Below are 456372 nucleotides of genomic sequence, written 5' to 3'. Positions count from 1 at the left end.
AACGCCCAGGCCGCCGGTGGCTTCGTGGAGTACGACACCACGACCGCGCAGTACCTGCTGCCGCCGGAACAGGCCGTGGCGCTCACCGACGAGAGCAGCCCCGCGTTCCTGCCGGGCTTTTTCCAGATCGCTCTCGGCACCGTGCAGCACACCACCCAGACCATCGAGGCGGCCCGCAGCGGCGCGGGCATCGGCTGGCACGAACACAACTCCGACGTACACCTGGGCTGCGAGCGCTTCTTCCGCCCCGGCTACAACGCGAACCTGGTGTCCGGCTGGCTCCCGGCCCTCGACGACGTCGTCGAGAAGCTCGGATCCGGCGCGAAGGTCGCCGACATCGGCTGCGGCCACGGCGCCTCGACCATCCTGATGGCGGCAGCCTTCCCGAACTCCACCTTCGTCGGCGCCGACTACCACGCGGAGTCGATCGCGATCGCCCGGCAACGCGCTGCCGAGGCCGGCGTCGCGGACCGCGTGACGTTCGAGGTGGCGTCGGCGACGCAGTACGGCGGCAGTGGGTACGACCTGGTCACGACGTTCGACGCACTGCACGACATGGGCGACCCGGTCGGCGCCGCCAGGCGAGTGCGGGAGTCGCTGGCGCCCGACGGCACGTGGATGGTCGTGGAGCCGATGGCCGGAGACCGTGTCGAGGACAACCTCAACCCGGTCGGCCGCGCGTACTACGGCTTCTCCACCCTGCTCTGTACGCCGGCCTCGCTCTCGCAGGACGTCGGTCTGGCGCTGGGAACCCAAGCCGGACCGGCCCGCATCAAGTACGTCACGACCGCCGCCGGCTTCACCCGCTTCCGGACCGCCGCGGAGACGCCGTTCAACCTGGTCTTCGAGGTTCGGCCCTGAGACAGTGCCGGACATGAGGGAAGGACTCATCGGGGAGCGTCCTGCTCGACCGGCCGATCAGGTCGGATCGGTCGAGCGGGACGGCGTGACGATCGCCTACCAGGTGTGGGACGGGCCTGCTGCTCAGGTCGGGCCAACTGTGGTCCTGCTGCCGACCTGGTCGATCGTGCACTCGCGAGTGTGGAAGGCGCAGGTGCCCTACCTGGCAAGGCACTTCCGGGTGATCACCTTCGATGACAGGGGCTCTGGCGCGTCCAGCAAGCCGGTGGGGGCCGCTGCGTACGCGGAGAGCGAGTACGTCGCCGACACCGCCGCAGTACTGGACGCAGTGGGGGTTGAGCGATGCGTGGTCGTCGGATTCTCGCGTGGCTGCCCATGGGCGCTGCAGCTCGCAGCGGAGCAGCCCACTCGAGTACTGGGAGTTGTTTGTGTCGGTAGCGCCCCGGGGCTGGTGCCGGATCCGAGAGGCCTGTGGAGCGATAGGCAACCGTCCAACCAGGGTTGGGCGAAGTTCAACCGCTACTACTGGCGGGAAGGTGGCTACGAGGACTTCCTGCACTTCTTCTTCGGGCAGCTGTTCACAGAGCCGCACTCGACCAAACAGATCGAGGATGCGATCAACTGGGGCTTGCAGATCAGCCCGGAGCGCTTGGTGGACACCGAGGCCGCTCGCCAGGCTCAGAGCCCTCGTCTGCCGCCGGTGGAGTGTCCCGTGCTGGTCGTGCACGGTTCGGACGACGCCGTACGTCCACTGGCCGAGGGGCAGCGGCTGGCGGAGCTGTACGGCGGTTCGCTGATCACCATCGAGGGCGGCGGCCATGCGCCTCACGCCCGCGATCCGGTCATGTTCAACCGGCTGCTGAAGTCGTTCGTCGACCAGGTCGCGCCACAGCCGGTACGGCGTACGTGGGTCCGGGCGCTGAACCGGCCGCGCCGGGCGCTCTACCTGTCGTCACCCATCGGCCTCGGCCACGCCAAGCGTGACCTCGCGATCGCCCGGGAACTTCGCCTGCGCCGCCCGGACCTGCAGCTCGACTGGCTCGCGCAGCACCCGGTCACGCGAGTGCTCGAGGACGCCGGGGAGAAGGTCCATCCGGCCTCGGACTGGCTGGTGAGCGAGTCGGCGCACGTGGAGTTCGAGGCCGAGGAACACGACCTGCACGCGTTCCAGGCGATCCGCCGGATGGACGAGATCCTGGTCGCGAACTTCCTCACCTTCGCCGATGTCGTGGCCGGCCGGCACTACGACCTGGTGATCGCCGACGAGGCCTGGGAGGTCGACTACTTCCTGCACGAGAACCCCGAGCTCAAACGCTTCGGCTATGCCTGGCTCACCGACTTCGTCGGCTGGCTCCCGATGCCCGACGGCGGCACGGCCGAGGCGCGGCTGACCGCCGACTACAACGCCGAGATGCTCGAACACCGGGCCCGCTATCCACGACTGCGCGACCATTCCCTCTTCGTCGGCGACCCGGCCGACGTCACCACCACCGAATTCGGCCCCGGGCTGCCGTCGATCCGCGACTGGACCGTCGCCAACTACACCTTCACCGGCTACGTCACCGGCTCGCAGCCGGCCACTCGGTCGCGTGAGCGCCTCGGCTACCGCGGCGATCAACTCCTGTGCATGGTGACCGTCGGCGGCTCAGCGGTCGGCTCCCATCTTCTCCACCGGGTACTGGAGGCCGTCCCGCTCGCTCGCCGGCTGGTCCCAGGGCTCGAGTTCGTCTTCGTCACCGGCCCTCGTATCCATCCCACCGAGCTACCGACCAGCCAAGGCGTTACCGTGCACGGCTATCTGCCGGACCTGGAACAGCACCTGGCAGTAGCGGACCTGACCATCACCCAAGGCGGTCTCACCACCTGTATGGAGCTGACCGCTCTCCGCGTCCCGTTCATCTACATTCCGCTCGAGCACCACTTCGAGCAGAACTTCCACGTTCGCGCCCGCCTGACCCGTCACCAGGCCGGCCATCACCTCCGCTACGCCGAGGCGTGCGACCCGCAGTTGCTGGCCGAAGCCATCGCCGTACAGCTGATGCAGTCCGTCGACTACCTCCCGGTCCCCACCGGCGGGGCTGCCCGCGCCGCCGGCCTCCTCGACGAACTCCTCTGACCCTTGACAAACACTTCACCGATTGGTGAAGTATTGCCATGCCCCTGGCCACCACCTTCGCCGCGCTTGCCGATCCGACCAGGCTCGCGATCGTCCGGCAACTGAGCCGGGGCGAGGCGACGATGAGCCAGCTCGGCACCCCGCACGAAATCACCCCGCCCGCGATGACCAAACACGTCGGGGTGCTGGTCGACGCCGGCCTGGTGACTCGCCGGCGACACGGCCGTTCCGTCGTCTGCACGCTGCACCCCGCCGCGCTGACCGAAGTACAGACCTGGCTTGCTGACCTGACGGCGTACTGGAACGGCGCGGTCGACCGCCTCGAAGACCTCCTGGAGAACGACGATGAGCTCTGACGTCCGCATCGACCGCGTACTGAAGGCGACGATCGACCGCGTGTACGCCGCCTGGACCCAGCCCACGCTGCTGTCCCGGTGGTACTGCCCCAACCCCGCCCTGGACCTCGAGGTCGAGGCCGACGTACGGGTCGGCGGCGCCTACGTCGTCACGATGGGCCCGTACGTCGCCCGCGGCGTCTACACCGAGGTCGAGCCGCCGAAGCTGCTCGAGTTCACCTGGCAGTGGGATCACGAAGGCGGCCCGACACAGGTCCGCGTCGAACTGTCGGAGGTTGCGGACGGCACCCGGCTGCTGCTCAGCCACACCGGGTTCACCGACCCCCAGGACGCCGGCGGTCACCTGGAAGGCTGGGAACTGGAGCTCGATCGCCTGGACGCTCTGGTCACCACGGCCTGAGCAAAGCTAGAGCCCCGGGCGGTGACCCGGGGCTCGAGGTGGATGGTTGGGCGGCGGAATCAGCTGCCGGACTTGCGCCGGAACTGGCGCTTCTGCTTGTCGTTGTGCGCTTCGCCGACACCCTCGTGCCGCGGCCCGCTACCGGGGTGCGACTCGTGTGTCTGGTTCTTCTTGGCGAGTGCCTCACGGAACTTCTTCTGCAGATCGTCCTTGGCCGGCTCGCTGGGCTTGTCGCTCATACCGTCTCCTTACAAACCGTCAGGCGTTCAGGCTCTAGCCAACCAAGTGTGACGGTTGCCGCGCCACTGATTATCGGCGGGGCCCGTCTCAGCGTCCGAAAACGGTCCGCGGCACCGGTACGCCGCCTGCTAGTTTCGCCGGGGCAGCAACGACGTCGGAGGAACTCCTGATGGTGGTCAGCACGGAAGCACTGATCGGGATCGCGCTGATCGAGCTCGGCCTGGTGGTCATCCCCGGTCCGAACATGATCTACCTCGTCTCGCGCTCGATCACGCAGGGCCGCCGAGCCGGACTCGTCTCGCTGGCAGGCGTCGGCGTCGGTTTCCTCTTCTACCTGCTCGCCGCCTCCGCCGGCCTGGCGACTCTCTTCGCGCTGGTCCCAGAGATCTACCTGACCCTGAAACTCGCCGGCGCGGCGTACCTGCTGTGGCTCGCCTGGAACGCCCTCCGCCCCAGCGGAAGCTCCGGCTTCACCCCGAGCGACCTCACCCCCGACAGCCACCGCAAACTCTTCGGCATGGGTCTGCTGACCTGCTTGCTCAACCCGAAGATCGCGATCCTCTACATCTCGCTGCTGCCCCAGTTCCTCGACCCGTCGCGCGGGCACGTCGGCGCCCAGAGCCTGATCCTCGGCCTCACCCAGCTGATCGTCGGCGTGGCCGTCAACGCGATCTTCGTCGTCACGGCCGGCTCGGTGGCGATCTTCTTCGTCCGCAGACCCCTCTGGTCCCGCATTCACCGCTACCTCACCGGCACCGCGCTGGCCGTCTTCGCCGTGAAGCTCGCCACAGACCGTACGGCGCCCGTCGCCACTCCGTGACGCGGCCCTTACCCTCTGCCGCATTTCGTGGCATTTCCCTTGTTCTCAAGCGATTTGCGACTGCTTCGAGCGTCCACCCAGCCTCTGCCCCTTGTGCCCCGGCATAGATTGGTCACCAGAGGCCCCGGACCACCGGAACCAGTCGACAGCCCCACCACGCGAGGCAGTCCACCCGGCACAACGCTCCCCGGCCCCCACCACACAAGTGGTCCCCTGACAGGTCAGGGTGCCGGTGCCCCCCCATCCCCTGCCCGGCACCCTGGCCGCTCCACCTGGTCGCGCGGCCGCGCGACGAACACGAACTCCAGCCCCGGCCGATCCGGCGCATCCCGTACTTCGTCGACCACGAACCCCGCTCGCGTCAGCGACTCCTCGATCTCCGCCCGGGTCCTGAACCTCAACGTCGACTCCGACTCCAGCCGCGCCCCGTCCGCAGCGAACAGATAAGTCGCCCGAAACGTCACCAGCGGCAACCGGACCTCCAGCAACTCGGTCCAGCTCTCCACCACCCCGACCCCCGGCAGCTCGACCCGCCTGTAGGTGTCCTCGCGATTCCACCCCGACCACGCCTGCCGCTCCGGATCCCTTGTCTCGAAGACGAATCGCCCACCCGGGCCCAGCGCACGCCGTACGGCGCCCAACGTCTCGACCCAGTCCTCGTCCTGCACGAAAACCTGCGCGACGTTCCCGGTCATCACCGCCAAGTCCACCTGCAACGGCGGCAACGCGCCGGCATCCCCCTGCACCCATCGCACCCGCTCCGCACCTGGCTTCCCCCGAGCCACCTCCAGCGAAGCCAACGCCGGATCCACCCCGACGACCTCCACCCCACGTCCCGCCAGCAAGAGCGCGAAGACTCCCGTCCCACACCCCACATCCAGCACCCGCGCCGCCCCGAACTCCCCCACCATCGCCGCATAGACCTCGAGATCGGGCCGCTCGTCCTCCAACGGATCGTAGAGCGCGGCCAACCGAGGATGTGCGAACAAGGCATCAGGCATATCCGGACCCTAGATCCGCGCGGACCACTGATCCCACTCGTTTTACGGACGGCCGATCACGCCTCGCTAGGCTTGCGCTTCCCTATGGCTGAGGAGATCGGTGTGGCTGAGACGGTGACTGGGACGACGGTGGCCGAGGTGATGGCCGAACTGGCGGCGCTGGAGGACCCGAAGGCGCGGGCGGTGAACGAGAAGCACGGGGACGACCACGGCGTGAACCTCACCAAGCTCCGCGCGGTGGCGAAGCGGCTGAAGAAGCAGGAGCAGCTGGCCCGCGACCTCTGGGCAACCGGCGACACCGCCGCAAGGCTGCTGGCGCTCCTCATCTTCCGGCCCAAGGCCTTCACGCGGGACGAGCTGGACGTCATGCTGCGCGAAGCCCGCAAACCCAAGGTCCACGACTGGCTGGTGAACTACGTGGTGAAGAAGAGCCCGTACGCCGAAGAGCTCCGCCGCACCTGGTACGCCGACCCCGACCCCGTCGTCGCCAGCGCCGGCTGGGCCCTCACCGCCGAACGTGTCGCCAAGCTGCCCGCCGGCCTGGAACTCCCCGCCCTGCTCGACACCATCGAGGCCGAGCTGAAAGACGCCCCCGAGCGCCTGCAATGGGCCATGAACCACTGCCTGGCCCAGATCGGAATAGAGCACCCCGACCACCGGCCCCGGGCCATCGCGATCGGCGAACGCCTGGCGGTTCTCAAGGACTACCCCACGCCCCCAGGCTGCACTTCGCCGTACGCGCCGATCTGGATCACCGAGATGGTTCGCCGCCGAACCGCCTGACCAGACGTCGAAGCCGAACCCTTCTGGCTAGGACTTCGCCGCGCCGCGCTGCTTGCGAGCGCGCTCGAAGTCGTCGACATCCGTCGTCCACGGACCGTGCCCGTCCAGCGCGGAGCAGCCGCCATCGACGAAGGCGCGTACCAGGGTCCGATACCCGTCGAGCCCGTCGACCAGGCCGTACTCCACCCGGTACTCCGGGTCCGACCCGTTCTCGCCCTTCCTCACCGTCGTGATCCGCGCGATCGAGTCGGCGTAGAAGTGGACCTGGATCCCCTCACCGAGCACCTCGTCCTCGATGGTGAACACCTCGTTGTCCGAGGCAGAGCGGCTGTTGACGAACTCCCAGAACTCAGCACTGGCGGTACGGGCGCTGTCCGGGTGCCACGTCTCCTCGACCTCTTTGTCGTCGGTGAAGGTCAGCTTCGTCTTCCGCGCGGTCTGCACACTGCCGGCCTGCTCCGCGTCGTCCTCGATCGGCCCGCTCCTCGCCCGTTTCGCCGCCTCCGAGCACATCAGGAAGCTCACGGTCCTCACCGCGTCCTCAACGAGGTCCGGATGTGCGCCGCGCACGGCCGCATCGACCGCCGTCGACATCCGGTCCCAGTCACGCTTGTCCGTCGCGGTTCCTCCCTTGCGCGGATCGCGGCGGATCCGCATCCCGGCGCACGCTCGCTCCGCGGTGGCGATCACCCGCAGAACTTCAGGTAGCAGCGCCGGATCGACCGCGTCGGGAAGCCGTCTCGGGATCGTCGAGCCATGCAGGTACTGCCCGGTGAACTTGAGGATCGCGGCGTCGAGCGGAGCAAGAGTCACACCGCGCTCGATACGTCGACGCTTTGCTTCGTACTCCTGAACTCGCGGCCAGTCGGACGCCTCGGTCGCCGAGCTCATCGCTTGGTAGACGTGGCCACGCTCGAGCAGCTCGAGGTCGGCTCCATGCGAGATGAGCTGGTTCTTGCTCCACCGAATGCGCCGGAACAGTGCCTCGACGTCAGCAGGAGCACCAAGGAGGATCGGGTCGAGGAGCGCGACGGCAGCACTCTCGTCCAGCTCGCCCCGAGTCCCGGCAGCGTCGCACAGCGGCAGGACCGCACTCCACAGCAGCAGATGCCGCGTCAGTTCCGCCCGGATCACAGCGTGATGGGCTTCTTCGATCGGGAACGTGAAAAGCCGGGGATCATGATTGGCGTCGGCGCCGGCCGCAAGCACGATCCGCAGTACGCCGTCCTTCCGAACCACCTTCGGGAACCACCCGTTCGCGCGGGCGAACACGACCTCCTCCGCCGGCCGGCCGCTCATGCCCACCGCTCTGACTCGGCGTCGAGACGCGGATCAGTACGCACCCACACCTCACCGTCGGCAGCCCCAGCCGGCGCCTCGCCTCGCTCGAGACCAAGGAACTCGATCAGCACCAGCAGCTCGGCTCGTTCAGCTCGATCGTCGTCGGCACCGTGCGAATCGAAGAAGACGTACCACTCGTTGCCCGGATCCACGATGCCCGAATCCGCCCAGATCCGGCCGACCTCCCCGATCGCCGCGGCCTGGGTCGTGAACGTCGCGGCACGCAGGGCACCGCGAGTCTCCGGCGACGCGTCGAGATCGGCAAGGTCCGGAAACCACTGCCCGAAGTGATCGAGACCGGCGTACCCGTTCTCGAAGAACAGCATCGCGGCCGGCAGATAGCGATTGGCCCTGTCGACCTTGACGTACTCGACCTCAGCCCCCTTGCCCCGGGCAACCACCCCTCGCCCAGGCATCAACACCACCCGCTGCCCCACCGGCTCATCCTCGACGGTGAACGCGTCAGCCTCCCGCCCCCGGAAGAACTCCGAGAACGCCACATAGGCTTCCTGAGCATCAGCAACGACCACCCGTTGATCGTCGCCATCACCCCCACCGAACACGAACTCTTTCGGTCCAGGGCTGTAAGCGCGAGCCATCTGCGTCCTTTGCTAGATATCGAAGCGGAACCACCTAGAAGTCCTCCGGCTTGATCCTCAACCGCGTGCGCCGAGTTCCAGCCTCCGCCGACGGCAACTTTCTGCTCCCTGGCCTGGACGTCGAAGCGGAACTCCACAAAGTTCCGGCACGGAGAAACAGTTGAAGTCTAGGAGATGCCGCGTTGCCCGCGCTTGCGTGCGTAGGCGCGGGCTGCACGCATTCTGTCGCCACAGCGGATCGAGCACCATTGCCGTCGTGCGTGCGTGCGCAGGAAGAACCACTGACAGCCGTCTGCTTCGCAGGAGGAGAGCATCGACGCCTCGTCATCGGTGAGCAGCGTGGCGGCATCCTCGGCGATGAGGGCCATGACGTGCTCGACGACCTGCGTCACCGGGTGATCGGCGCCGCGGGTGAACCCTGTCGTCGCATCGAAGCGCAGGAGCAGCGCTCCGGGGACGCTGGTCAGCGCGCTGTTGAGGGCTTGCACTGCTTCGGGCGGGGGGACGTCTCCGCCGGTGTGCGCAGTGAAGAGGTCTCGCAGACTCTCGCGCAGCGCCACGATCCGGCCTCGGCAGTACTCGTACAGCACAGCGTCTGGGTCGATCAGGTCGCGGGTGAGCAGCCAGGCCCGCACACTCTCGGGGGTCTCCAACTCGTCGCGGCGGTGGCCCCTGGCCGATTCAGTCACGCTGTTCACCAGGGCGAGGCTCGGGTGCTCCTCGACGCCGGGCACGGCCAGCTGAGCGGTCTCCGTCATGTTCTCACGGTATCAGGCGCCCGTATCCGTGAGACATCTGCTATGGTCGCATCACGTCAAAGCTGAGATTTATCCATGAGATCGCGAAGTTCGCGCGCCACCTCGCCTGATGAAACGGAGAACACCATGACCGCACCACGCCGAGCCCTGATCGTCATCGACGCCCAGCAGGAGTACTTTGACGGGCTCCTCCCGATCCAGTACCCCGACCGCAACGAGTCGGTCGTCCACATCCGGGCCGCGATCGACGCCGCGGAGCAGGCCGGCACCCCGGTCGTGCTCGTCCAGCACGAACTCCCGGCCGAGGCCCCCGTCTTCGCCTCGGGGTCGGCGACCTGGCGCAACCACCCCGAGGTCGCCTATCACGAGGAGCGAGTGGCCAAGCGCATCAGCAAGCAGTTCTCGAGCGTCTTCGCGGACACCGACCTCGAGAGCTGGCTGCGCGACCAGAGCGTCGACACGATCACCCTCGTCGGCTACATGACGAACAACTGCGTGATCGCCTCCGCGGCCGCCGCCGAGCCGCTCGGCTTCACCGTGGAGGTCCTCTCGGACGCGACCGGCGCGATCGACCTCGCGAACGACGCGGGCAGCGCGCCGGCCCGGCAGGTCCACGACACACTGATGACGCTGCTTCACTCCAACTGGGCAGCCGTCACCGACACCAGCACCTGGACGGCCGCACTGCAGTCCGGCGAGGCGTTGAGCAAGGGCAACCTGGTCACCTCAGCCGCACAGGGCCGCAAGGTCTCCTGACGGACGGGAGATCAAAGAAAGATCCCCCGTCCCCGGATCATTGCCTAAACGTTGAAGCGGAACTCCACCACGTTGTGGGCCGGATCAACATCTCGGGGTCGCCGGCAGGTTGGCGACGGCGTTCGGGGCCCAGAAAGGTCCCCAAGCTGCGTCGGCATGCAAGTTCGACGTTGATCCGAAGTCGGCGGAGTGCACAGGTGTCCGACTCAGGCACTCCACAGCGAACTCTTGCTCTGCCAGTCGCTCGGAGCACCTATATGGATGATCGGAATCGCCTGGATGGAGGGGAAGCTCTTGAGCACAGCAGGAAGAAGCGACTTTCGGCCAACCTGGAGCCGATCAGCGAGGAACTGGAGGAGCGTCAGCTGACCGAACGTCCGGCTCCACTCAGTCGCCGCCGCGTCGAGGTCCGAATGTCGCCCGTAGCGCGGCAGCTTTGGCGAGATCGTGTGAACACGATTGAACAGACGGCCGTGATGCGCGCATGTGTTGCGGATGAGGTTCAGAGCCTTGAGCCAACTTGTCAGCTGCGGCCCGTTCAGCCCGCACACGTTGGCGACCCTGTCCTGAACGTCACGCGGAGCGAAGCCGTACAAGTACGTCAGGCCGCCCCAGTCCAGCAGCTCGACCGCAGCCCAGACCGGTAAACGGCCCTCGTACTTCTGATGATGATGCGCTACGAAGTCCTCGCGCGACCGACCCACCTCGATCTTGTACCCCTCGAGCCAACGCGTGTATCTGTCGCCGCTCCGTGCCGTCGGTCCGAGCTTGCTGGGCTCAAGATGCGCGCACGGATCGACACGCCCCAGTTCGTGACCGAGCAAGGCACGGATGGACAGCTCAACCGGGGCAAGCGCCGCGAAAGTGACCGCACGAAGCCTGGCGTCGAAGTCGTAGAGAGCGACGACATCGCTCAGCCGGGCGCCGGGGAAGAAATCGTCCTGCCGCTCCTGCTGCCCCTGCGCAACGAGCTTCCGGAACGGATACCAGTAACCGCTCAGGCGGTAGTAGTTAACTCGGCGCAGCGTCGCGACGGCGGCGTTGCGATCTCCGACATCCATTCCACGCGCGACAAGCATGTCGACCTGCTGATCGTAGGTCTGGTACTTCTTGACTGCTCCGTGCAAGTAGGCCACCCAAAGACGAGGACCGGCCCTGGACCTACCGAAGTAGGCGGAACCGGTCTTAGTAAGAAAACCATACCTCCGGGGGATGGCGAAACGCAACTCTGAGTGACATGCATCAGTCATCCGCCGCACGCGTCAGCTTGTTCCAAGGTAACGCCCAACTGTCATGAACAAACATCCCGGCTAGGTCACCTAGACGTTGAAGCGGAACTCCACCACGTCGCCGTCGGCCATGATGTAGTCCTTGCCCTCGATCCGGACCTTGCCGGCGGACTTCGCGGCGGCCATCGAGCCGGCCTCCATCAGGTCGGTGAAGGAGACGATCTCGGCCTTGATGAAGCCGCGCTGGAAGTCGGTGTGGATGACTCCGGCGGCCTCGGGGGCGGTGGCGCCCTTCTTGATCGTCCAGGCCCGGGACTCCTTGGGGCCGGCGGTCAGGTAGGTCTGCAGGCCGAGGGTCTGGAAGCCGACCCGGGCCAGCACGTCCAGGCCCGGCTCCTCGACGCCCATCTCGGCGAGCATCTCGCGGGCCTCGTCCTCGTCGCCGAGCTCGACCAGCTCGGCCTCGAACTTGGCGTCCAGGAAGATCGCCTCGGCGGGGGCGACCAGGTCGCGCATCTGCTGCTTCAGCGCCTCGTCGGCGAGCTCGTCGGCGTCGCAGTTGAAAACGAAGATGTACGGCTTGGCCGTCATCAGCATCAGTTCACGGATCGCGTCGCGGTCGACGTCGGTGGCGCTGATCGGCGTACCGGCCTCGAGGTGCTTCTGCGCCTCGCGGACCGCCTCGAGTACGGCGACGCTCTCCTTCTTCAGCCTGGATTCCTTCTCCAGCCGCGGGATCGCCTTCTCGACGGTCTGCAGGTCGGCCAGGATCAGCTCGGTCTGGATCGTCGAGATGTCGCTCGCCGGATCCACCTTGCCGTCGACGTGGGTGACGTCGTCGTCGCGGAAGACCCGCGTCACCTGGCAGATCGCGTCACCCTCGCGGATGTGGCTGAGGAACTTGTTGCCCAGCCCCTCGCCCTCCGACGCGCCCCGGACGATGCCGGCGATGTCGACGAACTGCACGGTGGCCGGCAGCTGCTTGGCCGATCCGAACAGCTCGGCGAGCTTGCCCAGCCGAGGGTCCGGTACGCCGACCACTCCGACGTTGGGCTCGATCGTGGCGAACGGGTAGTTCGCCGCGAGCACGTTGTTCTTGGTCAGCGCGTTGAAGAGCGTGGACTTGCCCGCATTGGGGAGCCCGACGATTCCGATGGAGAGTGCCACGGGCAGCAAGACTACGCGGCGCAGTGCGCTCGACCTAAATCACAAACGCCTCCAGTTCCGCGCCGTACCAGCGGCCGGTCAGCCCGAGCGGCCGCATCCCGAGCCGGCGGCAGACCGCGAGTGACGGTGCGTTGTCCGGCCGGACCACCGCATGGATCTCACCGAGACCCGCCTTGAAGCCGTGCCCGATCGCCCCGCGCGCGGCCTCGGTCGCCAGCCCACGCCCCCACGCGTCGGGATGGAAATGCCAGCCCACCTCCACTTCGCCCGCCGAAGACGGCCCTTCGGGCAACGGCACCAGAAGAACAGTCCCCGCGACCGTTCCGGACGCCTTTTCCTCGACCGCCCAGATCCCGTGCACAGGATCCTCGTTCCGCGTGTTCCACCGCTCGATCACCCGCGTCGCGGCGTCCCGATCGGTCATCACCCGAGGGTCCGCGCCGAGCCAGCGCGACACCTCCCACCGGCGGTAGATGTCGAACACCCGGTCACCATCGGAGTCCGCCCAGTCCCGCACGACCAGCCGGTCCGTCTCGTAGACCACCTTCGGAGCCATCGGCACCTCCATCCGTTGGAAGTGATCTATCCGTCCCAACCAGCGCAGAGCAAGCGGCGTCTCCTATCTGTGACCAGTTGGAGAGCTCGCCCTGCCCTGCCCTCACGCTTCGCGTTCGCCGGTTCACAGTTCCTGCGGTTCGGGCTGATCCAGCTCGTCTCCTGCCTCTTTCCCGGCGCGCTCTTCGCCGGCCTGGCGATCTCGAAGTACGTCGCGCTGCCGATCCCCCGGTACGACGCCCTGCTGATCTACTGCCTGCTGCTCACGATCGGGTTCTGGCTGGCCGGCCTGGAGACCTGGCGCGAACTCGCGGTGATCTTCGGCTTCCACCTGATCGGCCTGGCCCTGGAACTGTTCAAGGTCCACGTCGGCTCCTGGCAGTACCCCGGTGACGCGGCGACGAAGTTCGGGGGCGTCCCGTTGTTCGCAGGCTTCATGTACGCGGCGGTCGGCAGCTACATCTGTCAGGCGTGGCGCCGGTTCGACCTGCGGGTGAGCGGCTACCGCCCGATCCTCACCACCGCGATCGCGGTACTGATCTACGCGAACTTCTTCACCCACCACTGGATCGCCGACCTGCGCGTCCCGATCGCCCTGGCCCTGCTGCTCGTCCTCCGGCACACCTGGGTCTTCTACACCGTCGGCACCCAGCGGTACCGGATGCCACTGGCCCTGTCGTTCGTGCTGATCGGCTTCTTCCTCTGGATCGCGGAGAACTTCGGCACCTTCCTGGACGCCTGGAACTATCCCGACCAGGTCAGTGTCTGGCGCCTCGTGCACCCGGCCAAGTTCGGCGCCTGGGCGCTGCTGGTCAGCATGAGCTTCGTGCTGGTCGCGAGCGTGAAGTCGTTGGAGGGAAGGCTCTACCACCGCGGCACGCTCGCCACCGTCGCGACTCCCCGAGCGACTGAGATCTCCCCGCAACACAGCCGTGCCAACCGGGTCAGGACCCAGGGCGTCTCATCTACGGAAAGCAGTGAGGCTCCTTGAGGGGGAGCGTTTTCTGGGGAAACATCCGCCTGATCCGCAAGGGAGCATCATGTCCCGAAAGCTTGCCGCCGTCATCGGTACCGCCGTCGCGACCGCCCTGGTCGCCGGTGCACTGATCGCGTCGGCGCTGGGGAACGCCAACCAGCCCAAGCCCACTTCGGCCGCCGGACCGAGCGGCACCCCGCCGTCGGTACCGGCCGAGACACCGACGCCGACGCCCACCACCCCAGGCGCACCGGACACCGGCAAGCCCCGACCGCCGGCGGGTGACCCGACGCTCGCCGCCTCGGCGGGCAACAAGAAGGTGCTGTTCTTCAGTTTCGACGACGGCCCCGACCCGGTCTGGACGCCGCGGATCCTGCAGGTGCTGGCGAAGTACGGCGCGCACGCCACCTTCTTCCAGCTCGGCGCCATGCAGGCGGCGCATCCCGGGCTGCGCGAACAGATCATTGCCGCCGGCAACACCATCGGCAGCCACTCGATCTCGCATCCACAACTGACCGCCGTCGCGCCGGCCAAGCGCCATCACGAGATCTTCGACGGTCCGCGCTCGAAGTGCTTCCGGCCACCGTTCGGCGCCTCGAACCCCACGGTCCGCGCCGAGATCAAGGCGGCCGGCATGGTCGAGGTGCTCTGGGACGTCGATCCGCGCGACTGGGCCCGGCCTGGAACGCAGGTGATCGTCGACAACATCCTCACCCACGCACGGAAGCGCAACATCATCCTGCTGCACGACGGCGGCGGCGACCGCTCCCAGACCGTGGCGGCGCTCGACAAGGCACTGAGAATTCTCCGGAAGCAGGGCTACACCTTCGCCGCGATGGCCTGCTGACGGCGGGCTTGCTCTCAAGTCCACTTGAACTATTACGGTCCACCAATGAACACGACCACGAACGGCTCCTGGCGCGAACTCCTCGGCCGTACCTACGCTCCGGTGGCGGTGGTGCTGGCCGGCGGAGTGCTGATGGAGGCCAGCACCGTCTACCTCACCACCAGCCTGCTGCCGACCATCGTCGGTGACATCGGCGGCGCCGGCTTCTACGCCTGGACGATGACCGCCTTCCTGGTCGCCTCGGTGATCAGCTCGATGCTGGTCAGCCGCATCCTCACCACCCGCGGCTCGATGATCGCCTATCTGCTGGCCTTCGGGCTGTTCGGTCTCGGCTCGCTGATCGCCGCGGCCAGCCCGGGGATCGGCGTCTTTCTCGCCGGTCGCGCCGTCCAGGGCTTCGGCGGCGGACTTCTCGCCGGACTCGGCTACGCGCTGATCCAGCGGGCACTGCCCGAGCGGCTGTGGGCCAAGGGTGCCGCGCTGGTCTCGGCGATGTGGGGTGTCGGCAACCTGGTGGGGCCGGCGGCCGGTGGGGTCTTCGGGCAGTTCGGCGTGTGGCGACCGGCTTTCGGTCTCCTCGTCGTACTGGCGGCGGTGCTGATGATCGTCGTCGTACGGGTGCTGCCCCGGACCGAGCGGTCGGCGTCCAGCTCCGCGGTGCCGGGCATCTCGCTGGTCCTGCTGACCTCGGCCGTGGCGATGGTCAGTGTCGCGAGCATCGTGCCGGCCGGCATCGCGACCGCAGCCACCCTGATCGTCGGGCTGGGGCTCGGCGCCGTCTTCGTGCTGCACGAGCGGACAGCCAAGGCCGCCGTGCTGCCGCGTGTCACCTTCGCGCCGGGCACCGCGCTGAAGTGGGTCTACCTGACCGTCGGAATCCTTGCCTTCGGCATCGGAACCGAGGCCTTCATTCCGCTGTTCGGTCAGGAGCTCGGAGCGCTGTCGCCGCTGCTGGCCGGCTTCCTCGGCGCGGCCCTGTCCCTCGGCTGGTCGCTGAGTCAGACCGTCAGCGCGAGCGCCGAGCGCCCCGCCGTCGTCCGCCGGCTGGTCATCGGCGGACCAGCGTTGCTGGCGGTCGGACTGGCCGCGTACGCCGTACTGCAGCAGTCCGGGCCGTCTGTACTCGTGGTGGTGCTCTGGTTCGTGACCCTGTTCGCGGCGGGCGCCGGAATCGGCATCGCCTTCCCGCACTTGGCCGTTGCCGCCTTCAGCAGCGTCGGGGACGAGGAAGAAGCATCGAAGGCCTCAGCCGGTATCAACACCGTCTTCCTGATGGCGAGCGCCTTCAGCGCGGCCCTGGCCGGCGTACTGGTCAAGCTCGGTGAGCCGTCCGTGCTCTCCTCCGCCCGCTGGTTGCTCTTCGTCTTCGCCGCCGCGGCTCTGATCGGCGCGTTCCCCGCCTGGCGGATCACCCGTTCCCGGGCCGCCCGGCAGACCGAAGAGCCGCAACTCACACACTGACGTCAGGCGGTACCGGGCTTGTCATCCAGAAATTGTCGGCGGCGTCTGCGACTGTCTGTGACATGACCGGTACCGCGGTTCTGCTGCTGTTGGTGTTCTTGCTGGTCGGGCTCGGGCTCGGCTGGGTGTTCGGCGTGCTCTGGTCGCGCGGGCGGGACGGCGCCTCGCTGGCGCGCATCACCGCCGAGCGCGATGCGGCCGAGGACCGGGTGGTCGAGCTCACCCAGGAGCGGACGACGGTCGGGCAACAGATGTCGGGGCAGGCGGTCGTCAAGGAGGCGCTCGATCGGTTGCATGCCGAGCTGAGCCAGTTGGAGAAGGGCCGCGCGGCCTGGCAGAGCCAACTGCACCAACAGGTGAACGAGGTGCGGATGAGCGGCGAGGCGTTGCGTCGTGAGACGGCGTCGCTGTCCACCGCGCTGCGGAAGCCGCAGGTGCGAGGGCGCTGGGGCGAGCTGCACCTGCGCCGGACCGTCGAGCTGGCCGGCATGGTCGCGCACTGCGACTTCACCGAACAGACCACGACCGTGGGCGACGACGGCCTGTTGCGCCCCGACATGGTGGTCAGGCTTGCCGAGGGCAAGAACCTGGTGGTCGACTCCAAGGTGCCGCTGGCCGCGTTCCTGGAGGCGGCCGAGAGCGACGACGCAGACTTCCGGGAGGAGCGTCTGCGAGCCCACGCGCGCCACCTCCGGACCCACGTCGACCAGCTCTCCGCGAAGGCCTACTGGTCGAGACTGCCCTCGACCCCGGAGTTCGTCATCCTCTTCGTCCCCGGCGAGTCGTTCCTGTCCGCCGCCCTCGACATCGAGCCGTCCCTGCTCGAGTACGCCGCCGAACGCCGCGTCATCCTGGCCACCCCCACCACCCTGATCGCCACCCTCCGCGCTGCCGCCTACGCCTGGAACCAGTCGGCGCTGACCGAGTCGGCCCAGCAGGTCTTCGAGCTCGGCCGTGAACTCTACGAACGCCTCGGCACCATGGGCGACCACCTCAACAAGGTCGGCCGCTCCCTCACCTCCGCCGTCGACGCCTACAACAGCACCGTCGGCTCGTTCGAACGCCGCGTCTTCACCACCGCCCGCAAGCTCCGCGACCTGCACGTCACCGAGGCCGAGCTGACCGCGATGGAGTCGATCGAGGCCTCGGCCCGTCCGCTGACCGCCCCGGAGTTCCTGGCGATCGAAGACACCACGCCCGACACCCACCGCTGGCTTCCCGGACCGACCATCGACAAGACCCACCGCGAGCCGCCACCCTTGCCGGGCTTCGACACCCAAACCGGTTGAGGCACCGGCCCTGACGGTCAGGCCGACAGCTCGTCGAGCGACAGACCGAAGCCGGGGCGATCGGGGACGGTCAGCTCGCCGTCCTTCCAGAGGTAGCCGCTGGTGTCGACGCCGGGCGTCTCCCCCGGGACGCCTTCGATGGTGTCAACGGATCCGAGACCGGCCGCCAGCTGGGCGGCGTACAGGGTTTTGAGAGGTAGTCCCCAGGCGTGCGGTGACGCATGGGCACCGAGTTCCGCGATACGCGGCATCACGGAGCGCCAGCTGGTCAGGCCGAACGAGACGACGTCCATCAGCAGTACGTCGATGTCTCCGCGCCCGGTGATCTCCAGCAGGCTGTCCAGCTCGGGGTTGCTTTCGCCCTCCGCGATCAGCGTCGCCGATTCTGCCTCGGTCAGGTACTTCCGCAACCGGGCGAGATCGTCCGCGTCATCGAGGAATGGCTCCTCGACCCAGTACAACCCACAGTCGTCGACCGCCCGCAGGTATTCGAGGAAGCCGTCGCAGTCGTAGCCGTCATTGGCATCCACCAGAATGCGATGCTCCGGATACGCCTCTCGCACCGCCCGCGTCACCTCGATGTCGCGGACATCACCGGCTGCGCGCTCCATCCACCGGTTGCCCCGCCCGATCTTCAGCTTGAACGCGCGGTAGCCCGCCGCATCGTCCGCGGCGCAGTCGGCCAGTACCGCGCCGACACCAGCAGGCGCCTCGTCCGGATCGAGGTCAGCGAAGTAGATCGCCCCGTCGTACGCCGGCACCGTCGTCCGCCCGAGCCCACCCAGCAACGCATGAACCGGCAGATCCTCGATCTGGCCGACCAGATCGTGCAACGCGAAATCCAGCCCTCGAAGCGATTCGTCCAGCACCCCGACGTCCGGGTCGATCAACTCCCCGACAGCCCGCCCGACCACGCCGTCGACCGCCACCGGTCCGGCTGCCAGTCCCCACCCGACCTTCCCGGAGTCGGTCCGCACCACCACGACGCCATCCTCACCGCCGCTCCCGTGACTCCCCAGCCGCGCGTTCCGCCCCACCACCCGCGGATACCGCGACCGAACACTCGAGAACTCTACGCTCCGGACGTACTCCCGCTCCAAGGTCATGTCCTGAGCATTGACCCGCTCGCCGCGGAAGAAACACCTCACTTCCGCACCAGGTCGGCATATCAAGCGTCGGAAAGCCGCCACCGTCCAGGTGTTGACATGGCCGACGGCTCGTCCAAGTATGAGAGCGCTCTCACTCGTCCGGCGCTCCACCGTCCCCGTCGGGCGAGCAGTGGGTACCGCCCGCCCCCGGCGGTGACTGCGCCCTGGTAACGCAGTCCCTCTAGTGGTTGTCCGGTGCTCCGCCTTCTCTCGCACGGGACAAACCTGAGGAGGACTTGTGCACATCAAACGCAAACTACTGGCGGTTCTTGCCGCCGCGAGCACCATCGCCGCCGGGCTGATCGCGACCGTCGCGATGCCGGCCAGCGCAGTACCGTCGACCATTCCGCTGACCATTTCGAACAACTCCGGTCGCGGCGACACGGTCTACATCTACAACCTCGGCACCAACCTGCAGACCGGCCAGCAGGGCTGGGCCGACGCGAACGGCACCTTCCACGCCTGGCCGGCCGGCGGCAACCCGCCCACCCCGGCTCCGGACGCCTCGATCGCCGGCCCCCGCGCCGGGCAGTCGATCACGATCCGGATGCCGAAGTTCTCCGGCCGGGTCTACTTCTCCTACGGCCAGAAGCTGGTCTTCAAGCTGACCACCGGCGGTCTGGTGCAGCCCGCGGTCCAGAACCCGAGTGACCCCAACCGCAACATCCAGTTCAGCTGGACCGAGTACACGCTGAACGACTCCGGCCTGTGGATCAACAGCACCCAGGTCGACATGGTCTCCGTCCCGTACGCCGTCGGCGTGAAGCAGGGCAACGGAAACACGCTGACCACCGGTCACCTCAAGCCCGGTGGCCTCAACGCCTTCTTCAACGGGCTCCGCAACCAGCCCGGCGGCTGGGCCAACCTGATCCAGACAGCACCCAACGGCACCCCGCTGCGCGCGCTCGCGCCGCTGTACGCCGTCGAGACCGGCGCGCTGCCGGCCAACATCCTGGACGACTATGTCAACCGGGTCTGGTCGAAGTACAGCTCGCAGACGCTGACCGTCACGCCGTTCGGCGACCAGCCGAACATCAAGTACTTCGGGCGCGTCTCCGGCAACGTCATGAACTTCACCAACTCCTCCGGCGCCGTGGTCACCTCGTTCCAGAAGCCGAACGCGACCAGCATCTTCGGTTGCGCCGGTCTGCTCGACGCCCCGAACGACCTGGTCCGCGGTCCGATCTCCCGCACCCTGTGCGCGGGCTTCAACCGGTCCACGCTGCTGACCAACCCGAACCAGCCGGACGCGAACAACTCGAACTTCTACAAGGACAGCGTCACCAACCACTACTCCAAGCTGATCCACGCGCAGATGGTGGACGGCAAGGCCTACGGCTTCGCCTTCGACGACGTCGGCGCGCACGAGGCCCTCGTCCACGACGGCAACCCGCAGCAGGCCTTCATCACGCTCGACCCCTTCAGCTGAAGAACGCTCTAGCTGACAGGTAACGATCACCGAAAGACCACACCCCGGGTCCCCCGTCGCTGCCCGCGCGAGGACCCGGGGTGTTCCTTCGCCCCGGCGGCCTCAGTAGGCCAGCGTGAAGCGCCGACGGCGGTTGGCCGGCGTCTCGAGCTCGTCCAGCAGCGCTACGGCGTAGTCCTCGGCGGAGATCTCGCCACCGACCGGCTCGTCGGCGCCGAGCTTGAAGGCGCCGGTCCGCTCGCCGGGCGCGATCACCGGAGCAGGTGACAGCAGCGTCCAGTCGACGCCCGCCGGAGTCGCGCGCAAGGTCTCGAGGACCGTCGACTGAACCAGCGCCTCGGCCTTGTAGATCTCCGGGAACTCCGGGTCGTCCACCAAACGCTTGCCATTAGCAACCAAACTGCCTGCGCCGCCGACCACCACCAGCCGCGCTCCGTCGGCGGCAGCGATCAGGTTGTCCACGGCCGCCAAAAACTCCTGCGGATCACCACCGGTCCGGCTCGGCCCGATCGCCGACACCAGCACGTCGACCGAGGAAGCGATCTCCTTCACCGCCGCGGCATCGTTCGCGCTGCCGACCACGGCCCGGACGCCGGCCGGCTGCTCGCCACCGGACCGGGTGATGCCGACCACCTCATGGCCCCGGCTGACCGCCTCGGCGGCAACCCGGCTTCCGATCATTCCGCTCGCACCGTAGATCGCGATCTTCACAGCAACTCTCCTTGGGTCTTCCGGGACTCGACGACGCCGACAGTAACCATTGGTAACTGGCTACTTCAACGTGCTATAAGTACCTTGTGGTAACCAATGCAGCAGAAGAGCTCTTCGGCCGAGGCAACGTCTTCGATCCCGACTGCCCGACCCGGCTGGTGCTGGACCGGATCGGCGACAAGTGGACCGTGCTCGTCGTTCTGCTGCTCAGCGACGGCCCCCGCCGGTTCACCGAACTGCGCGACGGCATCGGCCGGGTCGCCCCCAAGGTGCTCACCCAAACCCTGCGCCGGCTCGAACGCGACGGCCTGGTCAGCCGCGAGGTGTTCGCCGAAGTACCGCCCCGGGTGGTCTACACGCTGACCCCGATGGGTGAGTCGCTGATCAAGCCGATCCGGGCCGTCACCGAATGGGCCGAGGAGCACATGCCGGCCATCTCGGCCGCACAGCACGGTTACGACCTGAACTCCGCCTGATCACGACTCGCCGCCGCTGAGGATCTGCCCGACCCGGCCGGACCGGCCAGTTCACCGCCACCAGGACCGCGAGGATCGTGGTGCGTTGAGGCTCAGGCGTGGTCGGAGGTGCCCGTGGTCGCCATCCCGGCGGCCTTGAGGTCGGCGCGCAGCTCACGCGGCAGGGAGAAGACCAGGCTCTCCTGCGCCGTCGTGACCTCCTGCACCTCGCCGTACCCGCGCTCGGCGAGCCAGCTCAGCACGTCGCGCACCAGCAGTTCGGGCACGCTCGCGCCGCTGGTGACGCCGACCGTGTCGACACCCTCCAGCCACGCCTCGTCGATCTCCTTGGCGTAGTCGACCAGGTAGCCGGCCTGGGCGCCGTGCTCGACCGCGACCTCGACCAGGCGGACCGAGTTCGACGAGTTGCGCGAACCGACCACGATCATCAGGTCGACGTCGGGCGCCATCTTCTTGACCGCGACCTGCCGGTTCTGGGTGGCGTAGCAGATGTCGTCGCTCGGCGGGTTCTCCAGCTTCGGGAAACGCTCGCGCAACCGGCGTACGGTCTCCATCGTCTCGTCCACCGAGAGCGTGGTCTGCGACAGCCAGACCACCTTCTCCGGATCGCGGACCACGACCTTCGGTACGTCGCCCGGGCCGTCCACCAGGTGCACGTGCTCCGGCGCCTCGCCGCTGGTGCCGATCACTTCCTCGTGCCCGTCGTGGCCGATCAGCAGGATGTCGTAGTCGACCGCGGCGAACCGCCTCGCCTCGTGGTGCACCTTGGTCACCAGCGGGCAGGTCGCGTCGATCGTCTTGAGCTGCCGGGCGGCCGCCTCCTGGTGCACCACCGGCGCGACGCCGTGCGCGGAGAAGATCACCGTCTCACCCTCGGGCACCTCGTCGGTCTCGTCGACGAAGATCGCGCCGCGCTCCTGCAGCGTGGAGACGACGTGCTTGTTGTGCACGATCTCCTTGCGCACGTAGACCGGCGGGCCGTACAGATCCAGGGCCTTCTCGACCGCCACCACAGCCCGGTCCACCCCCGCGCAATAACCGCGCGGTGCCGCGAGAAGCACCCGCTTGGTCTTCAGCGCGGTCGGGATACCAGGACTTTCAGGCTGGGCAGTCACAGCCCCATCGTACGGGGCACTGCTGAACAGCCCACCCGCCGTGGTCCAGATCACGCACCCGGGGCCAACGAAGAAGGAGTCGCCCGCCCTGTCCGGGCGACTCCTCTCCAGGAGGTGATTTCTGCTTCAAGAATGCGCCGCACCGCCCCTCGAAGCAAAGGATTTTCGCGATCGTCTCCTCCTCCGCGTCGCCCTCGGTCGCCTGATACCCGAACACCTGCCAGCGGGGGTTGACCGGGATTGTCCGCCGGGCCCCGTAGAGTCGCCGGGTGGCATTGGAGACCTCGCCGGACGCGCCCGCGGCCGTTCGGACGATCGCGAACGGCATCGCCGGCTGGATCAATCAGCTCGGCGCCGTCTGGGTGGAAGGGCAGCTGACGGACGTCTCGGTGGGGCGAGGGGTCTCGACCGTTTTCGGCACCCTGCGCGACACCGACGCCGACATCTCGCTGCGGTTCACCTGCAACCGGCGGATCTTCGAGTCGGTGGATCCCCCGGTGACCGACGGCTCCCGGGTCGTGGTGCACGCGAAGCCCAACTTCTTCGCGAAGCGCGGAACCCTCGCGCTGGCGGTGAGCGAGATCCGGCACGTCGGCATCGGCGAACTGCTGGCCCGGATCGAGCGGCTCAAACAACTGCTGGCCGCCGAAGGGCTCTTCGAGACGTACCGGAAGCAGAAGCTGCCGTTCCTGCCGCACACCATCGGCCTGATCTGTGGCCGCGACTCGGCCGCCGAGCGCGACGTCCTGGAGAACGCGAAGCGGCGCTGGCCGGCCGTGGCCTTTCGCGTCGAGTACGCGTCGGTCCAGGGGCCCGCCGCGGCGGGCGAGGTGATGACCGCGCTGCGCCGGCTGGACGCGGACGAGTCGGTCGAGGTGATCGTGATCGCCCGCGGCGGCGGCTCGCTCGAAGACCTGCTCCCGTTCTCCGACGAGGGCCTGATCCGCGCCGTCTCCCAAGCCCGTACGCCGATCGTCAGCGCCATCGGTCACGAGCCCGACTCGCCCCTGCTCGACCTGGTCGCCGACCTCCGCGCCTCGACCCCGACCGACGCCGCCAAGCGGATCGTGCCGGACGTACGCGAGGAGCTCGACGGCGTACGGCTGCTGCGTGAGCGTGGTTCGCGCGCCATCCACGGCTGGCTGGACCGCGAGACCCACGCGCTGGCCGCGATCCGCAGCCGCCCGTCACTGGCCGCCCCCGGCACCGACCTGCAGCGGCGCTCCGACGAGATCTCCGCGCTCGTCGACCGGAGCCGGCGCACGCTGACCCATCGCCTCGACCGCGCCGGCGACGACCTCGCCCACCGGCTCGCCAGCGTCCGAGCGCTGTCCCCCAAGGCAACCCTCGAACGCGGCTACTCCGTCCTTCAGCTGGCCGACGGCACCGCGATCCGGGAGCTCAGCCAGGTCTCCACCGGAGACACCCTCAACGCCCGCGTCACCGACGGCCGCTTCGACGTCGAAGTAAAGGAACTCCAATGACCAAGAAGGCCGAGCCCGCTGCCCGCCCCGAGCTCTCCTACGAGCAGGCCCGCGAGGAACTCGTCGAGGTCGTCCGCAAGCTCGAAGCCGGCGGCACCACCCTCGAAGACTCCCTGGCCCTCTGGGAACGCGGCGAAGAACTCGCCACCACCTGCCAGCAATGGCTCGACGGCGCCCGCAAACGCCTCGCGGAAGCCCAATCCACCCACGACGAAAAGCCGGACGCCTAACAAGTCAGCGGCGTACACAACGACAGGCAGTAGTCCGCAGAGAGCGGCCGTCGGAGGACTGCGTGAGCGTGACGCCGGCGACGCCTGGCGACTACTGCCTGTCGCTGTGTACGCAGGCCGGCGGTCAGACGCGGCGGCGGCGTGAGGTTCGGCGGGTCAGGCGGCCGCGGGTCGGGACTGAGGAAGGCGGGACGACCGGGGTCTCGAAGCCCAGGGCGTCGGGTTGGGCGATCAGCGACCGGTAGTCGTCCCAGTTCTCGACCCGGAGCGGAATGTTGCCTGCGGCATCTACATCGGTGACCGGATGCCGGCTCGCCTCGACCAGGCCCCAGATGTCCTGGTCGTGCCGCAACTGCCCCAGCTCACCGAAGAGTTCCCGGCCGAACCAGCACGGGTGGCCGCGGCCGTCGTCGTACCGGGTCACGCCGATCGGCGTCGCCGGGCCGGCCACCTCGGCGACCAAGGTCCAGACAGTGGCCGAGTTCACGCCTGGCTGGTCGCCCAGCATCACCACAACGCCGTCGGTACGCCGGTCGACCACCTCCAGCGCCGGCACGATCGACGAACTCCCCGTGTCGGCGTGCGGCGACTCGACCACTCGCACGCCGTTCAGGTCGACGCGCTCGCGGACCTGTTCGGACGCCGTCCCGAGGGTGACGATCAACTGGTCGAAGCCACAGTCCCGCGCGGTCTCCAGCGAAGCGCCCAGCAGCGTGCCCCCGTGATAGGCCAGCAACTGCTTCGGTACGCCGAGCCGCGGCGCTCCCTCGGCGGCCAGGACCAGTCCGGTGACGAACACGCCGCATCAGCTCCCGAGCCCGCTGATGCTGTTCATTCCAGGCTCCCTCGCCGCTGCCGATCCGACGATTGGATCGTGCGACGGCTCGGCATGTCAACGGCTGAACAAGTTCGCCGAATTCAGCGCAACGTCGCAGCAAACGTTTCAAGCGCCTGATATCCGGCATTTCCGGTGACAATGGTGGTGACACCGGAGCCGATCAGGACCAGCGCGTGCTCGTTCTTGCGGTCCAGCAGGGTTTTGCGCTGCCAGACCACGCCGGCCACGGTCGACGTACCGTCGTCGGAGGTCTTTCCGAGTTCGTCGGTCTGGAATCCCTTGCTGGTGACGTTGGACTGCTCCAGCCCGACGTATTTCTTCTGGTCGGTGACAATTCCCAGGTGCCAGGTGATCGGGCTTTGCTGCGGCGCCCGGAATTCCACGTTCGTGGCGGTCCAGCCGGCCGGCATCGGCTCGGGGCCGCGGACCCAGGACGCGACCTTGCGGGCGTCCTCGAGCTGGGCCGTGTACTCGATCGCGCGGACCTTCTCCGACTTCGGCCGCCAGGTGACGGCTGCCAGGAAACCCACCACGATGAAGCAGGCCAGCAGCGCCCAGAACATGTTGGTCATCGTCCGCGCCTTGGCCCGGTCGATCTTGTTCTGCGCGCGGTACGCCTCGGCCTCGGCGCGGACCCGGGCCTTCTCCGCGGCGGCCCGCCGCTGCTCCGCCGTCGGCCCTTCACTCGTCGAGCTCATGTGACCAGTGTCCCCCGAGACCGCCAACGGCCCGACACCGGTCGTTGGCTACGATCCGTGCCATGAGCGACCCGACCACTCCCCCTGCCCATCTCGAGGTCGACGAGCACGCCCCCGACCGCAACCTGGCCCTGGAGCTGGTCCGGGTCACCGAGGCAGCCGCGATGGCGGCCGGGCGGTGGGTCGGCCGGGGCGACAAGAACGGCGCCGACGGCGCAGCCGTGAACGCGATGCGCACCCTGATCGGCACCGTCGGCATGAACGGCGTCGTGGTGATCGGCGAGGGCGAGAAGGACAACGCCCCGATGCTCTACAACGGCGAGCAGGTCGGCTCCGGCGACGGGCCCGAGTGCGATGTCGCGGTCGACCCGGTCGACGGTACGACGCTGGTCGCCAAGGGGATGGCCAACGGCATCGCCGTGATGGCGGTGGCGCCGCGCAACACGATGTACGACCCGTCCGCGGTGTTCTACATGGAGAAGCTCGTGGTCGGCCCCGAGGCCGCCGACGTGGTGGACATCCGGCTGCCCGTCTCGGAGAACATCCGCCGGGTCGCCAAGGCGAAGGGTTCCTCGGTCGACGACGTCACCGTCGTCCTGCTCGACCGGCCGCGGCACGACGATCTGGCCGCGCAGATCCGGGCCACCGGCGCGCGGATCAAGTTCATCAGCGACGGCGACGTGGCCGGCGCGGTCGAGGCGGCCCGGCCGGACACCGGTCTGGACATGCTGATCGGCATCGGCGGTACGCCGGAGGGCATCATCGCCGCCTGCGCGATGAAGTGCATGGGCGGGATGATCCAGGGCCGGCTGTGGCCGAAGGACGACGACGAGCGGCAGAAGGCGATCGACGCCGGCCACGATCTCGACCGGGTGCTGTCCACCGACGACCTGGTCAGCGGCGACGACTGCTTCTTCGTCGCCACCGGCATCACCGACGGCGAACTGCTCCGCGGCGTCCGCTACCGCAGCGCGATCGCGCGCACCCACTCGCTGGTGATGCGCTCGCGCAGCGGCACGATCCGCAGCATCGAGAGCGAGCACCAGCTGTCGAAACTGCGCGCGTACTCCGCCATCGACTTCGAGCACGCCCGGTGACGGCACCCGTCCTCGTCATCGGCGAGGCGCTCGTGGACATCGTCTCCACCGGCCCGGGCACCGGCTCCACCCGGAACGGGAAGACCGGCAGCAAGGCGACCCCCGGCGGTTCGCCGGCCAACGTCGCGGTCGGCCTGGCCCGGCTCGGCCTGCCGACCGAGCTCGTCACCCGCTTCGGCACCGACCCGTACGGCGACCAGCTCGGCGCCCACCTGTTCGGCAACGGCGTCCAGCTCTCCCCGGGTTCGGTCGATCCGAACTTCCGGACCAGTACCGCGACTGCCACGCTCGACGCCGCGGGAGTCGCGTCGTACCAGTTCGACATCACCTGGGAGCCGCCGAAGCTCTCGCTGCGGCGCGGCAGCCCCGTGGTGCACACCGGCTCGATCGCGACTGTGCTCGAGCCGGGTGCCGCCGCGATCCGGAGCTTCCTCGCATCGCTCGCTGACCAGCCGGTCACGGTGACTCTCGATCCGAACGCACGCCCGACGATCACCCCCGACCCGGTGAGCACCTGGGCCGCAGTACGGGAGCTCGCGGCGTCGGCCGACCTGGTGAAGCTCAGTGACGAGGACTGCGAGTTCTTGCGGCCCGGGTTGTCGCCCGACGAGATCGCTGCCGAACTGCTGACCGTCGAGCGCACCAAGTGCGTAGTGATCACCCGCGGCGGCGACGGCGCGATCGGAATCAGCCGGGAGGCGCGCGTCGAGGTGACGGCACCGGCCATCGAGGTGACCGACACCGTTGGGGCCGGCGACTCCTTCATGTCCGCTCTCATCGCCGGCCTGCAAGCGCGCGGGTTACTGGGCGCAGCACGGCTGAAGGGGCTCGACGAGCGGTCCCTGCACGAGGTGGTCGACTACGCGGTGAAGGCCGCCGCAATCACCTGCACCCGCCACGGCGCCGACCCACCCACGGCCGCCGAGCACTCCGCAACCTGGGGCTGACTCGCGAGTCCCGCACAGACCGGCTCTATCGCCGGCTGACCCGCCACTTGCCGACCAGGTAGCCGACGACAGCAAGAGCCTCTAGGACGGCAAACAGCCCGGTGATGATCGACAGCGAGCCGAGGTCGTCCCGGGCCGCTTCGACCGCCCACACCGCTCGCGCCTTCTCCGGCCGCTCGACGGCGTACTCGACCGGCAGTGTCGCCTGCACCTTGAGGAGACGCTCACCGAGATCGGCGCCGGTCTTGAACTCGTACTCCGTTCCGCCCACGACGTACTGGACCACGACGCTGCCGGAGCCCTTCGAGAGCCAGTGCGGGTCGATGAACCCGACCACCTTTCCTTCGGTCACGGCTGACGGCTCGTCCCAGGCACGGGCTGTGTACCAGGACTGCGCGGCCAGCGCACCGAAGCACACGATCATGCACGCCAGGAACGCGATCAGCGAGCCGGGCACCAGCGGCTCCCCCGTCCGCCGCCAGCCGCTCGCGAACTCGGCTGTGTGCTTACCTTCCGGGCTCACATCACCCGCAGCAGCGGCAGCCGGGCTGATGCCACGGACCCAAAGCACACCGATCACTACGATCAACATCACCAGCCAGGCCGTCACGACGCCCACACCGATCCCGGCGCCGATCCACGCGGTGTCAGCGGTACTCCGCCCAGTTGCCAGAGCGAACGCCGAGCCCCCTGCTGCCCCGAGTGCGGCGCTCAACGCCATCCCGCCGAGGATGATCCAGCTCGCCACCGACGACCGCGACTCGGCCGACTCGTAGACGGTGGCCGGGCCCCGCACGAACACCCAGCTGAGGATCAACCGGACACGCGCCATACCGAAGTCTCCCCCGAGTGGTGTTGGTCCCTGGCCCTGCACCCGACGTCCAGCTGGCTGCTCACCCAGATAGCGCGCCTCAATCACGCAACGGCTTACGTTCAGTCGACTCCGGCGCTCCCGCCGTCCACCTTCGTGGAGCTCGGCGGGCTGAGGTCACCCGTTGAGGGCTTATGCGGCTGAGTGGTGCTGGTCGAACTTGACCACCAGGTGAGTGTCGAGCGCTTGGGCGATCCGCTCGAGCAACGCCAGCGTGGGGATGGTTCCTCCGGCTTCGAACCTCGCCAGCGCCGACTGCGTCATCCCTGCGGACTGCGCCAACCGCGTCTGGGTCCAGCCGCGTTCTTCGCGCATCTGCCGCACGGCAGCACCCAATTCGAAGGCACGCCGAGCCGCGTCGTACGCCTGGTCGGCTCCGGGCTCATCCATCCGCTCCCGCCGGAGCCCGTCCCAACCCTGTCGATCCGACACCTCAAGCCTCCTCGGCCGTAGACACTTCGTGCGACTCCTCGACACACCGCCGAAAGACCCTGCGCGCTCTCTCGACCTCGCGCGTCTCTCGCATCCTCGTCTTGCGGAAGACCGTCAGCAGAACGATCCGCCGATCAGTGGCGATCCAGTAACTGATCCGCATCGCATCCTGCTCGAGCCAGAACCGCAGCTCGCGGAGTTTGCCGTCGAGTTGTTTCGTGTATGGCTCGCCGAGCAGAGGCCCGCGCTCGGCGAGAAGGTCGATGTAGAAGGCGGATCTCGCGAAATGTTCGGTAGGAAGTTCCTCGAGCCACGCCCGTACCTCGGCTTCAAGTTCAACGGTACCCCAGGTCATAGCAAGGATGCTATAGCGATCCGATCACCGTGCGTAATCGAACTGGACCTGTTGATAGGACAGGGCGCGCGCCCTTGGCGGTCAGGTGAGGCCGAGGCGTTTGCTGAGGCGGGGGCCTCGTTTGATCTTGATGTCGCCGAGGATGGCGGTGCCGCGGATGTGGAAGACCTTGACCGGCCCGGTGGACTGCTGGCCGGCGGGGCCGCCGATGCCGGCTGCCTGCTCGGAGACCGAGCCGAGGATCGGGTTGCTGTCCAGGTGGACGATCGCGTTCTGCGGGACGCGGATCTTGACGTCGGCGAGGATGGACTTCACGTCGATGTAGATCTCGTCGTACGGGACCTGCGCCTCGGTGTAGTCCAGCGTCACGTCGCCGAGGACCGCGTTGACCTCCTGGCGTTGGGCCGCGAGCCAGCCGCCGGTGCGCTTCTGGTCGGACAGGAAGACGTTGATGACCGGCGCGTGCACGGTCATGCCGGGCTGCGGCTGCGGGTGGTGCGCGACGGCGGACGCAGTGGGCGCGGTGGGGCCGTTGGGGAGGTCGGAGGCGATCTCGACCAGCTCGCCGTAGGTCTTGGCGGAGTACAGGGTCTCGAGCCGGTCCTCCAGCTCGGTGTAACTCAGCCTGCCTTCGGCCGCAGCTTCCCGCAGCACGTCGGCGACCTGTTCGCGCTCGAAGTCCGACACCCGTCTGCGCAGCGCCAGCTCGTCACCGGTCGGCGCCGCCTGCGGCGTCTGCTCCGGCCGAGGCGCGTCCTGCGGGCGGTTCGGCGGGTAAACCTCGTCTTCGGCCACAGGAAAACTCTACGCCGCTGCCCGGCCATCGCCGATAAGGAACAACCCCGGCCTGCCCCTGAGGTTGTACCGAGCGACAGGCAGTAGTGCCGCGCCTCGGCACCGCTCACGCTCAGCGCCGCGCCGGCTGACCGGAAAAGGGGCACTACTGCCTGTCGCTCGGTACGCCGCGTACCCGGGCAGGCGGCGTGGGAGCGACGGAACTAGGCTGGTGGGGTTCTGAGACCACTTGCCTGGAGGTACGCCGGTGTCCGCCGACTTCAACTACTCCGAACTGCTCCCGCTCGGAGCCGACGACACGGAGTACCGGCTCCTCACCACCGAGGGAGTGAGCACGTTCACCGCGGGTGGGCGCACCTTCCTGCAGGTGGAGCCCGAGGTGCTGCAGCAGCTCACCGCCGAGGCGATGCACGACATCTCGCACTACCTCCGGACGGCGCACCTCAGCCAGCTGCGGCGGATCATCGACGACCCGGAGGCATCGGGGAACGACCGGTTCGTCGCGCTCGACCTGCTGAAGAACGCGAACATCTCGGCCGGTGGCGTGCTGCCGATGTGCCAGGACACCGGTACGGCGATCGTGATGGGCAAGAAGTCCGAGGGCGTGCTCACCGGCGCCGTCGACGAGGAGTGGATCAGCCGGGGCGTGTACGACGCCTACACCAAGCTCAACCTGCGCTACTCGCAGATGGCGCCGCTGACGATGTGGGACGAGAAGAACACCGGCTCCAACCTGCCGGCCCAGATCGAGCTCTACTCGACGCCGGGCTCGGCCGCGGCGGATCCGGCGTACAAGTTCCTCTTCATGGCCAAGGGCGGCGGCTCGGCGAACAAGTCGTTCCTGTTCCAGGAGACCAAGGCGGTGCTCAACCCGGACGGGATGATGAAGTTCCTGGACGAGAAGATCCGCTCGCTCGGTACGGCGGCCTGCCCGCCGTACCACCTGGCGATCGTGGTCGGCGGCACCTCCGCGGAGTACGCGCTGAAGACGGCGAAGTACGCGTCGGCGCACTATCTGGACGCGTTGCCGACGACGGGATCGCCGCTGGGCAACGGGTTCCGCGACCTGGAGCTGGAGCAGAAGGTCTTCCAGCTGACCCAGGACTTCGGTATCGGCGCGCAGTTCGGCGGCAAGTACTTCTGCCACGACGTGCGGGTGATCCGGCTGCCGCGGCACGGCGCGTCCTGCCCGGTCGCGATCGCGGTCTCCTGCTCCGCCGACCGCCAGGCGCTGGCGAAGATCACGCCGGAGGGCGTGTTCCTGGAGCAGCTCGAGCGTGACCCGGCGCGGTTCCTGCCGGACACCACCGACGAGCAGTTGCCGGACGACACCGATGTCGTCCGGATCGACCTGAACCGGCCGATGGCCGAGATCCGCACGGAGTTGTCGAAGCTGCCGGTCAAGACGCGGCTGTCACTGAACGGCCCGCTGGTGGTGGCCCGTGACATCGCGCACGCCAAGATCAAGGAGCGCCTCGACGCGGGCGAGCCGATGCCGCAGTACCTGAAGGACCACGCCGTGTACTACGCCGGCCCCGCGAAGACCCCCGAGGGCTACGCCTCAGGTTCGTTCGGCCCGACCACGGCCGGCCGGATGGACGCCTACGTCGACCAGTTCCAGGCGGCCGGCGGCTCCTTCGTGATGCTTGCCAAGGGCAACCGCTCGGCCAAGGTCACGGCCGCCTGCAAGGAGCACGGTGGCTTCTACCTCGGCTCGATCGGCGGCCCCGCCGCCCGCCTGGCGCAGGACTGCATCAAGTCCGTCGACGTGATCGAGTACGCCGAACTGGGGATGGAGGCGGTCTGGAAGATCGAGGTCGAGGACTTCCCCGCCTTCGTGGTCGTCGACGACAAGGGCAACGACTTCTTCACCGACACCCGCAAGCCGGTCCCCCTCACCACCCGCCCCCGCAGCTGAGGCGCCGATGAGCACCCGGGACGCCCCGGCCCAGATCGGCGACCTGCCACCCCTCGGCCGCCCGGCCAACAGCGCCCTGCTGCTGGCCGGGATCACCACCCTCGAACAGATCGCCACCCACTCCCGCCGCGACCTGCTCGCCATCCACGGCGTCGGCCCCAAAGCCGTCCAGCTCCTCGAAGCCGCCCTCACCGACCACGGCCTCACCTTCGAGCACTGACCTTCGCGAACTGACCTTCACGAACTCACCAGGCGTGCGATCGGCCGTCGGTTCAGTCGACCCGTTCTCCGGGGCTGCTGTAGTCCCAGAGCCTTTCGAGATGGAGAGCCAGCCCGGCGAGACTGCGAGTGTCGAACAGGTGATTGAGGACAGCTACTCGATCCTGGACGACCCGCTCGGACACGCCTGCCTGCCGCGCGATCTGACCGATCGTTCGCCCGGGCCGGATCGCTGCCACGACCGCCCGATCGGTACCACGCAACGCCAGGTACCACGCGACGTCGTGATCCCAGATCCGCTGGAGGGCGATCGAGAACTCGCGCCGCTCCCGGACGCTGCAGCCGAGAGCAGCGAGAAACCGCTCGAGGTTCTGTTCCTCGGGCGTCGCGCGACCGTTGAACCAGTCGTCGAGCATCGCGCTGTTCAGCTCGACGAACGCCGCCATACTGCGAATTCCGGTCAGCCCCTCACGTTCGGCCAGCCGCCGCAGCGCAGTCCCCAGGGCTGCTCTGGACCTGATGTTGCGCAACGAGCCACTCTCGATCGCGAGCCGTTCGACGCTGGAGCCGATCGGTCCGAGGTGCCGCTCGAGATCGACTCGCCGTGAGGTCGTCGCGTCGGCCGGGTCCTCCGACGGTGGCTCCACGGGGTCGACGACCGTGACCGACCACGGTGAGCGCTGCGGACGACTCATGCCTCGGCGTACCCCGTTCCAGTGCGCCTTCAGTGCTGCGATCTCGACAGTCGACGCACCACATGCCCGAGCGAACGCCTCCGCCAACGGCCAGCCAGGAAGCTTCTCTCCTTTGGCCGCACGCTGAAGATGCACATGCGAGTAGTTCGCCTGGACGGCGAGCTGCCGATAGGTGCGACCGCTCCGAGTTCGCAACCGGCGCAGCTCGATGGCGAACTCGACCACCGGTCCGCCCGCGGGATCGAGGACGCCCTCATGCCGCGGCATCGTCGTTCTCCGGGTCACGCGGCGGAGGCAGAGCTGTGGGCTGAGCGGCAGGCGGGAGAGTCGTCGTTCCTTCGGACACGCCGGCTCTGACAAGGACGGCTGCCAGCATGGCGATCCGGGCAATCCTGTCCAGTACGGCGATCAACCAGGCGGTCATCGGGCCAGGCGCGACCGGGATCGTCGGCGTCATCTGCGCCCATGAATCCGACACCTGCCTGGGAGAGCCGGGCTCGGGCCGCTCGCCGCGACTGCTGGTCAGCTTTGTAGCCGCAGCTGCCCCCGCGGTAGCGACAGCGATCACCAGGCCGCCGATGACTGCGGGGGTCTGTCCCTGCAGAAGCAGCACAAGGGTGACCGCCAGCCCGCTGACGGCGAGAAAGATGAACCCGCGGAAGGCGAGCACGTGGGCCGGGAGGGCCGATTGCCGGCGGGGCCGGCGGCGCGGAGTCTTACGGATGGGTGTCATCGACACCGTCCCCTTCCTCATGGCGAGGGAGGGAATCCCCGCTGATCGCGGGGATCCAGGTGGACCGGGCTTGGGGAGGGGTGGCCAGCAGTTCCGAGACCTAGCGCCTTGGCGTCGCTAGACGATGCTGTTCAACTGTCCTGACGTGCGCATCTGTGGTCGGAGTCGGGATCGCGAGCCCCCAGCGGCATCCCTCATCTTCTTGAAAGATAAGGCTCCTGGTGCCTTGACGCCACTGTTTCGCCACCTGCTGCACGACTGTGACCCAAGTAGTACCAGTGCGACAGTGGTACGCAAGGTTGGTACCCGCCCACGGCCTTGTTCGTTGGTACCCGCCGAATCTGGTACCAGCCGACGTTTCCCCAGGTCAGCGGCCTGTTCGGGCAACCTGCGAAGCGAAAGCCGAGGCTTGCCTCTTGGCGTCGGTATCAAGAAGTCCGATGATGGGGACCCGGCCCTCGCGCCGGCACACCGAGCACCGTCCGTTGGACCGGGCGCACTCGGCAGTCCCGGGTCCCTCTGCTTGGCGCGGAGGGACCCGGCATCGTCTCCAGCCGGATGACTGCGGCGTCATCACGACCGCGGGAGTCAGCCCAGGAGTTCTTCGGCTATGTGGGCTACCGCGTAGCCGGTGGGGGCTTCGGGGAGGCGGAGGTCGGGGGCTGGGCGCCAGTCCTTCCAGTTGTCGGCGAAGGGGGTGGTCCAGGACTCGACGTCGCGTACTGCGGTGTGGGCGTCGGCGATGATGCGGTCCGCCTCGGCCTGGGTGAAGCGGCCGGTGGCGACGGCGCCTTCCAGTTCGTCTTCGTCCTTCCACTCGATCCGGCGGTCCGGGTGGATCCAGAGGTCGAGGACGTAGTCGAGTGAGGTGGTACGGCGGGCGGCCAGGTCGCGGTCGTGCTCGGCTTCGAGGTTCACGTACCACCCGAGGAAGGTCTCGTCGGCCGCCCAGAAGTGCCACACCGACCAGGGTTTGCCGGCCGGGGACGCCTTCAGGATGCCGGTGCCGTGCCAGATGTCGAGCTTGAGCACCCGCTCGTCGGTGAACATGCCCTCGGGGCCCGCGTGCCGCAGTTCGCGGCCGTCGACGAGGACCGGTTTGATCAGTGGCGTGCCGGGGGCGAGCCAGGCGACCAGGCCGTCCGCGTCGTCGCGGATCACCGTCATCGGCCGCACCTGGGGATAGTCGCTGAACTGTCCCGAGCCCTGGTAGATCCACTCGATCGTCGTCCCGGGCTCCCAGTACAGGTCGAGGCCGGGCGACGCCTCTGCCGTCACGAGTCCGCCGGGCGGGTCATCGAGAGCAGGTCGAGGGCGGCGTCGAGCTGCGCCTCGGTCAGGTCGCCGTTGCTGACATGACCGTTCTCGATCACGACCTCGCGGATCGACTTGCCCTGCTTGAGCGCGCTCTTGGCCACCGCGGCCGCGTTCTCGTAGCCGAGGTACTTGTTCAGCGGGGTGACGATCGACGGGGACGACTCGGCCAGCGCGCGGGCGTGCTCGACGTTCGCCGTGATGCCGTCGACACAGCGGTCGGCGAGCAGCACCGACGCGTTGCCGAGCAGCTGGATGGACTCCAGCAGGTTGCGCGCGATCACCGGGAGCATCACGTTCAGCTCGAAGTTGCCGCCGGCCCCGGCCACCGTGATGGTGGTGTCGTTGCCGATCACCTGCGCGGCCACCATCAGGGTCGCCTCGCAGATCACCGGGTTCACCTTGCCCGGCATGATGCTGGAGCCCGGTTGCAGGTCCGGCAGCGCGATCTCGCCGAGGCCGGCGCGCGGCCCGGACCCCATCCAGCGCAGGTCGTTGCAGATCTTGGTCAGGCTGACGGCGATCGTCTTCAGTTGCCCCGACAGCTCCACCAGCGCGTCGCGAGCACCCTGCGCCTCGAAGTGATCGGCCGCCTCGCTCAGCTCCAGCCCGGTCCGCCGGTTGAGCTCCGTGATCACCTTGCCGGCGAACCCGGCCGGCGTGTTGATCCCGGTGCCCACCGCGGTCCCACCGAGCGGCAGCTCGGTCACCCGCGGCAGGGTCGCGCGGACCCGGTCGGCGCCCCGGCTGATCTGCGCGGCATACCCGTCGAACTCCTGGCCGAGCGTCACCGGCGTCGCGTCCATCAGGTGCGTGCGCCCGGACTTCACCACCGTCGCGAACTCGGCACCCTTGGCGGACAAGGACCGCACCAGGTGCTCCAGCGCGGGCAGCAGGTCCTGGACGACGCCGGCCGTCGCGGCGACATGGATCGCCGACGGGAAGGTGTCGTTACTGGACTGGCTCGCGTTGACGTGGTCGTTCGGGTGCACCTCGGCGTCCAGCGCCCGGGTCGCGAGGGTGGCGAGCACCTCGTTGACGTTCATGTTGGTCGAGGTACCGGAGCCGGTCTGGAAGACGTCGATCGGGAACTCGGCGTCGAATTCCCCGGCGCTGACCCGGTCGGCGGCCGCGACGATGCCGTCGGCAAGCTTCCGGTCCACCACCCCGAGCTCGGCGTTCACCACCGCGGCCGAGGCCTTGATCTGCGCGAGCGCGTGCACAAGGGCCGGCGCCAGCGGTTGGCCGGAGATCGGGAAGTTCTCCACCGCGCGCTGGGTCTGGGCCCGCCACAACGCGTCCCGCGGCACCTTCACCTCGCCCATCGTGTCGTGCTCGATCCTGAATTCCACGTTGTCTCCCATACCTGCAGAGTACGTCGATCCGCGGCGTCGGCCCGGACTGATAGAACCGTTGTGGACAACGACACACGAGGGAGCATCCATGCGCTTCACGCAGGCATTCGAGATCACCAAATGGGACCAGTCGACCTACGACGAGTCCGGTGAGCTCACCCTGGGCCGGGCCGTCGTCGGCAAGACCTTCACCGGCTCCAAGCTCGAGGGCGCCGACCTCGACCAGGTCGAGGGCCTCGAGGGCACCAGCACCGCCGAGCTGCTGATGGTGGGCACCGCGCAGGGCCCCGCGGCGTACACGGCGGTCGAGCGCTTCACCGGCACCCTGGCGGGCCGTGACGGCACCTTCGTCATCGTGCACGGCGCGAGCGCCGACCAGACCTCGTCACCGGGCAAGATCGTCGCGGCCGACGGTGACCTCACCGGTCTGACCGGCACGGTCGTCTACGAGCACGACGACCAGGGCCCGCGCCTGACGGTGGACTACGAGCTGCCCTGATAGACGTAGTAGGTCTCGGCCCGTCCCTGCAGCCGCACCGGGACGGGCCGCACCACGCACTCGCCGAAAACAGCCCGTACGGCGTCCTCCAACGCACCGGACGCCGACGAGGACCACACGCTCAGTACTCCGCCCGGCGCCAGCCGCTGCCGGCACTCGGCCAGAAAGCTCGCTTCGTAGAGCGCTGAATTCTCGTTGTAGACAAGGAAATCCGGACCGTTGTCGACATCCAGCAACAGCGCGTCCAGCGACCCCACAGCCGCACCCAGTACGACGTCGCGCACGTCCCCCACCGCGACCCGCACCCGCTCGTCCTCAAGCACCGACGGCACCAGCCCGTCCCGCATCCACTGCACCACCGCCGGCTCGATCTCCGCCACCAGCACCGATTCCACCCGCTCATCGGCGAGCAGTGCGCGGACGGTGTAGCCGAGCCCCAGCCCGCCCACCAGCACCCTCCGCGGACGCAGTACCGAGGACAAGGCCGCCGACGCGAGCAGCTCCTCGCTCGACGTCTCCACGTCGTCCATCACGAACACGCCGTTGACCCGCAGCTCGACGGCTCCGTCCTCCCGGCGTCGCAGCAGGAGTTCACCCCGCTCGCTGACCGCCCGCGCCAGCTCGCTCAGCGGTCAGTACCAGCCCTTGGCCTTGGAGTGCGACCAGGCGCCGCACGGCGAGCCGTGCCGGTTCTCGATGTAGTCCAGGCCCCACTTGATCTGGGTGACCGGGTTGGTCCGCCAGTCCTTGCCGTACGCCGCCATCCGGTTGCCGGGCAGCGCCTGCGGGATGCCGTACGCGCTGGAGGTCGGGTTGTCGGCGGTGACCTTCCAGCGCGACTCCTTGTTCCACAGGCTCTCCAGGCAGCTGAACTGGCTGGCTCCCCAGCCGTGGTCGCCGAGCAGGTTCCGGGCGATCTCCTTCGGCGTGCCTTCGAGCTTCTTGCGCTCCGCGTCGCGGGTGGCGCGCTCCTCGCGGGAGCTCCGATCGGTCTTCTGCAACGCCTTGTAGCGGGCCATCGCGGTGTTCTTCGCCTTCTGCCGCAGGTCGGAGGCGTCCTGGGCGGCCCGGCGCGCGGCGTCCACGGCCTCGATCTGGTTGCGGAGCTGGATGACTTCCTGGGCCTGCTCGGCGGCGCTCTTCGGCTTCGGCGTCGGCGACTTGGCCGCCTGCGCCCGCTCGCTGTTCAGCACGGCCATCTCGGCGCGCCCGGAGACCGGATCGGACGCGGCGTTGCTCCCGGGGGAGCTGAAGAGGTCGAGACCTGCGACAACAGAGACGACGGCGATCCCACAGACTGCGAGAATCGCGACCGAGCGCTTCGCTTTCATCTGTCCTTCCGAGTTACCCGACCCCCGTCGGCTGCAACAGGTTCATACTCTGGCCTAATCGGAGCGTGATCACAACAACGCCCCAACGAACGGTGCGGCCACCCGACGGGTGGCCGCACCTGTTACCGCGAAAGTCTTACTTCTGTTTTACAGACGTCCCTACAACTGGACGTCCTCCAGCATCTCGGTGACCAGGGCCGCGATCGGCGACCGCTCCGAACGGGTCAGCGTGACGTGCGCGAAAAGTGGGTGACCCTTCAGCTTCTCGACCACCGCGACGACGCCGTCGTGCCGGCCGACCCGCAGGTTGTCGCGCTGCGCGACGTCGTGGGTGAGCACCACCCGCGAGTTCGCGCCGATCCGGGACAGCACCGTCAGCAGCACGTTGCGCTCCAGCGACTGGGCCTCGTCGACGATCACGAACGCGTCGTGCAGCGACCGGCCGCGGATGTGGGTCAGCGGCATCACCTCGAGCATGCCGCGGTCCATCACCTCGTCGATCACGTCGCTGCTGGTCACCGCGCCGAGCGTGTCGTGCACGGCCTGCGCCCAGGGCGCCATCTTCTCCGACTCCGAACCGGGCAGGTAGCCGAGCTCCTGACCGCCGACCGCGAACAGCGGCCGGAAGACGACGACCTTCTTGTGCTGCCGGCGCTCCATCACCGCTTCCAGCCCGGCGCACAGCGCGAGCGCCGACTTGCCGGTGCCGGCGCGGCCACCGAGCGAGATGATCCCGACGTCGGGGTCCAGCAGCAGATCCAGCGCGACGCGCTGCTCGGCCGACCGGCCCCGCAGCCCGAACGCCTCCCGGTCGCCGCGGACCAGCCTGATCCGCTTGTCCGGCATCACCCGGCCGAGCGCGCTGCCGCGCTCGGACAGCAGCACCAGCCCGGTGTGGGTGGGGAACTCCCGGCCCTCGGGGATGTCCAGCACGCCGTCCTCGTACAGGCTGTCGACGTCGCTGGTCGGTACCTCCAGCTCGCCCATCCCGGTCCAGCCGGACGACTCCAGCGCCAGCTCGGCGCGGTACTCCTCGGCGTCCAGGCCGCAGGCCGAGGCCTTGACCCGCATCGGCAGGTCCTTGGAGACCAGCGTGACGTTGCGGCCCTCGGCCTGGAAGTTGCAGGCCACCGCGAGGATCCGGCTGTCGTTGTCGCCGAGCCGGAAACCGGCCGGCAACCCCTCGGGATCGGTGTGATTGAGCTCGACCCGGAGTGTTCCACCCTTCTCCCCCACTGGCAGGGGTGCGTCCAGCCGGCCGTGCTTGACCCGGAGTTCGTCCATCAAGCGCAACGCGGTGCGAGCGAAGTAGCCGAGCTCGGGGTGATGCCGTTTTGCCTCCAGTTCGGTGACTACGACCACCGGGATGACGACCTCGTGCTCGTCGAAGCGCACCATCGCGTGCGGATCCGACAGCAGGACCGAGGTGTCCAGCACGAAAGTGCGCTGGTCCGGCGTGGATGAGGGGGTTGACGCCTTGGCGTGGGTGGCAGCCATGTCGCACGTCCTCTCGGACCGCAGCGTGCACCACGCCCGGCCCACCAGTGGTTAGGTGTTGGACCGGGTCCGGACCCGGAGGTCTGGTGCAGACCCCCTCCGTCCCGCAGCACGCACGGAACCGGAAATCAGTGAGGATGAGACCGTGGGTCTCGGGCACTCCGTTCGGCGCCTCATGGGGCTACCGGCGAGCAATGAAGTCTCATCTGATCGGGCCTCCCGGACGACCGGCTTCCCCTCCGACCGTCACTAAGGACTGTAGGTCCGTCCTGCAAACGCCGCAGCCCGACACGCCCGGCCACGGGGTTAACGGCTTGTTACGCGTTTCCCTCCAACGGACGACGCCGCTCACCCCGCCGAGGGAGCCGGTACGCCGGCCCCTCGTCGCACGCTGTCGGCATGGTGAAAAACACGCTCGGTTACGCCACGTCTCTCTGGTCGCTGACCTACGGCGTGCTGGGGATCTACTGGACGGCAGGGGGCGCCGGCTACCCGTTCGCTCGGGTGGACGACGACCGTGCGACCGCTTCGATCCTCGAAGGAGCGCCGGTCAGCGTGGTCGGCCCAGCAATGGCCGTGGTCGGCCTGCTGGGAGCGGTGGTCGCACTGGTGATGACACTGCGGGAACCGAGGACACGCAGTACCGGGCTCAACCGCCTACTCCACGCGTACGCCGTACTGCTGGCCGTCCTGCTGGCACTGGTCATTCCCGACTACACCCCACTGGCCGTGCTGGCGTTCTCCCCCGCGCTCCTCGTCTTCGCCTTCACCGGCGTCCCCGGCGCCCAGGACGGCATCGGCGACATCCTGTACTGGCATCGCGTCAACATCCTGCTCGTCTTCCTGGGCGGTCTCCTGTGGGCCGCTACGGCCGTCAGACATCACCGGAGGTCCCGTCAGGCCTGCACGGGCTGCGGACGCGACGACAGCCCGCTCAGGGCCTGGCAGACACCCGAAGGAGCGCTGCGGTGGGGGCGTCGCGCAGTGCTGATCGCTGTCGTTGCCAACGTCCCCTACGAGTTCACCCGGCTCGCCTGGTACTTCGGCTGGCCCCTGGGCATCACCGACGAGTTCCACCAGATGATGACCGACACGCCCGGCATGCTGGAGATGGGCCTCGCGCTGGCCCTACTGGGCATTGGCGGCAGCATCCTCACGCACGGGCTGGTGCACCGCTGGGGCGAGGTCTATCCGCGCTGGATCTGGCTCAAAGCCGGTCGGCCGGTACCACCCCGGCTGGCGATCGTCCCGGCCTCGATCGTGGCCGTGGTCCTGATCCCGGCCGGTCTGATGAACCTCCGGCTGCCCGGTGACAACGCCGGCTCCGAATGGGGCCTGGCTCTGCCCGGCACCCTCTGGGTTGTCTGGGGCGCGGCACTGGCCGCTGCCACCTACGCCTACCACCTCAGGCGCCGTACGACGTGCCGCCGCTGCGGCCGAGGCGCCCCGGTCGCGGCAGGACTCCCGGAGCTCAGGTCCCGAAGCGGCGCTCCCGCTGGGCGTAGCTCCGGATCGCCCGCAGAAAGTCGACGTGGCGGAAGTCCGGCCAGAGCGCCTCGCAGAAGTAGAACTCGCTCAGCGCGCTCTGCCACAGCAGGAACCCGCCCAGCCGCTGCTCCCCCGACGTCCTGATCACCAGGTCGGGATCCGGCTGGCCCTTGGTGTAGAGGTGCTCGGCGATGTGCTCCACGTCGACCCGCTCGGCCAGTTCCTCGATCGAGATGCCCTTCGCGGCCTCTTCGAGCAGCAGCGACCGGACGGCGTCGGCCAGCTCGCGGCGGCCGCCGTACCCGACGGCGACGTTGACGATCATGCCCTGCACGTTCTGGGTGGCGGTCTCGGCGCCCTTCAGCACCTCGGCAGTGGCACCGGGCAACAGGTCGAGCGCCCCGACCGGGTGGATCCGCCACCGGCCGGTCCCGGTCAGCTCCTCGACCGTCGACTCGATGATCCGCAGCAACGGCTCCAGCTCGTCGGCGGGACGGGTCAGGTTGTCGGTGGAGAGCATCCAGACGGTGACCACCTTGACGCCGACCTCGTCGCACCAGTGCAGGAACTCGGTGATCTTGGTGGCGCCGGCCTCGTGGCCCCGGGAGACCGGATCGCCGGCGGCCCGGGCCCAGCGGCGGTTGCCGTCGATGATCACGCCGACGTGGCGCGGCATCCGGTCCGGCGACAGGGTGCGCGCCAGCCGGCGTTCGTACAGTCCGTAGACCACGTCGCGCAGCTTTGCCTTGCCAGGTGTCCGCATCAGCAGGTGCTCTCCTCGAAGCTCTCCGGCTTCTGAGGCTAGCGGAGTTTCCGGGTCCCGTAGAGTGATCGAACTTTTCCTCCGGTTCATGCGTCGGACCCTCCGGGGAGACTGTTCCCGCTGGTGATCTCGCCTACATTTCCTCCCGATCGCACGTGAACCCACGCCTCCGTGGATTACGGTTGCGTCCGTGATCGCTACGCGTACGAGAGGACGGCGATGACGGCCGAATCCGGGACCAGCACCCCGACCGGAGGGTCCTCTCCCGAGCCGGAGCACGAGCACGGTCATCACCTGACCGACCGGCTCGCACCGCTGAAACCGAAGCTCCGCGGCTGGCTGCACACCGGCACCTTCCCGCTCGCGACCGCGGCCGGCATCGTGCTGATCTGTCTCGCGCCGACCACCAGCGCCCGCTGGGCCGCGGCCGTCTACACCCTCGGCTCGATGCTGCTGTTCGGCATCTCCGGGCTCTACCACCGCTTCTACTGGGGTGCGACCGGTGAAGCGATCCTGCGCCGGCTCGACCACAGCAACATCTTCCTGCTGATCGCCGGCACCTACACCCCTCTGGGGGTGGTGCTGCTGCGCGGCAACGACCGGATCCTGCTGCTCAGCCTGGCCTGGGGCGGCGCCCTGATCGGCATCCTGTTCCGGATCTTCTGGGTGGGCGCCCCGCGCTGGCTCTACACCCCGATCTACCTGGCCCTCGGCTGGGTGGCGATCTTCTGGATGGGTGACTTCTACCGCCTGGGCGGCGCGGCCGTGGTCACGCTGCTCGCGATCGGCGGCGGGCTCTACTCGATCGGCGCGGTCGTCTACGGCACCAAGCGGCCGGATCCGTCACCTCGCTGGTTCGGCTTCCACGAGATCTTCCACGCCTGCACGGTGGCCGCCTTCATCTGCCACTACATCGCGGTCAGTATCGCCACCTACAACGCGGCGTGACCTCGGGCCCGATCTGAAGACCAGCTGAAGAGTTCCCGGCATCATCGGCAGAAACCGATCGCCGGGGGGCCATCATGCACAGCACCACCGTCAGTGCCGGACTGGCCGAGCTCGGCCGCGACGCACCTGACGAACGCGCACTCACCCGTCTCGTCGGCGAGGTCACCGGCCGGCCTGACACCGTGCCGACCGCAGCCCGGGTCGAGGTCTTCGACTACGAGATCGGTACGCCGAGCACCGAAGCCCTGCTGCGGGTACTGGGCACGGCCGAGCGCCCGTCCGGCGAGACCGTCGAGTGGTCCGTCTTCGTCAAGAAGCTCCAGTCCGCCCGGCACTGGCCACTGATCCACCTGATCCCGGAGCCGTTCCGGAACCACTTCATCGACAACCTCCCCTGGCGACTCGAGGTCGCCGTCCACCGAAGCACCATCGCGACGCTGCTGCCGGACGGCCTGAGGCTGCCGAGACTTCACCAGCTCACCGAGTACGACGACGACCGCGCGACGCTGTGGATGGAAGACGTCGACCAGTTGCCCGGGTGCTGGCCGCTCGCCCGCTTCGAGCACGCCGCGCACCTGCTCGGCCGGCTGTCCGCCCGTCGTCAGTTGCACCTGGTGGAGCCGTTCCTCGACCGGCCCGGCGTCCGCGTCCCTGGGATCGGACTGAGGTACTACGCCACCGGCCGGGTTCTGCAGCGCGCGATTCCGATGCTGGCCGACGACCAGACCTGGCTGCACCCGCTGCTGGCCGAGGCGGTCCGCTCGACCGGCGACCACGGGCTCCGGGACGAGCTGCTCGTGCTGGCGAACCGGCTGCCCGCAGTACTGGATCGGCTGGAGGCTCTTCCGCAGACTTATCAGCACGGGGACGCGAGCCCGCAGAACCTGCTGGTGGCGAAGGACGAACCGGACGAGTTCGTGGTGATCGACTGGGGGTTCGACTGCCCGCAGGCGATCGGCTTCGACCTCGGCCAACTGCTGGTCGGCCTGGCGCATGCCGGCGAACTGGCGCCGGAGGAACTGCCTGCCATCCACACGGTCATCCTCGCGGCGTTCCGGGACGGAGTCGCCGCTGAGGGAATGACAGTGACCGAGGACGAGGTGCTCTACGGCTACCTCGGTTCGCTGCTGGCACGGGCGGCCTTCACCGCCCTGCCGCTCGAAGCGCTCGGCAAGACCACCGAGTGTGGTCTCGAGCTGTTCGAGCAGCGGGTGCGGCTCACTCGTGCGCTGGTCGATCTGGTATCGAAGGTCAGCTAGGGGTGAGAACGAAGACGCGGATCTCCCGGCCGCTGCGGACGACGTACGTGTCGTAGGCGGGCCAGACCTTGGTGACGAGAGGCCAGACCCGCTCCCGCTCAGCTCCTTCGGCCAGCTCGGCGCGGACCTGGAGCTCGCGTCCACCGGGCAGAGCGACCGTGGCCTCACTGGACGCCAGCAGATTGCCGGACCAGGCGGGGTGCTTCTGCTGACCCCAGTTCGAGGCGGTGACGACGTAGTTGTCGCCGTCGGGCGCGTAGATCAGCGGCACGGTCCGGGGCAGCCCGGACTTGCGGCCCCGGGTGGTCAGAAGCAAAGTGGGCAAGGCGGATCGGCCGAGGATGTTCACCCTGCCACCGGTCCGTTGTTGCAGCCAGCGATCGACCGGCACCAGAGCGCGACCAGCAGCGGCGAACCAGGGCCGATGCCCTAACGAGCGGATGACATTCGTGTACCAGCCCATGCACGAAGTCTGCCGTCACCCCGAAGGCGGGTATGCAGGTGGGTATGAAGAGCATCCGGTTCGCAGTACTGGTAGCCACCGCCGGCCTGGTCGTGACCGGGTGCGGTGACGAATCCGATCCTGGCGCGGGCAGTACGCCGTCCGTTCCCGGTCCGTCGACTCCGGTCGTCAGCCTTTCGTCGCCTACGCCCGGTGGCTCCGGGCTGCCGCTGACCGTCAGCAGGACGGGCGGTTTCGCGGGCTTCGACGACCGGATCGTGGTCGGCACCGACGGCGTCGCGAGCGTCACCTCGAGAGGCGGCAAGGCCAGCCGCTGCAAGTTGGAGACCGGTTTCCTCGGCTCGCTCACCGAGGCGGCGAAGCAGGTCGACTGGGTCTCCGTGGGAGTCACCAAGCCGACCGTCCGGCACCCCGACGACATGATCGTCGCGGTCTCGGCCAACGGTGGGCTGACCCGGCTGGAGGACCCGAAACTGAAGCCGATGGTGACCTCGGTGAGCAAGCTGCTCACCGAAGCCACCAAACCCGGCAACCTCTGCAAACCGGTCTGACCAGCTGGTCGTGACTAGCTGGTGGTCGCCGCCACGTCGTCGATGACGAAGCTCGTCTGCAGGGACGAGTCCTCCTGGCCGAGGAACCTGATGGTGACCGTCTTCCCCTTGTAGGGCAGCAGGTTGAGCGTCTTCTGCACGTACGACGTCGACTTGTTCAGGTTCGAGTACGTCGCCAGCGTGGTCGTCGTCGTGCCGTCGATGACCTGCACCTTGACGGTGTCGTAGACGGTCGACGTGGTGGTCTCCGCGGAGTCGATCCGGATCCACAGCGACAGGGCCGCAGCGGTCGCCGCCGCCGGGACAGCCACGGACTGGCCGAGGTTCTCGGTGCCCGTGATGCCGTTGCCCTGCAGCCACGCCTTGTAGCTGCCGGTCCGCGCGGGCTTGCTGCTGCTGTTGGTGATCACGCCCGAGGTCCCGGTCCAGTTCACCGCACCCGACTCGAAGCCGGGGTTCTTCAGCAGGTTGGTGCCGGTCGGCGGCTCGGTGCTGCCGTAGTCCTTCTGCGCGTAGTTCCAGATCATGTGGCCGATCGCGTCGATCTGGCGGTCCAGCGAGGTCAGGTTGAGGTTGTTGATGTTGTCGCAGGAGCGGTGGTAGCAGGGGTCGTACGCCGCGCCGGCGGTGCCACCCCACTTGGTCGCCTGTGCCGAGGTCTTGGTGCCCTCCGCGCCGGAGAACGTGCCGGCCGTCGCGATCCCCAGCGAGCGGAAGGCCGCGTGGTCCGAACGGCCCTGGACGTCGACGTACTCGGTCTGGATGCTCTTGCTGGTGAAGTAGCTGGTCAGGTCGTCCCGCGCGCCGTTGCCGGCCGGGTTGTCGTTGTAGACGAAGTAGCCCGGGTTCGGCGAGCCGATCATGTCGAAGTTGAGGTAGAGCTTGACCTTGGCCCGCTCGGCCGACGGCAGGCTGTTGACGTAGTACTTCGAGCCGAGCAGACCCAGCTCCTCGGCACCCCAGAAGCCGAAGCGCAACCGGTTCTTGGCCACCTGACCGCTGGCGGCGTAGGCGAGCGCGGTCTCCAGGACCCCCGCGCTGCCGGTGCCGTTGTCGTTGATGCCGGGGCCGGAAGTGACGCTGTCCAGGTGCGCGCCGGCCATCACGACGTTGTTCGCGTCGCCGTACGGCCACTCCGCGATCACGTTGTACGACGTGCCGGAGGAGGTGGAGAACGACTGCAGGGCGGTGGTGTAGCCGGCCGCGTCGAGCTTGGACTTCACCCAGTTGGCCGACGCCAGGTAGCCGGGCCGGCCGGTGGCGCGGTTGCCGCCGTTGGCGGTGGCGATCGACTGGAACTGGTCCAGGTGCGCCTTGGCGTTGGTGACCGAGATGTCGGGCGAGACGACGGCGGTGCCGGCACCGGCACCGGCGCCGGGGACGAGGACGGCGGTGGCGACCAGGGCGGTGCCGAGTACGCCGTACAGGGGGGACTTGAGCATGGGGACTCCCTTTGCCTCACAAAAAGAAGGGGCTCACGAAAAGCAGCCGGGGCGCACGGCCGGGCGGGCCGTACGCCCCGGACTGTTCACAGCGGGACAAACCGTTCGGTGACTAGCCGATCAGCGACGTGTCGTCGACGACGAAGCTGGTCTGCAGCGAGCTGTCCTCGTTCGCCAGGAACCTGACCGTGACCGTCTTGCCGGCGTAGGCGCCGACGTTGAAGGTCTTCTGCGTGTAGGTCGTGTTCTTGTTGAGGTTGGAGTACGTCGCCAGGGTGGTCGTGGTGGAACCGTCCACGATCTGCACCTGGAGCCTGTCGTACACCGTCGAGGCGGTGGTCTCGGTGGTGTCGATCCGCAGCCAGAAGGACAGCTGCGCGGTCGAGGCACCGGCCGGGATGGCGACGGACTGGCCGACGTTGGCAGTGGCGGTGACACCCTTGCCGCCGAGCCAGGCCTTCCAGGAACCGCTACGAGCCGGCTTGGTGGCGCTGCTGGTGACGACACCGGTGGTACCGGTCCAGTTGACCGCACCGGACTCGAAGCCGATGTTCTTCAGCCGCTCCGAACCGGTCGGCGGGACGACGGTGCCACAGGAGGCGGCACCGGCCGGGACGGTGATGCCGTTGAACGCGGCCTGGATGCCGAGGCACTGGGCCGAGTTGGCGCCGTACAGCGTCTTGGCAACGGTGATGGCGCCTTCACGGGCGTCCTTGTAGGTGCTGCCGGAGGTGAGCTTGGTGGCCAGGGTCTGGTACCAGACCTTGGCGGCCACGTCGCGGCCGACCGGGGTGATGGTGGTGCCGTCACAGGAGGTGCTGCTGTGCGTGACGCCACCGATGACCTTGCTGCCGGTGCCCTCGGAGGCCAGGTAGAACCAGTGGTTCAGCGGGCCGGAGGAGTAGTGCGGGTCGAGCCCGCCGACGCTGGTCGACCAGCAGTCGCGGCTGGAACCGTCCTTCGACGGCTTGTCCATGTAGCGCAGCGGCGTGTTGTTGCCGTTGATGTTGATCTTCTCGCCGACCAGGTAGTCACCCGGGTCGGCCGAGTTGTTCGCCGAGAACTCCACCGCGGTCCCGAAGATGTCCGAGGTGGACTCGTTCAGGCCGCCCGCGTCGCCGAAGTAGTTCAGGTTCGCGGTCGCCTCGGTGACACCGTGGCTCATCTCGTGACCGGCCACGTCGATCGACGTCAGCGGCCGCTGGTTGCCCGAGCCGTCGCCGTACGTCATCTGGGTGCCGTCCCAGAACGCGTTCACGTACGCGTTGCCGTAGTGCACGCGGGACCGCGCACCCTGGCCGTTGTTGAAGATGCCGTTGCGGCCGTGAACGTTCTTGTAGTAGTCCCAGGTCAGCTGCGCACCGTAGTGCGCGTCCACGCCGGCGGTCTGGCGGTTCGCGGTGGTGCCGCTGCCCCAGGTGTCGTCGGGGTCGGAGAAGACCGTGCCGGTACCGGAGGTCGCGCCGTTCAGGTCGGTGGTGTTGTTGCCACCGCGGCTCGGGTCGGTCATCTTGAAGCTGCCGGTGGTGCCGGAGGTACCGATACCGACGGAGCCGGAGTACATCGAGTTGCCGTTGCCGGTCTTGATCTCGTCGTCCTGGGCGAGGACGACGCCGGTCTTGGCGTCGATGAACGAGTGCAGCACCGACGGCGTCTGGTCGGCCTTGACGCCGGTCGTGACGACCTCGTAGGCCAGCACCGGCTTGCCGGTGGCGGCGAAGACGACCAGCGTCCCCTTGTTGCTCGTTGCCTTGAAATCGGCGGCCTTCGAGCCCTTGGCCAGGGCGGCGGCCTGGGACAGCGTCGGCTTGGTCGAGGCGACCCCGACGGCCTTGGCGCCACGGTTGTAGATGACGCCCTTCGTCGCGCCGTCCTTGCGCTCGACGATCAGGTCACCACCCACCACCTTCAGGCCGTTGAAGGTGCGGTCGTACCGCACGTGCTCGGTGCCGTCCGCGTCCTTGACGACGTCGCGGACCTTGAGCACCTCACCGCCGGCCAGACCGAGAGCTGCGGCCGTCTGCGCGGTCAGCGCCTGTTCGGCCTGAACGGCGGCCGGCTGGTTGAAGCCGGTGGCCTGGAGCGGAGCCGTACGGTCAGTGGCTCCTGCGGGCGACATTGCCAGCCCCGCAGCTGCGACGATGACCACCGCCCCTGCTGATGTCAGTCGTTTCAAGACAACATCTCCTCACGGTGTGGTCGCTGTTTGGGCGCAGCGACCAATTCAATTGGGGACGCCGGATGTTCTGGCCCAGAAGTGTCACTGTCACTTGTGACCCTGTGTGTCAGTACATGCGAGTTCTGTTACACCCGACTGAGGGAGGACTCTGGACCTGTCAGGGGGCAGAGTCAAGCGATTCCACCGAAATGACAGGGAAAACCCGCACTGGCGCAGGTTGTCAATCCCGCGAGGTCAACTCACGCCGAAGGTCTTCCGGCAACACCACCGGCAACCGGCAGGTGAACTTCTGACACACGAAGGCGGCCGGGTGATCGCCGGCCAGTCCACGGCCGGCCAGCAATGGAACGTTCGAACCGGCCGGACCAGTGGCGATCGCGGTCCCCCACGGCGCGTTCTTCAGCGCCACCGCCAGAAGCTCCGGGGATTCACCGACGATGGCGATCTCCAAGGGGCCCGCGGCAAGGGTTTCGGCCACCGCCAGCGCGCGGCCGGCGAAGCGCGGCGCCCGTTCGGCGATTGCCACGGACAACTGCAGTGCTTGCTCGGCGGCGGCCTCGTAGCGGGCCGATCCGGTCACCGACGCCAGCGTCGTGAACGCTTCGGCCGCGAGCGAGACCCCGGACGGACTGGCGTTGTCGGTCGCGTCCTGCGGACGCCAGACCAGTGCCTCGGCGTCGCCGGCAGTGTCATAGAAGATGCCGTCGGCAACGAATTGTTCGAGCACCCGGTCCAGCAGGGTTTGCGCCAGGTCCAGCCACGCGCTGTCGCCGGTGACCCCCACCAGCGTGAGGCACGCCTGCGCGTACGCCGCGTAGTCCTCCAGGACCCCGTGCGCGCTGCCGACCGCGCCGTCGCGCGAAGTACGGTGCAGGATCCCGGCCTGGTCCAGATGGACTTCCCGGATCAATTCGGCCGCCGCCACCGCTGCCTCGACGTACGCGGGCTTGCCCAGTACTACGCCCGCTCGCGCAAGTGCCGTGATCGCGAGACCGTTCCAGGCGGCAACCACCTTGTCGTCGCGGCCGGGATACGTCCGGGCGCGACGGGCCTCCCGGAGTACGGTCCGGGCGTTCTGCCAGCGGGCCAGGTCGTCGGGATCGCGACGCAACTGGAGGACGGAGGTGCCGTGCTCGAAGGTGCCGGTGACCTCACAGAGGTCGATCACCCAGTCGGCGTCGTCGCCGAGCAGGTCGTGCAACTCGGCGGGCGTCCAGACGTAGTACCGGCCCTCTTCTCCTTCGGTGTCGGCGTCGAGCGCGGAGGCGAAACCGCCTTCCGGCGTACGCAACTCGGCCAGCAGGAAGTCGGCGGTCTCGGTGGCGATCCGCTCGGCCAGCGGCTCCTCGGTGACCGCCCACCACTGGGTGTAGACGTCGAGCAGCAGCGCGTTGTCGTAGAGCATCTTCTCGAAGTGCGGAACGACCCACTGCCCGTCGACGCTGTACCGCGCGAAACCGCCGGCCAACTGGTCGTACATCCCGCCCCGCGCCATCCGCTCACAGGTCTGCGTCACCATCGCGAGCGCTTCGGCCGAGCCGGTCCGCCGGTGATGCCGGAGCAGGAAGTCGAGCACCATCGACGGCGGGAACTTCGGCGCCCGCCCGAAGCCGGCGTCGACGGGATCGAAGTCCGCCCTCAGCAACGCGGCGGCCTTCTTCAGCGTCGCCTCGTCGATCGCCCCCTCGCCCGCCGCCGTCCGCGCGCCGAGCTGATCGACCACCGAGCGGCCGACCTTGTCGATGTCCGCACGCTTGGTCCGCCAGGCGGTGACCAGCGATTCCAGCACCTGCCGGAAGGTCGCCATCCCGTGCCGCGGCTCGGCCGGGAAGTACGTCCCACAGAAGAACGGCTCCGCCGCCGGCGTCAGGAACACCGACATCGGCCAGCCACCCTGCCCGGTCATCGCGACGGTGGCCTGCATGTAGATCGCGTCCACGTCCGGCCGCTCCTCGCGGTCGACCTTCACACAGACGAAGTTCTCGTTCAGGTACGCCGCGGTCGCCTCGTCCTCGAACGACTCGTGCGCCATCACGTGACACCAGTGGCAGGCGGAGTACCCCACCGACAGGAACACCGGCACGTCCCGCTCCCGCGCCTCCGCGAACACCTCCTCCGACCATTCCCGCCAGTGCACGGGGTTGCCGGCATGCTGCCGCAGATAAGGCGAAGTCGACCGGCCGAGCTCGTTGGAAGCCATACCCCCAACGTTAGGTGGTCTGGGCCAGGGCTACCGAGAGGCCTATGGCGACGGCCATCAGGATCAGTTCACCGGCCACCAGTTGCCAGAAGCGGTTGCCGGTGGTGGTCAGGTCGCCGATGGTGTGGCGGCGGTGGAACCAGCCGCCGATGATGAGGATGACGAAGGCGACGGTCTTGGCGAGGAGCAGGGCGCCATACGCGTCCGAGGTGAGGAGGTCGGGGATCGAGCCGAAGCCGCCGCTCTTCGCGGCGAGGCGGCCGATCGCGCTGACCAGGCCGCTCAGCAGTACGGCGATGGAGGACGCCAGCGCGACCTGGCTGAACCGTTCGAGCACGAGCGGGAGGCCGCTGCGGCTGGCTCGGCCGTAGCGCACCAGGCCGGCCAGGCCACCGACCCAGCTCGTCGCCGCGATCACGTGGATGACGAGGGCCGCGCCCGCGAGTACGACGTACGACTCGTCGCGGGGGAAGGCGGTCAGCGCGGGTGGGAGCAGGGCAGCGATCGCGACCAGTACGCCGAGGCCCGCGGCCGCGGAGGTGTCGACGCGGCGGATGCCGATCGCCAGTGCAGCGACGAGGATGCCCGTGATCAGCAACGCCTTCACCTCGGGGATGCCGAGCGCGTCGTCCAGGCGGAGGTGGAGCAGGCTGACCGGTGTAGCCAGCATGACGGCGGCGGTCAGCACCGCGCCGGTGAAGGCGGCGACCGACCAGATGACCGCGGAGTTGCTGGCGTCACGGATCGCGCGGCGGCCTTGCAGACCGAGCGGGCCGCCGTCGGTGCGAAGCAGGACGACCGCGGCGAGCAGTGCACCGGCGCAACCGACCGTCGCCATCGTGGAGAGCAGCCGGACCAGCGGCATCAGCCACTCGGCGAGCGCGCCCGCACCCCCGAGTCCGTCGTCGTCCGTCTGCGGTTCGCTGTCCGCGGCGAACAAAGCGATCACCATCGCCACCGCCGCCACCAGGACAGCGCTCGCTCCACCCGCGACCAGACGTCCGGGCATACGATGCCGGGCGGCGCGGGTCGCGGTCACAGAGCGTTCCCGCCCTCGGGGCCATGGATGGACACGCGCACACTATAGGTGAGCTATCTAACAGAGTCCGTGCATGACACCATCTCGTGACCAGATCACCGCAAACGGTTGCCAGAGCGTGACTTTCGGCTATCCCCAGGCGCTGTCCGTTGCCTGGGGCATCGACTTACCGGTCGCCGGTCCGGTCCTGGCTCGCGGGCTCAGTCTTCGCTGTCGGCACTGTCGTCGCCGGCTCGGCCGTCGTCGTCGGCCCGGTCGTCGTCTCGGTCGGCGCCGGCCCGGCAGCGCCATCCTGGTCCGGTGAGCTGGGCGGCGGGACGTCGGAGGGTGCTCGGTCGCGCGCACCGGCGTCCGGGTCGAAGTTGATCCGCTTCAGCTGCTTGGCCATGTTGCGCCACAGGAGGAACGTGGCGACACCGAGCCCGAGCACGATCAGCAGCGCGACCCAGCCGGGCTTCACCGTGTTCGGATCGATCTCGGCCGTCGGCAGGCTGATGCTCAGAAGAGGGGTCGTCGCTGTCACCGTTCCAGTGTCTCACCGTCTGCTCCCGCCCTCAGCGCAACCCCGCGAAGAGGTCGTCCTCAGGCAGTTCGGAGTCCACCAGCGTGCGGGCCAGCTCGTAGTCCTCGGTCGGCCAGGCCTGCTGGTGAACCTCCAGCGGTACGGCGAACCACGCGCCGTCCGGATCGATCTGGGTCGCGTGCGCGAGCAGCGCGCGATCACGCAGACCGAAGTACTCGGCGCACTCCACCCGGGTGGTGATCCGCTTCTCGTTCTCCGGGTCCGGCTTCCAGTCCTTCAGCCGGTCGGCGTACGGCGACTCCAGGCCGCGCGCGGCCATCGCGTCGTGCAGCGCCTTCATCCGCTCGCGGTGGAAGGTGTGGTGGTAGTAGAGCTTCAGCGGCTGGTACGGCGTACCGAGCTCCGGGTACGCGTCGGGGTCGCCGGCCGCCTCGAACGCCGCCACCGTGATCTGGTGGCACATCACGTGATCGGGGTGCGGGTAGCCGCCGTTCTCGTCGTACGTCGTGACGACCTGCGGACGGAACTTACGGATCAGCTTCACCAGCGGCGCGGCCGCGTCCTCCACCTTGAGCGAGGCGAAGCAGCCCTCCGGCAACGGCGGCAGCGGGTCGCCCTCGGGAAAGCCCGAGTCGACCCAGCCGAGCCACTCCTGCCGGACGCCGAGGATCTCGCGGGCCGTGTCCATCTCGCGGCGGCGGATCTCGGTGATGTTCGCCAGCACGTCGGGCCGATCCATCTTCGGGTTGAGGATCGAGCCACGCTCCCCACCGGTGCAGGTGGCGACCATCACGTCGACGCCTTCGGCGACGTACCGGCCGGTCGACGCGGCGCCCTTGCTGGACTCGTCGTCGGGGTGGGCATGGACATGCAGCAGACGGAGATCTTCGGTCACAAGACACAATGGTGCTCCAAGCCCGAGGAGAACCAGTGACCGACCCACACCCTGCCGTCCGGACCGGCGACTCCAGTGCCGTCCTGGACGCCCGGTACGGCCGGACCGGCCGCAGCCGCAAACCGTTGCTGATCGGCGTCATCGGCGTCCTCGCCGTGGGTGCGCTGGTCTGGTTGCTGTGGGTCGCGAACCTCTCGGCCAACCCACCGGTCGCATCCCGGCTGATCGGCTTCCAGATCACTTCGCCGACCTCGGCGACGGCGACGATCCAGGTCGACCGGAGCAAGTCGGTCGAGGCGCAGTGCCGGCTGCAGGCCAAGGCGGCCGACTTCTCGATCGTGGGGGAGATCACGGTCACGGTGACGCCGGATTCGCCGAGGCAGCAGTCGGTCGAGGCGACGTTGACCACGCAGCGCGCCGCGACGGCCGTCGTACTGGTCGGCTGTACGACGGCGGACGCCCGCAGGCCGAACTGAGCTACCCGATTCGGCCGAAGGTAAACGGTTGCCTCGAAAGCCGCGGTAATCGCTTGCCGAGTATTTGAGAAGGCGAAGAACTGTGGGGTTCTGAGCGCTGTTTTGCTAGGCTCAGTGGATTGGTCGCCGTCGACGACGGCGGCCCTGTTGTATTTTCACCCCCATCCCATCGACAAAGGAGCAGCCCAATGACGCAGAAGATCGATGAGGACAGCGTTGTCTGGCTGACACAGGATGGTTACGAGCAGCTGAAGTCGGAGCTGGAGGAGCTCAAGGGCGCCGGCCGGACCGAGATCACCCAGCGGATCAGCGACGCCCGCGACGAGGGCGACCTGAAGGAGAACGGCGGCTACCACGCCGCCAAGGACGAGCAGGGCAAGATGGAGGCGCGGATCCGGCAACTCGAGGACATGCTGCGCCGTGCCCGCGTCGGCGAGACCCCGAAGGCCGGCGGCAGCGTCGAGCCCGGAATGAAGGTCTCGATCAAGTTCGCCGGCGACGACGACGTCGAGACGTTCCTGCTCGGCTCCCGCGAACTGCTGGCGCTGGACGCCTCGGTCGACATCGACGTCTACTCCCCGCAGTCCCCGCTCGGCTCGGCGATCCTGGGCAAGAAGAAGGGCGACAAGGCCACCTACGAGGCGCCCAACGGCAAGCCCGTCACGGTGGAGATCGTCGCCGCGGTGCCTTTCAAGAGCTGACCCAGTTCACAAAAGCACCCCGGGCCGAACCGGCCCGGGGTGCTTTTCTTGTGCCTTTTCCGCCGGCTTCTATCGGCCGGTGGCGCGGCGGTATTTGTTGACCGCGAGCGGGGCGAAGACCGCGATGATGACCGCGCACCAGATCAGCGACAGCCAGACCGGGTGCTGGGCCGGGAAACCGTCGGGGCTGGCGAACGGGCTGGGGTTGCCGAAGAGGTGCCGGCAGGCGGCGACGATCGAGGAGATCGGGTTCCACTCGGCCACCGGTTGGAGGCCGCTGGGGAGGTTGGGGGTGGGGACGAAGGCGTTCGAGAGGAACGTCAGCGGGAACAGCCAGATCAGGCCGGCCGAGGCCGCCACCTCGGGACCGCCCACCGACAGGCCGATCAGGGCGCCGACCCAGAGCATGGCGAAGGCGAACAGCAGCAGGATCCCGAACGCCGCCAGCGCGTTGCCGAAACCGTTGTGCCAGCGCCAGCCGACGATGAAACCGCAGATCACCATCACCAGCATCACGAACGCGTTGAACACGACGTCGCCGATCACCCGGCCGGCGATCACCCCCGACCGCGCCATCGGCAGCGAGCGGAAGCGGTCGATCAGGCCCTTCGACATGTCGTCGGCCAGGCCGACGCTGGCCGAGGCGACCGCGAACGCCATCGTCTGGGCGAAGATCCCCGACATCAGGAACTCGCGGTAGGCCCGCGCGCCCGGGAAGCCGGGGATCGGGATCGCGTTGCCGAAGACGTAGGCGAACAGCAGCACGAACATGATCGGCTGGATGGTGGCGTAGATCAGCATGTCCGGCGTCCGCGGGATCCGCTTCAGGCTGCGCCAGGCCAGCACTCCCGCGTCCGAAACCGCCCGGCCGAACGGGCTCACCTTGGCCGGCGTACCGGTCGTGCTCATGCTTTCACCTTCTTCTGTCCGGTGCCGGAACCGGAGCCCGGTACGGCGGTCTCGTCGGTGCTGGTGTCCGGGTTGTCGGTCGCGTGCCCGGTCAAGCTGAGGAACACGTCGTCCAGCGTCGGCCGGCGCAGCCCGATGTCGGCGATCCGGATGCCGGCGCCGTCGAGCGTGCGGATCACGCCGACCAGCGCCTCGGAACCACCCGGCGCGGGCATCGTCAGCCGCTTGCTGTGCTGCTCGAGCGTGGTCGACTCGGGATCGGTGATCTGCAGCGCCGCGGTCAGCAACTCGAGCGCGCGGCCGGTCTCGGCCGGATCGTGCACGACGACCTCGATCCGCTCGCCACCGACCTTGGCCTTCAGCTCGTCCGCGGTACCGCGGGCGATCACCGAGCCGTGGTCGACCACGACGATGCTGTCGGCCAGCTCGTCGGCCTCTTCCAGGTACTGCGTGGTCAGCAGGATCGTGACGCCCTCGCTGACCCGGTCGCGGATGATCTTCCACAGGTCGAGCCGGCTGCGCGGGTCGAGCCCGGTCGTCGGTTCGTCGAGGAACAGCACCTTGGGGTGGGCGACCAGCGAACCGGCCAGGTCGAGCCGGCGGCGCATCCCGCCCGAGTAGGTCTTGAGGGTCCGGTCGGCCGCCTCCGTCAGGTCGAAGATCTCGAGCAGCTCGTCGGCCCGCTGCTTCGCCTGCTGGCTGGTGAGCCGGTAGAGCCGGCCGAACATCCAGAGGTTCTCGCGGCCGGTGAGCAGCTCGTCGACCGCGGCGTACTGCCCGGAGAGTCCGACCAGCCCGCGCACGGTGTCGGCTTCCTTCACCACGTCGTGCCCGAGCACCCGCGCGCTGCCGGCGTCCGGCCGCATCAGCGTGGTGAGCACCCGGACAGCAGTCGTCTTGCCGGCGCCGTTGGGCCCCAGCAATCCGAGCACGGAGCCCTCGGGAACCTCCAGATCGATCCCGTCCAGGGCCCTGACGGTGTTCTTCCGGGCCTTGAACGTCTTCACGAGGCCAGTCGCCTCGATTGCAGCCATCGAAGCCGCTCCTTCCAGGGATGTGATGCAGGTCATCATCCTGGCGGACGTCACCGACAGATTCGAGTCATTAACCCCGGACGCACGAAAAGCCGGACGCGCACCACACACCAACGCCGTGGACAGCACAGCCCCGGCGCCCCGCTGAGCGGGCGCCGGGGCCGGCCGGGCAGGTTGGTCAGTGGTGGCGGTCCGCTGCCTAGTCGGAGGTGATCTGAGCGCTGCCGACCAGCACCTCGACGTCGAGCGCGGCCCGGCCGCGGCCGATCTCCACGTCCTTGGACTGGCCGGAGACGGCGCCGGTCCAGGAGACGCGGCCGAGCTGGGCCTCGGTGTGGACGCGGACGTCGGAGCCTCGGCGCAGCGTGATGTTGGCGGAGCCGGACTCGACCCGGACCCGGGAGCGTCCCTTGGTGATCTGGGCGTCGAGGGTCGCCGTACCGGCCTGGACGAGCAGATCGATCGGGCCGTCGACGTCGGTGACCTTCGCCGTACCGGCGGTGACGCGGACGCGGGACAGGCCCGGGAGCCGCTCGGCCTGCACACTGCCGCCGGTCACCTCGACCTCGACGTCGAGCATCGGGTTGACGCGGATCCACAGCTCCTTCGCGAGACCGTTGACGTGGGACTTCAGGTCGGTCGGGTTGCGCAGCATGCTCAGCCCGTCGATCGAGACGCCCATGTCGCCTTCACTGTTGATCGAGAGGGTGTCGCCGTCCCGCTTGATCACGTGCGGGCCGTCCACGGCGACCCCGGTCACCGCAGGCTCCCCCACCAAGCGAACCCGGCGGCCGATCGCGCGGATCGTCACTCGCCGTACGCCGGACGGCACCACCAGGTCGCTGTGCAGCGTCTCCTGCTCGAGCACCGGCTCAGCAGGCTCCGGTACGACGGCCGAGTCGTCCACCACGGTGCCTTCGCCGGTGCTGCCGGCCGCAGTACGAGTCGGCTCGGCGCTGGTCGCGGCGGAGTCAGCCGAGTCGGTCGCGGCGGAGTTGCTCGAGTCCGTGGCTGCGGAGTTGCCAGTGCCCGTCGCGGATGAGTTGCTGGTACTGGTGTTGGCAGAGTCACCCGAGGTGGCGTTGCTTGAGCCCGTGGCCGTGGAGGTGCCGGTGCTCGTCGCGGCGGGGCTGCCCGAGCTGGTGCTGGGCCAGGCGCCTGGGTTCGGAGAGTCGACGGCTTCCGCCCAGACAGACGGCGAGGGCACGTCCGAGTCGGCTGCAGGAATGCCTGCGGAAGCGGGGCTCGAGCTGCCGGCCGCGGCGGGCGTTGAGGTGCTGGAGAGGGCAGCGATCAGGGTCGCGGCTTCGTCGGAGGTGAGGTGGCCGGCGGCGACTCGGTCCAGGATTGCCTTGACCTTGCGGTCGTAGTCGCTCTTGCTGCTCTGATCGCTCATGTCCCCCAGTCCAGCACCCGGACGGGTCGAAACCAATGGGGGATGGCCCGGACCTCTCCCCCGCGACCCCTGATCCGCCCGGCGATCACGGTCAGGAAGCAGGGCGGAAGCTGGCGGTGATGGCGCGCAAGGTGTCCTGACTGGCCGCCCACTGCCCGTCTGGGGTCGACCAGTAGATTCCGTAGGCCTGGTCCGGGCTGGTGACCACTCCGCGGTTCAGCACATGCTGCCGCCCGCCTTTCACCCCATAGCTGAATTCCCAGTCAGCAGCTTTCTGGAAATAGTCCACTGCCTCCAGCCGGATCCGCCGGTACGCCGGGTAGCCGTCCCGCCGCGCCTGTTCCTGCTGCCGCCAGTCGGCCACCGGATCCGCCTTGGGCTGGTCCGTCTGGTCGATCAGCAGCAGTCGCGATCCACCGGGTTCACGGAAGTACACGCGGCCACCCTCACGCCGTACGGTCCAATTGCTCGGCACTGCCAGCGAGAACCCCGTCGGGTCGGTATGCCGTCTGAATCCCGCCGGTACTGCGCCTGGCGGCGTGCTCGGCTCTGTTGTCCGGCTGCTTGGAGGCGAGGAGACAGATGGCGACCGCACAGTGCTCTGAGGGGCGCTGCTTTGAGGCGCGCTGCTCTTCTCGGATGCAGTCGGCGTACTACGCGGCGTCTGGGTACTGGGCGCCGCCGTAGGTGCTGCGCTGGACGCCCCTGGCGACTGGCCCTCGCCCTGCTTGCTGTCTTCCTCCGGTCCGAATGCAGTCCAAGCCCCAAGACCAGCCGCCAGCAACACGGCTGCAGCCAAGCCGGCACTCGCCTTGGACCCCCAACGACCAGAGGACGTCGCCACAGCCGGAGCAGCCGAGGGTGCCGAAGTAGCCGGAGCAGCCGGAGCAGCCGGAGCAGCCGGGGAGGCAGGCTCCACCACCGGAGCAGGCGCAGCTGCAGCTCGCGCAGCGGCCGGCGCCACCGGAGCAGGCGCAGCTGCAGCCTGCGCAGCCGCAGGCGCCACCGGCAGCACCCGCGTACCTTGCCCATGATCCGAAGGCGCGGACCCCGGAACTGTGGACCCCGAAGCGGCTGCCCCCACAGGCCCTGAGCCGGGAGCGGTTGACTCCGAAGCCGCCGACCCCGGAGCAGCAGACGAACCAGCAGTCGGCGGCGAGACGGCAGTCGCGGCTTGCTGCAACAGCCGGCGCGCAGCGGGCGCCTTGAGACGATCCGCCGGGTCCTTGCGCAGGAGGCCTTCCAGCGCCGGCCATAGCGGTCCTGCCAGCTTCGGCGGGTCCGGGGGCTCGGTGACGGCGGCGGTGAGGGTGGTGAGCGCAGTACCGCGATCGTGGGGCGGGCGGCCTTCGACGGCCGTGTAGAGGGTGGCGCCCAGCGACCACAGGTCCGACTCGGGCCCGGCTCCTCGTGCCTGCACCCGCTCGGGAGCGATGTACGCCGGTGAGCCGACCAGCGTGCCCGACTGGGTCAGCGACGATTCGCCTTCCAGGGTGGCGATGCCGAAGTCGGTCAGTACCACCCGGCCGTCGTCGGCCAGCAGGACGTTGCTCGGCTTGACATCACGGTGCAGCACTCCCGCCGGATGCGCCGCCTCCAGAGCGCCGAGCACCTGCAGCCCGATCTTCGCCACCTGACGAAACGGCAGCGGGCCCTCCTGCCGAACGGCGTCCGCCAGCGTCCGGGACCTGACGAACTCCATCACGATCCACGGCCGCCCCTCCTCCTCCACCACGTCGTACACCGCTACGACGTTCGGATCACTCAGCCGGGCGGCCGAACGAGCTTCCCGCAGGGTCCGGCTCCGCAGTACGTCGCGTTCCTCATCCGGCAGTTCGGGCGGCAGGAGGATCTCCTTGACCGCCACCTCACGGTGGAGTACCTCGTCCCGGGCGCGCCACACCACGCCCATGCCGCCCCTACCGAGTAGCTCGAGCAGCCGGTACCGACCGGCCAGGAGACGACTGTCCGACTCTTCGCTGCGCATCCGCTACCGGTGCCCAGGCCCACCGAGCGCAATCCCGGTCAAGCGCAAGTGCGGGTCACGGCGGAGTAGCCCGTGACCCGCACCGCGCAGCTGTGGTCAGGCGACCGGAGTCATCTCCTCCTTCGCCAGTTCCTTCTGCACCGCTTCGAGTTCGGCGAGCTCCCGGGCCTGGGCCGCGCGGCGGGCCCCCAGACCGCGCAGACCGGACAGCCCGATCAGCAGCCCGAGGACAGTGATCCCGGTGACCACCACCAGCGCCGGCTTGTACGCCGACAACATCCCGCTCGGCGCGGTCACCCCGTGCGACTGGCTGCCGATCACCGCGGTGGTGACGGCCAGCACGATCGCGCCACCGACCTGGCTGGAGGTGTTGAACAGCCCCGACGCGAGCCCCTGCTCGTTGTCGTCGACCCCGTTGGTCGCCTGCATGTTCAAGGCCGGGAAGGTGATCGCGAAGCCCAGACCGATCAGCACGATCGTCGGCAGGATGGTGCCGGTGTAGTCGGAGGTCGGGCCGATCCGCAGGAACAACGCGTAGCCGGCCACGAACAACGCCATCCCGGCCGCGAACATCCGCTCGGTACCGATCCGGTCGGCCACCTTGCCGGCGTTCGGCGACAGGAAGGCGACCAGCAGGCCGGCCGGCAGGAAGCCGAGCGCGGTCTCGAACGACGACCAGCCGAGCAGGTTCTGCAGGTACAGCGTGCCGATGAACTGGAACGCGACGTACGCGCCGAAGACCGCCATGATGCCCAGGTTGGCGCGCCGCAGGTTGGCCTGACGGAAGATGCCGAGCCGGACCAGCGGGTGCTTGGTCCTCAGCTCGATCGCGACGAAGGCGGCCAGCAGGACGGCGGACAGCACGAACAGCCCGATGGTGCGGAAGGAGCCCCAGCCGGCTCCCTCGGCGCCGACGACCGCGAAGACCAGGATCAGCATCCCCGCGGTGACCGTGACGGCACCCGGTACGTCGTACCCGCCGGCGGTCTCGTCCCGCGGGCTGTTCGGGATCAGCTTGATCGCGAACAGCAGCACGATCAGCGCGACCGGGCCGGGCATCAGGAAGGTCCAGCGCCAGCCGACCTCGGTCAGCAGGCCGCCGAGGATCAGGCCCATCGAGAAGCCGCTGGCGGCGCAGGTGGTGAAGATGCTGAGGGCACGGTTGCGGTCCGGGCCCTCGTGGAAGGTGGTGGTGATGATCGAGAGCGCGGCCGGCGCGGTGAACGCCGCGGCGATGCCCTTCACGAACCGCGTGGCGATCAGCAGTTCGGGGTTGGTGGCCAGCGAGCTCAGCATCGAGACCACGGCGAAGACGGCCAGCGCGATCAGGAAGACCCGGCGGCGGCCGAGCAGGTCGGCGGTGCGTCCGCCCAGCAGCAGGAATCCGCCGTACCCGAGCACGTAGCCGGTGACGACCCACTGGAGCGAAGACAGCGAGACGCCGAGGTCGGAGCCGATGGCCGGCAGCGACATACCGACCATGGACACGTCCAGGCCGTCGAGGAAGATCACGCCGCAGACCACCAGGAGGGCGCCCCAGAGGCGCGCGTCCCAGGTCAGGCGATCCGGAGCTGTGGGGAGCGTTGTTGTTTGCGTCACGAGGAGAGAGCTTTGCATGCACCTGCATCTAATGTCTACTCATTAATTGCAATTGCATTGAATGCAGCTGCATGCTAACCTGCACCTCATGACCGAGACGAAGGTCAGCGCCGGGACTGGTGAGCCCGGCGCGGCCGGCGAGATCAGTACCGACGTCCGGGTCTGGCGCGAGTTGCTGGCCCGGCACGCCGACATCGGCTGCGCGCTGGACCGCGAACTGCAGAGCCATGGGCTCGGCATGAGCGAGTACGAGGTGCTCGAGCGGCTCGCCGAGATGCCGGAGCAGTCGGCCAAGGTCCAGACGATCGCCGGGTCGGTCCACCTGAGCCAGAGCGCGCTTTCTCGCGTGATCGGCCGGCTGGAGACGGCCGGCCTGGTCGAGCGGCACATGTGCACCGAGGACCGGCGAGCGATCAACGTCCGGCTGACCGACGAGGGCCTGATCCGGCAGACCGAGGCCGCGTCCACTCACCGCCGGGTCCTGGCCGACCGCCTGCACGCTCCGCTGCTCAAGTCCTGCGACGGGGAGTAGCTACTCCCGGACCGCGCCCTCCAGCATCCCCGCGATGAAGTGGCGCTGCAGGAACGCGTAGACCAGCACGACCGGCGTACCCACGATCACGGCACCGGCCGCGAGCAGGGTGAAGCCGGACGTGTACTGCCCGGAGAAGAACGCCAGGCCGAGCGGCGCCGTCCGCAGCGACTCGCTCGTCACCATTACCAGCGGGATCAGGAACTCGTTCCAGGTCCACATGAACACCAGCACGACCAGCGTCACCAGCGCCGGCCGGGCGGGCGGCACGAGCACCGCCCACAGCGTCCGCCAGTGCCCGGCACCGTCGAGCCGGGCCGCCTCCACCAGCGACCGGCTGGACGAGCGGAAGTAGGCCCGCATCCAGAAGGTGCCGAAGGCAACCGATTGGGCGACCTGTGGCAACGCGATCGCCCAGAAGGTGTCGGTCAGCCCGAGCGAGCGCAGGTCGAAGTACAGCGGGACGATGATCGCCTCGGTCGGCATCATGATCCCCAGCAGGAACAGGTAGAACAGCACCCCGGCGCCGCGGAACCGCATCGTCCCGAACGCGTAGCCACTCAGCACGGACAGCAGCACGCTCACCACGACCACCGAGACCGACACCAGCACGCTCGTCCGCAGGTAGCTGCCGAAGTGCCCGATCTCCCACGCCTTGCCGAAGTTGCCGAACCCGCTGGACCCACTGCCGCCGTCGTCCGGCCCGAACGCCGCCACCAGGATCGTCACGATCGGCCCGAGCGCGAAGAGCCCGAAGACCGTGAGCAGCAGGTAGTTGCCGACCCGCTCGGTCAGCGACGCCCTCACGCCGTACTCCGGTCCGCCAGGCGGTTGACGCCCAGCGTGATGACGAAGATCAGCACCGTCAGGCACACCCCGATCGCCGCGGCGGATCCGACCTGACCGAGCTCGAAGGCCCGGTGGTACACCTCGTACGACGGGACGCTGGTCGACGTCCCGGGTCCACCGCTCGTCGTCACGTAGACCAGGTCGAAGGTCCGCAGCGCCGCGATCACCGTCAACGTCACCGCGACCGCGATCTCACCCCGGACGGCGGGCAGCACCACCGCGAAGAACTCGGCGACGGCACCGGCCCCGTCGAGCCGGGCCGCCTCGTAACGTTCGCGCGGGATTCGCGCCATCCCGGCCAGCAGCAACACGGTGACCAGCCCGGTCTCGAACCACGTCCCGATCACCCCGACGGCCGGCAGGGCGAAGGTGTAGTCCCCCAACCATCCCCGGGCGAGCGAGTCGAGCCCGACAGCACGCAGTACGTCGTTCAGCGGCCCGTCGGGAGCATAGATGTGCCGCCAGGACACGGCGACGACCACCATCGCCACCACCTGCGGGAGGAACACCACGGTCCGGAAGAAGCCGATCCCGCGCACCCGCGCCCGCTGCAGCACCGAGGCCAGGGCGAGCCCGATGATCACCGGCAGCACCGAGTAGAAGACGATCAGCACCAGCGCGTGCCCGAACGCCGCCCGCAGTCCGGCGTCCGCGACCACGTCCGCATAGTTGCTCAGGCCAACGAACTTGCCGAGTGTGATCCCGTCCCACTCGAACAGCGACAGATGCACCGCGCGACCCAGTGGATAGAGCAGGAAGGCTCCGTAGACGAGCAGCGCCGGCAGGAGGTAGAGATAGCCGATCTTGCGCGGCTCACCAGGAGGTGAACTCACTTGCCGGCGAACTTGCTGTAGTCGGCCTCGAGCTTGTCGATGAACTGCTGCGGCGTCGCCTTCTTCGCCAGCAGGTCCTGCAGCGCGGCGCCGAGCGTGTCGTACATCGTCGGCGTCGCGTAGTCGAGATACGGGACCAGGCCCTCCTTGCCGACCGCGGTACCGAAGGCGTTGAAGATGTCGGCCGGCAGACCCGCCGGCGCCTGCTGGGCCGAGGTGTCGGCGATCGGCAGGTTCCCGGTGCCGGCGAGTACCTTCATCGCGTCCGGGCTGGTGATGAAGTTCAGGTACGCCGCGGCCGCGTCCGGGTTCTTCGCCTTGTTCGTGACCGCGAAGGGCAGCCCGGTGCCGCCGGTGACGACCGGCTTCTCGTCACCCTCGTTGCCCGGCGGGAGCATGAAACCGACCTTGTCGCCCAGCGCCTTCTGCAGGTCGGCCTGCAACCAGGTGCCGGCGATCAGGAAGACTCCCTTGCCCTTGCCGAAGTCCTGCCAGGCCGGGTCGTAGCCCTGACCGTTGAAGCCCGGGTTGAAGTAGCCCTTGTCCACCCACGACACCAACGCCTCGGCGGCCTTCGTGTTCTCCGCCGTCTTCCACGAGGCGCCCGGCCGGCCGAAGGCGAGCGTGGTGATCTGCTCGGCCGGTACGACCTTGTCCTGCACCGTGCCGAAGACGTGGATGGCCGGCCACTTGTCGAGGTTGCCGAACTGCATCGGCAGCTCCCCCGCGGCCTTGGCCTTGCCGAGCGCGTTCTCGAAGTCGGCCCAGGTCTTCGGCGGCTCCAGCCCGAGCGCGGCCAGCTTGGTCTTGTTGTAGTAGACGCCGACCACCTCGCCGACCTGCGGCATGCCGTACAGGTCGCCCTCGCCGAAGGTCTTGCCGTCCGGCGAGTACCGCGAGTACTGCAGCACCGACGCCGGGTACCGGCTCTTCCAGTCGTAGGCGTCGGCCCACTTGTCCAGCGGCACCAACTGCCCCGCCTTGACGAACTCCCCCATGTCCGAGCGCCCGTTGTTCGCCTGGACCACGTCCGGTGCGTCGTTGCCGGACAACGCCAGCCGCAGCGTGGTCTTCAGGTCGTCGAACGACCGCGAGACCCGCTTGAGCTTGATGTTCGGGTACTTCGCCTGGAACTGCTTGTTCAGCTCGGCCATCTGCGCCGCCTGACCACCTCGGACCTCCTGGTCCCAGACGGTCAGCTCGACGTCGCCCAGCGAGGCCGCGTCGGTCTTCACCGAGCTCGGCGCGCTCGCGGCGCCACCGGGGTTGTCGGAGCCCGGCGTACAGGCTGCCGTGAGCAACAGAGCTGCCGTGGCCAGCGCGACGACCTTCGCTGTGACCTTCATGGGACTCCTCAGTTCAGGGTGTAGGTGTAGCCATGAGTGCTCAGACCCGCCAATACCCGTTCGCGGTGTTCCTCACCCCGGGTCTCGAGCTGCAACGCGACCTCGACCTCGTCCAGGTTGAGCGTTTCCGAGATGCGCTCGTGCAGCACCTCGATGATGTTGGCCTCCACCTCGGCGAGCCGGGCGAGCAGTGTCGCCAGCCCGCCGGGGGTGTCGGGGATGCGGACCCGCAGAGACAGGTAGCGGCCGGCTGCCGCCATACCGTGCCGGATCACCCGCATCAACAGCAACGGGTCGATGTTGCCACCGGAGAGCACCACGACGACCGGCGGCTTGAACCGCTTCGGCTCGTCCAGCAGTGCGGCGACCGCGGCGGCGCCGGCCGGCTCGACCACCAGCTTGGCGCGCTCGAGTATCAGCAGCAGTGCCTTCGACAACGAGTTCTCGTCGACCGTGAGCACCTCGCCGACATGCTGCTGGACCGCCGCGAACGGCACTTGCCCCGGCAGACCGACGGCGATCCCGTCGGCCATCGTCGCCATCCGGCCCAGCTGCACCGGCTCCCCCGCGGCCAGCGAGGCCGGGTACGCCGCCGCGCCCTTCGCCTGGACGCCGACCACCTCGATCGGCATCCCGTCGCGCTGCAGCGCGAGCGCGATCCCCGCGATCAGGCCGCCGCCACCGGTCGGTACGACCACGGTGCGCACCTGCGGGCACTGCTCGACGATCTCCAGCCCGGCGGTAGCCTGCCCGGCGACGATGTCGCGGTGGTCGAACGGGTGGATCAGGATCGCACCGGTCGCGGCCTCGAACTCACGTGCCGCCGCGAGACAGTCGTCGATCGACGTACCGGCGAAACGGATGTCGGCGCCGTACGCGCGGGTCGCCTTCTCCTTCGGGATCGGTGCGCCGTGCGGCATGAAGACGGTCGCCTTGATCCCGAGTAACTGCGCGGCGAGCGCGACCCCCTGCGCGTGGTTGCCCGCGCTGGCCGCGACGACGCCGAGCGCGCGTTCCTTCTTCGACAGCCGCGCCATCCGGACGTAGGCGCCACGCAGCTTGAACGAGCCGGTCCGTTGCAGGTTCTCGCACTTCAGGAACACGTCGCCACCGACGAGGTCGCTCAGCCACCGCGAGTACTCCAGCGGCGTCGGCGCCACCACGTCGTGCAGCAGATCCGCTGCTCTGGCAATCTCTGCCGCAGTGATACTCACCTGTCCACACTAAAGCCGAGGACGCCTTGGCGGGTGCACATTTTCACCAGCGGCCGGGCTGCGGGCAGCGCGGAAAGCGGGTCAGCTACCGACCTGCGCCGCTTCCTGAGCTTGCGCCGCCTCCTTGAGCTTGTGCAGCCGCGAGATGGTGCGGATCCGCACCGACCAGTCGAGCTGCTGCTGCCAGGCCGGCAACGAGACCTCCTCGCGCAGCCACGCGTAGTACGCGAGGGAGTCGGACAGGGCGTGCTCGCGCAGGTAGAAGCGCGCGACCCGGCGGCCCTCGTCACCGTCCGGGATCGAGTGATGGGCGGCGTTGGCCATGAAGATGCCGAAGCCGGCGAAGACCGTGAAGAGGTCGATCAGGGCTTCCTGGTCGATGCGGTAGGTGGCGAGCCGGCCGGAGCCGAGCAGGACCTCGTGCCCGACCTCGTGGGCGAGCACCGCGACCAGTACCTCGGGTTGTTCGAGCAGGCTCGCGGAGACGCGGATCAGGTTGCGGTCGGCGGTCCGGCGCCAGAGCCCGAACTGGCCCTGGACGAGGTCGTGGAGGTGCTGGTCGGTCGGCCGCTGCTCGAGCAGGTCGGCGGGGAGCTGCTCGCTCAGTTCGTTCAGGTCGAAGCGGAGCTCGATCGTCTCGGCGTCGACGGCCATCCGCTCGCACACCCGGACGAAGAGCGCCCGGGCCGCGTCGGTGGTGCCGTCGTAGCCGGCCGGGATCAGTTCGGCCGGCTGGAGGATCGGGCGGTTCAGCAGTTCGGGACCGAACTCGTCGAGCAGCCAGCCCATCGAGTCTTCGATCCACTGCCGGTGACCGGCCGGCATCCGCCGCTTACGCGGCGTAGGTTCGGGGCTGACGGCGGGGTTGATCACCAGGGAACGCTGGTTGCGGGCGGCGAGGGCTTTGAAGGCGGCGAGCACGGGCACGGAGGACACGGTATAGACCGCTCGGGCCATTCCCCGCATTCAAATCGATGGGCTACCGAACGTTCATCATCTACGCTGCAGACAGTGACGGGAGGTGCTGTGAGAGTCACGGCCGTAGTGGTTCGGGAAGCCGACGAAGCCCTTCTGGTGTTGCCTTCCGGGCTTCCCAGAGTCACTGTCGCGGACGAGTTCTGGTTCCCCGACGTCGACGCCGCGGTCCGGGCGCTGCGCGAACAGCTGGGGATCGAGGCCTGCGTGCTGAGCTGCCTCGACGACCGGCCCGGCGAGACCGCCTACCTGATGATCGCCATCGGCTCCGTCCCGTCCGATGCACGATGGGTTCCCACCTTCGACGACCGACTCGTCGAGCTCGCGAGAACTCAGCTGGCCAGGCCGGCCGGCTCCCCCGTCACGCCGGCCTGGACGAGACCCGGCTGGTACTCCGAGGCGATGCCGTGGATCGACGAGCAGCTGGCCGCGGCGGGCACCCCGCGGACCGGCGTACCGGGTCAGGTGCGGTGCTGGGGATTGTCGAACGTACTGCGTTGCCCGACCGCCAAGAGTGACGTGTACTTCAAGGCGCTCGCACACTCGACCACGATCCGGCCGGCTCGGCCCGATGCGTTGCCGCTGCTGTTCGCGCACGAACCGCTCTTCCTGCGGGAGCTGTCCGCGGCCCGGCCGGGCGAAGTGCCCGCACCGTTGGCGATCGACGAACGACGCGCCTGGATGCTGCTGCCGGATCTCGGTCCGGTGCTGGCCCTGGAGCCCAGCCTCTCGCTGTGGACCGAGGCGTTGCGGGGTCATGCCCGGTTGCAGCGCGGCTTCGCGGGGCAGACCGAGCGGCTGCTCTCCTTCACCTGCGTCGATCGCCGGCTCGCGGTGCTGGAGCGCGAGCTCGACCAGTTGCTCGGGCCCAACCCGGCGACCGACCGGCTCGAACCGGCGGAGCGCAGGAAGCTGCCCCGCCGGGCGAATCAGTTGCGCGAGGCAATCACCGAGCTGGCGGCGATCGGCGTACCGGAGACGTTGCTGCACGGCGATCTGCATCCGCGCAACCTCGCCGTCCGGGACGGCCAGGTGCTCGCCTTCGACTGGACCGACGCGGCGGTGTCGCATCCCTTCCTCGACCTGGTGACGTTCGTCGAGAAGCGCTCGCCGCTCTCGACCGATCCTCGGGTGAAGGACGCGTATCTGGCCGAGTGGGAGGCCTATGCCTCGCCGGCCGACCTGCGCCGGGCACTCGTGCTGGCCGAGCAACTGGGCTCGCTGCACCAGTTGATGACGTCGCTCTATCTCCCCGACCATCTGTCCGGCCCGACCGCCGACGCGATGGTCCGCGGAGCCGTCTGGTGGCTCCGCGGACTGCTCGGCTGACCGCTACTTGAGCAGCAGCTTGCCCAACCGGCGGGAGGCGACGTACATACCGGCTGTGCCCATCACCGCGAGATAAAGGGCGTTGATCAGCAGCGTCCAACTGACGTGGCCTGTGGTGAGGGCTCGCTCCAGCGCGACGCCCTGGTAGAGCGGGGTGATCTCCACCAGCCAGCGGATGTAGCCGGGGTAGGTCTCGATCGGGTAGAAGGTCGCCGAGAACAGGAACATCGGCATCGTCGCCAGCGAGACGAACTCGAAGTCCTGCCAGCTGCGCATGAACGTGGTCAGCGCCATCCCGGCGCCGGCGAACGCGTAGCCGATCAGCACCGCGGCCGGTAGCGCGAGCAGCGCCCACCACGACTCGACCAGGCCCAGCGCGAGCATCACCAGGATGAACATCGCCGAGTAGCAGGCGCCGCGCAGCAGTGCCCAGGTCACCTCACCGGTCGCGACGTCCCAGGGCCGCAGCGGCGTCGCCAGCATCGAGTCGTAGAGCTTGGCGTACTTCATCCGGAAGAAGATGTTGTACGTCGAGTCGAAGATCGCGCCGTTCATCGCCGAACTGGCCAGCATCGCGGGCGCGACGAACGCGGCGTACCCGATCACGGTGCCGTCGGCCAGGGTGAAGTCGCCGACCAGCTGGGCGACCCCGATGCCGATCGAGAGCAGGTAGAAGACCGGCTCGAAGAAGCCGGAGACGAAGACGATCCAGGACCGGCGGTAGACCAGGAAGTTCCGCTCGACCAGGGTCCGGCCGTTGCCGGGCTTGATCGGCAGCGGGACGACGCGGGCGGTCAGGGTGGCCATCAGCTGATCAACCTCCGGGTCAGGCCGCGGACCGCGAGCCAGGTGCCGACGGCGAACCATGCCATCAGGTAGGCCAGGTTGCCGGCCGCGGGCAGCACCTCCGCGGTGCCGAGGCTGAGGTCACGCGACAGCTCGACGCCGTGCCACAGCGGGCTGAGGTAGGCCAGCCACTCGATCCAGTTCGGCAACTGCGAGACGGGGAAGAACGCGCCGGAGAACAGGAACGCCGGGATCACCCCGAAGCGGAAGATCATCGCGAAGCCGGCGTCGTTGTCCAGCCGGGTCGCGACCGCGCAGACCGGGGCCGACGCCGCCATCCCGGTGAGCAGCGCGACCGGCAGGCCGAGCAGGCCCCAGGCCGAGCCGAGTCCACCGAAGGCCGCGATCACCAGCAAAAACACCGTGCAGGTGGTCAGCACCCGGAAGGCGATGAAGGCCAGCTGCCCGTACATCACGTCGGCCGGCCGCAGCGGTGTCGCGACCATCGAGAAGAAGGTCTTGTGCCACTTGATCCCGCCCAGCACCGGGTACGTCGATTCGCCGACCGCGATCTGCAACGCGGTCGAGGCGAGCAGACCGGGCGCGATGAACTGCAGGTAGCCGACGCCGCCGAGCGCGCCCGTCCCGTTGTCGTCGACGAACGAGCCGAGCCCGATTCCCATCGCGGCCAGATAGAGCAGCGGCAGCAGGAAGCTGCTGACCAGACTGCCCTTCCAGGTGCGTTTGTAGACGGTGAGCCAGTAGTCGAACTGGCGGCGGCCGTTCTCCACCGCGACGGCGGTCATCAGTCGACCAGCGTCCGGCCGGTCAGCCGGAGGAACACGTCCTCCAGGGTCGACCGGCGGACCAGGACGGCGGCCGGTTGCAGCCCACGCTCGTGCACCGCCGCGACGGTGCGCTCGCCGTCGTCGGTGTAGAGCAACAGCCGGTCGGGCAGTACTTCGATCCGTTGTGCCAGGTCCTCCACCTTGCCGGCCAGCGCGTCGTGATCCGTGCTCATCACCTCCGGCCCGAACCGCAGCTCGGTCACCTCGCGGGTCGAGTAGTCGCGGATCAGCTCGGCCGGCGACCCCTCGGCCGCGATGGTGCCGGCATCCATCACCACCAGCCGGTCGCACAACTGCTCGGCCTCGTCCATGTAGTGCGTGGTGATGATGAGGGTGACGCCGGCCTGCTTCAGCCGGAACAGCTTGTCCCAGAGCAGATGCCGTGCCTGCGGGTCCAGCCCGGTGGTCGGCTCGTCGAGCAGCAGCAGGTCGGGCTTGCTCACCAGCGAGCGGGCGATCGTCAACCGGCGCTTCATCCCGCCCGAGAGGTCGTCGACCTTGACCTTCGCCTTCTCGGTCAGCGCGACGAACTCGAGCAGTTCGTCGGCTCGCAGCCGGCACTCGGCCCGGCTGAGGCCGAAGTACCGGCCGTAGACGGTCAGGTTCTCGTGGACGGACAGCTCCATGTCGAGAGTGTCGTCCTGCGGGCAGACTCCCAGCCGGGCCCGGATCGCCGGCCCGTCGGTGGCCGGGTCGTGGCCGAGGATCCGCAGCTCACCGCCGCTGACCGGCGAGACCGCGCCGATCATCCGCATCGTCGACGACTTGCCGGCGCCGTTCGGCCCGAGGAACCCGAACGCCTCCCCCTTCCAGACATCCAGGTCGATCCCCGCGACGGCCTCGAAGTCCCCGTAGGACTTCCGCAACCCCCGCGCCCGCACCAGTGACTCCCGCGATTCCTCCACCCTGCGACCCTAGACCGCCCCACCGACAATGTTCTGGTCGTTTCGGGAGCGACGGATCAGCCGCGACCGGCGTACGGCATGCCGGCGGCCATCACGGTCAGCTGCGGCACGGCGACCTCCGGCGGCAGTTGCGCGATCCGCACCACGAAGTCGGCCACCACCTTCGGGTCGAAGGTCGGCTCGACGGCGATCGACCCGTCCGGCTGCAGCACTCCGGCCTCCATCCTGGCGGTCATCGAGGTCGCCGCGTTGCCGATGTCGATTTGTCCGCAAGTGATCCCGTGCGCCCGCCCCTCCAGCTCCAGCGCCTTGGTCAGCCCGCTGATCGCGTGTTTCGAGGCCGTGTACGCGATCGACTGCGGCCGTGGCACCTGAGCCGAGATCGACCCGTTGTTGATGATCCGCCCGCCGGACGGTTGCTGCCGCAGCATCAACGCGAACGCGGCCTGGGCACACAGGAACGACCCGGTCAGGTTGGTGTCGACAACCCGTCGCCAGTCCTCCTCGGTCACTTCCTGCACCGGGGCCGCCGGCGCTCCCGTTCCCGCGTTGTTGACCAGCAGATCGATCCGCTGCAGCGATTCGAAAAAGGCGCCGACGGCGGGCCCGTCGGCCACATCCAGTACGGCGGTACGCACCTCCCCGACACCGGCCGGACCGACCGCGGCCACCGCGGCCTCGGCCGTCTCGCGGAGCTTCGCCTCCGTGCGCCCGGTCACCGTGACCTGGAATCCGGCCGCCGCGAGCGCCAGGGCCATCTCCCGCCCCAGCCCCGAACCGCCACCGGTCACCACCGCCACCTGCTGCATGCCGTCCTCCACCTCGGTCGCCGAGGTCTCATTCTCGCCGGTCGCCCCGGTCGGCAACTCAGTTGCATGTATCACGCAAGCATGTATATGCTTGCACCATGCATGTAAATGAGGGCTGGGCGCCGCAGTCGCCGGTGGAGGGCGTGCTGCACGCCTTCACCCGGATCGGCCGCCGGCTGAAGTCCCGGCAACCCGGTGACACGATCGACCACAGCGCCCACCTGGTGCTGTTCGTACTGCGGTGCAACGGGGCACTGCGGTTGTCGGAGCTGGCGAGCAAGATGGAGATCGACGCCTCCACCGCCAGCCGGCACGTGCGGTCGCTCGAGCAGACGGGTCTGGTCCGCCGCTCCCCCGACCCCGACGACGGCCGCGCCTTCCGGGTCGAGCTGACCGAGCAGGGCGTCGCCGAGTGGGAGGCCAACGCCAAACGCCGGATGGGACTGCTGTCCCAGGCGATGGACGGCTGGACCCAGTCCGACATCGAGACCTTCGAGAAGTTGATGACCCGGTTCGCCGACGGCGTGATCAACCTCGTCGACGAGCGTGACGGCGGAAAGGCCTGGGCCGACAAGGGCTGGGCCCTGGCCGCTGCCGCCGCTCGTCCCCAAGACCCAGAGAACGTGGAGAACAACGCATGAGCACCCCAGAGCCCGCCGTCGCCGGCGGCGGCGCAGCGCCTGATCCGGACGCGCCGAACTACCTGTCCCACAAGCAGATCCTGGTGGTCCTCGGTGGCCTGATGGCCGGCATGTTCCTGGCCGCCCTCGACCAGAGCATCGTCGGTACGGCGCTGCCGCAGATCGTCAGCGAGTTCAACAGCCTGGACAAACTGTCCTGGGTGGTCACCGCCTACCTGCTGACCTCGACCGCCTCCACTCCGTTGTGGGGCAAGATCTCCGACCTGTACGGCCGCCGTCCGCTGTTCATCGCGGCGATCGTCACCTTCCTGGCCGGCTCCGTGCTGGCCGCGCTGTCGCAGAACATCGAGGAGCTGATCGGCTTCCGCGCCGTCCAGGGGCTGGGCGCCGGCGGTCTGATGTCGCTGGCCTTCGCCACCATCGGTGACGTGATCCCGCCGCGAGAGCGCGGCAAGTACATGGGGTACTTCGGTGCCGTCTTCGGCCTCTCCTCGGTGGCCGGCCCGCTGCTCGGCGGCGTTCTCACCGACGGTCCCGGCTGGCGCTGGATCTTCTGGATCAACCTGCCGATCGGCCTGGTCGCCCTGGGTGTCGTCGCCGCCGTACTGAAGCTGCCGCACGTGAAGCGCAGCCACAAGATCGACTACCTGGGCGCCTCGATCGTGACCGGCGCCGTGACCGCGCTGCTGCTGGCGGTCTCCTGGTCCGGCCCGGAGAACGGCTGGGGCAACGCGACCACGCTGGCGCTGCTGATCGGTTCCGTCGTACTCGCCGTCGTCTTCGTCTTCGTCGAGCTCCGGGTCTCCGAGCCGATCATCCCGATGGACCTGTTCAAGGGCCGGATCTTCTCCGGGTACGCCGGCTTCGCCTTCCTGCTCGGCTTCGCGATGTTCGGCGCGCTGATCTTCCTGCCGCTCTACCTGCAGGCCGTCAAGGACATGTCCCCGACCCGCTCGGGGCTGGCCCTGCTGCCGATGATCGTCGGCATCTTCAGCGCCTCGATCCCGAGCGGCCAGCTGATGAGCAAGACCGGCCGGTACAAGATCTATCCGATCATCTCGGCGATCCTGGTCGGTGGCGCGATGATCATGCTCTCCACGCTCAGCATGACCACGCCGTACTGGCAGCTGGCGATCTACATGTTCGTGATGGGCGCCGGCCTGGGTCTGTCGATGCAGATCACCGTCACCGCCGCGCAGAACAGCGTGCCCCGGCAGCACATGGGCACCGCGACCTCGACGATGACCTTCTTCCGCTCGATGGGTGGCGCGATCGGCACCGCCGTGTACGGCGCGGTCCTGACCAGCCGGCTGGACGTCCACCTGAAGGACATCGTGCCGAACGCGACCCAGAGCATGGTCGACGGACTGGCGAAGGCCGCCAACAGCGTGCCTGCCCTGCACAGCCTGCAAGAGCCGATGAAGGGCTGGGCCTTGAGCGGCCTGGTCAAGGCGATGGACGACGTCTTCCTGGTCTCGCTGCCGTTCCTGGCGATCGCCCTGGTGCTCGCAGTCATCACCCCGGAGCAGCGCCTGGCCGGCCGCGCCGACGGCGCCCCGAAGCCCGAGGACGAGAACATCGAAACCTCGGCCGCCGCCGCGATGCACTGACCCGCACTCCCCGAACAGCCGTCCCCGAAAGCCTCGGGGGCGGCTGTTCCGCTGTCCGCACTACGCCCCGCCGCTCCCTATCCCCCGGCGCCAACGCAGACCAGGCCGGCCTCAGCCGGCCCTTCATCCCATCGACCAACCTGACGGGAGAGCGAATTGGTGGAACGCCGGCCCGTTGATGCAGGCCGGCGGGGGTCAGACGGGGCGGTCCTGGCGTTGGGCCGGTGGGCGGCGGCGTGGGATGGGGCGTGGGGGTTCTGGGTCGACGTCGTTGCCGGCCAGGTGGTTGACGATGGTGTTGATCACCGCGGCGGCCGGGACGGCCACCAGAGCGCCGACGATGCCGGCCACGATCACGCCGGTCGCGATCGCGAGGATCACCGCGAGGGGGTGGACGCTGACGGCACGGCCGAGCAGGAACGGCTGCAGGACGTGAGCTTCCAGCTGCTGTACGCCGATCACGACGGCGAGCATGACGATCGCGACCACCACGTTCTTGGCGACCAGCGCGACCAGCACCGCGACGCAGCCGCTGACCAGGGCGCCGATCACCGGGACGAAGGCACCGACGAAGACCAGGATGCCGATCGCGCTGACCAGCGGCAGGCCGAGGATGGCGGCACCGAGCGAGATGCCGATCGCGTCGACCGCGGCCACGATGATCGTCGCCCGGACGAACGCCGTCAGCGACACCCAGGCCTTGCGGCCGGACGAGTCGGCCTTGTCCCGCGCGTGCCGGGGGAACAACCGCACCACCCAGGCCCAGATCTGCGGTCCTTGGTACAGGAAGAAGAACAGGCAGAACAGCGCGATGAACAACCCGGCGATCACGTGCGTCGCCGTGGTCCCGACCTCGGCCGCGCGCTGACCGATCGCGCCACCGCTCATCACGGTCTCGCGCAGCTTGTTCAGCGAGTCGGTGATGTCCTTCTCGGTCAGCCCGAAGTTGATCCGGAGCAGGTCGCGCACCTGCTGCACGCCCTCACCGACCTGGGCCGACAGCTCGTCGAACTGGCCCGCGATCTGTGTCCCGACCAGCGTCAGCAAGCCGGCCACCAGCGCGATCGTGCCGATCACCGTGATCCCGGCCGCGGCACCGCGCGGCAGCCGCAACTTCTGCAGCCCGTTCGTCACCGGCACCAGCAGCGCGGTGAGCAGGATGCCGACGGTCACCGGCACGATGACCTCGGACAGGTACCGCATCCCGTAGGCGATCACCAGCACGGCGGCCACGATCACCAGGAACCGCCAGGCCCAAGCGCTCGCGATCTGCATCCCCGGAGTCACGCCGAGGTCGACCGTCCCCTTGCTGGACGCGGCCAGCAGGTGCTGGTCGTCGTCTCCCACCACCGTGCGGCTCACACCGTCGACGGCGGAGTTGTCCGCGACCGGGCTCTCCTCGTCCCGCCCGACCTCGGGGATATCGGTCCCGGGCCCGGGTACGTCGGCCGAGTCGTCCCGCCCGACCGGCTCGTCCGGCTTGCTCATGACACCTCCGAGGTCTCAGTTCTCCCGAGACTAGTGCCCGCTGACGACCGTTCCATGAATGTGAGCGGCCAGTCCTTCGGCCGCTTCCGGATCGAGCTCGGCCAGCAGCCCGACGCCCGCGAGCACATAGTCGGAATCGACGCAGGTGCGAGCCGCCTCCGGCACCAGCCAGCCCTCCTCCTGGGCACCCTGCGAGATGCCGCCGAGGATCCGCGCCGCGACCTCCGGGCCGTTGTGCCGCAGTACTCCCCCGGATCCGACCAGCAGATCCACCTCGCGCAGATCCTTCCCGGAACGCTCGATCACACGGCCGCCCGGTCCGAAGATCACCCGCTGCCTGCCCGCGTGCCGCCGGAGCGCCACTGTCGCGGCCACCCGAGCCAGCGTCTCGTCGTACGACGCCTCAGTCGCGTCGTCCGGCAGGAACGCCGGATCCTCGTGCCGACGCTCAGCGGCAGCCGCCAGCGGCGTACCGGCTTCCAGCAGGCCCGCCTCGATCCCCGCGTCCACCACCGGTACTGCGCTCCAGCGCATCCCGAGGTCGCCTTCCACCGTCCGCGTGACGGGGTGCGTGGCGACCACCTCGCGACCCAGGTTCGCGTCCTCCGGGTCGAGCTCGATCACCGAGTGCACGTCGGTCGTCGCGCCACCGATGTCGACCACCGCGACGTCGCCGTGCAAGGCGGCGAGCACCTCGACGCCACGCAGTACGACGTCCGGCGTCGCCGCCCGGACCATCGCCGCGAACCCCGGGTCGCGGGACAGGTTCTTTCCGCCGATCACGTGCGCGAGGAACATCTCCCGGATCGCCGCCCGCGCACCGTCCGGCGCGAACACCCCGATCTCCGGGACCACGTTGGTCGCCAGCACGTGCGGAACATTTGCCTCGGACAACATTTCGCGGATCCGCGCCTGCGCGTCGACGTTGCCCGCGACAACCACCGGCCGCCGCCACTTGTACTTCGCCAGCACCGCCGCCGCGTTGGTGATCACCGCCGAGTTGCCGCCGTCCGTGCCGCCGAGCAGCAACACGACATCGGGACGCTCGGCCCGCAGCGCCTTCAGGGACGTCGCCGTCAGCCCACCGTTGACCACGGCAACGACTCGCCCACCACTGGACAGCGCGACCCGCCGGCCGGCCTCCGCGGTGACCAGCTCCTCGTTGCCGACGACACCGATCCTGAGGCCACCGCCGGCGCTCGAGCAGGCCAGCACCTCGGCCTTGGCGATGCCGGAATCCGCCGCCAGCAACGCGGTACGGCAGGCGTGCCAGCCGTCCATCACGTCACTGTCGACGGTGGTGCGGTGTTCGGCCCGGGCGACCAGGTCACCCGAGCCGGCGTCCACCGCGATCGCCTTCGTGAAGGTCGACCCGAAGTCGACCGCCACCCACAGGCTCACGACATCGCGCGGTCGAGGTCCTGCAGCAGGTCGTCGATCGTCTCGATGCCGACACTGAGCCGGATCAGATCGGCCGGGACCTCCAGCGGCGTACCGGCGACCGACGCGTGCGTCATCTTGCCGGGGTGCTCGATCAGCGACTCGACGCCGCCCAGCGACTCGCCCAGGGTGAAGACCTCGGCCTTGTTGCAGATGTCGAGCGCCTGCTGCTCGCCACCGCTGACCCGGAACGACACGATGCCGCCGTACCGCTTCATCTGCTTGGCGGCGGTCTCGTGGCCGGGGTGGCCCTCGACACCCGGGTAGAGCACCGAGGTGACGCTGTTGTGCCGCTGCAGGAACTCGACGACCTTCTCGGCGTTGTCGCTGTGCCGGTCCATCCGGACGCCGAGCGTCTTGATGCCGCGCAGGACCAGGAACGAGTCGAACGGGCCCGCGATGGCGCCGATCGCGTTCTGGTGGAAGGCAATCTTGTCGGCCAGCTCGCTGTCGCGGACGATCAGCGCGCCACCGATCACGTCGGAGTGCCCACCCATGTACTTCGTGGTGGAGTGCACGACCACGTCGGCGCCGAGCTCCAGCGGCTGCTGCAGGTACGGCGAGGCGAAGGTGTTGTCGACCACCAGCAGCGCGCCGGCGTCGTGCGCGATCTGCGCGACGATCGCGATGTCGGCGACGTTCAGCAGCGGGTTGGTCGGCGTCTCCAGCCAGACCACCTTGGTCTTGCCCGGGCGGATCGCGGCCCGGATCGCCTCCGGCTGGGTCACCGCAGCCGGGGTCATCTCGACGCCCCAGGTGCCGAGCACCTTGGCGAACAGCCGGAAGGTGCCGCCGTAGGCGTCGTCGGGGAAGACCACGTGGTCGCCGGGCACGCACAGCGAACGGATCAGGGTGTCCTCGGCCGCCAGCCCGCTCGCGAACGCGAAGCCCCGGGTGCCGGCCTCGATCGCCGCGAAACACTCCTCCAGAGCCGTCCGGGTCGGGTTCGCCGACCGGGAGTATTCGTAGCCGTTGCGCAGCCCGCCGACACCGTCCTGCTTGTAGGTGCTGGTCGCGTAGATCGGCGGTACCACCGCGCCGGTGGTGGGGTCGGGCTCGTTTCCGGCGTGGATGGCGAGCGTCTCGAAGCCGTAGTGGTGTTCAGAGTTCACCGAGCCAGCCTACGGCCCGGTTCGCCAAGTCCCCAATACAGTCTCGCCGGTCGTACGGCAAGCCCTGTCCCACGGCGCTGGACGGCAGATTCCCGGCGCCGGCCGGAAGTTGTCCACAGGCTCCGGCCGGAACCGGCGAGTGGCACCGCCCGTCACTTAATCTTGGATCCCCGGGACAGCGCTCGGACCCCCGGACAGCGAGTTTGCGGAGGCGGCACGGATGAAGACGCAGGACAGGTCGCTGGACGAGGACGCCCTGGCGATGGCCGACCTCGCCGAGGTCGCCGACTGGACCCCGATCGCCGGGCCCGACGACGACGCGTCCGGCGAGGCTGTGGTCCGGGCGCTCGTGCATCGCGTGATGGCGGCGACCAACTGGAAGCCGTGGCCGCTGGAGGCCGGCGAGGTGATCGGGCCGGAGCTGGCTTCCTGGGGTTTCACCACTCCTCGTGGGAGCACGATCATCGTGTTCGGCGGGCTGGCGTTCGCGGACTGCCCGGACAGCGGCTGGTCGGCGTACGAGATCGGTCCGGACGACATCCAGGCCGCCGAGGCGGGGCTGGACGCGCACTGGCCGGACCACCTCGCGCTGGCGACGCAGTACTGGGGACAGCCGGACTATGTCGGCGACGACAGCAGCCCGACGTTCGAGGACGAATGGGAAGAAGGCGCTGGCGCCGGGCGGCGGCATCTGGCTGTCTGGCTGCGACCGGGCGCGCAGTACCAGCTGTACAGCAACCGGCCCACCAAGGACCCACTGACGACGGCTGTCGGGGTCAACTACTCGGTCTACATCGACTAGGAGACCGGCCATGAGCGAACCTTCGGCAGGAGCCCCTGGCAACCGGGTGACCCGTCCGTTCCGGCGACTGGCGGCGCGAGTCTCCCGCTGGCAGAACACCCGGCGCGGTACGGCGACGCTCAAGGGCATGTACGCCCAGGCCGCGCGGGACGCCAAGCGGATGGACCCGACCGTCCGGGAACGGATCGGCCGGGCGAACCTGACCAAGGCCGACCTGCAGTCGCTCGCCGAGGCCCACATCACCGGCGCCTACGACCCGCGGCAACGCGGGTACTCCCGCCAGCTCAGTGGCCGGGCGGCCGCGCAGGCGATGCGCGCCGACCAGTCGGTGGTCCGCAACCGCAACCCGATCCGTCAGGTCGCCAACCGCGTCTCGCGCTGGCGCAACACCCGCCAGGGCACGGCGACTTTGAAGGCTGCCTACGCGCAGGCCGCGAAAGACGTCAAGCGGATGGACCCTGCGGTCAGGGAGAGCATCGGGCGGTCACGCATCACCAAAGCCGATCTGCAGAACCTCTCCCAAGCGGCGATGCGGGAGACCTTCCGTCCGGAGGGAAGGCAAACGCCGTACCAGGTCCAGCCGCGCTTCCAGCAGCACCTGCAGACCCAGCCGGCCGCCCAGGCTCAACCGCTGAACAGGCAGCAGTCCGCCGCCCAGGCGGAGTCGTCGCAACCACCCCTGCAGAACCAAGGCGCGCGAGCTCGGGCTGAGGTGAATCCTGAGCTGCACAACGTCCGGCAGATGCCAGCCCAGGCTGCTCCGCCGCGACCGCAGATGACGCCTGCCGAGGCAGCAGCGGCCCAGCGCTCCCAGGAGAACGGGCAGGGCGCTGGGCAGCAGACGCCGCAGGTTGCAGGGCAAGGAGAGCAGTCGGCGGGAGCACAGCAGGGTGTGGCGCAGGGACAGCCATCGCCCCAGACTCAGCAGGGTGTGGGGCGGACGCCCGGGCGTCATCGGGAGCAGGCTCAGGGACAGGGTGGCGGGCGGCACAGGCAACAAGGCAAGGCTCAGCAGCTTGCTGCGAGCTACCAAGCGCTCCGGCAGGGCCCCGGCAGGCACCGCGCCGGCGCCGCGCATCAGGCCGGCCCGAACCAATCCCCCGCCACCGTGCCCGGCCAAGCTCAAGGTCTCAACCTGCGTCAGCGGCTGCAAGCGGTGAAGCAGTTCCACCAGACGCTCTCCAACCAGAGCCCCGCCCAGCAGGCCGCCACCGTCGCGCAGCTCAACAGTTCAGCGACTCAGCAGAGCTCCGGCAACACCCCGCGCACCAACGGCGACGCAGCCAAAGCCTTCGCCGGCATGGCCGGAGCCAACGGTGCGGTGAACGCCAAGCCCACCGCCCAAACCACCGACCGCCCAGGCAAACCCGCCCACGCCGCCACCACCCACCGCAAGTCGGACACCAAGCAGCTCTAGCTCACCAACCGCACCGGATCACCTGCATCCGGCGCGGCGGCTAGTTGGTCTTGCGAGACAGTACGGCGGTCGCAGCATCCAGCAGGATGGCGCGCATCTCCTCGTCGGAGACCGCCGTTTGATCCAAACCGGTGGACAGCACGGCACCGACCACCTCGACGGCAGCAGCAGCTCGCACCCGGTCGGCCGGGGTCGGATCCGGCCCCGCCAACCACAGCTGGAAGCGCCGGCTCTGACCGATCAGATCATCCAGCTGATCGTCGAAAGCGGCGAGCACCGCGGTGATGTCACGCAGTACGGTCGGCCCGGTGGCGCGGTGCTTGATGACCACGTCCAGATAGGTGCCGAGCAGCTCCTGCTCCAGCTCCAGCGACCACGGCCGGTTCTCGACCAGCGCGAAGACCTCCCTGAGGTCCTCGAAGAACGTCCCGATGATCGCCTGCAGCAGCTCCTGCTTGGACGAGTAGTGGTAGTACAGCGACGCCTTCGTGATCCCGACCTGCTCGGCGATCTCCCGCAGGCTCGTCTTCTCGTAGCCGCGGGACGAGAACAGCTCCAGCGCCGCCCGGTGGATCTCTGCCTTGGTGTCGCGGGGCTTGGCGCCGGCCCGCGAACTGCTCTCCTGCTGCACGACACCACCCTCTCACTTCTCTTACCTACCGTGCGGCAGGTAGTCTACCTACCGACCGGCAGGTAGTGAGATCTGAGGAGGGGCCAGTGTTCACCAAGCTCGGACGCTTCGTCGTCCACAACCCGTGGAAGGTGATCGCCGCCTGGGTGGTCGCGGCGATCGCCGTGGTCGCGTTCGCGCCGACGCTCACCGACGTGACCACCAAGGATCAGGCCGGCTTACTGCCCGATTCCTATGAGTCCGTCCAGGCGCAGAAGCTCGCCGCCGACGCCTTCGGCCAGACCAGCGACGCCACCGCGAGCATCGTCGTCAAGCGCACCGACGGTGGCGTGCTGACCGCGGCGGACCAAGCGAAGACGTCCGAGCTGGCGACCGAGATCACAGCAGCGAAGATCGATCGGGTGACCGGCGCGGTGACCGGACCGCAGGCCGTCTCCCCCAACAAGCAGGTCCAGCTGATCAGCGTCGGCCTCAAAGGCCTGCCCGAGGAGCAGGCCGTGCTCGACGCGGTTCAGCACGTCCGCGATCTGACCGGTCCGGCGATGACGGACAGTGGCCTCCAGTACGGCGTAACGGGCGACGCGGCGCTCTTCCTCGACAACCAGGACGCGTTCGACAACGCGTTCGTCGTGGTCGGGATCGCCACCGTCGTACTGATCATCGGCCTGCTGCTGTTCATCTACCGCAGTCCCGTCGCCGCCCTGCTGCCGATCCTCACCGTCGGCCTGGTCAGCGCGATCGCGCCCGGCCTGATCGCCCTCGCCGCCAAGACGTTCGACCTGCAGGCGACCCAGGATCTCCAGACCATTCTGACCGTCGTCCTGTACGGCGTCGGCACGGACTACATCCTGTTCCTGCTGTTCCGCTTCCGCGAACGCCTCCGGGCCGGCGAGGAACCGAAGCAGGCTCTCGTCACCGCGACCGCCCGGGTGTCCGAGGTGATCGTGTCGGCGGCCGGCGCGATCGTGGTCGCCTTCAGCGCGCTGCTGCTGGCCGCGTTCGGCGGCTTCAAGAGCCTCGGTCCGGGGCTCGCGATCGCGGTCGCGGTGATGGCCTTCGCCGCCATCACGCTCATCCCGGCGGTCGTCTCGCTGCTCGGCCCGAAGGTGTTCTGGCCGTCGAAGTCCTGGCAGAAGACCCCGAAGGGCGCGACCTTCAAGCGCCTCGGACGGTTCACCGCCAAACGCCCCGCGCTGGTCGCACTGGTCTCCGGCGGCCTGATGGTCCTGCTGGCCCTCGGCACCCTGGGGATGAAGATCGACTACGACGCTTTCAGTCAGCTTCCCAAGGACACCGAGTCAGCGCGCGCCGTCAAGGATCTCCAGGCCGGCTTCCCCGCAGGCGCTCTCAACCCGACCACGGTCTACGTCAAAAGCACGGGCGGTACGCCGCTCGACCCGGCCCAGCTCACGTCGTACGCCGGGAAGCTCGCGAAGGTCGACGGCATCGGCGCCGTCCTCCCCGCCACCCCGGACGGCTCCCCTGCCCTGCTCAACCAGGACAAGACAGTTGCCCAGCTCAACGTCGTGCTGAAGGACGCGCCGTACGCGAAGTCCTCACTCGACCTCGTCGACGGCCCGCTGCGCGACACCGCCCACGCCGAAGCACCAGCCGGTACGTCGGTGCTGCTCGGCGGGGTCAGCTCGAGCTACACCGACATCCGGGACGCCAACAGTCGCGACCTGAAGGTGATCTTCCCGGTCGCCGGCGGACTGATCGCGATCATCCTGGCCTTGTTGCTGCGCAGCTTGCTGGCGCCACTGGTGCTGATGCTCGCGGTGGTGCTCAGCTTCTTCAGCACCACCGGCGCGACCGTCCTGGTCTTCCAGGGCGCCGCCGGGCACGCGGGCGTGACGTTCTCGCTGCCGATCATGCTGTACCTGTTCGTCGTTGCCATCGGCACCGACTACAACATCCTGATGATCGCGCGACTCCGGGAGGAGGCCGAACGCGGGACCGATCCGCGCGAGGCCGCGGATCTCGCGATCGAGCACGGCGGTCCGTCGGTGGCGGCGGCCGGCCTGATCCTGGCCGGCACGTTCTCCTCGCTGATGCTCGCCGGGATGGCGCTGCTGACCGAGATGGGCTTCTCGGTCGCGGCCGGAATCGTGATCTCGGCGTTCCTGATGTCGATCTTCCTGGTCCCCAGCGTGACCGCACTGCTCGGTCCTCGCGCCTGGTGGCCTCGCAAGCTGAAGGCCCCGCAGCCGGCCGCGGCCGGTGATCGAGCGCTGGAACGAGTCGGCTGACCCCAGCAACCACAGGCCGAGGGGTCCTGTGGTGCGCGGATGCCGGGCCCCCTGGTCCGGCATCCGCGGTCTCAGTTGTCCGCTTCTTCGGTGTTCAGTTTCACGGTGAACAGCGGTAGCAGGACATGAACGAGCGGCCCGATCGCGAGCGCGTAGAGCACGGTGCCTACCCCGACCACCCCACCGAGCAGCCAGCCGACCGCGAGCACCGTCACCTCGATGCTGGTCCGGACCAGCCGCACGCTCCGCCCGGTACGCCGCACCAGGCCGGTCATCATCCCGTCCCGCGGACCAGGGCCGAGCTGGGCGCCGATGTAGAGCGCGCCGGCCAGCGCGTTGACGACGACTCCGGCGGTCATGAAGACGATCCGCAACCACATCGCGTCCGGCCGGTCGACGATCGCCAGGGTCAGGTCGACGGTCAGCCCGACGACGACCGCGTTGCTGATCGTCCCCAGCCCGGGCCACTGCCGCAGGGGAATCCAGGCGAGCAGCACGAGGAAGCTGACGATGATGGCGACGGTGCCGAAGCTGAGGTTCACGTGCTGGGTGATGCCGTAGTGCAGGACGTCCCAGGGATCGAGGCCGAGATTGCCCTGGACCATCAGGCCCATCGACGCGCCGTACAGGACCAGGCCGACGTAGAGCTGGACGAGGCGGCGCGGGAGGTGGCCGGCTCTGAGCTGCTCGAGCGGATTCAGGGCAGCTAGCCGGCGGCCGCGCGGGTTCTTGGCGGGCGCTGCGGAAGTGGCGGTCACAGGATCCAGTCTCCGACTGATTGGCCTGGTGTTCGATAGCCAGTTGGGTAATAGTGGACTGCATGATCGCGCAACAGCTTCCTGCCAGCACACTCGCCGGGCTGCTCGGCAGCTGGGCGGACGACTCCGGACCGGCGTACCGGAGTCTGGCCGAGCGGTTGCGGCTGCTGATCGCCGACGGGCGGATCATGCCGGGTGCGCGGGTGCCGTCCGAGCGCGAACTGACCGACGCGTTGGGGGTCAGCCGGACCACCGTCGCTTCGGCGTACCGTGAACTGCGCGATCGTGGCTACCTGACCAGCAGACGCGGATCGGGCAGCGTCACCGCGTTGCCGTCGAAGGTCGAGCCCGAACTCGGCCGCCATCACGCGCCGGGGATCGACACCGAGGGGCTCTACGACTTCACCTGCGCGGCGTCGCCGGCCGTGCCGGGGATCAGCAGCGCGGTGAGCGAGGCGCTCGAAGACCTGCCGCGGCACCTGGCCACGCCCGGCTACCACCCGCAGGGGCTGCCGGAGTTGCGGGAGGAGATCGCGGCGTCGTACCGGGCTCGCGGGCTGCCGACGACGGCGGACCAGATCATCGTCACGGCGGGCGCGCTGGCCGCGACCTCGATCGCGGTCCGCGCGATGACGCAGATCGGCGACCGGGTGCTGACCGAGAGCCCGACCCATCCGAACTCCGTCGACGCGATCCGGCGCAGCGGCTGCCGCGTCGTCGCGGCGCCGATGAGCCCGTACGGCTGGGACCTTCCCTTGCTAGAGGCAACGATCAGGCAGTCGTCGCCGCGGGCCGCCTGGCTGGTGGCCGACTTCCAGAACCCCACTGGGCGGTTGATGCCGGCGGCCGACCGGCAGCGGCTGGCGATCGCGCTGGCGCGGGCCCGGACCACGGCGATCATCGACGAGACGCTGTTCGAGCTGGCCCTGGACGGACAGGAGATGCCGCCGCCGTTCGCCGTCTTCGACCCGCAGGGCGTGATCACGGTGGGATCGGTCAGCAAGTCGTTCTGGGGAGGTCTGCGGATCGGCTGGCTGCGCGCGCCGGAGGCCTTGGTGTCCCGCATTCTCGACGCGCGGGCCTCGCTGGACCTGGGTGCGCCGGTGCTGGAGCAGTTGGTCGTACTGCGGTTGCTGCAGGCGCGGTCCTCCATCCTGCCGGAACGCCGGGCCGCCCTTGCTTTCCGGCGTGACGCTCTCATCGCCGCGCTGCGGACTGCGCTGCCGTCGTGGCGGTTCGAGGTGCCCGGCGGTGGGTTGTCGATGTGGTGCGAGCTGCCCGAACCGGTGGGCTCGAGCCTGGTGGGGGTGGCCCAGCGGAACGGCGTACTGGTGGTGGCTGGGTCGCGCTTCTCCCCCGACGGCGGGCTGGAGTCGTTCTTGCGGCTGCCCTATACGCTCGAACCGGACACTCTGCGTGACGCGGTCGACCGGTTGGCGGCGTCGTACGAGTCACTGACGGCGGGACCACCGCTGCGGCGTACGGCGGCGATGATCGCTTGAGCAGTCGTTCGACGTAAACGTCCCGTAATCGGCCGGGGGAAGGTTCGCCCCTGGGGTCGCGTTGAGAGACTATGAGAGTCACTCTGCGAGAGGCGTGAGATGTCGTTCTTCAAGCAAAAGTCAGCCCTGGTCGAGCCGGACGCCGCCCTGCCGGGCCGCCCCGAGCCCACCTTCGCCGTACCGGCGGACAACATCGTGCTCGGTACGCCGCAGACCGCGCCCACCCCCGAAGGCTTCGAGGAAGTCTGGTTCGGCACGGGCTGTTTCTGGGGCACCGAGGAGATCTTCTGGCAGCTGCCGGGGGTCTACACCACCGCAGTCGGCTACGCCGGCGGCTACACCCCGAACCCGACGTACGAAGAGGTCTGCTCCGGCCGCACCGGCCAGACAGAGGCCGTCCGCGTCGTCTACGACCCGGCCAAGACCACCTTCACCGCCCTGCTGAAGGTCTTCTGGGAGACCCACGACCCGACCCAGGGAATGCGCCAGGGCAACGACCTCGGCTCGCAGTACCGGTCGGCGATCTACTACACCACCGACGCCCAGAAGACCGAGGCCGAGCGCACCCGCGACCTGTACGCCCCGGTGATCAAGCCGCTCGGCTACGGCGACATCACCACCGAGATCGCCCCGGCAACCAAGTTCTTCTACGCCGAGGGCTACCACCAGCAGTACCTCGCCAAGAACCCCAACGGCTACCGCTGCCACAGCAACACCGGCGTACCGTTCCCGGCTGAAAGCTAAGCCCCACCCGTACTCTCCTCTCGGGCTGAGGCGTTGCACCCACCCGAACCACCAGCGGCCCTGCGCGATGCGGATTCAACCCCGCATCACGCGGGGCCTGCGTGTTTTCCTACCCGTACTCACATCGCGGGCTGAAGCGTTGCCCCCACCCGAACCCGTTGGCGGTCCACGGGGCGCGGAGCCGATCCGCATCGCGGTTCCGGTCCCGCACCTATCCAGCCCGAACGGCCACAGATGCCACTCCAACACCGGCGTACCGTTCCTGGCTGACGCCTGATCCGTTGCTTTGCCGCGAGGGCCGCCTGCCGGTCCTCGCGAACGGACAGCTGTACCTACGGTGTGGTCTCAGGCGCTCCGGTGAGCAACGCGATGCGCCGTCGCAGCCGTCTGGGCCAGTACCACCGGGTGTACAAGAGTGCCGCGGGGACAACGGCACCCAGCAATCCCCAGGGAGACTCGCTGACGGCCCCGGCGATGCTACCGATCAATATCAGCACCAACACGATGATGAACAGCCAGCGCGAACGGCCCGTGTACTCCGCGAGATGTCGGGAAGCGATGCGCAGCGCAGCCGACCGGATCGCTTCGTCTTCAGGCACAGGGCCATCCATCGCAGCACGATGAGCGAGACGAACGTCCTCATCCGGTAAGTCGCCTTCCGCGTCTTTCATCGCTCGTTTCCAGCCGGCGCTCCACCAGGCCATTGCCAACCCGAACGGCACACCGGTGGCAATCGCACCTATGCCGGCCGCAGTCCAACTCGACCCGTCGAGCTTGGTGAAAGCGCCCATCACCACCCCGAAGAAGGCGCCGCTCAACACGGCTGTGACCCAGCGGGCGACTCCGCTTCGCTCTCCTTGCATGTGGTGATCATCCGCCATACGCAGCCGCGGCGTTGGTCCAGTGATGGCGGCGGGCGAGGTGGACGTGGACCTCGGCATTGAGTTCCACCGTTTCGGGGAGCGCCTCGAGGGTTCGGCGGAAGACCTCGTCGCGGTCTGTGGGCTCCAGCATCACGTACGCCGAGACTGTGGAGAGTTGTCCGACGTAGTCGCGGGCGCTCATCGTCAGGCGCCGTTCGATCACCGACTGCCGGACGTCGGTGAACCACTCGGACTGCTCAAGTTCCGTGCCGGGCCATTGCATCGGCAGATCCGCGGCGGTGCCGTCGGGCGACGGTACGCCGTCGTCGTCCAGGTACGGCGCACGTGCCGCGCGGGCGGCCTCCTTGAGGGCTGGGTCGGCCAGCTGGATCGGTACGCCGAACGAGGCGAAAACGCCGCCCGGCTGGACGAGCGCGGCCATTCGGGCCCACCGGCCGTCCGGGTTGGTCCAATGCAGCGCGGCCGCCGAGTACACCAGCTCGTACGACGAATTCAGCGGTAGGTCCTCAAAAGCGGCTTGCACGGACGTGACGTTCGCCGGCAGGTGTTTCCGCAGCTCGGCCAGCATCGCCGCATCAGGCTCGGTGGCCGTGACCGCGATCCCTCCCTGTGCGAACAGGCGCGTTGCCTTGCCTGTCCCGGCGCCGATCTCCAGAGCGGTGCGAATCGGCCCACCGGCGTACGCCGTCACCAGCTCGAGGAGTTCATCCGGATACCCCGGCCGGAACCGTTCGTACGCCGCTGCCACTGTGCCGAAACTCAACGCCCGCGCAACCATCCCGGCATCCTGACACCTGCGACGCTCCGGCGCCTGTCGTTTTCGCGCCGACCGGTTCGTAGTACGGGTAAGAAGTGAACGCCAAGAAGCATCGCCACCAGAGCGCTGCGCGCCAGGAAGGTTCGGATATGAAAGCTCTGCTTACCTCGAGCGGGATCAGCAACGGCAGCATCCAGGACGCGTTGGTCGAACTGCTGGGCAAGCCGATCGCCGAGGCCAACGCCCTCTTCATCCCGACTGCCATCTACCCCTTCCCCGGTGGCGCCCAGATGGCGTGGCGCGCGATGTCCGGAGAGGGGTCGTCGCGCCTGTGCCAGTTGGGCTGGAAGTCGCTGGGCATCCTGGAACTTTCGGTGCTCCCGAGCATCGAGGAAGACGCGTGGGTGCCGACCGTCCGGGACGCCGACGCGATCCTCGTGTGGGGCGGCGATCCGCTGTTCCTGGCCGCCTGGATGCGGCGCTCCGGCTTCGCCGACCTCCTACCGACGTTGGATGCTGTGTACGTCGGAGTGAGCGCCGGCAGCATCGCCGTCACCTCGACCTTTGTCGAGACCTACGTCGATCCGCCCCGCGAGAGCGACGGACCGCTCAAGTCGGAGCCCGCCGTCTTCTCGACCCCGGAGGGCGATGTCGACAGGCTCCTCGTCACCGGCCAGGGCGCCGGGCTCGTCGACTTCGCGGTGATCCCGCATCTCAACCACCCGCATCACCTCGACGCATCACTACCCAACGCCGAGAAGTGGGCGGCGCACATCCCCGCACCGACGTACGCGATCGACGACGACACCGCCATCAAGGTGGTCGACGGCACCATCGAGGTCGTCACCGAAGGGGACTGGAAACTCTTCCAACCTTGACCTTCGCGAACACAACGACAGGCAGTAGTGCCGCCGCGAGTCCTGTACTCCGCCCGCCCAGGCGTGGGGCGGACGGCCCGGCCCTACTACTGCCTGTCGCTATGTCCGCAAACCCGACGGCAGCCTCAGCCCATGCTCTTCTTGCCGTCGATCGCCTCGCGGATGATGTCGGCGTGGCCGGCGTGCTGGGCGGTTTCGGCTGTGATGTGCAGGAAGACCCGGCGGACCGTCCAGAAGACGCCCGGCGGCTGCCAGGGAGCGGCGGGGAGTTCGTACGCCGTGTCGAGGTCGAGCGTGGCGACCAGTTCGTCGGTGGCAGCGGCGACCTTCTCGTACTCCGCCAGCGCGCCGGCGAGCGTCTCGTCCTCCGTGAGGCGGAACTGGTTCTCCCACTTGGCGAGCATCTCCGGGCTGAACTCGGTCTCGGCGGGAGTCTGGTCGCCGCCCGATCGGGCGAAGTCGGCCCAGGTCCGCTCGGTCTCGGTGACGTGCTTGATCAGCCCGCCGACCGTCAACGCGCTGACGGTACTGCGGGTGCCGGCCTGCTCGTCGGTCAGCCCCGCGGCGGTCTGCCGGAGGAAGTACCGGTGCTTGGTCAGGAAGTCGAGGATGTCGGCCCGCTCTGTCGTCGTCATACTTCGACTCTAAAGCCAGTAGCGGTCAACTTCTGGCCTCTACTCGAACCGAGTTTTAGTCCTCGACGCCCAGCCACACAACGCGATTCGCGAAAGCACCCCGCTCAGTCGCCTTGGTACGGCGAAGCCGGTCGAGCGCCGCCTGATCGGTACCGAGGTCAGCAGCCAAGGCATAGACGACCTCCAGCACATCAGCCAGTTCCTCGACGGCCCCCGAGGAGCCTGACCGGCGTGCTGCGGCGGCTCGCGGACGGGCGAAAAATGTCGGTGGCGGGTGGCAGAGTGTAGTCATCGGGCGACGATGAGGTGTCGTTCCGGTTGCTTTGGGCATGCTCTCCGCTCACGACACGTGGGGGGCATGGCCACGGTCGGTGAGGCTAGCCGTAGGGGGTTGGGTGACGGAGTTCGAGTCGGTCGAGGGGTTCGGCAAGCTGATCGAGACGGTGGACGAGCTGTACGCGCGTCCGCGGCGGCGCTGCCGGTATGCGGATACGCCGCCGATCCTGGGATGCGTGGTGGCGCCGGAAGGTACGGCGGGCGGGCCGGACGAGCGGCCTGATCCGATCCCGGCGCAGAGGCTGGTCGAGGCGATCGCTCGGCGGCTCGAGGCGAAGGACGGGAAGACCAAGATCCCGTACGCGAAGGTGCTGCAGGAGCCTGAGACGGTGCAGCCACCGGCCAGTGCCGTGCTTGCGGAGCTGGGCACGGCCGACGTGCTGGCGTTGCAGGAGGTGCTCGCGCAGATCGCCGACAAGCTTGCCGTCGACACCGGCGGCAGCTACCGGTTCCCGAGGTTCTGGCTGCTCAGCTGGCTGATGAAGCAGGAGCTGTCGACCCAGGAGAACGTGAAGGTACGTCGCCGCGAGCTCCGCGACCTGCTCTACCACCGCTCGATCACCCGGGCCAGCCACGGTGGCACCGCGGCCGGTGACCTCAAGGGCGATCTGCCGGTCTGGGTCCGGGTCCTCTGGGTCGTGCTGCTGCCACTCTATTTCTGGGCTCGGCACAGTGGCACGGTTCCCGGGATCGGCCGCTCCTACCGCTGGTTCCTCCGGCAGAATGACGTTGCCCCAGGCAACGGCAATTTCTTCGAACTGGCCCTGCGCCTGACCAAGGACCAGTGGACCACCGAGAAGGCCGAACAGGTCGCCCGGCTGCTGGTCAACGCGTTCCTCGAGGATCTGCGGGAGGACTTCCGCGGCGCGGGCTGGATCCATCGGTACCACACCACCTTCCCCACCGTCCTGCTCGGCCGGATCAGCCGGCGCAACGGCGGCTACACCCTGCTGCGGATGGTCGCCGAGGTGCGCAACGACCTGCGACTGTTCGATCCGCTGCTGCTCATCACCACCGGCAACCGAGTGCCGCCACTGGCCATGCCTCCGCGCCCCAAACCCCAGCAGCCCGCCGAGAAGAGCCTCCTCGCTTCCTGGCGCGAGCGGCGGGACAACGAGAGCCGCCAGCGGGAGATCAAGGCCTGGCTCATCGATGTCACGGTCGGCCAGCCGGCCGACGAGCAGCGGGAGCAGCCCGTCGCCGCCGCGCGCACCGGTAACGGTGTCCGGCAGCGTTTGCTCCGCCGAAGGACCGCGGCAGGCACCACCAAGACAACTCCGCCCACAACCCAACCCCTCAGGACACCACCGAAGCACCTCCATCGCGTACCGCGCCCCTGGTGGCGCACCCGGCGCGGTGGGGCCCTGATCGGTTTCGTCGTGCTGGCGGTGAGCTTCGGCAGCTACGCCGGCGTCGGGTACGCCGACAACTACCGCCACTGTGGAGACGGATTCACCTGGCTCGGCGTGGAGCCGGCCACCACCTCCGTCACCCGGATCGACGGGACCTGCATCGGGGTCACCGACGGCAGCAACGAACTGCTGTTGCCAGGCAGTGCTTTCGACGAAGTACGGAGCACGATCTATGCGCAGAACCAGCGCAGCTCGGCGCTCAGCAAGTCACAACCCGATCGACCGCTGATCACGCTGGTCTTCATGTCATCGGCCGCCGATCAGGGATCGAGCGACGGCGTGATGACCGCCGAGCGCGAGCAACTGGCCGGGATGGCGGTCGCCCAGGCGGTGCAGCTCAACAAGGCCGCCCAGGCGTACGAGCCACTCCTCCGCGTCCTGATCGCGAACGCCGGACCGCAACTGCGGCAAGGCGAGCGCGTCGCCAACCAGCTCGGCCGGATGGCAGCGGCCGACCCGAGCATCGTCGCGGTGGTCGGCATGGTCCAGAGCCGCGAGTCGACCGCCACCACGATCCGGGCGCTGGCCGCGGTCGGGCTGCCGACCGTCGCCGCGACGCTGACCGCCGACACGATGGTCCAGGTCAGCAAGCTCTACTTCCAGATCAGCCCACAGAACGCCCGCGAGGCGAAGGTCGCGGCCCGGCACGTCTCCCAACTGCTTGCCAAGGGCAAGGACCCGTTCGGGCGTCCACTGGCCCGCAAGGCGACGATCTACAAGTCCGACGACCTGGCCGACACCTACAGCCAGAACCTGGCAGCCGACCTCAAACTCAGCCTGGCCGAACGCGGCATCCCGGTTCGGGTCGAGTCCTTCACACCGGCCGGCCGGCAACCCGCCACGCTGGACGCCGGCACGGCGGGCAGCGCGGCCTGCGATGCCGGTGGAGTAGTCCTGTACGCCGCCCGCGGGCTGGTTGACTTCCCCGCCTTCATCGCCGGCATCGCCGACCACTGCCGTAGCCAACCGCCGTATGTGCTGGCCGGTGACGACGTGACCACGTATGTCGCCGACCGGGCCGTCAGCGGCGCCAACAAGTCGGTGCCCTTCCAGTACCTGTCGCTCGCACTCGCCCCCGAGCTGTCCCAGGACCCGCCACCAGCGGCGAGTGACTTCTACCAGCAACTCGACAATCTGTTCCCCTACGAGAAGAGCGCTCGCGGGCGCACTCTCGACGGACATGCCGCGCTGAACTACGACGCGGCGTACACGGTGGTCCTCGCGGTGAGCTATCTGCGCCGCGACCGGGTCGCCATCAACGGCGGCACGGTGTGGACCGCACTGCAATCGGTGACGGACGCCGGCGGCAGCAGGCGCGCGTACCAAGGGGTCACCGGCCGGATCGACTTCGGCGGCACGATCGGTCGCCGAGTCCCGTTGAACAAGCCGATCACCATCGTCACCTTCCGCAACGGCCAACCCGTGCCCGCCGCAAACCTGGTCTGCGGCGGGCCGAGAGATCCCGAGACCCAGGCCTGGTGCCCGTTCGACTGAGCCGGTCAGTCGCCGAGCTGCTTCTTCAGCGCGTCGAGGCGGCTGTCCCAGTCGCGCGCCAACGCGGCGAGGAACTGTTGTGCCACCTGCATCGGAGCCGAGTTGAGCCGATACCGGACGCGGCGTCGCTCGCCTTGTTCGGGGGTGACCAGACCGGCTGCGGTCAGCAGCGCCAGGTGCTTGGCGATCGCCTGCCGGGTGATCGGCAGGCCGTCGGCCAGCTCGGTCGCGGTGGCCGGACCACCCGAGGCCAGCACGGCCAGGATGCTGCGCCGGCTCGGGTCGGCCAGAGCGACGAAGACCTGCTCGGCGACCGCCTCGCGCTCAGGCGCCATCGAGGTAGCTGACCAGCTCGGCCAACTCGGTGCGCCACCCGTCGACGTTGCCGCCGAAAGCCTTCTGGTGGGCGTCAGCAGGCAGCTGAGCGAAGCCCGACTCGACCACCGTCAGCCGCGTCCCGGCGCCGGCCGGCTCGAGCGTGAACTCGACGTACGTACGCCGCGGATCACCCTCCGGCAGCCCGTAGATGTGCCAGGTGAACCCGAAGACCGCCGGCTCCTCGATCCGCTCGATCGTCAGCTCGGCCTTGTCGCCGCTCGACCAGACCAGTCGGGCCTCTCCCCCTTCCCGCAGGTCGACCACAGCCTCGTCGCCGAACCAGGTCCCCAGCCCCTCGGCCGTCGTCAGCGCCGCCCACACCTTGGCCGGCGGCTGCTTCAGTTCCACCGTCCGCTCGATCCGATCAGGAAAAGCCATCACGCACCTCCACTTGAATAGCAACCATTCGGTTGCCACAAAATCTATAGCAACTTGTGGGTTGCGTCAACCAGCGCCGTCGGCCGAAAGTCAGGCCGCGGCCGGCCTACGACGCCAACCGGTCCGGAGACAGGTTCAGGCGCCGCAGCAGTTGAGCGTTGAGGGCGACCACGATCGTCGACAGCGACATCAGTACCGCGCCCGCCGCGGGCGACAGGACGATCCCGGCGAAGGCCAGCACGCCGGCCGCCAGCGGTACCGCGATCACGTTGTAGCCCGTCGCCCAGACCAGGTTCTGCCACATCTTGCGGTAGCTCGCCTTCGACAGGTCGATCACCGACAGCACCGCACGCGGATCGTCGGCGGCCAGCACCACCCCGGCCGACTCGATCGCGACATCCGTTCCGGCGCCGATCGCGATCCCGACCTCGGCGCGAGCCAGGGCCGGCGCGTCGTTCACCCCGTCGCCGACCATCGCCACCCGCAGCCCACGCGCCTGCAACTCGGCCACCTTCGCGTCCTTGTCCTGCGGCAGCACCTCGGCGAACAGCTCGTCGATGCCCAGCTCCGTCGCCACCGACTCGGCCACCTGATGCGCATCGCCGGTGATCATCGCGACCTTCACCCCACGCCGATGCAACGCGTCGACCGCCTGCCGCGACTCCTGCCTGACCTCGTCCTCCAAGGCGATCGCACCCAGCACCTCACCTTCACGGACGACCTGCAGTACCGCGGCGCCACGCTCCTTCCACCCCTGGATGGTCGCCTCCAGCTCAGCAGGAACCCGTACGCCGGTCTCGCGCAGCAAAGCCGGCCCACCAACCGACACGTGAGCACCGTCGACAACCGCCTCGACCCCACGCCCGGTCAGCGACCTGAAATCCTTTGCCTGCAAGGCACGTGCGCCGGCATCCGAGGCCGCACGCACGATCGCCCTGGCCAGTGGATGCTCACTGTCCGACTCGACAGCCGCCGCGATCGCCAGCAACTCGTCGTCGCCCAGCGAAACCGCCGCCACCCCGGTGACCGCAGGCTCGCCCTTGGTCAGGGTGCCGGTCTTGTCGAACAGGACTACATCGATCGTCCGCATCCGTTCCAGCGCCAGCCGGTCCTTCACCAGTACGCCGGCCTTCGCCGCGCGCTCCGTCGAGATCGCGATCACCAGCGGGATGGCCAGCCCGAGGGCGTGCGGGCAGGCGATGACGAGGACGGTCACCGTCCTGGTCACCGCTTCGTCGAGCTTGCCCAGCAAGCTCCAGGCCAGGAAGGTGACCACACCGGCGGTGGAAGCGAAGTAGAAGAGGAACGCGGCGGCGCGATCAGCCAGCGCCTGTGCCCGCGACGACGAGGCCTGCGCTTCGGTGACGAGTCGCTGAATCCCTGCCAGTGCGGTGTTCTGGCCCACTGCCGTGATCTGCACCCGCAGGGCGCTGTCGGTGGCGACCGTGCCCGCGACGACCTGATCGCCGACGGAGCGGAGTACCGGACGGGACTCGCCGGTGATCATCGACTCGTCGATCTCAGCCTGACCGTCGACCACTCGACCGTCCGCGGGCACCCGGCCGCCGGAGCGGACCAGGACCACGTCACTCTCGGACAGGTTGCTCAGGGCAACTTCGACGACACCGTCGGGGGTGACCTTCTCCGCCGTGTCGGGCAGCAACGCGGCCAGCGCGTCCAGCGCGCCGGAGGCCGCACCGAGGGCACGCATCTCCAGCCAGTGGCCGAGCAGCATGATCACGATCAGCAGCGCGAGCTCCCACCAGAAGTCCAGGTCGAAGCCACCGATCCCGAGGGTGGTCACCCAGGACGCCACGAAAGCGACGGTGGTGGCCATCGAGATCAGCAGCATCATCCCGGGCCGGCGTGACCTGAGCTCGCTCCAGCCACCGGCGAGGAACGGCCGGCCGCCGTACAGGAAGATCACCGTGCCGACGATCGGCGCGATCAGGCTCGAACCGGTGAAACCGGGCGGCCGGTAGCCGAGCAGGTCGGCGAACATCTCACTGAAGAAGACCACCGGCACCGCCAGCCCCAGGCTCACCCAGAACCGATCCTTGAACTGCGCCGCATGATCCCCGTGCCCACCGTGCGCGTGCTCACCATGCCCACCGTGATGGTCGCTCATCATCGCCTCCATCGTCTCGCCGACTCCTTCACTATACCCCCGTGGGGTATAGACCCCACAACCTCCGCACCCAGCTCCCTGTTCCCGATCTGACAGAATCTCTCCATGGAAGCGGTCGAGACAGCTCGCGAACTCGTCCACCAGAGATACCCCGAGGCCCGCGCCGCCTGGCTGGGCGGCAGCATCGCCCGCGGCACCGCCACCTCGACCTCGGATCTCGACATCACGGTGCTGCTCGCCGGCCCACCCGCCCCGCTTCGCGAATCCCTCCGGCACGCCGGCTGGCCGGTCGAACTCTTCGTGCACACCGAGCAGTCGCTCGCCCACTACAGCGAGAAGGACCGCCTGCGTCGCCAGCCGTCGATGATGCGACTGGTCGGGGAGACGATTGCGCTGATCGACACCGACGGGTCCGGTGCCCGGCTCCAGGAGAGCTGCCGAGCGCAGATCCTGGCCGGTCCGCCCCCGCTGTCGCCGCACGACCTCGCGATGCTGCGCTACAAGGTCACGGACCTGCTCGACGACCTGATCGGTGCCGACAGCAACGACGTACGAACCGCGGTCGCGTCGGTTCTCTGGCAGGAGGCCGCCACCCTGCTGCTGACCGGCGCCGATCACTGGACGGGTACCGGTAAAGGGCTTCTCCGCGAGCTGCAGAGCTACGACGCAACGCACGGAACCGACTACGCGACGACTCTTCCCGCCGCCGTGCGCTCAGCCGTCAACGGTGATCCAGCAGCGATGATCGCCGTCGTCGACGCTGTTCTCACGCCGTACGGCGGCCGCTTGTTCGCCGGCTTCCACCTCTCCGGCGACTGACTACCCAGCGCGGAAATCGGCGAGCACCTCGTCGATCACGTGCTGGGCGTTGGCCGCGATGCCAGGATTCGTGTGGCGGTAGTACGGCAGCTGGATGAGTGCCATCGACAGCGCTCGGCCCCGCCCACGGTTCCACGTCGCGCCATCGACGTCCAGCGCGGCACGGAAGATCACCCGTGCGTGCGCGGGCAGCAGGTTCCACGCCGGAATCAGATCGCACGCCGGGTCGCCCAGGCCTGTCGTCGCGAAGTCGATCACCGCGGCAAGCCTGCTGCGTTGATCAAGCAGCAAGTTGGACGGCATCAGGTCGCCGTGCACCCAACAGGCCGCGACCGGCGGCGCGGCAGCCAGCGCGGATTCCCAAGCCGCCAGAGCAGTTGCCGTATCGATCGAACCCTCCAACTGCCGCAGCGCCGCTCGAGTCCCGTCGTCCAGCAACAGCAAACCCCCACCCCGGTACGCCGCCGGCCCATCCGGCAGCGCGATCACCCGAAAAGCCCGCACGAACCCGGCAAGATCCTCGGCCAGCCCCTCCGGCTCCCGCACCGACCCGGCGACCGCGATCTCCCCCTCGATCCAGTTCTGCACGGACCACGGCCAGGGATACCCCTCAGCCGGTTGTCCCACGCCCACTGGCGCGGGAATCCGGACCGGCAGCAACGGCGCCAGCCGAGGCAACCAGCTGGCCTCCTTCTGGATATCCGGCACCCCACCCGCGATCCGTGGCAACCGGACGGTCAGCGAATCCCCCAGTCGATACATCGCGTTGACGGTCCCACTGGACGGAATCTCCTCGACCGCCAGTCCCGCCCACTGGGGAAACTGCCCCGCCACCAGCCGCAGTACCAGCTCGTCGTCGATCGGCGCCTCGTCCACATGCATCTTGGCCATGCCCTCATCCAAGCCGAGGCGCCACCGTTCTCAGAACGAGTTTTTCCGCCGCATACGACGCGGCCGACCGTCGGGGTCGTAGATGTGGTCGTAGACAGGCCGCGCCCACAACCGGGCCAGCCGCCCGACCGGCACCGGGTCGTGCAGGCGTACCTGACCCGTCGGCCGAGGCCCGCTCCTACCGCTCGCGTGCCACGAGTCCAGCGCCGCTGCAGCCGCCTTCCACTGCTCGAAGCCCGCCACTGGGTCCAGCTGCGGCTCAGTACCGAGATGCTCCGACCACAACTCGGCCCGAACCGACCGCGCGAGTCCGTCACCGACCACCGCACAGGTCAACTCGCTGTCGTTGGTCCACGACCGCCGGTTGAAGTTGTCCGATCCACAGGTGAACCACTCGTCGTCGACCACGCACACCTTCGCGTGCACGTAGATCGGCGTCCCCACGGCGTTCTCGAGGTTGTAGACCCCGACGCGGTCCGGTGCCACCGACCGCAACAGTTTCAGCGCCTGCAGTTGCCCGTACCGCGCCGGCGGACCGCTGAACCGTCCGTCCGCGTCCGGGAACCGCGGCACCACGGCGATCACACGCAGCTCCGGCTCTCGCTCCAACGCCTCACACAGGCCCTCGGCCACCACGGCCGACCACAAGTACTGATCCTCGACGTAGATCAACCGGCGCGCCCGCTCGAACGCCTTCCGGTAGGCCCGCGCCACGCTGTACTCACCCTTCGGCGCGAACCGGAACGGCGGATGCTTGTGCCCGAACGTCCGCAGCACCTGTACGGCGTGCCGCCCCGCCTCGGGCGGATCGGGTGAGTCCTCCGGCAGCTCCGACGGATGCCGAGGCATGTCGGCCTTTCGCTGCACCAACATCCGGTACGGCGTCCGCCGGTCGAGCGGATGCGGATCGTCCCAGCGCTCGACGAAAGTGCGGAGCACGTCCGCGACCACTGGACCACGCAGTTCCAGCATCGCGTCGTGCCACGGGGTGCGGTCGCCGTACCGCGGGTCCATCGGCGCCTGCTGCGGATCGCCGAGGTGTTCGGCGTCGTCGCGGCGCTGGTGACTCAGGTCGATCCCGCCGACGAACGCGACGTCCTTGGCGGCGGCGTCCCGATGGCGGATCACGAACAGCTTCTGGTGATGCGACGCGAGCCGGCGGACCCGCTGATCGAGCAGCACCTCGGCGCCGGCTTCGTTGAGCTCGGTGCCGAGCCGCTGGTTCTGCTGGGCGTTGAACTGGAGGTGGTCCGAGTGCGACCGCCAGAGCAGCCCGCGGACCTCGACGTCGTTGCGGGCCAGATCGCACAGGACGTCGCCGATCGAAGGGCCGTCGTCGAAGAGGCGCTCGTCGGCATCGCCGCGCCAGTCGGTGAAGTAGACCCGATCACCGGGCGTGAGCGAGCACAGCTCTTCGTACAAGCGCCGGAAGTAGACGGCTCCGTGCACCAGCAACCGCACCGCGTTGCCGCTCGACCAGGGCCGATCGAGGGCGGTCGCCGGGTTGCCGCGCTCGGCGGACGTCAGGAACCAGTCGCTCATCAACAGCCTGGTACCCCGACGGCGAGGATTCGAACTGACGGCCTGATCTGAGGGGGTGAGAGGGTGGACCGCGTGAAGCTGGTGAAACGACGAGCAGGCTGGGTCCTCACCCTCGGGTTGCTGTCGATGCTGGGCTGGAGCTTGGCGGTGTCGGCCTCGATGCCGAGCTGGTTCGACCCGGACTACGACTGCGGGCGGGCGTTCCCGCAGGCCGAAGGGGATCTTCGACGGGTCGACGAGCAGTGGTTGCCGCCACGGGCGGGCTGCGACTTCGGCAGCGGCGAGGTCCACCAGTTCATCTCGACAACCCGGTCGACGGTTCTGACGGTCGTTTTCGCCCTGACGGCCGCCCTGACCGTTCTCGGTCTGCACCTCGTTCTCCGCCGCCTGTGGGAACCGCAGGGAATCCTGCGCTCAGCCGAAGCCGTCGACCTCCGCCGCCGAAAGCTCAAACACCTCGGACTGGGAGCCGGCGCCACCCTCCTGGGCCTCGCGGTCTTCACCGTCGCAAGTGTCTTCGCCGCCTTCCTCGGGGGCCCACCCGGCATGGTGATCGTTGCCCTCTTCGCGACCATCGCCCTGTCAGCGGTCGCCAGCACCCTCGACCGGGAGTACGGCCCCCTCCCCAGTACCGCCCGCGACTCCCGCCGCCGCGGCACCCTCACGGGTTGCGTCACCTTCACCACCGTCTTCGTCCTGACCGTGGCCTCCGGCAAGTTCCCCTTCTACCAACTCTGGATCGCCCCCGTCGGCGCCCTCACCTACCTGGTTGTGACGGGACTCCCGTGGTCCCGCCAGAGCCAGCGGCAACTCAGCTGACCTCGCTCACTTTGACCAGGTGCGCCGGCGTCAGTCCCGCGGCAGGCCGATGGTGGAGCCTTCGACGGGTCGGCACTCAAGCAGAACCTGCGGAACGACCGCGTTGGCCGACGAGGTGATCTGCTCGACGAGCAGCCGGACCGCGTGGCGGCCCAGGTCACGGCGAGGGACCTCGAAACCGCTCACCTCCGGGTGATCCTTCGGCTGACCGAGCACGGCGATCGACAGCTCTGCCGGCACCTCGACCCCCTCCACCGCCGCGAGCAGCGCCGCCGACAACGAGCCGGTGTCGGTTTCCTCCGCCACGATCGCCGTCACACCTTCACGGCGCCACCGATCGACCAGGCCAGGGACCTCCGCGTCGGCAGCCCGTACGACGAGCCGCTGCGACGGCAGCTCGGCCGCTGCGACGGCTTGACGAACGCCCTGCTCGCGATCTGAGGACGAAAGCGCGTCGTCGGTGGACCGCAGATAGCGGATCTCGCGGTGGCCCGCCTCGACCAGCCGGTCGACGATCGCGGCGGAGGCGGCGACGTAGTCCACGCCGACGAAGGGAATCCGCCCGTCCAACTCGTCGCGGCGGCCGACGTACACCAGCGGGAAGCCGCCGCCGAGCAGCCAGTCGATCGGCTCCTGCGGAACGTGCCGGCCGAAGAACACGCAGCCGTCGGCGATCCGGGTCCGCCGGATCGCGGTCCTGTCGTCGGCGCGTGCCCCCAGTCCGCCTGTCCCGGTGAACAGGATCAGGTCCTGCCCGAGCGCGGCCGCCTCCTCCTCGATCCCGGCCAGAATCGGGTAGTAGAACCCGTCCACCGCGGTCGGGAACGCCGAGGCGAACGTGTAGACGCCGATCATGTGGTTGCGCGCCGAGGCCAGCCGGGTGGCGACCGGGTCCGGCACATAGCCGAGCTTCTCCGCCGCCTTCAGCACCCGCCGGCGGGTCGACTCCGCGAGCCGCAGGCCCTCGGTGTTGCCGGACAGGATCAGCGAAACCGTGGTCTGCGATACCCCCGCAGCGGCGGCGACATCCGCCTGACGCGGTGCTCTGGCCATGAACTCACCTTAGCTAATACGGATTAGCTTATTGACTGCTGCGACCGGTTGCTCACACACTCGGCAGCAACCGCCCCCGAAGTGTGAGGAACCCCGATGACGAACCTACCGCCCGTCAGCCGCCGCACCCTACTTCGCGGTACCGCCGGTCTCGGCCTCGGCCTCGCGGCCGGAGTACCGCTCACCGGTACTGCGAACGCCGCGCCCGCCGGGTTCCCCGACTACAAGTACGTCCGCGTCGCCTTCAACAAGGCCAACCTGCGCTACAACCCGACCGGCGAACTGATCTTCCCCAGTGTCCGCGGCACGGTCGGCCGGATCAGCAACGCCCTCGGCCGCTTCTACCTGTACTACGCCCCGCACGACGCTCCCGGCGGCCTGTGCATGGCCTACTCCAACTCGCTCGGCGGCCCGTACACGGAGTACGCGAACAACCCGATCATCAGCCGCACCTGGTCACCGCACTACAACGTCTCGCACGTGTCCTCGACGCACGCGCTGTGGAACGACGACGTCAACGAGATGTGGATGTACTTCCACGGCGAGAACACCACCACCCGGCTGGCCCGGTCGAAGGACGGCATCCACTTCAGCTACGACAAGGTGGTGCTCTCCACCTCGATGCTGCCGGCCGGTACGACGGAGGCCTCGTACGCGCGGGTGTTCCGCCATGACCTGCCCTCCAGGGGCGCCCGGTACGTGATGGTCTTCATGATCAACACCACCGCCAACCGCCGCTCGATCGGCTGGGGCTGGTCGCCGGAGGGACGCAACTGGACCTTCTCCCAGACCCCACTGATCCGGCCGCAGGACGTGGGCGCGCTCAACATCGGTGCCCCGACGATTGCCGAGCGCAACGGTTCGACGTACGTCATCTACCACACCAACATCGAGGCCGGCGGGTCGATGCGGATCACCGAGGTGGGCAAGAACTTCGACCTGCGCAACCACCTCGGCGTCTTCCACCGGCCGCTGGCCGGCGCACCCGACAACGGCCGGTGCGCGGCCGCGGCGTTCGGCTCCGACAACGGCGTGGAGTACATGATCTACGAGGCCGGTGCCCGCCTGGAGGGCTCCATCGCCATTGCCAGGGCCGTCTAGCAGCGAGGCCGTCCAGAAGCTAGGCCGGCAGGATGTTCTGGTTCAGCCGGAACACGTTGCCCGGGTCGAACTCGGCCTTGACCCGGGCAAGCCGGTCGTAGTTCTCCCGCCCGAACCCGGCGACGATCCGGTCCTGCCCCTCGTCGCCGATGAAGTTCAGATAGACGGCGCCGGTCGACCACGGCTTCAGATCCGCGCACAACCCGCGGGCCCACTCGATTCCGCGCCGGTCGTCGGCCTGGTCGGCCCACATGCCGAACGGGTGCGCCACCCAGGCGGCGGTCCGGTGCGGCAACGGCCACTTGCCCGCGTCGCGGGCCACCGCGCCACCCCATGGCATCAGCACCTGCTGTGACGGCGACGGATGCGGCATCTCGGCCGCGCGATCGCAGAACGCCCTGATCGCCTCGTCGGGCAGTTCGTCCAGATGCTCGGCCGACCAGTAGTTGCGGAACCCCGGCGGATCGTCCACTGCCGACTGGATCGCGGCGTACGGCGCCTCGGCGGCCACCACGAACGAGGGCCCGAGCTCGAACATCGGCGCGAAGGCTGCCCGCGCTTCCTGCTCCGACCCCGCGTAAACGGCGGACGCGCCGATCAACCGCTCCCCTCGCAGGTGCACCGGCACCGGCTCGGCCGACTCCCCGGTCAGGAAGAACACGCCGCCTCCCAGCTCCTCGGGGGCGTCGGCTTCGATCAGATCCCGATAGCGCCGTACGACGTCCACGCCGGCGTCGGCGGGCCAGTACAGCTTCACCACCGCCATCGAGGTGAGCGGCCGCAGCCTGAACGTCAACGCGGTCGCCACGCCGAAGTTGCCGCCACCGCCGTGCAGCGCCCAGAACAGTTCACGGTTCCGGGTCTCGTCAGCGATCACCAGCTGCCCGTCGGCCGTGATCAGCTCGACCGACACCAGGCTGTCGCAGGCCAGCCCGAACCTGCGTTCCAGCCAGCCCGAGCCGCCGCCGAGCGTCAGCCCCGCCACTCCCGTGGTCGAGACCCTGCCACCGGTCGTCGCCATCCAGTACTGCTGACAAGCCCCGTCGACGTCGGCCCAGACGGCGCCGCCGGCGACCCGCGCGAGCCGGGCCTCCGGGTCGATCTGAACGGACCGCATCTTCCGCAGATCGATGACCAGGCCACCGTCGGACACCGCCGTACCGGCGACGCCGTGCCCGCCACCGCGGACCGCGATCTCCAGCCCCTCCGCCACGCCGTACCGCACCGCCGCGGCGACGTCGGCCGCCGACTCGCACCGCGCGATGAGTCGCGGCCGCTTGTCGATCATCGCGTTGAAGACCGACCGCGCTTCGTCGTACGACGGGTCGCCCGGCCGCAGCACCACGCCGCCGAACCCGTCCGGCCTCCCGCGATGCGCCCCAGACGGTCGCTGAACCGTGTCGGACATGGGAACTCCCCCTCCACTGGCCTCCCACCTGACACGCCCGATGCTGCGCTGCCACGCCGACCCGGTCAACGCCTCGAATCGCCTCCCTACCAACGGTTCCCGGGCGACTACGCCCCGCGCATTCTCACCGCGGCCCGTTCGAACGACCCGTGCAACCGCTTGCCACTAAACTTCGGCCCATGACCGTCACCACTGCGCGCCCCGCTGCCGTCCTGGGTGGATCCGGCCAGGTCCTCTCGGACGAGGACGTCACGGCCTTCGTCCACGAGCAGTTGGCCGGCGCGAAGCTCGACGGCCGCAGCGTCTGTGTGATCGTTCCGGACGCGACTCGCAGCTGCCCGCTGCCGCTGCTGCTGCGGGCGGTTCACGGCGCCCTGACCGGCAGGGTCTCCCGTCTCACCGTGCTCGTTGCCCTGGGCACCCATGCCGGGATGTCAGCCGGGGAACTCGCCACCCATCTCGGCGGCGACTACGCCGTGCTCAACCACGAATGGTGGAACGAGGACACCTTCGCCGACCTCGGCACCATCAGCGCGGACCGGATCGGCGAGATCTCCGGGGGCCTGCTGCACGAAGCCGTCCCGGTCCGCCTCAACCGTGCGGTGGTCGAGCACGACGTCGCCCTGGTGGTCGGGCCGGTCTTCCCGCACGAAGTGGTCGGCTTCTCGGGCGGCAACAAGTACTTCTTCCCCGGCGTGGCCGGTCAGGAGGTGATCGACCTGTCCCACTGGCTCGGCGCCCTGATCACCAGCGCCGGCATCATCGGTACGCCGGGCATCACGCCGGTCCGCGCCCTCATCAACGAGGCCGCCGCCCTCATCCCGGCCGAAAAACTCGCCCTCAGCGTCGTCGCCCAGTCCGGCACGAATGCCCTGCACGCCGTGGCCTTCGGCGACACCGAGTCCTCGTGGCAGGCCGCCGCCGAGGTCTCCGCGGAGACCCACGTCCGCTACCTCGACCGCCCGGTACGCCGCGTCGTCTCGCTGATGCCGGCGCGCTACCAGGACATCTGGACCGCGGCCAAAGGCTTCTACAAGGTCGAGCCGATCGTCGCGGACGGCGGCGAAGTCATCATCTACGCGCCGCACATCACCCAGCTCGCCGCGATGCACCCCGAGATCGAGCAGATCGGCTACCACTGCCGCGACTACTTCCTCGGCCAGTGGGAGAAGTTCCGTTCGCTGCACTGGGGCGTGCTAGCGCACTCGACCCATCTCCGCGGGGCCGGCAGTTGGGATCCGGTCGAGGGCGAGCGTTGCCGCGTCGACGTCACGCTGGCGACAGGCATCCCGGAGGACGTCGTCCGCGGAGCGAATCTCGGCTACCTGGATCCGGTCGAGTTCGAGCTGGCGCAGTACGAGAACGATCCGGACACCCTGGTGCTGCCCAACGCGGGCGAGATCCTGCACCGCCTTCGCTGACCGGGTCTGAGCTCCTGACACCGGCCTAACCCGCCGGTAACCTTCGCTGCTATGACTGCTACGGAACAGGCCGGCGTCGAGGTGGCGATCGTCGGCTCCGGGTTCGCGGGGCTCTGCATGGCGATCAAGCTCCGCCAGGCGGGGTGCGAGAACTTCGTCGTCCTGGAGCAGGCCGACCGGCTGGGCGGCACCTGGCGGGACAACACCTACCCGGGCTGTGCGTGTGACGTGCCGTCGTACCTGTACTCGTTCTCGTTCGAGCAGAATCCGTCCTGGAGCAGGATGTTCGCCTGCTGGGACGAGATCCTCGGCTACCTCGAGCACTGCGCGGCGAAGTACGGGATCGCGGACAGGATCCGGTACGGCGCCGAGGTCACCGATGCGGCGTACGACGAGAGCAGCGGGCATTGGACGGTCACGCTCAACGGCGACGAGACGCTGCGCACGCAGGCGTTGGTGACCGGCGTCGGCGGCCTTCACCAGCCGAACTTCCCCGACATCCCGGGGCTGAACTCCTTTGCCGGCAAGGCTTTCCACTCCTCCGAATGGGATCACGAGCACGACCTGAGCGGGCGCCGGGTGGCCGTCGTCGGGACGGGCGCCTCGGCGATCCAGTTCGTGCCGCCGGTGGCCGAACAGGCCGCCCAGCTGGACCTGTACCAACGGTCCGCGCCGTGGGTCACGCCGAAGCCGGACCGCGCGATCGGGCGCTTCGAACGGGCCCTGCACGCTCGCTTCCCGGCCGGCCAGCGGGCGATCCGCGACGTCGTCTACTGGGCTCTGGAAGCCCGTGGCCTCGGCTTCGCGGGCAATCCGCGGCTGATGAAAGGGCTCGAACTCCAGGCCAGGCGTCACCTCGGCCGGCAGATCACCGACCCGGTACTGCGCGCGAAGGTGACGCCGGACTACCAGATCGGCTGCAAGCGGGTCCTGCTTTCGAACGAGTACTACCCGGCGCTGACCCGCGACAACGTCGAGGTGGTCACCAGCGGGATCTCGCGGATCACCCCCACCGGCGTGGTCACCGAGGACGGGATCGAGCGGGAGTGCGACACCCTCGTGCTCGGCACCGGCTTCGAGGTGTTCGCGAACCTGACCCGGCTCGGGATCCGCGGCCGCGACGGTGTCGATCTGGGTGACGCCTGGCAGCAGCACGGGATCGGCGCCCATCTGGGGATCACGGTGGCCGGCTTCCCGAACCTGTTCCTGCTGGCCGGACCCAACACCTGGCTCGCGCACTCCTCGATGGTGTTCATGATCGAGGCGCAGGTCCGGTACGTGCTGCAGGCGCTCGCACTGCTCCGCCGCAACGGCGCGCTGTCGGTCGAGGTCCGCGAGGAGGCGCAGGAGCGGTTCGTCGGCGAAACGCAGAAGGATCTCCGCGGCACCGTCTGGGAGGCGGGCTGCACCAACTGGTACCTCGACGCGCAGGGCCGCAACTCGACCAGTTGGCCCGCCTTCACCACGTCGTACTGGCGCCGCACCCGCCGCCTCGATCCAGCGGACTTCGTCCTCACCCTGACTACTTGAGGAGGAGCCGCTCAGGGTCGGCGTACGACCATGGGTGGAGACGAAGACAGGACTTTGGGCCGACGCTTTCCGGGCCCGCGCGGAGGATTCTTGGAGTCATGAACCTCCTCCAGATTCTCAGCACGGTCGTCATCGTCGGCGGTGTCGTGATCACCGCCCTGATCGCCATCATCCCCACGGTCGTCGACCGCTGATTCGGTACTTCGCGGCCCGAACGCCGACGCCGGCTGTCCTCGACGGGACAGCCGGCGTCGTTTTTTATTGCTTCAGGCAACGGAAGTATGAGTACCACAAGGGGTTCTGCTACCCAGGGCGTACACCAGGACAGGTCCTGGGGCCGATGGACCGGACGCCGGCCGAGAGCACTCTGGAGGTATGGAAATCCTTCAGCTTCTCGGGTCAGCAGCGATCGTGTTCGGCGTACTGGTCACGGTCCTGATCGCCATCGTCCCCACCGTGGTGGACCGATGAACCAACCTACTCAGCCGACGGAGAGGTGGCCGAGCAGGTCCTGCCGGGTCAGCACGCCCACCGGCTTGCCGTCGTCCAGCACCATCAGGGCGTCCCGCCCCTCCAGCAGCTCGACCGCCTTCGTGACCGACTCGCCCGCGCCGAGTGACGGCAGGGCCGGGTCCATGTGCAGCTCGACGATGTCGGCGAGCCGCGCCTTGCCGGAGTAGAGCGCGTCCATCAGCGTCCGCTCCGACACCGAACCGGCCACCTCGGCCGCCATCACCGGCGGCTCCGCCCGGACGACGGGCATCTGGGACACCCCGTACTCGCGGAGGATCTCGACCGCCTCGGCGATCGTCTCGTGCGGGTGGGTGTGCACCAGACCAGGCAGGCTGCCGTCCTTGCGCGCCAGCACCTCGCCCAGCGTCGCACCCTGCCGCTCGTGCGCAAGGAACCCGTACTGCGCGAGCCACTCGTCGTTGAAGACCTTGGTCAGGTAGCCCCGGCCGCCGTCCGGCAGCAGGACGACGATCACTGAGTCCTCTGTGGCCGGATCGGCTGAAAGTTCCTGCGCCAGCCGGATCGCCGCCGCGGCCGCCATCCCGGCGGATCCGCCGACCAGCATCGCCTCTTCCCGCGCCAGCCGCCGGGTCACCGCGAACGAGTCGGCGTCCGAGACCTCGATGATCCGGTCGCAGATGTCCTTGTCGTAGGTCTCCGGCCAGAAGTCCTCGCCGACCCCCTCGACCAGGTACGGCCGGCCGCTGCCGCCGGAGTACACGGAACCCTCGGGGTCGGCGCCGATGATCTGGACGCGCCCGCCGGAGACCTCCTTCAGGTACTTCCCGGTGCCGCTGATCGTGCCGCCGGTGCCGACGCCCGCCACGAAGTGGGTGATCTTGCCCTCGGTCTGCTCCCACAGCTCGGGGCCGGTCGACTCGTAGTGCGAGATCGGGTTGTTCACGTTGGCGTACTGGTTGGGCTTCCAGGCGCCCTCGATCTCGCGGACCAGCCGGTCGGAGACGTTGTAGTACGAGTCCGGGTGCTCCGGCGCGACCGCGGTCGGGCAGACCACCACCTCGGCGCCGTACGCCTTGAGCACGTTGCGCTTGTCCTCGCTGACCTTGTCGGGGCAGACGAAGACGCACTTGTAGCCCTTCGCCTGGGCGACCATCGCCAGCCCGACGCCGGTGTTGCCGGAGGTCGGCTCGACGATCGTGCCGCCCGGCTTCAGCTCGCCGGAGGCCTCGGCCGCCTCGATCATCCGGACGGCGATCCGGTCCTTCACGGAGCCGCCCGGGTTGAAGTACTCGACCTTCGCGAGCACCAGCGGCTTGGCGCCGTCGGTGGTCTTCGAAAGCCGCACGAGCGGCGTGTTGCCGACCAGGTCAAGGAGTGAGTTCACATAGCGCACGCATTCCACTGTAGTGCGACTTCCGGGCGGTCAGCGACATCGCTGCTTGCACAGTCGGCCACATTCCGCGCGTCGGCCCGAATTATCGCTTGCTTCGGCGTCACAGCGTGTAATCCTGGAGCTATGACTAAAGCCCGGGCCGCCAGGAAACTGGCCCAGGCCGCAGCCTTCGGTGGCGGGGGACTTGGACTGATCGGGGCGACGCTGTACGGCGTACTGACCGCGGAAGCGCGGTACGCCAAGCGCGTCATCGGTCCGATGAAGGCTCACCCGGCCAAGGGCGACGGCCTCTACGGCCGATACCCAGGACGGCCGATCACGCTGGCGATGATCGGCGACTCCAGCGCGGCCGGCTACGGCACCTCCGCGCCCGAGGAGACCCCCGGCGTACTGCTCGCCTGCGGTCTGGCCGAGCTCGCGCAGCGTCCGGTCCGGCTCGTCGACGTGTCGAGAACGGGGGCCAAGTCGATCGACCTGGCCGGCCAGGTCGACAACGCGCTGCTGGCCGGCCCGCACGTGGCCGCGATCCTGATCGGCGTCAACGACGTGAAGGCCCAGGTGCCGCCGTCGACCTCGGTCCGGTTGCTCGACTCCGCCGTCCGCCGGCTGCGCGCCGCGAACTGCGAGGTCGTGGTCGGCACCTGTCCCGATCTCGGCGTCGTCCGGCCGATCATGCCGCCGCTGCGGCAGGTGGCCAGGTCGTGGAGCCAGCGGCTCGCGGCCGCGCAGACGATCAGCGTGGTCGAGGCCGGTGGCCGCACGGTGTCGATGGGCTCGCTGCTGAGCGAGGCCTTCCGCACCAACCCGTCGATGTGGGGCCCGGACAACTTCCACCCCTCCGTCACCGGGTACGCCGCGGCCGCGGCCGCCCTGCTGCCTTCGGTGGCGGCCTCGGTCGGGGTCGGTCCCGAGTCGTTCGTGCATCCGGAGCCGTTCCGCGGCGAAGCCGTGCTGCCGATCGCGGAGGCCGCCGTGCAAGCGGTGCGCACCGCCGGCACCGAGGTGGCCGCCGCCAAGGTGGCCGGCCACGAGCGTGGTCCCCGCGGTCGCTGGGCGCAGCTCAGGCATCGCCGCCGGCACCCGGAGGTCGAGGTCGAGCGGATCGACGAGGACAGCCCCGACGCCACGTCGCCTGTGCCTGTTGGGAATTAGCGCGTCCGCTGAGCGACGACTTTCACGAAGAGGGTCTTGCACGCGGCGTTTTCCTGATGCACAGTCGAATGACTACGCGACAACCCCGATCAAACGGGAGGCGAAGATGGGCTTGAACCACTCCGAGGAGACGCACCAACGTCTGGTGGAGAAGGTGCCCCGGTGCACCGGACGTGACATGACCGAGTGGTTCAGGCTGATGAACGACGGACCGTCGTTCCTGCGCTTCGACGACAGGGTGAAGTGGCTTTCCAGCGAGTACGCCCTCGCTCACGGGCACGCCACAGCCATCGTCCACGAGTACGACCTGGTCAAAGCGCACAGGCGAATGGGCTGACGAGCCGAACAGGAGAGACGACTTCCACGAAGACTCGCCCTTTCAGGTGGAAGGGCGGGTCTTCGCTGGTTTCGGTCACACCACGCAGAAGTCGTTGCCTTCGGGGTCGGCCAGCCAGAAGTGATCGAGTACGCCGTTCTGCGCCACCTCGTGCACCACGGTCGCGCCTGCTTCGACGAGGCGGGCAACCTCTTGCCGGATGGCGGTTTCGCGTTGAGCCGCGGGATTGTCGCGCCCGCCGCTGACCTGTAGGTCCAGGTGCAGCCGGTTCTTCGTGGTACGGGCCTCAGGCACCTTCAGGAACGAGATCGAGGGCAGCACGCCGTCCGGATCGGACAGACTCGCCCCGTCGTTCCACTCCTCCTCCGGCACGCCCTGGTCCACCAGCCAGCTCTCCCAGGTGTCCCAGCCGCGCGGCGGGTCGGCATCGGCGTACCGGAGGGCGGTGCGCCAGAACCCCGCGACCAGCGCCGGATCCGTACAGTCGATCGTCATCGTCCATCGCGTCGTCATCCCCCCACGATGACAGCGGGCACCGACAGTTCGTGGGGCCTCCGCGCACCGGGGCATGACGAAGGCCCGGCTCCTCCACCTGAAGGAGCCGGGCCTCGTTGATCAGTTGCTACCTACTGCTGGTCAGTCGCCACCGCGCAGGATCGCGAGGATCCGCAGGATGTTCCAGTACAGCCAGACCAAGGTGACGGTCAGGCCGAACGCCGCCCGCCAGGCCTCGTTCTGCGGGGCTCCGGCGCGCACACCCTGCTCGATCATGTCGAAGTCGAGGATCAGGTTGAACACGGCCAGACCGGCACCGAGCGCGGCGAACAGCAGGCCCATCGGGCCGAAGCCGCCGATCCCGGAGTTGAAGCCGAGCAGGCTGGCGACGAAGTTGATCAGGATCACCCCGGCGAAGCCCATCGTGCCGATGATGACCATCTTGGTGAACTTCGGCGTCACCTTGATCGCGAAGTACTTGTACGACGCGAGCGTGATTCCCGCCGTCACCATCGTGGCCAGGATCGCCTGCACGATGATGCCGGAGTCACCGACGTAGCCGGCGATGAACTTGCTGCCGATCCCGAGGAACAGGCCCTCGGCGACGGCGTAGACCATCACCAGTGCCGGGTTGACCTTGCGCGAGAACGACAACACCATCGCGATCGCGAACGCCAGCAGCGCGCCGGCGAGGAACACCGGCGTCACCAGACGGTCGGGCACCACGTTCCAGGCGACGGCCGCGGCAGCGACCACGACGCCCAGCGTGATGCTGGTCTTGACGATGACGTCGTCCAACGTCATCGGACGGCTGTTGGCGGGCGCTCCCTGGTAGTCCTGGGGCGGCATACCGGACCCGCCGTACTGGCCGGGCTGACCGTAAGGACCCGGCTGACCGTACGGAGCGGCCCCGGGATAGGCCTGGCCTTGGCCAGGCGCAAATGCACTCGACCGGTTCAGGACCGGGTTACTGCTCTGCATGTCATCCTCCTGATGACCCACTGTCGACCCGCTGTGGGTCGTAACGTGATACTACGGGCCCACCCTTAACAACGCCTGAGGATCACCCAGGTGTTCCCCAAGCGATACCCACGGCACAAACAGGTTGCGTAACCCAACCGTTCAGCGCTTCTCCCCCAGCATCCGCAGCCGTTCGGCGGGCAGCGGCGGAGCGCCGTCCAGGATCCAGCGGAAGCGTGACCTGAGGTCAGGTTTTGCCGGCCTGCCCGCGAGTCCCCGCAACCACGCCACGACCTGACCGCGGCTCACCACCTCCGCCAGCGCCCGGTCGGCGCGACGGGTGAACCACCGGGTCCAGGCTGCGGCGAGCAGCACCCGCAGTACCGTCCAGCTGGCGTAGCCGGCCAGCATCGCCAGTACATAGGACAACAGCAGCGAACTCACCGACTGGCGCGTGATCAGGATGGCGAAGGCAATCACGGCACAGCCGATCAGTGCCTCTGCCGTCTTGATCCACTTCCGCTGCCGCGGGCCGCCGAGCCGCGCCTGGACGAGTTCCTGGGCGATCAGCAACTCGCGCTCCCGCGCGGTGTACTCCTCGCCCACGCGTTCGTGCACCACCAGCCTCCGGCCGTCGTCCTGCAGCAGGATGCTGTGCCGCCCCTCCACGCCGGGAACCCAGCTGACGGTGGGCGCCGGATACCCGACCCGTTCCGCCAGCTTCCCCACAGTGGCGACAAAATCTCGCTGGTTCATAGCGCGCACTATCGCGTACTTCGCGGCCTCGACGCCAGGTCAACGAAGTCACCGTTCAGCGGGCGGCCACAGACGGCTCCATCGGCGAGCGATGCATCTACGATCAACCACATGACCGACCCGACCGCCGCCGACCGCGCTGAGCTCGAGGTGATGGTGGAAGCGTTCTTCAGGTCCTTCACCTCCGGCGAGGGCACCGCCGAACGTCTCGACGTACTGCGGAAGCTCTTCCTCCCCGAAGCCGTCATCGTCCGCACCTGTGGCGACGAGCCGGCCGTCTACAGCGTCGAGGAGTTCATCGCTCCCCGCCAGGAACTTCTCGAGGGCGGCACCCTGGTCAGCTTCAGCGAATGGCCGGTGAACGGCCGCATCGACATCTTCGGTGACATTGCCCACTGGTGGGGCAGCTACGCCAAGGAAGGCGTCCAGAACGGCGAAGCCTTCACCGGCCGCGGCATGAAGTCGATGCAGTTCATCCGCACCCTGGACGGCTGGCGAATCTCAGCCGCAGCCTGGGACGACGCCCGCCCGGGCCTCCGCCTGTAGTTTCCCCGCGTACCTCGTCATGCGCAGATCCGGACTAAGACACCACGAGCTTCCGCGCGGTGAACCCGATCACCGACTGCGCGGTCATCAGCTCGAACCCGTTCCACCCGTCGTACGAGAAGTCCGAGACCTGCCCGGGGAGATCCTCCGGAGCCCCCTCGACCCCCTCGTTGTCCTGACTCCACTCCAGGATCACCACCCCCTCGAACTCGATCAGCACATCCCGCTCCGCCTCGAACCGGAACCCGAGCTTGCCGCGTACCGGCTCCCACAGGACGCTGACCAGGGTGGTGTCATGCAGATACACCTGCACGCCATCGGCAGTCCAGAACTCGTAGACCCCGGTACCTCCACCGGCGATGCCACGCCGAGGGTCATCCGTGACCCCGACGATCTCGGTCGCCACGCCACCTGATCCGATCGACATACGCGACACGATAGTGCGATCACAGCACTCGATTCGTCCTCACGCTGAGCCGTGTTGTCTCCCGCACGCGACAGTGCGGCGGTGTGCTGTCAACATGCACACCAACGTCATCCGCTCGACCCAAAGGACTGAGCAGTGCCCGACCGACCTGAGATCGTCTGCATCTGCGGCTCCACCCGGTTCGCGGACGAGATGCACGCGGCGAACCGCGATCTCACCTTCGCGGGCGTCATCGTCCTCGCGCCAGGCTTCTTCCCGCACGCCGAGGATCACCAAGCAGACAAGGTGATCACCGACGAGCAGAAGACCGTGTTGGGCGCTCTCCACCTACGCAAGATCGACCTGGCCGACCGCGTTCTGATCGTCAACCCCGGCGGGTACATCGGTGAGTCCACGAGCAGGGAGATCGCCTACGCCCGCGCCGCCGGTAAGCCGATCTCGTTCACACATCCCGGCTGACCGGCAGCGGCTCGGCTCGCGATGGGATCAGCCAGACCGTCGGCAACCACTCCAATCACTACCGCGCAGAGCGACGTACCCGCCGGTCATAGATCGCATAGCAGCCCGTGGCGAGGAGACCGGCCCAGAAATAGGCGTTCGTGAGCAGGCTCTGCCAGAGCGCACGGTTGTCCTCGGACTCGGCGTGCACGACCCGCCAGATCAGCCCACCAATCCAGCTGCCGATCCCGAAGAGAACCAGCCTGACCACCCACCAGCGGAGCCGCCCGGGCTTGTCCGACTCGTAGATAGTGTTGAGGTCGAACAGCTCACGCATCACTCCGGCAAAGCTCAGCTTGGTGTCGGCAGCTGGTTGCTGATCCACCTGCGGCGGCTGATCGTCCATCCCGTCAGTCTGACACCGACAAGGTGCACACCGGCTGTCCGTTTCCGGCGGGCCCGTTCGTCGGTGAGTAACAGTTCGCGGAGCGGAAGGAACGGCCATGCTGGTCAAGGTCAACGGTGTCGAGTTGTGCGTGGAAACGTTCGGAGACAAAGCTGATCCACCGGTCCTCCTGATCGGCATCTCCCTGCTCACCTGGCCCGACGAACTCTGTACTGCGCTGACCGGCCGGTACGTCGTCCGCTACGACCTCCGCGACACCGGCCGGTCGACCTTCGCCAACCCCGACGCCCCCACCTACAACCTCCGAGACCTCGTCACCGACGCCTCCGAACTGCTCGACGTTCTGGACATCCAGCGCGCACACGTGATCGGCCAAGGCGTCGGCGGCTTCATCGCCCAACTGCTCGCCCTCGACCACCCCGACCAGGTCGCATCGCTGACCCTGATCTCCACCCGCTCAGTAGCCCCCGGACCAGTCGACCCCGACCTCGATGACCACGCACCGGCCTTGATGCAGTTGTTCCAGCGACCCCACCCCAACTGGACCGACCGCAACAGCGTGATCGACTACCTGACCGACTCCACGCGCCTACTGGCCGGCTCCCGCGGATTCGACGAACCCGCAGTATGCGCAACCATCGGCGCCATCTTCGACCGATCGCCCAAGTCAGCAAGGGCCCAACGCGCCAGCCACCTCGGCACCATGTTCGCGGCGGTCAACTGCCAACCCCGCTGGCGAGAACGACTCAACGAAATCTCGGTACCAACCCTCGTCATCCACGGCGACGAAGACATCTTCTTCCCGCACCAGAACGGCGCCTCGCTGGCCGCCGACATCCCCAACGCCAAGCTGCTCACCCTCCCCGGCATCGGCCAGGGCCTCCCACGATCCACCTGGCCAACCGTCGCGGACGCCGTACTCCGCCACACCTCAGCGTCTTCGCTGTAGCCGACGAAATTCCGGTGCTGTATAGCTGTGGTTGCCACAGGACAAGACAAGGAGTCACGCGATGACGCGTCGGCGGCGCCCACGCCCCATGAATCCGTCGCACTCACCCCGGGAGGCGTCGTGAAGCTTCTGCTCACCTCCGGCGGCATCACGAACGAGAGCATCCGCGATGCGCTGATCGACCTGCTGGGCAAGCCGATCTCGGACGCTCATGCGCTCTGCATCCCCACCGCCCAATGGGGCCACCCGATGTTGGGACCCGCGTCGGTACGCGGCGTCATCGCCGGCGAACCTCCGTTTCTCCTGACCAGCCTGGGCTGGGCCTCCGTGGGCGTCCTCGAACTCACCGCGCTGCCCAGCATCGGCAAGGAACGCTGGGAGCCGTGGGTCCGGGAAGCCGACGTACTCCTGGTGGACGGCGGCGACGCGGCGTACCTGAGTCACTGGATGCGGAAGTCAGGCCTGTCGGAGCTCATCTCGACACTCCCTGAGACGGTCTGGGTAGGTCTGAGCGCCGGCAGCATGGTGATGACACCCCGGATCGGCCCCGACTTCGTCAGCTGGCCTGCTGCGCCGGACGACCACACCCTCGGGGTTGTCGACTTCTCGATCTACCCCCACCTGGACCACGAACTCATGCCGGACAACACCATGGCCAACGCGGAGAAGTGGGCCGCCGCCATCGCGGGCCCGGCGTACGCCATCGACGACCAGACCGCCATCAAGGTGACTGACGGCACCGTGGAGATCATCTCCGAAGGCCACTGGAAGGCGTTCCCCGCCTAGCCGCGCGGCACTGACATCAAGCGGATCGCGTCCTCCGTTGGAGTGCTAGCTCTACTGCATGCTCCGGGGTGTCGGCTACCTCGAGACCAGGAACCGGGTGGCCGTCAGCGTCCAAGATCTGCCAACCTCCGAGGCAGATCACGGGAACTCCGCCTCGCCGTTTCGCAAGCGCTAGCTCGCTCAAGGTGCCCCATGACCCGCCGATGACGATGACGGCGTCGGCTGACCAAACGAGGATCGCGTTACGGGCCTCGCCCATGTTGGTGACCAGCACGGCGTCCAGGTCGGGAGAGGCGCCGTCGCGGTCGGCGCCCGGTCGTACGCCGATGACGAGGCCGTTGTGGCTGCGCCCGCCGGCGGCGACAGCGGCCATGACGCCGGTCCCACCTCCGCACAGGATGACCGCATCGTTGTCGGCAAGGAGTTCGCCGACCCGGCGCGCCGCAGCGACGTCGGCATCGCTGGAGTCACGAGGCCCGCAGACTGCTACTTGGTACGGCACTCTCTGTTTCTATCAGGTCGGCAGCGACGGCAGTTCTCTTGCGGCCGGGTAAGCAGCGAACTGCTCGAGTTGGTGTCGCAGTTCGATGGCGACCCGGGACGTGGCGTACCGAGGCTGGTTGAGAGAGACGCCGATCTTCGCGGAGCGTTCGATCACTGGAACTGTTCGGCTCTCGGCGGGCAGCTGCAGGACCTGTGCCAGTCCGGCGGCACCGGTGTCCAGGTCGTCGAGGGCTACGTGTGCAGTGACCAGGTCGAGCTGAGCAGCGGCGATCAGCTCTGAGGAGCTACCTGTCGTTGTAGCGAAGAGTTGTAGCGATTCTTCGGCGTCGATGACAGCCTGCTGGTTGTGCCGCGGTCCGCCGAGGGCGAGGTGGGCTTCCGCGGCGTAGTACGCGGCTTTGCCCGGGGCAAAGTAGAAGACGCCGGGCTCAGGCCGCTGTCCTACGGCGTCATCGCGCGCGGCCGCGGCGCGTTGGAGGACGAGGGTCGTTTCTCGCTCGTCGCCCAAGGCTGCGAGCGCACGCGCTTCCTGGCTCGCGAGACGGAGTACGTCGCTGCCTGCCTGGGCGTTCAGTAGACCGCGATGAGCGAGGTCGGCGGACCTGCGGAAGTCTTTCTGCCAGTAGGCGACCTGAGACTGGACCCAGTACACGTAGCCGCGCAGTTGGTCTGCTCCGGACAGCTCGGAGCAGGTGAGCGCCATCCGAGTGTGGGTGTCGACTCCGTATGAGTAGCCGAGGTCGCTGCTCAGGTGAGCGAGTAGTGCGCTGACCAAGCCGGCGATCCGGTACAGCTCGCGGGCGTGGTCGGGTTTCGGGTGGCCTTCGATCAACTCGAACACGTCGCGGCGAAGGGCGGCGAGCGGCCTGAACATCGCGTAAGGGGTGGTGCGCATGTACTGCTCGGCCAGGTGGACTACGTCAGCATCGAGCTGTTCCAGTACCTCCGGACCGAGGTTGGTCCGAGCACGGCGTACGAACCGTGCTGAGTCCTCGGCTGCCATTGCAAGCTCCTCAGCAAGTACGGCGCCGGCGCCATGGATCGGGCCGGCCTCACCCCCCACGGGCGGATATACAGGCGGCTGCTTCGGCGGTGAAACAGCCGGGGCAGTTCACCCGGTGGGCCGATCAGGTCCTCGAACGGCGCGCCCCACAGGCGATGGGCGATCCGCCGGGTGGACGGATAGGCGTTCGAGGCCTGACCACTCATCCAGCGGCGAAGATGACGCGGCGACATGGTCGCGGGTTCACCCAACTGAGCGGCCAGCTTCTCGAACTCCCGCGCGGCGTCCGCGAGGGTCTGGTCGCGCTGCTGGAACAGCTGCTCCAGCAGCGTGCGTGGCTGATTGCGTTCCACGACCTCAACCACCTTCCCGTACGGGGACCTGAATTCTCAGCCTAGTTGGCTGGATCGCTACGCGTGGCCTGAACCAGTGGGGACGACCGCCAGATGTCACCTGCGCACGCAGTAAACACAGGCCTGACCGCCTCCTGTCCCCCAGCTGTCCGCCAGAGGTCCGCGGTGCGTGCTGGTGCTGTCCGCCCAATAGTCGTGACGATCAGTGACGCAGGACCACTGTTAGTGCACAAGGCCACCTGGAACTCGTGGGTCATGTGCCAGCCGCCAGCGAAGACGCCAACTGGGAGACGACATGAGTCCGGAGTTCGAGGTGCTGTACGGCCTAGCCGTCGCGCTGTGGCTGTACCTCGGTGCGACCCAGCAGGCTGACCGGTGACAGCGCCAGCGACGACTCCCACCGAGTTCGGTCGCGTTGTTGTGACGCTCGCCGGCCACCCCGTCATCGATCACGTCATCGCCGCGGAACGCGCGCCTTGGTACGCCGATGCCATGGCCCGGCGGTACCGCTCGTGCGACGTGAGCTCGGCACCGTATAGGGCAGGCGGTGCCGAACTGGCCGTGGCCGACGTCGCTACTGGTGATCGGCCGTGACTCGTGCCCAGTACCTGGTCGCGGCTGACTGCTGCTGCTCGGCGCAGGTACGCCGCGTGGTTCGAGCGGCCCAACGACCGGTTCCGCCGCTGGATGAACGAGGACTGACCGCTCCGGCGGTCACCTGAGACCGGGGGGCGGGATCCGGGCATCCTCAACCGTCGTCGTCACAGCTCGGCGCTTCCTCACGCCGAGCCGACTGATACCGCCCCCTCTAAGCCGGGAGTTCTCGGCCTGTGTCAGCCCTCCCCCTGTGCTGGCAGCCCTCCCCCGAGGGGCCGAGAACTCCCACCTGACCGGCGCGGCGGGCGATGAATTCGCTCATGCCCGCTGCGCCGTTCCAACCCACCCACCCAGCCATGCCTAGACCCACTCGCACCGCGGAACCGCCACCTCACGCGGACAGGAGGCACTGATGAACCACCACCAGCCACCGACTCCCGGCGACTTCCTGCACCGCGAAAGCGCCGCGAGATTCCTCAACGGCGCGCTGGGCGGGAAGGACAACTTCGCGATCGACCGTGCCCTCCTTGCGCAGGCGATTGAGATCACCGCCGACTTCGAATTGCTCGTGGCTACGGCCGAAAGGTTTCGGCAGTACGCCGTCCGCTCTCTGGTCGGTGCAGGCATCGACCAATTCATCGACTGTGGACCGGGACTGCCAGAGTTCGATGCCGCAACCGGCGCTCTGGCCCAGTTCTGCTGCGTGCTGTACGTCGAGCAGGACCCGATGGCGCTGAGCCGCGCCAGGGGTCTGCTGAATCGAGACGGCACCGCGGTGATCCAAGCCGACCTGTACGACCCTGCCGGAATCCGCGCCCACCCGGGCGCAGGCCTTCTCGACTGGGACCAGCCGATCGGCCTGATCCACAGCCACTCCTGGCTCCGCTCCCCCACCGACGCGGCCGCGCTCGCCGACGCCATGAAGGGCTTCGTCGCCGAACTCCCCGCCGGTTCCCACACCGCCAGCTGCCACCTCGAACTCCCCAGCCCCGCCCATCACCGCGGTGAGCAGGTCCTGCAGGCCACCGAACTGCAAGACCTGCTCACCTCGGCCGTCGGCGGCGGGTGGTTTCACACCCGCGCGCAGATCGAAGCCCTCTTCGGCGACCAGAAACCGCTCGCACCCGGCCTCGTACCAGCCCTGCAACTCCTGGACCAGACCTACGAACCCGCCCGGCCCGACGAGCAGACACTGTGCGACTTCCTGATCGCCGGCATTGCACGAGTACGGGAACCAGCGGCGGCCGGTGCCGGGTGAACGACACCACGAAGGTCGCTGAGGTCCGCCGGCTCCTCGACAGCGGCCTCTCGGCCGAACACACGATCGCCGCCATCCGGCAGGTCCTCGAACTCACCGCTCAGACCAACTGGCGACCTCGCCCCGACAACCCCAGTGACCGTCGCGCCGTACTCCGCGGCCAAGGGCATCACCGCGACGCCCACTGAGCACCCGTCACCTACAAGCAAGCCCACCCGCAGGACGGACACTGATCGCCGGCATCGTGGTCCGCTCTGGCTGCTGATGCTTCACACGCAGCTGCGCAGGTCAGCTCCCCGGTGCCCGGGACGCGATTCGAACCCGTGTGCCTTTCGGCGGCGAGGTTTAAGTTCGACCTGACCCCATCCCCGACCGTTCCCAGTCGTTCATCTGAGTCGCAGCGAGCTCGATCGGCACCGCCCCGATCGGGGCCGGACTGGGGCGAACTGCAACCGCAATTGCAACCACGGGCCGACCGGCGGATTCCTCGACGTTCGAGCGGATAGCAGACGAAGCTCACTACATCGATACTCGCGGACTCTGGCTGTTTGTGTGCTACGTGGGGATCATCGGATCTTCACTCTCAGTTGGGGGGCTCATGGGGAAGATCAGTTGGTTGACTGCGGAGCAATGGGGGATCGTTGGCGCCCTCGGCGCCGCGGCTCAGGCGGTGGCCGCCTTGCTGGCTCTAGGGGCTGCCATCTTTGCTGCTCGCTATGCGGCAGACCAAGTACGCCAGGCTCGACTTCAGGTCGAGGAGGCTCAGAAGGCTCGGTTCGATCAACTTGAGCAGGCTGCGGCACAAGAGCAGGCAGCAAGAGACCTCGAGTTTCAGCGACGCAAGGAGTTGGCCGAACAGGAGGAGCGGCGACAAGAGGAACTTGCTCGGCCTTTCGTTATCGTTGACTTCGAGCCAAGTCCTGTGTTCATGAATGCAATAAATTTGGTGATCGAGAATGTCGGCAAGACCTTGGCAAAGAGTGTGCGATTCACCTTCGATCCACCATTGGAAAGTTCACAGACCGAAGATCAATACCGCCTCAAGGACTCGGTTCTTATCAAGCAAGGAATCCCGGCGATGCCGCCTGGGCGTCGAGTCGAGGCGATGTTTGATTTGTCGCACGAGAGGTTCAAGACGGAACTTCCGATGACGTATCGCGTTCGCGTAGAATCCCAGGATGCGAAGGGGCGAGAACAAGAAGCATTGGAGTACGTCTTAGATTTAAATTTCCGCTATGGGCTACTGCATTTCGACGTTAAAACTATCCACCATGCGGCAAAATCACTGCGGGAGATCGAGAAGAATCTCAAGAAATTTACGGCGCATTTCAATGGGGTAAGGGTATGGGTTCGCGACGAGGATGCCTACTTGGCTGCGCAAGCGAAAGATTTCGAAGACTACAAGGCACAGGAAGCATTGAGAGATAAGGTCGCCCGCGCCCAGGCGGCGGGGGTGCCGCTATCCGAGTTGGACGATTTTGAACGCGAGGACGCGGCCTCAGAGGATTCTGAGTCGTCGCCATAGCGTGATACTGATGCCAGGTGACGGTTACGTGTCAAACGCGGGCAGTCCTGCCGCATCGTCCCGATCCCTGCCGACCCCTTCGGAGGTATGAGTGAATAACGTGTCTGTGAATCCATACGCGATCGCATTTATCGCGGTGGCCGGCACCATCCTCGGCGCGTTGCTGTCGTCATTAACACAGCTTGCAACGATGGCTTTGAACCGAAAAAGCGAACGCCTCAAGCTGCAGACGACTCTTGAGCATGCGACCACTGAGCGGCTCGCAACGGAGCGCAGGGCGGTTTACGCACGATTTCTGGTTGCCGCCCAGACCCAGAACCTACTGAACCTTAGGATCTTCTCCAAAAAGGGACGCGGTGACGATGACGAGATTTCTTCTACAATGAGTGAATTGCGAATCGCAGCACGCGAGGCCGCGTTACTCGCCGAACACGAGTTGTCTGATGGCATCTCTGCAATGTTGAATCGACTGACGCAAGAGTTGCACCAAGCTTTGGCGAAAGAGAACCCTGACGACCCCAATCACGAGCGAGGAGGCATCACAATGGCAAAGGTGGAGAATATGATGCAGGCTGAACTCGGGATTAAGAATCGACATCTCATCGACGACCGCGGCTTGATTGTTAGACAAGTAGCCAAGTCATGATGCCAGGTCGCGCGGCCAAGCTTTTGGCATCGTCCCGATAGCTGCCGACCTTAGGTTCGGCGCGGGTCCAGGGTCGAGCTTGCTCGATCGCGGAGCGACGCCACAGGCGCCCTTGACGCGGGCCGGGCCGGACCGTCCCTCCCATGATTGCTAGCGGGACGATGCGGGAACCCACGACCAGGCGGCGGGCGACCTGGACCACGGCGGCGGGTAGCCGGCCGATTGGGGCGAGTGGCTACATCAGAGGGTGTCTATCGTTGATGGCAAGTTCTGCTGTCTACGACCGGCACCCTTTGGCACGTGCGCGCCAAGCCAACGGGGGACGAAGTCGACGAGCCCTTAGGCGAGGAGCCGGAGGTTGCCCCGCTCCCCCGGTCCTTCGGTGGCGGCGCGCTTTCGGGCCCTGGAGGGGCCCGTCTTGAAGACGTAGAGAAAGTTGCCAGATTTCTGTGACAGCGCGAGAGCACCACGCGGCCGACACGGCGCGAGTGCAACCGCTGATGCAACCACGAGGGGTCGAGTCGGTTCCTGCTGCCGGTGCCTCGCAGGCAATGCGCAGGTCAGACGATTAGTGCCCGGGACGGGATTCGAACCCGTATGCCTTTCGGCTGCGAGGTTTAAGTTCGACCTGACCATATCCTCGATCGTCCATGGTCGTTCGCAGGAGTCGCGGCGACCTTGGTCAGCACTATCCAGGCCAGGGGTGAACGAGGGCGAACTGCAACCGCAATTGCAACCAAAACGGCGTGTGGGAGTTAGGCGGTCCAGCGGTCTCCCGGCGCTTCTCCGCCCATGGCTAACGCTAGGGCCAGGAGTCCTGAGGGTGACCTCACCGCACCTATCGCCGAGACCGCCAGGCCCGACGCCAAGCAAGACCAGGCCGTCGAGGAGTGGCTCATGGCCGGTCTACTCAGGCCAGGCCGATACTTCAGCTTCGGGTGAGTTGCCGACGAGGCGCACTACATCGATACTCGCGGACCCTAGGCAGGCGCTCCGCTTCTCGGCATCATGCATACCCACAAGGCCGGAGGGGCGTCGTCTGGACCGAGGACGATGCAGGCTTTGGGTACATAGGGGGCGGAATGACAATTGAGTCATTTGAAGTCAATGGAAATTGGTGGCTTCCAGGCAAATCAGAGGATCCAGTAGCGGGGCGGCTCACCTTTGATCCAGAATCTGGAATCGAGTTGGCGTTGGTCGGAACACTGACTTCCCACAAGAAAACCGTCCTGGAAGACGGCTCGACCGTGACCGAGCTTTCCGAATCAACACTCGGCGGCGACCACGACTTCGTGCATGGATTCAACGGGAAGGAGTCCTATACTCTGATCGACTGCTTCACCGCAAAGTCCAGCACGACATTTCCATCCATGTATGGCGAAGAGGTGATCCGAGCCAATTCCATGGTGAAAGGTGCTCATTTTGCCGGTGAAGGTCCGATGGATGCTGAGGGATTCACAATTCGCACCAAATACCTGGCACACTGGATGGACACGCCTGGATTTGAGGCAGACCCGGACGGGAAGCCTCAAGACGAGATGTCGAAAACTCTGCGCATCGTCCAACGGCCAGCAGAATCCTTCATCCTTGCCAACGACATGAAGGCAAAGCTTGCGCACGTTATCGGCTGGGAAGGCGACGGGATTACCAGCCGGACTCTTCAGCAGGACTACAATTTTGGCGCCCGCGGCGATACACTCGTTGAACTACAGGACCTGCTCGATATTGCCAGCGACTTCCAAGATCTCGTCTCCATCGGCACGGGGAGGACAGCCGAGTACAGCCGTGTATGGCTGTCACGTAGCGATGTACACGAGAAGAGCATGGCCGATACTGACTTGGGCGAGAAGTCCCTAGAATTCTTTGCCCGCTGGAACGTCCGAGACGATGTTGATTCGAAACCTCTCTGGTCACACGCCATGTACTTTTCCTATAAGGACATCGGTGGAATCAAGGGGGTAGAGGCGTGGTTGAATACGGCAGCGAAATACCGGTCCCTACTCAGCCGAGTCATGGCTATGCGATTTTCGAAGTCTTCGTTCGTCTCTGATCGTCTTATGAATCGGGCCGCCGCATTGGAGGCTCTCGACAAAGCGCTCACTGGCTACGCTGGCAGTGCATTCAAGACTCGCATTGGCCGGTGCGGACAGCTTGCTGGACCAGAATTCGTAGCGCTTATTGGCGGGGACGTCACCAAGTGGGCCAAGGCAATCGAGTTTGAGCGTCACGATATCGCCCATCACCTCGGTCGCCATATCCGCCCGCTTTCTCCAGAGCTACATTTTCTTGCCGAATCCCTGTATTGGGCATTCATACTTTGCATCCTCCGTGAGATGAGTGTCGACCAGGCCGTATATGTGCGGATCTTCCAGAACCAGAACATGGCATTCTTGGGTCCGAAAATTCAATCTGCAGTAGACGCCATTGTCAGCCTGGCCGATGCCGAGGCAGCGGCAACCACCGGTTGACGGTTACGTGTCAAGAGCGCGGCCAGCCCTCCCGCAATCGCCCCGATAGCTGCCGACCTAAGGTGGGGCGCGGTGCGGGTCAGGGGTCGAGCTTGCTCGATCGCCTTGGCGACGCCGGAGGCGCCCTTGAGGCGCACCGCGCCGCACCGTCCCTTCCATGATTGCTAGCGGGGCGATGCCGTAACTGAGGATCAGACGGCAGTCCGGCCTGGACCACGGCGGCGCGGCCGGCCGATTGCCGAGTGGCTACGCCACAGGGTGTCGATCGTTGATGGCGAGTTCTGCTGTCTGCGACCGGCACCCTTGGCACGTGCGCGCCAAGCCAACGGGGGACGGGGCCGACCAGCCCTTAGGCGAGGAGCCGGAGGTCGCCCCGCTCCCCCGGTCCTGTGGTGGCGGCGCGCTTTCAGGCCCTAGAGGAGGCCCGACTTGAAGACGTAGAGAAAGTTGCCAGATTTCTGTGACAGCGAGAGAACACCACGCGGCCGACACGGCGCGAGTGCAACCGCTGATGCAACCACGAAGGGTCGAGTCGGTTCCTGCTGCCGGTGCCTCGCAGGCAAGTGCGCAGGTCAGACAACCAGTGCCCGGGACGGGATTCGAACCCGTATGCCTTTCGGCTGCGAGGTTTAAGCTCGCTGCGTCTGCCGTTCCGCCACCCGGGCCTGCGACCAGAGGAGCACCCTACAAGGAGATCCTGGTCACCGACACAGGGTAAGGCTGAGTGGGAGGAAGATCGGGCTGTACGGAGGTCCGGGCGCGGTGAGATGCCGGAAGTTGAGCGGGGGCACTCCGCCGGGCCGGTCGGTGACGCGAGGGGCATCCGCGGTCCTAGCGAAACGGCCCGGGGTGGGTGGGGCGATGTACGCAAGGGCGCACCAAACAGTCCGGGGGCCTTCCCAACCCAGCAACACGGCCCGGGGTGGGTGGGGCAACGTACGCAGGGGTGCAACCTGAGTCGGGGAGCTGGCCCCAGCTACAGATAAACCTTCCGCGGATACACAGCATGCGCCCCAGCCACCCGGTCCAAGAACAACGCACCAGCACAATGGTCGATCTCATGCTGCAGCGCTCGCGCCTCGAAGGCGTCCGTGGTGAGAGTCAGCTCGTCGGTCGTCCCAGGCAGTACGCCGGTGACGGTCAGCCGGGTTGCGCGTTTGACGTCGCCGGTGAGGTCGGGGACCGACATGCAGCCTTCGCGGGCCTTTTCCTGGCGGCTGGATTCGACGATCACCGCGTTGCAGAGGACGAAGACGCCGTGGCAGGTGCGGGTTTTCGGGTGGCCGGTCACGTCCAGGGCGAACATCTGGGCCGCGATGCCGACCTGGGGAGCGGCGAGACCGACGCAGCCGGGCGAGACCCGCATGGTGGCGACCAGGTCGGCGGCGAGCGCGAGCATGACCGGGTCGAGCGGGTCGACCGAAGCGCCCTCGGTGGCGAGCACGGGATGTGGGGCGCGAACCACCTCCAGTACGTCGCCGGTGAGCCCCAGCTGAGCGGGGCTCCAGCTTGCGAGGGTCTGGTTGAGGTGGGCAGTCACCGGGGAGTTCACAGATCGTCGCTCTCGGCGGGGCGCAGCGTGATGCCGACGCCCAGCTCTTCGGCGGTGATCTCCAGCGCGCGCTGCAACATGTTGAGCTCGGCTCCGGCCGGCAGTTCGACCTCGGCCGTCAGGACGTACAGGGCACCGCTCAGCCGGGTCGTCTGATCGGTGATCGTGCCGCCGACGCTCGCGATCATCCGGGTCACCGCGGCCACGATCCCCGGCCGGTCGGCGCCGTGGACGCTCAACATGTACGGCGCCCCGATCGGCGCGTGGGTCTGCTCCGGGCCCATCTCACGCACCGTGATGACCAGCTCGCCGCGCAGTGGCTCCAGTGCCTCGCGCACCTCGGCCAGCGGTCCGGTACCGACGATCATCATCGCGAAATGGCCGCGCAGGAGCGTCATCGTGGAGTCCTCGAGATTCACCCCGGTCTGGGCGAGCGCCTCGGTGACGTCGGCGATGATGCCCGGGCGGTCCGGGCCGATGACAGTGACTGCGAGCTGACTCATGAGCGAAAACCTACCCGGACCAAAGTCTCGACCTGATCAGACTTCGGTATCCGGACGCCTCCGGTCGCCACCGCCGGCCCGGAAGGGTGGCTAGATTCGACCCATGGCCGGTTCCGAAGGACCTCGACGCAGCGCCCGGGACTGGGCGGTCGACAGTCTCAGCTTCCTGGTCGCGATCCTGATCAGCCTGGTCGGGTTCGACAGCGGCCGTCGCGATCCGGTCCCGGGCTGGCTGCTGGATCTCGACTTCCTCGTCGGGATCGCGCTGTGCCTGACGCTGTGGTTCCGGCGGCGCTGGCCGGTCCAGCTGGCGATCGTCGGCGCGGTGGTCTCGACCTTCTCCGACTCCGCCGCGGGCGCGACCCTGATGCTGATCATCACGGTGGCGATCTACCGCTCGTTCCGCACGACGCTGGCGGTCTTCGGCGTCAACCTGGTCAGCCTGATCATCTACATCCAGGTCCGGGACAAGCCGGAGCCGGTCGAGGTGACCGTCATCGTCGCGCTCCTCATCTACCTCGCGCTCGCCGGCTGGGGCCTGTACCTGCGGTCCCGCCGTCAGCTCCTCCAGACCCTGCGCGACCGCGCCGACCGAGCCGAGGCGATGGCACTGCTGCAGGTCGAGCGTGGCCAGTTGCGGGCCCGCGAGGAGATCGCCCGCGAGATGCACGACGTACTCGGCCACCGTCTCTCCCTGCTCAGCGTGCACGCGGGAGCCCTCGCCTACCGACCGGACGCGACCAGTCAGGAGGTGGCCGGCGCCGCCGAGATCATCCGGGCCAGCGCCCATCAGGCGCTGCAGGATCTTCGCGAGGTGATCGGCGTACTCCGCGCGCCCGTCGGCGAGCTGCCACAGCCGGCCTTCGCGGATCTCCCGGCGCTGGTGGACGACGCCCGGCAGGCCGGTCTCCCGGTCGAGCTGGAGTTCGATGCCGTCGGCAACCTCCCCGAGCACGTCGGCCGGACAGCGTACCGGATCGTCCAGGAAGGCCTGACGAACGCGCTCAAGCACGCGCCGGGCGAGCCGGTCCGGGTCAAGGTCGCCGGTACGCCGGGCAGCGGCCTGACCGTCGAGCTGCACAACCCGGCCGGCCAGTCGCGGCGCGGTGACGGTCAGGGCCTGATCGGGCTCAGCGAGCGCGCCCAACTGGTCGACGGGCGGCTCGAACACGGCCGGACCCCCGAGGGCGAGTTCCGGCTCGCCGCTTGGCTACCGTGGCCGGCATGACCATTCGGGTGTTGATCGTGGACGACGATCCGCTGCTGCGCGCTGGGCTGCAACTGATGCTCGGTGGCGCGCCGGACATCCGGGTGGTCGGCGAGGCCGGGGACGGTACCGGCGTCCAGGCGCTGATCGACCGGCTCTCCCCCGACGTCGTACTGATGGACATCCGGATGCCGACCATGGACGGCCTGACCGCGACGGAGGCGATCCGGCGGCGTCCGGGCGCGCCCGAGGTGGTCATCCTGACCACCTTCGACGCCGACGAGCACGTACTGCGCGCGCTTCGCGCGGGAGCCGCGGGCTTCATCCTCAAGGACACCCCACCGGCCGAAATCGTCGAGTCGGTCCGCCGGATCGCGGGCGGCCAGCCGGTCCTCTCTCCCGGCGTGACGAAGCGGCTGATCACCCGGGTCGCCAGCTCCGGCCACGACCAGCGCAAAGGCAAGGCCGCCGAGCGGATCGAGGCCCTCAACGAGCGCGAGCGCGATATCGCCGTGGCGGTCGGCGAGGGCAAGTCGAACGCCGAGATCAGCGCCGCCCTCTACCTCAGCATCCCCACGGTCAAGACGCACGTCTCCCGCATCCTGACCAAGCTGGACATGAACAACCGGGTCCAGATCGCTCTGCTGGTGCACGACGCGGGCCTCCTCGACGACACCCGCTGATCACCAACCCTTCACGCGGGCGCATACCGTTGCTGCCCCAACCGCATTAGCCTCTAGAGAGTCCGCCCGCCCCTCGGAAGGCTCACGCATGCGCGCAGTCGTCGGTGGTCTCGTTCTGGCCCTGCTGCTCCCGGCCCTACCAGCTCAAGCCGTGGAACCGGTGGTGACCGACCCCGCGGCGTACGTCGATCCGCTGATCGGCTCCGCCCGCGACGGCAACACCTGGCCCGGCGCCGTCCGCCCGTTCGGGATGATCTCGTGGAGCCCCACCAGCACCCGGGGCGACCAGACCAGCACGGGCGCGGCCAACGGCTACCAGTACGACGTGAAGCGGGTGCGCGGCTTCAGCCTCACCCACGTGAACGGCGCGGGCTGCAACCCCGGCGCGGCCGGCGACATCCCGATCCTGCCGTACGTCGGAGCGGTGGACACCTCACCGACCGCGGACACCAAGGACGCGAAGTACGCGAGCGACTTCAGTCACGCTCAAGAGGTCGCCAAACCCGGCCGGTACACCGTGACGCTGGCCAACGGGGTGAAGTCGGACCTCGCCGTCACCACTCGCGCGGGCGTCGGCGACTTCTCCTTCCCGGCCGAGGGCCGGCCCAACCTGCTCTTCCGCACGTCGAACTCGCTGAACGGCAGCGAGGACGCCGAGATCAGCATCGACGCGGCGAACCGCAAGGTCACCGGCTCGGTGCTCACCGGCGCCTTCTGCGGCCGCCGCGCGAACGGCGGCACGAACAACCGCAAGACCTACTACCGGCTGCACTTCACTGCCTCCTTCGACCAGCCGGTCGTTGCCACCGGCACCTGGAAGGACAGCACGATCACGCCGGGCGGCACCCGAACCACCGGTGGTGAGGGCTATGCCACCGGAACGGACCGGGCCGGCCGCGGCTCCGGCGGGTACGTCAGCTTCGCGCCCGGCGCCAAGGTGCGGATGCGGATCGGCATCTCCTATGTGAGCCTGCAGGGCGCGGAGCAGAACCTGGCCGCCGAGATCCGCCAGGACGCGACCGTCAACCGGATCGCCAACGACGGCTACCGGGACTGGAAGAACGAGTTGCAGAACGTTCGCATCCACGGCGGGACCGACGCGCAGCGAACCACCTTCTACACCGCGCTCTACCACGCGATGCTGCAGCCGAACATCTTCAACGACGTCGACGGCAGGTACCTCGGCACCGACCAGCAGATCCATCGACTTGCCCCCGGACAGCGGGCGCAGTACGGGACCTTCTCGGGATGGGACCAGTACCGCGCGCACATCCAGCTGCTCGCGCTGCTGAAGCCGGACGTCGCGGGTGACTTCGCGCAGTCCATGTATCAGTTCGCCCAGCAGAACAAGGGCATCTGGGACCGCTGGCTGCACAACAACGGCGCAACACACGTGATGACCGGCGATCCCGCGGCGCCGACCCTGGCGACCTTCGCGGCGATGGGAGTCGGCAACTTCGACACCGTCGGCGCCTACGACTCCTTGGTGCGCCAGGCAACCGTGCAGAACGCGGAGGCAGAACTGGACGGTGGTTGCCCAGGGCAATGCACCGGGCAACGACCCGCGCTGAACACCTACCTGGCGAAGCACTATGCACCCCAGGACGCCTGCCACTGCTGGGGTGGCGCCGCCGAGACGCTGGAGAACTCGCTGGCCGACTTCTCCCTGGCCCAGTGGGGGTCCCGGCTCGGGAAGCCCACCGCTGACCTGGCCGACCGCGGCACGTGGTGGAAGAACACCTTCGATCCCGCCGTGGGCTATCAGCGAGCGCGCAAGGCGGACGGCACCTGGCAGCCAGGCTTCACGCCGTCGACGGACGTCGGATTCGCGCAGGGATCCAGCGCGACGTACACCTGGATGGTGCCGCAGGACGTGTCGGGGCTGGCCGAAGCGATCGGCGGCAACGTCGTCGAGCGTCTGGACGGCTTCTTCCACGACGCGGCCGGGAACTGGGCCGTCAAGGGCGGCAGCGCTCTTCGGTACGACCCGACCAACGAGCCCGGGCTGCACACTCCGTGGCTCTACAACGGACTCGGGTTGGCGTGGAAGACGCAGGCGACGACGCGCGAGATCGTGGACACCGTCTACGGCACCGGCCCGTCGGGCCTGCCGGGCAACGACGATCTCGGCACGCTCTCGGCCTGGTACGTCTTCGCCGCGATCGGCGTCTTCCCGCAGACTCCCGGCCGGGCCGAACTGCTCGTCGGCAGCCCGTTGTTCCCGAAGGTCGACCTGCACCGCAGCAACGGCGTACGGCTGACTGTCGAGGCCCCGGCGACCTCGGACACCAACCAGTACGTCGAATCGCTGTCCCTCGACGGCAAGGAGCGCGGCGAATCCTGGCTGCCGGAGTCGTTCGTCACCGAAGGCGGCCGGATCACCGTGAAGCTGGGAGCGGCACCCACGAACTGGGGCACCGCTCCCGTCGATCGCTGATCAGCTTCCGGTCGCCCGGCGGAACTCGTCGTTGGGCGTCTGGAGGCTGCCGAGGCTGGTGACCTCGCGCCGGAAGAACAGCGCGAGGGTCCAGTCCAGGATGACCCGGGCCTTGCGGTTGAAGGTGGGGACCCGGGACACGTGGTAGGTCCGGTGCAGGAACCAGGCCGGCCAGCCCTTGATCTTCACGCCGTACAGCTGGGCGACGCCCTTGTGCAGGCCGAGGCTGGCCACCGAGCCGACGTACTTGTGCTTGTAGTCCTGCGGGGCCTGCCCGTCGACCACGCGCAGGATGTTCGCCGCGAGCCGGTGGGCCTGACGGACGGCGTGCTGCGCGTTCGGCGCGCAGTACGCGCCGGTCTCGGAGGTCAGGTCCGGTACGGCGGCGTTGTCACCGGCGGACCAGGCGTCCTCGACCCCCTCGATCCGCAGGTTGGCCAGGCACTTGACCCGGCCGCGCTCGTCCAGCGGGAAACCGGTCTGCGCGAGGGCCGGGTTGGCCTTCACACCGGCGGTCCAGACGATCGTGTCGGCGTCGAACTCCTCGCCGTCGCTGAGCACGACGCGGCCCTTCTCGCAGGACTCCAGCCGGGTCTCCAGCTTGATGTCCATCTTGCGCTTGCGCAGCTGCTCGACGGTGTACTGCCCGAGCTCCGGGCCGACCTCGGGCAGGATCCGGTTGGTCGCCTCGACCAGCACCCAGCGCATGTCCTCGGGCGTGATGTTGTCGTAGTACCGGGTGGCGTAGCGGGCCATGTCCTCGAGCTCGGCGAACGCCTCGATGCCGGCGTACCCGCCGCCGACGAAGACGAAGGTGAGCGCGGACTTGCGCAGTACCGGGTCCGGCTGTGACGACGCGACGTCGAGCCGGTCGAGCACCTTGTTGCGCAAGGCGATCGCCTCCTCGACGTTCTTGAACCCGGTGGCCTCCTCGGCCAGCCCCGGGATCGGCAGCGTCCGGGCGATCGAGCCGATCGCGATCACGACCTGGTCGTAGGCGAGCTCGTAGTCGGGCCCCTCCTCGGGCATCACCTTCGCGACCTTGCGCTCGTGGTCGATGCCGGTCACCCGGCCGGTGACCACGCGGCAGCCCTTGAGCGTCTTGCGCAGCGGCACGACGACGTGCCGCGGCTCGACCGAACCGGCCGCCGCCTCGGGCAGGAACGGCTGGTAGGTCATCACCGAGCGGGGGTCGACGACGGTGACCCGGACCTTCCCCCGGCGGGCGGCCTTGCGCAGGCCGTACGCGGTGTACATCCCGACGTAACCGCCTCCGACGACGAGGATGTGCGGTACCTGGGCTGCCATTGCCTTCACTCTCCCTGAGTGGTGCTCCAACTTCATGTCCACTTCAGCATAACGGCCTCGTGAAAACTTTCACAAACCCTCTGCCGGGTGATCTCAACCACCGGGACTCCCTCGCTGGAGGGACTCCCATCCCCTACTGTGCGGCCTCGACCGGCCGGGTCCTAGCGAAAACGGATTACAGGCCTGCGATCGTTTTGGCTCGGAGCATCACCGCGTCGGTCATCGACTCGGTCAGTTTGCCGGTGAAGGTGTTCTGCTGACTGGGATGGAAACAGCCGAGCACGGTGACCTCGCCGTACGGACCCGGTACGGCGTACTCGACGGCGTGACCGAACTTCGGGCGCGGTTTCGGGACCTGGCCGCCGACCGTCTGGAGGGCGTTGAGCAGGACGTCGAAACCGAACTTGCCGAGGCAGACGATCGCTCGCGTCGAGGGCAGCACGAGCTCCAGCTCGCGCTTGAACCATGGGGAGCAGGTGTCGCGCTCCGACGGAGTCGGCTTGTTGGCCGGCGGAGCGCAGCGGACAGCGGCCATCATCCGGGCGCCGAGCAGGTGCAAGCCGTCGCCGGCGTGCTCGCTGGTCGATTGCGAGGCGAGGCCGATCCGGTGGAGCGAGGCGAACAGCCAGTCACCCGAGCGGTCCCCGGTGAAAATCCGGCCGGTGCGGTTGCCGCCGTTCGCGGCCGGGGCCAGCCCCGCGATCAGCACTCGTGGCGCGGGATCACCCCAGCCTGCGATCGGCCGGCCCCAGTAGGGCTGGCCGGCGAAGGACTTTCGCTTGCCTATGGCAACTTCTTCGCGCCAGGCGACCAGCCGGTCGCAAGCGCGGCAGACGGACGACCGGGCTTCGAGTTCGGCCAGGTCGTCCGTCCGCGCGAGTTCGCTGACGTCCGCGGCGTCGCGCGCTACCGGCGTACTGCGGGCCGCTGGGTCCTCGGGCCAGCCCGTTCCCGGCGGCACCGGACTGTCGTACAGATCTCCGGTCAGTGGGTGCGGCAGTCGCATTCAGCCAGGTTAGTGCGTCTCCACCGACTGCAGCGCGGGTGCGACGGGCGCGACCGGCGCGGGCGCCGAGGAGCCACGGCGCCGGGCTGCCGGGACCAGGAGGGCGAGCAGTACGGCAGCGGCCGACAGGGCGGCGAGCACGATGAAGGCGTCGGTGAAGCCGGCTTCGCGCGGCAGGCCGTTGGTGGCCGTGTGCGCGGTGATGATCGAACTGACCACCGCGGTGCCGATCGAGCCGCCGATCGTGCGGATGTTCGCGTTCATGCCGCTCGCGGCGCCGGTCTGGTGCTGCGGCACGTTCTGCACGATCAGGCTGGTCATCGAGGCGTAGGCGAGCCCGATGCCGAGCCCGAACACTCCCCCGGCCGCTGCGACCTGCCAGGGCCGGTCGTGGAACAGCGCGAACGCCGTACAGGAGACGAAGCCGAAGGCCGAACCAAGGATCAGCTGGGCCTTGACGTCGAAGCGCGGCGCAACGGGGCCGCTCAGCGACCCGGCGAGCGCCATCCCGACCAGCATGGGCAGCATCAGCAGCCCGGCCCGGGTGACCGTCGCGCCGAAGCCGTAGCCGGTCGAGGCCGGGACCTGCATGAACTGCGGCACGAACGCGTAGACCGCGAACATCGCGGCGCCGAAGAGCAGCGCGACCAGGTTGGTCGTCCAGACCGCGGGCAGGCGCATCATCCGCATGTCGATCAGCGGGTTGCGCGAGCGGAGCTCGATCGCCACCCAGCCGGCGAAGAGCACCACCGCGAGCACGAGCAGCCCTGTCGTGCGGCCGGAGCCCCAGCCCCAGACAGTCGCCTTGCTGAGCGGGAGCAGGAGCGCGACCAGCCAGCTGGACAGCGCGGCGGCGGCGAACCAGTCGACCCGGCCCGGATGACGCGACGGCGACTCAGGCACGAACCGGTACGCCGCGAGCATCGCGAGGCCGATCACCACCAGCGGGATCCAGAACAGCCAGCGCCAGTCGAGGTTCTGCACGACCGGCCCGGCGAGCACGATGCCGAGTCCGCCGCCACCGGCGATCACGGCCGACAGGATGCCGACCAGCGACGGCACTCGCTCGGCCGGGAACTCGTCGTGGACGATCCCGAACGCGAGCGGGAAGATCGCGCCGCCGAGGCCCTGGACCACCCGGCCGGCGATCAGTACGCCGATGGTCGGGGCGAGCGCGGCGATCAGGGAGCCGGCCGCGACGGCCGCCAGGGCGATCAACAGGGTGCGCTTCTTGCCGGCCAGATCGCCGATCCGGCCGAGGAGCGGGGTGGCCACGGAGGCCGAAAGCAGCCAGGCGGTCAGGGTCCAGGTCACGGTGCCCTGGGAGGTGTGCAGGTCGCGCTGGATCACCGGGAGCGCGGGGCTGACCAGGGACTGCAGCATCGAGAACGAGGCCGCGGCCGTAGCCAGGACGAGCAGGGTGATCCGCGCAGAAGACGTGCTTGTACGCATCAGGAGATTCCTTCGGAAGATGCCTTCAGCTAAAGTTGAGGCGTACCTCCACTATAACGGAGGTATACCTCCGTTTCTAGTCGATAGGGTGGCTGAGGTGACCGAGACCACAAAAGCCGGCACTGCGCGCGCAGGGCTGAGCATCGCCATCAAACGCCCGCACCGCGCGGACGCCCGCCGCAACTTCGACGCCCTGCTGGCCGCGGCCCGGGACGCCTTCGCCGAGCACGGAGCCGGTGCGTCGCTGGAGGACATCGCCCGGCACGCGGGCGTCGGCATCGGGACGCTCTACCGCAACTTCCCGACCCGGCAGGACCTCTTCGACGCCGTCTACTTCGGCGAGATCGAGGAGCTGTGCGCCGCGGCGGACGAGGTCGCCGAACTCCCGCCGTGGGAGGCGCTGGAGACCTGGCTGCAGCGCTTCGTCGGCTACGCCGCGACCAAGCGGGCGATCGTCGAGGAGCTGAACCGCGACTCCGACATGTTCCGCACCGCCCGCGAGGCGATGTACGACGCCGGCCGGCCGCTCTTCGACCAAGCCCAGCAAGCAGGCGCGATCCGCCCCGACACCAGCTTCGACGACGTCCTCCGGATGGTCAGCGGCCTGACCGCAGCCGGCTTCGTCGACGAAGCCCAACGCACCCGAGTCCTCAAACTCGCCCTCGACGGCCTGCGCCCCCGGTGATCGTCGTACACAACGACAGGCAGTAGTCCCCGACCACGCCGGCTCTCCCGCTCGAGCACCAAGCTGAGCGCCTCGAATTCGACACCACTGCCTGTCGCTATGCACGCCACCTACGCTGTGGCGGATGGCGCACAAGGTGATCGGGGTCGTCGCATCGGCAACCGGTGGTGTCGAGCAACTCAGTGTCGGGTTGCTGGAGCCTCTGATCCAGCTGGGTCACCGAGTCGCGCTCACGCTCACGCCGACCGCGGCGGGCTGGTTCTCCCCCGCCGAACTGCAGGCACTCGAGCAGCTCACCGGCCTACCGGTCCGCTCGAAGCCCCGGCTGCCCGGCGAGCCGCGTCCTCATCCGCCGATCGACCTCTTCGTCGCCGCGCCGCTGAGCGCCAACTCGGTGGCGAAGCTCGCGCTGGGCATCGGCGACAGCCAGGCGCTGACAGTGCTGTCGGAAGCGCTCGGCAGCATTCCGATGATCGTCTTTCCCAAGGTGAATGCCGCCCACACCCGGCATCCGGCCTGGGCCGGGCATCTCGACACGCTGCGCCGAGGTGGCGCCGAGCTGGTCGAGTGGGAACTACTGGAACCTCGGACGGGAACCAGCGGTCGACCCTTGCCCTGGCAAGAGATCATCGGCCTCGTCCAGGCGCGACTACTGGCGGGCGAGAGCTAGCGCCACTCCGTCGAGGATGTCGTGTTCGGACACCAGTACGCCGTCCTGGTCGAGGCGGTCGTGCAGGCGTTGGAGGATGAGCGCGCCGGCTCCGATCACGTCCACCCGGCCGGGGTGGATGGCCGGTACGTCGGCGCGGGCCATCCGGGTCGAGCCCATCAGCCACGAGGTCGTGTCGAGCAGTTGTGCGGCGTCGATCCGGGCGTGGTGGATCGCTCCCGCGGAGTACTCGGTCAGCTTCAGCGCGACCGCGGCGACGGTGGTGACCGTTCCCGCGACCCCGATCAGCGAGCGTGCCTGGTCCAGCGGGACCGAGGTCGAGTCGAGCAGCGCGTCGATGTCCTTGGTGGCCGCCGCCATCTCCTCGATCGTCGCGGGGTCCGAGGGCAGGTGGCGCTCGGTCATCCGCACGGAGCCCATGTCGAGCGACTCGGCCGCCAGTACGCCGTTCTCGTCGCCCAGCACCAGCTCGGTCGAGCCGCCACCGATGTCGGCCACCAAGTACGGGCCCGGGATCTCCAGGGCCGCCAGCCCCAAGGTCGCGCCCTGGAAGCTCAGCGCCGCCTCTTCGTCGCCGGAGATGATGTCCGGCTGAACGCCGAGCCGGTCGAGGACCCCGGCGAAGAACTCGTCGCGGTTGCTCACGTCCCGCGCCGCCGAGGTGGCGACGAAGCGCAGCCGGTCGACGCCGGCGGACCGCACGATCTCGGCGTACTCGCCGCATGCCTCGAAGGTGCGCAGCAGGGCATCCGCGGCGAAGGCGCCGGTGGAGTCGACCCCTTGCCCGAGCCGGACGATGCGCATCTGCCGGTCGACCTCGGTCAGCTCGCCGTTGGCGTAGTCGGCGATCAGGAGCCGGATCGAGTTGGTGCCGCAGTCGATCGCGGCCACCCGCACCGGCCGGATGGACGTGGCACTCTCAGGCACGGCACTCTCAGGCACGGCAGCACCTTCCGGCTGGTCAGACACACGGACCTCGGCGGGACCACTCCGGGAGCAGGGCCAGGGCTTCGTCGCCCAGCGGGTTCACGCCGGGCCCGGCAGCCAGGGAGTGGCCCACCAGGACGTGCAGGCACTTCACGCGCGTCGGCATACCGCCGGCACTGATCCCCGCGATCTCCGGTACGTCGCCCAGCAACTCGCGGCGGCGGAGATAGTCCTCATGCGCCAACTGGTAGCGAGCGGCCAGGTCCTCGTCCTCGCCGAGCCGGTCCGTCATCTCCTTCATCACGCCCTCCGCCTCGAGCGTGCCGATGGCCGAGGCGAGCCGCGGGCAGGTGAGGTAGAACGTGGTCGGGAACGGAGTGCCGTCGGGCAGCCGTGGTTCGGTCTCCACCACGTCGGGCAGGCCGCAGCCGCAGCGGTGCGCGATCGAGCGGATCCCGCGGGCCGGACGGCCGAGTTGCTCGCTGACGGCCGAGACGTCCTCGGGTGAAACGCTCACCTGCTGCCCTTCGGTGGTGCGGTCAGAACTGGTTTGGGGGTCGGCTTCGAGGTGGCCGGCTTGACCGGCTGCGGCGGTTGGCCAGCGCCTTCGACGCTGCCCCAGAGCTTGGTGTACCAGGTCGGCTCCGGCGGCTCGTCGGCCTTCGGGTCCACCGGGCCGGCCGGTTCGGGCGGCGCACCGACCGGTTTGCCGTCCGCGCCGATCACCCGGTAGCCGATCTCGCCCGGCATCACCCAGCCGAGCCGTTGCCGGGCCTGCGCCTTGACGTAGGCGTCGTCGTTCCAGCGGGAGATCTCGTTGTCGAGCTGGTCGACGCGTTTCTCCCGGTCGCGGATCTCCTGCTGCAGCGTGCTGATCTGCTGGTGCTGGTCGAACCAGACCCGCAGGCTCTGCGCGTACGACACGATCAGCGCACCGAGCACGAGCAGCACGACGGCTGCCCGGCCGGTGAGGTTGCGGGAACCCCGGGTCCGGGGTGGACCGGGCGGGGTTCCCGTCGTACGCCGTTTGGGCGGCTGGTTGCCGTCCCGGCGGGCAGGTGGGCGCGACTGGCTACGACTCGTCGGTCGCGAGCCTGGGCGCGCACCTGGATCCCGGCGGGAGGACATCTCAGCAGCTTACGTCGTCAGCCCTTGAAACGAGGGAAGGCCGAGCGGCCGGCGTACCGGGCCGCGTCGTCGAGCTCCTCCTCGATCCGGAGCAGCTGGTTGTACTTCGCCGTACGGTCGGACCGGGCCGGGGCGCCGGACTTGATCTGGCCGCAGTTGGTCGCCACCGCGAGGTCGGCGATCGTGGTGTCCTCGGTCTCGCCGGAACGGTGGCTCATCATGCAGGCGAAGCCGTTGCGGTGGGCCAGGTCGACGGCGTCCAGGGTCTCGGTCAGCGAGCCGATCTGGTTCACCTTGACCAGCAGGGCGTTGGCCGCCTTCTCGTCGATGCCGCGCTGCAGCCGCTCGACCTGGGTGACGAACAGGTCGTCGCCGACCACCTGGATCTTGTCACCGAGCTGGGCGCTGAGGTTCTTCCAGCCCTCCCAGTCCTCCTCGTTCAGCGGGTCCTCGATCGACACGATCGGGTACGACGCGACCAGGTCGGCGTAGTACGCGATCATCTCGTCGGACGACTTCTTGCCACCCTCGAAGGCGTAGACGCCGTCGGTGTGGAACTCGCTCGCGGCCACGTCCATCGCCAGCGCGATGTCCTCGCCGGGCTTGAAGCCGGCCCGCTCGATCGCGACCAGGATCAGGTCCAGCGCGTCGCGGTTGCTCGGCAGGTTCGGGGCGAAGCCGCCCTCGTCGCCGAGGCCGGTGGACAGGCCTTTCTCCTTCAGCACGGCCTTCAGCGCGTGGTAGACGGTCGCACCCTGCATCAGGGCGTCGGAGTACGTCGACGCGCCGATCGGGGCGATCATGAACTCCTGCACGTCGACATTGCTGTCCGCGTGCGAGCCGCCGTTGAGGATGTTCATCATCGGCACCGGCAGCACGTGCGCGTTCGGCCCGCCGACGTAGCGGTAGAGGTCCAGACCGGCGCTCTCGGCGGCGGCCTTGGCGACCGCGAGGCTGACGCCGAGGATGGCGTTCGCGCCCAGCTTGGACTTGTTCGGCGTACCGTCCAGGTCGATCAGGGCCTGGTCGATCAGCCGCTGCTCGTGGACGTCGTAGCCGACGATCTCCTTGTCGATGTCCTCCAGGATGGCCGTGATGGCCTTCTGGACACCCTTGCCGCCGTAACGGGACTTGTCCCCGTCACGCAGCTCGACGGCCTCGAACTGGCCGGTGGAAGCTCCCGACGGCACAGCCGCCCGGGATACGGTGTCGTCGTCGAGGAGAACCTCGACCTCGACAGTGGGGTTACCGCGCGAGTCAAGAATCTCGCGGGCGCCGACGGCCTCGATGGTGGCCACATCTACTCCCTTGTTCACACCTGATGTCAGCCCCGAGCCTAGCGGCCAGACCAGACACCTCAGTGGACCGCGTCCGCCTTCAGTACTTCGACGATTGCATCCGGCGGAACCTCACGGACCAGCAGAACCCCGTTGGGCGCCACGAAAACAGGCTGCCCGAGCCGCTGGGGGTCGCTTCCGAGCAGGACGTCCACCCTGGATCGCCTTCCCACGTGACTGTTCTGGGCCGGCGCAAGGTGCACATGAGTACGCCGTCCCGGCCGCAGGCCGGTGCGCAAGATCGCGTCCAGGACGGTCAGGTTGGTGCCGTGCCAGAGCAGCCCGGCCGGCCTCACCCGTCGCCAACTGTCCACTTCTAGCAGGTTGCAGACGTCTTCGATCGACGCCCAGCCGTCTGCTGCCATGGCGAGTCCCCGCTCACCGGCGATGTGTCTGAGCAGTCGCGACAACTGCCTGCTGACCCGGCTCACGAGCCAAAGCGTGTCAGACGAGGAATGGAGAGCCAATCCCACCAACGGTAGGATGACTGCATGGGTGAACCGGCACGCACGGACAAGGTGAGCGTCACCATTCCCTCCGACCTGGCTGCCGAGCTCAGGGCACGGGCCGGCCGGGGCAACGTTTCGGCGTACGTGACTGACGCGCTGGTTCGCCAGCTGGAGCACGACCGGCTCGGCGATCTGCTGGCCGAACTGGCGGAGCAGCATGGGCCGGTGACCGAGGAAGAACTCGCTCAGGCTCGTGCCGAATGGCCCGGTCGGTGAGCCCTCGCAAGCGGGTGCCTTCTGCCGCGCAGGGAACTCTTGTCCTGGACAACGAGGGCCTGTCGCGGGCTGCGACCGATCGCGCGATGTACGTCAGGTTGCAGGCCGCATACCTCGATGGCCGCCGAGTGGTCACCTCGGCCGCGATCCTTGCTGAAGCCTTGCGCGGCACCGCACGCGATGCAGGGGTCTACCGCATCCTCGGCGGCGTCGTGGTTCAGCCGGTGACTCAAGCGGTCGGTGAACGTGCGGGCAAGCTGATCGGTGCTGCCGGCCTGGGATCCGGGCAGGCGGTAGATGCGATTCTGGTCGCCACCGCCCTCGCTGAGCCCGGTCCGATCGTCATCGCGACCTCCGATCTCGGCGATCTGATCGCCCTGGTCGGTGACGAGTCCAGAGTCTCGGTCGTCGCCGCCGACAAACTCTGAGTTCAGTGCGAGCTGAACCAGGTTCGGGCGTGGGTGAGGCCGATTTGGTTGCCGTTGTCGGTGGTGAGGCCGGTTTGGTCGTCGGTGGAGACGCGCCAGGCGAAGTATGCGGCTTGGACTGCGTGGCGGAAGCGCGAGAAGGCGGGGAGGCCGGTGGTGAGTTCTTCGGTCAGGTCGGGGCGGGCGGCGAGGTAGGCGGGGATCAGGTGGGTGTCCGTGCCGGCGTACATGACAGCTGAGGCGACGTCGTAGAGCAGCGGGCCGATCATGTAGCTGCCCCAGTCGATCAGGGCGGTGCCGCCGTCGGGTTGACGGATGAACGCTTCCGGGGACGGGTCACCGTGGAGGCCGGCCCAAGTGAGGGAGTTCAGAGCCCGTACGGCGTCCAGCGCGCTCTCGACGGCCGGGCGGATCCAAGGCTCCAGGTCCAGATAGGCGTCCAGGCAGGTGACCAGCTCGAACCACTTCTCCACGTCACCGGCCGGCTCCTGCGCGATCACGTGCACCCGCGCGAGCGTCGTACCGATGGCTCGCTGGTCCTCCGGTGTGCCCGTTAGTGGAGTGCCGTCGACGTGATCCAGTACTGCGAGTTGCAGCTCGCCCCACGGCTCAGTCAGCCGCCCGCTGGTGCTCGGCACAGGCGCACCGGTCGTCAAGCCGGAACGAGCGAGGCGCGTAGCCAGCTCCAGCCCGGGCTCGAACGAGGAATCGCCCCGCTTGACGGCCTTCGCGACCAGCTTGGAGCCGCCGGAGACGATGAGCCAGGTTCGCGAGTTCATCCCGCCGTCCAGCACGTCCGCGCCGTCGACGCTCAGACCCCAGCGCTGCGCCAGTACGTCGGTGAGCTCCACGCCGGCCACCCTGTCAGGCGGTCACCGTGCGCGTCGAAGGAATTACTGAGCTTCGGCGGTCCGCACGTGGTCGGCCAGGCGATGCGTGGCCGATCGGAGTGCCTGCTCAGGGTCTACGCCGAGCGCACGAGCCTTGCGGACGAGCTCCAGGAGTTCAGCCCCGATGAGGGTGTCTTCCGGGGAGGCAGGGTCAGCCGCGGCAGGTAACTCGGCAGTGCCAAGGCCCTGGGCGTCGGCAGGAAGAATCTTCGCGGCTCGACCGAGAACCTTGTCGGCCAGCGCCAGGGCGGGAAGCGCCAGCGGGATGCCTTCGAGGACCGAGGTGCGTTGTTTCTCCGCGGCCTTGATGGTTTCCCAGTTCGCTTCGACGGCCGCGGAGTCCGCGGCGGTGACGTCGGCGAAGACGTGCGGGTGGCGGCGGATCAGCTTCTCGACCAGTCCCCCGGCGACGTCGTCGATCGAGAACCCGTCGTCCTCCTCCGAGATCTCCTCGGCGATGCGCGCGTGGAAAGCGACCTGCAGCAACAGATCGCCGAGTTCCTCGCGCAGATGCACGTAGTCGCCCGAGTCGATCGCCTCGAGCGTCTCGTAGGTCTCCTCCAGCAGGTACCGCGCCAAGCTGTGGTGGGTCTGCTCCTGGTCCCACGGACAGTTGCGGCGCAACCGGTCCATCACCCGCACCAGGTCGATCAGCCGCGCCCCCGGTACGTCGTACGAGCCGTGCACGATCTCCACCTCGTACGCCGGTCGCGGCTCCCGGCTCAGCTCGTCGGCGATCATTCGCAGCAGCGCGGGCTCACCGTCCTCGCCGACCAGCCACGCGACCTGACACCCCGTCGCGGCAGCGCCGGTGAGCCACGTCCACTGCTCGCCGACGTCACCGTCGATGTGCTGCACCACGAGTCCGGACCCGATCAGCGCCTGGACGTCGGGGCGCTCGGGTCCGGCCGACGCGCCGATGTGGTCGGCGGCGGCGAAGACCTGCCAGCCGGCCCGGGTCAGCAACCCGGGCGCGACTCGCGGACTGGTCAGAACGACCTTGACCGAACCCGACAAAACTCAGCCCTGCGGCTGCTCGACCGGCGGCTGCTCAGCGGGCGGCTGCTCGGCCGGCGGCTGCTCCTGCTGCTGCTGGCCCGCGGGCGGCTTCTTGGCCGCCTTCGTCTGGTCGGACAGCACCGACAGCGAGCCGGTGTCCTCACCCTGCTCGCCGTTGGAGACCTTGCTGCCGTCCCACTTGCCGTAGCGCGGGGCGACGTCGACGTCGATGTTCTTCGCCGCTTCCTCCACCAGCTTGGTACCGGCCGTGTTCTGGGCCGGTGCCTGCGGGTCCTTGATCGAGCCGCTGCCGCCGGCCAGCTTGATCCGGGCCACCAGCGCGCGGGCCGAGTTGCGCAGGAAGTCCTTGGTGACCGGGTCGGCGACGAACTTCTCGTACACCTGGGGGTCGAAGACGACCTTCGAGGCCTGGTCGATCTCGGCCTCGGTGACGGTGATCGAGCGCTGCTCCTGCACCTGGCCGGCCAGCACGTTGTCCACCAGCAGACCCAGGACGACGGTCGGCGTCACCTGCCCGCCACCGATCGCGGTCTGGATCGCCTCGGTGCTCTTGTCGACGTCGCCGACGCTGATCTCCTCGCCACCGACCGACGCCGCCGCGCCCGGGTGGGTGCCGGCGGCGCAACCGCCGAGCAGCAGCACCGAGGCCAGGGCCGCGCTCACTACCTGCACCTTGGCCGTCCGCAGCCGACGCGTTGTGCTCACCGAATCTCCTCGCGTTTCCAGTTCATGGTCATGCCGGTACCGGGGCCGGTTCGGCGATCACGTCGTCGATCAGCCGGGTGCACCACTGCAGCAGCTCCTGATCGCGAAGCGGCTGACCGGCGACCGGCCGGGTGACAGGTCTCGGCACCAGGATCGTACGCAGTTGCGGCTTGACCAGACTCTTCGGGTACAGCCTGTTCAGCCGCAGCACCTTCGAATCGGCCAGGTCGACCGGCCCGAACCTGATCAGATTGCCCTGCAGAGTGACGTCCTGCAGCCCCGCCTGCCGGGCGTGGTTGCGGAACTTCGCCACCTCGATCAGGTTCAGCACCGGCTGCGGGATGTCGCCGTACCGGTCGTGCAGTTCCTCGACCAGCTCCGCGATCCCGGCCTCGTCGCGCACCGCGGCCAGCCGCTGGTACATCTCCAGCCGCAACCGCTGGGACGGGACGTAGTCGTGCGGCAGGTGCGCGTCGATCGGCAGCTCGATCTTGACCTCGGGCTCGTCGGCCTGGGTGTCACCCCGGTACTCCGCGACCGCCTCGCCCACCAGCCGGACGTACAGGTCGAAGCCCACGTCGGCGATGTGACCGGACTGCTCGCCGCCGAGCAGGTTGCCGGCGCCGCGGATCTCGAGGTCCTTCATCGCGACCTGCATGCCGGCGCCGAGGTCGGCGTGCTGCGCGATGGTGGCCAGCCGGTCGTGCGCCGTCTCGGTCAGCGGCTTCTCCGGCGGGAAGAAGAAGTACGCGTAGGCCCGCTCGCGACCACGGCCGACCCGGCCGCGCAGCTGGTGCAGCTGGGACAGGCCGAGCAGGTCGGAGCGCTCGACGATCAGCGTGTTGGCGTTGGAGATGTCGATCCCGGACTCGACGATCGTCGTACAGACGATGACGTCGGACTCCTTCTCCCAGAAGCCCTGGATGACCTGCTCGAGCTGGTGCTCCGGCATCTGCCCGTGGGCGACGCTCACCCGGGCCTCCGGAACGAGCTGGCGGATCCGGGCGGCGGCCTTCTCGATCGTGTTCACCCGGTTGTGGACGAAGAAGACCTGGCCCTCGCGGAGCAGCTCGCGCCGGATCGCGGCGGTCACCTGGCCCTCCTCGTAGGCGCCGACGAAGGTCAGCACCGGGTGCCGTTCCTCCGGCGGGGTGGCGATGGTGGACATCTCGCGGATGCCGGTGATCGACATCTCCAGCGTCCGCGGGATCGGCGTCGCGGACATCGTCAGTACGTCGACCGCGGTCCGGAGCTGCTTGAGCTGCTCCTTGTGCTCGACGCCGAAGCGCTGCTCCTCGTCCACCACGACCAGGCCGAGATCCTTGAACGCGACCTCACCACCGAGCAGCCGATGGGTGCCGATGACGACGTCGACCGATCCGTCGGCCAGCCCGTCCAGCGTCCCCTTGGACTCCTTCTCGGTCTGGAACCGCGACAACGGCGCCACGTTCACCGGGAACGCGGCGTACCGCTCGGCGAAGGTGGCGTAGTGCTGCTGGACCAGCAGGGTGGTCGGCACCAGAACGGCGACCTGCTTGCCGTCCTGGACGGCCTTGAACGCGGCCCGTACCGCGATCTCGGTCTTGCCGTAACCGACGTCTCCACAGACGATCCGGTCCATCGGCGTGACGCGTTCCATGTCGTGCTTGACGTCGTCGATGGTGGCCAGCTGGTCGGGCGTCTCCACGAACGGGAACGCGTCCTCCAGCTCACGCTGCCAGGGCGTGTCCTTGGCGAAGGCGTGCCCCTTGGTCGCCTGGCGCGCGGCGTACAGCTTGATCAGTTCGCCGGCGATCTGGCGGACCGCCCGGCGCGCGCGGCCCTTGCGCTTGGCCCAGTCACCGCCGCCCATCTTGTCGAGCGTGGGCTGCTCGCCACCGACGTACCGGGTGACCTGGTCGAGCTGGTCGGTCGGCACGTACAGCCGGTCGCCCGGCTGGCCGCGCTTGCTCGGCGCGAACTCGATCACGATGTACTCGCGGGTGGCCTTCTGGGAGCCGGTGCCGACGGTGCGCTGGAGCATCTCGGCGTACCGGCCGACGCCGTGCTGTTCGTGCACGACGTAGTCGCCGGGGGCCAGCTCCAGCGGGTCGACCGTCTTCTTGCGGCGGCTCGGCATCCGTTGCTGGGAACGCCGTTCGGCGGCCGATCGCTGACCGGCCAGGTCGTTCTCGGTCAGTACCGCGAACTTGATGCCTTCGGCAATGAATCCGCGATCGAGCTGCCCCTGGGAGATCTGCACCACGCCGGTCGGCGGGATCTCGTCGATGCTGTCGACGCTGCGCGCGGGCAGCTCCGCCTCGGAGAACACCTCGGCCAGCCGTTGTGCCGGTCCTTGCCCCTCGGTGACGCAGACGACCCGCCAGCCGTCCCGCAGCCAGCCGCGGACGTCCTCGACGGCAGCAGCGGTCTCACCGCGGTACGGGTCGACCTCGCGGACCGCGACCTGGCGGCTGCGAACCGCTCCGGCCTCGGTGTCGATGTCGATCGAGACGCGCTCGCCCATCGAGTCGCGCAGGTCGCCCGGCACGTCGGCCGGAGCCGCCGCGAACGGCGACATGCTCCACCAGGCAAGGCCCTTCGCCAGCGCGTGCGACCGGACGTCGGCCAGCGACATGTACGCCGCGGCACCGAGGTCGATCGGCGCCTCACCACCACCGGCGGCCGCCGCCCAGGACGCCTCCAGGAACTCCTGGCTGGTCGCGACCAGGTCGTGCGCCCGCGCCCGGACCCGCTCGGGATCGCTGACCACGACGTGGGTGCCGGCCGGCATCAGGTCGACCAGCAGTTCCATGTCGTCGACCAGGACGGGCGCGAGCGACTCCATCCCTTCCACCGCGTGACCTTCGGCGAGCTTCTCGAACAGCTCGGACAGCTCCGGGTGCTCCTTGGCCAGTACCGCGGCGCGTGCGCGGACCTCGTCGGTCAGCAGCAGTTCGCGGCACGGCGGGGCCCACAGACCGTGCTGGGCGATCTCGAGCGAGCGCTGGTCGGCGACCGCGAAGTACCGGATCTCCTCCACGTCGTCCCCGAAGAAGTCGACCCGCAGCGGGTGCTCCTCGGTCGGCGGGAAGACGTCGATGATGCCGCCGCGGACGGCGAACTCGCCGCGTCGCTCGACCAGGTCGACCCGGTTGTACGCCGCTGCCGACAGCCGCTCGGTGACGTCCTCGAGTTCGGCGGTGTCGCCGACGTGCAACTGCACCGGGCGGAGATCGGCCAGCCCGGCGACCTGCGGCTGCAGGACGGAACGGACCGGGGCGACCAGGATCTTGATCGGGCCGGTGGTCTCGTCCGACGGATCGGGGTGCGCGAGCCGGCGCAGTACCGCGAGGCGCCGGCCGACCGTGTCGGAGCGCGGCGACAGCCGCTCGTGCGGGAGCGTCTCCCACGCCGGGTAGTAGGCGACCGTGCCGGGCTCGACCAGGCACTGCAGCGCCTCGGTGAGCTCCTCGGCCTCCCGGAAGGTGGCCGTCACGGCCAGTACGGGCCGATCCGCGCCGCGGGCGGCCGCGAGGGCCGCCATCAGCACCGGGCGTACCGGCCCGGGAGCGCTCAGGTCGAGCGTCGTGACCCCGTCGTTCCGGGCGTCACGGACAGCCTCGGCCACGACCGGATCGGTGATCAGTGTGTCGACCAGGCCGGCCAGTTTCACGAGTTGTACTTCCCTTGGGTGACTTCCAGACCATCCGTCAGCAAAGACTCGACCGCGTCGGCGGTGCGATCCACCGCGAACGGAAGGTCTTTGCGTTCGGTTGAGGAGAATTCGTTCAGCACGAAGTCGGCGGGGCTCTGCCGACCGGGCGGACGCCCCACGCCGACGCGCACTCGATAGTAGTCGCCGGTGCCGATCGACTTCCGGATCGACTTCAGACCGTTGTGGCCGTTGTCACCGCCGCCGTACTTGGCCCGGAGGACGCCGAAGTCGATGTCCAGTTCGTCGTGGAGCACGATCAGGCTCGCCGGCTCGACCTTGAAGAACTTCAGCAGGCCGGAGACCGGGCCGCCGGACTCGTTCATGTACGACCTGGGCTTGGCCAGGATCGTCCGGATCCCGCTGATCCTGGCCTCGACCACCTCGGCCTTGGCCTGCTTGTGCTGCTTGAAGCTGCCGCCGACCCGGGAGACCAGTTCGTCGGCGACCAGCTGGCCGACGTTGTGCCGGGTCCGGGCATAGGAAGGGCCGGGATTCCCCAGCCCGACGACCAACCACACGTCGTCCGCCACGGATCCCGGCCCTCCTGTCGAAGCTGTCGTACGGCGTGCTGACTACGCCTCGGCGGCGGTCGGCTCGTCGCGCTCGATACCGGCCTCGGCCTCGGCTTCGGCCATCTCGGCGTCGGCCTGCGCGGCGGTCTGGGCCGCGGTGACGTTGACGATCAGGGTGTCCGGCTCGACGGCCAGCGTCGTACCGGCCGGGAGCTTCAGGTCGGACGCGTGGATCTGGGCGCCCGCCTCCAGGCCCTCGACGGAGACGACGACGCCGTCGGGGATGTGGGTCGCCTCGGCCTCGACCAGGATGGTCTGGTTCTCGACCACGACCAGGGTCTCGGAGACCGCGTCGCCCTCGACGTGGATCTGGATCTCGACCTGGACCTTCTCACCGCGCTTCACGATGACCAGGTCGACGTGCTCGATGGTGTTGCGGATCGGGTCACGCTGGACCTGCTTCGGCAGCGCCAGCAGGCTCTCCGAGCCCTCGACCTCGATCAGCAGCAGCGCGTTCGCGGTCTTCAGCGCCAGCATGGTGTCGTGACCGGGCAGCGTGATGTGCACCGGGTCCGTGCCGTGGCCGTAGAGAACGGCGGGCACCTTGTGGTCCCGGCGGATACGGCGGGCAGCACCCTTGCCGAACTCCGTGCGCGACTCGGCTTGGATCTTGACCTCGGCCACGAGATGAACTCCTCAAGTGCGTTGCGGTGGTGTTATGTCGGTGGTCTTGCAAGCTGCTGGCCTCAGCGGGCACGTCTTGACTCCGGAAAGGCGTCAGGCAACGAACCACCGCGTCGATCACGGAGCCGCTCCCGACAGGTCACGGGTGAGCGTGGCTGTATCCGGGGGGCGTCCCTCGCCGAGGCAACCAAAACAGTCTACTCACCATCTTGCCCAGACAGGAAATCCGTTCCGAGGGTGACTTTCCGGGGCGCCGATCGTGACGACTTTCCCGCATGGCCGCGCTCAGTCCCGACCGGCCTTAATGAAAATGATTGTCAAATCAGTTAAGTTCGTCCGGTGACCGCCACTCACCCTCGCTTCCGTGCTGCCCTCCTCACCACGCTGACCGCCGCCGTCGCCTGCTGCCTCGCGCTCGTGCCGTTGCACTCGTCCGCCGAACCGTCGCCGGAGGTGCTGCAGGCGGTCCACACCGACGCCCTGCACACGACGTACGACGGATCGGCGCTTCGGCTGAACACCCGGATCGGCCTGGGCGACTACCGCGAGGCGGACCCGGCCGGACTGATCTTCAACCTGGAGGACAAGGCGTCGGCGCGGGTGGAGCTGCCCGACCTGCCGGCCTTCGCGTTCCTGGGCAGGCCCGGCGATCCGGTCTGGATCGCACCGGAGTCCCAGGATCCCGAACTGCTCTGGCCCGGCTGGGACACCGAGACGATCGCCCCCGGCGCCCTCGCCGGCGACGCGATCGACCTGACCCTGCTGACCGCGACCGGCCCCGGCAACGTCGAGATCTTCTTCAACTTCGACGAGTTCACCGGCGCCGCCGAGCGCCTCTTCAGCGCCGCCGACCCGGCCCTGCGCACGGTCCACCAGCCCATCGGCCGTCACGTCCACGCCAACTGGGCCTTCACCGCCCTCGGCACCTACCACCTGACCTTCCAGTCCACCGCCACCACGACCGCCGGCGTTCCCCTCACCTCCGGCCCGGTCACCTACACCTTCGTCGTAGGCCCGTACGTCGCCGTACCTCCGACGAGCCCGCCCACCACTCCACCCACCACTCCGCCGGTCACCCCGCCCACCACTCCCCCGCCGACGACGCCTCCTCCGGGGACCCCACCGACAACCCCGCCGGGCACTCCGCCAACCACCTCGCCCGGAACTCCCACGCCAGGAACCTCGCCACCCGTCCCTCCTTCCTCACTGCCGCCCAGCACCCCTCCCACCACCCGCCCCAGCGCCACCCCAACCCCAACCCCAAGCCCAACAACATCGCCGAGCAGCCCTCCCGCTGCACCACCGCAACGCCCAACGCCGCGAATCCCAACCCAGGCACCAACTTCTCGCCCACCCCTGCCGCCTTGCCTCACCACCACTTCTCCAGCCACCACTTCCACCAGCAGCACAACCCCGAACCCGACCACCAACCCCACCTCGTCTCTTCCCACCTCGACGACTCCCGGTCCGACCACCCCCAGCACTCCCAACCCCGCCCGCAAGACCCTCTCGACCGGCCACGCCGACTACGCCGTACGTCTGGAGAACCAGCGCCTCTCCGCCCGCATCAAGGACGGCACCGCCCCCGGCACCCCCGTCTGGCGTGACCCCGCGAAGGTGGCCATCCGGTTGACCGCCGCGGCCGCCACCCGCGCCCCCGGCGGCGCCTTCGCCTTCCTCGGCCCCGCCGGCTCACCGCTCTGGCAGATCCCTCAGACCCAGAAGGACGGCGTCATCTGGCTCGGCTGGAACACCGAGGAGATCACCGCCGCCCAACTCACCACCGGAGTCGACTGGCGGCTGGACAAGGTCACCGGCCCCGGCGCGATCGCCGTCTTCGAGTTCGACTCCTTCGGTCAGCCCAAGATCATCTTCAACAGCACCGACGGCCTGCCTGACACGTACAGGATTCCGCTCGGCACTCACGCTCACGGCAACTGGTCCTTCACCAAACCAGGCACCTACCAGGCGACCTTCACCCACTCCGCCACCCTGAAGACCGGCGCCCGCTCCACCACTACCTCCACCGTGACCTTCCTGGTAGCCGTTCCGGGCTCCAACGCCTCCGGCGGCGCTCGACCGGCAGCCGACCACCCCGCGGAGGTCGGAGCGGCGGACCGCCACCACACACCAAGTCGGCCGGCCGCAGGGTCTCGCCGCTCAGCTCAGGGGTCTAGCAGTACCAAAACGCAGGTTGGTCAGTGGTGGAGCCCCGGCAAGTCAGGCGGCGCCGACCGGGCAGCGGCGGCAAACGTCTTGCTGGCCGGGTCTCCCCCCTCTGCGACCAACTGCAAGCTGGCTTCGACCGGCGCGGAGATCGGGCCCGCCTGGATCGGCGGCGGAGCGACTCTGGTCGTGATCGGTGTCGTGACGCTGGTTGCCACTCGTCGTCGCCGGAGTGAAGCGTGAGGCGCGGCAGGTGGCTCGGTGCCGCGGCGGTTGCGTTCGCAGTACTGGCGGCTGGTGGTTGTGCGGGCAGTGCGGCCGGCGCCGACGGGAAGCTCCATGTGGTTGCGACCACGGAGATCCTGGCGGACCTGGTGCAGCGCGTCGGTGGCGATCGGGTCGAGGCGACCTCGCTGGTCCCGGCCGGTGGAGATCCGCATTCCTACGAGCCGACGCCGGCGGATGCCAAGCGCGTCGCCAAGGCCGACGTCACCTTCACCAATCACCTCCTGCTGGAACCGCAGTCGCTGATCAAGACCATCGACGCGAACGCACCGAAGGGCACCCCCAACGTCTCGCTGGCCGAGGCCGCCGAGTCGTACGGCGCACACGTGATCCCGCTCGTCGAGGACATCGGGCTCGACGTGCTCTGGCTGGGTCTCCGGGTCCGCGGCTCGGGCAAGGCCCGCGGCGCCACCCGTACGTCGTCCGTCCAGCTCACCGCCACCAAGATCGAGGGCCCCGGCAAGCTGGTCGCCTACCTGACCGAATCGCTGGGCCAGCCCGACCGCTACTTCGACTCGACCGACCTCTCCACCAGTACGACGCTGCCACCCGCCGCCCACACGCACCTCAACTGGGCCTTCACCGAGCCCGGCGTCTACCACCTCACCCTTGAGGGCAAGCTCGACAACGGCGGCGGCAAGCCCTTGCAGTCGCTCGGCAAGGGCACCTTCACCTTCGCCGTCGGAGTCGAGCCGCATCAGGTCCCGCCCGCGGACGGCGGCAAGCCGACGGTGCTCGACGACGGCCACACCGACCTCACCGTCGATCTCGACACCGGCCAGGTCTACGCGTACTCCGATGTGCAACGCGCCGGCGCCGAGCCGCGGAAGGGCAAGACCGGCGCCGCGCAGTCCGTAGTACCGGCGGGCCGGGTTGTCATCGACGTACCGGGCAAGGCGCTGGAGACGGTGCCTGACGATCCGCGCTTCAGCTTTCTCGGCCAGGCGGGAGCGCAACTCCACCAGCTCCCGCAGGCGGTGCTCGGCAAGCACGTGCACGGCGAGATCGACCCGCATCTGTGGGAGGACGTGGCCAACGCGAAGGCGTATGTGCAGCTGATGCGCGACACCCTGGTCAACGTCGATCCGGCCGGCCGGCAGACCTATGAGGACAACACGAAGACCTACCTGCGAGAGCTCGACGAGCTGGACGCCTATGTCGGGTCGCAGCTGGCGAAGATCCCGGTCGACCGGCGGCAGCTGATCACCACGCACGACGCGTTCGGGTACCTGGCATCGGCGTACGGGATGAAGGTGGCCGGGTTCGTCGTACCGAATCCGGCGCAGGAGCCGAGTGTCGACCAGGTCCGCAAGCTCTCCGAGACGATCCGGAACCTGAAGGTGCCGGCCGTGTTCACCGAGCCGAACCTGGCCCAGCGCGCGTCCGTGCTGACCCAGGTCGCGCACGACCGCGGCGTCCGGGTCTGCTCGATCTACGGCGATTCCTTCGACGACCACGCCCGGTCCTACGTCGCGATGATGCGGCACAACGCCGACGAACTGCTGCTCTGCCTGGGAGAGAAGAGATGACCTTGCTGCTCACCGCACTTTTGTTGCCAACGGCAATTGTTCCGGCGGCCACTCCGGCGCCGCCGGCCGATCAGGTGGTGATCGCCGACGGGCACGTCGACCTCGGACCGCGGTTCGTGGACGGCAGGTGGACGATCCAGTTGCGGGACGACAGCGGTGATCCGATGGTCTGGCGGCCACTGGAGAACGTCGTCGTCCAGGCGACGGACAAGACGACATTGGTTGTTCCCGCCGATCCTGCCTATGCCTTCCTCGGCCCGGCCGGAGCGAAGATCTGGGTGATTCCGCAGGTACAGCAACCCGGCGTGGTCTGGCCGGGCTGGAACACGCAGGAGCCCGAGGTGGCGAAGCGGGTCGACCGCGAGGTCACCTGGTCGCTCAACGGTGTCAAGGGTCCCGGCACCTTCACGCTCTTCCTCAACTCCGACTTCGGCAAACCGGCCCCGGTCTTCGACAGCCGCAAGCCGTTCCCGCAGGAGACCGGCGTCGACGTGAACACCCACGTCCATGGCAACTGGACCTTTTCGGCGCCCGGCACCTACGTGCTCGACATCTCGATGACCAGCAAGCTCACCGACGGCACCACCGTGACCGACCGCCGCCCGCTCCGCCTGTACGCCGGTCCTGGCAACCCCCGCGACGCCTTCGAGCAGGCCGCCGACGCGGCAGGCAAGTCAGGGCCCGAGCAACCTGCCGGTACGACCGTCGAGCAGTCGGCTGCGGACGAGGGCAGCTCCGCCCGAACCCACTGGGCATGGCTGGGCGGTGCGGTCGGCCTCGTCATCGTCGGGGCGGGCGTCGCGTTCGGCGTACGGCGTCGGCGGGCTGTCGTATGAGCGTCCTGCAGGTTGCCGGGGTAGCTGTCGATCTCGCTGGGCGGCGGGTCCTGCACGACGTCGACTTGAAGGTGGCCAGCGGCGAGCACGTCGGACTGATCGGGCCGAACGGCGCCGGCAAGACCACCCTGCTCCGTTCCCTTCTCGGACTGCTGCCGATCAGCGACGGCGTGATCGCGATCGACGGCAGGACGCCACGCGAGGCGCGCGGAAGCATCGGGTACGTACCGCAGCGGCACGAGTTCGTCTGGGACTACCCGGTCGACGTGCGGACGGCGGTGATGACCGGCCGGACGCATCGCATCGGCTGGCTGCGGCGCCCGGGTGCTGACGACCGGGCGGTTGTGGCCGAGGCCCTAGCACGCGTCGACCTGACAGCTCTCCAGCGGCGGCCGATCGGGGAACTGTCCGGCGGGCAGCGGCAGCGAGTACTGGTCGCCCGCGCGCTGGCGCTGCGACCGCGCCTGCTGTTGCTGGACGAACCGTTCACCGGGCTCGACGTACCGACGCAGGAGATCCTCACCCGGCTGTTCCGCACCCTGACCAGTGAAGGCACCGCGATCCTGATGACCACGCACGACCTCCCGGCCGCAGCCGACACCTGCGGCCGGCTCTGCCTGCTCAACGAAACCGTCATCGCGGACGGCTCCCCCGAAGAGCTCAGGGATCCCGCCGTCTGGTTGCGCGCGTTCGGCGTCGCCCGCTCCGAGCAGTTGCTGCACTCCCTCGGGGTGACCCGATGACCGAGTTCCTCACCGAGCCGTGGGAGCACGTCTTCATGCAGCGCGCGTTCCTGGTCGTGCTGATGTCCGGCGTGGTCTGCGGCGTGATCGGCAGCCACGTCGCCCTGCGCGGGATGGCGTTCATCGGCGACGCGGTCGCCCACGCCGTCTTCCCCGGGATCGCGATCGCCTTCGTCCTGCAGACCAGCCTGGTCGTCGGCGGCATCGTCGCCGGGCTGATCACCGCGCTGTCGGTCGCCGTCTTCTCGCAGAACCGAAGGCTGAAGGAGGACACCGTGATCGGCGTCTTCTTCGCGGCCGCGTTCGGTCTCGGCATCGTGGTGATGAGCACCGCCCCGGGGTACGGCGGATCGCTGGAGTCGTTCCTGTTCGGCTCGGTCCTCGGGATCAGCGACGGTGACGTCGGCACGGTTGCAGTGGCCGGTGCCTTCCTGCTCCTGGTCAGCGGCGCGTTGCACAAGGAGTTCGTCACCGTCGGGCTCGACCGGGAGACGGCCCGCTCGGTCGGCCTGCCGATCTTCTGGCTGGACATGGCCCTGTACGCGATGGTGACGGTCGCGATCGTCATCTCGATCCAGGCGGTCGGCAACATCCTGGTCCTCGCCCTGCTGATCACGCCGGCCGCCTGCGCCCGGCTGCTGACCGACCGGATCGGCGCGATGATGCTGATCGCGCCGCTGATCGGCGCCCTCTCCGGTCTGGCCGGGCTCTATCTGTCCTACGCGTTCAACCTCGCCGCCGGCGGATTGATCGTGCTGACGGCGACCGCCGTCTTCGTCGCCTGCTGGGTGTTCGCGCCCCGGCACGGCCTCCTCAGCCACCGCCGCAGTTCCCCTGCAGCGGCCGTAGTTCCCGCCCAAGCCCGAAAGGAAAGTCATGCGCACAATTAACCGCGTCGCATTGCCCACCGTGGCAGTGCTCGCGTTGTCCGGCCTGGCGTTGCCGGCTGATGCCACCAAGAAGGTCCACCTCGACCAAGGCCACGTCGACGTGGTCGGGATCGCCTTCGAGGACGGCGCGTTCGACCTGCACGTCCACGACGAGGCGAACGCCGCCGAGTACGCGCCGTCCGAGGTCGTCCTGGTCGCGAAGCCGGGCTCGGAGATCGCCGTTCCGGCCGACCCGCAGTACAGCTTCCTCGGTACGCCGGGCGGTCGCGCCTGGGTGCTGCCGCAGGTGCAGGACCCGGCGCTGCTCTGGCCCGGGATCGGCGCCGAGGAGATCGAGCCCGGTGTCTTCAGGAACGACGCGCTCAAGCTCGACGTCGTCGCCGTCACCGGCCCGGCCGACCTCAGCATCTTCACCACCGATGCCTTCGGCGCACCGACCGTCCTGGTCGACAGCGGCAACGGCCTGCCGGACCGGATCAGCACGTTGGCCGGTGGCCACCTGCACGCCAACTGGGCGTTCGAGGCGGCCGGTACGTACAAGGTGAAGGTCAGGGTCTCCGGCACGCTGGCCGCCACCAACCAGAAGGTCTCAGGCGTCGCCGTCTACACCTTCAAGGTCAACCGGTGAAGAGCCGGGTGCTCGCGGGCGCTGCCACCGCGGCACTGATCACGATGCTCCAGGTCCTGCCGGCCCACGCCCTGACGACCATCTCGTCGGGGCATGTGGACGCGCTCGACGTCGACTGGACGGGCTCCGCCCTGACGCTCGACCTGCGCGACGGCACGGTCACGCCGAACGTCGACCGCAACCCGGCGGACGTCGTACTGAATGCTGTTCCGGCCAGCAGGACCACGGTTCCGTCCGGGGCGTCGTACGCGTTCCTCGGTACCGCGGGCTCGCCGGTGTGGATCCTGCCGCAGACGCAGGTCAGCAGCATCGTCTGGCCGGGCTTCAACACCGAAGGTGTGCCCGGCGGAGCACTGCAGGGCAACAGCGTCACCGTCAAACTGGTGTCGGTCACCGGTCCCGCGCAGGTGAGTGTCTACAGCACCAGCTCGCTCGGCACTCCGAGCGTCTGGTTCGACAGCGGCAACGGGCTTCCGGACACCCGGGCGTTCGCGGTCAACACGCACGCCCACGCCAACTGGGCGTTCGAGGCGGCCGGCACCTACGCCGTCGTCTTCGAAGTCACCGGCAAGACGGCTGCGGGCGCCGCCGTGACCACCGGCCAGAAGACCTACACCTTCACCGTTCAGCCGTAGGCCCCACCGTCTTGGAGATGCGGCCGCATCTCCAAGACCCCCGGCTGCTCCCCCGCGCGAATCTGCGGGCGCAACGCCTTGGCCGTAAGGTCTTGTCATGCGGATCGTCTCCTTGCTCCCTTCCGCCACCGAGATCTGTTTCGCTCTCGGGGCCGGCGACGACGTCCTCGGCGTGACCTTCGAATGCGACTACCCGAGCCAGGCCAGGACCCGCCGGATCGTCTCCACCAGCAACCTGCCCGAAGGGCTCACCCCGGCCCAGATCGACACCGCCGTCCGGGAGCGGGTCGCGGCCGGCGAGGACCTCTACAAGCTCGATCGCAACGCGCTGCGCGACCTCGCGCCGGACCTCGTCATCACCCAGGACCTCTGCGCCGTCTGTGCGATCGACGTGGACGACGTCGAGGAAGCCCTCTGCTACCTCGGCTGCCAGTCAGCCGTCGTGACCACCGATCCACACGACCTGGACGAGGTGTTCCACTCGATCGAGGTGATCGGCGATGCGATCGGCCGTTCGGCCGGCCGGCTGGTCGAGGAGCTGCGGAAACGGCTCGCGAAGGTCCGCATCCAGGGCGACACGCGGGTGATGCTGCTGGAGTGGACCGACCCACCGTTCGCGCCCGGTCACTGGATCCCTGAGATGGTCGAGCACGCGGGCGGCGTCAACGTCCTCGGTACGGCGGGCCTCCGCTCGGTCCGCACCACCTGGCCGGCGATCGAGGCAGCTCGTCCTGAAGTGATCGTCTCGGCCCCTTGTGGCTTCGGCCTCGACGGCGCCAGCGAGCTCACCCAGGAACTGCTCGACCGGGGCGTGTTGCCGAGCGCGGTACCGGTCTGGGCCGTCGACTCCAACGGTTGTTTCGCCCGGCCAGGTCCCAGACTGGTTGACGGTGTCGAAGCTCTGGCCGGCCTGCTGCACGACGGGCCGGTCGATCCATCGGTGGCCCGCCGGCTTCGCTAGTTCTCGCTGGTGCTCGCCGGTCCGGCGAATTCCGCCTGGTTAACTGGCGGTATGACTGACCACCAGGTCCTGCGGGTGTTCGCAGATCCGCACGGCAACCACGGGAACCAGCTCGGCGTAGTACTGGACGGTGGCTCGATTCCCGAGGCCGCCGACCGGCAGAGGTTCGCCGCCGAGCTCGGCTTCGCGGAGACGATCTTCTTCGACGATGTCGAGCGGGCCGAGTTCGCGATCTACACCCCGCTGACCGAGCTTCCGTTCGCGGGCCACCCGGCCGTCGGCGCCGCGTGGATCGTCGGCCGCGAACTGGGCGAGGCGCCCGCCGTACTGCGGGTCGCGGCCGGCGAGGTCGACACCTGGCAGGACGGCGCCGACGTGTGGGTCCGCGGGCCGCTCGCCTCGGCGCCCGCGTGGTGGCACGAGCGACTGGAGTCGGCCGAAGCCGTCGACAAGCTGACCGGCCCGCTGGTCCCGGAGCAGGACGCGACCCAGCTCTGGGCCTGGGAGGACGAGGCGGCGGGCATCGTCCGGGTTCGGGTCTTCGGTCAGCGCTTCGGGATCGCCGAGGACGAGGCCTGCGGCTCGGCCTCGATGCGACTGGCCGCGACTCTCGGCCGGCGGCTCACCATCAAGCACGGCGCCGGCTCGATCGTGCTCGCCCAGCCCGGCCCACCGGCGTACGCCGAGATCGGTGGTCGCGTAGTGGTCGACTGACCCCTACCCCACCTACTCGCTCAGTCTCGTCCAGACCTGGCGAAGCGCTCGCGCGGCATCGCCTTCGAGGCCGGCCTCGTCCAGGGTCTCGCCCAGCTCATCGAACTCCGGCCCCCACCGCCAAGCCACGCTCCGCAGACTCTCCGGCAGCCCCGGATCCTTCAAGGACCCGCCGTCCTGCCGGATCTGCTGCGCGGTCAGCGCAGCCGTCACACCATGCTTCTCCGCCAGCTCGAACGCCAGTACCGCGAGCGCCGCTTTCCCTTTGTTGTAAAGGGCGAAAGCCGACTTCGCCGCACTGGCCGCGCCGACCTGATCCCCGACGACCATCGGCGTCGCCGCCGTCCCGGCCCACAGCTCCGCGGCCTCCTGCGCGGCCGATCCCGACAGCATCACGTGGGTCGGGTTCGGACCGCCCACCGGCGGCGGACCGACCACTCCGGCGTCGACGAAGGTTGCGTCCGGCAACGCATCCTTCGCTTCCTGCAACGACCGCGGTGACAGCGGATTGGCCTCGATGTACATCCCGCTGAACCCGGTCGCCCCGACCTGCCGGGCGATGTCGAGCGCACCTTGCGGCGCGCAGGAACAGAGGACCACCGAGGCCGGCCCGACCGCGTCAGCGAACGGCGTACCGATCAAACCGGCCGCTTCGGCCCGCTCGACCGACGCCGTACTGCGCCCCTCCGGCACCCAGTGCACTTCGTGGCCGGCAGCAACCAGTTGACGAGCGAGCTGCGACCCCATCGCGCCGGGGTGGAGGACGGCGATCCGCATCGCGGGTCAGGCGCGGCCGTCGAAGAGCTTGGTGACCGAGCCGTCCTCGAACACCTCGCGGATCGCCTGGCTGATCAGCGGTGCGATGGTCAGCGTGGTGAGCTTGTCGAACTCGCTCTCCTCGGCGATCGGCAGCGTGTTGGTGACGATCACCTCGCTGGCCTGGCAGTTCTTCAGCCGGTCGACGGCCGGGCCGGACAGGATCGCGTGGGTCGCGGCGATCACCACGCCCGCGGCGCCGTCGGCCATCAGCGCGTCGGCGGCCTTGCAGATGGTGCCACCGGTGTCGATCATGTCGTCGACCAGGATGCAGACCCGGCCCTTGACCTCGCCGACGACCCGGTTGGCGACCGTCTCGTTGGGCCGGTCGATGTCGCGGGTCTTGTGGATGAAGGCCAGCGGCGCGTTGTTGAGCCGGGCCGACCACTGCTCGGCGACCTTGATCCGGCCGGCGTCCGGCGAGACCACGGCCAGTTGCTGGTCGCCGTACTTGTCGCGGACGTAGTCGCTCAGGATCGGCAGCGCCATCAGGTGGTCCACCGGGCCGTCGAAGAAGCCCTGGATCTGCGAGGTGTGCAGGTCGACGCAGATCAGCCGGTTCGCGCCGGCCGTCTTGAACAGGTCGGCCATCAGCCGGGCCGAGATCGGCTCCCGGCCGCGGTGCTTCTTGTCCTGCCGGGCATAGCCGTAGAACGGCAGCACCACGGTGATCCGCTTGGCCGACGCCCGCTTCAGCGCGTCGACCATGATCAGCTGCTCCATGATCCACTCGTTGATCGGCGAGGTGTGGCTCTGGATCACGAACGCGTCGGAGCCGCGGACCGACTCCTCGAACCGGACGTAGATCTCGCCGTTGGCGAAGTCGTACGCCGAGGTCGGCACCAGGCCGGCCCCGAGCTGCTCGGCGACCTGTTCGGCCAGGGCGGGGTGCGCCCGGCCTGAGAACACCATCAGGTTCTTCTCGGTGGTGCGTTTCATCCCGCTCATGGACATGCCTCCCGTTACGCCTTCTCGCCAGTGTCGCTCTGTGAGCCACCCGCCGCAGCATCTGCGTCGAGTGCAGCTCCGGCGGCCTCGGCCGTCTTCGTACCGGCCCGCTTGCGCGCGACCCAACCCTTGATGTTGCGCTGGCGGCCGCGGGCGACCGCGATCTCGCCGGCGCCGACCGGAGCGTCGATCGCGCTTCCGGCCGCGACATAGGCGCCATCGGCGATGTCGGCGGGTGCGACCAGCACCGAGTTGCTGCCGACGAAGGAGTACTTGCCGATGGTGGAGTGGAACTTGTTGACGCCGTCGTAGTTGGCGAAGATCGTGCCGGCGCCGATGTTCGCGCCCTCGCCGATCGTCGCGTCCCCGGCGTAGGTCAGGTGCGGGACCTTCGCGCCGTCGGCGATCGCGGCGTTCTTGGTCTCCACGAAGGTGCCGATCTTGCCCTTGACGCCGAGCGTCGTACCGGGCCGGAGGTAGGCGAACGGGCCGACCGTGGCCTGGGCGCCGATGACCGCGCCGAAGCCGTGGGTGCGGATGATCGTCGCGCCCTCACCGACCTCGATGTCGGTCAGCGTGGTGTCCGGGCCGATCACGGCGCCGGTGGCGACCTTGGTGGTGCCGTGCAGCTGCGTGTTCGGCAGCAAGGTGACGTCGCGGTCGAGCGTGACGGTCGAGTCGACCCAGGTGGTGTTCGGGTCGACCACGGTGACGCCGGCCCGCATCAGGCCGTCGAGGGTCCGGCGGTTCAGCTCGGCGCGGAGGGTGGCCAGCTGGACCCGGTCGTTCACGCCCTCGGTCTGCATCGCGTCCTCGGTGACGTACGCGCCGACCCGCTTGCCGTCGCTCTTGGCGATCGCCAGCACGTCGGTCAGGTACAGCTCGCCCTGCGCGTTGTCGGTGGTGATCCGGGTCAGGCCGTCGCGCAGGGTGGCCGCGTCGAAGGCGTAGATGCCGGCGTTGATCTCGTCGATCTCGCGCTGCTCGGGCGTCGCGTCCTTGTGCTCGACGATGCCCGCGACGCTGCCGTCCTCGCTGGGGATGATGCGGCCGTAGCCGGTCGGATCCGGCACCCGTGCGCTCAGCACGGTGACCGCGTTGCCGCTGCGCTCGTGCTCCGCGACGAGCTCCTTGAGCGTGTCGGCCTCGAGCAGCGGAACGTCACCCGACGTGACGACGACCGTCCCGTCGAAGTCGGCCGGAACGGCGGTGAGGCCGGAACGGACGGCGTCGCCGGTGCCCAGCTGCTGCTCCTGGACGGCGGTCCGGACGCCGGGGTCGACCTCGGTCAGGTGGGCCTCGACCAGCTCACGGCCGGTACCGACCACGACGACGAGGTGCTCCGGGGCAAGGGCCCGGGCGGTGACCACGGCGTGCCCGACGAGGCTGCGCCCGCCGATCTCGTGCAGGACCTTGGGGGTGGCGGATTTCATCCGGGTCCCCTGCCCGGCGGCCATGATGATGACGGAGGCAGGACGATGGGAAGTCACGCGGTCTTCTCCTCGAGTTCCCGGCGAGTTCGGCTGGAACAACTTCACGGGCACTCGAAACGGTGCCTTAGCAAGCCTACTGGCTCAACCCGCCGAGCCTCGCACGGACTCCACCAGCCGCGCACTCGTCAGGCCGGTGTATTCGACCATCAGGCGCTCAGTGGCAGCGTCGTTGTACCCACGGCGGGCGACTTGACGGTAGAACTCCGTGACCGGTCTCACTCCGGCTCGAGCGATCAACTGCTCCACCGCGACCCAGCTGATGGCATCGGCGGCCCCTGCCCCGAACTCGTCGTCGTTCGGCAGCCGGGTGAGCTGCAGGCGCTCGGACTTGGTCAGCGCGGCTCGCAGCTTGGCCCGCTCGACGGCGGGCAGCACCTGGTTCCCGGCGTACTGGGCCATGCCTTCGGCCAGCCATTGTGGCGCTCCGTCACCAAGTCTTACCGGGAGAAGGTGCATCAGCGCGTGCGTCAACTGTGCCGGCGTGACGGTGGTCCGGCGGATGACGACCCAACCGCCGGCGGGCTGGATCGAGCCGATCGCGGGGCTCAGCATCGCCCGCACCTGGATCGGCTCGGGACCGAACTGCCTCGGCGGGATCTCGGTCAGGACCTGCGGCTCCCGCAGCGCGACGACGTACGGGACGGTCTGCAGTTGGCCGGGCCAGATCGCTCGAACCCGCTTGGCCGACGCCACCGTCTCGTCCGCGAGACTCCGGGCTCTTGGCAACTGACCTCGGTTGACGATCACGACGACGTTGACCCGGCGCAGTACGTCGATGGGGCCGAAGTCCCAGGGCTGGCGGTTGGAGCCGATCGCCTGATCGAGAGCGCGGTCGGAGGTCATCCAGAGACGCCCGCGGTGAAAGGCGTAGCTGTAACCGACGTCCGTGGCCGCCTGGCCGAGGCGGCTGCCATGGAGGACGTACCGCATGCTGACGCGGAAGGTACCCGGCTGGCCACGGTAGTTCGCCCAAGGCTCGGCACGACGGTAGGTCACGCTCATGCCGACAGCCTTGAGGTTGCGGAAGAGCTGGGTCTGTTTGGGCCGCAACGCCGGCGCGACATCCTGCAGGAACAGCGCCAGATTGTTCGTCCGCACCGCCACCCCGCGCCGGGCCAAACTCGCGTCGACGGCGTTGGCGAGCACCGGATCAATCTCGCCGGTCCCACTTGGCCGCATGCTCCGCAGCGTCACGCCATGAGTCGCGTCACTGGTCAGCCGCACCGTGCTGTCAGCCGGCGAGATCGCCAGCCACAACCCCGCGACCACCACCAGCACCGCGCCCACCGGCGTCAGAACCCCTCGCAACCCGCGCACTCCCACATCGTCACGCACTCACGAACTCCCCACCAACTCCCACTCGTGTACACAGCGACAGGCAGTAGTAGCTTCGCAGTCCGATTCGCCCGCCGCGCTGAGCGTGAGCGCCGGCTGAACTACCTACTACTTCCTGTCCTTGTGCACGCTTCTCACTCGATGTAGCCGGTGGCGGGGTCGACTTGAGCGAGAAAACTGCGGATGGACTCCACCAGGTCGGTCTGGGAGTGAGGAGAGCCGTCGGAGGTCTTCGAGGAAAAGCCGTAGCCGGGGTTGGGACCCGAGAGCCAGGTGAAGTCGTGGTGGCCGGAGCCGTCGGGTCGTTCGCGGACTTCGAAGAGTTGACCGTCGACCTCGACATTCACCGGTTGCGTCATCCGTTGATCTTCCTTGGTCGATACTGCAGAGGTGAAGACCACCGAGGCGTTCATCCTCGACAGTGACGGATGGGAACACCCTGAGGTGGTGAGAGCGTGCGGGCTGATTCTGAGAACGGTGGAGTTCAGCGCTGATCGGTGGGAGACCGACGTTCCGGGTGGCGGGGACGACTGGACGCCCGAGGTTGCCGCCGCGGCAGAGGTCTTGCGGCAAGTGGCGTCCCGGAACGGCCGGGTTGAGGGACAGTACGACTACGCGGAGACCGGGGTGATGAAGTTCGTGCGCGACGAGGTCTGGTCGGCGTTCGTGACGTTCGCACCTTGGGCATACGACGCCACGGTCTGGAGCGACACCGAGGGCGACATCGTCTCGCTCTCCGACGAAGGTCAGTCGGCGTTCGTGCGCCTGACACCTGCCCACTACGCGACGATCACTGCGGAACTTGGTGAAGCGAGCCTGGTTCCGTATCGGAAGTGGCGAAAGGTCCGCAAGTCGCGTCGCTAGCTGCCAGGTGAGCTGGTCCAGTTGTAGATGTCGGTCAAGGTGGCGCTGGTAGGTAGGTGGCCGCCGATGTACTGGTGGCCTTCCGCGGTCGGGATGTTCTCCAGGAGCCACTGCGCGTCGCTCTCAGGAACGTTCTCGTCGTGCGTGCCGTACCAGATGCCGACCGGGACGCTGATGCTTTGTGGAGAGAAGCCCCACGGCTGGGCGAAGGCGACCTTGTCGTCGTACCAGCCGTCGAGGCTGTCGGCGAAGGTAGCGAGCAACCGAGCCTGCGCCGCCGGGTCGTCCCAAGCCGGCGGCCCGGGTGGAGCACCGGGGTACTCGTGGCCGCCTGCTTCGACCTGGCCGAGGATGTCGGCGCCGAGCTGCGCGAGTTGCGCGCGAAGAACTTCCTCGGGAGGCAGCGTCGCGGCCTGCGGGCGGATACCCGAAAGCACGGCACATCGGGTGACGCGATGCGGCAGGAGCGCCGCACAGGCCAGTGCATGCGGACCACCACCCGACCCGCCCACTACCGCGAACGTCTCCCACCCCTGACTGTCCGCGACCACCTCGACGTTCTGCACCACATCGGAAACGGTACGACCGGGCTGCCGGGTCGAGCCGCCGTAGCCGGGACGGTCAGGCGTCAGAACTCGCACGCCGCTCTCTTCGATCGCGGCGATCTGCCCGGGCCGCCGCAAGCGGGTGCTCGGAGTTCCGTACAGCTCGATCACCGGCACGCCATCGGCCGGTCCGTACAAACGGAACCAGAGGGTGCGACCCGCCACGCTGACTTGGTGATCCACCTCCCCATCCAACGGCACGTTTCGTGAACGTCCGGGGCAGCCTCGACAGCAGTTGGCCGGTTGCTGTTTGATCGGGAGCTTGCCAACAGAGGGAGTGCCGGTGCCGAAGACCGACTACGACGATTTCGCTGCGGCGTACTCCGCGGACAACGAGGTCAATCTGCTCAACGGCCACTACGAACGGCCCGCGATGCTGGACCTCGCCGGCGATGTGGCCGGCCGCCGGATCCTCGAAGCAGGCTGCGGCTCGGCTCCGCTGGCGGCGGCGCTCCGCGACCGCGGCGCGATCGTGAGCGGCTTCGACCGGAGTACGGCGATGCTCGACCTGGCCCGCCGAAGGCTCGGCGAAGACGCCGACCTGACCGTCGCAGATCTGGCCGAGCCGCTCCCGTACGCCGTTGCCACCTTCGACGACATTGTTGCCCCACTCGTCCTGCACTACCTGAAGGACTGGACCGGACCGCTCACCGAATTCCACCGGGTGCTGAAGCCGGGCGGACGCCTGATCCTGTCGCTGAACCACCCCTTCGTCTACACGGCCTTGAACCCCGACGGCAACTACTTCGACGTCGCCGAATTCTCCTTCGACGCCGAACACGCCGGCCACACGGTCACCTACACGATCTGGCACCGCCCGCTCCAGGCGATGACCGACGCCTTCACCGCGGCAGGTTTCCGGATCGCCGCCATCAGCGAGCCCCAGATCGCCGCAGACACACCAGTCGAACTGCGCCCCCAGGGTGTAGAGCACCCCGCGAGATTCATCAGCTTCATCTTCTTCACACTCGAGGCGATCTGACTGAAGGCGAAATGCGAACCACCTAGCGCCAAGGCGGGTCGTATCGGCCCACATAGGCGCGTGCGCGTTCTGTCGGATCTGCCCAGGACTGATGCGGTTGCCGATGCACGTGCTCCTCACAGAACTCCCGCAGATCACAACTGATCGTCTCCACCCGACGGACAGGAAGCCCCTCGAAGTCGCTGTTGACCTGCAGGAGTTCGGACTCGAGGTTCCAGCCCGACGCATCGAACGCCCACGTGCCCCACCTCGCGTACACGTGAAGCGGATGGTCGAAGTCACCCATGTACATCGCCGCCAACGCGATCCCCTGATCGGGATAGAAATCCCTGCACACCCACGCCAGCACGTGGCACGCCCCACTCGAAAAGAACGCCTGATCCGTTCGCTCCCAGGAGACCCGCTGATCTGACCGCTCGATCGCGGTTCGCCGGAACACCCCAGAAGCAGTGACTGCCATGCGGCGATGCTAACGAAGCGTTCCGCCCCCCGGCTCGACCTGAACCAGACCCGCGTGCCTTGTCGTCCACACCGTTTGTCAGCAGATCCGTTAGCGGGTGCACACAGTCGGAAACGCTGTTGACGGCATCGCCAGGGGTCTTCAAGATGTAGTAGTCAGCGGAGGTGGTGGAACCGCTGGCCTAGGCCGCTGCCTCGGTACAGAAGTAGCCCAGCCCGGCTTCTGTACCCGTTGTTGTGGAGGGGAGCTGCCCGTTCGAGACGGGCCAGTGCGGGCAAGCGTCGCCCGGATGTGGCGGTCCTCCTGGGACGCGATCCGGGCGGCGTCCACCACCGCTGCCTGTGTATAGCCAGCCCACCGCGTTCCAGGAGTCGCTCGCGTCTATCGCCGTCCACCGCGCGTGTTAGCAAATTCGTTAGCAAGCCCCACCCTGCACAATGTGCCGATGGGCAGTGTTCCGTTCGTCCTTCTCCTGATGATCGCGATCGTGATCAGTGCTCAGATCTTCATGCTGACGGACCGTCACCGCCCAATCGACCAGCGGCTTCGAGACCTGGGCACCGGCGGCGCCGCGTTCTCGCTGCTCTTCGTCGGGATGCTCACGATGGGCTCGACAGGCGCTCTGGTGGGAAGCCTCTTCAGCGCCCCTGGCGGCGGCGGTGCAGGAGGCCTTGTACTGGCGCTGCTGAGTTGGACTGTTGCGGTGATTCTGGCGCACCGTCGACCGCAGCCGCCCGCACGGCATCAGAAGACCGAGCGGTAGCCACCGCGGCGGGCGAGCCAACCGCGGGTTCGGGCGCGCGCAACGCTCGAGCTGACACCCGAGTACGGGTGGGGCAAAGACCTCGGGCACGAAGAAGCCCCAGGTCAGAGACGCTCTGACCTGGGGCTCGCGTTGCTCCCCCGCCTGGTTTCGATCCAGATCTTCGAGATTCAAAGTCTCGCGGGCTGCCGATTACCCCACGGGGGATCGCGTGTACGCCGGAACAGTCTGCCATGGGGGGTGGCGGACACGCGAAGGGGTTCCTTACCTACGGGGCCGTAGGTTACGGTTGCGTAAGTACGCCGTCCTCCACCACGAGGGAAACATCATGACTCCAGTTACGGCACCGGAGGCGCCCACCGGCGCCCGGCAGGCTGGCGAGTTCGACACCGACCGCGGTACCCGCGGAGGTGAGCAGAAAGGGTTCTGGGAGCAACTGGCTCTCGGGTTGTTCATCGGGATCCCCTTCCTGGCCGTCCTCGCGGCGGTACCGATCGCCTGGGGCGGGTTCCTCAGCTGGCGTGACATCGTGATCGCGGCGGTGTTCTACACCGTGTCCGGTCACGGCATCTCGATCGGTTTCCACCGCTACTTCACGCACAAGTCCTTCAAGCCGAACCGGCCGCTCAAGTACGCGCTGGCGATCGCCGGCTCGCTCGCGGTGCAGGGGCCGGTGGTGCGCTGGGTGGCCGACCACCGCAAGCACCACAAGTTCTCCGATCGCGAGGGCGACCCGCACAGCCCGTGGAAGTACGGGACCAGTCTCGGCGCGCTGACCAAGGGTTTCCTGCACGCGCACATCGGCTGGCTGTTCGACTCCGAGCAGACCCCACAGCGCCAGTACGCGCCGGATCTGCTGAAGGACCGCGACATCGTCAAGGTCTCGCGGATGTTCCCGTTCCTGGTGCTCGGCTCGCTGTTCGCGCCGGCCGTGATCGGCGGGCTGTGGTCGTGGTCCATCGAGGGGGCACTGACCGCGTTCTTCTGGGCCAGCCTGGTCCGGATCGCGTTGCTGCACCACGTCACCTGGTCGATCAACTCGATCTGCCACACGATCGGCGACCGGCCGTTCAAGAGCCGCGACAAGTCGGGCAACGTCTGGTGGCTGGCGATCCTCAGCCAGGGCGAGTCGTGGCACAACCTGCACCACTCCGACCCGACCTGCGCCCGGCACGGCGTACTGCGCGGCCAGCTCGACACCTCGGCGCGAATCATCTGGTTCTTCGAGCGGCTGGGCTGGGTCAGCGACGTGCGCTGGCCAGTCAAGGAACGGCTCGAGGCCCGGCGCGTCACCGCCGCGGACCGGGTGGCGGCCTGAGCGGGCCGTAGACCTCCCACCTCGTCGCCCTGTTCTACGGCATGATGCTGGCGTGATCCCCAGGGCGTGCGTCAGTGACTGAACCGAAACCGCGCCGTACGACCCGGGTCCGGATGACCAGTGCGGAGCGGCGCGAGCAACTCATCGTCGTCGCGCGTGGGCTGTTCGCCGAGAAGGGGTACGAGGCGACCTCCGTGGAGGAGATCGCGGCCCGCTCCGAGGTCTCCAAGCCGGTCGTCTACGAGCACTTCGGCGGCAAGGAAGGCCTGTACGCCGTGGTGGTGGACCGCGAGGTCCGCAAACTGCTCGACCTGGTCACGGCCAGCCTGACCGCCGGCCGGGCGCACGAACTGGTCGAGCAGGCCGCGCTGGCCCTGCTCGACTACATCGAGAACTCCTCCGACGGCTTCCGGATCCTGGTCCGCGACTCCCCCGTCGGCTCGTCCACGGGCTCGTTCATCTCGATCCTCAGCGATGTCGGCACCCGGGTCGAGCACATCCTGGCCGAGGAGTTCAAGCGGCGCGGCCTGGACCCGAAGTTCGCGCCGATGTACGCCCAGATGCTGGTCGGCATGGTCGCGCTGACCGGCCAGTGGTGGCTCGACGTCCGCCGTCCGAAGAAGTCCGACGTCGCCGCGCACCTGGTCAACCTCGCCTGGAACGGCCTGTCCGGCCTGGACGCCAAACCGACGCTCTCCACCCGCCCGCACAAATAGCGACCGGTACCGCGCCCGGCCCCCGTCGCCCCAACGGGACTGAGACCCCGGTCGTAGACCGACATCCACCCCCAGCATGACCGAACGGCGCGGTTTTCGCCGTAATCTGGCCGGCATGACGGGGACCATGTCCGGGATCCTGGCGCCCCGGCGGCAGATCCCCGCGAGCAGCAAGGCGTTCGACCTGTTGCTCGCGGGCGGACTCACGATGATCTTGGGACTGCTCGGACTCGCCCAGACAGGTCTCGGTGGCGTCCTCGGCTTCGGCATGCTGGTGCCACTGGTCTGGCGCCGCAGTCATCCGGAGCTGGTCTTCTTCACCGTCTCCGGCGTCGCCGTCCTGCAGTGGCTGAGCGGCGCCGAGCTGCAGCCCGGCAACGTCGGGCTGTTGCTCGCGCTCTACGCGATCTCCGTGTACGGCGAGACCAGGTTCAGCCGGATCGCGCTCGGCATCGGCGGCCTCGGCGTGCTGATGGCGACCGCGCGGTACTGGAGCACCTCCGACTGGCGCCAGCAGATCACCATGATGGTCGCGCTCGGCGCGCTGGTGTTCGGCGTCTGGGCCACCGGCGAGCGTCGCCGGACCAGAGGCCTGTACGTCGCCCAGCTGGAAGAACGCGCGATCCAGGCCGAACGGGACCGCGATCGCGAGTCCAAACTGGCCGTCTCCAACGAGCGCACCCGGATCGCGCGCGAGATCCACGATGTCGTCGCCCACGGCCTGTCCATCATGATCGTCCAGGCCGACGGTGGCCTGTACGCCGCGGACGCGTCACCGGAGCAGGCCAAGAAGGCACTGGCCACGATCGGCGACACCGGGCGCGCCTCGCTGACCGAGATGCGCAAGATGCTCGGACTGCTGAAGCAGGACGCCCAGCCGGAGCTCGATCCCGACCAGCCGCGCCCGCAGCCGGGGATCACGTCGCTGCCCGAGCTGATCGAGAACGTCCGCCAGGCGGGGCTCACGGTGGACTACGAAGTGACCGGCCAGCGGCGTGATCTGCCGGCCCTGCTGGGGCTGACGACGTACCGGATCGTGCAGGAGGGGCTGACCAACACGCTCAAACACGCCGGGCCGGGGGCGAGCACCTCCGTCCATCTCGACTTCGGGCGCGAGATGCTGACCGTGGTGGTCACCGACGACGGCCGCGGCGCCGGAGTGGCGCCGAGCAACGACCCCGGCCACGGCCTGGTCGGGATGCGGCAACGCGCCTCGATCTCCGGCGGTACGGTGAACGCCGGACCGAAGGCGGGCGGCGGTTACGAGGTGATCGCCAAGCTGCCGTACAACCTGCCAGCTGGAGGAGTTTCGCAGTGACCGACGACGAGGGCACCATTCGCGTTTTCCTGGTGGACGACCAGGAACTGGTACGCGCGGGCTTCACCATGCTGGTGGACTCCCAGCCGGACATGCGGGTGGTCGGCCAGGCCGGCGACGGTGGCGAGGCGCTGGAGAAGCTGCAGGTGACCGGCAGCGACGTCGTCCTGATGGACGTCCGGATGCCCCGGCTGGACGGCGTCGAGGCGACCCGGCAACTACAGTCGTTGCCGCAGGCCCCCAGAGTGATCGTGCTGACGACGTTCGACCTGGACGAGTACGCGTTCGCCGCGATCAAGGCCGGGGCGGCCGGCTTCCTGCTCAAGAACACCCCGCCGGCCGATCTGCTCAACGCGATCCGCCAGGTGCACTCCGGCGACGCGGTGGTCTCCCCCAGTACGACGCGGCGGCTGCTCGAGCACTTCGCCGGCTCGCTGCCGGACGGCGAGCACGAGCGCCCGGACCTCGGCGACCTGACCGCCCGCGAACGCGAGGTCCTCGGCGAGGTCGCCCGCGGCCTCTCGAACACCGAGATCGCCCAGCTCTTCACGCTCTCCGAGGCAACGGTCAAGACCCACATCGGCCGCATCCTCGCCAAGACCGGCCTCCGCGACCGCGTCGCCCTGGTCGTCCTCGGCTACGAAACCGGCATCGTCAAACCCCACAAGTAGCCGGACCACGCGGTCAGGGCCCGGCAGTGTGGCGTACGAGATCACTGACTGGGCAGGGAAAAGTACGACCTAGGTCGTACGGGGAGTCCATTCCCTGGTCCGACTCTTCCGGGCGCCGCGGTGACTAACTTCTGGAGTGTGGGCGAGAACGTCTCGCCCCCGGCATTTCGAGGAGAACGATGACCATCCAGACCGGCGAGCTCGGGCTCGGGCGTTTGCCGCAGGACGCCGCCGCCCGTACCGCGATCCGCGCCCACGTCCTCCGCAAGGTCTACGGCCAGGGCGACACCGCGGTCGCCGCGCTCGACGGGGTCTCCGTCGACTTCGGCGTGGGCCGGTTCACCGCGATCATGGGTCCGTCGGGCTCCGGCAAGTCGACGCTGATGCACTGCCTGGCGGGTCTGGACACGCCGACCTCGGGCCAGGTGCTGCTGGGCGAGACCGAGCTGACCCAGCTGCCGGACGCCGCGCTGACCAAGATCCGGCGCGACCGGATCGGCTTCGTCTTCCAGTCCTTCAACCTGCTGCCGATGCTGTCGGCCAAGGACAACATCCTGCTCCCGCTGGAGCTCGGCAACCGCAAGCCCGACCAGGAGTGGATGAACACCCTGATCGACGTCCTCGGCCTGCAGGACCGGCTCACCCACCGCCCGTCGGAGCTGTCCGGCGGTCAGCAGCAGCGCGTCGCCGTCGCCCGCGCCCTGGTCGGCCGGCCCGAGGTGGTCTTCGCCGACGAGCCGACCGGCAACCTGGACTCCCGCTCCGGCGCCGAGGTGCTCGGCTTCCTGCGCCGTTCGGTCCGCGAGTTCGGTCAGACCGTCGTGATGGTCACCCACGACCCGCTCGCGGCGTCGTACGCCGACCGGGTGGTGATGCTTGCCGATGGCAAGCTCGCCGGTGAGCTCACCGACCCGACCCCCGAATCCGTGCTCGGCGCCCTGCGGCAGCTGGGGGCCTGACCCGTGCGACGCTCCATTCTCTCCTCGCTGCGCGCCCACCTGGGCCGCCTGGTCGCCGCCTGTCTGGCGATCGTGCTGGGGGTCGGCTTCGGCACCCTGGCGATGACCGCGCACTCGTCGGCCACCCACGGCATCGACGAGACGATCGGCAAGCAGAACGCCGGCGTCGACGCGGTGGTCAGGTCCGACCGTGAGTCGGTCACCACCAAGGACACCGAGGCGATCAAGAAGCTGCCGCAGGCGGCCTCGGTGGTGATCGCGACCTCGGCGTACCTGCAGGTGCAGTGGGCCGGTCAGGTCCGTCCCGACAACCTGCCGATCGCCGCGCTCTACGACACCTCGAAGATCGCCGGGCCGACCGCCACCTCCGGCAAGTTGCCGGAGGCAAAGAACGAGATCGCGCTGCCGGCCGGCCTGGCCGAGAAGTACAAGGTCACGGTCGGCCAGGAGCTCAAGCTCAGCACCTGGGAAGGCAAGAACTACCGGGTGAAGGTGGTCGGCCTGGTCGACGACAGCGCCTCGCTCGGCGGCGGCAGCGCCGTCGCGACGGCCGACACCCTGAAGACCTTCCAGCCGGAGGGCTACATCGACCAGGTCAAGATCGCGGCCGCTCCCGGCGTCGACCAGGCCGCCCTGGCCGCGGCGATCACCGGCGCGGTCAACCCCGGCCTCGAGGTCTTCACCGGCGAAGGCTGGATCGACCACGAGGTCAAGCAGATCACCAACGGCATCGACGTCCTCGGTGGCGTCTTCGGGATGTTCGCGGTGATCGCCCTGTTCGTCGCCTGTCTGGTGATCGCCAACACCTTCACCATCGTGATCGCCCAGCGGACCCGCGAGATGGCACTGCTGCGCTGCGTCGGAGCGTCCCGCCGCCAGGTCTTCTCCTCGGTACTGGCCGAGGCGAGCCTGGTCGGGCTGGTTGCCTCCGGCATCGGTGTGGTCTTCGGCGTCGCGCTGTCCGCGATCGCCCTGACGCTGGCCCGGAGCTTCGACTGGGGCCTGCCTCCGGTCGACCTGCACCTCGGCCTCGTCTCGGTCTTCGTCCCGCTGCTGCTCGGCACGATCGTCACCATCGTGGCGGCTGTCGTACCGGCACGGCGGGCGACCCGAGTCGCTCCGCTCGCCGCCCTCCGCCCCGACGCGGCGCCCGTCGCCAAGTCCAAGGCCGGCGTACTGCGGCTGACCCTCGGCTTCCTGCTGCTGGCCGGCGGCGGTGCGCTGCTGGCTCTCGGTGCGCAGTCGAGCCAGGTGGTCGCCGGGGTCGCGGGAGGCGTGATCTCCTTCTGCGGAGTGCTGGCGATCGGTTCCCTGCTGGTGCCCGCCCTGGTCCGGTTGCTGGGCGCGCTGCCTGCCCGCAAGGGTGGGGTGCCCGCACGGATCGCCGTCGCCAACGCCGTCCGCAACCCGCGCCGTACGGCGGCGACCACCTCGGCGCTGCTGATCGGGGTCACGCTGATCAGCCTGACCTGCGTCGGGATCGCCTCGGTCCGCAAGACCTTCGACGTCACGATGGACAAGGAGTACCCGGTCGACGTCACCGTCCGGGTGTACGAGGAGAAGCTGCCGGCCACCGCGGCCAAGCAGCTCGGCGACATCAAGGGCATCACCGAGGTGGTGCCGGTGAAGACCGCGACCGTCAAGTCCGGGGGTGAGACCCTCGAGCTCACCGGGATCGACCAGGCCGTAGCCGGCTCGGTCATCCACGATCCGGTCCTGGCCGGCCGGTTGCAACCCGGTACGGCGCTGGTGGATCGCAACACGATGTACATGCTGAAGGTGGAGAACGGCGCGACCGTCACCATCGTCTCGGGTCAGCAGGAGCTCACTCTCAAGGTCCAGCAGGCTCACGGGCTGGATCCGATCACCGTCACCCAGACAGATCTGCAGAAGCTCGCGCCGAACGCCGCGGTGACCGGCTACTGGCTGGCTTCCGACCCGAAGGCCGACGGCCCGAAGGTGATGGACGACCTCAAGCAGTCGCTGCCCACCGTGAAATCGCTGAACATCTCCGGTGGGTTGCCGGAGCGGAGCTTCTACACCCAGGTGTTCGACGTTCTGCTGCTGGTCGCGGTCGGCCTGCTCGCGGTGTCGGTGCTGATCGCGCTGGTCGGGGTCGGCAACACGCTCAGCCTGTCGGTCCTGGAGCGGACCCGGGAGAACGCGTTGCTCCGGGCGATGGGGCTGACCAGGAACCAGTTGCGCGGCATGCTCGCGGTCGAGTCGCTGCTGATGGCACTCGTCGCGGCCGGACTCGGCATCGGCCTCGGCCTGCTCTACGGGTGGACCGGAACAGCGGCACTGATGGGTGGCCAGATCGACGGGCCGCTGCAGTACGCCGTACCGGGCCGGCTGCTGATCACCATCGCGCTGGTCGCGGCGGTGGCCGGACTGCTGGCCTCGATCCTGCCTGCCCGGCGCGCGGCGAAGGTCGCGCCGGCCGGAGCTCTGGCCACCGAGTAACCCGGCGGAAGTTGCCGGGGTCGGTCAGACGAGTTCGATCCGGTTCCCGTGGCCGTCGGCGGTGTGAAACCGCCGACGGCCCGGGATCGTCTCGTTGTCCCAGGTGACCGGATAACCCTTCTCCTGCAGGGTTTCGGCCAGAGCATCCAGATCATCGACTGCAAGAGCCGGGTGCGCCTTCAGTGCGGGAGCGAAGTCCGCCTCGACGCCGACGTGAAGCTCGGCGTCACCGTCCTTGAACCAGCAGCCGCCGCGCGCCGCGAGCAGTGGCGGCTTCTCCAGCTCCGTCATTCCGAGGGTGTCGCGGTAGAAGGCGCGCGCCACCTCTTCGCCGCCGGGCGGGCAGGACACCTGCACGTGGTCGAGTCTCATCAGCTGTCCTTCCGGGCGACGGCGAAGATCCGGCGGAACGGAAGCACCGTACCGAACGGCTTCGGCGGGTAAGCGTCGTTCAGCCGAGCCCCGTACTCCGCCTCGAACCGCTCGCGCAGGTCGTCGGGCAGTGACTGCAGGACGGGCCGGGCGCCGGTGCCCTTGACCCACTCCAGTATGGCGTTCTTCCCTTGCAGGACATGGCTGTACGTCGTCTCCCAGGCGTCGACCGTGCAGCCTTCGGCCGTGAGCGCTGCGACATACTCGGCCGGGCCAGGCACGTCCGGGCGGAGCGACTTGTCCTTCGCGTACTCGGCGTACGGGTCGGTCGCCGCCAGTTCGCGAAGGATCGCGTGCGAGGGCGCGTTCCCGTTGCCGGGGATCTGGATCGCCAGCCACCCACCCGGAGCGAGCGCCCGCACGAAGCCTGGCAGCAGGTCGAGCTGCTCGGGAATCCACTGCAGGGTCGCGTTGGTGACGATCACGTCGACGGACCCCGGCTCCGCGCTCCACTGCCGCAGGTCTCCAACCTCGAAACTCAACTGCTCAGTGGCGAGCGGCCTGGCCTCCTCGATCATCTCCGGCGAGCTGTCGACCCCGAGCACGGTCGCCCCTGGCCACCGGTGAACCAACGTGGCGGTCAGGTTCCCCGGGCCACAGCCGAGGTCCACCACCAGGCCGGGCTGCTCGGCCCGGACGCGAGCGACCAGGTCGGCGAAGGGCCGGCCGCGCTCGTCGGCGTACTTGTTGTACTGCTCTGGATTCCAGACCGGTGAGGTGCGCATGCGTTCCTCTCGAGAAGATCTCTTGATGTCGAGATACTTTACGCCTCCAGGTTGTCTTGATGTCAAGAGTCTTGATGACATAGTCTCGCGGTATGAGAGACGAGGTCGACCGGCTGATCGAGGCCTGGCGCCGGGAGCGGCCCGATCTCGACGTGGCGCCGATGGAGGTGCTGTCGAGGGTCAGCCGGCTGGCCCGGCACCTCGACCGGGCCCGCAGTCAGGCGTTCGAGACGCACGGCCTGGAGTCCTGGGAGTTCGACGTACTGGCCGCGCTGCGGCGGGCCGGCGCGCCGTACCAGCTCTCTCCCGGGCGGCTGCTGAAGGAGACGCTGGTGACCTCGGGCACGATGACGAACCGGGTCGACCGGCTGACCGCCCGCGGCCTGGTCGAGCGACTGCCCGACCCGGCCGACCGCCGCGGCGTGATCGTCCAGCTGACCGAGGCCGGCCGCGACTCGGTCGATGCCGCGATGGCCGATCTGCTCGCGCACGAGCGCACCCTGCTCGGGTCGATCAGCGAGCGGGACCAGGCCAAGATCGCCCGCGTACTGCGCGAACTGGTCGCTCCGTTCGACCAGGAAAAGCACTGATCCTGCATTTCTCCGGCAGCAGAGTTACCCGCCGCCTTTTCGGCCGGAATAATCCGAAAAGACGACCCGTCACTTTATCCGGGCGCCGATCGTTGCTAGTTGCAACGAGATCGAAGGATTGCTGTAGTCCACGACTATCGACACTGAGTGACGACTCGAACTAGTCTCCTCACCATCGGTGGTCGAGCGACTACGCAGAGTTCGAGAATCGGTGTCTTCGGCGGCAAGAGGTGGTTCGCCGAGGTCGGCCGGAGTGTCCAGGGCTCGGGGCTTGGACAACCCGGCCGGTAGGTACGGGGCCGCTCACCCGGCAGGCGCGGCATACCCTCCCAATCACAGGGGATAGGAGGGTATGCCGCGACTCAAGGCCCGAAAGATTTGATCAAGTATACATTTCCGCGGACCGCCGGAAATGTGCTGACTTATTCGGTGCGTTCGGCCGCTTCCAGCCAGGCGGTTTCCAGTTCGGCGCGTTCTTCGGCCATCTTGCGCAGTTCGGTGTCCAGCTCCGACAGCCGCGCGTAGTTGCTGGCGTTCGCGGCCAGCTGGTCGTGCAGCTTCGCCTCGTTGTGGGTCAGCTTGGACAGCTGCCGCTCGATCCGGTTGAGTTCCTTCTTCGCCGCGCGGGCCGCGACGGGATCCACCGCGGGCTCGGCCGAAGCAGCTGCCGCCGAGGTGGGTGCCGGCGCACCGGCAGGTGACGTACTGCGGCGGGACGGCGTACCGGCGGTGAGTTCTTCGAGGTACTGCTCGACGCCACGGGGCAGGTGCCGGACGGTGCCGTCGCCCATGATCGTGTAGACCATGTCGCTGACCCGCTCCAGGAAGTACCGGTCGTGGGTGACCACCACGACGACGCCCGGCCAGTTGTCGAGGAAGTCCTCCAGCACCGTCAACGTCTCGACGTCCAGGTCGTTGGTCGGCTCGTCGAGGATCAGCACGTTCGGCTCGTCGAGCAGGATCCGGAGCAGTTGCAGCCGGCGGCGCTCGCCACCGGACAGGTCGTTGATCCGGGTGGTCAGCTTGTCGCCGGTGAAGCCGAACCGCTCCAGCAGTTGCGACGAGTTCATCTCGCCGACGCCGGCGGCCAGCGCCGCGACCCGGCGGATGTCGGTGATGTGCGCGAGCACGGTGACCGAGCCGTCCAGATCCTCCAGCGTCTGCGAGAGGTTGGCGATCTTGACCGTCTTGCCCTGCTTGACCTTGCCGGTGTCCGGCGGCAGCAGGCCGGTGAGCACCTTGAGGAAGGTCGTCTTGCCGGCGCCGTTCGGGCCGAGCAGGCCGATCCGGTCGGCGGGGCCGAGCCGGAAGGTGACGTGGTCGAGCATCAGCCGGTCACCGAAGCTCAAGGTGACGTCCTCGGCGTCGAAGACGTCCTTGCCCAGCCGCGAGGTCGCGAGCTGGGCCAGCGCCAGCTTGTCGCGCGGCTCCGGCTCGTTCTCGATCAGGGCGTTGGCGGCGTCGGTCCGGAACTTCGACTTCGACGTCCGGGCGGGAGCTCCCCGGCGCAGCCAGGCGAGCTCCTTCTTCATCAGGTTCTGCCGCTTGCCCTCGACGACGGCCTCGTTGCGGGACCGCTCGGCCTTGGCCAGCACGTAGGCGGCGTAGCCACCGTCGTACGAGCTGACGTTGCCGCCCTGGACCTCCCAGGTCTCGTTGCAGACCTCGTCCAGGAACCACCGGTCGTGGGTGACGACGAGCAGGGCGCCGGCCCGGTCCACGACGTGCTGCGCGAGCCAGTTGACCGCCTCGATGTCGAGGTGGTTGGTGGGCTCGTCGAGGATCAGCAGGTCGACCTCGGTCATCAGCAGCTGGGCCAGCGACGCCCGCCGGCGCTCACCGCCGCTGAGGGTGCCGACCAGGGCTTCGTGGTCGACGCCACCGAGCAGTTGCTCCATCACCTCACGGGCGCGCGGGTCGGCGGCCCAGGTGTAGGTCTCGACATCACCCAGTACGGCGTGCGCGACGGTCATCTCCGGGTCCAGGCTGTCGGCCTGTCCGAGGAAGCCCAGCCGCAGGTCACGGTTGTGGGTGATCCGCCCGCTGTCGGGGGTCTCTTCCCGGGCGAGCAGCCGCAGCAGCGTGGACTTCCCGTCCCCGTTCCGCCCGACCACCCCGATCCGTTCGCCCCGGCCGATGCCGAGGGTCACCCGGTCGAGCAGGGTGCGGGTTCCGAAGCCTTTGGAGACGGCTTCGAGATTGACGAGGTTGGGTGCAGGAGTGGCGGCCATATCCCCTCAAGCGTAGTTCAGTACTTGAAGCCGGTGGACCACGGCCGCCGAACGGCGGCCGTGGTCCAGCTCAGCTCGACTGGTTCAGGTGGAGCAGGTATTCGCCGTGGTTCAGCGGGTTGCCGTCCGTGCGGGGACGGACCGGCGGGTGTCCAGGGACCGGATGGTAGCCGCTGAAGACAGCGAGTAGGACACCTTCACCGTGAGTGAGGCCGGGCAGCTGTGCCTCGAAGGAGTGCACCCGGCTGGCGGGGATCAGGCCGGTCAGGGTCGTTCGCTCCGGCGCGACCACAGTGTTCTCCAGGGTCGCGCCCGCCTCGGCGAGCTTGGAGATGACCGATGAGACGGCGTCGGGTGGCAGCTCCAGCTCGAAGCTGTTGACCGGCTCGTAGACCCGGGTGCCCGCCTGTTGAAGCGCTTGCATGAGCACCAGCGGCACAAGACGCCGGAAGTCCGCGGCAACCGTCACCGGCGCGGAGTACCGGGTGTGGATGAGGTCGACCCGGCAGTCGAGCACCTCCCAGCCGGACAGGCCCTGCTCGAGAGCGGCTCGCGCAGTCTCCTCGATCGCGTTGTGGAACGCTCGCGGCAGGGCGCCGAGCTCGACCTCCATCCGGTAGCCGATTCCTGTACCGACCGGGGCAGGCGAGACGCGGAAGCCGACGGCCGCGCACCACGGATTGCCGGGGTCACCGATCCCGCGAACCGCCGTACCGATGCGGACCGGGCGTTCGATGTGGATCGGCGTCGTCTCACTGAAGGTGACCGCGAGCCCGTACTCGTCCTGCAGCAGCGACGCGATCACCTCCTTCTGAACCTCGCCGTAGAGGTTCACCGAGAGCTGCCCGAACGGGTTCTTGCGAACCCGGATCAGCGGGTCCTGCTCGGCCAGCTGCTGCAGCGCCTGGAAGAGCTTGACCCGATCCGCCGCGAGGACGGCGGTCTCCAGCGTGGGTGGGGCGAAGAGGTGAGCGTCCGGGCCGGTCGGCGTCCCGAGCTGGTCGCCGATCTGCACCTGCTTGAGCCCTCGGAGCGCGACGATCCGGCCGGCTTCCGCGCACTCGACCGGGCGCGTCCCACCTCGCTCGAAGACGCGGACCGCCGTCGGCTTCACCTCGTACTGCGTGCTGCCGCGGTGCACGTCGATCGGCTGCCGCGCGTGCAGCTGACCGGCGAACACCCGGGCCGACGCGATCCGCTCCCCCGCCGTACCGCGCTCGACCTTGAAAACCGAGGCGCGCAACGGTTCAGCCGGCCGTCCGGTTGCTCGCGGCAACCACTCTCGGATGCCGTCGATCAGGTCGGCGACACCTTCACCGGTCATGGCCGAGCCGAAGTACACGGGATGCACCCGCGCACGGCGTACCTGCTCGGACAGCTCACGGCGGTAGTCGTCTTCGCCGAGCAGGTCGTCGAGGTAGCCCGCGCAGAAGATGTCGTTGCCATTAGCAAGCAACTCACCCAGCGCCGGCCGCACGGGCGGAAACGGCCAGTACCGCGCCGTGCGCGTGCCGAGGCCGGCCACCGAGCCCATCGGCACCGCGGCCGGGGTGAGGAGCCGGGCGATGTCGGCGAGCAGCTCGTCGTACCGGGCGCCCATCCGGTCGATCTTGTTCACGAACAGCAAAGTCGGGATGCGCAGGCGGCCGAGCGTGCGCATCAGCAACCGGGTCTGCACCTGAACGCCCTCGACCGCCGAGATCACCAGCACGGCGCCGTCCAGCACGGACAGCGCGCGCTCGACCTCGGCGATGAAGTCGGAGTGGCCCGGGGTGTCGATCAGGTTGACCGTCAGGTCGCCGAGCTCGAACGAGACCACGGCCGAGCGGATGGTGATCCCGCGCCGGCGTTCGAGCTCCATCGAGTCGGTGCGGGTGTTGCCGTCGTCCACGCGGCCGACGTGGTCGATCACGCCGGCGGCGTACAGCAGGCGTTCGGTCAGGCTGGTCTTACCGGCGTCGACATGCGCCAGAATGCCCATCGTCAAGGTGTTCAAAGGTCCTCGCGGGTGCGTCGCAGCGATCAGGAGTGATGGCGTGGACCGATACCCGGCGCATCTGGAGCTCCTTGTCGTCGTACTGCGGACCGTTGACGCTTGCGACGATAACCTGCAGTCCGGACGTTGGCGACCGAGTTTTGCTGGGAGGACGGCGGATGGAGTTCGGGGCTCTGCTCCACCGGCACCGCAGGGCCGGCGGGCTGACTCAGGAGCAGCTGGCCGCCAAGGCGGGGGTGAGCCTGGCCGCCATCGGCGCGCTCGAGCGAGGGGTTCGCCGCTATCCCCGGCGGGCGACCGTCGATGCGCTCGCGTACGCACTCGGGTTGGGCGCGGAGGAGCGGGAGATCTTCGCGACTGCCGCCCGGCGACGGGGTGGAGGTGGGGCGGGCGTTGCCAATGGGCCCGCCGGGTCGGTGGATGGCGGGGCGGATACCGGACCGGTCGGCGGGCAGAGCATCGCTTTGGCCGACGCTCCGGCGCGGAGTCCGCAGCAGTTGCCGCTGGCTGACCTCGGGTTCACGGGACGGGTCGCGGATCTCGAAGCCTTGCGGGCGGCGCTCAGGGACGATGCCGGGCCGGCGGTTGCGGCGGTGACAGGGATGGGTGGGGTGGGAAAGACGACGCTCGCCGTACGGGCGGCACATGATGCTGCCGAGCAGTATCCGGACGGGCAGGTGTATCTCGATCTGCAGGGCTACAGCTCCGACGATCCGGTCGCGCCGATCGAGGCGCTGGACTATCTGCTGCGATCCTTCGGTCTGTCCGGTCAGGAGATCCCGCTTCGCGTGGACCAAGCGGCCGCACGACTCAGGACGCTGCTCGCCGACCGCCGGGCCCTCATCCTGCTCGACAACGCCCGCAACGCTGCCCAGGTCGCGCCGCTCCTGCCCGGCACGGGTCGCTCAGCCGTTCTCGTCACCAGCCGCCACGACCTCTCCGGCCTTCCAGGCGCACGCGTGGTCAGGCTCGGTCTGCTGTCCCGCGCCGAAGGACTGGAGCTGCTCCGCGCGACCGTCGGCAGCCCCCGTGTCGACGCCGAGCCCGAGTCCGCCGAACTGATCCTGGATGCCTGCGGCCTGCTTCCCCTCGCCCTGCGCATCGCGGCCGGCCGGCTCGCCGCCAGACTTACCTGGCCGCTCGCCCATCTCGCCGGTCTGCTGCAGGACGAGCGTCATCGACTCGATCAGCTGGAGACCCACGAGGTCGGCGTACGGGCCGGCTTCGACGTCTCGATCGACGATCTGCTGGCCAGCGACAGTGCGCGGGATCGTCGGGCCGCGGCGGCGTTCGCGCTGTTCGGCGTACCGGAGGTGCAGGACCTGACCGTCGAGATCGTGGCCAGGCTGCTCGACTCCGACCTGTACACGGCGACCGATGCGCTCGAAGATCTCTGCGATCTGCATCTGCTGGAGTCGCTGGCGCCCGGTCGGTACCGGCTGCACGACCTGTTGCGGGTTTATGCGAAGGATCGCGCGCAGTCGACCATCTCCGCGCCGGACCGGGCCGCGGCCATCACCCGGGTTGTCGATCTGCATGCCTCCGCGGCCTGGCAGGCGCTCGAACATGCCTTTCCGAACGCGGGCCGGCTGCCATGGTTCCGGTCCCGTACGCCGGTCGCGCTCGGCGGACCGCAGTACGAGGACATGAGCTCGGCACTCAGCTGGCTCAACGGGCAGCGCCCGCATCTGGTCGCCCTGATCACCCAGGCCGCGCGGACCGACGGCGTCCCCGCCGTGTCGATCCTGCGGCTGGCGATCGGCCTGCACACCTTCTACGCGACGCGCGGCCATTGGCTGGACTGCCTCAAGATCTACCGTACGGCGCTCGCGGTGGCCGGCGACGACCCGTACGCCGAAGGTTTCCTGCGCAACGATCTCGGCCTGGTGCTCTTCGACCTGGCCAAGGCCGGCGCCGGTCCCGTGGACGACTGCGTCGCCGAGTTGCAGCACAGCCTCCGGCTCTTCGACGAACTGGCGGAGTACCGCGGCTCCGCGATGGCGCTGGCCAACCTGAGCCACGTGCTCGACCTGCTCGGCGAGTACCAGGAAGCGATCCACTGCGGCGAACACGCGCTCCGGACCTACCAGAAACTCGACGACCCTCTCGGCGAAGCGCTGGCCTACTTCAACATCGGCAACTCCGAGGGGAAGCTGGGCAGGGCCGCGGCCCAGCGGGCGGCGTACGACAGATCCATTGCCCTGAGCATCGATCACCGGTCCGACCACCACCTGGCGATCGCCCTGCTCGGCTCCGGCGTCGCCTACCGCGAGACCGGCGACCTCCCGGCGGCGATCGACCAGCTCGGTCAGGCGGTGAGCAAGTTCCGCGCCCTCAACGACCAAGTGCAGCTGGCCGAATCCCTCGATGAACTCGGCACCACCCACCACCTGCTGGGCGATAGGCAGACCGCGATCGCCCACCACGAAGAAGCGCTGGCCATCAGCACCCAGTACGACGACGGCCGACGCCGTACGCTGATCCTCGAACATCTCGCCCGCGGCGACTAGCAGGTATTACGCCCGCTCGCTCCAGCTCTTACTGCTTCGGCAAGGTGAGAATCTCGGCTCCGGTGTCGGTGATCGCGATGGTGTGCTCGCTGTGGGCGGTTCGGCAGCCGGTAACGCTGCGGAGCGTCCAGCCGTCGTCGTCCGTGACCAGCTCCGCGGTGTCCACCATCACCCAGGGCTCCAGCGCGAGCAGGAGGCCGGGGCGCAGTTTGTAGCCGCGGCCGGCGCGGCCGGTGTTCGAGACGTGCGGGTCCTGGTGCATGGTCGAGCCGATGCCGTGGCCGCCGAACTCGGTGTTGATCGAGTACCCCGCGGCGCTGAGGACGGTGCCGATCGCGTGGGAGAGATCGCCGATGCGAGCTCCCGGGCGGGCAGCGGCGATGCCGGCCGCCAGGGCGCGTTCGGTCGCGTCGATCAGCGCAACGCTCTCGGCGGGCTTCGACTCGCCCACGATGAAGCTGATCGCCGAGTCCGCGGCGACTCCGTCCAGCAGGACGGCGAGGTCGAGCGACAACAGGTCGCCGTCGGCCAGGGCGTAGTCGTGCGGGAGCCCGTGCAGCACGGCGTCGTTCACGCCCGTACAGATGTAGTGGCCGAACGGCCCGCGCCCGAAGGACGGCGCATAGTCGACGTAGCAGGACTGCGCGCCCGCTTCGAGGATCATGGCCTTGGCCCACTGGTCGATCTCCAGCAGGTTCGTGCCGACCGTACTGCGGCTCTTCAGCGTCTGCAGGATGGTGGCGACCAGCGCGCCGGTCTCTTTGGCCCGGCTCACTTCGGTGGGGTTCAGGATCTCGATCATGCACTGCCTCTCTGTGTACCAATAACTATACCGGCCATACTATCCCGGTACTATCATCGGGTCATGGTCAGACTGCCGCTCACCCCCGCGGAGGTCGAGCGCGGACAACGCCTCGGCTCCCTGCTGCGTCGCGCCCGCGGTGACCGCTCGATGCTCGAGACAGCCCTCGACGCCGGCGTCTCCCCCGAAACCCTCCGCAAGATCGAGACCGGCCGGGTAGCAACCCCCGCCTTCCCGACCATCGCCGCCATCGCCGACGTCCTCGGCCTCTCCCTGGATGCCGTGTGGAGCGAGATCAACCCGCGGGAACCGGATGTCGAACCGACCCGCCCTTCCAGCGAGCAATTGGCTTCTTAGCTCCGTCCTGGTGCTCGCGGCGCTAGAGCGTATACCTGCGACGCGAGAGCGTGCACACGCGAGGCAAGAGCGGGCTTCTGCAGCGCCGGAGCGGGTTCCTGCGACGCAGCGGAGTGCACTCGATGCAGCAGCGCGCACTCGGCGTAGCAGCAACTGCTTCGGTGCCACGCAGGAGAATCACCGGCAACGTAGGAGCGAGCAAGCAGCGGGTGCGCGGGGGATCAGCGACTGACAGAACTCGGCAGAATCCGAGCCCCAGGTACTGGCCCTTCGGCCTGACGCACCATCCGGCACAGGCCCGATTCGGCCAGCTCCACAGCGAGGTCGACGGCTCGGCGGCTGTCGCCGGCGAGGAAGAGGCAGGTCGGCCCCGAGCCGGAGATCATCGCGGCGAGGGCGCCTTGGTCGAGGCCGAACTGCAGGGTGTCGGCCAGTTCGGGGCGCAGGGACAGCGCGGCGGCCTGCATGTCGTTGCTCAGGGCAACTGCCAGCGCGGCGGCGCTGCCGGAGAGGAGGGCGGTGAGGAGTTCGGGGTGGACCTCTGGCGGCTCGACCCGGCGGAGCGGGCGCAGGCGGTCGAGTTCCTGGTACACCGCGGGAGTGGACAGGCCGCCTTCGGCGATCGCGAAGACCCAGTGGAACGTGCCGCGCGACATCACCTCGGTGACCAGTTCGCCGCGGCCGCGGCCGAGCGCGGTGTGGCCGACCAGGCAGAACGGTACGTCGCTGCCCAGGTCGGCCGCGATGCGTTCCAGCTCCGGCTGCGCCAACCCGAGTCCCCACAGCCGGTTGCAGGCGACCAGCGTCGCGGCCGCGTCGGTCGAGCCGCCGGCCATTCCACCGGCGACCGGGATCGTCTTGCGGATCGTGAGGTCGACGCCCTCTTCGACGTCGTACTCCGTCTGCAGCGTCCGCGCCGCCCGGACGGCGAGGTTCGAACTGTCGGTCGGTACGTCGGCCGCGAAGTCGCCGAGCACCTCGACGGTGATCTCGGCGTCGTCGCGCAGGGTCGCGGTCACATCGTCGTACAGGGCAACGGCCTGGTAGACGGTCGCGAGCGGATGGAAGCCGTCCGGGCGCGGCGGGCCGACGGACAGACCGAGATTGATCTTGGCCGGCGACCGGACCGTCACCTGATGAGCTGACACGGGCACAGGCTAGTGCCCCGCACCGGCGATCGCGGCGAACTCCTCGATGCCGAGCATCTCGCCGCGCAGGGACGGGTCGACCCCAGCGGTGGCCAGGGCGGCATCCAGCCGCTCGCGGTCCGGCATCCAGCGGGCCAGGGCCGAGCGGACGGTCTTGCGGCGCTGCGAGAACGCAGCATCGATCACCGCGAAGACCTCTTCCCGCGGGGCCGCGGTCACCGGCGGCTCGTGGCGGGTGAAGGCGACCAGGCCGGAGTCGACGTTCGGCGCGGGCCAGAAGACGTTGCGGCCGATCGGGCCGGCGCGGCGTACGTCGGCGTACCAGGCGGCCTTGGCCGACGGAATGCCGTACGTGCGCGAACCGGGCGGCGCGGCCAACCGGTCGGCCACCTCGGACTGGACCATCACCAGCCCGTGCCGCAGCGACGGCGCGATGGCCAGCAGGTGCAGCAGGACCGGTACGGCGACGTTGTAGGGCAGGTTGGCCACACAGGCGTCAGGAGAGCCGATCTGAGCCGGTACGACGGTCATCGCGTCCGCCTCGACCACGGTCAGCGCGGCGGCCTGGTTCGGCGCGTACTCCGCGATGGTGGCCGGCAGCGCTTCCGCCAGCACCGAGTCGATCTCGACCGCCGTGACTCGGTGGCCCTCGGCAAGCAGTGCCAGCGTCAGGGAGCCGAGACCGGGCCCGACCTCCAGCACCGTCTCCCCGTCCTCGGACAGCTCCGCGGCCCGGACGATCCGGCGGACCGTGTTCGGGTCGATGACGAAGTTCTGGCCGCGCTGCTTGGTCGGGCGAACCCCGAGCCGGGCAGCCAGTGAACGCACTTCCGCCGGACCGAGAAGTCTCGGTCCGGCGGAAGTGGACGAATCAGCGCTGGTCACAGGCGCCAGTCTGGCAGAGAGGGACCGGAATCAGGCCTTCTTGCCACAGTGGGGCCAGTCACCGTAGCCGCCGCGGGCCGCGCGCACCTTCTCGGCGATCGCGATCTGCTGCGCCTTGGACGCCTGGTGAGCGTTCTCGGCGTACGCCGTTCCGCCGTAGGCGGCCCAGGTGCCGTGACCGAACTGCAGGCCGCCGTAGTACCCGTTGCCGGTGTTGGCCTTCCAGTTGCCGCCCGACTCACAGGCGGCGATCCGGTCCCAGGCGCCGGCGTTGCCGGTGGCCGGGGGCTCGTCATCGGTGGCGGGCTCGTCGGCAGGCTCTTCCGGCTTCGGCTTGGTGCCGACCGTGACGAGCTCGTCGACGGGCTTGGTGACGACCTCGCTGGAGACGAGCTTCTTGCTCGACAGCTTGCCGTCCAGGTAGGTGACCAGGTACTTGATCGACTTGGAGCCCGCGACGCCCTTGGCGGTCGTCTTGGTCTCGCCCTCTTCGAGCTTGGCGTCCTTGGTCTCCTTCTTCCCGAACGCGATCGCCTGCTTCTCGGTGATCGTGCGGGTGTCGACCTTGACCACGACGACCTTGGTCAGGCTGCCCGGCTTCAGTGCGGTGGCCGCGGCCGGGACGATCCGGTCGTCGGCGTCGAACGGGATCTTGGCGCTGGTCAGCGCCTCGCCCACGGTCGCCGCCATCGACTTCACCGCGACGGCCTTGCCCGCGCGGACGATCTGCAGCGTCTTCGGGGTGCGGACGGTCAGCTCCAGGCCTTCGCGCCCGATCGGGGCGCTCCGGCTGGTGGAGAAGACCGCGCCCTCGTACCGCAGGCCGAGGTCGGTCATCGCCTCGGTGAGGTCGTCGGCCGTGGTCCAGAAAGTCTTCTTCGAGCCATCCGCGGTGACGGTGAGCTGGCGGCCGTACTGCACCGCGATCTCCTGCCCGTCCTGCAGCTTGGCGTCGAGTGCGGGGGCGACCACGTCTCGCTCGGAAACGGTGATCTTCTCCGCCTTCAGGGCGTCTCCGACGGTGGAGCCGAAGGTATGCACCTTCTGCACCTGCCCGTCGATGGAGACGCTGACGGTCTTGCTCTTGGTCGCATAGGCCACAGAGCCGCCCACGACGGCAAACACAGCCGTGGCGCCCACGGCCGCGATGATGGACTTACGCACTAACGCTCCCAGGTAGAGCTACCCGGGCACGGGGTGGAGCGGCACAGGCACCAGGCCGCGCATGCCGGGCACAGGGGCTCCGGAAACCACGGTCTACCGCCGAGGGGCGTGCCACCCGGAATCTTCCCCGATCCCGGCCAACGTCACGAGACAGTAACGAAGAACTCCCCGAAGCGCCAATCCTCTGGTCGGCGCGGCGAGAAAAGGTGTAACGGGCCGTTCACGGCTGGTGACGACCCCACTGCCCGCGGTGCACCACTTCGGCAGTACTGCGACGTCCGCGCTTGAGCGACGGCGACCGTTTGTCCGGGGCCCGGTAGCCGATCGAGATGACCCCGATCGGGTCGAACCCGTCCGGTACGCCGAACTCGTGCTTGAGCTCGGCAACCTTGTCCGCCGGCGGCCCGAAAAGGCAAGCACCCAAGCCTTCGTCGACCACTGTCTGCAACATCAGCAGGGCCGCCATCCCGGTGTCGATGTACCAGTACGGCGCCGTCCAGTGCTTCTCGTCGCGGTCGGTCCAGCCCTTGTCCGGTTCGGTGTACCGGTCGAGGTACGCGTCCTTGTGCGCGAAGGCGAAGATCAGCAGCGGCGCCCGCCGCAACCCTGTGATCCACTCCACATACTTCTGGTCCGGATTCGCGGCCGCGATTCCCCAGTACCGCTCCCGGTCGTCGCCCTCCAGGGTCAGGAACGCCCAGCCCTGGCTGAACCCGCCCGACGGCGCCCGCAGCCCGTTCTCCAGGATCCGCTCGCGGATCTCCGCCGGCACCGGCCGGTCCGGGTCGTAGTTGCGAACCATCCGGCGCCGGCGGACGACCTCACTGAACTCCATTACCAGGACCCCCCGAAAGCGCGGTCGGAGTTGTCCGACAGCGCCTGGCACAGCTCGGCGACAGAAATGTTCAGCACCCCGGCCATCTTCCGGACCGTGTGCGGGATCAGGTACGACGCGTTCGGCTGCCCGCGATGCGGTGAGGGCGTCAGGTACGGCGCGTCCGTCTCCACCAGCACCCGGTCCAGCGGCGTCACGGCCAGCGCGTCCCGCAGCGACTGCGCGTTCTTGAAGGTGATCACGCCGGCGAAGCTCAGGAACGCACCCCGGTTGACGCATTCGCGGGCGAACTCGGTGTCGCCGGAGAAGCAGTGCATCACCAGCCGGTCCGGCACGCCTTCGCGGTCCAGGATCTTCAGGATGTCGTCGTGCGCGTCCCGGTCGTGGATCATCAGCGTCTTGTCGAGCCGCTTGGCCAGGTCGATGTGCGCCGCGAACGACTCGTGCTGCGCGGCCCGCCCGTCCTCCCCGGTGCGGAAGTAGTCCAGCCCGGTCTCACCGATCACCCGGACCTTGGCCGACGAGGTGGTCAGCCGCTCGATCTCGGCCAGCGCGCTGTCCAGCCGGCCGGCGGCCTGCAGCTTCGGCGCCTCGTTCGGGTGCAGGGCGATCCCCGCGATCAGGTTCGGGTACTGCTCGGCGGCCTCCACCGCCCAGACCGCGCCGGGCAGGTCACAGCCGACCTGGACGATCCGGGTGACGCCGACCGATCCGGCCAGCTTGATCGCCTCGGCGGCCGCCAGCCAGTTGCCGTCCTCGCCGTCGGCGATGTCCAGATGGCAGTGCGCGTCGACCACGCTCATCGGCAACGGATCCGGCACCGCGGGCCGGCTGCGGTCGCGGGACCGGCCGTCCTCCCCGATGGCAGCACGTTCCCGCGTCGGGCGTTCGACCTCCACACCGTCGGTAGACATGAGGAACAGCCTACTGAGTTGCTACGGGAGTTATTTCAGGCGATAGATCTTGATGTCCTGATTGCTGTAGACGGGGATGGCCAGCTGATCGAGCTTCGGGGAGACCGGTCCGGCTCGCAGGTCGCCGATGATCAGGGTGATGCCGACGTCGCCGGCCAGCTTCGCCAGATGCTGTTCGGACGGCTTCTCGACCGCGATCCGGCTGTCCAGCACGCGATCCGGCCAGGGCGACTGCTGCAACAAAAAGCTACGCCGGTGATCCGTTGCGGCCAGGTTGGCCGGCGCATAGGCCCAGCCACCCATCCACAGCTGCACACCGCTCAGCCCTGACATCCAGTACGCGTCGTTCGGGCAGCCCGGCCGGTACGGCGCCGGCATGCAGAAGACGTTGCTGACGGCCACATCATCGGGCTCGAGATGCTTGCTCAGCCAGAGCATCGCGCTCTGTTCCCCTTCGGACAGGTACGTCCGGTACTCGACGTTGGCCGCAGGCAACGGCTTCGTCGCATCCCGCACCGCATCCCCGATCACGACGAACTGGGTGGGGAGACCAGCTGCCACCGTCAGCACCATCACCTGTACTGCGGCCGACGCGGCCTGCCGGGTCCGGTTGACGCCGAGGATCACGATCGCTCCCACCACGGCCAGCACCCCGAACGGCGCCAGCAGCCCCGCCGCTGCGCGCGCCACGGTGTGGGTTCCGGTGTCAGTGGGCCAGAACAAGTACAGCGCGACCGCCGTCGCCAGGCCCGCGATCGCCACCACGACAAGATCGCGGACCTTCGCGTGCCCAGCCAGGTTGACCCCGACGGCGACCACACCGACCATGCCCAGCGCCAGCACCGCCCCGAGGAAGTGGTACTCCGAGTAGCCCGTGTGCGAGAACACCAGCGTCACTCCGGTGCCGGCGGCAACACAACCACTGAGCCACCAGAACGCCGGATCGCGCGAACGCAGCCCGTACAGGGTGAGTAGCCGCGGCGCGTTCATCAGCAGGTAATAGGCCACCAGCACCACGGCGAAGAGAATCATCCGCGCATCGCCGCGCTCCAGGGATGGCAGCACCCAACTGCCGGTCGCCGGGAACGTCTTGTCGCCGGTGACGGCTTGGTAGTACGGCTGCACTCGCAGCGCGGCGAGCAACTGGAAGCGGCTGCCTCCGGTGCTCCCGGTCAGCGCGAACGACGAAGCGACCAGGAAAGCGGCCACCGTTCCACCCAGAGCGACCACCCGCCACGGCGCCCGGCGTTCCGAGAGCCACGCGAATCCGCCGGCGAACACACAACCGGCCAGCATGATCGGCAACAGCGTCGGCTTCGTACCCGTCGCCAGCGCGAGCATCAGCACCATCGCACCCCAGACGCCCGGACTCGCCTGGCGCCGCAGGATCAGGACGGCCGGGCCGACCAGGCCGAGCATCACGACGGCCGCCATCGTGCCGGTCGGCCCTTGGACCACCTGCGCCGCGGACATGTTGGCGGTAGGGGTGTCCACCAACTGAATCGCACCCGGTAGTACTCCGGCCAGCGCACCTGCCAGCGGCGCGGCCCAAGCCTTCTGGCTGAGGGCCTCCCCCGCGGCCCAGCCGACCAGCACCAGTGTGAACAGCATCGTCAGCGGCCAGAGGTGGATGAGCACCTGCGGCGGCTGCACGTCGGCCATCACCGAGCCGCTGGCCATCGAGGCGGTCGCGAACCAGTGGTAGATCAGCGGGTCACCCAGCACCCACGGGTCAGCGGGCGTGACGTCGTCGAGCAACTGCTGGACCAGCCCGAGCTGGTACCAGATGTCCTGGTGCCTGGTCGCCGCGATCGGCGGGAGCGGGACAGGCCGCAGTACGACGAAGACAGTGCGGACCATCGCCAGCAGCAGGCTCACCACCAGCAACACGTGCCACCAGCGAGGCGGCGCCGGACTGGTACCTCGCCAGCCGAGATGCGGCCGAAGGGGCTTGCTGGTCCAGAAGACCACCAGCAGGCCGGCGACGAACGCCCACTGGAGCAGCGGGATGCCGAGCGCAGTACAGACTGCCCAGACAGCCAACTGCCAGGCGAGACCGAGCACTGCGCCACAACCCAGGTCCTGGGTGAGCGAGCGGCCACCGGCCAGCGCACGCCACAGCAGCGTGCCGGGCAGCAGGACGGCGATCACCCAGGTGGCGATCCAGCGGATGCTTTCACCGGCCGAGCCACCGATCAGGACCAGCAGCACGACCGCGCTGACCGGCACGATCAGCCACCACCCGGTCAGCCTCATGCCAGGCTGTGATCGTGTGGTCACTGTCGGATTCGTCCCCGTCATCCGGCAATGATGACGGGTAGGGCCTCACCGCTTGCTTTCGGCCGCCTCTTTCACCCCACCGACCAGCAGCTCCCACATCCCGCGGGAGTGGTCGGCCTCTTCCTGACTGGCGTTGTGGTCCTGACTCAGGACCAGCTCCGTGCCGTCGCCACTGGGAGTCAGCTCGTAGGTGAGCGTGTGGTAGTTCTCCGGTACGTCGGGTTGCCCACCCAGCGGGCTGTAGTGGGTCACCTTGAGCAACCGGGCGGCCTCGATCGCAAGGATCTCGCCCTTGTCGGTGTACTGCCTGCCCTCGTACTCGCCCTGCCAGGTGATCGGGCTACCCGGCTGCCAGTCGGTCACGACCTCGGCACCGAACATGAACTTCCTGATCTGCTCCGGATCGGTCAGCACCTGCCAGACCCGCTCGGGCGACGCGCTGATCTCGGTCCGGGCGGTGGCCACGTAGTCGGCCATGATGTCCAGCTCCCATCGGTTCGCTTTCTCCAAGACCGTACGGCGCTGCCGCCGTACGGTCTTGTAGAAAAGCGTCAGTGGGCCGGTCGGGTCTAGGCGTCGGGCTCCGCCAGCCGCGGGAAGAGCGCGTCACCCTTGACCAGGACCGAGCCGACCGGCAGCTGGCCCCAGGTGCCGGCGTCCTGGATCCGCTGGTCGGCGAGAGACCCGAGCTTGGCTTCGGCGCCGAGCAGGGTCCACAGCTTGGCGGCGGTCTTCGGCATCGTCGGGTTGTGCAGGACCGCGACAGCGCGCAGTACCTCGGCCGAGGTGTAGAGGATCGTCGCGAGCCGGGCCTTCTGCGACTCGTCCTTGGCGACCTTCCACGGCTCCTGCTCGGAGACGTAGCCGTTGACCGCGCCGACCAGGTCGTTGATCGTGGCCAGCGCGTCGTGGAACGCGAGGGTGTCGATCGCCTCGTCCGCCTTGGTCGCCGTCTCGGCCAGCTTGCCGGCCAGCGCCTGCTCGGCCGGGCCGTGGTCGGTCGGCTCGGGCAGTTCGCCGTCGAAGTACTTGTTCACCATCGCCGCGATCCGGCTGGCCAGGTTGCCCAGGCCGTTGGCCAGCTCCGAGGTGTAGACGGCGTTCAGGTGCTCCCAGGAGAAGGAGCCGTCGGAGCCGAACTGGATCGTGCGCAGGAAGTAGTAACGGAAGGCGTCCGAGCCGAAGTGGTCGGTGATCTCCTTCGGCGCGATCGCGGTCAGCTTCGACTTGCTCATCTTCTCGCCGCCGACCAGCAGCCAGCCGTGCGCGAAGACCTGCTTCGGTACGGCGACGCCGGCGGCCATCAGCATGGCCGGCCAGATCACCGCGTGGAAGCGCAGGATGTCCTTGCCGACCAGGTGCACGTCGACCGGCCAGAGCTTCTCGAAGCGCTCCGGGTCGGTGCCGTAGCCGGCGGCGGTGATGTAGTTCAGCAGCGCGTCGACCCACACGTAGAGCACGTGGTCGCGGTCCCACGGCACCGGGATGCCCCAGTCGAAGGTGGACCGGGTGATCGACAGGTCCTGCAGGCCCTGCTTGACGAAGGCGACCACCTCGTTGCGCGCGCTGGCCGGAGCGACGAAGCCGGGCTGCGACTCGTACAGCTCGAGCAGCCGGTCGGCGTAGTTCGACAGCCGGAAGAAGTAGTTCGTCTCCGAGACCGTCTCCAGCTCGGTGCCGTGGATCATGCACCGCTGGGTGCCGTCCTCGTCGGTCCGGATGTCCGCCGGGAGCTTGAACTCCTCGCAGCCGACGCAGTACAGGCCCTCGTACTCGCCCTTGTAGACGTCGCCCTTGTCGTACAGGTCCTGGACGAACTCCTGGACCCGCTCGGTGTGCCGGGGCTCGGTGGTGCGGATGAAGTCGTCGTAGGCGATGTCCACGTCGACCCAGGCCGGCTTCCAGGCCTCCTCGACGAGCTTGTCGGTCCACTGCTGCGGCGACATGCCCTGCGCCTGAGCGCTGCGCATCACCTTCTCGCCGTGCTCGTCGGTACCGGTCAGGTACCACTTGCGCTCGCCGCGCTGGGCGTGCCAACGGGTCAGGACGTCCCCGGCCACCGTCGTGTAGGCGCTGCCGATGTGCGGCGGGGCGGTGACGTAGTAGATCGGGGTGGTGACGTAAAAGGCCTTCTCGGACATGCCTAAAGGGTAGTGCGCCGGGCTAGCCGGTCTTACCAGGGTCTCGGGCGGCGAGAACCGCGTCGTACACGGTCCGTTTCGGTACGCCGAACCGCTTGGCGACATCCGAGATCGCCTGCTTGCGCGGCGTCCCGGCCTCCTCGTCGGCGGCGACCTCGGCGGCCAGTTCCCCGGGCCCTAGCTCACGGGCCGACGGATCGGCACCGGCCACCACGATGGTGATCTCGCCGCGAACCCCGTCCTCGGCCCACTCGGCCAGCTCGGCGGCCGTGCCCCGCTTGATCTCCTCGTAGGTCTTGGTCAGCTCGCGGCAGACGGCCGCCCGCCGATCCTTGCCGAGCGCGTCGGCCAGGTCCTTGAGCGAGGCGGCCAACCGGTGCGGCGCCTCGAAGAAGATCATCGTCCGCTGCTCGCGCGCCAGCTCGGTGAACCGTTTGGTCCGCTCCCCCGACTTCCGCGGCAGGAACCCCTCGAAGGTGAACCGGTCCACCGGCAACCCGCTCAACGCGAGCGCGGTCAGTACCGCGGACGGCCCCGGCGCGGCGGTCACCTGAATCCCCGCCTCGATCGCGGCGGCCACCAACCGGTACCCGGGGTCCGACACGCTCGGCATCCCCGCGTCGGTCACCACCGCCACGGTCTGGCCCTCCAGCAGCGCCGCCACCAGCTCGTCGGTCCGCTGCCGTTCGTTCCCCTCGAAAAAGCTGGTCACCCGCCCGCTGACCTCGATCCCCAGCTCACTGGTCAGGCGCTTCAGCCGCCGGGTGTCCTCCGCCGCCACCACATCAACCTCGGCCAGCACCCGCCGCAACCGCGGCGACGCGTCCGAAAAGTCCCCAATGGGAGTCCCCACCAACACCAATCGCCCGGTCATGGCAGGAGCGCAAACGCGTCGACGTGATTCGGCCGGACGACGCTGAAGTGCCGCCGGTCCAGGGTCGCGATCTCCTGCAGTTCGAGCTGCTCTGCGAGAGCGACCACAGACGCGTCCACGAACCCCAGCGGCAGGTCGGCGTACTGACCGACCAGGTCAGCGGCGCGTTCGAGGCCGGACCCGGTCACCGGCGCGAGGACGAAGTCACCAGCGGCCAACGAGCGGACGAACGCTTCCTCCGACTTGGCACCCTTCTCACGGGCAAGCAGATAACAAACCTCTGTCACGACGAAGGGCGGGATGACCAGCCGCTCGTTGGCCAGTCGCAGGGAGGTGAACAGATCGACGCAGCGTCGATGGTTGAGGTCGGAGTTGATCGCCGCGGCAACCAACGGTCCGGTGTCGACGACGATCACCGGGAATTGCGTCCAAGCTCAGCTCGGAGAATGTCTTCGTGGTTCTCGGACAAGTCGGAGCGACTCCCCTCGACCGACCCGAACCAGGGTGGCGGCCAGGTGCCTGTCGGCTGCGGACGTTCTGCGCGCGCCTCGGCCTGCAGCTTCAGCAGCCGCAGTTCGGGCAAGAGATCGGCGGCTGCGCTGTCCGACAGCGAGTCGATCAGCGCGTGAAGCTCTTCTCTGGGAGTACTCATGGTCACGAGTCTAGAAGGTCCGGCAGGTGATTTTTCGGTTATCCACAGCCTGCCTGAGATCGCGTACCGAGGAGCCGGGAGGCGGTGGTCCTGGTTCCTCCGTACGATGGCCGACGTGACTGCCGTGATCGATGACGACACCGCGAAGCCGGCCGACGGGCCCGCGGCGGATGCTGAGGCGCGCGAGACGCTGGGGCGGGACGTCCTCGGGAGGCGGCTGCCGCCGCTCAGGGACCGGCTCTACCCGCCGATGCCGAAGGACTTCGAGGGTGGCTGGATCGCCACCCTCGCGATCACCGCGCTGGCGGCGATCCTGCGGTTCTGGAACCTCGGCAACCCGGTGAAGTTCGTCTTCGACGAGACCTACTACGCCAAGGACGCGTACTCGCTGCTCAAGCACGGCTATGCGGTGCAGTTCATCGACAAGCCCGAGGGGGCCGCCGACAAGGCGATCCTGGCCGGCAACCTGGACGTCTTCAAGGACACCCCGAGCCTGACCGTGCACCCCGAGGTCGGCAAGTGGATGATCGCGGCCGGCGAGCAGCTGTTCGGGATGAACAGCTTCGGCTGGCGGTTCATGCCGGCCCTGTTCGGCACCCTGACCGTGCTGCTGGTGATCCGGACCGTCCGCCGGATGTCGCGCTCGACCCTGATCGGCTGTGTCGCCGGTCTGCTGCTGGCCGTCGACGGCCTGCACTTCGTGATGTCGCGGGTCGCGCTGCTCGACATCTTCCTGGCCTTCTGGCTGGTCGCCGCCGTCTCCTGCCTGGTCGCCGACCGCGACTGGACCCGCCGCCGGCACGCCGAGTCCCTCGAGCACCGCGACGGCAGCCGCAAGATCGGCCGCTGGCTGCTGCTCCGCCCGTGGCGGATCACGGCCGGCATCTGCTTCGGTCTCGCGCTCGGCACCAAGTGGTCCGCCGTCTGGGTGATGGCCGGCTTCGGCATCCTCGTCTTCGCCTGGGACTTCGGCGCCCGCCGCGCGCTCGGCGCCCGGCGGCCGCTGATCAAGTCGGTCTTCGTCGACGGCCTGCCCGCCTTCGTCAGCATCGTGCTGGTCGCCGGCATCACGTACGTCGCGACCTGGACCGGCTGGCTGCTGAACGACAACGCCTACGACCACGACTACGCCTCGAAGAACCCGGCGCACGGCGTGATGAAGGTCGTCCCCGACGACTTCCGCTCGCTGATCCACTACCACCAGGAAGTGCTCGCCTTCCACACCGGCGACTACATCAAGAAGGCCACCCACCCGTACTCCTCGCACCCGGCCGGCTGGGTGGTGGTCGCCCGCCCGATCGGCTTCGACGCGGTCAACGACATCAAGCCGGGCACCAGCGGCTGTACCGCGAAGTCGGGGACGAACTGCCTGTCGGTGATCTCCGCCATCGGTACGCCGCTGCTGTGGTGGGCCGGCGCGCTCGCGCTGATCGCCTCGCTGGTCTACTGGATCGCCCAGCGCGACTGGCGGTTCGGCGTACCGGTGGTCGGGTTCCTGACCTGCTGGCTGCCGTGGTTCTTCTTCAACGACCGGCCGATCTTCTTCTTCTACGCCGTCACGATGATCCCGTTCACGGTGATGGCGGTCGCCCTGGTGCTGGGCAAGATCCTCGGCCCGGCCCGCCAGGCGCTCGAGGCCTCCACCACGCGCCGTCTGGTCGGCAGCGCGATCGTCGGCGCCTTCGTCGTCCTGGTGGTGCTCAACTTCGCCTACCTGTGGCCGATCCTGACCGACCAGGTCATGCCCCACCCCGAGTGGCTGAACCGCATGTGGTTCAAGTCCTGGATCTGACCCGCCCGGTACGCCGGGTCAGTGGCCGAGGCTGTGCCCGGTCCCGCCGTGGCCGCCCTGGTCGCGGAAGCGCTTCTTGTGGCGCTTCGAGCTGACCTGGCCGCCGACGCCACCGAACAGCGCGAGGCCCTTGACGATGACGACCGGGGCGTTCGGATCCGGCGTCTTGCCGCCGCGGGCGGCGAAGCCCCCGAAGATGCCGACGCCATCGTTGCGGACCTCGACCGCGTCCGGCACGGTGATGTCGATCCCGCCGAAGATCGCGAACGCCCAGACCGTCACCTCGCGGCCCTCGAAGACGGCATCGGTCATGTCCAGGTCGTAGCCGCCGAACAGGCAGAACGCGTTGGTCCGTCGCTTCACCCGCCAGCGGCCGGTGCGCTCACCGCCGCTGAAGATGCCGATCACGGTGTCGGGACTGCCGGACGGATCGGCCGGCTGCTCGATCGGGACCGGGCTGTTCGACGGCGCCGCCGCGGCGGCCGGCCGGAACGGCTGCCCCGGGACGGCGAGGTCCTGGGTGATCGGTTCGAGCTCGCCGAGCGTCCTGGCCTGCAAGGTCTGCTCCAGCCGGTCGGCATGCTCGTCCTGCGACAGCCGGCCGGTCATCAACGCGTCCCGCAGCACCTCGACGACCTGGTCGCGATCGGTGTCGGAGGCCCGCAGGTGCGCGTGCGGATTCGGGCGCTCGGGCAGATTGTCCATAACGCCGAACGATAGCCCGGTCGGCGGGCCGCGGGAACGCGATTTCCCCCGGTTCCGGGATCGCCGCCCCGATCCCCAGGGCCGCACCGGGGTATCCCCCGACCCGGCCGGCCCTGGGCGGAACGTCAGCGCGATGGCCGGAGCAAGGAAGACGGCCGGTACTGCGTGAAGGCTGGCCGCCGTACCGCGTCGGAGTTGGTGGCGAAGTCGTACACCTTGTTCCACTCGTCGCCGAAGGCCGCGGCGTTCGCATTGAGCCTGGCCGGCGCGGTGCTCGGCCACTTACCGGTGTCGATGCGAGTGAGCAACGTCTGCAGCGCAACGGCTTCCTCCGAGATCGTGAAGGCGCAGTGCGTCGCGCGACCGGCGTACAGCTGACGCAGCTTGGCCGGGTCACCGTGCCGGCGCACCTGCCCGGCGTACCAGCGTTGATGATCGGCGACCGCCAGATCGACGGTGTTGTGCAGCGTCACGACCGGTGACGGCGTCGAGCCCTTCGGTACGGCGTACTGCAGCATCCACTGCCGAGCGGCCGGATCAGGGCTGATCCTCGGCGCCTTCGCCAGCCGGGCGAGGTCCTTGCCGAGGTCCAGTCCGGCCTCGCGGTAGGCCTTGCGGACGAGGTCGAGCTGATCCGACTTGGCCAACTGCCGGGCGTAGTCCACCCCGACGTTGTGCGAGGGATTGCCTCCTGCGTGCGCGGCCAGGTCGGCCTGTCCGACCGCGCCGAAGACGCTGGCCGTGGCGCCCAGGTGGATCTGCTGCAGGGCACGGATCTGGTCCTCGACCGATGTCGGCCGCGGGTCGTGCGCCGAGTTCCACCCGGTGACGTTGCCGAACGCGCTGGCCAGCGCGATCCGCGCCCGTCCCTGGCGGCTCTCGACCTTCTCGGTGAGCAGCTCGCGCATCCGCTGGTCGCTGCCCTCGGGGTCCTTCGCGTTGACCAGTTCGAGGTCGTCCGCCTGCGGAGCGAGCAGGGTCTTGAGCGCGAAGTTGATGTCCAGCGACAGGTTCCACTGCCCGTGCACATCGGCCGGCGCGCACATCGAGAGCACACCGTCGACCCGGCCCGGAAACTTCTCGGCCAGCAGCAGCGAGATCGCGCCACCACCGGAGGAGCCGGTCGCCACCGTCCGCCGCGGCTTGCCGAGATGCCGCTCGAACCAGTCCAGTACGCCGATCTGGTCGGTCACCGCCGCCTTCATCACGAACCCGGTCCGGCCCTTGAAGTCGGACGCGGCCAGGGCGTACCCCTGCTCGAGGAAATAGGCCTCGCTGTCCATCCGGTTGCCGTAGCCGGGCGGGAAGTCGGGCATGCCGGCCGGGTAGTAGGGATGGCTGTAGAGCAGGAGCGTCCCGTTCCACCGCTCCGGCATCTCGATCTTGTACTCCGCGCCGTCGATGACGCCGGTGTAGGTCTGCCGCCCAGGGCCGGCCTCCGCCGGAGTACCGGTGAGCGCGGAGGCGCCGAGCGCCGCCACGGCCACTGCCGCGATAACTCGTTTCATCGTCCTGCTCCTCTGTCGTGGGAGGTTTTCACCACTGGGTCGGAGCCGGACCGGCGAGAGGGACAAGATGTTCCTGTCCCTTTCGGCGTCGGGGCTCCGACTACTGAACGAGAGGCGCCCGCACCGGGGGCCGGATCGGCGAGGAGTACGCAATGAAGTTCATCATGCTGGCCTACACGAACGCGCAGACCTGGGTCGAGGGCAGCTGGGACCCCGAGGAGTTCCAGCGGGCCTGCGAGTTCTACGAGCAACTCGGCAAGGAACTGACCGAGAGTGGCGAGTTCGTCGCCACCGCCGGGCTCGGCGACCCCTCGCTGACCCGCACGATCCGGGCCACCGCGGCAGGCACCGTCGCCGCCGACGGCCCGTACGCCGAGGTCAAGGAGGTGCTGGCCAGCTACGGCATCGTCGACGTGGTGAGCGCGGACCGGGCCTACGAGATCGCTCAGCGGATCGTCGACACGGTCGGCGACATCGTCGAGGTCCGCCCGCTGATGGACGGTTCGGCGGAAGCCTGACCATGGGTGAACCCGGTTTCGAGCACCTGCTGCGTGACCTGACGCCGCAGGTGCTCGGGGCGCTGGTCCGGCGCTACGGTCACTTCGACGCGTGCGAGGACGCCGTACAGGAGGCGTTGCTGGCCGCGTCGCAGCAGTGGCCACGCGACGGCGTACCGGATCAGCCACGCGCGTGGCTGATCACCGTCGCCTCCCGGCGGCTCACCGATGAGCTCCGCAGTGAAGAGGCTCGGCGCCGCCGCGAGAACAACCAGGCGCTCGAGATCCCTTTGGTTGCCCCCGGCCCCGATGCGGCCGTCCCGCGTGACGCCGACGACACCCTGTTGCTGCTCTTCTTGTGCTGCCATCCGTCGCTGAACCGCCCCGCCCAGATCGCACTCACCCTGCGCGCGGTCGGCGGTCTCACCACCGACGAGATCGCCCGGGCCCTGCTGCTGCCCGAAGACACGCTGCGGAAGCGGATCACCCGGGCCAAACAGAGCATCCGTACGTCGGGACTCCCGTTCCGCCCACCGCCGCCCAGCGAACTTCCCGCCCGGCTGGCCGCGGTGCTCCAGGTCCTCTACCTGATCTTCAACGAGGGCTACACCAGCACGGACCGGGTCGACCTGGCCGAGGAAGCGATCCGCCTGGCCAGGCTGCTCCCCGCCGATGGCGAGACCGCGGGTCTACTGGCGTTGATGCTGCTCACCCACGCCCGTCGAGCAGCCCGTACGACGTCCGCCGGCGACCTGGTCCGCCTCGACGAGCAGGACCGCACACTGTGGGACGCCTCAGCCATCGCCGAGGGCACCGCCCTGATCACCGATGCCATGACCCGCTTTCCCCTCGGTCCGTACCAGCTCCAAGCCGCCATCGCCGCCGTGCATGACGAAGCCGAGACGCCCGAAGCCACCGACTGGCCGCAGATCGTTGCCCTCTACGACCTTCTGATCCGCTTCGACGACAGCCCGATCGCCCTGCTCAACAGGGCTGTCGCGATCTCCATGCTCCAAGGCCCCCGGGCCGGCCTGATCCTGCTCGACGAGCTCGCCGAAGATCCCAGGCTGGCGAAACACCATCGTTTGGCGGTGGCCCGTGCCCACCTCCTCGAACTGGCCGGCGACTCCCCCGGCGCCCTGACCGCCTACCTGGCCGCGGCCCGCGCCACCACCAGCCTTCCTGAGCAGCGCTACCTCAACGCCCGGGCCGCCCGCCTCCGCTAGCGTTGGCCCGACACCGTGCGAGAGCTGGGGGATGGCGTGGCAGTGATGGGTGAGAAGTCGCAGGTCGAGTGGTCGGCGGAGCTGCGCGAGAACGGCCGGGTGGTGTTCACGACGCGGCCCAGCTGGGTGCTGAAGGTCCTCGGCGTCGTCTGGCTGCTGGTGATCGCGCAGGTGCTGCGCATCCCGCACTCGTCACCGACGGAAGACAAGTTCCGGCTCGTCTTCGCCGGGTTGTTCCTGGTGCTGGCCGTCGGCTCGTCAGCCTGGTACGGCTGGCGGATCCTCCAGCGCTACCCGGTCATGACGGTCGATCAAGACGGCATCCGGACAGGCCACGACCGTTTTCTCCCCTGGGCACAGGTCGGCACGATCGGCTTCGTCCGCGGCGGTCTCGGCCAGAAACGAGTACCGATCGTCCCGAAAGACGAGTGGGCCAAGGAAATCAGCGTCGACCAGTCGGCCGTCAAGGACATCCCAGCGTTCGCCCGCTGGCTCGAGGGCCAGCTCGCGGAACGACGCGCAAGCTGACCGAACCGAGCGGCACCACCGGCGCATCTGAGCCGTCCGGCTGAACAGCGACGCGCCCCGGCCGAGTATCCGGCCGGGGCGCGTTCTTACTTGGTGCTGCCTAGCTGACCTTCACGATCCGTTGCGGGCTGAGCGCCTGCGCGTGGTCCGCGTCCGCGGTGAAGAGGACGCGGTACGCGAAGCTGCCGCGGGCGGCCGGCTTGATGCCGAAGGCGTAGCCGCCGGAGGTGGTCAGTTTGACCGAGGCGATGTTCCGCCAGGTCTTGGCCGAGTAGAACTGCAGGTAGACCAGCTTGCCGGGGTGCGCCGGAGCGACGTACCCGGAGAGCTTGGTGGTCTTGCCCAGCGTGATGGCGGTCGGGGCAAGCACCGAGGAGACGGTCGGCGCGACGGCGACGGAGATGTCGGCCGTGCGGGTTCCCATCAGGTCGGCGTTGCCGACGAAGACCATCGTGTAGACCGACGAAGTGGCCGGCTTGACCGCGTAGCTGACCGTGCCGGTCGAGCTGGTCTTCAGCGTGGCGATCAGCTTCAGCGCGGCGACGTTCTTGGCCCTGCCGTACAGCTGGACCGGGAGCCCCGCGTACGCCTGGTTGTCGATCCGCAGCACACTTCCCTTGAGCGTGATCGTGCCGCCGTAGTTGATCGCCGACGCGGTCGTGCTGATCCCCGACTTGACCCCGCTCACGGCCTTCGCCGAGATCGGGCTCGTCTTGCCGCTACGGTCCTTCACCCAGCCGGCGAACGTGTACGTCGTCGCCGTCGCGAGGCCGGTCACCTTGACCGACGTCCCGGTGCCCGCGTAGACGAGCGTGCCGGTGGTCAGCGTCGGCGCACGCCCACCGACGTTCATCCGGACGATCACCTGGTCCAGGTCCGGCGTGGCCGGAATCGTCCAGGCCACGCTGGCGGCCTTGTACGCGCCGCTCGCGGTGAAGGTGGTGAGCTTCTGCGGCACCAGGTCGACGGTGCTGAAGACGGACTGGAGCGAGCCCAGGTCGTCCACGCCCTGGATCTCCAGCTTGTACGGCGTCGCTTCGGTCAGCGGAGCCGTCGGGGTGACGGTCGCGGTGAGCGTCGCGGCGTTGTAGCTGACCGTCGCCGGGATCCTGGCGCCCGTCCGGCCGTGCACGATCCGGACGGACTGTTCGTTCACGGTGCCCTCGTTGACCGGCTCGGCGAAGGTGACCGTCGGGGTCGTCGCCGCGGTGGCAGTCGAGGAGTTGGTCGCCGGGGAGAGGTTCATCGCCGGGTACGGATCCAGAATGCTTCCGGTGCCGCCCGCGCCGTCCTCGGTGACCGAGACGCTGTACTGACGGCCGTCGCGCGAGCCGTTGGTGTTGCTGACCGCGATGTACGTCGTACCGGTGCGCGCGCTGACGTCAGCGACAGCGGTCAGCGGCTCCCAGATCGGCCAGCCGTCCGGGTCCACCTCGTCGGGGAAGGCATTCTCGGCCGATCCCAGCAGGTGCAGGGTGCTGTCGTAGACCTTGACGCGCGGCCCGACGTTGGTCAGGTGCTCGTCGCTGTTGAACTCCGCACCCGTGACCGCGACCCTGAGGTTACGGGCGGCGGCCGAGTCGACGGCGTACCAGTCGACGTCACCCTCGGTGTCGATGACGCCTTTGGCCGTCGCGGTGATCTTGGTCGCGCGGGCGGGCTGGTCGTTGCCGTCGGCCGCGCCACCGGCGAAGTTCGCGCCGAGCTTGCCGCCGAGGGCGGCGTACGCGTCGAGGATGCCGGCGCCGTAGTACTGGTCGGTGCCGCGCGGGCCGGCGTCACGGGACAGCACCTTCAGGCGCTGCTCCACCTGAGCCGGCGTGAAGGCCGGCCACTTGTTCTTCACCAGGGCGGCGACGCCCGCGACGATCGGCGCCGAGCAGGAGGTGCCGGTGCAGAACGCGTACGGAACGTCCTCGGGGTCCTGGGGGTAACGGGGGTAGGTGCTCAGGATGTTGACCCCCGGAGCGGCGATGTCGACCCAGCTACCGAACGAGCTGAAGTCGGTCAGCGTGCCGTTGGCGGAGGTCGCGCCGACCGCGATGACCTCCGGGTACGCCGCGGGGTACTGCCAGACGTCGCTGCCGTCGTTGCCGGCTGCCGCGATCACCACGACACCCGCCGCGACCGCGCGCTGCACGGAGTCACGCAGGACGGGGTTGTCGCCGGGACCGCCGAGCGACATGTTGATCACCTTGGCACCGTGGGCGACGGCCCAGTCGATGCCCTCGGCGACGTCCACGTCGTACCCGCCGCCGTCGTCGGCGAGCACCTTGACCGGCATGGCCTTGGCGCTCCAGCCGACGCCGGCGACCCCGAAGCCGTTGTTGGCGGCAGCCGCGATGATGCCGAGCGTCATCGTGCCGTGCCCGTCGCCGTCGATCGGGCCGCGGTTCGGGGAGGTGGCGTTGAAGCCGGGGACCAGGCGGCCGGCCAGATCCGGGTGACCGGCGTCGACGCCGGTGTCCAGGACGGCGATGATCTGGCTGCCGGTGGTCTTGGACAGGTCCCAGGCCTCCGGGACGCGGACGCCCGTCAGGTTCCCCTTCTGATAACTGTTGTAGTAGTAGTCGTTCGGCGTGGCCGTCGCGTAACGGCGGTAGTTCAGCGAGGCGAGCTCGACGGCCGGATCGGCCTTCGCCTTCTTCAGCAGCTCGGCCGCGGGAACGTCACCGGTGAGCTTCACGACGTCGCCGGCCACCGACTTGGCGGCGGTGGTCCTGAGCTTCGACGCGGTCGCGTTGCGGGCCGCGGTGCTCGCCTTCTTCTTGAACTTCACCAGCACCGCGTTCGGCTCGAACTCGGGCTTGGCCGCGGTGTGCGACCGGAACTTCGGCTTGTGCGGCTCGGGCGCCGCGGTGCTGGAAGAGCTGGTCAGGGTGACCAGCGTGGCCGCGACCAGGGCGGCAGGGATGCCGAGGCGCAGCAGATGGGCAGGACGGAAGGACACAGGACCCCCCCCCAAGGGTCTTCAGAAGTGGCAGTGAGGCGGAGTATGACAGAGGTCCGCGTCCCGAAGACGGCCAGCCGTGATGTCAAAAGCTGCAATCAGGAGTCAGCGAGAGGCCTTACACGCAACGCGAGTACGACGCCACCAAGGGTGACGAGGCCGAACACCAGCGCGAGGCCGGGGTAGCCGCCGAGCCCCAGTCCCGCGCCGCCGGCCGCGGCGCCGACGAAGGTGCCGGTGCTCATGCCGGCGGCGTTGACGCTGAGGGCCGAGCCGCGGAGGTCGCCGCTGCGGCGTACCAGGAGGGTGGTCACACAGGCCGCGACGGTCGCGTGGGCCGCGCCCATCAGAGAGGTCAGTAGCAAGGTGAGCGGCAGGTTCGGCGTGAAGTAGAAGGCGGAGACCGCGAAGAGGGCGACCAGGAGGCCCAGCAGCAAGGTCTTCTCGGAGCTGAGCCACGGGCGTTCGGAGGCCAGGTAGCGGCCGGCGAAGAGGTTGCCGAGGAAGAACGAGGCGCCACTCAGCGACCAGACCAGGGCGAACCAGCCGGGAGCAAGGTCGAACTTCTCGTCGTAGAAGGCCGCCAGGTAGGCGAGATAGCCCATGAAGGCCGCCGTTCGCAGCATGGCCACGCCGAGCAGCGGGAGCGCACCGGGGATCCGGCCCAGCGCCCGGTACGTCGCCAGGTAGCTCATCCTCTCGTTGCTCGCCCTGAGCGGCGCCTTCCGTCCCCAGCCACGCCAGAAGAAAGCGGCGGAGAGTGCCAGCGAGATGACCGCGGCAGCGATCAGGTTGCCTCGCCAGCCCCAGACCAGGCCTGGTACGACGAGCACGGGTGCAGCCAGCATGGCCATCATCGAGGTGGTGGCCGAGACCAGCGTGGCTGCCCGTCCGGCGGCGGCCGGCGAGTTGAAGCGGTCTGCCGCGGCGGCGCCGATCGACGGACCGAGGATCGAGGTCGAGGCGCCGATCAGCAGGCAGAAGACGGCCAGCGCGAAGACGTTGCCGATGGCACCCAACGCGGCGGACAGGCCGAGCAGCGCCAGGCCGCCGGCGGCCACCAGTTCACGGGCCAGCCGGTCGATCAGCGGGGCTACGGCGATGCCGACGACGAGGGCTGCGAGTCCTCCGAGTCCTCGCAGTCCACCGATCTCGGCGACGCTGCCGTCCGCCGCCGCCGCGATCGGCACCAGGTACATGCCGAACACGGTGAACGGGAGCAGGCTGACGGTCGAGGCGAGCAGGAACGGCCACAACCGCTTGACCATCCGCCAGTCGCCTGGCACTTCTCCGGTACTGCGTACGTCGGTGGTGGTGGTCACGGCGTCTGGGGTCCGTTCTTGCGATAGCGGTAAAGGGAGGTCGGGCGGGCACTGAACTGGGAGAAGGGGAAGGGCTCGGCCGACAAGGCGGTGACACCGGAGCCCAGGAAGGCCCGCGCCACGGCGCTTCCGGTCTGAGCATAGACGGCCAGCGGCTTTGATTGCTGCAGGCAACGAGCAAGCAAGGTGTCGAAACTGCCGTTGCTCAAGGTCATTCCGGTGGCCACGACGGCGTCCGCCTGGTCGACCACCTCGGTCATGTCACGCGAGACCGGAAGACCCGAGGCGGTCTGGCGAAGGTTGAAGTCGCACGGCAGGCAGATCCCACCCAGGGCGGTGATCGCGTCCACCAGTGGATTGACCACGCCGATCAGGGCGACCTTCGATCCCGGCTCGACCTCCAGCAGGCCGGCCACGGCGGCGTCCCGGGCCCGGGCCCGGACGTCCGGCGTACCGGCGGGGAGGACGACCTCCTCGGCCTGCGCTGACAGGTGGTGCGGTTCGACGGCCGCCAGATAGGCATCCAGCGCGGCGATCCGCACCGGCAAGGGGCCATTGGCAAGCAGTTCGGCGAGCGGCAGGCCGGAAGCGTCGGCGCAGTACGCCGGATCGACCTCGCCGGCCTCGAAGGCGCAGGCGCCGAAGACCTCGCCGACCCTCAACAGCACGTAGTAGTTGCGATAGGTGACGTCGGCACCCGGCAGGCGCGTCGTGTTGTGGAGCCAGAAGGCGCTGGTGACGGCGAGTTCGGTGGGAAGAGGTCCATGGTCACCGGCGAGAACTTCGGCGGTGAGCGCGGCGACGGAGGTCGTCATGGTAGATCGGCCAGCCTTTCGGCGTCGTAGGTCAGGGCGGACAACTCGGGACGTCCAGCAGGCTGGAAGCAGTACAGCAACGAACGGCGGTCGGCGCCGGTACGGTTCGGCGCCGACCGATGCACCATCAGCCCCGGGAACATCAGCACCGACCCGGCCGGCGCCGTCACGGTCACCGCCCGCGACTCGTCCACGACGCGGGGATCGACGAAGAGACCCGTCGGCTCCAGTGGACCGCGCCGCGCCGGACCGGCCAGCTGACTTCCCGGAACCAGCGTCATCGCGCCGTTCTCGACGGTGTTGTCGTCCAGCATCACGATCGCCGTGGCGATGTCGTAGGCCGCGTCACCCGCGCAGCAGTACCAGTACGGGAAGTCCTGGTGCCAGGCGAACTCCGATCCGACGCCGGCCCGCTTGAAGTTCAGTTTGGACACGAACGGTCCGACCGATGCCCCGATCAACGTCTCCATCGGCTCCGTCAGGCGAGGCTCGGTCCATAGCTCCGCCAGCGCCGGATGCAGCTGGGCGACCGGCGCCAGGCTCCGAACCGCCTTCCCCGGGGCATCCGGCTCCCAGTGGATCCTGGTGCCGTGGATCTCCTCCAGCCGGTGCCCGTCCGGCCACACCGTCACCGAGGTCTCCCCCGACTCCGCCGCCGACACGACGGCCGAGTGCACCTGCTCGGCCGCGTCCCGCAGCCGGGCGATCTCCGGCGCCGGGAACAACTCCGGTAGTACCAGGTAGCCACTGGTCATGGTCAGCATGCTAATGCGACGGGGTCGCAGATGGGAACTCGCGGCGCTCCGCCCAGGCCGATTCGCGGCGGTCCCACGACATCGCCGACCACGGCACGGCGAGCTCTTCCAGCGAATCGATCTCCCGCGGCCGCATGGTGTCCATCGGCCGCGCCTCGGCATACCGGGAAAAAGCGGAGTCGACGTACCGGGTGCCTGTGTCGGCGGCCAGGAAGACGTGCGTGCGGCTGGAGTCGCAGTTGTGTTCCCACAATGCGGACAGGTAGGCCGCTCCCGCGGACAGGCCGGCGAAGACTCCACTGGTGCGCAGCAGATCGACGGCGGCCGACATCGCATAGTCGAACGACACCCAGTGCAGCCGGTCGTACAGCTCATGGCGCACGTTGCGGAACTCGATCGAGCTGCCGATCCCGGCGATGATCATCTCGGGGTCCTGGGTGTGCCCGGCGCCGAAGGTGATGCTGCCGAACGGCTGCACGCCGACCAGGTTCACGTCCCGGCCCCGGTCCCGCAGGTACTGCGCGATCGCACCGGTCGAGGCGCCGGTCCCGACGCCGCCGACCAGACACAGCGGTCCGGACGGCACCACCTCGGCGACGAGATCCGCGACCGCGCCGTACCCGAGGTAGTGGATGTCGTCGTGGTACTGCTTCATCCAGTGGTACGTCGGGTTGTCGCGCAGGATCTCGCTGATCCGGCGGACCCGCAGGTTCTGGTCCAGCTGCAGGTTGTTCGACGACGGGACCTGCTCGATGGTCGCGCCGAGGATCTCCAGCTGGACCCGCAGCGTCTTGTCGACGGTGGTGGAGCCGACGATGTGGCATTTCATCCCGTACCGGTGACAGGCCAGCGCGAGGGCGTGCGCGTAGATCCCGCTGGAGCTGTCGATCAGGGTGTCCCCCGGCCGCACGGCGCCGGTCTCCAGCAGGTGGCGGACGGCGCCCAGGGCGGAGTACACCTTCATCGTCTCGAACCGCAGGCAGATCAGGTCGTCGCCGACGCGAATCGGGTCCGGGTCCTTGATCGCCTCCGCCAGGTGATCGTGGAGTTGTCTCATCGGCGCGGTTCGCTCCTCGTGTCGGCACTACAGGTCAGCACAGGCGGAGATTCGGGGGGCACTCGTCCGATCAGGGCGGCTTGCACCAGCCGCTGGGTCAGCTCGGTGGCCGGCTGCTTCATCACCGTTGCCGGTGGCCCCTGCTCGACCACGCGGCCGGCATCCAGCACCAGCACGTGATCGGCGACCGCTGCCACCAGCGCGAGATCGTGGCTGATCCAGACCAGAGCCGTGCCCTCGGCCTTCAGCTCGTCGAGCAGTTCGACGACGAGGGCGGTGCCGCCCTCGTCGAGCGCGGTGGTGATCTCGTCGCAGATCAGGACGTCGGGTCGGGCCAGCAACGCCCTGGCGAGGGCAGCTCGCTGCAGTTCTCCCCCGGACAACCGGCTGGGTGGCCTGGCCGCGACCATCGCGGAGACGCCCAGCCTGGCAAGGGTTGCCACGGCTTCGGCTTTCGCATCGACTGGTGTCAGGCCGCGGAGACGGACCGCGGTACGGGCTACTTGCTCGTCGACCAGGCGGCGCTCGTCGAAGGATCCGCGGACTTCCTGCCAGACGTACTGGACGCGGCGGTTCTGTTCGGCGGAGCGCTTCCGCAGTACGGGGAGTTCGTTGTCTGCCAGAGTGATCCGGCCGGTGAAACGCTCGTGCAGACCGGCCAGGCAGCGGGCCAGCGTCGTCTTGCCGCTGCCCGAGCGGCCGACGACACCGACGCAGCCGCCGGCCGGCACGGTGAGATCGACCTCTTGGAGAATCGGCTGGCGACCGCGCAGCGTGGCGGAGATCTTCGTTGCCTGAAGCAATGGATCACCGGCTCGACGGCTGCCCGGTACGGCGATGGGCTGGGTCGCGGTCGGCAGCACGTCGCCGACCACCCGGCCGGCGTCGAGGACGACGACCTGGTGGGCCAGCTCCCGGACCAGGTCGAGGTCGTGGCTGAGCAGCAGAATGCCGAGACCGGCGCCGGCCAGTTCCTTCAGCTCACCGACCAGCTGCAGCCGGGTGATCGAGTCGAGACCGGTGCTCGGCTCGTCCAGGACGAGCACCTTCGGGCGGCAGGTGAGAGCCTGAGCGAGCGCGATCCGCTGCCGCTGACCACCGGAGAACTGATGCGGAAAGCGCCGTAGCGTGGACCGATCGGCCGGCAACTGAGCAGCCCGCAAAGCCTCCGGTACGACGTCCTCGCCGGGGTGGTGCAGTTTCGCCAGCTCGGTCAGTCCAGCGCCGATCCGCCGGGCCGGGTTGAGCGCGCTGCCCGGATGCTGCGGCATGTACGCCACCACTCGGCCGCGCACCTTCGTCGCGGCCGCTGTCACGCCGTCGTCGTCGACAACCACCTGGCCATCGACCTCGACGCGACCGCTCAGCGTCACACCGGTGCCGTGCTCGCCGAGCAGGGCCAGCGCGGAGGTCGTCTTGCCGGACCCCGAAGCGCCGACCAAGGCCGTCACCTGCCCCGGCCACACCTCGAAATCGACCCCGTCGACGAGGATGGCCTCGCCGGACACCGCGGCCAGCGCGGTCACCTTGACGAGAGCCTTCATCGGGTCACCTCGGCGAGGCGCCTGGTGTGGTGAACCAAACGGTCCGCCAGCAGGTTGAAGCCGAGCGTGAAGGACACCAGCAGGAACGCCGGCGCGAGCACGGCCCACGGCTGCAACAACAGCCCTTCACGATTGCGCGAGACGCTCACGGCCCAGTCGGGCGCGGTCGGGCTCAGCCCGAGACCGAGGAAGTTGACGGAGGCAACCAAGAAGACGGCGAGCGTGATCCTGGTGCCGATGTCGGCGGCAACCGGCCCGAGGACCGCGCGGCCGACGTACCCGAGATGGATGCCGATCCAGCTCTCCCGCTGCATCCGCAGCGCCTCCACCACCGGCCCGCTGGCGGCATCCAGCGCGGCCGCGCGGACCAGCCGGGCAACGGTGGGAACGTTGACCATGGCAACCGCCAGCGTGATCGCGAACGGCGACGCGCGCCAGCCGACGGCAACCACGCTGATCACCAGCAGCGAGGGCAGCGGCAGCAGCACGTCGAGCGGCCGGATCAACGCCTCGTCGACCCAGCGATGCCGGGTCGAGGCCGCGATCAGCCCGATCAGTCCACCGATGAGGTAGGCCAGGACGACCGCGCCGAGCGCCATCCCGAGCGCCGTCCGCCCGCCGGCCAGCACCACGCTGAGCACATCCCGGCCGAGGCCGTCCGTGCCTAGCAGACCGCTGCCTTCGTACGGCAGACCTGGCTTGACGTCCATCGTGATCAGCGGCCCGAATGCCGCCAGCAGCAAGGGGATCAGGACCAGCAACGCGGAGAGAGCGAGCGGCGTACGGGCTCTCATCGCAGCAGCTCCGTCCGCGGTACCAGTCGGTTGCAGACCAGGTCAGCACCGAGGTTGATCAGCAACGCGGCCACGGCGAGCACGAGCGTCAGGCCCTGGACGACCGGTACGTCTCTCGTCTCGACCCCGTCGACCAGTGCCGTCGCGAAGCCGGGGATCGCGAAGATCGCCTCGACCACCAGCACGCCGCCCAGCAAGGTGTCGCCGGTCCGGGCCAGCTCCTGTACGCCGGGAACAGCCGCGTTCGGCAGCACGTGCCGGAGCAGCAAACGCCGCCGCGGTACGCCGAGCCGCCTTGCCTGGACGACATAGTCGGCATGCAGCGCGTTGATCGTCCCGGCCCGCACCTGGCGCGACAGCAGACACACCGTGCGCCCCAGCAACACCGTCACGGGGAGCACCAGCAGCGCCGGGCTGGCCAGCAGTGAGCCGCCGACCCAGGTGGCCGGAAACCAGCCGAGTTTCAGCGAGAACAGCGCGACCAGCACGACCGCGATGACGAAGTCCGGGATCGCGCTGAGGGCCAGCGTGATCGAGGTGATGGTCCGGTCCAGCCGGCCGTTCTCCCGCGTTCCCATCAAGATGCCTAGGGCAACGGCGAGCGGGACGACCACGGCCAGCGTGGCGACGGTGAGCACCAGAGTCGCCCCGACCGACGCCTTCACGATGTCGAGCACCGGCCCGCCACTGATCAGCGACGTCCCGAGGTCGCCGGTCAGGACGTTGCCGAACCAGTGCGTGAACCGTTCCAGCGTCGGCTGGTCCAGCCCGAGCTGCTCACGCATCCTGGCCACCTGGTCAGGGGTCAGCACCTCGGTGAACCGCATGTCCGCGGCATCACCGGGCAGCAGCGCCGTCAGCAGGAAGACGAGGATCGACAGGACGGTCAGCTGGACGATCGCCAATGCAGCCCGCTGGGCGGCATAGGACCGCATTCAGGCCAGCCACACCTTGTCGAACCGGCCCGAGTCCAAGGTGTTCGGCGGTGCCGCTTGCACCCCTTGCACCTTGGCCGAGACCGCGAGCAGGAAGTCCGGGTGGCCCCAGGCGATGATGCCGCCCTCGTCCCGCAGGGTCTTCTGCAGTTCGCCGTACTTCGCCGTCCGCGCCGCCTCGTCGGTCTGCACCTGAGTGGCGGCGAAAGCGGCGTCGAAGGCCGGCTTGCGCCAGTGCGTCACGTTGAACGGCGACTTCGACAGCAGCCGGTCGGTGATGTACTGCGGGATCGGCATCGCGCCCGACCGGTGGCTGCCGATCGCGCCCTTGGTGAGCAGGTCCTTGGAGTAGGTCTGCGCGCTGCCGGTGGTCACCTTGAGCTTCACCCCGGCCTCGCCGACCTGCTCGGCGAACAGGGTGGCGGCCTCGACGAACCCGGCGGACGCGTCGGAGGTGAAGATCTCCACCTCCTTGTTGAGCAGACCGGCCTTCTTCAGCAGCGCCTTGGCCTCGTCGAGGTTGCGCTCGCGCTGCGGCAGGTCGGCCGGGTAGTACTGGAATCCCTTGCCGAACAGGTCGTTCCCGACCACGCCGCGCCCGGCGAAGACCACGTCGACCAGCCGTTGCCGGTCGGCGAGCAGCTTGAACGCCAACCGGACCTCAGGGTTGTCGAATGGCGCCTGGTCGAGCTTCATCACGAAGGCATGCGTGGTGCTGCCCTTGGCGGCGACGATCTTGACGGACTTGCCGGCCTCGGCGGTCCGGGCGAAGGTCGCGGTCATGTCGTTGGCGTACTCCGCCTGGCCGCCCTGGACCGCGTTGGCCCGCGCCTCGGCGTCGGCGGACAGGATCTGCAGTTCCTCGAGCTTGGCGGCGCCGTCCCAGTAGTCGTCGAACCGGGTGGCGACCATCGAGCGCCCTGCTTCGAAGGAGCCGAACCTGAACGCGCCGGTACCGATCGGCTTGGTCGGGTCCTTGAACCCGTCGCGCACGATCTGGGTGCCGATCCCGGCCAGCAGCGCGGGGAACTCGGCGTTCGGGGCGGTCAGTACCAGCTCGACCGTTCGCGGGTCGATCGCCTTGCAGCGCTTGAGATCCAGCGCGGCGAGCGAGGACTGGGCGACCCGCTCGGGAGTGTTCGGGTCGGCGATCCGGGCGAGGCTGTAGAGCACGTCCTGGCTGGTCAGCTTCTTGCCGTCGTGGAAGGTCGCGTCCCGCAGGGTGAACCGCCAGGTCGCGGCCTGCGCGTCCGGCTCCCACTTCTCGGCCAGCCGTGGCATCGGTTTCAGGTCGGGACCCAGCTCGACGAGCTTCTCGTACATCGCCTTGTGGCGGGCGATGTCGACGAACAAGCTCTGCACGTGCGGGTCCAGCACCTCCTTGGCGCCACCGCCGGCGAAGACCGCCCGCAACCGGCCACCGGCCTGCGGTTGGGAAGCCCCGGCAGTGCTGTCGCCGGACCCGCAGCCGGTCACCGCTGCGAGGCTCAAAGCGCCGGTCAAGCCGAGGAATCCCCGTCTGTTCAGAGCATCGGACATCCGTATTTCCTTCACGGTGAGAGGGCTCCGACGAGGGGTGGTCGCCGGCTCGAATCCTGCCGTTAATGAAAATAGTTGTCAAATTCAGGCGCATCTGAACGACGCTCATCATTCTTCCGGCAGACCGCACCCACCCGTCGCCCGTAACGGCGTGTCACCACCCCCGGACCCCGAGTACTGGCAGTCACCACCGCTTTCCCACCGCTCCCCCACCGCTCCCCCACCGCTCCCCCACCGCTCCCCCACCGCTCCCCCACCGCAAGTGAACCCTCCGACCGGTGACCTACCCCCGGTTGCAACCGGGGGTAGGTCACCAGCCGCTGGGGTAACTCCGGGTCAGGCGGCGCGAACCGCGGCGAGGGCGTTGCTCCAGGAGATGACCTGGTCGAGCACGACGCCGAGCGCGCCCTGCTGGTACTCCGCCGGCGTGAACTCGGAGTAGTTCTTGAAATCCGTCGCGAGCGACAGGGTGACCTGGTTGCGGACGTCGGCGACCTTCAGTTCGCCCATCACCAGGCGCAGGTGCTCGACCGCCCGGGCGCCGCCGACGGCGCCGTAGCTGACGAAGCCGGCCGCCTTGTCGTTCCACTCGGCGAAGAGGAAGTCGATGGCGTTCTTCAGCGCGCCGGAGGTGGAGTGGTTGTACTCCGGCGTGACGAACACGAAGCCGTCGAAGGAGCGGATCTTCTCGGCCCAGGCCAGCGTGTGCGGCTGGGTGTACTGACCCATCGACGGCGGGACGGCCTCGTCGAGGTGCGGGAGGTCGTACTCCGCGATGTCGACGAGCTCGAACTCGGCATCGTCGCGCTGCTTGGCGATGTCCAGCACCCAGTGGGCGACGGCTTCGCCGTTGCGGCCGGGCCGGGTGCTGCCGAGGATGATCGCGATCTTGGGCATGGTCTTCCTAACGAAGAGGAGAGGATTTGGTGACGCATCACCAAAGTTAGCAGATTTAGATGATGCGTCAACTTTTGGTCCAGATCACCACCACGGCGACCCCGCTCGGGCCAGCGTCAGGTGGTGGGCGAAGCGCCGTCTTCGCGGCAGGGTTCCCGGCTCGGCAGGTCCGCGAGGACGCGGTCGAGCATCTTGGTGAGCTGCTCCTGCTCCTCGCGGGTCAGCTTCTCGAAGAAGTGGCTGCGGACCGCGTCGACGTGATCCGGGGCGGCCGCCTCGATCGCGGCCCGGCCCGCGTCGGTGAGCCGGACCATCGACCCGCGCGCGTCGGACTCGCACTCCTCCCGCACGACCAGCCCGCGCTTCTCCATCCGGCTGACCTGATGCGAGAGCCGGCTGCGCTCCCAGCCGATCGACCGGCCGAGGTCGCGGGTCCGCAGGACGCCGTTCTCCGAACTGGACAACGGATGCAGCAGCGCATAGTCGGCGCCGGACAGCCCCGAGTTGCGGATCAGCCGTCCCTCGAGCGTCGCGGACAGCTCCTGGTAGGTGTCGCGGTAGGACTGCCACAGATGCGCTTCCCGCGCATCCAGCCACCGCGTCTCCGTCATGCGTTCATCCTACGTGCTCTGTTGACGCGTCACGGGGTCCGCGACAGCGCCACGGCGAGGCCAACCGTTCCGGCCATCACCACCAGTTCGAGCGCGGCGAGGCGCCAGAAGGCGGTGGGTTCGTTGGCCACCAGGGCCGGAAGGGTGGCCCGGCGGTGCAGCCAGCCGATCCAGACCAGCAGCGCGAACGCGGCCGACTTGGCGAAGACCAGGGCGCCGTACCCCGTGGTCACCCACTGCGTGATCAGCCCCCAGCCGTCCTGATGGCCACCGAGGTGGATCTCCGCGGTGAGCAGGCCGGTCACCCCGATCGTGATCGCGCAGCCCAGCGCGAGCCGGCTGAACTTCTCGACCGCGGCCACCTGGCCCCGCCCGTAGCGAAGCAGTGCTCCCAGCCCGCCGATCCAAGCGGTCGCGCAGAAGACGTGCACCACGAGCGAGACGGTGGCGAGGATCGACCAGAACGCCGTCTGCTCGATCGCCCCGTGCCCGGTCAGCAACGGCCCGATCAGCGCGGCCTCGATCAGCACCACCGCCACCCAGACGGTCGCGACGGTCCGGGCGCCGGACAGCACCACGGCCAGCACGGCCGTCATGACGACCGAGACCGCCAGAAACCTGACCTGACTGAGAGATCCCGCATCGCCTGCCCGCGACGCCAGCTGCGACAGCGGTACCCCGAGAATGATCGAAGCGGTGGTCATCAGCCCGCCGATGCTGGCGACCGCCCACACCGCGGCTGCCACCGCCGCGTCCTGACAAGCACGAAGCCCTTGTTTTGCGAGCTTTCCGTCTTCGCTCGGCAGCAACCAGGCCGCGGCGAGCACGGCTCCGGCGGTGGCTATCGCGGCAAGGTCGGCCAGCAGGCGTAGTACTGGAACCGCCCAGGACGTGGGCATGCCAGCACCGGTCAGACCCGCGGGCAGCGGCTCAGGAGCACCACCTGCGGCTGACAGGGCGACCACCATCACGACGGCGCCCGCGGCGAAGACTCCCAGGGCCAAGACCTTGCCGGACGCCCTGGGCACCGTTTCGACCGTCATTGCGGGGCTGGGCGACGGCGGACGATCACCACCGCCAGGGCGACGACGACCAGCATGACGAGCACCGCCGCGACGATCACCACGACGTTCGAGCCGCTCTCCGCGGTCGGCGACGATACGGCGGCCGGGGTGGGCGGATGACCCGCGTGGGTGATCGTGAAGCTGCCGTCGACGGCGATCGGATGGCCGTCGGCCGAGACGATCCGGGCGCTGACGGTGTACTTGCCGACGTCGACCAGTCCGTCGACCGGCTGGGTGACGAAGTTGTCGACCACGTCGATCTTGCCGGTCGCGACATTGGTGCCCGTCGGCGACTTGACCACGACCTCGGCCCCGGTGCTGCTGACCGGCTCGTTGAACCGCAGCGTCACCTTGGTCGGCGGCGCCGCCGACGTGGAACCGTCGGCCGGCGTCATGGCTTCGAGTTTGGCGTGCGCCGCCGCCGTCGGGGTGGAAACCACCAGGACGAGCAGCGACGCCACCAGCAATCCGTACAGACGGCGCACGATTACGAAGTCACCTTCCGGGTCCGGCCGGCCCGCAGCCCGAGGGCGAGCCCGGCCAGCCCGAGCAGCAGCCCGGCCCCACCGAGCACTCGGGCCAGGGTGTCCGACGAGCCGCTCTGGTCAGAGGTGGTCGCGGCGACCGGGGTGATCGCCGTGGTCAGCTTCAGGGCCGGCGCCGGGTACTTCGGCTTGTCCGCGGCGTCCTTGGCGATCTCTTCCCACTTGACCACCTCGCCGTCGCTGTAGGTCTGCACGGCCGGGAAGTTGAGCGAGTCGACACCCTCGGGGAGCTTGCCGACCGACAGGGCGAACTCGTCGAAGTCGTTCGCCGGTACGCCGGTCCCGGTCGAGGTCCAGGTGACGGTGGTGATCGCCTCGGTGAGCGTGACGTCGCCGACCTTGACCGCCTGCGGCAGCTTCTCGGTGGTCTTGACGACCTTCCAGCCGTCCTTCACCTGCGCGCCGACGTGGGCGAACGGACGGTCCTTGGGTAGCGAGACGACCAGCTTGGTGGTGCTGGCGGTGTCGGACTCGGTCGGCACCCGGAACACCAGCTTGGCGTAGCCGCCCGGCTTGGCGTCCGGCGACGAGACGGTGACGTGGGCGGAGGCCGGGTTGACGCCCCCGATCAGGACGAGCGCGGTGGCCGCGGTGATCGCGGCGGCGCGGAGTACGAGCTTCTTGGACATGACTTGGAACCCCTCACGGGCAACGGTTTCGAGCCGTCCCGCGAAGGTCGCGGAACGGTCAGGACGGAGTCGGGAGAACTCCGCACCATGGCGGGCCGCGCCGGGACACACTCGAGGTCAGCCATCGCTGGGTCAACCGCGGCCGCTCCGGTACGCCGGGCAGCGCTGCGCGCACGCCGGGCACCGCGGCCGCTGCCGCGGGGAGCTGCGGGACGAGTCGCGCCAGGATTCGCAGTACGCGCTGCACCCAGCGGTGCGTGCTGCCCACGAGCACGACACCCGCCAGCAGCAGGATCAGATGCGCCAGCGACATGGTGATCGTGTCGGCGAGGCTGCCATGCGTCGCAGCCGCACTGCTGCTGTGCGTCGCGGCTGCCAAGTCGGCCATGTCCGCGTGGTCGTGTCCGGCGCTGTGTTGCATCGGGGCCGGAGCTGCTTCCGCTGGAGCGCTGGTGTCCAGCGTCAGGTGAGTGGTCAGCTGAAGAGTGCTGAGGACGGCCAGTGACAACCAGCGGCGGCCAGTCAGATGTTCACCGAGAATCCACGCGATCACTGCCAGGGCAAGGAGCTGCGGAACCGCCGAAGCCGATGCGGCGCCACCGGCCAGGACGTGACCGGCCACCGCGACCGCGACGCTCAGCGTCGCGACAGCGGCCGTCGCACTCGTCTCGGCACGCAACTCCGGTCATCCTTGTCATTCAAAGTGATGGCAGCGTGACCGTCGGTGGGCGGGCCGCTCGCTCGGAACAACTCTACGGACGAGCGAGGCCAGGAGCTCTTTTTCTCAGTGTGGCGCGGTGAAACGCGGCACCGATCCGAACTCCTGGACTGGCAAGCAAACGCTTGAGCGCGTCGAGCTGACGCCGAGGCATGCCGGTCGTCGCTGCCGTGGCCTCCGTCGCGGTCGTTGCCGGGGGCACCGTGCTGAGCGGCTCGCGGCCGGTCAGGAATGATGGGGTGCATGAACACGGGCGTACCTGTACTGGAGATCGGTGGCAGCCATGTGACCGCGGCGGTGGTCTCGCCGGCGGCCGGCTCGGTGGAAGGGGTCTATCGGGCCGGACTGGACTCCAAGGCCTCGGCCGACTCCGTCATCGCCGAGCTGTGCGAGGCGGCCCGGAAGTTGCCCTTGGCAAGAGGTCTGGCGGTCGCGCTGCCGGGTCCGTTCGACTTCGAGGCGGGGATCGCCTGGTACGCGCTGGACAAGTTCGCCGCGCTCCACGGCCACGACCTGGGCCGGAGTCTGCGTGACCGGCTCGGGCTCGATCAGGTGGTGTTCATGAACGACGCCGAGGCGTTCACGGTCGGCGAGTGGTCCGCGGGGGGACTGCGCGGACTCGACCGGTGCGCCGGCGTCACGATCGGCACCGGGATCGGCTCGGCCTTTCTCGACGACGGCCGCGTCGTCCGCACCGGCGACACCGTCCCACCGGGCGGCGAGCTCTACCGGACGTCGTTCGGAGGCCGGCCGATCGAGGACTGGATCTCCGCTCGCGCCATCCTTCGCCGGTACGCCGAAGAGCTCGGCTCGCCACCGCCGCGCGGTACCGGGGTCAAGGAGATCGCCGAGGCTGCCCGGGCCGGGGACGCCGTGGCAAAAAGCGCCTTGGTGGGCGCGTTCCAGGTGCTGTCCGACGCGTTGGTGCCCTGGCTCGAACGCTTCGGCGCGAGCCGGGTCGTGCTGGGCGGATCGATCTCCGGCGCCTTCGACGTGGTGGCCGACGTGTTCCCGTTCCCGGTGGGCGCGACCGCCGACACCGAGCATTCCGCCCTGATCGGAGCCGCGGAACACTACCTCCGCAGTACTGCGTCCGAGAACTGACGGTGGCGGTCGCTACGGTGGCCGACATGCCTCCTCGCAAACCCGCGGCCAAGATCGCCACCCCTCGGCTGCGCACTCAGCTCGACGACAGAGCGCTGACCGCGGACGAGGTGGACGACGAGGACCGGCTCACCGATCTGGCGCTGACCGACCAGGACCTGGGCGGGCTGCTCGCGGAGCACGTCGAGTTCAGCGGGTGCCGGCTGAACAGGGTGAATCTTGGCGGTTCGGACCTGGACAAGCTGATCCTGGTCGACCTGGAGCTCGACCACTGCGACCTCGCGAACGCGCGCTGGGCGGACGCTTCCGGCACCCGGCTGGCGATCACCTCGTCGCGGCTGACCGGATTCGCCGGGCCGGGAGTCAACCTGCAGCACGTGACGGTGCGCGACTCGGTGCTGGACTTCAGTTCGTTCCGGTTCGCGAAGTTCGTCAAGGTCGAGTTCACCGACTGCCGGCTGCAGAGCGCCGACTTCGTCTCGGCCGACCTGAGCGGCACGATCTTCCGCCGCTGCGACCTGACCGGGGTGGAGTTCTCGCAGGTGACCGCGACCGGCGCCGTCTTCGTCGACTGCACCTGGGACGGCACTCGCGGTATCGGCAGCCTGGCCGGCGCCACGATCGCCAACTCCTCCCCCATCGACACGCTGGCCGTCACCGCCGCCATGTCGACCGCACTGGGGATCACCCTCGGCGACCCGGACGATCACGCCGGTTCGTGAGATCGTGCTGTCGGCAGTGCTCCAGGTCTCCGAGGATGCCGGTCAGCGGACCAGGTACTTGCGGACGTCGTCGGCGACCTGAGCCCGGTTCGCCATCCCGTACTTGCGCAGGATCGCGCTGAGATGGGTCTTGACCGTGTTGAGGCTGATCCCGAGTTCGGCGGCGAGCTGGTCGTTCTCCAGACCGTCGACGAGCAGTACGGCGACCCCCTGCTGAGCCTTGGTCAGGGCGGTGAAGCGGTGCTCCGGACCGTCGTCGGTCTGGAGCATCATCTCCATCAGCTCCGACTGCATCACCTCGGTCGCCCGGATCAGCCGGCGCAGGTGTTCCTGCACGGGTGAGTCGGCCGCCTCGGGTTCGCCCATCGCCTCGACCGCGATCTCGCGCAGCCCGGCGATCCGCTGGCCGATGTACTCCATCACGTGGTCGGAGGTGAGCAGGTTCGGGGCGTCGTCACCGGCCGGCAGGCGGCGCAACGCGTTCTTGTCCTCGTCCTCGCGGGTGAGCACCCGCTGCACCATTCCGCACAACCACTCGAACGCCCGGACCGCGTTGTCGTCATAGGTGTTCGGCGTGTAGCTGTGCATCGACAGCATCCCGAAGAGCTGGTCGGGGCCGTTCTTGGCCGGCCGGAAGATCGGCACGGTGACCGCGTCCTGCGACTCCCTGGTGACGTCTCCGGTCGGCACGCCGGCATGGAGGGCGGCGCCCTGGTCGTAGGCGAACCGGTAGGTCTGCCGCTGTTTCAGCAACCACGCCGTCTGACCGTTGGGGCCGAAGATGTGCGTCGCCGGGTCGTCGTACCGGCCGGCGTCGTAGCCGTAGGGATAGCGGACCCGGTTCGAGCCGTGCAGGAAGCCGACGTAGAAGCTGTCGACGGTCGCGATCTTGCCGGCCACCGCCCGGACGTAGTCGTACAGCCCGTAGTGATCGGCCCGGTACAGCGACTCGATCTTGTGGTACGCCTCGCGCAGGATGATCGCCGTCTCGGCTTCCACCCGCAACGGCGCAGGCCTGTCCGCTTCCACCCGCGGCGATCCCCCTGTCGGCTCAGCTGCTGTCGGCACGATGGGCAGCTCTGGTGACTTTCCTGTGTCTGCTGCCGTGACTGCTCTGTGTCTGCGGAGCACTATGCCCGCCGTCACGTTCGGTTGCCAAGGGGGAATCCGGTAACAGGACGGCCTTCGCCGATCGCGATCGGTCACCACACCAGGCGCTGCCGGCTGGCCGGGTCGCTCCAGACGGACCGCGGATCGACGTACGGGCGGATCAGGGCGGTCAGCTCGACGTCGTCCTCGCCCTTGAGCTGGTCGGAGGCGATCTTGCGGGCCACGCCGGCCAGGAAGTCGGCGACCTGGATCCGCGGGTCCGTGAACGAGTGCACCAGCTCCAGCCGCGCCAGCGCGGTACCGGCCTGCAGTTGGGCGATGCGTTCGGGCGACAACGTGGTCTGCCGGTCGTGCGCGATGGCGACCCACCGGCTGCCTTCGGCCCAGTGTTCGACGGCCCGCGCGATCGCGCGCATCAGCGGATCGAGCGGCGGGATCACCGGCGGATCCTGCTGGACCAGAGCTTCCGCCTGCGGCCGCGACTTCTCGAGCGCCTTGACCGTGGGGTCCTCGTACTCCAGCCGATCGAGTGCCGAGTAGAAGCGCTCGACGTCGTCCCTGGACCGCAGAAAGTCGTTGCCTGCTTCGAGAAACTCCTCCCAGCCACCGGTACCGCGGCCCGCCAGGTACAGGTCGCCCGCCGGCTCGCCGATGAGCTGGCCGGTCAGCTGCGTGACCAGGAAGTACGCCTTGTCGATCAGCTGGACCTGCGCCTGGCCGAGCAACGGTCCACTCGAACCAAGCAGCCACAGCAGTACCGGCCGGTGCTTGGACCGCAGTACATGGTTGGCCTTGTACTCCGTCGCAGGCGACCTGATCCGCTCCCGCAACTCGGCCACACACGCGGCGGCCGCTGCCCGATCCAGCGCGATCGCTGCGTGCGCGAACACATCGGTGACCCCGCCGACCAGCTTCTCACCTTCATAGCCGGACTCGTCGCAGGCGATCTCGACGAGGTTCACGCCTCGACTGTCTCACCGAACCAGGCTCACCGCAGTCTCGTTCACCATCGCGACCGTCGTCTCACCCCGGCCGGACGCCAGCCTGGTGAGGGCGGCGACGACCTCGCCGTCGTACCGCGGGATCTGAATCACCCCGTCGACGGCGATCACCGTCAACTCGCCGTACCGCAGCGCCCGGCTCCGGTGGATCGGACGGATCGCCCCGGACCTCAGGTCGAACACCAACCCACCCCGGCACCTCTCGACCTCGTCCCGCACCCGGCCGACCGCCACCGCATCCCCGACCACCAGCAAGCTCGTCATCACCGTCCCGATCCCCCGGAACGGCGGCACCTCAGCCGTCTCCGCCCCAGCCCGCCGAGCGGCATCCCGGATCTTTTCCAGATCAACGGGATCGATCACCACGACTTCCCGGACAACTGCACGAGAGCCCATCCACCCGCCCTCCCCAGCCCAACTGCTCGTGGGCGTGGGCGGTGCGAACCCCATGCGACCAGCTACTGCGCGATCTCTCCGGGTATACCGCCCCGTACACCCTGATCAATCAGCCGGCTGAGCCCACCACCTGGTCGAGCCCATCCAGCCCTTACGACGCATCCCCGTGAAGCCCCTGCGCTCCCCTTGGCCGCACTGTCGTCCACCACCACCCACGCCCACAGCTCCGAGACCAGCTCGAGCGGCCCAGAACACCTGCTCCCGATGCCCCCACCAGAACAGGTACCCACCAGACCACCTGACCCATCGGTCTCTTCCATCCCCCCAACCGCAACTCTGTCACTCTCCGCACTTCCCGCCCATCCCCCGGAGAATGATCTTCCGCTCAACTATCCTCACCCGGGGGATGAGATCTGGGTACGACGACCCGCGCGCTCTGCGCTCGCTCGCTCCTGCGTCGCTCCCGGCTCCGAGTGCTCCCACCCGCCCGTTCGAGTACCGCTCCTACGTCGCGTGGGTGGCTGGGCGCGGCATGCTCTGCCGCCGGGGATGGCAGCTACGTATGACGTTCGCCCTCGTAGGTCGCGAGCTCGCCCGGGCGACTCGAGCAATGGGCAGACCCCCAGGCTGTTGCGCGGCCCTTGAGCAGGTCGCAACTGCAGGTCCTTGCGCGTTCGTGCACCCGCAAACCGTTCACCCGCACCGGCGCACCCACGCGACGTAGGAGCGGTAGTCGAAGATGGGCGGGTGGGAGCACCCAGAGCCGGGAGCGACGCAGGAGCGAGCGAGCGGCGGGCGCGCGGGGGCACTTCCGCAGTACAAGCAGAAAGCCGGTCTTCCCGAAGGACGACCGGCTTTGAATGCTGGTGGACTTGCGGGGATCGTATAACAACACGAACGCGCAGGTCAGCGACCTGGAGCGCCTCGTGAAGCTGACCTCGACCTCTACGACAGTCAAGACACTGCGGATACGGCCACGCACATCCAAGCAGCTCACCACCGAGCGGACTGCACAACTGATTGCCGGCTACGAGTCCGGGGCGAACCTACGCGAGCTCAGCAGGCGGTTCGGAATCCACAGCGAGACGGCTTGACAGATCCTGCGACGGAAATGCGTTGCGTTGCGGCCAAAGGGGCTTTCCCCAGAGCAGCTGGCCCGAAGCTACGAGGCTGTATGAAGATGGCTGGTCGTCCGCACGGATTGGCGATCGGCTGGGCTTCAACGGAACGACGATCATCACAACGCTGCGAAGGCACGACGTGCGGATCAGGAACGCCCAAGGCAAATGAGCCACCGAGAAGTGTTGTCTCCACACCCCGAATCACGAATCACGAATCAGAGCGTTGCGACGAACCGCGCTCTATCAAAGCACACGATGGAGATGTCGCCAGCTCAGTCATTGCTGGTGAGATCACCATGCAACTGCGTAGCAACGTAGTACCAGGCTCGCAGAGTCGCCACGAAGCACAGCGCGTAGACGACCATCGCGGGCGTAACAGTCCAAGACCAGCCAGCGGTCGTCGCAGCCAGGCGTCGCACCGATTGAAGGCCGCGCGGCGCCACGTTGATGCCAATTTGCGTGTGCACCAACCATGCTGGCACTTACAGTGTCGGCAACTTGAGAACCAACCGATCGAAAACCGGCGAGTCCGGAAACGGCTGCTTCTCTCCTAGTTGCACCCAACCCCATGACCGGTATGCCGCTTGTGCGGACTCATTGTCCTTACGCACCAGCAACTCCGCAGCCGGTTCAGGTCGTCCTTCGATCAACGCGTCGTGCACTCGGCGGCCAACGCCCTTCCGCTGATGCTCAGGGTGAGTGGCGAACTCGCGGAACATGTAGAGCGGCACCGACTCAGCCGGAAGGCCCCACCCGGGGTACGTCGTATGGAGCTCATCCCAGATCGCACCGTGCTGATCCCGCGGACTCCCGAAGGCGTAACCGACGACAGTGCCGGCCAATCGTGCGGCGACCAGCTCGAAGTCGCGGCCGGGTAGGTACAGCTCAACCAGCCGATCCCAGAACTGGTCCGGGTGGAACCACGGATCGTGCATCTGATCGTCGTGCGAAGCGGCGTACACCGGCAAGATATCGTCCCGCAGATCCGGCGTGGAGGTTGCGTCGTGCCGCTCGATAATTAGCTGGTCAAGGTCACTCATGCCGCTCTGACTACCCCTCTTGAGTGCGGATCAACCTGCGCTGAGCTCAAGGCACTCACGGAACTCGACAACAGCAGGCTTCGAAATCTGTGGCGCCGGGACAGCTCCGAGTACTTCCTTGGCGAGGGCAACGATCGGCCGGACCTGATCTTTGCTCGGCAGGCTTTGGAGCGCGGCGGATGCGTGCTGGATGCCGGTTGCGACGTCACCCGTGTTGACCATCCACAGCGCCCGCTGAAGTTCGATCTGTGCCGGTCCGCGCCGGTACTTCGACGGGTAGGCCTTGATCGCTCGGTCCTGAGCAGCCGTCGCTTCGTTAGCGTCGCCCAGGTATGTGAAGACGTAGCTTTCAGTGAAGCGGAGCCGGTCTTCCGGCCACCCGTAGATCGAGTCCCGATTGTCGATCGTCTCCGGAGGCAGGCTGTCGTAGATCGCTCGCACCTCGTGTAGCGCAGCTTCAGCTTCGGCTCGGCGGCCGGCGAGGGCGAATGTCTGGGCTTTGCCGGACATCAGCTCGGCCCGATCCGTGGGGGTGGAGCCATTGGCGAACGACTCGGCTTGCTCGATCATCTGCAAAATGGCCGCGGTTGGTCGTGCTTCGTATAGCCCACGAACGACTTCACGGCCGCGGATCCACATGATCGTGCTCGGGTCGCCGGATTCTTCGGCGAGGTTGCGAGCGGTACGCCACCAGCGGCGCGCCTGGCGGACGTCGCCGACGTTGGCGATCGTCATGGCCATCAGGGATGCGAGCGTTGCGCCGTACTGACGGAGCTCGTTTATCGGAGCAGATCGGCTGCCACGATCCAATGCCACTTGCAGGCCGAGCATGTCCACCATCAGCGACTGCAACAACTCCTGCGGCGGCATGCTGATGTAGCTGTAGCCGTACTCCCAAACGATCTCGCGCCACTCGTCAGCAGCGGTGTCCGCTCGCTCTTCAGCGAACCCGAGAGCGAGTCCGTGGCGGGTTGCTTCTAGCGCGAGACCCGGCGCAATAGCTCCGAGTGAGGTTGCACTTCCGAGGCCCAGAAATTGGCGGCGATCAAGCATGTCAGCGTCTCCTTCAGCTGCCAGCAGTTGTACCGCAAGAGCGGTGTAACTGCGCGCATCCAACAAGGGCGGCTCGGCGCTCGGAGGCGGCATCAGATCCGCCAGCGCACGAAGCTCACCTTCGGCCTCTAACACCCTATCCAGATGATCAGCCATCTCAGGGCGAGGGGCACGGACGCCGCGCTCGAGGTCGGAGATCTGCGACTTGCTGTAATGGGCGAGATCAGCCAACCCACGCAGGGAAAGACCACGTCTGGCGCGCCAGAATTTCAGTCCCGCGCCGAACGTCTCCCCGTCCATCTGAATCCTCTCGCCGTGTCCGAGTGTCCATGGACGCTCACCGGACACTCCGCATCTTCCATGACACGCATCGTGACGGGCAAGGTGAAACACGGCATCACCGTCCGTGATCACCCAACCTACCGGGGAGCTGTCGGATCATGACCGCACCTATCTGGATTCTGGCGCTTGTTGCGGCCACGGCCTACGTCTTCATCGTGCGCGACATCATCGAGGAAGTGCGGGGCAAATGACCACGCTCGCGGAAGCGCCACTCCCAACCGACCGCTGTGTCCGCGTCTGGTTCGGCGAACACATCATCGCGGAGTACACCGCTGAGCCGGATACGGCGCTGCGCTACCAGGCCGCGATGTCTCGACGCTTTGCCAGCCTGCAGGTAACCATCGAGCCGGCGGTGGCAGATGCTGACCTCTCGTGAAAGGCCAGCGTCGCCGCCCATGGTGGGACCGACTCTGGGAGCGCCTGGTCGCCAAGTTCCGGCAGTGGATGGACGAGGAGCGTTGAGCGATGGCATCGATTACACACGCCCGCTCCTTTTGGGGTACGTCCTGAAGCACTTGCTCATGACGGACGGCGAGTTGGCCGACATCAGGGCGCAGCTTAAAGAGTTCGCCCGGGTTGAGGGCTTCGCGATGGGCACGATCTATACCGAGGACACCGACACGACGCCGGCCGCCTTTGAAGCCCTGATCGCGGCAGTCAACCGGTACGAGGTGACGACAGTCGTCATCCCCAGTCGCTTGCACTTCGACGCTCTCGCCATCACGCACGACGTCAAGGACACGTTCGAGCGGGCGACCGGTGCTCGGGTCGTCATCGCGAGCGCCACACCATGATCTGGCGGAACCGGTGGGGAGTCGTCGTCCTCAGCCCCTCACGTGCAGAAGATCGCTGCACACCCACCGGTTTCGTCATCAAGACGTCCCTGTCTGAGCTATACCCCGAGTCCCCTGGCTCCTCCCCGGCTCAGACAGGGACCCAAAGACCGGCTGGCGCGGAACAGGGGACGAGGCTGATCTGCGCCAGCCGCTCCAACCTCCTGGATCGGACCCATTCGGGAGTGGCCGCACTGATCTCGTGGACCGGGACCGCAGCCCCGATGAGAGATAGCGAAGGCCTGATCCACCTGTCGCCCCTCGACAAAGACGCCTGGCGAGGGGCGACAGGTGGCCCTATACGCGCCGTGTCAGCGCGATGCGGAGCGACACAGCAATTAACTGTCTAGCGAAGGAGTGAGGTTCTTGACTACTACGAAACCGATCAGGCCGTGGGGTCTCAATCGTGCGAGTGACTTCGCGGAGACCGCCCAGCTCGACTATGTCGAGGTCGACGTCGATCCGGCGACCCAACTGGGCCGCTTCAAGGATGCCGGCGGCGCCGAGATCATCCCGTTGATGGCATCTCCGAAGCACGGGTCGGGCACCACCACCAACCCGCGTACGGCAACTGGTCAGGATGGTGGCGGCGGTCCGGCTCCGGACAGCGACAACGGGTACGACAGCGACCGCGACTGATGTCCGCCGCAGCCGGTAACCAGCCAGTGGTCCTCGTGGTCACTGGGGCAGATGACGTCACCGCGGACCTCGTGATCGCCGAGCTGAACCGGCGCGGCACGTGTGAAGTCGCCCGGGTCAATCCGGGCGACTTCCCGCACGACATCACGATGTCAGCGTCACTGGATGTTGAGAGTGGCCTGTGGCGCGGACCGTTGACTACACCTAGCCGCATGATTGAGCTGGCAGAGATCAGCTCCGTGTATTGGCGCCGCCCCACGCCGCACAAGTTTCCGGGGCTGGACAAGCAAGATGCAGAGTTTGCCAAGGTCCAAGCACGCGAAGGATTCGGCGGGGTGCTTGCAAGCCTGCCGGGATGCCGCTACGTCAACCACCCGCACCGCAACTGGGCCGCGGAATACAAACCGAGTCAGCTCGCCGTCGCTGCGGAGCTTGGATTCGCTGTGCCCCCGACGTTGATCACGTCCGATCCGGATGCGGCCCACGCGTTCGTGCGGAAGCACGCACCGGTCATCTACAAGCCACTTCGGGTCACCGCCCTGATGAGGGACGGACGGCCACAGGCAATGTGGACGCAGCGCGTCGAGCCGGAGGACCTTGATGCGACGGTGGCCGGCACCGCACACATGTTCCAAGCGGAAGTTGTCGGCAAAGTGGCGGATCTGCGCATCACCGTCGTTGGCGATCGCGTGTTCTGCGTACGGATTGAGTCGTCCGACGAGAGGCTGGACTGGCGATCCGACTACGACACCTTGACATATCAGGCAGTCGACCTCCCTGAACCGTTGACCGCGAAGCTGAAGGAGTACCTGCGCCGCTTTGGCCTCAAGTTTGGGTGCTTCGACTTCGGGGTGAGCGATGACGGAACGCCATACTTCCTAGAGTGCAACCCAAACGGGCAGTGGGCTTGGATGCAGCCACCCACCGGATTGCCGATGACACAAGCCTTTGCAGATGCCTTGGAGGGAACACTGTGACGCCGGACGAAGTAGCCAGAGAGGCGTCGGGCTTACGTCACCAACTCGCGGAACGCCTGGAGCTCGACGGTCACATTCGCACACCGCAGTGGCGCGCGGCCGTCGAGAATGTCCCGCGGCACGAGTTCCTCCCGGAGTTCTTCGTTCGCGTCGACCCCGCCAGTGGGCCGACGCTTTGGGATCCAACCAGCGCTGATCTGTCGACTCCCGACCGATGGCTGGCGCTCGCCTACCAGGACACGTCACAGGTCACCCAGCTCGACGGCAAGACGACGCCCTCTGATGTCACTGGGCCTGTGGAAGGCAATCCCACTTCGTCGTCGACGATGCCGAGTCTCGTGGTGCGGATGTGGGAGGACCTCGAGGTCGAGGACGGCGGTCGGGTGCTGGAGATCGGCACTGGCACCGGCTACTCAACCGCCCTCGGCTGCCATCGCCTTGGTGCTGACAACATCACGTCCGTCGAGTTCGATCCGGAGGTTGCCGACCGGGCACGACAGGCTCTCACCCGCGTCGGCTACCAACCCCGATTGGTCGTCGGAGACGGCGAGGACGGCACACCGAGCGGTGCGCCGTACGACCGGATCATCGCCACATGTTCCTTCAGGTACGTGCCGACGGCATGGGTTGAGCAGTCGAGGCCGGGCACGATCATCCTCGTGACGCTGTCTGGCTGGCTTGGCGGAACCGGCTTGGTCAAGCTGGTCGTGACCGGCGACAGGATGGCAGAGGGACAGTTCCTGCCTGGCTACGTCAGCTTCATGTCATCTCGAACTCACAACCCGGAACCATCCGTCATACCCGACCTATCTACAGGTGCAGCATCACGGACAGCTCAACTCGGGCCTGAGGTACTGGAGACCTATGGCCCAGCTCAGCTCGTCGCGCAACTCGCTTTCCCAGACGCGCAACACATGAGCTTCGCTCCCGGCGGCGACCTGCCTGAGCATCTCGTGGTGCAGTCCGATGACTCGTATGCGGCTCTCTTCGAGTCGGATGCCAACTGGACCGTGAAGCAGGGCGGTCCGCTGCCACTTTGGGATCAGATCGAGGGTGCTGTCGAGGACTGGCGCGCTGCCGGCGAACCGAGCATCGAGTCCTTCCGCGTGACTGTAACGCCGGGCGAACAACGCATCCACATACCCAACGGCAGCAGCTGGGCACTTCCTGTGAAGTAGCTGATTCAGAGCAGCTCAGAAGCGGCTGCTCGACCAGGCCATTTATCACCGGCTGTACCTCGATGAGGGCGAAGTCACGGCGTATTGGGTGGGCGGACTGTTCGCGCCTAGATGCCGACGACGGCAGAGGATCGCAGTCCCGGCCGATACGCCGCCAACCGTTGATTGCCGCTCAACACCACAGTTCAGCCGATGCCCTCCAGCGTTCGCCAAGGCATGCCGCACCGGCGCACCCACGCGACGTAGGAGCGGTAGTCGAAGATGGGCGGGTGGGAGCACCCAGAGCCGGGAGCGACGCAGGAGCGAGCGAGCGGCGGGCGCGCGGGGGCACCTCCGCAGTACAAGCAGAAAGCCGGTCTCCCGAAGGAGGACCGGCTTTGGATGCTGGTGGAGCTGAGGGGATTCGAACCCCTGGCCTTCTCATTGCGAACGAGACGCGCTACCAACTGCGCCACAGCCCCAGCTTGTCGCTGTGTTCCTTGCGACCGCGAAACTCTAACACGCAACCCGTCGCTCTCTGAAACCGGGCCCGCTGCCAGCCCGCACCCAACGGAGTGCGCGAACGGCAGCAGCCCCGAGACGGATCTCGGGGCTGCTGTGGAGCGTTGGGAGCGGGTGGATCAGTCGCCGACCGCGCGCCGGATCTCGGGCTCTTCGATCGGCGCGGGAGCCGGCTCCGGTACGACGGGAGCGGCTTCCGGCTCGGGCTCGGCGACGCGGGCCGAGGAGAAGACCTCGGGGCCGGACAGGCTGATCGTGCGGACCGTCCGGTCGGGTGCCTTCTCCTTCATCACGTACGTCGGCAGGGTGACCGGCACCGGGTCCCACAGTCCGTCGGTGCGGGGCTCGGGCCTCTTCGGGGCGACGGGCTCCGCGATCTCCGGGAGCTTCACCTCGATGGTCAGCTCGTGGTCCTCGGGCGACAGCGACGGTGCCGTCGCCGGACCGCGGTCGTGGTGAAGCTCGACCTTCGCCCGGCGTTCGGCGGCCAGCGCGGCCCGCTCGCGGGCCTGACGGCGAAGCTGCACCCGGGTCAGTACGACGAACGCCACGATCAGCGTCGTCGGCACGGTGACCGACCACCAGGACAGCATCTGGAAGCTCGCGAGCGCCACCACTGTCAGCAGCGAAAGGGTCAGGATCGACAGCACCCGCCGGCGGCGCATAGCGGCCACCCGGCGGGCTCGGTTCGGGACGTATCGCGCAGGCGGCGACAGATCCTCGGCGACTTCGTCCGCCGACGCGCCGTCGGGCGAGGCCGTGTCGGCCGAGAAGGGGTCGGCCGAGCCCAGCGGCCGGACGACGTACCGCGAGCGCGCCTGTACGTCGGACTGCCGTGACAGCACGCGAGCAGCCGACGACGAGTACTTCTCCGCCGAGCGTCGCGCGGTCGCCTCGTCGTTGCGCTTCAGCAACATCGGGACGAGGTAGGCAGCCCACGCGGCGACGATCGCCACATAGATCAACCCTGTCGTCCCCATGCGACGACGCTAAGACCCCGAACGGGTCAGGTCCGGTACGTGCGCCGGTGTGTCGCAAGAAGACTCGTGTGACTGGTGTGAATAAGCACGCAGCGTGATCAGGGCAAACGTGCTACCAGGCCGGGCCCGACTTCCTCGGCGTTCAGAGCGAAGATGCGATGGTCCCGCCACTCTCCGTCGATGTGCAGGAAGCGCGGCCGCTCCCCCTCGTAGCGGAAGCCCAGTTTCTCCACCACGCGCAGACTCGCCTTGTTCTCAGGGCGGATGGCGACTTCGAGGCGGTGCAGCCCGAGGGTGAACCAGCAGTGGTCGGCAGCCAGCGCCACGGCCGCCGGCACGATGCCGCGGCCGGCGTACTGCTCGTCCACCCAGTAGCCGAGGTTCGCCCAGCGCGCAGACCCGTAGGTGATGCCGGAGACCGTCAACTGGCCGACCAGCGGCCGCCTGGCGCGGGAGCCGAAGCCCGCTGCGCCGGCGTACGTGATGACGAAAGGCAGCATGCGCCCGTACCGCGCCTGCCGGTTCCAGTCACGCGCCATGGCCCGGAAGGTGCGAGCACCGTCTTCGGCGCCCGGCGGCTGGGTCGCGTCCCAGCGTCGCAGCCAGTTGACGTTCCGCTGGCGCGCAGCACTCCACTCCGGGCCGTCTGCGGCTTTGAGGGGTCTCAGGCCCACCTGCCCGTGCTGGAGTTCCACGGGCCAGTGCACAACCGCCATCAGTCCAGGTCCGTCCGCAGGTGGTCTCCACCGCGCACTTGGTCGACCGCATGCCGCAGCAACGGCTCCAGCACGACCAGACCGTCCTTGACGCCACCACGCGATCCCGGCAGGTTCACGATCACTGTCTTGCCTGCCAGCCCGGCCAGGCCTCGCGACAGCGCCGCAGTAGGCACGCCCTGCGCTATCCCGTAGGCCCGGATGGCCTCTGCGATCCCAGGGATCTCCGTCTCCAGCACAGCTCGCGTGTGCTCCGGAGTCTTGTCAGTAGGCGAGATCCCCGTGCCACCTGTCGTCACGACGACCTCGTACTCCGCTGCGACTGCCGCCACCAGCGCCTCACTGACAGGAGCCCCGTCAGGCACTACCTGCGGCCCGTCGACGGTGAAGCCCCAGGTAGCGAGCCTCTCCGCGATCAGTGGGCCAGTGGTGTCCTCGTAGACACCAGCAGCGGCCCTGTTCGAGACACTGACGACCAGAGCTCTCACGGCCGCTCCCAGTGCCCGGTCTTGCCGCCTTCTTTCAGCTCGACCCGTACATCGGACAGAACAGCTGCCGGGTCCAGTGCCTTCACCATGTCGATCACAGTCAGTCCGGCGACGGCGACGGCGGTCAGCGCCTCCATCTCCACGCCGGTCCGGTCGGTCGTCTTCACGGTGGCAACGATCAGTACTGCGTCGTCGGCCACCTCCAACTCGACCTTCGCCCCGGTGATGGCGATCGGGTGGCACAGCGGCACCAGGTCGGGCGTCCGCTTGGCGCCCATGATCCCGGCGATCCGCGCGACCGCGAGCGCGTCGCCCTTCGGCACGCCCTCGCCACGCAGCGCGGCGACCACCTGGCCCGACACGAACACCTTGCCTGAGGCAACGGCTCGGCGGGCGCCGGCCGTCTTCTCCGAGACGTCGACCATCCGGGCCGCTCCGGTGGCGTCCACGTGGGTCAGTCCCCCGGCTGATTCCGTCATCCGGTCTCCTCGTCCAGCAGCCACAGTTCGACCTGGTCCCCGGCGCGCACGGCGGTGACGTCCTCGGGCACGACGATCAGCGCGTTCGAGCGGCTCAGCCCACCGAGGAGGTGGGAGCCGTGTCCGCCGACTGTACTGGCCATCCAGCCCGTGTCGCCGGAGGTGGCCGCTGCCCGGACGAACTGCCGCCGCCCGGCCGGCGACGAGAACCCGTCCAGTACGACGCCCTGCACGGTGGCACGGCGATACGGCATCGCCCCCATCAGCTTGCGCAGCGCGGGCCGGACGAACACCTCGAACGACACGTACGCCGACACCGGGTTGCCGGGCAGCGTGAAGATCGGTACCTCGTCGTCGCCCATCACCCCGAAGCCCTGCGGCTTGCCCGGCTGCATGGCGACCTCGGGGAAGTCGATGGTGCCGAGCTTGGTCAGCACCTCCTTGACCACGTCGTACACCCCCTTGCTGACGCCACCGGAGGTGACCACCAGGTCAGCGCGGACCAACTGGTCCGACAGCGTGTCCATGATCTTCTTCGGGTCGTCGTCGACGATGCCGACGCGGTAGACGACAGCGCCGGCCTGCCGGGCAGCGGCAGCGAGCGTGTAGCTGTTCGAGTCGTAGATCTGCCCGTCGCCGAGCCGCGTGCCCGGCTCGCGGAGCTCAGCACCAGTGGAGACGACCACCACGCGGGGTCGGGGGCGAACAGTCACGCGCGCCCGGCCGACAGCTGCCAGTACTGCGATCTGCCGCGGGCCCAGCACTGTGTCGCGGTCCATCACCTTGTCGCCCGCCTGCAGGTCCTCGCCGGCGCGGCGTACGGAGGCTCCTAGCGCCGGCTCCTGCACGATGCGGACCCGGGCGGCTCCCCCGTCGGTCCACTCCACCGGTACGACGCTGTCGGCACCGCGAGGCATCGGCGCGCCCGTCATGATCCGCACGCACGTCCCCGGCGTCACCACGATCGGCTTGCTCTGCCCAGCGGCGATCTCACCGACCACCGGCAGGGCGATCGGGTTCTCCTGGGATGCCCCGGCCAGGTCGGCCGCCTGTACGGCGTACCCGTCCATGGCCGAGTTGTCGAACCCAGGGAGGCTCACTGCCGAGACAACGTCCTCGCAGAGCACCAAGCCGAGAGCCTCCATCAGCGGCTGCTCGAACGGCGGCAGCGGCCTGACCCTGCCGAGTACTACTTCCAGATGCTCGTCAACACTCCGTCTCACGCAAGCGACTGTAGTCGCTCGCCGTGCTCTCTCATCGCAGGAGGAACTCCGTGACGGTCTCCCGGACAGTCGCGGCGCCGCCAACCTGCAGCGAATGACCACCGTCCGGTACGACGACCAGCCGCGACCCCGGGAGGTCCCGCTGAGCCTCGCGCGCCCACACCAACGGCGTACCGAGGTCGCGCTCACCGTGCAGCAGCAAAGCGTTGACACCGCGCAGGGACAACCGGCCGACCTCACGGTCGCGCACCTTGGGCCAGTACTCGCACATCACCATCTCGCCGTTCGATCGAGCCGCTGTGGCGTTGTAGGGCCACAGCTGCTCAGGAGTGATCCTGCTGACAGCCCGGTCGGCCTTGCGGGCACGGCTGTGCTCAGCTGACTGGGCGCCACCCCACGGGAACTCCAGGTCGAGGCAGAGGGTCGCCGCCTGGATCCCTTGGCTGTACTGCGCTGCCGGCGCCGGGCTGAACCGGTCGACCAGCGCAAAGAGTTGCTGGAGCTGGGCGTTGTCGCCACCGGCTGCCGCGTGGAGCGCCTCAGGGGCGAACAAGAACCGGACCGGGTCGAAGTAGCTCACCATCGTGACCGCCTCGAGCAGCTTCGGACCGAGCGCCGGTTCTCGGCGCAGTACGGCGGACAGGTCCTCGGCGGGGTCGCCGGGGCAGTTGCGCCCGGGGGCGGCGCAGACATCGCGCAGTACTCGCGCGTGCTCGGGGAACGTCTCCACCAGCTCGGCCCGGAAAGCGTCGACCGGCACAGTCGAGTCGAGCACCAGATGAGTGACCCGGCTTCCATGCGCGGCCGCGTACCGCTGGGCCGTATAGGTGCCGTAGGAGACGCCGTTGAGTGCCCAGCGGTCGACCGAGAGCGCCCGCCGGAGATCCTCGAAGTCCGCGACGGAGTCGGTCGTGGCGTAGTGCTCACGGTCGGCGCCCAGCGTCGCCGCACACGCCAGTACTGCGGCGCGGCTCGGCACTCGGAGGTCGTTGCCACCGCGCTCACTCTGCAGCTCAGGACAGTTCAGCGCGTTCGCGCCGGTTCCGCGCTGGTCGAGCATCACGATGCGGTAGTCGTTCTTGATCCCCTCGAACGCCTGCAGCACCCGCGGCGCCAGGCTCGGGCCGGGCTGACCGGGGCCGCCCGTGAGCAGCAGCATCGTGCGCTTCGCCTGCGGATCACCTGCCACCAGCACGGGCAGGTCGAGGGTCTTGCTGCGCCGGTCGTCTCGATCCAGCCGGACCGTCAACTCACCACACAGATAGGCCGCCAACTCGGGCTGTGCACACGGGGTGAGCCCGGTCCACATCGGACTGCCGGCCTGGGCCGCACTCGACCCCGACAGCAAGCCGGCCAGCAGAGTGGTCGCCAGCAGCAGGACAGTCGTTCGAAATCGGCGCATCATGACTCCAAGTCGGTCGGGCGTGGTGACACACCTCATCCCGCCCGGAGCCTCGACTGCCATCCATTCGAGACTTTCGAATCCGCCGGCCCTCTGGGCGAGCGATGATGAGCGCGGGAGGGACCGCGATGATCCGGCTCGGCCTGAACGACCGCCAGTTGTCCACACTGCGCTTCACCGTGTCACCGCTGATGCACGTGGTCCACGCCGTGCTGTGGCTACGGCAGCGCCCACACCAGCCACCGGCCTGGCTCCCGGAGCGCTGGTCCCGGATGTCACCAGCCAGCCGCTCGCTGCTGTTGGAGCTGATCGATCCGGCCACCCACTCCATCCCTGACTTCCTCATTCCCCTCACCGACCAGTACCGCCCGACTGTGGAGGCGGAACTGGCCGCCGTCGCCGCCACTCCACTCGAAGTTCTCCGCGCACACCTGCGCCTCACCTACCGAGTAGGACCGGTCGACGAGGCCTTCGCCCACCACCTCGGCGTCCTGCCCGCTGTGGCGGACGGATGGCGCAAAGAGCCGACAGAGCTGGTGGACGCGGCTTGGGCCGGTCACAGCGCTCCCCTGTTGGCGGCAGCTCAGCAGGCTCTGGCAGAGGCTTGGCAGGTGCTTATCGCGCCCAGTTGGCCAGTGATCCGGGCAGTGACCGAAACCGACGTGATGCACCGGCTGCAGTTGGTGAAGACCACCGGCATATCCTCAGCGGCCCTCGAACTCGTCGATGGCGAGCAATGGGACGGCCGGGCGGTGCAGCTCAGCTCTCCACTCGAACTCGACCTGACTCGCCTTCACCACCGCATAGTGCTGACACCCGTCACACTGCTCGATCGCGACCGAGCGGTAGTCGTCGCCGGCGACGACTTGGTGATCGGCTACCCCTGCCGCGGCCGAGGGGTGGTCGTCGGCCCGCATGCGACGGGCGACGCCCCCGAGCAGCCGGCGGACGACGTACTGGGCACTCGTCACCGCCTGATGGCCGCCCTGGAGACTCCGCAGCCCGGCCACAGCCTGGCAGCCCGTCTCGGGCTGTCCAAAGCCACTGTCTCCTACCACTTGGGCCGATTACACAGCAGTGGCCTGGTAGAGCGCCGCCGGCTCGGCCGCGAGGTCTACTACGCCAGGACTCCGGCAGCAGAGCGACTCACGACGCCGCTTCGGGATGCGCGCCCCACACCATCCTGACGTCCGGCGAACGCTCTTCGTTGGCGGCGCCATCAGTACGCCGTACCTCGGTGAAGCCGTGCCGCTGGTAGAACTCCTGAGCTTTCGTGTTGCTCTGGAAGGTCCACAGGGCAAGCCCGCCGGGACGCAGGTCCTTGGCCAGGTCGACCAGCGTCGAGCCGATCCCCTGGCCGGCCAGCTCCGGGTCGACGTACAGCTGGTCGAGGTCGTCGCCGTCCAGGGTCAGTACGGCGACGATCCGGCCGTCGTCGATCGCTACCCAGCTCTCCCCGTCCGGTAGCAGCACCTCGGCGAACCAGCCGCGCACCTGCTCCTCAGAGTGGATCGCCGGTGGCAGCTGCGAACCCACGGCATGGCGGGAGCGCCACCAAACCGCGGCGGCCTCGTCCGTGTCGTGCGGCTCCAGCGGCCGGATCCAGACCTCATCCACGAAGCTCGGTCCCGTCGGCGATCTCCAACCGTTCGCCCTCCGGTGCCTCCACCTCGACCTCGCCGACCACCACCATATCCTTGCCGAAGGCAACATCGCCGCGGACCTCGAGCCGGTCGGCCCGCACCAGCGACGGCGGTCCGGCCGGGAAGTGCCGCTCGAAGTCGGCCAGGATCTTGAAGTGGTCAGGGTCGAGGTCGACGTACGGCTCGTCGCCCTCGTGGCTGGTGGTGAGGTCGCCGGAGTCGCTCAGCTCGTACACGTCCGAGCGCAGGACCAGCAGGTCGTTGGTCGTCTTCACCGGCTTGAACCTGCTCCGGTCCACGACCACCGCCTGCGATCCCTCGAAGGTCTCGATCGCCGACCCCATCGCGGTCTCCAGCTGGATCACCTTCGGCGAGGACGGATCGGCCGGGTCGACGGTCTTGCGGTTCACGATCACCGGCAACCCGAGCACCCCGTCGTGACCGTCCATCAGCTCGGCCAGCCGGTCGAGGTTGATCCACAGGTTGTTGGTGTTGAACGTCTTGTGCCGGGTGACGTCCTGGAAGTGCTGGTTGTCGTCGGCGTGCACCTGGGCGCTGTCGCGCAGGATCAGCCGGCCGTCGGACTTCCGCACGGCGACGTGGCCGCCCTTGCGGTCCGACCTGGTCCGGCGGCAGACCTCCATCCCGAACGGGACGTCGTGCTCGGCCATCCAGGCGGCGATCCGGCCGTCCGGGGTGGCACCGAGGTTGTCCGAGTTGGAGATGAAGGCGTGCCGGAAACCCTTCTCCCGCAGCGCGTCCAGCGTGCCGGACGCGACCAGCGCGGTGAACAGGTCGCCGTGACCGGGCGGGCACCAGGCCAGCTCGGGATCAGCGGGCCACTCGGCCGGCGTCAGGTCGTCGGCCAGCAGCTTGGGCTCCATGTTCTGCTGGAAGTCGAGCGGGACGCCGTCCACCGGCAGGTCGGCGTACCGGTCGAGGACCGCCAGCGACTCCTCCTTGGTGCGGAAGGAGTTCATCAGGATCAGCGGCAGCGGTACGTCGTACTCTGCGCGGGTGGCGAGGATCTGCCGGGCGATGATGTCGAGGAAGGTCAGTCCGTCCTTGACCGGCAGCGCCGACTTGGGGCCGGTCACGCCCATCGAAGTCCCGAGGCCGCCGTTGAGCTTGATCACCACGGTCCCGGCCAGCGCCGCCCGGCGTGCCTCGCGGTCCGGGTCGAGATGGTCCAGGTGCGGCAGTTCGCCCACCGGCTCGATCTCGTCCTCCCGGATCGTGCCCTGCTCACCCGACTCGAGCAACCGGTAGTAGTGCGAGAAGACCTTGATCGCGACCTCGGCCGCACCGGCCGCGCGCATCTTCTCCTGTGCCTGCTGAAGACCTTCCTCACTCATGCCTCAACCCTAGGGTGTGTCTCCCAGTTTGCGTCGTAGCGAGCAGGTGCTCGGTGCGGTAGCTCGGCGTGCTGGAGTGAAGGCCGCGATGTTTTTCCATCGTGGTCTTTGCTCCAGTGCGTCGAGCTGCCGTGCCGAGTGCCGCGCAGTAGGCGGAAACTGGGAGACACACCCTAGGGCAGGCTGCGCACCCGCGACGTTAGATGCGTCACTCGCCGTCTCTAGGATCACGCTGTGTTCTCATCCAAGACGGCCGCGCGCCAGGAACTAGTGGCTGCTCGGCAGCGATCGACCGTCTCGTCCGGACCTGGGCTGCTCGCCGTCGCCCGGGAGCAGGCCGAGGTGGTAGCCGCGCGAACGATCGCGCTCTACGTCTCACTGGGCGCCGAACCGCAGACCGGGCCGCTGATCGACTGGTTGCTCGCCTCCGGCCGCGAGGTGCTCCTACCCGTCCTGTACGCCGACAACGACCTGGGTTGGGGTATCGCTCCAGGCGCGGCCGATCTGGTGCCGGGCCGGCTCGGGCTGTCGGAGCCGCCGGTGGATCTCGGAGCCGACGCGATCACCGCCGCCGAACTGGTGATCTGCCCCGCGCTCGCGGTCGATCGCAGCGGCGTACGGCTGGGCCGTGGCGGCGGCTCCTACGACCGCGCCCTGGCCCGCGTCTCCCCCAGTACGCCGGTCTGGGCCGTCGTCCACGACTCCGAGATCGTGGATTCGCTCCCTGCCGATCCTCACGACCAGCCGGTTCACGCAGCGCTCACGCCGACTCGGCTGGTGCGGTTGTCGCCGGACAAAATGACGGGCTGATTCGGCCACCGCGCTGGCAGGATGGCGCGATGACCTGGAACGAGAAGACGCTGGCAGCCCGAACCGAGCGAGCAGTCGCGGCCGCGACCGCCGCGGCGCGTGACCTCGGCCTGACCGTCACCGACCCGACCGTCCTGTACGACGTCTTCTCGGTGGTCGTGCACCTCGAACCGGCGCCGGTGGTCGCCCGGGTCCCCGTCGTCCTGCCGAGCGCGCTCCAGGACGCGGCGGTCGCGATGAGCCGCCAGCAGACCGAACTCGATGTGGCGCAGTGGCTCGTCGATCAGGGCCGGCCCGTGGTCGCTCCCAGCCCGTTGGTGCCGCGCGAGCCGGTGCGGCGGGACGGGTACTCGATGACGTTCTGGCAGTACGTCGAGCAGGACAAGACGGTCGAGCCCGACTTTCTCGCCGGGACTGCTTCGGCCGCGCGGCTGCACGCAGTACTGGCTGAGTATCCCGGGGAGTTGCCGTGGCTCTCGCCGGTGACGTCCGCAGTACCGGCTGGTTTGGCCGAGTTGTCGGAGGAGACCGAACTGCTGACGGCGGACGACCTGGACCGCCTGCGGCGAGAGTGGGACGTGCTCGAGCCGGTACTGATGACCCGGGCCGGATTCGAAACCGCCTTCCCGGGGGCACGGGTGCAGCCCATCCATGGAGACGCGCCCTACTACAACGTGATCCCCACGGTCGGCGGGGCGACTTTGTGGTCCGACTTCGAGGACGCCACGCTCGGGCCGGTGGAGTGGGACCTGGCGATGATCGAGCCGGCGCACGCCCAGCTCTACAACGAGACTGCCGCCGAACTGGGCCGGCCTGCCATCGACGAGCGGGTCGTCGGCGTGATGAACACGGCCCGGATGCTGCAGGTGCTGATCTGCCTGCCCTTGCTACCCGAACTGCCCGCGCTGGCCGAGGGCCTCAAGCCGTCGATCGAGCACTGGCGGACGATGCCGTTCGCGGGAGGACTGGTCTGATGCTCACCTCATTCGTCGACGACGGGGTCCTGGCCGGCGCCGTCCTGCTCGTGAGCCGCGACGGGCAGACACACGTCGAGGTGGCCGGCAAGGTCGCCTTCGACGGCCCGCCGATGGAGCGGGACAGCTTGTTCCGGGTGGCGTCGCTGACGAAGCCGATCGTCGCCGCGGCGACCATGATGCTGGTCGACTCGGGTCGTCTGACTCTCGACTCCCCGGTGCACGACCTGCTCCCGGAGCTTGCCTCGCAGCCCGTGCTGCGTCGCCCGGATGGTCCGCTCGACGACGTCGTACCGGCGGTCCGGGCGGTGACGGTGCGCGATCTGCTGACCTTCCGGCTGGGGCTCGGCGAGTCGGACAACGCGGCGCTCCGCGCCCGTGAGGAAGAGCTCGAACTGCACACCTTCGGGCCGCCAAAGCCTCGGTCGCCACTGGAACCCGACGAGTGGATACGGCGGTTCGCGACGCTGCCGCTGCAGTACCAGCCCGGTGAACGGTGGCAGTACGGGACGAGTTCGGATCTGCTCGGCGTACTGATCGCGCGGGCGAGCGGTCAGCCGCTCGGGGAGTTCCTCGACGAGCGGATCTTCACGCCGTTGGGGATGAAAGACACCGGGTTCACGGCTTCGGACCCGGCGCGGCTGACGACGGCGTACGTGGGCGAAGAGGTGTTCGACACCGCGGCGGAAAGCCAATGGCTGACGCCACCCACGTTCCCGACCGGGAGCGGCGGGCTCGTGTCCACCGCCGACGACTTCAACGCCTTCGCCCAGATGCTGCTGTCCGGCGGAGGCGGGATTCTCTCGGCCGAGTCAGCGCGAGAGCTGACCACTGATCAGCTGACCGCCGAGCAGCGCGCCGCCGCGAGCGCCACCGGCTTCATCGAAGAGGGCGCCGGCTGGGGCTTCGGTCTGTCGGTCGGAGGCGGCCGCTACGGCTGGGCCGGCGGGCTCGGCGCACTGTGGTCCACCGCGCCGGACCAGCAGACCGTCGTACTGCTGCTGACGACGCGGGCGATCTGGACCTGGCCGCCCGAACTCTTCGCGGCCTTCGAGGGTGCCTTCAGTTCTCCGGCTTCGTGAACGTGAGCGTGTGCTCACGGGTCGCCTCGACCGCGCCACGGGTGAAGGCCCACGGCAGGGTCTCGCCCCGCACCCACAGGTCGGTCTGGTCGGTGTAGTTGGACGTGTACGCGTGACCGGAGACGCCGGTCATGTTGATCCAGCGGGACTTGTCGAAGTCGGACAGGTCCACCACCATCCGCATCGACGGCGTCGCGGTCACGGTGTAGTCCTTCGAGGCGTCCCACGAGGTCGCGTTCACCAGGGACGAGCCGCCACCCAGCTCGTACGGGCCGCGGTTGAACATCTTGTCCACCACGCCGATCCCCGACTTGCCGAGGGTCTGGTTGGTCAGGGTGAGCTTGTGCAGCCGGCCCCACTGCCAGCTGCCGGGGTCGCGAGCCATCTTCGTGGTGATCTCGGCCCGGGCCTTGACCAGCGCGTCGCGCAGGACATCGTCTCGGCTCTCCCGCTGGGTGGTGGTGACGTTGTCCCACCAGGCGCTGTTCGGCTGCATGATCACCTTGCGCATCACCTCGAACCAGCGTGATCCGCCGTCCGGCCAGGTGCCTTCCGGCAGCTGGTCGTGGAAGGTGAGCGCGAGCAGGTTGCGCCAGACGACGTTGAAGTACGCCGCGGGCGCGGAGTCCGCCGGCTGGGTGAAGTCCCAGTTCCGCAGCGTGTCCTGGCCCTGCCGGTCGAACTCGTCGCTGATCTGCACCTGCAGCAGGTACGGGACCAGGGTCTCGGCGTTGCGGTTCTTGGTGTCCAGCTGGATCGAGGCCATCGAGTTCGCGTCGAGCTTGCCCGCGCCCCGGATCCGGTCGAGGATCTGCTGCGCCCGGTGGCCGTAGTCCCAGTCGTCGGTCAGGTGGTAGGGGTAGCTCTGCGGCACGACCGCCTGGTTCGCGGTCACGATGATGCCGTCGTCGGGGTCGGCCTCGGTCGGCATCGCCTCGAACGGGATGTAGCCCTTCCAGTGGTACCGCGAGTCCCAGCCCGGGACCGGCCAGTCGCCGTCACCGGCGTTGCGGATCGGGATCCGGCCGGGCGCCTGGTAGCCGATGTGGCCCTCGCGGTCGGCGTACACGAGGTTCTGCGAGGGCACCTCGAACTGCGCCGCGGCCGCCCGGAAGGCCTTCCAGGTCTGAGCCCGGTTGATCGCGAACAAGGCGTCGGCGGTCCGCCCCGGGGTCAGTGCCGTCCATTGCAGGGCGACGCCGTACGCCTCCGGGGACTCGAGTCGTTTCGCTGCCAGCTCGCCGGTCTCGCGCTCGTCCTCGCCGACGTCGGAGATGATCGGGCCGTGCCGGGACTCCCGGACGGTGATCTTCTCGACCTCGTCCTGGCCGGCCACCTTGAAGGTCTCCTCGCGCTTGGACAGCGCCCGGACCTTGTTGTCGTAGACGACGGCGTCGGGGCCGCTGAACTTCTCGAGGTAGAGATCCATCACGTCGGGGTCGAGGTTGGTGAACCCCCAGGAGATGGCGGCGTTGTGGCCGATCACCACCCCCGGCAGACCCGAGAAGCTGAACCCGGACACGTCGTACGGGCAGCGGGTGCTGACGTTGTTGCAGTGCAGGCCGACCTGGCTCCAGATGCCCGGCATGGTCGCGCCGAGATGCGGGTCGTTGGCCAGCAGCGGCTTGCCGGTGGTGGTGTGCTCACCGGAGACGACCCAGGCGTTCGAACCGATACCGTCCCCGCGGCCGAGCAGCTCCGGCAGGCCCTTGGCCACCTTGCCGACGGTGTCGAGCGACTTGAGCAGGTCCTTGGTCAGCATCCCGCGGCGGGCTTCGGTATCGACCGGGGCAGTGGTGAAGGTGCCGCCCTTGGTCACCGCGGCGGTCGCGACGATCGGCTCGTTGCGGTCGTACGGATAGTCCGGGTAGAGGCTGGCGATGTTCGAGACCGGATACTTCGCCGCGAGCTTGGTGCGGGTGATCTCGTCGTCCATGTTGCCGCCGAGGTCCCAGGCCATCGCCTTCAGCCAGGCGAGCGAATCGGCGGCGGTCCAGGGCTCGGGACGGTAGTCGGTGCCCTTGAGTGACAGCACGGCGTACTCGAGGCTGAGACCTGAGCCGGCGTGCGTGCCCAGGTAGGCGTTGACACCGCGGGCGTAGTCGTCCAGATACTGCCGGGTGGTCGGCGCGAGCAGCCCGAGCTCCTTCTCCGCGACCCGGCGCCAGCCGAGCGTTCGGACGAACTTGTCGGTCTCCAGCGCGTCCTTGCCGAACAGCTCGGCCAGCCGGCCGGCCGTCACATGACGGCGGAAGTCCATCTCGAAGAAGCGGTCCTGAGCGTGCACGTAACCCTGCGCGGCGAACAGGTCACCCGGCTTGTCGGCGTAGATCTGCGGGATGCCGTTGCCGTCACGAACCACCTCCACCTCCGCGTCGAGCCCGGTCAGCGCGACCGTCCCGTCGTAGCTGGGGAAGGAGTGGCGGACGACGAAGACGCCGGTCCCGGCCACCACCAGAAGCAAGGCGGCGAACACGATTCCGGACACGATGATGACACGCAGCAGGCGACGCACGGACCAAACTTAGAGAATGCGGCGGCCCACCCCAAATGCTGCACCCACCGGGATGTGGACAACCCTCACGGAATCGGCACCGTTCGCGTTCGATCCCCATGAGCATCGAACTCGAGTTCGTCCCCGTTCCGGCCAGTGAACTGGACCGGATCCGCTGCAACGGCCATGACGATTTCGGCAACCCGCTGACGGCCCGGACCTCCGGGGCCGGGGCGCCGCTGCGTTGCTGCCTGAGGCTGACCAGGGAGGGCGAACAGATCGCCCTCGTCTCCCATCGACCGTCCGCGCTCGGCGGCCCGTACGCCGAGGTGGGGCCGGTCTTCGTCCATCTCGACCCCTGTCCGGGCCCTGCCGAGTCGTCCTTTCCCACCGAGTTCACCGACCGTCACGCCGTCCTGCGCCCGTACGACGGCACTGGCCAGATGCTGGACGGCGTCCTGGTCGAACCTGGCCGGAGCGAGAGCGAACTCACACGGCTGTTCGACGATCCGGCCGTCGAACTGGTCCACGTCCGGAACGTGATCGCCGGCTGCTGGAACTTCTCCGTCCGGCGCGCGCCGGCCTGAACCAGCCGCTCACGGGCCCGAAGTTGGAATACTTCGGGCCCGTGACGCATTATTAGCAGTCGAGTAGTAGGAGTGCCAGCGGCCATCGAAGGGGAGTCACGTGCCGACGTACCAGTACCAGTGCACCGAGTGTGGTAACTCGCTCGAGGTCCGCCAGAGCTTCACCGACGACGCCCTGACGGTGTGCCCGGCCTGCGAGGGAACCCTGCGCAAGGTGTTCAACGCCGTCGGTGTCGTCTTCAAGGGCTCGGGTTTCTACCGCACCGACAGCCGCTCGTCGAACAGCAGCACGGTGCCGGCCAAGAACGAGTCGTCGTCCTCGTCCTCCTCCTCGTCGGATCCGTCCTCTTCCTCGGCGCCGAAGTCGGACTCCTCGAAGGGGTCCTCCTCGTCGTCCTCGGGATCGTCGTCCTCGTCGTCGGGCTCGTCCGGGTCTTCGGGCTCGTCGTCCGGGTCGTCGGGCAGCAAGAGCAGCGCCGCCTGAAGTTTTCCGGATTCCCCTGTGGACAACGGGGGAAGGGCGGTCGAAGGCTCGTACTTTCTCTGGCATGAGCCGACCTCTTCTTCGCAACCTGCTGAAAGCCGTTCGCCGGCACCGCCGCCTGCTGGCCGGGGTGTCCGCGGCGGCCGCCGTGTACTGCGGCGTGACCGCCCTCTCGCCGCCGCCCCCACCGACCGTGGCCGTGCTGGCCGCCGCCCGAGACCTCCCCGGCGGCTCGCCGCCCTCCACACGCGACCTTCGCACCGTGCGCTTACCCGCCGCCGTCGTGCCCGCGGGAGCCCTCCCGCCAGGCAGCGACCTCACCCAGCGCGTCCTCGCAGGTCCAGTGCGCTCCGGCGAACCCCTCACCGATGCCCGCTTCCTCACCCCTGCGGCCTTACCGGCCGGCCAACTCGCCTATCCCCTACGCCTGGACGACGCCGACCTCACCAGCCTCCTCCAGGTCGGCGACCGAATAGACCTCTACGCGGCCACTGCTACTTCCGGCGCCGCCGCCGCTCTGCTGGCCGCCGCTGTGCGGGTGGTCGCGTTGCCCGCGGCACGCCCCTCGGCAGCGGCTTCGTCAGGCGCGCTGATCGTGATCGCCGCCGGCCGCGACGTCATCAGCCGAATTGCCCAGGCCACTGCCAACGCGAGAATCACCTTCGCGCTGACTCCTGACACCAGCTAGCCCTTCGTTGGCTTCGGGGTTCGGGGTTCGGGGTTCGGGGTTCGCGGCTTCGACCAGAGCCGATCGGCACGGCGATTGTGCTCACCTGTCGGACAGGTGTGGTGGCGATCCGTGACGGCGCGGCGCGGTCCCTCGCCATCGACCGGCCAGGGTCCTACGTTTTGCGGGTAAACCCAGCCGAGGGTCCGCCCGGGCCCCGCACCGTGGAGGCATTGCAATGATCGAGGGCTTCAAGAAATTCCTGATGCGAGGCAACGTCCTCGACCTGGCGATCGCAGTCGTGATCGGCACCGCCTTCGCCACCGTGGTGAAGACCGTCGTCGACAACCTGGTCAACCCCCTGATCGCAGCGATCGGCGGTTCCAACGTCAACGGGCTGGCCGTCCAGCTCAACAAGGCGAACGAGAAGACGGTCATCGATTTCGGCGCCATCATCAACGCCTTCGTGGTCTTCTTCCTGACCGCCCTGGTGGTCTACTTCGTGCTCGTCGTCCCGATGAAGAAGATCCAGGACCGCCGCGCCGCCAAGGCCGGCACCCCCGAGGAAGACCCCGAGCCGCTCACCATGGACCAGGAGCTGCTGATCGAGATCCGCGACGCCCTCCGCGCCCGCCAGTAGCCCGCTCGCTTGCCGGCCGGGCCTCCCGACATCAGCCCCACTCCATACCGAGGGGCCCGGCCAACCGGGGCGATCACTGGTTGGCCGGGTACTGGAACCACGCGTAGTCGATCGGCTGAGGTTCGTTCCACTCGGCGGCCAGCGGCTCGTTGACGGGCTGAAAGCCGGCTCGGAGGTAGGCACGGATGGCGGGTTCGTTGTCGGGCCGGACGCGCAGGAAGATGTCGGCGTAGCCCGCGGAACGAGCTGGCACGACGAGAGCCCGGACGAACTCCGTGCCAATGCCTTTGCCACGAAACTCCGGCGCGACGATCAGGCGGGCGAGTTCGACCTCGTCGTCTTCGTCGTCGAGCCAGAGTTCGCCGTACGCGATCGGGCTCTCTCCGTCGAAGTAGAGGTACGCCTGGATGTCGTCGGCGATCGTGCGCCAACTGGTGCGGAGGTCAGCGGGCAGCGGGTAGTCGTCTCGCCCGGTCAGCAGCGAAACCTCTTGCGCCGAACTCGCCCAGCCGATCACCAAGGGGGTGTGCTTGCTCTCGAACGACCGCAACTCCATCAGATTCGCCCTTCACCAGCAGTGATGACAACCATGCAGAAGTGTCAGGACCGCAGGAGTCGCGGGAGCTGGTCAGTGGTGCGGCGGGACCTCGCGCAGGATGCGTTCGTCGTCGTCGCGGTCGGAGCCGCCTTCACCCCAGGAACGCGGGTCGTCGTCCCGGGTCTGCTCCGGCAGCACCGGCTCGTCGTCTTCGTACGGGCTCGTCATACGTCCAGATTACAAGGGCGAGGTCACCCGAGCGGGTCTCAGTCCTGACCCGGGATCCGGGGGAGGTTCTTCTGCCGCCCCTCCAGTTGCCCCTGCTGCTCCTCGGCCTGTACTGCGGGCGCCGTCGCCGCCTGGATGAGCGGCGCGATTCCGGGTTCCTGTTGCCACCTATCGCCGAGCACGCACCAGGCAGAAAGGACAGACAACGTCGGAATCGCCAGGCCGCCCAGACGCATCGGTTCGGCGTTCTGGAAACCGAAGGTGATCGTCCAGTTGGCCGGATCCGGATAGAACTCCTGGACCGCGTTGTAGTAGAAGCTCAGCCAGCCACGACCGGGCAGGTGGCACATCAACCGGTAGTTCGTCGCGATCATCGGCACCGTCTGCTGATCGCGCCAGAACACCTGGGCGTTCCGTTTGGCGGCCGCCTTCCGGCTTGCGTTGACCGCCGCGTTCGCGGCCATCAAGCCGAGCACCATGCCCGGCTTGCCGACGAACAGTCCGCCACTGGTGCTGTAGGCACCGCTACCGGCGTACAGGCGGGAGTAGTGCGCGGAGGTTTGCAGGTAGGCGACCTCGCCTGGCTCCAGGACGATCCCGAACAGCGTGAGCTCTTGCGGCTGATTGCCGCCGATCAGCCAGCGGGCCCAGTCCTGACCCAGCTGCCACTCCTCGCGCTGGCGACGGGCGAGCTCCGCCGCGTCCTTCCTCTTGCCCACGTCCGTCCTCCCGCTCGGGTCCCTCCGGTTGCCGCCAGATCATCCCATCCGGCCGGACCGAACAGGCCGCAGGTATTACAGAAGTGCTGCTATTGGCAATCGATCCGCCCCGTGACCAGATAGACGCCGTGCCGTGACAGTACTGCCACGACGAGCGAGATCCTCCTCCACCATGATGGGTGCCCTGCCCAACCCGGAAGGACCGAGTCGTGAGTGCATCAAGGACACGGGGCTTCATCGGGGCGACGCTCGTCGTGACAGTTCTCGGATTTACCGCCGCCTGCGGTAACGAGGACTCCAGCGGCGCCGGTGCCCAGCCCAGCCAGACGCCGACCACCCCCGGCGCACCGCCCACCCTCCCCACCGCCACACCCAGCGGAACTCCGAGCATGGACTGCCCGGAGACGATCACCGCCGTTCGCGAGGCCGTCGGCAAGGCCGTTTGGGGCAAAGGGACCGCCAAGTCCCTGTTCCAGCCGGTCAGCGTGACGATCTGCCAGTACGACGCGCAGGCGACGGGCGACGACTATGCGACCGTCACCACCAAGCGGACCGCTCAGCAGGCCGCCGACCTGTGGGCGCTGGTCAACAGCGCCAAGCCGGTGGCCAAGAAGCCCGCCATGTGCACCAAGGAACTGGGGCCCACCTACGTTCTGCGGTTCACCGACAACGACCGCGGCGTGCTCTCGTACACCGCCGAGGCGTTCGGTTGCCGCCAACTGGTGGCGACCTCCCTCGAAGGACAGGGCAAGCCCGGCGAGCTGGCCTCGCCGCGGCAGGTTTCTCCCGAGCTGGTGAAGGCGCTCGGCTTGCGCTGACCCTGCCCCGGACGTGCCCCCCGAAGCCGTCCGGGCCGGGGTCATCCCGCCCACCTTGCGGGTCACCTCTGAAGTCGACCTGCAAGGTGGGTGGCTGGGCCTTGCCAGCACCCGAACCACATTGCACCCTGATCGGCAGACCGCCGCCCAGGGAGGCCGGGATGCCCAGAGTCCGGACCGTACTCCGCTACGCCCGGCTCAGCGCAGCGCTGCTGCTTGTCTCCACTTCATGCTCGAGCCCAGCCGCGGCACCGCCAAGCAGTTGCGGCGGAGTCGCCGGCTTCACCTGTACGACGTTGCGCGTACCCCTCGACCACAGTCAGCCCTCCGGCAAATTACTCGAGCTGACGGTGGCAGTGGCGGACAACGCCGACGCTCCCCGCGGTGTGCTGCTGATGCTCACTGGCGGCCCAGGTCAACCTGGCGTGCCGCTGCTCGCCAGAGTCCGCACCTACTTGGACCCAGCCGTACTACGCGAGTACAGGCTGGTCATGTACGACCAACGCGGCACGGGAAGCAAAGGCATCAATTGCCCCGAGCTACAGACAGCAGTAGGCGGTTCAGACTTCCTGACGCCACCGCCGGACGCCGTACAGGCCTGTGCTGATCAGTTGGGCTCTTCTCGTGGCTTCTACGGCACACCCGACACAGTCGAAGACATTGAGCTCCTGCGCCGGCAGCTCAAGCAAGAACGCCTGACGTTGAACGGCACGTCGTACGGGAGCTTCACGGCAGCGCAGTACGGGCTGAAGTATCCGGACCAGGTCCAGTCGCTCGTCCTCGACTCCGTCGTCCCGCATGGCGGCATTGATCCGTTCGGCGCCGATCTGATGGCAGCGACCGGCAAGGTCCTCGCTGCTGCCTGCCGTCGAGACCCGAGCTGTACGTCGGACCCGGTAGCCGACCTTGCTTGGCTGGTGCGGCACGGCGAGCTGGACGGCTCTCCCCTGAACAGCACCAGCTTGATGGAGTCGCTGTCGATCCTGAGCCTCAACTCGGTCAACCCGACGCTCAAGGGCATCCCCCGGACGCTCAGCAAGGCCAGAACCGGCGAGCTGACCGAACTGAAAGGGCTGCTTCAAGAGGCGACCAGCAAGGGCATCGGCTTCGACCAGCTCTCCGCGGGCCTCCACCTCGCCACCCTCTGCGCCGATCTCCGCTTCCCCTGGGGCACCTCGGCCACGGCACCCGCAATCCGCTCAGCGCCGCTTGAGAGGGCAGTCGCCGCGTTGGACCCGGCCCGCCTCCACCCGTACGACGTACGGACCGCGCGGAACCAGCTGATGATCGAAGGGTGCAGGCTCTGGCCGCAGACCCGCGCGGCGGCGTACCCGGCAAGTCAGGAGCTGCTCCCCCGCACGCTGCTTCTGCATGGCGGCAACGACCTGTTCTGCCCGCCGGAATGGGCCGATTGGGCGAAAGCGCACGCTCGGCAGGCGGAGCTGGTCGTCGTACCGGGAAGCGGGCACGGCGTTCAGAGCAACCGGCAGGATCCCATGGGAAGGGCCCAGGTCCGAGCGTTCCTGCTGGGCTGAGACGGAACTGTGTGTGAATCTCTGCAGCACCCTGAGTAGCTCAGTGCGTCTAATAGATGTGAGGTGTTGTACGCCCAGCTGGGGAGTTGCTAGTGGAGTTCGAGGAGTACGCGTCCGCGCGCGGGCAGGAACTGGTGCGCCTCGGCTTCACCATCTCGGGCGACTACCAGCGAGCCGAGGATCTGGCCCAGATCGCGCTGATGCAGGCGTTCCGGTCCTGGCGCAAGGTGCAACGGGCGGACGACCCGCACCACTACGTGCGCCGGATCCTGATCAACTCCTATCTGTCGATGACGCGCCGCCGGTCCTTCACCGAGGCCCCGGCGGCCGAGCTCGACACCGAACACACGGTGCCGGATCCGGCCACGGACATCGTGAACTCCGACGACCTCTGGCGAACCCTCGCCACGTTGTCGGCCCGGGAAAGGGTCGTCCTGGTCCTGCGCTACTACCAGGACCTGGACGACCGGACGATCGCCGATTTGCTCGGCATCAAACCGTCCTCGGTGCGCGCGACCGCGAGTAGAGCTCTCGCCGCGCTCCGCAAGACGAGGCAGTCCCACCGTGTTGATGAGAGGTTGTCGTGAGTAAGTCAGACCTGGACGCCGAGCTGGAGCTAGAGGACGGCTTGCGTGCCACTTTCGAGCGCGCTGCGGCTTCCGTCCCACTGGCCGCCGGCCTGGCCGACCGCGCCACCGCGGGTGCCCAGCAGGCCCAACGGCGGACGTGGCTGATCTCCGGCGCGGCGGCTGCCGCGGTAGCCGTGATCGCCACCGTCGGCTTCAGCCTGCAAAACGGGTCGCAGTCGCCCCCGCAGCCCGCCGCGAACGGACCTGCCGCTGCTGTTTCCACCGCGGCCAAGGCTCCTGCCGCCACCGTCGAGACAGTCACCGGCAGTTGGCGACCGGTCCGGCTCAGCGGCTTCACCACGCTCAAAGCTGCCCGTCCGGACGACCCGGTCATTACTTTCAACGCCGACGGCACCTGGACCGGCTCCGACGGCTGCAACTCGCTCAGTGGCACCTACACGATCGGGCAACGCGGCGAGTTCACCAGCACCTCCAACGGCCAACGCCAGGTCGGCTGCGAGAACGTGCCGCACACGGCCGTCCTGCAGTCGACCGAGCGGCTGGAGAGCGACAAGAAGAATCTGACTTTCTACGCCGGCGACGAGCGAGAAGTTGCGAGATACGCTCGCACACGGTAGTCAAATTTGCTTGCGGAGGGTGATCGGCTATTGACTAGGTGCAGTCCCTGACCGGACGATTCACGGAGGCCGTCCACCGATTGGGGAGCTTAGTGCGACTCTCAGCTACCGTTCCGCTGCTCGCTCTCTGCTCAGCATCACTGGTTGTGGTCTCGGCTTCGGCCTTGCCGTCGACCGCTGTGCCGACGACCGCGACGAAGACAACGGTCTGCAACCACGCCGATCCGACCACGACGTCCTCGAACGCGACCCGGCTGTCCCAGCCCGTCTCGTCCAAGGACCCGCGGCCGCTCGGCCAGGCGATCAGCGAAGGCGTGACGACCGCAGTACGGACGATCGAGCCGCTCGACGCGTCCGGACGTCCCACGTCAGGGCTCCCGTTCGGGCTGAGTCAGGGCATCGTCGGCGTCCTGGGTTCACCCGAGACCGGCTACAAGGTCGTCGTCGACGACTCGGTGGTCGACGAGAAGAAGTACCAGGCCGCCATCGCCAAGAACGTCCCGGTCGCCGGCCAGAAGATGCTCGGCCTCGAGCGCAGCTGCCGCTCCGCGCGGTCGATCGCCGAGGCCTGGAACCGGATCGGTGCCCGCTCCTGGGCCGACGCGGCCAAGACGACGTACAGCGCAGACCTGGATCCGGCCTCCGAGGACATCCTCGTCGAGTACGACAAGGCGACCACGTCGGCGGCCGCGGTCCAGGCGCTGCAGTCGCTCGACGGCGTGCGAGCCACGGCGGGCAGCCTGCAGCGGACGTCGCGAGTGAGCGACACCCCGGTCGGCGGCCACTGGGGCGGCGCGATGATGAAGTCGACCACCAAGACCTGCACGGCCGGCTTCTCCGTCAAGAAGAAGTCGAACGGCCAACGCGGCTCGGTCACCGCCGGCCACTGCGGCGGCGTCGGCACCGTCTGGACGTCGGGCGCCCACTACTACGGCACCACCTCGGTCCGCACGAACTACCCCGACTACGACCAGTCCCTGCTGACCGGCAGCTCGTACGGCGCCAAGATCTGGACCGACGGCCCCGGCGACTCGGTCGACACGCGCACGGTCAAAGCCGCCGGCGACCCCGCCCTCGGCTCCTACATCTGCCAATCCGGCTACAAGAGCACCTCGATGTGCCGCCTCACCGTCAAGTCAGTGAGCGCCAAGTACTGCGACACCGACGGCTGCACCACCTACGTCGTCCGCGCCACCCGCGGCAACGCCATCGCCATCCGCGGCGGCGACTCCGGCGGCCCCATCTACACAACCTCAGGCTCGACCGGCGCCACCATCCGCGGCCTCGCCTTCGCCGGTGGCGGCTGCACAGGCTCCAACTGCATCACCCTGTACGCCGAACGCTACGCCTCCATCTCCGGCCACCTGGGCGTCACCGCAGTCACCGGCTGACGTCCGCTACGCTTACCCCCGGTCCAAGTGCGCCCCCGTAGCTCAGGGGATAGAGCGTCGGTTTCCTAAACCGTGCGTCGCAGGTTCGAATCCTGCCGGGGGCACCGTGTGATGTCTCGAGTCATCGGCGACAGCTGAACCTGCGATTCGTGGGTTCAGCTGTTGTCATTTGGGGTGTTTGCGGGCTGGTCCTGGGGGTCGGCCGGTGGGTTGGTAGTCCTTGGTGGGGTCGAGGGTGAGTTCGCGGAGGAGTTCGCCGGTGGCGGCGTCGACGACTCTGATTTCGAGGTCGTGGGCGAGGATCAGGACGTGGGTTCGGGCGTGGGTTCGTCCGATGCCGATGTGGTGGAGCCGGCCGTTGACGCGCAGGGTGACCACGCCGGTGTGATCGACGCGGTCGGTGCGGACCCGGTGGTGGACCTCGCCGGTCCGGTCGGTGCCTGGGGTGGCTTTCGGGCGCGCGGCATAGGCGGTGGCAGGGGTTGCTCGGTGCGGCAGGGACCGGTGTGGTCGGCGCTGGTTGTACTCGTCGGTGAAGGTGTCGAGCAGTGTCTGGAGTTCGCTCAGGGTGGTGGGCTGGATCGGTTGGGCGCGCAGCCATTTCTTCATCGTCTGCTGGAACCGTTCGACCTTGCCGCAGGTGGTGGGGTGGTTCGGGCGGGAGTTCTTCTGGGTGATGTTCAAGCGGCGCAGTTCGGTCTCGAGGCCGTTGCGGCCACCTTTCCCACCTGACAGCCGGGTGGTGTAGACCATGCCGTTGTCGGTCAGAGTGGAGGCCGGGATCCCGTACTGGGCAACGGTTTCACCGAAGCTGGCGAGCACGATCTGGCCGGTGATCCGAACATGGGCGGTGATCGTCAGGGCGTAGCGGGAGTGGTCGTCGAGCCAGCTGATGATCTCTACGTCTGTCCCGGGCCGGCCGGCCGCTGTGGTGAGGCGGTAGTGGGTGAAGTCGGACTGCCAGCACTCGTTGGGCTGCTCGGCGGCGAACCGCACGTACGACGACCTGGGCCGCTTGCCCGGATCCGGTACGACCGACCCGGCCCGGACGAGGATCCGGTGGATCGTGGCCCGTGACAGCACGGTGGCATGGTGATGACCCAGGTGCCAGCCGATCGTGTCCGCGCCCGCGTCCAGACCCTGCTCGGTCAACTGTTTGCGCAGCGCCAGTACCAGCTCGACCGTCTCGGCCGGGGTGGCCCGCGGTGAGGTCTTCGGACGCCGGCTGCGTGCCTCGAACGCTGCCTCGCCCTCGGCCAGATACCGCGCTTTCAGTTTGTAGACCCAAGCCCGATGGACGCCGTACCGCGCGGCGACCTCCGAGGCTGTCTGTCCCTCGATGAACAGGGCCGTGATGACCAACCGAGCCTTCGACATGCCCGAGCGTCCAGCCCGACCAGCCTGTCGCCGATCACCTGAGACACGTGTCGCCTATGTCTTGAGACACCTGTCGCCGATGTGTTGAACCACAACACTGCCGGGGGCACCGTTCAGATCCGCAGGTCAGAGGCCTGCGGGGTGGTTGAGGCGCCACCACACCCGCACCAACCGCGCGCGGACCGCAGAGCCCGGCCCCAATGCATAGGTCCGGAGCGCTACCCATGCGGCGGCCACGTCACAGTTTCTCGACGAGCGGGAGTACGGGCGGAGTACGGGCAGCGGCGCGTGCAGGCCGGCTCCTACAGTGCGGTGCAGTAGCCCCCTCTGAGAGGAAATTCAGGATGTTCCGCGTTATTCGTTCCACCCTGCTTGCTGCCGCGCTCGTCATGGCGACGCTCGTTCCCACCGTCGGGAACACTGCTCCCGCGGCGGCGGCCGTGCAGAACAAGGCCTACCTCAAGCTGGTCTTCAACTGTGGACGCGTGGGAGATGTGACGGTGACCGTCACTGCCCCCGGCGTCCGGGCCAGCGCCCGCGACTCGGTCGGCACCTACTACTTCCAGGGCCGAGGCGGAACTTACATCGTGAAGCGGCTCTCGAACGGCCGGATCGCCTCGAAGACGGCGTACCTCTCGGTGCGCGCGGGCACCACCCGGACTGTCCTGGTGTGCAACTCCAGCTGGGCCTGAGTCTGCCGGTTGGTCGTCACGGCCGGAATCTCGGTGTAGACAATTCATCAACTGCTGGCCGAGATCAGATCTCTCGACGAGCCAGCGAAGCACTTGGCCCAGGCGCTTCGCTGGCTCGAGACCGTCGACGGCGTGTTCCGTCGAGCCAAGCCGTCGGCCCCTACCCCGCACTTGGTGGCCTACGTCGTTGTGGTCGACCGGTCAGTTGCCTGTAGCAAGAAAGCAGGTAGCGGTCACCGGATGAAGGTGAACCAGTGGCGGCCGAGCTCGAGGGGGCGGGGAGCGGCGGCGAGGCGGTGGACGCCCACCGACCACTGGTCCGCGTCCGGCGCGACGAAGGCGATCTCGTCGAAGCCGGCGTCGGCGAACCAGCCACGGATGGAAGGGGTGAGGTCGGGATCGTTGCGGTGGCGGGTCCAGACGACTTCGGCCCCTGGCGCGCAGAGCTGGGGCGCTGCCTCGATGGTCGCCTGGATGTCGACGTCGCTCACGTTGCCGAAGATGCCGCACAGCAGGACGAGATCGGCCGGTACCGCGCCCGCGTAGACGTCGCTCTGCGCCGCATCGGCCTGCCGGACCTCGATCCTCGCAGGCAACGCCTTGGCGACCTCTCGGGCGCGGGCCGACAGTTCGGCGTCGTACTCGATCAGGAGGGCGGTGACCCGGTCGGCGTCCGAGCGGTCGGCCAGAACACCGAGCAGGTCGCGCCCGTCGCCGGCGCAAGCGCTGATCACGCGCACCGGATCCGGAGCCGTCGCGTCCAGACGGCGGTCGATCTGAGCGCGGACGGCGGCGAGCCGGTCGCCCAGTCCTGAGCCCGGCTTGGCGTAGGCGTCGTGCCACTTCGACCAGTTCGTACTCACAGCCTCGACCCTAGGTGCCCAGCAACTGATCGCCAATGGCGGTCGACGTCCAGATTGCACCAGCCTCCCGGGACCAACCGTGGCGGTGATGTCGGCGGCGTTGGCCGAAGACGGCATCATGACGGCGGTCCCGAGCGCGCGGGCGTTGCGCTGGATGGGTGGCTGGACGGTGCGCGGCCGAAGCTGTTCCGGGAGGGGAGCGGCCGGCGTTGTTCCTTGATGGCATCTGCGAGGGTTACTGCCCGCTGATCTCTCAGGGCTGATCGGCATTGGTGCCGAGTTGCGGCGTGGATCGCAGGTCGGCTGTTGGGGATGTACGAAGGGCGGGGCAGAATCAGAGGGTGAAGAAGCCTGAGGCTGATCCTGTGATCGCGCGGAACCGGAAGGCTGCGCACGACTACCACCTGGGTGAGTCGTGGGAGGCGGGGATCGTGTTGCAGGGGATGGAAGTGAAGGCGCTTCGTGCCGGGCGGGCCTCGTTGATCGGCGGCTTCGCGATGGTCGAGGATCGGGAGCTCTGGCTGCACGGCGTCCACATTCCGCAGTACTCGCAGGCGCGGTGGTTCAACGACGGGTCGCGGCGCAAGCGGAAGTTGCTGTTGCACCGGGCGCAGATCGACAAGATCGAGCGCAAGGTCAACGAGAGTGGGCTGTCGATCGTCCCGGTGCTGCTGTACTTCAAGGACGGTCGGGCGAAGGTGGAGATCGTCCTGGCGCGCGGCAAGAAGACCTGGGACAAGCGCAATACGCTCGCCGAACGCGAGGCGAACCGCGAGGTCGAGCGCGCGGTCAGCCGCCGGCTCAAGGGCCGGCCGGACTGATCCCAGCCGGTAGGCGACTACGACATGTGGAATGACTGAAGCGACCAGCCTGGCAAGACGACAGTCGCCGGCTACATGGTTGATCAGCTTGTACGACTGCCGGTATGACTCGATCGGGTCGGATCGTCACCCCGCCGAGTTATCCACAGGCCCTGAAACAGTGACTGCCTTCTCGGCATCTGTCGGTCTAATCGAGACAGCGACGAAAAGCTGCCTAAAGGAGAACCGACGATGATGGTGGTTGTGGTACGAGCTGACGCCGGCCGGATGGTGGTCGACGTAGTACTGGTCATCCTCGTGATGGTGACCGCGATGCTGCTGATGCTCGTGTCGGTGGGTTGAGTTCGCCGCGGCGGGATCACGTTCGAACGATGATCGCTCAGCTCGGCGAACTCTCTGGAGTGATCGTGAAGCCGGCTTCGCGTGACGAGGTGAACTGAAAACGGGAGCATTCCCAGAGATGGGTTGCTCCCGTTCAGTCGGGTGAGTGCTGTGGGGTCAGCGGCCGGTGGCTTCGCCGAACTTGTCGGTGGCCTGCTCGGTGAGGCCCTCGGTCGGGAGGTCGACGCCGGTGGTTTCGGTGACCTGGTCACCGAAGGCGTTGGCGTGGTCCTGGGCTGCTTCGGCGTGGCCTTGGGCGGTTTCGGTCAGGCCGTCGGTGGCCTGGCCGGCCTGGTCGGCGAAGCCTTCGGTGGCGGCGGTGGCCTGGTCGGCCGCGCCGGTGACGTCTACGCCGGTGGTCTCGGCGAGCTTGTCGGAGGCGCCGGACAGGTCGATGCCGGTGGCTTCGGTGACCTTGTCGGTGGCGCCGGACAGCAGCTCGGAAGCCTTGTCCTTGAGTGAGTCGAAGATGCCCATGAGGGGAGAAACCCTTCAGTCATTGTTGGCTAGGAGGGAATCACCCAGCGTAACAAGGCGATCCAAACAGTCACAGGCCGAAACCCGGAAGCGGAAGTAGAAGAAATCGGCGGGCGAGACCCTTGGGTGGCGAGCGGTCGCGATATATCGTTGGATTATCGTGATGGCTCGGTGAGGAGTGGTTGGGATGACTGGTTCGGCGTACGCGGGTGGATGGCACGGGTTCGGGCGGCTGGATTGTTCGGCGTTCGAGCAGGTCAAGGAGGAGTTGCGGGCGGCGATGACCGGCCGGAAGGGCGGGCACGGGTTCCAGCACGGCGGGCGGCCGCCGTTCGGTGGACCGGGGCCGTTCGGTGGGCAGGGGCCCTTCGGTGCTTGGGGTTTCGGTGGGCCGCCGTGGGCGAACCCGCGCGGATCCAGAGGACCGAAGGCGCGGCGGGGTGACATCAGGGCGGCGATCCTGGCGGTGCTGGCGGAGCAGCCGATGAACGGTTACCAGATCATCCAGGAGGTGGCCGAGCGCAGCGGTGGGGCGTGGAAGCCCAGCCCTGGTTCGATCTATCCGACGTTGCAGCAGCTCGAGGACGAAGGGCTGGTCACCGCGGACGCCGTGAGCGGACGGCGTACGTTCACACTGACGGACGAAGGACGCGCGTACGTCGCCGCGCACGCCGACGAGGTCTCGGCGCCGTGGGAGGCGATGACCGCGCAGGACGACGACGAGAACGGGCTGAAGCCGATTCTCGGGCAGGTCGCGACGGCGATGTGGCAGATCATGGCCGCGGGATCGCCCGAGCAGCAGGCGAAGGCGCGCGACGCGGTGATCACCCTGCGGCGCACGCTCTACACGATCCTCGCCGACGACGAGGAAAGTGGCGACGACTCCAGGGCTCGGTCATGAGCGACCACTTACCGGCTCGCGGCGGGTCGCTCCGGATCGGTGATGCCGAACGCGACCTGGCGGTCTCGGGGTTGAGTGAGCACTTCGTCGCCGGACGGCTGACGCAGGAGGAGTTCGAGGAGCGCAGCGGGCACGCCACCAAGGCCCGGTACGCCGATGAGGTCGACGCCTTGTTCGCCGACCTCCCGGAACTGGTGCCGGCGCACCAGTCCTGGACACCCGGCAGGCCACCTTGGGCCCAGGGCCAGACGCCTTTGGCACAAGGGCATCCGTCCTGGGCACACGGTCGGCAGCCGCGAGTCAGGGTCGGCCCGCCGCCTCCGTTCCTGTGGATCTTCCCGGTCCTGATGGTCGGCTTGGTCGTGTCGTCGGTGGTACTGACAGCACCGTGGTTGTTGTGGATGCTGTTCTGGTTCGCGATCCTCAGCGGACCGATCCGTCACCGCCGTTTCCACCACGGGCACCGACGCGGCTAGGACCAACTCAGTAGGCTCTGCCGAATGAGCTCCAGGAAACCGCGCCGGGCACTGCGCGCGCTGATCGTCATCTTGCTGATCCTGGTCGGCCTCGGCGTCGCCGCCGACCGGGTCGGCGAGTCACTCGCCGAGGACCGGCTGGCGACCGCGGCGGCCACCGAGGCAGCGCAGTACGACGTCAGCGCGGCCGACACGTCGGTGGAGATCGGCGGCTTCGGTTTCCTGCCGCAGGTGGCCAGGAGCAAGTTCGACAAGGTCACGCTGACCATGCGCGAGCCCACCATCGAGAAGATCCCGGCCGAGAACCTGACCGTGGAGATGCACACCATCCACGTCCCGCGGCAGGCGCTCACCGGTGATCGGAGCGCGCCCGTCACCGTGGACAAGGCCGATCTGAACCTCCGCCTCGCCCCGGCAGGTCTGCTCAAGCTGACCACCAATCCGCGCGGCATCGACGCTCTGAAGTTCCAGATCGTCGACGGCAAGCTGGTCGGCCGGGTGAGCATCCGGGGCCTGGAGGCGTCCGCCGCGATCCAGCCGCTGCCGGTCAACGGGCGAATCGGATTCGTGGTCGACAGGTCGGTGCTCGACAACATTCCGGAGCGGCTCCGCAGCCTGGTCAGCTCCGCGCTCGCCCGCGGCATCGCCGTACCGGAGCTGCCGTTCAACGCTCAGCTGCAGCGGATCTCGGTCGAGGGTCAGTCGCTCGTCCTCACCGCTACCGCCACCAACCTCAAGCTGTCGGGCGCCTGACCCCAGCTCCCCGGCGACCCCAAGGCGACTACCCCTGTCGCTCGGCGAGCGCTTCGATGGCTGCGGCGACCTCGGTGGGGTGAGAGATCGGGGTCAGGTGGTTCGCGGTGGGGATGATCGTGGCGGCCGGGGCGCCGACGCGAGTGGCCGTCTCGACCGCGTTGCCGCCCTGGGTGTCGAACTCACCGAAGACGACCGAGGTCGGAACCGGTACGTCGCGCAGGCCGGCCAGCCGCTCCGGTGGTACGGCGGGAATCCCGTTCGCCGTCATCTCCCACACCGCCTGCTCCGCGCCGGGTTGCCGGAACGGCCGGACCCACTGATCGACGTCCGGGGCCGGGCAGGTCGGTCCGCAGGTCTCCTTGAAGATCCGCCGGATCAGCCAGTCGGAGCCGAGCACCAGGCGGAACAACGTCGTCCGGTACGGCGGAACGACCAGGTTTCGCGCCCAGGAGCCGCCTTCGTCGGGAAGCGGCAGCCCGTCCCCGTCCAGGAACATCAGCCCACCGATCCGCCCGGGCGCCTCCAACGTCGCTTCCGCCGCGATCCCGGCGCCGAGCGAATGGCCGACCAGCATCGGTTTCGGTTGCCCTGGGCCACCAAGCTGCATGGCGTCCAGGAAACCGAGCAGTTGCGCCGCGAGATGCTCCACCGTGTACGGCGCCTTGCGCTCGGAGTACCCGTACCCGGTGATGTCGTAGGCGTAGACCCGATGGCCGCTCAGCAACGGCACCAGCCGGGACCAGGTGTCTACCGACTCGACCGAGCCGTGCACCAGCACGATCGGCGTACCGGTCGTTCCCCAGGTCTCGTACCGCGTGCTGACGTCGCCTGCCTGCACGAACTTCAGCCCGGGCGGGGGCGCCGCCGTACCGCCGGTGAAGGCGTTGTACCCCAGCGAGCCGACCGTGACGACCAGCCAGCACACGACGATCACGAGCACTGCCCGCCGCAGGAACCGTTTCACCGCCTCAGTCTGACCGACACCGCGCCGGGCAGGCGCCAGGGACACCCCTGCCCGAGCGTCAGTCCGTGAAGCCGTTGGAGAACAGCATCGCCGTCGCGCCCGCGTCGACGTACAGCTCGACTCCGGTGATCGAGCGGGCTTCGGGCGAGACCAGGAAGGCGACCGCGTTCCCGATATCGATCGCCTCGACCGCCGTCGGCAGCATCTGCCGACTGGCGACGAACTCGCTGAGCAGATGACCGTTGCCGCGGCTCTCCACCGCGCCGGGGTGGACGATGTTGCAGCGGATCCCCTGCCGCCCGTAGTCCCGCGCGGTACCCCGGGTCAGCGCGGCCAGCGCGGCCTTCGTACCGGCGTACAGGGTGAAGGTCTCGGCGGCACCGGCCGCGTGCACCGAACCGATGTTGACGATGCTGCCGCCACCGCCTTCGACCATCGCCGGCACGGCTTCCTTGATGCAGGTCCACGGCCCGCGGTAGTTGATCGCGTGCAGCCGGTCGAACTCCTCAGGAGTCGCCTCGGCACCAGCACCCCGCAGGCCGACCCCCGCACTGTTCACCAACGCGTCGAGCCGCCCGAACTCGGCGACCGTCGCCGCCACCACATCCCGGACCGATTCGGCGTCCGTGACATCCAGCGCCATCGGTACGGCGTTGCCACCCGCCGCTCGCGCCTCGTCCGCGACGGCAGTCGCCGACGCCAGATCCTGGTCGGCAACCACCACAGTCCACCCCTTGGCGACGAGCGCGCGGCAGATCCCACTACCGATCCGCGCTCCCCCACCACCCGTCACGATGCAGACCGAACTCATGCAGGCACCCTCTCCATCGATGTTCTTGATGGAGAGGGTGCCACTGGTTGCTGCCGGCAGAACTACTGGCCCGAGAAGGTGAAGCTGGAGCCGGGTTCTGTACTGATGTTGCCGTCGCGGGAGTTGGTGACCGTGACGTTGCTGAGGATCGCGTTGCCGCGGGCGCCGCCCATCGCGAGGATGCCGGAGCCGTTGTTGGACTTGTCGATCCTGACGTTGGTGATCCGGACGTCCTGCATCACGCCGCCGCCGGTCTTGAACTGGATCCCGTCGTAGGTGGAGTCGAGGATCTCGGTGTCACGGATGGTGACGCCGGGGATCGGCAGGTTCTGCGGGAACAGGGTGATCGCGCCGAACTCCTGGTCCTCGTTCCAGAACACGCCACCACAGCGGTACAGGCCGTTGTTCGCGATCAGCGTCGTGCCCGAGAACGGCAGCGGGTCGTGGTCGGTCGCGAGCATGATGCCGGGGTAGTTCATCGTGTCGTAGATCAGGTTGTTCTCGATCTTGTTGCCGTAGCCGCCGTAGATCGCGATGCCGTTGGCGCGCCAGGGCAGCTGGACGGTGTTGTTGGTGAACGAGTTGTCGTGGGCGACGTCGACCGACTGGTCCTTCACGTACTTGTTCGCCCAGACCGCCAGCGCGTCGTCCCCGGTGGTGCGGAAGGACGAGTTGAAGACCTTCGAGTTGCGCGAGCCGTTGCTGAAGTTGATACCGTCCGCGTAGGTGTTGCGGATCCGCATCCCACTGAACTCCAGCCCGTCGGCCGGGCCCCACAGGTCGGGGATGTTGTCGTAGTCGCGACCGACCCAGGCCCCGACGTTGGCGTGCTCGATCCAGACGTTGGTGATCTTGGTCCCGGTGCCGAACCGGCCGTTCAGGCCGACGCCGCCTTCGGCGTTGCCGTCACCGCCCCGGATCCGGCCGGAGCCGAAGATCGCGAGGTCGGAAATCTGGGTGAACTTGTCGATATCGAAGCCGAAGTTGCCCTCGTGCGGGTGGTTGATGCCGCCGGCGTTCTGCGGCTCGATGGTGGAGTAGAGCTGCGAGTGCCACATGCCCGCGCCACGGATGGTGACGTTGCTGATCCCGACCTGGTTGAACTGACCCCGGTTCAGCGGGTCGTCGGTGAGGATCTTCTTCTCCTGCCGCCACTGGCCGGCCGGGATCCAGACACAGCTGATGGTGCCGTTCTGGTCGGCGGTGACCGCCCGCTGGATGGCGTCCGCGTCGTCGATGCCGTCACCGGGGACAGCGCCGTACTGCGTGATGCTGGTGCAGCCGGCGGGCTGGCTCAGCGCCGGTGCCACCTGCTCGAGGTCGATCGTGTCGATGATGTAGAACGAGGCCGTGTCACCCGCGTCGCGCTGCAACTTGAACTTCGTGCCGGCCGGGTAGGACTGCGACAGCAGGGCGTGCGACTCGTCGAACAGCCGGCGCGCGTCGCCCCCGGGGGTGTTCGTCAGGCCCTCCGGCTGGTCGGTGTTGCCGTAGAGCCAGCTGAACCGCGAGGACAGGTTGAGCTTCCGCGCGAAGGTGCCGTTGACGTACAGGCTGATCGTTGCCTCGAGCCCCTGCCCGTTGGCCGAGTCGGGGATCGAGTTGCGGACGACGATCGAGTTGGACTGGTTGGTCGAGGTGAACTCGACGAACTGGCCCTGGCTGTTCAGCCGCACCGACGAGCGGCCCGAGGACTCGGTCGCGAAGTTGGTGTGACCGAAGGTGCGCAGCGCGTCGGTGGTCAGCAACGTGCCCTGGTAGCTGGCTGCCTCGGCCTCGTAGGAGACGTACGGCACCGCGGCGCCACGACCGACCACGATCGACCGGGCCAGCGAGTTGTTGGTCTCGTTCGTCTCGGCGACGGCGTTGGCCGAGTCGGCCGTCGCCGTCAGAGTCGCTCCACCGCTGGCGGCGGTCCAGCTGCCACTGATGGCGACGTTGACGGTCGCACCGGCCGCGATGGCTCCGGTCGCGCCGGTGAGGGTGCTGCTGCCGACCGTCAGCCGCGTAGTACTGGCTGCTGCTGAGGCCGTACCGCGGTTGTTGACCGCGACGGTGAAAGTGACCGGAGCTCCGACGGCCGGGTTCGGCGGGTTGGAGGTGATGCTCAGGACCTGCAGGTCGGGACCGGGAGCCTGCGCAATCACCAGTTGCGTAGCCGCGGTGAAGGTGTTGTTGGCGTCGTTCTGCTCGACGATCGTGTTGGTCGGGTCGACCGTCGTACTCACGCTGTAGGTGCCCTCGGCCCGCGTTCCCGCGTTGACCGAAACGGTGGTCGAGGCACCCGCGGCCAGTGCGCCCACGGTGGCCGTGCCGACCACGGTGCCGCCGAGGTTGAAGTTGGCCGAGGTCGCTCCGGCCGCTGCCGAGCCGATGTTCCGGACCGTCGCGGAGAGCGTGATCGGGGAGGACTCACTCGGTGCCGCGGGGGTCCAGGTGGTCGTGGTGACGACCAGGTCCGGGTTCGGCGCCGGCGTACCGATCACCTGGAACTCGGCCACCTGACCGCCAGGAGCGCCGGTGTTGCTGAAGACCTGCAGCCGTACGTCGGCCGCGCGGCCGGCGATCGGGATCTCGACGGTGTTGCCGGAAGCCGGGTTGAAGTCGTAGGTGGCGCGAGCCTTCAGGGTGCTGAAGCTGGTGGCACCCTGGTCCCGGCCGAGTACCTCGATGCTCTGCGTGCGCGAGCCCCAGGCCTGGTCGGGATTGAGCTTGACGACCACCGAGCTGAGTTCGGCGTTCGAACCGAGCTTGACGGTCAGCGTGGACGGGAAGCCGTTCGACTCCCAGTACGTCGCGGTGTTGTTGTCGTTGGCGTTGGTCGCGACGAAGTTGTGGATCGTCGACGAAGCCTCGATCGGCTTGCCGGTGGCGAGATTGGAGCCGCTCCCCTGGCCGTTGCGGCGGACCCGGTTGCTGTCACCGGACTCGTTGCCGACGGCATCGCGGGCGCGGACGTAGTACTCGACCGTCGCCGAAGCCGGCTGCGACTCGGTGAACGTCAGCACGCTGCCGGCGACCGTGGTGACCGCGGCGTTGTTGCGGTAGACGGTGTAGCCGGTGACGCCGATGTTGTCGGTCGACGCGTTCCAGGCGAGCCGGATCTGTCCGGCGGCCGGCTCGGTCAGCGCAAGGCTGCCGGGCACGGTCGGCGCCTGGGTGTCACCACCGGTGTCCGGGCCGTGGAGCTCGAACTCGGACAGCTGCCCGGCGGCCCAGCCGGTGTTGCCGGTGATGTTCAGACGCACGTAGCGGGCGGTCGCAGCCGGGAAGTTGATGGTGACGGTGTTGCTGGTGGCCGGCGCGAAGTTGTAGCCGGCGCTGGCCACGACGTCGGCGTACGACGTGCCGTCGGTGCTGGTCTGGACGGCGAGCGTCTGGGTGCGCGCTCCCCACGTGGCGGGGAGCTTCAGCACCACCCGGTCGACGGTCTTGGCGCTACCGAGGTCGGCGCGCAGCCACTGCGGGAAGGCGTTGTTGGTGCTCTCCCAGTAGGTGTTCTGGTTGCCGTCACCGGCGTTGCCGACCGGGTAGTCCCCAAGCGCGCTGTTGGCGGAGAGGGTCTTGGTCAGCACCGCCGTGACGGCGGCGGTGGCGACGGTCGGCACCAGACCGGTGACGATCAGGGCGGCCGTGAGCAGGCCGCCGAGCAGGCTGGCGACCAGGCGCGGGCGGGGCTGCTTCCGCGAGCCCGACTGCGGTAGTTGTCTCATCAGTGTCCTAAGGGCGGGGGGACGGTGGACCTAACCGCCGCCTCGTACCTGCAGGTCACTCTGTGAAACTTGCGTCGTTTCTGCAAGCTTTTTGCGAGACGGTAGCCAAAGGTTGCAGCCCTGCGCGTGGTTCGTCAACGGCTCACGGCTGACGAATCCGCTGAGTTGTCAGCGGCGGACGAACGAACCGGTTAACCGGTGCCAGCTCGGCTGGTCGGCCCAGAGGGAGGTCGCGGCCAGGTACGGGCGGAGCAGTGAAGTCAGGTAGGGATTCCCTCGGTGACGGAGCTCGGCCGTGGCCAGATGACGGGCGACGCCGGCCAGCAGGTCGGCGAGCTGGATCCTGGGATCGGTACGGGAGTCGAGCATCGTCAGCCCCAGCAGGGGTTCCGGGATCGGCGAGGTGCGGCGGAGCAGCTCCTGCACCCGGGTGACCCGATGGTGGGTGAGCGCGCTCTGCTCGTCGTGGAGAATCGCTACCGCCGCGCCGTCGGCGGTCCAGAGACGAGCGGTTTCGAAAAGCGCGGGGATCAGCGGCTCGAGTGGCGGCGGGACCGGCGAGCGGTCGTCCTGCAGTTCCGTGAGCACGTGGAACAACTGCGGCCTGGCCTCGCGGAGCTCGCCGAGGATCGGGTCGAGGCGCTCGGATCGCAGGTCGTCGAGGGTCTTGAGGAAGTGGGCCACGTAGGGTCCGTCGATTCCGCGGTAGCGCTTGTGCCGCATCATCCCGACGAACGCGGCGAGAAAGTCCCGCCACCTCGCCGGGCCGAAGACGACGGGGCCGGTGTGGTGCAGGGTGCGGGCGACCGGGCGCAGGTCCAGCGCCAGGCTGGTGCCGGCGGCGTACGACGGCTCACCGACGAGCAGGTCGACCAGCCGGGTGACGGTGAAGTAGGTCTTGTCGGTGAGGTGCACGGTCGCCCGGCCCGACAACGTGCCGAGCAGCCATTCGACCGCGAGACGGTTACGGAAGAGCTGGCCGGACTTGTACTCCGTGGCCGAGTACCGGCGGAATCGCTGGTGCAGCAGGGCGACGTACGCCGCTGCCGTCTCCTGGTCGAGCGACAGGCCGACGTGGGTGATGAGTTCGAATTCGGGATCGAGCATGTTGGTGCCGGTGAACCCGGACTCGTCACACGCGATCTCGACAGGACGCGACTGCATGGGGCTCCCTGAGAAGGAAAGGACTGCACGCTTGAGGGACCCGGCATGAGACCGGGTCGTCGTTGATCACGCGAACACCGTGTTGCTCGGTGCGGGTGAGATCAGTAAGCGGCAGCAGCCTTCTCAGCAAACATACGGCCATCATCGACGGGCCGGGCGGCAACCGCCAGTTCTTTGATCAGGGCTTGCGGGCGAGCCCGGCGACGATCAGGTTGCTCGCCTCGAACGGGTCGGCCTCGGGCCTCTCCCACCACTCATCGAGGCCGACCAGCCCTGGCTCGAGCAGCTCCAGCCCTTCGAAGAGCGAGGCGATCTCGTCCGGCGTCCGGAAGGTGACTGCCCGGAAACCGCCACGCAGCTTCTCCTCCACCCCGGTCGCGTACTCCGCCCGCCGGCTGCCGTCGCGCGGGTTGCACGGGTGAGTGAGCGCCAGGTACGACCCTGACGGCAGCGCGTCCAGATAGCCGTCGACGATGGCGCGAGCTTGTTTCGTGTCGCGGACGTGGTGCAGGACCAGGCACTGAAGCACCGCGACAGGCCGGCCGAGGTCGAGTGCGCCGGTGACCACCGGGTCGGCGAGCACCGTGGCCGGATCGGTCAGGTCGCCGGCAGCGAAGAAGCTGTGCCGGTCGTCGGCGAGCAGCGCCTGGCCGTGCCGGATGACGGTCGGATCCTTGTCGAGATAGACGACAGTCGCCGCCGAACTCACCCGGGCCGCGATCTCGTGGGTGTTGTCGGCGGTCGGCAGGCCGGAGCCGAGATCGAGGAACTGGAGCACCGCCGCCTCGCGCAGCAGTCGCTCGACCACCTCGGCGAGCCAGCGCCGGTTGGCCCGCACCAGCGCGGGCAACTCCGGGGCCACCTCGATCACCTGCTGTGCGAGCTGCCGGTCGACCTCGAAGTTGTCCTTGCCACCCAGCAGCAGGTCGTAGACCCGGGCGTCACTGGGCCGCTGCATGTCGACGTCGGGCGCGGTCGCCCGCCCGCCGCCTGCCCCCTGGTCCATCTCCACCCGCCCGAATCCGAAAACCGCGATTACCGGAGGCTATCGCGGCGAAACGCTCCGTAGAGCAAGATCACGCTCTCATCCCCCAACTGCCCCGAACTACCCAAGTTTCTGCCCGGCGGAACGTCATTGGAACAGGGTTCCGGCCAGCGGGACATTTGCGGGCAACACTCCGGTAAGCGCTTGCCGTACGCACGGGCAGCACCCCAGACTGAGCCACCGGCCGGCCATCCGACGGCCGGACCGAGTGACACCGGATCACCGCCCCGACCGGAGGACACGATGGACCGAAGGACCTTTCTGACCAGCACTGCTCTGACCAGTACCGCGCTCGGCATCGGTCTCGCCACCTCGACGCCAGGCCTCGCCGGGGCGTCGCCCGGCCGGGCGCCGGCCCTGACCCGAGCGCGCGCCGTCCGGGCGACGAGTCTCGACCAGTTGCGGCAGGCCATCGCCGCCGCGCGGCCCGGGGGCACGGTGGTGCTGGCCAACGGCACGTACGCCGTACCGGCTGGGCGGCCGATCGCGATCCAGGGCAAGAACGGCAGCTCGGGCGCCTCGATCGTGGTGCAGGCCGAGTCGGTCGGCGGCGTGACGCTGACCGGGACCCAGGGCTTCACCTTCGCGGACTCGTCCTGGGTGACGGTCAGCGGGTTCCGGTTCCGGCAGAGCTCGATGATCGACCTGGCGACCAGCTGCCACCATCTGCGCCTGAGCCGCAACGACTTCCAGCTGGCCGATGTCAGCGGGGTGAACTGGCTGATGGTCCGGGCCGAGTACTCGAAGGTGGATCGCAACCACTTCCACGGCAAGTCGACGCTGGGGGTCTTCCTGTGCGTCGAAGGACCGGGGACCTCCGGGATGTCGCGCGGGGTGCACATCCTGCGCAACCACTTCTCCGACCACTCGTTCACCGGCAGCAACGGTGGTGAGCCGATCCGGCTCGGGCTGAGCGGCCGGTCGCTGAGCGAGGCCGGCGCGATCGTCGAGCAGAACCTGTTCGAGCGGGCCAACGGCGATCCGGAGGCGATCTCGGTCAAGTCGTCCGGCAACACGATCCGGGACAACACCGTCCGCGACAGTCTCGGCGGGATCGTCCTGCGGCACGGCAGCCGGTCACGGGTCGAGGGCAACTTCGTGCTCTCGGGCAGCAACGGGATCCGGATCTACGGCAACGACCACCTGGTGGTGAACAACTACGTGGAGAAGGTGAGCGGCGCCGGGATCGTGCTCGGCAGCGGGTCGGTGCGCGACGACAAACCGGGTGACTCGCCGGAGAGCCGGCGTGGGAACGACGCTCCGGACCGGGTCACGATCGCGCTCAACACCGTACTGTCCTGCGGTACCGCGATCGCCGGCGAGACGATGCGCACGCTGCCGCCGCTGGGATGCACGATCGCCGACAACCTCCTGGTGGGTGACTCGGGACGGCAACTGGTCGAAATGCCTTATCAGCAAGGCATCTCGTGGTCGGGAAACCTGCTGTGGGGCGCGGCCGGGAACGGGAACCTCCCGGCCTCCGGGTTCTCGCGGAAGGATCCGTTGCTGGCTGCCGGGGCCGACGGAGTACGGCGGCTGACGGCCGGGAGTCCGGCGATCAACGCTGCCAGCCGGACGTATCCGACGGTCGCTCGCGACGTGGACGGGCATCCTCGGTCGGGGAAGGCGGACGTGGGGGCTGATGAGTACAGCACCGCGACTCCTGCCAACCGGCCGCTGACGTCGGCAGAGGTGGGGCCCAAAGCTCCCTGACCCCCGCGCGTGGGAGCCAGTCGAAAGCTGAGCGGCTCCGCCCCGACAGGGCGGAGCCGTTCGTCGTTCAGCGGGAACCCCGACGACCGACTCGACACAGAGAGGGTGTGGTGCACGAACGAACTACTGGACGTAAGGAGCGCGGATGCGCCGGATGACGAGTGGGTGCGGGCCGTGATCGGGCTGCGGCCCGGGCATCATGAGCAGACGATGGCAGTGAGTACCGATCGCGCGTTGTGGTCCCGCGCCGCCGAGGGTGACGCGGAGGCTTTCGCGCGGCTCTACGACCGGCACGCCCGGGCGATCTACAACTTCCTCTACCGCCGGACCGCGTCCTGGAGCGACGCCGAGGATCTTACCTCGGCGGTCTTCCTGCACGCCTGGCGACGGCGGGGCGACATTGTGCTGGACCGGGAGTCGGCGCTTCCCTGGCTGCTCCGGACAGCCGACTACACGGTCCGCAACGAGTGGCGCTCCAAGGCGCGGTACCGGCGGGCCCTGACCGCCGCTCGGCTCCTGATCAGCGACGAACGGGACCATGCCGACGACGTCGCCGGGCGGCTGGACGACGACGCGCGGATCGAGCAGGCCCGTACATCGCTGCGGCGCCTGCCCAGACAAGAACGCGAGATCGTCGAACTCTGCATCTGGGCCGGTCTGGATCAACAGGCGGCCGCGATCGCGCTGAACATTCCGCTCGGCACGGTCAAGTCGCGCCTGTCGCGTGCCCGCAAACATTTACGCGAGCTCAATCTCGTACCACCCGTGGAGGCCAAGCCATGAACCCAGTCACTTCCCCGCCCGAGCACGACCTCCGTCCGGCCGTCCGGAACCGTCAGCGCGACGAACTGATCGCGATCGTCCAGCACGAGTCCGCCGGCTCCCCTCCGCGCCGTCGGCTGGTCCCGCTGGCTGCGGCCGCATCGGTGATCGCGGTCGTCGGCGGCCTCGCGTTCGGAGTACCGGCATTGAGAGGTGAGGAGCCGTCAGTGGCCGGTGATACGGCTGCCACCAAGTTGCCGGTCAGCGAACTGCCGCCGCTGGAGACGAAACTGCTCTGGGGCGACTGCCTGCTGGGCACCCGCCCTCCAGGGAACACGGGGCGCAACGTCCTGCCCTACACGGGCGGCAAGGCTTTCAAGTACACGACGCCGCAGCCTGCCGGGGTACCGACCAAGTGGTTCTTCACCGCCAACGGCAGCTACGGTACGTCGCTGGTCTGTGGTGTCGACGTGACCGGGAGGGTGATCGAGCGATGGCCCACTTCGGACGCCGACCTCCGGGGCAGCGTCAGCGGCAGGTACGTTCAGCCGGTGGCGCGCATCACCTATCAGGCCACCGGGCAGCAGCCGATCGAGGCCGAACTGCGGGACGGCTTCTGGTTCGTGCCAGTGAGCAAGAAGTCCGGCGAGACGGGCACCGTCAGGGCCTACGACAAGGCCGGCGAACTCGTGCGCGCTTCGGTGACGGAGGCTCCGGCGACGAAGCCGCGATGAGTTTCTCCGGGCTCGCTCGTCTGAACGGGAAACGATCGAGCCACTAGGAGAAGACATGGCGAAGGTGCTCTATTCGGTGACGATGTCGCTGGACGGTTTCATCGCGGGTCCCGGCGGCGACATGGGCTGGATGACCGCGTACCTCGGCCCCAATCCGGAGATGACCAGCCTGGTCGACCGGATCGGGTCGCTGCTGGTCGGTCGGCGGACCTACGACGGCGACGACCCGAACAAGGGCGGCGAAGGCGAGGGCGAGGCGTTCGGCGGCGGTTGGGACGGTCCGCAGTACGTGCTCACCCATCGGGTGCCGGCCGGCGCGCCCGCGAACGAGTTCTTCATGGACGACTTCGCGAGCGCGCTGGCGAGCGCGAAGGCGGCGGCCGGGGACAAGTACGTGAACGTGCTCGGCGCCGACGTCGCCCGGCAGTGCCTGGAGGCGGGTGAACTGGACGAGGTGCTCACGCTGGTCGCGCCGGTCCTGCTGGGCGACGGCACCCGTTTGTTCGACCATCCCGGCGGCCGCCAGGTCGGTCTCGAACGGCTGAGCGTGACTTCGGCGCCGATGGCAACGAATCTGTGGTTCAGGGTGCTCCCGGGTCTCAGCGGCTGACCGGACCGGTCGACTCCCGGACCACCAGTCGCGGCACGAGCGACTGCTGCCGCCGGGGTGAGTCCGGGTCGGCCAGGCGGGCCCGCAGCAGCTCCACCGCAACGCGCCCGACCTCCAGCTTCGCCGGTGAAATGGCGGTCAGCGGCACTTCGGACAGGTCGGCGACCTCGTCGTCGTAGCTGATCACCGACAGCTCCCCCGGTACGCCGATGCCGCGGGCCAGCGCCGCGTTCAGCAGCAGCGTCGCCTCACGGTCGGCGAAGCAGAGCACCGCCGTCACCCGGTCACGCAGAATCCGGTCGAGGAACTCGTCGGCGCCGGCGCTCGTCCAGCGATCGCGCGTCTCGCTCAGCACGGGAACGTCGCCGAGACCGGCCCTGAGCTGAGGCGCGGTGTGCGGGCTGCTGCGTTCGAGATAGGCGATTCGGGTATGCCCCAGCTCGCGGAGATGCTTGAGAGCCGCGCGGGCTCCCGCGGCGTGGTTCGAGCCGACGAACTCGTGCAGCGTCGCGGGATCCTCCAGGCCGCGCTCGACCAGGACGATCGGCAGTTCCAGGTCCTCGAGCTCCGCGAGCCCGGCCGGTCCGTCGGGCGCCAGGATCAGGCCGGCCACGCCGGCCGCGATCAGCCCGTCGATCGCCAGCCGCTCCTCGGCCGAGTCCCACTCCGTACTCCGCAACAGCAACTGCGCGCCGTGCCTGGCCAGTTCCCGCTCGATCCCGACGATGATGCGGGGGTAGTAGTAGGTCATCGAGGGCACGGCGACGCCGATCAGCGGACCGGTCTCGGCGCTCGCGATGTACATCCCGGAGCCCTGCCGCCGGTAGACCAGCCCGTCCTGCACCAGCAGGTCGACCGCCCGGCGCACGGTGTTCAGGCTGACGCCCTGCTCCGCTGCCAGCTGCTGCTCGGTCGGTAGCTTGCCTCCCGGCCAGCGCAACTCGGAGATCCCCCGGCGCAGCTCTCCGGCGAGATGACGGGCCTTCTGCCCCCGAACAGCCTCTGACGCGCTCACTCGCGCGACTCTACTGCGCTGAGCCTGGAAATTCATGAGTATGAATCTCTTGAATTAAAGAATGACTTGCCACAAACTCATCCGCACAGCCTCTCCTCAGCGATCCGCCTCTCTGAAGGACTCCGCCATGCTGAAACGTCGCACCCTCCTGGCCGTCGGCACCGCTACCGTCGCGGCGATGCATCTCCCAGCCGCCTCCGCAGCCGCCGCGAGCCCCGCCGACTTCGCCGCCCTGCGAGCCAAGTGGGCGGCCGACCTGACCGGTGGCAGCGCTCTGGACCCCGCCGACCCTGACTACGCCGCCGCACTGGCGCGCCTGGACGCCGGCGTCGCGACCTCGTTGACCAAGCTGGACCGCTCACCGACCCGCAAGGCGGTCTTCACCGACTATCCCCTGACGGCCGACCCGTCGATCGCCAACACCTACGTCCGCCTGGAGCAGATGGCGACTGCCTGGGCCACCCCTGGTTCGGCGTACCGGTCGGATCCTGCGCTGCTGGCCGACCTGCGGGCCGCGCTGGAGTCGATGTACCAACTCATCTACAAGCCGGGCACCGCCGAGTTCGGCAACTGGTGGTCGTGGGAGATCGGCGCCACCCGGCCGCTCGCCAACACCCTCGTCCTCCTGTACGCCGAACTGGCGCCCGCCGCTCGCGAGCGGTACTGCGCGGCCATCGACCACTTCGTCCCCGACCCGTACTGGATGTTCCCGCCCGCTCGCAGAGCCGTGTCCACCGGCGCGAACCGGGTCGACCTCTGTCAGGCGATCATCGTGCGCGCGCTGGTCACCGATGACGAGGCGAAGCTGACCCACGCGCGGGACGGTCTCAGCGACACCTGGCAGTACGTGACGACCGGTGACGGCTTCTACCGGGACGGCTCGTTCGTGCAGCACACCTGGGTGGCCTACACCGGCACCTACGGTCACGTCCTGCTGGGAGGCATCGCCAAACTCCTTGCCTTGTTGACGAATTCGCCCTGGCAGGTCACCGACCCGAAGCGGCAGATCCTGTTCGACTCGGTGGCGAAGGCGTACCTGCCGGTCGTGCACGACGCGCGGATGATGGATTTCGTCCGGGGCCGGGCGGTCTCCCGCCACAACGCCTCCGATCACAACGACGGCTACACCGCCGCCGAGGCGATCCTGCGGCTCGCACAAGGAGTCGACACCGCCCTCGCCGCCCAGTGGCGATCCGCGGTGGCGGGCTGGCTGCAGCGCGACACCTTCGGCGACATGTTGTCAGGGGCAACGATTCCGCGAGTGACCCTGGTGAAGTCGCTGCGCGGGGTGACGCCGGCGCCCGAACGTGACGGCCACACGCTGTTCGCGAGCATGGACCGGGCGGTGCATCGCCGTTCCGGCTGGGCCTACTCCATCTCGATGGCCAGCCGCCGGATCGCCTACTACGAGTCGGGCAACGGCGAGAACGAGCAGGGCTACCACAGCGGCTCAGGCATGACGTACCTGTATGACAAGGACAACGGCCAGTACGCCGACGCCTTCTGGCCGACCGTCGACCGCACCCGGCTCCCTGGCATCACAGTGGACAAGCTCCCGCTGCCCCCGAAGGCAGGTGGCGAGTGGGGAGTCGCTCGGCCGCCGACAGCGACCTGGGTCGGGGGCAGCACTCTGGACGGCTACGCGGCGGTCGGCCAGGATTTGGAGGGCCCGGTCTCTCCCATGCGCGCCCGCAAGTCCTGGTTCTGCCTGGACGAGTACGTCGTGGCACTGGGCGCCGGCATTACCGGCAGCAGCGGCTACCCGGTCGAGACGGTGATCGAGAACCGCAACCTGCACAGCGATGGCGCCAATGCGCTGACAGTGGACGGCATCAGACGCGTCCCGGCGCTGGGTGACTCAGCCACCGTCGCCGGTGCCCGGTGGGCGCACCTCACCGGCGTAGGCGGCTATGTCTTCCTCGGCGGCTCGGACCTGCAGCTCCGGCGGGAGGTACGGACCGGCTCCTGGCGTGACATCAACACCGGTGGGCCGGCTACTGCGATCAGCCGCCGCTACCTGACCATGTGGATGGATCACGGCATCGACCCAAGCGGAGCGGCGTACGGGTATCTGGTGGTGCCGGGAGCCACAGTAGGTCGCACCAAGCAGCTCTCGAAGACCTCCGGCCTGCTCGTACTGCGCAACACGGCGTCGGCGCAGGCAGTACTCAGCCTTCCGCGGGGACTCACCCTGGCCAACTTCTGGAAGCCGGACCGGGTAGCGGATCTCCAGGCAGAGACGCCTTGCTCAGTGATCCGCCGGGTCCGCGGGCGCGAGCTGCACCTGGCGATCTCCGACCCGACTCAGCTGGCGACCACTGTTCAGCTGACAGTCCACTTGCCGGGCTTGCGGGTCGCCAGCGCCGACCCCAGCGTCAGCAGCGTGCGCACTCCCTTCAGCACCAAGCTCACCGTCGACGTCGCCGGCTCCGCCGGCGCCACTCACCACCTGACCCTGCGCTTCTAACCGCACATCACCGGGCGGATCTCGACCGCGAGCCCGTCGATCTGACTGTCAGGCAGCAGATCGGCGAGCTCGACCGCTCGCTCGCGTCCCTCCACGTCGACCAGGTAGTACCCGCCCATGAAGTCAGCGGCTTGCCGAGACGGTCCAGCGGAGATCTGGCGCTTGCCGTCCCGGGTGCGGATCACCGTGCCGGCCGATGGGTCAGCCAGTGCTGCCGTACTGATCAACTCGCCCGCCTCTGCCGCGATCCGCTGAAACTCCCGATGCCCCGCGCTGATCGCCGCGCGCTGTTCGGTCGTCAACCGCTCCAGCACTACGGCGTTCCCCTGCAGGATCAGCAAGTACTTCATCGCCACCTCGCCTTCCGGCCGCCCTCTGCGGTCGTACTGGAAGGACGAGACCGACCGGTGATTCTTGACATCGCCATACTGGACCGATGATCGCGACCGAACGGCTGGTGCTGCGGCGGTTCCGTCCCGGGGACGCGGAGGCGTTCGCGGCGTACCGGTCGATTCCCGAGGTCGCTCGGTATCAGTCCTGGGACGCCCCTTTCAGCCTGAAGCAGGCCAGGACGACGGTGGCCGCCTTCACGACCGGGGACCCCGCGCAGCCCGGCTGGTTCCAGTACGCGATCGACCTCGACGGTCAGCTCGTCGGCGACCTCGGGCTGAACACTTGCGACAACCTGAGGCAGGCCGAACTCGGCTACACGCTGGCTCCGGCGTACCAGGGCAGGGGTTATGCGACCGAGGCCGTCAACGGGCTGCTCGAGCATCTGTTCACCGAGCGCGGCCTGCATCGCGTCTCCGCCGAATGCGACGCCCGCAATCTCTCGTCGGTCCGCCTGCTGGAGCGGGTCGGCTTCCGGCAGGAGGGATTCCGGCCGGAGAACTCCTGGTTCAAGGGCGAGTGGACCGACGACCTGTTGTTCGGGCTGCTGCGGAGCAGCTGGCAGTCAGCTCGTACCGCGAACTGACCAGGCCCGTGCGGTGAGCGCGATGGAACCGTCGGCGTCGATCGGCAAGCGCGACTCGACCAGCGCTCGGATCGCCTCCTGGGCATCGAAGTCGAGGCTTCGCAGGTAGGCGGGCGCCACTCCCTGCCCTCCGAGGAACGGCGTCCAGTACGCGTCGAACGACTCGAACACCGTCGGTACGACGATCGCGCCGGTCTCGATGTCGCTGAAACCCGCCTCCGCGAACAGCGCTTCGAGCCCGGCCTCGTTGCAGAACGGGAAGCTCCGGCCCTCGTCCAGGTCCCGGTCCTGCGGCCGGACCTGCCCGGCGGCGTCCCAGAAGTACTTCATCAACTGCATGCCCTCGGCGTAGTCCCAGACATAGACCGCCACCGTCCGGCCGATCGACCGCAACCGGCGCAACGCGGCCGGCCGGTCCGGGATGAAGTTGAGCACCAGCCCCGCGACCACCACGTCGAAGGCTCCGTCGAACGCCTCATCGGCCAGCTCCGCGGCCGACCGTACCTCGAACCGCGCCCGCCGGTCCCGTACTGCGCCCCGCGCATACCCGACGAACCCTTCCGACGGATCCACCCCGAGCACCTCAGCCGGCTCCGCGGCCGCCAGGATCGTGCTGGTCAGGGCGCCCGTGCCACACCCGACGTCGAGCCACCGCTGACCGGCCGGCTGATCGAGCCGCGCCACGAACTCCGCGGCGACCAGCCGGCTCCAGCGTCCGACGTACGACTCGTAGATCTCCCCCTGCGCCCACTCGCTCATCCCCGCACCATAAACGCAGCAGCTCCTCCGGCGGCGGAACCGTCAGACGTGGCTCGGCAGTGCGACACCGGTCAGTTGTTCGGCCGCAAGCCACAGGCGCGCATTGGCAGGCTCGTCGAGCGAACGCTTCGGAGACTTCACCACCTTGGTCGGGCCGACCAGTCCGAGCGCCTTGCTCGGGCCGTAGTAGCCGCCGGCCACGGCCGCAGGACTGGTGGCGGCGAACAGCAACGGCTCTGCTCCCTGCTCGACACCCTGCGAAGGCAGCGGATTCACGCGCTCGGTGATCCGGACCAGCAACGGCGGCCGGTCGAGGCCGAGGCTTGGACCGGTCGACTGCAGATTGGTCCGGGTGAAGCCGGGGTGAGCGGCGTTGCTCATCAGGTTCCAGCCGCGCTCGTGCGCGATCGCGGCGAGCTGGTGGGCGAACATCAGGTCGGCCAGCTTGGATTGCGCGTACGCCGCGGCCGGCCGGTAGCGCCGCTCCCACTGGAGATCGTCGAAGTGGATCCGGCCGAAGTTGGCCGCCCCGCTGCTCATCGTCGCCACCCGCGGCGCCGGCGCGGCGAGCAGCAACGGCAGCAGTCGCAGCGTCAGCGCGAACGGGCCGAGGAAGTTGCTGCCGAACTGCAGCTCGAAGCCGTCAGCGGTCGTCATCCGCGCCGGCGGCGCCATCACGCCTGCGTTGTTGAGCAGCAGATCGAGCGGAAGCCCGTCGGCGACCAGCCCGTCGGCGAACTCCCGCACCGACGGCAGGTCGGCCAGATCGACTCGCCGTACCTCCAGTTGCGCCTGCGGGTACTGCGCCAGGATCTCCTTGCGAGCCTGCTCCCCCTTCGACGGCGTCCGGACCGCCAGCACGATCCGGGCGCCGGCTCCCGCCAGCCGCCGGACCGCCTCCTTGCCGGTACCGCTGTTCGCGCCGGTCACCACTGCGTACTTGCCGGTCTGGTCGGGGACGTCGTACATGAGCTGCTCCTTCAGTAAAAGACTGCCGGTCTGTTAATCACGAAGTTAACAGACCGTCGGTCTGCTGGCAACAGACCATCGGTCTGTAGAATGCGGCCATGACGACCTTCCAGCGCGCCCGGAGCGAGGAACAGCGGGCCGAGCGGCGTCGCGCGATCCTCGCCACCGCCGCCGCGATGCTGGCCGAGCTGCCGGTCGCCCAGCTCACCCTGAACGAACTCAGCCGCCGGGTCAGGCTGGCCAAGTCGAACGTGCTGAACTACTTCGGGTCCCGGGAGGCGATCCTGCTGGAGTTGCTCGACACGGAGACCCGGGAGTGGATCGCCCAGCTCGGCGAGGAGCTGACCAGGACCGTGGATCCGGCCTCGTCCGCCGCGGAGCGGGGCGGCCGGCTGGCCGACGCGATGGTCGAGACGCTGGCGTCCCGACCGATGCTGTGTGCACTGATGAGCGCGCAGGCCGCCGTACTGGAGCACAACATCTCCGTCGAGGTGGCGCTCCAGTTCAAGCGCGGCTCGATCGCCAACCTGCGGGAGCTCGTCGGCCAGGTGATCGAGCGCGTGCCGGAGCTCGGCGAGGACGGCGCGTTCCGCTTCATCGCCGCGGTCTCGATGCTCGCCGGCGCGCTGTGGACCCACGCCCATCCGGCCGCGGCGATCACTGCGGTCTACGAAGCTGATCCCGCCGTCGCGGCGTACCGGGTCGAGTTCGCCCCGGCGCTGCGGATGGCCCTGGACACCCTGCTGGTCGGCGTCCTGCCGCGCTGATCAGACCACCTTGGTGTACCGGTGGCACGGCACCGGAATGGACCCGTCTTCGGTGGTCGCGGGATAGTCGAAGGCACCGGCGTCGACCCAGCCGCTGCGCTCGTAGAACCGCCGGGCGCGAGTATTGCCGGTCGCCACCGCGAGCCACGCCTCGGCGTGACCGTTGGCCTTGACCTGCCGCTCGGCCTCGGCGATCAACGTGCCGGCGATCCCGGACCCTCGATGCTCGCCCGCCACGTAGACCTGCTCGACCTCGTCACCCACCACCATCACGAAGCCGGCCACCTCCGCGGAGGCTTCGTCCGTACTGGCCAGCGCCACGGTGGTGTCCGCGATCCGGCCCGGCACCCGCTGCCAGAACGTCTCCTTGGTGCGGACCGCCACCAGCTCGTCGGGCACGTTTCCGACGTGACCGTCGCCCCACCCGGAGTACCAGATGGAGGCGATCGCGTCGGTGTCGGCGGCGGTCGCGGCTCGGAGCGTGACGGTCATCCCGTCACTGTAGAACGAGGAACCGCGGCCACCGCACACTTCGATCCAGGCTGTCAGTCCGGGTCGTAGGCCAGGTTGGGCCGCAGCCAGCGCTCGATCTCGGCCAGCGGCATGCCCCTGCGTTCGGCGTAGTCGGTGAGCTGATCCTTGTTGACCCGCCCGACGCTGAAGTACTTCGCCGCCGGGCTGGCGAAGATCAGCCCACTGACCGCGGCGGCCGGGGTCATCGCGTACGACTCGGTCAGCGCCAGCCCGAGCTTGTCGGCTTCGAGCAGCTCGAACAGCAACTGCTTCTCGCTGTGGTCCGGGCTGGCCGGATATCCCAGCGCGGGCCGGATGCCGCGGAAACGCTCGGCGTGCAGGTCTTCCAGCAGCGGCTCTGCGTCGGGCTCGAACCAGCCCTTGCGGGCCTCCAGGTGAATCCACTCGGCGAACGCCTCGGCGAGCCGGTCGGCCAGCGCCTTGACCATGATCGCCTTGTAGTCGTCCTGCTGTTCCTCGTACTTCGCCGCCAGCTCCTCGGCACCGTGGATCGCGACCGCGAAACCACCGAGGTGGTCGCCGGCCGGTGCGATGTAGTCGGCCAGGCAGCGGTTCTCGCGACCGGCCGGCTTCTCGGTCTGCTGCCGCAGCATCGGGAACGACGCGTTCAGGTCGTCGAGGATGATGTCGTCACCTTCACGGTGCGCTCGCCAGTAGGCGTAAGCACCCTCGGCGGTGAACGACTTCTCGGCGATGATCTGGTCGAGCATCGTGTTCGCGTCGTCGAACAGCTCCCGTGCGACCGGCTGCTCCAGGATGGCCGGGTACTTGCCCTTCAGTTCCCAGGCCAGGAACAGGAACTGCCAGTCGACCATCGCGCGCAGCGTCTCCAGGTCCGGTGCGACCCGGCGCAGACCGACGAAGTCGGGCACGGGGATCTCGCCGTGGTCGACGGTCTCCCGGTTGGCCCGCGCGACCTCGATCGGCAGCATCGGCTTGCGCTGCTTGTTCGCGTGCTGCTCCCGGAGGATCTCCTGGGCGGCACGGTTGCTGACGGCAAGCTCTTCGGCCCGGTCGTCGTCGAGCAGGTCGGAGACCACGCCGACCACCCGGGACGCGTCCAGTACGTGCACCGTCGTGTTCTCGTACGCCGGTGCGATCCGGACCGCCGTGTGCTGCTTGGAGGTCGTCGCGCCCCCGACCAGCAGCGGAAGCTTCAGCCCTCGCCGGTCCATCTCGGCGGCCACGGCGACCATCTCGTCCAGCGACGGCGTGATCAGCCCGGACAGCCCCACCACGTCGGCGCCCTCGGCGATGGCCGTGTCGAGGATCTTGGCGGCCGGCACCATCACGCCGAGGTCGATCACCTCGTAGTTGTTGCAGCCGAGCACGACGCCGACGATGTTCTTGCCGATGTCGTGCACGTCGCCCTTGACGGTGGCCAGCACCACCTTGCCCTGACCGCGCACGTCCTCGGCGCGGCCCTCCTGCCGGGCCAGCTCCTTCTCGGCCTCCATGAACGGCTCCAGGTAGGCCACCGAACGCTTCATCACCCGGGCGCTCTTCACCACCTGGGGCAGGAACATCTTGCCCGCGCCGAACAGGTCGCCGACGATCTTCATCCCGTCCATCAGCGGGCCCTCGATCACCTCGAGCGGCCGTTTGCGGGTCAGCCGGGCCTCCTCGGTGTCGTCCTCGATGAAGTCCACGATGCCGTGCACGAGCGCGTGCGAGAGCCGCTCCTCGACCGTGCCCTCGCGCCAGGACAGGTCGATCTCGCGCTGGGTGCCCTTGCCCTTCACGTTCTCGGCGAAGCTGACCAGGCGGTCGGTGGCGTCGTCGCGCCGGTCGAAGATGACGTCCTCGACCAGTTCCAGCAGGTCGGCCGGGATGTCCTGGTAGACCGCGAGCTGGCCGGCGTTGACGATGCCCATGTCCAGGCCGACCTGGCCCGCGTGGTACAGGAACGCGGAGTGCATCGCCTCCCGGACGATGTCGTTGCCGCGGAACGAGAACGACAGGTTCGAGATCCCGCCGCTGATGTGCACGCCCGGGCAGCGCTGCTTGATCAGCGGCAGCGCGTCGATGAAGTTCTTCGCGTAGCCGTTGTGCTCCGACATGCCGGTGGCGACGGCGAGCACGTTCGGGTCGAAGATGATGTCCTCGGGCGGGAAGCCGATCTTCTGCGTGAGCAGGTCGTAGGCCCGGCCACAGATCTCCACCTTGCGCTCGACCGTGTCGGCCTGCCCCTGCTCGTCGAAGGCCATCACCACCGCGCCGGCGCCGTAGTCGCGGATCCGCTGCGCGCGTTCGAGGAACTCCTCCTCGCCCTCCTTCAGGCTGATCGAGTTGACCACGCCCTTGCCCTGCACGCACTTCAGGCCGGCCTCGAGCACCGACCACTTCGAGCTGTCGATCATGATCGGGATCCGGGCCACCTCGGGCTCGGTGGCGACCAGGTTGAGGAAGGTCGTCATCGCCTGCTCGGAGTCCAGCAGGTCGGCGTCCATGTTCACGTCCAGCAGGTTCGCGCCACCGCGGACCTGCTCCAGCGCCACGTCCACCGCGGCCTGGTGGTTGTCGGACTCGATCAGCCGGCGGAACCGCGCCGACCCGGTCACGTTGGTGCGCTCGCCGATCATCACGAAGCCGGTGTCGGGGCCGATCGAGAACGGCTCCAGCCCACTGAACCGGGTCTGCCCGTACGGCGCGGCGATCTCCCGCGGCTGCATCCCCTGCACCGCCTTGGCGATCTGGGCGATGTGGGCCGGCGTCGTCCCGCAGCAGCCGCCGACGATGTTGACCAGGCCCGACCCGGCGAACTCACCGAGCAACCCGGCGGTCTGGTCCGGCGTCTCGTCGTACCCGCCGAAGGCGTTCGGCAGACCCGCGTTCGGGTGCGCGGCGACGTAGGTGTCGGCGAACTTGGCCAGGTCGGCCACGTGCGGACGCGCCTCGGCGGCACCGAGCGCGCAGTTCACCCCGACCACCAGCGGCTTCGCGTGCTCGACCGAGCTCCAGAACGCCTCGACGGTCTGCCCGGACAGCGTCCGGCCGGACAGGTCGACGATCGTCACCGAGATCCACAGCGGCAACTCGGGAGCCACCTCGCGAGCGGCGGCGATCGCGGCCTTGCAGTTCAGGGTGTCGAAGATCGTCTCGATCAGGAGCAGGTCGACACCGCCCTCGGCCAGCGCGGAGATCTGCTCGGCGTACGTGTCGCGGACCTGCTCGAACGACACCGCGCGGTACGCCGGGTCCTCCACTCGCGGCGACAGCGACAGGGTGACGTTCAGCGGGCCGATCGAGCCGGCCACGAACCGGCCGCCGGCCTCGTCGGCTGCCTGCCGGGCCAGCCGGGCGCCCTCGACGTTCATGTCCCGCACCAGCGACTGCAGGCCGTAGTCGGCCTGGCCGATGCTGGTCGCGGTGAAGGTGTTCGTGGTGGTGATGTCGGCGCCGGCTTCGAGGTACTGCCGGTGGACGTCGAGGATCACGTCCGGCCGCATCAGGTTGAGCAGGTCGGGGTCACCGGTGACGTCATGGGTGTGGCCGGTGAAGCGATCGCCGGCATAGTCCTGCGGCGTCAGCTTCGCGCCCTGGAGCATCGTGCCCCAGGCGCCGTCCAGCACCGCGACCCGCTGGTCCAGCAGGGTGCGCAACTCGGTCCGACGATCCGTCACCTTCGGCCACCTCCAGAAGAGTTTCCGGAGGCGCCCTTACTCGGTCGAACCAGACCGAGCGTGGCGAACCCCACCGGGCCCGTCGCAGCGCCTCTCGACCTGGACCGTAATGCTACTGATGGAGCGGGGCGAATCAGAATCTCTGACCGATTACTGAGACGAAGTACCACTCTTCGAGACGAGAGGTGGGGAGAACTGTCAGCGAACCGGTCCGGTGATCAGTTCGATCGTCTTGGCGTGGCGCCGGCCCGACCGGTCGGTCCAGGAGACCGACACCTTGTCGCCGGGGTGGTGCTGGTCGAGCAGCGTCGAGAGCGCCTCGGGTGAGCCGACTTCCTCACCGGCGAAGCTGGTGATCACGTCGCCGGCCTCGATCCCGGCCTGGTCGGCCTTCCCGTCGGCGATCACGTCGTTGACCACCGCGCCGGTGGTGCCGTCGGCGTTCGAGAGGATCGACACCCCGAGCAGCGGCGACCCACCGAGGTGCACCTCCCCGGACGCCTTCCCCGAGTCGATCTGCCCCACGATCTCCATCGCCTGATTGATCGGCACCGCATACCCCGTAGGTTCCTGCTCACCTCCAGGCAACTGCCCGTAACCACCGCTCTGTCCAGGCACCCCCTGACCTGCTTCATCACCGGAACCCTGGCCATCACCCGAGCCCTGCCCGTATCCGCCGCCGGACCCGTCACCGAACCCGGTCAACGCCGCGATCGCAGTACTCGGCGACCTGCTTCCGTTCACATTCGGCTGATACCCGGTCTGCCCCACACCGTCACCGGAGTTCCCCGACCCACCAGCCGTGTCGACACCGACCACCTCTCCCGCCGAGTTCGCCAACGGCCCGCCGGAATCGCCCGGCTGGATGTTCGCGTCGGTCTGGATCAGCCCCTCCAGCTGCTCCGGATTCGCCCCGGACTCGTCGGTCGCGGTGATCGCCTGGTTCAGCGCCGTCACCTGGCCCGGCGCGTAGCTCGGCGTACCGCCCTTTCCGCCCGCGTTGCCGATCCCGACCACCTGGTCCCCGACCTTCACCTTCGAGGAATCACCGATCTTCGCCGTCTCCAGCCCGGACGCGTCCTCGAGCTTCAGTACCGCGATGTCGTGCTCGGAGTCGTACCCGGCGACGCTCGCGGAGTACGTCCTGCCGTTCCCGACGTTGGTCACCGAGATCTCCGTCGCGCCGGCGATCACGTGATGGTTGGTCAGCACCTCACCGTCCGACGTCAGCACGATCCCGGTACCAGCAGCCTTCGCGCCCTGATACCCGAGCACCGTGTTGATGTTGACCAGCCCCGGCGAGACCTCGGCCGCCACCGCCGACGGGTTCAGCACCTGCGCCATCGTGGAGCCGCTGTTCGCGACCGGCTGCTGATCGATGCCCCAGGCAACCGAACCCCCGGCCACCAGCGCCGCCAGCCCGAGCGCCCCGACCACCATCGGCAACCGCTTCCTTCGCCTCGGCGCCTGCTGCGGCCCCGGCCCCCACTGCGGCCCGTACTGCGAAGGCCCGAACTGCCCCTCGGTGCTACTCATGTCCCGTTGCCTCCTCAGCCCTGTACCTGCCTGATATCGAGTAGACCTCGGCAGTCTGAGAACTCCATCGGCTGAACCGATGAATCAGCTGAGAATCCGGCGACCCTCGTCGCCCGGACCTACTTCCGTACCGCGGCGACGGCGTCCGCGAGCAGATCGATGCCTTTGGCAACGGCATGTTCGGTCAGGCTGCCGTAGCCGAAGACCAGGCCCTCGGCGCCGGTGTTGTGCACCCAGTAGGGCTGGAGGCCGTAGACGCCGAGTCCACGGTCACGCGCGGCCTGCGTCACGTCCTGCTCGCTCAGGTCCGGTGGCAGCCAGGTCAGCACGTGGAGTCCGGCCGAGACGCCGACCGGCCGCAGATCCGGCACCTTCTCTGCCAGGCACCGGACCAGCGTGTCCCGCAACAACCGGTACCGCAGGCGCATCCGGCGCAGGTGCCGGTCGAACTCGCCTCGGGCGACGAAGTCGGCAAAGGTCAGTTGGTCGAAGACCGAGGACCCCCGGTCGTCGGCGAACTTCGCCTCGGCCATCGGGTCGACCAGCCGCTCCGGCAGGATCAGCCAGCCCAGCCGCAACCCCGGCGCGAGCGTCTTGCTCGCGGTCCCCGCGTAGGCCACCCGTTCCGGCGCCAGTCCCTGCATCGCCCCGACCGGCTCCCGGTCGTACCGGTACTCGGCGTCGTAGTCGTCCTCGACGATCAACGCGTCCCGCCGGGTCGCCCAGTCGATCAACGCCGCCCGGGTCCGCGCGGAGGTCACCGCACCAGTCGGGAACTGATGCGCCGCCGTCACCAGTACGACGTCCGCCCCGGACCGGTCGAGCGCCTCGACGTCCAGCCCGCCCTCCAGCACCGGTACGCCGATCGTCTCCAGCCCCGCCGTCGTCGCCACCACCCGGAGCTCGTCATCTGATGGATCCTCCACCGCCAGCCGGCGGTACCCGGCCGCGGCCAGCACCTGCAGCAACAACCGCGATCCCTGCGCGAACCCGTTGCAGATCAGCATGTTGCCCGCCTGTGCCGCCGTACCGCGGACCCGGTTGAGGTAGTCCGCCAGTGCCTCCCGCAACTCGAGTGCGCCCTGACCTTCGAGATAGGCCAACGCTTCGTGCGGAGACTCGTTCAGCACCTTGCGGACCGATCGCAGCCAGGCGGTCCGCGGGAACTGCGTGACGTCGGGCCGGCTGTACCGGAAGTCGATCCGCGGCGGCAGCCCGGCCGCAACGTTCCTCAGCCTCGGTTGCACCGATGGCCGAACCGCTGCCGACGCGACCTGGGTGTATCCACCGGCGCGACTCACTAAGTAGCCCTCGGCAACCAATTGCTGATACGCCTCCACCACCACACCTCGCGACAGCCCGAGGTCCGCGGCCAGTGCCCGGGTCGCCGGCAAGGCCGTGCCCGCCCGGAGCAGCCCTTGCCGGATCCGCTCCCGAATCCCGCTCTCCAACTGCTGGTGCAGCGGCACCGTACTGCCGCGGTCGAGCTCGACCAGCAGCTCGCCCGGTCCCAGATTGGTCCTGGATCGGCTCATAGAACTGGACCTTATCCGGGGACCGCTTCGCTGTCAGGGTGGACAGCACCAGGAAGATCCGACCAGAGGAGCAGCGCGATGACCGCCACCGACACCTTGCCCCTGCTGCACCCCGGCGACCTCGGGTACGACGAGGCTCGTGCCGTCTGGAACGCGATGGTCGACCGCCGGCCGGCCGCGATCGCGCGCTGCCGCAGCACGGCGGACGTCGCCGCCGCGGTCCGCTACGCCAGGCAACACGAACTGGAGATCGCCGTCCGCTGCGGCGGACACAACGTTGCCGGTCTCGCCGTTCCCGAAGGCGGCCTGATGATCGACCTGACCGCGATGAACGCCGTGCAGGTCGATCCCACCCGCCGCACCGCCCGGGTCGAAGGCGGCGCGTTGCTCGGCGAACTCGACCGCGCCACCCAGAAGTACGGTCTCGCCACCACCGCGGGAAATGTCTCGCACACCGGTGTCGGCGGACTGACTCTCGGCGGCGGCATGGGCTGGCTGGCGCGGCAGTTCGGTCTCGCTTGCGACAACGTCGACTCGTACGAACTGGTCACCGCCGAAGGCAATGTGGTCACCGCTTCCGCGACCGAGAACCCGGAGCTGTTCTGGGGCCTGCGCGGTGGCGGAGGGAACTTCGGCATCGTCACCTCCTTCGAGTTCCGCCTGCACCACATCGGCACCCGAGCGCTCGTCGCCGACTTCACCTACCCGATCGCCGACGCCTTCCCTGTACTGCGCGCCTGGCGCGACCTGAACGCCACGGCTCCGCGCCAAGCAACTTTCACCACCGTCATCACCGCCGACCAGGTGACCGTCGGGTTCGTCTGGGTCGGTGCCCCCGGCAACCCTGACGCGCTGCTCGCGGCATTCAGGGCCTTCGGTAACGCTGCCACCGAAAGCGTGGAAGAGCTGCCGTATCTGACCCTGCAGAGCCGCGACGACAGCGTCCAAGGTCACCACTACCGCCGCTACTGGAAGGGCCACTACTTCAAAACTCTTCCTGACAAGGCGATCCACGCCCTCCTTCGCAACCCCGGAGTGGGCGCGAGCCTGCAGGCCTACGGCGGCGCGATCGCCGACGTACCGGACGAGGATGCGGCGTTCAGTCACCGCGACACGCTCTTCGAGTTCGTCACCGCCACGCGGTGGGAGGATCCGGCCGACGACGAGCAGCGGATCGCGACCGTCCGCGCGTACGCCGAGGCGCTGGCCGAGTACGCCGACGGCGCCTATCTGAACACCTTGAACGGCGACAAGATCACGCGCGCCTTCCCACCCGCCAAGCTCGACCGGCTGGTCGGACTGAAGACCGTGTGGGATCAGGCGAACGTCTTCCACCTGAACCAGAACATCAAGCCGGCACACTCGCGCTGAGCCGGGCGGTGAGAGCACGGACGTGGTCGATCAGCTCGGGCGGAGACTCGATCCGGAAGTCCACCCCGAGCATGCCGACGTGCAACGCCAGCTCGTCCAGGGAGTTGGCGCCCGTCGACAGTGCGCAGCTCGCCTCGTCGATCGGCTCGATGGTGCCGACCGTGTTGGCGATGCGCGCGGCCATCACGTCGGCCGGGGCGTGCAGGACGAAGCGGGCCTGGAAACGATAGCCACCCGAGGCGACGCCGCGAGTCGTCTCGCCCAACTCGGGCGCCTCGCGTGGAGTGAAGCCCGGCCCGGTCGGGATGCGGGGCTCCAGCCGATCGAGGCGGAAGGTTCGCCAGTCGTCGCGCTCGAGATCCCACGCGACCAGGTACCACCGGCGTCCCGTGTGGACGAGGCGATGAGGCTCCGTCGTACGGACCGTGGAGGTGCCGTCGTGACTGCGGTAGTCGAAGCGGAGTCGTTGGTGATCGCGGCAGGCCGTCGCGACCGCCATCACGACCTCGGGTGACACCGATGCGCCGACAGTCGGCGTCACGGCGACCGACTGCAGCAGCCGCACCCGGTGACGCAGCCGGGACGGCAGCACCTGCTCCAGTTTGGTGAGGGCCCGCACCGACGACTCCTCGATGCCGGCGACGCTCCCCGTCGCCGCCGCGCGCAGACCGATGGCGACCGCCACCGCCTCCTCGTCGTCGAGCAACAGCGGCGGCAGCGAGGCTCCCGCACCGAGCCGATAGCCAGCCACGCCTGGTACTGCGTCCACCGGGTAGCCGAGGTTGCGGAGTTTGTCGACGTCCCGGCGGACGGTCCGGACTCCGACGCCCAGCTCGCCGGCCAGCGCCGTACCGCTCCAGTCGCGCGGAGACTGCAGCAGGGACAGCAGCTTCAGGAGGCGCGCCGAGGTTTCCAACATGAGTCGCAGTCTGCCAGTTTGCTAGGACAGAAGTTGACCTAGGCGGGTGGAAGAGTCGCAGTCATGAAGCCTTTCAGCATCGACATCCCGCAGAGCCAGCTCGACGACCTCCAATACCGTCTCGACCACCGCCGGCTGCCCGCGGCGCTGCCCGGGGACGACTGGGACACCGGCGTACCGGTCGCTTGGCTGAGTGAGCTGGTCGAGTACTGGCGCACCGAGTACGACTGGCGCGCGGCGGAGAAGCAGCTCAACGAGTACCCGCAGTTCACCACCGAGATCGACGGTCAGAACATCCACTTCCTGCATGTCCGGTCGGCGAACCCCGACGCGCTGCCGCTGGTCCTGACGCACGGCTGGCCGGGATCCGTCGTGGAGTTCCTGGACCTGATCGGTCCGCTGACCGACCCGGCGGCACACGGCGGCGACGCGGCCGACGCCTTCCACCTGGTGATCCCGTCGCTGCCCGGTTTCGCCTTCTCGGGACCGGTCGGCGAGAGCGGCTGGACCAGAGCACGGATCGGCCGCACCTGGGCCAAGCTGATGGAGCAGCTCGGCTACGACCGGTACGGCGTACAGGGTGGCGACATCGGCGGGTCCGTCTCGCCGGAGGTCGCCCGGTCCGCGCCCGAGCACGTCGTCGGCGTCCACGTGAACGGCGGGACCAACCTGCCGCCGCTGCAGCTGTCCGACGAGGAGCTCGCGACGCTGACCCCGCTGGAACAGGACCGGATGGCCCGGGTCAAGGCCTTCATGCAGGAGGAGTTCGGCTACATCGCGATCCAGTCGACCCGGCCGCAGGCGATCGGCTACGGACTGGTCGACTCACCGGTCGGTCAGCTCGCCTGGATCATGGACAAGTTCCGCGAGTGGACCCACCCGCGGACCACGCTGCCCGACGCGATCATCGACCGCGACCGGCTGCTCACCAACGTGATGCTCTACTGGCTGACCGGTACGGCGAGCTCGGCGGCGTACGTCGGCTACGCGATGACCGAGTGGGGCGCTCAGCCGGAGAACTCCGGCGTCCCGACCGGCGTGATCGCCTTCGCGCACGACGTCTGCATCCGCAGGTACTGCGAGGCGGACAACAACATCACCCGGTGGACCGACGTGGACCGCGGCGGCCACTTCGCCGCCCTGGAGGAGCCGGAGCTGCTCACCACCGACATCCGCGAGTTCTTCCGCACCCTCCGCTGACGCCGGCCCGAACGCGGAACCGCCGCCCGCACCGGAGGGTGCGGGCGGCGGTCCGGGAGTCTCGGGTGACTACTGGCGCTCGAGGATGACGATCGGGATCTCCCGGTCGGTCTTCTTCGTGTACTCGTTGTAGTCGGGCCAGACCTCGACCATCTGCGGCCAGATCTTCGCGCGCTCCTCGTCCGAGGCGACCCGGGCGGTGGCGGCGAACTTGTCGCCCTTGATCTGGACCTTCACGTTCGGGTCGGCCTCGAGGTTGAAGTGCCAGTCCGGGTGGGTCGGAGCGCCGCCCTTGGAGGACACGATCGCGTAGCCGCCGTCGACCTCACGGAAGATCAGCGGGTTCTTGCGCTCCTCACCGGACTTCCGGCCGACCGTGGTGAGAATGAGGATGTGCGCGCCGTGGTCGCCCCACTCGTATCCCTCGGCACCGTCGGTGGCCTCGTAGCGCTCGACGTGTTCTGCTCCGTACAGCATGCGATCTCCTTGCTTACGCGGGTTATAGAAGCTGGAACCAATATCCAGTACCCATTGTTCCCATCGGTCAACGGGGTGTGAGCCCGGTCAGCGGCGCGGCGGTACCGGCGTCCGCGCCAGGTCGGTCGCCACCACGATCTCGCCGTCGAACTCCGCGGCGGCCTCGTCGTGGAACAGGGTGAGATCGGTGTAGCGCTGGGAGAAATGGGTCAGCACGAGTTTCCGTACTCCGCACTCCTGCGCGACCCGAGCCGCCTGCCGGGCGGTCAGATGCCCGAAGTTCCGGGCCAGCTCGGCCTCCGTGGACAGGTACGTCGACTCGATCACCAGCAGGTCGGCCTGGTCGGCGAGCCGGAAGACGCCTTCGCACAACCGGGTGTCCATCACGAACGCGAACCGCTGTCCCGGCCGCGGCTCGCTGACCTGCTCGACGGTCACCGTCCGCCCGTCGACGACCAGCGACCCGGCCCGCTGCAACTGACCCACGGCCGGCCCGCTGACGCCGTACCGGCTGAGCTCCTCGGGCAGCATCCGGCGGCCGTCCGGCTCGATCAGCTGATACCCGAACGACTCGACCGGATGCTCCAGCCGCCTGGCCCACAGCTGCCCGAAGGAGCCCACGGAGAGCAGCCCGTCCTCCTCGATCGGCTCCTCGCGCAGCTCGGCGCGCTCGAAGAAGGACGCGGCGTACCGGAGGCGGGTGAAGTACTCCTGCCCGGACTCCGGATAGTGCGCGTGGACGGGATGCTGCACGTCGTCGAGGGAAAGCCGCTGGATCACCCCCGGTACGCCGAGGCAGTGGTCGCCGTGGAAGTGCGTGACGCAGAGCCGCGTGATGGCGGTCGCCGGGACCCCGGCGTACAGCATCTGCCGCTGGGTGCCCTCGCCCGGATCGAAGAGGAAGCCCTCGGTGTCCCAGCGCAGGAAGTAGCCGTTCTGGTTCCGCTCCCGCGACGCCACCTGGCTACTGGTGCCCAGCACGACCAGTTCTCGCACGACCTCAGGCTAGTGCTTGCCGGCCAGTTCTCCCGGCGGCGCGGCCCGAAACTGTCGGTGCGGCCGGTGACGATGGAGCGATGACTGTTTCGTTGCGACTCGGACTCGTGTTCCCGCCGTCGTTGCCGCCGGAGTCGGTCAGATCGGCCGCTCTGTCGGCCGAGGCCGCCGGACTCGACGACTTCTGGGTGTCGGAGGACTGTTTCAAGGAAAGCGCTGTGGCGAGCGCGGTGACCGCGTTGGCCGTCACCGAGCGGATTCGCGTGGGCATCGCGTTGCTGCCCGTTCCACTCCGGTCGGTGGCCCAGGCCGCGATGGAGTTCGCGACCGTCGATCGGTTGTATCCCGGGCGGTTCGTGGGTGGCATCGGGCACGGCGTCCAGCTGTGGATGGGGCAGGCCGGCGCGCAGGCCGAGGCGCCGCTGACGCTGCTGCGGGAGTTCGCCACCGCGCTGAGGCAACTGCTGGACGGCGAGGAGGTCACTACCGCCGGGCGATACGTCCAGCTGGACGGAGTCGCCTTGACCTATCCCCCGCTCCGACCACCCCCGCTGCTGATCGGCGCCGCCGGACCTCGCTCACTCGTCGCAGCCGGCGAGCTCGGCACGGGCACCTTGCTTGCCCTCGGCCTGACCACCGAAACGATCGAACAGTCAGCCGCCACCACGCTGACCGCTGCTGGTGATCGAAGAGGGTCGCACGAGGTGGTCGCGAGTCTGATTGTCGCCACCGGACCGGGCGCCCGCGATCGGGTCGATGCTGAGCTGGCCGGCTACGGGATGTCCGGTGGGCCGGAGGTCGGCGCTGTCGGTGACGCCCAAGCGATTGCCGAGCGGATGCGCGAACTGGCCGCCGCCGGGGTGACCACCATCGCCGTCCAGCCGTGCGCCGACGAACCGGACGTCGGCGCCTTCGCACGCTTCCTCGGCGAGGAGGTCGGGCCGCTGCTGCGGGGCTGACCGGAAGGCAGGCCGTTGCTGCAGCGCCAGCGCGACTGCGGCTGCGGGCTGATCCCGGCGTCGGCGCGACTGCGGCTGCGGCTGCGGGCTGATCCCGGCGTCGGCGCGACTGCGGCTGCGGGCTGACCCCGACGTCGGCGCGACTGCGGCTGCGGGCTGACCCCGGCCACGGCAAGACTGCGGCGGCCGTGATGCGCGATCATGTGGAGGCTGGACACACGGTCGTCGAGGTTGCGGCGGAAGAGGTGGTGCGCGGTGGGTGGTGATCCGCTCTGGACCGGGTATCGGCATCGTGCCGTGGACCCCGACGGCTGGACGACGTTCTGGCGACTGGATCCGCGGGAGCAGCCGTTCGAGCTGCATGACTGGCTCGGCCGGCCGGATCGACCGGGACACCGGTTGTGGTCGCGCGCGGCGACGCCGGCCGGCGTACGGGCGACTTGGCGTACTTCGGCGGCGTCGGTGCGGCTGGAGATCCGGGCCGCGCTGGACATCTACCAGGAGATCGCGCCGGTCGACTTCCTCGTCGGTGGCGAGCTGCATCGGCGCTGCCCGGTCGAGCCGGGTGAGCAGGTGATCGCTGTCGAGCTGCCCGGCACGTCGGTGGAGCTGGAGATCTGGTTGCCGCAGGGCGGTGCGATCGGCGTACGGGACGTCTCGTTCGACGGGGAGGCCGAGCCGTTGCCGCCGATCGGGCCTCGATGGATCACGTACGGCAGCTCGATCACGCAGTGCACCGGCGCCTACGGACCGTCCGAGACATGGCCGGCGCTGGTGGCCCGGCGGCACGGCTGGGACCTGGTGGGGCTCGGGCTGGGCGGCGAGTGCCACCTCGATCCGATCGCGGCGCGGACGATCCGGGACACCCCCGCCCGGCTCATCTCACTGTGCCTGGGAATCAACATCTACGGCGGCGAGACGTTCAGCGGCCGGACGCTGCCCGGTCAGGTCGAGTCGTTCGTCTCGACCGTGCGCGACGGCCATCCGCACACGCCGATCGTGGTGATCACCCCACTGCCGGCGCCGAACCTGGAAGGCAAACCCAACGCCGTCGGTCTCACCCTCGACGACATCCGCGGCTGCGTCGAGCTCGGTGCCCGCACCCTCCGCGACCCCGACCTCCAGTTGATCGACGGCCGCACCGTGCTCAGCACCGAAGAAGCCCAGCGCCTGTACGCCGACGATCTGCACCCCGGCCCCGACGGCTACCGGCTGATCGCGGACCGCCTGGCTCCCCGGCTCACCCTTCCGCTCTGACCGCGCCCGCCGCTGAGCGGCGGGCGCGGTTGCGGTCAGTTCTCCTTGGTGAGGCTGGTGCCCAGCGCCTGCCAGTCGAGCACCGGTACGGCGAAGTCGCGGATGGTGGCGAGCAGGCCGAGGCGCGCCGCCCGGACCTCCGGGTCCTCCGCCATCACCAGGATCTCCTCGAAGAAGTTGGTGATCGGCTCGACCAGCACCTCGGTCGCGGTGACGAACTCACCCAGGGCGGTCGGAGCCGTGCCGACCTTCTGCACCGCCTCGTGCAGCACGACCTCGGCCGGCTCGGTGAGCTTGGTCGCGTCGTACTGCGCGGTGACCTCGGCCGGCACGATCCGGCGTACCCGCTGCAGTACCGCGACCAGGTCGGCGAACCCTTCGTTCGCGACCTGACGCCGCAGCTCGGCCAGCGTCTCGTCGGCCGCGGCCGGAGCCTCGGCCAACGGCAGCACCGCGGCCACCTGGAGGTGGTCGTCACCGCGGTCGATCAACTGCTGCTCGTACCGCCGGATGGTGAACTCGGCCACCTCGCCCTGCGAGGCCTCCGGCACCTCGATGCCCTGGGCACCGATCTGCTCGGCCGCCGCGGTCAGTCCGGCCGACAGCGTGATCGCCCGCAGCTCCGGGTGCTCGCGCAGGATCGCCACCACCCCGGCGGCCGCGCGCCGCAGCGCGAACGGGTCCGAGCTTCCGGTCGGCTTCGCGCCGATCGCGAACAACCCGGCCAGCAGGTCGAACCGGTCGGCCAGCGCCAGCAGGGCACCCGGCGTGGTGGCCGGCAACGGGTCGCCGGCCGAACGCGGCAGCTCCATGTCGAACAGCGCCTGCGCAACGGCCTCGGTCTCACCGCTGCGGCGCGCGTACTCCCGGGCCATCGTGCCGGCCAGGCTGGTCAGCTCGACCACCATCTGCGAGCCGAGGTCGAACTTGGCCAGCTCCGCGGCCCGCTCCAGCGCCGTCAGGTCGTCGCCTTCGAGCCCGACGGTGGCGGCCAGCGACCGGGCGATCGCCGCGATCCGGCCGGCCCGCTGGGCCATCGACCCGAGCCGCTCCTCGAAGGCGAGCTTGTCCAGCCCCTCCTTCATCGCCTCGGGCGTGCTCTGCAGGTCGGCCCGCCAGAAGAACGCGGCGTCCTCGTACCGCGCGCGCAGCACTCCCTCGTTGCCGTTGCGCACGATCGCCTCGTCGACCGAACCGTTGGCAACGGCAACGAAGTGCGGCAGCAGCTCGCCGTCGGCGCCACGGACCGGCAGGTACCGCTGGTGCTTGCGCATCACCGTGGTGAGGATCTCCGGCGGCAGGTCCAGGTAGTCGGGCGAGAAGTTGCCGAGGATCGCGGTCGGCTCCTCGACCAGGTTGACGATCTGGTCGAGCAGCGCCGACTCCGCGGCGAAGTCGACACTGCCGGAGACCTCGGCGGCCAGCCGCTCGGAGGCCTCGACGATGGTCGCCCGGCGCTTGGCCGGGTCGGCCTCGATCCCGTGGATCCGGAGCAGGTCGAGGTAGCCCTCGGCCGCCGCGATCTCCACCGTCGGCTGCGCAGCGGTGCGGTGCACCCGGGTGATCCGGCCGGCCGCCAGCGACGACACCGAGACCGGCACGACCTGGTCACCGAGCAGCGCGACCAGCCAGCGGACCGGCCGGGTGAAGGACAGCTTCGCGTCGTTCCAGCGCATGTTCTTGTCGGAGCGCAGACCGGTGACGATCTCGCCCAGTACGCCACTGAGCACCTCGGCGGCACCGCGGCCCGGATCGGGCTTGGTCACCGCGACGTACTCCACGCCGTCCACCACCAGGTCGTGCAGCTCGCTCGGCTCGACCTTCTGGCCCCGGGCGAACCCGGCGGCAGCCTTCGTGATGTTGCCTTCGGCATCGAACGCGGCGGCCTTCTTCGGGCCACGGGAGACCTTCTCGGCATCCGGCTCGCTCGCCTGGACCGCGGCCACGAACGCGACCACCCGACGCGGGGTGGCGTAGGTGGTGACCTCGCCGTGCCCCAGCCGTGTCGCGGCGAGCTTCTCGGTCAGTGCCTTGCGCACCGCTTCGGCGGTCTTGGTCACCTCCGACGGCGGCATCTCCTCGGTCCCGATCTCGAAGAGCAACTGGCGGGTGCTGCTTATCACCGGGAACTCGGTCGGCGCCGGAGCGGCGGCCGGCAGCTCGGCGACGCCCAGCGGGTGCTCGAGCTCGGTCCGCCGCTCGGCCCACAGGGTGGCGACCTCGCGGGCCAGCGTGCGCATCCGGCCGAACGCCTTCGCGCGCTCCGTCGTACTGACCGCTCCCCGGGCGTCCAGCACGTTGAAGGTGTGCGAGCAGCGCAGCACGTAGACGTGCGCCGGCACGGGCAGCCGCAGGTCGAGCATCCGGCGGGCCTCGGTCGCGTACTCCTCGAAGAGCCGCTTCTGGCTGTCGACGTCGGCGTCGTCCAGGTAGTACCGGCTCATCTCGTACTCCGCCTGGCCGAACGCCTCGCCGTACGAGATGCCGGGTGCGTAGGAGATGTCCTTGAAGTGCGAGACGCCCTGCAGCGCCATCATGATCCGCTCGATGCCGTAGGTGATCTCCACCGACACCGGGTCCAGCGTCATCCCGCCGGCCTGCTGGAAGTAGGTGAACTGGGTGATCTCCAGACCGTCCAGCCAGACCTCCCAGCCCAGCCCCCACGAACCGGTGGCCGGGTTGGCCCAGTTGTCCTCGACGAAGCGCACGTCGTGCGCCTCGATGTCGATCCCGAGCGCCTCCAGGCTGGCCAGGAACAGTTCCTGCGGGTTGCCCGGGTCCGGCTTGAGCACGACCTGGAACTGGGTGTGCGTCTGCAGCCGGTTCGGGTTCTCGCCGTACCGGGCGTCGTCGGGACGGACCGAGGGCTCGACGTACGCGACCCGCCACGGCTCGGGACCCAGCACCCGCAGGATGGTCGCCGGGTTCAGCGTGCCGGCCCCCACTTCGGTGTTGAACGGCTGCACCACCATGCAGCCCCGGTCGGTCCAGTACTTCGTCAGCGCGAGCAGCGCGTCCTGCATGGTGAGCACGACAACAACCTCAGGTTCGGTCGAGATTCGGGGGTTCGAGGGCCGCAGTCTATGAGATTTCGTGCAGGTGGGTTTCTACCCAGGTGCGCAGGGCGCCGAGGGGGGTGGAGACGCTGCGGCCGAGGCCGGTCAGCGAGTACTCGACCCGGAGCGGGACCTCGGCGTAGATCTCGCGGTCGACGAAGCCGCTCTCCTCCAGCCTGCGCAGGGTGCTGGTCAGCACCTTCGGGCTGATGCCCTGCAGGCGGCGCTGCAGCTCACCGAACCGGACCGGGCCGTCCTCCAGCGCGCCGATGGCGAGCGCGGCCCACTTGTTCGCCAGCAGGTCCAGGACGTCGCGGCAGGGGCACTGCTCGGCGTACACATCGTGTTTGTCATGCACTCCGGTCGAGCAGACCGCCGTCATCAGTCCTCCTGAGCTGGTTACTTTCCGAAAGATAGTAGCAGTCCTTGCGGGAAAGTACGGTCGCGCGGATAGCGTCCTCACCATGAGCGAAACGAGCAAGATGCGAGCTGTCAGCCAGGACGAACTGGGGGGACCGGAGGTCCTGCGCGTCGTCGAGGTCGAGCGACCCGAACCGCTGCCGACCGAGGTCCTGGTCCGCGTCCACGCGGCGGGGGTGAACCCGGTCGACTACAAGTCCCGCGAAGGCGGCGGCATGCAGGGCGTGCTGGGCGCTCCGCCGTTCATCCTCGGCTGGGACGTGTCCGGCGTCGTCGAGGAGGTCGGGTTCGGCGTCCACACGCTGGCGGCCGGTGACGAGGTGTACGGGATGCCGTGGTTCCCGCGGGCCGCTTCGGCGTACGCCGAGTACGTGACCGCGCCCGCCCGGCAGTTCGCGAAGAAGCCGGCCAACCTCAGTCACGCGGAGGCGGCAGCGCTTCCCCTGGCCGGCTTGACGGCCTGGCAGGTGCTGACCGCTGCAGGAGATCTCCAGCCGGGCCAGCGAGTGCTCGTCCACGCGGCGGGTGGCGGGGTCGGCCACTTGGCGGTGCAGTTCGCGAAAGCCCTTGGTGCGCACGTGATCGGTACTGCCAGTGAGGGCAAGCACGACTGGCTGTTGTCGCTCGGCGCCGACGAGGTGATCGACTACCGCTCCACCGACGTCGGGACCGCAACGAGCGAGATCGATCTGGTCGTGGATCTGATCGGCAGCGAGACGACGCTGGAGCAGTCGATCAAGGTGCTCAAACCCGGCGGATTGTTGGTCGCAGTGCCGTCCGGGACCTCGCCGGAACTGGTGGCCAGGGCGAAAGAGGCCGGCGTCCGGGTGCGGCCGTTCCTGGTCGAGCCGGATGGTCATGCACTGGACGAGATCGGCACGCTGGTCGAGAACGGCGAAGTACAGGTGGAGGTCGAGCAGGTGTTCCCGCTGGCCGAGGCCGCCGAGGCACATCGGCGGATGGCGAGCGGGCGCACGCAGGGCAAACTCGTCCTGGACGTCCACGGCGACCCCGCTGTCCCGGCGGCCACCAGATGAACTGTTGCGAGGCGGCCTAGGGACCAGTGGGGCGACGGGGCAGACTAGGGAGCGTCGGCGGGCTTCACCGCCCACCGGCGGCTAACTGGCCGGAGCGGGTCGAGGCGGCACCAGCGTGTCCCCTTGACCTCAACACTGGTTGAAGTTTCAAGGTAGATCTCGGTGGTGGGTTCGGCGGCGCCCCAACGGGCACCTGACGAGCGCACGCCGGAGATCGCGCAGCACAACGGCCCTTCGGGGCCCTGACGAAGGAGCAGAGTTGACCACGTCGTACACGCTTCCGGACCTCGGCTACGACTACGGCGCCCTGGCGCCGCACATCGCGGGCGAAATCATGGAGCTGCACCACTCCAAGCACCACCAGACCTACGTGAACGGCCTGAACGACACCCTGGAGAAGCTGGCCGCGGCCCGCGAGAAGGGTGACTTCGGCTCGATCGTCGGGCTGGAGAAGACGCTCGCCTTCAACCTCGGCGGCCACGTCAACCACTCCATCTTCTGGAAGAACCTGTCCCCGGACGGCGGCGACAAGCCCGACGGCGAGCTGGCCGCGGCGATCGACGAGTCGTTCGGCTCGTTCGACGCCTTCCAGGCCCACTTCACCGCGGCCGCGACCACCATCCAGGGGTCCGGCTGGGCCATCCTCGGCTGGGACGCGCTGCAGGGCAACCTGCTGATCCACCAGCTGTACGACCAGCAGGGCAACCTGCCCGCCGGGCAGATCCCGATCGTGATGCTGGACATGTGGGAGCACGCCTTCTACCTGCAGTACAAGAACGTGAAGCCGGACTACGTCAAGGCCTGGTGGAACGTCGTCAACTGGGCCGACGCCCAGGCCCGCTTCAGCGCGGCCCGCACCAACGCCGGCGGCCTCATCACCGTCGTCTGACGCACGCCTGATCGTCCGGAGGACCCGCGGCTCCCAGGCCAGAGGTTCTTCGGACCACGGGTCAGCGCTGACCGTGGCCAGCGCTGACCCGGGCTAGCGCTGACCGCGGCCCGAGGCGAGCCGCTCGACCGCTTTGACGATCCGGGCCGCCCGGGTCTCCGGCTTCTTCGCCTCCTCGATCCCGAGCACGAACCAGTTCCGCTGGCTGAACGACAGCCCGTCGAAGAACGCCCGCGCCTTCGGCTCCGCGGCGAGTGCCGCCCCGAAGTCCGCCGGTACGACGACCTCCCGCGGCTTCTCGTCGAGCTCGATCTCCACCTCGACCGTGTCGCCACCGGCCAGCCCCGCCGCCTCCCGATGCGCGGCGCTCATCGGCACCAGGTACCGCCCGCCCATCACCGCCACCGTGGTGCGATAGGTGTAGCCGTTCACCGTCAGCACCACGGCCGGCTTCTTGCCACTCGCAAGCGCCTCGACCACCTCCGCCGGCACCTCGATCCCGGTCTTGGTGGTGCCTTCCAGCGTCGCCGTGAACTTGTTCATGCCCAGAACTCCTTCAGCGCGGCAGCCAGTACCGCGGGGTCGAAGTTGTGCTGCTGGCCGGCGAGCACCACGTGGCTGCCGTCCTCCAGCAGCTCCGCCACCACCTTGTTGCTCTCGGCCATCCACGGCCAGGAGGCTCCCCCGGTCAGCACCCGGGCCGGCTGGTGGATCGCCTTGATCGCCTCGACCGGTACGCCGGAGTTGCCCATCACCGTCGCGTCGTACGCCAGCGTGTGCGCGATCGCCACCTGCGCCGGCCACCACGGCGACGTCTTCGCCTCCGTAACGAACTCCGCGGGCAGCCGGACCACCTCGGCCATGAAGTACTCCGCGGCCTTATCGGGCCGCCCCTCGGCCATGAACGCGCGGTAGGTCGACGCGGTATCGGCAGCCGGACGCCCTTCGGCGCCTTCGAGGAAGTACGGCGGCTCCCACAACGCCAGGCGGTTCACGGGCCGGCCGGCCGCGGTGCCGAGCAGGGCCAGCGCGGCACCGGACGACGCACCGAAGAGGTGGGCGGAGCCGCCCGCGACGGCGAAGATCGCGTCCAGGTCCTCGAGTTCGCGCTCGACCGCGTAGACCTCGGCGTCACCGCTGTCCCCGCGACCGCGCCGGTCGTAGTTGTAGACCGTGTGGTTCTCCGCCAGCAGCGCGGCCAGCGGCGCGTTCGACATCCGGTCGACCGACGCGCCGCAGACCAGGACGACCGCGGGCCCGGCGCCGAGCCGGTCGTAGGCGATCGACGTGCCATCGGCCGAGATGACGTTCTCCATGATGCGCTCCTTCACAACGGCAGATGACTTTCATCTGGCCTCACCGCTGCGTCGAACCACCCCGGCCCGGATCGACAGGTACCGCGAAAGTATTTTTCCGGCAGGCCGCGGCGCGGTCCAGGAGCAGCGCTCGCTCGCGTTCGTTGCGGGTCGATCCGGCCGCGTTATCGAACTCCGACCGGGCCTCGTCGAACCGGCCCAGCTTGAACAGCAGATCGCCGCGCACGCTGGGCAGCAGGTGGTAGCCCTTCAGCGACGGCTCATCGGCCAGTGCGTCCACGGCGACCAGTCCCCGCTCCGGCCCGAACGCCATCGAGATCGCGACCGCCCGGTTGAGCTCCACCACCGGTGACGGAACCACCTGCGCCAGTACGGCGTACAGGCCGGCGATCCGGGCCCAGTCGGTGTCGTCAGCCTCCGCTGCCCGGGCGTGACAGGCGGCGATCGCGGCTTGGAGCAGGTACGGACCCGGACTGCTGTCGAGGGCCCAGGCCCGGTCGAGGCCCTCCAGCCCGCGGCGGATCAGCAGCCGATCCCAGCGGCGGCGGTCCTGGTCGAGCAGGAGCACCGGCTCACCGTTCGGGCCGACGCGGGCGTTCGCGCGGGAAGCCTGGATCTCCATCAGCGCCAGCAGCCCGTGCACCTCCGGCTCGGCCGGCATCAGCTCGGCGAGCAGCCGGCCGAGCCGGAGCGCCTCGTTGCAGAGCGCCGGACGCATCCAGTCATCGCCGGCCGTCGCCGAGTAGCCCTCGTTGTAGATCAGGTAGATGACCTCCAGAACCGACGACAGCCGCTCGATCAGCTCGTCCCCGGCCGGTACCTCGAACTCGACCCCGGCCTTGGCCAGGTTGCGTTTGGCCCGCACGATCCGCTGCGCGACGGTCGCCTCGGGCGCGAGAAAGGCCCGCGCGATCTCGTCGGTCTTCAGTCCACCGAGCAACCGTAAGGTGAGCGAGACGCGGGCCTCGGTGCTGAGCACCGGATGGCAGGCGGTGAACACCAGCCGCAGCAGGTCGTCCTCGATCGTGTCCTCGAGAACGGCCTCGACCCTGTCTTCAACGCTGTCCTCGACTCCGTTGCTGCCGAGCTCCAGCTCGTGGCCCAGCTCGGCCAGCTTGCGCTGGTAGGTCTCCTTGCGCCGGATCAGGTCGATGGCGCGCCGCTTGGCGATCGCCATCAACCAGGCTCCCGGGTTGTTCGGCACCCCGCTGTCCGGCCACTGCTCCAGCGCCGCCACCAGCGCGTCCTGAGCCAGCTCCTCCGCCAGCCCCACATCCCGCACGATCCGCGCCACTCCCGCGATGATCCGGGCGGACTCGATCCGCCAGACCGCGTCGATCGCCCCGTGCGTGTCCGTAACAGTCACCCGACCGATAGAACAGCACCCCGGCCCCGACAGCAAGCGACGCGGTCTTGCGGACCCACCAGCTCCGGAAAACCCCGGCGTCAGCTCCGGAAACTCCGGCGTCAGCTCTGGAAGACCCCGGCGTCCGGCGCGAAGTCGGCTTCCTCGACGACCCGGCGGACCTCCACCTCGTTGCCGAGCACCTCCGCCAGCCGGGCAGCCCACTCGACCGCCTCGTCACGGGTGCGGACGTCGACCACGATGATGCCGCCGATCAGCTCCTTGGTCTCGGCGAACGGCCCGTCGGTGACAGTGCGCTTGCCGCCGGCGACCTTCACCCGGGCTCCGAGCGCACTGCGGTGTACACCCTCCGCGAACAGCAGCACCCCCGCCTTCGTCAGGTCGTCGACGACCTTGCCGACCCCCTCGGCGACCTGCTGGCTCACCATCCGGCCGGCTTCGGTGTCGGCGTCGGCCTTGTTGATGATCATGTAACGCATCGCGGAAACTCCCTCGTCGTGGTGTCGATCCTTTGATCTCACGTCGACCGGGTCACCGCCGGATCGACATCCACGCCGAACAAAAGTTTCAGATGCCTGCGTCACGGCTTCTGACACTCAGTTCGGCTGGTCACCCGCGGGGCGGTAGGCACACGCGTCTTCCAGGTCCTCGGTGGGCGGCGGCGGCGTGATCTTGCCGGTGGCGGGCCGGAGGAGCTTCTTGGGGGTCTCGGTGGACGGAGTGCTCGGCGGCGCGGAGGTGATCGGCGCCTCCGGCTTCGGCTCGAGTGCGGCCGCGACCGTCGCCCGGAGCCCTTCGTAGTCCGGATGCAGGTACTTCAACTTCAGCTTCGACACGTCCAGCGAGATGTTCGAGACCGTCCCGCCCTTCACCCTCATCGCCAGCTGGATCAGCGCCGGCAGCAGCTCCTGCGGGATGTCGGTACGGAGCAGGTTCTTCCCCGCCCTCGCGATCGCCTGGTACTTCGTCGCCAGCGTCCGCGGGTCGGCGGCGTCGACGATCCCCTTGATCGCGCAGCGCTGCCGGATCTGCCGCTGGTCGTCGGCGGCGCCGTAGCGGCCGCGGGCGAACCAGAGCGCGTGGTACCCGTCCAGATGCTGCTTGGGTCCCGCCTCGATCCAGTCGCTCGGCGGGATGTGCGAACTGCTGACGCCGCCCATCGCGACCCGCTCGTTGACGTTGACGGTGATCCCACCGAGCGCGTCGACGATCTGGTCGAAGCCCTGCAGGTTGACCTGCAGGTAGTAGTCGAGCTCGAGGCCGACCGCCTCGCCGACCGACTGCTTGAGCACGTCGGCGCCCTCGTTGTCCGACGGGCCGAGGATGCCGGGGTGTGCCGCGGGAATGTTCTGGTACATCGCGGTCAGCATCCACTCCAGCCGGCCCTCGAGGCTGAGCCCCTCCTTGCCGAAGCCGTTCGGGTAGAACCTGCGCAGCGGCGAGTCCTTGGGGAACGGCATGAAGGTGAGCTGCCGCGGCATCGAGATCAGCGCGGTGTCCCCGGTCCTGGTGTCGATACTGGCCACGATCACGGTGTCGGTCCGGACGCCGACCCGGTCCTTGGCGTCGTCACCGCCGAGCAGCAGCAGGTTGAGTCGCGGCCTGTTCTCCCACGGATCCTTCACGTTGACGGTCGTCGGCCGGGTCGCGCTCTTGCTCTCGCCCTGCGAGACGAACACGTTCTCGACCAGGTCTCGCTGGGCCAGCACGCTCTGGACGGCGACCGCGGCCGGCGCGGCGATGGCGAAACACAGCATGCCGACCAGCAGCGCACCGACGGCCCGGCCAGCCGGCGCAGCCGTTGCCGGACGCAACAACCGGTGCGAGCCGACGATCACCAGGATCCAGGCCAGCGCGATGGCGCCGATCACCACACTGGTGACCAGCAACCGGCTCGGCACGACGGCAGCGGCCAGCACCTCGTCGCGGCGGGTGAGCCCGACGTACACACCGAGCCCGACCAGCCCGAGGGTCAGCGTCAGCACGAACGCGCCCAGCTTCCGGCGCCCACCGATGATCAGCCCGGCTCCCGGCAGCAGTGCGCTCACCAGGGTGAGGCCCAGGGAGCGCGGCACGGTCCGGGCGCGCCGGGCTATCCGCTCGGCCGCTCGCCGATCCCGCTGACTTCCGCTCTCGTCCCCCACCCGCGCACCGTCCCCCCGGTTTGCAGCATCCCCAGTACCTGCTCCTCCAGCATCCGGGTCGGACGCAGCCGAGACAAGGATGGTTTCCGGCGCAGGATCTTCCGAGCCGTCGGCGCCGCTCTGAGCACTGCCCCGACGCCCCATGACCTCCCCTGTCCGCCCGTGGTGTGCGTCCAGTACCCAGGCCGCACACTTCTTCAGACGCCGGGGAGGTCCGAACGGTTTACCTCAGCGGAGATCAGACCGGGAGGTGAGCACCCGTCAGGCCGGGAGTCTCGGCCAGCAGACGGACGACGGTCGCGATCTGGGCCGGCGGCGTCCATCCGCTGGTGTCGGCCTCGGGCATCACGCGGCGGTTGACCGGGGTGTCGATCGTGCCCGGCAGGATCGCGTTCACCCGGATCCCGTCCTTCGCGTACTCCACCGTGAGCGCGTCGACGAAGGCCAGCACCCCGGCCTTCGCGGTGATGTAGCCGGCCGCGCCCGGGAACGGCTTGACCGCCGCTCCGCTCGACGTACAGGTGATCGAGCCGCCACCCGCGGCGATCAGCAACGGCAGCACCGCCTGAGTGATCAGGTACGTCGGCCGCAGGTTGACCGTCAACTGCTGCTCGAACTCCTCGATCGGCGTCTCGTGCACCCGCGCCCCGGCGGAGAATCCTCCGACGAGGTTGACCAGCGCCCGCACCGGCGCCGCCTCGTCCGCCCCGGCCACCCGTGCCACCTCGGCAGCGCCGGCCGGGTCGGCCAGATCGGCGACCAGCGTGTGCAGCGCCTCGGCGGGCCCCAGCTCGGCCAGCGACTTCTCCGACCGTCCCGGTACGACGACCCGCCAGCCCGCCGCGAGGAACTCCGCGGTCACCGCCGACCCCAGCCCACCAGTACCTCCGGCAACTACCACTGTTCCAGTCATGCCAGCACCCTAGTCCGGCAGCGCGAGCGTCCGGCCGGCGTCCCGGGCCGCGGTGATGCTGCGGGAGAGGGTGTCCTTGAGCACCGCCGCCTCGTCGGCGAACCCCTGCACCACCGAGGTGTCGCCGGCTGGTTCGGTGCGGGCCAGGAGTTCGATGTAGCGGTCGCCGTCCTCGAGCGCGGCCTCGGCGCGAAGGGCGGCATCGGCTGAGCGGACCCGGGCGGCGTAGCGCTCCAGCAGTTCGACCTTGCGTTCGATCGCGCCGACCGAACGGGCGAGGGCGCGACGCTGCGGCCCGAGCACCGCATCCAGCTCGGCGGTGGCCATGCCGCGGGCGACGTCGCGCTGGCGGGCCCGGAGTACGGACTGCTCGTGCAGGACCTGGCCGACATCCCAGAGCTGTTCGGGCAGGACCAGTTCGTTCTGGACGTCGTCGAGCAGGCCACGCCGGGTGACTGTTGCCTCTAGCACCGTTTTGACGGCGTGCTGGGCGCGGGCCAGCAACCGGCCGGCGCTGTCGTCGAAGTCGTCGGCCAGCAGGTAGTTCCCGTGCTGCCGCCGGACCGCCTTCCGGCTGCGGTTCTCGACCGCCGAACCGACGCCGACAGCGCCGGTGGCGACCACCGCGACGACCGCGAGGGCGAGCGCCGCCCAGGCCGCGACGGCCGTCGGCAGAGTGACGGCGAAGATGATCAGCGCGAGGATCCAGCCACCGACGCAGACCGCGAGCCAGCCCAGCAACGAGCCGAAGGTGGCGGCCGGTTCGGTCGACCAGGGGGTCTGCCGTTTCGGCTTGGCGTGGCTCGCGGGCACGAACAGCTCGGGTTTCCGCTCGAACAGCCGGCGGACCTCCGCCGGCACGTCCGGCGCGAACACCGGTTCCGGGCCCATCGCACCTCCCTGTCGGACAACCTGCGGCACTGCCGATACTCAGCGTAGCGGCGTCCGCAGCCGTTGGAGCTTCACCGCCAGCCCGTCGAGGACGATTCCGAGACCGAACTCGAACAACTGGTCCAGGTCGAAGTCGAAGTCGAACCCGTCCGGCTGCGCCAGCGCCCGGAAGCCGGCCAGATCCTGCTCGGCGACCAGCGCCGCCAGCCGTCCGGCCTGCTGGTCGGCCCACTCGTCCGCCGTCAGGCCGGTGTCCTGCTCGGCCTGCGCCTCGGTCTCCAGATTGAGCGCGACGCCGCGGACATGACCGAAGACGGTGATCGCGGCGTACAGGGAGGTGCTGGAGTCGACCCCGAACCCGGCGATCGCCCGCAGTACGGCGTCGGTGTGCGGCAGCAGATTCGGCAACAGTTGCGGCCGTCCGATGCTGACCGCGCTCGCGAGCCACAGATGAGCCCGGTACGCCGCCCACTGCTGTCGCGCCGCCGCCTCGATCCCGGCCCGCCAACTGGCCGGCTGCTGATCCGGTAACGGGAAGTCCCCGATCGCCGCATCCACCATCTGCAGCACCAGCGCGTCCTTGCCGCCGACATAGCGGTAGAGCGCCATCGTCGACACCCCGAGCTCAGTCGCCACCCGCCGCATGGACAGCGCGCCAAGCCCTTCCGCGTCGGCAATCCGCATCGCGGTCCGCACCACCTGTTCCCGGCTCAATTGGCCTGCCACACCGGACTCCAGCGCGCCGCCCGCTCCAGCCGCAGAAAGCCCATCACCCGCCCGCCGGGCGCCACGCGCTCTACGCACCCCTGGAGCGGGAAGCGCGCCACGGGCTCTACCCGCCCCGGCACTGCGGAGCGCATTGGCGTCGTCGGGACGCGGACCGACCACCGTGCCGACACCTGGCCGGGAGTGGATCAAGCCTTCCTGCTGCAGCGTTGCCAGCACCTTCGTGGCGGTCGCCATCGCAATCCCGTGGTCACGCACTAGTGCACGAGTCGACGGCACCCGATCACCGCACTTCAGCTCCCCCGAGCTGATCAGGCGCCGGATCTCCGCTGCCACCCGCTGGTAGGGCGCCGACATGTCGTCCTCCGAACTAGTGCACTCGAGCAGCCTGCCCGGTGGGCTGTGACGCTGTCACCTATACACCGTACGCGCACTGTCTCGACCAAAGGAACCGCCAATGCAGATCCTCATCTCCGGCGCCGGAATCGCCGGCCCCGCACTCGCCTACTGGTTGCACCGAGCCGGATTCACGCCGACCGTCGTCGAACTGGCCGCCGCTCCCCGCCCCGGCGGCCAGACCGTCGACCTCCGCGGCGTCGCCCGCGAGGTGGTCGAGCGGATGGGCCTGCTGCCACAGGTCCTCGACCGCCGGATGCACGAGCGCGGGATGGCCTACGTCCGCGCGGACGGCCGGCGCACCGCCGCTCTCCCGGCGGAGTTCCTCGACGGCGCCGGCCCGGTCGCCGAGATCGAGATCCTCCGCGGCGACCTCTCCCAGCTTCTCCTGGACGCCACCTCGACCGGCATCGAGTACCTCTACGGCGACTCGGTCACCGCGCTCGACCAGGACGCGGACGGCGTCAGAGTCACCTTCGGCAGCGGCATCCAGCGCCGTTTCGACCTCGTCGTCGGTGCCGACGGCGTGCACTCCCGCGTCCGCAAGCTCGCTTTCGGGCCGGAGTCGCAGTACGTCCAGCACCTGGGTGGTTACGGCGCCTTCTTCACCGTCAGGGCTCCGGAAGCCCTCGACGGCTGGATGAAGATCCACTCCGCGCCCGGCGGCCGCTGGGTCGGACTCCGCCCGGACCACGACCCGCAGTACGCGAAAGCCTTGCTCAGCTTCAGATCTCCACTGCTTCCCCGCCTCGGCCAGGCCGATCAGAAGGACCTGCTGACCAGGACGTTCGCGGGCACCGGCTGGCACACGCCCTACCTGTTGGCGGAGATGCGTGAGGCCGACGACTTCTACTTCGACACCACCAGCCGCGTCGTCGTACCGGAGTGGTCCCGCGACCGGATCGTCCTGGTCGGAGACGCCGGCTACTGCGGCTCACCACTGGCAGGCCACGGTACTGCGCTGTCTCTCGTCGGCGCCTACGTCCTGGCCGGGGAACTCGCGACGCACAACGGCGACCACGCGCGGGCGTTCCCGGCGTACCAGCGGGAGCTGCAGGCGTATGTCGACCAGCGGACGGAACTCCCTCCGGGCGGCGTCACGGCCGCGATGCCGATGACAGCAACCGGCATCCGGCTCCGCGATGCCTGCACCCGCCTGATGACCTCACGCCCGCTGAGCCGCCTGCTCACCAGACTCGCCGCCACTCAACCCGACGCCATCACACTCAAGCTCTCAGTCGAGCGGTGAGATCCAGTCCGGGTTGCGGCCGAGCAGGCGGAGCAGTGTGGCCAGGTCGTCGCTGTCGCCGGGAGTCTTCAGGCTGCGTTCGAAGGCGGCGCCGGGGCCTCTGGTCGAGTCTGTGTCGGGGATCCGGCGGGCCAGGTCGAGCGCCATCTCGACCATGTCCTGCGGCGGGTCGTACGGCGCGTCGATCGCGCGGGCCAGGTCCCAGGCGTGCACCACGCAGTCCAGTTGCCGGAAGGTCAGCGCGACCCGTCGGGGGAAGGTGCCGAACTCGCGGACCTCCATCGGCCGGTCGAGCGCGCCACCGTCGGCGAAGGCCTCCGCGACGCGCACGTTCGAGCGGCGGTAGGCCCCCGCGGGGTTGTCACCGAGCCGCCCGCCGGTCCAGGTCTGCACCGGCGCCGAACCGTCGGTCGCCGCCGCGGCGAAGCCCTCGTTCTCACTGACCAGGTGCCGCAGCAGGCCGCGGACGGTCCAGTCCGGGCAGGGGGTGGGAAACCACAACTGCTCGGCGCGCACCTGCATGACCACCTCGCCCAGCAACGCCCCGGCCCGCCGATCCAGATCCCGGATGTCCATCCGCGCTCCTCCCCTCGCCTGCCCTGGCCGAGCATAGGCCGCGACTCCGCATGCCGGCTGCTTTTCCGCGGAGATCCGGGCCGTCGCACGGGTTAACCCGCAGCCAGTAACCTGAGCGCATGCCCGGGACGCTCTACATCACAGGTGACAAGGCCGCGGACGGCCTGCTGAACAAGGACGGCACCGCGCTGCTGCTCGGGATGCTGCTGGACCAGCAGGTGCCGATGGAGTGGGCGTTCGGCGGTCCGGCCAAGCTGAAGGAACGGCTCGGTCACCTGGACGCGAGGAAGATCGCCGCGATGGACGTCGAGGAGTTCGTCGCCGTCTGTTCCGAGAAGCCGTCGATCCACCGGTTCCCCGGCTCGATGGGCAAGCGGATCCACCAGGTCTGTGTCGTGCTCACCGACGAGTACCGCGGCAAGGCGGCGAACCTCTGGAAGGGCGTCGACACCGGCGCCGAACTGTACCGGCGGCTGCACGCGCTGCCCGGCTACGGCGAGGAGAAGGCGAAGATCTTCGTCGCCATCCTGGCCAAGACCCAGGGTGTCGCCCCGGACGGCTGGCGGGAGGCGGCCGGCAAGTTCGGCGACGACGTCCCCCGCTCGGTCGCCGACATCGACGGTCCCGAGTCACTGGCCAAGGTGCGCGAGTGGAAGAAGGCCCAGAAGGCCGCCAAGCGCGACAAGCAGGACAACGCGGTCGGCTGACCGGCCGGAGTTCGACCGGTCAGAGTTTGACCGCGCGGGTGCGCCAGAGCAGGTAGACGAAGTACGGCGCGCCGATCATCGCGGTGAGCAGTCCCGCGGGGATCTGCGCGGGCGCCAGCACCGTGCGGCCGAGACTGTCCGCGACGCTGACCAGTACTGCGCCGAGCAGCGCCGCGACCGGCAGCAGGCGAGCGTGCCGTCCGCCCACGAGAGCGCGGGCGGCGTGCGGAGCGACCAGTCCGACGAAGCCCACCACTCCGATCGCCGAGACGGCGGCGGCGGTCATCAGGGCCGCGCCGACGAGGGCGATCAGCCGGGTGCGTTCCAGCCGTACGCCGAGGATGCGCGGGATGTCGTCGTCCAGCGCGAGCAGGTCCAGCTCTCGGCGGGCCAGCACGATCACCGGGGTCAGCACCACCAGCGCGACGGCCACCGGGATGAGCTGCGGCAGGGTCCGGCCGTAGGTGCTGCCGGACAGCCACGTCATCGCGAGGCTGATGTTCCACGGATCGGTGTAGACGATGACGAAGGTGATGACCGCGGTCGTCGCCGACGAGACGCCGACCCCGATCAGCACCAGCCGGTCCGAACTGAGCCCACCCCGCCAGGAGACCAGGTAGACCAGCGCGAAGGTGGCCAGCGCGGCCGCTGCGGCGACGCCGGACAGGAGCCAGATCCCGGCCGTCGGTACCGCCATCAGAACGACCACCGCGCCGAGGCCGGCACCCCCGGTGATCCCGAGGATGCCCGGCTCGGCCAGCGGGTTGCGGCAGACGGCCTGCACCGTGGCGCCGGCGATCGCGAGGGCCGCTCCGCACAGGACGGCCGACAGCACCCGCGGGAAGCGCTGGTCGAGGACGTAGGTGATCGCGCGGCCGGACCGGCCGTTGATCCAGTTGGCGATGTCGCCGGTGCGCAGGAAGGCGTCGCCCGCGAGCATCGCGAACACCAGCGCGCCCACCAGCAGCACGCTCAGTGAGATGGTGACGATCCAGAACGTGCGCAGCGTCCGCAGACCGGCGCCCGTGCCACCCGCCTGCTGCCGGCTCGGACCCGAGTCGCGGAACCGGCGGGCCAGCCAGACGAGCACGATCGCGCCGACCAGCATGGTCATGATGCCGGTCGGGATCTCGACGCCGGCCTGTCCGCCGAGAACGGCACGCAGTACGACGTCCGAGGCGAGCACCACGAGGATGCCGGCGATCCCGGACAGGGGCAGCAGCACCCGGTGCCGCATCAGCCCGGGCACGAGCGGGGCGATCAGCCGGACCAGCACCGGCGCGACCAGGCCGACAAATCCGACCGGACCGGCGATCGTCACCGCCGCGGCCGACAACATGACCGTGACGAGGGTGATCCACACGCGGGTCCGGCGGACCCGGACACCGAGCACCGAGGCGGTGTCGTCGCCGAGGGCGAGGATGTCCAGCTTCGGGGCCAGCACCAGCGCCGCGATGATGCCAAGGGCAACGATCGGCGCCATCTGCCGGACCGCGACGAGGTCGGTCTGCACCAGCGTGCCCGCTCCCCAGGCGAACGAGCGGACGGTTTCTTCCTTGTACAGCAGCATCAGCAGCGTGGTCACGCCCGCCAGCGCCATCGCGACCGCCGAACCGGCCAGAATCAACCGGGTCGGCCCGGCGGTGCCACCGGCCGACAGCCCCAGCACCAGTACCGCGGCTGCCAGTCCGCCGAGGAAGGCGATTCCACCCGCGGGCAGGGTCGGCAACGAGACACCGAACGCCGCGAACGTCACGACCGCCAGGTAGGCACCCGCGTTGACGCCGAGGGTGTCCGGTGAGGCCAGCGGATTCCTGGCCAGCGACTGGAGTCCAGCCCCGGCGACGCCCAGAGCGACACCGACCAGCATGCCGGCGAGTAGCCGGGGAAGCCGCGACGCGACCAGCACGTTCGCGGAGTTGTCGGTGCCCTGGCCGATCACCAGCCTGAGCAGGTCCCCGGCGTTCACCGAGGACGTGCCCTGGGTCAGGTGGACCGCGGCCAGCACCACCACCGCGGCGGCCGCGATGGCGAACACACCCGCCACGCGCACCCGGCGTACGGGCTCCAGCGGCGCGGTGGCGAGCTCGTCGGGCCGCTGGGCGGTCAGCTGGGTCAAGAGGTGACTGCCTGCACCGTCGCGTCGATGAACTGCTCGGTCGACTTCGGTCCGCCGAACATCCAGATGCCGTCGGCCAGCCGGTGCACGTTGCCGCTCCGGACGAACGGCAGGTTCTTCCAGATCGCGTTCTGGGCCAGGTCGCCGCCGAACACGTCACCGCCGTCGCCGTCGTTGGCGATGTAGAGGAACTCGCCGTCCTCGAGCTTGGTCAGCCCCTCGATGTCGGTCGTCGCCAGGCCGTAGGACGGGTCGCCGGCGTCGGGCCAGGCGTTCTTCAGGCCGAGCTCGTTCGCGACCGCGCCGAGCAGCGAGCCGGCGGAGAACATCCGGATCGAGATCGTGCTGCCTTCCTTGTAGCCGTCCGCCATCGTGTACGACGTACCGGCCTTGCCCGCGTCGGCGATCTTCTGCTTGCCGTCGGCAACCTTCTTGTCGAAGTCGGCGAGCACCGTCTTCGCCTGCTCGGACCGGCCGAGCGCCTGGGCGATCAGCTCGAAGTTCGACTTCATCTGCGGGATCGCGTTCTTCGCGTCCGCGGCCTTGATCACCAGCACCGGCGCGGCCTTCTCCATCTGCGTGATGGCGGCCGGCGACTCGTCGGTGGTGGTGATGATCAGGTCGGGGTCCAGCGCGACGATCGCGTCCACGCTCGATTCACCACGGGTGCCGACGTTCTTCACCGTGGCGTCGAGCTTCTCGGCGGAGACCCAGCCGGTGTAGCCCTTGGTGTCGGCCACGCCGACCGGCATCACGCCCAGCGTGATGACGCTTTCGACGACGCCCCACTCCAGCCCGACCACCTTGGCGGCAGGCGCCTTGAGGTCGATCTTCTTGTTCCGCGCGTCGGTGAGCGAGACCGGCTGGGTGTTCGCCGAGCTGCTGTTCGCCTGCGGGGTGACGTTCTCGCTGCTGCCACAGGCCGTCAGCACCAAGGCCAGTGCGGCGGCGGCAAGTGCGGTGACTCTCTTCATGATGACCTCGGTTGGTTGTTACTGCGCTGACTTCTGCTGTGCGGACTTCTACTGTGCTGATTTCTGCAGGGTGGGTCGCTGCAGGTGCCTGCCGACGGGCTGGGTGCTGACCAGCCCGGTCGTCAGGTCGGTGCTGACCTCGATCCGGATCCCGTAGGTCTCCGACAACGCGTCCGCCCGCAGTACTTCGGCCGGCGTACCGGCGGCACGGATCCGGCCCCGGTCGAGCAGCGCGATCCGGTCCGCGACGGCCGCGGCCTGGTTCAGGTCGTGCAGCACCACGCCGACGGCAACCCCGTGGTCGTCGGCGAGATCGCGCATCAGGTCGAGGATCTCGATCTGGTACCGCAGGTCGAGGAAGGTGGTCGGTTCGTCGAGCAGCAGGACGCCGGTGTCCTGAGCCAGGCAGGTGGCCAGCCAGACGCGCTGGAGCTCACCGCCGGACAGTTCGTCGACGGACCGCTCGGCCATCGAGGTGACCCCGGTGACGTCCATCGCGTGACTGATGGCGCGGTTGCCGTCCGGGTCGTCGTGCCGCCAGCGTCCGCGGTACGGGTGCCGGCCGTAGCCGACCACGTCGCGAACACTCACGCCGTTCGGGGTCGGGCGGGACTGTGAGAGCAGCGTCACGCGGCGGGCGAAGTCCTTCGAGGACAGCGCCAGAGCGGACTCCCCGCCGGGAAAGGCGATCTCCCCCGCGTCCGGCTTGTGCAGGCGCGCAAGCGCCCGCAGCAGCGTCGACTTCCCGCTGCCGTTCGGTCCCACTAACGCGGTGACGCCGGCCGCCGCGATCTCCAGCGACGCTCCGTCCACCACCTGCTTGCCGTGATATCCGAGACAGAGCTCGACCCCGGCCAGCCCCACAGACTCCTGCATGGCTTGAAGGATAGCCTCACCTAACTCGCAATGTCAGCCTCACGACAGGTAGCCGATCGACTACGCGTCTTTCCCTCGGGCAGCACGATTGTCAGAGCTTCGCGGCCAGTTCGGTGCCTTGGGAGATCGCTCGTTTGGCGTCCAGCTCGGTGGCCAGGTGGGCGCCGCCGATGACGTGGGTGGTGGGAGTGGCGAGGTCGCGGACCGGCTCCTGGCCGGCGCAGACGATGATGGTGTCGACCGCCAGGACCCGGGGATTCTCGTGCTTGGGGCCGAAGGTGACGTGCAGGCCTTCGTCGTCGATGCGCTCGTAGTTGACCGAGGTGAGCTGCTCGACCTGCTTGTTCTTCAGCGCGGCGCGATGGACCCAGCCGGTGGTCTTGCCGAGGCCGGCGCCGATCTTGCCCGGTTTGCGTTGCAGCAGGTAGACCTTGCGGGGCGAGGGTTCGGGGCGCGGTTCGGTCAGGGCGCCGGGTGCCGACAGCGGGTCCGTGACGCCCCATTCGGCCTTCCACGCCGCCAGGTCGAGCGTCGGGGAGTCGATGGTGGTGATGAACTCGCTCACGTCCACGCCGATTCCGCCGGCGCCGATGACGGCGACCGAGCGGCCGACCGGGTGGCCGTGGCGGACGACGTCGACGTACGAGACGACCTTCTCGTGGTCGATGCCGGGGATGGCCGGGATCCGGGGCACGACACCGGTGGCCACGATCACCTCGTCGAAGCCTTCGAGGTCGGCGGCGACGGCGCGGTGGCCGAGATGGAGCTTGACGCCGGTCAGTTCGAGGCGGCGTTCGTAGTACCGGATGGTCTCGGCGAACTCCTCCTTGCCCGGGATCCGGCGCGCGATGCCGAACTGGCCGCCGATCTCGTTGTCCGCTTCGAAAAGCTCGACGTCGTGGCCACGCTCGGCGGCGGTGACGGCGGCGGAGAGACCGGCCGGGCCGGCGCCGACGACGGCGATCCTGCGGGTACGACGGGTCGGCAGCAGCACCAGCTCCGTCTCACGGGCGGCGCGGGGATTCACCATGCAGCTCGCCTTGCGTTTGGCGAAGACGTGATCCAGACAGGCCTGGTTGCAGGCGATGCAGACGTTGATCTCGTCCGCCCGCGAGGTAGTTGCCTTGAGCACCCACTCCGGATCGGCCAGGAACGGGCGGGCCATGCTGATCAGGTCGGCGTCACCGCGGGCCAGCACCTCTTCGCCGACCTGCGGCAGGTTGATCCGGTTCGAGGTGACCACCGGGATCGAGACGTGCGGCCGGAACGACGCCGTGATGGAGGTGAACGCCGCCCGCGGTACCGAGGTCACGATGGTCGGCACCCGGGCCTCGTGCCAGCCGATCCCGGTGTTGATGATCGAAGCCCCGGCCCGCTCGATCTCCTGGCCCAAGGCAACGACCTCGTCCCAGTCCTGCCCACCTTCGACCAGGTCGGCCATCGACAGCCGGTAGATGATCAGGAAGTCCGGGCCGACCCGCTCCCGGATGCCCCGGACGATCTCGACGGCGAGCCGCCGCCGGTTCTCCGCGCTGCCACCCCAACGGTCGCTGCGCTTGTTGGTCCGCTCGGCGAGGAACTGGTTGATGAAGTACCCCTCGGAGCCCATCACCTCGACACCGTCGTAGCCCGCCTCGCGGGCCAGCGCGGCGCAGTCGACGTACGCCGCGATCTGCCGCCGTACGCCGCGATCCGACAACGCCCGCGGTTTGAACGGGTTGATCGGCGCCTTCCGGGCCGAGGCCGAGACGCTGAACGGGTGGTAGGAGTACCGCCCCGCGTGCAGGATCTGCAGCGCGATCAGCCCACCCTCGGCGTGGACGGCGTCCGTCACCAGCCGATGCCCGCGGGCTTCCCGGTGAGTGGTCAGCTTCGAGCCGAACGGGGTCAGCCAGCCGGTCCGGTTCGGCGCGTAGCCGCCGGTGACGATCAGGCCGACGCCGCCGCGGGCCCGCTCGGCGAAGTACGCGGCGAGCTTCGGCAGGTCCTTGGCCCGATCTTCCAGACCGGTGTGCATCGACCCCATGATCACCCGGTTCTTCAGCGTGACGTGGCCGAGGTCGAGCGGGGCCAGCAGGTTCGGGTACTCGGCTGTGTCACTGGTTCGCTCGCTCACGAGGTGCGCTCCGATCGCATCGCCTGAATGACTTCGTCGCACCACGCCACGAAGGACTCCTCCGCGCGGACTCCCCCGCGCAGGACGAGGTACTGATGCAACTCGCGGCCGGCCAGCTGGTCCGGCTTGGGGAAGTCGCGCCGCTGGATGCCGCGGTAGATCTCCAGCCGGCTCGCATGCTCGGCGCGGTGACGCTCGACCTCCCGCAGTACCGCGGCGGCGTCGCCCAGCGAGGCGCCGCGGAGCTTCACGCCCAGGCCGTCGCGGAGAATCGCCGGGTCGACAGGCTCGGCGAGCCAGCGGGTGAGCTCGTCACGACCGGCCGCGGAGACCTCGTACACCTTCTTGTCCGGGCGGCCGTCCTGCGCGATCTCGGTGTGAGTAACCCAGCCGGCGTCACCCATCCGGCGCAGTACGCGGTAGATCTGCTGGTGGGTCGCGGGCCAGAAGTACCCGATCGAGCGGTCGAAGCGCCGGGCGAGCTCGTACCCGGACCCGGCGCGCTCGGTCAGCGAGACGAGGATCGCGTGTTCGAGAGCCATGCCGCGACCATACCTATGCAACTAGTTGCACTGCACCTGATTGCAAGCCACTTCACAGGATTCGATCTGGATCTGGCGGTCACCGGTTGGGCGAATGAGGGAGAATGGTTGCAGACGCCACCTATTGCGGGAGTGAACAACTCATGGACCACCCGACCAGGACGACGCTGCCCGGGATCGGCACTCGTTACGACTTCACCACCGACGGCGGCAGGCACGTGTCCCTGGTGGTGCACACCGACGGCCGGCGCTTTCTGGGCTTCCACGATCCCGAGGACGACGACAGTTGCCTGGGCAGTGTGCCGCTCGGCCCGGCCGAAGCCAGCGCGCTGGGTCAATTGCTGATCCCCGCACCGCTGGCGCCGCTGCACGGCGACATCGAGATCGACCTGATCACCGAGCAGATCCCGATCACCAGCCGTTCGCCGTACTCCGGCCGCACGCTCGGTGACACCCAGGCACGCAGCCGGACCGGCGCGTCGATCGTGGCGGTCCTGCGCCGGACCGGAGCGGTGCCGTCACCGGCCCCGGACTTCCGGTTCGCGATCGGCGACACCATCGTCGTCGTCGGCACCCGTGAGGGCGTCGATGCCGTCGCCGGACTGATCACGGGAGGCTGAGCATGCATGATCTCACCGCCCTGCTGATCGAACTCGGCGCCCTCCTGCTCGCCCTCGGCATCCTCGGCCGGATCGCCGGCCGGGTCGGGTTCTCACCGATTCCCCTCTACCTGCTGGCCGGGCTGGCCTTCGGCCACGGCGGGCTGCTGCCCCTGGACGCGTCCGAGGAGTTCGTCGCCACCGGCGCCGAGATCGGCGTGATCCTGCTGCTGTTGCTGCTCGGTCTCGAGTACACGGCGGCCGATCTGGTCGGCACGCTGAAGACGCAGTACCTGTCCGGTGTCGTCGACTTCCTGCTGAACGCGTTGCCGGGCGCGGCCGTTGCGCTGATGCTCGGCTGGGGCCCGGTCGCGGCCGTCGCGCTGGCCGGCGTCACCTGGATCTCCTCGTCGGGCGTGATCGCGAAAGTGGTCGGCGACCTCGGCCGGCTCGGTAACCGGGAGACGCCGGTGGTGCTGGGGATCCTGGTGCTCGAGGATCTCTCGATGGCCGTCTATCTGCCGATCCTGACCGCGCTGCTGGCGGGCGTCGGACTGGCCGGCGGCAGCGTGACGCTCCTGATCTCGCTGGGCACGGTGAGTGTCGTGCTGTTCGTCGCCCTGCGCTACGGGCGGGTGATCAGCCGGGCGGTCTCCTCCGACAATCCGGAGATGCTGCTGCTCGTCGTGCTCGGACTGACGCTGCTGGTCGCGGGCGTCGCCCAGCAGTTGCAGGTGTCGGCGGCGGTCGGCGCGTTCCTGGTCGGCATCGCGCTGTCGGGTGAGGTCGCGAAGGGCGCACGCAGTCTGCTCAGCCCGTTGCGGGACCTGTTCGCCGCGGTGTTCTTCGTCTTCTTCGGGCTGAGCACCGACCCCGCGGAGATTCCGCCGGTGCTCGGAGTCGCCCTGGCCCTCGCGGTGGTGACCGCGCTGACCAAGATCGCCACCGGCTGGTACGCCGCTCGCAAGGCCGGCGTGAAGTCGGCCGGTCGCTGGCGTGCGGGCGGCACCTTGGTCGCGCGCGGCGAATTCTCGATCGTCATCGCCGGGCTGGCAGTCGGGGTCGAGCCCCGGCTGGGCCCACTGGCGACGGCGTACGTGCTGATTCTGGTCATCCTCGGCCCGATCACCGCCCGCTTCACCGAACCGGTCGCCCGCAAGCTCACCAACCGCAGAAATCCGGCCCCGCAAGCCCCGCCCGTGCCCGAGCGACTCGACGACACCGCCGACAGCCGGAGCTAGCCGGACCTGCACCACTGACCAACCCCCGCCACGGCACCGCGGCTGAGCGTGACCGAGCGCAAGACTGAACGACCGGCGGGACTTGGTCTGTCGTGGCGGTCCGGGTCAGCCGGGGTGGTTGGCTCGCTGGTTCAGGGCGGCGAGGTCAACTGCCTGAGCGATGCGGCGCTCGCGGGTCTCCGGGCGCTTCGCGAGCGCGATCCACTCGAGGATGCGGCGCCTGGACGACGGCGGGAAGGCGGCGAAGTGGGTGGCCGCCTCCTCATCGGCGTCGAGCCGGGCCTGGAGGTCGGCGGGAACGACACCGTTCTGGGCCTCGGCGAGACAGTCCCAGGTGCCGGTCCGGTGGGCGAGGTCCAGCAGTTCCTGGCCGGGCGCCTCCATCAGGCCGGCGGCGAGCAGCCTCTCGACCCGGTCGCGATTGACCTGGCTCCAGGTACTGCGCGGGTTGCGCGGGGTGAAGGTCTGATAAGTGCTCTGCCCGTCGCGGCTGAGCGTCTTGCTGTCGATCCAGCCGAAGCAGAGGGCGTGCTCGACCGCCTCCGCCAGGTCGATACCGGCCGCGCTGCCCTTGCGGTGGACGACAACCCACACCGACCGCTCGATCCGCCCGTATTGCGCCAGCCAAGCGCGCCACTCCTCGACTGTCGCCGGTGCGAACGCCTCGTCATCGGTGACCACCTGCTTGACCTTCACCTGTGTGCTCATAACGACAGCATGCGCCTGATAAGTGCTCATCTTCTGAGCACTTATCAGCGAGGTTTCAGAAGAGTACGTCGGCCCGTTCATGGTCGAGCAGCTGCTGCTTGCGCTCCAGGCCACCGCCGTACCCGGTGAGGCTGCCGGTCGAGCCGATCACGCGGTGGCACGGCACGATGATGCTGACCGGGTTCTTGCCGTTCGCCAGCCCGACCGCCCGGGAGGCACCCGGCACCAGTCCGAGCGTGGCGGCAAGTTGCCCGTACGTCGTCACCTCGCCGTACGGGATGTCCTGGAGTGCTTCCCAGACCCGTTGCTGGAAAGGCGTACCGGCCAGCTTCAGCGGTACGTCGAAGCTGGTGCGCTCGCCGGCGAAGTACTCCTTCAGTTGCTGGCCGACCTCCGGCAGGATCGAGTCGTCCCGCGACCCGAAGATCTCCTGCGCCGGCCGGTGCCGCTGCTGCTCCATGTAGAGGCCGGCCAACTCCCCCGTGCCGGCCGCGACGACAGTGAGCCGGCCGATCGGGCTGTCGATCACCGCGTGCGTCACTGCTGGGCCTCCCACTGCGCGCGCGTGATCCGGTAGAGCACGTGCCGCTGCAGCCGATGGCCGTCGGGCAACCGCGGGTGGTCGAAGTCGCCGGCTTCGTCGTGCGTCATTCCGATCCGCTCCATCACCCGCTGGGACGGCTTGTTGGTGGTCGCCGTGAACGACAGCACCTCGTCCAGTCCGAGCGGACCGAACGCGTGCGCCAGCGCCGCCCGCGCCCCTTCGGTCGCATACCCCTTGCCCCAGGCAGCTTTCGCCAGCCGCCAGCCGACTTCGACACCCGGCAGGAACGGCGCCTCGAAGGTCGGCACCGACAGCCCGACGAAGCCGAGGAACTGCCCGGTCTCGCGGAGCTCGGCCGCCCAGAACCCGAAGCCGCGCTCCGCGATCATCGCGCTGATCCGCTCGATCATCGCGTCGCTCTCGGCCGGCGTGAGCGGCGCCGGGAAGTGCTCCATCACGGCGGGATCGGCGTTCAACGCGGTGCAGGGGGCGCGATCGCTGTCCTTGAGGGGCCGCAGCAGCAGGCGTTCGGTGGTGAGCTGGGTCATTTCACTCCACGTTCTCTACGGCAGGAATCTTGTTGACGGCGTGGTTCCCGGTCGCCCAGAGGTACTGCACGGCGTACGCGCGCCAGGGCCGCCAGGCGCGCGCATGCTCGATCAGCGCTTTGGGTGCCTCGGGCAACCCGAGGTCGCGGGCGGCGTACTTGATGCCCAGATCGCTGGCCACGAAGGCATCCGGGTCACCCAGCGCGCGCATCGCGATCGACTCGACGGTCCACGGTCCGATCCCGGGCAGCGCCGCCAACTGCTCCCGCGCCTTGTCCCAGTCGCTGCCCGCGCCGAGGTCGATCTCGCCGGCCGCGAGGGTGGCGACCAGCGTGGTCAGCGTCGTACGCCGGGACTTCGGGAAGGCGAGTGTCTCGGGGTCGAGCTCGGCCAGTGCCTCCATCCGGGGGAACAAGTGCGTCAACCCGCCGCCCGGATCGTCGATGGGATCGCCGTACGCCTGCACGAGCCGGCTTGCGTGGGTCCGCGCGGCGGCCGTCGAGACCTGCTGGCCGAGCACCGCCCGGACGGCGAACTCCTCGCCGTCGACGGTGTGCGGAACCCGCCGCCCCGGCGCCTTGTCGACCAGCGGCGCGAGGAACGGGTCGGCCCGGAGTACGTCGTCGACCGCGATCGGGTCCGCGTCGAGGTCGAGCATCCGGCGGCAACGGCTGATGGCGATCGCCAGGTCGCGCTGGTCGGTGAGCGACAACTGGCACGCGATGTGGTCCGGCATCGGGCGGAGGGCGACGACGCCATGGCCGTGCGACAACCGGAGCGTGCGGCGATAGGTGCCACCGCGCCACTCCTCCACTCCCGGTACGCCGGTCGCGATCAGGTGCCCGAAGAGGTTGTCCGGCATCAACGGCTGACGGAACGGAAGGCGCAACGAGATGGTGCCCGGTGCGCTGGTCGCGTCGCCACGCTTCGCCCTGGTCCGCAGTTCGCTCGGAGACAGCGCGAAGACCTCCTGCACTGTTTCGTTGAAGGTCCGGACGCTGGAGAAACCCGCGGCGAAAGCGACGTCGGACATCGGCAGTGAGCTGGTCTCGATCAGCAGTCGCGCCGTCTGGGCCCGCTGCGCCCGGGCGAGAGCGAGCGGGCCGGCCCCGAGCTCTGCCTGCAACTGCCGCTGCACCTGACGAACGCTGTAACCGAGCTGCGTCGCCAGTCCCGGTACGCCGTCGCGATCGACCACGCCGTCGCCGATCAGGCGCATCGCGCGAGCAACCAGGTCGGCCCGGTCGTTCCACTCCGGTGAGCCAGGACTGGCGTCCGGACGGCAGCGCTTGCAGGCCCGGAATCCGGCCGACTGGGCCGCGGCGGCGCTCGGGTAGAAGCGCATGTTCTTGACCTTCGGGGGCACGACCGGGCAACTCGGCCGGCAGTAGATCTTGGTGGTCAGAACGGCGGTGAAGAACCAGCCGTCGAACCTCGCGTCCTTCGACTGGACGGCTCGCACGCATCGCTCGACACATTCGTACACGGGCTCCAGCATCCCCTGTCCCACCGAGGCACGCTAGCGGTTTTGCGCCATGGCAGTGCCTGCTCGGATCGATCCCGGGTAGCGGAAAAGCGACCCCAGGATCCCGCGGCGTATTTCCGCCAGCCCGGCGGACCGGCAGCGAGTGGACTGGAGGCAGTGAAAGCCCTGCAGGACAACGAGAAAGTGATGTCATGACTGAGTTCGCTGGAAAGACGGCACTGGTGACCGGTGGAAGCCGCGGGATCGGCGCTGCGGTCGCGGTGGCCCTGGCCGAGCGTGGCGCCGACGTCGCGATCACCTACAACAGTTCCCCGGAGGATGCGGCGGCGGTGGTCAAGCAGCTCGAGGCCGCCGGTCGGCGTGGGTTCGCGATCGAGGCGGACGCGGCGAGCGCGGAGGCTGTCGTCGCGGCGGTCGGCCGGGCGTACGGCGTACTGGGTGGACTCGACATCTTTGTCAACAACGCCGGGGTCGGGTCGCTCGGGATGATCGACGAGGTCACGCTCGAGGAGCTCGACCGGGTGCTCGCGATCAACGTGCGCGGCCCGTACGTCGCGGCGCAGGCCGCGGCCGGCGTACTGGCTGATGGTGGGCGGATGATCCATGTCGGCAGCGCGATCGCCGAGCGCGCCACGGGCCCCGGGATGAGCCTCTACACGATGAGCAAGTCGGCGGTGGCCGGCCTGAGCAAGGGGCTGGCGCGGGATCTCGGTGCGCGCGGGATCACGTCGAACGTCGTTCAGCCAGGGCCGATCGACACGTCGATGAACCCGGCCGACGGTCCGTTCGCCGAAGCGCAGCGGGCGTTCCTCGCTCTTCCTCGCTTCGGTACGCCTGCGGAGGTCGCTGCCGCCGTTGTCTATCTGGCCGGGTCAGCCGCCGGCTACATCACCGGGACCGAGCTGACCATCGACGGCGGACACGCCGCCTGACCACCCGCCCGCGGGCGACGGAATTGTCGGCGGGCGTGGCTAGCTTGATGAGATGCGATTCTCGGTGACCTTCGGAGCGGTGGGCGCTGGGCGGGATCCACGCGGGCTGGCCGAGCTGGCACGGATGGCCGAGGACTGCGGCTGGGACGGCGTGTTCCTGGAGGACTACCTCGTCTACCAGGGCGACCTGGCCGAACCGGCGTACGATCCGTGGATCTGCTTGGCTGCGATGGCGAGCGCGACCTCGACGATCAGGCTCGGTACGACGGTCACCCCGGTCCCCCGCCGTCATCCGTGGCAACTCGCTGCCGAGACCGTCGCGCTCGACCATCTCTCCGGTGGCCGGCTGATCCTCGGTGTCGGCCTCGGTGATCCCAGCGACCCGTTCCTCACCAGCTCCCCGCGCGAGCTGGCTGAGAAGCTCGACGAGTCGCTGGAGATCATCGACGCCTTGTGGACCGGGGAGGCCGTCCAGCATCAAGGGAGGCACTACCGGCTCGACGGCGCTCAGCTGACCGCCCGGCCGGTGCAGCGACCTCGGATCCCGATCTGGGTGGGTGGCAATCTCCTCAACCCGGCGGTCCGTCGCCGGATTCTTCGCTGGGACGGCAGTTGCGCGTACAAGGGCAGCACCGGCGCGGCCGAGCAGATCACTCCCGACGACGTACGCCGGCTTCACGCTGACCGCGAGGCCGCGCTGAGCAGATCGGGTGAAGGAGACCGAGTTGGTGGGGCGGGCGGGTTCGAGGTGAAGGTCAGCGGTGGGGAGCCGGGGGCGTTCGCGGAGGCCGGCGCGGCCTGGTGGGGGCGGTGGATCGCGCCGGGGCCGCTCGCGGACGCGCGGGAGATCTTGCGAGCCGGGCCGCCAGACCGTTGACACGCAAGGGCTCAGCGGCGAGACTGCGAGAGCGTTTGAACGTTAAAACGCCGTTCTCCGGTCGACCTGAGGGGGTTCGTCGTGGCTACGCTGAAGCAGGTTGCCGCTCACGCGGAGGTTTCGGTGCAGACCGTCTCCAACGCTCTGAACGCGCCCCATCGACTCCGGCCCGACACGTTGCAGCGGGTCACGCGGTCGATCCAGCTGCTCAACTACCGGCCCAATCGTAACGCGCGCAGCCTGCGGACGAGTGCCGTCGAGCTGATCGGGTACTGCGTGCCGAGCTGGCCCGACGGGCAGGCGCATCTGGTGATGGACCAATTCCTGCACGCTTTGTGCGCCTCGGCGGAGAGCAGTGGGCGGCACATTCTGTTGTTCACGGCACCGGTCGGGGTCGAAGGAATGCCGGTCTACGAGGATCTGCACGCGCGGCGGCTGGTCGACGGGTTCGTGCTGTCGCAGACCGAGACGCATGATCCGCGGCACGGCTGGCTGAAGGAGCAGCAGATCCCGTTCGTGTCGTTCGGGCGGGTCTGGAAGGAGTCCACCCAGCCGGGCCCCTGGGTCGATGTCGACGGGGCCGGTGGGTGCGCGGCCGCCGTACGGCATCTGCACGACACCGGACGGCGGCGGATCGGCTTCCTGAGTTGGCCGTTGGCCTCCGGACTGGCGGAGGACCGGCTGACGGGCTGGCAGAGCGGTTGCCGGGAGCTCGGGCTCCCGAGTGGCCGGGAGCTGGCGTTCCATTGCCAGGGAGACACCATCGACGCAGGCGCTCGCGGTACCGCCGAACTGCTCGACGCGGATCCCGAGATCGACGCGATCGTTGCCGTCAGCGACGTTCTCGCGCTCGGCGCGCTGCGGGAGCTGACCCGGCGCGGGATGACCGCCGGCGTCGAGGTCGCGGTCACCGGGTTCGACGACTCGCCACTTGCCTCGGTGGTGTCGCCCGCGCTCACGAGTATTCGCCAGCCGATGGACCAGATCGCCACCGAACTGATCGACATCCTCACCGCCGCGACCCCGAGCGGGCCGACGGAACGACTTCTGCGACCGGAACTGATCGTCAGGGGCAGCTCGTGACCCGCCCCCGGAGTTGTTTGAGTGATTGCGGTGTCCAGGTGCGTGCATCGCGGTGCTGGAGGAGCGTCCTCGATGCGGAGCATCGTGGATGCTTCGCCAGTGCCGCGAGGTGCGTGCCTGGGCGCCGCAAGCGCCAAAGAACGCCGGGGGCGGGTCACGGAGCCCCCGGCTGATGCTCGGCGGTGCTCGGACACCGCCAGAAGGAGGCGCGTCATGACATCCCGCCCTGTCGGACGAAACGCACGACGTGGCAGGCCGAACCGACGCCGGTACGCCGGTGCGGGTGGTCTGCTGGCTGCAGCTACGGTCCTTGCTCTCAGCGGGATCCCCTCCGTTGCCACTGCTGGGCAGCAGTCCTCTTCTGGTTCTCCGGGGCCAGGGTCCGGAGTGCGAGTGGATGGAGAGTCACCCACCTCTCGGCGAGGGGAACTTTCGGAGAGTCGGCGGTTGGCGGATCGGCGGTCTTTGGTGGTGGGGGATCGGGCCTATGCCATGGGCGACGAGACCGGGCTCTATCCGGCGACGGGGTGGCATACCCGCGGTGAGATGGGTGGGATCTGGACTCCGCCGGTGAAGTTGCTGGACGGGATCTGGTTCGGGGTCGACGGGGCCTGGCTGGGGAAGGACGTGCCTGCGGCGAAGTACACGAGTGGGCACGGGTACCAGCGGATCAGCTACCCGGGCGACGTGACGATCGAGCGGACCGACTTCGTGCCCGACGGCGTGCGGGCGACGGTGGTCGGGCTGGCCTTCAAGTCGGCCAAGGCGAAGAGCGTGCGGCTCGACATGGACGCACACTCCGAGTTGATGCCTGCCTATCCCTGGGGCGGCACGACGCCCAACGCCGGGCAGACCAACCTGCCCGACACCGGCTCGTACGCCGATGGCACGCTGCAGTTCCGCGACCAGGGCACCCCACCGGTCCCCAACGCCGCGGCGCACGACTACAACGCCGTCGTCGGCGCATCGCTCAAGCCGGCCGGTCATGCACTCGGCGCAAACCATCGCGGCCCGCAAGACCCCGCCGTCGTCTGTCCTGCCGACGGTACTCCGCCCGCGCACTGCGACGATTCCGCCTTCGGCAAGGGCACCGGCGGCCGCCTCAGCTACGACCTGGACCTGAAACCCGGCCGTACGACGACCGTCTGGTTCGCCGTCGCCGGTTCGGACGAGGGCAAGGCGGCCGCGCACCGCGAGTACCGGCGCGCCATCAGCAGTCCCGAGAAGTTGCTCAAGGCAAAGAAATCGAGCCGGGCCGCGATCGGCAGCCGGTCGGCCGTGGACCTGCCCGGCGACCGGCTCCTGCAGCAGAGCGTCGAGTGGAGCAAGCAGAATCTCGCCGACTCCGTGCAGGAAGCGCGCAACCTGCAGATCCGGGACGTCAACGAGGGCAAGTCCTACCCCGCACCGGCCGGCACCGTCGACGTCGCACGCTGGTTCGGCGCCGGCTTCCCCGACTATCCCTGGCTGTTCGCGACGGACGGCGAGTACACCTCGTACGCCGCCGTCGCGGCCGGCCAGTTCGACACCGTCAAAGCCCACCTGCGGGCCTTGCGCGACGTGAGCGACCTGCTCAACAACCGAAGCGGCAAGGTCGCGCACGAGGTGATGCCGACCGGCGACGTGTACTTCGGCTCGAACACCAGCGCCGGCAACACCGACGAGACGGTCAAGTTCCCGAGTATCGTCGCGCTGCTGTGGCGCTGGACGGGTGACAACCGGTTCCGCGACGAGATGTACGACTTCAGTGTGCGCAACCTCGAGTACGTCTACCGCGAACTGGACCAGGACGGCGACGGCTGGCTGGAGGGCCTGGCCAACGTCGAGCGCAGCGGGATGGGTTCGGAGAAGCTGGACAGCACCGTGTACCTCGCGCGTGGTCTGCGCGACCTCGCCGACCTCGCGGCCTCGCGTCAGGACCGGCCGACGCAGCGGTGGGCGGCCGCCAAGGCGACCGGCCTGGAGCAGCGGTTCGAGACGCAGTGGTGGATCGAGAAAGCCTTCGGATACGCCGATTCGGTGGACGACGTGGCCGATCCCGCGAACGACAACACCCCGATCTTCCAGCGGCACTGGACCGGTGTCACGCCGATGGAGACCGAACTGGTCCGCCACCCCGGTCAGCCGGCCGCTCCCCTGGCCTCGGCCGCACACGCCGAGATCGCCCTCGACCAGCGCGAGAAGGCCTGCTACACCGGCGAGTTCGGCCTGTACCACACCGGCACCGGACCGACCTCGGATCCGGCCGGCAACCCCGGCGCAAGCTGCGATCAAGTGGTCTCGGCCGTCAAGAGCGAGCGCAGCATCTTCTCGCTCAACACCTCGATCATGGCAGTTGCCGAGGGCAACTTCGGACGACTGGGCCGGAGCCAGCAGCAGGTCTACACCACCGGCAACGCGCGGATCCAGCTCGACCCGTCGGTCTGGGAGACGCCGGGCGGGATGCCGGAGATCGCCCCGTCACCCGACTCCCCCGCCAACATCGACCGGCCGTTCACCGACCGCTCGATGGCGCTGCAGGCGTGGGGCACGTACGGCGTACTGTGGCCGGTCGTGCACCAGCAGCTGGGCATCGATCCGAACCTGGGGTACGGCCGGCTGGCCGTGGTCCCGCAACTCCCGGCCGGACAGCGGAAGGTTTCGGGCAGCAACATCAGGCTCGGCCACGGCGCCGTGAACGTGTCCGCATCTCTGATGGGCAAGGAGCTTCGGACCACGGTGACCAGTAAGGGGCTGCGGGCAACCGTCACGGTGGGCGCGGTACTGCCGGTAGGAGCGAAGGTGCGCGCGGTCAGCCTCGACGGCCGCGCCGCGCGGTACCAACTCATGACGACGGCGCGCGGTACCGAAGTGCACGTGACCACCCGGGGATCTCACTCGGCCCTACGAGTCACTCTTCGCTGAGAGGTCGGGAGGGGACCGGCCGGTCTCGTTATCCAGGCAGAAAGCAGGCCCCTCCGAGTATGAGTCGGAGGGGCCTGCTCATAGCTGAAGGAAGGTGACGTCTCCAGCCTCCCAGACGGGACCGTCGGGTCCGGCAGACCCCGTCACCGGTCTACCTCAGTGGGGATCCCCACCGCGAGGGTCCTCGGTTTCCGTCCGACCCGCCGCTTCCGGAGAAGCGGCGTGTCGACATTTCTACCTTCCCGGCTGCTCCCCGCACAACCCTTTCTGGCCAAGAGAATGCGCGAACTCGCCACCTTCAGCGTGTCGTCCACAGTGTGTGTGCAACCGTCCACAGAAAGGTCCCGGGTTATGCACACCCCCTGTGCATAACCGATCATTCCCAGCGGAAGAACCGGGCAGCCAGCGCAACGCAGGCGACGATCACGACGACCAGTGCGACCAGGTGCACCAGGCCGGGCCACTGACCGGACCAGGCTTCCTGCATACCGGTCATCCCGGCGCCCATCGGGGTGACGTCGCGGAGCCAGCGGATGGATTCCGGCATCAAATCGCCGGGGGTCCAGACGCCGGCGAAGAACATGCTCGGGAAGAGCAGGATGTTGCCGACGACGCTGGCGCCCTTCGCGGTGGAGACCAGACCCGCGATCAGTACGCCGACCGCCAGCTGGGCGACGGTGTAGAGGACCGCCGCGACGACGAACGGCAGCGGGGCGCTCGGCAGCGCGGAACCGAAGGCGAGCGCACCGACCCCGAGAATCAGCGCGATCACGACGATGCTCGCCGCCAGATGCAGCAGTAACTGCGCGACCAGGAGTTTGACCGGCCGGACCGGCGTGGTCGACATCCGGCGCAGGATGCCCTTCTCCCGGTAGCCGGCCAGGATCATCGGCAGGGTGGCCAGCCCGAGGACGCTGATGCCGATCCCGATCGCCATCGTGGGCAGGAAGCCGGCCGGGATACCGTCCGACGAGCCACCGCCGTCGTCGATCAGTGAGAAGATCGTCAGCAGGCCGAGCGGCAGCCCGAAGACGAAGAACAGGCTGGCCCACTCCCGGACGAACAGCTTGCTCTCGATCTTGGTCAGGGTCAGCGTCTGGCTCATTGGTCCGCTCCTTCGAAGTTCCGGCCGGCCAGGGCGAGGAAGGCGTCGTCAAGGGTGGTCTGTTCGGTGTGCAGGTCACGGGGCGGCAGGCCCCGGGCGGCGAGTTCGGTGACGACCGCGACCAGGAGGTCGTCGTTGCCGCTGACAACGATGCGGCCACCGTCGCGGGCGACGGAATCGACCGCGGGCAAGGCTTTCAGGATCGCGTCGTCCAGCTCACCGAGGACCCGGAAGCTGATCCGCTGCTCGGCCCGGGCCGCGTCGACCAGCCCCGCCGGGGTGTCCAGCGCGACCACCTTCCCGGCGTCGATGATGGCGATCCGGTCGCAGAGGTACTCCGCTTCCTCCATGAAGTGCGTGACCAGGATGATCGTCACGCCCGAGTCGCGGACCTCCTTGACCAGTTCCCAGGTGTCGCGCCGCGCCTGCGGATCGAGCCCGGTGGTCAGCTCGTCGAGGATGGCGAGCTTCGGGTTGCCGATCAGCGCGAGCGCGATCGACAGCCGCTGCTTCTGCCCACCGGACAGCTTGGCGAACGCGGTGTCCCGCACCTTGGTGAGCCCGAGCCGTTCGAGCAACTCGGCCGGGTCGGCCGGGTTCGGGTAGAACGACGCGTACAGCTCCAGCGCCTCCCGGGCCTTGATCCGGTCGGGCAGTTCGCCGGCCTGCAACTGCACCCCGACCAGCGAGGTGATCTCGGTCCGCCGCTTGGCCGGGTTGAGACCGGCCACCCGGACGGTGCCGGCGTCCGGCGTCCGCAGCCCGGCGATCGATTCGACCGTGGTGGTCTTGCCGGCCCCGTTCGGGCCGAGGATGCCGAAGATCTCGCCCGTCCGGACGGTCAGCGAAACGTTGTCTACGGCAACGGTTGGGCCGTAGGCCTTGCGAAGGTGGTTGACGACGACCAGGTCGTCATCGAGGTTTTCGGGCATGGCGGAGCCTCCCTGGGGACCAAGGGGTCGGGTGGAGCGGAAAAGGGTGGGGTCAGCCTTTGGCGGGTTTGAGCGCCATCGGGCGGAGCAGCAGGTAACCGGCGTACAGGCCGAGCGCGCTCACCGCGAGCACACCCGGTACGCCGATCGCCAGCGACGGACGGTGGTAGCCGGTACTGCTCAGTGCCTCGGCGAGCCACTGGGCGACCAGCAGGAACTCCGCGGCGGCGGCCGGTACGAGACCGAGCGGCAGCAGCGCGAGTCCTTTCCAGAAACCGAACCGGTAGAAGCCGATACCGATCAGCCAGCCGGCGACTTCGTGCGCGATGATCAGCAGGAAGAACTCGGTGAAGATCAGCCCGACCTGCGACGTCTTGGTGAACAGGTGCGGGTTCGCCAGCGCCTGGGTCAGTCCGGCCCAGTCGTAGACGACCCGCTCGACCTGGTAGGCCAGCAACCAGATCAGTGCGGTCGCGGTCGCCGCGCCGACCAGGATGATGCTGCCGGCCAGCGCGAACATCCGCCGGGTCACCCCGTGCGCGATCATCAGCGCGAAGATCGCCGGGGTCAGCGTGATGCCGATGGCGGACGAGAAGTACTTCGGCGAATGGGTGCCGTAGTCCCAGGTGCTGTTGTCGAAACCGCCCCCGATCAGCTGCGAGATCAGCCCACCGACCAGGAACGCGACCGTCATCACGAGCCAGTAGCCGACGATCATCGGCCGCAGCCCGATGGACATCGCGATCACGGCCTGCCGCAGCCGGCCTGCCGCGGTGACCGAGCCCGGCAGGGCCGCGGGGCGACTCGCGGTCTGGGTGCTCATCTGCTGGTCTCCTTCGTACGCGTCGTACCGGTCAGGTGGACGAAGAGGTCCTGCAGGCCGACCGGACCGATCTCCAGCCCGGCCGAGCGAGCCCGCGCGAGCAGCGCAGCGTCCAGATCGCCCAGCACCGTGACCGACTTGGTGCCACCGAGCCGCTGCTCGGCCAGCACGGTGAGGCCGCTGGTCACTTCGTCGACGGCCGTTGCCGAGCCGACGATCGAGGCGCCGCGACCCCGCAGCGAGTCGACCGGGGACTGGGTGACGAGCTTGCCGTGGTCGAGGATGACGACCTCCTCGAGCAGCGCGCTGACCTCGCTGACCAGGTGGGTGGACAGCACGATCGTCCGCGGTACTTCGGTGTAGTCGGCCAGCAGCGCGTCGTAGAACAACTGGCGGGACGGCACGTCCATGCCGAGGTAGGTCTCGTCGAAGATCGTCAGTGGCGCGCGGCTGGCCAGTCCCAGCACAACGCCGAGCGCCGACTTCTTGCCCCGCGAGAGCTTCTGCACCTTCTTGCGGGTCGGGACCTCGAACCTGTCCAGCAGGTCGCCGGCCAGGTCGTCGTCCCAGTACGGCCGCAGGCTGCTCGCCAGCGCGAGGACGTGTTTGACGGGTGCGGAGTCGACCAGGTCACCCGACTCCCGGATCAGGCAGACCCGGCTGGTCACCACAGCGTCCTCGTACGGCGCGAGCCCGGCGCCCAGGTCGCCGCCGTTGATCAGCACCCGCCCGGCGTCGGGCCGCCGGAAGCCGGCCAGCACCGCGGCCAGCGTGCTCTTGCCGGAGCCGTTGCGGCCCAGCAGCCCGTGGATCTTGTCCGGCGCGAGCTGCAGATCCAGCCCGTCCAGCGCCGGTACGCCGCCGAACCTGACGGTGAGGTTCTCGGTGCTCACTCCCAGGCCGCTGGTCCTCACGGCTCACCATCTTTCTGCAGGTGCTGGACGATCTCGGTCAGTGGTACGCCGATCGCCTTGGCCTCGCGGATCATCGGATCCACCACCTCGGCGAAGAACGAGTCACGGCGGCCGGTCCGCAGCAGGTCGCGGGCGTCCGGGCTGACGAACATGCCGATCCCGCGCTTCTTGTAGAGCACGCCCTCGTCGACCAGCTGGGCGAAACCCTTGGCGGCGGTGGCGGGGTTGATCCGGTAGAACGCGGCGTACTGGTTCGTCGACATCACCTGCTCGTTCTCGGCGAGGGCGCCCGTGACGATGTCGTTCTTGATCTGCTCCGCGATCTGGAGGTAGATCGGACTGCGATCGTCGAACACCGTGCCCCCTCCCGGTTCTTCGGTTCATAGGTTCATTACTTGACTGATGAACCGTAGCACCGACGCCGGGCGAGGTGCAATCAGAACTTCCGGGCGGCCGGACAGGCGTCAGGAATCATCCTTGGCCGGCCTGCCCGGACCCCGCATCTTGCCGACGTTGCCCGGAAGACGGCCGGCGTCGGCGAGAGCACGGCGGAGCAGGAACTCGATCTGGGCGTTGGTGCTGCGCAGGTCGTCGGCGGCCCAGCGGGCCAGCGCGTCGTGCACCACGGGATCCAGCCGGAACAGGATCTTCTTGCGTTCAGCGGCCATCTGCCGGCCTCACTGGTAGAGCGACCCGGCGTTGACCACAGGCTGGGCGTCGCGGTCGCCGCAGAGCACCACGAGCAGGTTGCTGACCATCGTCGCCTTGCGCTCCTCGTCCAGCTCGACCACCTCACGCTCCGACAGCCGCGCCAGCGCGAGCTCGACCATACCGACCGCGCCCTCGACGATCCGTTGCCGGGCCGCCACGATCGCACCGGCCTGCTGGCGGCGCAGCATCGCCTGGGCGATCTCCGGCGCGTAGGCGAGATGGGTGATCCGGGACTCGATCACGTGGACGCCGGCCGCCTGCACCCGGACGCCGATCTCGGCCGACAGCTTCTCGGTGATCTCGTCGGTACTGTCCCGCAGCGACATCCCGCCGGCCTCGTCGTGCACGTCGTAGGGGTAGCTGTTGGCGATGTGCCGGACCGCGGTCTCGGTCTGGATCGCGACGAACTCGACGAAGTCGTCCACCTCGAACATCGCCTGCGCGGTGTCCTCGACCTGCCAGACCACCACCGCGGCGATCTCGATCGGGTTGCCGTCGGCATCGTTGACCTTGGCAACGGCCGTCTCGTGGTTGCGGATCCGGGTGGAGATCTGCTTGCGGTCGGAGATCGGGTTCACCCAGCGGAGTCCGTCGGTGCGGATCGTTCCGGCGTACCGGCCGAGGATCTGCAGGACCCGGGCCCGGCCCGGTGACACCGGAGTGAGCCCGGCCGCGACGATGGCGCCGAGCACGAAGGCAGCGGTGCCGGCGACGATGACGGCGGTCCGCTCGCCTTCCAGCCCGACGGCGAACAGCACGGCACCGCCGACCAGCAGAACGAAGGCGAGCGCGGCCATCGGCCAGCCGCTCAGATCTCCCGCCGGCCGCTCGGTCACCTTGGGTTTGGGCATGTCCACCACTACGTCAGTCTGTGCGCTCATACCTCGAAGATAGCATAGTGATATCACTTTTCACGGCGAGTGGATCAAAGGGTGGCCGCCGAGTCCAGCAAGGTCTGCTGCCAGGCCTTGGAGCGGGTGAACGGGAGGGGGTCGATGGGGTCGTGCGCCCAGGCTTCGACCGGCCGGATCCCATGCAGGGCGTTCACCAGCCACACCTCGGTGGCGGCCAGGTCGCTCGCGGTGCGGGCCCGCTCGGCCACGTCGACCTCCTCGGAGGCAGCGATCCGGCGTACCAGCTCCGCGGTGACCGAGGGCAGGTAGGCCCGCTCTGCGGGCGGGACGCAGAGAGTGTCGTCCTCCCACCAGAGGACGGCCGAGTACGCCGCCTCGACGACTGTTCCGTCAGGGTCGGTCAGCAGCACCTCGTCGGCACCGAACGCCTTGTTCGCCTGGGCTTTCAGGTCGCCGAGGGCCGCCAGGTCCGGGCCTTTGACCAGCGGCTGAGTGCGCGGGTCGGGACCGTCGTGCACGACCACCCGGATCCGGCCGCCTTGCGGTGGGGCCGGCCGGAGCTGGACGGAAAGCTTGCCTTCAGCATCGAGTTCGAAGCGGGGGAACCAGCGGCCGAAACCCGGCAGACGTTTCACCTGGTCGTCGAAGAAGGCACCGGCATCGATTCCAGCCACTTCCTCGCAGGAGGCCGTGAAGCGTCGCCGGTGCAGGTCGAGACCCCGCACCTTGCCATTGGCCACCAAGAAGGAATCCGCCACCCGCAAGGAAGTCATACCGTCCGCCCCTGGATCGTTGCTGTTGCCTTGAGCACCATCTCGTCGTACTCCGCGGCCGGGTCCGAGTCGAGCACGATCGCCCCACCGGCCCCCACCACGGTCTCCTCCCCCGTCAGCACCGCGGTCCTGATCACCACGCTGAGGTCCGCCCGGCCGTCGACGGTCAGGTAGCCGAGCGCACCCGAGTAGACCCCCCGCGCCGACTGCTCCAGCTGGTCGAGCAGCTCCATCGTCCGGATCTTCGGCGCCCCCGTCATCGATCCCGGCGGGAAGCACGCGCGGACCGCGTCGATCGCGTCCACCCCGGCCCGGAGCCGGCCGCGGACCGTGGTGACCAGCTGGTGCACGGTCTCGTAGCTCTCGACGGCCATCAGCTGCGGTACCTGGACGGTGCCAGGCCGGCTGACCCGGCCGAGATCGTTGCGGATCAGATCGACGATCATCAGGTTCTCGGCCCGGGTCTTCTCGTCCTCGGCGAGCGCTTTGGCGACGAGCTGGTCCTGCGCGGGGTCGGCCGACCGGGGCGCGGTGCCCTTGATCGGCCGGCACTCCGCCCAGCCCTCATCGTCCACGGTCAGGAACCGTTCGGGCGAGGAGCTGGCCACTGCCAGGTCGCCGTACCGGAGGAAGGCGGAGTACGGCGCGGGGTTGCTCTGGCGTTGCCACAGATAGAACCCGAAAGGATCCTCGACGGCCGGCAGCCGGACCCGGTTGGTCAGACAGACCTCGTAGGTCTCACCCGCTTCGAGCGCTGCCATGCAGGCGTCGATCCCGGCCAGGTAGCCGGCGCGATCCTGCTCCAGGTGCGCTTCGAGATCCAGCGTCGCGATCGGTGGCGCCTCCTGCCAGCCCATACTCCAGCCGGCCGCGGCCGACTCGGCGCGGTCCAGCCAGGCGAGAGCCTCGGTGTCACCAGCGGCGTGGACGGCGACGAGCAGGGTGCGATGCTGGTCATGATCGATCACGACGAAGCGGTTCGCCCACATCCACAAGGCGTCCGGAGTCGGCGCTTCGTACGCCGTGGCCCCACCCGTCAGCGCCTTCAGCTCGTACCCGAAGTACCCGACGTACCCGCCGGCGAAGACCTCTCGCAGCTCGGCCGGTACTGCGTCCAGCTGAGCTGATCGCGCGCTCAACCGTTCCTGCAACTCGGCGAACACGTCGCCGTCGGCAACTTCCCGGACGATGACCTCGGCGTCGGGCCCGGCCGACGTGCCCAGCACGGAGACCCGGCGGGAGTGCCGGTCCGTCAAGCTGCCGTCGAGCCAGAAGGCGGCCTGCTCACCGGCCAGCAGTTCGCGGTAGACGTGTTCGCCGCCGAGTGCACGGTCGACCGCGCGAACAGACCAGTTCAGAACAGGCACAGCATGAACGGTACCTATGACCGGTCAGTAGGGCGCCAACTGTCCGAAGGACGGCTCAGCTCAGGGCGAACTTGGTGCGCATCGCGGTGATCCGGCGGACCGGGATGGCGACCTGCAAACCGTCCGAGGCGGCGCCGCGCTCGGCCAGCCAGCCGGCCGCGGCCTCGCGGCGGGCGTCCGACGTACCGGGCAGATAGAGGGCACCGACCAGGATGCGGGCGTCTTCGAGGGTGCGGACCCGGTACGCATAGCGCTCGCGCTGGCTCTCCATCACGTGGAAACCGGCCGAGCGCAACTGGTCCTTGAGGTCCTTGATCTCGCCACCGGCCGGGAACTGCGGTGTCGAACGCAACCGGGTCGTCAGGCTGGTGAGCGTGCGCAGGTCGCTGCGGCGCAGTGGCCGCACGGCCGGGACGATCGCGGCCAGGACGCCGCCGCGACGTAGTACGCGGGCCGCCTCGGCCAGGACGTCGGGCAGCGGCTGGAGCACCGCCAGGCCGATCGAGCAGGTGACCACGTCGAAGACCTCGTTGGCGAACGGCAGGTGCAGCGCGTCGGCCTGGACCTTCGGGCCGGGAGCGCCGGCCAGCTGGGCCGCGTTGTTGTCGACGCCCACCACCCACCGCCCGTACAGCTCACGGGCGACCGGCCCGTTGCCGCAGGCCAGGTCGAGGACGCGCCGCGCCTCGCCGGAGACCGCGCGGACCAGCCAGCGGTAGGGCGTGTGGTCCCCGGCCACCGCTCGGGACAACAGGGCTTCGGTGCTGCCCGGGGCCGCGGTGTGGAACTCCCGCAGGTAGCCCGGCCAGTCGATCTCGTTCTCAGGCATCGCGGACAGACGTTACTGCCTGAACACGCTCAGTACAGCATCGAGCGCTGTGGGTGCAGGATCTTGGCGGAGTCTTAAACCAGGCTGACGAAGATGTGGCCGGCGGTCTCGTCGCTGATCACGCCACCGGCCTCGCGGCTGCCGACCAGCACGCCCTCGGCGTCCAGCATCGAGTCGACCTCGCGGCCGGGCAGCGCGCCGGCGCGACGCAGCACCGACATCGCGTCGTCGTCGGTCTGCACCGGCTCGGCGATCCGCCGCACCAGCACCCGGACGGAGTCGCCGATGGCCTGGTCGAGCACCTTGTCGAGCGGCTCGACACCGCTGCGGAAGTCGCCGATCGCGGTCGCCTGACCGTCCTTCAGCAGCTCCTCCAGCCCCGGGATCGGGTTGCCGTACGGCGACTCGGTGGGGTTGTCGAGGATCTTCAGCAGCCGGAGCTCGACCGCGTCGCTCATCACGTGCTCCCAGCGGCAGGCCTCGGCGTGCACGTCCTCCCACTCGAGCCCGATCACGTCCACCAGCAGCCGCTCGGCCAGCCGGTGCTTGCGCATCACCCGGGTGGCCTGCATCCGGCCGACCGCGGTGAGCTCGAGGTGCCGGTCGCCCTCGACCGTGACGAGACCGTCACGTTCCATCCGGGCCACCGTCTGACTGACCGTCGGGCCGGATTGGTGGAGCCGTTCGGCGATCCGCGCGCGCAGCGGCAGAATGCCTTCTTCTTCCAGCTCGTAGACGGTCCGCAGGTACATCTCGGTGGTATCGATCAGCTCGCTCACGACATCCATTCTCACCTACTGAGGCAAGCCTTACCCAATCGTGTGTTCGAATCTCGGCGAGTGGTGGGGAAAGTTGTGCGTCCGACAGGATGGGCGGATGGCTATCGCGGTGATGTGGTTCCGGCGGGATCTTCGGCTGGCGGACAATCCGGCGCTGCTCGACGCGGTCTCGGCGGGCGGCGGCAAGGTGCTCGGACTGTTCGTGCTGGACCCGAAACTGTGGGACCCGGCCGGTGGGCGGCGGCGGGATCATCTGGCCGCGTCGTTGCGCAGTCTCTCCGACGCGCTCGGCGGGCGGCTCGTCGTCCGGCACGGCGACCCGGAGGACGTCGTACCGGCGGTGGCGGCCGAGGTCGAAGCGGCGAGTGTGCACATCGCGGCCGACTACGGACCCTACGGACAGCGGCGCGATGCCGCGGTCGAGAAGGCGCTCGACTGCCCGCTCGTCGCGACCGGCTCGCCGTACGCCGTCGCGCCCGGGCGGGTGCTGACGCAGCAGAACACGCCGTACTCGGTGTTCACGCCGTACTTCCGCACCTGGCTCGAGCACGGCTGGCGCGGGCCGGTCGATGCCCCCGGCAACGTCGAGTGGGTCGAGGCCACCAGCGAGGAACTGCCGCCGGCCGGTGAGGCGGTCGCCGGCGAAGCGGTCGCGCTCGAACAGTGGGAGCGGTACCTCAAGACCGTCGCGGAGTACGGCGAGGTGCGGGACCGGCCCGATCTCGACGCGACCTCGCGGATGTCGGTGCCGCTGAAGTACGGCGAGATCCACCCGCGAACGATGCTGGCCGACCTGGCCCAGCAGCGGAGTGCCGGCGCGGAGGGCTACCGCCGTGAGCTGGCCTGGCGTGACTTCTGCGCGGACCTGCTGGCGCGGCACCCGCAGGCCGCCTGGAAGCCGCTGCGGCCGGCGTTCGAGAAAATGCAGTACGACGAGCCGGGCGAGGCTTTCGAGGCCTGGTGCGAGGGCCGCACCGGCTACCCGATCGTGGACGCCGGGATGCGCGAGCTGGCCGCGACCGGGTTCATGCACAACCGGGTCCGGATGATCGTGGCGTCGTTCCTGGTCAAGGACCTCCAGGTGCACTGGAAGTACGGCGCCCGGTGGTTCATGCGGCGCCTCGAGGACGGCGATCTGGCGTCGAACTCGCTGAACTGGCAGTGGGTGGCGGGGTGTGGCGCCGACGCCTCGCCGTACTTCCGGGTCTTCAATCCGGCCACCCAGGAGAAGAAGTTCGATCCGGCCGGCGAGTACGTCCGCCGCTGGGTCCCCGAGTTCGGGACGCCCGACTACCCCGAACCGATCGTCGACCACGCCGAGGCCCGGCTCGAGGCACTGCGGCGGTACGAGGCCATTCGCTGACGACCACCCCTTGACCTCAACCTCCATCTGGGTATTGTACTAGTTACCTAGATGAATGGGGTTGAGGATGATCGAGTTCCATCTGGACGGACGCTCGGGGGTGTCGCCGTACCAGCAGATCGTTCAGCAGGTGAAGAACGCGCTGCGGCTGGGGCTGTTGCGGGAGGGGGATCAGCTGCCGACGGTGAAGGACGTGGTCGGGCAGCTGGCGATCAACCCGAACACCGTGCTGAAGGCCTACCGCGAGCTGGAGCACGACGATCTGGTCGCGGCCCGGCCGGGGCGCGGGACCTTCGTGACCCGGACGCTGACCGACCACAGCCTGGCCGCCCACGGACCGCTGCGGCGGGACCTGCAACTCTGGTTGTCCAAGGCCCGTAAGGCCGGCCTGGACGACGAGAGCATCGAGGCGTTGTTCCGGACCACCTTTCGGTCCGGCGCTCAGGAGGACATAGCGTGACCGCCGTCTCACGAGCAGCGTTGCGCGCCCAGGGTCTGGGCAAGAAATATGGCCGTCGCTGGGCGCTGACCGACTGCACGCTCGAGGTCCCGGCCGGTCGCGTGGTCGGTCTGGTCGGCCCGAACGGCGCCGGCAAGAGCACTTTGCTGAACCTCGCCGTCGGGATGCTGACGCCGACCACCGGCACGATCGAGGTTCTCGACGCCCCGGCCGGTGGACCGCGGCAGGCCAAGATCGGTTTCGTCGCGCAGGACACCCCGACGTACGCGCGGCTGAGCATCGCCGATCATCTTCAGCTCGGTGCCCGGCTGAACCCGGGCTGGGACGATTCGCTCGCCCAGGCAAGGATCCGGAGCCTCGGGCTGGATCCGAAACAGCGGGCGGGCAAGCTGTCCGGCGGTCAGCGGGCACAGCTCGCCCTGACGCTCGGCATCGCCAAACGTCCCGAGCTGCTCATCCTCGACGAACCGGTCGCGGCGCTCGATCCGCTGGCCCGGCGCGAGTTCCTGCAGGACCTGATGGCGGCGGTCACCGAGCAGGAGCTGAGCGTCATCCTCTCCTCGCACCTCGTCTCGGACGTCGAGCGGTCCTGCGACTATTTGGTCGTCCTCGTCGACTCCCGCGTGCAGGTCAGCGGTGACATCGACACCCTGCTCGCCACCCACTACCGCCTGGTCGGCCCCCGTCGCGAAGAGAAATCGATGCCGCAGAACCAGCACGTGATCGCCGCCAGCCACACCGACCGCCAGTCGACCTTCCTGATCCGCACCGACGAACCGATCCTCGACCCGGCCTGGACGATCTCGCAGCTCACGCTCGAGGACGTCGTCCTCGCGTACATGGGCCGCTCGGCGACGGCGCCGCAGAACAACCGGCCGCTGCTGGAGGTGCAGCGATGATCTGGCTGACCTGGCGGCAGTTCCGCCTGCAGGCGTTGGTGCTCGGCATCGCCGTCGCCGTCCTCGGCGGCTTCCTCGCCGTGACCGGCCCCGGCCTGGCCGGCGACTACCAGCAGTACGCCGGCGGCTTCCTCAAGCAGCTCCAGTTCGACCGGATCAACACCTACCTGTACTCGATCGGCCAGGTCCTCGTGTACGCCGCTCCGCCGGTGATCGGCGCCTTCTGGGGCGCACCACTGATCGCCCGGGAGCTGGAGGCCGGCACCCACCGGCTGGTCTGGAACCAGAGCATCAGCCGCACCCGCTGGCTGGTCACCAAGCTCGCCGTCACCGGCCTGAGCGCGATCACCCTCACCGGCCTGCTCAGTCTCGCGGTGACCTGGTGGTCCGATCCGATCGACGATGCGATCGGCGCGGGGCAGGCGGCCGGCGTGTTCGAGATCCCCAGGATGCTGCCGCCGGTCTTCGGTGCCCGTGGCGTGGTACCGATCGGCTATGCGGCCTTCGCCTTCGCCCTCGGCGTCGCGGTCGGCCTGGTCGTCCGGCGCAGCGTGGTCGCGATCGCCGTCACGTTGGCCGCCGTGATCGCGATCCAGGTGCTGTCACCGCTACTGCTCCGGCCGCACCTGATGACGCCGCTCGAGGCGAGTGTCGTCGTGACCCCCGAGAACATGCGGGGACTGCAACTGTCCGGCCCCGAGGAGGATCCGCAGGTGCTGCGGATCGAGGCCAAACTCGAAGGCGAAGGCTTCTGGAAGCTTTCCGAGCGGACCGTGAACTCCGCCGGCCAGGTGCAGAAGACGCTGCCCAGCTACATCGCGGAGTGCGGTCCGCCCGGACCCAGAGCCACCGAGGCGGAGTCCGCCGGCCGGCCGCCGATGAGCAGGTGCCTCCAGCGGCTGGCTGACGACGGCTACCGGCAACAGATCAGCTACCACCCCGCGAGCCGGTTCTGGGACCTGCAATGGCGTGAGTTCGGGCTGTTCCTGTTGCTGGCCACGGGTCTGACCGGCTTCTGCTTCTGGCGGATCAGGCGCGACCTGACCTAGCGCGCCGGGTCAGACCGCTTTCAGCAGCGTCAGCAGGCGAGCTACCTCGGTCGCGACCGCAGTACGGGCGGGGCCGAGGTACTTGCGGGTGTCGACCAGGTTCGGCTGGTCGGCCAGCACCTGACGGACGGTGGCGGTGAAGACGTTGTTGAGGTGGGTGGCGATGTTGACCTTCGTCATCCCGGCCTCGACCGCACGGGTCAGGTCGGCGTCCGCGACACCGGACGAACCGTGCAGCACCAACGGAACCGGTACCGCGTCACGCAGCGCGTTGATCAGCGCGTAGTCCAGCTCGGCGGTCCGCTCGGTCATCGCGTGCGACGAACCGACGGCCACGGCCAGCGCGTCCACACCGGTCGCCTCGGCGAAGGCGAGCGCCTCGTCCGGCTTGGTCCGGGCGCCGGGTGCGTGCACGCCGTCCTTGCCGCCGACCTCACCGATCTCCGCCTCGACGAAGACGCCGTGGTCGTGGCAGAACTTCGTCACCTCGGTGGTGGCCGCGACGTTGTCGGCGTAGTCCAGCTTCGACCCGTCGTACATCACCGAGGTGAAGCCGAGCCCGACCGCCTCGGTCACCAGGTCGCGATCCATCGCGTGGTCCAGGTGCACGACGACCGGCACCGAGGCCGCGGCAGCGGCGGCCAGCGTGGCGACGGCGATCGGCTTGAGCGCGCCGTGGTACTTCACCGCGTTCTCGCTGATCTGCAGGATGACGGGCGCGCCGACCTGCTCGGCCCCGGCGATCAGCGCGGTCGCGTGCTCCAGCTGGATCACGTTGAACGCGCCGACGCCACGGCCGTCCTTGGCGGCACCCAGCACAACCTCGGCCCCGGAAACGAGCGGCATAGCGAACTCCCTTGTTTTGAAGACCTCAAAGACTCTGTACGACGACCTGCGGCTGCCAGCGCCGATAGGCCTCGATGTCGATGTCCCCGGCAACGGGGGTCAGGACTGCGGCAGCCGATGCCGCGACGGCGGACTTCAGCACCGAAGGCCAATCGGGCTCGGACGCGCTCGCCACCGCCGCCGCGACGACCGCGGTACAGGCGTCTCCGGCGCCGGTCGGGTTGCCTGCCACCCGCTCCACCGGCAAGGCACGCCACACACCTTCATTGCTAGCAGCAACCATTCCGCGGGCTCCGTCGGTGATCACGGCCGCGGTCGCGCCCGCCGTCACCAGTTGCCGGGCGCCCTCTTCGACGCCGAGGTCCCCCAGCGCCTCACGCAGTTCGGCAGCGTTCGAGCGAACGACGGCACCGGCCTTCGCGGCGGCCACCAAAGCGTCCCCACCGACATCGATCACCGACAGTACGTCGTGGTGGCGGGCGCGAATCGCCAGCTCCGCATAGGCGTCGACGGGAAGACCGGGCGGCAGGCTGCCCGAGCAGGCGAGAACGCCGAGCCGTGCCCACGGCATCCGGTCCTGGAAGGCGCGCCACTCGTCGGCCGACACCTCGGGTCCGGCCTCGTTGAAGATCGTCGCGTCACCGTCGGCACCGTTGACGATGGCAACGGTTCGCCGGGTCTCGCCGCGGATCGGCGTGAGCAACGCGGTCAGCCCGGCGTCGAACAGTTCCTCGGCGACGAGCTCGCCGATCAGCCCGCCGACGAAGCCGAGCGCGAGCACCTGGTGCCCGAGCGTCGCGGCGACCCGCGCCACATTCACGCCCTTGCCGCCCGCGCGCTGCCGGGGAGCGGCCACCCGGTGACTGCCGCCGACCACCAGCTCGTCGACGCCGTACGTGACGTCGAGCGCGAGGTTGAGGGTGACCGTCCCGATCAGTCCAGCCACGACCCGCCCCGCATCACCTTCTGGACCTGGTAGTCCTCGTCCAGCACGACCAGGTCGGCCCGCTTGCCTGTCTCGATCCCGCCGACGGTGTACCAGCCGAACGCCTCGGCCGGAGTCGTCGACGCCATCCGCGACGCGTCGACCAGGGACACCCCGGCCTTCACCGCGTTGCGGTAGGCAACATCCATCGTCAGCGTGCTGCCGGCGATCGAGTGTGAGCCGTGCGCGAGCGTGGCGAGCCCGTCCTCCACATCCACTTCGAGACTGCCGAGCAGGTACCGCCCGTTGGGCATCCCGGTGGCGACCATCGCGTCGGTGATCAGGGCGATCCGGTTCACACCCGCCGCGGCCAGCGCGACCCGGACCACCTGCGGGTCGAGATGCATGCCGTCGTTGATCACCTCGAGCAGCAGCCGCGGGTCGTTCAGCGCCGCACCCACCGGCCCGGGATCGCGGTGGTGGAACGGCCGCATCCCGTTGAAGAGGTGCGTCGCCACGGTCGCCCCGGCGTCGGCCCCCTCGATCATCTGCTCGTACGTCGCGTCGGTGTGCCCGAGCGCCGCCACCACCCCGGCGTCGACGACCTGGCGGATCGCGTTCAGGCCGCTCGGCAGCTCCGGCGCGATCGTCACCATCTTCACCGCGTCACCGAGCACCTTGGCCACGTCGCCCTCGACCGGATCGCGCAGCAGCGTGGGCTCGTGCGCCCCGCACCGCGCGGCCGACAGGAACGGTCCTTCCAGGTGCACGCCGGCGATCACGCCGTCGGTGACGAGGTCCGCGAGGCAGGCCGTCTGCGAGACCAGCTCGTCCAGCGGCCCGGTGACGAGGCTCGCCATCGTCGTCGTGGTGCCGTGCTTGGCATGGAAGGCAGCGACCTTGCGCGCCTCCTCGGGATCGGTGGTCGAGTACGTCGAGCCGCCACCGCCGTGGGTGTGGATGTCGACGAACCCCGGTACGACGGTCGTGTCACCGAGGTCGACCGGCCGCTGACCGTCCGCGGGCATCCCCTCGGAGCGCCGGCCGAAGGAGTGGATGTCACCGTCGACCACCTGCAGCCAGGCGTTGTGCAGAACATCGTCGGGAGTGACCAGTCGGGCCACCCGGTACGTCGTCATCGCGTCTCTTCTCCGCTCTCGTCGGCAGCCACTCGGTCCCAGGCCATCAGGGCGGCGCCGAGCATGCCGGCCTCCTCGCCCAGAACGGCGGCCACGATCTCCGGTTCGCGCTGGAAGGTCAGTCGCGCGTGCACGCCTTCGCGCAGCGGGGCGAGCAGGGTCTCGCCGGCCCCGACCAGTCCGCCGCCGATCGCGATCCGCGTCGGCGCGACCAGGGTGGTGTAGAGAACCATCGAGTCGACCAGCGCGGCCAGCGCTTCGCGCCAGACCACCGCGGCGTCGGCGTCGCCCTGCGCCAGCAACTCGAGCACCTCCCGCGCTCCGTCGACCACGCGACCGGTGCGGACGGCGTACCGGCGGGCGAGCGCGGCGGCCGAAGCGACCGTTTCGAGGCAGCCCCACTGCCCGCACGCGCACTGCTCGGCGGCGCTGCCGTGGACGAACCGGGTGTGGCCGAGCTCACCGGCGTAACCATCGCCGCTGACCAGCGAACCGTCGACCACCATCGCGGCGGCGATTCCGGTGCCGAGCGGCAGGAAAAGCGAGTTCGTCGTACCTCGGAGGGCTCCTTGCCGGAACTCGGCGTAGCCACCCGCGCGGACGTCGTGAGCCAGCACGACCTGCTGGCCCGGTCCGACCGCGGCGCGCAGTTCGGCGAGCACCGGCGTACGGACCCAGGCCAGGTTCTCGGCACTGACCTCACCGCTGTCCGCGTCGATGATGCCCGGTACGACGACGCCGACCGCCCGGACGCGATGGCCTTCGGCAGCAGCCTTCTGGGCCAGCTCCACCACGGTCGCGAGCAGCGCGGCGAGCACTGCACGGCCCCCGGCCTCGCGCGGTGTCGGCCTGGTCTCCCGGTGCAGCACGGCACCGTCGGCGGCGACCAGGCCGCATTTCATCCGGGTTCCACCGAGATCGACGGCAACCACGACTTCACAGGGGTCCACGGAGCGCCATTATGCAGCGTTACCTGCCAGTTCGAACATCCGTGAGCAGTTTTTGGACAGTCAGGCGCGCAGTCCCCGGTCGAAAGCGGCGACCAGAAAGGCGATCAGATTCTCCGCCAGCTTGCCCGGATCCTCACCGCCGTCGATGTCCTCGGGCTCCAGCCCCGGCGCCCTGGTGAGCGCCTGCGACTGGTGCAACGCGAGCAGTCCGAGCATGTTGACGTAGCCGAACGCCACCGACTCCGGCGCCGCCCTGGGCAGGGCGAGCTGCAGCGCGGCCAGGTAGCGAGCCTCCACCGGATCGGACTCGGCCGCGTACAGCTCGCGGATCCGCCGGCTCGGGTCGAACGCGACCCGCCCGATGAATCTCGCCACCACCGGTCCGCGTTCACCACGGCGCAGCACCAGGTCGAGGCCGGGCTCGATGAAGGCACGGATCAGTTGCTCCGCGCTCGGGTCCCCCTTCGCCTCCAGCTGGTCCAGCCGGCGGCGGCGCTCGGTGTTGACCGGGGCCATCGCACGCGCCACCGCGGCCCGCAGCAACGCTTCCTTCGAGCCGAAGTGATAGTTCACCGCGGCGATATTCGCGGCTGCGGCGACCGTGATCGCGCGCAGCGAGGTTCCTTCGTAACCACCCTCACCGAACCTCTGCTCGGCGATGTTGAGCAGCCTTTCCCGGGTTGATTCCGCGGGTGTTTCCACAGAGTTCTCCTTCCCCCCGGCCACTGCTCGCTCAGGCACCCCACCTGCTTACGCGCCGTAGCCTGCAGTCAGCATAGTTCAAACGGACGTTTGAATGAGAGTGGTGGGAGCCGTAAATCCGAAAAGAACCTCAGAAATCACGGGAATCCCCGCTATCTCGCGCGTGAACGGTGCGGGCTAGGGTCGTTGACCATGACCAGCATGCGGATAGTGCCCCGCTTTCAGGGGCCGGCCCGGTCCGGCAACGGCGGTTATGTGGCCGGTCTGGTCGGTACTGCGCTGGCGTCGGTCGCCGCCGTGGACACCGCGCCGCGGGTGCGTCTGCGGGTGCCGCCGCCGCTGGAGACCGACCTGGAGCTCCTGGCCGACGAGTCCGGCGCCAAGCTGACCAGTGCGGCCGGCGACGTGGTGGCCGAAGCGGTTCCAGTGGCTGCGGACACGCTGGCCGACTGCACGGTCGATGCCGTCACGCCAGAGGAGGCGCTGGCGGCAGAGACGAAGTACAAGGGGCTGAGCAACCACCCGTTCCCGGGCTGCTTCGTCTGTGGGCCCAGGAACGCTGAGGGATTGCAGCTGAAGCCGGGGACGCTGAGTGACGGCCGGACGGCTTGCACCTGGCGTCCGGCGGCCGACTTGGCCGCTGCTGACGGTCTGGTCGACCCTGTCTACCTCTGGTCAGCCCTTGACTGTCCCGGTGGCTGGGCGATCGATCTGGAGGGCCGCCCGTCGGTACTGGGCCAGATGTCCGCCTACATCGACGCTCGGCCCCAGCCAGCCGAGCCCTGCGTCGTGATGGGCCGGGTCCTTGGTGAGGACGGCCGCAAGACCCATACGGCCAGCACGCTCTACGACTCGGACGGCCGGGTGCTGGCCCGGGCGCACCACACCTGGATCCTGGTCGACCCAGCTCTGTTCAACTAGCCCGCTTCAGCGCGTACGGGCCGCGTGGGCCCGCACTTTGGCGCGGTTGCCGCAGGTAGCCATCGAGCACCAGCGGCGGCGGCCTCTCGGGTCGAGGAAGAGCCAGCCGCAGTTGTCGCCGGGACAGAGCCGGATGTGGTCTCTGGAAGTGCCGGTGAGCAACTCCGCGGCCAGCAAGGCCAGCTGGTCCAGCGGGAGCCCCAGATCCTCGGGGAGCTCCCACGTCGCCCGGACGCCGATACCGTCAGCCGGTACGGCGCTGAGCTGCCGCCGGGCGGTGGAACGACCCACCGCCCGGGCGACAGCGTCGAACGAACCAGTGGCCGCCTCGTCCGTCAGTACGTCGTACAGGTCGGCGCGGAACTCCCGCGCCGCGTCCAGCCGCCGAGTCGCGTCGGTCGGCTTGACCGAGGCCTGCTCGATCAGCCGGAAGACGCTCGCGTCGGCCAGCAGTCCGACGTACCCGCTCCAGATCACCAAGGCCTCGTACGAGGTGAGCCACTCGTTCGCCGCCGGACCACGGCCGTCGAAGTCCGAGCGGGTGTTGAGGAAGTTCAGGACCGGATCGGCACCGACCGGTTTGGGCAGCACGACGCCCTGGACCAGCTCGAGATGGGACGGGAGCGCGGACACCGGTCAGCGGGGGGTCTGGACCGGGGTCGGGACCGGGATGCTGACGTTGCCGTTCTGCGGGATCACCATGAACTGGATCTTGCCCGACTCGATCGCGGATTTCAGCAGGTAGCCGTTCGCACCGAGCATCGCGACCTGCTGCTTGACCGACTGCAGCTCGACGTTGACCTGCTCGTTCTTCTGCACCTGGGCCTGCCGGGCCAGATCCGCACGCTGCTTGGCCTCCAGCCCGTCGATGATGCCCTTGTCCAGCGGGGTCGGCTTCTGGATGGTGAAGGAAAGCTCGCCACACCCGTTGGTGCCGTTGTACGACGGGCCGCAGAAGTAGTCGCCACCGACGGCGGCCGGCAGCAGCCGGGTGAACTCCTTGGCCGCGGCCGTCTGGAAGGCGGCCTTCTTGGCCTCGTTGTTGTAGAGCTCGGCCCAGGCGTAGTTGGTCCCGACGGCGGCGAGCGCGCGATCGATCTGCGGCCGGAAGTACGACTGCAGCATGGCGTTCCAGCCGCGGTCCTCGTAGGCCTCGGTCTTCAGCCCGATCCGCTCGTGGAAGGACTGAATCACGGCCTGGCTGCGGTTCAGCGTGAAGTAGACCTGCACCCGGACACCGAGCCGGACGTTGTCCTTGCTGACCACGGTGACCTCGTCGGCGTTCTCGGTGTCCGCGCCGGCGCCGCCGATGATGTAGGACCGCTGGTCGATCGGGTAGGCGTAGACCGTGTCGCCGGGGCCGATCATCTTGTTCGTGGAGCCGGGCGTGATGATCGACTTGAACTTCTTGTCCTCGATCACGCCGCCGCCGTAGTGCAGCCCGATCTTGTTCGCGTCGGTGCTGGCGAAGTTGAAGATGTTGAACAAGATGATCACCAGCACCACGATCGCGATCGCGATCCCGATCACTTTGCCCTTCGCGCCGCTCCCCGCGTTCTTGACTGCGGTCGCGTTCCCCAGCTTGGCCATCAGCCCTCGAGCTCCTTGCGTTCGGTCAGTCGCCGGATGTCGGCGAGCGTCAGGTCGGCGGTGACCGCGACGTCACGCGGTACCGACGGATGCGAGCTGAGCGTACGCAGCCCCTGCTCCGCAGCCGCGACCGCCTTCTCCAGCGACCGGACCTCGTGCAGCAGCGCTTTCGTCTCGCTGTGCAGTTCGGTCACGGACCGCTCGGCCAGGACGGCCCGGCGATACGACGACCAGGCGAACCAGACGGTTCCGGCCAGCAAGAGGAGAGCGGGAAATCCGAGCCTGAGGACCATGGCTGTATGGGATCACAGGGCGGCGTTCATCTGTCGGCGAAAAGCGGTTGAACCGGCCCCGATCGCGACGTAGGTTCTGAGTACACGCGAAGGGAGGTGGTCCAACGCATGAATTGCAATCGGACTCGTGAGGTGATGGCGGGCTAGTCCCGTCGAGCCACTTCTGTGGTGGGCATGTGGCTAGCCAGTACGACGCCAGTCACCGGGCCCGCAGGTAGTCAGGAAAGTCCGCCTGACCCTTGGTACGACCACCCGGTCGTGTCCCAGGAAGCGCCTGCGGGTCTTTTTTCATGGTCCAGCGACCTGCCGGAGAGCCGAACCGACCCGGATTCAGGGCTGAAGGCGTTGGAGCTGCCAGGAATCGCCCGACCGCTTGTACTGCAACCGATCGTGGAGACGCCCGACGCGGCCCTGCCAGAACTCGAAGGCCACGGGCTCGATCCGGTAGCCGCCCCAGAAGTACGGCGTGGCGATCTCGGTGCCCTCCGGCCACTGCCGCTCGTACGACGCGTACTGCAGGTCCAGCTCCTCGCGGGAGTCGACCGGCTGGCTCTGCTGCGAGGCCCAGGCGCCCAGCTGGGAGCCGCGCGGGCGAGCGGCGAAGTACGCGTCGACCTCCGCGGAGGGCACCTTGCTCGCGACGCCCTCGACCCGGACCTGGCGTTCCATCGCGTGCCAGGGGAAGACCAGCGCGCAGGCCGGGTTGGCGGCGAGGTCGTCGGCCTTGCGGGACTGCTGGTTGGTGTAGAAGACGAAGCCGCGCTCGTCGAGGCCCTTCAGCAGCACGGTCCGCGCCGACGGCCTGCCGCCGGGGTCGACCGTCGCCAGCACCATCGCGTTGGGCTCGTGCAGGCCCGCCTCGGCTGCCTGCGCCAGCCAGATCCCGAACTGCTGCACCGGATCGGCGTCCACCTGGTCCTCGAGCAACTCCCCCAGGCCGTACGTCTCCCGCATCTCTCCAAGGTCCACGTGGTTGAGCCTAGTGGGGCCGCAATGTCTTGCGGACAGCACGCCAGGCTCGGGTGCGCGCCAGGCGTCGTACGGTCGGGTTGCGGCGTAGGCGGGTCTTCAGGGGGCTCCGCCGGGGTGCGCGCTTTGGTTTCGGCGCGGTCGGGCGCGGAGGCGGCGCCGTGGGTACGGGAGGTCTGGTGAGGTGCTGGTTGACCTCGGCGAGGTGGTCGTCGAAGACTGCCCGCCAGAGAAGTTGGCGTAGAGCAACCTCGTCGGCAGCGGTCGACCGGCCCGCCAGCGACGACTCCCAGAGCTGCTCGATCTCCGTGGCGTCGAAGTCGCCCGACCCGGCCATCAGCAACTGGGCAACCAGTTCGCGGTCGGGCGCTTCACTCAGCCGCTTGACCTGCGCCGGAGGGTGGGGCTGCGCCGGCCCAGGGACGAAGAACGGGATCTCCGCCCACTGCGGAACCAGCTCACGGACCAGCGCCCGGTGGAACTCGTTCGCCAACCGCTGCGGCGCAGTGAGGGAGAAGGCTCCTCTGAAGAAGGCCGGTACCAGCAGCGGCGAGACCACGCCGGTCCGCTCCCCCGCGGTCCCCCACCGCCGCAGCCGCTCGACCACGTAGAAGTAGTCGAGCATCTTGGCGTTCTCGAAACCGCCCTGGATCGCCTCGCGGAACACCTGCTGAATCTGTCCTGTCACCGCCTCCCTGACCGCCGGCGTCGGTCCGGCCACCGGTACGAGCCGCGTGTGCAACCGCGTGGTGAACGCCTCCACCTTCTTCTCCAGTGGACTCTGGTCGACCGTCAGCACGTCTCGCGGGTAGAAGTGTCCGTGGGCGACCTCGCCGCCCGCGCCGCCGATGGCCAGGTGCGAGACGTTGGCCAGCCCGTCCGGCGGGGTGTGGAAGAGATAGCTCGCCGGCCGCAGCCCTTCGCCGTACCGGTGCCAGCGTCTGATCCGCTCGACCACCTCCGGGACCGGCGCGGGCGCTGAGGGCTTGCGAGGTGTGGTGACGCGGTGATCCACCTTGTACGGAAGGGCTTTGACCAACTGCTCCGCGACGCCCAACTCGCCGGGTACGGCGTCGTAGCTGTTGAGCCTCAGGTCCACTCCGGCGGAGAGGAAGGCCGCGGCGACGACTCGCGAGTCCCTGCCTCCGCTGAGATCCACCGTCGGCGTACCGGGCCAGAGCGTGCTCACCGAGCGGGCCACGCCACGGAGGGTCTCCGCTGTCTCCTCGACCAGCCCTGGCGACAGCTCTCCGCCACTGGGACCTGACCAGATGCTCGTGGCATCAATCCTCGTGACGGTACGCCGATTGCGCCGCCCCTCGGTCACGATGCGAGTGGCGCCCGGCACAGCCAGCACCCGGTCGTACGGCGTCGTGTCGCCCATGAACCAGCCACAGCCCGCGGCGTACTGCCAGCCTCTGTCCGCCGCGGCAACGGGTACGTCGGCGAACAAGCAAGCAGCGACAGGGCGGCTGCTCCACACCCAGCCGTCCGCCGTACGTAACTGGAACAGCCGGCCGACGCCCACCGAGTCAGTGAACAGTTCCAGTCGCTCGTCGGCCGGGTCGAGGACCGAGAGCACGAAGGGAGGCGCCAACTCCACCATGCGGGCAGGGTTGGCGAGCACTGCTCTCGCTAGCGGCGCAGCGGCTCGCTGCGGCGCCAAGTCGCCGACGATCGTCTGATAGCCGAGCGGGACGTGCAGGCTGGCGATACAGAGGTCATCGTCGTCACGCCAAGCAGGCCAGCGGTAGTCGGGCTCCCGACGGCTCCAGGTGTGCAGGCCGACAGTGCCTGCGTCACAGCCGTCGCGCTTGGCTTGCCCCTGCCAGAGCCGGCCGTAGTACGTCTCGATCCGCCGTACGCCGGCTGCAGCCTTCTCCGGACCGACGAAGTGGTCGAAGGCATAGGCAAGCAGTGTCTCCATGCCTGCCAGATGCGGCCGGGGCCGGGAAAGTTATCGCGGCGGGTAGTTCTGCCAGCTGCTCGGAGGCGAGTCCTGCAGCCGGGTCGGCCTCCGCCGGGAATCGTCCCTGAGGCGGGTGATCCCCAGCACCAGCAGGAGCACGCCGACGAACATCGTGGAGCCGTCCCACTCGCTGTAGCCCTGGTAACGGGTTCCGGGCAGCTGGAAGATCTTCGCGAACTCGAACGCGTGCCGGATCGGAAGCACCTGGACCGCGAGCCCTACGAACGTCATCAACAGCCCGGCACCGAGCAGCGCCCCGCCGGCGATCGTCCGGATCGACAGCACCAGGGCGAGCGCGGCTCCAGCCGCCAGGATCAGCACCACCCACGGCAGGCTCCTGATGAGATCGCCGTTGAACGTCGCCACCCTGCGGAGCAGGCTCACTCCGGCGTAGGAGACCACTACGGTGGCCAGCCAGCCGGCCACCACGCCGACCACGATTCCCAGTCCGAGCTGCGGTTTCTCGTTCATGTGTTCGAGCGTAAACGCCGAACCGGTCACAGATCTGTCCGCGCGGCGAGGCGGAGAACTATGCTGCCTGAGCGCCTATGTCGGACAAAGGAGTCACGCGGGTATGTCAGATCCAGCTGCATCAGATCGTCGGGCAGAGGTTCAGCACGGTCTCGAGGGCGTGGTCGCCTTCGAAACCCAGATCGCCGAGCCCGACAAGGAAGGGTCGGCACTTCGCTACCGCGGCGTCGACATCGAGGATCTGGTCGGCCGGGTGCCGTTCGAGAACGTCTGGGGCCTGCTCGTCGACGGCGCCTTCACGCCGGGTCTGCCGCCCGCCGAGCCGTTCCCGCTGCCCGTGCACACTGGTGATGTCCGGGTCGACGTCCAGTCCGCGCTGGCGATGCTCGCGCCGGCCTGGGGCCTGCGGCAGCTCTACGACATCGACGACACCCAGGCACGCGACGACCTGTCCCGCGCGGCGGTGATGGCGCTGTCGTACGTCGCCCAGGCCGCTCGGGGCATCGGGCAGCCGATGGTGCCGCAGCGTGAGGTGGACAAGGCGAGCACGATCACCGAGCGGTTCATGATCCGCTGGCGCGGCGAGCCCGACCCCAAGCACGTCAAGGCTGTCGACGCCTACTGGACCTCGGCCGCCGAGCACGGGATGAACGCCTCGACCTTCACCGCCCGGGTGATCGCCTCCACCGGCGCCGACGTGGCCGCGGCCCTGTCCGGGGCCGTCGGCGCGATGTCGGGTCCGCTGCACGGTGGCGCGCCGGCCCGGGTGCTGACGATGATCGAGGGCGTCGAGAAGAGCGGTGACGCCCGCTCGTACGTGAAGGGTCTGCTGGACGCCGGCGAGCGGCTGATGGGTTTCGGGCACCGGGTGTACCGGGCCGAGGATCCCCGGGCGCGGGTGCTTCGGCGGACGGCGCAGGAGCTGGACGCCCCGCGGTACGAGGTTGCCCAGGCACTGGAGCAGGCAGCACTGACCGAGCTGCGCGAGCGCCGGCCGGACCGGGTATTGGAGACCAACGTCGAGTTCTGGGCCGCGATCGTGCTGGACTTCGCCGAGGTCCCGCCGCCGATGTTCACCTCGATGTTCACCTGCGCGCGAACCGCGGGCTGGAGCGCGCACGTGCTGGAGCAGAAGCGCACCGGACGGCTGATCCGCCCGTCCGCGATCTACTCGGGACCGTCGAACCGTCCGGCCACCGAGATCGAGGGCTGGAACGAGAAGTGGGCCTGAGCCTTCGCGGCTGAGACCCGCGGTGGGTGGCGTGCGGGGATGTGGAAGACTGTGAAGTGCTGACAGCGTCGTCGGCGGGAACTCAGCAGACGACGAAGGGAACCGCTGGTGACCAGCGCGAATCCAGGCAACACCGTAATCATCCCCGCAGAGCTCAAGCCCGCTGACGGCCGGTTCGGTGCCGGTCCGTCGAAGGTCCGGCCGGAGGCGCTCGCGGCCCTGGCGACCGAGGGCGCCAGGCTGCTCGGTACCTCGCACCGGCAGGCCCCGGTGAAGAACCTGGTGGCCCGCGTCCAGCAGGGCGTCTCCGACCTCTTCCAGCTGCCCGACGGCTACCAGGTCGTGCTCGGCAACGGCGGCTCGACCGCGTTCTGGGACATCGCCACCTTCGGCCTGATCCGGGAGAAGAGCCAGCACCTGAGCTTCGGCGAGTTCTCGTCCAAGTTCGCCAAGGCCGCGCAGCTGGCGCCGCATCTGGGTGAACCGACCGTGATCAAGGCCGACCCGGGCACCCGTCCGGCCGCGGCCGCCGAGGCCGGCGTCGACCTGTACGCCTGGCCGCACAACGAGACCTCCACCGGCGTGATGGCCCCGATCAAGCGGGTCGAGGGTGCCGACGAGGGTGCGCTGGTCGCGATCGACGCCACCTCCGGCGCCGGCGGCCTGCCGGTCGACCTCAACGAGGTCGACGTCTACTACTTCGCGCCGCAGAAGTGCTTCGCCTCCGACGGCGGCCTGTGGATCGCACTGATGTCGCCGGCCGCGCTGGCCCGGGTCGAGGAGATCACTGCCTCCGGCCGGTGGATCCCCGCCTTCCTGGACCTGGCCACGGCGGTCGACAACTCCAGCAAGAACCAGACCTACAACACGCCGTCGCTGTCGACGCTGTTCCTGATGGCCGAGCAGACGGACTGGATCAACAGCCAGGGCGGCCTCGACTGGAGCGTCGGCCGCACCACCGACTCCAGCAACCGGCTCTACACCTGGGCCGAGAAGTCCGACTACGCCACCCCGTACGTCGAGGACGCCGACGCCCGCTCGCTCGTCATCGGCACCATCGACCTGGACGACTCGATCGACGCCGCCGCGGTCGCCAAGGTGCTGCGCGCCAACGGCATCGTCGACACCGAGCCCTACCGCAAGCTCGGCCGCAACCAGCTTCGCGTCGCGATGTTCCCGGCCGTCGATCCCGACGACGTCGAGAAGCTCACCCAGGCGATCGACTACACGGTCGAGAAGCTCCGCTGACCCTGCTCTGAAGGAGAACAGCCGCCGTCCCGTTGGGCCGGCGGCTGTTCTGCGTTCGCTGGACTTCAGGCGGCTGCGCTGCCGGCTTCAGCCGACGTCGTCAGGCGTTGGAGCGGCGGCGGCCGTGGGGGTTGGGTGGGGGCTGGCCGGTCAGGCGGGCGTTCTCGGCCATCCGGTCGAGGCGCTCGCGGCGGCCGGCGGGGAAGGTCACGAAGGTGATGATGAGCGCGAGCAGGCCGGCGCCGACGACGATCCAGCGGAGGCTGTGGTTGTTCTTGGGAGCGGTGCTCGCGGTGGCTGTGGGCTTCGGGGTCGCCGCGGGGGTGGAGGCGGCCGGGGGCTTGGCGGCGGTTCGTTTGGCCGGTGCGGCCATCTGGTAGACCGGTGAGCTCCTGCCCTCGCTGCCGACCAGGAGGTCGGAGCCCGAAGGACCCACCGCGACCGACTCGCCCTGCGCGACCGGAGTACCGGCTCGTGCGACCAGGGCCGGCTCGTCGCCCCACGTCATGGTGGCGACGTCGATGTAGGTGCGCAGTACGACGGTCTTGCCGTCCGGCATGAACGTTCCGTCGGTGAACCCGTACGGCCCGGCCGGGACGTCGGCCAGCTTGGTCAGCTTGTTGGTGCCCTCACGCGAGGCCGACGCGGGGGCCGCGTAGAACGCGCCGGGCTTCGTCTTGACCTTCGTGACGAAGTACAGCCGCTTGGTCTCCGGCTGGATCAGCAGCGTCTCGGCGTCGTGCGGACCGTCGGGGTACTCGAAGTCGTAGCGATGGAACTTGACGTCCTCCTGGTCCTCGAGCTCGGGCGGCTCGGGGATCGTGTAGACCTCGATCATCTCGCGATTGCGGTTGTTGTCGCCGATGTCGGCGATGTAGATGACGCCGTCACGGTCGACGGCGATCGCCTCGACGTCCTTGACCGGCGCCTTGAACTTGAGCACGACCCGCACCTCGCCGGTCGCGTCGACACCGAACACCCGCGCGGTGTCGCCGGAGTCGTTCACCGTCCACCAGATGCCGTCGTACTTCGCGCTCTTCGCGAGCCCGGACGACTCGTCCACCCGCTGGTCGTCGATCGAGAACAGCTTCTTCGGCGCCCCGGGCGTCGGATCGGCCGCCGTCGAGCCGGTCGCCCGCGGTGCGGCACCCGAAGTGCCGGCGGCACCGGCCGGTGCCGCGGCGCCCGCCAAACTCAGCAGGGTCACGGCCGTCAGGGTCAAGGCGTTGCGCAGCAAGCTCAAAGCACCGCCTCGCGGTCGGGATCAAGAATCAGCGTCGCCAGGTGTGGCGTGACCTGCCACTCGCCGGTCAGCGCCTCGTACTCGGCGCGGACCTGCGGGCCGGCGGCCGCCCCCGTCCGGGCAGCGCGGAGCAGCAGGTTGCGCGGAGTGTGCTCACTGTCCACGAACTGCACCACCTCTACCCGGTAGCCGACCTGTCGGAGCACCGCTGCCCGGAGTGAATCCGTCAGAACATCGGCGAACCGCTCCCGAACGATGCCATATCTGGTGAGAAGCGCGTAAGGCGCCGGTGGTTCGACGCTCTTGAGCTGCTTCTGGATGTCATGGTGACAGCACGGGGCCGCCAGGATCAGCGGAGCGTCCCAGCCGACCGCCCGGGCCAGCGCGTCGTCGGTCGCCGTGTCGCAGGCGTGCAACGCGAGCACGACATCCGGCCGGACCTCGAGCTCGGCGTCGGCGATGTTCGCGTCGACGAACCGGAACCGGTCCTGCCAGCCGAGCGACGCGACCCGCTTGGTGTTCCGCTCGCGCGCCGCCGGAGTGCGATCGATGCCGGTCATCCGCACGTCGTGCCCGGCCGCCGTGAGCAGGTGATACGCCGCCAGGGTGAGGTAGGCGTTGCCACAGCCGAGGTCGACCACCTGCAGCGGCCGGCCCGTCTCGATCCGGCCTGCCGACAACGCCTCTTCCAGCGACGGCAGCAACAGCTTGCAGAACTCGTCGATCTGCTTGTACTTCGACTGCCGCGACGGCTTCACCCGGCCGAGATGGTCGCTGATGCCCAGCTCGATCAGGAACGGCGCGCCGGGGTCGAGCATCCGCTGCTTGGTCCGGTCGTGCGAGGTCTGCTGCTCGTGCTGCTCGGCCTGCCGGTGCAGCAGCGACTTGCCCTTCTTGGTGTACCGCAGGCGCAGCGTCTCGGTGGTCGTCTCGACATGCCAGTTCCCGTACGGCGTGCCGAGCAGTTCGTCCACCACCGAGTCGGCGGCCTCGGCCCCCGCGTTGCGGGTGTGCGCCTGGCGCTCGTCGTACTCCGTGACCTGCAGATGCCGGGTGCCCTTCAGGTCGACATACCGCAACTCCACCCGCTGGTACCGCGGGGCTTCCGCGCCCCGCCGCCGCCCGGATCCGACCGCCCGAACCAGCCCGCCGGGCTCCAGCAACGCAGCCCGAACCGCGGCCCGCGCGACAGACTCCTCGCCCGCGTCGTCCGCCCGCTCATCCGCTTCCTGCTCAGCCTGCATCGCGCCATTGTCGCCGACCCCTCCACGAGATCACAAAACGGTCTCGCCCGGGCACCCCAGGACCCGGGCTCGCGACAGCGGGCTCAGGTGAGTTTCTCCTCCTCGGTGAGCAGGTTGAGGGCGCGCAGGCGCGTCTCGATCCCTCCCGGTTGGCGACCCAGGGCGGCGACCAGGGCGTCCTTGCTGGCGCCGCTGGTGAACAGCTCGGTGAGTTGGTCCTCCTGCTCCTTGGTCCAGCTGCGGTAGGCGTTCGGATACGTCTTGCGGGCTTCCTCGATCCGGCGGCCGAACGAGCGTGCCGCCGGGAGTTCGAGCGCGCGGATGCGGAGCTGGCGGTGCCGGCCGACCTCCTCGCCGTCGCGCCAGAAGACGATGACGCCGTCGTCGAACGTCATCAGGTCGGACGGGACGTCGCAGTAGTCGGCGTCCTCGAGCATCACCCGGACCATGGTCACTCTCCTTCGGTGTTGACGGGCCGCCCGGCCGATGCGGCCGCGTCCGTGCCCTTCAGTGTTCTCACCAGAGAAGATGCCGCGATCCGGCGCGGATCCAGCGACGAATCTCCTGCCTGTGGACAACCCTCGGAGCGGCGATCGCAGCGGCCGGGTCAAGCCGCCGGCGGAGTCGCCTCACGCCGCAGCCGGTCGCTCTCGGCGCCGAGCAGTCCCAGCAGCACCAGGTCGAGCAACATCCCACCCACGGCGGCGAACTGGGTCCCGGCGAACTGGAACACCTGAGTCACCAGCAGCGACACCAGCACCGCCAGCTCGAACAACCGCACCGCCCGAGCCCGGTCCCGGGCCCGCAGCCGCAACCCGCCCCGCACGGTGAACGTTGCCGACAGCAAACTCCCGGCAGCCACCCCCAGTACAGGCAGGTCCGTCAGCAGCCGCCCGTCGTCGAGCCTGATCCCGGCCGCGATGAGAGGAGCGCCGATCGCCTGCACCGCCAGTACGACGATCGCCATGGTCGGCGCCATCGGGTGGGTCGCCAGCCGGTCGAAGCCCCGCTGCAGCGCCTGCCAGGCCGCGTCGACCGGCGCGGCAAGCTCCACCTCGTCCGCCGGACAGGCCGCGAGCAGCGCCCGCGCCTCCCGCCGCCCGGCGACGTCCGGACCGACTGCCCGAAGCTGCTCGGAGGCGTGAGCGCGGCGGCGCCGGGAGAGCCCGCCGGCGACGCCCTCGACGGCGTTGTCGACGACGTTGGCCAACTGCTCCCGCTCGTCGATCGGCCGCCGGTTGCTGACGAACCGGGAGCCGAGCACGATCAGCACGAACACGACGTACACGATCGCGGCGGTCGGCTGGTAGAAGTAGTTGTTGTCCGAGGTGACGAACTTGCCGACCTCGTCGATGAACAGCCCGAAGCCGATGCCGCCCACCAGCGCGGCCGCCGGCCGCACCACCGGGCCGACGTACGAGAGCAGCAGGTAGATCGCCAGCAGCATCAGCAGCCCACCGGGCAGTACGTGCGCGATGTGCAGGCCCTTGCCGCCGAGCTGCGGGTAGCCGCTCAGCCCGAGGATCAGCCGCGTGATCAGGACGGTCGACACCCCCGCCACCACGAAGGTGGTCAGGTGCTCACCGTTGCGGACGTTGCGGACCAGACCGGCCCGCAGCAGGTACGACGACCGCTCGCCGGCGCCGGTCATTTCACCAGGGCAGCGATCACCACGATCGCGACCAGCGCCGCTAGTACGACAGAGGTGACGAGCCGTCGGGTCCGGGGGTCCACCGACTCAGGTTAGTGGACCCGCATCCGGGCGGTCAGGCCAGTGGGTGGTTCAGGCCGGCTTCGGTACCGCGATGAGCGGCTCCGGGCGGTGTACTCCGCGGGGGCGGTAGCCGAGGACGTCGGAGAACCCCAGGTAGTCGGTGAGCAGCCAGATGATGGCCAGCCACATCTCGGTGCCCTGCAGGCCGGGGACCGCCCGGTCGTCCGTGCCGTCGGGAGCGAACGCGAAACCGGCACCGTCCACCCAGCGGTCCAGGATGGCGTCCAGCATGCGCTCGGCCCAGCGGCGGCCGTCCGCGCGGCCGAACTCGGTCTGCTTGCCGGCCAGCCAGAGCGGATGGATCACGTCGAGCACGTTGCAGGCGTTGAAGCCGTCACCGGTGAAGACGCGGTGGTCCTGCGAATGAGCGAGGAGGGTCCGGATCGCCGCTTCCGGATAGGGCAGCGGCAGCCCGTACTGCGCGTAGGTGCCACGGGTCAGGCGGTAGAAGCCGTTGACGACCTGCAGCCAGCCGTCGTCAGGGTGTGGTTGCCCCCACATCCCGGTGCTCGGGTCGGCGCGGGCCGTCAACCAGCCGAAGAGTTCGAAGAGACGACCGGAATCGCTTCGGTGGTCGAGGTTCCAGGCGATCGCCGTGCCGACGGAGTCGATCGCGGCACCCGCGCTCCAGGCATTTCTTGCCCAAGGCAACGCGTCGTACCGGTCCGTGGTGAGGTCCAGCGGGATTGGTTGCTCGAAGCCACTGCCGAGCAGCTGGAGGGCATAGCCGACACAGAGGACGTGGTAGCTGCCCTGGCCTTCCAGGACGGAGATTTCGGCGCCGCGCAGGCGCTCGACCAGATCGGTGGCCGAGTGGCCAGGCGGAGTACGCCGGAGCAGCAGGTCGGAGATCTCGATGGCGTCGCACCATGGGCGGATCGGCTCGTCCCCGAGACCGGGCCGGTCCGTGAACCGTTCGCCGTCGAAACATCTGTCGAGCAGTTCGACTGCCTGGTGCCGGGCTTTGCTCGCCAACGCGGCTGCCCTGGCGGACAGGGAAGCGGTCGCGGTGGGTGCCATGGTGGCGCGAGGAGTGCGGCGGTCGCGGAGTTTTCGGGCCGGGTTGCCGGCGACGACCGACCACTCGTCGACGTTCTTGGTGACCACCGCGCCGGCGCCGACGATGCTGTGGGAGCCGATGGTGACGCCGTCGAGGATCAGGGCGTTGGAGCCGATCCAGACGTCGTCGCCGACGGTGATGCCCTGCGAGGTATGAGGCTGGCGGTGGATCGGCTGGTCGGGCGCGGTGCCGTGGTTGAAGGCGAGCAAGGAGGTGTGGGCGCCGATCCGGACGCCGTCGCCGAGAGTGATCCGGCCACGGACGACGGCGAACGGGTTGATGGTCGAGTCGGCGCCGATCGAGATCTCGCCGGTCAGGTAGGCGTGGGCCGCGACGTACGAGCGCTCCCCCAGCCGCAGTACGTCGCAGAACACCGCGGCGCTCTCCGCGACGAACGTGTCAGCGGCGAACTGCACCGTGCCGGACAGCTCCGACTGCCGCTCTGCCTGGCGTTGCCGCTCCGCCCCCGACGCGCCTCCGGCGTACTCCCAAGGCAGGAAGTCGAGGCGGTGGGCGCTGGGACGTGACTCGGACGACGTCATGGGATAACGCTATCCAAGTTTCCGGCGCTGCTAACGTTCGGCCCATGCGGGGAGGGAGCGACGAGATCGCGGACGAAGAAGTCATCAGCAGCGGCGGACGCCGGAGTCAGCGCGTCACGATCAGCGACCTGGCACGCCGTCTCGACATCTCCAAGGCGTCGGTCTCCTACGCGCTGAACGGCCGCTCCGGTGTCAGCGCCGAGACCCGCCAGCGAGTGCTCAGTCTCGCCGCCGAACTGGGCTTCCACCCGAACTCGGCCGCCGTCGCGCTGTCCGCGAGCCGAACCAGGACGATCGGCATCGTGATCGCCCGCGACCCGGCACTGATCTCGACCGAGGCGTTCTACATGCGCACTCTGGTCGGCATCGAGCAGTACCTGAACGAGGTCGACTCCTCGCTGCTGCTCCGCCTCACCGGCGAGCAGGGCCAGGATCTCGACGTACTGCGCCGCTGGAGCCGGCAGGGCCGGGTCGACGGTTTCATCCTGTTCGACGAGCACAACGACGACCCGCGCATCCCGGCGCTCAAAGAGCTGGGCGTCCCCTGCGTGGTGGTCAGCTCCAACGCCCCGGACGACGGCGTCGGCCGGCTGATCAGCTCCCCGGAGCAGACCGTGCACCTGCTGGTCGACCACCTGCTGGAGCTGGGCCACACCGACATTGCGCATGTCAGTGGACCGTTCAGCTTCGTCCACGAGCAACTACGCGTCCAGCTGCTCAAGGAGCACGCCGAGCGGAGCGGTATCCGGGTCACCCATTACGAAGGCAGCTACCGGTACGAGGACGGCGCCGCGCTGACCCGTCAGGTGCTGGCCACCGAGAACCGGCCGACCGCGCTCGTGCTGGGCAACGACCTGATGGCCGTCGCCGCGCTCCGCGTGGCGGTCGAGCTCGGCACCGCCGTACCGGAGGAGCTGTCGATCCTGGCCTGGGACGACTCGCCGCTGTGCGAGCTCGCCCTCCCCGGCATCACCGCTGTCGACCAGCAGAACATGGAGCGCGGGCGGATGGCCGCCGATCTGCTGTTCCGGATCGCGGCCGGTGAGTCGGGGCTGCACTGGGAGACTCCTGCCGGCGTGCTGCACGTACGCGCTTCGTCGGCCGCGGCACCCCGTAGTACTCGCTGATCCAGCCGTAACTGGATCTTGCGCAATCGTGCGCGAGAAGCGACATATTGCGTGAGTAACCTGCATCACACCGGGTACCGGATCACGGTGACATAACGAAGCGACCCGAACTGAACCGGTTAGGGTTCCGATACTTAACCGGTTAGGCCACTATGGGCCGCACCTGCCTCCGCTCTCCTGCCGGAGGCTCGACGGGACGAGGGAGTCCGACGTGAGACTGCGTTCGCTTGTAGCCGCAGCAGCGGTGTCCGCCCTGGGAATCAGCCTGGCCGCCTGTGGTGGCAGCGACTCGGGCGACTCCTCTGGCGGTAGTAGTGGTGGCGGGGATCAGACCCTGACCTACTGGGCCAGCAACCAGGGCACCAGCCTGGACAACGACAAAGAGGTGCTGACCCCGGTTCTGGAGAAGTTCACCGCCGAGACCGGTGTCAAGGTCAAGCTCGAGGTGATCGGCTGGAACGACCTGCAGACCCGGATCCAGACGGCGACCACCTCGGGCCAGGGCCCGGACGTGGTCAACATCGGCAACACCTGGGCCGCGTCGCTGCAGGCCACCGAGGCGTTCCTGCCCTTCGACGGTGCGGCGATGGACGCGATCGGGGGCAAGGACAAGTTCGTGCCGACGGCTCTGGCGACCGGCGGCAAGGAAGGCACCGACCCGACCTCGGTCCCGCTCTACGGTCTGGCCTACGGCCTGTACTACAACAAGGCGATGTTCGCCGCGGCCGGCCTGCAGCCGCCGAAGACCTGGGAAGAGATGGTCGCCGCCGCGCAGAAGCTGACCGACCCCGCGAAGAAGACCTGGGGGATGGCGCTGGCCGCCGGCAGCTACACCGAGAACGTGCACTTCGCCTTCATCAACGGCGCCCAGAACGGCGCCGACTGGTTCGACAAGGACGGCAAGCCGACCTTCACCACCGACGGCAACGTCCAGGGCGTGCTGCGGTACCTCGACCTGATGCAGAAGGACAAGGTCGCCAACCCGTCGAACGCGCAGTACGACAACGGCACCAAGTCGGTGAACGACTTCGCCACCAAGAAGGTGGCGATGGTGATCAACCAGAACAACGCCGACTCCTCGATCGTTGCCAACGGCATGAAGCCCGGCGAGTACGGCGTGGTGCCGTTCCCCGCCCCGAAGGACGCGGCCGCGCCGGTCGCCAGCCACGTGGCCGGGATCAACCTGTCGATCTTCAAGAACACCAAGAACAAGGACGCGGCGCTGAAGTTCGTCAAGTACATGACCGACGCCCCGACCCAGACCACGCTGGGCAAGCCGTTCGCGTCGCTGCCGGTGCTCAAGGACGCCAAGCCGGTCTTCACCACCGACGCGGCCGAGGCGGCGACCTTCCAGGACATCTACAACACCAAGTCCAAGCCGCTGCCGCTGGTGCCGGCCGAGGACCAGTACGAGAGCACCGTGGGCAAGGCGATGAACGCGATGTTCGCCAAGATCGCCACCGGCGGCACGGTCACCGCCGACGAAGTGAAGGCCGCCCTGAAGACGGCCGAGGACCAAGTGGCGGCCAGTAGCTGATGGCATCCGCCACCGTCACCGAAGAGGCCCCCGTTTCCCCGACGGCTTCCAAGCCGTCGGGGAAGCGGGGGCTCGACCGCCGCCCCGGGCTGAGCCGGAAGCTCCCCTATCTGCTGCTCGCCCCCGCCGTCCTGCTGGAACTGCTGATCCACATCGTTCCGATGCTGGTCGGCATCTGGATGAGTTTCGTCAAGCTGACCAGGGCTTTCATCGCCAACTGGGCCGCGGCGCCCTCGGCGGGCCTGAACAACTACCGGGTCGCCGTCGACTTCGACGGCGCGGTCGGCCAGGGCTTGCTGAAGTCGTTCGGCGTCACGATCGCGTTCTCGCTGATCACCCTGGCCCTGGCCTGGGGGCTCGGGATGGCCGCGGCCGTCGCGCTGCAGCCACCGTTCCGCGGCCGCAGCGTGGTCCGGACCCTGTTCCTGGTGCCGTACGCGTTGCCCGCGTACGCCGGCATCCTCACCTGGAACTTCATGCTGCAGCGCGACACCGGCGCCGTGAACCACATCCTGGTCGAGAACCTCGGGCTCAGCACCGACCGGCCGTTCTGGCTGATCGGCGGCAACGCGCTGGTCTCGCTGATCACGGTGGCGGTCTGGAAGCTGTGGCCGTTCGCCTTCCTCACCCTGATGGCCGGCCTGCAGAGCATTCCGCGCGACATCTACGAGGCGGCCGCGGTGGACGGCGCCGGAACGGTCCGGCAGTGGCGCAACATCACCCTGCCTGCGCTCCGGCCGGTCAACCTGGTGCTCGTCCTGGTGCTGTTCCTGTGGACGTTCAGCGACTTCAACACGCCGTACGTGCTGTTCGGGACCGCGCAACCGCCCGCGGGTGACCTGATCACCTTCCACATCTACAACGCGTCGTTCCTGACCTGGAACTTCGGCTCCGGCGCGGCCATGTCCGTGCTGCTGCTGATCTTCCTGATGATCGTCACCGGCGCCTATCTGATCATCACCGGCCGGAGGTCTCGTCGTGCGTGACACAGGAGGATTCAAGGTCTACCGGGCCGTCGTCCTGACGGTGCTCGGGCTGTTCGTACTGCTGCCGCTCTACGTGATGGTGACCTCGTCGCTGAAGCCGCTGAGCGACGTCCAGGGAGCCTTCACCTGGTGGCCGTCGAATCTCACCCTCGATCCGTTCACCGACATGTGGAAGACGGTGCCGCTGGCCCGGTACTTCGTGAACTCCACGATCGTGTCGGTGGCAGCGACGGTGTGCTCGGTCGCGATCGCGATCCTGGCCGCCTTCGCGGTGTCGCGGTTCCGGTTCCGCGGCCGGACGGTCTTCACCACCACGGTGCTGTCGACCCAGATGTTCCCCGGCGTGCTGTTCCTGCTGCCGTTGTTCCTGATCTTCGTCAACATCACCAACTCCACCGGGCTGCAGCTGGTCGGCACCCGGCTGGGCCTGATCATCACCTACCTGACCTTCAGCCTGCCGTTCTCGATCTGGATGCTCGCCGGGTACTTCGACTCGATCCCGCGCGAGCTCGACGAGGCGGCACTGGTCGACGGGTGCGGGCCGATCGGCGCGCTGTTCCGCGTCGTACTGCCGGCTGCCCGGCCGGGGGTGATCGCGGTGGCGATCTACTCGTTCATGACGGCCTGGGGAGAAGTGCTGTTCGCCTCGGTGATGACGACCGAGGCGAACCGGACGTTGTCAGTGGGTCTGCGGCAGTACTCCACCCAGACCAACATCTACTGGAACCAGATCATGGCCGCCGCTCTGGTGGTCAGCATCCCGGTAGTGATCGGCTTTCTGCTCGCCCAGCGCCACTTCGTGGCGGGTATGACCGCCGGAGCCGTCAAGTAGCAGCCGGTTGAGGTTCTGTCCGGGCTCGCTGTTCCGGGCAGAACCTCAACCGCTCAGTACTCCGACGCGCTGTAGATGTCCACCGAGGTGGAGTAGCTGGACGAGCTGCGGCCGTTCTTGCCTACGGTGGCGCCGCTGATCCCGTGGCAGGACAGCCGGAAGCCGCCGACCTTGGCGTTGCGTACCGCTTCGGGACCGGTGGCAGCGTGGGCGGAGTTCTTCGCCGTGAAGGCAACGATCTGCTGCCGGGCAGTCGCGTCGGTGATGAACAGCGGCAGCACTCCCGACAGCCCGGCCTGCAGGGCCGCGTGCGCCTTGCCTGGACCTTCGGGGTAGTTCCCGCTGCCCGTCGCCCGCCCGCCCACGTCGATGCTTTCGACGTAGGTCGTCTGCTTGTAGACGGGCCGGATGCCGACCTCCAGCATGCCTTTCTCGCAGCGCATCCCCAGAATTCGGTCGAACTTGCAGACGAAACCCTTGGCCTGGAGCCGCTTGGTCACGCCGTTGAGAGTGACACCGGGCAGACACGAACGCCCGCACGCGGACGGCGCCGAAGTGGCCGGCGCCGAGCTGGCCGGTGGGCTGGCAGCCGGCTGACTCGGCTGGGAGCTCGGGCTCTCGCCGTTGGTGCTGGGCGCCTCGCTCGGCCGCGTCGAGGCGTCGTCAGTGGTCCGGCTTGCCGACGGAGCCGTCGTACCGGTCGCGTCGTCGCCGGAACCGCCGGCGAACCGGCTGACGATGAAGGCACCGCCACCCACCACGATCAGCGCCACCACCGTGCAGAACACGATCGTCAACACCTTGTAGCTGCGCTGCGGCGGAGGCGACGGCGGGTACTGCTGGTACTGCGGATGGGGCTGGTAGTTGGCCACCGGGCGACCCTACCGACGCCCCGGCCCGCCGCCGTTCAGTTAGACCACGGTCGAACCTTCCGGAGTGTCAGCCGGAGAAGCTCCACTCCCCCACAGTGTCGTACGCCGCACCATGGCTCGGGCCCTCCCCAAGACGCGACGAGATCAGCTCGATGCTTTCGGCTGTCCAGGCCGGCCCGGAGTACTCGTCGAAGACCCGCACCCAGCGCACGACGTCCATCGGCTGCCGCAGCCGCGCCAGCGTCAGATGCGGGGTGAACTTCCGCCCGTCGACGGTCACGCCGGCCTTGTTCGCCGCCGACCGCGTCGTCATCGCCAGATGCGGCAACGCCTCCGACTCGTCCCGTACGCCGGTCCAGAGCACCCGCGCGTCCGCCACACTCGGGAACGCCCCGGATCCCGCCAGTCGCAGATCGAACGGCTTCTGCCGCCCGGCCGCCGCCTCCAGCCACTCGCTCAACTCGCCGGTCTTGTACTCCGGCACGTCCCCCAGGAACGCCAGGGTGATGTGCCAGTTCTCGTCCGCCGCCCAGCGGATGTCCTCGTCCGGATGATCTCTTCGGGGCCCGACGAACTCGGCCAGATGCTCGACCACCTCCACCGGCGGCACCACCGCCACAAAAAGTCGCATCCTTCGATCCTAGAGGGCGCCGTCCAGGGGATTGGCCACGGCTGATCCTGATGGGCGCCGCGTTCGCCGAACTCAGCTTGCGGCTGCGTCAGCAGTCCATGGCAGGGAAGGTGTAGCCGCGGGCGGTCAGGGTTTGCAGCGCCTGGTCGAGGGCCGCGACGGTCTGGCTGCGGTCGCCGCCGGCGTCGTGCATCAGGATGACGCTGCCGCTGCGGGCCTGGGTGAGGATGGTGTTCACGATGGCCTGCTTGCCCGGGCGTTGCCAGTCGAGGGTGTCGATGTCCCAGCGCACGGGAGTCATGCCGGCCGCCTTGACGTCGGCGCGGACGCTCGCGTTGGCGGCGCCGTACGGGGGGCGGAAGCATTTCGATCGCGGGCCGTCGAAGATCTCGTGATGGCGCTTCGTCGCCGAGGTCTTGGTCAGCTGGGCGTGCGAGATCGAGTGGTTGCCGACAGTGTTGCCTGCAGCAAGGATCTGGTCATGGATCTCGGGGTGCGCCTTCTGCATGCCGCCGAGCTCGAAGAAGGTCGCGTGGGCGCCGTACTTCGCCAGTACTTCGAGCACTCGCGGCGTCCAGACCGGGTCGGGTCCGTCGTCGAAGGTGAGGAAGACGACTTTGTTGCCTCCGGCCACTGCAGTCGGGTCGGCGATCGGCTTGCGCGGAGTACTGATCGGTGCTGCTGATGCCTGTGGCGCCGAGGCTTGTACTACCGGTGTCACGGAGCCGGCCGGCGTGGTGGCGGAGGCATGGTCTGCTTGCGCCAGCCCGAAGGCAACCACCCCAGCCACCACGAACGCCGCCGAGACCCCGATACCGGTGTTGATGAACGCCCCGAGCTTGCTGACCATGACGCTCTCCCCCGTGAATCACCGAACATCTCCCCGCGAAGCGCCTCCCGGCCACTTCACAAGATGAGACGCCGGAAACCCCGGTCTGGTTGGGAGTTGGTGATTCCGAGGATGAACTCCGGTCATCTGAGTGCCTGCTCGGTCACTGGATCTTGGCGGCCCGGACCCGCCATGCAGTCACCCCGGCACCCAGCAGCACCCCACGCCAACCGGGGCACCGTCTGTTGCTCTTGTCTGTTGCTTTACGGCTTGTTGAGCTTCAGGTTCAGCAGTGCGTTCTCGATCAGCTCCGGCATCGCCGGGTGGATCCAGTACTGGCCGCGGGCCATCGTGTGGGCGTCCAGGCCGAAGCTCATGGCCTGGATGACCGGCTGGATGACCGTCGACGCCTGGGGGCCGATCACGTGGCAGCCGAGGATCTGGCCGGTGTACGGGTCGGCGAGGACCTTGGCGAATCCCGTGGTGTCCTCCATCGCCCAGCCGTAGGCGATGTCGGCGTACGCCTGGCGGCCGACGACGTACGGGACACCTTGTTCAGTGGCTTCCTCCTCGGTCAGCCCGACCGAGGCGATCTGCGGGGAACCGAAGACGGCGTGCGGGACGAAGCGGTGGTCCGACTTGATCCGGTCGTCGGGGTGCAGCAGGTTGTGCTGCACGACCTTGGCCTCGTGGTTGGCCACATGCTTGAGCTGGTACGGCGAACAGATGTCGCCGAGCGCGTAGATGCCCTCGACCGCGGTCTGCTGGTACTCGTCGACCACGACCCGGCCGTCCTTCTCCAGCTCGACCCCGGCGGCCTCGACGTTCAGCAGGTCCGAATTGGGCTCACGGCCGACCGCGACCAGCAATTCGTCGACCACCAGATCCTCGGCGCCTTCCGGGCAGAGCATCCGGATCGCGATGCCTTCGGAGTTCCGGTGCACGCCGATCGTCTCGTGCCGGGTCAGGACGGTGTACCGCTGCTTGGCCAGCTCGGTGTAGCGCTGCGCGATCTCGCTGTCCTCGTGCCGCAGCAGGTGGTCGGAGCGCACGATCATCGTCACCTCGACGCCGAGCGACGAGAAGACGTGCGCGAACTCGGCCGCCACGAAGCCACTGCCGATGATGCCGAGCCGGCGCGGCAGCTCGTCCAGCCGCATGATCGTGTCGGAGGTGTGGAAGCCGGTCTCCTCCAGCCCCGGGACGAACGGCACGATCGGCCGGCTGCCGGCGGCGAGCACGAACCGGTCGGCGGTCAGTACCTCGGCCTGCCCACCCTCGTTCGCCGTCACGGTCAGCTCACGCTCGCCGGTGAACCGCCCGGTGCCGTGGTACAGGGTGACGTTGACGTTGTTCGGATGCTGTTCCCGGTACTCCGCACCGCCGGCCGAGATCGGGTCGATCCGGCCGAAGATCCGGTCCCGGATGTCCGGCCAGCGCACCCCGGTGAGCTGCTCGTCCACGCCCAGCCGGGAGCTGTGCGACGGCACGGCGGCCAGGTCGGCGGTGTGCACGAACATCTTGGTCGGGATGCAGCCCACGTTCAGGCAGGTACCGCCGAAGGTACCGCGCTCGACGATCGCCACTTTCCGGTCCGCGAACTGCTTGGTCACGATCGTGTTGCCCGAACCGCTGCCGACGACCACCAAGTCGAAATGAGTCACGCCCCATTGTGCGCGTGGCACGCAACCTGACCCCAGGCGGCACCGCTTACCTCCCGCGAACGAGATCGCCTGGTGGAAACGCCCCAGCCCGCAACTCGAGTGCGGGGGCACCTCCGGCGGCTAAGCGACGCGAGGCTTGACTGGTTCGGTCGGCGTGGCGGCTACAGCAGTGGAGTCTGCGGCGGTGGGTGTCGACGAGCCGGTCAGCGTCGACTTCTCGCCCAGCAGGTCCGTGGTCGGGCTGAGGATGTCCAGCCGTGGCCGCGGCAGCAGGTGTGGGCGGATCGCCAGGCCCCGGCGACGGGAGAAGTACAGCACCGAGGCGATGGTGCCGAGCAGGGTCAGGCTGCCGCCGACCACCAGCGACCAGCGGGCGCCGAACTCCTGGCCGACCCAGCCGATGAACGGCGAGCCGATGGGGGTGCCGCCCATCAGGACGGTCATGTAGAGCGCCATCACCCGGCCCCGCATGGTCGGCTCGATCCCGAGCTGCATGGTCGCGTTCGCCGCGGTGAGCATCGTCAGTGCGGTGAAGCCGACCAGCGGCAGCACCAGCGCGAAGGTCAGGTACGTCGGCATCAGGCCGCTGACGATGACCATCACCCCGAAGGCCAGGGCCGCGCCCATCACCAGCCGGCCGCGGGTGCGGACCCGGCGGGCCGCCATCAGCGCACCGGCCAACGAGCCGATCGCCAGGATCGAGCCGAGGATGCCGTACTCCCCCGCGCCCTTGTGGAACTCGCTGACCGCCATCAGCGCCGACGTCATCTGGAAGTTCAGCCCGAAACAGCCGGCGAAGAACACCGTCACCAGCACCATCATCAGATCGGGACGGCGCCACAGGTAGCGCATCCCGTCCCGGATCATGCCCTTGTCCCGGGCCGCCACCTTGGGCGTGTGCAGCTCACTGGAGCGCATCAGGTGCAGCGACAGGATCACCGCCGCGTAGCTCAGACCGTTGATGATGATCACCGGCCCGGTCCCGATCCAGTGGATCAGCAGGCCGGCCAGGCCGGGGCCGATCAGCCGGGCCGCGTTGAACGAGGCCGAGTTCAGGCCGACGGCGTTGGACAACTCGTCCTTGCCGACCATCTCGACCACGAACGCCTGCCGGGTCGGCGCGTCGAACGCCGTACCGATCCCGAACACGAAGGCCAGCGCGAACACGTGCCAGGCCTCGACCAGACCGAAGACGGTCAGCGCGCCCAGGAACAGCGCGACGGCGCCCATCGCGATCTGGGTGATGGTGAGCACCCGGCGCTTGGGGAACCGGTCGGCGATCAGCCCGGCGTACGGGGAGACCAGCAGGGCGGGCAGGAACTGCAGGCCGGTGACGATACCGAGGGCGGTGCCGGAATGGGTCAGCTCCAGGACCAGCCAGTCCTGGGCGACCCGCTGCATCCAGGTGCCGACGTTGGAGATGATGGCACCGGTGGCGTAGAGCCGGTAGTTGCGGACTTTCAGCGCGCGGAAGGTCGGGCTCACGTGGCCGCCAGGCGCTCTAGAACAGGTGCTGCCTTGCGCAGGATGTCGCGCTCCTCAGGAGTCAGTTTCTTCAGTTTCGTCTGCAGCCACTCGTCGCGCCGCCGGCGGTTGGCCAGCAGCAGGTCGTGCGCGGCCGGGGTCAGATCGACCACGATCTGACGCTTGTCGGTCTCGTGCGGGCGGCGGACCACCAGGCCCGCCTCCTCCATGTTGGACACGATCCGCGTCATCGACGGCGGCTTGACCTGCTCGTGCGCGGCCAGCTCGCCGATCGTCATCGCGTCGTGTTTGCCGAGTGCACCGAGGACGCCGAGCTGGTTGGCGGTCAGGTCGTGGCCCCCCACCCGCTGGCGGCGCAGCTGTCGCGACAGCCGCAACGTGGACGACCTCAGAGCACTGGCCAGTCCTACGTCACTCTTCACCTGCTGCGCTACGACCTCGGGCATATTCATTAGCTTAACTCATTACCTTTGCTAACTAAAGCCCCGGTCGCCGGGAGTGGGACCGCCGATGCCCTAGGGTTCCGCGCATGGGGACACCACCGGAGCTGGCGCGGTACGAGCAGCGCTTCCGGCGCGCCGGCCTGCCGTTGTTCATCGAGGACTTCTCACCGACCCACGACATCTTCAGCCGGGCCACCCCGGTACTGGTGCTGGTCTTCCTGTTCGAGCTGACCGGAGCCACCTCGTTCGAGTGGTCGACCAAGCGCAATCTGCTCACCGCCCTGGCCGGCCTGGCCATCCTGCTGACCGGCTTCGGGCTGCTGAACCGCTTCCGGCGGCGGCCGTTCTGGTCCTTCCCGACCCGTTTCGGCACACCGGAACTGGCCGTCTTCGTGCTGCTGCCGGCCCTGCTGCCGGTGATCACCGACAACCAGTGGAAGCAGTTCGCCGGGGTTGCCATCGGCAACCTGTTGCTGGTCGGCGTGATCTACGTGGTGGTCGGCTACGGCCTGATCGGTACGACGTTCTGGGGCCTGCGCCGGCTCGGCACCGAACTGGCCGGCTCGGTGACCAGCCTGGTCCGGGCGCTGCCGTTGCTGCTCGTGTTCTCCCTCGTACTGTTCGTGAACACCGAGATGTGGCAGGTCTTCGCCGGCATGCCGGTCGAGTTCATCGCCTTCTCCGCGATCGCGTTCACGCTGCTCAGCAGCCTGTTCCTGATGCTGCGGCTGCCGAAGGAGCTGGACGAGATCGAGCTCGAGGCGGGATCCGAGCCGCCGCTCAGCCGGATCCAGCGTCTCAACCTGAGCGTCAGCCTGGTGATCCGCCAGTGGATGCAGGTGCTGGTGGTCAGCACCGGCGTCGGCCTGTTCTTCGTCGGCTTCGGCCTGCTCGCGATCAGCGGGGAGATCTACGAGTCCTGGGGCGTCGACCCCGGCGCCTGGTCGCACCGGTTCGAGCTGCTCGGCCACCCCTTGCTGATCAGCGCCGCCCTGGTCAAGGTTGCCGTCGGCATCGCCAACTTCACCGGGCTGTACTACTCGATCTCGCTGATGACGGACGCGACGTACCGGACCGACTTCCTCGACAACGTCACCACCGAGCTCCGCGCGCTGTTCACCGCCCGCACCCAGTACCTCGAACTACGTGCCCGGCTGCTCCCCCACGGCGAGTAGCGCGGTCCTCAGGAAGTCGAGCTCGTGCAGCATCAGTCCCCGGACCGCGGCTTCGTCGGTGACCCGATGGGTCGCGTTGGACAGCGGCATGACCTGGTGCGGGCGACCTGCGGCCAGCAGCGCGGCGGAGAACCGCAGGGTGTGGGCGGCGATCACGTTGTCGTCGGCCAGACCGTGGACCAGGAGGAGCGGTCGCTCCAGCTTGGCGGCGTCGTTGATGGGTGATGAGCGGTCGTAGTCCTCCGGGTGCTCGTCCGGGTGCCCCAGGAAGCGCTCGCGCCAATGCGTGTCGTAGAGGCGCTGGTCGCTGGGGGCCGCTCCGGAGACCGCGGCGTGGAAGACGTCCGGCCGGCGCAGTACGGCGGCGGCCGCGAGCAGGCCGCCGTAGCTCCAGCCGGTGATGCCGACCCTGGTCAGATCGAGATCCGGGGAGTACTCCGCTGCGGCGTGCAACGCGGTGATCTGGTCCGCGATCGGTGCCGACAGGGTGTCGCGGTGGACCGTCTTCTCCCAGACAGGTCCCCGGCCCGGCGTGCCGCGGCCGTCGGCGATCACGACGGCGAATCCGGCTTCGGCGTACCACTGAGCTTTGTGGAACCAGGGCGCGGTGACCTTGAGGACGAGGGACATGGCGGGGCCGCCGTACGGGGCCATTAGGACTGGGAGCTTGGTGACGCCCGGCTGGTACCAGGACGGGAGGAGGAGCGCCGTGCGGAGCCTCAGGTCTCCCGCTTGCAGCCAGGTGATCCGTGGGGTGACCACTGGGGTGGCGCGGTGGGAGGCGATCGGGTGATCCGGTTGACCTTCACGCCGTACCACGAATGTGCGGCCTGCCTCCGTGTTGGAGCTGAGGAGAAGAGTGCCGCCGGCCCGGAGACCGTCGTACGCGCCTGGGACATCGCTGAGCTGGTGAAGAGTCTCTTGCTGATAGAGCCAGAGGTGGGACTCGGTCGGCTCGTTGCTGGCCAGGAAGAGGACCGACTCGCCTTGAACGGCCAGGACTTCGCGGAGCTGCAGGCCTTCGGGAGTCACCTGTCGGCCGTCGATCGTCAGGTGGCGGGTTTCGCCCAGGTCTTCGGGGTGGACGAGCTTGCCCGAGGCGGTGCGAGCAGGAGTGCCGGGGACGAGCTCGACCCAGGCGGGATCGCGTTGCTCGTGCAGTAGGTGCGTCCGGCCGGTACTGGGGTCGGCGGCGAGAACCTGGAGAGTGCGCTGGTCGCGGGACTGCACGGCAAGGAGAGGGCCGTGGGAATCCCAGGCAACGGCGGCCAGGTACTCGTACGCCGTACTGTCCCACTGGAGTCGGGTGCTCGAGCCGGTCAGGTCGAAGGCGTGGAGTGAGACCAGCGCATTGGCTGTGCCGGCCGCGGGATAGGCGATCTCGCGCGGAGGTCGAGCCGGGTTGGCGGGGTCGGCGATCCACCAGCGCTGAACTGGCGTCAGGTCGACGCGGGTGGTGAGCAGGTGGGTGCCGTCCGGGGACCACCAGTGACCCCTGGTTCGATGCATGGACTCGGAGGCGACGTGTTCGGCCAGGCCCCAGGTGACCTCGGGGTCGTCGTCGGAGGCAACCAGCTGATCGTTGCCCGTAGCAAGAGTCAGGACCCGGAGCGATCCGTCGGTGACGTAGGCGACCCGTTGCCCGGTGGGGTCGAGGCGCGGGTCGACCACCGGGCCGGCCGTGGGTCGGCACTGGGGCTGCGCCGAGGAGCCGATCCCGGAACCGGCCGTGGAGTCGGCGGACGGGTCCAGGGTCAGCGTCCAGAGGGCGCCGTTCAGGGCGAAGGCGACGGTCCGCAGCTCCACGTCGGCCGTGTAGGCGACGATGCCGGCCGCGCTCTCCCGGGCGCGTTCGCGGCGGACCGCCTCGGCGGGCGGGAGCGGGCCGTCCTCGCCGAGCGACTCAGGGGCGGCAAGCAGGTGCTCCTCGGTCCCGGCGAGGAGCCAGAGGCAACTGGTGGCGTCCTCGGCCCCGCGGGTACGGAGGAAAAGCACACGCTGACCGTCGGGCGACAGAGTGAAGGCACGGGGCAGGCCGAGGGAGAAACGGCGGGTCCGGGACCACTGGGCGGGAAATGCGCTGATGTCCATAAACAAAAGTCTGGGCGGCCCTGAAGAGGGAAGCCCAGACGCTTGTCATTCTAGCAGTTCTCGCGGTGTCATCAGCGGCTTCCAGCTCAGGTGAGCCAGTCCTGCAGCGGGCCGATGGCGAAGTACACGACGAACAGGGCGGCGACCACCCACATCAGCGGGTGCACCTGACGGGCCTTGCCGCGGACCACCTTGAGCAGCACGTAGGAGACGAACCCGGCGCCGATCCCGGCCGAGATCGAGTAGGTGAACGGCATCAGGATGATGGTCAGGAAGGCCGGGATCGCCAGCTCCAGATCGTCGAAGTCGATCCCCTTGACCTGGGTCATCATCAGGAAACCGACCAGGATCAGCGCCGGGGTGGCCGCCTCGTACGGGATCAGCGTGACCAGTGGCGCGACCACCATCGAGATCAGGAAGCAGATCCCGGTCACCACGCTGGCCAGTCCGGTCCGCGCGCCCTCACCGACACCGGAGGCCGATTCGATGTACGACGTGTTGCTGGAGACCGAGGCGGCGCCGCCCGCGGCCGCGGCGACGCTGTCGACGACCAGGATCCGCTGCGAGTTCGGCGGGTTGCCGTCCTGGTCGAGCAGGCCGGCCTCGGCGCCGATCGCCGTCATCGTGCCCATCGTGTCGAAGAAGTCGGCCAGCATCAGGGTGAAGATCAGCAGCAGCGCGGAGACCAGGCCGACCTTTTCGAACGACCCGAACAGGTTGAACTCGCCGACCAGGTCGAGGTTGGGCGTGGAGAACCAGGAGTCGGGCAGCTTCGGCACGCTCAGACCCCAGCCGCCGGGGTTGGTCTCGGTACGGCCGCCGATGTCGAAGATCGCCTCGATCACGATCGCGAGCACCGTCGCGAACAGGATGCCGATCAGGATCGCGCCCTTCACCTTGCGCGCGTAGAGCGTGATGATCAGCACCAGGCCGATCACGAAGACCAGGACCGGCCAGCCGCGAAGGTTGCCGCCGACACCGAGCTCGACCGGCGGGCCGCCTGCCGACGCGGGCCGGCGGACGAAACCGGCGTCGACCACGCCGATGAAGGCGATGAACAGGCCGATGCCGACGCTGATCGCGATCTTGAGCTGCTGTGGCACCGCCTCGAAGACCGCCCGGCGGAACCCGGTCAGCACCAGCACCAGGATGATCAGGCCCTCGATCACCACCAGGCCCATCGCGTCGGCCCAGGTCATCTTGGACGCGACGCTGAACGCGATGAAGGCGTTCAGGCCGAGGCCGGTGGCCAGTGCCAGCGGGAAGTTGGCGACCAGCCCCATCAGGATGGTGACCACCCCCGCGATCAGCGCGGTGGCCACCGCGACCTTCGCGATCGCGACCGCCTGGTCGGTGCCACCACCGACGAACTGACCGGTGCTGTCCTTCACCGACCCGATGATCAGCGGGTTCAGCACCACGATGTAGGCCATCGTGAAGAAGGTGACCAGGCCACCGCGGATCTCCCGGCCGAGGGTCGATCCGCGTTCGCTGATCCGGAAGAACGCATCGAGCGGACCGGAACCGGGGCGGGCGATGGCGCCCTGTCGCGAGCTCATGACGGCATCGTGTCAGGTGACGTCGGCCCGTGGCGAGTGAATCGGACGGCTTGGGTGTGTCTCCCAATTTCCGCCGTAGCGAGCAGGTGCCGCGCAGAGTGCCGCGCAGTAGGCGGAAATTGGGAGACACACCCTAAGGTGGGGCTGTGGCAGATCAGGAGCAGGTGCCGGCGTCGAAGAAGCGCAACGACCCGACCAGTCAGCTGGCTCGCGGGGAGATCGTGCACGCCGAGGTCAAGCCGTTGGACCTGTCCGGCATCCCCACGGTGATCTTCGGGATCGTCGCCTGGGCGGTCGCGTTCGTGCTGGTGCTGATCTTCCGCGGTGAGTTGGAGAAGAGCGGCGAAGAGTGGTGGTTGTGGGTCACCGTCGCGGGCTTCGGGCTCGGCTGGATCGGGCTGCTGTACTGCCGCCGCCGCTGGGCCGCCATCCAGGCCGGCCACCGGCCCGCGACCGAGGACTGAGCCCCCGGTCCGGCAGCGGACCCGGTGGTTCGGCTTCAGTACTGGGCCGCCGTACTCCGCCCAGTAGTTCGGCCCAGTAGTTCGGCCCAGTAGTTCGGCCTAGTAGTTGGCGGTCGCTTCCGCGGCGATCTCTTCGGCGGTGGGCATGTAGACCTCGTCGTCCGACGGGGGCTCGGCCGCAGCCTCGACCTCGGCCTGGACGGAGTCGGCCTCCTCCACCTCGGCCTGGACGTCGGCCAGTTCGGCCTTCACCTCGGCCAGCTCCGCCTGCACCTCGGCCAGTACTTCGGCCGGCTCTGCCGGTGCTTCGGTCTGCGCCTCGGTTGGCTCGGCCAGCGGGTCGGGGCGCGGCATCGTGAGGTCGTCGTACCCGGTGGTGTCGAAGGCGTGCTCGGTCGACGGGTGGTCGGGCGCGTCGATCACGGCGTCGGAGTGAGCTCCGCAGCCGTAGTCGTAGGCGACGATCCGGCCGTCGCCCGGGGCCATCTCGTTGGTGCAGGCGCCGAAGGCCTGGCCGAGGCTGTCGTTCAGCCGGATCCAGTAGCCGCAGGCGAAGCACTTGTACGGAACGGCCTGCGCGATCGCCGATGCCGGGCCGAAGTCACCGGCGTACCAGCGGTCGGCTGCTTCCTCACGGCCGATCGGCGACAGCACCCGCTCGCGACCGAGTCCGAGCTCGTCGACGACGGCCAGCACCTCGTCGGCCGCGCCGGTGTCGGTGTAGCCGGGCTCGAGCCGCGGGTCCTCCGGCAGCGTCGGGAACAGGTCACCGGGACGGAGGTCACCGGGCTGGACGCGCTCCGACCACGGCACCCACGCGGGTCCGACGATCGCCTCGTCGCCCGGCAGCATCACGACCTCGTTGATCGTGACGGTCTTGGCCCGCGAGGCGCGGGTCAGCGTGACCGCCCAGCGCCAGCCGCGGTACCCCGGGTGGGTCGAGGCGAAGTAGTGCGTGACGAGCCGCTCGCCCTCGACCGAATGACCGAGGTGGTCACCGACCTGAGCGGCGCCCGCCTCGACGATCGCCGCCTCGCGGGCGGGTTCGACCGCCGCGACGCAGACGGCGTCGGGCTTGGCGCGGACCGGTTCCGGAGTCTTGACGGGAGTCACAATCGGTCATTCTCGCACGCCCGCCGCCACGATTCGAACCGCGTCAGAACTCCGGTCTGTCCCCCGCACAAGGCAGGATGGTGACATGAACGGTGCCGACCCCGAGAACCGCCCGCGCCAAGGCGCCGGAGGCGGTCGCGAGCCCGGCACGGGTCCGGCCCCGGAGACCTCCGGTGGGCCGGGCTCAGGCGAGCGCGGCGCCGGTGGGCAGAGCAGCGGTGGCCGGCAGAGCGGTGGCGGGCCGAGCAGCACTGGTCGGCAGAGCGGCGGCGGGCAGAGCAGCACTGGTCGGCAGGGTGCTGGCGGGCAGAACGGTGGCGGGCCGAGCGGTGGTGGCGGGCCGAGCAGCACTGGTCGGCAGAGTGCTAGCGGGCAGGGTGGTGGCGGCAAGCCGGGCGGTGGCGGGAAGCAGCGGCGTACCGGGGAGCGGCTTGGCAGCGCCGGCAAGAAGGTCGGCGCCGCGGGGAAGAAGGTCGGGCAGGCCTCGAAGGTCGGGGCGGCCGGCTTCGCCAGTGTGTCGAAGAAGACCGCCGGGGTGACCGGCCGGGCCGGCAAGGCGACCGGGCGGCGGATCCGTGGGCTGACCGGCGCGCAGGGAGCTCGCGAGTCCGGGCTGTCGCGGCTGATCGAGCTCGGCTTCGTCAACGCCGCCGGGGACACCGCCTTCGCGGTCTCGCTGGCAGGGACGGTGTTCTTCGCCGTACCGAGTTCGCAGGCCCGGGACCGGGTTGCGCTGTTCCTGCTGCTGACGATGGCGCCGTTCGCGTTGATGGCACCGCTGATCGGTCCGGTGCTCGACCGGTTCCGGCACGGCCGGCGCTGGGCGATCGGCGCGACGCTCGGGTTGCGCGGGTTCCTGGTCTGGAGTCTCGCCGCCTCGATCCACAACAGCTCCGCCTGGTTGTATCCGGCCGCCCTCGGCTGTCTGGTCGCATCCAAGGCGTACGGCGTCACCCGGGCTTCCGCGGTACCGCGGCTGCTGCCGAAGAACGTCGACCTCGTCACCGCCAATTCGCGCATCTCGCTCGCCGGTGTGGCCGGCGCGACCGTCGGCGCCGGCATCGCGGGAGCGTTCGCCGCGATCGGGCCACAGTGGTCGCTGCGCTGGGCCGCGCTGGTCTACACGGTCGGCCTGGTGCTCGCGATCCGGCTGCCGTCACGGGTCGACTCGCCGGCGGGCGAGGAGATGACCGGTACGGCGGGGCGCGAGGCCCGGCGCCGGGCGATCACTGCCGCGGTGTCGCGAGGCATCCGCTGCAACCTCGGACTGCGGTTCGTGTCGGGCTTCCTGACCATGTACCTCGCGTTCCTGCTGCGCGACAAACCGATCAGCGGGATCGACGGCGCGCTGGCGGCCGGCGCGGTGATCGCGGCGGCCGGGATCGGGAACAGCCTCGGCACCCTCACCGGATCGTTGCTCAAGGCCCGTAAACCCGAGGCGGTGGTGCTGGTTGTGCTGCTCGCGGACGCGATCGTCGCGGTCGCGGTCGCGGTGTTCTACGGGTTCCCGCTGCTGATCGTGCTCGGACTGGTCGCGGGGTTGTGCAGTTCACTGGGCAAGCTGTCGCTGGACGCGATGATCCAGCGCGACGTACCGGAGACCGTGCGGACGTCGGTGTTCGCACGGTCGGAGACAGTGCTGCAGCTGTCCTGGGTGATCGGTGGCGGCTGCGGCATCCTGCTGCCGCTGATCCCGCGACTCGGCTTCGGCTTCCTCGCCGCGGTGCTCGCCGTCGCGGTGTTCTTCGTACTACGCCAGAAGCCGTCACCACATGCTCCGGCGCCACACACCCCGGCACCGCCACGCACGCCGAGCAGCGACGATCCCGGACCCCGCAGTACGGCGGTCGTGCCGTCGGAACACCACGAGACCCGCACGGTTCACGAGGCGAGCGGCCACCCTGCCACTCACGAACCAGGCATCACCCGCACCATCCTGACCAGCGAACCGGAATCGGTCGCCGAACGCCGCGCGACCCGAGCCCGCACCGCCGCGAGTCCCACGGTCAGCGAGCCGACAGTGGAGTTCCGCGTCGATCCGCCCGCGGCTGAACCGCGCGGCGACACCAGCGCCGTACGCCCGCGCGACGAAAGCCGCCCCGACGTCGGTCCCGGCGTACGGCCGGCTACGCCGCCACCGAGCGGCCGCTGGTGGAGCGGCCAGCCCGACGAGGACGCCGACGACACAGTGGTCGAAGAAGCCACCTGGGCCACCGAGAAGACCCAGGAGAACCAGCCTCCGCGCCCCGCTGCCTCAGCTGACCGGTCCTCGGAAGCATCCGGTCGGCGCAACCCGTTCCGCCGGCGGCGTCCACCGCGCTGACCGCGGCCTCGTTCGAATTGAGTAGCACGGCAAGCTCGCTGGTGGGCTTGCCGTGCGAGGTGTGATCCGGCTCAGACGTCGAGTTTGTCGGCGACGCCGCGCAGGACCGTGGCGGCGCCGCGGGCGGCCTTGTTATCGGGGTGGCGGCCGCGGCGGTAGCCCTCACCGATGTTGTCGAGGAGCTTGATCAGGTCCTCGATCACCAGTGCCATGTCCTCCGGCTTCGGGCGCATCGCCTTCGCCACGGACGGCGGCGGGTCGATCAGCCGGACCTGCAGCGCCTGCTCACCCTTGCGGCCCTCGACGACGCCGAACTCGACCTTCTGCCCCGGCTTGAGGTTGGCCACTCCGGCCGGCAGCGCCTCCGCACGGACATAGACGTCCCCGCCCTCCTCCTTGCTGAGGAAGCCGAACCCCTTCTCGGAGTCATACCACTTGACCTTGCCAACAGGCACGGGAACCTCTTCGGAGTTAATCGACGGAACAGGACGGAGATCGGACCGGACGAGCTGCATCCGGGCCGATTACCCAGCGTACGTGAACCCGGAGGCCCCCGCCTCTGGAAACTATCTGATGAGGCAACGATTCCGCACCCATCGGTCTCGTAATCGTCGCCACCACCCGGCACCGCGCTGCCGCCCGGCGGGCGGCCGGGGTCAGCGGTAGCGGTCGGGGTTGGCCAGCCGCTCGTTCATGGAGCCGGAGCGGAAGCCCCGGGCGTCCACCGCGGCGGCCGCGAAGCCCTCGGCGCGGACCAGTTCGACCAGCGCCGCGTTGTCGACCGTGCCGAGCAGGGCGGCGTCGATCTCGATGCTGGCCGACTCGCCCAGATCGCGGACCCGGACGTTCTCCACGCCGTACGGCGTGAGGTGGTCGCGGACCGCCTGCTCGGCGCGGTCCACCCGGGCGAGCAGGTTCGGCGTGATCCGGATCCCGTACGCGATCCGGCTCGACAGGCAGGCCGCGGCCGGCTTGTCCGAGGTCTCCAGCCCCCAGCTGCGGGAGGCCTCCCGGATCTGGGCCTTGGTCAGGCGCGCGTCGCGCAGCGGGGTGATCGCACCCCGCTCGAAGGCCGCCTTGATCCCCGGCCGGAAGCCGGCGATCGCGTCGTCGGCGTTGGTCCCGGTGGCGATCGCCGCGATACCGAACTCGTCCGCGATCGGCTGCAGCGTCTCCACCAGCTCCGCCTTGCAGAAGTAGCAGCGGTCACCGGCGTTGGCCTGGTAGCCCTCGCGGTCCATCTCGTGCGTGTGCGGCGTGACATGGCGTACGCCGATGCTGTCCGCGAAGCGAGCGGCCGGCTCCAGCTCAGCCACCGGCAGGCTCGGGCTGACAGCCGTGGCCGCTACGACGTTGGCCGGGCCGATTGCTCGGGCCGCGGCGGCCAGCAGGAAGGCAGAGTCGGCACCGCCGCTGAAGGCGACCACCAGGCTCGGGTAACCGGCGAGCCGCTCCATGAGCGCTTCCAGCCGCTGCTCGAGCACATAGGCGTCCAGCCAGGCCGGAAACTCGGTCAGGTCGTTCAGTACGACGTCCGCTCCGTACGCACGCAGCTCGTCGGCCGTGAACGGGCCAGTGGCCACCGACACCGCCACTGCTCCCGCCGCACGCGCTCCGTCGATGTCAGCGGTGTGGTCGCCGACATAGATGGTCGCCTGATGCTCCCGCAGCGCAATGCCCTTGTCGGCGCCGTGCAGGTCGCCGACCGGCTCGTCGATGTCCAGACCGAGGTGATCGAGGTGCAGCTCGACACTGGGCTTGTACTTCGCCGACACCACTACCGTGCGACCGCGCAGCGCCCGCACCGTGGCCAACGACTCCTCGACCCCGGGCAGCGGCAGGCTGCCGGTGATCGCGTAGTTCGGGTAGACCTCGCGGTACCGCGCGATCATCGCGTCGATCTGGTCAGCGGGGAACCAGTGGGCCATCTCCCAGCTCAGCGGCGGCCCGAGCCGGCTCACCACGAGCTCCGTGTCGATCGCCGCGCCGGTCTCGGCCACCAGCAGGTCCCAGACCGCCTTGATGCCCGGCCGGGAGTCGATCAGCGTCATGTCCAGGTCGAACCCGACCACCAGTTCAGGCACGTCGGTGGTCAAGGAGCTGGGCTGAATCTCGGCGGTTGACACGTCCTCAACTCTACTTCTTCCTGCCTCGGCAACTGTCAGCGCGCTCGGTCAGGACTTGACAGTTTCGACCTCGACGCCTGACCCCTTGACATTATGGTTTCAGATGTAAACCCTGAGTCGCGTGGACTCCTTCGCCGAGCGGACCAAACGTCGGCTGCGTGACGAACTGCTCGACTCGGCGTACGACGCGGTCGTCGCCGGTGGGTACGACGGCCTGCGGATGGCCGACGTCGGGCGGCGTACCGGGGTGTCCCGGCAGACCGTCTACAACGAGTTCGGCGACAAGTGGGGCGTACTGCAGGCCGTCGCGGTTCGGGAGACCGAGCGGTTCCTGGTCGACGTGAACGACGCCTTGGCCGCACACCCCGATCCGATCGACGGCCTGCGAGCCGCGGTCGAGCGCGCCCTGAGTCTCGCCTCGGACAACCCGCTGGTGAAGGCTGCGCTGAGTCAGCCCGGCTCCGACCAGGCAAGTCAACTGCTGACCACGCGGGGGCAGCAGGTGCTCGAACTGTGCCACCAGCGGCTCGACGCGCACGTGCGCGAGCACTGGCCCGCAGTACCGGCCGATGACTCTGCCACTTGCGTGGACGTCGCGTTGCGGCTGGTGCTGAGTCACATCGTCAACCCCGGCGCGGCCCCGGCCGTGGTGGCCGATCAGGTCGCGCGGGTGCTCGGTCCCTTTTTGACCACCAGGAGGTAGTGATGACGGCCAATCCCCCTCGAACCAACCCTCTGCACCGGCAGGGTTTCAACTCGTTGCGGGAAGGCGGGTTGAACTGGGACTCGCTGCCGCTGCGGCTGTTCGACAAGGGCAACAGCAAGTTCTGGAACCCGCGGGACATCGACTTCAGCCAGGACGCGATCGACTGGCAGAACTTCACCGACAACGAACGGGAAGCCGCACTGATGCTGTGCGCGCAGTTCATCGCCGGCGAGGAGGCGGTGACCGAGGACATCCAGCCGTTCCTGGCCGCGATGGCCGCGGAGGGCCGGCTGGGCGACGAGATGTACCTGACCCAGTTCTGCTTCGAGGAGGCCAAGCACACCGCGGTCTTCCGGATGTGGCTGGACGCGGTCGGCGTCAAGCACGACCTGCACGGGTACATCGAGCACAACCCCGGCTACCGCGCGATCTTCTACGAGGCACTGCCGGTCGCGCTGAAGTCACTGGCCGACGACCCGTCCCCGGCCAACCAGGTGAAGGCCTCGGTCACCTACAACCACGTGGTGGAAGGCACGCTGGCCCTCACCGGCTACCACGCCTGGAACCTGCTCTGCACCGCTCGCGGCATCCTCCCCGGCATGCAGGAACTCGTCCGCCGCATCGGCGACGACGAACGCCGCCACATGGCCTGGGGCACCTTCACCTGCCGCCGCCACATCGCCGCCGACCGCTCCAATTGGCAGGTCGTCACCGACACCATGGAAGACCTGCTCCCGCACGCGCTCACCCAGATCCAGTGGGCCCTCGACAACATGACGCAGGTCCCGCCGGAGATCGACCCGACCGCCCTGATGACGTACGCCGGCGACCGCGCGACCCGCCGCCTCGGCGCCATCGAGTCCGCCGTCGGCGCCGACGTGACCGGCATCGACCTCGACTACTCCCCCGAGAAACTGGAAGACACCTTCGGCGACGAGGACTCAGCCGCTTTGGCTGCCGTTCGATAGATGCTTGGGTGTAGCCCCGCCCGTACTCATATCTGGGGCTGAAGCGATGTGCCCACAACCCGCGTTCAGGTGACCCGCCGCTCGGCTGAGGTGTGGTGCCCGGTGCGGCGGCTACTTCAGTCCAAGCAACTCGAGCGACTTCTCGCGCATTTCCACCTTGCGGATCTTGCCGGTGACGGTCATCGGGAAGTCGTCGACCAGGAGCACGTAGCGCGGGATCTTGTAGTGCGCAAGCTTGCCGGAGGCAAACTCTTTGACCGCGGCGGCGTCGAGGGATGGCGCGCCGTCCTTGAGCTTGATCCAGGCGCAGAGCTCCTCGCCGTACCGGGCGTCCGGTACGCCGATCACCTGGACGTCGGCGATGCCGGGGTGGGTGTAGAGGAACTCCTCGATCTCGCGGGGGTAGACGTTCTCGCCGCCGCGGATGACCATGTCCTTGATCCGGCCGACGATGTTCACGTAGCCGTCGTCGCGCATCACCGCGAGGTCGCCGGTGTGCATCCAGCGGGCCGCGTCGATCGCTTCGGTGGTCTTCTCGGGGTCGTCCCAGTAGCCGAGCATGACGGAGTAGCCGCGGGTGCAGAGTTCGCCCGGTTCGCCGCGGGGTACGACGAGGCCGGTCGCGGGGTCGACGAGCTTGACCTCGACGTGCGGCATGACGCGGCCGACGGTCGAGGTCCGGCGGTCCAGGTCGTCGTCGCGGCGGGTCTGGGTGGAGACCGGGGACGTCTCGGTCATGCCGTAGCAGATCGCCACCTCGGCCATGTGCATGTCGGCGACGCAGCGCTTCATCACCTCGACCGGGCAGGGCGAGCCGGCCATCACGCCGGTTCGCAGCGAGGTCAGGTCGTAGGAGGCGAAGTCCGGCAGGCCCAGTTCGGCGATGAACATCGTCGGTACGCCGTACAGGCCGGTGCAGCGCTCGTCCTGAACCGCTTGCAGGGTCGCGGCCGGATCGAAAGCCGGGCCGGGGATGACCATGCAGGCACCGTGGGTGGTGCAGCCGAGGTTGGCCATCACCATCCCGAAGCAGTGGTAGAACGGCACCGGGATGCAGAGCCGGTCGTCCGGGCCGAAGCCGATCGTCTCGGTGACGAAGAAGCCGTTGTTGAGGATGTTGTGGTGGCTCAGCGTCGCGCCCTTGGGGAAGCCGGTGGTGCCGCTGGTGTACTGGATGTTGATCGGGTCGTCGAAGCTCAACCGGCTCGCGCGTTCGTCCAGCGCTTCCTGGCTGATCCGCCCGGCCGCCTCGACGACGGCGTCCCAGTCCGGCGTACCGATGTAGACGACGTCCTCCAGCGCCCGGCAGTCCGCCCGCACCTCGTCGACCATCCGGCGGTAGTCACTGGTCTTGAACTCGGTCGCCGAGATCAGCAGCTTCACCCCGGACTGGTTCAGCGCGTAGGCCAACTCGTGCGTCCGGTACGCCGGGTTGATGTTGACCAGGATCGCCCCGATCGCGGCCGACGCGTACTGGGTGATCGTCCACTCCGCACAGTTCGGCGCCCAGATCCCGACCCGGTCCCCCTTGCCGATCCCCCGCGCCATCAACCCCCGCCCGAACTCGTCGACCGCCGCCCCGAACTCCGCATAGGTCCACCGCCGCCCGCTGACCACCTCGACCAGCGCCTCCCGGCCGCCGTACTCCGCGACCGTCCGCCTGAGGTTCTCCCCGATCGTCTCCCCCAGCAACGAAACCTCGGACACCCCGGACGCATACGAAGGCAGACTCATCCCAGCATCGTCACTCGCCACCACCGTTCCGACAAGACGGCATCGGCGATCGCCCACTTCAGTGGTCATGTGACCACTCAAGTGGGCACATGACCGATATAGTGGTCATGAGGAGGTGTTCGTATGCAGTTCTCGGATCCGCTGTCAGCGGCGTTTCCCGGGCTTCACGGGCGGGTGCTCGGCGTGCTGGTGAAGACCGAGCGGGCGCTGACCGGTCGCGCTTTGGCAGGCCTGCTCCATCCGCCGGCGAGCTACAGCGGCGTACAGAAGGTTCTCGACGGCCTGGTGCGCAGCGGTTTGGTGTTCGTTGAGCCGGCCGGGCGCGCGAAGCTCTACACGATGAACCGGGAACACCTTGCCGCGGCTGCGATCAGCGAGCTGGCGAGCCTCCGTGAACTCTTCATCAGTCGGCTCCAGGCAGAGGCAGAGACCTGGGAGGTGCCCGCCGCGGCGGTCTGGCTCTTCGGCTCGACCTCTCGCGGCCAGGGTGGGCCCGACAGCGACATCGACATCTTGGTGGTGCGCCCGGACGAGGTCTCCGACTCCGATCCGCGCTGGCTGACGCAGCTCGAGACTCTCGCCGAGCATGCCACCCGCTGGACCGGCAATCCGTGCGAGATCGTCGAGTACAGCAGCACCGAACTTCAGCGGCTGGTACGCCGCCGCGAACGCCTCGTCACCGAACTCCGCCGCGACGCCGTCCCCGTCGCCGGCACCCCACCCCATCAGACCCTGACCCGGAAGACCGCTTGATGACGGCACTGGACAACGCCCGAGCTCACCTCACCAAAGCGCGGGAGTTCCTCGAAGCAGCTCAACTGACCAATGACCTGGAGCTCTTCAACGCGGCCACTTCGAGTGCCGTCACCTCCGGGATCAACTCGAAGGACGCGATCTGTCTGGCGCTGACCGGCAGGACGCGGAAGGCCGACAACCATGCGGAGGCCGTCACGGAGTTGAAGGCGACAGGGCCGGCCGGGCGTGAGGTCAGCAGTACCTTCTCGCGGTTGTTGAGGCTGAAGTCGAGATCGCAGTACCAGGCGGAATCGATCTCCGCGGCGGATGCGAGCAAGAGTGTGGAATGGGCGGCCCGGCTGTTGGAGGTGGCGCGGCGCAACGTCCCGGGCTGAGCGCCGCGGCCTAGGGCTTCAGGCGGTAGCCCATGCCTCGGATGGTCTGGATCCGGTCCTGGCCGAGTTTTCGGCGCAGGTAGCGGATGTAGACGTCGACGACGTTGGAGCCGGGGTCGAAGTCGAAGCCCCAGACCTGGGAGAGGAGTTGTTCGCGGGTGAGGACCTGGTCGGGGTGGCGGCAGAAGACCTCGGCGAGGAGGAACTCGCGGGCCGTCAGGTCGACCGAGCGGCCGTCGACGGTGGCGCGGCGGGTGCGGAGGTCGAGGCCCAGGTCGCCGACCTGCAGGACGTTGGTGTCCGCGGTGCCGGTGCCGTCGCTGCGGAGGCGGAGCCTGATCCGGGCCAGCAGTTCCTCGAAGGCGAAGGGTTTGGCCAGGTAGTCGTCCGCGCCGCTTTCCAGACCGGCCACCGTGTCGCCGACGGAGTCGCGGGCGGTCAGGATCACCACCGGCATCGTGACCCTTGCCTCGCGCAACCGTCGCAGCACGGTGAAGCCGTCGACCCGGGGCAGCCCGATGTCGAGCACCAGCAGGTCGTAGCTGCCACTGACGGCTTCCGAGTACGCCGTCTCGCCGTCACCGACCACGGTGGTCACGAAGCCGTTGCCGCGCAGCCCGCGTTCGACGAACGACGCGATCCGCTCCTCGTCCTCGGCGATCAGGATCCGGTCCATCAGTGCACCTCCGGGAGAGTCAGTTCGAACCGCGCGCCCGGGCCTGCCTGCGGCACCACCCGTACGTCGCCGCCGTGCGCCCGGGCGATCGAGCGGACGATCGACAACCCCAGCCCGGCACCCTCGGTCCGGGTCTGGTCGTCGCCGCGGACGAACCGCTCGAAGATCCGCTCGGCGTCCTCGGCCTTGATCCCGGTGCCCGAGTCGGCGACCCACAGCACCACCTGCCCCGCGGCCACCCGCGCGCCGACCGCGATCCGGTCCCCGTCCCCGGTGTGCCGGACCGCGTTCGACACCAGCTGCATCAGCGCCTGCGTCAACCGCTGCCCGTCGGCGACGATCACCACGTCGGCGGTCTCGTCGACCCGCCAGGTCCGCTCGGCCAGTGGCCGCGCCTTCGCGACCACCTCGACCACCAGCTCGGTCAGGTTGACCTCGGCCGGCGCGAGGAAGTCGGGCCGGTCGCTCTTGGCCAGCACCAGCAGGTCGTCGACCATCCGGTTCATCCGGGCCAGCTCGTCCAGCACCAGCGCCTTGGTCTCCGCCTGTTCCACCGGGTCGTCGCCCATCAGTTCCAGATGGCCGCGGATCACCGTGATCGGGGTCCGCAGTTCGTGCCCGGCGTTGTCGGCGAACTCCCGTTGCGCCACGAACGCGACCTCCAGCCGGTCCAGCATCGTGTTGAAGGTCCCGGCCAGCTGCGCGACGTCGTCGTTGCCGACCACCTCGATCCGGCGGCGCAGGTCGGACTCACCGATCTGTTCGGCCGTACCGCGCAACTGCCGGATCGGCGCCAGCACCCGGCCCGTCACCAGCCAGCAGGCGCCCCCGGCCAGGGCGAGCGTGATCGCGCCGATGATGGCCAGCGCTCGCGCCGCGTCCCGCGACGGCTTGGCGAGCACATCGCGGAACTCGAGCACCACCAGCTGCGCCCGGACGGGTTGCGTGCCGGTCCGCACCGGCAGTACGGCGTACCGGACCTTGCCCGCGACGCTGTCGGCCCACCCGTACGCCGGTCCGGTGGCGCCGGCGACCCGCTGGACGAAGGCCGGATCGAGGTCGAGTCGCGCCGGCGGCGAGCCGTGGCCGCGCCGGAAGGGGCGCCCGTCGACGATGCTGAAGAACGTCTCGGAGTCGTTGGGCTGGTTGAGCTGCAGGTAGTGCTCCAGCAGCTTCTCGGGAGTGGCGTAGGCCGCGGCCGCGGGGGACGCCGCATAGGTGCGGAACTTGGTCGCCTCGTGCCCGAGCTCCTTGTCGGCGGCGGAGTCGGCGCGGGCCGCCAGCACCTGCCAGGTCATGAAGACGACGGCGCCCAGTGCCAGGACGAGCACTCCGAGCATCCAGGAGATGATCCGCAGCCGGGCACTGATCACCGGCCGCCTCAACCGGGCCACCGGTCAGTCATCGTCGTCAAGGTCGTCCAGGTCGTCGGCATCGTCCCGGTCGTCGTCCCCGGCCGTCCGGGCAGGTCGCGGCGAGACCGGGTCGGCGCCCGGCAGGGTCGGATCGACGGTCGTCGGCCCGGCAGTCGGCGGACCCGCGGTCGGTGGGCCGCCGGGTGGGACCGAAGCGCTCGATCCGGCCGGGATGACGACCGTGTCGCCGAGGTCGGGAACCGACCGGTCGGCCAGGTAGCGGGGCAGCACGAAGCCGGCCACCGCGAGCATCGCGGCGACGAGCCCGTAGACCACGCGTGGAGATCGCATCCTCAAAGTCTGCGATCCCTCCCGAAGAACCGCATGAGCCGAACATTACAGATCTCTCATCCACCCACCTGGCAGACTGGCGGACATGGACTCTGGGATCACTGTCACCGGGACCGGGCAGACCACCGCCCCGGCGGATCTGCTGCGGCTGACGCTGAACGTCGGGCACGACGCGCCCGACGTGGCCGCCGCCGTCCGGCAGGTGGCCGAGCGAACCGACCTGGTGCACGCCGCGCTGCGTGCGCAGGGGGTCGCCGCCGACGACATCGAGACCAGCTCGGTCAACGTCTTCCCGCAGTACGCCGACGGCATGTCGGTGGCGGGCTACCGGGCCTCGCACTCGCTGACCGTGACGACCCGGGACCTGACCGGCTTCGGGCGGCTGCTGAACGCCGCGGTGGATGCCGCAGGCAACAGTCTCGGGCTGGACCAGCTGCAGTTCGACATCGCGGACAAGCAACCGCTGATCGAACAGGCCCGCGAGCTCGCCTTCCGCCAGGCCAGCCAGAAGGCGGCCCAGCTGGCCGAGTTGTCGGGGCAGTCGCTCGGCCCGATCGCGGCCGTTGCCGAGAGCTACAGTCACGCGCCCTTCCAGCTGCAGGCCGCCGCGGGCAAGGCCTCCGACGCCTACGCCTCCGAGCTCTCCGTCACTCCGGGCGATCAGAAGATCGAGGTCTCCCTCGACGTCCGGTGGTCCTGGGGCTGATCCAGCCGTAGAAACCCACGGTTGATCCCTCCGCGCCGGGGTACAGACTGCTTCTCATGTATGCACCGGCACCGCTGCGGCGACAGCTGAATCGCTCGGGTCTGTTGATGCTCGGCCCTGCCTTCGTGGCAGCGGTCGCGTACGTCGACCCGGGCAACTTCGCCACGAACGTCGCCGCCGGCGCGACGTACGGCTACCTGCTCTGCTGGGTGGTCGTCGGCGCGAACCTGATGGCCGTCCTGGTCCAGTACCTCGCGGCCAAGGCGAGTATCGCGACCGGGCTGACGCTGCCGCAGTTGTGCCGGGCGCACTTCCGCAGGTCCACCTCGACCGGCCTGTGGGCCCAGGCCGAGCTGGTCGCGATCGCGACCGACCTGGCCGAGGTGGTCGGTGGCGCCATCGCGCTGAACCTGCTGTTCGGGATCCCGCTGCTGCTCGGCGGCGCGATCACCGGAGCGGTCTCGTTCGCCTTGCTGATCTACCAGTCCCAACGGGGACAGCGGCCGTTCGAGGCGGCGATCGTCGGACTGCTCGCCGTCGTACTGATCGGGTTCGTGGTCTCGACGGTGCAGTCGCAGCCGTCCGCCGCCGGCATCGTCGGCGGTCTGGTGCCCCGGCTGGACGGAACACAGTCCCTGGTCCTGGCGGCCGGCATGCTCGGTGCCACCGTGATGCCGCACGCGATCTGGCTGCACGGCGCGCTCGTCACGGACCGGCACGGGAAGTCGATCCGTTCCGAGAAGGGCAAGCAGCGAGTACTACGGGCCACCCGGCTGGACGTCGCCGTCGCGATGGCCCTGGCCGGCGCGGTCAACCTGGCCATGGTCGTGCTCGCGGCCGCCGCGTTGAAGGGCAGTGGCGCCGACTCGCTGGACGCCGCCCATGCGGCGATCGGTGACCGGCTCGGGGAGCTGGCAGCGCTGCTGTTCGCGCTCGCCCTGCTGGCGAGCGGTTTCGCCTCGTCCTCGGTCGGCACCTACGCCGGATCGGTGATTCTCGACGGCTTCTGGAAGCGGCACGTCCCGCTCGCGGTCCGGCGCCTGATCACCCTGGCGCCCGCGCTGCTCATCCTGGCGATCGGCATCGACCCGAGCCGGGCACTGGTGGTTTCGCAGGTCGTGCTGAGCTTCGGCATCCCGTGCGCGCTGTGGCCGCTGGTCAGACTCACCGCCTCCCGGCGCGTCATGGGCGACCTTGTCAACCGGTTGCCGACTACTCTCACCGCATGCCTGGTCGCCACCGCCGTCACGGCCCTCAACGTTGTACTGATCGTGCTGACGCTGCGCGGATGACCGGCGCATGACCGCGACGTACGCGGTGAGTGACATCCACGGCCACCCGGAGAAGCTCGCCGCGGCGCTGCACGAGGCGGGCCTGACCGACGTCGACGGCAACTGGTCCGGCGAGGATGCCAGGCTCTGGGTGCTGGGCGACTTCTTCGACCGCGGGCCGGACGGCATCGGCGTACTGGCTCTGGTCCGCCGGCTGGTGGCGCAGGCCGAGGCGGGTCAGGGGGAGGTCCGGGTGCTGCTCGGCAACCACGAGATCCTGGCGCTCGGGATGCGGAAGTTCGGCGACACCTTCGTCCCGCACGAGGGCATCACCTCGCGCAGCTTCGAACGCAGCTGGGCGCTGAACGGTGGCCAGGACCGCGACCAGGAGCTGCTCACCGACGACGACGTCGCCTGGCTGCTGGACCAGCCGCTGCTCGGGCTGGACGCCGATCACCTGCTGATGCACTCCGACACCGAGGAGTACCTCGGCTGGGGTGACTCGATCGACGAGATCAACGCGGCCATCTCGGCCGAACTGCACACCGGCGACATCACCGTCTGGTGGGAGATCTGGCGTCGCCTGACCTCGCGTTACGCGTTCCGCGGCGAGGAAGGCCCGGTGGTCGCCGCCGAACTGCTCGGCCGGCTCGGTGGCCGCCGGATCGTGCACGGCCACAGCATCGTGGCCGACCAGCTCGGCATCGCACCGGCGTACCTGACCGGGCCGCTGCTGTACGCCAACGGGCTGGTGCTCGGCATCGACGGCGGCGCCTTCGACGGCGGGCCCTGCCTGGTGGTCAAACTACTGCCGATCTGATCGTGCCGATCAGGAATGCGCTGCTGCTGGCCGTGGTTGTCGATGGAGGAAGACGCCGTACGTCCCTTGGAGCTGAGTCATGTCTGACAAGCCGGTCAAGATTCCTGGTCCCGACCACCCGATCACGGTCGTGAAGAACCCCGATCGCGTGGTGGTGAAGGTCGCCGGTCAGGTGATCGCGGACAGCCGGGACGCCCTGTCGCTGCAGGAGGCGGACTACCCGGCGACGCAGTACATCCCGCGCAAGAACGTCGATCTGACCCAGCTCCAGCGCACCGAGCAAGAGACCTACTGCCCCTACAAGGGCGACGCCAACTACTTCAGCATCCCGGCCGGCGGCGACGCGACGGCGAACTCGGTCTGGACCTACGAGAACCCGTACGACGCGGTGGCCGAGATCCGCGACCACGTCGCCTTCTACCCCGACCGGGTCTCGATCGAGATCGTCGCCGACTGATATTCGGTTGTCGCGCAGTGAAGCAGACTGCTTCACTGCGCGGTGATGTCCTATCTCTCGCGCGTCGACGACTACCTGCACGCGGCCCCACTGTCCGGCGCGACCGGGCAGCAGGTCGGGCCGTTCACGCTGTTCCGGTCCACCACGATCTGGCCGTACTACGCCCGCCCGATCCCGGGAACCGGTGCCACCATCGGCAGCGAGGACCTGGCGAAGCTGCGGGCGCGCTGCGAAGAGCTCGAGTTGCCGATGGCCCTCGAGTGGGTGGTCGAGACCTGTCCCTCGCTCGGCCCGGCGGCGACCGAGGCCGGCCTGGAGGTGCACGAGTATCCGTTGCTGGTGCTGGAGCGGGCCGACTTCACCCCGGTCGCGACCTCCCTCGACTGCCGGATCCTGCCCGCCTCCCCCGACGTACTGCGGCAGGCGCGCGCGGTCGCCTCGGTGGGTTTCGGGGCGTCCGGTACAGCGGTCGGCGACGATGGGATCGAAGCCCGTGACCGCGCCGCCGCCGAGCTGCCGGAGGAGACCGTCGCGACCCTGATCGAGCGGGCCGAAGCCGGTGTGTCGGTCACGGCCGGTGTCTTCGGCGAGCAGGGTCTGCTGGCCAGTGGTCTGCACCAGCCGGTCGGCGCCACCAGCGAGATCGTCGGTGTCGCGACCCTGCCGGCGATGCGCCGCCAGGGCCTGGGTGCCGCCGTCACCAGTTGCCTGGTCGAGCACGCCCTCGCCCACGGTGTCGAGCTGGTCCTGCTGTCCGCCGAGAGTGACGCGGTGGCCGCTGTCTACGAGCGGGTCGGATTCCGGCGGATCGGCCGTGCGGGCGCCGTCGAATCCGCCGTTTAGCGCCAAGAGTCCGGCCACGAATCGCTCCGGCTGGACTCGGGGTCGTACCGTTGGAGGGATGAGCAATACCGAGCGGACCCGCCCACGCACCCTTGCCGAGGCACTGCGCGGCTGGGACGACCATGCCCTCGGCCAGTTGCTCCGGCACCGGCCAGACCTGGCAACCCCGATCCCAGCCGACACCGGCCAGCTAGCGGCCCGTGCCACCACCAACGCCTCCGCGGCCCGTGCGATCAACCGGCTCGACGAGTTCAGTGTCGATCTGCTGGAAGCACTGTCCGCCCTCACCGAGCCCGTCGACGTTCCCGCGCTGGCCAAGGGGGTCGGCCAGCCGGTCGAGGTGGTCCAGCCGCGAGTGACCGAGCTGCTGGCCCTCGCCCTGGTCTGGGGCACCGAAGACGACCTGCGCCCGATCAGGGCCGTGCACGAGCTGCTGGGGCCGACACCTGCCGGGCTCGGACCGCTCACCACCCGCCACTTCGGTGACCTGGACAAGCTGATCGAGGACGCCGGCCCGGAAGCCCGTGAGGTGCTCGAGAAGCTCACCTGGGGTCCGCCCACCGGCACCGTCGAGAAGGCGGAGCGCCCGGTCACCATCGCCTCTGCCCGCTCACCGATCGAGCAGTTGCTGGCCCGCGGCCTCGTAGTACCGAGGGACGCGACCACCGTCGTACTGCCTCGGCAGATCGGCCTGCACCTGCGTGGCGGACGAGTGCTCGCCACTACTCGGCCGACACCACCGCCGCTGGACGGCAAGCCGGTCTCGAACGCGATCGCTGACGGTGCCGCCGCTGGTGCAGCGCTGGACCTCGTGCGTCAGGTCGACCGCACTCTGGAGCAGCTCGGCACAGAGCCACCGCCAGTACTGCGTACTGGCGGCATCGGCGTCCGTGAGCTGCGCGCTCTGGCCACCAAGGTCGGCACCGACGAGCAGACCGCCGGAGCCGTCCTGGAGATCGCGTACTCCGCTGGGCTGGTTGCCGCTGTCGAGGTCGCCAACAGTGAGATGTGGTTGCCCACTGGCGCCTACGACGACTGGCTGGAGCTCGACACTGCCCGCCGCTGGGCTGTGCTGGTCAATGCCTGGTTCACCGGGCTGCGGGCGATCGGACTCATCGGCAAGCGCGACAGTGGCGGTGCGACCGCTGCTGCTCGTGAACGGCTCGTCAACGCGCTGGCACCTGACCTGGAGCGTCTGTTGGCTCCTGAGATCCGGCTGCTCACGTTGCAGGCGCTGGCCGAGGCTGCTGAGGGCACGGCGCCCGCGGTCGAGTCTGTGGTCACCTGGGTTGCGTGGCATCGGCCGCGGCGCGGTGGGCAGTTCCGGGACGACCTGGTCGAGTGGACCATCACAGAGGCCGCTCTGCTCGGGTTGACCGGTCTCGGCACGCTTGCAGCGCATGCGGCTCCGCTGTTGAAGGACGAACCGTCGATCGAGGAGCTGGCCGCTGCCATCCAGCCGCTGGTCCCGGAGCCGGTGTCGGAGATCCTGCTGCAGGCTGACCTGACCGCGGTCGCGCCCGGGCCGCTCGTGCGCGAAGTACAGGACGAGCTGGCTGCCATGGCGGACATGGAGTCCCAGGGTGGCGGTGGGGTCTTCCGCTTCAGCGAGGGCTCCATCCGGCGCGCCTTCGACCTCGGGCGGACCAGCGACCAGCTGCACAAATGGCTGGCGGAGCACTCGCGGACCCCGGTCCCGCAGCCGCTCACGTACCTGATCGACGACATCGCCCGGCGGCACGGCGTACTGCGGATCGGCGCCGCCTCGACGTACCTGCGCTGTGACGACGAGAACGTGCTCACCGGCCTGCTGAGCTCCAACCTGCCCGGCATCCGGTTCCGCCGGCTCGCGCCGACCGTGGTCGTGTCGCCGTCACCGCCCGACCTGGTGCTGGCGCGGCTGCGCGACGCCGGGCTCGCGCCGCTCGGCGAGAGCTTCGACGGCGTCGTCCACGTCACCACCGCAGGCAACCGCCGTGGCGAGCCACCGCGGCGGCGTACCAGCCGGGACTTCGCCGACAACGCGATGGAGCTGACCGAGGACCAGGTCAAGGCGGTCATCGAAAAGGTCCGTTCGGGCGACCGGGTCGCCGCCGAGCGACCGGCCGAGCACACCTCCGGCGACACCATCGCGCCCGCCGAAACCATCAGCGTGCTCAGCGAGGCGGCCGAGGCGCACACCCGGACGTGGATCTCCTACGTCGACCACAACGGCACCCCGGCGGAGCGCATCGTGGAGCCGGTCCGGGTGGCCGACGGCTGGCTCACGGCGTACGACGAGGACGCGGACCAGCCGCGAACCTACGCCCTGCACCGGATCGCAACCGCCCGCCCGGTGGAGAAGTAGCCGACACCATGGCCCAGGCGGCCCGACCGGTCTCCGGTGACGCCGATGCGCCGGACGCGGAGGCTGCGCGCAGTTTGCCGAGGTGACCGGCGTACCGTCTCGGGCGGGTGTCTGAGGCACCCGCCCGACCATCTTCGCGCCCGAGTACGGAGTTCTTCGTGTCCCTGTCTGTGTCCCGTCGTGCCGTTCTGTTCGGAGTACCGGCGACTGCTGCCGCCCTGGCGTCACCGGGGTTGCTGTCCAGCGCTTCGGCGCAGCTCCCGCAGCAGAGTCCGATCGACATCCGCACGCTGCACGCCGTCAGCAGCCCGGCGCTGCCGGCGCTGCACGTCCACTACCCGCACGCGCTCGACCTGGCGGTGCACTACGAGAGCAAGGACGGCGGTCAGAGCGGCGGCTGTGAGACGCGGACCGCCGAGGAGACGGTGCTGGCCGAAATTCCGGCCGGAGCTGCTTGGGTGACGGTGGGCGGGGTGCGGTACGACCTGGTCAACTTCCACTTCCACACCCGCTCGGAGCACCGGCTGAACGGCCACCAGTTCCCGCTGGAGCAGCACTTCGTGCACAGCGGCCCGGCCGGGGAGAAGCTGGTCATCGCACTGTTCATCACCACCGGCGGCTTCGGCAGAACGCTGCAGGACAGGGTGCTCGCGACGGTGCCGGAGGAGTGCGACGAGGATGTCCACATCTCGCGCGCCAACCTGGCGAGCGCGCTGCCGCGGGACCTGTCGAGCTACCGCTACCAGGGCTCGCTGACCACCACGCCGTTCACCGAGCCGGTCTCGTGGTTCGTCCTCAACCACATCCGCCAGATCCTCCCCGCCTCGCTGGCACACTTCCAGACCCGCTTCCCGGACGGCGACAGCCGCACCCTGCAGCCCCTGAACGGCCGCACCGTGAAGTACCGCGCCCAGCACTGACCCGCACCAGCGAGTCGGTTACCTTTCACCCGTGCCGCAGAGCCCGATCAACATCCACACCATTCACGCGGTGGACAGCCCGGGTCTGCCCGCTCTGCGGGTTCACTACCCGTCGGCGCTGGACCTGTCGCTCCGGTACGAGAGCAAGGACCGGACCGTGCTTGCCCCGATCCCGGCCGGCGCGGCGTGGATCACGCTCGGCGGGGTGCGGTACGACCTGGTCAACTTCCATTTCCACACCTTCTCCGAGCACCGGCTGAACGGGCGGCAGTTCCCGTTGGAGCAGCACTTCGTGCACAGTGGGCCGAACGGCGAGGCGCTGGTCATCGGGTTGTTCATCACGCCCGGCGGCAAGGGCGGGACCTTGCAGGACCAGGTACTGGCAGCGGTGCCGGAACAGGGCGGCCCGGAGATTCCGATCCCGCGGGCCGACCTGGCGGGTGGGCTGCCGGACGACCTGTCGACCTTCCGGTACGAAGGTTCGCTCACCACTCCGCCGTACACGGAGGGGGTGTCCTGGCTGGTCCTCCACAGCCACCGGCCGATCCTGGCGGCGTCGCTGTACCGCTTGCAGCTCCGCTTCCCGGACGGCGACAGCCGCATGCTGCAGCCGCTGCAGGGGCGCACTGTCAACTATCGCGCCCAGCACTGAACCCAGACGACGAGAGCCCGGCCAATCGATGGCCGGGCTCTCGTCGATGGTGTGGTCAGCGCGATGCGGCCAGTGCGGCGACGGCCAGCACGAGCAGGATCGCCGCCAGGACGACGTCAGCGACGCCGCGGTGGTTGAGCCAGCGGGCTCGGAGGTGCGCCGTGGTGCGGTAGAAGAGCCCGACGGTCGGGCTGAGCGCCTCGGAGGCAGCGGCCTCGGTCAAGGCGGGGGTGGTGAGTGTGGTGCTGGCAGGCACGGGATCTGCTTTCGGTGGTGTTCGGTGGGCGGCAGTTCTGCACCCGACAGCACTACTTGCCACCTTGGGGCGGGTTCAAACGTTGGTGTGACGATCGGCACCGGACCGTGCCATTTGCAGGCAGGAGGCACAATGGAGGGTCGGGTGGGGTGTTCTGCCCGTGGCTGGTGACGGGAGAAGCTGTAGTGACCGACGGGCCGTTGATCGTTCAGTCCGACAAGACCTTGCTGCTGGAGACCGCTCATCCGGAATCGGGCGACTGCCGCAAGGCGATCGCGCCGTTCGCGGAGCTGGAGCGGGCGCCGGAGCACGTGCACACCTACCGGCTGACGCCGCTGGGCCTGTGGAACGCTCGTGCCGCCGGGCACGACGCGGAGCAGGTGATCGACGTACTGCTGCGCTACAGCCGCTACCCGGTCCCCCACTCGCTCCTGGTCGACATCGCCGAGACACTCGACCGGTACGGGCGCCTCCGGCTGGAGAAGCACCCCGAGCACGGCCTGGTCCTGGTGACCACCGACCGGCCGGTGCTGGAGGAGGTGCTCCGTTCTGCGAAGGTCAAGCCGATGCTGGGCGACCGGATCGACGACGACACCGTGGCGGTGCACCCGTCCGAGCGCGGGCACCTGAAGCAGACCCTGCTGAAGATCGGCTGGCCGGCCGAGGACCTGGCCGGGTACGTCGACGGCGAAGCGCACAAGATCGACCTGATCAAGGACGGCTGGGACCTCCGGCCGTACCAGCAGCAGGCGACCGACGCGTTCTGGCACGGCGGCTCCGGCGTCGTCGTGCTGCCCTGTGGTGCCGGCAAGACGATCGTCGGCGCGGCCGCGATGGCGCAGGCGTCGGCGACCACGCTGATCCTGGTGACCAACACGGTCTCGGCCCGGCAGTGGAAGGACGAACTGCTCAAGCGCACCACCCTGACCGAGGAGGAGATCGGCGAGTACTCCGGCGCGCGCAAGGAGATCCGCCCGGTCACCATCGCGACGTACCAGGTGATGACGACCCGGCGGAAGGGCGTCTACACGCACCTGGAGCTGCTGGACGCCCGCGACTGGGGCCTGATCGTGTACGACGAGGTGCACCTGCTGCCGGCGCCGATCTTCCGGATGACGGCGGACCTGCAGACCCGGCGGCGGATCGGGCTGACCGCGACGCTGGTCCGCGAGGACGGCCGCGAGGGTGACGTCTTCTCGCTGATCGGGCCCAAGCGGTACGACGCGCCCTGGAAGGACATCGAGGCGCAGGGCTGGATCGCGCCGGCCGACTGTGTCGAGGTGCGGGTCGACCTGGAGCAGACCGAGCGGTTCGTCTACGCCACCGCCGAGCCGGAGGACCGGTACCGGCTGGCCGCCTCGACCCCGGCCAAGTCCCGTCTGGTCCGCCGGATCGCCGAGCACCACAAGGGCGAGCCGATGCTGGTGATCGGTCAGTACATCGACCAGCTCGACGAGCTCGGTGAGCGGCTGGAGTGCCCGGTGATCAAGGGCGAGACGACGGTGAAGGAGCGGCAGCGCCTCTTCCAGGCGTTCCGCACCGGCGAGATCGACCGGCTGGTGGTCAGCAAGGTCGCCAACTTCTCCATCGACCTGCCGGAGGCGTCCGTCGCCGTCCAGGTCTCGGGCACCTTCGGTTCCCGGCAGGAAGAGGCCCAGCGCCTCGGCCGCGTACTCCGGCCGAAGGGTGACGGCCGCACTGCCCGCTTCTACTCGATCGTCGCCCGCGACACCGTCGACGCCGATTTCGCCGCCCACCGGCAGCGCTTCCTGGCCGAGCAGGGCTACGCGTACACGATCGTCGACGCCGAGAACCTCTTCGCCTGACGGACACCGAAAACAGCGGGGTAACGCGGCTCGTTTCGGGGTACTGCGGCGGCATGAACGCAGCGACGAGTACCGAGCCGTCGACGGTGGGCTGGGTCGGGCGGCTGAAGAGCGCGGCCCAGCGGCAGAGTGACGGCTACGCGCCAGAGCGCTCGCTCAGCGGATACGCGGGAGCGATCGGCGTCTTCTCGGCGTACTGCGCGGCGCTCGCGCTGGCCGGCCGGGCGACGGGACGGCGGCTGCCCGACGAGGTGCGGCCGCTGGACCTCCTGGTCGGCGCCGCGGCGGTGTTCCGGTTCAGCAAGCTGGTCTCCAGGAACACCGTCACCAGCCCGATCCGCGCCCCGTTCACCCAGTACTCCGGTCCGGGTGGCCCTGCCGAGACCATCGACGAGGCCCGCGGCGACGGCGCTCGCCGGGTGGTCGGCGAGCTGATCACCTGCCCCTTCTGCCTGTCGGTGTGGACGGCGACGACGTACACGGCCGGACTGGTCCTCTTCCCACGAGCCACCCGCACTGCCGCCGCGGGGCTGGCCGTGCTGACCGGAGCCGACCTGCTGCAACTCTCGTCGACGGCTCTCACCCGCGTCGCGACCGGAGATGACGACTGATGTCACCACTGCGCGTGCGTCCCGCCGGCGGAGCTGCCGGCTGCCTGGCGATGATCGTCTTTTCGGTCGTCGCCTCGCTCGTCCTGACGGTCGTGCTCAACCTGCTGCTGCGGTGACCGGCCGGCAGGCCGTCGCTTCCGACCTTGCGGGCGTCGCCCGGCCCGGAATGTGCTCCGCTCGTTTTTCGTTGCCCCAGACAAGGACTATCGGGCCCAGTGGACGGGGGTGACGAGACGGTCACGATCCGTGGCTAAGGGGTTGCCCAGGGCAACATCAGGGTTCCGCCTGGGCCATTCCGGAGGCTTCGACCGGTACCGTCGAGGGGTATGGGGACACAGGCACTGGAGCAGGGGGAACTGGCCGGGGAGGACGGGCGCGCGCCGTCGGGGGCCGCGCCGGTAGTGTGGCGGGTGGTCCGCGAAGCAGTGCTGCTCGCGACCATGTTCCTGGTCTACACGGCGGGCCGCCAGTTCGCGGCGAAGCACACCGGATCCGCGTTCGACCACGCGGATGAGCTGCTCTCCTGGCAACGATGGCTGCACCTGCCGGACGAGGCAGCGATCCAGCATGCGGCGCTGCAGGTGCCCAACCTGGTCGAGGGAGCGAACCTGTACTACGCCTCGGTGCACGCCCCACTGACCGCCGCGGTCCTGCTCTGGTTGAGCATCTGGCGTCCCAAGGCCTATCCCCGGGTGCGCTGGACGATCGTGGCACTGACCGGCCTCGCGCTGGTCGGGCACATCGTCTTCCCGCTGGCGCCGCCCCGGATGATGCCGGGCTTCGTCGACACCGGGCTGCGGTTCGGCCAGTCGGTCTACGGACCGGACGCCTCGGGCGGAGTGGCCAACCAGTTCGCGGCGATGCCGAGCCTGCACGTCGGCTGGGCCGCCCTGATCGCGCTGGCGATGATCCTGATCACCCGGACGAGATGGCGCTGGCTGTGGCTGCTGCACCCGATCATCACCATCGGCGTGGTGGTCGTGACAGCGAACCACTACTGGCTCGACGGGCTGGTCGTGCTGGTCCTGCTCGGCATCACGCTGCCGCTGCTGCTCCGGCCCGGGCTGCGCAGCGACAAGCCGGTAGCAGCTAAATCAGTCGCTCCGGAGCTTGCACTCAAGTAACGTGGCCGGGCTTCCCTGACCCCTTCGACCGCTGCCGCGGAGGCCCCCGCATGCCCCCTGACGATCCGATCCTCCAGGCCGAGAAGGACTACCTCAGCACGTCGCGCGCCGCGCTGGCCGTGATGCGCGACAAGACCGGCTCGCTCGAGATCGCCGGCGCCGACCCGGTCAACACCCAGTTCCTGAAGGCCGCGATCTGGCGCCGGATGAAGGAACTCGAGGACGACCCCGACGTACCGCTGTTCTTCGGCCGGCTGGACTACCTCGAGCCCACCGCCGAGAGCTTCCACATCGGCCGCCGGCACGTGAACGACGAGGCCGGCGAACCGCTCGTGGTCGACTGGCGGGCCGACATCTCGGTGCCGTTCTACCGGGCCAGCAAGACCGAGTCGATGGGCGTCGGGAGCCGCCGCCGGTTCGGTTTCACGCACGGCGAGCTGACCGCGTTCGAGGACGAGGACCTGACCAGCTCCACCGCCGTCGAGGCGCACAGCACCATCCTGGACGCCGAGATCGAGCGTCCGCGCTCCGGCCCGATGCGCGACATCGTCGCCACCATCCAGCCCGAGCAGGACGTCATCGTCCGGGCCGGTGTCGAGGAAACGATCTGTGTCCAGGGTGCGCCCGGGACCGGGAAGACCGCGGTCGGCCTGCACCGCGCGGCGTACCTGCTCTACGCGTACCGCGACCAGCTGAGCCGGGCCGGCGTCCTGGTGATCGGCCCGAACGCCAGCTTCCTGCGCTACATCGGCGACGTGCTGCCTGCACTGGGCGAGATCGAGGCGAAGCAGACCACTGTCGAGGAGATGGTGGCTCGGGTGAAGGTCGCCGGGCCGGGTCCGGCCGCCCTCGACGTGCTCAAGGGTGACGCGCGGCTGGCCGAAGTACTGCGCCGGGCGGTCTGGTCCCAGGTCCAGCTGCCCAAGGAAGCCCTGGTGGTCCCCAGGGGATCTCACCGATGGCGGGTCGCGGCGTACCAGGCCGAAGAGCTGATCACCGAGCTACGCACCCGCGGCATCCGGTACGGCGCCGGCCGGTCCATGCTGCCGCAGCGACTCGCGCACGCCGTCCTCCTGCGGATGGAGGCCGCCGGGGACTCCCCCGACGACCGTGTGCAGGACTCGGTGGCCAGAAGCCGGCCCGTGAAGCAGTACGCCGATTCGCTGTGGCCGCCGATCGATCCGGCCAAGCTGCTGTTCCAGTTGTTCACCGATCGGGAGTTGCTCGCCGAACACGCTGCCGGCGTACTGACCGAGGAAGAGCAGGCCCTGCTGATCTGGGACAAGCCGGCCCGGTCGGCGGGCGCCGCGAAGTGGTCCGTCGCCGACGCCACCCTGATCGACGAGATCGCCGACCTGGTCGACCGCACGCCCAGCCTCGGACACGTGGTGCTCGACGAGGCGCAGGACCTGTCCGCCATGCAACTGCGGGCCGTCGGGCGCCGGTGCTCGACCGGCTCGATGACAGTGCTCGGCGACATCGCGCAAGGCACGACCCCGTGGGCGACACCGTCCTGGGACGAGGCACTCGGCCACCTGGGCAAGAGCGGCGCCCACACCGAGGAGCTGACCGCCGGGTTCCGGGTGCCCGGCCAGGTGATCGAGTACGCCGCCCGCCTGCTGCCGCAGATCGCGCCCCACCTAACCCCGCCCACCGCAGTACGGCGTACGCGCGGGGAGCTGGCCATCACCCGGGTGCCCGACAGCCTGGCAGCCGCTGTGGAAACGGTCGGCCAGGTACTGGACCGGCCGGGGTCGATCGGGCTGATCGTTCCTGACGCGCTGGTCCCGGCGGCCCGCAAAGCCCTGCAGGGCAAGGGACTGAGCTTCGCCGTACTGGGCGACGAGGACGACCTCGAAGCACCGGTGGAGGTCGTACCGGCCGGGCTGGCCAAGGGGCTGGAGTTCGACCACGTCGTACTGGTCGAACCGGCCGGGATCGTCGCAGGTGAGGCCGACGAGCGGACCGGGCTGCGGCGGCTGTACGTCTGCCTGACCCGTGCGGTCACCTCACTCGCGGTCCTGCACAGCGAGGACCTCCCTGCCGTTCTCGCCGGCTGAAACGTACGCTGTCGAGGTGACCACCGACCTGGACGACGCGGCAGTCGACTTCGCCCGCGTGCGGCCGCGCTTGTTCGGGATCGCCTACCGGATGCTGAGCAGCGTCCAGGAGGCGGAGGACCTGGTCCAGGACGTCTGGCTCAAGTGGCAGCCCTACGACCGCGGCACCGTCCGGGAACCGGCCGCCTTCCTGGCCACCATGACGACGCGGCTGGCGATCAACGCGAGCCAGACCGCGCGGGCCCGGCGGGAGACGTACGTCGGGCCGTGGCTGCCCGAGCCGGTCGACACCAGCGCCGACCCGACGCTGGGCGCCGAGCGGGGCGAGGCGCTGGAGCTCGCGATGCTGGTGCTGCTGGAGAAGCTCTCGCCGACCCAGCGGGCGGCGTACATCCTGCGCGAGGCCTTCGACTACCCGTACGACCAGATCGCCGAGATCGTCCAGCTCTCCGAGGCGAACGTGCGCCAGCTGGTCAGCCGGTCGCGCAAACGGCTGGCGGACGAGCGGCGCGAGACGGTCAGCACGAGCGAGCAGCGCAAGCTGCTGGCGGCGTTCATGGAGGCCGCTCAGGAAGGCAACCTGGCCACCCTGGTCGAGCTGCTCGCCGCCGACGCGGTCAGCTACTCCGACGGCGGCGGCATCGTCCGGGCGACCAAGGTCGAGCTGTTCGGCGCCGAGGTCATCGCCAAGGTCACCGTCGGCTACGCGGGTAACTTCTGGACCGGCGCGTCGCTCAGCTTCGCGGAGTTCAACGGCGGCTGGTCGGCCGTCGTCGCCCGCGACGGCGAGGTGTTCATGGTGGTCAGCATCAGTGCCTCGTCCGCCGGGATCGACCAGATCCAGTGGCTGCTCAACCCGGAGAAGCTGACCGGATTCAGCTCGCCGAACTGAGCTCAGAAGCCCCGCGAGCCGCCTGAACGGCGAGACGACCGCCGCGACGATCCGCCGCCGCTGGACCTGGTCCGCGAGGAGTGGGACCGGCGGGACGACCCGGACCACCCGGAACTGCCCGAGCTGTTGCCGGCTCTGCTGGACGCCCAGCTGTCGAGGGCACCTCCGACGTTGTCGCCGAAGCTGCTCATCCGCGCCCCGGGCCGTCTCGCCCGCCAGCGAGCCCGCATCCGGTCCCCGGCCCGGCGAACCTCGTCATCGGGGTACCGCCAGCGCCTGCCGTCGCCCTGCGACCAGTAGCCGTCGATGTACGAACCGAGCTCCTCGCCCAGGCTCCAGTAGGGCCGGGGCGTGTTCCGCACGGTCACCATCATCACCGCCGGTTCCTGGTTGGCAGCCGCCCGAGCCGCGCACTCGTCACAGATCTCGACCTTGCGGGTCGCCCCGCCGTCAGGGGCCCAGTCCGTGTCGGTGGTGCTCGGGCCGTGCCGCGGGTCGAAGAAGCAGGGCGGTGTCGGCTCAGGCAGCGGCCGGCCGGCGCGTACTGCGTCCAGGCAGGCGATGCCGTAGCGAGCAGAGCCGAGCAGGGTCGTCACCGCTTCGGTGTCAGCGTCCCCCTCAGCCGCGTCGAGTCGGTGGCGAGCCTTCTCGATCGTGTCGAGCACATCCTTGAGCAGCTTGGACTGCTGGGGATCCGCCGAGACCGGGCGAACCGCGATCCGTTCCGACAGCGCGATGATCTCCAGGTTGAGGACCGGCCGCGCGACCTCCAGGTTCCGCTTCTCGTCGGCCCGGCGGGCCCGGCGGGCACCCAGGGCGGTGCCGCCCGCCCACAGAGCGGCCAGGCCGGCCAGGCCACCGGCGTACGGGGCGGCGTCGACGTAGAACGGCTTGTTGACCTGCTGGGCTCGTTGGACGAACCGTGCCAGCATCTTGTCGTAGGTCGGCGAACAGCAGTCGACGGCTTGGTCCACGGCACTCCCGACGTGGTACGTCGGCCCCTTGTCGGCGCGCTGCACCGCGTGCAGGCCGCGCCCGGCGGACTGGGAGGACGCGTGCGTCAGGACGGCGTACACGCCCTCGACACCGACCCGGTCGTACAGCTGGTCAGCGATCTCCTCGCCTTCCCAGGCCAGCTTGGTGGAAGTGGAGAACGAGTTGCCGGTCGGGCTGATGCTGATGGACCTGGCCGGGATCACAGCGATCCGGATCGGTACTCCGGCCGCCTTCGCCGCTTGGTCCAGCTCGGCGATCTCCGTCGAGTCCAGAGACTTCACGGCCGAATCCACCCAGATGCCGGGCTCGCCGAGCTTGGCTGCCACACCGTCCAGGTACTGCCCGGCCTTGGCCAGGGCCTTCCTGCGATCGCCCGCCCGGTCCGGCGGTGTGTACCGGACGGTCACCCTCGTCCTGGTCGGGCTCGTCCTGGTCGGGCTCGTCCTGGTCGGGCTCGTTCTGGCCGGGCTGGTCCTGGTCGGGCTGGTCTCGGCCGGGGTCGGCAGGAACGGGGTCGGAGTGGCCGCCTGAGCGGCGACACCGGGCAGGGCCACGACGGCGACCACCGCCATGGCGATGAGCAGACGACCACAACGATTCATCGCGTTCCTCCCGAGAGCCGCTGCTGGCAGGACGCGCAGACCGGGATCTCCCGGGCCCGTCCGCCCGCTGGCGTGTACATCCAGTCCGTGACGGACATCCCGTGGGCCGGGTCGAAGAAGCAGGCTGCCCGCCGGGCGGGTGCCGGGGTGCCGGCCACGAGCGCCTGGGCTTTGGCCAGCCGCCAGCGCCCGTACGCCACCGTGTCCCGTACTCCCCGCAGTCGCAGGTCGTCCGGCTCGCCGTCCACTGTCCGGCCGGCCTCGGTATACGCGTCGAGCGCCGCTTGCACATCCGTTGCCGTGTCCACGCCGTCCAGACGCACGTCGGCGGCATCCAGTTCCTCACCGAACCTGGTCACGTCCTCGCGCGCCAGCTTCCGCCGTTCGTCCAGGGTGTCCGCTTCGTCCGGCAGTACGTCGTACGACGGGCGGTAGAGCGCCGGCCCCTCGTCCTTCGCCGGGCGGCGCTTCCACCAGCGGAAGCCAAGCCCTAGCCCCGCCAAGACGACCAGTGCGACCAGCAGCGGCCACAACCAGCCTGGTGTCCCACCTGGCGAGCCAGGAACCTCCATCTGATCCAGTACGCCGTCCAGCAGCCCGGCCGGATCGGAGCGGCTGTGCTTGATCAGCTCATCGGTCAGGATCTCTTCGATCGGTGTATCGACGCCGACAGCGCTCCCCCAGCTGATCGAGCCACCGAAGATGACCAGGTAGACCCCATCGGCCCGCTGCAAGTCCACCACTGTGTCAACGAAGCGCTGGGCCGCCTCATGCTTCGTTCCCGATCCCAGGGCAGCGGCCGGGACCACCGCGATCCGGACGGCCGGCTCATACCCGGCCACTCGCTTGGCCAGCCGCTGGGCCTCCGCTGCCGGGAGCAACGACTGCTGCGTGGGATCGACGTAGACAGCCGAGGTCTTCCACCCCTCCACGACATCTGGCGGGCTCACCTCCGCCGCCATCGCGACGCCAGGAACCGCCCAAGAAGCCATGAGAAGGAGAAGACCAGCCAGCCGACGCATGCGCGCTAGCCTGCCTCAGCCGGGTGTCGGCCGGGTCAAGGGGTCAATCGGCGACGGCGACCAGCGGCTCCTCGACGGGCTCCAGCTGTTCGACCTGCTGCAGGCCAGGGTTGCGGCGCAGCGTCACCAGCAGGCCGATCACGACCAAGCCGAGCGCACCGGCGATAGGCGGCAGCATCTGGACGCCCACGAGCTTGATCACGACACCACCGGCTATCGCCGACAGGCCTGCGCCCAGGTAGATCGCTGACGCGTTCATGGCCAGCAGCAGGCCGCCGCCTTCGCCGAGCTCCAGCAGGAGATTCTGGATCGGCGGGTTGAACGCCCAGGTGAAGACGCTCCAAACGAACAAGGCGATGGCCGCACCGGCCACAGTGGTCGCGGTGAGAGTCAGGGTCGCGATGACGACGGTGAAGCCGATCAGGGTGACTGTCAGCGTCCGCAGGCTGCCGAAGCGATCGGTGGCGCGCCCACCCAGCAGGTTGCCGAGGACAGCGCCCACGCCGTACACGAGGAGCAGTACGCCGACAGTGCCGCCCTTGAGGTCAGCAGTCTCCGCCAGGAGAGGTACTACGTAGATGTAGACGCTCATGGTGGCCAGCACCGCCAGGACCGTGATGGCGAGCACTGTCTGCACCCGCCGGTCGGTCAGACCGGCGAAGCGCTCGCGCAGGCTGACAGCCGCGGGCGCCTCGACAGTCGGCAGTGCCACTCGGACCGCGAGCGTGACCACCAGACAGACGGCCGCGATCAGGGCGAACACCCCGCGGTAGCCGAGCGGCTCACCGAGCAGACTGCCCGCCGGTACGCCGAGCACCAACGCGAAGGTCAGTCCGCCGAACACCACGGCGACCGCCCGTCCACGCTCTTCCGGCGGCAGGAACCTGGTCGCGAACAGCGTCGCCGCCGGCGTGTACGCCGCCGCGCCGAGTGCCGCCACGATCCGGCCGGCGATCAGGATCGGGTAGCTGGTCGCGATCGCCGCGATCCCGTTGCCGACAGCAGCCAGCAGCAGCGCGGCGATCAGCAGCGTGCGGCGCTCCCAACGGCCCGTCAACGTCGACAGCAGCGGCGCGCCGACGGCGTACGAGAGGGCGAAGGCGGTGGCGAGCTGACCGGCCGCGGTCAGCGAGACGTGCAGCTCGGAACTGACGGCCGGCAGGACACCGGACACGACGTACGCGCTGGTGCCGACAGCGAAGGCTCCGGCGGCCAGCAAGTAGATCCGTGCGGACATGAAGCAACCTCTCGAAACGGCGGAGCCGAAGGGCCAGGACTAATTCGACGATGATCGTACTACGATCCTCATCGAACTTCGACCTTCGTCGTACTATGGCGGTATGAGCACTTCGAAGGCCCTGCCGCAGCCCGACCGCGAGGAGATCCGCGTCGAGGCAGTTCTGCAGGCACTGGGCGAGCCGGTGCGGCTGCAGATCGTCCGGGCACTGGCCGAGGTGCCCGAGGGCATCGCCTGCGGCGAACTCGCCCTGCCGGTCACTGCCTCGACCCGCGCCCATCACCTCCGCACCCTGCGCGAGGCCGGCGTCACCTCGACCCACACCGAGGGCACCAAGCGGATCAGCAAGCTCCGCCGGGAGGACCTCGAGGCGCTGTATCCGGGCCTGCTCACCGGAGTGCTGGCCGCGCCCCGCTGATGCCGGCCGGGCGATCCGGCACGGGCTGTCCCGCAACCGCAAGCCAGAGGTGCGCGGATCGAGCGGCCACCGTTGTGGTGGGACTGGCAGACTGTGGCGGTGGTGGTCCTGCGTGAACGATGGAGCGAGCTGGTGCCTGGCTCTGCGCCGCTGGCGGACGACCTCGTCGCGCGGTACGTCGAACGCACCCGCCGCGCTTATCGCGACCAGTACCTCGAAACCGTCCTGGACGCGCTCGACTCGTTGATCCAGCTCAGCACCGATCCCACCTCGGTGCGGCTCGCGGCCTGGTTCCATCGGGCGGTGCACCAGCCCGGCGGCGGACCGGCCGAGGACGCGGAGTCATCGGCCCGGCTGGCCGAACAGACCCTCCCGGCGTACGGCGTCGACCCGATCCGCATCGCCGAGGTGGCCCGGCTGATCCGGCTCACCGGCGACCTGTCGACGCCACCGACCGATTCCTACGCGCCGCCCCGCCGCGACGCCAACGGCGACGTCCTGCTCGACGCCGTCAACAGCATCCTCGCGACGGCACCCGCCCGGTACGCCGCGCACGCGTCCGAAGTACGCCGCGATGCCGGTGACCGCACTGCCGCCATCGGCCGCCGGTACGACGAGGTGCGGCTGCTGCTGGACGGGCATCTCTACCGGACCCAACTCGCCCGGCAACGGATGGGCGGTGTCGCTCGCGCCAATCTGGAGTCCGAGCTTGCCGGACTCGACAGTGAACTGCCGGCGCCGTGGCGAGGCTGGCAGCAGGCGGCGCTGGCGGCTACTGCAACCTTCTCGACAGTGGCGGCAACGGTCGCCTCGATAGCCGCAGCTGGCGCGCCCTGGCAGGTCCCGACCATAGAGCCCGAGGCTGGTTGGCCACCGCTAGCTCTGGCCGTCTTGTCTCTCATCTGTGCTCCTGCGCTCTTCCGCTCGGCCCGCAGTTCCAGCCAACGCTCACGGCTGATCGCTGGAGCAGTGGTGGCCTTCGCGGTCACAGGGCTACTCGTTGCCTGGGCGCAAGTCCCAGTGACCAATCCGGCCGTCGGTATCGGTCTCCGCGTTCCACTGGTCTTCTCCGCCCTTCTACTGCTCCTGTTAGCCGGTACGACGGCCTTGGTCGCCTCCACCTTGCGCACCAGGAACGCAAGGTTCCTGCCGTCGCGGAATCTCGGCCAGCAACTGTCCTGGCTTGCTGCGCCCGCAGTGATCGCGTTGGTGCTGCTCCTGGTCGTGCAGCCGCTGGCCAGGGGCTACGTGCTCGGCGCCAACGAGCGGTCGGAGGGTCCTCGCCGCCCCGCCGGCGAGCGGCCCGACTCGGTGCTCGACGGTGGTGTCACCTGGGTGAGCCGGACGTTGACCAGCGCAGGCGCCGAGGAGGCCGTCGGGACCAAGTACGGGATCGCTGTTCCGCGGCAGAGCGGCGTGGTGGAGATGCTCGACGCGGCCACCGGGGAGCTGCGGTGGCGCTACAGCAGGTCCGACTCGGACGAGAAGCCGGACATCGTCGCCACCGGCGACGGCGACTACGTGCTCGCCGAGTTCGCCGACGTCGGCTATCTGCTGCTGGATGCGAACACCGGCAAACGGGCGGCCGCCTGGCCGGGCGGGACGCGCGACCACAGCATTCAGCAAGCCGATCCCCTGCTGGTGGGCGAGCGGGTGTCCCGCGGTTCCGACAAGCTCCATGGCGTCGACCCGGACGGCCGCAACCGCTGGACCTTCGAGCCCGGCCGCTGCACCGACATCGGCGCGGTGGCGACCTCGGACACGGTCGTCACCTTCCTCGGGCACAGCTGCGGCTCGGAGCCCGACGAGATGAGCGGGCTCGAGCTGAAGAGCGGGAAGAAGCTCTGGACCAAGTCGACGACCGACATGTACCGGCGGCCCACGGTGGTCGGCGGGCTGGTGGTCGTGGCCGAGCCCGGTGGCGACTCCGACGTACCGGTCGCGCTGCTGGCGATCGAGCCGCGCACGGGTGAGACGAAGTGGCGCTGGCCGGTACCGCCGGGCTGGGCCTGCCGCACGTTGCTGAAGGGCGCTGGGGACCTGCTGATCGTCGTGGACTGTCCGGGCCCCGACACCCCGCAGAACATCAAGTCGGTGGTGACCGCGATCGACGCGCGGACCGGTCGGACCGCCTGGCAGCACGCGGCACCGGTGAACCCCCACGCGCGTGTGGCCGTGACCGCCGACGGCCGAGTCGTCACCCTGGCCGCCGGCGGCGACAGTTGCTGGGCCAACGTCATCGACAAGACCGGGCTGCGCCGGGTGAAGCTTCCCACCGGCATCTCGTGCAGCCGCGATCTGGTGGCGATCGGCAACCTGGTCCTCACCTCAGGACCGGCAGGGGTCATCGCCCTGCGGTGAGTTGCGCCTCGGCGGACGCCAGCAGCTCTACTACTCGGGTGCCGAAGGCTACGTCGACCGGATGCGAATCGCCGGACTCAGCGGCCGCCACCAGCTCGGTCGCCGCCAGGGCGAAGGCGTCGACCGCCGGGGTGTCGCCACGCGGCAGGATCGCGGTACCGGTCTCTCCCCAGATGCCGGTCTCGAAGTTGCTGCCGGCGGGTGGCGCCGACAGCGACAGGCTCGCCGTACTGGTCGCGCCGGACTCGTGCGTCAGGACGAGGTGGACCAGGTCGCCTTCGCCTCCGACCGCGCGGATGTCCCCGATCGGGCCGAGCAGACCGGTCAGGTTGGACAGCGCGTGCGGACCGACGTCCCAGAGCGCGCCGCGCTGCTCGCGCCGCCACGGCGATTCGCTGAACGGGTTGCCGGGAGCGTCGAGCGCGGCGAGCATCCGGGACCAGCCGCCCTTCCAGCCGCCGGTCGCCTCGATCTTCTCGAAGAAGGCGCGGGTCTCCGGCTCGAACCGGCCGGTGAAGAACACCACCGAGGCGATTCCCTCGGCGCTCGCCTCGTCGGCCAGCGCCCGGGCGTCGGCCAGCGAATCGGCGGGCGGCTTGTCCAGCAGCAGGTGCTTGCCGACGGCCGCGGCCTCCAGCGCCATCGAGGCCTGGACGGCGGGCGGTACGGCGAAAGCAACCGCGTCCACGTCGGCGAGTAACGCTGCGTAGTCGCTGTACGCGGTCGTCTTCAGGTCTGTAGCCAACGCGGCCGCTTTGGCGTCGTCACGGCCCCAGACCCCCACCAGCTCGACGCCTTCGGCGGCGTTCAGCCCGGGTCCCTGGGTCAGATTGGCCCAGGGGCCCGTCCCGACCAATCCGAAGCGCATGGCGTCCTCCATCTGAATTCCTTCTCCACCCGACCGGCTCCGAACAGGTGACGAGCCGATATCGCTTTGGCCACGACCCTAACCGGGACCCCGGGATCGGTCGGCCCGGGCCGTCACCGGGTGCAAGACTCACCGTCATGGATCTGCGCGACCAGTGGAATCGCCTGCTGCCGCACGCGCAGCCGTTGGGCGAAGACCTGCTGGCCCGTTACGCAGAGCAACATCGCCACTATCACGACCAGCGGCACCTGACCGAGCTGCTCGCGACCATCGACGAGCTGGCGGGCACCGCCGACGACGTGGACGCGGTCCGGCTGGCCGCCTGGTTCCACGACGCGGTCTACGACCCGCAGGCCGAGCCCGGGGAGAACGAAGAGGTCTCCGCCCAGCTCGCCGAGCTCGAGTTGTCGGCGTACGGCGTCGAGGCCGCCCGGGTGGCCGAGATCGGCCGGCTGATCCGGCTGACCGCCAAACACGACTGCGAGCCGGGCGACGCGAACGGCGCTGTCCTCTGCGACGCCGACCTGCGCGTCCTGAGCATGGCCGCGGACCGGTACGACGAGTACGCGACCGGTATCCGCGCGGAGTACGCGCATATCGAGGACCGCGACTTCGCCCGCGGCCGGATGACCTTCCTGCAGAGTCTCGCCGAGACCAGCCTCTACGCGACCAGCCATGGCCGGGAGCACTGGGAGCAGGCCGCCCGGGACAACCTCCGGCGCGAGCTGAAGCAGTGGGGACCGAAGGCGGCTCGCCCGATCGCCGGGCTGATCCCGATGATCTACCTGGGCGCCGCACTCGGCGTCGTGATCGCAGCCTCCGTGCTGCTCGGTCGCGGCCTGGGCGCGGCAGCCCGCTGGCCCGCTGGGCCCGAAGACGTCAACGGCTACCCGGTCTGGGCACCGATAGCCGGTACTGCGGCCGCGGCCGGCCTGGCGTGCGCTTGGTTCCGGCGGGCGCAGCCTCGGCTGGTGACGATCCCCGCGATCGTGTTCGCAGCAGTCGGCGTGATCGCAGTCGGGGTCTGCTGGTGGCAGTGGCCGTCGGCGCAACCCGGCGCGGCGCTGAGTGAGCGCTGGCCGTACCTCATGCTCGCCTCCATAGCCCTACTGCTCGCCGGTGGGCTCCTGGGGCTGGCGCGACGGTTGCGACTGGCTCCGCCGTACGCATCGGCGCCTCCTTGGGCTCTGAGCCTCGGCGTGACAGTCGTCTGCACCTCGCTGCTCGCCTGGATCGTCGTGTCGGCTGGTGAGCCGTTCGTTCAGGCACGGCTGGAGACGGCCAACACTGTCAGCACTACGACCACCGTGCCGCCCGGAGTACTGCCCGTGCAGCTCGACGGCGGTGTCGCCTGGAGCCGGGAGGTGCCCGCGACCGGCGCTATCGCCGGGACAGTGGGCGGAGTGGCCGAGCTGCGGTCGGACGGCGTGGTGATGTCCGACGCGACCACTGGCCAGATCCGGTGGCGGTATACCCGGGCCGACGTCGATGACGCCGCCTCCAGTGGCTCCGAGGGCCTGTTGGTTTCCAGTGACGGCCGCACGATCGCGGCACACCTGCCGTACGACGACGGACGCGCTCCTCGGGGCATCGACCTGCCGACGTACGCAGTACTGGACGCGGAGACCGGCAAGGTGCTCACCGAGGTTCACACCGACGGTACGGCGCTTGCTGTCGATGCCAACCAGTTGCTGGTGGCAGAGGGCAAGGACGTCGTCGCGCACGGAGTCAGCAACCCGACGCACTGGCGGACCCGGCTGAAGTGCACTGTCACCCAGGGCGTCCTGCTGAACGACCAAGCGGTCGTAGTCGACGCCTGTGGCGGCAATGGGGCTGTCGTGCGAGGACTGGACCTGACGAGCGGCAAGCAGCGCTGGGAGGTCAACCTCGGCATCCGGTTCGAGCTGAGCGCGGAGCTGGACCCGTCCACATGGATCGGGGAGCTGGTCGCAGTACCGGAAACGCGTGAGGTCTCTGGTCTCGTGTGGACCGGCGCCGCGGGCGGGACGCTCTACCAGTGGTCGGTGGACGTCGCCGAAGGCCGCATCCTCTGGACCAGCCCAGTGCCCGGTACGCCGAGGCCGCGACTCGGGGGGTCGTCCTGTGACGCGCAACTGGCCGCTACGCACTCCTCGATCGTGCTGGTGACCTGCCGGACGAGCACCGAGGACGGCGAAGACCAGACGTACGACGTGTCCGCCCTCAGTCCCGCCGACGGCACTCCGCAGTGGCACCACCTGCTACCGGTGCCTCCGAAGCTGCAGCAGCCCTCATTCCCCCGTGACGGCTTCGGGCTACTTCCGGACGGCCGGGTGGTCACTCTGATGCCGCAGCCGAACGGCAGCTGCTCCCCCGTCCTCGTCGGCACTACCGGCGTCCAGCCGCGGCCGCTGGTGCCCGGACCCACCGCCGCGTCGGTGGCTGACACCAAGAAGGTCACCTGTGACAAGCCGGCCGTAACAGTCGCCAGCGGGCGACCGGTCTTCAGCGATGGCATGAGGCTTTTCGCTCTCAACTAAGGTCGGTGCCATGCGACGAGCCTTCCTTGCCGCCCTGACCGCTCTGGTGCTGACCACCTCCGCCTGCTCTTCGGAACCAGCACCCACCGCCGCGCCACCCCCGGCCCCGACGCCGGTGGTCGCGACAGCACCCCTCTCAACCCCGACTCCGACCACGACGCGGCAGTTCAGCAAACTGGAGAAGCAGTACGCCGCCCGGCTCGGCGTGTTCGCCCTGGACACCGGGTCCCGCCGTACCGTCAGCTACCGGGCGGACGAGCGCTTCGCGTTCGCCTCCACCATCAAGGCACTCGCCTGCGGAGTGCTGCTCGACCGGGCGAAGAACCTCGACAAGCTGATCCGCTACACCGAGGCCGACCTGGTGACCTACTCGCCGATCACCGAAAAGCACGTCGCGACCGGCATGACGCTCCGGGAGCTCTGTGACGCGGCTGTCCGCTACAGCGACAACACGGCGGCCAACCTGATCCTGGTCGAGCTCGGCGGCCCGGCCGGCCTCCAGACCTCACTGCGCAGAATGGGTGACCGGGTCACCAACTCCAACCGCAATGAGCCGACCCTCAACGAGGCCGTCCCCGGCGACGTCCGCGACACGAGCACCCCGCGAGCCCTCGCCGGCAGCCTGCAGAAGCTCACTCTCGGCCGCACCCTGCCGCCGCCCAAGCGCGCGATCCTGGTCAACTGGCTGCGGACCAACACCACCGGCGACACGACGATCCGGGCCGGCGTCCCGAAGGACTGGAAGGTCGGCGACAAGACCGGTACCGCCGGATACGGCAGCCGCAACGACATCGCCATCCTCTGGCCTCCGAACCGTGCCCCGATCGTCCTCGCCGTCCTGACCACCAAAGGCGTGAAAGACGCCAAGGCCGACGACGCTCTGATCGCCGCGGCCGCCAGGGAAGTCGTTGCCGTCCTGCGTTAGGGTCCGCGGATGGAGCTGACTGCCTCCGAACTGCTGGGCGAGACGTCGTGGCTGGCCGGGTTCTGCGTGCTGGACTTCAAGGCCCGCGCCAAGAAGACCACGGAAGAGGACCGGCGCACGGCGTACGAGCTGTTCTCGATCGCCGAGCTGCTTCTCGGCGATCCCGATCCGGTGGTCTCCAAGCCGGTCGGGATCGCCCTCAAGTACGCCGGAGTGGCAGACGAGCCGGCCCTCCGAGCCTTCCTGGCAAGGCACGAGCACGCGATGCGGCGCCCCACCCTGCGCTACGCCCGGGAGAAGCTGGGCTAGCGGGAATATCCGTTGCCCCGGGCACTGTTGACACCTACCGTGATGACCATGTTCCGTGCGGATTCTGTTGCGTACCTGTCAGGCCTGGGCCTGTCAGGCGCTGCCGCGCGGACGTCAGCCGATTCAGCTCTGTTCACCGGCGCGCACGGTTTCACCGGCGCACGAAGGCGACCCTCCTCCTGCTGACGCAGGACCCGCGGAGGAGGGTGGCGCGCAACGGCCCCCTCCGACCGCTGTCACGACAGCCGGTTCGGCCGGGCCCTCGGGTCCTGGTCCAGGCAGTCCTCTGACCAGCAAGGGAAAACAGACATCATGGCCAAGAGCCAGTTCGTGCGGACCAAGCCGCACCTCAACATCGGCACCATGGGGCACGTCGACCACGGCAAGACCACGCTGACCGCCGCGATCACCAAGGTGCTCGCCGAGCGCTACCCCGAGCTCAACAGGTTCGTCGCGTTCGACGGGATCGACCGGGCGCCGGAGGAGGTCCAGCGCGGGATCACGATCAACATCTCGCACGTCGAGTACGAGACCGCCAACCGGCACTACGCGCACGTCGACATGCCCGGGCACGCCGACTACGTGAAGAACATGATCACCGGCGCCGCCCAGGTGGACGCCGCGATCCTGGTCGTGTCGGCGCAGGACGGCGCCATGCCGCAGACCCGTGAGCACGTCCTGCTCGCGCAGCGCGTCGGCGTGCCGTACCTGGTCGTCGCGCTGAACAAGGCCGACGCCGTCGACGACCCCGAACTGCTCGACCTGGTCGAGCTGGAGGTCCGCGAACTCCTGTCGGAGTACGGGTTCCCGGGGGACGACGTACCGGTCGTCCGGATCTCCGGCCTGCGGGCGCTCGAGGGTGACCCCGAGTGGACGAAGGCGATCGGCGACCTGCTCGACGCCGTCGACGACTACGTGCCGGTGCCGGACCGTGAGCTGGGCGAGCCGTTCCTGATGCCGATCGAGAACGTGCTCACCATCAGCGGCCGGGGCACCGTCGTCACCGGCGCGGTCGAGCAGGGTTCACTCAAGCTCGGTGACACCGTGGAGGTGGTGGGTCTCGGCCCGACCATCACCAGTACGGCGATCGGGCTGGAGACGTTCGGCAAGTCGTTGGAGGCCGCGGAGGCGGGTGACAACGCGGCCGTGCTGCTGCGTGGCGTCAAGCGCGACGAGGTCCGTCGCGGCCAGGTGGTGGCGCTGCCGGGCAGCGTGAAGCCGCACCGGAAGTTCCGGGCGCAGCTGCACGCGCTGTCGACCGCCGAGGGTGGCCGGCACACGCCGTTCGCCGCGGACTACCGGCCGCAGTTCTACTTCCGGACCACGGACGTGTCCGGCGGCATCGACCTGGGTGAGATCGCCCTGGTGATGCCGGGTGACACGATCGAGCTCGGCGTCGAGCTGGAGAAGGCGGTCGCGATGACCGTCGGCCTCGGCTTCGCGGTCCGCGAGGGCGGCCACACCGTCGCCGCCGGCACCGTGACCGAACTGACCGACTGACCGACTGACCGACTGACCGGAGATGCCCCAGGCTAGTTGCCTGGGGCATCTTTCAGGCGGCGAAGCCGTCGATCAGCGAAGCCATCGGTACGCCGGTCAGCGGGCGCTGCAACTCGTCCAGGTACGCCGCTATCGCGGGCAGCGAGTCCGTGTCGTTCACCAGCATCGCGGCGGCCCACTCGTGTTCCGGCGACAACAGCATCGCCGCCCGGTAGCCGTCGAGCCGGCCGTTGAGGTAGAGCATCGGCCCGACCGCCCAGCCCAAACCGTAGGCCAGCGGCGTGCTCACCCGCGGCCGCGCGATCTCGGCCAGCAAAGCCTTGTCCCGCAGGAGAAACTCGCAGAAGGTCAGCAGCTCGGGAACGGTCGACCACAGCCCACCACTCGGCCGGCGCGCCCGCGGATATCCCTCCGACGGCTGGAACCCGGTGGACTCCAGCCCCACCCCCGCGACGAACTCACCCACGGCGTCCTCGAAGGTGCCACCGGTCAACCTGGCCAGCAGCGCGCCCGCGAGAAAGTAATTCCCGTTGTAGTAGGCCCACCGCTCCCCCGGCGGAAACTCCTGCCCACCGGCGACCACCAGCGACGCGGCCCGCGCGAACACGTCATCACCGTCACCCAGCGCCGCGGCGTCCGCGGCACTCACCGTCTGCCGGAGCCCCGAAGACTGCGACAACACCTGCGCCACCGTCAGATCGGTTTCGAGCTCCGTCAGCACCTCCGCCACAGCCACGTCCAACCCGAACCCCTTGCTGGACAGGGCTTTCACGGTCGCCGCAGCCGTCACCGTCTTACTCAACGAAGCAATCCGGAACGAAGCATCGACCCCCACCTCGGTCGCCGCCACCTCTCGCCGCCCCCGATCGGACACCCCGACCACAGCACCGAGACCAGCAAATCCGGCCGGCTCCATCTCAACTCCCCTTGCGATGCCGCAATCCGGAGGCGAGCAAGCGCTGCACCACCACGCGACTCGACACCGGCACGGCCCCCGCTGCCACCAGGTCGTCGTACAGGTCGGACGGTACGTCGTAGTGGTCGCGCTCGAACCCCCGCGCGGGAATCCCGGCGGCGCGGGCGAAGGCGTGCAGTTCCTCGTACGACTCGTCGCTGACCAGGTGCGACCACAACCGGTCGTGCGCCGCCCAGGCCGGCGGATCGATGTAGATCATGCCTTCTCGTCCTGCGCGTCGAGCAGGTTGCGCCACGACCGGACGAACCGGGAGTTCACGTAGGCCTTGGTCCACGAGCCGTCCTGCCGCACCGAGGACCCGACATGGAACCGCCGGACGCCGGCGCCGTACAGCCACGGCACGTGCTCGGGTTGCAGCGAACCGCCGGCCATCATCACCTTCGCCACCTGCGGATCGGACTTGGCCAGCTTGAGCAGCTCGTCCAGCCCGTGCCCGACGCCGAGCGACGAGCCCGCGGTCAGCACGCAGTCCAGCCCGGGCAGCGTCCGGAGCGCGCGCCACGCCTTCTGCTGCTCCAGCGTGTGGTCGACCGCCCGGTGGAAGGTCCACGGAGTGTCGGGGAAGGTGCTCGCCAGCGCGGCGACCGAGTCGGTGTCCACCTCGTTGTCCGGCGTGAGGAAGCCGAACACGAACCCGTCCGCGCCGGCCGACAGGTAGGACTGCGCCATCGCGGTCAGCCGGTTCAGCTCGGCGCCGTCGGTGCCGAACGAGTTCGACAACCGCAGCATCACCCGCAACGGCAGGTCGGTCACCCGGCGGACGGCGCTCACGGTCGAGACCGACGGGCACAGACCGTCGGCCTCCATCGAGGCGCACAGCTCCAGCCGGTCCGCGCCACCCTCCTGAGCCGCTTCGGCATCCGCCGGATGCAGAGCGATGATCTCCAGCAACGAACCCATACCGGCCATCATCCTGCATCGCCCCAGCGGCTGCCGGGAAAAGACCTGTTGCGCTCTCGCGAAGTCTTCTGTATCGTTTTTCTAGAACGATTTAGAAGAACGATGCAGAAGGAGCCGGGCGATGACCCCCAGAGTCACCCTCAAGACCGTGGCGCAGGCCGCCGGGGTGTCGCCGTCGACCGTCTCCAACGCCTACAACAAGCCCGACCAGCTGTCCGCCGCGGTGCGCGAGCGGATCCTGGCCACGGCCCAGGAGCTCGGGTACGCCGGTCCCGACGCCTCCGCCCGCGCCCTGCGCAGCGGCCGGGCGGGTTCGGTCGGCGTGCTGTTCACCGACAAGCTCGCCTACGCCTTCTCCGATCCGTACGCGGTCGGCTTCCTGGCCGGCCTGGCCGAGGTCGCCGAGGAGTTCGCCACCAGCCTGCTGCTGATGCCGCTCAGCTCGACCGACGTCCAGGGCGACACCACCACCGTCCAGCAGGCCGCGATCGACGCTGCCGCGATCTTCTGCGTCGCCGGTGGCCACCCGGCCCTCACGACACTGCGGAACCGGGGCATCCCGATGGTCTCGACCGACCGCGGCGACCACCCGGACCTGTCCTGGGTCGCGATCGACGAGGCCGCGGCGGCCGCCGAACTGGGCGAGCACCTGACCCGGCTCGGTCACCGCGACGTCGTCATCCTGCTGGACAACGCCCAGGCGGCCGGCAGCCGGCCGGTCGAGCTGGAGCTCGGCCAGGTCGGTCACGCCGACAGCGAACTCCGGATCCGGGGCCTGGCCGCAGCGATGCCCGACGCCCGGATCAGGCTGGTGTCGGGCGGCCACAACGCCTTCGCCTCCGGACTGGCTGCGGCCAGCTGGGTGCTCGACTCGCAGGACCGGCCGACCGCGCTGATCGGCCTGAGCGACGTCCAGGCGCTCGGTGCGATGGAGGCGATGAAGGCCCGCGGCCTGGTCCCCGGCCGGGACCTGACCGTCACCGGCTTCGACGACATCCCCGCGGCCGAGGCAGCCGGGCTGACCACGGTCCGGCAGCCGATCAAGGACAAGGGCCGCGCCGTCGGCCGGCAACTGCTCGATCCGGCCGAGACCCGGCGGCAGCTCCTGCTGCCGACCGAGCTGATCGTTCGCGCCAGCAGCGGTCCGGCTCCCCGCCACTGAATCCAGCCACCACAGCTCTGCCGATGGCCGCCCTGGCCATGGGTTCCGATCAGCACGCCCTCCGAAGGGAGCACGACCATGATCTACTTCATCGCCGGCAACACCGCAGTGGAAAGCGCGAGGTCCCTCGCCGAGTCCGCCCTGCCGAACGCTCCCCAGGTGGAGCACCACGAGCCGGCCCCGCGCCGTACCGTCGCGGCCCGCGCCCGTCTCGGCGCGGTACTGCGGTACGCCGCCGAGCGCGAACTCAAGCTCGCCGACCGCCTCGACCCGGCACCGCGCTGCGAGCCGCTGGCCGGCTGAGCGCGACAGACCTCTCCCGAGGCGGCAGAACCCCAAGTCGACCGGCTTGGGGTTTTGTCCGTCGGGTCTGGCACCCTGAAGGACGATGAACGAACCAGGCGTACTGCTGACCGCCCGGGCGCAGGTGCTCCACGACCTGGCTGCCCGGGGATTCGACGACGCCGTCATGGTGTCCCTGCTGGAGGACGCGGTGGCCGGCCGGCAGTGGTGGCTCGACCAGTGGCCGGACGGCGCCGAGCACATCGCGGGCCTGGTCGCGCAGGACGTGCAGGACCGCCTGTCCGACTCCGGCGTCCGCTGGCCCCGCTGCACCGCCTGCGACGACCTGCACGACCACGAGCTCCGGATCGAGCCCGAGCTCGGCCCCGACCCGCACTGGGTCTGCGAGCGAGCCGGGATCTCCGTCGCCGCCTTGGGGCATCTGACCTGAGCGCGCCGGTCAGTGGTCCTTGCGGGCTGCTGCCGCTGATGCCTGGTCCCGGAGCGCTTCCCGGTCGACGCCGGCCAATCCCAGCACCCGCGGGACGCGCCCAAGGGTGGTGTCCAGGGCACCGGCCAGGAGATGGGCGGCGCCGATGCGCCCTCCTCCGGCGGTCGCGCCGGCACGCTTGAGCAGCAGCTTGGTGGTCTCCCCGATCTGCGGGTTCCTACTGGGATCCGGTGTTGCCTTCGGCAACTCGTCGACGGAGACCTCGACCCCGGCCACCGAGAGACTCTGCTCCCACTCGCGATCGAGCGCGGCCCGAAGTGTTGCGTGGGTCAGTCCGGCCCCGGCGAGCAGCCGCGCGGTCGTCGTACCGGAGAGCTTCGTCAGGGCGAGCAAAACATGCTCGGCCTCGATCGCGACCGAACCGTCCTCGACGGCTTCGGCCCGGGCACTCCGGATCAGTACTTCGCGGACCTCGTTCGCCTGCGTCGTCATCAGCGCCTCCTCAGGGCGACACCAGCGGCGATCAGCCGCTTGGCGTGTTTCTTGTGTACGGCCTGCCGGGTGACCCCCAGCACTTCGGCGACCTCGGACCAGCTCCAGCCGGCCCGCATCGCCTGCTCCACTTGACTGTCCTCGATCCGGTCCGCCAGCCGCCGCAACGCGACCACCGCCGCCAGCCCGGCGGCCGGATCGTCCTGTGCCACCAACTTCTTCATGTATAGCAACTTAGGTTGACAATCCGTCCATGTCAACCCAAGTTGCTAAATTCCGCTCTTGACCTGCCTCTCTAATCATGCTTATAGTCAACACATCAGTTGATCAACGGAATGGTTGATAAAGATGGCGGTTGACGAAGACGCCCTCGACCGGGCCTTCACCGCACTCGGTGATCCGGTCCGCCGGGCGCTGATCGCGCGGTTGTCGCGCGGCGAGGCGACGGTGAACGAGCTCGCCGAGCCGTTCGGGATCACCAAGCAGGCGGTGTCGCGGCACATCCAGGTGCTCGAGGCCGCCGGGCTGATCACCCGCAGCCGGGACGGCCAGCGCCGGCCCTGCCATCTCGACCCTTCCGCGCTGGAGAGCCTGACCAGCTGGATCGACGGATACCGACTGGCCTCCGAGGCCCGTTTCCGGCGCATCGACGCGCTACTCGAAACCGTGAAGGAGCAGGACCGATGAGCACTCACCCCACCACCATCAGCGCCCCCGCCGGTACGCCGTTCGTCTCGGTGACCCGGGAGTTCGACGCCACCCCGGCCGAACTGTTCCGGGTCCAGACCGACCCCGCGCTGATCACCCAGTGGCTCGGCCCGCGCGGACTGGAGATGACCGTCGAGGAGTACGACGTCCGCCCCGGCGGTCGGTACCGCTACATCCATCGCGACGCGAACGGCGAGTACGCGTTCCGCGGCGTCTTCCACAGCGTCGAGCCCGAGACCCGGGTGATCCAGACCTTCGAGTGGGAGGGCGCACCGGGCGAGGTCTGCCTGGAGCGGTCGACCTACGAGCGGACCGGCACCGGCGTACGGCTGCACACGCACTCGGTCTTCCCCTCGGTCGAGGCCCGCGACGCCTCGGTCCAGAGCGGGATGGAGCACGGCATCAAGGACTCGATGGACCGCCTCGCCGAGCTGCTCGCAAGGACCGAGTCGTGACCGGACGGCCCGTCAGCGCCGTCGTGGTCGACATCTCGATGTCGCTGGACGGCTACGTCACCGGGCCTGGCGTGGATATCGCGCACGGCCTCGGCCGGGGCGGCGAAGTCCTGCACACCTGGGCACTCGAGGGTGACGCCGCGGACCGTCAGGTGCTGGACGCGTCCTTCACCCAGACCGGCGCGGTGATCCAGGGCCGGAAGCTGTTCGACATCATCGACGGCCCGCACGGCTGGAGCGAGGAGATGGGGTACGGCGCCCAGGGCGAGGACGAGCACGTACCTCCGATCTTCGTCCTCACGCACGAGCCGCCCGCCGAGACCCGGCTCGGCGACCGCTTCCGCTTCGTCACCGACGGGCCGCGGAGCGCCGTACGGCAGGCGCAAGAAGTTGCTAACGGCAAGGATATCGTGGTGATGGGCGGCGGTGCAGCCTGTCGTGCCTTCCTGGCCGACGGGCTCGCCGACCTCGTCCGGCTGCACGTCGCCCCCGTCGTACTGGGATCCGGCACTCGCCTGTTCCCCCTCGACGCCGCCGCCCGCGTCGACCTCGAACTCGTCGAGTCCGTCTCGACTCCGGCAGCGCAACACCTGACCTACAAGGTGCTGAGATGACCACGGTGATCGCCTCCGCCGTCGTCTCGCTGGACGGCTGGAAACGGCGTATCCGCAATCTCGCGCCGGTCGTCGAAGGCGACCGAGTCACCCACCTGCACTACCGGATCCGGTAGAAAGTCTCCATGGGCGCCAAGGACTGGATGTTGCTGTACGCCGACGGAAACGTCGCCGAGGTCCTCCGCGCGCATCCCGAACCGGATCGCGTCGCCACCCGCGCACTGGTCGAGCGCCTCCACCCGGGGGCGCAGCTGACCGAGCTCGCGGACGGCGACCTGAGCCAGAACGCGAACCCGCCGGACGGGCTCGTGTACGCCGCTGTCTTCCCCGGGCTCACCATCGTCTGCACTGGCGAGGTGGCCCTGGACCGACCGTCGACGCTGCCGGCGAAGTACCTCGCCGAGGCCGGCGGCCGGACCGTCTACCTGCACGCGATGCACAGCGTGGTCGACTGGTTCGCCTACGCGGTCTGGACGCCGGACGGCAAGCTGCGACGGTCCCTCAGCCTGGCGCCCGACGGCGGGGTCTTCGAGAACCTCGGCGACCCGCTGCCGTTCGAGCAGACCTACTGGGCCGGCGAGCATGCACTGGAAGCCGACGACGACGATCCGTACCCACTCCCCTTCCACCCCCTCGAACTGGCCGAGGACGCACTTCGCACTCTGTTCGGCTTCAACTACGAGGGCTACCTGCTCGACGGCGATCCCGATCTGGAGTCGATCGTGCTGGCGGGATACCAGCTGCGGTAGACGGGGCCTTGGTTTAGCGCAGAGCGGGATGGTCGGCAATGACCGTGTAGCTGCCGGGGTCGATCTCGGTGAAACCCGCGTCCTGTACGACGGGCAGCCCGGTCGCCATCAGCTCCTTCCACAGCAGCGGCGTCGCCGTACGCACCGCCAGCCGGAAACCCTCCTCCCGCCACGCCTTCCGCTCGGCATCCGACAACTCGAACCACGCCAGGTGCACACCGTGCCCCACCTGCGCCATCGTCTTGCCGGTCGACATGGTCAGCCCCGGATTCACCCACAGCACCGGTACGCCGTCCGCGACGGCAGGCAGCTCCTCCGGATCCTCCAGATCCGTCCCCGTCACCTGCAACTTCGCCAGATCCTTAGGCACCTCGTCCAGCGGCACCGGCGGAAACACCCGCATGACCGCCGCGGCGCCCACCACCGTGATCCCCGGCAGCTCGGCAGCCCGCCGCCACTCGGCACCCCGCGCCCGGCGTACCACCTTCCGGATCCGAGCGTCCTGCCAGCGGCGCATCACCTCCGCCCACTCCCCCTCGCCGGCCGACCGGTCGTCGGCAAGGATCGCCAGCACCGCCCGCGCCGCGGTTTCCAGCGCGTCGGTCTGCCCCGGCCGCTCCGCCTTCTCCACCTGCAGCACCAGCGTCAGCACGTACTCGTCAGAACTCACCTGCCGAGTCTGTCAGCTCTGGTGAGAATGCCGGAAGAACCAGCTTCAGCATTGAAGCGGAGCCATCGCGTACCCGACAATTGGAGGCGACCGGATGGCTGCCCTCGCGCAAGAAACGGCCGATCGGCGAACTGCCCGGAAATGCCTGGTCAAGCACTACAGGCAAGTGCGTCTTTTCCCGGATTCGTGCGGCCGACTGATGAGAACATCTCGACAGGCAGCAAGATCAGACGAACTCCGAACTCCCCATCTTCCACGCCGGGGCATGTGAGTCGTCTCGCCGAAGCAGACCTTCGAGCCAGGCTCGCGGTTCTATCGACACGAGACCAGGTTCGCGAGCCGGCATCTGGTCTCGGAGACGAGACAGCGCCCGCCGGTTGCACAATCGGTAGTCAGCTACGGTCGCGGAGCGTTCCCATGGCTGCGGAGCGTGAAGCATCGCGACCAACTTGTCCCGACAGATGTGAGCCGTCCGATACACGCCACTTGAGATCCCGCTTCGATCTGCGATCGAATGCTAGCCTCACGACGTGCGCCAGTATCACGAGCTCCTGGACTTCGTCCGAACGCATGGAACGAAGAAGACCGATCGCACAGGCACCGGAACTCTGAGTGTCTTCGGATACCAGTCCCGGTACGACTTGGGCGCGGGCTTCCCTGCCGTCACCACCAAGAAGCTGCACATGAAGTCAGTGATTGGTGAGTTGCTCTGGTTCCTTCGAGGCGATACGAACGTCAGTTGGCTGCAAGAGCAGGGCATCTCCATTTGGGATGAATGGGCAGACCATCAGTGCAACCTGGGACCGGTCTACGGTCAGCAGTGGCGTTCATGGCCTAACCCTGATCCTGACGGCGAGTCGTTCGATCAGATCACAGCTGTTATCGACAGCATCAAGAACAACCCTGACTCTCGCCGCCACATCGTCAGCGCTTGGAATGTGGCGGACCTGGAAAAAATGGCACTCCCACCGTGCCACACGATGTTCCAGTTTTATGTTGCGGATGGCAAGCTTTCTTGTCAGCTGTATCAGCGGTCTGGAGACATCTTTCTCGGCGTCCCCTTCAACATCGCTTCCTATGCCCTGCTGACACACATGATCGCCCAACAAACAGATCTTGAGGTTGGGGATTTCGTTCATACTCTCGGCGACGCACACATCTACCTGAACCATCTTGACCAAGTAGATCTTCAGCTCAGCCGCGAACCCCGGCCTCTGCCGACGCTCCGGCTGGCCCAGCGCGACTCGATCGACTCCTACGAGATCGCCGACGTCGTCCTCGACGGCTACGACCCGCACCCCGGAATCAAGGCTCCGATCGCGGTATGACCGTCATCCTGATCGCCGCGGTCGGCGCCAACGGCGTGATCGGGCGGGACAACGACCTGCCCTGGCGGATCCGCGAGGACCTTCAGCATTTCAAGGCCCTCACGCTCGGCCACACGCTGGTGATGGGCCGCAAGACCTACGACTCGATCGGCCGCCCGCTACCGGGCCGGCGTACCGTCGTGGTCACCCGGCAGCGGGACTGGTCCGCGCCCGGCGTCGAGGTCACCCACGACCTCGACGCCGCCCTGAAACTTGCCGAGGGCAACGACCTGTACGTGGCCGGCGGCGGCGAGATCTACCGCCAGGCCCTCCCGTACGCCGACCGCCTCGAGCTCACCGAGGTCGCCCAGTCCCCCGCCGGCGACGTCACCTTCCCCAGCTTCGACCGCACCGTCTGGCACGAGACCGCCCGGGTCCCCCACGACGGCTTCGCCTTCGTCACCTACGAGCGCTAGTTGACGAAGGCGATCGCAGCTTCACCCCGCCGTCACCGGTGGCACCAGTTCTTCCAGGCTCTCCTCAAGGTCGTTGAGAAGTGCAGCCACTGGTCCCCAGCACAACATGACACTGTCGCGGTCGAAGGCCGGCTGGTCGACCAACTCCTTGCGCGGGTGCACGAAGTTCCGGAAGTCCCGAACCGTGTGCATGAACCTGGTGGCGTCGAACTGGATCAGCCGGCGTTCGGCCGCCCGGTCGATCAGGTGCGCCAGCGCGGCCCGCTCGGGCTTCACCGTCCGTCCGGATTGGTCCTTGGTCCGCCCTTCACGAAATTCCTTGTCCCGTTCGGTCAGGATTGCCAGTAGGACGCCCTCGACCAGACTTCCGATCCCGATGATCGCGAACGTATAGGCTCCGTTCGCTTCGCAGATCCGGGTCTCGGCCAGCCGGTGCATCAAGACCTGCACGGTCGCCTTGTCCACGATCAAAGCGTCTAGTCGCCGCTCCAGATCGTCTGGCTCCGTGTACACCGGATGACTGCCGTCGCCTGAAACTCCCGCCAGCACCGGACGCTGGCCCACGTAGGAGACCATCAACTGCTCGGGGAGGAGGATCGCGTTCACCAACTCGGCGAAGTACTTGGCCATCTCCATCCCGCCGTCGTACTCCAACGGGTCGCAGACTCTGCAGAGCAGATGCTCGATGTCCTCGGTCCCGTCGTTTCGCGCCTCGATCTGCTCGACCAACCACGTGATTCGCGCGCTCCCGTCGTACTCGGGCGGGTCCGCCCACGCGGAACGCTGCAGCAACTGCTCCAACTGGTATCCCTTGCGCTCACAGGGGCCGCCCATGTCGACGATGAGCTTCGCCAGCCGCTCGATCGTCATCGAATCGAGTGTCCGCTTCATCAGTGGTCTCCCTTGTTCTGTGTGCGCGCGGCCTCGAAAGCTGCCGTGAGTCGGTCGATGATGTTCTTGCCGCGACGAGAGAACCCCAGCTCCCTCATTCCCTGCTCGATCCGGGCATCCCGGGTCAGATAAAGCTCGTCAGACAACAGCCAGCTGAAAACAGACACCAGCTCGTAATCGGTGTACTCGTTGATCTTGTGCCCGATGCGGATGTCAGGACGCGGCAGCGCTCGGTGTGGTCCGGACGGAACCGCGGCCGGTACGACGTCCGCCGCTGCCCGCGCGACCGGTTCGACGACAGGAACCTCTTCTTTCGTCGCCCGTCGCCAGCTCTCGACAATACTTTCGAGTTCGCCTTCGGGGTCGGAGAACCAGGCCGTGGACCACAGCCGATGAAACTGCCAGCCCAGGTTCTCCAAGTGTGACTGACGAAGCCTGTCGCGGTCTCGCGCGCTGTGTGCCAGGTGGTACTGCTCCCCATCGGTCTCGACCGCCAGCACCATCCTGCTTTCTGCTCAGGGTGCCCGAGAGCGAAGTCGATCCGGTATCCATCCGAGAAACCCCATTGGGGATAGACCGGGATCCCCGCCTCACGCAATGCGGTGAAGACGCTGTCCTCGAAGCCGTTCATCTCTCCGCCCGTCAGCCGCCCGACCCGGCTCAGATCTCCGCCGAGCTCAGCGAACTCGAGGAATCTGCGGAGCAGCTCGGCGCCGCTGCGGTCCGGACGCGGCTCCAGATCGGCGTGGGAGAAGGACGAGACGACCATCATCCGGCGCTTCGCCCTGGTGACCGCAACGTTCAGCCGTCGCTCACCACCTTCACGGTTCAGCGGACCGAAGGTTCGCGCCACCCGGCCATCGGGCCGCTTCGCGTAGCCGACACTGAGGATGATTGCATCGCGCTCGTCACCTTGGACTCGTTCCAGGTTCTTCACGAAGAACCGCCGAGACGCGCCCATCTCGTCACCGAAGAAGGATTCCAGCTGAGGCTTCTCCCGCAGCGCAGCCCGTAGAGCGACATCGATCCGATCCGCGTGTTTCTGACTCATCGCGATGACGCCGAGGCTCTCGTCCGGACGTTCGGTGGCATGCTCCAGTACGCGCTCCACCACCTTGTCGACCTCGGCCACGGCCGAGCCGTCCTGTCCCGGGACCGCCCGGCCGTCCACCACGTCCAGCGTGATGGGGCTGCCTTCGAGCACACCTGGGAAGGTGACAAGCTGCCGATCATAGATCTCGTTGTTGGAGAAGGCGATCAATCGTTCGTCACGGCTCCGGTAGTGCCACCGGAGCATATGCCGCTGGGTCAGCACACCGCCGAGCCTGGCGAGGATCGATTCGTAGTCCTTCAGGTCCCCGGCGCTGTCCTCCTCCTCTTCTTCGCCCTCCGCGCCACCCAGCATCCGCTGAAAATACGTGGACGGCGGAAGCTGGCGGTCGTCACCGGCCACGACGATCCTTCGCCCACGAATGATCGAAGTGATCGCGTCCTGCGGCAGGATCTGACTCGCCTCGTCGAAGATGACGATGTCGAAGAGACAGTCGGCAGGCAGCGTCTTGCTCACCAGTAACGGCGACATCGCCCAGCAGGGCCGAAGCGCGAGCAGAACGTCGGATGCGCTCTCGACCAACCGGCGAATCGACATGTGGCCCGTCTTGCGCTTCGCCTGGTTCCGCACCAGTGTTCCTTGATCGGGGTACTCGTCGCAGGCCTCGCTGAGCATCCGCGCGACTTCACGACGGACTCGCTGGGGCGCGACATCACGCAACCGCACGTCGGCGGCACAGAACTCGGTGACAGTGCGGGTATGGAAGCCCGCGGCGAAGTCTCGTAGTACTGGTGACGACACCTTGAACTGGTCGATCAGGGAGTGCAACCAGGCGTGCCGCAGGATGGCCGCCGCCTGTTCTCCATCGGCCTTGCGCTCGACGATCTCGTCGAGCAGCGCGCTCAGGCCGGCGGACTCGAACCGCTGCGTCAACGCGGTAAGTCGCGGCATCCGGAACAACGTGTCCTTGTCGGCCTCGAGCTTCTCCAGTTGCGATTGGACGTCTTCGGCCGGACGGCGATCCAGGTCCTCGATTCTGGCGCACAGCGCAACGGCCGCGAGCTGGTTCCGCAGATCGCTGTAGTGGCTGACGATATCCGCCAGTCCGTCGACGCCGGAGGGATCGCTCTGCTGCCCACCCAGCTGCCGCCATCGCTCTTGCTGGCGGCAGACTTCGACTATCGCCCGGTTCAGGTCCTGCCGCCGCTTGATGCCACGTCTCGACATCGCCCTCGCGGCCTTCACGGCACGCCGCCGCTCGCCGAAGGACATCTTGCGCCCCTCTGCCTTCCGGACCGAGCGATTGGCCGTCGCCAGGTACAGGGAGTCGAGGTCGCTGCGGAACACCTCTTGCCCGAACTCCGCGACCGCCTGCTCGATTCCGCCGAGGACCTCCAGGACCTCGCTCCAGCCGTCGATTCCGGCCGGCTTGGCCAGGCCGGTCTGCCGGAGGATCAGCTCCATGTCCTGGGTACTTCGATGCAGGGTCTTCGCGGTGAGCGCGTCGAGTTCGAGGAGGATCCGGTGAATGTCGTCCTCGGTCCGCACCTCGGTCGCGTTCGACCAAGGCGACTCTCCCCGGCGGATCCTGGGCCCGCCGGACTCCACATACTCCTGAAGGTCTTGGGTCACCTCGCGGATGACTCCTGCGCTGAGGGTCCGCAGCACCGAACCACGAAACCTGAGTCGGCTCTGCGCCGCGGGCGAAAGCCGGAACGACTCTTCCATGGCCTGAAAGGCCGAAACTTCCCAAGGAGACCGCACGGCGTGCAACTCCTTGGTGTAAGCGACCGCGCGCCTGCGCCGGTCGGCGTACCCGGCGTTCAGTTCGTCGACCCGTACCGGACGTTCCGCGGCGGCCCGATCAAGACTCTGAGCCAACTGCTGCGCGAGCTGCCGTTTGTTCAGCTTCTGTTGGTGCAGGTCGAAGACCAGACCCTCGAGATCGACATCGGCGAGCCGCTGCGTGACCGCCTCGATCGCAGCGCGCTTCTCGGCGACGAAGAGAACCTTCTGACCCTGCGCCGCAGCACCCGCGATGATATTGGCGATGGTCTGGCTCTTGCCCGTACCCGGTGGTCCTTCGATCAGGACGTTGTGACCTGCCAGGGCAGCAGAGATCGCTTTCTCCTGCGACGAGTCCGCGTCCTGCACCAATACTTCTTCACTGGGCGAAATATCATCTATTTCGACAAAAGTAAATCCCCTGCCGTCTTCCTGCAGTGCTTTCAACGCATCCAGATCGCCCGCCAGCGCGGATATGACATCGTTGCCAGCCAGCAACTCGGTTGCTTTCTGAAGATCTTCCACCATGGGCAGCTTCTCGTAGCTGAACAGGCCGATCACGGTCTTGACCTCGAGGTCCAGCTCAAGATCCCATTGCGCGACTTCGGTTCGCAGCACCTCGTAAACTTCCCGGAGTCGAGCCTGCGGCCCGTCCGCCTCAGCCGCGACCGCGTTGAGCCGCTCGGTGAACTCTTCGAGCTTCAACTCCGCGCCATGCTCATGGACGAGCGAGTAGAGCAGTACCGGATTGACTTCCACCTCATCGCCGGGCTGGAGACTGTAGTCACTCTCGCTGACCGTCTTGGCATTGATTTCCACCGCCCTGAGCAGCAGTGGCGCTCGCAGAGCCGGCATCGATCGCCCGCTCGCACCTGGGCGTACAGCCAGCCGCACCATGCCATGGGCGATCCGGCCGGCCTGGATTCCCTGCTCCTCCTCCAGCGCGACGATCCGCCGCCTGATGTTCTTTGCCCGTAGGCAAGCTTCTTTGAGCAGTTGCTGGTCCGGCAGCAACACCCGCAACGACTCCGCTGAACCGGACAGCAACCGATCCAGCGGCGCCAGAGCCGCACCGGACAGATCCAGACTGGCGGTTTTGGTGTCCTTGAAATGCAGCAGAGTGTTTCGATGCCCCAGGTCGACGAGGCTCGCGGCCCATTCCGCCGCTTTGCGACTCACCAACGCATATCGCTCGTTGTTCGCTGAACCAGACAAAATTGCTCCCCCTTGCACGAAACGAACAGCCCGAGACGGCCGGAGCCCTCGAGGCTCGCCGTTCCGCGGCGAGCCTTATAGTTTGCGGATCACTCAGCGTCACGTCAAGGCTCTAAAGATCCTTAAATTTTGTACTCACTGTTGTTTCCAGTCGACGTGAACTGGATTGAAAATGCAATCAATTAGCTGGCGGACCACTGTCCGGCGAGGCGACGGCGGGCGGATCCGAGGGCCGAACACGCTGGTCGTCACCGATTCCGGGGTGCTCGGTCGCTCCGGGCGATGGGCTGGTCACGGATCGAAGAAGGTTCCGCGCAGAAGACCGGGAACCGCGTAGATTGTGTGCGCGTCACGGAGTGTGTGACAGGGGACGCGGGCGCGGAGGCTCGCGGAAGGCCACCGGAGGGGAACGACGATGACCGAAGCTGACAACACCCAGGGCACTCCAGGGGGCGCCGCGGGGGGTGCTGCCGCGGCGGCCGCGCCTGCGCAGTCACCGCTGCAGCCGCCGACGGCGACCGCGCCCGGCCTGATCCTGACGGCGCCCGCGCCGACCGAGCCGGTGGCCGCGACCGCCGCGCCGAGTCTCGCGCCCGCGGTGGATCCGGCCGCGCTGCCCGGCCTGGACTCGAAGGTCGACTCCTTCCTGACCTCGCTGATGACCGCCGCGCCGCGCTCGCCGGAGTTCAGCCAGAAGGCCGGTGACGTCCGCAGCATGGGTGACGTCGACATCCGGCACGCCGCGGAGAGCTCGAACCGGCTGCTGCAGTCGCCGGTCAAGGCGCTGACCAGCGGTGGCCTGGCCGAGGGCTCGACGGTCGGCAAGACGCTGCTCGAACTTCGCCGTACGGTCGAGAACCTGGACCCGAAGGAAGCCACCGGGCCGAAGAAGCTGCTCGGGATGATCCCGTTCGGGGACAAGATCGAGGACTACTTCCGCAAGTACCAGAGCGCGCAGAGCCACCTCGAGGGCATCCTGCACTCGTTGCGCAACGGCCAGGACGAGCTCGCCAAGGACAACGCCGCGCTGAACCTGGAGAAGCAGCAGCTCTGGGACGCGATGGGCCGCCTGAACCAGTACGTGTACGTCGCCGAGCGGCTGGACGCCCGGCTGTCGGCGACGATCGCCGAGCTCGAGCTGTCGGACCCCGACAAGGCCCGGGCGCTGCGCGAGGACGTGCTGTTCTACGTCCGGCAGAAGCACCAGGACCTGCTGGTCCAGCTGGCCGTGTCGATCCAGAACTACCTGGCCATCGACATCGTGATCAAGAACAACATCGAGCTGATCAAGGGCGTCGACCGGGCCTCGACCACCACGGTTTCGGCGCTGCGGACCGCGGTCATCGTGGCGCAGGCACTGGGCAACCAGAAGCTCGTGCTGGACCAGATCACCGCGCTGAACACGACCACCAGCGGGATGATCGAGCGCACCTCGCAGATGCTGCGGGACAACTCGGTCGCGATCCAGCAGCAGGCGGCCTCGGCCACCATCGGGCTGCCGCAGCTGCAGGCGGCGTTCGCGAACATCTACGCCACGATGGACGCGATCGACACCTTCAAGGTGGAGGCGCTGGACAACATGGCCGCCACCATCGGCACGCTGGAGGGCGAGGTGACCAAGTCCCGCAGCTACCTGGACCGGGTCGCCAAGCAGGACCAGCGGGTCGTCAGCGGCACGCTCGACCTCGGCCGCTGAGCTGAGACCTTCGAGCCGACCCCTCGAACTGACCCTTCAACTGACACCTTCGACCGGGGAGCGGGCATTGCATGGCGCTGGGTGACTTCTTCGCGCGACTGACCGGTCGCAAGGCGGAGCCCGAGCCTGCCCCGATCCCCCGCGCGCCCACCAACGACGACCTGCTGCAGGCCCTGGTCAGGGTCGAGCAGCTGGTCGCCGACGGCGCCGTACCGGCCGTGGTGGCGTCGCGGGTCAACAGAGTGGTCCGGATCGTCCGCGAGACCGTCCCCCGGCTCGGCAACCTGGGTGGCAGCGCCCACGCGTACTCCGTGATGGCGACCGCGACCGACTACCTGCCGGAGGCCATCGGCGGGTATTTGCGACTCCCCCGGCAGTGGGCCGACAGCCGGCCGGTGGACCGCGGCAAGACCTCGCTGATGATCCTGATCGACCAGCTGGACCTGCTGGGGTCGACGATGGACAAGGTGTTCGACGCGGTGAACCGGCACGACGCCGAGGCCCTCATCGCGCACGGCAGGTTCCTGCAGGAGAAGTTCGGCACCGGGTCGACCGGTGGCAGTCTCGCCCTGGGCCCGACCCATTCGACGCCGCCACCCGACACCGGGTCCGGTCCGTTACAACCACCAGCTGGACGAGGAGACGCATGAGCAGCGCGGGGGGTACTTCGCTGCAGGACGCACTGTCGGCTCTGCTGACGGTCGCTACACGGGCGGGCGTCGCAGAGGACGTCGCGCGGGCCGAGGCGCTGTCGCTGGCCGCTGCGCTGGCTGAGTCGGCGCCGGGCGCTCCGGCCGACTGGGCGTCGGTGACACCGGGTGCAGGAACGCAGGACTTCTTCGACTCCGCAGTACGCGGGCGTCGCTGGCGAGGCGCTCCGACCGCAGTACTGACCGACCTGGTGGCGCGGGGCTCCGCAGAGAAGGTCCCGTACGCCGAAGCGCTGGCCGAGGTCGCCTCAGCCGCCTGCACCCTCGGCGAGCCGACCATGCGAGTCATCGGCAACGCGTCGGTCGCAGCGGCCGCCCAACTGCAGGCAGCAGGCGCGAGACGCCTGGAGGCCGGCGGCCCGCCGAGCCCGGCCAATGCGCTCACCCCCGGCCATGCGGGCACCGCCGGTAGCTCCACTGGCGCAGGGACAAGCAGCGTCGCAGGCGCAGTAGAAAGCGCAGCGCAGCAAGCCGCCGTTGAGGCAGTGCCTGAGCGGAGCGTCGAGGAACTGCTGGCGGAGCTGGACGACCTGACCGGCCTGGAGAAGGTCAAGCGGGAGGTACACCGCCAGGTCGCCGTACTGCGGGTCGAGAAGCTACGTGCCGAGGCCGGTCTGAAGAGTCCGACCATCACCCGGCACCTGGTCTTCACCGGCAACCCCGGCACCGGCAAGACCACCGTGGCCCGGTTGGTCAGCGGCATCTACAAGGCACTCGGCCTGCTCTCCAAGGGACAGCTGATCGAGGTGGATCGCTCCGAGCTCGTCGCCGGCTATCTCGGCCAGACCGCCACCAAGACCGCTGAAGTGGTCGCGTCCGCGGCCGGTGGCGTGCTGTTCATCGACGAGGCGTACAGCCTCACCGCCGGTGAGCTGGGCGCCGACCAGTACGGGCGCGAGGCCGTCGACACCCTGGTCAAGGAGATGGAGGACCGGCGCGACGACCTGGTCGTCATCGTGGCCGGCTATCCGGAGCCGATGGAGGACTTCATCGCCGCGAACCCCGGGCTGGCCAGCCGGTTCCGGACCACGATCGGCTTCGAGGACTACACCGACGAAGAGCTGACCGACATCCTGACCGGCCTGGCGAAGGGCGCCGACTACGAGCTGACGCCCGAGGCACTGGACCAGTTCGAGGTCGTGCTCGCCTCGACCCGGCGGGACCGCTCGTTCGGCAACGGCCGGTTCGCGCGCAACATGCTGGAGGCCGCGATCGGCCGGCACGCCTGGCGGCTGCGCGACGTGACGGCACCGACCACCGAGCAGTTGCGTCAGATCCTCGCCGCGGACCTGACCGACGAGGAGCTGCACCCCGAAGGCGAACGCAGTACGGCAGAAGTGACGATCGAGAAGGCCACCGAAGACTCCGCACCTGAGCTTGGGCCCGAGCAAGGAGAGACGGCGTGACACAGACAGCCAGTGCGCCCCCCGCGACCAGAGCGCCGGTGGTTCCGCAGGCCGCGGCGCCGGGTCCGCGACCGCAGTCGCCGGTCGCACGACAGCCACTGGGCCGGGTCGCCACCTGGTTCGACGGTACGCCGGGCCGGATGCGCGCGCTGCTCATCATCGCCGCCGTGGTCAGCGTGGTCTTCGGACTCACCGCCGCCCAGGGCTTCAACCAGTCCGACGGCGCCCTGAGCCGCGCCGAGGCCAACACCGCCCAGCTGGTCCGGATCCAGGCGATCCACACCAACCTGGTCAGCGCGAACGCCGACGCCACCAACGCCTTCCTGGTCGGCGGTCTGGAGCCGCCGGCCCAGCGTCAGCACTTCACCGACTCGCTGAACACCGCCGCCAAGCTGATCGCCGAGGCCGCCACCGCGCAGCCCGCCGACCAGCAGGCGCTCGGCGCGCTCAACGTCACGCTGCTCACCTACCAGGGCCTGATCGAGCAGGCCCGGGCGAACAACCGCCAGGGTCTGCCGCTCGGTTCGCAGTACCTGAAGGACGCCAGCGCGACCCTGCAGCAGGACTCGCTGCCGGTGCTGAGCGAACTGGTCAAGGCCAACCAGGCCCGCGTCGACAGCGAGTTCGACGGGATCGACCGAGGCGGAATCTGGCTGGTCGCGGGCAGCCTGCTCGCGCTGGCCGCGCTCGTCGCGTCGCTGTGGTGGCTGGCGCAGCGCACCCACCGCTATCTGAACGTCCCCATCGCGGCCGCCGCGGTCGTCGTCCTGCTCACTCTGGTCATCGGGGGCGGCTCGCTCGCCGGCGCCTCGAACTCGGCCAAGGAGACCCGCGACATCTCCTACGCCGACACCCTCGCGCTGTCGCAGGCCCGGATCGCGGCGTACGACGCGAAGTCGAACGAGAGCCTGACGCTGATTGCCCGCGGTTCGGGGACGGCGTTCGAGGAGGCCTGGAAGAAGTCCGCGGCCACCGTCGACGAGCAACTGCTCCGCGGCGGTTCCACCAGCCCTGCGGTGGAGCGGCAGTGGAAGGCCTACAAGGCCGCGCACGAGAAGATCCGCGGGCTCGACGACAAGGGCAACTGGGACGGCGCGGTCGACCTGGCGATCGGCACCGGCCGGTCGACCTCCAACGCGGCCTTCGCCGCCTTCGACAAGTCCTCCGCCGACCGGCTCGCCAACCTCAGCGACGCGACCCAGTCCGAACTGGACGCCGCCGGCGGCTCGCTCGGCGTACTCGGCTGGCTCGGCCTGCCGATCGGGATCGTCACCGCCCTGCTCGCCGCCTGGGGCTTCTCCCAGCGACTGGAGGAGTACCGATGAACAAGACCCGTCTGATCGCCGGTTCGCTCGCTCTACTGTTCGCGGCCACCGCGTGCGGCTCCGGCTCGTACGACGCCACTCCGGTGCCCGTGAAGCCGACGCCTGCGCCGGCGAAGCCAGGCACCCCGCCCGTGCAGGACTGCGACAACCCCTTGCAGTCCTACGCCCCGGACCCGGCCGGGCTGCCGGTGCCGGGCGGAACGATGCCGGCCGAATCCACGATGGCCAAGATCAAGTCCCACGGCCGGCTGGTCGCCGGAGTCTCGGCCGACAGCCTCAACCTCGGCTCCCGCAACCCGCTGACGGGTGAGATCGAGGGCTTCGACATCGACATGATCAAGGCCGTCGCCAAAGCGATCTTCGGCGACGAGACCAAGGTCGAGCTGCGGGTCATCTCCAGCCCGCAACGGCTGCCGGTGCTGGCCGCGCGGCGGCAGCCGGGGGCCGTCGACATCGTCGCGCGCAACATGACGATCAACTGTGCCCGCTGGAAGGAGATCGCCTTCTCCGCGGAGTACTACCGCTCCGGCCAGAAGCTGCTGGTCCGCAACGACATGAAGGCGGAGTCGCTGGCCGAGCTGAGCGGCCAGAAGGTCTGCACCCCGGCCGGCTCGACCAGCTACGACAACATGGTGAAGGCCAATCCCGAGATCATCCCGGTCACCGCCGACACCGACACCGGCTGTCTGGTGCTGTTCCAGCAGGGCAAGGTGGTCGGCATCTCCGGCGACGACACCGTGCTGGCCGGTGACGCGGCCCAGGACCCGTACGCGCGGGTCACGAAGGCCCTCAAGATCAGCGACGAGCCGTACGGTCTGGGCATCAACAAGGACCAGGTCGACTTCGTCCGGTTCGTCAATGGTGTGCTCGCGCAGATGAAGGCCGACGGCCGCTGGAAGGCGTCGTACGACAAGTGGCTGCTGCCGAATCTCAAGGTTCCCGGGGTGCCGCCGGTGCCGGTCTACGGCAGAGTCGAAGAATGACAGTAGGCACCCCCACGGCCACCGCGCCGCAGCCGCCGGGACGGATCGGCAGCAGCATCCCGGCCCAGGATCTGCTGGCGTTCCTGTCCGAGCTCGGCAGCTGGCGTGACCGGCGCCGGGCGGAACTGGACGAGCTCGACCAGGCCGCCCTGCGGTCGGCCGAGGCCGACGACCTCAGTGGCGACGTCGTGCTGGCGATGGCGGTCTGGAAGGCGGTCTCGGACCGGTACGAGCTGATCCTGGTCACCTGGGACTCCGGCCGGGTCGGGCCGACCGAGACCGAGCGGATCTCCACCCTGATCTGGGGTGGGCTGGACACCGGCGACGCGGCCGGCTCGCTCGCCGTTTCGTTGCCTGAGGCATGCACTTTGTCGGACGCGCTGGCCTCGACGCTGCGGGCCAGACTCGCGCTCGAGCCGGGCGACGCCGACCTGGCCGCGCGGCTGCGTCAGTTGCGGGCGCAGGTCGAGCGGATCAAGGACCTGGTCGCGATCGAGCCGGCCGCGACCCGCAACGCGGCGATCGCGAAGCACCACGATCTCGACCGCCGGGTCACCGACCTGACCGAGCGGGCCAAGCGCGGCGCCGACATCGGCGGGCTGATCGGCCCACTGGAGATCGATGCCGCGCACAACGAACGCGACCTGATCGTCGGCGCCGCGACCCGGCGGGAGCGGGCGGCCGACGTGGCCCGCGCCCGCGCCGTACGGACCGAGCTCGAGGCGCAGGGGCAGGCTGTTCGGGCGCTCGCGGACCGGTGCGTCGCCACCGTGTCGCCCGCGCCGCGACTCGCCGTACCCGATGTCACCGCGCTGGGCCCGGTTCCGAACACCCCGGCCGAGCTGGAGAAATACCTGACCCGCCTGGACGCCGTACGGCGTGCGCTGGGTCAGGCGCAGACGGCGTACGGTTCCGCGCTGGAGCGCAAGGACGAGTTGGCCGGGCGGCTGGACGCGTACCAGGTGAAAGCCGGCAGCGTCCCCCGGACCACTGGAACCACCGATGACCTGGCAGAGCTCTATCGACGCGGCCGGGAGGTGCTCGACGCGGAACCGGTGGACCTGGTTCGGCTCGGCGCGCTCGTGGCGGCGTACCAGACGTATCTGGGAGTGACGACATGACGACCAACGCCTGCACGCAGCCGGGTTGTACCGGCTCGATCCTGGACGGCTACTGCGATGTGTGCGGCTCTCCTGCCGCTGCCGCCGCCGTAGCTCCTACTGCCAGTGCAACCACACAACTGGGCCGCTGCAGTCAGCCTGGCTGTTCAGGGACTGTTGTAGATGGCTACTGCGATGTCTGTGGCACCCCCGGCAGTGGCGGTGGATCAGTCACCGCCTCTGCGCCAGACCCGATCAGTACCGCCTCTACCGTCTCCCGTGCCTCCAACCGGCTGGCGTCGACGCCACTCGGCTCGGCCCGCGCCACCGCGGCCGGCTCCAAGCTGACCCGCCGCCTCGGTACTTCGTCCACCCGCCTGCGCGGGGCAAGGCTGGGCGCCGGTCTGACCCACGTACCGCCGATCCCCGCGATCGACGCCAGCAAGGCGATCCTGGCCAACCCGATGGTCCCCGAGGAGCGCCGCAACTGTCCTAGCTGCGGCAACCCGGTCGGCCGCTCGCGGGGCGACCAGCCCGGCCGGACCGACGGCTTCTGCCCGAAGTGCCGCAACCCGTTCTCGTTCTCGCCCAAGCTGAAGGACGGCGACCTCGTCGGCGGCCAGTACCTGGTGCGCGGCTGCCTGGCCCACGGCGGCTTCGGCTGGATCTACATGGCCCAGGACCAGAACGTGTCCAACCGCTGGGTGGTGCTGAAGGGTCTGCTGAACTCCGAGGACCCCGACGCCGTCGCGGCCGCGATCGCCGAGCAGCAGTTCCTGGCCCGGGTCGAGCACCCGCTGATCGTCGAGATCTACAACTTCGTCACCCACGACGGTGCCGGCTACATCGTGATGGAGTACGTCGGCGGCACCTCGCTGAAGACGCTGCTCAAGTCCCGGATGCAGGCCAACAACAACCAGTACGACGCGCTGCCGGTCGACCAGGCGATCGCCTACCTGCTCGAGATCATGCCGGCCTTCTCCTACCTGCACGACCTGGGCCTGGTCTACTGCGACTTCAAGCCGGACAACATCATCCAGGTCGGCGACGCGGTCAAGCTGATCGACCTGGGCGGGGTCCGGCGGATCGACGACATGGACTCGGCCATCTACGGCACGGTCGGCTTCCAGGCACCGGAGGTGGCCGAGGTCGGCCCGTCGATCGCCTCGGACATCTACACCCTCGGCCGGACGCTCTGCGTGCTCGCGTTCGAGTTCCGCGGCTACCAGTCGCGGTACGTCGGCTCGCTGCCGCCGGTGTCCGAGGTGCCGCTGTTCCAGCAGTACGACTCGGTCTACCGGCTGCTGGTGAAGGCCTGCGCGCCCGACCCCGCTGACCGCTTCGTGTCGGCCGACGAGTTCCGGGTCCAGCTGCTCGGCGTACTGCGGGAGGTGGTCGCCGACCGGCAGGGCGTCAAGGCGGCCCAGCACTCCACGTCGTCGATCCTGTTCGGCAGCCCCGGCGACCTCGCCGCAGGGCTGGGCGACGCGGCCGAACCGTGGCGGCGGCTGCCGTCGCTGGCCACCGACGACAGCGACAAGATGGCCGGCTGGCTGAAGACCGTCAGCGTGCCCGACCCGGAGAAGCGGCTCGAGTTGCTGGTCGACGCGCCCGAGTCCTCCGCGCAGATCCTGCTGGAGATCGCCCAGACGGCGCTGGAGATCGGGCCCTCGCGGTACGAAATGGTCGACACCGCGGTCACCGACCTGCTCGCGGCGGACCCGTGGGAGTGGCGGGCGGTCTGGATGTCCGGACTGGTCGCACTGGCCCGCAACGACGCCGCTGCCGCACAGTCGGCGTTCAATGCCGTCTACGGCCAGGTGCCGGGCGAGCTGGCGCCGAAGCTCGCACTGGCCGTCTCCTGCGAGATCAGCGGCGAGTACGACGTGGCGGAGGGTCTCTACCTGACCTGCGCCCGCACCGACGCCAACTACATCGCCCCCTCCGCGTTCGGGCTGGCGGCGATCCGCTCGGCCCGCGGCGACCTCGACGGAGCCGTCAACGCCCTGGACCTGGTGCCGCCGACCAGCGGGTCGTTCGTCCGGGCTCGCCGGATGCGAGCCGGTCTGCTGGCAGGATCGGGGCGTGGGCTGCCCGCGCTGGCCGAAGCGATGAGCAATCTCGAGAGCGTGACGATCGACCCGCTGGACCGGGCGAACCTGACCGCGAACGTGTTCCGGACCGCCCTGGACGAGGTCCTCGGCAAGGGCCCACAGCCCGGACTGAAGATCGCCGGCCGGGAAGCGGTCGAGCCGGAACTGCGGGACGGCCTGGAAGCGGCTTACCGTGAACTCGCCGGGCATGCGCGCAACCGGCAGGAACGGATCGCCCTGGTCGACCTGGCCAACGATGTTCGAGGATGGACGCTGCGATGACGAGTACGACCCAGACGGCCTGCCCCAGCTGCGGTGGACCGATCTCCGACGCCGACCTCTTCTGCGAGGCGTGCGGAGCACAGCTCACGCCCAGCGCGCCGGGCACCACCGCGATCGACACCGACACCGAGCCGACGGTCGAGCTGCACCCGGGCGCCGCGGCGCGCGGTGCCGAGGCAGCCCCCGGTCCCTGCCGCTCCTGCGGCGGGGCGATCAGCTCCGACGGATACTGCGAGAACTGCGGCACGAAGGCGACCAAGCCGCGTGACCACTTCAGCGAGCAGCCCGCTCCTTGGGTGGCGGCCGTCTGCGATCGAGGCATCCGGCACAGCCGTAACGAGGACGCCGTGGCGATCGCTGCCGATCAAGAGCCGGGCAGCCGCGCCCTGCTGGTGGTCTGCGACGGGGTCAGCTCCTCGCTGGACTCCGACGTGGCCAGCCTAGCCGCCGCGCGCGCCGCACGCGACGTACTGGTCGCCGGCAACGCACAAGGGATGGGCACTGAGTCCTCCCGCAACAGTGCGGTGATCGCGCGGCTCAAGGCTGCCGCGGATGCCGCTAGCGACGCAGTACTGGAGAACACTTCGCCGGACAGCCCGAATCCGGCCTCCTGCACGTTCGTGGCCACTGTGCTCGAGGGTGACCTGCTGGTGGCCGGCGTGGTCGGTGACAGTCGCGCGTACTGGTTCCCGGACAACGCCGAAGCAGTCGGGCTGACTGTGGACGACTCCTGGGCGGCCGAGCTGATCGCGACCGGCGTACCGCGGCACGAGGCTGAGACGGGCCCGCAAGCACATGCGATCACCCGCTGGCTGGGTAAGGACGCTCCGGACCACACACCTCGTACTACGACGCTGAAGGTCAGCGGACCCGGCTGGTTGATGGCCTGCTCGGACGGCCTGTGGAACTACTGTTCCGAGGCGGCACCGCTGGCTGACCTGGTCCGTCAGACCGCTGCGGCCAACGGTGGCGAGCCGCTGGCCACCGCTTCCGCGCTGGTCGACTGGGCCAACGCCCAGGGCGGCCAGGACAACATCACCGTCGCCCTCGCCCGGATCTGATCACCACCGCTTGTTACTGATTTCGCTCTTGTCGCTTCATCGAAAGGACGCCTGAGATGGCCGAGTTCTCCGCCACCGTGTACCAGAACGAGTTCCTGCCCGACGGCGGCACCGACGTCCACGCGATCGTCACGGTGTCCTGCAGCGGCGCGGGCTCGGCCGGCCAGTCCGGCAGCGGCGACGCGGGCGAGATCATCATCGTCGACACCTCCGGCTCGATGGGCGCCGAGGGCGTGCGGGCGGCGGCGTTCGCCGCGCAGACCGCGCTGGACCAGATCCTCGACGGGGTCTGGTTCGCGGTGATCTCCGGCAACGACCGGGCCCAGCTGGCTTTCCCGCCGTCGCCGGAGCCGGTGATGGTGCGGATGGACCAGTTCACCCGGCAGGCGGCCAAGGACGCGGTGTCGCGCTTCTACGCCGACGGCGGAACCGCGATGGGCACCTGGCTGCGGCTCGCCTCGCGGGTCTTCGCGACCGTGCCGACGCTGACCCAGAAGCACGCCCTGCTGCTCACCGACGGCGAGAACCAGCACGAGTCGCCGGAGGTGCTGACCCAGACCATCCAGGCCGTCACCGGCCAGTTCCAGTGCGACTGCCGCGGCGTCGGCGTCGCCTGGCAGGTCGACGAGGTACGCCGGATCGCGACCGCGCTGCTCGGCACGGTCGACATCATCCCGGCGCAGGACCAGCTCGCCGCCGAGTTCGCCAAGATCATCCAGAACGCGATGAGCAAGGGCGTCGCGCAGGCCGAGATGCGGGTCTGGGCTCCGCAGGGCGCGCAGGTGCTGTTCGTCCGGCAGGTCGCCCCGACGGTGGACGACCTCACGGGCCGGCGTACCGAGGTGAACGCGCTGACCAGCGCCTACCCGACCGGCTCGTGGGGTGACGAGTCCCGCGACTACCACGTGGCGGTCCGGCTCGCGGCCAAGGGAATCGGCCAGGAGCAGCTCGCGGCGCGGGTGCAGCTGGCGATCGGCACCGACATCGTCGCGCAGGGTCTGGTGCGGGCGCTGTGGTCGGAGGACGAGGCACTGACGACCCGGATCAGCCCGGAGGTCGCCCACTACACCGGGCAGACCGAACTGGCCGACGCGATCCAGGAGGGCCTCGCCGCGAAGGCCGCCGGCGACACCGCGACCGCGACCACCAAGCTCGGCCGCGCGGTGCAGCTCGCCGCGCAGACCGGCAACGAGGAGGCCACCACCCGGCTCCGTAAGGTGGTCGACATCGACGACCAGGACAACGGCACCGTGCGGCTCAAGCGCACCGTCGAGAAGGCCGACGAGATGGCCCTCGACACCGCCTCCACCAAGACCACCCGGGTGAAGAAATGACCTCAGTGACGTGTCCGAGCGGGCACCCGTCCGTCTCCACCGACTACTGCGACGTCTGCGGCCTGCCGATCCCGGCCGCCGGCGCTTCGGCCGCAGGCGGCTCACCCGCCGGTGCATCGCCGGCCGGTACTTCGTCGGGCCTGGGCGGCTCGTCTGCTCTCGATGGCGGCGCCTCCGCTCCGGCAGCGCCTCCTGCGCCGGCAACCCAGGCCTGCCCGAACTGCTCGGACCCGGCCGCCCCGGACGCGCTGTTCTGCGAAAACTGCGGCTACGACTACACCACCGGCACCATGCCGCGTCCCGCTTCGTCCCTCGACCTCGGTACGCCGCCCCCGGTCCCGCCCGCCCCGCAGGAGGTCGCTGACTGGGTGGTCGAACGCTGGGTAGACCCGGACTGGTACGAGGTACAGCAGAGCGACGACCCGTGCCCGTCCCCGGGACTGCCGGCAGTCATCCCCGTGACCGCCAAGAGCGTGCTGGTCGGGCGCCCGTCCAAGAGCCGCGGCATCACCCCGGAGATCGACTGCGGCGAAGACACCGGCGTGAGCCGCCGTCAGGCCCAGCTGACCACCGACGGCCAGCGCTGGTGGGTGGAAGACCTCCAGTCCTCCAACGGCACCTTCGTCGGCCCTTCCTCCGGCCCCCTCCCCGAAGACCCCATCCCTGCCGGTCAACGCCGCGAACTCAACACCGACGACCGCGTCTACGTCGGCGCCTGGACCCGCCTGGTGGTCCGCAAGTCCACCCCCGAGGAACAAGCCGGCCAGGCCTGACGTGCGACCTGTCGAACCTGGACTAGTATTTCTCTAAGTCCAGGTTAGACAAACAACCTGGACTTAGATGAGGAAGAGGTCCAGGTTGAGTCGGCAGATCACAGCGATTTGGCAGGGCAACCCCGACGCGTACGGCCCGCGCAAGTACCGGCGGCCGTGCGAGTACACGGCGTACCTGCCTGATCTGCTCAGCGCCCATCCGCTGGATTTCAGTGCCGAGTTGACGGCGGACATCGCCGATACCGAGCGTGCACTAGCGGCGTTCGGAGGTCCCGGCGAGCATCATCTCGAGCAGCTCGCCCGGTTTCTGTTGCGTGCGGAGGCCGTTGCCTCCTCCAAGATCGAAGGCCTCCAGGTCAACAGCCGTCGGCTGGCGCGGCACGAGGCGAAGGTGGCAGCCGGGGCACAGGGCGAGGACGCGACCGCCGACGCCGTACTCGGCAACGTCCACGCCATGGACTACGCCGTCCAGTCCGTCGCGATGCTCGACAAGGTCGAGGTCAGGGATCTGGTCGAAATCCACCGAGCGCTGATGGAGCACTCGGACCAACCGGAGATAGCCGGCCAGATCCGGACCAAGCAGAACTGGATCGGGGGGAGCAATTTCAACCCTTGCCAGGCCGCCTTCGTCCCGCCTCCACCGGAGCATGTCGAAGCTCTCCTCGAAGACCTCTGCGTCTTCGTCAACCGGGACGACCTGCCCGGCACGATCCAAGCAGGGCTGGTCCATGCGCAGTTCGAGACCATTCATCCCTTCGCCGACGGCAACGGACGTACCGGACGCGCTCTGATCCACGTCGTCCTCAAACGTCGAGGCCTGGCAAAAGACTTCGTCCCACCCATCAGCCTTGCGCTCGCGACGCGTGCCGCGGCCTATATCGACGGCCTCTCCAGATTCCGGTACGTCGGCGCGCCGGGTAGCGAGCCGGCATCGAGCGGTCTCCGCGACTGGCTCGACCTGTTCCTGTCCGCCACCCGGCGGGCCACCGCGGATGCCGCCGCCTTGCAATCTCGTCTGACCGATCTCGAGACCGGGTGGCGCGCCGCGCTCAGCCCACGCAAGGGCAGCGCCGCGGAACGACTTCTGCCCGAACTGATCGGCCATCCTGTGATCACCGCGGAAGATGCCATGAGACTGACCGGATCCAGTCGGTCGGCGGCTTTCACGGCGGTGGAGACGTTCGTCAGCGCCGGCATCCTCAGTCCCGTCGGCAGCCAGCAGCGCTACCGCTTGTTCGAAGCCGCTCAGGTTTTCCAGATCCTGACCGACTACGAGCGGGCATCGGCAACCGAGTCCGGGAGCACCCGAGGGGAACAACCCAAACGTGCCGTTCCCTATCGCCAGAACCGTTCCTGAACATCGATCGGCTGCAGGCTTCGACCGGTGGAAGGTCCAGCACGAAACGATCTAGCCGCCGCGGCCAACCGCCTGTGCGCCTGACTGGAACTGGCACACAGGCGGTTTTGCCTTCAGATTCTGGACGTTCAGTTTGTCGGGTAGCTGGCGACCATTCGTACTGCGTGGTTGCGGTAGCCGAGGCGTTCGAAGGCGGCGGTCATCGGTTTGTTGGTCAGGTCGGTGTCGGCTCGGATGCGGTCGGCGCCGGTCTCGACCAGGACGTGGGTGATCTCGGCGAGGAGGTCGTCGCTGTAGCCGTGGCCTCGGTGTTCGGGCAGGACGCCGAGGTAGCCGACCACCGGGCCGCCGTTGTTGGCGGAGGGCAGCGCGAAGCCGACCAGCTCGCCCGATGCGACGTCGTAGGCGAGGCGCCACCACGAGCGCTCGCCAGGCATCGACTGGTAGACCTCGAGGTCCTCCTTGGCCGAACCTTCCACGCCGACGCGAGCGACCGCTCGCAAGGTGGCGGCGTCAAGGCTGCCCTCGATCACCCGGCGGAAGGCTTCGAGGAAGGCCTCGTCGTCGGCCGGCTCGAAGCGTAGGCGGGTCGAGCGTGGCGGGAGTCCGTCGGACGGCGTCCACTCGTAACGCAGCCGCTCGGTCAGCGCCGACAGTCCGGCGGCGGCTGCAGCTTCGAGTCGCGGCTCGAGCTCCGCGACCACGTCGGGCTGATCACGCCAACCGTTCGGCAGGAAGATGTGGTACTCCGGCTCCTCCGCCTCCGCCGGGATAGTGGCGAGGCTGTGCCGGATCAGGTCGGTCCAGACGGCGACGCGATCGACCCCTGGTACGGCGTACAGGCCGTCGATGCTGAACGGGTGGTCGAACTGCTCCATGCCCCACCAGATGGCCAGGGCGATGATCTTGCCGTCGTCCTCCGCGACCCAGGTCCAGTCATGGCGATAGGCGCCGCTGACCAGGTACTCGTCCCAGCGCTGCCGCGTGACGGTGTTGAGCGACTGCTCGGCGATCAGGGTGTGGATGGTGTCGAGATCTGACTCGACGGTGGTGCGGATCTTCACGAATCCTCCAGAAAGAGGCGCGCGGCTCCGCTCAGTGCGAGCTGAGCGAGCGGACCGGGAGCGCCGGAGTACAGATTTGGGTCTTCATCGGTCACTCCTTCCACTCGAGGTCGTTCTCGCTGCCGCCGAGAATAGCCGGGCGGCAGGGTCGTAGTCCACCTTCCGCGAGGTCGGCACGGAAGGCTGAGATGATTTGCCGGTGACGGATTCGGTGTTGCGGAACCAGTTCGAGCTGACCTGGGCACTGTTCGAGTACCACCTCGAGCGGCTGACCCCCGACGACCTGCTCTGGGAGCCGGCCGCGCTGAACTGGACGGTCCGCCCGGACGCCGTCGGCCAGTGGCGCCCCGACTGGTCCGACGTACCCCTCGACCCGATCCCCGTCCCGACGATCGGCTGGCTCACCTGGCACATCGGCTGGTGGTGGTCGACCGCGGCAGCCCACGCCCGCGGCGCAGTACCGCCTGACCGTACTGCGATCCTGTGGCCCGGCGACCTAGCCAAAACCCTCGGCTGGATGCGAGCCCTGCGCGAGCAGTGGTCGCACATCCTCGAAGACACCCCCGAAGAACACCTGGCCCGCCCCGCGGTCTTCCCGTGGCCTCCGGAAGCCGGCCGCTCCACCCGGGACCAGTACGCCTGGGTGAACGTCGAACTGATGAAGAACGCGGCGGAGATCGGTCAACTGCGCTTGCTCAGGGCCGCCGGGCTGCCGAGGTAGCTGTCCGTCGGCGCTCCCGGTGGCTGAGTACCAGCCGTACCGCCTTCTCTCACCTCATACTCACGGCTCGCCGGTGGCGCTACCCACCACCTCGGCTCCGCCAGACGCTGAAGCCGCTTTCGCCCTGTTGTTGCCGACCAGCGCAAGAGCTTTCACCGGTTGGCCAACCGCTGCCTGTCCGTCACGGTGGAACGGCACCTCGGCGGACACGCCGCACCAGACACCACAAGCCGGTTGCCGCCAGTTCAGCCTCGTGGCGCTACGCGCCACCTCGGCTCCGCTCCAGCTGCTGACGCGCCCGGACCTCCGACGCGGCTCAACCTGATCCGGAACTCGGTGGTCGCGCTCGCCGCTCCGTCACCCCAAGACGAACACCGGCCACAGCAACCCGGCACCTAACAACACCGGATAGCCCAGGTTGGTCTCTCAACACACCAGGTAGATCACCGGCGAGTGCAGGCACAGAACAAACAACGCACTACTCGGGCCCACAACTCAGTGAGCCAATCGCGTCAGCATCTCCATCGAATCCGAGGTGGCGCCCAGCGCCACGAGGCCGGACCCAGCGAGACGCGAGTACCACTCGGCGCTACAACTCGGCGGGGTCGATCGCGTCAGCATCTCCACCGAATCCGAGGTGGCGCCCAGCGCCACGAGGCCGGACCCAGCAGAACGCGAGTACCACTCGGCGCTACAACTCGACGGGTCGATCGCGTCAGCATCTCCACCGAAACCGAGGTGGCGCCCAGCGCCACGAGGCCGGAACCAGCAGAACGCGAGTACCACTCGGCACTACAACTCGGCAGGTCGATCGCGTCAGCATCTCCACCGAAACCGAGGTGGCGCCCAGCGCCACGAGGCGGGAGCCGCACAGACAAAGCTGGCCCCGGGCGGATGCCCGGGGCCAGCTTCAGTGTCTTGCAGACGAACTTCTAGGAGATCAGAAGTCCATGCCGCCCATGTCGGGCGCGCCGCCGCCTGCGGCGGCACCGGCCTTCTCGGGCTTGTCGGCGATGACTGCCTCGGTGGTGAGGAACAGCGCCGCGATGGACGCCGCGTTCTGCAGCGCCGAGCGGGTGACCTTCGCCGGGTCGATGATGCCGGTGGCGATCAGGTCCACGTACTCACCGGTTGCGGCGTTGAGGCCCCAGCCCGGCTCGAGGTTGCGAACCTTCTCCACCACGACGCCACCTTCGAGGCCGGCGTTGAAGGCGATCTGCTTCAGCGGAGCCTCGACCGCGGACCGCACGATCGCGGCACCGGTGGCCTCGTCACCCTCGAGCTCCAGCTTCTCGAACGCGACGACCGAAGCCTGCAGCAGCGCCACGCCGCCACCGGCGACGATGCCCTCTTCGACGGCGGCCTTCGCGTTGCGAACGGCGTCCTCGATGCGGTGCTTGCGCTCCTTGAGCTCAACCTCGGTGGCCGCGCCGACCTTGATCACCGCGACGCCACCGGCCAGCTTGGCCAGTCGCTCCTGCAGCTTCTCGCGGTCGTAGTCGGAGTCCGACTTCTCGATCTCGGCGCGGATCTGGTTCACCCGGCCGGCGATCTGGTCGGCGTCGCCCGAACCCTCGACGATGGTCGTCTCGTCCTTGGTGACGACGATCTTGCGGGCCTGGCCGAGCAGCTCCAGGTCCACGGTGTCGAGCTTGAGGCCGACCTCCTCGGAGATGACCTCACCGCCGGTCAGCACGGCGATGTCGACCAGCATGGCCTTGCGGCGGTCACCGAAGCCCGGCGCCTTGACGGCGACGGTCTTGAAGGTGCCCTTGATCTTGTTCACGACCAGGGTCGCGAGGGCTTCGCCCTCGAGGTCCTCGGCGATGATGGCCAGCGGCTTGCCGGTCTGCATGACCTTCTCCAGCACCGGGACCAGGTCCTTGATGCTCGAGATCTTGCTGTTCACCACGAGGATGTACGGGTCTTCGAGGACCGCTTCCATCCGCTCGGTGTCGGTCACGAAGTACGGCGAGATGTAGCCCTTGTCGAAGCGCATGCCCTCGGTGAGCTCGAGCTCGAGACCGAAGGTGTTGCTCTCCTCGACGGTGATGACACCTTCCTTGCCGACCTTGTCCATCGCCTCGGCGATGATCTGGCCGACCTGGGTGTCAGCGGCGGAGATCGAGGCGGTGGAAGCGATCTGCTCCCGGGTCTCGACGTCCTTCGCCTGGGCCAGCAGCTGCTCGCTGATGGCCTCGACAGCCTTCTCGATGCCCTTCTTCAGGCCCATCGGGTTGGCGCCGGCGGCAACGTTACGCAGACCCTCGCGCACCAGCGCCTGGGCCAGCACGGTCGCCGTGGTGGTGCCGTCGCCGGCGACGTCATCCGTCTTCTTGGCAACTTCCTTGACGAGCTCGGCCCCGATCTTCTCGTACGGGTCCTCCAGCTCGATCTCCTTGGCGATCGAAACACCGTCGTTGGTGATCGTGGGGGCGCCCCACTTCTTCTCCAGCACGACGTTGCGGCCCTTCGGGCCAAGCGTCACCTTTACGGCGTCGGCGAGGGTGTTCATACCCCGCTCGAGGCCGCGGCGCGCCTCTTCATTGAAAGCAATCAGCTTGGGCATTCTCCGCGAGTCCTCCCGCGTCGAGTTTTTTGTTCAGCCGGCCGGATGCCCGCGACGGACGATGCCATCGGTACGGCGGTCACGTCCCGCCCTACTTCCAGCACCTCATCGAGGCCGTCTATGGTCACGCTCCAGGGCGATCGCAGTTATCACTCTCGCCCGTCGAGTGCTAACCAAGTATTAGCACTCGACCCCGGCGAGTGCAAGCCGGACCGACCCCGCCGCCGACCCCGAGCGTCTATCCCCCGCCGGGCCGGTCGAGCTGGGCGATCAGCATCTTGGGCGCGGTCAGCCGCCACGCCTCGACCAGCAGCTCCGCCAGCTCCTCCTCGTCGGCGACCGCCAGCCTGACCTCCAGCCAGGCGAACCGGCCGGACGCCCAGGACGGCGTGTAGATCTCGGGCGCCTCCGCCACCAGCGCCTCCTGCTCCTCGCGCAGCGCCTTCAGCATCACCGAGGTCTCGTCGGCCGACAGGTAGACGAACCCCTTCTTCCGCACCTTGAACGCCGGTTGCCCGGCCCACCCCACGTGCTCCTCGACCCCCGGCAGGGTGAGCAGCAGCTTCGTCACCGCCTCAGCATCCATCTCTCGACGGTAGGACCAGGCACCGACAGAAAGCGCGGGGCAGACGAAAGTCGTCAGGGGACCGGATCGGCGCGGCTGAGCCGGGTCAGGGGTCGGACCAGGGTCGGGTCGGTACCGATCCCGATGTGGAAGTGGGCTCCGCGGCGGCAGAGTAGTGGACATGACGAACTCCAACGCACCGTTCTCGAACCTGTCCGGCAAGTCGCTTCGCCGCTCGCGCAACCAGCGGATGCTCTCCGGTGTGTCCGGTGGCCTGGCGGAGTACTTCAGCATCGACGCGACCCTGGTCCGGCTCGCCATCGTCGGCCTGACGCTGATCACCGGTGGTACCGCGCTGATCGGCTACGTGGTCGCCTGGGTCGTGATGCCCGAGGCCGACGGCAAGGCCGTCTGGCAGTCGGTCCAGCAGCCGCAGCACCAGCCCACCCCCGAGTCCGACATCGCCGCTCGCATCTACGACGACAAGCCGCCGGCGGCGTGATCCGGCGGACGCACAGCAGCAGGGTGACAGCACCACAGATAGGCCACCCGGTGCTCTCACACCTGCTGCCGTGCCGACCGGCCCGCCACTGATCCACCAGTACTGATCCAGCAGCACTGATCCACCGGCCGGTGCTGCCACACTTCTCGCGTGCAGACCGACGAAGGCCCGATCCGCTGCCCGCAGTGCGGCCAGCAGGTCCCGCGGGAAACCCAGTACGTCACCTGGTGTGACAAGTGCGAGTGGAACGTGGACCCGACCGGCCCCACCGAGCAGGTACCCGCCTGGCGACAGCAACTCGACCACCGCCTGGCAGCCACCCTGTACGCCGAACTGGAGCGTGGCGCCATCCAGCGTCCAGGCTGGGACGCCGCCCGGATCGCTGCCTACGCGCTCTCCGCAGGGCTCCTGCTGCTCCCGCTCGCCGGCCTGCTCGGCGGCATCGCCATGCTGGTCTTCTACCGGCCACTCTGGCTCAGCGCCTTGTTGTCGGTCATCCCGCTCGGTCTCGCTCTGACATTGCGTCCCCGCGCGAACTGCCTGCCCCCTGACACTCGACTGGTCTACCGGCAGCAAGCGCCGCTGCTGTTCGCTCTGCTCGACAAGATCGCCGCTGCCGTCGGCACCAAGCCCGTCAGCGCTGTCGCGCTCGACGCCGCACCGAACCTCTACTACACCCGAGTCGGCTGGCGGTTCATGCCCGTGGTCGGCATCGGCTTGCCGTTGTGGGCGGCACTCCGGCCGCAGGAGCGCGTCGCAGTACTGGCTCACGAGCTGGGACACGGCAAGAACGGTGACACCAGGCACGGCTGGGTGGTCGGCTCGGCGATGACGATCCTCGACGAGCTCGAGGAGACCTTCAGCGAGCAGCCGCTCGACGAGTACCGCCAGGAGCTCATCTACGCGACCGAGGCCAACACCGGTCCCAGCGTCATCACCCGGCTGGTCAACGCGACCGTCGGCGGCGCAGTCAGGGCTGTCAAGTGGTTGCTGACCAGGATCGACCTGCGCAGCGGCCAGCGCGCGGAGTACCTGGCTGACCGACGGGCTGCGGAGATCGCGGGCTCGGAGGAGACAGCTCGGGCGCTGGAGAAGCTGGTACTCAGCGAGACCTCCTATCGCGCGCTGGAGCGAGCCGTGCGCTTCGGTTCCGACGTGGAGCCGCTGCAGGCTGTCACCCGCGCCATCGGTCAGGTCCCGGCACGAGAGATCGACCGGCGGCTCCGGGTCAGCCGCCTACGCGATACCCGGATCGACGCCACCCATCCCCCGACCAACCTCCGCGCCAAGCTGATCAGGACCAAGCCGGCCGCCAGCGCACTGGTCGTCCTGGGCACCGATGAGAGCCGCGCCATCGACCGGGAGCTGGCAGGGCCCGCGGAGGCCGTACTGACCGAGCTGCGGTCCGAGCTCCGCTAGACCTTGAGGCTGGTTCTGGCCGCGGCGGCCACCGCGATGTCCGGGTGGTCGGCGAAGACACCGTCGACGCCGGTCGCGGCGAAGCGGGCCAGTTCACCGGCCAGGTCCAGGCCGGTGGGCAGGAAGCGGCGCTCGGCCCGGAAGGTCCACAGCTGCACCGACAGGCCGGCCCGGTGGGCTTGCTCGACCAGCCGGGTCGGCTCACCGAGGCTGCCGTCGGCGGTGCGCGGGATGACGAGGTCCTTGTGCGGCGCCAGTACGTGCGCGTACGTCGAGATCTCCCGCAGCCCCGACGGCGCGATCAGGTCGGCGAAGGTCCGGGCGTCGCCGTGCCGAAGAAAGTCGTTCGGCGCGCTGCCGGAGTCGACCAGCTGGACCAGCGGCACGTCCGTCATCACCGCCAGCCGCCGCAGGCTGGTGGGCTCGAACGACTGGATCATCACCTCGCCCTTGTGCAGCCCCAGCGCGATCAGCCGCGCGGCGAGCAGCTCCTCCAGCGGCAGGCCCAGCCGGCGGAAGTACGCCGGGTGCTTGATCTCCGGGATCACGCCGATCGGCCGGCCGAGCCGCGCGGACTCCTGCCGCGCCAGCGCGACCACCTGGTCGAAGGTCTGGATCCCCTCCCGGCCGTCGTACGCCGTGTTGCCGGCGCGCAGGGCGGGCATCCGCTCGCGGGTCCGCAGGACCTGCAGCTCCTCGTAGGTGAAGTCCTCGGCGAACCACCCGTGCACGACCGCCCCGTCGACGATCTTGGTGATCCGCCGGTCCGCGAACACCGCGTGCCGCGCGACGTCCGTCGTACCGGACAGTTCGTTCTCGTGCCGGACCACCAGGACCCCGTCCAGCGTGGCGACGAGGTCGGGTTCCAGGTAGTCGGCTCCCAGGGCCGCGGCGAGCCGGTAGGCCTGCGGCGTGTGTTCCGGGCGGTAGCCACTCGCTCCCCGGTGCGCGATCACCAACATGGTTCCAGCACAGGCGGCCCAGGTGGCGGCGGGGGAACCCGTTGCCCAACGCAAGGTGAAGCTCGGCCACCAACTGTGGGCCGCTCCCTTCGGACGGTGACGACCCCGGACAACGACCCCTTCGGCCACGGGCCGGATACCTAAGTCGCTGCCGGGCGGCGAGCCCGCTCATATCGTCGGTGCCATGACGCGGACGCCGCTGGACCAGCCCCGTACCTCGACCGCGACCGGCCCGACAGCCGTCTCTGCCCGGGCACTCGGACCAGACCTCGCGCGCGGCCTGCTGCTGCTCTTCATCGCCTTCGCCAACACCCACGGACTCCTGCATCCACCCGGCGTGGACGAGATCCGCGCTACGCCGGTCGCCTCCGCCCTGCCGGACCGCATCGCGGCCTTCCTGGGGACGACGCTGGTCGACGGCCGGTCCTACACCATGTTCGCGGCCCTGTTCGGCTACGGCATGGTCCAGATCATGCGCCGGCAGGAGAGCGACGGAGTCGAGTGGCGCGGCATCCGCAAGCTCCTGCGCCGCCGCGGCCGCTGGATGGTCGTGCTGGGAGTGCTGCACGCAGTACTCCTGTACTACGGCGACATCCTCGCCGCGTACGGCCTACTCGCGCTGGTGCTCGTCCCGGCTGTCCGCTACGGCAACAAGCGTCTACTGATCACCGCCGGTGTCTGGACTGTCCTGGGCGCCACTCTGTATGCCTTCTTCTCCGCACCGACCGACGCTGCCACTATCGCGACCGTCTACCCCTGGACAATCGAGCACAACCCGCTGGAGGCGATGCTCGACCGCGGAGTCACCATTCTCTTCACTGCACCGCTGCTGGCCGTTACCGCGGCGGGCGCGTTCCTCTTCGGCATCTGGGCCGCGCGTCTGCGCCTCTTCGAAGATCCCGCACGGCACCAGCAGTTGCTGCGCCGAATGGCGGTCATCGGTATCCCGATCTCGTTCCTGGGTGGCGTCCCGCTGGCTCTCTACACCGCGGGCATCCTGCACGGCACCGGGGAGGACGTAGTACCGGTTGCCTTCCTCCACTCGGTCGCCGGCTTCGCGGGCGGCCCGGCGTACGCGGCACTGATCGCGCTGTGGACCCTGCGGATCAAGCAGCCCGGCCGTGTCATCACCGCCCTGCAGGCCACCGGACAGCGCTCGCTGACCTGCTACCTGCTCCAGTCGGTCGTGTGGGCGGTCTTCTTCTTCCCGTACCTGCTCGACTTCGGCCACACGATGCACCAGTGGCAGGCCGCCATCCTCGCCTTCGCCACCTGGGCACTCACGGTGCTCGGGGCCGAGCTGATGCGCCGGCGCGGTGTCCGTGGTCCGTTCGAGGTGTTGCTCCGCAAACTGACCTACCGCCGCTGAGGTCCCTTTAATTCACATGCTTTTGTCGGTGGGCCCGCATAGCCTCGAAGGGTTATGAGAAAGCTTCCACTGGCCGATCCCGGCGTCCCCGATCACCGCTCCCCCGCGCGCTACCTCTGGTGGATAGCGCGCGGTCAGAAGGCCACGCTCGCGGGCGGTGCGGCGTTCGGGATCCTGTGGATGGGCTCGCAGGCCTTCATCCCGGCCGTGCTCGGCAAGGCGATCGACGAAGGGATCGCGGGCCGCGACACCGAGCGGTTGCTGCTGTGGGCGAGTGTGCTGGTCGGGGTCGGTCTGCTGCAGGCGGCGGCCGGCATCATGCGGCACCGGTTCGCGGTGGTGAACTGGCTGAGCGGCGCCTACCGCACGGTCCAGGTGGTCACCCGCAAGTCCGCCGAGCTCGGCGCCACGCTGCCCAAGCACCTGGCCACCGGCGAGGTGGTCAGCGTCGGCTCGGGCGACCTGGCCTACATCGGCAACCTGCTCGACATCTCCGCCCGGTTCGCCGGCGCGGTCGTCGCGTTCTTCATCGTCGCGACGATCCTGCTCTCCTCCTCGCCCCTGCTCGGCCTGGTGGTGCTGATCGGCGTGCCGGTGATGCTGTTCTGCCTCGGACCGATGCTGCGGCCGCTGCACACCCGGCAACTGGCCCAGCGCGAGGCGGTCAGCCAGCTCAACTCGCTCGGCTCCGACATCGTCTCCGGCCTGCGGGTACTCCGCGGCATCGGCGGCGAGGACTCCTTCTCCCGCAGGTACCGGCGCGAGTCACAACAGGTCCGGAAGGCGGGCGTGCAGGTGGCTCGCATCCAGTCGGTGCTCGACGCGGCGCAGGTGCTGCTCCCGGGCATCTTCATTGTGGCCGTCGTCGGTCTCGGCGCCCACTTCGCCCTCCGCGGCGAGCTCAGCGCCGGCAGCCTGGTCGCCTTCTACGGCTACGCCACCTTCTTGGTGCTGCCGCTGCGAACGGCGACCGAGACGGCCGACAAGCTGATGCGTGGACTGGTCGCCGCCCGCCGGATCAACCGCGTGCTCGCACTGACCCCCGAGGTCGTCGACCCCACCCGGCCGGTGCGGCTGCCGTCCGCGGGCGACCTGGTCGACCCGGTCTCCGGCATCCGCGCGCGGAACGGCCTGCTGACCGCGATCGTCTCCGCCGAGCCCGACCGCGCCGCCGGCCTGGCCGACCGCCTCGGCCGGTACGACGACACCAGCGAGGTCCGGTACGGCGGCGTCACCCTCGCCAGCGCGACCCGGGCCGACGTCCGCACCCGGATCCTGGTCAGCGACACCGGCTCGCAACTCTTCACCGGCACACTGCGGCACGAGCTCGACCCGGATCGGCAACGCAGCGACGAGGAACTGCTGAGCGCGATCCGGACGGCGTCCGCCGAGGACGTGCTGGTCGCGTTGACCGACGGACTCGACTCGGCCGTCGAGGAGAAGGGGCGGTCCTTCTCCGGCGGTCAGCGACAACGGCTGGTCCTGGTCCGCGCGCTGCTGGCCGACCCGTCGGTCCTGGTGCTGGTCGAGCCGACCTCCGCGGTCGACGCGCACACCGAGGCGCGGATCGCGGACCGGCTGCGCGAGCACCGGGCCGGCCGCAGCACGGTGGTGCTCACCTCGAGCCCGCTGCTGCTGGACCGGGTGGACGAGGTGATCTTCGTCGCCGCCGGCCATGTTGTTGCTGTTGGCAAGCATCACGACCTGCTGGAGAACGAAGCGCGGTACCACCGGACCGTGACGAGACAGACCGAGGACGAGGAGGTGCTCGCATGACGCAGATCCTGCCGGTGGCGAGCACCGCCGAGGTTCGCCGGCACGCCCGGCGGCTGGCCCGGCGGCATCCGCGCGCGCTGATCACCGCGATGGGCCTGCACGCGCTGGCGGCGATCTCCGGGCTGGCCGCGCCGCGACTGATCGGCACACTGGTCGAGGACGTGCAGAACGGCACCACCGCGAGCAAGGTCAACCAGGTCATCCTGGTGATCGCGGTCTTCGTCATCGCGCAGTCGCTGCTCACCCGCTGGGCCCGCGTCCGCTCCTTCGCGCTGGGTGAGCAGGTGCTGGCCGAGCTGCGGGAGGAGTTCGTCGACAACGCGCTCGCGCTGCCGATCGGCACGGTCGAGCGGGCCGGCACCGGCGATCTGCTGTCGCGGACGTCGCGGGACGTGGACGCCCTGTCCCGGACCGTGCGGTTCGCCGTACCGGAAACGATCGTTGCCTTCGTCACCATTCTCTTCACCGTCGGCGCGACCCTGCTGGTCGGCGTCTGGGTGATCGTGCCGCTGCTGGTGATGGTGCCGGTGCTCGCCCTGATGACCCGGTGGTATCTGCGCCGCGCCAAGGACGGCTACCTGCGGGAGAACGCGGCGTACGCGCAGATGACCAGCTCGCTCGCCGAGACGGTCGAGGGCGCTCGCACCGTCGAGGCGCTGCAACGCTACGAGGAGCGCGCACGGCGTACCGACGACGACATCCGGGGGTCGTACAACGCCGAGCGGTACACGCTGAGCCTCCGGACGGTGTTCTTCCCGGTCGTCGAGGTCGGATACCTGCTGCCGATCGTCGCCACGTTGCTGTTCGGCGGCTGGCTGCACCTCAACGGGCACGTCTCGCTCGGCGCGGTCACGGCCGGCGTGCTCTACGTCAACCAGCTGATCGACCCGGTCGACCGGCTGATCTCCTGGATGGACGAGCTGCAGGTCGGCGCTGCCTCCCTGGCACGACTGCTGGGCATCACCGACGTCCCGGACGACCGTACGCCCTCGGGACGCAAGCCGTCCGGTGAGCTGGTCGAGGCCCGTGACGTGCGGTTCTCGTACGTCGAAGGCCGCGACGTGCTGCACGGCGTCGAGCTGACCGTCCAGCCGGGCGAGCGGATCGCGATGGTCGGCCCGTCGGGCGCGGGCAAGTCGACGCTCGGGCGGCTGGTCGCGGGCATCCATCCGCCCCGCACCGGCTCGGTGACCGTCGGCGGGGTCGGGATGACCGAGCTACCCCTGGACGAGCTTCGCCGCCAGGTCGCGCTGGTCACCCAGGAACACCACATCTTCGTCGGGACCTTGCGGGACAACCTCGCGATGGCCCGCCAGGACGCGACCGACGCGGAACTGCTCGACGCGTTGGCGGCCGTCGACGCCCGGGAGTGGGCCGAGGCGCTGACCGACGGTCTCGACACGAAGGTCGGCTCAGGTCAGGTCGCGTTGACGCCGGCTCAAGCGCAACAGCTGGCCCTGGCGCGGCTGGTGCTGGCCGATCCCCACACGCTGGTGCTCGACGAAGCGACCTCGCTGATCGACCCGCGAGCGGCGCGTCACCTGGAGAGGTCGCTGGCCGCAGTACTGGAAGGCCGCACGGTGATCGCGATCGCCCACCGCCTCTACACCGCTCACGACGCTGACCGAGTCGCGGTGGTCGAGGACGGCCGGATCACCGAGCTGGGCAGCCACGACGAACTGGTCGCCAGGCAAGGCTCGTACGCCGCCCTCTGGAACTCCTGGCACGGCTGAACCGCCGCGGTCATCGGAGCAGCTCGAGGTTTGTGGTGAGGGAGGTAACGGTCGCGGTGGTACGCCGTTGGGCCAGCTCGAGGCGGCTTCTCCTGGTTGCGGACAGACCGGGCTCGGCCAGTTCGCGTTGCACGTCGAGCACCCGGACGGGCAGTGTGTCGGTCATCAGCAGCGGCGCGTACTGCGCGTCGGCCTTCCACCGGTCGCCGTCCTTGCGGAAGGTGAACTTCATCAGCAACCCCTCCGACTTGATACTCGCCGGCTTGCGATGGGCGGCGACCAGGTTGCCGAGGCCGTAGACGACCCACTTGCCGTTGAGCTGCTCGACCGGCTGGACGACGTGCGCGTGGTGGCCGACGATCAGGTCGATGTTGCTGTCGGCAAGGAGTTGCCGCGCGAGAGTGCGCTGCTGGTCGTTGGGGGTGCTGGAGTACTCGTCGCCCCAGTGCGCGCTGACCACGACGATCTCCGCGCCGTTGTCGCGAGCCTTCCGCGCCTTCGCCTTGATCCGGTCGGCGTCGAGCTTGCCGGCCCGCCAGGTCTGCCCTGCCGGGTACGGCATGCCGTTGAAACCGTAGGTGTAGCTGAGCAGACCGACCTGGACGCCTTGCACCGTGACGATTCTGGGAGTTTCGGCCTCTTCCCGCGTCCGAGCTGTGCCGGTGTGCTCGATCCCTGCTTTGTCAAGCAGCCTCAGCGTGCGGTCGATGCCGGCCGCACCTTTGTCGAAGCTGTGGTTGCTGGCGGTGGTGCAGGCGTCGTACCCGGTCTTGACCAGGGCCGGCACGATCTGCGGCGGGCCCTGGAACAGCGGATAGCCGGTGGGCGGCGTACCGAGCGGGGTCTCCAGGTGACACAACGCCAGATCCGCCTGCTGGACCAAAGGTTTGACGCCTCGGAGCAGCGGGGCGAAATCCCATTCGCCGTTGGTACCGTCGCGCTTGGCGGTGTTCCAGAGCCGCTCGTGCAGCAGCACGTCACCGGTCGCCACCAGCGTGAACTGGTCCGGAGTCTTCTGTTGCGCCGCCCCGGGCTCGGCTTGGGAACCGCTGGACGCTGCCGGCCCGTTCTCGGCGGCCTGAGTGTCAGCGATACAACCGGTCAGCGTCCCCAGACCGGCGACCAGCGTCACCGCCGCGACCACACCTCGCCCGAACTTGCCCATCGGTCTCCCCCGGAGTCACCGACCCACCCTTGTGGATCTGTACGGAGAGACGCCGCGAACGGCAGAAAGGTTGAAGAATCAGGTGATCGGCCTACCGTGATAGTAATCCCGGGACAACTATCACGTGACGTTGAGGACTCAGCAGATGGTGGACTTGAAGACCGCGGAGCAGATCGAGCAGATGCGCGCCGCCGGACAGGTGGTCGCGGCGGCACTGACCGCGGTGCAGAAGGAAGCCGCGGTCGGAGTCTCGTTGCGCGAGCTGGACGCGGTGGCCCGCGAGGTACTGCGGGACGCGGGCGCGGTGTCGTTGTTCGAGGGCTATCAGCCCGGTTTCGCGACCAGGCCGTTCTCGGGCGTCATCTGCACTTCGGTCAACGACGCCGTGCTGCACGGCCTGCCCAGCGACCTGCGGCTGGCCGACGGTGACCTGCTCAACGTCGACTGCGGTGCCTCGGTCGACGGCTGGTGCGCGGACTCGGCCACCAGCTTCGTCGTCGGCACCCCGCGCACCGAGGACCTGGAGCTGATCGAGACGACGGAGCAGGCCTTGGCCGCCGGGATCGCCGCCGCCGTACCGGGTGCGCGTCTGGGTGATGTCGGAGCCGCGATCGGCGAAATCGGCCGGCGGGCGGGCCTCGGCACCAACCTCGACTTCGGCGGCCACGGCATCGGCCGCCGCATGCACGAAGAACCCCACGTCCCCAACGGCGGCCGCGCCGGCCGCGGACTGAAACTCCGGCCGGGCCACGTGATCGCCATCGAGCCCTGGTTCTGGCACGGCCCCGGCTCGGTCTACGTCATCGACGACGACGGCTGGACGCTTCGTTCCTCCGACCGGACCCGCGGCGCCCACGCCGAACACACGGTCGCCGTCACCCCCGAGGGCCCTCAGGTCCTCACGGCCCGGTGAAGCCGTGACCTGTCAGTGGCCACCGAACTGACCGACGAGGAAGCCGCCGGCTACTGGCTGGAGACCCTTCGGGTGGCACGGGCGATCATCGCGATCTACCAGCCGCTGAAGCTCAACTACGAGACGCTGGGCACCACCAGTCCGCACCTGCACACCCATCTCCTGCCGCGGTACGTCGAAGATCCTCGCCCGGGGAAACCGTTCCCCTTCGTCGCCGCCGACGGCCCCGAGCCGCAGATTCCGGAGCACCGCTTCGTCGCCGAGGTCCAGGCCCTCCGCGAACTGCTGACCTGACCCCGACCAGCACCAGCACCAGCACCAGCACCAGCACCAGCACCAGCACCAGCACACCCGAACTCGAAGCTCAGAACAGCGTCTGTTGGTCGTGAGGCGGAACAACCGCCGGCACCGGGGCCGAGCGTCGACGCCGGCCCGGACCGGCGTAGTCGACCGGTTGTCGAGCCCGGGAGTTCAGCGGCTCACCCCACCCGGATCTGGAGCCGACGCCGGCAGCCTCGATCACGCCGCCGGTGGAGCGATGGCGCGCACCCCGCCCGAAGCCGTGTTTGGTCAGCAGCGGCCGGACCCTGGTCTCGAAGTCCTTGCGGTAGCTGGGGAGAGCGGTGGAGCCACGGGCGTAGAGCTCGTTGTAGCGGCTGACCAGTTCAGGGCGTTCCTCGGCCAGCCAGGTCATGAACCAGTCCTTCACCCCCGGCCGCAGATGCAGAACGAGCGTGGTCACCCCGGTGGCTCCCGCGGCGGCCAGCTCACCGAAGAGGTGATCGAGTTGCTCGTCCGAGTCGGTCAGCCACGGAAGAACCGGAGCGACCATTACACCGCAGGGCAGCCCGGCTTCACGGATGGCGCGGATCAGGTCGAGCCGGCCACGAACCGACGGGACCCCGGGCTCGACCGTCCGCCGGAGGTCCTCGTCGGCCAGCGACAGTGAGACCCCGAGCCCGACCGGGACCTCCGTCGCGGCAGCGGCCAGCACATCGAGATCGCGCCGCAGCAGCGTGCCCTTGGTCAGGATCGACAGTGGCGTGCCGGAGGCGGCCAGCGTCTCGATGATCCCGGGCATCAGCCGATACCGCCCCTCGGCCCGCTGGTAGGGATCAGTATTGGTGCCGAGGGCAACTTGCTCGAACCGCCAGGACGGCCGGGTCAGTTCGCGCCGGAGCACGTCGACCACGTTCGTCTTCACCACGATCTGCTGATCGAAGTCCAGGCCGGTGTCGAGGTCCAGATAGCGGTGACTCGGCCGGGCGAAGCAGTACCGGCAGCCGTGCGTGCAGCCGCGGTACGGATTGATGGTCCAGCTGAACGGCATCCCCGTGTTCGGCACCGAGTTCAGCGCCGAGCGGGCCAGCACCTCGTGAAAGGTCACGCCCCGGAACTCCGGCGTCGTCACACTGCGGATGAACCCCGAGATCGAGCCGAGGCCAGGCAGAGCTCCTGGCGTCTCCGCCTCGATTCCCTGCCCGGCCCATCGCATGCCAACAGTCGAACACACGTTCGCCGAGCGACGCAAATCACCTGAATGCGTCGGCGTTTCGCACCGCCCATTCGCGATAGCTCAGCGGTGCCCGCCCGGTCACCTCGAGCACCGTCGGCTCGGGCGACATCCTGTACTCCGCCATCATCCGGAACCCGTCCAGCATCCAGCTGGCAACCTCCTCCCCCATCACCGGAGTCCACGCCGCCAGCGCCTCCTCCCGCGACAACTCCTCGAACCGCACCGGCTGCCCGATCGCCTCGGCGATCAACGCCACCTCTTCCGGCTGCGTGATCGCATCCGGCCCGCTCATCACCAACTTCTGCCCGGCATAGCTCTCGTCCAGCAGTACGACGCGCGCCACCGCCGCGATGTCACCCAGGTCGATCGGTGTCTGCACCGCCTCCGGGTACGGCGCCCGCACGACCCGCTCGGCCTTGATCGACGGCGCCCAGTCCAGCGTGTTGTTCATGAACTGCCCCGGCCGCAGATGGGTCCACTCGAACCCAGCTTCCTCGATCGCCTTCTCCATCTTGTAGTAGTGCCACCCCGCCGGGTCCCCTTGCGCCTCGTAGTCCGCGGGCTCCCCGGACAGGCACACCACCCGCCGTACGCCGGCCTCCAGCGCGCAGGTGACGAACTCGTCCACCCGGGCCGGCAGCGGCGCGAGATAGACCGTGTCCACCCCCTTCAGTGCCGCCGGCAGGCTCGACGGCCGCCCCAGATACCCCTCGGCCACCTGCACTCCGGCCGGCAACGCCGCCCGCGCGGGATTGTTCGTCAGTGCCCGCACCGACGACGACACCCCCGCTGCGACCAGTTCGTCCACCAGCAACCGTCCCACACTGCCCGTCGCACCCGTCACCAGAATCGTCATTCTCGTAGGGTATACGAGAATGACCGACACGCGCCTGTGAGAAAGTTTCCAGACAGCGCCGACGACAGCAGGAGCGAGGGTCGATGACAGTGCGGCACAGCGGCGGCGGACCGGCCGACCGCACCTTGGCCCTGCTCTGGCGCAACCACCGACCGGCCGAGCAGGACGTCAGACCCGCCCTCGGCCGCCGCCCCACGCTCGACCTGGACAAGGTCGTCGACGCGGGCATCGCGCTGGCCGACGAGAAGGGCCTGGCCGCGGCCTCGATGGGCGGCGTCGCCAAAGCGCTCGGCGTCGGCACCATGACGCTCTACACCTACGTCCCCTCCAAGGAGGAACTGCTCGACCTGATGGTCGACCAGGTCCTCGCCGAGCGCGAGCTTCCCGGCCCAGGCGTTCCCCGCCCCGACGGGTGGCGTGACCAGATCACCCTGTACTCCGACCAGACGCGCGCGATGTTCCACCGTCACCCTTGGCTGGCAGGCATCTCGACGATTCGTCCTCCGGTCGGCCCGGGCATGCTCGCTGCCCGCGAGTACC

At 68.7% G+C, this 456372-nt stretch carries 441 protein-coding genes, 4 tRNA genes and 2 pseudogenes (2 of these 447 only partly in view); 198 read left to right on the top strand and 249 right to left on the bottom strand.

Going from position 1 to position 456372, the window contains the following annotated elements:
• The 4 genes in view from OX958_RS09105 to OX958_RS09090 are tightly spaced (at most 38 nt apart) and all read left to right on the top strand, a layout consistent with a single transcriptional unit that may run on beyond the window.
• Positions 1-861: the 3' portion of a class I SAM-dependent methyltransferase gene (locus OX958_RS09105; RefSeq protein ID WP_270136776.1), read on the top strand. Its footprint begins 207 nt before the window's first position; only the last 861 of its 1068 coding nucleotides appear in the window; its start codon lies off the left edge, out of view; its stop codon occupies positions 859-861.
• A 13-nt stretch (positions 862-874) separates the two neighbouring features.
• Positions 875-2977 carry an alpha/beta hydrolase gene (locus OX958_RS09100; RefSeq protein ID WP_270136775.1) on the top strand — a complete coding sequence of 701 codons (2103 nt, stop codon included), beginning with the start codon at positions 875-877 and terminating at the stop codon, positions 2975-2977.
• A gap of 38 nt (positions 2978-3015) precedes the next feature.
• Positions 3016-3333 carry an ArsR/SmtB family transcription factor gene (locus tag OX958_RS09095; protein ID WP_270136774.1) on the top strand — a complete coding sequence of 106 codons (318 nt, stop codon included), beginning with the start codon at positions 3016-3018 and terminating at the stop codon, positions 3331-3333.
• The gene (locus tag OX958_RS09090; protein WP_270136773.1) at positions 3323-3733 is read left to right on the top strand and encodes an SRPBCC family protein; all 411 of its coding nucleotides are present in this window, start codon (positions 3323-3325) and stop codon (positions 3731-3733) included. The genes OX958_RS09095 and OX958_RS09090 overlap by 11 nt, the downstream gene beginning before the upstream one ends.
• A 59-nt stretch (positions 3734-3792) precedes the next feature.
• Here OX958_RS09090 and OX958_RS09085 read toward each other — a convergent pair whose 3' ends face one another.
• A complete protein-coding gene (locus OX958_RS09085) occupies positions 3793-3972 on the bottom strand; it encodes a DUF5302 domain-containing protein (RefSeq protein ID WP_270136772.1) in 180 nt (59 codons plus the stop codon).
• A 170-nt stretch (positions 3973-4142) separates the two neighbouring features.
• Between OX958_RS09085 and OX958_RS09080 the strand changes: the two genes are divergently transcribed.
• Positions 4143-4793: a LysE family translocator gene (locus OX958_RS09080; RefSeq protein ID WP_270136771.1), complete on the top strand. Its 651-nt coding sequence runs from the start codon at positions 4143-4145 to the stop codon at positions 4791-4793.
• 221 nt (positions 4794-5014) lie between these two features.
• Here the strand turns inward: OX958_RS09080 and OX958_RS09075 are convergent, their stop codons facing one another.
• Positions 5015-5794 carry a class I SAM-dependent DNA methyltransferase gene (locus tag OX958_RS09075; RefSeq protein ID WP_270136770.1) on the bottom strand — a complete coding sequence of 260 codons (780 nt, stop codon included), beginning with the start codon at positions 5792-5794 and terminating at the stop codon, positions 5015-5017.
• Between the two features lie 102 nt (positions 5795-5896).
• Here OX958_RS09075 and OX958_RS09070 point away from each other — a divergent pair, with 102 nt between their 5' ends.
• On the top strand, positions 5897-6577 hold the full coding sequence (locus OX958_RS09070; RefSeq protein WP_270136769.1) for a DNA alkylation repair protein: 681 nt from the start codon (positions 5897-5899) through the stop codon (positions 6575-6577).
• Between the two features lie 27 nt (positions 6578-6604).
• On the opposite strand, the gene OX958_RS09065 is transcribed toward OX958_RS09070, so the two are convergent.
• From OX958_RS09065 to OX958_RS09055, 3 genes are all read right to left on the bottom strand, one after another.
• The gene (locus tag OX958_RS09065) at positions 6605-7876 is read right to left on the bottom strand and encodes a DUF6357 family protein (RefSeq protein WP_270136768.1); all 1272 of its coding nucleotides are present in this window, start codon (positions 7874-7876) and stop codon (positions 6605-6607) included.
• Complete coding sequence (locus tag OX958_RS09060; RefSeq protein WP_270136767.1) at positions 7873-8517, bottom strand: DUF6357 family protein; 645 nt, start codon at positions 8515-8517, stop codon at positions 7873-7875. The genes OX958_RS09065 and OX958_RS09060 overlap by 4 nt, the downstream gene beginning before the upstream one ends.
• Before the next feature lie 167 nt (positions 8518-8684).
• Positions 8685-9275 carry a CGNR zinc finger domain-containing protein gene (locus tag OX958_RS09055; protein WP_270136766.1) on the bottom strand — a complete coding sequence of 197 codons (591 nt, stop codon included), beginning with the start codon at positions 9273-9275 and terminating at the stop codon, positions 8685-8687.
• Positions 9276-9401: 126 nt separating this feature from the next.
• Between OX958_RS09055 and OX958_RS09050 the strand changes: the two genes are divergently transcribed.
• The gene (locus OX958_RS09050) at positions 9402-10031 is read left to right on the top strand and encodes an isochorismatase family protein (protein WP_270136765.1); all 630 of its coding nucleotides are present in this window, start codon (positions 9402-9404) and stop codon (positions 10029-10031) included.
• 206 nt (positions 10032-10237) lie between these two features.
• On the opposite strand, the gene OX958_RS09045 is transcribed toward OX958_RS09050, so the two are convergent.
• From OX958_RS09045 to OX958_RS09035, 3 genes are all read right to left on the bottom strand, one after another.
• Positions 10238-11167 (bottom strand): Abi family protein, encoded by a 930-nt coding sequence (locus tag OX958_RS09045; RefSeq protein WP_270136764.1) that lies wholly within the window; start codon positions 11165-11167, stop codon positions 10238-10240.
• A 183-nt stretch (positions 11168-11350) separates the two neighbouring features.
• Positions 11351-12427 (bottom strand): redox-regulated ATPase YchF, encoded by a 1077-nt coding sequence (ychF, locus tag OX958_RS09040; RefSeq protein ID WP_270136763.1) that lies wholly within the window; start codon positions 12425-12427, stop codon positions 11351-11353.
• 34 nt (positions 12428-12461) lie between these two features.
• Positions 12462-12983 (bottom strand): GNAT family N-acetyltransferase, encoded by a 522-nt coding sequence (locus OX958_RS09035; protein ID WP_270136762.1) that lies wholly within the window; start codon positions 12981-12983, stop codon positions 12462-12464.
• 69 nt (positions 12984-13052) lie between these two features.
• Here OX958_RS09035 and OX958_RS09030 point away from each other — a divergent pair, with 69 nt between their 5' ends.
• The 4 genes from OX958_RS09030 (at position 13053) to OX958_RS09015 (ending at position 17555) form a co-directional block, all read left to right on the top strand.
• Entirely contained in the window at positions 13053-13973 is a 921-nt protein-coding gene (locus tag OX958_RS09030) for a DUF817 domain-containing protein (protein WP_270136761.1), read from the top strand.
• A 49-nt stretch (positions 13974-14022) separates the two neighbouring features.
• On the top strand, positions 14023-14805 hold the full coding sequence (locus OX958_RS09025; RefSeq protein WP_270136760.1) for a polysaccharide deacetylase family protein: 783 nt from the start codon (positions 14023-14025) through the stop codon (positions 14803-14805).
• Positions 14806-14850: 45 nt separating this feature from the next.
• Positions 14851-16266 (top strand): MFS transporter, encoded by a 1416-nt coding sequence (locus OX958_RS09020; protein ID WP_270136759.1) that lies wholly within the window; start codon positions 14851-14853, stop codon positions 16264-16266.
• Between the two features lie 62 nt (positions 16267-16328).
• Positions 16329-17555, top strand: coding sequence for a DNA recombination protein RmuC (locus OX958_RS09015; protein ID WP_270136758.1), 1227 nt, complete (start codon positions 16329-16331; stop codon positions 17553-17555).
• 17 nt (positions 17556-17572) lie between these two features.
• Here the strand turns inward: OX958_RS09015 and OX958_RS09010 are convergent, their stop codons facing one another.
• Positions 17573-18538: a mandelate racemase/muconate lactonizing enzyme family protein gene (locus OX958_RS09010; RefSeq protein WP_270136757.1), complete on the bottom strand. Its 966-nt coding sequence runs from the start codon at positions 18536-18538 to the stop codon at positions 17573-17575.
• Positions 18539-18941: 403 nt separating this feature from the next.
• Here OX958_RS09010 and OX958_RS09005 point away from each other — a divergent pair, with 403 nt between their 5' ends.
• Complete coding sequence (locus OX958_RS09005; RefSeq protein WP_270136756.1) at positions 18942-20132, top strand: glycoside hydrolase family 64 protein; 1191 nt, start codon at positions 18942-18944, stop codon at positions 20130-20132.
• A gap of 102 nt (positions 20133-20234) precedes the next feature.
• Here the strand turns inward: OX958_RS09005 and OX958_RS09000 are convergent, their stop codons facing one another.
• Complete coding sequence (locus tag OX958_RS09000) at positions 20235-20843, bottom strand: NAD(P)-dependent oxidoreductase (protein WP_270136755.1); 609 nt, start codon at positions 20841-20843, stop codon at positions 20235-20237.
• 86 nt (positions 20844-20929) lie between these two features.
• Here OX958_RS09000 and OX958_RS08995 point away from each other — a divergent pair, with 86 nt between their 5' ends.
• A complete protein-coding gene (locus OX958_RS08995) occupies positions 20930-21319 on the top strand; it encodes a winged helix-turn-helix transcriptional regulator (RefSeq protein ID WP_270136754.1) in 390 nt (129 codons plus the stop codon).
• Positions 21320-21411: 92 nt separating this feature from the next.
• Here OX958_RS08995 and OX958_RS08990 read toward each other — a convergent pair whose 3' ends face one another.
• On the bottom strand, positions 21412-22434 hold the full coding sequence (locus OX958_RS08990) for a 4-hydroxy-3-methylbut-2-enyl diphosphate reductase (protein WP_270136753.1): 1023 nt from the start codon (positions 22432-22434) through the stop codon (positions 21412-21414).
• 269 nt (positions 22435-22703) lie between these two features.
• Between OX958_RS08990 and xseA the strand changes: the two genes are divergently transcribed.
• Entirely contained in the window at positions 22704-23918 is a 1215-nt protein-coding gene (gene xseA / locus OX958_RS08985) for an exodeoxyribonuclease VII large subunit (protein WP_270136752.1), read from the top strand.
• Complete coding sequence (locus OX958_RS08980) at positions 23915-24148, top strand: exodeoxyribonuclease VII small subunit (protein ID WP_270136751.1); 234 nt, start codon at positions 23915-23917, stop codon at positions 24146-24148. The genes xseA and OX958_RS08980 overlap by 4 nt, the downstream gene beginning before the upstream one ends.
• A gap of 124 nt (positions 24149-24272) precedes the next feature.
• Here the strand turns inward: OX958_RS08980 and OX958_RS08975 are convergent, their stop codons facing one another.
• Both OX958_RS08975 and OX958_RS08970 read right to left on the bottom strand, forming a co-directional pair.
• A complete protein-coding gene (locus OX958_RS08975) occupies positions 24273-24947 on the bottom strand; it encodes a nucleotidyltransferase family protein (protein WP_270136750.1) in 675 nt (224 codons plus the stop codon).
• Between the two features lie 119 nt (positions 24948-25066).
• Positions 25067-25684 (bottom strand): DUF4245 domain-containing protein, encoded by a 618-nt coding sequence (locus OX958_RS08970; RefSeq protein ID WP_270136749.1) that lies wholly within the window; start codon positions 25682-25684, stop codon positions 25067-25069.
• 62 nt (positions 25685-25746) lie between these two features.
• On the opposite strand from OX958_RS08970, the gene glpX reads away from it, so the two are divergent.
• Together glpX and OX958_RS08960 are read left to right on the top strand one after the other, a co-directional pair.
• Positions 25747-26781 (top strand): class II fructose-bisphosphatase, encoded by a 1035-nt coding sequence (gene glpX, locus OX958_RS08965; RefSeq protein ID WP_270136748.1) that lies wholly within the window; start codon positions 25747-25749, stop codon positions 26779-26781.
• On the top strand, positions 26778-27728 hold the full coding sequence (locus OX958_RS08960) for a carbohydrate kinase family protein (protein ID WP_270136747.1): 951 nt from the start codon (positions 26778-26780) through the stop codon (positions 27726-27728). Before glpX ends, OX958_RS08960 begins: the two co-directional genes overlap by 4 nt.
• Before the next feature lie 25 nt (positions 27729-27753).
• On the opposite strand, the gene OX958_RS08955 is transcribed toward OX958_RS08960, so the two are convergent.
• The 4 genes from OX958_RS08955 to OX958_RS08940 all read right to left on the bottom strand — a co-directional run bounded on the left by OX958_RS08955 (position 27754) and on the right by OX958_RS08940 (position 30181).
• A complete protein-coding gene (locus tag OX958_RS08955) occupies positions 27754-28560 on the bottom strand; it encodes a hypothetical protein (RefSeq protein ID WP_270136746.1) in 807 nt (268 codons plus the stop codon).
• Positions 28561-28731: 171 nt separating this feature from the next.
• Entirely contained in the window at positions 28732-29031 is a 300-nt protein-coding gene (locus OX958_RS08950; RefSeq protein WP_270136745.1) for a helix-turn-helix domain-containing protein, read from the bottom strand.
• Between the two features lies 1 nt (position 29032).
• Positions 29033-29386: a type II toxin-antitoxin system RelE/ParE family toxin gene (locus OX958_RS08945; RefSeq protein ID WP_270136744.1), complete on the bottom strand. Its 354-nt coding sequence runs from the start codon at positions 29384-29386 to the stop codon at positions 29033-29035.
• An 81-nt stretch (positions 29387-29467) separates the two neighbouring features.
• The gene (locus tag OX958_RS08940) at positions 29468-30181 is read right to left on the bottom strand and encodes a DUF1707 SHOCT-like domain-containing protein (protein WP_270136743.1); all 714 of its coding nucleotides are present in this window, start codon (positions 30179-30181) and stop codon (positions 29468-29470) included.
• 247 nt (positions 30182-30428) lie between these two features.
• Between OX958_RS08940 and OX958_RS08935 the strand changes: the two genes are divergently transcribed.
• Positions 30429-32099 (top strand): fumarate hydratase, encoded by a 1671-nt coding sequence (locus tag OX958_RS08935; RefSeq protein ID WP_270136742.1) that lies wholly within the window; start codon positions 30429-30431, stop codon positions 32097-32099.
• Between the two features lie 7 nt (positions 32100-32106).
• Positions 32107-32319: a hypothetical protein gene (locus OX958_RS08930; protein ID WP_270136741.1), complete on the top strand. Its 213-nt coding sequence runs from the start codon at positions 32107-32109 to the stop codon at positions 32317-32319.
• A gap of 52 nt (positions 32320-32371) precedes the next feature.
• Here OX958_RS08930 and OX958_RS08925 read toward each other — a convergent pair whose 3' ends face one another.
• The 4 genes from OX958_RS08925 to OX958_RS08910 form a co-directional block, all read right to left on the bottom strand.
• Positions 32372-33280, bottom strand: coding sequence for a helix-turn-helix transcriptional regulator (locus OX958_RS08925; protein WP_270136740.1), 909 nt, complete (start codon positions 33278-33280; stop codon positions 32372-32374).
• Positions 33267-33746 (bottom strand): hypothetical protein, encoded by a 480-nt coding sequence (locus OX958_RS08920; protein ID WP_270136739.1) that lies wholly within the window; start codon positions 33744-33746, stop codon positions 33267-33269. The genes OX958_RS08925 and OX958_RS08920 overlap by 14 nt, the downstream gene beginning before the upstream one ends.
• Positions 33747-34334: 588 nt before the next feature.
• Positions 34335-35024 carry a DUF402 domain-containing protein gene (locus OX958_RS08915; RefSeq protein ID WP_270136738.1) on the bottom strand — a complete coding sequence of 230 codons (690 nt, stop codon included), beginning with the start codon at positions 35022-35024 and terminating at the stop codon, positions 34335-34337.
• Positions 35021-36424, bottom strand: coding sequence for a class II fumarate hydratase (locus OX958_RS08910; protein ID WP_270136737.1), 1404 nt, complete (start codon positions 36422-36424; stop codon positions 35021-35023). Before OX958_RS08910 ends, OX958_RS08915 begins: the two co-directional genes overlap by 4 nt.
• A gap of 79 nt (positions 36425-36503) precedes the next feature.
• Between OX958_RS08910 and OX958_RS08905 the strand changes: the two genes are divergently transcribed.
• Positions 36504-36914, top strand: coding sequence for a DUF3224 domain-containing protein (locus OX958_RS08905; protein WP_270136736.1), 411 nt, complete (start codon positions 36504-36506; stop codon positions 36912-36914).
• On the opposite strand, the gene OX958_RS08900 is transcribed toward OX958_RS08905, so the two are convergent.
• The 4 genes from OX958_RS08900 to OX958_RS08885 all read right to left on the bottom strand — a co-directional run bounded on the left by OX958_RS08900 (position 36899) and on the right by OX958_RS08885 (position 41993).
• Complete coding sequence (locus tag OX958_RS08900) at positions 36899-37444, bottom strand: spermidine synthase (RefSeq protein ID WP_270136735.1); 546 nt, start codon at positions 37442-37444, stop codon at positions 36899-36901. The two genes, OX958_RS08905 and OX958_RS08900, sit on opposite strands and share 16 nt — an antisense overlap.
• 102 nt (positions 37445-37546) lie before the next feature.
• Complete coding sequence (locus tag OX958_RS08895) at positions 37547-38245, bottom strand: hypothetical protein (RefSeq protein ID WP_270136734.1); 699 nt, start codon at positions 38243-38245, stop codon at positions 37547-37549.
• A gap of 159 nt (positions 38246-38404) precedes the next feature.
• Positions 38405-39742: a PhoH family protein gene (locus tag OX958_RS08890; protein ID WP_270136733.1), complete on the bottom strand. Its 1338-nt coding sequence runs from the start codon at positions 39740-39742 to the stop codon at positions 38405-38407.
• Between the two features lie 1471 nt (positions 39743-41213).
• On the bottom strand, positions 41214-41993 hold the full coding sequence (locus OX958_RS08885; RefSeq protein WP_270136732.1) for an isoprenyl transferase: 780 nt from the start codon (positions 41991-41993) through the stop codon (positions 41214-41216).
• 219 nt (positions 41994-42212) lie between these two features.
• Between OX958_RS08885 and trhA the strand changes: the two genes are divergently transcribed.
• Positions 42213-42941, top strand: a complete 729-nt coding sequence (trhA, locus tag OX958_RS08880) for a PAQR family membrane homeostasis protein TrhA (protein ID WP_270136731.1) — start codon at positions 42213-42215, stop codon at positions 42939-42941.
• A gap of 74 nt (positions 42942-43015) precedes the next feature.
• Positions 43016-44200, top strand: coding sequence for a phosphotransferase (locus tag OX958_RS08875; RefSeq protein ID WP_270136730.1), 1185 nt, complete (start codon positions 43016-43018; stop codon positions 44198-44200).
• On the opposite strand, the gene OX958_RS08870 is transcribed toward OX958_RS08875, so the two are convergent.
• Positions 44193-44663: a nitroreductase/quinone reductase family protein gene (locus OX958_RS08870; RefSeq protein ID WP_270136729.1), complete on the bottom strand. Its 471-nt coding sequence runs from the start codon at positions 44661-44663 to the stop codon at positions 44193-44195. The two genes, OX958_RS08875 and OX958_RS08870, sit on opposite strands and share 8 nt — an antisense overlap.
• Before the next feature lie 44 nt (positions 44664-44707).
• On the opposite strand from OX958_RS08870, the gene OX958_RS08865 reads away from it, so the two are divergent.
• Positions 44708-45214, top strand: coding sequence for a hypothetical protein (locus tag OX958_RS08865; protein WP_270136728.1), 507 nt, complete (start codon positions 44708-44710; stop codon positions 45212-45214).
• A gap of 14 nt (positions 45215-45228) precedes the next feature.
• On the opposite strand, the gene OX958_RS08860 is transcribed toward OX958_RS08865, so the two are convergent.
• The 6 genes from OX958_RS08860 to mca form a co-directional block, all read right to left on the bottom strand.
• Entirely contained in the window at positions 45229-46656 is a 1428-nt protein-coding gene (locus OX958_RS08860) for a M28 family metallopeptidase (RefSeq protein ID WP_270136727.1), read from the bottom strand.
• Between the two features lie 112 nt (positions 46657-46768).
• The gene (locus tag OX958_RS08855; RefSeq protein WP_270136726.1) at positions 46769-48832 is read right to left on the bottom strand and encodes a M4 family metallopeptidase; all 2064 of its coding nucleotides are present in this window, start codon (positions 48830-48832) and stop codon (positions 46769-46771) included.
• Positions 48833-49055: 223 nt separating this feature from the next.
• The gene (locus OX958_RS08850; RefSeq protein WP_270136724.1) at positions 49056-51035 is read right to left on the bottom strand and encodes a thioredoxin domain-containing protein; all 1980 of its coding nucleotides are present in this window, start codon (positions 51033-51035) and stop codon (positions 49056-49058) included.
• 10 nt (positions 51036-51045) lie between these two features.
• Positions 51046-52074 carry a copper resistance D family protein gene (locus OX958_RS08845; protein WP_270136723.1) on the bottom strand — a complete coding sequence of 343 codons (1029 nt, stop codon included), beginning with the start codon at positions 52072-52074 and terminating at the stop codon, positions 51046-51048.
• Between the two features lie 166 nt (positions 52075-52240).
• A complete protein-coding gene (locus OX958_RS08840; protein ID WP_270136722.1) occupies positions 52241-52597 on the bottom strand; it encodes a hypothetical protein in 357 nt (118 codons plus the stop codon).
• A 31-nt stretch (positions 52598-52628) separates the two neighbouring features.
• Entirely contained in the window at positions 52629-53492 is an 864-nt protein-coding gene (gene mca, locus OX958_RS08835; RefSeq protein WP_270136721.1) for a mycothiol conjugate amidase Mca, read from the bottom strand.
• Between the two features lie 35 nt (positions 53493-53527).
• On the opposite strand from mca, the gene OX958_RS08830 reads away from it, so the two are divergent.
• A complete protein-coding gene (locus OX958_RS08830) occupies positions 53528-53968 on the top strand; it encodes a DUF4307 domain-containing protein (protein WP_270136720.1) in 441 nt (146 codons plus the stop codon).
• Between the two features lie 188 nt (positions 53969-54156).
• Positions 54157-54669, top strand: a complete 513-nt coding sequence (gene greA / locus OX958_RS08825) for a transcription elongation factor GreA (RefSeq protein WP_270136719.1) — start codon at positions 54157-54159, stop codon at positions 54667-54669.
• A gap of 69 nt (positions 54670-54738) precedes the next feature.
• Here greA and OX958_RS08820 read toward each other — a convergent pair whose 3' ends face one another.
• The 5 genes from OX958_RS08820 to OX958_RS08800 form a co-directional block, all read right to left on the bottom strand.
• Positions 54739-55578, bottom strand: a complete 840-nt coding sequence (locus OX958_RS08820) for an ABC transporter permease (RefSeq protein ID WP_270136718.1) — start codon at positions 55576-55578, stop codon at positions 54739-54741.
• Complete coding sequence (locus OX958_RS08815) at positions 55575-56612, bottom strand: ATP-binding cassette domain-containing protein (protein WP_270136717.1); 1038 nt, start codon at positions 56610-56612, stop codon at positions 55575-55577. Before OX958_RS08815 ends, OX958_RS08820 begins: the two co-directional genes overlap by 4 nt.
• Positions 56613-56811: 199 nt before the next feature.
• On the bottom strand, positions 56812-58008 hold the full coding sequence (locus tag OX958_RS08810; RefSeq protein ID WP_270136716.1) for a hypothetical protein: 1197 nt from the start codon (positions 58006-58008) through the stop codon (positions 56812-56814).
• 91 nt (positions 58009-58099) lie between these two features.
• Complete coding sequence (locus OX958_RS08805; RefSeq protein ID WP_270136715.1) at positions 58100-59995, bottom strand: serine/threonine-protein kinase; 1896 nt, start codon at positions 59993-59995, stop codon at positions 58100-58102.
• Positions 59996-60091: 96 nt separating this feature from the next.
• Positions 60092-61594, bottom strand: coding sequence for an MFS transporter (locus tag OX958_RS08800; RefSeq protein WP_270136714.1), 1503 nt, complete (start codon positions 61592-61594; stop codon positions 60092-60094).
• 88 nt (positions 61595-61682) lie between these two features.
• Here OX958_RS08800 and OX958_RS08795 point away from each other — a divergent pair, with 88 nt between their 5' ends.
• On the top strand, positions 61683-62126 hold the full coding sequence (locus OX958_RS08795; RefSeq protein WP_270136713.1) for a MarR family winged helix-turn-helix transcriptional regulator: 444 nt from the start codon (positions 61683-61685) through the stop codon (positions 62124-62126).
• Here the strand turns inward: OX958_RS08795 and OX958_RS08790 are convergent, their stop codons facing one another.
• The 5 genes from OX958_RS08790 to OX958_RS08770 all read right to left on the bottom strand — a co-directional run bounded on the left by OX958_RS08790 (position 62127) and on the right by OX958_RS08770 (position 67295).
• Positions 62127-62933 carry a carbohydrate ABC transporter permease gene (locus OX958_RS08790; protein ID WP_270136712.1) on the bottom strand — a complete coding sequence of 269 codons (807 nt, stop codon included), beginning with the start codon at positions 62931-62933 and terminating at the stop codon, positions 62127-62129.
• Positions 62930-63808, bottom strand: coding sequence for a carbohydrate ABC transporter permease (locus tag OX958_RS08785; protein ID WP_270136711.1), 879 nt, complete (start codon positions 63806-63808; stop codon positions 62930-62932). The genes OX958_RS08790 and OX958_RS08785 overlap by 4 nt, the downstream gene beginning before the upstream one ends.
• On the bottom strand, positions 63805-65154 hold the full coding sequence (locus tag OX958_RS08780) for an extracellular solute-binding protein (protein ID WP_270136710.1): 1350 nt from the start codon (positions 65152-65154) through the stop codon (positions 63805-63807). Before OX958_RS08780 ends, OX958_RS08785 begins: the two co-directional genes overlap by 4 nt.
• Before the next feature lie 8 nt (positions 65155-65162).
• Complete coding sequence (gene ilvA / locus OX958_RS08775) at positions 65163-66368, bottom strand: threonine ammonia-lyase (RefSeq protein ID WP_270136709.1); 1206 nt, start codon at positions 66366-66368, stop codon at positions 65163-65165.
• 81 nt (positions 66369-66449) lie between these two features.
• Positions 66450-67295 (bottom strand): hypothetical protein, encoded by an 846-nt coding sequence (locus OX958_RS08770; protein WP_270136708.1) that lies wholly within the window; start codon positions 67293-67295, stop codon positions 66450-66452.
• A 99-nt stretch (positions 67296-67394) separates the two neighbouring features.
• Here OX958_RS08770 and OX958_RS08765 point away from each other — a divergent pair, with 99 nt between their 5' ends.
• Positions 67395-68672 carry an aminoglycoside phosphotransferase family protein gene (locus OX958_RS08765; RefSeq protein ID WP_270136707.1) on the top strand — a complete coding sequence of 426 codons (1278 nt, stop codon included), beginning with the start codon at positions 67395-67397 and terminating at the stop codon, positions 68670-68672.
• 3 nt (positions 68673-68675) lie between these two features.
• Here the strand turns inward: OX958_RS08765 and OX958_RS08760 are convergent, their stop codons facing one another.
• The 4 genes from OX958_RS08760 to OX958_RS08745 are packed head-to-tail and all read right to left on the bottom strand — an operon-like array spanning position 68676 to position 72095.
• A complete protein-coding gene (locus OX958_RS08760; protein WP_270136706.1) occupies positions 68676-69479 on the bottom strand; it encodes an ABC transporter permease in 804 nt (267 codons plus the stop codon).
• Positions 69479-70264 (bottom strand): ABC transporter permease, encoded by a 786-nt coding sequence (locus tag OX958_RS08755; protein WP_270136705.1) that lies wholly within the window; start codon positions 70262-70264, stop codon positions 69479-69481. Before OX958_RS08755 ends, OX958_RS08760 begins: the two co-directional genes overlap by 1 nt.
• Positions 70264-71211, bottom strand: a complete 948-nt coding sequence (locus OX958_RS08750) for an ABC transporter ATP-binding protein (protein ID WP_270136704.1) — start codon at positions 71209-71211, stop codon at positions 70264-70266. The genes OX958_RS08755 and OX958_RS08750 overlap by 1 nt, the downstream gene beginning before the upstream one ends.
• Before the next feature lie 56 nt (positions 71212-71267).
• Entirely contained in the window at positions 71268-72095 is an 828-nt protein-coding gene (locus tag OX958_RS08745; protein WP_270136703.1) for an SDR family oxidoreductase, read from the bottom strand.
• A 23-nt stretch (positions 72096-72118) separates the two neighbouring features.
• On the opposite strand from OX958_RS08745, the gene OX958_RS08740 reads away from it, so the two are divergent.
• Positions 72119-72661 (top strand): MarR family winged helix-turn-helix transcriptional regulator, encoded by a 543-nt coding sequence (locus OX958_RS08740; RefSeq protein ID WP_270136702.1) that lies wholly within the window; start codon positions 72119-72121, stop codon positions 72659-72661.
• Positions 72658-74271 carry an MDR family MFS transporter gene (locus tag OX958_RS08735; protein ID WP_270136701.1) on the top strand — a complete coding sequence of 538 codons (1614 nt, stop codon included), beginning with the start codon at positions 72658-72660 and terminating at the stop codon, positions 74269-74271. The genes OX958_RS08740 and OX958_RS08735 overlap by 4 nt, the downstream gene beginning before the upstream one ends.
• Before the next feature lie 195 nt (positions 74272-74466).
• On the opposite strand, the gene OX958_RS08730 is transcribed toward OX958_RS08735, so the two are convergent.
• Genes OX958_RS08730 through OX958_RS08720 form a run of 3 tightly spaced genes read right to left on the bottom strand, consistent with a single transcriptional unit; the run spans position 74467 to position 78311 of the window.
• Complete coding sequence (locus tag OX958_RS08730; RefSeq protein WP_270136700.1) at positions 74467-75759, bottom strand: AI-2E family transporter; 1293 nt, start codon at positions 75757-75759, stop codon at positions 74467-74469.
• Positions 75760-75789: 30 nt separating this feature from the next.
• The gene (locus OX958_RS08725; protein ID WP_270136699.1) at positions 75790-77160 is read right to left on the bottom strand and encodes a glutamate mutase L; all 1371 of its coding nucleotides are present in this window, start codon (positions 77158-77160) and stop codon (positions 75790-75792) included.
• Positions 77157-78311: a cystathionine gamma-synthase gene (locus tag OX958_RS08720; RefSeq protein WP_270136698.1), complete on the bottom strand. Its 1155-nt coding sequence runs from the start codon at positions 78309-78311 to the stop codon at positions 77157-77159. The genes OX958_RS08725 and OX958_RS08720 overlap by 4 nt, the downstream gene beginning before the upstream one ends.
• A 220-nt stretch (positions 78312-78531) precedes the next feature.
• On the opposite strand from OX958_RS08720, the gene OX958_RS08715 reads away from it, so the two are divergent.
• Both OX958_RS08715 and OX958_RS08710 read left to right on the top strand, forming a co-directional pair.
• The gene (locus OX958_RS08715) at positions 78532-79113 is read left to right on the top strand and encodes a hypothetical protein (protein ID WP_270136697.1); all 582 of its coding nucleotides are present in this window, start codon (positions 78532-78534) and stop codon (positions 79111-79113) included.
• Between the two features lie 10 nt (positions 79114-79123).
• Complete coding sequence (locus tag OX958_RS08710; RefSeq protein ID WP_270136696.1) at positions 79124-80530, top strand: hypothetical protein; 1407 nt, start codon at positions 79124-79126, stop codon at positions 80528-80530.
• Positions 80531-80570: 40 nt separating this feature from the next.
• On the opposite strand, the gene OX958_RS08705 is transcribed toward OX958_RS08710, so the two are convergent.
• Positions 80571-81161: a TetR/AcrR family transcriptional regulator gene (locus OX958_RS08705; RefSeq protein WP_270136695.1), complete on the bottom strand. Its 591-nt coding sequence runs from the start codon at positions 81159-81161 to the stop codon at positions 80571-80573.
• Positions 81162-81247: 86 nt separating this feature from the next.
• Here OX958_RS08705 and OX958_RS08700 point away from each other — a divergent pair, with 86 nt between their 5' ends.
• Positions 81248-83410, top strand: a complete 2163-nt coding sequence (locus OX958_RS08700; protein WP_270136694.1) for an MMPL family transporter — start codon at positions 81248-81250, stop codon at positions 83408-83410.
• A 71-nt stretch (positions 83411-83481) separates the two neighbouring features.
• Here the strand turns inward: OX958_RS08700 and yczE are convergent, their stop codons facing one another.
• The gene (gene yczE / locus OX958_RS08695) at positions 83482-84168 is read right to left on the bottom strand and encodes a membrane protein YczE (RefSeq protein ID WP_270136693.1); all 687 of its coding nucleotides are present in this window, start codon (positions 84166-84168) and stop codon (positions 83482-83484) included.
• A gap of 62 nt (positions 84169-84230) precedes the next feature.
• Here yczE and yczR point away from each other — a divergent pair, with 62 nt between their 5' ends.
• A complete protein-coding gene (gene yczR, locus OX958_RS08690; protein WP_270136691.1) occupies positions 84231-85670 on the top strand; it encodes a MocR-like transcription factor YczR in 1440 nt (479 codons plus the stop codon).
• A 99-nt stretch (positions 85671-85769) separates the two neighbouring features.
• Positions 85770-86414, top strand: coding sequence for a peptide-methionine (S)-S-oxide reductase MsrA (msrA, locus tag OX958_RS08685; protein WP_270136690.1), 645 nt, complete (start codon positions 85770-85772; stop codon positions 86412-86414).
• A gap of 332 nt (positions 86415-86746) precedes the next feature.
• Here the strand turns inward: msrA and OX958_RS08680 are convergent, their stop codons facing one another.
• A complete protein-coding gene (locus OX958_RS08680; protein ID WP_270136689.1) occupies positions 86747-87235 on the bottom strand; it encodes a hypothetical protein in 489 nt (162 codons plus the stop codon).
• 49 nt (positions 87236-87284) lie between these two features.
• Positions 87285-88076, bottom strand: a complete 792-nt coding sequence (locus OX958_RS08675) for a class I SAM-dependent methyltransferase (protein ID WP_270136688.1) — start codon at positions 88074-88076, stop codon at positions 87285-87287.
• Positions 88077-88204: 128 nt separating this feature from the next.
• On the opposite strand from OX958_RS08675, the gene OX958_RS08670 reads away from it, so the two are divergent.
• Positions 88205-88933: a Type 1 glutamine amidotransferase-like domain-containing protein gene (locus OX958_RS08670; protein WP_270136687.1), complete on the top strand. Its 729-nt coding sequence runs from the start codon at positions 88205-88207 to the stop codon at positions 88931-88933.
• Positions 88934-89058: 125 nt separating this feature from the next.
• Here OX958_RS08670 and OX958_RS08665 read toward each other — a convergent pair whose 3' ends face one another.
• Positions 89059-89568, bottom strand: coding sequence for a DinB family protein (locus tag OX958_RS08665; RefSeq protein ID WP_270136686.1), 510 nt, complete (start codon positions 89566-89568; stop codon positions 89059-89061).
• 55 nt (positions 89569-89623) lie between these two features.
• On the bottom strand, positions 89624-89860 hold the full coding sequence (locus OX958_RS08660) for a nucleoside triphosphate pyrophosphohydrolase (RefSeq protein WP_270136685.1): 237 nt from the start codon (positions 89858-89860) through the stop codon (positions 89624-89626).
• A 103-nt stretch (positions 89861-89963) separates the two neighbouring features.
• On the opposite strand from OX958_RS08660, the gene OX958_RS08655 reads away from it, so the two are divergent.
• Entirely contained in the window at positions 89964-92810 is a 2847-nt protein-coding gene (locus OX958_RS08655) for an ABC transporter substrate-binding protein (RefSeq protein ID WP_270136684.1), read from the top strand.
• 5 nt (positions 92811-92815) lie between these two features.
• Here OX958_RS08655 and OX958_RS08650 read toward each other — a convergent pair whose 3' ends face one another.
• From OX958_RS08650 to OX958_RS08640, 3 genes are all read right to left on the bottom strand, one after another.
• Complete coding sequence (locus OX958_RS08650; protein ID WP_270136683.1) at positions 92816-93145, bottom strand: ArsR/SmtB family transcription factor; 330 nt, start codon at positions 93143-93145, stop codon at positions 92816-92818.
• Positions 93135-93566 (bottom strand): SRPBCC domain-containing protein, encoded by a 432-nt coding sequence (locus OX958_RS08645; RefSeq protein ID WP_270136682.1) that lies wholly within the window; start codon positions 93564-93566, stop codon positions 93135-93137. Before OX958_RS08645 ends, OX958_RS08650 begins: the two co-directional genes overlap by 11 nt.
• Positions 93567-93672: 106 nt before the next feature.
• Positions 93673-95706, bottom strand: a complete 2034-nt coding sequence (locus OX958_RS08640; protein ID WP_270136681.1) for a copper-translocating P-type ATPase — start codon at positions 95704-95706, stop codon at positions 93673-93675.
• A gap of 93 nt (positions 95707-95799) precedes the next feature.
• On the opposite strand from OX958_RS08640, the gene OX958_RS08635 reads away from it, so the two are divergent.
• A complete protein-coding gene (locus OX958_RS08635) occupies positions 95800-96513 on the top strand; it encodes a nucleotidyltransferase domain-containing protein (RefSeq protein WP_270136680.1) in 714 nt (237 codons plus the stop codon).
• On the opposite strand, the gene OX958_RS08630 is transcribed toward OX958_RS08635, so the two are convergent.
• A complete protein-coding gene (locus tag OX958_RS08630; RefSeq protein ID WP_270136679.1) occupies positions 96514-97404 on the bottom strand; it encodes an aminoglycoside phosphotransferase family protein in 891 nt (296 codons plus the stop codon).
• 30 nt (positions 97405-97434) lie between these two features.
• On the bottom strand, positions 97435-98946 hold the full coding sequence (locus OX958_RS08625; RefSeq protein WP_270136678.1) for a phospholipase D family protein: 1512 nt from the start codon (positions 98944-98946) through the stop codon (positions 97435-97437).
• A 72-nt stretch (positions 98947-99018) separates the two neighbouring features.
• On the opposite strand from OX958_RS08625, the gene OX958_RS08620 reads away from it, so the two are divergent.
• A complete protein-coding gene (locus tag OX958_RS08620) occupies positions 99019-99765 on the top strand; it encodes a hypothetical protein (RefSeq protein ID WP_270136677.1) in 747 nt (248 codons plus the stop codon).
• A 30-nt stretch (positions 99766-99795) separates the two neighbouring features.
• On the opposite strand, the gene OX958_RS08615 is transcribed toward OX958_RS08620, so the two are convergent.
• Positions 99796-100818 carry a LacI family DNA-binding transcriptional regulator gene (locus OX958_RS08615; protein WP_270136676.1) on the bottom strand — a complete coding sequence of 341 codons (1023 nt, stop codon included), beginning with the start codon at positions 100816-100818 and terminating at the stop codon, positions 99796-99798.
• A 96-nt stretch (positions 100819-100914) separates the two neighbouring features.
• On the opposite strand from OX958_RS08615, the gene OX958_RS08610 reads away from it, so the two are divergent.
• Complete coding sequence (locus OX958_RS08610; RefSeq protein WP_270136675.1) at positions 100915-101919, top strand: hypothetical protein; 1005 nt, start codon at positions 100915-100917, stop codon at positions 101917-101919.
• A gap of 19 nt (positions 101920-101938) precedes the next feature.
• Here OX958_RS08610 and OX958_RS08605 read toward each other — a convergent pair whose 3' ends face one another.
• The gene (locus OX958_RS08605; protein ID WP_270136674.1) at positions 101939-103327 is read right to left on the bottom strand and encodes an FAD-binding oxidoreductase; all 1389 of its coding nucleotides are present in this window, start codon (positions 103325-103327) and stop codon (positions 101939-101941) included.
• Between the two features lie 179 nt (positions 103328-103506).
• Between OX958_RS08605 and OX958_RS08600 the strand changes: the two genes are divergently transcribed.
• Both OX958_RS08600 and OX958_RS08595 read left to right on the top strand, forming a co-directional pair.
• A complete protein-coding gene (locus OX958_RS08600) occupies positions 103507-104748 on the top strand; it encodes a lactate racemase domain-containing protein (RefSeq protein WP_270136673.1) in 1242 nt (413 codons plus the stop codon).
• Between the two features lie 51 nt (positions 104749-104799).
• Positions 104800-106278, top strand: coding sequence for a flavin-containing monooxygenase (locus tag OX958_RS08595; RefSeq protein WP_270136672.1), 1479 nt, complete (start codon positions 104800-104802; stop codon positions 106276-106278).
• A 481-nt stretch (positions 106279-106759) separates the two neighbouring features.
• On the opposite strand, the gene OX958_RS08590 is transcribed toward OX958_RS08595, so the two are convergent.
• Complete coding sequence (locus OX958_RS08590) at positions 106760-108145, bottom strand: cystathionine beta-synthase (RefSeq protein ID WP_270136671.1); 1386 nt, start codon at positions 108143-108145, stop codon at positions 106760-106762.
• A 123-nt stretch (positions 108146-108268) separates the two neighbouring features.
• On the opposite strand from OX958_RS08590, the gene OX958_RS08585 reads away from it, so the two are divergent.
• Positions 108269-109297 (top strand): SGNH/GDSL hydrolase family protein, encoded by a 1029-nt coding sequence (locus tag OX958_RS08585; RefSeq protein WP_270136670.1) that lies wholly within the window; start codon positions 108269-108271, stop codon positions 109295-109297.
• A gap of 106 nt (positions 109298-109403) precedes the next feature.
• A complete protein-coding gene (locus OX958_RS08580) occupies positions 109404-109634 on the top strand; it encodes a DUF4287 domain-containing protein (RefSeq protein ID WP_270136668.1) in 231 nt (76 codons plus the stop codon).
• Positions 109635-109709: 75 nt separating this feature from the next.
• On the opposite strand, the gene OX958_RS08575 is transcribed toward OX958_RS08580, so the two are convergent.
• The 3 genes from OX958_RS08575 to OX958_RS08565 form a co-directional block, all read right to left on the bottom strand.
• Positions 109710-110147, bottom strand: a complete 438-nt coding sequence (locus OX958_RS08575; protein WP_270136667.1) for a VOC family protein — start codon at positions 110145-110147, stop codon at positions 109710-109712.
• A 123-nt stretch (positions 110148-110270) separates the two neighbouring features.
• Complete coding sequence (locus OX958_RS08570) at positions 110271-111110, bottom strand: Bax inhibitor-1/YccA family protein (RefSeq protein WP_270136666.1); 840 nt, start codon at positions 111108-111110, stop codon at positions 110271-110273.
• A 141-nt stretch (positions 111111-111251) separates the two neighbouring features.
• Positions 111252-111845, bottom strand: coding sequence for a hypothetical protein (locus tag OX958_RS08565; RefSeq protein ID WP_270136665.1), 594 nt, complete (start codon positions 111843-111845; stop codon positions 111252-111254).
• A gap of 111 nt (positions 111846-111956) precedes the next feature.
• On the opposite strand from OX958_RS08565, the gene OX958_RS08560 reads away from it, so the two are divergent.
• A complete protein-coding gene (locus OX958_RS08560) occupies positions 111957-112391 on the top strand; it encodes a DUF4440 domain-containing protein (protein ID WP_270136664.1) in 435 nt (144 codons plus the stop codon).
• A 34-nt stretch (positions 112392-112425) separates the two neighbouring features.
• Here OX958_RS08560 and OX958_RS08555 read toward each other — a convergent pair whose 3' ends face one another.
• Complete coding sequence (locus tag OX958_RS08555; RefSeq protein ID WP_270136663.1) at positions 112426-112818, bottom strand: hypothetical protein; 393 nt, start codon at positions 112816-112818, stop codon at positions 112426-112428.
• Positions 112819-112953: 135 nt separating this feature from the next.
• Between OX958_RS08555 and OX958_RS08550 the strand changes: the two genes are divergently transcribed.
• Positions 112954-113277 carry a hypothetical protein gene (locus tag OX958_RS08550; protein WP_270136662.1) on the top strand — a complete coding sequence of 108 codons (324 nt, stop codon included), beginning with the start codon at positions 112954-112956 and terminating at the stop codon, positions 113275-113277.
• A gap of 58 nt (positions 113278-113335) precedes the next feature.
• Here the strand turns inward: OX958_RS08550 and OX958_RS08545 are convergent, their stop codons facing one another.
• Positions 113336-113662 (bottom strand): hypothetical protein, encoded by a 327-nt coding sequence (locus OX958_RS08545; RefSeq protein WP_270136661.1) that lies wholly within the window; start codon positions 113660-113662, stop codon positions 113336-113338.
• Positions 113663-113759: 97 nt separating this feature from the next.
• On the opposite strand from OX958_RS08545, the gene OX958_RS08540 reads away from it, so the two are divergent.
• A complete protein-coding gene (locus OX958_RS08540) occupies positions 113760-114611 on the top strand; it encodes an alpha/beta fold hydrolase (RefSeq protein ID WP_270136660.1) in 852 nt (283 codons plus the stop codon).
• A 120-nt stretch (positions 114612-114731) separates the two neighbouring features.
• Complete coding sequence (locus OX958_RS08535) at positions 114732-115397, top strand: Type 1 glutamine amidotransferase-like domain-containing protein (protein WP_270136659.1); 666 nt, start codon at positions 114732-114734, stop codon at positions 115395-115397.
• A 16-nt stretch (positions 115398-115413) separates the two neighbouring features.
• On the opposite strand, the gene OX958_RS08530 is transcribed toward OX958_RS08535, so the two are convergent.
• From OX958_RS08530 to OX958_RS08520, 3 genes are read right to left on the bottom strand one after another with little or no spacing between them, the layout of a single operon-like run.
• Positions 115414-115899 (bottom strand): LOG family protein, encoded by a 486-nt coding sequence (locus tag OX958_RS08530; RefSeq protein ID WP_270136658.1) that lies wholly within the window; start codon positions 115897-115899, stop codon positions 115414-115416.
• Between the two features lie 12 nt (positions 115900-115911).
• Positions 115912-116904 (bottom strand): hypothetical protein, encoded by a 993-nt coding sequence (locus tag OX958_RS08525; protein WP_270136657.1) that lies wholly within the window; start codon positions 116902-116904, stop codon positions 115912-115914.
• Positions 116817-117257, bottom strand: a complete 441-nt coding sequence (locus tag OX958_RS08520) for a hypothetical protein (protein WP_270136656.1) — start codon at positions 117255-117257, stop codon at positions 116817-116819. Before OX958_RS08520 ends, OX958_RS08525 begins: the two co-directional genes overlap by 88 nt.
• 375 nt (positions 117258-117632) lie before the next feature.
• On the opposite strand from OX958_RS08520, the gene OX958_RS08515 reads away from it, so the two are divergent.
• From OX958_RS08515 to OX958_RS08495, 5 genes are all read left to right on the top strand, one after another.
• Positions 117633-117851 (top strand): hypothetical protein, encoded by a 219-nt coding sequence (locus OX958_RS08515; RefSeq protein WP_270136655.1) that lies wholly within the window; start codon positions 117633-117635, stop codon positions 117849-117851.
• 415 nt (positions 117852-118266) lie between these two features.
• Complete coding sequence (locus OX958_RS08510) at positions 118267-119112, top strand: SAM-dependent methyltransferase (RefSeq protein WP_270136654.1); 846 nt, start codon at positions 118267-118269, stop codon at positions 119110-119112.
• On the top strand, positions 119109-119300 hold the full coding sequence (locus OX958_RS08505) for a hypothetical protein (RefSeq protein ID WP_270136653.1): 192 nt from the start codon (positions 119109-119111) through the stop codon (positions 119298-119300). Before OX958_RS08510 ends, OX958_RS08505 begins: the two co-directional genes overlap by 4 nt.
• 410 nt (positions 119301-119710) lie before the next feature.
• Positions 119711-120637, top strand: coding sequence for a hypothetical protein (locus OX958_RS08500; protein WP_270136652.1), 927 nt, complete (start codon positions 119711-119713; stop codon positions 120635-120637).
• A 100-nt stretch (positions 120638-120737) separates the two neighbouring features.
• Entirely contained in the window at positions 120738-121283 is a 546-nt protein-coding gene (locus OX958_RS08495; RefSeq protein WP_270136651.1) for a hypothetical protein, read from the top strand.
• A gap of 572 nt (positions 121284-121855) precedes the next feature.
• Here the strand turns inward: OX958_RS08495 and OX958_RS08490 are convergent.
• Positions 121856-121981, bottom strand: a tRNA-Leu gene (locus tag OX958_RS08490).
• A 384-nt stretch (positions 121982-122365) separates the two neighbouring features.
• On the opposite strand from OX958_RS08490, the gene OX958_RS08485 reads away from it, so the two are divergent.
• Positions 122366-123751 (top strand): hypothetical protein, encoded by a 1386-nt coding sequence (locus OX958_RS08485; protein WP_270136650.1) that lies wholly within the window; start codon positions 122366-122368, stop codon positions 123749-123751.
• A gap of 584 nt (positions 123752-124335) precedes the next feature.
• On the opposite strand, the gene OX958_RS08480 is transcribed toward OX958_RS08485, so the two are convergent.
• The 3 genes from OX958_RS08480 to OX958_RS08470 form a co-directional block, all read right to left on the bottom strand.
• Positions 124336-124416 (bottom strand) — tRNA-Leu (locus OX958_RS08480).
• Positions 124417-124727: 311 nt separating this feature from the next.
• Entirely contained in the window at positions 124728-125291 is a 564-nt protein-coding gene (locus OX958_RS08475; protein WP_270136649.1) for a peptide deformylase, read from the bottom strand.
• A gap of 8 nt (positions 125292-125299) precedes the next feature.
• Entirely contained in the window at positions 125300-125806 is a 507-nt protein-coding gene (locus OX958_RS08470; RefSeq protein ID WP_270136648.1) for a glycine cleavage system protein R, read from the bottom strand.
• A 103-nt stretch (positions 125807-125909) separates the two neighbouring features.
• Between OX958_RS08470 and OX958_RS08465 the strand changes: the two genes are divergently transcribed.
• The 3 genes from OX958_RS08465 (at position 125910) to OX958_RS08455 (ending at position 130133) form a co-directional block, all read left to right on the top strand.
• Positions 125910-127034, top strand: coding sequence for a sensor histidine kinase (locus OX958_RS08465; protein ID WP_270136647.1), 1125 nt, complete (start codon positions 125910-125912; stop codon positions 127032-127034).
• The gene (locus OX958_RS08460; protein ID WP_270136646.1) at positions 127031-127696 is read left to right on the top strand and encodes a response regulator; all 666 of its coding nucleotides are present in this window, start codon (positions 127031-127033) and stop codon (positions 127694-127696) included. Before OX958_RS08465 ends, OX958_RS08460 begins: the two co-directional genes overlap by 4 nt.
• An 88-nt stretch (positions 127697-127784) precedes the next feature.
• Complete coding sequence (locus OX958_RS08455; protein WP_270136645.1) at positions 127785-130133, top strand: GH92 family glycosyl hydrolase; 2349 nt, start codon at positions 127785-127787, stop codon at positions 130131-130133.
• Here the strand turns inward: OX958_RS08455 and OX958_RS08450 are convergent, their stop codons facing one another.
• The 3 genes from OX958_RS08450 to OX958_RS08440 form a co-directional block, all read right to left on the bottom strand.
• Positions 130134-131441, bottom strand: coding sequence for an NAD(P)/FAD-dependent oxidoreductase (locus tag OX958_RS08450; protein ID WP_270136644.1), 1308 nt, complete (start codon positions 131439-131441; stop codon positions 130134-130136).
• Positions 131442-131616: 175 nt separating this feature from the next.
• Positions 131617-132447, bottom strand: a complete 831-nt coding sequence (locus tag OX958_RS08445; protein ID WP_270136642.1) for a uracil-DNA glycosylase — start codon at positions 132445-132447, stop codon at positions 131617-131619.
• Between the two features lie 9 nt (positions 132448-132456).
• On the bottom strand, positions 132457-133899 hold the full coding sequence (locus tag OX958_RS08440; RefSeq protein WP_270136641.1) for an MFS transporter: 1443 nt from the start codon (positions 133897-133899) through the stop codon (positions 132457-132459).
• A 97-nt stretch (positions 133900-133996) separates the two neighbouring features.
• Between OX958_RS08440 and OX958_RS08435 the strand changes: the two genes are divergently transcribed.
• Both OX958_RS08435 and OX958_RS08430 read left to right on the top strand, forming a co-directional pair.
• Positions 133997-134584, top strand: coding sequence for a TetR/AcrR family transcriptional regulator (locus OX958_RS08435; RefSeq protein WP_270136640.1), 588 nt, complete (start codon positions 133997-133999; stop codon positions 134582-134584).
• Between the two features lie 124 nt (positions 134585-134708).
• Positions 134709-135254, top strand: a complete 546-nt coding sequence (locus OX958_RS08430) for a flavoprotein (protein WP_270136638.1) — start codon at positions 134709-134711, stop codon at positions 135252-135254.
• Here the strand turns inward: OX958_RS08430 and OX958_RS08425 are convergent.
• From OX958_RS08425 to OX958_RS08405, 5 genes are read right to left on the bottom strand one after another with little or no spacing between them, the layout of a single operon-like run.
• Entirely contained in the window at positions 135234-136196 is a 963-nt protein-coding gene (locus tag OX958_RS08425; RefSeq protein WP_270136637.1) for a Ppx/GppA phosphatase family protein, read from the bottom strand. The two genes, OX958_RS08430 and OX958_RS08425, sit on opposite strands and share 21 nt — an antisense overlap.
• Positions 136197-136215: 19 nt before the next feature.
• Entirely contained in the window at positions 136216-136698 is a 483-nt protein-coding gene (locus tag OX958_RS08420; RefSeq protein ID WP_270136636.1) for a DUF501 domain-containing protein, read from the bottom strand.
• Complete coding sequence (locus OX958_RS08415; protein ID WP_270136635.1) at positions 136695-137309, bottom strand: FtsB family cell division protein; 615 nt, start codon at positions 137307-137309, stop codon at positions 136695-136697. Before OX958_RS08415 ends, OX958_RS08420 begins: the two co-directional genes overlap by 4 nt.
• A 17-nt stretch (positions 137310-137326) precedes the next feature.
• The gene (gene eno / locus OX958_RS08410) at positions 137327-138607 is read right to left on the bottom strand and encodes a phosphopyruvate hydratase (protein WP_270136634.1); all 1281 of its coding nucleotides are present in this window, start codon (positions 138605-138607) and stop codon (positions 137327-137329) included.
• A 59-nt stretch (positions 138608-138666) separates the two neighbouring features.
• Positions 138667-139077: an RNA 2'-phosphotransferase gene (locus OX958_RS08405; protein ID WP_270136633.1), complete on the bottom strand. Its 411-nt coding sequence runs from the start codon at positions 139075-139077 to the stop codon at positions 138667-138669.
• 60 nt (positions 139078-139137) lie between these two features.
• On the opposite strand from OX958_RS08405, the gene OX958_RS08400 reads away from it, so the two are divergent.
• Both OX958_RS08400 and OX958_RS08395 read left to right on the top strand, forming a co-directional pair.
• Complete coding sequence (locus tag OX958_RS08400) at positions 139138-139371, top strand: hypothetical protein (protein WP_270136632.1); 234 nt, start codon at positions 139138-139140, stop codon at positions 139369-139371.
• Positions 139368-139799, top strand: coding sequence for a PIN domain-containing protein (locus OX958_RS08395; RefSeq protein ID WP_270136631.1), 432 nt, complete (start codon positions 139368-139370; stop codon positions 139797-139799). The genes OX958_RS08400 and OX958_RS08395 overlap by 4 nt, the downstream gene beginning before the upstream one ends.
• A 2-nt stretch (positions 139800-139801) precedes the next feature.
• Here the strand turns inward: OX958_RS08395 and OX958_RS08390 are convergent, their stop codons facing one another.
• From OX958_RS08390 to OX958_RS08365, 6 genes are read right to left on the bottom strand one after another with little or no spacing between them, the layout of a single operon-like run.
• Positions 139802-140650 (bottom strand): phosphotransferase enzyme family protein, encoded by an 849-nt coding sequence (locus OX958_RS08390; protein WP_270136630.1) that lies wholly within the window; start codon positions 140648-140650, stop codon positions 139802-139804.
• Positions 140651-140692: 42 nt separating this feature from the next.
• Complete coding sequence (locus tag OX958_RS08385; RefSeq protein WP_270136629.1) at positions 140693-141706, bottom strand: MazG family protein; 1014 nt, start codon at positions 141704-141706, stop codon at positions 140693-140695.
• Positions 141707-141709: 3 nt separating this feature from the next.
• On the bottom strand, positions 141710-142414 hold the full coding sequence (locus tag OX958_RS08380; protein ID WP_270136628.1) for a hypothetical protein: 705 nt from the start codon (positions 142412-142414) through the stop codon (positions 141710-141712).
• Positions 142415-142442: 28 nt separating this feature from the next.
• Positions 142443-146069, bottom strand: coding sequence for a transcription-repair coupling factor (gene mfd, locus OX958_RS08375; protein ID WP_270136627.1), 3627 nt, complete (start codon positions 146067-146069; stop codon positions 142443-142445).
• The gene (gene pth, locus OX958_RS08370; RefSeq protein ID WP_270136626.1) at positions 146066-146641 is read right to left on the bottom strand and encodes an aminoacyl-tRNA hydrolase; all 576 of its coding nucleotides are present in this window, start codon (positions 146639-146641) and stop codon (positions 146066-146068) included. Before pth ends, mfd begins: the two co-directional genes overlap by 4 nt.
• A gap of 42 nt (positions 146642-146683) precedes the next feature.
• A complete protein-coding gene (locus OX958_RS08365; RefSeq protein ID WP_270136625.1) occupies positions 146684-147307 on the bottom strand; it encodes a 50S ribosomal protein L25/general stress protein Ctc in 624 nt (207 codons plus the stop codon).
• Between the two features lie 339 nt (positions 147308-147646).
• Here OX958_RS08365 and OX958_RS08360 point away from each other — a divergent pair, with 339 nt between their 5' ends.
• From OX958_RS08360 to OX958_RS08320, 9 genes are all read left to right on the top strand, one after another.
• Complete coding sequence (locus OX958_RS08360; RefSeq protein WP_270136624.1) at positions 147647-149716, top strand: choice-of-anchor M domain-containing protein; 2070 nt, start codon at positions 147647-147649, stop codon at positions 149714-149716.
• Between the two features lie 44 nt (positions 149717-149760).
• Positions 149761-151287: an anchored repeat ABC transporter, substrate-binding protein gene (locus OX958_RS08355; protein ID WP_442913288.1), complete on the top strand. Its 1527-nt coding sequence runs from the start codon at positions 149761-149763 to the stop codon at positions 151285-151287.
• The gene (locus tag OX958_RS08350) at positions 151284-152123 is read left to right on the top strand and encodes a choice-of-anchor M domain-containing protein (RefSeq protein WP_270136622.1); all 840 of its coding nucleotides are present in this window, start codon (positions 151284-151286) and stop codon (positions 152121-152123) included. The genes OX958_RS08355 and OX958_RS08350 overlap by 4 nt, the downstream gene beginning before the upstream one ends.
• Positions 152120-152866, top strand: coding sequence for an anchored repeat-type ABC transporter ATP-binding subunit (locus OX958_RS08345; RefSeq protein ID WP_270136621.1), 747 nt, complete (start codon positions 152120-152122; stop codon positions 152864-152866). The genes OX958_RS08350 and OX958_RS08345 overlap by 4 nt, the downstream gene beginning before the upstream one ends.
• Entirely contained in the window at positions 152863-153756 is an 894-nt protein-coding gene (locus tag OX958_RS08340; RefSeq protein WP_270136620.1) for an anchored repeat-type ABC transporter permease subunit, read from the top strand. Before OX958_RS08345 ends, OX958_RS08340 begins: the two co-directional genes overlap by 4 nt.
• A complete protein-coding gene (locus tag OX958_RS08335; RefSeq protein ID WP_270136619.1) occupies positions 153743-154384 on the top strand; it encodes a choice-of-anchor M domain-containing protein in 642 nt (213 codons plus the stop codon). Before OX958_RS08340 ends, OX958_RS08335 begins: the two co-directional genes overlap by 14 nt.
• Positions 154381-155019 carry a choice-of-anchor M domain-containing protein gene (locus tag OX958_RS08330; protein ID WP_270136618.1) on the top strand — a complete coding sequence of 213 codons (639 nt, stop codon included), beginning with the start codon at positions 154381-154383 and terminating at the stop codon, positions 155017-155019. Before OX958_RS08335 ends, OX958_RS08330 begins: the two co-directional genes overlap by 4 nt.
• A gap of 97 nt (positions 155020-155116) precedes the next feature.
• Positions 155117-155980: a cobalamin-binding protein gene (locus tag OX958_RS08325; RefSeq protein WP_270136617.1), complete on the top strand. Its 864-nt coding sequence runs from the start codon at positions 155117-155119 to the stop codon at positions 155978-155980.
• Between the two features lie 51 nt (positions 155981-156031).
• Positions 156032-156694 carry a PhzF family phenazine biosynthesis protein gene (locus OX958_RS08320; RefSeq protein ID WP_270136616.1) on the top strand — a complete coding sequence of 221 codons (663 nt, stop codon included), beginning with the start codon at positions 156032-156034 and terminating at the stop codon, positions 156692-156694.
• 12 nt (positions 156695-156706) lie between these two features.
• On the opposite strand, the gene OX958_RS08315 is transcribed toward OX958_RS08320, so the two are convergent.
• The 5 genes from OX958_RS08315 to OX958_RS08295 form a co-directional block, all read right to left on the bottom strand.
• Positions 156707-157471 (bottom strand): NAD(P)-dependent oxidoreductase, encoded by a 765-nt coding sequence (locus OX958_RS08315; RefSeq protein WP_270136615.1) that lies wholly within the window; start codon positions 157469-157471, stop codon positions 156707-156709.
• 6 nt (positions 157472-157477) lie between these two features.
• Positions 157478-158458 (bottom strand): ribose-phosphate diphosphokinase, encoded by a 981-nt coding sequence (locus OX958_RS08310; protein ID WP_270136614.1) that lies wholly within the window; start codon positions 158456-158458, stop codon positions 157478-157480.
• A 14-nt stretch (positions 158459-158472) separates the two neighbouring features.
• Positions 158473-159948, bottom strand: a complete 1476-nt coding sequence (gene glmU / locus OX958_RS08305; protein WP_270136613.1) for a bifunctional UDP-N-acetylglucosamine diphosphorylase/glucosamine-1-phosphate N-acetyltransferase GlmU — start codon at positions 159946-159948, stop codon at positions 158473-158475.
• A gap of 84 nt (positions 159949-160032) precedes the next feature.
• Positions 160033-161286 carry a hypothetical protein gene (locus OX958_RS08300; RefSeq protein ID WP_270136612.1) on the bottom strand — a complete coding sequence of 418 codons (1254 nt, stop codon included), beginning with the start codon at positions 161284-161286 and terminating at the stop codon, positions 160033-160035.
• Positions 161287-161420: 134 nt separating this feature from the next.
• Entirely contained in the window at positions 161421-161645 is a 225-nt protein-coding gene (locus OX958_RS08295) for a hypothetical protein (RefSeq protein WP_270136611.1), read from the bottom strand.
• 31 nt (positions 161646-161676) lie between these two features.
• On the opposite strand from OX958_RS08295, the gene OX958_RS08290 reads away from it, so the two are divergent.
• Entirely contained in the window at positions 161677-162150 is a 474-nt protein-coding gene (locus OX958_RS08290; RefSeq protein ID WP_270136610.1) for a hypothetical protein, read from the top strand.
• On the opposite strand, the gene OX958_RS08285 is transcribed toward OX958_RS08290, so the two are convergent.
• Positions 162147-162920 (bottom strand): alpha/beta fold hydrolase, encoded by a 774-nt coding sequence (locus OX958_RS08285; RefSeq protein ID WP_270136609.1) that lies wholly within the window; start codon positions 162918-162920, stop codon positions 162147-162149. The genes OX958_RS08290 and OX958_RS08285 overlap by 4 nt on opposite strands.
• Positions 162921-163038: 118 nt before the next feature.
• On the opposite strand from OX958_RS08285, the gene OX958_RS08280 reads away from it, so the two are divergent.
• Positions 163039-163737, top strand: a complete 699-nt coding sequence (locus OX958_RS08280) for a class I SAM-dependent methyltransferase (RefSeq protein ID WP_270136608.1) — start codon at positions 163039-163041, stop codon at positions 163735-163737.
• Positions 163738-163759: 22 nt separating this feature from the next.
• On the opposite strand, the gene OX958_RS08275 is transcribed toward OX958_RS08280, so the two are convergent.
• Entirely contained in the window at positions 163760-164197 is a 438-nt protein-coding gene (locus OX958_RS08275) for a hypothetical protein (protein ID WP_270136607.1), read from the bottom strand.
• 445 nt (positions 164198-164642) lie between these two features.
• Here OX958_RS08275 and OX958_RS08270 point away from each other — a divergent pair, with 445 nt between their 5' ends.
• From OX958_RS08270 to OX958_RS08240, 7 genes are all read left to right on the top strand, one after another.
• Positions 164643-164960 carry a hypothetical protein gene (locus OX958_RS08270; protein ID WP_270136606.1) on the top strand — a complete coding sequence of 106 codons (318 nt, stop codon included), beginning with the start codon at positions 164643-164645 and terminating at the stop codon, positions 164958-164960.
• A gap of 328 nt (positions 164961-165288) precedes the next feature.
• Entirely contained in the window at positions 165289-166278 is a 990-nt protein-coding gene (locus OX958_RS08265) for an acyl-CoA desaturase (RefSeq protein WP_270136604.1), read from the top strand.
• 74 nt (positions 166279-166352) lie between these two features.
• Positions 166353-166994 (top strand): TetR/AcrR family transcriptional regulator, encoded by a 642-nt coding sequence (locus OX958_RS08260; RefSeq protein WP_270136603.1) that lies wholly within the window; start codon positions 166353-166355, stop codon positions 166992-166994.
• Between the two features lie 115 nt (positions 166995-167109).
• On the top strand, positions 167110-168312 hold the full coding sequence (locus OX958_RS08255; RefSeq protein WP_270136602.1) for a sensor histidine kinase: 1203 nt from the start codon (positions 167110-167112) through the stop codon (positions 168310-168312).
• Positions 168309-168983, top strand: coding sequence for a response regulator transcription factor (locus OX958_RS08250; protein WP_270136601.1), 675 nt, complete (start codon positions 168309-168311; stop codon positions 168981-168983). The genes OX958_RS08255 and OX958_RS08250 overlap by 4 nt, the downstream gene beginning before the upstream one ends.
• 179 nt (positions 168984-169162) lie before the next feature.
• Entirely contained in the window at positions 169163-169942 is a 780-nt protein-coding gene (locus tag OX958_RS08245; RefSeq protein ID WP_270136600.1) for an ABC transporter ATP-binding protein, read from the top strand.
• Positions 169943-169945: 3 nt separating this feature from the next.
• Positions 169946-172405 (top strand): ABC transporter permease, encoded by a 2460-nt coding sequence (locus OX958_RS08240; protein WP_270136599.1) that lies wholly within the window; start codon positions 169946-169948, stop codon positions 172403-172405.
• 24 nt (positions 172406-172429) lie between these two features.
• Here OX958_RS08240 and OX958_RS08235 read toward each other — a convergent pair whose 3' ends face one another.
• Positions 172430-172777 (bottom strand): VOC family protein, encoded by a 348-nt coding sequence (locus OX958_RS08235; RefSeq protein ID WP_270136598.1) that lies wholly within the window; start codon positions 172775-172777, stop codon positions 172430-172432.
• Positions 172777-173562 (bottom strand): trans-aconitate 2-methyltransferase, encoded by a 786-nt coding sequence (locus OX958_RS08230; protein WP_270136597.1) that lies wholly within the window; start codon positions 173560-173562, stop codon positions 172777-172779. Before OX958_RS08230 ends, OX958_RS08235 begins: the two co-directional genes overlap by 1 nt.
• Before the next feature lie 92 nt (positions 173563-173654).
• Between OX958_RS08230 and OX958_RS08225 the strand changes: the two genes are divergently transcribed.
• Positions 173655-174152, top strand: coding sequence for a MarR family winged helix-turn-helix transcriptional regulator (locus OX958_RS08225; RefSeq protein ID WP_270136596.1), 498 nt, complete (start codon positions 173655-173657; stop codon positions 174150-174152).
• Positions 174153-174574: 422 nt separating this feature from the next.
• Here the strand turns inward: OX958_RS08225 and OX958_RS08220 are convergent, their stop codons facing one another.
• Positions 174575-176383 (bottom strand): ABC-F family ATP-binding cassette domain-containing protein, encoded by a 1809-nt coding sequence (locus tag OX958_RS08220; protein WP_270136595.1) that lies wholly within the window; start codon positions 176381-176383, stop codon positions 174575-174577.
• 70 nt (positions 176384-176453) lie between these two features.
• The gene (locus OX958_RS08215; protein WP_270136594.1) at positions 176454-178364 is read right to left on the bottom strand and encodes an elongation factor G; all 1911 of its coding nucleotides are present in this window, start codon (positions 178362-178364) and stop codon (positions 176454-176456) included.
• A gap of 173 nt (positions 178365-178537) precedes the next feature.
• Here OX958_RS08215 and OX958_RS08210 point away from each other — a divergent pair, with 173 nt between their 5' ends.
• On the top strand, positions 178538-180889 hold the full coding sequence (locus OX958_RS08210) for an XRE family transcriptional regulator (RefSeq protein WP_270136593.1): 2352 nt from the start codon (positions 178538-178540) through the stop codon (positions 180887-180889).
• A 28-nt stretch (positions 180890-180917) separates the two neighbouring features.
• Here OX958_RS08210 and map (OX958_RS08205) read toward each other — a convergent pair whose 3' ends face one another.
• Positions 180918-181691 (bottom strand): type I methionyl aminopeptidase, encoded by a 774-nt coding sequence (map, locus tag OX958_RS08205; RefSeq protein ID WP_270136592.1) that lies wholly within the window; start codon positions 181689-181691, stop codon positions 180918-180920.
• 63 nt (positions 181692-181754) lie between these two features.
• Here map (OX958_RS08205) and OX958_RS08200 point away from each other — a divergent pair, with 63 nt between their 5' ends.
• Positions 181755-182048, top strand: coding sequence for a helix-turn-helix domain-containing protein (locus OX958_RS08200; RefSeq protein WP_270136591.1), 294 nt, complete (start codon positions 181755-181757; stop codon positions 182046-182048).
• Between the two features lie 221 nt (positions 182049-182269).
• On the opposite strand, the gene OX958_RS08195 is transcribed toward OX958_RS08200, so the two are convergent.
• From OX958_RS08195 to OX958_RS08145, 11 genes are all read right to left on the bottom strand, one after another.
• Positions 182270-183196, bottom strand: a complete 927-nt coding sequence (locus OX958_RS08195) for a 4-(cytidine 5'-diphospho)-2-C-methyl-D-erythritol kinase (RefSeq protein WP_270136590.1) — start codon at positions 183194-183196, stop codon at positions 182270-182272.
• Positions 183197-183205: 9 nt separating this feature from the next.
• The gene (gene rsmA, locus OX958_RS08190; protein WP_270136589.1) at positions 183206-184081 is read right to left on the bottom strand and encodes a 16S rRNA (adenine(1518)-N(6)/adenine(1519)-N(6))-dimethyltransferase RsmA; all 876 of its coding nucleotides are present in this window, start codon (positions 184079-184081) and stop codon (positions 183206-183208) included.
• 30 nt (positions 184082-184111) lie between these two features.
• Positions 184112-185245 (bottom strand): resuscitation-promoting factor, encoded by a 1134-nt coding sequence (locus OX958_RS08185; protein WP_270136588.1) that lies wholly within the window; start codon positions 185243-185245, stop codon positions 184112-184114.
• A 220-nt stretch (positions 185246-185465) separates the two neighbouring features.
• A complete protein-coding gene (locus OX958_RS08180) occupies positions 185466-186080 on the bottom strand; it encodes a nitroreductase family protein (protein WP_270136587.1) in 615 nt (204 codons plus the stop codon).
• A complete protein-coding gene (locus tag OX958_RS08175) occupies positions 186080-186994 on the bottom strand; it encodes a TatD family hydrolase (protein ID WP_270136586.1) in 915 nt (304 codons plus the stop codon). The genes OX958_RS08180 and OX958_RS08175 overlap by 1 nt, the downstream gene beginning before the upstream one ends.
• A gap of 30 nt (positions 186995-187024) precedes the next feature.
• Entirely contained in the window at positions 187025-189250 is a 2226-nt protein-coding gene (locus OX958_RS08170) for a hypothetical protein (protein ID WP_270136585.1), read from the bottom strand.
• Between the two features lie 69 nt (positions 189251-189319).
• A complete protein-coding gene (locus OX958_RS08165) occupies positions 189320-189751 on the bottom strand; it encodes an SRPBCC domain-containing protein (protein WP_270136584.1) in 432 nt (143 codons plus the stop codon).
• A gap of 92 nt (positions 189752-189843) precedes the next feature.
• Positions 189844-191415 carry a methionine--tRNA ligase gene (metG, locus tag OX958_RS08160; RefSeq protein ID WP_270136583.1) on the bottom strand — a complete coding sequence of 524 codons (1572 nt, stop codon included), beginning with the start codon at positions 191413-191415 and terminating at the stop codon, positions 189844-189846.
• Positions 191416-191437: 22 nt separating this feature from the next.
• Positions 191438-192289, bottom strand: a complete 852-nt coding sequence (gene rsmI, locus OX958_RS08155) for a 16S rRNA (cytidine(1402)-2'-O)-methyltransferase (protein WP_270136582.1) — start codon at positions 192287-192289, stop codon at positions 191438-191440.
• Positions 192286-192705 (bottom strand): type II toxin-antitoxin system VapC family toxin, encoded by a 420-nt coding sequence (locus OX958_RS08150; protein ID WP_270136581.1) that lies wholly within the window; start codon positions 192703-192705, stop codon positions 192286-192288. Before OX958_RS08150 ends, rsmI begins: the two co-directional genes overlap by 4 nt.
• Positions 192702-192941 carry a hypothetical protein gene (locus OX958_RS08145; protein ID WP_270136580.1) on the bottom strand — a complete coding sequence of 80 codons (240 nt, stop codon included), beginning with the start codon at positions 192939-192941 and terminating at the stop codon, positions 192702-192704. Before OX958_RS08145 ends, OX958_RS08150 begins: the two co-directional genes overlap by 4 nt.
• 106 nt (positions 192942-193047) lie before the next feature.
• Between OX958_RS08145 and OX958_RS08140 the strand changes: the two genes are divergently transcribed.
• A complete protein-coding gene (locus OX958_RS08140; RefSeq protein WP_270136579.1) occupies positions 193048-194733 on the top strand; it encodes a dolichyl-phosphate-mannose--protein mannosyltransferase in 1686 nt (561 codons plus the stop codon).
• Positions 194734-194751: 18 nt separating this feature from the next.
• Here OX958_RS08140 and OX958_RS08135 read toward each other — a convergent pair whose 3' ends face one another.
• Together OX958_RS08135 and OX958_RS08130 are read right to left on the bottom strand one after the other, a co-directional pair.
• On the bottom strand, positions 194752-195438 hold the full coding sequence (locus OX958_RS08135) for a DUF1707 SHOCT-like domain-containing protein (RefSeq protein ID WP_270136578.1): 687 nt from the start codon (positions 195436-195438) through the stop codon (positions 194752-194754).
• A gap of 125 nt (positions 195439-195563) precedes the next feature.
• Positions 195564-196946 (bottom strand): alpha/beta hydrolase family protein, encoded by a 1383-nt coding sequence (locus OX958_RS08130; RefSeq protein ID WP_270136577.1) that lies wholly within the window; start codon positions 196944-196946, stop codon positions 195564-195566.
• Positions 196947-197098: 152 nt separating this feature from the next.
• Between OX958_RS08130 and OX958_RS08125 the strand changes: the two genes are divergently transcribed.
• Genes OX958_RS08125 through OX958_RS08115 form a run of 3 tightly spaced genes read left to right on the top strand, consistent with a single transcriptional unit; the run spans position 197099 to position 199197 of the window.
• The gene (locus OX958_RS08125; protein WP_270136576.1) at positions 197099-197464 is read left to right on the top strand and encodes a YciI family protein; all 366 of its coding nucleotides are present in this window, start codon (positions 197099-197101) and stop codon (positions 197462-197464) included.
• A 2-nt stretch (positions 197465-197466) separates the two neighbouring features.
• Positions 197467-198669 carry an RNA polymerase sigma factor gene (locus OX958_RS08120; protein WP_270136575.1) on the top strand — a complete coding sequence of 401 codons (1203 nt, stop codon included), beginning with the start codon at positions 197467-197469 and terminating at the stop codon, positions 198667-198669.
• A 45-nt stretch (positions 198670-198714) separates the two neighbouring features.
• Positions 198715-199197 (top strand): hypothetical protein, encoded by a 483-nt coding sequence (locus tag OX958_RS08115; RefSeq protein ID WP_270136574.1) that lies wholly within the window; start codon positions 198715-198717, stop codon positions 199195-199197.
• Positions 199198-199297: 100 nt separating this feature from the next.
• On the opposite strand, the gene OX958_RS08110 is transcribed toward OX958_RS08115, so the two are convergent.
• The 15 genes from OX958_RS08110 to OX958_RS08040 all read right to left on the bottom strand — a co-directional run bounded on the left by OX958_RS08110 (position 199298) and on the right by OX958_RS08040 (position 215333).
• Positions 199298-202147, bottom strand: coding sequence for a S8 family serine peptidase (locus OX958_RS08110; RefSeq protein WP_270136573.1), 2850 nt, complete (start codon positions 202145-202147; stop codon positions 199298-199300).
• A gap of 98 nt (positions 202148-202245) precedes the next feature.
• Positions 202246-203469: an MFS transporter gene (locus OX958_RS08105; protein WP_270136572.1), complete on the bottom strand. Its 1224-nt coding sequence runs from the start codon at positions 203467-203469 to the stop codon at positions 202246-202248.
• Positions 203466-204284, bottom strand: coding sequence for a Rossmann-like domain-containing protein (locus tag OX958_RS08100; RefSeq protein ID WP_270136571.1), 819 nt, complete (start codon positions 204282-204284; stop codon positions 203466-203468). Before OX958_RS08100 ends, OX958_RS08105 begins: the two co-directional genes overlap by 4 nt.
• Positions 204281-205039: a phytanoyl-CoA dioxygenase family protein gene (locus OX958_RS08095; protein WP_270136569.1), complete on the bottom strand. Its 759-nt coding sequence runs from the start codon at positions 205037-205039 to the stop codon at positions 204281-204283. Before OX958_RS08095 ends, OX958_RS08100 begins: the two co-directional genes overlap by 4 nt.
• 10 nt (positions 205040-205049) lie before the next feature.
• A complete protein-coding gene (locus OX958_RS08090) occupies positions 205050-206096 on the bottom strand; it encodes a pyridoxal-phosphate dependent enzyme (RefSeq protein WP_270136567.1) in 1047 nt (348 codons plus the stop codon).
• Positions 206093-207640 (bottom strand): ABC transporter ATP-binding protein, encoded by a 1548-nt coding sequence (locus tag OX958_RS08085; RefSeq protein WP_270136566.1) that lies wholly within the window; start codon positions 207638-207640, stop codon positions 206093-206095. The genes OX958_RS08090 and OX958_RS08085 overlap by 4 nt, the downstream gene beginning before the upstream one ends.
• Positions 207637-208434 (bottom strand): ABC transporter permease, encoded by a 798-nt coding sequence (locus tag OX958_RS08080; RefSeq protein ID WP_270136565.1) that lies wholly within the window; start codon positions 208432-208434, stop codon positions 207637-207639. The genes OX958_RS08085 and OX958_RS08080 overlap by 4 nt, the downstream gene beginning before the upstream one ends.
• Positions 208431-209369, bottom strand: coding sequence for an ABC transporter permease (locus OX958_RS08075; protein WP_270136564.1), 939 nt, complete (start codon positions 209367-209369; stop codon positions 208431-208433). The genes OX958_RS08080 and OX958_RS08075 overlap by 4 nt, the downstream gene beginning before the upstream one ends.
• Positions 209370-210908, bottom strand: a complete 1539-nt coding sequence (locus OX958_RS08070) for an ABC transporter substrate-binding protein (RefSeq protein ID WP_270136563.1) — start codon at positions 210906-210908, stop codon at positions 209370-209372.
• Between the two features lie 336 nt (positions 210909-211244).
• Positions 211245-211805: an NADPH-dependent FMN reductase gene (locus OX958_RS08065; protein ID WP_270136562.1), complete on the bottom strand. Its 561-nt coding sequence runs from the start codon at positions 211803-211805 to the stop codon at positions 211245-211247.
• Positions 211806-211921: 116 nt separating this feature from the next.
• Positions 211922-212416 (bottom strand): MarR family winged helix-turn-helix transcriptional regulator, encoded by a 495-nt coding sequence (locus tag OX958_RS08060; protein ID WP_270136561.1) that lies wholly within the window; start codon positions 212414-212416, stop codon positions 211922-211924.
• Between the two features lie 29 nt (positions 212417-212445).
• Complete coding sequence (locus OX958_RS08055; protein ID WP_270136560.1) at positions 212446-213444, bottom strand: copper resistance D family protein; 999 nt, start codon at positions 213442-213444, stop codon at positions 212446-212448.
• Positions 213445-213455: 11 nt separating this feature from the next.
• The gene (locus OX958_RS08050) at positions 213456-213965 is read right to left on the bottom strand and encodes a copper resistance CopC family protein (protein WP_270136559.1); all 510 of its coding nucleotides are present in this window, start codon (positions 213963-213965) and stop codon (positions 213456-213458) included.
• 2 nt (positions 213966-213967) lie between these two features.
• Complete coding sequence (locus tag OX958_RS08045) at positions 213968-214654, bottom strand: YcnI family copper-binding membrane protein (protein WP_270136558.1); 687 nt, start codon at positions 214652-214654, stop codon at positions 213968-213970.
• A gap of 58 nt (positions 214655-214712) precedes the next feature.
• On the bottom strand, positions 214713-215333 hold the full coding sequence (locus OX958_RS08040; protein WP_270136557.1) for a hypothetical protein: 621 nt from the start codon (positions 215331-215333) through the stop codon (positions 214713-214715).
• Between the two features lie 282 nt (positions 215334-215615).
• Here OX958_RS08040 and OX958_RS08035 point away from each other — a divergent pair, with 282 nt between their 5' ends.
• A complete protein-coding gene (locus OX958_RS08035; protein WP_270136556.1) occupies positions 215616-216476 on the top strand; it encodes an ROK family protein in 861 nt (286 codons plus the stop codon).
• A 26-nt stretch (positions 216477-216502) separates the two neighbouring features.
• Entirely contained in the window at positions 216503-217198 is a 696-nt protein-coding gene (locus OX958_RS08030; protein ID WP_270136555.1) for a pentapeptide repeat-containing protein, read from the top strand.
• A gap of 42 nt (positions 217199-217240) precedes the next feature.
• Here the strand turns inward: OX958_RS08030 and OX958_RS08025 are convergent, their stop codons facing one another.
• The 5 genes from OX958_RS08025 to OX958_RS08005 form a co-directional block, all read right to left on the bottom strand.
• Complete coding sequence (locus OX958_RS08025; RefSeq protein WP_270136553.1) at positions 217241-218227, bottom strand: helix-turn-helix transcriptional regulator; 987 nt, start codon at positions 218225-218227, stop codon at positions 217241-217243.
• Positions 218228-218400: 173 nt separating this feature from the next.
• Positions 218401-219270 (bottom strand): hypothetical protein, encoded by an 870-nt coding sequence (locus OX958_RS08020; protein ID WP_270136552.1) that lies wholly within the window; start codon positions 219268-219270, stop codon positions 218401-218403.
• Between the two features lie 12 nt (positions 219271-219282).
• Positions 219283-219705 carry a hypothetical protein gene (locus OX958_RS08015; protein ID WP_270136551.1) on the bottom strand — a complete coding sequence of 141 codons (423 nt, stop codon included), beginning with the start codon at positions 219703-219705 and terminating at the stop codon, positions 219283-219285.
• 1603 nt (positions 219706-221308) lie between these two features.
• The gene (locus OX958_RS08010) at positions 221309-221866 is read right to left on the bottom strand and encodes a GNAT family N-acetyltransferase (protein ID WP_270136550.1); all 558 of its coding nucleotides are present in this window, start codon (positions 221864-221866) and stop codon (positions 221309-221311) included.
• Positions 221867-221896: 30 nt separating this feature from the next.
• Positions 221897-223219, bottom strand: a complete 1323-nt coding sequence (locus OX958_RS08005) for a helix-turn-helix domain-containing protein (RefSeq protein ID WP_270136548.1) — start codon at positions 223217-223219, stop codon at positions 221897-221899.
• 229 nt (positions 223220-223448) lie between these two features.
• Between OX958_RS08005 and OX958_RS08000 the strand changes: the two genes are divergently transcribed.
• From OX958_RS08000 to tgmC, 5 genes are all read left to right on the top strand, one after another.
• Positions 223449-223637, top strand: coding sequence for a hypothetical protein (locus OX958_RS08000; RefSeq protein WP_270136546.1), 189 nt, complete (start codon positions 223449-223451; stop codon positions 223635-223637).
• An 82-nt stretch (positions 223638-223719) separates the two neighbouring features.
• Positions 223720-224055, top strand: coding sequence for a hypothetical protein (locus OX958_RS07995; RefSeq protein WP_270136545.1), 336 nt, complete (start codon positions 223720-223722; stop codon positions 224053-224055).
• A 405-nt stretch (positions 224056-224460) separates the two neighbouring features.
• Positions 224461-224733: a putative ATP-grasp-modified RiPP gene (tgmA, locus tag OX958_RS07990; protein ID WP_270136543.1), complete on the top strand. Its 273-nt coding sequence runs from the start codon at positions 224461-224463 to the stop codon at positions 224731-224733.
• A complete protein-coding gene (gene tgmB, locus OX958_RS07985) occupies positions 224733-225710 on the top strand; it encodes an ATP-grasp ribosomal peptide maturase (protein ID WP_270136541.1) in 978 nt (325 codons plus the stop codon). The genes tgmA and tgmB overlap by 1 nt, the downstream gene beginning before the upstream one ends.
• The gene (tgmC, locus tag OX958_RS07980; protein WP_270136539.1) at positions 225707-226888 is read left to right on the top strand and encodes an ATP-grasp peptide maturase system methyltransferase; all 1182 of its coding nucleotides are present in this window, start codon (positions 225707-225709) and stop codon (positions 226886-226888) included. The genes tgmB and tgmC overlap by 4 nt, the downstream gene beginning before the upstream one ends.
• 385 nt (positions 226889-227273) lie before the next feature.
• On the opposite strand, the gene OX958_RS07975 is transcribed toward tgmC, so the two are convergent.
• From OX958_RS07975 to OX958_RS07945, 7 genes are all read right to left on the bottom strand, one after another.
• Positions 227274-227349: transfer RNA gene (locus OX958_RS07975), tRNA-Ala, on the bottom strand.
• Positions 227350-227508: 159 nt separating this feature from the next.
• A complete protein-coding gene (gene sepX, locus OX958_RS07970; protein WP_270136538.1) occupies positions 227509-228369 on the bottom strand; it encodes a divisome protein SepX/GlpR in 861 nt (286 codons plus the stop codon).
• A 98-nt stretch (positions 228370-228467) separates the two neighbouring features.
• The gene (locus OX958_RS07965; protein ID WP_270136537.1) at positions 228468-229043 is read right to left on the bottom strand and encodes a GNAT family N-acetyltransferase; all 576 of its coding nucleotides are present in this window, start codon (positions 229041-229043) and stop codon (positions 228468-228470) included.
• Positions 229044-229084: 41 nt separating this feature from the next.
• Positions 229085-229573 carry a MogA/MoaB family molybdenum cofactor biosynthesis protein gene (locus OX958_RS07960; protein ID WP_270136536.1) on the bottom strand — a complete coding sequence of 163 codons (489 nt, stop codon included), beginning with the start codon at positions 229571-229573 and terminating at the stop codon, positions 229085-229087.
• Entirely contained in the window at positions 229570-230052 is a 483-nt protein-coding gene (gene moaC / locus OX958_RS07955; RefSeq protein WP_270136535.1) for a cyclic pyranopterin monophosphate synthase MoaC, read from the bottom strand. The genes OX958_RS07960 and moaC overlap by 4 nt, the downstream gene beginning before the upstream one ends.
• Complete coding sequence (glp, locus tag OX958_RS07950; RefSeq protein WP_270136534.1) at positions 230049-231275, bottom strand: molybdotransferase-like divisome protein Glp; 1227 nt, start codon at positions 231273-231275, stop codon at positions 230049-230051. The genes moaC and glp overlap by 4 nt, the downstream gene beginning before the upstream one ends.
• 31 nt (positions 231276-231306) lie before the next feature.
• The gene (locus OX958_RS07945) at positions 231307-232680 is read right to left on the bottom strand and encodes an alpha/beta hydrolase (protein WP_270136533.1); all 1374 of its coding nucleotides are present in this window, start codon (positions 232678-232680) and stop codon (positions 231307-231309) included.
• A gap of 104 nt (positions 232681-232784) precedes the next feature.
• Here OX958_RS07945 and OX958_RS07940 point away from each other — a divergent pair, with 104 nt between their 5' ends.
• The gene (locus OX958_RS07940) at positions 232785-233864 is read left to right on the top strand and encodes an ArsR/SmtB family transcription factor (protein WP_270136532.1); all 1080 of its coding nucleotides are present in this window, start codon (positions 232785-232787) and stop codon (positions 233862-233864) included.
• On the opposite strand, the gene OX958_RS07935 is transcribed toward OX958_RS07940, so the two are convergent.
• On the bottom strand, positions 233824-234294 hold the full coding sequence (locus OX958_RS07935; protein WP_270136531.1) for a GNAT family N-acetyltransferase: 471 nt from the start codon (positions 234292-234294) through the stop codon (positions 233824-233826). The genes OX958_RS07940 and OX958_RS07935 overlap by 41 nt on opposite strands.
• The gene (locus tag OX958_RS07930; RefSeq protein ID WP_270136530.1) at positions 234287-235675 is read right to left on the bottom strand and encodes a UTP--glucose-1-phosphate uridylyltransferase; all 1389 of its coding nucleotides are present in this window, start codon (positions 235673-235675) and stop codon (positions 234287-234289) included. Before OX958_RS07930 ends, OX958_RS07935 begins: the two co-directional genes overlap by 8 nt.
• A gap of 234 nt (positions 235676-235909) precedes the next feature.
• On the opposite strand from OX958_RS07930, the gene OX958_RS07925 reads away from it, so the two are divergent.
• Genes OX958_RS07925 through OX958_RS07915 form a run of 3 tightly spaced genes read left to right on the top strand, consistent with a single transcriptional unit; the run spans position 235910 to position 238541 of the window.
• The gene (locus OX958_RS07925) at positions 235910-236485 is read left to right on the top strand and encodes a 5-formyltetrahydrofolate cyclo-ligase (protein WP_270136529.1); all 576 of its coding nucleotides are present in this window, start codon (positions 235910-235912) and stop codon (positions 236483-236485) included.
• Positions 236486-236514: 29 nt separating this feature from the next.
• Complete coding sequence (locus OX958_RS07920) at positions 236515-237459, top strand: phosphotransferase family protein (protein WP_270136528.1); 945 nt, start codon at positions 236515-236517, stop codon at positions 237457-237459.
• On the top strand, positions 237459-238541 hold the full coding sequence (locus tag OX958_RS07915) for a serine hydrolase domain-containing protein (protein WP_270136527.1): 1083 nt from the start codon (positions 237459-237461) through the stop codon (positions 238539-238541). The genes OX958_RS07920 and OX958_RS07915 overlap by 1 nt, the downstream gene beginning before the upstream one ends.
• On the opposite strand, the gene OX958_RS07910 is transcribed toward OX958_RS07915, so the two are convergent.
• On the bottom strand, positions 238522-241056 hold the full coding sequence (locus OX958_RS07910) for a penicillin acylase family protein (RefSeq protein ID WP_270136526.1): 2535 nt from the start codon (positions 241054-241056) through the stop codon (positions 238522-238524). The two genes, OX958_RS07915 and OX958_RS07910, sit on opposite strands and share 20 nt — an antisense overlap.
• 98 nt (positions 241057-241154) lie before the next feature.
• Between OX958_RS07910 and OX958_RS07905 the strand changes: the two genes are divergently transcribed.
• From OX958_RS07905 to mscL, 4 genes are all read left to right on the top strand, one after another.
• Positions 241155-241622, top strand: a complete 468-nt coding sequence (locus tag OX958_RS07905; protein ID WP_270136525.1) for a DUF1203 domain-containing protein — start codon at positions 241155-241157, stop codon at positions 241620-241622.
• Between the two features lie 100 nt (positions 241623-241722).
• On the top strand, positions 241723-242106 hold the full coding sequence (locus OX958_RS35265) for an FmdB family zinc ribbon protein (protein WP_333486497.1): 384 nt from the start codon (positions 241723-241725) through the stop codon (positions 242104-242106).
• Between the two features lie 64 nt (positions 242107-242170).
• On the top strand, positions 242171-242794 hold the full coding sequence (locus OX958_RS07890; RefSeq protein ID WP_270136524.1) for an SAF domain-containing protein: 624 nt from the start codon (positions 242171-242173) through the stop codon (positions 242792-242794).
• Between the two features lie 217 nt (positions 242795-243011).
• Complete coding sequence (mscL, locus tag OX958_RS07885) at positions 243012-243413, top strand: large conductance mechanosensitive channel protein MscL (protein WP_270136523.1); 402 nt, start codon at positions 243012-243014, stop codon at positions 243411-243413.
• A 73-nt stretch (positions 243414-243486) separates the two neighbouring features.
• Here mscL and OX958_RS07880 read toward each other — a convergent pair whose 3' ends face one another.
• The 3 genes from OX958_RS07880 to OX958_RS07870 form a co-directional block, all read right to left on the bottom strand.
• A complete protein-coding gene (locus OX958_RS07880) occupies positions 243487-243969 on the bottom strand; it encodes a GNAT family N-acetyltransferase (protein ID WP_270136522.1) in 483 nt (160 codons plus the stop codon).
• 72 nt (positions 243970-244041) lie between these two features.
• Positions 244042-244179, bottom strand: a complete 138-nt coding sequence (locus tag OX958_RS07875) for a hypothetical protein (protein ID WP_270136521.1) — start codon at positions 244177-244179, stop codon at positions 244042-244044.
• 38 nt (positions 244180-244217) lie between these two features.
• The gene (locus OX958_RS07870; protein WP_270136520.1) at positions 244218-244898 is read right to left on the bottom strand and encodes a hypothetical protein; all 681 of its coding nucleotides are present in this window, start codon (positions 244896-244898) and stop codon (positions 244218-244220) included.
• Between the two features lie 209 nt (positions 244899-245107).
• Here OX958_RS07870 and OX958_RS07865 point away from each other — a divergent pair, with 209 nt between their 5' ends.
• From OX958_RS07865 to OX958_RS07840, 6 genes are all read left to right on the top strand, one after another.
• Positions 245108-245716 carry a hypothetical protein gene (locus OX958_RS07865; RefSeq protein WP_270136519.1) on the top strand — a complete coding sequence of 203 codons (609 nt, stop codon included), beginning with the start codon at positions 245108-245110 and terminating at the stop codon, positions 245714-245716.
• Positions 245717-245877: 161 nt separating this feature from the next.
• Positions 245878-247251 carry an alpha/beta hydrolase gene (locus OX958_RS07860; RefSeq protein ID WP_270136518.1) on the top strand — a complete coding sequence of 458 codons (1374 nt, stop codon included), beginning with the start codon at positions 245878-245880 and terminating at the stop codon, positions 247249-247251.
• A gap of 92 nt (positions 247252-247343) precedes the next feature.
• Positions 247344-247838 carry a SigE family RNA polymerase sigma factor gene (locus tag OX958_RS07855; RefSeq protein WP_270136517.1) on the top strand — a complete coding sequence of 165 codons (495 nt, stop codon included), beginning with the start codon at positions 247344-247346 and terminating at the stop codon, positions 247836-247838.
• Entirely contained in the window at positions 247835-248458 is a 624-nt protein-coding gene (locus OX958_RS07850; protein ID WP_270136516.1) for an META domain-containing protein, read from the top strand. The genes OX958_RS07855 and OX958_RS07850 overlap by 4 nt, the downstream gene beginning before the upstream one ends.
• A 146-nt stretch (positions 248459-248604) precedes the next feature.
• Positions 248605-249849: a hypothetical protein gene (locus tag OX958_RS07845; protein ID WP_270136515.1), complete on the top strand. Its 1245-nt coding sequence runs from the start codon at positions 248605-248607 to the stop codon at positions 249847-249849.
• A gap of 31 nt (positions 249850-249880) precedes the next feature.
• A tRNA-Arg gene (locus OX958_RS07840) sits at positions 249881-249953 on the top strand.
• 61 nt (positions 249954-250014) lie between these two features.
• Here OX958_RS07840 and OX958_RS07835 read toward each other — a convergent pair.
• Positions 250015-251226: an IS481 family transposase gene (locus OX958_RS07835; RefSeq protein WP_270134841.1), complete on the bottom strand. Its 1212-nt coding sequence runs from the start codon at positions 251224-251226 to the stop codon at positions 250015-250017.
• A gap of 344 nt (positions 251227-251570) precedes the next feature.
• Between OX958_RS07835 and OX958_RS07830 the strand changes: the two genes are divergently transcribed.
• A complete protein-coding gene (locus OX958_RS07830; protein WP_270136514.1) occupies positions 251571-251918 on the top strand; it encodes a hypothetical protein in 348 nt (115 codons plus the stop codon).
• 233 nt (positions 251919-252151) lie between these two features.
• Here OX958_RS07830 and OX958_RS07825 read toward each other — a convergent pair whose 3' ends face one another.
• Complete coding sequence (locus OX958_RS07825; RefSeq protein ID WP_270136513.1) at positions 252152-252781, bottom strand: class I SAM-dependent methyltransferase; 630 nt, start codon at positions 252779-252781, stop codon at positions 252152-252154.
• Between the two features lie 341 nt (positions 252782-253122).
• Here OX958_RS07825 and smpB point away from each other — a divergent pair, with 341 nt between their 5' ends.
• Entirely contained in the window at positions 253123-253602 is a 480-nt protein-coding gene (smpB, locus tag OX958_RS07820; protein ID WP_270136512.1) for an SsrA-binding protein SmpB, read from the top strand.
• Between the two features lie 498 nt (positions 253603-254100).
• Here smpB and OX958_RS07815 read toward each other — a convergent pair whose 3' ends face one another.
• Positions 254101-254460 carry a hypothetical protein gene (locus OX958_RS07815; RefSeq protein ID WP_270136511.1) on the bottom strand — a complete coding sequence of 120 codons (360 nt, stop codon included), beginning with the start codon at positions 254458-254460 and terminating at the stop codon, positions 254101-254103.
• Between the two features lie 187 nt (positions 254461-254647).
• Here OX958_RS07815 and OX958_RS07810 point away from each other — a divergent pair, with 187 nt between their 5' ends.
• The 3 genes from OX958_RS07810 to OX958_RS07800 are packed head-to-tail and all read left to right on the top strand — an operon-like array spanning position 254648 to position 256590.
• On the top strand, positions 254648-255361 hold the full coding sequence (locus OX958_RS07810) for a PadR family transcriptional regulator (RefSeq protein WP_270136510.1): 714 nt from the start codon (positions 254648-254650) through the stop codon (positions 255359-255361).
• Positions 255358-255837 carry a DUF1707 SHOCT-like domain-containing protein gene (locus tag OX958_RS07805; protein ID WP_270136509.1) on the top strand — a complete coding sequence of 160 codons (480 nt, stop codon included), beginning with the start codon at positions 255358-255360 and terminating at the stop codon, positions 255835-255837. The genes OX958_RS07810 and OX958_RS07805 overlap by 4 nt, the downstream gene beginning before the upstream one ends.
• Before the next feature lie 24 nt (positions 255838-255861).
• A complete protein-coding gene (locus OX958_RS07800) occupies positions 255862-256590 on the top strand; it encodes an LmeA family phospholipid-binding protein (RefSeq protein ID WP_270136508.1) in 729 nt (242 codons plus the stop codon).
• 28 nt (positions 256591-256618) lie between these two features.
• Here the strand turns inward: OX958_RS07800 and OX958_RS07795 are convergent, their stop codons facing one another.
• The 5 genes from OX958_RS07795 to OX958_RS07775 all read right to left on the bottom strand — a co-directional run bounded on the left by OX958_RS07795 (position 256619) and on the right by OX958_RS07775 (position 264251).
• Entirely contained in the window at positions 256619-257557 is a 939-nt protein-coding gene (locus OX958_RS07795) for an alpha/beta fold hydrolase (protein WP_270136507.1), read from the bottom strand.
• 58 nt (positions 257558-257615) lie between these two features.
• Entirely contained in the window at positions 257616-258368 is a 753-nt protein-coding gene (locus OX958_RS07790) for an SDR family NAD(P)-dependent oxidoreductase (RefSeq protein WP_270136506.1), read from the bottom strand.
• Positions 258369-258430: 62 nt separating this feature from the next.
• On the bottom strand, positions 258431-262081 hold the full coding sequence (locus OX958_RS07785) for a CARDB domain-containing protein (RefSeq protein ID WP_270136505.1): 3651 nt from the start codon (positions 262079-262081) through the stop codon (positions 258431-258433).
• A gap of 168 nt (positions 262082-262249) precedes the next feature.
• Complete coding sequence (locus OX958_RS07780; RefSeq protein WP_270136504.1) at positions 262250-263245, bottom strand: hypothetical protein; 996 nt, start codon at positions 263243-263245, stop codon at positions 262250-262252.
• Between the two features lie 178 nt (positions 263246-263423).
• On the bottom strand, positions 263424-264251 hold the full coding sequence (locus OX958_RS07775; RefSeq protein WP_270136503.1) for an SAM-dependent methyltransferase: 828 nt from the start codon (positions 264249-264251) through the stop codon (positions 263424-263426).
• Between the two features lie 282 nt (positions 264252-264533).
• On the opposite strand from OX958_RS07775, the gene OX958_RS07770 reads away from it, so the two are divergent.
• The 4 genes from OX958_RS07770 (at position 264534) to OX958_RS07755 (ending at position 268109) form a co-directional block, all read left to right on the top strand.
• Complete coding sequence (locus OX958_RS07770) at positions 264534-266003, top strand: polysaccharide lyase 6 family protein (protein ID WP_270136502.1); 1470 nt, start codon at positions 264534-264536, stop codon at positions 266001-266003.
• A gap of 210 nt (positions 266004-266213) precedes the next feature.
• A complete protein-coding gene (locus OX958_RS07765) occupies positions 266214-266786 on the top strand; it encodes an RNA polymerase sigma factor (RefSeq protein WP_270136501.1) in 573 nt (190 codons plus the stop codon).
• On the top strand, positions 266783-267499 hold the full coding sequence (locus OX958_RS07760; RefSeq protein WP_270136500.1) for a hypothetical protein: 717 nt from the start codon (positions 266783-266785) through the stop codon (positions 267497-267499). Before OX958_RS07765 ends, OX958_RS07760 begins: the two co-directional genes overlap by 4 nt.
• A gap of 55 nt (positions 267500-267554) precedes the next feature.
• The gene (locus tag OX958_RS07755) at positions 267555-268109 is read left to right on the top strand and encodes a dihydrofolate reductase family protein (protein WP_270136499.1); all 555 of its coding nucleotides are present in this window, start codon (positions 267555-267557) and stop codon (positions 268107-268109) included.
• Here OX958_RS07755 and OX958_RS07750 read toward each other — a convergent pair.
• The gene (locus OX958_RS07750; RefSeq protein ID WP_270136498.1) at positions 268099-269124 is read right to left on the bottom strand and encodes a GntR family transcriptional regulator; all 1026 of its coding nucleotides are present in this window, start codon (positions 269122-269124) and stop codon (positions 268099-268101) included. The genes OX958_RS07755 and OX958_RS07750 overlap by 11 nt on opposite strands.
• Before the next feature lie 127 nt (positions 269125-269251).
• Here OX958_RS07750 and OX958_RS07745 point away from each other — a divergent pair, with 127 nt between their 5' ends.
• Entirely contained in the window at positions 269252-271591 is a 2340-nt protein-coding gene (locus OX958_RS07745; RefSeq protein ID WP_270136497.1) for a polysaccharide lyase 8 family protein, read from the top strand.
• Here the strand turns inward: OX958_RS07745 and OX958_RS07740 are convergent.
• The gene (locus OX958_RS07740; RefSeq protein ID WP_270136496.1) at positions 271588-271941 is read right to left on the bottom strand and encodes a YciI family protein; all 354 of its coding nucleotides are present in this window, start codon (positions 271939-271941) and stop codon (positions 271588-271590) included. The genes OX958_RS07745 and OX958_RS07740 overlap by 4 nt on opposite strands.
• An 86-nt stretch (positions 271942-272027) precedes the next feature.
• On the opposite strand from OX958_RS07740, the gene OX958_RS07735 reads away from it, so the two are divergent.
• Complete coding sequence (locus tag OX958_RS07735; RefSeq protein ID WP_270136495.1) at positions 272028-272567, top strand: GNAT family N-acetyltransferase; 540 nt, start codon at positions 272028-272030, stop codon at positions 272565-272567.
• On the opposite strand, the gene OX958_RS07730 is transcribed toward OX958_RS07735, so the two are convergent.
• Positions 272547-273326 (bottom strand): class I SAM-dependent methyltransferase, encoded by a 780-nt coding sequence (locus OX958_RS07730; protein ID WP_270136494.1) that lies wholly within the window; start codon positions 273324-273326, stop codon positions 272547-272549. The two genes, OX958_RS07735 and OX958_RS07730, sit on opposite strands and share 21 nt — an antisense overlap.
• A 42-nt stretch (positions 273327-273368) precedes the next feature.
• The gene (locus tag OX958_RS07725) at positions 273369-274295 is read right to left on the bottom strand and encodes an SDR family oxidoreductase (protein WP_270136493.1); all 927 of its coding nucleotides are present in this window, start codon (positions 274293-274295) and stop codon (positions 273369-273371) included.
• A gap of 98 nt (positions 274296-274393) precedes the next feature.
• Here OX958_RS07725 and OX958_RS07720 point away from each other — a divergent pair, with 98 nt between their 5' ends.
• On the top strand, positions 274394-275062 hold the full coding sequence (locus OX958_RS07720; RefSeq protein WP_270136492.1) for a TetR/AcrR family transcriptional regulator: 669 nt from the start codon (positions 274394-274396) through the stop codon (positions 275060-275062).
• On the opposite strand, the gene OX958_RS07715 is transcribed toward OX958_RS07720, so the two are convergent.
• The 4 genes from OX958_RS07715 to pdxR form a co-directional block, all read right to left on the bottom strand.
• On the bottom strand, positions 275063-275554 hold the full coding sequence (locus tag OX958_RS07715; protein WP_270136491.1) for a GNAT family N-acetyltransferase: 492 nt from the start codon (positions 275552-275554) through the stop codon (positions 275063-275065). It abuts the gene before it with no gap.
• Between the two features lie 53 nt (positions 275555-275607).
• The gene (gene metH / locus OX958_RS07710) at positions 275608-279219 is read right to left on the bottom strand and encodes a methionine synthase (protein WP_270136490.1); all 3612 of its coding nucleotides are present in this window, start codon (positions 279217-279219) and stop codon (positions 275608-275610) included.
• Positions 279220-279417: 198 nt separating this feature from the next.
• Positions 279418-280755 (bottom strand): S1C family serine protease, encoded by a 1338-nt coding sequence (locus OX958_RS07705; protein ID WP_270136489.1) that lies wholly within the window; start codon positions 280753-280755, stop codon positions 279418-279420.
• A gap of 119 nt (positions 280756-280874) precedes the next feature.
• Entirely contained in the window at positions 280875-282290 is a 1416-nt protein-coding gene (gene pdxR / locus OX958_RS07700) for a MocR-like pyridoxine biosynthesis transcription factor PdxR (protein WP_270136488.1), read from the bottom strand.
• Between the two features lie 78 nt (positions 282291-282368).
• On the opposite strand from pdxR, the gene OX958_RS07695 reads away from it, so the two are divergent.
• Positions 282369-283661, top strand: coding sequence for an FAD-binding oxidoreductase (locus OX958_RS07695; RefSeq protein WP_270136487.1), 1293 nt, complete (start codon positions 282369-282371; stop codon positions 283659-283661).
• Here OX958_RS07695 and OX958_RS07690 read toward each other — a convergent pair.
• Positions 283639-284580, bottom strand: a complete 942-nt coding sequence (locus OX958_RS07690) for a helix-turn-helix transcriptional regulator (protein ID WP_270136486.1) — start codon at positions 284578-284580, stop codon at positions 283639-283641. The genes OX958_RS07695 and OX958_RS07690 overlap by 23 nt on opposite strands.
• 63 nt (positions 284581-284643) lie before the next feature.
• Here OX958_RS07690 and OX958_RS07685 point away from each other — a divergent pair, with 63 nt between their 5' ends.
• Positions 284644-285780 (top strand): epoxide hydrolase family protein, encoded by a 1137-nt coding sequence (locus OX958_RS07685; protein WP_270136485.1) that lies wholly within the window; start codon positions 284644-284646, stop codon positions 285778-285780.
• A gap of 69 nt (positions 285781-285849) precedes the next feature.
• Here OX958_RS07685 and OX958_RS07680 read toward each other — a convergent pair whose 3' ends face one another.
• Both OX958_RS07680 and OX958_RS07675 read right to left on the bottom strand, forming a co-directional pair.
• The gene (locus tag OX958_RS07680; RefSeq protein ID WP_270136484.1) at positions 285850-286257 is read right to left on the bottom strand and encodes a nitroreductase family deazaflavin-dependent oxidoreductase; all 408 of its coding nucleotides are present in this window, start codon (positions 286255-286257) and stop codon (positions 285850-285852) included.
• An 87-nt stretch (positions 286258-286344) separates the two neighbouring features.
• Entirely contained in the window at positions 286345-287253 is a 909-nt protein-coding gene (locus tag OX958_RS07675; protein WP_270136483.1) for a ribonuclease Z, read from the bottom strand.
• A gap of 80 nt (positions 287254-287333) precedes the next feature.
• On the opposite strand from OX958_RS07675, the gene OX958_RS07670 reads away from it, so the two are divergent.
• On the top strand, positions 287334-288212 hold the full coding sequence (locus tag OX958_RS07670) for an LLM class flavin-dependent oxidoreductase (RefSeq protein ID WP_270136482.1): 879 nt from the start codon (positions 287334-287336) through the stop codon (positions 288210-288212).
• Between the two features lie 255 nt (positions 288213-288467).
• Positions 288468-289469 (top strand): GDSL-type esterase/lipase family protein, encoded by a 1002-nt coding sequence (locus tag OX958_RS07665; RefSeq protein WP_270136481.1) that lies wholly within the window; start codon positions 288468-288470, stop codon positions 289467-289469.
• Positions 289470-289504: 35 nt separating this feature from the next.
• Here OX958_RS07665 and OX958_RS07660 read toward each other — a convergent pair whose 3' ends face one another.
• Positions 289505-292492, bottom strand: coding sequence for a glycine--tRNA ligase (locus OX958_RS07660; protein ID WP_270139016.1), 2988 nt, complete (start codon positions 292490-292492; stop codon positions 289505-289507).
• 58 nt (positions 292493-292550) lie between these two features.
• Entirely contained in the window at positions 292551-292907 is a 357-nt protein-coding gene (locus OX958_RS07655) for a winged helix-turn-helix transcriptional regulator (RefSeq protein WP_270136480.1), read from the bottom strand.
• Between the two features lie 82 nt (positions 292908-292989).
• Between OX958_RS07655 and OX958_RS07650 the strand changes: the two genes are divergently transcribed.
• Together OX958_RS07650 and OX958_RS07645 are read left to right on the top strand one after the other, a co-directional pair.
• Positions 292990-293982, top strand: coding sequence for an NADP-dependent oxidoreductase (locus OX958_RS07650; protein WP_270136479.1), 993 nt, complete (start codon positions 292990-292992; stop codon positions 293980-293982).
• 259 nt (positions 293983-294241) lie between these two features.
• Positions 294242-294871, top strand: a complete 630-nt coding sequence (locus OX958_RS07645; RefSeq protein WP_270136478.1) for a superoxide dismutase — start codon at positions 294242-294244, stop codon at positions 294869-294871.
• 93 nt (positions 294872-294964) lie between these two features.
• Here OX958_RS07645 and OX958_RS07640 read toward each other — a convergent pair whose 3' ends face one another.
• The 8 genes from OX958_RS07640 to OX958_RS07605 form a co-directional block, all read right to left on the bottom strand.
• Positions 294965-295414, bottom strand: a complete 450-nt coding sequence (locus OX958_RS07640) for a YdeI/OmpD-associated family protein (RefSeq protein ID WP_270136477.1) — start codon at positions 295412-295414, stop codon at positions 294965-294967.
• Positions 295411-296187, bottom strand: a complete 777-nt coding sequence (locus OX958_RS07635; protein WP_270136475.1) for an alpha/beta fold hydrolase — start codon at positions 296185-296187, stop codon at positions 295411-295413. The genes OX958_RS07640 and OX958_RS07635 overlap by 4 nt, the downstream gene beginning before the upstream one ends.
• Positions 296188-296227: 40 nt before the next feature.
• Positions 296228-297553 carry an RNA polymerase sigma factor gene (locus tag OX958_RS07630; protein WP_270136474.1) on the bottom strand — a complete coding sequence of 442 codons (1326 nt, stop codon included), beginning with the start codon at positions 297551-297553 and terminating at the stop codon, positions 296228-296230.
• 101 nt (positions 297554-297654) lie between these two features.
• Positions 297655-298032: a YciI family protein gene (locus OX958_RS07625; protein WP_270136473.1), complete on the bottom strand. Its 378-nt coding sequence runs from the start codon at positions 298030-298032 to the stop codon at positions 297655-297657.
• A 117-nt stretch (positions 298033-298149) separates the two neighbouring features.
• On the bottom strand, positions 298150-299697 hold the full coding sequence (locus tag OX958_RS07620; protein ID WP_270136472.1) for an LCP family protein: 1548 nt from the start codon (positions 299695-299697) through the stop codon (positions 298150-298152).
• Positions 299698-299935: 238 nt separating this feature from the next.
• A complete protein-coding gene (locus OX958_RS07615; RefSeq protein ID WP_270136471.1) occupies positions 299936-300610 on the bottom strand; it encodes an SDR family NAD(P)-dependent oxidoreductase in 675 nt (224 codons plus the stop codon).
• Positions 300611-300619: 9 nt separating this feature from the next.
• Complete coding sequence (locus tag OX958_RS07610) at positions 300620-301501, bottom strand: hypothetical protein (protein WP_270136470.1); 882 nt, start codon at positions 301499-301501, stop codon at positions 300620-300622.
• Positions 301502-301540: 39 nt separating this feature from the next.
• Positions 301541-302584 carry a GntR family transcriptional regulator gene (locus OX958_RS07605; RefSeq protein WP_270136469.1) on the bottom strand — a complete coding sequence of 348 codons (1044 nt, stop codon included), beginning with the start codon at positions 302582-302584 and terminating at the stop codon, positions 301541-301543.
• Between the two features lie 100 nt (positions 302585-302684).
• Between OX958_RS07605 and OX958_RS07600 the strand changes: the two genes are divergently transcribed.
• Complete coding sequence (locus tag OX958_RS07600; RefSeq protein ID WP_270136468.1) at positions 302685-303872, top strand: FAD-dependent monooxygenase; 1188 nt, start codon at positions 302685-302687, stop codon at positions 303870-303872.
• Here OX958_RS07600 and OX958_RS07595 read toward each other — a convergent pair.
• Positions 303858-304448: a TIGR03086 family metal-binding protein gene (locus tag OX958_RS07595; RefSeq protein WP_270136467.1), complete on the bottom strand. Its 591-nt coding sequence runs from the start codon at positions 304446-304448 to the stop codon at positions 303858-303860. The two genes, OX958_RS07600 and OX958_RS07595, sit on opposite strands and share 15 nt — an antisense overlap.
• Before the next feature lie 119 nt (positions 304449-304567).
• Here OX958_RS07595 and OX958_RS07590 point away from each other — a divergent pair, with 119 nt between their 5' ends.
• Positions 304568-305155, top strand: a complete 588-nt coding sequence (locus tag OX958_RS07590) for an HhH-GPD-type base excision DNA repair protein (RefSeq protein ID WP_270136466.1) — start codon at positions 304568-304570, stop codon at positions 305153-305155.
• Between the two features lie 19 nt (positions 305156-305174).
• Here the strand turns inward: OX958_RS07590 and OX958_RS07585 are convergent, their stop codons facing one another.
• The 5 genes from OX958_RS07585 to OX958_RS07565 form a co-directional block, all read right to left on the bottom strand.
• Complete coding sequence (locus OX958_RS07585; protein WP_270136465.1) at positions 305175-307274, bottom strand: iron ABC transporter permease; 2100 nt, start codon at positions 307272-307274, stop codon at positions 305175-305177.
• Positions 307271-308248, bottom strand: a complete 978-nt coding sequence (locus OX958_RS07580; protein WP_270136464.1) for an ABC transporter substrate-binding protein — start codon at positions 308246-308248, stop codon at positions 307271-307273. Before OX958_RS07580 ends, OX958_RS07585 begins: the two co-directional genes overlap by 4 nt.
• 48 nt (positions 308249-308296) lie before the next feature.
• Entirely contained in the window at positions 308297-309124 is an 828-nt protein-coding gene (locus OX958_RS07575) for an ABC transporter ATP-binding protein (RefSeq protein ID WP_270136463.1), read from the bottom strand.
• A 91-nt stretch (positions 309125-309215) separates the two neighbouring features.
• Positions 309216-311240, bottom strand: coding sequence for an NADPH-dependent 2,4-dienoyl-CoA reductase (locus OX958_RS07570; RefSeq protein ID WP_270136462.1), 2025 nt, complete (start codon positions 311238-311240; stop codon positions 309216-309218).
• Positions 311237-311782 carry a PadR family transcriptional regulator gene (locus OX958_RS07565; protein ID WP_270136461.1) on the bottom strand — a complete coding sequence of 182 codons (546 nt, stop codon included), beginning with the start codon at positions 311780-311782 and terminating at the stop codon, positions 311237-311239. Before OX958_RS07565 ends, OX958_RS07570 begins: the two co-directional genes overlap by 4 nt.
• Positions 311783-311886: 104 nt before the next feature.
• Here OX958_RS07565 and OX958_RS07560 point away from each other — a divergent pair, with 104 nt between their 5' ends.
• Complete coding sequence (locus OX958_RS07560) at positions 311887-312402, top strand: cation:proton antiporter regulatory subunit (protein WP_270136460.1); 516 nt, start codon at positions 311887-311889, stop codon at positions 312400-312402.
• A 2-nt stretch (positions 312403-312404) separates the two neighbouring features.
• Positions 312405-313622, top strand: a complete 1218-nt coding sequence (locus tag OX958_RS07555; RefSeq protein ID WP_270136459.1) for a cation:proton antiporter — start codon at positions 312405-312407, stop codon at positions 313620-313622.
• A 105-nt stretch (positions 313623-313727) separates the two neighbouring features.
• On the opposite strand, the gene OX958_RS07550 is transcribed toward OX958_RS07555, so the two are convergent.
• Genes OX958_RS07550 through OX958_RS07535 form a run of 4 tightly spaced genes read right to left on the bottom strand, consistent with a single transcriptional unit; the run spans position 313728 to position 316932 of the window.
• Complete coding sequence (locus OX958_RS07550; protein ID WP_270136458.1) at positions 313728-314330, bottom strand: YdeI/OmpD-associated family protein; 603 nt, start codon at positions 314328-314330, stop codon at positions 313728-313730.
• Positions 314331-314385: 55 nt separating this feature from the next.
• A complete protein-coding gene (locus OX958_RS07545) occupies positions 314386-314871 on the bottom strand; it encodes a methylated-DNA--[protein]-cysteine S-methyltransferase (protein ID WP_270136457.1) in 486 nt (161 codons plus the stop codon).
• Entirely contained in the window at positions 314868-315422 is a 555-nt protein-coding gene (locus tag OX958_RS07540) for a GNAT family N-acetyltransferase (RefSeq protein WP_270136456.1), read from the bottom strand. The genes OX958_RS07545 and OX958_RS07540 overlap by 4 nt, the downstream gene beginning before the upstream one ends.
• Position 315423: 1 nt before the next feature.
• Entirely contained in the window at positions 315424-316932 is a 1509-nt protein-coding gene (locus OX958_RS07535) for an AlkA N-terminal domain-containing protein (protein ID WP_270136455.1), read from the bottom strand.
• Between the two features lie 167 nt (positions 316933-317099).
• On the opposite strand from OX958_RS07535, the gene OX958_RS07530 reads away from it, so the two are divergent.
• The 4 genes from OX958_RS07530 (at position 317100) to OX958_RS07515 (ending at position 322704) form a co-directional block, all read left to right on the top strand.
• A complete protein-coding gene (locus tag OX958_RS07530; RefSeq protein WP_270136454.1) occupies positions 317100-317840 on the top strand; it encodes an SDR family NAD(P)-dependent oxidoreductase in 741 nt (246 codons plus the stop codon).
• A gap of 52 nt (positions 317841-317892) precedes the next feature.
• Complete coding sequence (locus OX958_RS07525; RefSeq protein WP_270136453.1) at positions 317893-318717, top strand: LLM class flavin-dependent oxidoreductase; 825 nt, start codon at positions 317893-317895, stop codon at positions 318715-318717.
• Between the two features lie 81 nt (positions 318718-318798).
• Positions 318799-319800 (top strand): LacI family DNA-binding transcriptional regulator, encoded by a 1002-nt coding sequence (locus OX958_RS07520; RefSeq protein ID WP_270136452.1) that lies wholly within the window; start codon positions 318799-318801, stop codon positions 319798-319800.
• A gap of 492 nt (positions 319801-320292) precedes the next feature.
• The gene (locus OX958_RS07515) at positions 320293-322704 is read left to right on the top strand and encodes a glycogen debranching protein (RefSeq protein ID WP_270136451.1); all 2412 of its coding nucleotides are present in this window, start codon (positions 320293-320295) and stop codon (positions 322702-322704) included.
• 376 nt (positions 322705-323080) lie between these two features.
• Here OX958_RS07515 and OX958_RS07510 read toward each other — a convergent pair whose 3' ends face one another.
• The 11 genes from OX958_RS07510 to OX958_RS07460 form a co-directional block, all read right to left on the bottom strand.
• Complete coding sequence (locus tag OX958_RS07510; RefSeq protein ID WP_270136450.1) at positions 323081-323809, bottom strand: ABC transporter permease; 729 nt, start codon at positions 323807-323809, stop codon at positions 323081-323083.
• Entirely contained in the window at positions 323806-324741 is a 936-nt protein-coding gene (locus OX958_RS07505) for an ABC transporter ATP-binding protein (RefSeq protein WP_270136449.1), read from the bottom strand. The genes OX958_RS07510 and OX958_RS07505 overlap by 4 nt, the downstream gene beginning before the upstream one ends.
• Positions 324742-324793: 52 nt before the next feature.
• The gene (locus OX958_RS07500; RefSeq protein ID WP_270136448.1) at positions 324794-325564 is read right to left on the bottom strand and encodes a hypothetical protein; all 771 of its coding nucleotides are present in this window, start codon (positions 325562-325564) and stop codon (positions 324794-324796) included.
• Positions 325561-326478, bottom strand: a complete 918-nt coding sequence (locus OX958_RS07495; protein ID WP_270136447.1) for an ATP-binding cassette domain-containing protein — start codon at positions 326476-326478, stop codon at positions 325561-325563. Before OX958_RS07495 ends, OX958_RS07500 begins: the two co-directional genes overlap by 4 nt.
• Positions 326475-326834: a GntR family transcriptional regulator gene (locus tag OX958_RS07490; protein ID WP_270136445.1), complete on the bottom strand. Its 360-nt coding sequence runs from the start codon at positions 326832-326834 to the stop codon at positions 326475-326477. Before OX958_RS07490 ends, OX958_RS07495 begins: the two co-directional genes overlap by 4 nt.
• A gap of 108 nt (positions 326835-326942) precedes the next feature.
• A complete protein-coding gene (locus OX958_RS07485) occupies positions 326943-327146 on the bottom strand; it encodes a hypothetical protein (protein ID WP_270136444.1) in 204 nt (67 codons plus the stop codon).
• Between the two features lie 9 nt (positions 327147-327155).
• Complete coding sequence (locus OX958_RS07480) at positions 327156-328070, bottom strand: SPFH domain-containing protein (protein WP_270136443.1); 915 nt, start codon at positions 328068-328070, stop codon at positions 327156-327158.
• Between the two features lie 44 nt (positions 328071-328114).
• Positions 328115-328816 (bottom strand): aminotransferase class IV, encoded by a 702-nt coding sequence (locus OX958_RS07475; protein WP_270136442.1) that lies wholly within the window; start codon positions 328814-328816, stop codon positions 328115-328117.
• A complete protein-coding gene (pabB, locus tag OX958_RS07470; RefSeq protein WP_270136441.1) occupies positions 328813-330183 on the bottom strand; it encodes an aminodeoxychorismate synthase component I in 1371 nt (456 codons plus the stop codon). The genes OX958_RS07475 and pabB overlap by 4 nt, the downstream gene beginning before the upstream one ends.
• A 55-nt stretch (positions 330184-330238) precedes the next feature.
• The gene (locus OX958_RS07465) at positions 330239-331012 is read right to left on the bottom strand and encodes a methyltransferase domain-containing protein (protein ID WP_270136440.1); all 774 of its coding nucleotides are present in this window, start codon (positions 331010-331012) and stop codon (positions 330239-330241) included.
• 74 nt (positions 331013-331086) lie between these two features.
• A complete protein-coding gene (locus OX958_RS07460) occupies positions 331087-331800 on the bottom strand; it encodes a metal-dependent transcriptional regulator (RefSeq protein WP_442913253.1) in 714 nt (237 codons plus the stop codon).
• 88 nt (positions 331801-331888) lie between these two features.
• Between OX958_RS07460 and OX958_RS07455 the strand changes: the two genes are divergently transcribed.
• The 4 genes from OX958_RS07455 to OX958_RS07440 all read left to right on the top strand — a co-directional run bounded on the left by OX958_RS07455 (position 331889) and on the right by OX958_RS07440 (position 335562).
• Positions 331889-333154 carry a cryptochrome/photolyase family protein gene (locus tag OX958_RS07455; RefSeq protein WP_270136438.1) on the top strand — a complete coding sequence of 422 codons (1266 nt, stop codon included), beginning with the start codon at positions 331889-331891 and terminating at the stop codon, positions 333152-333154.
• 67 nt (positions 333155-333221) lie between these two features.
• The gene (locus tag OX958_RS07450; protein WP_270136437.1) at positions 333222-333614 is read left to right on the top strand and encodes a GntR family transcriptional regulator; all 393 of its coding nucleotides are present in this window, start codon (positions 333222-333224) and stop codon (positions 333612-333614) included.
• Positions 333611-334513 carry an ABC transporter ATP-binding protein gene (locus tag OX958_RS07445; protein WP_270136436.1) on the top strand — a complete coding sequence of 301 codons (903 nt, stop codon included), beginning with the start codon at positions 333611-333613 and terminating at the stop codon, positions 334511-334513. Before OX958_RS07450 ends, OX958_RS07445 begins: the two co-directional genes overlap by 4 nt.
• The gene (locus OX958_RS07440) at positions 334510-335562 is read left to right on the top strand and encodes an ABC transporter permease subunit (protein WP_270136435.1); all 1053 of its coding nucleotides are present in this window, start codon (positions 334510-334512) and stop codon (positions 335560-335562) included. The genes OX958_RS07445 and OX958_RS07440 overlap by 4 nt, the downstream gene beginning before the upstream one ends.
• A 9-nt stretch (positions 335563-335571) precedes the next feature.
• On the opposite strand, the gene OX958_RS07435 is transcribed toward OX958_RS07440, so the two are convergent.
• Genes OX958_RS07435 through OX958_RS07415 form a run of 5 tightly spaced genes read right to left on the bottom strand, consistent with a single transcriptional unit; the run spans position 335572 to position 340124 of the window.
• On the bottom strand, positions 335572-336408 hold the full coding sequence (locus tag OX958_RS07435; RefSeq protein WP_270136434.1) for a class II fructose-bisphosphate aldolase: 837 nt from the start codon (positions 336406-336408) through the stop codon (positions 335572-335574).
• Between the two features lie 25 nt (positions 336409-336433).
• The gene (locus tag OX958_RS07430) at positions 336434-337354 is read right to left on the bottom strand and encodes a 1-phosphofructokinase family hexose kinase (RefSeq protein ID WP_270136433.1); all 921 of its coding nucleotides are present in this window, start codon (positions 337352-337354) and stop codon (positions 336434-336436) included.
• The gene (gene nagA / locus OX958_RS07425; RefSeq protein ID WP_270136432.1) at positions 337342-338472 is read right to left on the bottom strand and encodes an N-acetylglucosamine-6-phosphate deacetylase; all 1131 of its coding nucleotides are present in this window, start codon (positions 338470-338472) and stop codon (positions 337342-337344) included. Before nagA ends, OX958_RS07430 begins: the two co-directional genes overlap by 13 nt.
• Positions 338469-339422, bottom strand: coding sequence for an ROK family protein (locus tag OX958_RS07420; RefSeq protein ID WP_270136431.1), 954 nt, complete (start codon positions 339420-339422; stop codon positions 338469-338471). Before OX958_RS07420 ends, nagA begins: the two co-directional genes overlap by 4 nt.
• 60 nt (positions 339423-339482) lie before the next feature.
• The gene (locus tag OX958_RS07415; protein ID WP_270136430.1) at positions 339483-340124 is read right to left on the bottom strand and encodes a TetR family transcriptional regulator; all 642 of its coding nucleotides are present in this window, start codon (positions 340122-340124) and stop codon (positions 339483-339485) included.
• Positions 340125-340325: 201 nt separating this feature from the next.
• Here OX958_RS07415 and OX958_RS07410 point away from each other — a divergent pair, with 201 nt between their 5' ends.
• Entirely contained in the window at positions 340326-341045 is a 720-nt protein-coding gene (locus OX958_RS07410) for a hypothetical protein (protein WP_270139014.1), read from the top strand.
• Positions 341046-341051: 6 nt separating this feature from the next.
• Here OX958_RS07410 and OX958_RS07405 read toward each other — a convergent pair whose 3' ends face one another.
• From OX958_RS07405 to OX958_RS07380, 6 genes are all read right to left on the bottom strand, one after another.
• The gene (locus tag OX958_RS07405; RefSeq protein WP_270136429.1) at positions 341052-341678 is read right to left on the bottom strand and encodes a CGNR zinc finger domain-containing protein; all 627 of its coding nucleotides are present in this window, start codon (positions 341676-341678) and stop codon (positions 341052-341054) included.
• 3 nt (positions 341679-341681) lie between these two features.
• Positions 341682-342635: an SPFH domain-containing protein gene (locus tag OX958_RS07400; protein WP_270136428.1), complete on the bottom strand. Its 954-nt coding sequence runs from the start codon at positions 342633-342635 to the stop codon at positions 341682-341684.
• A complete protein-coding gene (locus OX958_RS07395) occupies positions 342635-342928 on the bottom strand; it encodes a hypothetical protein (protein WP_270136427.1) in 294 nt (97 codons plus the stop codon). The genes OX958_RS07400 and OX958_RS07395 overlap by 1 nt, the downstream gene beginning before the upstream one ends.
• Positions 342929-343258: 330 nt before the next feature.
• Positions 343259-343897, bottom strand: a complete 639-nt coding sequence (gene pdxH / locus OX958_RS07390) for a pyridoxamine 5'-phosphate oxidase (RefSeq protein WP_333486496.1) — start codon at positions 343895-343897, stop codon at positions 343259-343261.
• Between the two features lie 10 nt (positions 343898-343907).
• Positions 343908-345824: a hypothetical protein gene (locus OX958_RS07385; protein ID WP_270136425.1), complete on the bottom strand. Its 1917-nt coding sequence runs from the start codon at positions 345822-345824 to the stop codon at positions 343908-343910.
• Positions 345825-345854: 30 nt separating this feature from the next.
• Positions 345855-346337 (bottom strand): hypothetical protein, encoded by a 483-nt coding sequence (locus OX958_RS07380; protein ID WP_270136424.1) that lies wholly within the window; start codon positions 346335-346337, stop codon positions 345855-345857.
• 103 nt (positions 346338-346440) lie between these two features.
• On the opposite strand from OX958_RS07380, the gene OX958_RS07375 reads away from it, so the two are divergent.
• Positions 346441-347568 (top strand): citrate synthase 2, encoded by a 1128-nt coding sequence (locus tag OX958_RS07375; RefSeq protein ID WP_270136423.1) that lies wholly within the window; start codon positions 346441-346443, stop codon positions 347566-347568.
• A 108-nt stretch (positions 347569-347676) separates the two neighbouring features.
• Entirely contained in the window at positions 347677-348816 is a 1140-nt protein-coding gene (serC, locus tag OX958_RS07370; RefSeq protein WP_270136422.1) for a phosphoserine transaminase, read from the top strand.
• A 100-nt stretch (positions 348817-348916) separates the two neighbouring features.
• On the opposite strand, the gene OX958_RS07365 is transcribed toward serC, so the two are convergent.
• The 5 genes from OX958_RS07365 to OX958_RS07345 all read right to left on the bottom strand — a co-directional run bounded on the left by OX958_RS07365 (position 348917) and on the right by OX958_RS07345 (position 354679).
• Entirely contained in the window at positions 348917-350023 is a 1107-nt protein-coding gene (locus OX958_RS07365; RefSeq protein ID WP_270136421.1) for a hypothetical protein, read from the bottom strand.
• 32 nt (positions 350024-350055) lie between these two features.
• Positions 350056-351303, bottom strand: a complete 1248-nt coding sequence (locus OX958_RS07360) for a class I SAM-dependent methyltransferase (protein ID WP_270136420.1) — start codon at positions 351301-351303, stop codon at positions 350056-350058.
• 83 nt (positions 351304-351386) lie between these two features.
• Positions 351387-351752 carry a hypothetical protein gene (locus OX958_RS07355; protein ID WP_270136419.1) on the bottom strand — a complete coding sequence of 122 codons (366 nt, stop codon included), beginning with the start codon at positions 351750-351752 and terminating at the stop codon, positions 351387-351389.
• A gap of 158 nt (positions 351753-351910) precedes the next feature.
• Positions 351911-352954: a hypothetical protein gene (locus OX958_RS07350; protein ID WP_270136418.1), complete on the bottom strand. Its 1044-nt coding sequence runs from the start codon at positions 352952-352954 to the stop codon at positions 351911-351913.
• 132 nt (positions 352955-353086) lie between these two features.
• Complete coding sequence (locus tag OX958_RS07345) at positions 353087-354679, bottom strand: acyltransferase (RefSeq protein ID WP_270136417.1); 1593 nt, start codon at positions 354677-354679, stop codon at positions 353087-353089.
• A gap of 44 nt (positions 354680-354723) precedes the next feature.
• Here OX958_RS07345 and OX958_RS07340 point away from each other — a divergent pair, with 44 nt between their 5' ends.
• From OX958_RS07340 to OX958_RS07325, 4 genes are all read left to right on the top strand, one after another.
• A complete protein-coding gene (locus tag OX958_RS07340; protein WP_270136416.1) occupies positions 354724-355806 on the top strand; it encodes a LacI family DNA-binding transcriptional regulator in 1083 nt (360 codons plus the stop codon).
• 211 nt (positions 355807-356017) lie between these two features.
• On the top strand, positions 356018-357343 hold the full coding sequence (locus tag OX958_RS07335; protein WP_270136415.1) for an ABC transporter substrate-binding protein: 1326 nt from the start codon (positions 356018-356020) through the stop codon (positions 357341-357343).
• Positions 357343-358329 carry a carbohydrate ABC transporter permease gene (locus OX958_RS07330; protein ID WP_270136414.1) on the top strand — a complete coding sequence of 329 codons (987 nt, stop codon included), beginning with the start codon at positions 357343-357345 and terminating at the stop codon, positions 358327-358329. Before OX958_RS07335 ends, OX958_RS07330 begins: the two co-directional genes overlap by 1 nt.
• Positions 358322-359161: a carbohydrate ABC transporter permease gene (locus OX958_RS07325; protein ID WP_270136413.1), complete on the top strand. Its 840-nt coding sequence runs from the start codon at positions 358322-358324 to the stop codon at positions 359159-359161. Before OX958_RS07330 ends, OX958_RS07325 begins: the two co-directional genes overlap by 8 nt.
• A 53-nt stretch (positions 359162-359214) precedes the next feature.
• On the opposite strand, the gene OX958_RS07320 is transcribed toward OX958_RS07325, so the two are convergent.
• From OX958_RS07320 to OX958_RS07295, 6 genes are all read right to left on the bottom strand, one after another.
• Entirely contained in the window at positions 359215-360033 is an 819-nt protein-coding gene (locus tag OX958_RS07320; protein WP_270136411.1) for a hypothetical protein, read from the bottom strand.
• A gap of 67 nt (positions 360034-360100) precedes the next feature.
• Positions 360101-360664, bottom strand: a complete 564-nt coding sequence (gene thpR / locus OX958_RS07315) for an RNA 2',3'-cyclic phosphodiesterase (RefSeq protein WP_270136410.1) — start codon at positions 360662-360664, stop codon at positions 360101-360103.
• A gap of 88 nt (positions 360665-360752) precedes the next feature.
• Entirely contained in the window at positions 360753-361514 is a 762-nt protein-coding gene (locus OX958_RS07310) for a polysaccharide deacetylase family protein (protein ID WP_270136409.1), read from the bottom strand.
• Positions 361515-361756: 242 nt separating this feature from the next.
• Positions 361757-363157 (bottom strand): mycothione reductase, encoded by a 1401-nt coding sequence (locus OX958_RS07305; protein ID WP_270136408.1) that lies wholly within the window; start codon positions 363155-363157, stop codon positions 361757-361759.
• A 120-nt stretch (positions 363158-363277) separates the two neighbouring features.
• A complete protein-coding gene (locus OX958_RS07300) occupies positions 363278-364642 on the bottom strand; it encodes an MFS transporter (protein WP_270136407.1) in 1365 nt (454 codons plus the stop codon).
• Positions 364639-365088, bottom strand: coding sequence for a MarR family winged helix-turn-helix transcriptional regulator (locus OX958_RS07295; protein WP_270136406.1), 450 nt, complete (start codon positions 365086-365088; stop codon positions 364639-364641). The genes OX958_RS07300 and OX958_RS07295 overlap by 4 nt, the downstream gene beginning before the upstream one ends.
• A gap of 83 nt (positions 365089-365171) precedes the next feature.
• Here OX958_RS07295 and OX958_RS07290 point away from each other — a divergent pair, with 83 nt between their 5' ends.
• Complete coding sequence (locus tag OX958_RS07290; RefSeq protein ID WP_270136405.1) at positions 365172-366260, top strand: hypothetical protein; 1089 nt, start codon at positions 365172-365174, stop codon at positions 366258-366260.
• On the opposite strand, the gene OX958_RS07285 is transcribed toward OX958_RS07290, so the two are convergent.
• Positions 366228-368351, bottom strand: coding sequence for a prolyl oligopeptidase family serine peptidase (locus OX958_RS07285; RefSeq protein WP_270136404.1), 2124 nt, complete (start codon positions 368349-368351; stop codon positions 366228-366230). The genes OX958_RS07290 and OX958_RS07285 overlap by 33 nt on opposite strands.
• A gap of 86 nt (positions 368352-368437) precedes the next feature.
• The gene (locus OX958_RS07280) at positions 368438-369910 is read right to left on the bottom strand and encodes an NCS2 family permease (protein WP_270136403.1); all 1473 of its coding nucleotides are present in this window, start codon (positions 369908-369910) and stop codon (positions 368438-368440) included.
• 146 nt (positions 369911-370056) lie between these two features.
• Here OX958_RS07280 and OX958_RS07275 point away from each other — a divergent pair, with 146 nt between their 5' ends.
• A complete protein-coding gene (locus OX958_RS07275) occupies positions 370057-370374 on the top strand; it encodes a DUF2530 domain-containing protein (RefSeq protein ID WP_270136402.1) in 318 nt (105 codons plus the stop codon).
• 360 nt (positions 370375-370734) lie between these two features.
• Here the strand turns inward: OX958_RS07275 and OX958_RS07270 are convergent.
• Positions 370735-371487 (bottom strand): annotated as a pseudogene (locus tag OX958_RS07270) (DUF3027 domain-containing protein); the annotation flags it as partial.
• Between the two features lie 85 nt (positions 371488-371572).
• Here OX958_RS07270 and OX958_RS07265 point away from each other — a divergent pair.
• Positions 371573-373810 carry an MFS transporter gene (locus OX958_RS07265; RefSeq protein WP_270136400.1) on the top strand — a complete coding sequence of 746 codons (2238 nt, stop codon included), beginning with the start codon at positions 371573-371575 and terminating at the stop codon, positions 373808-373810.
• Between the two features lie 71 nt (positions 373811-373881).
• Here OX958_RS07265 and OX958_RS07260 read toward each other — a convergent pair whose 3' ends face one another.
• Positions 373882-374265 carry a cold-shock protein gene (locus tag OX958_RS07260; protein WP_270136399.1) on the bottom strand — a complete coding sequence of 128 codons (384 nt, stop codon included), beginning with the start codon at positions 374263-374265 and terminating at the stop codon, positions 373882-373884.
• 201 nt (positions 374266-374466) lie between these two features.
• Entirely contained in the window at positions 374467-375936 is a 1470-nt protein-coding gene (larE, locus tag OX958_RS07255; protein ID WP_270136398.1) for an ATP-dependent sacrificial sulfur transferase LarE, read from the bottom strand.
• Between the two features lie 121 nt (positions 375937-376057).
• Here larE and OX958_RS07250 point away from each other — a divergent pair, with 121 nt between their 5' ends.
• Complete coding sequence (locus OX958_RS07250; protein WP_270136397.1) at positions 376058-376639, top strand: TetR/AcrR family transcriptional regulator; 582 nt, start codon at positions 376058-376060, stop codon at positions 376637-376639.
• A gap of 2 nt (positions 376640-376641) precedes the next feature.
• A complete protein-coding gene (locus tag OX958_RS07245) occupies positions 376642-377610 on the top strand; it encodes a R2-like ligand-binding oxidase (RefSeq protein ID WP_270136396.1) in 969 nt (322 codons plus the stop codon).
• Positions 377611-377721: 111 nt separating this feature from the next.
• Here OX958_RS07245 and OX958_RS07240 read toward each other — a convergent pair whose 3' ends face one another.
• On the bottom strand, positions 377722-379344 hold the full coding sequence (locus OX958_RS07240) for an AMP-binding protein (RefSeq protein ID WP_270136395.1): 1623 nt from the start codon (positions 379342-379344) through the stop codon (positions 377722-377724).
• A 123-nt stretch (positions 379345-379467) separates the two neighbouring features.
• Between OX958_RS07240 and OX958_RS07235 the strand changes: the two genes are divergently transcribed.
• Positions 379468-380097, top strand: a complete 630-nt coding sequence (locus OX958_RS07235) for a nucleotidyltransferase domain-containing protein (protein ID WP_270136394.1) — start codon at positions 379468-379470, stop codon at positions 380095-380097.
• A complete protein-coding gene (locus OX958_RS07230; RefSeq protein WP_270136393.1) occupies positions 380097-380474 on the top strand; it encodes a HEPN domain-containing protein in 378 nt (125 codons plus the stop codon). Before OX958_RS07235 ends, OX958_RS07230 begins: the two co-directional genes overlap by 1 nt.
• Positions 380475-380484: 10 nt before the next feature.
• Here the strand turns inward: OX958_RS07230 and OX958_RS07225 are convergent, their stop codons facing one another.
• The 3 genes from OX958_RS07225 to OX958_RS07215 are packed head-to-tail and all read right to left on the bottom strand — an operon-like array spanning position 380485 to position 382856.
• Entirely contained in the window at positions 380485-381150 is a 666-nt protein-coding gene (locus OX958_RS07225) for a response regulator transcription factor (protein ID WP_270136392.1), read from the bottom strand.
• The gene (locus tag OX958_RS07220) at positions 381150-382544 is read right to left on the bottom strand and encodes a sensor histidine kinase (RefSeq protein WP_270136391.1); all 1395 of its coding nucleotides are present in this window, start codon (positions 382542-382544) and stop codon (positions 381150-381152) included. The genes OX958_RS07225 and OX958_RS07220 overlap by 1 nt, the downstream gene beginning before the upstream one ends.
• Before the next feature lie 3 nt (positions 382545-382547).
• Positions 382548-382856, bottom strand: a complete 309-nt coding sequence (locus OX958_RS07215; RefSeq protein WP_270136390.1) for a hypothetical protein — start codon at positions 382854-382856, stop codon at positions 382548-382550.
• 85 nt (positions 382857-382941) lie between these two features.
• On the opposite strand from OX958_RS07215, the gene OX958_RS07210 reads away from it, so the two are divergent.
• From OX958_RS07210 to OX958_RS07175, 8 genes are all read left to right on the top strand, one after another.
• Positions 382942-383562 carry an SIMPL domain-containing protein gene (locus OX958_RS07210; RefSeq protein ID WP_270136389.1) on the top strand — a complete coding sequence of 207 codons (621 nt, stop codon included), beginning with the start codon at positions 382942-382944 and terminating at the stop codon, positions 383560-383562.
• Positions 383563-383618: 56 nt separating this feature from the next.
• On the top strand, positions 383619-384854 hold the full coding sequence (locus tag OX958_RS07205) for an Nramp family divalent metal transporter (RefSeq protein WP_270136388.1): 1236 nt from the start codon (positions 383619-383621) through the stop codon (positions 384852-384854).
• Between the two features lie 7 nt (positions 384855-384861).
• Positions 384862-385653, top strand: coding sequence for a metallophosphoesterase (locus OX958_RS07200; RefSeq protein WP_270136387.1), 792 nt, complete (start codon positions 384862-384864; stop codon positions 385651-385653).
• Between the two features lie 79 nt (positions 385654-385732).
• Positions 385733-386110: a DUF427 domain-containing protein gene (locus OX958_RS07195; protein WP_270136386.1), complete on the top strand. Its 378-nt coding sequence runs from the start codon at positions 385733-385735 to the stop codon at positions 386108-386110.
• A gap of 45 nt (positions 386111-386155) precedes the next feature.
• Entirely contained in the window at positions 386156-386953 is a 798-nt protein-coding gene (locus tag OX958_RS07190) for a GNAT family N-acetyltransferase (protein WP_270136385.1), read from the top strand.
• 58 nt (positions 386954-387011) lie between these two features.
• Positions 387012-389300 (top strand): helicase C-terminal domain-containing protein, encoded by a 2289-nt coding sequence (locus tag OX958_RS07185; RefSeq protein WP_270136384.1) that lies wholly within the window; start codon positions 387012-387014, stop codon positions 389298-389300.
• Between the two features lie 158 nt (positions 389301-389458).
• Positions 389459-390220 carry a carbonic anhydrase family protein gene (locus OX958_RS07180; protein ID WP_270136383.1) on the top strand — a complete coding sequence of 254 codons (762 nt, stop codon included), beginning with the start codon at positions 389459-389461 and terminating at the stop codon, positions 390218-390220.
• A 31-nt stretch (positions 390221-390251) separates the two neighbouring features.
• Complete coding sequence (locus OX958_RS07175) at positions 390252-390872, top strand: carbonic anhydrase family protein (RefSeq protein ID WP_270136382.1); 621 nt, start codon at positions 390252-390254, stop codon at positions 390870-390872.
• Between the two features lie 55 nt (positions 390873-390927).
• On the opposite strand, the gene OX958_RS07170 is transcribed toward OX958_RS07175, so the two are convergent.
• On the bottom strand, positions 390928-391128 hold the full coding sequence (locus OX958_RS07170) for a hypothetical protein (RefSeq protein ID WP_270136381.1): 201 nt from the start codon (positions 391126-391128) through the stop codon (positions 390928-390930).
• A 185-nt stretch (positions 391129-391313) separates the two neighbouring features.
• On the opposite strand from OX958_RS07170, the gene OX958_RS07165 reads away from it, so the two are divergent.
• From OX958_RS07165 to OX958_RS07145, 5 genes are all read left to right on the top strand, one after another.
• Positions 391314-392954: a DNA repair helicase XPB gene (locus OX958_RS07165; protein WP_270136380.1), complete on the top strand. Its 1641-nt coding sequence runs from the start codon at positions 391314-391316 to the stop codon at positions 392952-392954.
• Positions 392955-393007: 53 nt separating this feature from the next.
• On the top strand, positions 393008-393565 hold the full coding sequence (locus tag OX958_RS07160) for a DUF1360 domain-containing protein (RefSeq protein ID WP_270136379.1): 558 nt from the start codon (positions 393008-393010) through the stop codon (positions 393563-393565).
• A gap of 326 nt (positions 393566-393891) precedes the next feature.
• Entirely contained in the window at positions 393892-394689 is a 798-nt protein-coding gene (locus OX958_RS07155) for a phosphatase PAP2 family protein (protein ID WP_270136378.1), read from the top strand.
• Between the two features lie 50 nt (positions 394690-394739).
• The gene (locus tag OX958_RS07150; protein WP_270136377.1) at positions 394740-396749 is read left to right on the top strand and encodes a HelD family protein; all 2010 of its coding nucleotides are present in this window, start codon (positions 394740-394742) and stop codon (positions 396747-396749) included.
• Positions 396750-396765: 16 nt separating this feature from the next.
• Entirely contained in the window at positions 396766-397641 is an 876-nt protein-coding gene (locus tag OX958_RS07145; RefSeq protein WP_270136376.1) for an RNA polymerase sigma-70 factor, read from the top strand.
• 2 nt (positions 397642-397643) lie between these two features.
• Here the strand turns inward: OX958_RS07145 and OX958_RS07140 are convergent, their stop codons facing one another.
• From OX958_RS07140 to OX958_RS07130, 3 genes are all read right to left on the bottom strand, one after another.
• A complete protein-coding gene (locus tag OX958_RS07140; protein WP_270136375.1) occupies positions 397644-399239 on the bottom strand; it encodes a hypothetical protein in 1596 nt (531 codons plus the stop codon).
• Positions 399236-400231: a hypothetical protein gene (locus tag OX958_RS07135; RefSeq protein WP_270136374.1), complete on the bottom strand. Its 996-nt coding sequence runs from the start codon at positions 400229-400231 to the stop codon at positions 399236-399238. The genes OX958_RS07140 and OX958_RS07135 overlap by 4 nt, the downstream gene beginning before the upstream one ends.
• A 73-nt stretch (positions 400232-400304) precedes the next feature.
• A complete protein-coding gene (locus OX958_RS07130) occupies positions 400305-401498 on the bottom strand; it encodes an MFS transporter (protein WP_270136373.1) in 1194 nt (397 codons plus the stop codon).
• 103 nt (positions 401499-401601) lie between these two features.
• Between OX958_RS07130 and OX958_RS07125 the strand changes: the two genes are divergently transcribed.
• Both OX958_RS07125 and OX958_RS07120 read left to right on the top strand, forming a co-directional pair.
• Entirely contained in the window at positions 401602-401916 is a 315-nt protein-coding gene (locus tag OX958_RS07125) for an ArsR/SmtB family transcription factor (RefSeq protein ID WP_270136372.1), read from the top strand.
• A gap of 132 nt (positions 401917-402048) precedes the next feature.
• Positions 402049-404277: an outer membrane protein assembly factor BamB family protein gene (locus OX958_RS07120; protein ID WP_270136371.1), complete on the top strand. Its 2229-nt coding sequence runs from the start codon at positions 402049-402051 to the stop codon at positions 404275-404277.
• On the opposite strand, the gene OX958_RS07115 is transcribed toward OX958_RS07120, so the two are convergent.
• The gene (locus OX958_RS07115) at positions 404261-405145 is read right to left on the bottom strand and encodes a Gfo/Idh/MocA family protein (protein WP_270136370.1); all 885 of its coding nucleotides are present in this window, start codon (positions 405143-405145) and stop codon (positions 404261-404263) included. The two genes, OX958_RS07120 and OX958_RS07115, sit on opposite strands and share 17 nt — an antisense overlap.
• Positions 405146-405282: 137 nt before the next feature.
• Between OX958_RS07115 and OX958_RS07110 the strand changes: the two genes are divergently transcribed.
• The 4 genes from OX958_RS07110 (at position 405283) to tuf (ending at position 410398) form a co-directional block, all read left to right on the top strand.
• On the top strand, positions 405283-407664 hold the full coding sequence (locus tag OX958_RS07110) for a hypothetical protein (protein ID WP_270136369.1): 2382 nt from the start codon (positions 405283-405285) through the stop codon (positions 407662-407664).
• A gap of 10 nt (positions 407665-407674) precedes the next feature.
• The gene (gene bla, locus OX958_RS07105; protein WP_270136368.1) at positions 407675-408589 is read left to right on the top strand and encodes a class A beta-lactamase; all 915 of its coding nucleotides are present in this window, start codon (positions 407675-407677) and stop codon (positions 408587-408589) included.
• 9 nt (positions 408590-408598) lie between these two features.
• Positions 408599-408898, top strand: a complete 300-nt coding sequence (locus OX958_RS07100; RefSeq protein WP_270136367.1) for a DNA alkylation repair protein — start codon at positions 408599-408601, stop codon at positions 408896-408898.
• Positions 408899-409210: 312 nt separating this feature from the next.
• Positions 409211-410398 carry an elongation factor Tu gene (tuf, locus tag OX958_RS07095; RefSeq protein WP_270136366.1) on the top strand — a complete coding sequence of 396 codons (1188 nt, stop codon included), beginning with the start codon at positions 409211-409213 and terminating at the stop codon, positions 410396-410398.
• Between the two features lie 52 nt (positions 410399-410450).
• Here tuf and OX958_RS07090 read toward each other — a convergent pair whose 3' ends face one another.
• Genes OX958_RS07090 through OX958_RS07080 form a run of 3 tightly spaced genes read right to left on the bottom strand, consistent with a single transcriptional unit; the run spans position 410451 to position 412274 of the window.
• On the bottom strand, positions 410451-411314 hold the full coding sequence (locus tag OX958_RS07090; RefSeq protein ID WP_270136365.1) for a serine hydrolase domain-containing protein: 864 nt from the start codon (positions 411312-411314) through the stop codon (positions 410451-410453).
• A gap of 1 nt (position 411315) precedes the next feature.
• On the bottom strand, positions 411316-411573 hold the full coding sequence (locus tag OX958_RS07085; protein ID WP_270136363.1) for a DUF4031 domain-containing protein: 258 nt from the start codon (positions 411571-411573) through the stop codon (positions 411316-411318).
• Entirely contained in the window at positions 411570-412274 is a 705-nt protein-coding gene (locus OX958_RS07080; RefSeq protein WP_270136362.1) for a copper homeostasis protein CutC, read from the bottom strand. The genes OX958_RS07085 and OX958_RS07080 overlap by 4 nt, the downstream gene beginning before the upstream one ends.
• Positions 412275-412395: 121 nt before the next feature.
• On the opposite strand from OX958_RS07080, the gene OX958_RS07075 reads away from it, so the two are divergent.
• The 3 genes from OX958_RS07075 to OX958_RS07065 all read left to right on the top strand — a co-directional run bounded on the left by OX958_RS07075 (position 412396) and on the right by OX958_RS07065 (position 414169).
• Entirely contained in the window at positions 412396-413436 is a 1041-nt protein-coding gene (locus tag OX958_RS07075) for a LacI family DNA-binding transcriptional regulator (RefSeq protein WP_270136361.1), read from the top strand.
• Positions 413437-413514: 78 nt separating this feature from the next.
• A complete protein-coding gene (locus OX958_RS07070; RefSeq protein ID WP_270136360.1) occupies positions 413515-413739 on the top strand; it encodes a hypothetical protein in 225 nt (74 codons plus the stop codon).
• An 85-nt stretch (positions 413740-413824) separates the two neighbouring features.
• Positions 413825-414169 carry a hypothetical protein gene (locus tag OX958_RS07065; protein ID WP_270136359.1) on the top strand — a complete coding sequence of 115 codons (345 nt, stop codon included), beginning with the start codon at positions 413825-413827 and terminating at the stop codon, positions 414167-414169.
• Positions 414170-414178: 9 nt separating this feature from the next.
• On the opposite strand, the gene OX958_RS07060 is transcribed toward OX958_RS07065, so the two are convergent.
• Together OX958_RS07060 and OX958_RS07055 are read right to left on the bottom strand one after the other, a co-directional pair.
• Positions 414179-414661 carry a Clp protease N-terminal domain-containing protein gene (locus tag OX958_RS07060; protein WP_270136358.1) on the bottom strand — a complete coding sequence of 161 codons (483 nt, stop codon included), beginning with the start codon at positions 414659-414661 and terminating at the stop codon, positions 414179-414181.
• On the bottom strand, positions 414661-414885 hold the full coding sequence (locus OX958_RS07055; RefSeq protein ID WP_270136357.1) for a hypothetical protein: 225 nt from the start codon (positions 414883-414885) through the stop codon (positions 414661-414663). Before OX958_RS07055 ends, OX958_RS07060 begins: the two co-directional genes overlap by 1 nt.
• A 124-nt stretch (positions 414886-415009) precedes the next feature.
• Between OX958_RS07055 and OX958_RS07050 the strand changes: the two genes are divergently transcribed.
• The 4 genes from OX958_RS07050 to OX958_RS07035 all read left to right on the top strand — a co-directional run bounded on the left by OX958_RS07050 (position 415010) and on the right by OX958_RS07035 (position 417187).
• Positions 415010-415348: an ArsR/SmtB family transcription factor gene (locus OX958_RS07050; RefSeq protein ID WP_270136356.1), complete on the top strand. Its 339-nt coding sequence runs from the start codon at positions 415010-415012 to the stop codon at positions 415346-415348.
• The gene (locus OX958_RS07045) at positions 415345-415824 is read left to right on the top strand and encodes an SRPBCC family protein (protein ID WP_270136355.1); all 480 of its coding nucleotides are present in this window, start codon (positions 415345-415347) and stop codon (positions 415822-415824) included. The genes OX958_RS07050 and OX958_RS07045 overlap by 4 nt, the downstream gene beginning before the upstream one ends.
• The gene (locus tag OX958_RS07040) at positions 415821-416438 is read left to right on the top strand and encodes a dihydrofolate reductase family protein (protein ID WP_270136354.1); all 618 of its coding nucleotides are present in this window, start codon (positions 415821-415823) and stop codon (positions 416436-416438) included. The genes OX958_RS07045 and OX958_RS07040 overlap by 4 nt, the downstream gene beginning before the upstream one ends.
• Positions 416439-416563: 125 nt before the next feature.
• Positions 416564-417187, top strand: coding sequence for a DUF6928 family protein (locus OX958_RS07035; protein ID WP_270136353.1), 624 nt, complete (start codon positions 416564-416566; stop codon positions 417185-417187).
• Between the two features lie 13 nt (positions 417188-417200).
• Here the strand turns inward: OX958_RS07035 and OX958_RS07030 are convergent, their stop codons facing one another.
• A complete protein-coding gene (locus OX958_RS07030) occupies positions 417201-417857 on the bottom strand; it encodes an aminoacyl-tRNA hydrolase (RefSeq protein WP_270136352.1) in 657 nt (218 codons plus the stop codon).
• 530 nt (positions 417858-418387) lie between these two features.
• Between OX958_RS07030 and OX958_RS07025 the strand changes: the two genes are divergently transcribed.
• Entirely contained in the window at positions 418388-419185 is a 798-nt protein-coding gene (locus OX958_RS07025) for a thymidylate synthase (protein ID WP_270136351.1), read from the top strand.
• Positions 419182-419640: a dihydrofolate reductase gene (locus tag OX958_RS07020; RefSeq protein WP_270136350.1), complete on the top strand. Its 459-nt coding sequence runs from the start codon at positions 419182-419184 to the stop codon at positions 419638-419640. The genes OX958_RS07025 and OX958_RS07020 overlap by 4 nt, the downstream gene beginning before the upstream one ends.
• Before the next feature lie 21 nt (positions 419641-419661).
• Here OX958_RS07020 and OX958_RS07015 read toward each other — a convergent pair whose 3' ends face one another.
• The 3 genes and pseudogenes from OX958_RS07015 to OX958_RS07010 form a co-directional block, all read right to left on the bottom strand.
• Positions 419662-420531: a hypothetical protein gene (locus OX958_RS07015; protein WP_270136349.1), complete on the bottom strand. Its 870-nt coding sequence runs from the start codon at positions 420529-420531 to the stop codon at positions 419662-419664.
• Positions 420531-421034, bottom strand: coding sequence for a DUF559 domain-containing protein (locus OX958_RS35335; RefSeq protein WP_442913287.1), 504 nt, complete (start codon positions 421032-421034; stop codon positions 420531-420533). The genes OX958_RS07015 and OX958_RS35335 overlap by 1 nt, the downstream gene beginning before the upstream one ends.
• 311 nt (positions 421035-421345) lie before the next feature.
• Positions 421346-424546: pseudogene (locus OX958_RS07010) on the bottom strand (AAA domain-containing protein); the annotation flags it as partial.
• A gap of 451 nt (positions 424547-424997) precedes the next feature.
• On the opposite strand from OX958_RS07010, the gene OX958_RS07005 reads away from it, so the two are divergent.
• The 11 genes from OX958_RS07005 to OX958_RS06955 all read left to right on the top strand — a co-directional run bounded on the left by OX958_RS07005 (position 424998) and on the right by OX958_RS06955 (position 438702).
• A complete protein-coding gene (locus OX958_RS07005; protein ID WP_270136347.1) occupies positions 424998-426278 on the top strand; it encodes a toxic anion resistance protein in 1281 nt (426 codons plus the stop codon).
• Positions 426279-426349: 71 nt separating this feature from the next.
• Positions 426350-426928, top strand: coding sequence for a hypothetical protein (locus OX958_RS07000; protein WP_270136346.1), 579 nt, complete (start codon positions 426350-426352; stop codon positions 426926-426928).
• Positions 426925-428394, top strand: coding sequence for an AAA family ATPase (locus OX958_RS06995; protein WP_270136345.1), 1470 nt, complete (start codon positions 426925-426927; stop codon positions 428392-428394). Before OX958_RS07000 ends, OX958_RS06995 begins: the two co-directional genes overlap by 4 nt.
• Entirely contained in the window at positions 428391-429719 is a 1329-nt protein-coding gene (locus tag OX958_RS06990) for a hypothetical protein (RefSeq protein ID WP_270136344.1), read from the top strand. The genes OX958_RS06995 and OX958_RS06990 overlap by 4 nt, the downstream gene beginning before the upstream one ends.
• Entirely contained in the window at positions 429716-430702 is a 987-nt protein-coding gene (locus OX958_RS06985; protein ID WP_270136343.1) for a glutamate ABC transporter substrate-binding protein, read from the top strand. Before OX958_RS06990 ends, OX958_RS06985 begins: the two co-directional genes overlap by 4 nt.
• Positions 430699-431823: a hypothetical protein gene (locus tag OX958_RS06980; protein WP_270136342.1), complete on the top strand. Its 1125-nt coding sequence runs from the start codon at positions 430699-430701 to the stop codon at positions 431821-431823. Before OX958_RS06985 ends, OX958_RS06980 begins: the two co-directional genes overlap by 4 nt.
• Positions 431820-434177 carry a serine/threonine-protein kinase gene (locus OX958_RS06975; RefSeq protein ID WP_270136340.1) on the top strand — a complete coding sequence of 786 codons (2358 nt, stop codon included), beginning with the start codon at positions 431820-431822 and terminating at the stop codon, positions 434175-434177. The genes OX958_RS06980 and OX958_RS06975 overlap by 4 nt, the downstream gene beginning before the upstream one ends.
• Positions 434174-435238 (top strand): PP2C family serine/threonine-protein phosphatase, encoded by a 1065-nt coding sequence (locus OX958_RS06970; RefSeq protein ID WP_270136339.1) that lies wholly within the window; start codon positions 434174-434176, stop codon positions 435236-435238. The genes OX958_RS06975 and OX958_RS06970 overlap by 4 nt, the downstream gene beginning before the upstream one ends.
• Positions 435239-435294: 56 nt before the next feature.
• On the top strand, positions 435295-436572 hold the full coding sequence (locus tag OX958_RS06965) for a vWA domain-containing protein (protein ID WP_270136338.1): 1278 nt from the start codon (positions 435295-435297) through the stop codon (positions 436570-436572).
• Positions 436569-437345, top strand: coding sequence for an FHA domain-containing protein (locus tag OX958_RS06960; protein ID WP_270136337.1), 777 nt, complete (start codon positions 436569-436571; stop codon positions 437343-437345). Before OX958_RS06965 ends, OX958_RS06960 begins: the two co-directional genes overlap by 4 nt.
• Positions 437346-437430: 85 nt before the next feature.
• Positions 437431-438702: a Fic family protein gene (locus tag OX958_RS06955; RefSeq protein WP_270136336.1), complete on the top strand. Its 1272-nt coding sequence runs from the start codon at positions 437431-437433 to the stop codon at positions 438700-438702.
• A 128-nt stretch (positions 438703-438830) separates the two neighbouring features.
• Here the strand turns inward: OX958_RS06955 and OX958_RS06950 are convergent, their stop codons facing one another.
• Complete coding sequence (locus OX958_RS06950; protein WP_270136335.1) at positions 438831-439766, bottom strand: GNAT family N-acetyltransferase; 936 nt, start codon at positions 439764-439766, stop codon at positions 438831-438833.
• Positions 439767-439965: 199 nt separating this feature from the next.
• On the opposite strand from OX958_RS06950, the gene OX958_RS06945 reads away from it, so the two are divergent.
• A complete protein-coding gene (locus OX958_RS06945; protein WP_270136334.1) occupies positions 439966-440487 on the top strand; it encodes a DinB family protein in 522 nt (173 codons plus the stop codon).
• 940 nt (positions 440488-441427) lie between these two features.
• Here the strand turns inward: OX958_RS06945 and groL are convergent.
• Both groL and OX958_RS06935 read right to left on the bottom strand, forming a co-directional pair.
• Entirely contained in the window at positions 441428-443056 is a 1629-nt protein-coding gene (gene groL / locus OX958_RS06940; RefSeq protein ID WP_270136333.1) for a chaperonin GroEL, read from the bottom strand.
• A gap of 238 nt (positions 443057-443294) precedes the next feature.
• Positions 443295-443642: an MmcQ/YjbR family DNA-binding protein gene (locus OX958_RS06935; protein WP_270136332.1), complete on the bottom strand. Its 348-nt coding sequence runs from the start codon at positions 443640-443642 to the stop codon at positions 443295-443297.
• 160 nt (positions 443643-443802) lie between these two features.
• On the opposite strand from OX958_RS06935, the gene OX958_RS06930 reads away from it, so the two are divergent.
• Complete coding sequence (locus OX958_RS06930) at positions 443803-444123, top strand: PspC domain-containing protein (protein WP_270136331.1); 321 nt, start codon at positions 443803-443805, stop codon at positions 444121-444123.
• 150 nt (positions 444124-444273) lie between these two features.
• A complete protein-coding gene (locus OX958_RS06925) occupies positions 444274-445542 on the top strand; it encodes a M48 family metallopeptidase (RefSeq protein ID WP_270136330.1) in 1269 nt (422 codons plus the stop codon).
• Here the strand turns inward: OX958_RS06925 and OX958_RS06920 are convergent.
• The gene (locus tag OX958_RS06920; protein ID WP_270136329.1) at positions 445539-446504 is read right to left on the bottom strand and encodes a glycerophosphodiester phosphodiesterase family protein; all 966 of its coding nucleotides are present in this window, start codon (positions 446502-446504) and stop codon (positions 445539-445541) included. The genes OX958_RS06925 and OX958_RS06920 overlap by 4 nt on opposite strands.
• Positions 446505-446688: 184 nt before the next feature.
• On the opposite strand from OX958_RS06920, the gene OX958_RS06915 reads away from it, so the two are divergent.
• Genes OX958_RS06915 through OX958_RS06905 form a run of 3 tightly spaced genes read left to right on the top strand, consistent with a single transcriptional unit; the run spans position 446689 to position 451382 of the window.
• On the top strand, positions 446689-447873 hold the full coding sequence (locus OX958_RS06915) for a DUF418 domain-containing protein (RefSeq protein ID WP_270136328.1): 1185 nt from the start codon (positions 446689-446691) through the stop codon (positions 447871-447873).
• Between the two features lie 54 nt (positions 447874-447927).
• The gene (locus OX958_RS06910; RefSeq protein ID WP_270136327.1) at positions 447928-449649 is read left to right on the top strand and encodes an ABC transporter ATP-binding protein; all 1722 of its coding nucleotides are present in this window, start codon (positions 447928-447930) and stop codon (positions 449647-449649) included.
• Entirely contained in the window at positions 449646-451382 is a 1737-nt protein-coding gene (locus OX958_RS06905; RefSeq protein WP_270136326.1) for an ABC transporter ATP-binding protein, read from the top strand. Before OX958_RS06910 ends, OX958_RS06905 begins: the two co-directional genes overlap by 4 nt.
• A 10-nt stretch (positions 451383-451392) precedes the next feature.
• Here OX958_RS06905 and OX958_RS06900 read toward each other — a convergent pair whose 3' ends face one another.
• Positions 451393-452547 carry a CapA family protein gene (locus tag OX958_RS06900; RefSeq protein ID WP_270136325.1) on the bottom strand — a complete coding sequence of 385 codons (1155 nt, stop codon included), beginning with the start codon at positions 452545-452547 and terminating at the stop codon, positions 451393-451395.
• A 145-nt stretch (positions 452548-452692) separates the two neighbouring features.
• Here OX958_RS06900 and map (OX958_RS06895) point away from each other — a divergent pair, with 145 nt between their 5' ends.
• Positions 452693-453460 (top strand): type I methionyl aminopeptidase, encoded by a 768-nt coding sequence (gene map / locus OX958_RS06895; protein WP_270136324.1) that lies wholly within the window; start codon positions 452693-452695, stop codon positions 453458-453460.
• A 15-nt stretch (positions 453461-453475) separates the two neighbouring features.
• Entirely contained in the window at positions 453476-453754 is a 279-nt protein-coding gene (locus OX958_RS06890; protein ID WP_270136323.1) for an HIT family protein, read from the top strand.
• A 70-nt stretch (positions 453755-453824) separates the two neighbouring features.
• Here the strand turns inward: OX958_RS06890 and OX958_RS06885 are convergent, their stop codons facing one another.
• Together OX958_RS06885 and OX958_RS06880 are read right to left on the bottom strand one after the other, a co-directional pair.
• On the bottom strand, positions 453825-454955 hold the full coding sequence (locus tag OX958_RS06885; RefSeq protein ID WP_270136322.1) for an Rv2578c family radical SAM protein: 1131 nt from the start codon (positions 454953-454955) through the stop codon (positions 453825-453827).
• A gap of 37 nt (positions 454956-454992) precedes the next feature.
• Entirely contained in the window at positions 454993-455832 is an 840-nt protein-coding gene (locus OX958_RS06880) for an NmrA family NAD(P)-binding protein (RefSeq protein WP_270136321.1), read from the bottom strand.
• A gap of 83 nt (positions 455833-455915) precedes the next feature.
• Here OX958_RS06880 and OX958_RS06875 point away from each other — a divergent pair, with 83 nt between their 5' ends.
• Positions 455916-456372: the 5' portion of a TetR/AcrR family transcriptional regulator gene (locus OX958_RS06875; RefSeq protein ID WP_270136320.1), read on the top strand. 323 nt of this gene lie beyond the right edge of the window; the window shows 457 of its 780 coding nt (coding positions 1-457); the start codon lies at positions 455916-455918; its stop codon lies beyond the right edge, outside the window.

It is taken from the genome of Kribbella sp. CA-293567 (assembly GCF_027627575.1).
Lineage (GTDB): Bacteria > Actinomycetota > Actinomycetes > Propionibacteriales > Kribbellaceae > Kribbella.
Note: the sequence above shows the minus strand (reverse complement) of the source record. Positions and strands in the feature narration are given on the sequence as shown.

What these genes read in the sequence shown, in the direction of transcription:
- OX958_RS07660 (WP_270139016.1), bottom strand. Translation starts at nt 292,492, where the DNA reads ATGCAGGACGCGCTGCTCGCGCTGACGAAGTACTGGACCGACCGGGGC.
- OX958_RS08640 (WP_270136681.1), bottom strand. Translation starts at nt 95,706, where the DNA reads ATGGAGGCGATGATGAGCGACCATCACGGTGGGCATGGTGAGCACGCG.
- OX958_RS07080 (WP_270136362.1), bottom strand. Translation starts at nt 412,274, where the DNA reads ATGGGTTCGTTGCTGGAGATCATCGCTCTGCATCCGGCGGATGCCGAA.
- OX958_RS08675 (WP_270136688.1), bottom strand. Translation starts at nt 88,076, where the DNA reads ATGGTTGCGCGGGCGTTGAGTTTCGGCACAGTGGCAGCGGCGTACGAA.
- OX958_RS08895 (WP_270136734.1), bottom strand. Translation starts at nt 38,245, where the DNA reads ATGAAAGCGAAGCGCTCGGTCGCGATTCTCGCAGTCTGTGGGATCGCC.
- OX958_RS08710 (WP_270136696.1), top strand. Translation starts at nt 79,124, where the DNA reads ATGAGCGAACCTTCGGCAGGAGCCCCTGGCAACCGGGTGACCCGTCCG.
- OX958_RS07650 (WP_270136479.1), top strand. Translation starts at nt 292,990, where the DNA reads ATGAGCGAAACGAGCAAGATGCGAGCTGTCAGCCAGGACGAACTGGGG.
- OX958_RS07330 (WP_270136414.1), top strand. Translation starts at nt 357,343, where the DNA reads ATGGCATCCGCCACCGTCACCGAAGAGGCCCCCGTTTCCCCGACGGCT.
- tgmB (WP_270136541.1), top strand. Translation starts at nt 224,733, where the DNA reads ATGTCCGCCGCAGCCGGTAACCAGCCAGTGGTCCTCGTGGTCACTGGG.
- OX958_RS07600 (WP_270136468.1), top strand. Translation starts at nt 302,685, where the DNA reads ATGCAGATCCTCATCTCCGGCGCCGGAATCGCCGGCCCCGCACTCGCC.
- OX958_RS07780 (WP_270136504.1), bottom strand. Translation starts at nt 263,245, where the DNA reads ATGCAGTCGCGTCCTGTCGAGATCGCGTGTGACGAGTCCGGGTTCACC.
- OX958_RS09025 (WP_270136760.1), top strand. Translation starts at nt 14,023, where the DNA reads ATGTCCCGAAAGCTTGCCGCCGTCATCGGTACCGCCGTCGCGACCGCC.
- OX958_RS07150 (WP_270136377.1), top strand. Translation starts at nt 394,740, where the DNA reads ATGCCCCCTGACGATCCGATCCTCCAGGCCGAGAAGGACTACCTCAGC.
- OX958_RS07060 (WP_270136358.1), bottom strand. Translation starts at nt 414,661, where the DNA reads ATGACGACGCAGGCGAACGAGGTCCGCGAAGTACTGATCCGGAGTGCC.
- OX958_RS06980 (WP_270136342.1), top strand. Translation starts at nt 430,699, where the DNA reads ATGACAGTAGGCACCCCCACGGCCACCGCGCCGCAGCCGCCGGGACGG.
- OX958_RS08945 (WP_270136744.1), bottom strand. Translation starts at nt 29,386, where the DNA reads ATGACCTGGGGTACCGTTGAACTTGAAGCCGAGGTACGGGCGTGGCTC.
- OX958_RS07310 (WP_270136409.1), bottom strand. Translation starts at nt 361,514, where the DNA reads ATGGTCAGCAAGCTCGGGGCGTTCATCAACACCGGTATCGGGGTCTCG.
- OX958_RS08645 (WP_270136682.1), bottom strand. Translation starts at nt 93,566, where the DNA reads ATGGCTTTTCCTGATCGGATCGAGCGGACGGTGGAACTGAAGCAGCCG.
- OX958_RS08540 (WP_270136660.1), top strand. Translation starts at nt 113,760, where the DNA reads ATGCTGGTCAAGGTCAACGGTGTCGAGTTGTGCGTGGAAACGTTCGGA.
- glpX (WP_270136748.1), top strand. Translation starts at nt 25,747, where the DNA reads ATGAGCGACCCGACCACTCCCCCTGCCCATCTCGAGGTCGACGAGCAC.
- OX958_RS07530 (WP_270136454.1), top strand. Translation starts at nt 317,100, where the DNA reads ATGACTGAGTTCGCTGGAAAGACGGCACTGGTGACCGGTGGAAGCCGC.
- OX958_RS07035 (WP_270136353.1), top strand. Translation starts at nt 416,564, where the DNA reads ATGGGCGCCAAGGACTGGATGTTGCTGTACGCCGACGGAAACGTCGCC.
- OX958_RS07575 (WP_270136463.1), bottom strand. Translation starts at nt 309,124, where the DNA reads ATGCAGGAGTCTGTGGGGCTGGCCGGGGTCGAGCTCTGTCTCGGATAT.
- OX958_RS07225 (WP_270136392.1), bottom strand. Translation starts at nt 381,150, where the DNA reads ATGGACCGGATCCTGATCGCCGAGGACGAGGAGCGGATCGCGTCGTTC.
- OX958_RS07345 (WP_270136417.1), bottom strand. Translation starts at nt 354,679, where the DNA reads ATGACGTCGTCCGAGTCACGTCCCAGCGCCCACCGCCTCGACTTCCTG.
- OX958_RS07465 (WP_270136440.1), bottom strand. Translation starts at nt 331,012, where the DNA reads ATGCCTGAGAACGAGATCGACTGGCCGGGCTACCTGCGGGAGTTCCAC.
- OX958_RS07450 (WP_270136437.1), top strand. Translation starts at nt 333,222, where the DNA reads ATGATCGAGTTCCATCTGGACGGACGCTCGGGGGTGTCGCCGTACCAG.
- OX958_RS07285 (WP_270136404.1), bottom strand. Translation starts at nt 368,351, where the DNA reads ATGGACATCAGCGCATTTCCCGCCCAGTGGTCCCGGACCCGCCGTTTC.
- nagA (WP_270136432.1), bottom strand. Translation starts at nt 338,472, where the DNA reads ATGACGACGTACCGGGTGGCCCGACTGGTCACTCCCGACGATGTTCTG.
- OX958_RS07075 (WP_270136361.1), top strand. Translation starts at nt 412,396, where the DNA reads ATGACCCCCAGAGTCACCCTCAAGACCGTGGCGCAGGCCGCCGGGGTG.
- OX958_RS07500 (WP_270136448.1), bottom strand. Translation starts at nt 325,564, where the DNA reads ATGAGCACCCAGACCGCGAGTCGCCCCGCGGCCCTGCCGGGCTCGGTC.
- OX958_RS07940 (WP_270136532.1), top strand. Translation starts at nt 232,785, where the DNA reads ATGAGCGCGGGAGGGACCGCGATGATCCGGCTCGGCCTGAACGACCGC.
- OX958_RS07655 (WP_270136480.1), bottom strand. Translation starts at nt 292,907, where the DNA reads ATGACGGCGGTCTGCTCGACCGGAGTGCATGACAAACACGATGTGTAC.
- OX958_RS07090 (WP_270136365.1), bottom strand. Translation starts at nt 411,314, where the DNA reads ATGGAGCCGGCCGGATTTGCTGGTCTCGGTGCTGTGGTCGGGGTGTCC.
- OX958_RS07280 (WP_270136403.1), bottom strand. Translation starts at nt 369,910, where the DNA reads ATGAGCTCGCGACAGGGCGCCATCGCCCGCCCCGGTTCCGGTCCGCTC.
- OX958_RS06935 (WP_270136332.1), bottom strand. Translation starts at nt 443,642, where the DNA reads ATGGATGCTGAGGCGGTGACGAAGCTGCTGCTCACCCTGCCGGGGGTC.
- OX958_RS08310 (WP_270136614.1), bottom strand. Translation starts at nt 158,458, where the DNA reads ATGAGCGGGATGAAACGCACCACCGAGAAGAACCTGATGGTGTTCTCA.
- OX958_RS07830 (WP_270136514.1), top strand. Translation starts at nt 251,571, where the DNA reads ATGTTCCGCGTTATTCGTTCCACCCTGCTTGCTGCCGCGCTCGTCATG.
- OX958_RS08885 (WP_270136732.1), bottom strand. Translation starts at nt 41,993, where the DNA reads ATGCGGACACCTGGCAAGGCAAAGCTGCGCGACGTGGTCTACGGACTG.
- OX958_RS07020 (WP_270136350.1), top strand. Translation starts at nt 419,182, where the DNA reads ATGACCGTCATCCTGATCGCCGCGGTCGGCGCCAACGGCGTGATCGGG.
- OX958_RS08930 (WP_270136741.1), top strand. Translation starts at nt 32,107, where the DNA reads ATGAGCACCCGGGACGCCCCGGCCCAGATCGGCGACCTGCCACCCCTC.
- OX958_RS08905 (WP_270136736.1), top strand. Translation starts at nt 36,504, where the DNA reads ATGCGCTTCACGCAGGCATTCGAGATCACCAAATGGGACCAGTCGACC.
- OX958_RS08660 (WP_270136685.1), bottom strand. Translation starts at nt 89,860, where the DNA reads ATGACTACACTCTGCCACCCGCCACCGACATTTTTCGCCCGTCCGCGA.
- OX958_RS07045 (WP_270136355.1), top strand. Translation starts at nt 415,345, where the DNA reads ATGAGCACTCACCCCACCACCATCAGCGCCCCCGCCGGTACGCCGTTC.
- OX958_RS06880 (WP_270136321.1), bottom strand. Translation starts at nt 455,832, where the DNA reads ATGACGATTCTGGTGACGGGTGCGACGGGCAGTGTGGGACGGTTGCTG.
- moaC (WP_270136535.1), bottom strand. Translation starts at nt 230,052, where the DNA reads ATGACGGAATCAGCCGGGGGACTGACCCACGTGGACGCCACCGGAGCG.
- OX958_RS08335 (WP_270136619.1), top strand. Translation starts at nt 153,743, where the DNA reads ATGCGCACAATTAACCGCGTCGCATTGCCCACCGTGGCAGTGCTCGCG.
- OX958_RS08230 (WP_270136597.1), bottom strand. Translation starts at nt 173,562, where the DNA reads ATGCGCACCTCACCGGTCTGGAATCCAGAGCAGTACAACAAGTACGCC.
- OX958_RS08810 (WP_270136716.1), bottom strand. Translation starts at nt 58,008, where the DNA reads ATGAGCGATCAGAGCAGCAAGAGCGACTACGACCGCAAGGTCAAGGCA.
- OX958_RS07410 (WP_270139014.1), top strand. Translation starts at nt 340,326, where the DNA reads ATGCGGATAGTGCCCCGCTTTCAGGGGCCGGCCCGGTCCGGCAACGGC.
- OX958_RS08245 (WP_270136600.1), top strand. Translation starts at nt 169,163, where the DNA reads ATGACCATCCAGACCGGCGAGCTCGGGCTCGGGCGTTTGCCGCAGGAC.
- OX958_RS07210 (WP_270136389.1), top strand. Translation starts at nt 382,942, where the DNA reads ATGGACTCTGGGATCACTGTCACCGGGACCGGGCAGACCACCGCCCCG.
- OX958_RS09080 (WP_270136771.1), top strand. Translation starts at nt 4,143, where the DNA reads ATGGTGGTCAGCACGGAAGCACTGATCGGGATCGCGCTGATCGAGCTC.
- OX958_RS08815 (WP_270136717.1), bottom strand. Translation starts at nt 56,612, where the DNA reads ATGGCTGCAATCGAGGCGACTGGCCTCGTGAAGACGTTCAAGGCCCGG.
- OX958_RS08545 (WP_270136661.1), bottom strand. Translation starts at nt 113,662, where the DNA reads ATGGACGATCAGCCGCCGCAGGTGGATCAGCAACCAGCTGCCGACACC.
- OX958_RS07215 (WP_270136390.1), bottom strand. Translation starts at nt 382,856, where the DNA reads ATGCGATCTCCACGCGTGGTCTACGGGCTCGTCGCCGCGATGCTCGCG.
- OX958_RS08625 (WP_270136678.1), bottom strand. Translation starts at nt 98,946, where the DNA reads ATGAGCGACTGGTTCCTGACGTCCGCCGAGCGCGGCAACCCGGCGACC.
- OX958_RS07350 (WP_270136418.1), bottom strand. Translation starts at nt 352,954, where the DNA reads ATGACCGGCGCCGGCGAGCGGTCGTCGTACCTGCTGCGGGCCGGTCTG.
- OX958_RS08210 (WP_270136593.1), top strand. Translation starts at nt 178,538, where the DNA reads ATGGAGTTCGGGGCTCTGCTCCACCGGCACCGCAGGGCCGGCGGGCTG.
- OX958_RS08100 (WP_270136571.1), bottom strand. Translation starts at nt 204,284, where the DNA reads ATGACGACCTCCGTCGCCGCGCTCACCGCCGAAGTTCTCGCCGGTGAC.
- OX958_RS07670 (WP_270136482.1), top strand. Translation starts at nt 287,334, where the DNA reads ATGACTGTTTCGTTGCGACTCGGACTCGTGTTCCCGCCGTCGTTGCCG.
- OX958_RS07015 (WP_270136349.1), bottom strand. Translation starts at nt 420,531, where the DNA reads ATGAAGCGGACACTCGATTCGATGACGATCGAGCGGCTGGCGAAGCTC.
- OX958_RS07525 (WP_270136453.1), top strand. Translation starts at nt 317,893, where the DNA reads ATGCGATTCTCGGTGACCTTCGGAGCGGTGGGCGCTGGGCGGGATCCA.
- OX958_RS07360 (WP_270136420.1), bottom strand. Translation starts at nt 351,303, where the DNA reads ATGCAGGCTGAGCAGGAAGCGGATGAGCGGGCGGACGACGCGGGCGAG.
- OX958_RS08215 (WP_270136594.1), bottom strand. Translation starts at nt 178,364, where the DNA reads ATGGGCATTCTGGCGCATGTCGACGCCGGTAAGACCAGCCTGACCGAA.
- OX958_RS09095 (WP_270136774.1), top strand. Translation starts at nt 3,016, where the DNA reads ATGCCCCTGGCCACCACCTTCGCCGCGCTTGCCGATCCGACCAGGCTC.
- OX958_RS08065 (WP_270136562.1), bottom strand. Translation starts at nt 211,805, where the DNA reads ATGCCCAAGATCGCGATCATCCTCGGCAGCACCCGGCCCGGCCGCAAC.
- OX958_RS07770 (WP_270136502.1), top strand. Translation starts at nt 264,534, where the DNA reads ATGGACCGAAGGACCTTTCTGACCAGCACTGCTCTGACCAGTACCGCG.
- OX958_RS08345 (WP_270136621.1), top strand. Translation starts at nt 152,120, where the DNA reads ATGAGCGTCCTGCAGGTTGCCGGGGTAGCTGTCGATCTCGCTGGGCGG.
- OX958_RS06985 (WP_270136343.1), top strand. Translation starts at nt 429,716, where the DNA reads ATGAACAAGACCCGTCTGATCGCCGGTTCGCTCGCTCTACTGTTCGCG.
- OX958_RS08585 (WP_270136670.1), top strand. Translation starts at nt 108,269, where the DNA reads ATGACTAAAGCCCGGGCCGCCAGGAAACTGGCCCAGGCCGCAGCCTTC.
- OX958_RS07860 (WP_270136518.1), top strand. Translation starts at nt 245,878, where the DNA reads ATGCCCAGAGTCCGGACCGTACTCCGCTACGCCCGGCTCAGCGCAGCG.
- OX958_RS07375 (WP_270136423.1), top strand. Translation starts at nt 346,441, where the DNA reads ATGTCAGATCCAGCTGCATCAGATCGTCGGGCAGAGGTTCAGCACGGT.
- OX958_RS08325 (WP_270136617.1), top strand. Translation starts at nt 155,117, where the DNA reads ATGCGGATCGTCTCCTTGCTCCCTTCCGCCACCGAGATCTGTTTCGCT.
- OX958_RS08740 (WP_270136702.1), top strand. Translation starts at nt 72,119, where the DNA reads ATGCATGTAAATGAGGGCTGGGCGCCGCAGTCGCCGGTGGAGGGCGTG.
- OX958_RS08415 (WP_270136635.1), bottom strand. Translation starts at nt 137,309, where the DNA reads ATGTCCTCCCGCCGGGATCCAGGTGCGCGCCCAGGCTCGCGACCGACG.
- OX958_RS08455 (WP_270136645.1), top strand. Translation starts at nt 127,785, where the DNA reads ATGCGCGCAGTCGTCGGTGGTCTCGTTCTGGCCCTGCTGCTCCCGGCC.
- OX958_RS07605 (WP_270136469.1), bottom strand. Translation starts at nt 302,584, where the DNA reads ATGTCGGCGCCCTACCAGCGGGTGGCAGCGGAGATCCGGCGCCTGATC.
- OX958_RS08275 (WP_270136607.1), bottom strand. Translation starts at nt 164,197, where the DNA reads ATGGCAGTCACTGCTTCTGGGGTGTTCCGGCGAACCGCGATCGAGCGG.
- OX958_RS08485 (WP_270136650.1), top strand. Translation starts at nt 122,366, where the DNA reads ATGACAATTGAGTCATTTGAAGTCAATGGAAATTGGTGGCTTCCAGGC.
- OX958_RS07455 (WP_270136438.1), top strand. Translation starts at nt 331,889, where the DNA reads ATGGCTATCGCGGTGATGTGGTTCCGGCGGGATCTTCGGCTGGCGGAC.
- OX958_RS08575 (WP_270136667.1), bottom strand. Translation starts at nt 110,147, where the DNA reads ATGACGACGCGATGGACGATGACGATCGACTGTACGGATCCGGCGCTG.
- OX958_RS08565 (WP_270136665.1), bottom strand. Translation starts at nt 111,845, where the DNA reads ATGAACCAGCGAGATTTTGTCGCCACTGTGGGGAAGCTGGCGGAACGG.
- OX958_RS07595 (WP_270136467.1), bottom strand. Translation starts at nt 304,448, where the DNA reads ATGGACATCCGGGATCTGGATCGGCGGGCCGGGGCGTTGCTGGGCGAG.
- OX958_RS07920 (WP_270136528.1), top strand. Translation starts at nt 236,515, where the DNA reads ATGACCTGGAACGAGAAGACGCTGGCAGCCCGAACCGAGCGAGCAGTC.
- OX958_RS08010 (WP_270136550.1), bottom strand. Translation starts at nt 221,866, where the DNA reads ATGAGTGACCTTGACCAGCTAATTATCGAGCGGCACGACGCAACCTCC.
- OX958_RS08555 (WP_270136663.1), bottom strand. Translation starts at nt 112,818, where the DNA reads ATGTCGATCGGATCAGGTGGCGTGGCGACCGAGATCGTCGGGGTCACG.
- OX958_RS07715 (WP_270136491.1), bottom strand. Translation starts at nt 275,554, where the DNA reads ATGACCGTCACGCTCCGAGCCGCGACCGCCGCCGACACCGACGCGATC.
- OX958_RS08075 (WP_270136564.1), bottom strand. Translation starts at nt 209,369, where the DNA reads ATGCGGTCCTATGCCGCCCAGCGGGCTGCATTGGCGATCGTCCAGCTG.
- map (WP_270136324.1), top strand. Translation starts at nt 452,693, where the DNA reads ATGGTGGACTTGAAGACCGCGGAGCAGATCGAGCAGATGCGCGCCGCC.
- OX958_RS06995 (WP_270136345.1), top strand. Translation starts at nt 426,925, where the DNA reads ATGAGCAGCGCGGGGGGTACTTCGCTGCAGGACGCACTGTCGGCTCTG.
- OX958_RS07610 (WP_270136470.1), bottom strand. Translation starts at nt 301,501, where the DNA reads ATGGGCCCGGAACCGGTGTTCGCGCCGGACGTGCCGGCGGAGGTCCGC.
- OX958_RS08220 (WP_270136595.1), bottom strand. Translation starts at nt 176,383, where the DNA reads ATGGCCGCCACTCCTGCACCCAACCTCGTCAATCTCGAAGCCGTCTCC.
- OX958_RS07240 (WP_270136395.1), bottom strand. Translation starts at nt 379,344, where the DNA reads ATGAGTCTGCCTTCGTATGCGTCCGGGGTGTCCGAGGTTTCGTTGCTG.
- OX958_RS08045 (WP_270136558.1), bottom strand. Translation starts at nt 214,654, where the DNA reads ATGTCCAAGAAGCTCGTACTCCGCGCCGCCGCGATCACCGCGGCCACC.
- OX958_RS08060 (WP_270136561.1), bottom strand. Translation starts at nt 212,416, where the DNA reads ATGACGGAGACGCGGTGGCTGGATGCGCGGGAAGCGCATCTGTGGCAG.
- OX958_RS08265 (WP_270136604.1), top strand. Translation starts at nt 165,289, where the DNA reads ATGACTCCAGTTACGGCACCGGAGGCGCCCACCGGCGCCCGGCAGGCT.
- OX958_RS08315 (WP_270136615.1), bottom strand. Translation starts at nt 157,471, where the DNA reads ATGCGGATCGCCGTCCTCCACCCCGGCGCGATGGGGTCGCAGCTCGCT.
- OX958_RS08135 (WP_270136578.1), bottom strand. Translation starts at nt 195,438, where the DNA reads ATGGACAATCTGCCCGAGCGCCCGAATCCGCACGCGCACCTGCGGGCC.
- OX958_RS35335 (WP_442913287.1), bottom strand. Translation starts at nt 421,034, where the DNA reads ATGGTGCTGGCGGTCGAGACCGATGGGGAGCAGTACCACCTGGCACAC.
- OX958_RS08630 (WP_270136679.1), bottom strand. Translation starts at nt 97,404, where the DNA reads ATGGCCAAGATGCATGTGGACGAGGCGCCGATCGACGACGAGCTGGTA.
- OX958_RS07140 (WP_270136375.1), bottom strand. Translation starts at nt 399,239, where the DNA reads ATGAATCGTTGTGGTCGTCTGCTCATCGCCATGGCGGTGGTCGCCGTC.
- OX958_RS07775 (WP_270136503.1), bottom strand. Translation starts at nt 264,251, where the DNA reads ATGGACCAGGGGGCAGGCGGCGGGCGGGCGACCGCGCCCGACGTCGAC.
- OX958_RS07540 (WP_270136456.1), bottom strand. Translation starts at nt 315,422, where the DNA reads ATGACCCAGCTCACCACCGAACGCCTGCTGCTGCGGCCCCTCAAGGAC.
- OX958_RS07740 (WP_270136496.1), bottom strand. Translation starts at nt 271,941, where the DNA reads ATGAAGTACTTGCTGATCCTGCAGGGGAACGCCGTAGTGCTGGAGCGG.
- OX958_RS06930 (WP_270136331.1), top strand. Translation starts at nt 443,803, where the DNA reads ATGACGAACTCCAACGCACCGTTCTCGAACCTGTCCGGCAAGTCGCTT.
- OX958_RS07555 (WP_270136459.1), top strand. Translation starts at nt 312,405, where the DNA reads ATGCATGATCTCACCGCCCTGCTGATCGAACTCGGCGCCCTCCTGCTC.
- OX958_RS07565 (WP_270136461.1), bottom strand. Translation starts at nt 311,782, where the DNA reads ATGGCTCTCGAACACGCGATCCTCGTCTCGCTGACCGAGCGCGCCGGG.
- OX958_RS08450 (WP_270136644.1), bottom strand. Translation starts at nt 131,441, where the DNA reads ATGGCAGCCCAGGTACCGCACATCCTCGTCGTCGGAGGCGGTTACGTC.
- OX958_RS07800 (WP_270136508.1), top strand. Translation starts at nt 255,862, where the DNA reads ATGAGCTCCAGGAAACCGCGCCGGGCACTGCGCGCGCTGATCGTCATC.
- sepX (WP_270136538.1), bottom strand. Translation starts at nt 228,369, where the DNA reads ATGGGGACGACAGGGTTGATCTATGTGGCGATCGTCGCCGCGTGGGCT.
- OX958_RS07115 (WP_270136370.1), bottom strand. Translation starts at nt 405,145, where the DNA reads ATGCGCTTCGGATTGGTCGGGACGGGCCCCTGGGCCAATCTGACCCAG.
- OX958_RS07050 (WP_270136356.1), top strand. Translation starts at nt 415,010, where the DNA reads ATGGCGGTTGACGAAGACGCCCTCGACCGGGCCTTCACCGCACTCGGT.
- OX958_RS08615 (WP_270136676.1), bottom strand. Translation starts at nt 100,818, where the DNA reads ATGGCCAGAGCACCGCGTCAGGCGGATGTCGCCGCCGCTGCGGGGGTA.
- OX958_RS08015 (WP_270136551.1), bottom strand. Translation starts at nt 219,705, where the DNA reads ATGGGCTCTCGTGCAGTTGTCCGGGAAGTCGTGGTGATCGATCCCGTT.
- OX958_RS08980 (WP_270136751.1), top strand. Translation starts at nt 23,915, where the DNA reads ATGACCAAGAAGGCCGAGCCCGCTGCCCGCCCCGAGCTCTCCTACGAG.
- OX958_RS08955 (WP_270136746.1), bottom strand. Translation starts at nt 28,560, where the DNA reads ATGGCGCGTGTCCGGTTGATCCTCAGCTGGGTGTTCGTGCGGGGCCCG.
- OX958_RS07005 (WP_270136347.1), top strand. Translation starts at nt 424,998, where the DNA reads ATGACCGAAGCTGACAACACCCAGGGCACTCCAGGGGGCGCCGCGGGG.
- OX958_RS07690 (WP_270136486.1), bottom strand. Translation starts at nt 284,580, where the DNA reads ATGTTGGAAACCTCGGCGCGCCTCCTGAAGCTGCTGTCCCTGCTGCAG.
- OX958_RS07435 (WP_270136434.1), bottom strand. Translation starts at nt 336,408, where the DNA reads ATGCCGCTCGTTTCCGGGGCCGAGGTTGTGCTGGGTGCCGCCAAGGAC.
- OX958_RS08445 (WP_270136642.1), bottom strand. Translation starts at nt 132,447, where the DNA reads ATGCGACTGCCGCACCCACTGACCGGAGATCTGTACGACAGTCCGGTG.
- OX958_RS08715 (WP_270136697.1), top strand. Translation starts at nt 78,532, where the DNA reads ATGAAGACGCAGGACAGGTCGCTGGACGAGGACGCCCTGGCGATGGCC.
- OX958_RS07460 (WP_442913253.1), bottom strand. Translation starts at nt 331,800, where the DNA reads ATGGATGTCGTGAGCGAGCTGATCGATACCACCGAGATGTACCTGCGG.
- OX958_RS07810 (WP_270136510.1), top strand. Translation starts at nt 254,648, where the DNA reads ATGACTGGTTCGGCGTACGCGGGTGGATGGCACGGGTTCGGGCGGCTG.
- OX958_RS08225 (WP_270136596.1), top strand. Translation starts at nt 173,655, where the DNA reads ATGAGAGACGAGGTCGACCGGCTGATCGAGGCCTGGCGCCGGGAGCGG.
- OX958_RS07790 (WP_270136506.1), bottom strand. Translation starts at nt 258,368, where the DNA reads ATGAGTTCGGTCTGCATCGTGACGGGTGGTGGGGGAGCGCGGATCGGT.
- OX958_RS07805 (WP_270136509.1), top strand. Translation starts at nt 255,358, where the DNA reads ATGAGCGACCACTTACCGGCTCGCGGCGGGTCGCTCCGGATCGGTGAT.
- OX958_RS07125 (WP_270136372.1), top strand. Translation starts at nt 401,602, where the DNA reads ATGAGCACTTCGAAGGCCCTGCCGCAGCCCGACCGCGAGGAGATCCGC.
- OX958_RS07070 (WP_270136360.1), top strand. Translation starts at nt 413,515, where the DNA reads ATGATCTACTTCATCGCCGGCAACACCGCAGTGGAAAGCGCGAGGTCC.
- OX958_RS07930 (WP_270136530.1), bottom strand. Translation starts at nt 235,675, where the DNA reads ATGAGTGAGGAAGGTCTTCAGCAGGCACAGGAGAAGATGCGCGCGGCC.
- OX958_RS07155 (WP_270136378.1), top strand. Translation starts at nt 393,892, where the DNA reads ATGGGGACACAGGCACTGGAGCAGGGGGAACTGGCCGGGGAGGACGGG.
- OX958_RS06905 (WP_270136326.1), top strand. Translation starts at nt 449,646, where the DNA reads ATGACGCAGATCCTGCCGGTGGCGAGCACCGCCGAGGTTCGCCGGCAC.
- OX958_RS08085 (WP_270136566.1), bottom strand. Translation starts at nt 207,640, where the DNA reads ATGAAGGCTCTCGTCAAGGTGACCGCGCTGGCCGCGGTGTCCGGCGAG.
- OX958_RS08595 (WP_270136672.1), top strand. Translation starts at nt 104,800, where the DNA reads ATGACTGCTACGGAACAGGCCGGCGTCGAGGTGGCGATCGTCGGCTCC.
- OX958_RS07340 (WP_270136416.1), top strand. Translation starts at nt 354,724, where the DNA reads ATGCGGGGAGGGAGCGACGAGATCGCGGACGAAGAAGTCATCAGCAGC.
- OX958_RS07065 (WP_270136359.1), top strand. Translation starts at nt 413,825, where the DNA reads ATGAACGAACCAGGCGTACTGCTGACCGCCCGGGCGCAGGTGCTCCAC.
- OX958_RS08470 (WP_270136648.1), bottom strand. Translation starts at nt 125,806, where the DNA reads ATGAGTCAGCTCGCAGTCACTGTCATCGGCCCGGACCGCCCGGGCATC.
- OX958_RS07505 (WP_270136449.1), bottom strand. Translation starts at nt 324,741, where the DNA reads ATGCCCGAAAACCTCGATGACGACCTGGTCGTCGTCAACCACCTTCGC.
- OX958_RS08610 (WP_270136675.1), top strand. Translation starts at nt 100,915, where the DNA reads ATGACGAACCTACCGCCCGTCAGCCGCCGCACCCTACTTCGCGGTACC.
- OX958_RS08400 (WP_270136632.1), top strand. Translation starts at nt 139,138, where the DNA reads ATGGGTGAACCGGCACGCACGGACAAGGTGAGCGTCACCATTCCCTCC.
- OX958_RS09055 (WP_270136766.1), bottom strand. Translation starts at nt 9,275, where the DNA reads ATGACGGAGACCGCTCAGCTGGCCGTGCCCGGCGTCGAGGAGCACCCG.
- OX958_RS07760 (WP_270136500.1), top strand. Translation starts at nt 266,783, where the DNA reads ATGAACCCAGTCACTTCCCCGCCCGAGCACGACCTCCGTCCGGCCGTC.
- OX958_RS08465 (WP_270136647.1), top strand. Translation starts at nt 125,910, where the DNA reads ATGGCCGGTTCCGAAGGACCTCGACGCAGCGCCCGGGACTGGGCGGTC.
- OX958_RS07640 (WP_270136477.1), bottom strand. Translation starts at nt 295,414, where the DNA reads ATGAACAAGTTCACGGCGACGCTGGAAGGCACCACCAAGACCGGGATC.
- OX958_RS07815 (WP_270136511.1), bottom strand. Translation starts at nt 254,460, where the DNA reads ATGGGCATCTTCGACTCACTCAAGGACAAGGCTTCCGAGCTGCTGTCC.
- OX958_RS08635 (WP_270136680.1), top strand. Translation starts at nt 95,800, where the DNA reads ATGGAAGCGGTCGAGACAGCTCGCGAACTCGTCCACCAGAGATACCCC.
- OX958_RS09065 (WP_270136768.1), bottom strand. Translation starts at nt 7,876, where the DNA reads ATGAGCGGCCGGCCGGCGGAGGAGGTCGTGTTCGCCCGCGCGAACGGG.
- OX958_RS08580 (WP_270136668.1), top strand. Translation starts at nt 109,404, where the DNA reads ATGGGCTTGAACCACTCCGAGGAGACGCACCAACGTCTGGTGGAGAAG.
- OX958_RS07395 (WP_270136427.1), bottom strand. Translation starts at nt 342,928, where the DNA reads ATGGTCCTCAGGCTCGGATTTCCCGCTCTCCTCTTGCTGGCCGGAACC.
- OX958_RS08670 (WP_270136687.1), top strand. Translation starts at nt 88,205, where the DNA reads ATGAAAGCTCTGCTTACCTCGAGCGGGATCAGCAACGGCAGCATCCAG.
- OX958_RS07185 (WP_270136384.1), top strand. Translation starts at nt 387,012, where the DNA reads ATGAGCAATACCGAGCGGACCCGCCCACGCACCCTTGCCGAGGCACTG.
- OX958_RS08115 (WP_270136574.1), top strand. Translation starts at nt 198,715, where the DNA reads ATGGGTGAGAAGTCGCAGGTCGAGTGGTCGGCGGAGCTGCGCGAGAAC.
- OX958_RS07085 (WP_270136363.1), bottom strand. Translation starts at nt 411,573, where the DNA reads ATGATCTACATCGATCCGCCGGCCTGGGCGGCGCACGACCGGTTGTGG.
- OX958_RS08430 (WP_270136638.1), top strand. Translation starts at nt 134,709, where the DNA reads ATGGCGCACAAGGTGATCGGGGTCGTCGCATCGGCAACCGGTGGTGTC.
- OX958_RS07440 (WP_270136435.1), top strand. Translation starts at nt 334,510, where the DNA reads ATGATCTGGCTGACCTGGCGGCAGTTCCGCCTGCAGGCGTTGGTGCTC.
- OX958_RS07265 (WP_270136400.1), top strand. Translation starts at nt 371,573, where the DNA reads ATGAACGGTGCCGACCCCGAGAACCGCCCGCGCCAAGGCGCCGGAGGC.
- OX958_RS09020 (WP_270136759.1), top strand. Translation starts at nt 14,851, where the DNA reads ATGAACACGACCACGAACGGCTCCTGGCGCGAACTCCTCGGCCGTACC.
- OX958_RS07475 (WP_270136442.1), bottom strand. Translation starts at nt 328,816, where the DNA reads ATGACTTCCTTGCGGGTGGCGGATTCCTTCTTGGTGGCCAATGGCAAG.
- bla (WP_270136368.1), top strand. Translation starts at nt 407,675, where the DNA reads ATGCGACGAGCCTTCCTTGCCGCCCTGACCGCTCTGGTGCTGACCACC.
- OX958_RS07945 (WP_270136533.1), bottom strand. Translation starts at nt 232,680, where the DNA reads ATGATGCGCCGATTTCGAACGACTGTCCTGCTGCTGGCGACCACTCTG.
- groL (WP_270136333.1), bottom strand. Translation starts at nt 443,056, where the DNA reads ATGCCCAAGCTGATTGCTTTCAATGAAGAGGCGCGCCGCGGCCTCGAG.
- OX958_RS07880 (WP_270136522.1), bottom strand. Translation starts at nt 243,969, where the DNA reads ATGGAGTTGCGGTCGTTCGAGAGCAAGCACACCCCCTTGGTGATCGGC.
- OX958_RS06960 (WP_270136337.1), top strand. Translation starts at nt 436,569, where the DNA reads ATGACCTCAGTGACGTGTCCGAGCGGGCACCCGTCCGTCTCCACCGAC.
- OX958_RS08795 (WP_270136713.1), top strand. Translation starts at nt 61,683, where the DNA reads ATGACCGAGACGAAGGTCAGCGCCGGGACTGGTGAGCCCGGCGCGGCC.
- OX958_RS07245 (WP_270136396.1), top strand. Translation starts at nt 376,642, where the DNA reads ATGACGGCCAATCCCCCTCGAACCAACCCTCTGCACCGGCAGGGTTTC.
- OX958_RS08735 (WP_270136701.1), top strand. Translation starts at nt 72,658, where the DNA reads ATGAGCACCCCAGAGCCCGCCGTCGCCGGCGGCGGCGCAGCGCCTGAT.
- OX958_RS07765 (WP_270136501.1), top strand. Translation starts at nt 266,214, where the DNA reads ATGGCAGTGAGTACCGATCGCGCGTTGTGGTCCCGCGCCGCCGAGGGT.
- OX958_RS08730 (WP_270136700.1), bottom strand. Translation starts at nt 75,759, where the DNA reads ATGAGCAAGCCGGACGAGCCGGTCGGGCGGGACGACTCGGCCGACGTA.
- OX958_RS07190 (WP_270136385.1), top strand. Translation starts at nt 386,156, where the DNA reads ATGTCCTATCTCTCGCGCGTCGACGACTACCTGCACGCGGCCCCACTG.
- thpR (WP_270136410.1), bottom strand. Translation starts at nt 360,664, where the DNA reads ATGCGACTTTTTGTGGCGGTGGTGCCGCCGGTGGAGGTGGTCGAGCAT.
- OX958_RS06900 (WP_270136325.1), bottom strand. Translation starts at nt 452,547, where the DNA reads ATGGGCAAGTTCGGGCGAGGTGTGGTCGCGGCGGTGACGCTGGTCGCC.
- OX958_RS07875 (WP_270136521.1), bottom strand. Translation starts at nt 244,179, where the DNA reads ATGACGAGCCCGTACGAAGACGACGAGCCGGTGCTGCCGGAGCAGACC.
- OX958_RS06965 (WP_270136338.1), top strand. Translation starts at nt 435,295, where the DNA reads ATGGCCGAGTTCTCCGCCACCGTGTACCAGAACGAGTTCCTGCCCGAC.
- OX958_RS07295 (WP_270136406.1), bottom strand. Translation starts at nt 365,088, where the DNA reads ATGCCCGAGGTCGTAGCGCAGCAGGTGAAGAGTGACGTAGGACTGGCC.
- OX958_RS08890 (WP_270136733.1), bottom strand. Translation starts at nt 39,742, where the DNA reads ATGGCTGCCACCCACGCCAAGGCGTCAACCCCCTCATCCACGCCGGAC.
- OX958_RS09100 (WP_270136775.1), top strand. Translation starts at nt 875, where the DNA reads ATGAGGGAAGGACTCATCGGGGAGCGTCCTGCTCGACCGGCCGATCAG.
- OX958_RS09015 (WP_270136758.1), top strand. Translation starts at nt 16,329, where the DNA reads ATGACCGGTACCGCGGTTCTGCTGCTGTTGGTGTTCTTGCTGGTCGGG.
- OX958_RS08820 (WP_270136718.1), bottom strand. Translation starts at nt 55,578, where the DNA reads ATGAGCACGACCGGTACGCCGGCCAAGGTGAGCCCGTTCGGCCGGGCG.
- OX958_RS08200 (WP_270136591.1), top strand. Translation starts at nt 181,755, where the DNA reads ATGGTCAGACTGCCGCTCACCCCCGCGGAGGTCGAGCGCGGACAACGC.
- trhA (WP_270136731.1), top strand. Translation starts at nt 42,213, where the DNA reads ATGACGGCCGAATCCGGGACCAGCACCCCGACCGGAGGGTCCTCTCCC.
- OX958_RS07135 (WP_270136374.1), bottom strand. Translation starts at nt 400,231, where the DNA reads ATGGCTTCTTGGGCGGTTCCTGGCGTCGCGATGGCGGCGGAGGTGAGC.
- OX958_RS07695 (WP_270136487.1), top strand. Translation starts at nt 282,369, where the DNA reads ATGACCGCCACCGACACCTTGCCCCTGCTGCACCCCGGCGACCTCGGG.
- OX958_RS07890 (WP_270136524.1), top strand. Translation starts at nt 242,171, where the DNA reads ATGAGCCGACCTCTTCTTCGCAACCTGCTGAAAGCCGTTCGCCGGCAC.
- OX958_RS08900 (WP_270136735.1), bottom strand. Translation starts at nt 37,444, where the DNA reads ATGGACGACGTGGAGACGTCGAGCGAGGAGCTGCTCGCGTCGGCGGCC.
- OX958_RS08035 (WP_270136556.1), top strand. Translation starts at nt 215,616, where the DNA reads ATGAACACGGGCGTACCTGTACTGGAGATCGGTGGCAGCCATGTGACC.
- OX958_RS07755 (WP_270136499.1), top strand. Translation starts at nt 267,555, where the DNA reads ATGGCGAAGGTGCTCTATTCGGTGACGATGTCGCTGGACGGTTTCATC.
- OX958_RS08255 (WP_270136602.1), top strand. Translation starts at nt 167,110, where the DNA reads ATGACGGGGACCATGTCCGGGATCCTGGCGCCCCGGCGGCAGATCCCC.
- OX958_RS08070 (WP_270136563.1), bottom strand. Translation starts at nt 210,908, where the DNA reads ATGTCCGATGCTCTGAACAGACGGGGATTCCTCGGCTTGACCGGCGCT.
- OX958_RS08850 (WP_270136724.1), bottom strand. Translation starts at nt 51,035, where the DNA reads ATGGCTTCCAACGAGCTCGGCCGGTCGACTTCGCCTTATCTGCGGCAG.
- OX958_RS07905 (WP_270136525.1), top strand. Translation starts at nt 241,155, where the DNA reads ATGAGCATCGAACTCGAGTTCGTCCCCGTTCCGGCCAGTGAACTGGAC.
- OX958_RS08295 (WP_270136611.1), bottom strand. Translation starts at nt 161,645, where the DNA reads ATGACGCAACCGGTGAATGTCGAGGTCGACGGTCAACTCTTCGAAGTC.
- OX958_RS07725 (WP_270136493.1), bottom strand. Translation starts at nt 274,295, where the DNA reads ATGTACGACGTCCCCGACCAGACCGGCAAGTACGCAGTGGTGACCGGC.
- OX958_RS08320 (WP_270136616.1), top strand. Translation starts at nt 156,032, where the DNA reads ATGACTGACCACCAGGTCCTGCGGGTGTTCGCAGATCCGCACGGCAAC.
- OX958_RS07915 (WP_270136527.1), top strand. Translation starts at nt 237,459, where the DNA reads ATGCTCACCTCATTCGTCGACGACGGGGTCCTGGCCGGCGCCGTCCTG.
- OX958_RS07835 (WP_270134841.1), bottom strand. Translation starts at nt 251,226, where the DNA reads ATGTCGAAGGCTCGGTTGGTCATCACGGCCCTGTTCATCGAGGGACAG.
- OX958_RS07615 (WP_270136471.1), bottom strand. Translation starts at nt 300,610, where the DNA reads ATGACTGGAACAGTGGTAGTTGCCGGAGGTACTGGTGGGCTGGGGTCG.
- OX958_RS08140 (WP_270136579.1), top strand. Translation starts at nt 193,048, where the DNA reads ATGGCCGACGTGACTGCCGTGATCGATGACGACACCGCGAAGCCGGCC.
- OX958_RS06920 (WP_270136329.1), bottom strand. Translation starts at nt 446,504, where the DNA reads ATGTTGGTGATCGCGCACCGGGGAGCGAGTGGCTACCGCCCGGAACAC.
- OX958_RS08650 (WP_270136683.1), bottom strand. Translation starts at nt 93,145, where the DNA reads ATGGCGCCTGAGCGCGAGGCGGTCGCCGAGCAGGTCTTCGTCGCTCTG.
- OX958_RS08090 (WP_270136567.1), bottom strand. Translation starts at nt 206,096, where the DNA reads ATGAGACAACTCCACGATCACCTGGCGGAGGCGATCAAGGACCCGGAC.
- OX958_RS06975 (WP_270136340.1), top strand. Translation starts at nt 431,820, where the DNA reads ATGACGACCAACGCCTGCACGCAGCCGGGTTGTACCGGCTCGATCCTG.
- OX958_RS07580 (WP_270136464.1), bottom strand. Translation starts at nt 308,248, where the DNA reads ATGAAGAGAGTCACCGCACTTGCCGCCGCCGCACTGGCCTTGGTGCTG.
- OX958_RS08170 (WP_270136585.1), bottom strand. Translation starts at nt 189,250, where the DNA reads ATGAGGCTGACCGGGTGGTGGCTGATCGTGCCGGTCAGCGCGGTCGTG.
- OX958_RS08235 (WP_270136598.1), bottom strand. Translation starts at nt 172,777, where the DNA reads ATGAGACTCGACCACGTGCAGGTGTCCTGCCCGCCCGGCGGCGAAGAG.
- OX958_RS07685 (WP_270136485.1), top strand. Translation starts at nt 284,644, where the DNA reads ATGAAGCCTTTCAGCATCGACATCCCGCAGAGCCAGCTCGACGACCTC.
- OX958_RS09085 (WP_270136772.1), bottom strand. Translation starts at nt 3,972, where the DNA reads ATGAGCGACAAGCCCAGCGAGCCGGCCAAGGACGATCTGCAGAAGAAG.
- OX958_RS07515 (WP_270136451.1), top strand. Translation starts at nt 320,293, where the DNA reads ATGGGCGACGAGACCGGGCTCTATCCGGCGACGGGGTGGCATACCCGC.
- OX958_RS07730 (WP_270136494.1), bottom strand. Translation starts at nt 273,326, where the DNA reads ATGAGCGAGTGGGCGCAGGGGGAGATCTACGAGTCGTACGTCGGACGC.
- OX958_RS08970 (WP_270136749.1), bottom strand. Translation starts at nt 25,684, where the DNA reads ATGAGCTCGACGAGTGAAGGGCCGACGGCGGAGCAGCGGCGGGCCGCC.
- tuf (WP_270136366.1), top strand. Translation starts at nt 409,211, where the DNA reads ATGGCCAAGAGCCAGTTCGTGCGGACCAAGCCGCACCTCAACATCGGC.
- OX958_RS07355 (WP_270136419.1), bottom strand. Translation starts at nt 351,752, where the DNA reads ATGGTCCGGGTGATGCTCGAGGACGCCGACTACTGCGACGTCCCGTCC.
- OX958_RS06885 (WP_270136322.1), bottom strand. Translation starts at nt 454,955, where the DNA reads ATGCGATGGGCCGGGCAGGGAATCGAGGCGGAGACGCCAGGAGCTCTG.
- OX958_RS08095 (WP_270136569.1), bottom strand. Translation starts at nt 205,039, where the DNA reads ATGACCAGTGGCTACCTGGTACTACCGGAGTTGTTCCCGGCGCCGGAG.
- OX958_RS07100 (WP_270136367.1), top strand. Translation starts at nt 408,599, where the DNA reads ATGGAGCTGACTGCCTCCGAACTGCTGGGCGAGACGTCGTGGCTGGCC.
- OX958_RS08130 (WP_270136577.1), bottom strand. Translation starts at nt 196,946, where the DNA reads ATGAAACGAGTTATCGCGGCAGTGGCCGTGGCGGCGCTCGGCGCCTCC.
- OX958_RS08870 (WP_270136729.1), bottom strand. Translation starts at nt 44,663, where the DNA reads ATGGGCTGGTACACGAATGTCATCCGCTCGTTAGGGCATCGGCCCTGG.
- OX958_RS08510 (WP_270136654.1), top strand. Translation starts at nt 118,267, where the DNA reads ATGAACCACCACCAGCCACCGACTCCCGGCGACTTCCTGCACCGCGAA.
- OX958_RS09075 (WP_270136770.1), bottom strand. Translation starts at nt 5,794, where the DNA reads ATGCCTGATGCCTTGTTCGCACATCCTCGGTTGGCCGCGCTCTACGAT.
- OX958_RS08525 (WP_270136657.1), bottom strand. Translation starts at nt 116,904, where the DNA reads ATGGCAGCCGAGGACTCAGCACGGTTCGTACGCCGTGCTCGGACCAAC.
- OX958_RS08860 (WP_270136727.1), bottom strand. Translation starts at nt 46,656, where the DNA reads ATGCTCAAGTCCCCCCTGTACGGCGTACTCGGCACCGCCCTGGTCGCC.
- OX958_RS08175 (WP_270136586.1), bottom strand. Translation starts at nt 186,994, where the DNA reads ATGTCTACCGACGGTGTGGAGGTCGAACGCCCGACGCGGGAACGTGCT.
- OX958_RS07200 (WP_270136387.1), top strand. Translation starts at nt 384,862, where the DNA reads ATGACCGCGACGTACGCGGTGAGTGACATCCACGGCCACCCGGAGAAG.
- OX958_RS08350 (WP_270136622.1), top strand. Translation starts at nt 151,284, where the DNA reads ATGACCTTGCTGCTCACCGCACTTTTGTTGCCAACGGCAATTGTTCCG.
- OX958_RS07000 (WP_270136346.1), top strand. Translation starts at nt 426,350, where the DNA reads ATGGCGCTGGGTGACTTCTTCGCGCGACTGACCGGTCGCAAGGCGGAG.
- OX958_RS08125 (WP_270136576.1), top strand. Translation starts at nt 197,099, where the DNA reads ATGAAGTTCATCATGCTGGCCTACACGAACGCGCAGACCTGGGTCGAG.
- OX958_RS08760 (WP_270136706.1), bottom strand. Translation starts at nt 69,479, where the DNA reads ATGGCCACCCTGACCGCCCGCGTCGTCCCGCTGCCGATCAAGCCCGGC.
- OX958_RS08500 (WP_270136652.1), top strand. Translation starts at nt 119,711, where the DNA reads ATGGGGAAGATCAGTTGGTTGACTGCGGAGCAATGGGGGATCGTTGGC.
- OX958_RS07230 (WP_270136393.1), top strand. Translation starts at nt 380,097, where the DNA reads ATGACGGCACTGGACAACGCCCGAGCTCACCTCACCAAAGCGCGGGAG.
- OX958_RS09035 (WP_270136762.1), bottom strand. Translation starts at nt 12,983, where the DNA reads ATGGCTCCGAAGGTGGTCTACGAGACGGACCGGCTGGTCGTGCGGGAC.
- OX958_RS08000 (WP_270136546.1), top strand. Translation starts at nt 223,449, where the DNA reads ATGACCACGCTCGCGGAAGCGCCACTCCCAACCGACCGCTGTGTCCGC.
- OX958_RS07160 (WP_270136379.1), top strand. Translation starts at nt 393,008, where the DNA reads ATGAACGCAGCGACGAGTACCGAGCCGTCGACGGTGGGCTGGGTCGGG.
- OX958_RS08440 (WP_270136641.1), bottom strand. Translation starts at nt 133,899, where the DNA reads ATGCGTACAAGCACGTCTTCTGCGCGGATCACCCTGCTCGTCCTGGCT.
- OX958_RS07635 (WP_270136475.1), bottom strand. Translation starts at nt 296,187, where the DNA reads ATGGAGAACGTCATCTCGGCCGATGGCACGTCGATCGCCTACGACCGG.
- OX958_RS07560 (WP_270136460.1), top strand. Translation starts at nt 311,887, where the DNA reads ATGGTTGCAGACGCCACCTATTGCGGGAGTGAACAACTCATGGACCAC.
- OX958_RS06915 (WP_270136328.1), top strand. Translation starts at nt 446,689, where the DNA reads ATGACGCGGACGCCGCTGGACCAGCCCCGTACCTCGACCGCGACCGGC.
- OX958_RS07055 (WP_270136357.1), bottom strand. Translation starts at nt 414,885, where the DNA reads ATGAAGAAGTTGGTGGCACAGGACGATCCGGCCGCCGGGCTGGCGGCG.
- OX958_RS08910 (WP_270136737.1), bottom strand. Translation starts at nt 36,424, where the DNA reads ATGGGAGACAACGTGGAATTCAGGATCGAGCACGACACGATGGGCGAG.
- OX958_RS07480 (WP_270136443.1), bottom strand. Translation starts at nt 328,070, where the DNA reads ATGAGCGCACAGACTGACGTAGTGGTGGACATGCCCAAACCCAAGGTG.
- OX958_RS07590 (WP_270136466.1), top strand. Translation starts at nt 304,568, where the DNA reads ATGCCCGGGACGCTCTACATCACAGGTGACAAGGCCGCGGACGGCCTG.
- OX958_RS07290 (WP_270136405.1), top strand. Translation starts at nt 365,172, where the DNA reads ATGGGGACACCACCGGAGCTGGCGCGGTACGAGCAGCGCTTCCGGCGC.
- OX958_RS08180 (WP_270136587.1), bottom strand. Translation starts at nt 186,080, where the DNA reads ATGGAGTTCAGTGAGGTCGTCCGCCGGCGCCGGATGGTTCGCAACTAC.
- OX958_RS07380 (WP_270136424.1), bottom strand. Translation starts at nt 346,337, where the DNA reads ATGAACGAGAAACCGCAGCTCGGACTGGGAATCGTGGTCGGCGTGGTG.
- OX958_RS08755 (WP_270136705.1), bottom strand. Translation starts at nt 70,264, where the DNA reads ATGACCGCCGTCGCGGTGGAGAACGGCCGCCGCCAGTTCGACTACTGG.
- OX958_RS08925 (WP_270136740.1), bottom strand. Translation starts at nt 33,280, where the DNA reads ATGCCGCGGCATGAGGGCGTCCTCGATCCCGCGGGCGGACCGGTGGTC.
- OX958_RS07625 (WP_270136473.1), bottom strand. Translation starts at nt 298,032, where the DNA reads ATGCGTTACATGATCATCAACAAGGCCGACGCCGACACCGAAGCCGGC.
- OX958_RS08570 (WP_270136666.1), bottom strand. Translation starts at nt 111,110, where the DNA reads ATGCAGAGCAGTAACCCGGTCCTGAACCGGTCGAGTGCATTTGCGCCT.
- OX958_RS07745 (WP_270136497.1), top strand. Translation starts at nt 269,252, where the DNA reads ATGCTGAAACGTCGCACCCTCCTGGCCGTCGGCACCGCTACCGTCGCG.
- OX958_RS07550 (WP_270136458.1), bottom strand. Translation starts at nt 314,330, where the DNA reads ATGAGCACACAGGTGAAGGTCAAGCAGGTGGTCACCGATGACGAGGCG.
- OX958_RS08605 (WP_270136674.1), bottom strand. Translation starts at nt 103,327, where the DNA reads ATGTCCGACACGGTTCAGCGACCGTCTGGGGCGCATCGCGGGAGGCCG.
- OX958_RS08145 (WP_270136580.1), bottom strand. Translation starts at nt 192,941, where the DNA reads ATGAGTACTCCCAGAGAAGAGCTTCACGCGCTGATCGACTCGCTGTCG.
- OX958_RS08780 (WP_270136710.1), bottom strand. Translation starts at nt 65,154, where the DNA reads ATGAAGGTCACAGCGAAGGTCGTCGCGCTGGCCACGGCAGCTCTGTTG.
- OX958_RS07735 (WP_270136495.1), top strand. Translation starts at nt 272,028, where the DNA reads ATGATCGCGACCGAACGGCTGGTGCTGCGGCGGTTCCGTCCCGGGGAC.
- OX958_RS08665 (WP_270136686.1), bottom strand. Translation starts at nt 89,568, where the DNA reads ATGACGACGACAGAGCGGGCCGACATCCTCGACTTCCTGACCAAGCAC.
- yczR (WP_270136691.1), top strand. Translation starts at nt 84,231, where the DNA reads ATGATCGCGCAACAGCTTCCTGCCAGCACACTCGCCGGGCTGCTCGGC.
- OX958_RS07510 (WP_270136450.1), bottom strand. Translation starts at nt 323,809, where the DNA reads ATGAGCCAGACGCTGACCCTGACCAAGATCGAGAGCAAGCTGTTCGTC.
- OX958_RS08165 (WP_270136584.1), bottom strand. Translation starts at nt 189,751, where the DNA reads ATGGCCGACTACGTGGCCACCGCCCGGACCGAGATCAGCGCGTCGCCC.
- OX958_RS08005 (WP_270136548.1), bottom strand. Translation starts at nt 223,219, where the DNA reads ATGGACGGGGAGACGTTCGGCGCGGGACTGAAATTCTGGCGCGCCAGA.
- OX958_RS07385 (WP_270136425.1), bottom strand. Translation starts at nt 345,824, where the DNA reads ATGGAGACACTGCTTGCCTATGCCTTCGACCACTTCGTCGGTCCGGAG.
- OX958_RS08080 (WP_270136565.1), bottom strand. Translation starts at nt 208,434, where the DNA reads ATGAGAGCCCGTACGCCGCTCGCTCTCTCCGCGTTGCTGGTCCTGATC.
- OX958_RS07485 (WP_270136444.1), bottom strand. Translation starts at nt 327,146, where the DNA reads ATGGCCGCTGAACGCAAGAAGATCCTGTTCCGGCTGGATCCCGTGGTG.
- OX958_RS09090 (WP_270136773.1), top strand. Translation starts at nt 3,323, where the DNA reads ATGAGCTCTGACGTCCGCATCGACCGCGTACTGAAGGCGACGATCGAC.
- OX958_RS08560 (WP_270136664.1), top strand. Translation starts at nt 111,957, where the DNA reads ATGACCGACCCGACCGCCGCCGACCGCGCTGAGCTCGAGGTGATGGTG.
- metG (WP_270136583.1), bottom strand. Translation starts at nt 191,415, where the DNA reads ATGTCCGAGAAGGCCTTTTACGTCACCACCCCGATCTACTACGTCACC.
- OX958_RS07705 (WP_270136489.1), bottom strand. Translation starts at nt 280,755, where the DNA reads ATGAGTAGCACCGAGGGGCAGTTCGGGCCTTCGCAGTACGGGCCGCAG.
- OX958_RS08030 (WP_270136555.1), top strand. Translation starts at nt 216,503, where the DNA reads ATGCCTCCTCGCAAACCCGCGGCCAAGATCGCCACCCCTCGGCTGCGC.
- pdxR (WP_270136488.1), bottom strand. Translation starts at nt 282,290, where the DNA reads ATGAGCCGATCCAGGACCAATCTGGGACCGGGCGAGCTGCTGGTCGAG.
- OX958_RS08805 (WP_270136715.1), bottom strand. Translation starts at nt 59,995, where the DNA reads ATGCGCAGCGAAGAGTCGGACAGTCGTCTCCTGGCCGGTCGGTACCGG.
- OX958_RS07110 (WP_270136369.1), top strand. Translation starts at nt 405,283, where the DNA reads ATGGATCTGCGCGACCAGTGGAATCGCCTGCTGCCGCACGCGCAGCCG.
- map (WP_270136592.1), bottom strand. Translation starts at nt 181,691, where the DNA reads ATGATCGAGATCCTGAACCCCACCGAAGTGAGCCGGGCCAAAGAGACC.
- OX958_RS08120 (WP_270136575.1), top strand. Translation starts at nt 197,467, where the DNA reads ATGGGTGAACCCGGTTTCGAGCACCTGCTGCGTGACCTGACGCCGCAG.
- OX958_RS08460 (WP_270136646.1), top strand. Translation starts at nt 127,031, where the DNA reads ATGACCATTCGGGTGTTGATCGTGGACGACGATCCGCTGCTGCGCGCT.
- OX958_RS09050 (WP_270136765.1), top strand. Translation starts at nt 9,402, where the DNA reads ATGACCGCACCACGCCGAGCCCTGATCGTCATCGACGCCCAGCAGGAG.
- OX958_RS08340 (WP_270136620.1), top strand. Translation starts at nt 152,863, where the DNA reads ATGACCGAGTTCCTCACCGAGCCGTGGGAGCACGTCTTCATGCAGCGC.
- OX958_RS08270 (WP_270136606.1), top strand. Translation starts at nt 164,643, where the DNA reads ATGGGCAGTGTTCCGTTCGTCCTTCTCCTGATGATCGCGATCGTGATC.
- OX958_RS08875 (WP_270136730.1), top strand. Translation starts at nt 43,016, where the DNA reads ATGCACAGCACCACCGTCAGTGCCGGACTGGCCGAGCTCGGCCGCGAC.
- OX958_RS08600 (WP_270136673.1), top strand. Translation starts at nt 103,507, where the DNA reads ATGACCGTCACCACTGCGCGCCCCGCTGCCGTCCTGGGTGGATCCGGC.
- OX958_RS07235 (WP_270136394.1), top strand. Translation starts at nt 379,468, where the DNA reads ATGCAGTTCTCGGATCCGCTGTCAGCGGCGTTTCCCGGGCTTCACGGG.
- OX958_RS06910 (WP_270136327.1), top strand. Translation starts at nt 447,928, where the DNA reads ATGAGAAAGCTTCCACTGGCCGATCCCGGCGTCCCCGATCACCGCTCC.
- OX958_RS07680 (WP_270136484.1), bottom strand. Translation starts at nt 286,257, where the DNA reads ATGCTGTACGGAGCAGAACACGTCGAGCGCTACGAGGCCACCGACGGT.
- OX958_RS07195 (WP_270136386.1), top strand. Translation starts at nt 385,733, where the DNA reads ATGTCTGACAAGCCGGTCAAGATTCCTGGTCCCGACCACCCGATCACG.
- greA (WP_270136719.1), top strand. Translation starts at nt 54,157, where the DNA reads ATGACGCAGAAGATCGATGAGGACAGCGTTGTCTGGCTGACACAGGAT.
- OX958_RS07130 (WP_270136373.1), bottom strand. Translation starts at nt 401,498, where the DNA reads ATGTCCGCACGGATCTACTTGCTGGCCGCCGGAGCCTTCGCTGTCGGC.
- OX958_RS06970 (WP_270136339.1), top strand. Translation starts at nt 434,174, where the DNA reads ATGACGAGTACGACCCAGACGGCCTGCCCCAGCTGCGGTGGACCGATC.
- OX958_RS07205 (WP_270136388.1), top strand. Translation starts at nt 383,619, where the DNA reads ATGTATGCACCGGCACCGCTGCGGCGACAGCTGAATCGCTCGGGTCTG.
- OX958_RS07720 (WP_270136492.1), top strand. Translation starts at nt 274,394, where the DNA reads ATGACGACCTTCCAGCGCGCCCGGAGCGAGGAACAGCGGGCCGAGCGG.
- OX958_RS07400 (WP_270136428.1), bottom strand. Translation starts at nt 342,635, where the DNA reads ATGGCCAAGCTGGGGAACGCGACCGCAGTCAAGAACGCGGGGAGCGGC.
- OX958_RS08920 (WP_270136739.1), bottom strand. Translation starts at nt 33,746, where the DNA reads ATGACACCCATCCGTAAGACTCCGCGCCGCCGGCCCCGCCGGCAATCG.
- rsmI (WP_270136582.1), bottom strand. Translation starts at nt 192,289, where the DNA reads ATGACCGGGCGATTGGTGTTGGTGGGGACTCCCATTGGGGACTTTTCG.
- mscL (WP_270136523.1), top strand. Translation starts at nt 243,012, where the DNA reads ATGATCGAGGGCTTCAAGAAATTCCTGATGCGAGGCAACGTCCTCGAC.
- OX958_RS07785 (WP_270136505.1), bottom strand. Translation starts at nt 262,081, where the DNA reads ATGAGACAACTACCGCAGTCGGGCTCGCGGAAGCAGCCCCGCCCGCGC.
- OX958_RS09060 (WP_270136767.1), bottom strand. Translation starts at nt 8,517, where the DNA reads ATGGCTCGCGCTTACAGCCCTGGACCGAAAGAGTTCGTGTTCGGTGGG.
- msrA (WP_270136690.1), top strand. Translation starts at nt 85,770, where the DNA reads ATGTCGTTCTTCAAGCAAAAGTCAGCCCTGGTCGAGCCGGACGCCGCC.
- OX958_RS08865 (WP_270136728.1), top strand. Translation starts at nt 44,708, where the DNA reads ATGAAGAGCATCCGGTTCGCAGTACTGGTAGCCACCGCCGGCCTGGTC.